Below are 461,373 nucleotides of genomic sequence, written 5' to 3'. Positions count from 1 at the left end.
GTCGGCGGCGCGGGCCGCCTCGACGGCCTCGGCGATCAGTTCGTCGGGGTCACGGCGCGGACCGAGGTGGACGAAGGAGAACATGACGGCCGGCAGCGGGGCCGCGAACTCCTTGTCGAGGGTGTGGAGCAGGGACACCTCGACGGTCTCGCCGGCGGTGAGCGCGACCTTGGCGCGCTCGACCGGGGAGCCGAAGAAGGCCTCGAAGGGGTCGGTCTCGGGGCCCATGGCCTGCACGCCCTCGTAGACGGTCTCGCCGCCGATGGTGAGGGTGTGGGCGCCGAGGCCGCGGGTGCCGAAGGAGTGCTCGCCGGACTCGCGCGGGGTGAAGGTGCCGACGACCTCGATGGAGGCGAGGGCCTCGTGGGTGACTCCGGCCGGGAGGTCGTCGCCGATCCACTGGACCTGGCCGTTGGGCAGGGAGCCCTCGCCGAGCACGGTGCCGGAGGCGTCGCGGCAGCGGGCGCGGAGGGTGAACCCCTGATCGGCGGGGGCGAGTTCGTCGCTGGGGTCGGCGCCGATCACGTACGACAGGGTTCCCTCGGGCAGGGCGGCGGTGAGGCCGTCGAGCGGGGAGACGACGTGCTCGGGGAAGACCTGGGCGGAACCGCCGCCGAGGACGCGGGCGTCGCGGGCGGCGGCGCCGGAGAGGGCGACGGTCGCCCCGGCCGCGAGGGGCAGCGCGCCGTTCTCGTTGCGGACGAGGACGAAGCCGCGGCGGGCGATCTCGCGGGCGAGCGCGTCGCCGTCGATCGCGGCCGGGGGCTCGGTGACGACCGACGGGGCGCCTTCGAGGGCACCGACGCGGGCGGCGAGCCGCAGGACGTTGCGTACGGCCGCGTCGACCGTGGACTCCTCGACCTCGCCGGCGCGGACGGCGGCGGCGAGCGCCTCGCCGTAGACGGTCTGCGGGCCGGGCATGGCGACGTCCATGCCGCCCTCGATGTCGCCGGTGGTGGAGCGGGCGGCCATCCAGTCGGAGACGTTGAAGCCGTCGAAGCCCCACTCGCCGCGCAGGACCTCGTTCACGAGGTGCCGGTGCTCGGTCATGGTCACGCCGTTGACCCGGTTGTAGGCGGTCATGATGCCCCAGGGGTGGGCGTTCTCGACGATGGCCTCGAAAGGGGCGAGGTAGAGCTCGCGGAGGGGGCGGGGGGCGAGCCTGTTGTCGACGGTGAAGCGGTCGGTCTCGGCGTCGTTGGCGACGAAGTGCTTGACGGTGGTGCCGACGCCGCCGTCCTGCACGCCCTGGACGTAGCCGGTGCCGACGGCGCCGGTGAGGAAGGGGTCCTCGCTGTAGGCCTCGAAGTGGCGGCCGCCGAGCGGGGTGCGGTGCAGGTTGACCGTGGGTGCGAGCAGGACGTGGACGCCCTTGCGGCGGGCCTCCTGGGCGAGGAGCCGGCCGGCGCGGCGGGCGAGGGCCGGGTCCCAGGCGGCGGCGAGCGCGGTCGGGGACGGCAGGGCGACGGACGGGTCGTCGGCGGTCCAGCGGACGCCACGGACCCCGATGGGGCCGTCGGACATGACCAGGGACTTCAGGCCGATCTCCGGCAGGGCGGTCAGGGACCACATGTCCTGGCCGCCGAGCAGCCGGGCCTTGGTGTCCAGGTCGAGCTCGGCGAGCGCCGCCTCGACGGCCTCTTCGCGAGCGGCGTCCGCCGCTGCCCGTGCCGTGTCGGCGCTGGTCTCCGTCATGGCCGTACCTCCTCGTTGACGTACCGATGACCCCGATGGCGCCATCGTGCACCCAGTTACCTGTAGATCGGTAGGTGATGTTATCTTTTCGTTATTCTATGAACGAGGTACGGTCCTGTCGGAAGCGACGATCCGAGAGGGGCCACGACGATGGTGCGGGCCAGGAGCGAGGAGCGGCGGGCGGACATCCTGCGCGCGGCCCTCGAAGTGATCGCCGAGCGCGGCTACCGGGGCGCGACCCTCGGCTCCGTCGCCGAGCGCGTCGGCCTCACCCAGCAGGGGCTCCTGCACTACTTCCCGACGAAGGAGGCGCTGCTCGTCGCCGTCCTGGAGGAGCGGGACCGCTGGGACACGAGCGGCGGCCGGGACCGTGAGGGCTGGCGGCTCGACCTCCTCGAATCGCTCGTCGAGTACAACGCGATGCGGCCGGGCATCGTGCAGACCTTCTCCGCGCTGCTCGGCGAGAGCGTGACGGACGGGCACCCGGCACGGGAGTTCTTCACCGAGCGGTACGCGCAGGTGCGGGCGAACATGGCGCAGGTGCTGCGCCTGGAGTTCGGCGACCGGCTGCCGAGCGGGCTGAGCCCGGAGCGCGCGGCGCCGCTCCTGACGGCCGTGATGGACGGCCTCCAGTACCAGTGGCTCCTGGACCCGGCGGCGGTGGACATGCCGGCCGCCTTCCGCGACTTCCTGCACCTTCTCCATGGAACGGAACATCGATCGTGATCGTCGCAGCCACCCAGTTCGCCCCGGTCGCCGGGGACATCGCCGCCAATGTGCGGACCGTCGCCGGGCTGATCCGGGCCGCTGGAGCCGAGGGCGCCCGGGTGGTCGTCTTCGCCGAGCTCTGCCTCAGCGGGTACGAGCCGACTCTGATCCGGGACTCCCCCGACCTGGTGCTCACCGAGCACGACCCCCGGCTCGAACCCGTACGGGAGGCCTGCCGCGCGGTGTCGGCGGCGGCCGTCGTCAACGGGCCGGTGCGGACGGCGGACGGCCGGCCCGGGGTCACGACGCTGGTCATCGGCCCGGAGGGCGAACTCCTCGCCCGCTACGACAAGCAGCACCTGTACGGGATCGAGCGGGAGGTCTTCGCCGCGGGGACCAGCGACGGGCGGTTCGCCCTCGACGGGGTCCGGTTCGCCCTGGCCACCTGCTACGACAACCGCTTCCCGGAACTGGCCGAGCGGGCCGCCGCCGACACGTGCGCGGTGTATCTGGCGAGTTCGGTGCTCTCCGCCGACAACGACTCGTTCGAGAAGGTGTATCCGGTACGGGCCCGGGACTTCGGCCTGTACGTGGTGCTCGGCAATGTCCTCGGGGCCAACGAGGACGGCGTGGGCGTCGGCCGGGCCGGGGCCTGGGGCCCGGACGGGGAGCGGCTCGCGGACGCGGGCGGGACGGAACCGGGGTTCGTGCTCGCCGAGGTCGGCTGACCGCTCGGTGGTGTCGCGGACGGACGGCGGGCCGAGTGCCGCCGGCCGTCCGCGACTACCGCTAGTCGTAGGAGAGGTCTCCGGCGGAGTAGCGGCAGGTGGTGCCGTCCGGGCCGGTGCCGATCTCCTTGGGCTCCTTGCCGGTGTTGTTGCCCGTGAAGCGGGTGCACGGCTTGATCTTCTTCTTGGTGTCGCCGTGGATCCGGACGTTCCGCAGGGTCGCGGTGTCGCCGTAGTTGGCGTTGACGCCGACGATCGACTTGCCGGGGGTGGTGATGTCGACGTCGTTGACCAGGATCGTGCGCGGGTACTGCTTCTTGCAGTTGCCGCAGGAGCGGACGAGCTTGCCGAAGTCGGAGACCTGGAACTTGGTCACGACCAGCTTGCCCGCGCCGTTGAACTGGAAGACCTTGTCGGACGCGCTCTTCGCGCCGCCGCCGTAGACCGCGTACACCGAGGACGCCGAGGTGCCCTTGAAGGTGGCGGCGTCCTCGCCGACGTTCTCCCACCAGACGTTCTGCAGGGTGCAGCTGCCGAGGCAGTGGACCCCGTCGGCGGCCGGGGAGCCGATGATCACGTTCTTGAGGACCGCGCCGTCCTCGAGGACGAAGACCGGCTGCTGGCTCTCGTCCTGGCCGTCCGAGCCGAGCTCACCGGTGCCGTAGTGGCGCTTGAGCTTGCCGTCGTAGGTGCCGGAGACCTCGATGGAGGCGGGGACGGGCTTGTCGCCCTTGGCCTGGGGCCAGGCGGGCAGGGCGCTCGCGGCGCCCGCCGGGGCGAGCAGGGTCGTGGTGACGATCGCCGCACCGGTGACACCGAGGGCGCTCAGGCCGCCGATGATCGCGCGCCGGCGGCCGGTCTTCCGCTTGTGTGACGCTGACGTCATGTTGCTTCTTCCTTCAGTGGGGGAGGTGGTGCACCCCCTGGTCGCCACCGGAGGAAGGAAGGTTGCCGCCCGAGTGATCGTTTTCTCGGGAGTCCTCGTCCCGGTCGTCGCCACCGGTCTCGCCGCCCAGCTCGCGGGCCATCAGGGTGGCCCCGGCGACCGCTCCCGGCATCAGGAAGACGGCGACGAAGGGCACGAGGAAGGCGAGGGTCAGCGGGACGCCGAAGCCGAGGACGGCCAGCCGGCGGGCGCGGAGCAGTCCCAGCCGCTCCTTCAGCTCGACGCCCCGGCGCTGGAACGCGACGGACGTCAGTTCCTCGGCGAGGAAGAAGCCGGAGACGCAGAAGCCGATGACGGGGACGACGGTCTGGCCGATCACCGGGATGAAGCCGCAGGCGAAGAGCAGGATGCCGTAGAACACGACCCGCAGCAGGACCCGCAGGCTGTCACGGGCCGAGATCCACAGCTCGCGCCAGAGCGGCAGCCCGGACTCGGGCACCTCGCCGCCCTCGCTGCGGTCGACCTCCTCGGAGAGCGACTCGTAGAAGGGCTGGCCGACGAGCAGGGTCACGGCGGTGAAGGTGATGACCGCGAGGAAGAGGCCGAAGGCGACGACCAGGGCGGTCAGGGTGCCGCGGAAGATGCCGAGCCAGGGGGAGGACCAGTCGTCGGCGAAGGGGGTCACCCAGGCGGCCAGGTCGTCGGCGCCATAGCCGAGACCGACGAGCGCGCCCGCGTAGAGCACCAGGGTCACCAGTCCGGGCAGCAGCCCGAAACCGAACCACCGTCCGTGCCGGCCCACCCACTTCTGGCCCTTTACCAGGTAACCGAAACCCACCCCGAGATCGCGCATGAGGATCACCTTATCGGGGCCCTCCCGGCGGGCCCGCACCTCCCGGCGGCCCGCACACGGCAAGGACCGCACACGGCGAGGACCGCACCCCGATGGCGGTCGGGATGCGGTCCTCGGGTCGGTGGCCGCTCAGCGGCCGTGCGGTCGGCTCAGACCGCGAGCTCGACCGAGATGTTGCCGCGGGTCGCCTTGGAGTACGGGCAGACCTGGTGCGCCTTCTCGATCAGGCTCTTCGCGGTCTCGGCGTCCACGTTCGGGATGGTCGCCGAGATCTTGACGATGAGGCCGAAGCCGTCGTCGTTCTTGCCGATGCCGACCTGCGCGGTGACCGTCGAGCCGGAGATGTCGGCGTTCTCGTTACGGGCGACGACGCCGAGCGCGCCCTGGAAGCAGGCGCTGTAGCCCGCCGCGAAGAGCTGCTCGGGGTTGGTGCCCGCGCCGGAGCCGCCCATGGCCTTCGGCGGGTTGACGACGACGTCGAGCTGGCCGTCGTCGGTGGCGACACGGCCGTCACGCCCGTTCTCGGCGGTGGCGACGGCGGTGTAGAGAACGTCGGAGTGCTGGATCGACATGCGAGGTACTTCCTTCATGGGTTCGCCGCGACTCGCGCCCACGATCGCGACGGCTGAGGGAAGACTAACGGGTCACCGAGACGATCATCTTTCCGGTGTTGTCGCCGCGGAGCAGTCCGAGGAAGGCGTCCACACCGTTCTCGATGCCCTCGGCGAAGGTCTCGCGGTGCTTGAGCTCGCCGGCGGCGAGCCAGCCGCCGACCTCCTGGACGAACTGCTGCTGGAGGCCGTAGTGGTCGCCGACGAGGACGCCCTGGAGCCGGAGCCGCTTGCCGATGATCATCGCCATGTTGCGCGGTCCCGCGACCGGCTCGGTGTCGTTGTACTGGGCGATCATGCCGCAGATGGTGGCGCGGCCGTGCACGTTGAGCGAGGAGATCGCGGCTTCGAGGTGGTCACCGCCGACGTTGTCGAAGTAGACGTCGATGCCGTCCGGGGCGGCCTCGCGGAGCTGGTCCTTGACCGGGCCGTTCTTGTAGTTGAAGGCCGCGTCGAAGCCGAGCTCCTCGACGAGGAACTTCACCTTCTCGTCGGAGCCGGCGGAGCCGATGACCCGGGAGGCGCCCTTGAGGCGCGCCATCTGGCCGACCTGGCTGCCGACGGCGCCGGCCGCGCCGGAGACGAAGACCGCGTCGCCCTCCTTGAAGGAGGCGACGTCGAAGAGGCCGGCGTAGGCGGTGAGGCCGGTCATGCCGAGGACGCCGAGGTAGGCGGAGAGCGGGGCGAGCTCCGGGTCGACCTTGGTGGCGTGCTGGGCCGGGACGTCGGCGTACTCGCGCCAGCCGAGGCCGTGCAGGACGTGGTCGCCGACGGCGAAGCCCTCGGCGTTCGAGGCGATGACCTCGCCGACCGCGCCGCCGTCCATGGGGTGGTCCAGCTTGAACGGCGGAATGTACGACTTCACGTCGTTCATGCGGCCGCGCATGTACGGGTCGACGGAGAAGTGCAGGTTCCTGACCAGGATCCGGCCCTCGGCGGGCTCGGTGACGGGGGTCTCACGGAGCGCGAAGTCCGCGGGGGTCGGCCAGCCGTGCGGACGGGCGACGAGGTGCCACTCACGGCTGGACGCGGGAAGAACGGACATGAGCACGGCCTCCAGAGAACGTACGAAAAGCTTCAGATCACAAAAGATTCACTACCTGAAACAACCATGCACCTAGATATTTTATGTTGTCAAGTATCTGGGTAGGATGGAGGGCATGGCCACCCCACGCACGGACCCCCTGACCCTCGAAGTCGTCGAGCTGATCGGCACGGTCGTCGCGCGCTACTACGAGGAGTACGAGCAGGCCGCCGCGCAGCACGCGCTGACCGGCGCGCAGGCGCGTGTCCTCGGCCTGCTCTCGCTGGATCCGCTGCCGATGCGCCGCATCGCCCAGAAGCTGAAGTGCGAGCCGTCCAACGTCACCGGGATCGTGGACCGCCTGGAGGCCCGGGGCCTGGTGGAGCGCCGCCCCGACCCGGCCGACCGCCGCGTCAAACTGGCCGTCCCCACGGAGGAGGGCAGCGCGACGGCGCACCGGCTGCGCGAGTCCCTGGACTTCGCGCGCGAGCCGCTCGGCGAGCTGACCGAGGCCGAGCGGACACTGCTGCGGGACCTGCTGAAGCGGATGCTGGGCGTCCAGCCGGACGTCTAGAGGTCTGGAGCTTCGCGGGAAGCCCCGGCGCTCAGGCGGGGACGGGCTCCCGGTCGGATCCGTCGAAGGGCGGGTACGCCTCCGCGCCCGTGCGCTCGGCCGCGTCGATGTAGACGGTGAGCGCGTCGCGGGACCGGGCGAGCCGCTCCATCTGGTCGTCGATCCGCCCCAGCCGCGACCGCATCGCGGCCAGCAGCTCGGGGCAGCCGAGCAGCTCCGGGACCTCGCCCTGCGCGCAGGGCAGCAGGTACGCGATGTCCTCGGAGGACAGCCCGGCGCCGAGCAGGTGCCGGATCTGCTTCACCCGCAGCACGGCGCTCTCGTCGTACACGCGGTACCCGTTGGTGCCGCGCTCCGCCTCGAGGAGGCCCTGGGCCTCGTAGTAGCGCAACTGATGGGTGTGGACACCCGTCCGGCGGCTCAACTCCCCGATCCGCATCGCGACCCCCGCTCGCTTGACCTTCACACCGGTATCAACGTTCACGATGCTGCCATGACCGACAGAACTGCCGCACCCGTGACCGTCATTGGACTCGGCCTGATGGGACAGGCCCTCGCCGGCGCCTTCCTCCGCGCCGGACACCCGACCACCGTCTGGAACCGTACGCACGCCAAGGCCGCCGCGCTGGTGGCCGAGGGCGCACATCTGGCGCCGAGCGTCGGCGCCGCGCTCCACGCGAGCCCCCTGACCCTCGTCTGCCTCACCGACTACCGGGCCGTGCGCGAACTGCTCGACACGGACGAGGTGAACGGCGGGAAGCTCGACGGCACCACCCTGCTCAACCTGACCTCCGGCGACTCGGCCCAGGCCCGCGACACCGCCCGCTGGGCCGAGCGGCGCGGCGCCCGCTACCTGGACGGCGCGATCATGGCCGTTCCGCCGGTGATCGGCACCGCCGAGGCGGTCATCCTGCACAGCGGCCCGAAGGCGGACTTCGAGGCCCACCGCCCCACCCTCGAAGCGCTCGGCACCGTCACCCACCTCGGCGAGGACCACGGGCTCGCGGCCCTGTACGACGTGGCCGGCCTGGCCATGATGTGGAGCGTCCTGAACGCCTGGCTCCAGGGCACGGCCATGCTCAGGACGGCCGGCGTCGACGCGGCGACGTACGCGCCGTTCGCCCGGCAGATCGCCGCCGGGGTCGCCGACTGGCTCCCGGGCTACGCCGAGCAGATCGACGCCGGTTCCTTCCCGGCCGAGGTGTCGGCCCTGGAGACCGACGCGCGGGCGATGGAGCACCTGATCGAGGAGAGCGAGGCGCTGGGCGTCAACGCCGAACTCCCCAAGCTGTTCAAGGCGATGGCCGACCGCGCGATCGCCGCCGGTCACGGCGGCGAGCAGTACCCGGTCCTGATCGAGGAGTTCGGCAGGCCCGCGGCCGGCTGACGCCGCCGGCGCCGCTCAGACGCACCACCAGAGGAAGGGGGTGCACGTCTCGGTCGGGGTCGGGGTCGGGGTCGGCGTGGGGGTGGGAGTGGGGGTCGTGGCCGTGGTCGACGGGGTCGGGCCGGTGGCGGTCGGCGTGCTGGACGGAGGCGTGTGGGCCTTCGTGGCCGACGGGTTCGCGGTGGGGGTCGCGGGCCGGGTCGCCGGGTCGGCGGGCGTCGACGGGTGCGGCGGGGCGCCCCCGCTCCCGCTCCCCGTACCGGAGCCCGTCCCCGTACCGGAGCCCGTACCTGATCCCGTACCCGTACCGGAGCCGGTACCCGATCCCGTGTCCGTGCCCGAGCCCGACCCTGAGCCCGTGCCCTCGCTCGTGTCCGCGCTCACCTGACGGGGGCGGGTCGGCGCGGACGTGACCGGTGACGGGTTGCCGCCGTCCGGGGCCGCGGTGGTCTCGACGGGCTCCGGGGCGAGCGGGGACTCGGTGACCTCCAGTTCCTCCACCGCCGTGGCGGCGCCCGCCTGCTCCGGTTCCTCCATGGCGAGCCGGGCCAGGCTCAGCGAACCGGCCGCGAGCACCAGGCCGAGGGTGCCCACCAGGACCGTACGGCCCCGACGGCTCCGCGCGCGGCGGCCCTTGCGCGCGGCCCCGCGGCCGCGTTCGGCGGACCGGCCCTGCGCGGCGCCGCGGGCGGCACGGCGACCGCCGGGGGCCGGGCGGGGCGGTTCGAGGACATCGAGTTCGTAGACGTGCTCGGGCGCCGACGCGTACTCGGGAGCCGGCGCCTGCTCGGGCTCCGACGCGTGTTCGGGCGCCGAGGCGTAGCCGGCGCTGCCGTCGGGCGCCGGGGTGTGCTCGGGACCCGGCGCGTACTCGGGCCCAGGTCCGTACCCGTACCCGTACCCGTACCCGGGCCCGGCGGGCTCCACCGGCCGGGCCGACGGGAACGCCTGGACGGGCTCGGCCGGCCGGCCGGACATGTGGGGGGTCTCGTACCGCAGTTCCTCGACGGGAGTCCCGCACCCGGCACAGGCGAGGGCCCCGTTGAGATGCCGCCGGCACGCGTGGCAGTAGTCCATGGGGCCCGCAGGCTATGCGGCCGGGTACGGCCACAGGTAGGCGCGGAAGTGAGGATTCTGTGAGGAAACCGCAGGTCGTCGGCGGTGCGTCGTGATTCTCCCGCTTCGGTACGTCCTGCCGGGCGCATCGGAGCGGGGCCCCGGGCGGCGCAGCCCAGCGCGCGCCGCGCCCCGGACGGCCGGACGATGCGAACAGGACCGCGAAACGCGAACCCCCCTCGCCCGTGCCAGCACCGCACTCCGGAGGATCCGCCGTGACCGTCAGCCTTGAGCAGCTGCGTCGTTGCCATGTCGCCGTCGACCTGGGTGCCGCCCGCACCCGGGTCTTCGTCAAGGGCGCCGGACTCGTCGTCGACGAGCCGAGCGTCGCCGCCGTCAACACCCGTACCGGAGCGCTGATCGCCGTCGGCGCGCTGGCCGAGAAGATGACCGGCCGCACCCCCGACTACATCCGGGTCGTCCGCCCCGTCTCGGGCGGCACGGTCGTCGACATCGAGATGGCGCAGCGCATGCTCCGCCACCTCCTCGGCGAGAAGCTGCGTCGGCAGCTCCGCCGCAAGCCCCGGCTGCGCGCCGCCGCCTGCACCCCGCACGACAGCGACCCGCTCGCCCAGCGCGCCGCCGTGGAGACCCTCGTCGGTCTCGGGGCCCGCCGCGTCGAGCTGGTCGACACGCTGATCGCGGCGGCCGTCGGCTGCGGGCTGCCGGTCGAGCAGCCGACCGCGACCATGATCCTGGTGTGCGGCGCCGCGACCACGCAGGTCGCGGTGCTCTCGCTCGGCTCGATCGTCACGGCGGAGCGGATGCCCGTCGGCGGCGACGCCATCGACCACGCCGTCATCCAGCACCTGCGCCACCACCACGAGCTGATGCTGCCGAGCCAGTCGGTGCGCCCCCTCCAACTGGCCCTCAGCGGAAACGGCCTGACGCCCCACGGCCCGGCCTGGACCGAGATCCACGGCCGTGACGTCGCCACCGGCCTGGCCCGCTCGGTGACCGTCGACACCGCCGCCGTGCGGGAGGCGATCCACACCCCGCTGACGGCGGTCCTCGACGGCATCGGGAAGGTGCTGCGGGACTGCCCGCCCGATCTGGTGGCCGACCTCGCGGACCGCGGGATCATGATGGTCGGCGGCAGCGCCCTGCTGCCGGGGCTCGACCAGATGCTGCGCGCGGCGACCGGCATGCCGGTCCACATCGCCGAACGTCCCGACGTGTGCGCGGTGCTGGGCCTCGGCGCGATGCTGGAGGGCAAGGTCCAGCCGATGGTCCTCGACCCGCTGTCGGAGCGGAACCCGGTGCCGGACGAGGACTGATCTCCGATCGGACACAATCCCGCGAAAGCGAACGATTCGTACGACAATGAGACCATGACGATCATGGACGAGGACACGGACGGGGACACCGACGAGGACGCGCCCCGTCTGCCGATGCTGCTCGAAGCCGTCCTCAGCGTCGGCACGGACCTCGAACTCCGCTCCACCCTCCAGCACATCGTGGACTCCGCGACCGAGCTCATCGGGGCCCGCTACGGCGCGCTCGGGGTCGTCGACCCCGAGCGCCGCCGCATCACCGAGCTCTTCACCTCCGGGATGACGGACGAGGAGCGGCAGCGCATCGGCCGCCTTCCCGACGGCCACGCCGGGTTGCTCGGCGCTCTCGTCCAGGACCAGCGGCCGCTGCGGATCGACGACCTGACGGCCGACCCGCGCTCCTCGGGCGTACCCGCCGGGCACCCGGAGATGCACACCTTCCTCGGCGTCCCCATCCGGGTCCACACCGAGGTCTTCGGCAATCTGTACCTCACAGAGAAGCGCGGCGGCGGCTTCACCGAGGAGGACCTCTCCCTGCTCCGGGTCCTCGCCTCGCAGGCCGGCATCGCCATCGGCAACGCCCGGCTGTACGAGACCGCCCGGCAGCGGGAGCGCTGGATCGAGGGCGCGGCCGCCGTGACCACGGCCCTGCTGACCGGCGCGTCAGCCGAGAACGCGCTGATGACCGTCGCCGAGCGGGCCCGTATCCTCGCCGGCGCCTCGGCCGGGGTCGTCCTCCAGCCCACCACCGAGGGCGGGATGGAGATCGTCGCCGCCTCGACGACGGACGACCCGGGCGATCTGGTCGGCACGGCGATCGCGCCCGGCTCCCCCGTGCTCGTCCAGCTCCTCGGCGGGGAGCCCGTGTTCATCGAGGACTCGGCGACCGATCCACGGATGACCACCCATGTCCGCTCCCGCTTCGGCCCGTCGATGATGCTGCCCCTGCAGAGCGGCGGAAAGCTCATCGGCACGCTCGCTCTCCCCCGGCGGCGCGGCGACCGGCCGTACACGGCGGTCGACCGGCTCCTCGCCTCGCAGTTCGCCTCGCAGGCCGCGCTCGCGCTGGTCCTCGCCGACGCACGGCACGACAGGGAACGGCTCGCGGTGTACGAGGACCGGGACCGGATCGCCCGCGATCTGCACGACCTGGTCGTCCAGCGCCTGTTCGCCACGGAGATGATGCTGGAGTCCACCCGGCGGCGGTCGGTCGACTCCTCCGAGGACAGCGCGCTCCTCGGGCGGGCGGTGGACGAGCTGGACTCCACGATCCAGGAGGTCCGCACGACGATCTTCGCCCTCCAGCAGCCGCCGGCGGACGCCCCGACGTCCTTCCGGGGAAAGGTGCTGCGGGAGACCGGCGGGGCGGCGGTCCTGCTCGGCTTCCAACCGTCCGTGCACTTCGCCGGAGCGGTGGACACCCTCATCGACGAGGAGTCGGCGACCGCTCTCCTCGCCGCGCTGCGCGGGGCACTGGCGGCGGCGCACCGGCGCTCGGGGATCGGCGCGATCACGGTGGACGTGTCGGTGGGCGGGGCGGGCGGGGACGAGGGGGCCCGGCTCCGGGTCACGGACGACGGCAGCCCGCCGACGACGGTGACCTGGCCGTAGTCACCCGTACCGGACACTCGTACGGAGCACTCCCGCGCGCCGCCCGCCCCTCCCCGATCTTGACTGGAGGCGTGGACACCGAGACCAAGCCCCCGACAACGGCGGCCTACCGCAACCTGGTGGCGGCCACCATCGGCTTCACGCTCACCTTCTGGGCGTGGGACCTGATCGCCCCCCTCGCCAGCTGGTACGGCGACCGGCTCGAACTCAGCTCCTTCGAGCAGTCGCTGCTCGTCGCGGTCCCCGTCCTGGTCGGCTCGCTCGGCCGCATCCCGGCCGGCGCGCTGACCGACCGGTACGGCGCGAAGCTGATGTTCCCGCTGGTCTCGGCGCTGACGATCATCCCCGTCCTGCTGCTCATCGTGGTCAAGGACAGCTACGGCCTGATGCTGATCGTCGCCTTCCTCCTCGGCCTCGGCGGCACGACGTTCGCGATCGGCATCCCGCTGGTCAACTCCTGGTTCCCGCCCGAGAAGCGCGGTCTGGCGCTCGGTGTGTTCGGCATGGGCATGGGCGGTGTGGCGCTCTCCGGCTACTTCACGCCGCGCATCGCGAAGCACGGCGAGAACCTGCCGTTCATCGTGGTGGCGGTCGCGCTCGCGGCGTACGCGGTGCTCGCCATGTTCTTCATCACCGACCGGCCCGACCGGCCCGTGCCCACCGCCTCCCTGGCGACCCGGCTCGGCTCGGCGGGGCGGCTGCGGGTGACGTGGGAGCTGTCGGCGCTGTACGCGATCGGCTTCGGCGGCATCGTGGCGTTCGGCGTCTACCTGCCCACGTATCTGAAGACCTGGTACGAGCTCGACCCGACGGACGCGGGCACGAAGGCGGCCGGATTCGCCCTGGTGACCGTCATCTTCCGGCCGATCGGCGGCTGGCTCTCGGACCGGATCCACCCGGCGCTCGTCACGGCCGTCGCGCTCGGCGTGGTCGCGCTCCTCGCGATCGTCCAGGCCTTCGACCCGCCGCTGAATCCGGGCGGCACGACCGCGCTGCTCATCATGGCGGCCGGTCTCGGCACGGCCAGCGGTTCCGTCTTCGCCCTGGTCTCGCAGGTCACCCCGCAGGCCAAGGTCGGCAGTGTGACCGGCATCGTCGGCGCGATGGGCGGGCTCGGCGGATTCCTCCCGCCGCTGGTGATGGGCGCGATCTACAGCGCCAAGGACTCGTACTCGATCGGCTTCATGCTGCTCTCGGACCTGGCGCTGGCGGGCTGTGTGTACGCGTGGGGCCGGATGCGGGGCATCCGGCCGGAGGGCGAGGACCCGGCGCCGGAGGCGACGAAGGTCACGGCGGGCCGTCCCTGACGGACGGCAGAATGCCTCCCGGAACCCTCGATCTCGACCTCGACCCGAGGAGTACGACCGGTGAGTGCGCTCTTCCCGGCCCTTGCGGCCCCTTCCGACCGGCCCGCGCTGCGCTGCGGCCCGGACGCCCTGACGTACGAGGAACTGGCGCGCGCCGCCCGGGCCCTGGCCGCGCGCCTCGGGGGCGCGGGGCGGGTCGCCGTCTGGGCCACGCCGACCGCGCACACGGCGGTCGCGGTCGTCGGCGCCCTGCTCGCGGGCGTGCCCGCCGTACCGCTCAACCCGCGGACCGGTGAGCGCGAGCTGGCGCACATCCTGGACGACAGCAAGCCGACGGCCGTGCTCACGGGCGTGGGCGACGTACTGCCGGCCGGGCTCGCCGGACTCCCCCGGATCGTCGTGGACCTCGGGGCGAGCGGTCCGCCCGTCGGGGAGCCCGCCGACGCCGAGTCCACCGCCCTCGTCGTCTACACCTCGGGCACCACCGGACCGCCCAAGGGCGTCCTGCTGTCCCGGCGGGCCGTCGCCGCCTCGCTCGACGCGCTCGCCGACGCCTGGTCGTGGACGGCGGACGACGTCCTCGTGCACGCGCTGCCGCTGTTCCACGTCCACGGGCTGATACTCGGCGTCCTGGGGCCGCTGCGCCGGGGCGGCGAGGTCCGGCACCTGGGCGCGTTCTCGGTGGTGGGAGTGGCGCGGGAGCTGGGCGAGGGCGGCACCATGCTGTTCGGCGTACCGACCATGTACCACCGCCTCGCGGACGCGCTCGCCGGGGACGACGCCCTGGCCGCCGCCCTGGCGGGTGCGCGGATCCTCGTCTCCGGCTCCGCGGCGCTCCCCGTCCACGACCACGAGCGGATCACGGCGGCGACGGGCCGCACGGTCGTCGAGCGGTACGGGATGACCGAGACGCTCATGAACACCAGCGTGCTGCCGGGCGGCGCGCCCCGGCCGGGGACCGTCGGACACCCGCTCGCGGGCGTGGACCTGCGGCTCGTCGACGAGGACGGCTCCGTCGTCGAGGAGCTCGACGGGGAGACCGTCGGCGAGGTGCAGGTACGCGGCCCGAACCTGTTCTCCGGGTACCTCAACCGGCCCGACGCGACGGCCGCGGCCTTCGACGGCGACTGGTTCCGCACCGGCGACATGGCGGTCCGGGAGGCGGACGGCGCGGTGCGGCTCGTGGGCCGCAGGGCGACCGACCTGATCAAGAGCGGCGGCTACAAGATCGGGGCGGGCGAGATAGAGAACGCGCTCCTCGACCACCCCGGCGTCCGGGAGGCGGCCGTCACCGGCGAGCCCGACCCGGACCTGGGCGAGCGGATCGTGGCCTGGGTGGTGCCCGAGGACCCCGAGAAGCCTCCGACGGACGCGGAGCTCGCCGACCATGTGGCGCGCCTCCTCGCCCCGCACAAGCGGCCCCGCGTGGTGCGCCGTCTCGACGCCCTCCCCCGCAACGACATGGGCAAGATCCTCAAGAAGGCGTTGACCGAGGGCGGTTGAGACGGAACGGCCGGGCCCCCCTCCCGCAGCGGCGGGAGGGGGGCCCGGCTTCGTTCACGTGACGGTGGCTACTTCACGCCCACCGCGCGGATCAGTTCCTGCGTGACCGAGCCGCCCCGGTCGTCGCTCGCCCCGGCCCGCAGCGAGACGGAGCCCGCGCCGGACGGGACGCGCAGCTCGCCGTCCCAGGCGGCGCCGTGCCGCGACTTCTTGAGGGCGACCTTGGTCCAGGTCCTGCCCTCGTCGTAGGAGACCTCCAGGGTGCCGCCGGTGATGCTGCCGGTACCGGTCGCGCCCTCCACGTACTCGGCGAAGATCCCGACGGGCAGCCTGCTTCCGGCGCGGACGTCACCGTTGATGTCGGTGTCCACGTCGAAGCCGAGGTTGAGCATCGGCAGGTAGGTGATCCGGTCGCTCGGCGTCTCGGCGGAGCGGAAGGTCCACTCGCTGTGGCCCTTGCCGGCGAGCCGCCAGCGCGCCGGGTCGAGCGCGGTGTCGGTGACGACCTTGTAGGTAGCCTCCTCCGCGGGGGCGTCCCAGGCGTAGGCGCCGGAGCTCATCTTGCGGTCGACGCGGGTGCCGTTGACGTACACCTCGGTGTACTGGGTCATCGAGTCGTCGTTCCACACGTTGCCGAAGCCGGTGTGGTCGGTGCCGGAGTCGCCCCAGCCGGGGGTGTTGAAGTTCAGGTTGTTGCCGGTGCGCTGCTGGCCCCAGCCGAGGCCGGTGCCGAGCCACGGGTGCCAGACGGGGCCGAACCAGTCGAGGTTCACCCGGCTGCCGCCCCGGTAGGACGGGGTGCCGCCGCGCTCCTCCAGGGAGTCCCCGAGGTCGACGGACTCGTGCCAGCGCTGGCCGGTGCCGGTGGAGACGTACTCGGTGCGCTGGGTCGGGAAGGAGATCCACTCCTTGAAGCCGAAGCCGATCGGGAAGGTGTCGGTGATCGAGTAGCGGAACTCGCCGCCCAGTTCCGTGCGCTTGGTGGGCGCGTAGAAGGTGGAGCGGATGGTGGCGAGTTCGTCCTCGTCGGGCCGGAAGACCAGGTCCTTGCCGATGGCGCCGGGGTGGCCCTCGGAGAGGTCGTAGGTGAACGGGGTGAAGCGGGTGCCGGTCAGGTCGACGCGCTGGCCTCGGGCGGCGGCGGCCGCGAGGCGCTGGGCGTCGGCGGTGTTGACGGTGGCGACGGCGAGCGGCCGGTCCTCGTAGTCGGCGGTGCCGAAGAACTTCATCAGCCGGCCGGGCTGGTCGTCGGTGACGAACAGGGCCTTGGCGCCCGCGTCCTGGGCGTTCTGGGCGAGCTGCGTCGGGTCGGCGCCCTCGGTCAGGCGGACGAGGACGGCCTTGCCGGTGGCGTTCCTGCCGGTGTACTCGGCGGGGGTTCCGGTGCCCGCGTCGACGAGGCCGAGTCGGTGGCTGCCCTCCAGGAGGGTGGCGCCGGCCTGCGGGGTGGCGTCGGAGAGGCGGGAGCCGTCGACGCTCGCCTCCAGCATCGGCTTGCCGAGGCGCCAGACCGTCCGGTACTCGAAGGTGCCGGTGGCGGGCTTCGCGGTGGGCGCCGCGAAGATCGAGTCGTACGTCGGCGGGACCTGGACGGCTCCGCCGTAGGAGGCGCCGTTGGCGTCCCGGTCGAACTCCATCAGGAGCTGCCGGGTCTCGGTGCGCTTCTCGACCTCGGCGCGGATCTCGCGGAGCTGCCGCCCGTCGAGGGTGATCTCGCGGTCGCGGTCGAGGGTGATCTCCGGCGCGGTGAGGAAGCCGAGGCCGAGGGAGTCCTTGCCGTGGGAGCCGCGGACGTCGAGGAAGGTGTCGACGGTGTACGTGCCGGGCTTCAGGCGGAGTTCGAGGGTGCCGGACTCGCCGACGGTGGCCGGGAAGGGGTCCGTGCCCTGGGCGAGCTGCTTGACGCCCAGGAAGGCGGGGGTCGGGGCGCCGTCGCGGTCCTTGACGTGGACGGTGAGGGTGTAGCGCTCCTCCTCCTTCACCAGGCCGAGCGCGGTGTGCGCGACGACGGTTCCGGCGGCGCTGGCGGTGACCCGGCCGGAGGACTGGCCGACGGGGGCCTTGGTGCCGTCGCCGGTGACGGTGGTGCTCGCGGTGCCGTGGGCGGGCACGGTGAGGGTGGTGTCGGCGAGGGCGGCGACACCGGCCGGCATGCCTTCGACGGCGAGGTTCAGCTCGACCGCGGTGTCCGAGGAGTTGGTGTAGGTGATGGCCTTGGTGACCGGCTCGTTCGTCTCGTAGGGCCAGGCGGTGTAGCCGAGGTCGGCGGAGCCGGTCGCGGTGACGTTCGCGGCGATCGCGGCGGCCACGTCGACCCGGCCGGAGCCGAGCGCGTACGAGGAGGCGTCGAGCGTCTTCGACGAGGACATCAGCGCGTTCTTGAGCTGGGCGCCGGTCCAGTCGGGGTGTTGCTCGGCGAGCAGGGCGGCGACGCCGGCGACGTGCGGGGTCGCCATCGACGTACCGCTCATGGAGGTGTAGAGGCCGCTGCCGGTGGCGAGCTGGGAGCGGGCGGCGAGGATGTTCACGCCGGGCGCCGACAGGTCGGGCTTGAGGGCCTGGTCGCCGTGGCGGGGGCCCTGGCTGGTGAAGTAGGCGGCTTCGTCGGCCGAGTCGACGGCGCCGATGGTGAGCGCGGAGTCGGCGGCGCCGGGCGAGCCGATGGAGCCGGGGTAGCCGGAGTTCCCGGCGGCGATGACGAAGAGGGCGCCGGTCTCGGCGCTGAGGGTGTTGACGGCCTGGGCCATCGGGTCGGTGCCGTCGCTGGGTTCGCGGGAGCCGAGGCTCATCGAGACGATCTTCGCGTCGATGTCCTTGGCGGCCCACTCCATGCCGGCGATGATCTGCGACTCGGTGCCGCTGCCCTCGTCGCTGAGGACCTTGCCGACGGCGAGGGTGGCGCCGGGGGCGACGCCCTTCTCCTTGCCGTCCGAAGCGGCGCCGCTGCCGCCGACGGTGGAGGTGACGTGGGTGCCGTGGCCGTCGCGGTCGGCGACCTCCTGGCCCTCGATGAACGACCTGGTCTCGCTGACCCGGCCGGCGAGGTCGGGGTGGCCGACGTCGACGCCGGTGTCGAGGACGGCGACCTTCACGCCCTTGCCGGTGAGCCCGGCCTCCCAGGCCTTCGGGGTGCCGATCTGGGCGTTGGACTCGGCCATGGCGGCCTCGACGCGGCCGTCGAGCCAGACCTTGGCGGGGGCGGCGGCGCGGGCGTTCGGGGTCTTCCCGGTGAAGCCGCGCCAGAAGGCGGCGGCGTCGGTGGCGGTGACGGCGGCGCCGCCGATGCTGGGCAGCGGGCGGACGGTCTCGGCACCGCGCGGGGTCGGCGCGGCGGTACGGGCGCCCTTGCCACCGTACGTGACGATCAGCGGGAGTTCGCCGGTGATGCCCTGCTCGACGAGGCCGGTGACATCGAAAAGGCGCGGGTCGAGCGCGCCGGAGGCCAGGTAGGGGCGGGCCTCGTCGGGAACGACCATGACCCGGCCGTCGGCGATCTGGCTGCGTATCGCACCGGTGGCGCCCTTGGCCCGGTCGACGGTGACGGTCTGCCGGCCGCCGCCGAGGTCCGTGAGGGTGACGCGGTCGCCGGTGACGAGGGTGACGGTGCTGCTCGCCGTCGCCCCCTTGAAGGTGTCCGGTACGGCGGCGGCGGTGGTGGTCCCGGCGGCGGCGGTCTGCCCGGCCGAGAGCATCACGAGGGAGACGCCCGCGGCGATCAGCGCGGCTCTTCCTCTGTCGAAGGGTGTGGTCCTCGACGTCATCGTTCGAACTCCTCGCGGACCCGGGGTCGGGGGTGTTTCCGGGTGCCGCGAGGAGTCTTGGCCAGGTGGACGGGAGTTGACTCCGCTCGGTCCTGGCGGTTATGTGCCGTGGCGGCCAACCGCCAGAACAGGACGGTCCGTTCGTGGAGAATTGGTCACGGAGTCGGGTCGAGGGCGTCGTACCGGCGGAAACCGCGCCCGTACAGGGCGAGGGCGCCGACCGCGACGACACAGGCGATCCCGCCGCCGGTGACGGCGACCGCGGGCGAGGTCAGATCGGCCACGGAGCCCGCGAGGAAGTCCCCGAGCCGGGGTCCGCCGGCGACCACCACGATGAACACGCCCTGGAGCCGGCCGCGCATCTCGTCCGGCGCCGCGACCTGCATCATCGTGTTGCGGAAGATCATCGAGACGGTGTCGGAGCAGCCGGCGAGGGCGAGCAGGAGCAGCCCCAGCCAGAGGTTCCGGGTGAGCCCGAAGACGGCGATGGCGGTCCCCCAGCAGGCGACGGCGATCAGGATCGCCTGCCCGTGATGCCGGATGCGCCCCTGCCAGCCGGAGAGCACCCCGCCGAGCAGCGCCCCGAACGCGGGCGCGGCGACGAGGAGTCCGGCGGTCTTCGCGTCGCCGCCGAACCAGAGCACGGCGATGGCGGGGAACAGGGCGCGGGGGTGGGCCAGGATCATCGCGCAGAAGTCCGAGAAGAACGTCATACGGAGGTTGGGCCGGGTCGCGAGGAACCGCAGCCCGTCGAGTACGGAGGCCCTCTTGCCGCCCTTCCGTTCGGGGAGGATCGACGGCAGCCGCCACATCGCGTACAGGCTCGCGGCGAAGGCGAGGGCGTCGACGAGGTACGCGGTCTGGTACCCGGCGAATCCGACGATCAGCCCGCCGAGGCTCGGCCCGACGAGCATGCCGAAGGTCGTGACCATCGAGTTCAGGGCGTTGGCGGCGCGCAGTTGCTCGGGCGGCAGGAGGCGGGGGATCATCGAGGACCGGGCGGGCGCGTTGAGGGCGGCGCAGACGGCCTGGAGGGCGACGATCCCGTACAGGAACCAGACGCGGTGGAATTCGCCGAACGCGGCGGTGGCGAGCGCGACCGAGAGGACGGCGGAGCCGCAGGCGCTGTAGAGCCCGAGCTTGCGGCGGTCGACGGTGTCGGCGATGGCACCGCCGTACAGCCCGAAGACGACGAGCGGCACGAGGGAGAACAGCCCGACGAGCCCGACGGAGAAGGGCGAGCGGGTGATGTCGTACACCTGGAGGGAGACGGCGAGCGACGTCATCCCCTGCCCGACCCAGGAGACGGCGCTGCCGAACCAGAGGCGCCGGTAGTGGGCGGAGGTCCGCAGCGGAGTGAGATCGGCGAAGAGCCGACGGCGCTCGGGGGCCGGGGAGTCGTTGGCGGACTGCGGCTCGGTGGCGGGGGAGTCGTTGGCGGACTGCGGCTCGGTGGCGGGGGAGTCGTTGGCGGACTGCGGCTCGGGGACGGGGGAGTCGTTGGCGGACTGCGGCTCGGTGGCGGTCACGCGATGTCGTACCGGAGCTCGGGCCGATCCCAGTGGATGTGACCGGTGGGCGGGACGGTTCCGGTCCGGACGGCGCCGGTGCGCAGGTAGAACTCCTCGGCGGGCGGATGCGCGACGACCCGCACGGCCGTGAGCCCGGCGGCCCTGGCCTGGCCGGTCATGTGCTCCATGAGCAGCCGCCCGATGCCGAGCCCCTGGGCGCTGTCGGCGACGAAGGCGAGGTCGAGCTCGGCGTCGTCGACGAGCAGCGCGTAGAAGCCGAGCACGCGGTCGCTCGCGTCGACGGCGACGAAGACGGAATGGTGCTCGATGTACGCGCCACCGACCTGGTACCCCTCGACCATGCGGGCGTAGTCCCCCCGATAGGCCCGGGAGGTCCGGACCAGCCGGGTGAGCCGCTTGGAATCCTCGGCGACGGCACGCCGGACGGTGAACTCGGACATGGGGTGAGTATAGGGGCGGGAGGGGCAGGTGATCCTTACGTTTTGGTCAAGGGTGCAAGCGTCGGGCCCGGGGCCTCGGCAGGCAGCCCCGCCTCTGCCACCGCCTGTTCGTGGGGCAGGGTCGTGCCGTGGGTGAAGGCGCTCGTGTAGGCCTCGGGGCTCAGGGTCGTGCGGGCCCTCGCCTCTGTGGCGTCGACGTCCGCGCGTTCCGCCGGGGGCAGTGGTGCGCCCGTCGAGGCGCGGAGGGCCGACGCCGTACCCAGGAGGAGGGCGGCGCCCTCCGCCCGGCCCGCGCCCGCGTGGGCCGAGGCCAGACCCTCCAGGGCGAGCGCGACCGCACGGGGGTCGCCGGAGGCCAGGGCCGTGCCGTAGCCCTCCTCCTGGAGTTCCAGCGCGCCCGCCGCGTCGCCGCGGGCCAGCGCCGAGAAGCCCAGCTCGGCCAGGATCAGCGCGTTGGCCGAGTCGAGGCCGACCGCCCGGTGCCAGTCCAGGACCTCCCGCATGTGCCCCTCGGCCTCGTCGACCAGGCCCTCGCGCCGGGCGCCCAGGCCGAGGCCGAGGACCGCGTTGATCTCGCCCGCCCTGAACCCGACCTCCACCGCCCGCTCCCGCGCCGCCGTGTGGAACGCCCGCGCCTCGGCCAGCTCGCCCCTCAGCAGGGCCGTACGTCCGATCCCGGCCAGCAGGTCCGGCACCTCGGTCGTCAGGCCGAGGCCCTCCGCCGCCGCCAGGCCCGCCCGCTTGAGCCGGTCGGCCCGCTCGTACTCCCCGTGGATCTCGGCGACCGTCGCCAGCGGGTAGACCGACCACAGCCGGCAGCACGCGTCGCCGACCTGCTCGAACAGCGCGTCCGACCGGGCCGCGTCCTCCTCCGCGCCCGTCACGTCGCCGCCGAGCAACCGCTGCACCGAGCGGTCCGCGAGCGCCGCCGCCTCGACCCAGCGGTCCCCGTGGGCCCGGGCGCCGTCGAGCGCCTCCCCCGTCAGCCGGCCGCCCTCGCTCTGGCTGCCGGTCCCGCAGAGCGCGTGCGCGAGGAACCAGCGCGCCCACGCGCGGTCCGAGGGGCGGGGCGGCTCGGCCTCGTCGTAGGCCGTGAGGGCGTCCGCGATCCGCCGTCGCCGGTCCGTACCGTCGCCGCCCATGACCACCAGGCCCGTACGCCAGACCTCCACGCGGGCGCGGAGCGCGGCCGGTTCGGGCCGCGGCGGGTCCTCCACGGTCTCCAGGCCCTCCGGGGTCTCCACGGTCTCCAATCCCTCCGGGGTCTCCACGGTCTCCGGGGGCTCCGGGACGGCCGTCCGCAGCGCCGCCGTCGCCGAGCGGAGCGCCTCGCCCAGGCGGCCCCGCATGACCCAGTACCAGGCGAGCGCGTCGACGAGCCGGAGTGCCGCCCCGGCGTTCCGTCCGGCGCCGGGCGCGGTCAGCGCCCGGTCCAGGGCGGCCCTCAGGTTCGACGTCTCGGCGTCGAGCTGGGCGAGCCGACGCCGCTGCTCGGGGCCGCGCAGCGCGGCCCCGGCGTCCTCGGCGAGCCGCAGGTAGTGGGCCAGGTGCCGTTCCCGTACGGCCTCCGTCTCGCCCGCGTCCTCCAGACGTTCGAGGCAGTACGCGGCGACGGACTCCAGGAGCCGGTAGCGCGGCCCGTCCGGACCGTCGACAGCCACGACGAGCGAGCGGTCGACGAGGCGGGCGAGCAGCCCGAGGACATCGCCTAGGGCGACGGAGTCGGCGGAGCCGCCGGTGACCGGCCCGCCCGCGCACACCTCCTCCGCCGCCGCCAGCGTGCAGCCCTCCGCGTGGACGGCCAGCCGCCGCAGCACCGTTCGCTCCTGCTCGCCCAGCAGCTCCCAGCTCCAGTCGATGACCGCCCGCAGGGTCTGCTGCCGGGCCGGCGCGCCGCGCAGCCCCGCGTCGAGCAGGCGGAAACGGTCGTCGAGCCGCGCCAGGAGCCCGTGCACACCGAGTGCGCGGACGCGGGTCGCGGCCAGTTCCAGGGCGAGCGGGATGCCGTCGAGGCGGCGGCAGATGGCCCGTACCGCCTCCTGGGCGGCGGGATCGAGCGCCGCCCAGGACCCGAAACCGGGGGCCGAGGCCGCCGCCCGCGCCGTGAAGAGTTCCACCGCACCGTCCCCGTCGAGCGGCTCCACCGCCCACAGCGTCTCGCCCGCGAGGGCGAGCGGCTCCTGGCTGGTCGTCAGGACGACGAGGCCGGGCGCGGTGCGCAGCAGCAGCTCGGCGAGCGAGGCCGCCTCGTCGACGACGTGTTCGCAGTTGTCGAGGACGAGGAGCGTACGTCTGCCGCGCAGGACCTCGGCGAGCCGCTCGGCCGTGGTGAGCGCCCTCTCCCCCTCGGGCCGCAGCCCCCACACCCCGTCGTCGCGGAGTTCGAGCGCGGCGGCGACGACCTCGGCGAGTTCGCCGCGCGCGCCGGCGAACTCGACGAGCCACACCCCGTCCGCGAACTCCTCGCGCAGCTGCCCGGCCGCCTCCACGGCGAGCCGGGTCTTCCCGACTCCGCCCGGCCCGGTGAGCGTGACGAGCCGCCGCTCGGTGAGCAGCCCCCGCACCTCGGCGACGGCCGCGTCCCGCCCGACGATCCCGGCGAGCGGCGTGAGCAGATTGCCCCGTACGGGGACCCCGTTCGCGGTCGGCCGGGGTGTCGCCCGGATCTCGGCGGGAGGAGCGGCCGCCGGCGCGGAGAGCGAGGCGTCCTGCCTCAGCATCGCCGCGTGGAGCGCGGCCAGTTCGGGGCTCGGGTCGAGGCCCAGCTCGTCGGCGAGGAGGGTGCGCAGCTCCTCGTACCCGGCGAGCGCCTCGCTCTGCCGCCCCGCCCGGTAGAGGGCCCGCAGCTGCACCGCCCGTAGCCGCTCGCGCAGCGGATGCAGTGCTACGAGCTCCGCCAACTCCCCTGCCAGTACGTTCTGTTCGCCCGCCTCCAGGCGCGCCTCGGCCAGCGCCTCCCGGACGACGAGCCGCTCCTCCTCCAGCCGGTCCGCCGCCGCGCGCGCGAACGGCTCCTCCGCGAACCCGGCGAACGCCGGGCCGCGCCACAGGTCGAGCGCCTCGCCGAGCAGTTCCGCCCTGGCGCGTGGGTCCGCCGTCTCCCGCGCCCGCGCCGCGATCCGCGCGAACTCATGGGCGTCCAGGGCCCCTTCGGGTACGGCGAGGAGATAGCCGGGCGCCTGCGTGACGACGAGGTCGCGCCCGCCGGGCTCGGCCTCCTCCAGGGCGCGGCGCAGCTGGGAGACCTTGGCCTGGAGGGCCCGCAGCGGGTTGCCGGGCGGCTCGCCGCCCCAGAGGTCGTCGACGAGCCGGAACGCGCCGACCGGCCGGCCCGGGTCGACGAGGAGCGCGGCGAGCAGGGTCCGCACCTTGAGCTCCGGGACCCGGACGGATGCGCCGTCCTCGGTCCGTACGGCCGTCTCCCCCAGCACCGCGAATCGCATACGGCCACCGTAACCCGGCTTCGATCACCCGCCCGAGCCGATCCGAGTCGATCCGCGAGCGGCCCGATCAGGCCCCGCCCGAACAGGCCCGCCCCGCACCCGAACCCGGTCCGAACAGAACCCGAGCCGTTCCCGAACAGCCGCCCGCCAGAGTCATCCCTGTCAGCAGGAAGCGACACACCGAACCACCAGGGAGCAGGACATGAGCAGCAACAAGCCCCTCGCCGGCAAGACCGCCCTCGTCACCGGCGGCAGCCGCGGCATCGGCCGGGCGATCGCCCTCCGCCTCGGCGCGGACGGCGCCCGGGTCGGCGTCCACTACGCCGGCAACGAGACGGCCGCGAAGGAGACGGTCGCCGCGATCGAGGCGGCCGGCGGCTCCGCCTTCGCCGTCCGTACCGAACTGGGCGTCCCCGGCGACGCCGACGCCCTCTGGGCGGCCTTCGACGCGGAGACCGAGGGCGACCCCGGTCTCGACATCCTGGTCAACAACGCCGGGATCGCCGGCCCCGGTCTGATCCACGAGGTCGAGGAGGCCGACTACGACCGGGTGTTCGCGGTCAACGCCAAGGCGCCGTTCTTCATCATCCAGAAGGGCCTCGACCGGCTCCGCGACGGCGGCAGGATCATCAACATCTCCTCCGGAGTCACCAAGGTCGCCTTCCCGGGCATGACCTCGTACGCCGCCTCCAAGGGCGCCGTCGAGGTGCTGACCCTGACCCTCGCCCAGACCCTCGGCTCCCGGGACATCACGGTCAACGCGGTCTCGCCGGGCACGATCGAGACCGACATCCACCCGTGGATGGCCGACCCGGCCGCCAAGGCGCACGCCGCCGGGTTCTCGGTCTTCAACCGGGTGGGACAGCCGGGTGACGTGGCCGATGTCGTCGGTTTCCTCGCCTCCGACGACGCCCGCTGGGTCACCGGTCAGAACATCGACGCGAGCGGCGGCTCCGGCCTCGGCCTCTGACAGCCCCGGTGCCGGCCCCCCATGGGCGGGCCCGCGACCACCCCGGACCCGCCCCGCCCCGCCCCCCGGACCCGCCCCGCCCCTCGAACGCGCCCACGCCCCTCCCCCACCCACGCGAAGGAACCCCCGGTCATGGCAGCTCACACCCTCCTCGTCCTCGCCCACCCCCGTACCGACTCCCTCACCGCCCAGGTCGCCGCCCGGCTGCACGCCCGCCTCAAGGACGAGGGCGGCACCGTCGACGTGCTCGACCTGTACGCCGAGGGGTTCGACCCGGCGCTCCGCCCGGAGGACGAGCCGGACTGGGAGAACCGCGAGAAGGTCTACTCCCCCGAGGTCCACGCCCACATGGACCGCATCCTGGCCGCCGACGACATCGTGGTCGTCTTCCCGGTGTGGTGGTTCACCCCGCCGGCCATCCTCAAGGGCTGGATCGACCGGGTCTGGAACTACGGCTTCGCGTACGGCCGGAGCCGTCCCCGGCTGGCGGGGAAGCGGCTGCTCTGGCTGGCCCTGATGGGCGGTACGTCCGAGGAGATCGAGCAGCTCGGCATGACCGACGCGCTCGGCCTGATGCTGGTGACCGGCATCGCGAAGTACTGCGGGCTCCCCGACGCGTCCCTCCGCGTCCTGCACGGCACCGAACTCTCCGGCATGCCGGTGGAGTTGCGCGCCGGGCGGGTCGCCGAACTGCTCGACGAGGCCGAGCGGACCCTGGCGGAGGAACTTCTCGGCGCGACCACCAGGACGACCACCGGGACGACCACCGCGACGAGCACCGGGCCGACCGCCACCGAGAGCACCGTGAACGAGGAGCCGGCCCTGTGACCACGACCCTCGCGGAGAGCACCGCGACACCGCCCCGGGCCGGGGCCCGCCAGTGGCTCGGACTCGCCGTCCTCCTCCTCCCCGTCACCCTGATGACCGCCGACCTCGGCGTGCTGTGGCTCGCCACCCCGTATCTGTCGGCCGATCTCCGGCCCAGCGGCGCCCAGCTGCTCTGGATCACCGACATCTACGGCTTCCTCACCGCCGCCACCCTCGTGATCATGGGTACGCTCGGCGACCGGCTCGGCCGCCGCAGGCTCCTCATGGCCGGTTCGGCCGGCTTCCTGCTCGCCTCCGTCCTCGCCGCGTACGCCCCGAACGCCGGGACGCTGATCGCGGCCCGCGCCCTCCTCGGCATCGCCGGGGCGGCGGTCCTGCCCTCCACGCTCGCCCTGATCAGCCACATGTTCACGGACGCCCGGCAGCGGGCCACGGCCATCGCGATGTGGGTGACCGCCCTCTCGGTCGGGCTCGCGATCGGGCCGGTCGTCGGCGGCGTGCTGCTGGCCTCCTGGTGGTGGGGCTCGGTCTTCCTGATGGGCCTGCCGGTCATGCTGATCGCCCTGGTCACGGCGCCGCTGCTGCTGCCCGAGTACCGCGACCCGAACCCGGGGCGTCTCGACCCGGCGAGCGTGCTGCTCTTCCTCCTCGCGGTCCTGCCGCTGGTGTACGGCGTCAAGTCCCTCGCCGCGCACGGCCCGACGGCCGAGGCGGGGATCGCGTTCGCCCTGGGGCTCACGTTCACGGCCCTCTTCGTCAGGCGCCAGAACCGTCTGGAGTCCCCCCTGCTCGACCTGCGGCTCTTCAGGAACCGGGCCTTCACCGGCGCGCTGCTCACCCTGCTCCTGGGCATGACCGCGCTCAACGGTGTCGAGTACCTGGTCCCGCAGTACCTCCAGGCGGTCGCCGGACTGCCGCCGCTCGAAGCCGGGCTGTGGCTGCTGCCGGGAGCGGCGGGTCTGATCGCCGGTTCGCAGCTGACCCCCTTCGTGGCGCGGAGGATCCGCCCGGCGTACGTGCTGGCCGGCGGGCTCCTGATCTCGCTGGCCGGGTACGCGGTGATCGCCCTGGCCGAAGGGGTGACCGTGGCCGCCCTCGGCCTCGCGGTCATCATGTTCGGCGCGGCCCCGATCAGCGTCCTGGGGACGGCCCTCGCGGTCGGCTCCGCCCCGGCCGAGAAGGCGGGCGCGGCGGCCGCGACCGGCCAGACCGCCTACGATCTGGGGCTCGCCCTGGGCATCGCGGTCACCGGCAGTGTGGCGGTCGCCGTCTACCGGGGCGGCATCCCCGCGGACGCCCCGGCGGCGGCCCACGAGAGTGTCGGCGCGGCGCTGGCCCTGCCGGACGAGGGGCTGCGGGAGCAGGCCCGGGAGGCGTTCACGACGGCCCTCCACTCGGCCTCGGCCCTGAGCGCGGTCTTCGCCCTGGTGACGGCGGCGGTGGTCCTGACCCTGCTCCGCAAGGTCCCCCGCTCCTGACCGCCGGAACCAGCAGCCGCCGCCGCGCGCACCGCGCGGCGGCGGCTAGCGGCAGATGTTCAGGTCGTCCGGGTCGACGCTGTCGAGCCGGGCGGCCAGCGCGTCCAGGCGTTCCCGCAGGTCGCGGATGTCGGCGAGGTCGAGGCCCGTCGCGGCGGCGATCCGGCGCGGCACGTCGCGGGCCTTCTCCTTCAGCGCGGTCCCCTCCGGGGTGGGGCGCACGGTGACGGACCGCTCGTCCTCGGGGCTGCGCCGCCGCTCGACGTATCCGGCCGTCTCCAGGCGCTTGAGCAGCGGGGACAGGGTTCCGGAGTCGAGCCGGAGGCGCTCGCCGATCCCCTTCACGGGCAGCTCGCCGTGCTCCCAGAGCACCAGCATCGCGAGGTACTGGGGGTAGGTGAGCCCGAGCTCCCTGAGCGCCTCGCGGTAGACGCCGTTGAACGCGCGGGTCGCCGCGTGCAGCGAGAAGCAGATCTGGTGGTCGAGCCGGAGGAAGTCCTCTTCCGGGACGGTGTCGAGCGTCTCCATGGCTCCAGGATACGCGAGGACAGCTCACACGCGATTGAGTTGTGCACAACTGAATAGTGCGCTACTAATAGGGGGCCACCGCAGCACCCGGCACACCGCCCCCGAGGACAGGAACGGAAAACCATGGACGCGATCTACACCGCTGTCGCCACCGCCAACGGCCGTGAGGGCCGCGCCGTCAGCTCCGACGGCCACATAGACCTCCCCCTCGCCCACCCCCAGGCCCTCGGCGGCAACGGTCAGGGCACCAACCCCGAGCAGCTCTTCGCCGCCGGGTACGCGGCCTGCTTCGCCAGCGCGATGAACCTGGTCGCCCGCCAGGAGAAGATCGACATCTCCGACGCCTCGATCACCGCCGAGGTCTCCATCGGCAAGGACGCCGCGGACGGCGGCTTCGGCCTCGCGGTCGTGATGCGCGCCGAGTTCCCGGACCACCTCCAGGGCGAGGCGGGCCGGTCCCTCCTGGAGAAGACCCACGCGTTCTGCCCGTACTCCAAGGCGACCCGCGGCAACATCAAGGTCGACCTCGTCGTCGAGTAGTTCTCTGTCGGTTCGTGTACGCCCCCGGTGGTCATCGACCACCGGGGGCGTTCGCTTGTGAGCTCTTCCGTTCGGGCACGGGGGATTCGTCTGCCGTACGACGGGCAGTCATGGAACGGCCCCCGGCCGGTGGTTCACGGGCGCTCTCCTTGGGGCGCCCTCGGCCGGTCCAGCCGGCCACCGCACGCGCACCCCCACCCGCACCCGTCCCGACCCGGAGGAGTACTCCCCCATGGCCGACCTCGACCGTCGCCGGTTCCTTCAACTCGCGGGCGGCACCGCCGCGCTGACCATGCTCTCGGAGAGCATCGCGCGCGCCGCCGCCATCCCGGCGCAAGGCTCCACCGGCACGATCCAGGACATCGAGCACATTGTCGTCCTGATGCAGGAGAATCGTTCCTTCGATCACTACTTCGGGGCGATGAAGGGCGTACGGGGCTTCGGCGACCCCCGCCCGGTGACCCTGCCCAGCGGGAAGTCGGTCTGGAACCAGTCGGACGGCAGGAAGGTCACGCTGCCCTTCCGCCCGGAGAGCGCGAAGCTCGGCATGGAGTTCCTCCAGGGCCTCAACCACGACTGGGCGGGCGGCCAGAGCGCCTTCAACAAGGGCAAGTACGACAACTGGATCCCGGCCAAGACCCCGGCGACGATGGCGTACCTCACCCGCGAGGACATCCCGTTCCACTACGCGCTCGCCGACGCGTTCACGATCTGCGACGCGTACCACTGCTCGTTCATCGGCTCGACCGACCCGAACCGCTACTACATGTGGACCGGCCACACCGGCAACGACGGCACCGGCGGCGGCCCGGTCCTCAACAACGCCGAGGCGGGCTACGGCTGGAAGACCTACCCGGAGCGCCTTGAGGCGGCCGGGGTGTCCTGGAAGGTCTACCAGGACATCGGCGACGGGCTGAACGCGGCCGGTTCCTGGGGCTGGATCAACGACGCCTACCGCGGCAACTACGGCGACAACTCGCTCCTGTACTTCAACACGTACCGCAACGCCCAGCCCGGCAACCCGCTGTTCGACAAGGCCCGCACGGGCACGAACGCCAAGGCCGGCGAGGGCTTCTTCGACCAGCTCCGCGCCGACGTGCAGGGCGGCCGGCTGCCCAAGATCTCCTGGATAGCCGCCCCGGAGGCCTTCTCCGAGCACTCCAACTGGCCGGCGAACTACGGCGCCTGGTACATCTCGCAGGTCCTCGACGCGCTGACCTCGAACCCGGACGTGTGGGCCCGCACCGCCCTGTTCATCACGTACGACGAGAACGACGGCTTCTTCGACCACGTCGTCCCGCCGTACGCCCCCGGCTCCGCCGCGCAGGGCCTCTCCACCGCCCCGACCGCCCTCGACTACTTCGGCGGCAAGACCGGGTACGTCGCCGGCCCCTACGGTCTCGGCCCCCGCGTCCCGATGCTCGTCGTCTCGCCCTGGTCCAAGGGCGGGTACACCTGCTCCGAGACCTTCGACCACACCTCGGTCATCCGCTTCATGGAGCAGCGCTTCGGCGTCCAGGAACCCCAGATCTCGCCCTGGCGCCGGGCCGTCTGCGGCGACCTGACCTCCGCCTTCGACTTCTCGCGGACGGACACCCAGGCCGCCCCGCTGCCGCCGACCGCCGGCTACTTCCCGCCGGACAAGAACCGCCACCCCGACTTCCTCGCCACCGCCCCGGCCGTCGGGACGATGCCCCGCCAGGAGCCCGGCGGCAAGCGCACCCGCCCGCTGAAGTACGCACCCTCCGTGGACGGCGCCGCGGACACGACCGCCGGCACCTACCGCCTCACCTTCAGCGGCGGCGCCTCGGCGGGCGCCCAGTTCTACGTGACCTCGGCGAACCGCACCGACGCCCCCTGGACGTACACGGCCGAGGCCGGGAAGTCGATCGCCGACACCTGGAACACCAAGTACTCCAAGGGCGTCACCGACCTCACGGTCCACGGCCCCAACGGCTTCCTGCGGCGCTTCCGCTCCCCCGGCAAGACCGTCGTCCCCGAGGTCAAGGCGCGCCACAACGCCACCACCGGCAACCTGGACCTCACCTTCACCAACGGCACGTCGGCGGCCGTCACCCTGACGGTCACCCAGGCGTACGGCGGCACTCCGCAGTCGGTCTCCGTCCCGACGGGTGCGACGGTGACCCACACCGTCGGTCTGACGGCCTCGGCGCACTGGTACGACGTGACGGTCACCTCGGCGTCCGTCGCCGACTACGTCCGCCGGTTCGCCGGCCATGTGGAGACGGGCGCGGCGGGCGTGACGGACCCGGCCATCCTGACCTACTGAGCAGCGGCGAGGGCCGGTGCGCGTCCCCCGACGCGTACCGGCCCTCGTCCGTTCCCGTTCCCGTTCCCGTTCCCGTTCCCGTTCCCGTTCCCGTTCACCGAAGGGCAGGACGACGGCGCCGATGACACCCCACTGGCCGGCGCCGAGCGTGAAGGCGCCCTCGCGTTCGCCGGGCGGGGCCTGCGCGAACGCCTCGCGAAGTGGCGAGGGCCCGGCCGAGCGGTGTGGCAAGGGAGGCGGTCAGCGTGCCGACGGCGAGAAGGATGGAGCGTCTGCGCGCACGGTGGTTCCTCTTCGGTGGGGGGCGGCGGGTTCGGAGCCTGCCGCCGGAGGCTGTCCGGCGGCAGGCGTCTCCAGGGGTGCTCAGTTCGCCCGGTGGACGGTGATCCGTTCGATGCGGCCGTTGTAGAGCCACTGGGGGCCGCCGTTGTCGACGTTGCGCCCCGCCCACAGACCGTTCAGGCCGGGGGTCTGTCCGAAGAGTGACGGGGTCGTGGTCGAGGCGATGCGCACGCCGTCCGCGTAGAGCGTGGTGCCGGAGTCGGTGACGGCGACCGCGAGGGTGTGGTCGAGGCCGTCGGCCAGCGACCGTGTGCCGTCGAGCCGCGCGCTGTAGACGCCGCCGACGCGGGCCTCGAAGTGCGGCACACCGCTGTTGAGCGAAAGCGTCACGTTGGTCGAGGCCGCGGTGGTGTCGGAGGCGGACAGCAGGGTCCCCGCGACCGGCGCCCTCGTGGTGCGGAACCGTACGGTGAGCACGCCGCGGGTCAGCGGAGCGACGTCCGGCAGCGACGCGGTCAGATCGGTGTACGAGGTCGTGCCGTCGAAGTCCTTCGCGAGTGCCCTGTCGAGGGCCATGCTTCCGCCGACGACGAGCAGCCTCGTGGTCGTGGAGGTCGTGGCCGCGCCGGACTGGAGGGCGACCGTGAAGTCCTGCTCGCCGGTGGCCGTACCCGTCGGGGGTGTCACCGGGAAGCGGACCGCCGCGGTGGCGCCGGGCGCGATCGCCGGGATCTGCTGCGCCGCCGCTCCGGGCCAGCCGGCGGGCACGCCGAGCGTCGCCGTGCCGGGGAGGCTGGCGAGGTGCCCGTGGTTGGTGACGCGTACCTCCACCGTGTTCGGCGAGCCGGCCGTGAGCAGCCCGTCGAGGACGGCGGTCTGTGCGGCGAGCTTCGGGTACCCCTGGTCGATCGGGCAGTCCACGCCCAGCCAGGACGCGTTGAACCGCGCGAAGGTGATGCGCTGGTACGGCCCGGATTCGTACAGCAGGCCGAAGGTGCCGTCCGCGAGCCGGGTGAGGGTCGAGTACGCCGATCCGCCCGCCTCGACGACCTTGGACGTGGGCCAGGTCAGACCGTCGTTGCAGGACAGCTTGACGGTCAGGCGGTGACGGGTGGTGGTGCTCGCGGTGTTGCTGAACAGCAGCCAGTGGGATTCCGGTCGCTCGGCGCCGGCGGTGGCGTCGTAGCGCAGGATCGCGGCGTTGTTGGTCGGGTCGATCAGCTCGTCGTCCGGGACGGGAGCGGAGTAGGTGATCCCGCCGTCGGTCGAGTACGCGACGAGCCGGGTCCTGGCGCTGGACGTACGGCTGTTGAGCATGACCCGGCCGTCCGCCAGTTCGACGGTCTTGTTCTCGTCCATGAGCGGGCCGACGGGGGTGCCCATCTTCCAGGTGGTGCCGTGGTCGTCGCTGTACGCGCTCGCCGCCCAGATGCTGCTGTCGGCTTTCCGGAAGGCGTACTGCTGCACCAGGCGTCCGGTCGACAGCTGGATGCCGGTGCCGGAGGAGGCGAACATGCCCTTCCAGGCGGGGTCCTTGATGTCGTGGGTGATCCGGCGGGTCCGCCAGGTGACGCCGCCGTCGTCCGAGTAGGCGTAGTCGGCGTGCAGGGAGTCGGTGGCGTCGTTGGCGTTGCCGGTGCCGGAGTTGAAGAAGCCGATGCCCTGGGGGCCGTACGCGTAGAAGACGAAGACCCGGCCGGTGACCCGGTCGACGACGACGCTGGGGTCTCCCGCGCCGATGCCGTCGTCGTAGTCGGCGATCGCCTGGGGGGCGGTCCAGGTGCGGCCGTTGTCGGTGCTGCGGCGGACCATCACGTCGAGGTTGCCGGGCAGGTCGGCCGAGCTGTCGTTGCGCCGGTCGTAGGCGGCGACGAGCGTGCCGTCGGGCAAGGTGTCCAGGGCGGGGATGCGGTAGGTGTGCGCGCCCTGGCCGGAGGTGGCGAGGACGGTGCTCTCGAAGAGCGGTTCGTCGGCGGTCAGCCGGCGCTCGCGTGCGGCGGCGGCCCCTGCGGTGGACGAGGACTCGGCGGCCGGGACCGGTGGCGCGGCGAGGAGGCCGGCGCCCAGGGCCAGAAGAAGGACAAGAGGAGCAGAACGGGCGGTTTTCACCGACACCTCCACAACGGATGACAGGGAGGCATCGGACATCAGACGTTGGGGTGAACCTAGATCGCCGCCCATGGGTCGTCAACCCCTGTGCGCGACAGAGGAATCCGCTCCTCGCCCCCTTGCCCGGGAGGTGGTGCGGCTTCTAGAGTCACCGAGGCATCGGACATCAGACGTCACATGCCTTATGTGTCCATCGGACGCCCTTCAGCCGGCCAGGTGATCGACGGCCCCTGGATCGATCCGCCTGTGCAACCGCCTCGGCACGTCGAAGCCCACCAGCACGACCACCACCAGACTCAGCCCGGACGTCAGGACCGCCAGCGCCGTCCCCAGCGCCATGTCCTCGGCCAGCCGCGCCCCGAGGACCGGCGCCACCGCACCGCCCAGCGCACCCACGTTGTACGTGAACCCCAGCCCGGCGGCCCGCCGCTCCGTCGGGAAGTGCCCGCCGATGTAGCGCGGCAGCAGTCCCGAGATGCCGAAGCTCAGGGCCTGGAGCACGAACAGCAGCACCCCGAGCAACCGCAGGTCGTCGCCTGCCGCGAAGACCGGGAAGACGAAGGCGAGCGAGATGAGCAGCGTCCACGCGTATGCCCGTGAGGGCCCGAACCGGTCTCCGGTGAACCCGGACAGCCAGCAGCCCGCCATCGTGCCGAAACCGGCGTAGTAGAGGACTTGAGCCACCTGTTCCGGCGTGTAGCCGAGTTCGGTCTTCAGGTAGGTGGGCAGCAGTGCCTGGATCGGCCAGCTGTAGAGGAACGCGGCGAACACCGTGCCGATCAGGGCCAGATGGAGGACCCACCCCCGTCGGCCGCCGAGCTGGACCGCGAAGGCCACCATGACCGCGCCCGCCAGGACCGACAGAGCCGCCGTCGCGCCGCCCGCCAGTCCGGCGAACACCGCGAACAGCGCCCCCAGGGCCACCGCCGCGAGGAATGCGTTGACCACCGCCCGCCGCCGGTCCGCGAGCAAGGGCCGGAAGGGGCTCGGCCGGGTCGCCGTCTCCGCGACGGCCTCTTCCCAGTGCTCCGCCTCCGGCAGCGCGCGCCGCACCCACAGCGCCACGACGACCGGCAGGACGCCGAGGTAGAACATCCAGCGCCAGCCGTGCTCGGGCACGACCACGCTGTAGGCCTCGGCGGCCAGCACCGTGCCCATCGAGTAGCCCGAGATCAGGAAGCCGCTGGCCCGGCCGCGCAGCCGGGCCGGCCAGCTCTCCATGACGTAGGTCGCGCTCGCGCTGTACTCGCCCGCCATGCCGAGCCCGATCACCAGCCGCGCCGCGAACAGGCTCTCGTAGTTCCACGCGAAGCCGCACGCCAGGGTGCCCAGGGAGAACAGCCAGATGCTGATCACCATGGCCGTCCTGCGGCCGTACCGGTCACCGACCATGCCCAGGACGGCACCCCCGAGCCACCTGGTGATGAACGCCGCCGAGACCAGGCTCGCCGCCGCCACGGGTTCGAGACCGAACTCCTCGCTCACCTCGGTGAGCACCAGGGTGATCAGGACGAAGTCGAAACCGTCCAGGAGATAGCCGATCCACGCGCCTCCGAAAGCCTTCCAGCGGGCACGTCCGATCTGCCGGTACCAGGGGCGCGGGTCTCGTGTGGCGCGGTTCACGGTGGACAGCATGAGGGGCGTGGCCCTCTCCGCCCGGGAGGGCCACGCCCCATGACGTCGCCGACGGAACCAGACCGTGGCGTCGGCGACGGGATCAGACCCGGCCCTCCGCCACGGCGGCCGCGAACCACCCGGTCAGGGTGGTGGGGTGGGTGATCGCCGTGCCGACGACCACCGCGTACGCCCCGCGTTCCAGGGCGCGGGCCGCCTGCGCCGGGCTGTGGATCCGGCCCTCGGCGACGACCGGCACGTCCAGCGCACCCGCGAGTCGCTCCACCAGCTCCAGATCCGGGCCCGAGGCCTTGCGGTCGTACGTGGCCGGGGTGTACCCGGACAGCGTGGTGCCCACGAGGTCGGCGCCGAGTTCGGCGGCCCGTACCCCTTCCTCGTACGTGGACACGTCGGCCATCACGAGGCCGCCGGCCGCTCGCACCGCGTCGATGGACGCGGCCACCGTCCGGCCGTCCGGCCGGGGCCGGTCGGTGGCGTCCAGGGCGACGATGTCCGCTCCGGCCTCCAGGACACCGAGGGCGTGACGGGCCGTCGGGGTGATGTACACGCCCTCCGTCCCGTCCTTCCACAGGCCGATCAGCGGCAGGTCGAGCGCGCCGTGGATCGCCCGGATGTCGTCGAGTCCCTGGGCGCGGATGCCGTCGGCACCACCGTCGCGTGCGGCCATGGCCACCCGGCGCATGGTGTCCGGGTCACGCATCGGCTCGCCCGGATAGGCCTGGCAGGACACGATCAGGGCGCCCCGCAGCCGGGAGAGCACCGCCGCCTTTTCCGTACGGTCGCTCATCGCACGGCCTCCCAGGCGAGGCGGGCCGCGCCGAGGACCGCCGCGTCGCCGCCGAGCGAACCCGGCCGCAGCTCCACGTCCTTGAGCGGCGGCAGGAGCTCGGCCGCGAAGGCGTCCCGGAGCGGCTCCCACCATTCCGGGCCGCAGTTGCCGACCCCGCCGCCGACGAGGACCAGCTCGGGGTCGGTCATGTTGACGATCCCGCCGAGCGCCTCGCCCAATGCCTTGGCCCCGGTCCGCAGCACGTGCCGGGCCGCGGGGTCGCCCGCCCCGGCCCTGGCCGACACCTCGGCCAGGGATGAGGCAGGGGCCACGCCGCGGCGCGCGTACGCGGCAAGGAGCGCGGGGCCGCTCGCCACCGCCTCCGCGTGACCGGACGCGCCACAGGTGCAGGGCACCCCGACGGCCGACGGCACGGGGACGTGACCGGCGTGACCGGCCACTGACCGCGCGCCGTGGTGCACCCGGCCGTCGATCAGCTGCGAGCCCCCGATTCCCGTACCGACCGCGACGAGCAGCACGTGACGGCGGCCGGCGGCGGCACCGAGCCACGCCTCGCCCAGGGCGTGGGCGTGGACGTCGTTGTCGACGGAGACGGGGACGCCGAGTGCCTGTTCCAGGTCCCGGCGCAGTTCGGTCCCGGCCCAGCCGGGCAGGGCGTCGGTGGCGGAGACGATCCGGCCGGTCGCCGGGTCGACGACGCCGGCGCTGCCGACGCCGACCGCCGCGACCGGCTCCCCCAGCTCCCGCACGGCCCGTACGGCGGCGGCGACCACGGCCCTCGGGCCGTCCGCGGCCGGGGTCGGCAGCGTGTGGCGCCGGAGCAGGGTGCCGTTCGCGTCGACGAGACCGGCGGCGGTCTTCGTGCCTCCGATGTCGATTCCGGCGACCGGGCTCATCGCAGCCCCGCCCGCTCCAGGATCTCCGCGATCCGCGCGGTCTCGGCCGCGTCGAGCGGGCGCATCGGCGGGCTGACGACGTTGGTGTCGATGATCCCGCGGACCTTCAGCGCGGTCTTGAACGCGCCGAGGCCGCCCGCCGTGGCCGAGGCTGTGCCCGGTGCGGCGACCGTGACGATCTCGAAGAGCCGGGCGATGCGGTCCTGTTCGGCTTTCGCCGCCGTCCAGTCGCCGGCGGCGGCGAGGCGGTCCAGGCGGGCGTAGCCGTGCGGGTCGACGTTGCCGAGGCCGGGCACGGCGCCGTCGGCGCCGCCGAGGAGCATGGCGTCGACGACGACCTCGTGGCCGGTGAGGACGGAGAAGTCCGGCAGTTCCCGGGCGCCGAGGCAGAGGTAGCGCAGGCCGACGTCGTCGCCGCTGGAGTCCTTGATGCCGGCGATGACGCCGTCGGCGGCGAGCCGCAGCACCAGGTCGGTCGACAGCTTGCTGTGGACGCAGACCGGTACGTCGTAGGCGAGCAGCGGCAGGTCCACGGCGTCGGCGAGGAGCCGGAAGTGCCGGTCGATCTCGGTCTCGTGGGTGCGGGTGTAGAAGGGGGCGGTGGCGACGACGGCGTCCGCCCCGCTCTTGAGTGCGGCCTTGGCCCGCTCGATGGCGCGGTTGGTGGTCTGCTCGATCGTGCCGACGACGACGGGGACCTGACCGGCGGTGGCGCCGACGATCGTGTCGACGACGACGTCCTTCTGGGTGTCGGTGAGGTACGCGGTCTCGCCGGAGCTGCCGAGGGCGAAGAGGCCGGTCACCCCTCCTTCGACGAGGAAGCCGACGAGCCGCTCCAGGGAGGCGGTGTCGATCTCGCCGTCGGCGGTCAGGGGGGTGACCACGGGCGGGATGACTCCGGTGAAGCGGGGGGTACGGGCGTTCACGACGTGCTCCTGGCGATGTGTGCGGGGGATGTGGAACGGGGGAGGGAAGAAGAGGGGGCGCCGCCCGTCAAGGGGTGGACGCAGTGCCAGCTGTGGCCGTCCGCCGTGCTTCCCGCGGCCGGGAAGCCGGTCGCGCAGTCGTCGTCCGCCTTCCAGCAACGGGTACGGAACGGGCAGCCGCTGGGCGGGTTGACCGCCGAGGGCACCGGGCCGGTCAGGATGATCCGCTCGGTGTGCTCCAGCAGGCTCGGTGTCGCGGAGAACAGGGCCTCGGTGTACGGGTGAGCGGGGGCGGCCGACACCGCGCGGGCCGGGCCCTCCTCGACGATGCGCCCCAGGTACAGGACGGCGAGGCGGTCGGAGAGGTGGCGCACGGTCTGGATGTCGTGCGAGATGAACACCATGCCGAGGCCGAGCCGGGCGCGCAGGTCGACGAGCAGGTTGAGGACCTGGGCGCGGACGGAGACGTCGAGGGCGGAGGTCGGCTCGTCGGCCACGATGACGTCGGGCTCCAGGGCGAGCGCCCGCGCGATCGCGACGCGCTGGCGTTGACCGCCGGACAGCTGCCCGGGGAGGGCGCGCAGGGTGTGTCCGGGGAGGCCGACGAGGTCGAGGAGTTCCTCGACGCGCTCCTCGCGCTGCTGCTCGGTGCCGCGCTTGTGGACGTCGAGCGGGTCGCGGAGGATGCGGCCCACGGACATGCGGGGGTTGAGCGCGGTCGAGGCATCCTGGAAGACCACGCCGACCGAGGAACCGAACTCCTTGCGACGGCGGGCGGCGGGCATCCGCCACAGGTCCTCGCCACGGAAGTGCACCGTGCCTTCGGTGGGCTTCTGGAGGCCGGTGAGCACGCGCGCGAGGGTCGACTTGCCGCAGCCGGACTCGCCGACCAGGCCGACGATCTCGCCCTGGGCGACCTCCAATGAGGCATCGGTCAGGGCGTGGACCGAGTCGTGGCGGAACAGTCCGCCGCCGCGGGCCTTGTGCCGGACGTGGATGTTCTCCAGGCGGATCATCGGACCGCCTCCTTCTGAAGGTCGGCGATCGCCGCCGGGTGATGGCAGGCGTACTCGTGGGTCCGGCCGGCGGACGCGGTCGGTTCCGGCGGCGTCGTACGGCACAGCTCCGTGACCGCGTCACAGCGCGAGGCGAACCGGCAGCCGGCGCCGAACCGCTTCGGGGCGGGGACCACGCCGTGGATCTGGTGGAGCCGGTCCGCGCCCCCCTCCAGGGAGACGACCGAGCCGAGCAGACCTCGGCTGTAGTGGTGCGAGGGAGCCTGGAGGACCGACCGGGTGTCGCCCACCTCGGCGAGCTGACCGGCGTACATGACCGCGACCCGGTGGGAGAGGTCACCGACGAGCGCGAGGTCGTGGGAGACCAGGACCATGGCGAAGCCGAGTTCGTCGCGGAGCCGGACGAGGAGTTCCACCACCTGCGCCTGGACGGTGACGTCCAGGGCCGTGGTCGGCTCGTCGGCGATGAGCAGCCGGGGGCTGCGGGAGAGCGCCATGGCGATGAGGACGCGCTGGCGCTGGCCGCCGGACAGTTCGTGCGGGTAGCTGCGGAGCGTGCGCTTCGGGTCGAGGCCGACGAGCTCCAGGAGCTCGGCCGGGGTGCGGGTGCCGCCGCGCGAGGTGAGCTGGCTCAGCTGCTTGCCCACGAGGATCGACGGGTTGAGGGACGACATGGCGTCCTGGTAGACCATCGCGATCTCGGGCCCGGCGAGCGCCTGCCGCTCCTTGCGGTCCATGGTGAGCAGGTTCCGGCCGCGGTACTCGATGCTGCCGGAGACCTCGGCGTTGCGGGCCAGCAGACCCATGACGGCGAGGCTGGAGATGGACTTGCCGCAGCCGGACTCGCCGACGAGACCGAGGGTCTCGCCCTCGCGGACGGTGAAGGAGATGCCGTCGACGACCTTCACGTCGCCGTACCGGTCCGGGAAGCGGATGGCGAGGTCCTTGACGACGAGCAGCTCGTCGGCGTCGCCGGCCACGGGCCGGGCGGTCGGCGGAGTGGTGCGGACGACCTCGGCGAGCCGGGCGAGCGCGGCGTCGATCTCCTCGCGCGCCCCGGGCTCCGCCGCCGGGCGGCCGGCCTCTCGCTTGGTGTTCCCGTCCTCCGTGCGGGCCGTCTTCGGGGCGGCGGAGGCGTCGGTGAGTCCCTCGGAGAGGATGTTCAGCGCGAGGACGGTGATCAGCAGGACCACGCCGGGGAAGAAGGTGGCCCACCAGCCGCCGGAGAGCAGGATCTGGCGTCCGTACGCCAGGACGTTGCCCCAGCTGGGGTCGGGGTCCTGCACGCCGGCGCCGATGAAGGACAGGCTCGCCTCGAAGGTGATCGCCTCGGCGACCAGGACGGTGGCGAAGACCATCACGGGTGCGGCGCAGTTGACGGCGACGTGCCTCAGCACGATGTGGCCGCGGCGGGCACCGATGACCTGCTCTGCGGCCACGTAGTCCTCGCCGTACTGGGAGAGGACGTTGGCGCGGACGACCCGGGCCAGGGACGGCACGTAGACGAAGGCGATGGTGCCGATGATGACGGGGACGCTGGGACCGAAGACGGCCACGAGGACGGCGGCCAGCGCGATCGGGGGGAAGGACATGACGACGTCGAGGGTGCGCATCACGGACTCGTCGCCGAGCTTGCGGGAGGTGGCGGCCAGTGCGCCGAGGAGCGCTCCGCCGACGACCGCGAGGGCGGTGGCGCCGAGGCCGATGAGGAGCGAGTAGCGGGCGCCGTACACGACCCGGGAGAAGACGTCGCGCCCGACGCGGTCGGTGCCGAACCAGTGCTCCGCGCCGGGCCCCTGGACCGGCGCGCCGGTGGCCAGCGGGTCGGCGGCGAACAGCGGCGCGAGGACGGCGGCCGCGAGGACGAGCAGCAGGATGCCGACGGCGATGCGGGAGGTGACCGGCAGTGCTCGGAAGCGGATGCCGGGACGGGAGAGCCTCTGGGCGAGGCGACCGGTGAACATGCGTCACACCGTCCTGATACGGGGGTTGACCAGCAGGTACAGGAGGTCGACGATGACGTTGACGACCAGGAACGCGAGGGCGATGGTGAGCACGGTGCCCTGGACGAGGGCCGTGTCGCCTCCGGTGACTCCTTCGAGGATGAGCTTGCCCATACCGGGCAGGTCGAAGATCGTCTCGATGACGACGGCGCCGCTGAGCAGGTAGCCGACCTTGATGCCGAGCACCGTCAGCGGGGTGACCAGGGCGTTGCGCAGGACCCCGCGGATCACCAGGGCCCGGGGAAGGCCGTTGCCGGTCGCGGTGCGGACGTAGTCGCGGTCGAGCTCGGCGACCATCGAGGTCCGGATGAGTCGGGCGAGCGACGCGGCGACGGGGATGGCCAGGGAGATCGCGGGCAGGGCCATGGCCTGCAGCCATCCGGAGAAGGATTCGGCCGGATTGACGTAGCCGCCCGTCGGGAAGACGGGGGTGTTCAGGGCGAACTGCTGGATGAGGACGACCCCGAGCCAGAACGAGGGGATCGCGATACCGGCCATCGACAGCACCCGGGTGACCTGGTCGGGCCAGCGGTCGCGCTGCACGGCGCCGGTGACGCCCATGGCGACGGCGAGGACGATCGCGAGGACGAGGCCGAGGGCGGTGAGCTGCATGGTGACGGGCAGCGCGATCGCGATCCGGTCGGCGACCGGCTGACTCGGCGGCATGGTGACACCGAGGTCGCCCTGCAGCAGCTGTCCGAGGAAGTCCATGTATCGCAGGGGCAGTGGGTCGTTGAGCCCGTGCTCCTCGGCGAACGCGGCGCGGGCCTCGGGGGTGGCGCCGTCGCCGAGCGCGTTGAACGCGGGGTCGGCGGGGGAGAACTGCAGCACCACGAAGACCAGCAGGGTGATGCCGAGGATCATCACCGGCATGATCGCGATGCGGCGCAATGCGAGCCGGAGGAAGACAACCATCGTTCGGTTCCTAGCGGTTGGAGGGGAACCCGGGCCGGCCCCGGGACACGGGGCGGGCCGGCCCGGGCCCGGTCAGGAACGGCCGACGTTCAGGAACGACATGCCGGTGGTGGGCAGCGCGCTGAACCCGGGCAGCGCCTTGTCGTTCCAGGCGGTGGGCAGCTTGCGGTGCAGGATCGGGTAGATCGGGGCCTCGTCGGCGATGATGTCGGTGACCTGTCCCCACAGCCGCTTGCGTTCGGCTTCGTCGGAGCTGCGGGCGGCCTGGTCGAGGAGCCCGCGGACCTGCTTGTCCGGGGCGCTGCCGTCCCAGCGGAACCGCTTGGTCGGCCAGGTGCCGTCGTAGAACCAGCGCATCAGCAGGTCGGGGTCGTTGCCGAAGACCGAGGGGTCACCCGGCGCGACGAGGACCTGGAACTGCCCCTCGTCGACCTTCGCGTACTGGGCGGATGCCTGGCCGATGTCGAGCGTCGTCTTCACACCGACCGCGTCGAGGCTCTCCTTGATCAGCGGGGCGATGTCCTTGACCCAGCCGGTGTCGGTGGTGAGCAGTTCGATCGAGAGGTTGTTCACGCCGGCCTCGGCGAGGAGCTTCTTCGCCTTGACCGGGTCGTAGGTGTAGACCGTGGAGGCCTTGTGGAAGTCGGGGTGGGTCGTCTGGAGGTAGCCCTGCGCGGCGGTGCCGTTGCCCATCATCGCGGTGTTGATGATCTTGTCGACGTCGAGCGCGTAGTGCAGGGCCTGGCGGACGCGCTTGTCGTCGAAGGGCTTCTGCCGGGTGTTGAACATCATGAAGAGCTGGCCGAAGGACTGCACCGAGTCGACGGTGACCTTCTCGGACAGGCGCTTGGCATCGATGTAGGGCACGTCCTCGATGGCCTGGACGCGGCCGGACTCCAGGGCGCTCACCCGGGCGGCAGGGTCCGACATGAGCCGCCAGGTCATGGTCTTGGCCTTGGCCTTGTTGCGGCCGTTGTACTTGTCGTACGCCTCGAAGACGATCTTGTCTTCCTTGGTGGCGGAGACCAGGCGGTACGGACCGGAGCCGACCGGCTTGGCGTCGAAGCCCTTGGGGTCGGCCAGCACCAGCTTCTTCGGGACGATCTTGGCGACGGTGACCCGGGAGGGGAACAGGTCGAAGGCGTACTTGAGCTTGAACTCGACCGTCTTGGCGTCGACCGCCTTCACCTTGTCGAGGAACGGCAGGAACTGCGCCATGAGTGAGGCGTTCTTCGGGTCGAGGATGCGCTCGAAGCTGAAGACCACGTCCTCGGCGGTCACCGGGGAGCCGTCGTGGAAGGTGGCGCCGGCGCGCAGGGTCGCCCGGTAGGTGGTCGCGTCGACCTGCGTCGGCAGGGCGGTGGCCAGCGCGGGGCGCGCGACCAGGGTGGCCGGGTCGAGGTCGGCGAGGCCTTCGAAGACATGCGTGTTCGCGGCGACGGGGGTGGCACCGGACGCCGTCATCGGGTCGAATCCCGTGGACAGCGCGTACGAGATGCCGGCCTCGATCGTGCTGCTGTTGCCGCCCGATCCGGTCGCGGAACCCGTGGAGGCGGGACCGCCGCACGCGGCGAGGGTGCCGGTCAGAACGGCCGCCGTGCCGATGGCGCCGGCGTAGCGCAGGAAACTGCGGCGAGGGAATCTTGCGGGCGTCCGCTGCGACACGGGGTCCTCCTAGGACGACGTTCACTCGGAAGAAGCAAAGTCGGACGTCTGATGTCCGACTCCTTGATAGCGTGTGAACGTAGCTGGACGAGGGAGAGGGGTCAATAGGTGGCCAGTCCTGAGATTTCGGAAGTGCGTCAGGGGCGCACGACGCTCCGCAAAGAGGTCACGGAGGAAATCAAGCGCTACATCCTCGAGAAGCGCATGCGCCCGGGGGATCCTCTGCCCACCGAGGCGGAGCTGTGCATCGCGCTGGGCGCGAGCCGTTCCAGCGTCCGTGAGGCAGTGAAGACCCTGGCCGCCCTGGACATCGTCGAGGTGCGTCACGGCCACGGCACGTATGTGGGCCGACTGAGCCTTTCGGCGCTCGTCGAATCCATGACCTTCCGCGGCATGCTGAGCCCGGACGACGACTTCCAGGTGTACGCCGACCTCGTCGACGTCAGAGAGCTCTTCGAGCGGGGCAACGCCGAGCGGATCGTCCGCGCGCTGAGCCCGCGGCACCTCGACACGCTCGACGGCCTGGTCGCCGAGATGGACCGGCAGGGAGCGGGCGGCGGCGACGGCTTCGTGGCCTCGGACCGCGCCTTCCACGCGCTGCTGGTCGAGCCCCTCGGCAACGAGCTGATCAGCCAACTGACGCTCGCGTTCTGGGACGTCTACTCGATCGTCTCGCCGCACCTCAACCTCATGACCATCGAGGACGAGAAGGTGACGGTGGACGTGCACCGCCGGATCGTCGAGGCGGCACGGGCCGGCGACCCGGCCGCGTTCGTCGCCGCCGTCGCCGACCACTACGCGCCGGTGCGGCGGCGGCTCGCCGAGGCCCGAAGCAAGGCGCCCGACGCCGGGTCCTGACCCCCCACCCCACGTCCCCACACCGACGCGACTGCGCCCGCCCGGGCCGAACCGGGCGGGCGCAGTCGCGTAGGCCCCTCCTTGACCGGTCGGCCGGGGGATCCTTACAGTCCCGGGACATAAGACATCAGACCTCTTGTTCTCCCTGCCATCCGGAGGCGTTTCGTGCCGCTCACCGACCTGTCCCTGGACGACTGCCTGACGTACCGGCCCGACCTACCCGCCCCGGCGGACTTCGACGACTTCTGGACCCGTACGCTCGCCGCGCCCGCGACCGTGGCTCCGGACCTTCGCCGGGTCGACAACGGCCTGACGCTGATCGACACGTACGACGTGACGATCGCCGGTTTCGACGGCCAGCAGGTGCGCGGCTGGCTGCGCGTTCCGACCGGCGCGACCGGGCCGCTGGGGTGCGTCGTCGAGTTCCTCGGATACGGACGCGGTCGCGGCCTGCCCCACGAGAACCTGCTGTACCCGGCGGCCGGATACGCCCACTTCCTCATGGACACCCGGGGCCAGGGCTGGTCCGCGGCCCCCGGAGACACCGCCGACCCCGCCGCCGGCCCCGGCGGCACCGTCCCCGGCTTCCTCACCCGCGGCCTCCACGCCCCCGAAGCGCACTACTACCGGCGGCTGTTCACCGACGCCGTGCGTTGGACCGAGGCGGCTCGCGCACTGCCGATGGTCGCCCCGGAGCGGATCGTCGTCACCGGATTCAGCCAGGGCGGCGGCATCGCGCTCGCCGTCGCCGGGCTCGTCCCCGGCCTGGCCGGAGTGATGCCGGACGTGCCGTTCCTCTGCCACATCCGGCGCGGCGCCGAGATCGCCCCGGAGCCGCCGTACACGGAGATCGCCCAGTACCTCGCCCTCCACCGCGACCGGGTCGAGCAGACCTTCACCACCCTGTCGTACTTCGACGCCGTGCACTTCGCGGCCCGCGCGGACGCGCCCGCGCTCTTCTCGATCGCCCTGATGGACCCGATCTGCCCGCCCTCCACCTCCTTCACGGCCTACCACCGGTACGCCGCGGACAAGGCGGTCGAGGTGTACCCCTTCAACGGCCACGAGGGCGGCGGCCGGGTGCACGAACGGACCCAGCTCGCCTTCGTGCGCGACCGCATCGGTGGGCTTGCCTGACGGCGGAAGGGTCGTTGGTCGTCCGTCGCAGCCCGTCCACCACGCGGTCCACGATGTGAAGACTGGTCACCGAGTAGTCCAGCGGCAAGCGCGCCCGGGGGCGAAGGTTGATGGGAGTACGTCAATCTCGATGCGCAGGTCGGCGACCGGCGCCGGAGGACGTCACGTTCAGGAATACGCGATCTTCACCACGACGTCGCCGTTCGACGCGGCTACCGCGTAGAAAGACGCGACGTCACGGAGGACTGTCGCGAGATAGCGCGCGAACTTCTCCCCGATCTCGTCTCCGAACGCGGACTCCATCGCGTCGAGACTGTCGTTCACCCGGCGCTCCGGATCGACAGTGGCGAGGTGGTCCGACACCCTGCGTACGTCGTCGGGCCGCAGAACGACCAGGACCTCTGTCTCGGTACGCCCCAGGAACGCGCCTCCGAGGACGGGCTGGTATCCGGCCGCATGGGTGTCCGGCGACCCTCCCGTGAATGCCGCATGCACCACTTCCCACTCTTGGGAGAGGTCGAGGAGAACCCCGGCGTCCTGCGCTGCGGCGAACCGCTCCTCGTCTGACTTCAGGGGTACGTCTGCCAGAACCCTCTCGGTGCCGGCGGCCTCCATTTCCCTGGGATGGATTCGGAAAAGCCTCAGGACAACGCTCATGGAATTCTCGTTCTCGGCCCTCTGCGGCACGTGAGGGCTTTCGCCGGCAACCCGGCTGCCGGCTCTCCCGCCGCCTTCACGAAGTCCGCGTACCGCTCGCGCGTCCGGACCATTCCGATGAAGGAGGTGAGGAAGACCACGCCGATGAACACCTGGCAACCGACGACTATGGCGGACACCGTCATCGAGGTACCTCCCTGTGCGCGAGGAACAGCCCCACCAGAGGGACGGGCAGCACGGCCAGCCAGACCTGATGCACCTCGTCCCACCGAGGGCTGCCGGGATACGGCCAGACCGCTTCGAACCAAGGCAGCGTGATGACGGCGAGGCCCAGGAGCACCGCTGCCCCGATCACCGCGGCGAGCCGCTCGGGCCTCTGCCGCACGACGAACGCGGTGCAGGCGAGTCCTGTCAGCAGACAGACTGTCGCCTCCGTCGCCAGCCCGGGGGCTGCCAGCTCCGCGCCTTCGGCGAGCCGGACCGACAGGATGAGGAACGTGCCCGCCCAGACGGCGGCGATGGGGGCGGCCACGAGCAACAGCCGGAGCCACTGCCGCAGCCAGCGCGGTACCGGAACCACCATCGTCGTGGCGGAGGCGGTGTCCACCAGCGCGAAGCCGGCGGCAGCGCCAAGGAGCACCCCGGCCATCCTCAGCGTGATCGCTGCGTTGTCAGGCTCCACCGGGGAGCCCGGGGTCGTGGCCAGCGCGAGGCCGACCGAGACCGTGGCCACCGCTGCCACGGGAGTCCAGTCGACCGCCCGGATCAGCGGTCCGAGCAGCTGGCCGGAGGTACGGATCACTCGCATGGCGATCCCTTCGGCGTCTCGGCGGCGGCCCGGTCCAGATCCAGCAATGGCAGCGCCTGATCGACGGTTGTGGTGGGAGCAGTCAGTACGGTCCAGTTCGCCCAGATTCGTTCGCGGGCCCCGGACTGCTCCAACAGCTGCTTCGCATAGGCAAGTTCGGAGGGGCCGAAGTCCACGGATCCGAGGTCGGAGCGCGGCACCTCCATCGCCTTCTGCTTGCCGTCGCCCGTACGAATGGATGTACGCGTGGTCGTGGCAGCGACCGGCCGCTCCACCTGGCCGATCAGCCACAGGGCCACGACGGTGCGCGCCTGCCCTCGGGCGTCGCAGCCCTGTGGGCCCCCGCCGCGCCGGCTTCCCCATGGGAAGCCGCTGGCGGCTGCGGCCATCTGCGCGGCCAGCGCCCGCCGGGAATCGCGTTCCGCTCCGTTGCGCCCCCAGGACGTCGTCGTCAGGATGTTCTTGTCGGCGACCGCAGGATCGAGGACCCCGGTGGGGGCGCGCTGGACGATGCCGGGCAGCTGCTCGCGCGCGCCTTCCGGGACCGCCGCCACCACAGGTTCGACCGCGTCCTGCCACAGGGGAATCCACTCGGCGTACCCGGGGAACGCGCAGTACGTGGTATCGGCCGGCTTACGGCAGTCGTCGGCGCCAGTAGTGACGGATTCGGTGGACTGGCGGAGGTCACCGACGCGCGCGGCAGCTTCCGCCGCCGGGGAGTTGAGGGTCAGCGCACCAGCCGCGAGCACGACCGCCATGCCGCCCGCGGTCACGACGACGGAGGCAGGACGCCGACCGTGCCGGAGCAGGGCGACGGACCCGGCGAGCAGAACCAGCCCGACGACGTAGACCAGGTGCCAGGCAGGCGGGCGGACAGGATCGACAGCCAGCTTGAGGTCGGGGACCTGGGGCAGGAGCCAGATCCGGGGGAACTGCATCAGCGTCCAGAAGAACAGCAGGATCCCGATCGGAGCCGCGATCAGGCTCGGGACCCACCGGCCGGCGGCGATTCCCAGAGTCGTCATCAGGGCGACCAGGAGCACTCCGGCGGCCAGCTCCCCGGCGTCGAAGTGCCCGGCGGGGCGGCTGCTCACCAGCAGGCTGCCGAGCTGGATGCCCATGGCCAGCGCGGCCACGAACCCACCGGCGAGGGGGTAGGCGATGAGGACCGCCAGGGTGCGGGTCCGTGGCCGTACGGGCAGCGGCTCCATCAGCTCTACGGCCTCGGCGCGTGCATCGCGCAGGATCGCCAGGTTGGCCGCCAGCATCCCGCCGGCGCCGACCACGACCGCGGAGGTGGCGGTGTCCACGGTCTGGACCGACCAGTTGGGCATGGTCTGCCAGGTGGTGATGATGCGTCCGATGACGGTGACCAGCGCGAGCGCCCACAGCAGAGGACTGCGCAGTGCGAGCACGAATTCGGTCGTGATCAGCGCGGCGAGTGGCTTCTTCATGACCCGACCCTCGCGGCCGTGCCCAGGAGCTGGAGGTATCCGTCCTCCACGGTCGGTTCCACCGCGGAGCCGTCCGACGGCCGTTCACCGACCACGCGGTAGCTGCCGTCAGCAGTTCGCCAGTAGATTTGCGCCTTGGTCGGCCGGGTGTCGGAGGACCAGACGCGGCCTTTCGCCCCGGCAGCGAGTTCCCTCGGGGCCCCGTCGAACTTCACCGAGCCGCCGCTGAACACGATGACGCGATCGCACAGCGCGGCAATGTCTTCGGTCTGATGCGTGGAAAGCAGCACCGTCCGGTTCTCGCCCAGTCGCGAGGTGAGGGTGCGGAACCGCATCCGCTGCTCGGGGTCGAGTCCGACCGTCGGCTCGTCCATGATGAGGAAGCGCGGATCGCCGATCAGAGCCTGGGCAATGCCGAGCCGCTGACGCATGCCGCCGGAGAGCTTGCGAACCTTTGTGCCGGCGGAGTCGGCCAGGTCCACCTCCGCGAGGACACGCCGGACCTCGTCCTTGCGGGCAGCTCGGTCGGTGATCTCTTTGAGGATCGCGATGTAGTCGACCATGGAAGCCGCGGTGAAGTGCGGATAGAGCCCGGGGTTCTGCGGCAGATAGCCGATGAGCCTGCGCAGTTCCGTGCGCTGGGCGGCAGACGACGGATCCAGTCCGAGGATGTCGATCCGTCCGGTGTCCGGGGTCAGGGCGGTGGCGAGGCAGCGCATCAGGGTGGTCTTCCCCGCGCCGTTGGGTCCCAGGAGGCCCGTGACGCCCGGACCGAGTTCCAGATCCAGATCGTCGAACACCTCCTTGGCACCGTACCGTTTGCGTAAACCCCGCACCGTGATCGTGGCTTCCATGCTCAACATTTCGGTAGGTTCTCATGGAGAGAATGGTCTGAAGGGGTGTCGTGCCCTCTTCGTCAAGGCACGACACCCCCGCACCCGTACCTATCCGGCCAGTGCGGTCATTGAGCGTGTGTCAGCAGCCGCAGCCGCAGCACTCGAACTCGGTCCAGCTGTCCCCGTTGGTGCAGTTGATGTAGTGCGCACGGCGCCAGAACCAGAACGGGCAGGGCCGTCACAGTAGTTCCGGGCCTCACTGCAGGTCACGGCCGCCGCCTGGACCTCGGGAACCACCAGTCCAACCAGCTTGTCGCTCAGCTTGGCAAACGTTCTTACCTCCTGCAGATTTGTCGCTTCGAATGTCGAAACGTTTCGACCGCGTGGAGATTACTTGCCAATTGCATGTCTTTTGCAGGTATGGCAGCACGGCCCTCGTCAGCGGTGGAACGAGGTGGAGGGCGCGCACGCCGGGTGGCTGATGCACGACCGGCCCAGCCCCAACCGGTTCTGTCTGACGGCCACCGCCACAGGTGAAACCGCGTGGTTGGACAACCCTGGTCAGCCCACGTCTCCAGGATCACAGCCGACCTACGAGACGCCCCGCCTGTGCACTGTCCCTGTGGCGCATGGTCAGGATCCTCGGCCGGGCCTCACGCCGCCTCCTGGCCGCCAACTCACCAGGAGATCGACGGCTCCGGCGGCGCGGTGTCTCCCGCGCTGGGTGATCTTGTACAGCGCGGTGTCGACCCAGCGCCACGCGTTCTTGGGGGTCGGTGAGAACCGGCAGAAAGCATCCAGATCTTCGGCCGCCCATCGCGCACGAGACCCTGTCCGACGAGCGGGCGGGCGCACAGCGCGAGCCACAAACCTCGCAGCGGCCCCTGCCCGGCAGCACCCTCCCGCTCGGATGCCGAAAGACCCGGGCCAGTGTCGTCACCAGCCAGACGAGAGTCTGGGCGGCGCGCCGCCGCTCCAGTGCGGTCTGGGCGCTGGGGCGGGCTCCAAGGAGAGAGGCGAGCTCGTTCAGCAGAAGGTTCTCAGTGTCCTGGTGACGGAGGACGCTGTGGCCGGTGAGGGCTTCGACGCGGCGGAGGTCGGAGCCGATCGAGGATTCGGACCACAGCCAGGGGGCGCTGACCTGGGATCGCCGACCTATCCGCTGGCCTCGGCGCGGAACGGCGAGCCGTCCAGCACGAGCTAGACCTTGCTCCCCCTCGCCGGCGGAGGTGACGACCGTGCCGCCGGAGAGGAGGCCCACGATGGCGGCCTCAGTGTTCAAGTGCTCGCACCCGAGGACCTATGCACGTAGCAGGCACCCGGTGCCCCGCGACCGGTATCCGCTCTTCCCGAATTCGGTCGTCACCGAGTCGCCCCTGAACCGGCTGATCTGCACCAGCCACCAGGAGCGGCCTCAGCCACTGACCGGACAAGCACCCCCGGAGCCCTACCGACAAGCGTCCGACCACCTGACCGAAAAGGCGTCGGCAAGGGCATAGAAATTCGACTCGGTGTGCGGCGTGTCACACCCAGGGGGCGTGGGATCTCCATGGGACCATCGTCATGGCCTCGCACGCATATGTCACCGAAAGCCCCAGGCCAAGACGGTCCGGCCCCGGGGAGTCAGACCAAGGACGCCCGTTTCGCCACACCAATGCGAGGCGATCGCCACACGCGGAAACACCCCTCCAGGGGCGTTTCCGCAGGTCAGAACGTTTTTCTATGGTGGGGCGGGTGGGACTCGAACCCACGGCCGACGGATTATGAGTCCGCTGCTCTAACCGGCTGAGCTACCGCCCCGATCGGTGAGGCGCGTACATGTGTGCGCGCCGTCTGCCGCAGCATAGCCGCTCATACGATCTCCTGCTCCGGAAGATCGGCTCTGCTCGACCATGAAGACCGCACCGCGCCCCGCATGGTTCCCCGAGACGCGAAAAAGGACCCCGAAGGGTCCTTTTCCGTTCCGCTCCCCCGACTGGACTCGAACCAGTAACCCTCCGGTTAACAGCCGAATGCTCTGCCAATTGAGCTACAGGGGATCGCGCTCCCCCGACTGGACTCGAACCAGTAACCTGCCGGTTAACAGCCGGCTGCTCTGCCAATTGAGCTACAGGGGATTGCTGCGTTGCACCGAACGGGCCCGGTCCGGTGGTCCGGGAGGGCGCTCGCTCGCTGCGAGACATACATTAGCGCAAGCAGGGGGGTGCTCCGCCAATCGGTATCGCCGTGGGCACCACCTGGGCACCAGCGATGCGTCAGGGATGCATCAGGGAAGCTCTCCAGGGAAGGTGGTGGCCATGCGATACAAGCTGACGTTCGTCGTAGGACTCGCCCTCGGTTTCGTGGTCGGCACGCGGGCCGGACGCGAGCGCTACGAGCAGATGAAGAAGTCCGCGCAGGCGTTCGCGCAGAACCCCGCCGTGCGCAACGCCGCCGAGTCCGCCGCCCAGACCGGGCGGCAGGTCGCGGGCAAGGCCGCGCACGTCGTGGGCGACAAGGTGGGCGACCGGCTGCCGTCCTCGGTGACCGACCGGTTCCACGCGCTCTCCGGGCGCGGGGCCAACGGGAAGGTCGAGGACGACGACTGGGGCACCAGCAACACCTGAATCGCCCCGCGTGCGGCAGAATCAAGTGTCATGGGGATAGTCGCCGGACTCGACAGCTCAGCGGAGTTCACACGCATCGTCGTCTGTGACACGGACACGGGTGCCGTACTGCGGCAGGGATACGCCCCTCACCCGGGCGAACCCAAGGCCGTCGACGTCGACCCGCAGACCTGGCTGCTCTCGCTCGGGGAGGCCGCCACCGGCGGTCTCCTCGAGGGCGTGCAGGCCATCGGCGTGTCCGCGCAGCAGCACGGACTCGTACCGCTCGACGCGCAGGGCGGCCTGGTGCGGCCCGCGCTCGTCCGCAACGACAAGCGGGCCCAGATCGCCGCCGCCGACCTCGTCGAGTCGCTCGGCGGCCGTCAGGCCTGGGCCGAGGCCGTCGGCTCCGTGCCCGGGGCCGGGCAGCCGGTGGCCAAGCTGCGCTGGCTGGCCCGGACCGAGCCCGAGCACGCCCGGCGGGTCGCGATGGTCCTCCAGCCGCACGACTGGCTGGTCTGGCAGCTCCTCGGCCGGCCCGCCCGGCGCACCACCGACCGCGGCGCCGCCTCCGGCACCGGCTACTGGTCGGCCCGCACCGGCACGTACCGCCCCGACCTCGTCGAGCTGGCCCTCGGCCACCAGGCCGTGCTGCCCGAGGTCCTCGGGCCGGCCGACGCGGCCGGCACCACACCCGAGGGGCTCCTCATCTCCGCCGGTACGGGCGAGACGATGGCCGCCGCGCTGGGCCTGGGGCTCGGTCCCGGGGACGCGGTGGTCTCGCTCGGCGCCTCCGGCTCCGTGATGGCCGTCCACCACGAGGCCCTCGCCGACCCCAGCGGCATGATCACCTCCTTCGCCGACGCCACCGGCATGCACCTGCCCGTCGTCCACACCTCCAACGCGGTGCGGGCGCTGCGCGGCACCGCCGAGATGCTGGGCGTGGAATCGCTGGACGAGCTGTCCGCGCTGGCCCTGAAGTCGACGCCGGGCGCCTCCGGGCTCGTCCTGCTGCCCTACCTGGAGGGCGAGCGGACCCCGAACCTGCCGCACACCGCGGGCACGCTCAGCGGGCTGCGGCGCGAGTCGATGAAGCCGGAGCACCTGGCGCGGGCGGCGTTCGAGGGCATGCTCTGTGCGCTCACCGACGCCATGGACGTGCTGCGCGGGCGCGGTGTCGAGGTGCGCCGGGTGTTCCTGCTCGGCGCCGCGGCCGCCCTTCCGGCGGTGCAGGCGCTCGCGCCCGCGCTGTTCGGCGCGCAGGTCGTCGTCCCCCAGCCGGCCGATTACGCGGCGCTCGGTGCGGCCCGGCAGGCCGCCTGGGCCCTCGGGGTGGCGCGGGGCACGCTGTCGCCGTCCACTCCCCCGGCCTGGCAGGGCGCGGCCGCGCAGATCCTGGAGCCGGGCGAGGACCTGCCCGCGGGCCGGGCGGTGCGGCAGCAGTACGTGGCGACGCGGGACCAGCTCCACCCGGGCGCGTTCGGTGCGTGACGTCACCCGGGTCACCCGGGGGCCCGAACCCCGTTCGTAAAGTCTTCTCCAGGGCTCGCCCCGCACGCCGAAACCGAGTCGTAACGTCCCGGGCGTGCGGGCGATAGTGGAGCCGTGCTCATAAGACTTCTCCGAACCCACCTCGGGCCCTATCGAAAAGCAATCGCACTGCTCGTGCTGCTGCAGTTCCTGCAGACCAGCGCGAGCCTCTACCTGCCGACCCTGAACGCGGACATCATCGACAACGGTGTCGTCGCCGGGGACACCGGATACATCCTGCGCTTCGGCGCCCTGATGGTCGGCGTCTCCGTCGTCCAGGCCGTCTGCAACATCGGGGCCGTGTTCTACGGCGCCCGCACCGCCTCGGCCCTGGGCCGGGACGTGCGTGCCGCGGTCTTCGACCGGGTGCAGTCGTTCTCCGCGCGGGAGCTGGGGCACTTCGGCGCGCCCTCGCTGATCACCCGTACGACCAATGACGTGCAGCAGATCCAGATGCTGGTCCTGATGGCCTTCACCCTGATGGTCTCCGCGCCCATCATGTGTGTCGGCGGCATCGTGATGGCCCTCGGCCAGGACGTGGCGCTCTCGGGTGTGCTGCTCGCCGTGGTGCCGGTCCTCGCGATCTCGGTCTCCCTGATCGTCCGGAGGATGCGGCCGCTCTTCCGGACGATGCAGGAGCGGCTCGACACGGTGAACCGGGTGCTGCGCGAGCAGATCACCGGCAACCGGGTGATCCGGGCGTTCGTGAAGGACGACTACGAGGAGGAGAGGTTCCGCGGCGCCAACGCGGAGCTGACCGATGTGTCGATGGCGACCGGCCGACTGATGGCGCTGATGTTCCCGGTGGTCATGACCGTCGTGAACATCTCCAGCGTGGCGGTCGTCTGGTTCGGCGCGCACCGCATCGACAGCGGCGGGATGCAGATCGGCGCGCTGACCGCGTTCCTCGCCTATCTGATGCAGATCGTGATGGCGGTCATGATGGCCACCTTCATGTTCATGATGGTGCCGCGGGCCGAGGTCTGTGCCGAGCGCATCGAGGAGGTCCTCGCGACCGAGTCCAGCGTGGTGCCGCCGGTGAAGCCGGTCACCGCGCTCGACCGGCGGGGGTATCTGGAGGTCAGGAGCGCGGACTTCCGGTATCCGGGTGCGGAGGAGTCCGTCCTCAAGGACGTCGGTCTGGTGGCCCGGCCCGGTGAGACGACCGCGGTCATCGGCTCCACGGGAAGCGGCAAGTCGACCCTGCTCGGGCTCGTGCCCCGGCTCTTCGACGCCACCGGCGGCGAGGTCCTCGTCGACGGCGTCGACGTCCGCGAGCTCGACCCCGCGCTGATGGCGAGGACGGTGGGACTCGTCCCGCAGAAGCCGTACCTCTTCTCCGGAACCGTCGCGACCAACCTCCGGTACGGGAAGCCCGACGCGACCGACGAAGAGCTCTGGCACGCCCTGGAGGTCGCCCAGGCCGCCGACTTCGTACGGAACCTCGATGCCGGCCTGGACGCGCCCATCGCGCAGGGCGGCACCAACGTCTCCGGCGGGCAGCGGCAGCGGCTCGCCATCGCGCGGACGCTGGTGCAGCGGCCGGAGATCTACCTGTTCGACGACTCGTTCTCCGCGCTCGACTACGAGACGGACGCCCTGCTGCGGGCCGCGCTCGCGCGGGAGACGGCCGACTCGACCGTCGTGATCGTCGCCCAGCGGGTCTCCACCATCCGGGACGCCGACCGGATCGTCGTCCTCGACGAGGGCCGGGTCGTGGGCACCGGACGGCACCAGGAGCTGATGGCGGACAACGAGACGTACCGGGAGATCGTGCTCTCCCAGCTCACCGAGGCGGAGGCAGCCTGATGGCCGGTCCTGGCGGACGCATGATGGCCGGTGGTGGCCCCGACCAGCGGTCGATGGACTTCAAGGGCTCGGGCAAGCGGCTGCTCAAGCAGCTGGCGCCGGAGCGCGGCGCGCTCTGGGTGATGCTGATCGCCGGTGTGCTGTCGGTGGCGGCCTCCGTGGTCGGCCCGAAGATCCTCGGCAAGGCGACCGACCTCGTCTTCGCGGGTGTCATCGGGCGGCAGATCGAGGGCGGCACGAAGGCGGAGGCCATCGAGAGGCTGCGCGCCTCGGGCGACTCCGGCATGGCGGACATGCTGACCGGGGTCGACTTCACGCCGGGGCAGGGGATCGACTTCTCCGCCGTCGGCGAGGTGCTCCTCGTGGTCCTCGGCATCTACGTGGCGGCGGGCCTGCTGATGCTGGTCTCCACCCGGATGTCGATCAAGGTGATCAACCGGACGGTCTACCGGATGCGGGAGGACGTCCAGACGAAGCTGGCGCGGCTTCCGCTGTCGTACTTCGACAAGGCCAAGCGCGGCGAGGTGCTGTCGCGGGCGACCAACGACATCGACAACATCTCGCAGACCCTCCAGCAGTCGATGGGCCAGCTGATCAACTCGCTGCTCACGATCGTCGGCGTGCTCGCGATGATGTTCTGGATCTCGCCGCTGCTCGCGCTCGTGGCGCTGGTGACGGTGCCGGTCTCGGTCTTCGTCGCGGCGAGGATCGGCAAGCGCTCGCAGCCGCACTTCGTGCAGCAGTGGAAGTCCACGGGCGCGCTCAACGCGCACGTGGAGGAGATGTACAGCGGGCACACGCTGGTGAAGGTCTTCGGGCGGCAGGAGGAGTCCGCGAGGGACTTCCGCGAGCAGAACGAGGCGCTGTACGAGGCCGGGTTCAAGGCGCAGTTCAACAGCGGTGTGATGCAGCCGGTGATGTTCTTCATCTCGAACATCAACTACGTGCTCGTGGCCGTGGTCGGCGGTCTGCGGGTGGCGAGCGGCACGCTCTCCATCGGTGACGTGCAGGCCTTCATCCAGTACTCGCGCCAGTTCTCGATGCCGCTGACGCAGGTCGCGTCGATGGCGAACCTGGTGCAGTCGGGCGTGGCCTCGGCCGAGCGGATCTTCGAGCTGCTCGACGCGGAGGAGCAGGAGCCGGACGCGCCGACGAGCGAGGAGTTGACCGACCGCGTGGGCCGGGTCTCCCTGGAGGGCGTCTCCTTCCGTTACGAGGCCGACAAGCCGCTCATCGAGGACCTGTCGCTCACGGTCGAGCCGGGCCAGACGGTCGCGATCGTCGGCCCGACGGGCGCGGGCAAGACGACGCTGGTGAACCTGCTCATGCGGTTCTACGAGGTCACGGGCGGCCGGATCGCCCTCGACGGGGTGGACATCGCGAAGATGTCCCGGGAGGAGCTGCGGGCCGGGATCGGCATGGTCCTCCAGGACACCTGGCTGTTCGGCGGCACGATCGCGGACAACATCGCGTACGGCGCCACGCGCGCGGTGACGCGGGCGGAGATCGAGGAGGCGGCGCGGGCCGCGCACGCCGACCGCTTCGTCCGCACCCTGCCCGAGGGGTACGACACGGTCATCGACGACGACGGGGCGGGGGTCAGCGCGGGCGAGAAGCAGCTGATCACCATCGCGCGGGCGTTCCTGTCCGACCCGGTGATCCTCGTCCTCGACGAGGCCACCAGCTCGGTCGACACCCGGACCGAGGTCCTGATCCAGAAGGCGATGGCCCGACTGGCCCACGGGCGGACGTCGTTCGTGATCGCGCACCGGCTCTCCACGATCCGGGACGCGGACGTGATCCTGGTGATGGAGAACGGCTCGATCGTCGAACAGGGCACGCACGAGGAGCTGTTGTCGTGCGGCGGGGCGTACGCCCGGTTGTACGCAGCGCAGTTCGCGCAGGCGGTCGCCGAGGTCGACTGACCCGCACCGATCCACACCGATCCGAAGTGATCGACTCGCCGATGACCCGTGCCGCATGATGTGCGGCATGGGTCAATCGGTGAAGAACAAGGGTTACTGGGTGCCCTCGGTCGCCCTCCGGGTACGCATACCGGGGGCGGAGACGGCCGCCCTGCTCCTCGACGGGTCCGGACGGGTCCGCGGCGACGCGGATCTGGTCTTCGAGGGGCAGCCCTCGCACCCGTCGGGGGCCGTACGGCTCGGCCCGTCGGGGCTCGAACTCGATCTGAACGGCGTCGAGTCCGAGGTCGAGCGGATCGTGGTCGCCGGGTGGAGCCGGCACGGCGGCTTCGGGGAACCCCCGTCGCTCGACGCGGTCGCCCCGGACGGTTCGGCCGTCCTCTCGTACGTGCCGGCGGACGCGGCGGACCTGCCCGCCCTCGCCCTCGGTGTCTTCTACCGGGAGGCGGGCGGCTGGAAGTTCGACGGGCTCGGGGAGGGGTACGGCGCCGGGCTCGCGGGACTCGTCACGGCGTACGGGGTCGAGGTCACCGAGGACGAGCGGGTGCCGGTCCTCGGGCCGGTTCGGCTGACCGGCGTGGTGAAGATGCGGGGACAGGCACCGACCCCCGGCGGGTACGTGCCGGGGCTCTTCCCGCCACTTGAGCGGCCCTACCACCTGGTCGAGGGCTGGGAGTTCGGCGAGGTCTTCGAGCCCTTCACCGCCGAGGGGCACGGCCACCAGGTGATCACCGCCGACCCCTCGCACCCGGGTCCCGTCCTCGTCGAGCTGGCGCACGAGGGAGAGGGGTACGTCTCCCTCCATCCGCTCGACGCGAAGAACAAGGACGAGGACTTCGTCTTCGCCTCCGGGCTGCCCGACTTCCGGGGCAGCAAGATCGTGGAGGCCCCGAGAGGCCGTCCGCTGCGCTTCCGGCTCACCGCCACGGGCCGGTGGGTGCTGCGGGTGAAGCCCGTGGCGGCGGCCCGCCGCATCGAGGACGTCCTGCACGGTTACGGTCCCGAGGCGCTCCTGCACACCGGCGGGAACGCCGACCTGCGGATCGACTTCTTCGGCACGACCGAGATCGAGGGCGGCTACGCCAGCCTCTACACGTACGAGGTGAAGGGCCTCACGAGCTTGCCGAGCGACAACCGGCTGTTGTTCACCAGCAACGGCAGGATGCGGCGGTCGGTTCCGCTCTCGGCGGGCCCGCTGGTGCTGCGCTACTTCGCGGCGGGCCCGTGGACGCTCAAGGTCGGGGAGATCGACTAGCCAGACCCTAGTCCAGGTAGCCCCGCAGCTGGTCCGCATACGCGTGGTCCCGCAGTCTGGTGAGGGTCTTGGACTCGATCTGGCGGATGCGTTCGCGCGTCACGCCGAATATGCGGCCGATCTCCTCCAGGGTGCGGGGCCTGCCGTCGTCGAGGCCGTAGCGGAGCTGGACGACCTTGCGTTCGCGCTCGCCGAGGGTGGACAGGACGTCCTCCAGGTGGCGGCGGAGGAGGAGGAAGGCCGCGGACTCGACGGGTGAGGCGGCGTCGCCGTCCTCGATGAGGTCGCCGAGGGCGACGTCGTCCTCCTCGCCGACGGGGGCGTGCAGGGAGACGGGTTCCTGGGCGAGGCGGAGCACCTCGCCGACCCGCTCGGGGGCCACGTCCAGTTGGGCGGCGACCTCCTCGGCGGTGGGTTCGTAGCCGCGTTCCTGGAGCATGCGGCGCTGGACGCGGATGACGCGGTTGATGAGTTCGACGACGTGCACGGGGACGCGGATGGTCCGGGCCTGGTCGGCGAGGGCCCGGGACATCGCCTGGCGGATCCACCAGGTGGCGTACGTGGAGAACTTGTAGCCGCGCGCGTAGTCGAACTTCTCGACGGCCCTGATGAGGCCGAGGTTGCCCTCCTGGACGAGGTCCAGCATGGTCAGGCCGCGGCCCACGTACCGTTTGGCGACGGAGACGACGAGGCGGAGGTTGGCCTCGATGAGCTTGCGTTTGGCGATCCTGCCGAGGACGACGAGCCGGTCCAGGTCGTTCGCCAACCGGGAGTCCAGGTCGGGGGTGTTGGCGAGTTTCTCCTCCGCGAACAGACCCGCCTCGACGCGGCGTGCGAGGTCGACCTCCTCCTCGGCGGTGAGCAGCGGGATGCGGCCGATCTCGCGGAGGTACTGGCGGAAGAGGTCGGAGGAGGGCCCGTTGCCGCCGGGGTCGGCGCGGCGGCGTTGGGGGGGTATCTCCGGCGGCTCGTCCGGAGCGGTGGGGGACGGCTCCTGCGACACGGTCCGGGTCTCGGTCTGCACGGCGGGCGACCTCCAGGGGGGTGATCGCTGCCGGTCCGGGGGCGTAGGGCAGCGGGACGACACCGCTCCCCAGTGTGGGGTACGACACAGTGAGCCCACGAGGGGCGTGCGGTGACTTTTTGAGACCGGGGCGTGACTGACCGTGCGTCAGAGGGCGGCGGCGCCGTTGTTCCGCAGGGACTGGCCGTACTGGGTGAGGACCCAGAGTTCGTTCTGGACGGCGGCGAGCCGCTCGGGGTCGCCCTGGGGGCCGAGGCGGGCCAGGGTGCCCTGGACCTCGCGGATGCGGCGGTCGACGGCGCGGAGCCGGACGGTGACGAGCTGGTCGCCGGCGTAGGCCTCGTCGACGGTCTTGGCGAAGATCGTCTCGACGGCGAGTTCGGTGACGAGGGCGCGGACGGTGTCGTTGGGCGCGGCCTCGCGGACGGTGTCGAGGTAGTCGGAGGGGGCTCCGGTGGCGCCGCCGGCGTCCTGGACGCACTGGCGGACGGAGGCGTAGGGCGGGGCGGTGAACTCGTCGACCCCGTAGGCGTCGAAGGCCGGGGAGACGAGCTCGGGGCGCTGGAGGGCGAGCTTGAGGAGTTCGCGCTCGGTGCGGTGGGCGGGGCTGCGCAGGTTGAGCGCGGGGCCGGAGGAGGAGGAGGAGGAGGCCGCCGTGGCCGGGGCGGCGGTGTCGTAGCCGCGCTGCGGGGTCTGCTGCCGCTCGGGGCCCTTGCCGCCGCGGTCGCGGGCCCAGCGGGCGAGCTGGGCGACCCGCTTGACGACGAACTGGGTGTCGAGGATGCCGAGCATCCCGGCGAGCTGGACGGCGACCTCGTGCTGGGCGCCGATGTTCTTGATCCGGGCGACGACGGGCGCGGCCTCGTCGAGGGCGGCGGCGCGGCCGGCCGGGGTCTCCAGGTCGTACCGCTTCACGATCTGGCGGAGCGCGAACTCGAAGAGCGGGGTGCGGGGCTGGACGAGGTCGGCGACGGCCTCGTCGCCCTTGGCGAGCCGCAGGTCGCAGGGGTCCATGCCGTCGGGGGCGATGGCGATGTACGTCTCGGCGGCGAACTTCTGGTCGTCCTCGAAGGCGCGCAGGGCTGCCTTCTGGCCGGCGGCGTCGCCGTCGAAGGTGAAGATGACGCGGGCCGAGCCGTTGTCCATGAGGAGCCGGCGGAGGATCTTGATGTGGTCGCCGCCGAAGGCGGTGCCGCAGGTGGCGATGGCGGTGGTGACCCCGGCGAGGTGGCAGGCCATGACGTCGGTGTAGCCCTCGACGACGACGGCACGGCTGACCTTGGCGATGTCCTTCTTGGCCAGGTCGATGCCGTAGAGCACCTGGGACTTCTTGTAGATCGGGGTCTCGGGCGTGTTGAGGTACTTGGGCCCGTTGTCGTCGTCGCGGAGCTTGCGCGCGCCGAAGCCGACGATCTCTCCGCCGACGTCCTTGATCGGCCACATGAGGCGGCCGCGGAAGCGGTCGATGGGGCCGCGGCGGCCGTCCTGGGAGAGCCCGGAGAGGATCAGCTCCTTGTCGGAGAAGCCCTTGCCGCGCAGGAAGCGGGTGAGGTGGTCCCAGCCGGCCGGGGAGTAGCCGACGCCGAAGTGGGCGGCGGCGGCCTGGTCGAAGCCGCGCTCGGCGAGGAACTTCCGGCCGATCTCGGCCTCGGGCGAGTCGAGTTGGTCGACGTAGAACTGGGCGGCGACCTTGTGGGCCTCGACCAGGCGGATGCGCTCGCCGCGCTGGTGGCCGGGGTTGTAGCCGCCCTCCTCGTACCGCAGGGTGATGCCCGCCTTGGCGGCGAGGCGCTCGACCGTCTCCGAGAAGGAGAGGTGGTCGATCTTCATCACGAAGGCGATGGTGTCGCCGCCCTCCTGGCAGCCGAAGCAGTGGAAGAGTCCCTTGCTGGGGCTGACCTGGAAGGAGGGCGACTTCTCGTCGTGGAAGGGGCAGAGACCCTTGAGGTTTCCGCCGCCCGCGTTGCGGAGCTGGAGGTACTCGGACACGACGGCGTCGATCGGGACCGCGTCCCGGACCGCCTTCACGTCGTCATCGTTGATCCTGCCTGCCACGCATGAAGTGTACGGGGGTCCGGGGGTCGCCCCCCGGGGATGTGGCGGTCAGGTGACTCGCACCGATCAGATCAGGCTCTCCAGGGGCACGGAGGCGTCGGCGAGGGCCTCCGGGTCCACGGCCGTACGGGAGCGGATGAGCTTCTGGATGGGGTCTGTGACGTCCCACACATTCACGTTCATCCCGGCGAGGACCCGGCCCTCCTTGAGCCAGAAGGCGATGAACTCGCGCTTTCCGGTGTCGCCGCGGACCACGACCTGGTCGTACGTGCCGGGGGGTGCCCAGCCGGAGTACTCCATGCCCAGGTCGTACTGGTCGGAGAAGAAGTAGGGGACGCGGTCGTAGGAGACGTGCTGTCCGAGCATGGCGCGGGCGGCGGCGGGGCCGCCGTTGAGGGCGTTGGCCCAGTGCTCGACGCGGAGCCGGGTGTGGAGCAGCGGGTGGTGGGCGGCGGCCACGTCGCCGGCGGCGTAGACGTCGGGGTCGGAGGTGCGCAGGGACTCGTCGACGGCGATGCCGCCGCCGTCGGCCCGGTCGACGAGGGCGAGCCCGGAGTTCTCGGCGAGGGCGGTGCGGGGGGCGGCGCCGATGGCGGCGAGCACGGCGTGTGCCGGGTGCTCCTCGCCGTCGTCGGTGCGGACGGCGAGGACCATTCCGTCCTGGCCGACGATCTCGGTGAGCCGGGCGCCGAAGTGGAAGCGGACGCCGTGGTCGGTGTGCAGGTCGGCGAAGAGCTGGCCGAGCTCGGGGCCGAGGACGCGGTGGAGCGGTGTGGGGTCGGACTCGACGACGGTGACCTCGGCGCCGTAGCCGCGGGCGGCGGCGGCGACCTCCAGGCCGATCCAGCCGGCGCCGGCGATCACCAGGTGGCCGTTGTCGCGGCCGAGGGAGGCGAGGACCTGGCGGAGCCGGTCGGCGTGGGCGAGCCGGCGCAGATGGTGGACGCCGGCGAGCTCGGTGCCGGGGACGTCGAGGCGGCGGGGCTCGGCGCCGGTGGCGAGGAGCAGCTTGTCGTAGCGGATGACGGTGCCGTCGCCGAGGCGCACGGTGCGGGCCTCGCGGTCGACGGCGGTGACGGACTGCCCGAGGTGCAGTTCGATGTCGTGGCCCGCGTACCAGGCGGCCTCGTGGACGAAGGCGCTGTCACGTTCCTTCGCGCCGGTCAGGTACCCCTTGGAGAGGGGTGGGCGCTCGTAGGGGTGGTCGCGTTCGTCGCCGATGAGGATCACCCGGCCGTTGAACCCCTCGGCGCGCAGGGTCTCCGCCGCTTTGGCCCCTGCCAGGCCCCCGCCGACGATGACAAAGGTCTGATCTGCGTCGACCACGTCGTTTCCTCCTCTTTGCGACCGCTTCCAACCTACGCCCCCGGGCGTTCGTCGGGCCGTACCGCCCGGGCCGTGCATGCGAGCGTCCCGCACGGACGCCGGGGGCGGAAGAGGGTGTCAGGAGTGGTGCGGCCGGAGGCGGGCGTGGAGGGCGCGGGCGGAGGCGTCGGTGAGGGAGGCGATCTGGTCGACGATGACGCGCTTGCGGGCCCGGTCGTCGCGCGCCTGGTCGAACAGGGACCGGAACTGGGGTTCGAGTCCGTCGGGGGCGCGGGCGACGAGGGCCTCGGCGAGTTCGGCGACGACGATGCGCTGGTCGGCGCGGAGCGCCTCCTGTTCGGCGCGCTGCATCACGTACCGGTCGGCGACGGCCTTGAGGACGGCGCACTCGTTACGGGTCTCCCGGGGGACGACCAGTTCGGCGCCGTAGCGGGTGAGCCGGCCCGAGCCGTACGCGCTCCGGGTGGCGCCCTCGGCGGCGAGGGCGAACCGGCCGATGAGCTGGCTGGTGGCGTCCTTGAGGCGGGCCTGGGCGACGGCCGAGCCGTCGTAGCCGTGCGGCCACCACTCCTGGTCGACGAGCCGGTCGAGGGCCTCGGCGAGCTCCTGCGGGTCGGTGTCCTCGGGGACGTAGCGGCCGATGGCGACGGCGGCGATGTCGGCGCGCTCGGGCTCGGCGAGCAGGAGGTTGGGGTCGATGTGCCCGGCGTGCAGGCCGTCCTCGAAGTCGTGGACCGAGTAGGCCACGTCGTCGGACCAGTCCATGACCTGGGCCTCGAAGCACTTGCGGTGGCCGGGGGCGCCCTGCCGGATCCAGGCGAAGACCGGCAGGTCGTCCTCGTAGACGCCGAACTTGGACGAGCCGGGGTCGTCGGGGTGGCCGCCGCGCGGCCACGGGTACTTGGTGGCGGCGTCGAGGGCGGCGCGGGTGAGGTTGAGCCCGACGCTGACGAGCTCCCCTTCGGCGTCCTTCACGAAGCGCTTGGGCTCGATCCGGGTGAGGAGGCGGAGCGACTGGGCGTTCCCCTCGAAGCCGCCGCAGTCCTTGGCGACGTCGTTGAGCGCCTGCTCGCCGTTGTGCCCGAAGGGCGGGTGGCCCATGTCGTGGGAGAGGCAGGCGGCCTCGACGAGGTCGGGGTCGCAGCCGAGGGCGGCGCCGAGCTCCCGGCCGACCTGGGCGCACTCCAGGGAGTGGGTGAGCCGGGTGCGGGGGCTGGCGTCCCAGGCGTGGCCCCGGGTGCCGGGAGTGACGACCTGGGTCTTGCCGGCGAGCCTGCGGAGCGCGGCGGAGTGCAGCACGCGGGCGCGGTCGCGCTGGAAGGCGGTGCGCCCGGGGCGTTTGTCGGGCTCGGCGGCCCAGCGGTCGGTCGCGTCGGCGTCGTAGCCGGGGGTGCCGGTGGCGTCGGCGGTGTCGGTGAGGTCCGGGCTGCCCTTGGGGTCTGCGCTGTCTGCGATGCCTTCCATGCACCGAAGGTAACCGGAGGGACCGACAGAAGCGCTCAGACGGTGGCGAGTTCCCGCTCCCGGGTGGTGGCGCGGAGAGCCCGGTCGTAGCGGTGCAGGACCAGACGGGCGAGGGCCGGGTGGGCGCCGAGGGGCGCGGAGGCGATCCAGGGGGCGTCGGCGGCGGCGCGGGTGGCGAAGAGGCCGGGGGCGGTGAAGCAGGAGGCCACGGCGATCCGGTGGCGGCCCCGGGCGGCGAGGGCGCGGACGGCTTCGGCCACGGTGGGCGCGGCGGCGGAGGCGTAGGCGGGGACGACGGGGACGCCGCCGAGCCGCTCGCCGAGCCGGGCGGCGATCCGGCGGAGCTCGGCGCCGGAGCGGGGGTCGCGGGATCCGGCGGAGGCGAGGACGACCGCGGCGGCCTGTGAGATGCCGTCCTCGGGGGCCCAGCCGGCGTGCGCGAGCCGGTCGGCGAGGGCCTCGACGAGCAGCGGGTGCGCGCCGAGCGGCTCGGCCACGCGGGCGCGGAGTCCGGGCACGGCGGCGAGGGCGGCGGGCAGGTCGTGGGTGACGTGGTGGCCGGGGGCGAAGAGCAGGGGGACGAGGACGGCGTCCCGGCCTTCGGCGGCGAGCTCGGCGAGGGTGACGTCGAGGAGCGGGGTGTTCAGCTCGATGTGCGCGAGCCGTACGTCGAGGCCGGGGCGGAGTTCCCTGACCCGTTCGAGGAGTCGGGCGAGGGTGGCGCGGGCGCGGGGGTCCCGGCTGCCGTGGCCGACGGCGACGAGGGTGGGCGCGGGCGGGGCCGCGGGCGGGGTCAGGTGCGGTCTCGGGGGGAGGTGGCCGAGCTGCTCGCCGAGCTGCTCGGTGATCCTGCCGAGCAGCCCGGCGGCGGTGGCGTACGTGCTGTCCGGCTCCGTCATGCACCGATCCTGCGGGGCGCAGGTTGCCTGCCCGTTGCACGGGGGTCACGACTGTTTTCCATGCCCTCACGCGCGTGTTTCGGTGCCCTCACGCGCGTGCCCCGGCGAATGTCAGGGCGGTGCCAGGCGGTGTCGGTCGGTGTCAGGGCGGTGCCAGGCGGTGTCAGGTCGGTGCCAGGTGGCGTCAGGCGGCGTCAGGCGGCGTCAGGGCGGTCGGCGTCACCCACTCCACATACCTCCCCTGCCCCCTTTCCCGATTCCGAATCACGGAATATCTTTTCCACTATGAGAATGTCCCCGCCCGCTCTCCCCCGGCGCGTCGCCGCCGAGTTCATCGGAACCGGCGCGCTCGTCGCCGTCATCGTCGGCTCCGGAATCCGCGCCGACACCCTGAGCCAGGACATCGGCGTCCGGCTGCTCGCCAACGCCGCCGCCTCCGCCATCGGTCTCGGGCTGCTCATCGCGCTCATCGGGCCGCTCTCCGGCGCCCACTTCAACCCCGTCGTCACCCTCTCCGAGTGGTGGTCCCGGCGCCGTGCCGGGACGGGCCGCGAGGTCCTCGCCTACATCGGCGCCCAGCTCGCCGGGGCCGTGGCGGGCGCGCTGCTCGCCGAGGCGATGTTCGGGCGGGCACCCGGCGCCTGGGCCACCGAGTCGCGCTCGGCCCTTCATCTGCTGCTCGGCGAGGCCGTCGCCACCGCCGGGCTCGTCCTCGTCGTCCGGGGCCTGCGCCACATCGGCCGCCCCGGCCTCGCCCCGGTCGCGGTCGCGGGCTACATCGGCGCGGCCATCTGGTTCACCTCCTCCGGGTCCTTCGCCAACCCGGCCGCCACCGTCGGCCGCGCGTTCTCCGACTCCTTCACCGGGATCGCGCCCGGCTCGGTCCCCGCCTTCGCCGCCGCCCAACTGCTCGGCATGCTGCTCGGGATGGTCCTGGCCGGTGTGTTGTACGGAACACATGGGGCCGCCGCCGAACCGAATCCCGCCGCCGCGCGTCGGACGGGGTGACAGAGCGACACCGATTCCACCCGCCCCGGAGGTTCCCGCATGCCGGCACGGCTCCACCGGTTGATCCCGCGCACCACCCGGGCCCGCCGCCGCACCGTGCAGGCCGTGATGCTGGGCGCCGTCCTCGCGCTCACCCCCGTCACCTGGATGCACACCACCGCCGCCGGGAAGCTCCGTACCACCGCCGACGTGCCCGCCCGGGACGTCGCCGTCGTCTTCGGCGCCGGGCTGTGGAAGGGGCGCCCCACCCCGTACCTCGCGCACCGGCTCGACACGGCCGCCGAGCTGTACCGGACGGGGAAGGTCAAGGTCCTGCTCGTCACCGGTGACAACAGCAGGACCGCGTACGACGAGCCCAGCGCCATGCGCGCGTACCTGACCGAGCGCGGGGTGCCGGGCGACCGGATCGTCAGCGACTACGCGGGCTTCGACACCTGGGACTCCTGCGTCCGGGCCCGGAAGGTCTTCGGCGTCGACCGGGCCGTGCTCGTCACCCAGGACTTCCACATCAAGCGGGCCGTCGCACTGTGCGGGCGGGCGGGCGTCGACGCGTACGGCGTCGGGGTCCCCGAACCTCACGACCGCACCTGGTACTACGGCACCACCCGGGAGCTCTTCGCCGCCGGCAAGGCCTCCCTCGACGCCGTGCTCCGGCCCGACCCGCGGTTCCTCGGGCCCCGGGAGAAGGGCGTCACCGAGGCGCTGGCCTCACCCCGGGAGCGGCAGAAAGCGGAGAGCATGGCACCGCGCCCGTAATCAGCGGTGCCGCCCCGCGTAACACGCCTGACCCACGCTGGCCGCATGTCCGAGGTCACCGCCGTACCCACCCACTGCCCCTACTGCGCCCTGCAGTGCGGCATGTCGCTCCGCCCCACCGGCGCCCCGGAGCTGCCCGCCGAGGTGGTCGAGCGGACCGACTTCCCCGTCAACCGGGGCGCGCTGTGCGGCAAGGGCCGCACCGCCCCCGCCGTGCTCTCCTCTCGGGTCCGGCTCACCGAGCCCCTGGTCCGATGCCCTGACACGGGGGCCCTGGTGCCCGCGTCCTGGGAGGAGGCCCTCGCCGCCGTCGCCGACGGGCTGCGCCGGACCCGCGCCGACCACGGTCCCGATGCCGTGGGGGTCTTCGGCGGCGGCGGTCTCACCAACGAGAAGGCGTACACGCTGGGGAAGTTCGCCCGGCTGGTGCTCGGCACCTCGCAGATCGACTACAACGGGCGCTTCTGCATGTCGTCGGCCGCCGCCGCGCACGGCAGGGCGTTCGGCCTCGACCGGGGCCTCCCCTTCCCCCTGGAGGACATCCCGAAGACCGGCTGCGTGATCCTCGTCGGCTCCAACCTGGCCGAGACCATGCCGCCCGCCCTCCGGTACCTCACCGAGCTGAAGGAGAACGGCGGAAAGCTGATCGTCATCGATCCGCGCCGCACCCGCACCGCCGAGCAGGCCGACCTCCACCTCGCGCCGCGCCCCGGCACCGACCTCGCGCTCGCCCTCGGCATGCTTCACCTCGTCGTCGCCGAGGGGCGCGTCGACGAGGAGTTCGTCGCGACGCGCACCACCGGCTGGGAGGCCGCGCGGGCCGGGGCCATGTCCCACTGGCCCGAGCAGGTCGAGCGCATCACGGGCGTGCCGGTGCCCCGGCTCCGGGAGGCCGTCGCGATGTTCGGCGACGCCGCCACCGGCATGGTCCTGACGGCGCGCGGCCCCGAGCAGCAGTCCAAGGGCACCGACACCGTCGGCGCCTGGATCAACCTCTGCCTGGCCACCGGGAAGGCCGGCCGGCCGCTCAGCGGCTACGGCTGCCTCACCGGCCAGGGCAACGGCCAGGGCGGCCGCGAGCACGGCCAGAAGGCCGACCAGCTCCCCGGCTACCGCAAGCTCGACGACCCGGCCGCACGCGCGCACGTGGCCGGGGTCTGGGGTGTGCCCCCCGAGTCGCTGCCGGGGCCGGGGCGGAGCGCGTACGAGCTCCTCGACGCGCTCGGCGGTGACGTGAAGGCGCTGCTCCTCATGGGCTCCAACCCGGTCGTCTCCGCGCCCCGCGCCGCGCACATCGAGGGGCGGCTGCGCTCGCTCGACTTCCTCGCCGTCGCCGACGTGGTGCTCTCCGAGACCGCCGCGCTCGCCGACGTCGTCCTGCCCGTCACCCAGTGGGCGGAGGAGACCGGCACCATGACCAACCTGGAGGGCCGTGTGCTGCTCCGCCGGCGCGCCCTCACCCCGCCCGCGGGGGTACGGAGCGACCTGGAGGTGCTGCACGCGCTCGCCGGGCTCCTCGGCTGGGAGAAGGGTTTCCCCGCCGAGCCGGAGGAGGTCTTCGACGAGCTGCGCCGGGCCTCCGGCGGCGGTCCGGCCGACTACTCGGGCATCAGCTACCGCCGTATCGAGGAGGAGCAGGGCGTGTTCTGGCCCTGCCCGGAGACCGGCACGGGAGAGACCGCCCACGCGGGCACCCCGCGGCTCTTCCTCGACCGGTTCGCGACGCCCGACGGCCGGGCCCGGTTCGTGCCGGTGGTGCACCGGGCGGCGGCCGAGGAGACGGACGCCGAGTACCCCGTCGTCCTCACCACCGGCCGGGTCGTGTCCCAGTACCAGTCGGGCGCGCAGACCCGGCGGGTCGACGAGCTGAACGCGGCGGCGCCCGGCCCCTTCGTGGAGCTCCATCCCCGGGTCGCCGAGCGGCTCGGGGTGGCCGAGGGCGAGCGGATCGCGGTGGTCTCGCGGCGCGGCCGGGCCGTCGCACCGGCCCGGATCACCACGGCCATCCGGCCGGACACCGTCTTCATGCCGTTCCACTGGGCGGGCGAGGGCCGGGCCAACACCCTGGTGAACCCGGCGCTCGACCCGGTCTCCCGGATGCCCGAGTTCAAGGTGTGCGCGGTACGCCTGGAGCCGCTCTCCCCCGGGGACGCTACGGCCGGCTGAACCAGTCGCCGCTCTCGATGACCGCGCCGAGGGGCGCGTCCGGCGCCGCCAGGAACACCCACGCGGACACCCGCGCGCCGTCCCGTACCCGTACGACGTCCATCGCCACCCGCTCGTACCCGACGGGCAGCTCAAGACGGTCGAGCAGGCCGAACAGCTCGCCGTAGGCGCCGGGCGCGGGCGTGAGCAGGGTGCCCACCACCCGGCCCCCGTCCGCCGGGACGACGTACGGATAGCCGGGTCCGTCGTGCAGGACCGCCCCGTGCAGCACGGCGTCCGCCTCGGTGCCGATCCGGCCGGAGAGGAACCGGTCGTGGTTGTACGCGCCCGGGCGCAGCGTCCCGTAGACGAAGAACGGCCGCTCGTCGGGCTCCGGGGTCTCGATCTCCTCGACGGCCGCCGTCTCCCGCTCGACCCAGCCGGCGTACGCCTCACCGGCTCGGGTCACCCGGGTGGCGAGGATCTCCGGCGTCTCGTAGTCGTGGGTGGCGAGGAGGTGCGCCTCCAGGGCCGGGTAGCGGGCCTCGGTGGTCTTGAACACCACCTCCCACTCCTCGGTGGTCTCGATCGCGCCCTGCCAGTGGTACACGGAGGTGACGGGCCCGGAGATCTGCGCGCAGGCGGCCAGCCGGGCCTCGACGGCGCCGCGCGCCAGGGCGTCGGCCTTGGCGCGGGCGTCGGTGGTGGTGCGGACGGTGACGATCACGCCTCCACGGTACGGGCGAACTGGGCCGCGTGCAGCCGGGCGTACGCGCCCCCGGCGGCGAGCAGTTCCTCGTGGCTGCCCTGCTCGGCGATCGAGCCGCCGTCCATCACCAGGATGGTGTCCGCGTCCCGGATCGTGGAGAGCCGGTGGGCGACGACGAAGCTGGTGCGGCCGGCCCGGAGCGAGGCCATCGCCTCCTGGACGAGGAGTTCGGTACGGGTGTCGACGGAGCTGGTGGCCTCGTCGAGGACGAGGATCACCGGGTCCGAGAGGAAGGCGCGGGCGAGGGTGACCAGCTGCTTCTCGCCGGCGCTGAGACCGCCGCCGTCCTCGTCGAGGACGGTGTCGTACCCGGCGGGCAGGGTGCGGACGAACCGGTCGGCGTGCGCGGCCCTGGCCGCCTCGACGATCCGCTCGCGCGAGACCTCGCCGGGCACCCCGTACGCGATGTTGTCGGCGATGGTGCCGCCGAAGAGCCAGGTGTCCTGGAGGACCATGCCGATGCCGGAGCGCAGCTCCTCCCGGGTCATCGCCGCCGTGTCGACGCCGTCCACGGTGATCCGGCCGCCGGTCACCTCGTGGAACCGGAGGAGCAGGTTGACCAGGGTCGTCTTGCCCGCGCCGGTGGGGCCGACGATGGCGACGGTCCGGCCGGGCTCCACGGTGAGGGAGAGGTCCTCGATCAGCGGCTTGCCCGGCTCGTAGCGGAAGGCGACCTTCTCGAAGGAGACCCTGCCCCGGAGCTCGGCGGGCTTCCGCGGCTCGGCCGGGTCCGGGTCCTCCTCCTCTGCGTCGAGGAGGTCGAAGACCCGTTCGGCGGAGGCCACTCCGGACTGGAGGAGGTTGGCCATGGCGGCGACCTGGGTGATCGGACCGTTGAAGTCGTACGAGTACTGGATGAAGGCCTGGACGTCGCCGACGGACAGCGTGCCGCTCGCCACCCGCAGTCCGCCGACCACGGCGATGACGACGTAGTTCAGATTGCCGACGAAGGTCAGCGCGGGCTGGATGAACCCGGACACGAACTGGGCGCGGAAGCTCGCCCGGTACAGCTCCTCGCCCAGCTCGTCGAAGCGGCGCACGGCCTCCTCGCGGCGGCCGAAGACGACGACCTCGGTGTGCCCGGTGATCATCTCCTCGACGTGGCTGCCGAGCCGGCCGGTGACCGCCCACTGCTTCACGAACTGCGGCTGGGCGCGGCGGCCGACGAAGCCGGCGACGGCGATCGAGACGGGCACGGTGGCGAGGGCGACGAGGGCCAGCACCGGGGAGACCCAGAACATCATCGCGAGGACGCCGACCAGGGTCAGCAGCGCGCGGACCATCTGGCTGAAGGCCTGCTGGAGGGTCTGGGTGATGTTGTCGATGTCGTTGGTGGTGCGGGAGAGGACCTCGCCGCGCGGCTGCCGGTCGAAGTAGCCGAGGGGCAGCTTCGCCAGCTTGTGCTGGGCCTCCTCGCGGAGCCGGTGGCCGGCCCGCTGGACGATGGTGGTGGCGGTCCGTAACTGGACCCAGGTGAAGAAGGAGGACCCGGCGACGACCAGGACGGAGAGGGCGAGGAGCCTGCCGACGGCCGGGAAGTCGACCCTGCCGGGGCCGGTCGCGCCGGTGATGACGAGGTCGGTGGCGCGGCCGAGGAGGAGGGGGTTGAGGACGGTGAGGGCGACGCCGGCGGCACCGGCGGCGAGGACGCCGAAGAGGCGGGCCCGGTCGGGCGCGAGGGTGCGGAGGAGGCGGAGGCCGGAGGAGCGGAAGGAGAGGGAGCGTTCGAGGCCGGGCGCGGCGGGGAGGCCGGGGCCGCGCTGCGGGGAGGGGGGACCGGTGCGGGCGGGGGCGGTCGCGACGGGTGTCTCCTTCGGGGTGCGGCTCTCCGTGGCCGTACTCATGCCGCTTCCTCCTCGGTGAGCTGGGAGAGGACGATCTCCCGGTAGGTGGGGTTGTCCCGCATCAGGGACGTGTGGGTGCCGGTGCCGACGTTCCGGCCCCGGTCGAGGACGACGATCCGGTCGGCCTGCCGGATGGTGGAGACCCGCTGGGCGACGATGACGACGGTGGCGTCGGCCGTCTCCTCGCGGAGGGCGGCGCGGAGCCGGGCGTCGGTCCGGGGGTCGAGGGCGGAGAAGGAGTCGTCGAAGAGGTAGAGGCGGGGGCGGGCGACGAGGACCCGGGCGATCGCGAGGCGCTGCCGCTGGCCGCCGGAGAAGTTGGTGCCGCCCTGGGAGACGGGCGCGTCGAGCCCCTCGTCGAGCCCGCGGACGAAGTCGGCGGCCTGGGCGACCTCCAGGGCGTGCCAGAGCTCTTCGTCGGTCGCGTCGGGCTTCCCGTACCGGAGGTTGGTGGCGACGGTCCCGGAGAAGAGGTACGGCTTCTGCGGGACGAGTCCCACCGTCCTCGCCATCAGCGCGGGGTCGAGCTCGCGGACGTCGACACCGTCGACGAGGACCTCGCCGCCGGTGGCGTCGAAGAGCCGGGGCACGAGCCCGAGCAGGGTCGACTTGCCGCTTCCCGTGGACCCGATGACCGCGGTCGTCTCACCGGGCCGGGCCTCGACGGCGACGCCCCTGAGGACCGGCTCCTCCGCACCCGGGTACCGGAAGTCGGCGCTCCGGACCTCCAGATGGCCCCGGCCGTCCGAGGTCCTGACCGGACGGACCGGCGGGACGACGGACGAGTGGGTGTCGAGGACCTCGCGGACGCGCTCGGCGCCCGCCTCGGCCCGGGGCATGTGCATGAGGAGGAAGAGGACCATCATCACGGACATCGAGATCTGGAGCAGATAGCCGAGGAAGGCCACGAGCCCGCCCGGCTGGAGGGCGCCGGACTCGATGCGATGGGCTCCGACGTAGACGAGGACGACGGTCGTCAGCTCCCAGACGATGAGCACCGTCGGGAACATCAGGGCCTGGAGCCGGCCGGCCCGGAGGCCGACGGACCGGAGTTCGTCGTTGGCGGCGGCGAACCGTTCCCGCTCGTGCCGGTCGCGGACGAAGGCGCGGACCACCCGGACGCCGGTGATCTGCTCGCGCAGCACCCGGTTGGCGCGGTCGACGCGTTCCTGCATGCCCTTGAAGAGCGGCCGCAGCCGCAGGACGACGGCACCGACGGCACCGGTCATCACCGGCACGAAGAGAAGCAGCACCAGGGCGAGCGGCACGTCCTGCCGCAGGGCCATGGCGATGCCGCCGAAGCAGAGGAGCGGCGCGGCGACCAGCATGGTCAGGACGAGGACGGTGAACGTCTGGACCTGCTGGATGTCGTTGGTCGTACGGGTGATGAGGGAGGCGGCGCCGAAGCGGCCCCGCTCCTGTGCCGAGAACTCCTGGACGCGGCGGAAGACTTCGGAGCGGAGGTCGCGGGCGACGCCCATGGCGACCCGGGCGCCGGTGTAGGTGGCGGCGGCCGCGGCCGCCGCCTGGACGAGGGTGACGGCGACCATCGCGGCGCCGCCGCTGAGGACGCGGTCGGTGTCGCCGCGCAGGACGCCCTGGTCGATGACGCCGGCGTTCAGGGCGGGCAGGGCGAGCGAGGCGAGGGCCTGGACGAGCTGGAGGACGACGAGGAGGACGAGGAGCGGCCGGTACGGCCTGAGGCGGGGCAGGAGGAGTCGCAGCAGCATGGCGGCTTCCCCTCACGCGCCGTACGGGCGGACGGACTTGGCGTCCTTGAGGGCGCGTCCCCACCAGCCGAGCTGGTCGAGGAGCGCCTTGGCCGCGCCCTCGGCGGCGGCGGGGTCCTTGTGCCGTCCGTCCTCGTCGAACAGCCCGTGAGCGTTGTGGAAGGAGACGGTGTCACGGACGGTGACCGCGTGCATCTCGGCGTACACCTGCCGGAGCTGCTCGACGGCCCGCAGGCCGCCGGAGATCCCGCCGTAGGAGACGAAGCCGACGGGCTTGGCCTGCCATTCGGTGTAGTGCCGGTCGATCAGGTTCTTGAGGGCGGCGGGGAAGGAGTGGTTGTACTCGGGGGTGATGACGACGTACGCGTCGGCGGCCTCCAACACCGGGGTGACCTTGGCGAGTTCAGCGCGGACGGCGGGGGACGGGTCGTACGAGAGAGAGGTGGGGAGATCGATCTCGGCGAGGTCGACGACGGTGACGGTGAAGTCCTCGCGCTCGGCGAGGCGGGAGCGGAACCAGTCGGTGACGACGGGGGCGAAGCGGCCTTCGCGGTCGCTGGCGACGACGAGGGCAAGGGTGAGGGGGGCGGCGGTCGCGTCCTCCGGGGCGGCGGGAGCCGCGGAGGAGGCGAGGGAATCGGTGGCCGTGGTGGCGTTCGTGAGGTCCATGTCGATGATCGTGGTACCTCAAGTTTGGTTGAGGTCAAGCGCCGATCCGAAGCTCTTCCCCAAGGCCGTTTCCCCGGACGTACGGTGAGGGCATGACGACTCCGACCCCGCACATCGAGATCGACGGCACCCCCGCGACCGACCCCGGGCTGCTCGCCGCCCTCATGACCGGCTTCGGTCACTTCACGGCGATGCAGGTGCGGGACGGGCGCGTGAAGGGCCTCGACCTGCACCTCGACCGGCTCGACCGCGCGAACCGCGAGCTCTTCGGCAGGGGACTGGACGGCAAGCACGTCCGCGCCCTGATCACCGGCGCCCTGGAGACCTCCGGGCAGCGGAACGCCTCGGTGCGGGTGTACGCGTACCCGGACGTCCGGATCGCGGTGACCGTCGCCGCCCCCGCCCCGGACGGGCCCGGCGCCCCGCAGCGCCTGACGACCGTCGAGTACTGGCGGCCCGCACCGCAGATCAAGCACCTGGGCGGCTTCGGGCAGAGCTACCACCGCGAGGCGGCCCGGCGCTCCGGCTACGACGAGGCCGTGCTGACCTCCCCGTACGGCGAGATCGCCGAGGGCGCGGTCACCAACATCGCCTTCTGGGACGGCACTTCGGTGGTCTGGCCGTCGGCACCCTGCCTCCACGGCATCACCATGGCCCTCCTGGAGCCGCGCCTGGAGTCGGCCCGGCGCCCGGTCACGCTGGCCGATCTCTCCGGCTACCGGGCCGCTTTCGTCACCAACTCCCGTTCCATCGCGCCCGTGACGGCGATCGACGAGGTGACGTTCGCGGTGGACGAGGAGCTCATGGAGCGGGTGTACTCGACCTACGACTCGGTGGAGTGGGACGAGTTGTAGAGCGACACGGGATCGACGCAGGGGGAGACATCGGCATGGTCGCGAGATACGTCGTCTCGCCGCGCGGCGGCCGCCGCGCCCACCCCGACATCACGTCGGCGCTCCGGGCGGCGGGCGCGCGCGGCCGGCCGGCCCTGATCGAGATCGCGCCCGGCCGGTACGAGGAGGCCCTCGTCGTCCGGGGTGACGTACAGCTGGTGGCGGCCGAGGGGCCCGGTTCCGTCGTGGTCGGCCTGCCCCGGGGCACCGTCCTGGACGCCTCCGGAGCGGTCCGGGTGCACGGCCTCACGCTGGTCGGCCGCGAGGCGGACGTCGTCGCCTGCCACGCGGGCACGCTCACCCTCGACCACACCGAGGTCTGGGCACACAACGGCGTCGCCGTGCACGCCCGGCCGCACTCGACGGTCACCCTGCGGGACGGTCTGATCGCCCACGGCCGGGCGCTCTTCGCCGGGGGTGCGGGGCTGGTCGAGCGGTGCCGGTTCACCGACGCCGCCGACAACGCGATCGCCGTCATCGAAGGGGCCCGGGTCTCCGTCCGGGGCAGCCGGATCGAGGGGAGCAGGATCCACGGGCTCCGGGTCAGCGACGCGCACGCCGAGCTCGTCGGCTGCGAGCTGACCGGCACCGGGCAGGCGGCCCTCTGGGCGGACGCCCGTGCGCGGCTCGTCGTGACGGACTGCGTGATCACCGCCGTGCACGCCGAGGGGATCATGTTCACCGAGCAGTCCCGGGGCTCCGTCGACACCACCCGGGTCACCGGCGCGCGGCACGGCATCGGCGCGTCGAGCGGCGCCGACCCGGTGGTACGCGGCTGTGTCCTCGCCGACTGCCGCGACACCGGCATCAACGTGCAGACGGCCGCCCGGGGCCGGTTCGAGGACTGCCAGGTGCTCGGCTCCGGCAATATCGCCGTGTTCGCGACCAAGGGCGGCGCGCCGGAGGTGCACGGGGGCCGCATCGCCGGGGGCAACGTCGGGATCGCGGTCACCGAGAGCTCCCGGGGCCGCTTCACCGGCATCGCGGTCGAGGACCTGACGAACGCCGCGCTGCGGGTCTTCGACGACTCCGGGGCCACCTTCGAGCAGGTACGCGTGGACCGCTGCCAGTCCGGCCTGGAGGCCCGGGGCGACGGCGGCACCACGGCCGAGGTCACCGACACGGTGTTCCGCGACTGCGAGATGGCCGCCGTGGCCATCGGCGGCCAGTCCCGCGTCACGCTCAGGAACGTGACGGCGGAGCACGGCATGCTGGGTTTCGGCGTCTCCGACGAGGCCCAACTGCGCGTCACCGACAGCGTCGTCACGGCGGTGAGCAGCGCCGGGGCCGGGGCCCTCGGCAGCGGTCGGCTCATCGCACGGAACCTGACCGTGAACGGCTCGGGGGCGTTCGGCGTCTACGGGACGGGCTCCGCGTACCTGAACGTCACCCGGAGCGAGTTCACCGACTGCGCGACCGCAGGCGCGAGTTTCGACGAGGAGGCGGGCGGGCAACTGCTGGACTGCACGGTGAACGGCACCCGCGGGGCGGCCGTCGTCGGCAACGGCCGGGTCGAGACGACCGGGCTGCGCACCTCGCTCAAGGTCCTCCGGCACGCGGAGAAGCCCGCCGGGCCGCCCCAGCAGGTCATCAACATCTTCAACGGACCGGTCTTCAACGGACCGACCCGGGACATCCAGGTGGCCTGGGGCAACGAGAACGTCATCCAGAACCGGCAGAGGACAGAAGGCGACGATTCCCGATCATGAACCGACCGGACGAGAACGACGCACCGCAGGTGAACCACTACAACGGACCGGTGTTCCACGGCGCCGTCTCGCAGGGCCAGTTCGCCTGGGACAACGAGACCGCCACCCAGAACCAGCAGAACAACGGCCCGGCCGGCCCGGTCGCACCGGGGTACGAGGTGCTCGCCGAGCGGGTGAACGAACTCCTCCGGCAGCTCCCGGGGGCCGGGCTCGCCGAGCAGGACCGGCAGGACACCCAGGAGGCGGCCGAGGAGGTCCTGGCGGTGATCAGCCAGGAGGAGCCGGTCGAGGAGGGCAGGGTGCGCCGGGCGCTCACCCTGCTCCGGGGCGCGCTCGCCCCGGTGGCCACCGGCGTCGCGGCCGGCGCGACGGTGGGGGCCCAGGAGTGGGCGCTGGCGGCGATCGGCGGCCTGGCGGGCGTCTGATCACCCGTTCGGCACGGGGCATCAGCTGACACAACGTAACCCGCTCTGACCTGCGTAAACACAGAAAATCCAGGCGACACACCGTATCGGACGGCCCAATCCTGATGCCTCATCAGGAGGCGCGGCGCGCGTGGCGGCTCTTATCTCGGTCACAGAAGGTCGTTCCGGGAAGTCCCTCCCGGAAGGACCGCCCCGCTCGACCGCTCGCGCGCCCCGGAGGCCCCCCATGCGCACCACTGTCCGCCTGTTCACCGGTACCGCGCTGACGGTCGCCGCGATCGGAGCCCTCGCCGTCCCCTCGGCGTTCGCCGGCGACTCCGAGTGGCTCGAACTCTTCCCCTCCGAAGCCAACCCCGGCACCACCGTCACCGTGAACACGCTCGCCTGCGGCAAGCACGGTCGCGGCGTCGGGGACGCGAACTCGCTCGGCGCGGGCGAGTTCCAGCTGAGCCCGAGCACGCACAAGGAGGTCGTGGTCGGCCAGTTCCACGTACCGGAGCACGCCAAGGCCGGTACGTACGGCATCAGCGTGGCCTGCGACAACGGCAAGACGGCCCGGGGCGACCTGACCGTCAAGCACCGGCGTCCCAGCGGCCACGTCCAGACCGGTGTCGGGGGCAGCGTCGGCCCCGACACCGCCCAGGTCACGGCGGGCGCGGCGGTGCTGGCCGCGGCTGCCGTGGGCGGGGTCTGGCTCCTGCGCCGCCGGGCGAGCGGCGCGCAGGGCCACTGAGACCATCCGCCTGTCCTGCCCCCGCCGGAGCGCCCGAACACGGCCCGGCGGGGGCAGGGCCACACCCTAGGGAACCCAGGTGAGCAACAGGAGCAAGGGCTGGGGCATAGCCGTGGCCGCCTGCGTCGGGCTCTGGCTCGTCCAGAACGGCTCTGAGCAGGTCACCCCGCCCGTACCGTCGGCCGCCCAGGCCTTCGCCGCCGGGCCGAGCGTGCACACCGACGCCGCCGCCGACCCGCTGCCGCCCTCGGCGCCGGTGCGGCTGCGCATCCCCGAGACCGACGTGGACACCCCGATGATGCGGCTCGGCCTTGCCTCGGACGGTTCGCTCGACGTACCGCCGGCCGGGAACCGGAACATGGCCGGCTGGTACGAGGACGGCACCCCGCCGGGCGCCAAGGGCACGGCGATCGTCGCGGGACATGTCGACAACGCCGACGGCCCCGCCGTCTTCTACACGCTCGGCGCCCTGAAGAAAGGCCACCGGATCGAGGTGGACCGGCAGGACGGGCGGACCGCGGTGTTCACGGTCGACGCGGTCGAGGTCTACGAGAACAAGGACTTCCCGGACCGGAAGGTGTACGACGAGGCGGACCGCGCGGAGATCCGGGTGATCACCTGCGGCGGCGGCTTCTCGAAGAAGAACGGCTACCAGGGGAATGTGGTGGCTTTCGGCCACCTCATCGGGGTGCGGTAGCCAGTCCGTGCGGTAGCCGGTCCGGTGGGGGTCAGGCCCACTGGTCGAAGGCGAGCTTCGCGACCAGCGAGAGCACCACGAAGAGCAGCACCCCGCGGACGAACTCGGCACCCTTGCTCAGCGCCATGCGCGCCCCGACCGTCCCGCCGAGCAGGTTGAAGACCGCCATGACCGCGGCGAGCTGCCAGTACACGCTGCCCTGGTACGCGAACATCGCGAGCGCGCCCGCGTTGGTGCAGACGTTGACGATCTTCGCGGTCGCGGAGGCGGTCACCAGGTCGAGGTGGAGGACGGCGGTCAGCGCGAGGACCAGGAAGGTGCCGGTGCCGGGCCCGAACAGCCCGTCGTAGAGGCCCATCCCGCCGCCGACCACGACGATCGCGGTGACGATCCGGGCCCGGGTCAGCGGCGCCCGGTCCTCCCCCTCGGCCTTCGCGCCGAAGGAGGGCCGCAGCATGACGAAGGCCGCCACGGCGAGCAGCACCACCATGATGACCGGGCGCAGGACGTCGCTGCTGATCCCGGCCGCGAAGAACGCGCCGCCCATGGATCCCGCGAGGGCGGCGAGCCCGATGCGTACCGCCGTCCAGACGTGCACGGGCGCCTTGCGGACGTAGGTGATCGCGGCCCCGGTGGTGCCCACGATCGCCACGGCCTTGTTGGTGCCGAGGATGTGCGCGGCCTGGACGTTCGGCAGCCCGAGCAGCAGGGCGGGGATCAGGAGCAGCCCGCCGCCGCCGACCACGGCGTCGATCCAGCCCGCCACGAGCGCGGCGAGGCACAGCAGGACAAGGGTGGTCAGCGAGATCTCGGGCATGCCCGTGAGCCTAGGGAGACGATCGTTGCCCCGTCCATCAATCGCCTGATCGTTGAGCTACGTCTGAGGTTGCGGCGCCCGGTTCCCGGTCGGGGGCCGGTGGCGCGGCCGGGGAGACGGAGGCCGTGAGGAGGGTCGCGGCGAGCGCGCCGGCACCGAGGAGGGCGGCGGCGAGCCGGCGCCGGGCCTGCTCGACGGACGGGACGCGCGGGACGCGGGGAGCACCGTGTCTAGGCATGGTCGAAGTCCTCGCTGTGGATACGGGAGGCCGGCACCCCGGCCCTGATCAGATGGGCGGTGGCGGCGCGGGCCATGGCGGGCGGCCCGCAGAGGTAGACGTCGTGGGCGGCGAGGTCCGGCACCAAGTGGCGCAGGGCGCGCGGCGCGAGGGGGTCGAAGGAGTCGTCGGATCGGCCGAGGAGGAAGTGGAGCGCGGCCTGCCGTTCGCGGGCGATGGACTCCAGCTCCTCGCGCAGGACGAGCCCGGCGGCGTCCGAGGCCCGGTAGAGGAGGGTCACGTCCCCGGGCCCGCCGGGCAGCGTCTCGAACAGGGCGCGCAGCGGGGTGATACCGACGCCTCCCGCGAGCAGCAGCACCTTGCGGCGGGTGCGGCGGTGGGCGGTGAGCGCGCCGAAGGGACCGGAGGCGAGGACCCGGACGCCGGGGCGGAGGCGACGGATACGGCGGGTGTGGTCGCCGAGCGCCTTGACGGTGATGCGCAGGGTGTCGTCGCGGACGGGCGCGGAGAGGGAGAAGGGCAGGGCGGTCGACCAGAGTCCGCGCCGCAGGAAGCGCCAGCGGAAGAACTGGCCGGGTTCGGCGCGGAGCCGGGCCACTCCCCTGCCCCGGACGAGCACCGAGACGACGCCGGGGCCCTCGTCGCGGACCTCGACGACCCGCAGCTCGTGGCGGAGGGCGGCGCGGACGGGGACGACGAGCCGGTACCAGAGGAGGAGGACGGCGACGGTGCCGTGGGCCATCGCCCAGAGCCAGCGGACGAGGAGGCTGTCGGCGATGTCGGGTCCGGCGAGCTGGTGGACGAAGCCGAGGGCGGCGGCGAGCAGCCCGCCGAGGTGGACGGCCCGCCAGGTCTCGTGCCGGACCCGGCGCCGTACGGCGCGGGCGGAGGTGACGCCGACGGCGACGAGGAGGGCGGTGCCGGCGGTGGCGGCGGCGATCGCCCCGTACGCCAGGAGGTCCCCGGTGGCGGTCACGAGGTCGGTACGGGTGTGCACGGCGTGACCGAGGAGCGCGAGGAGCGCGTGCGCGCCGATCAGGCCGAGGACGTACCGGCCGCCGAGGGCGTGCCAGCGGGCCAGCCGGTCGGCGCCGACGCCGTGCTCGACGGCCGGGACGCGGGCCATGAGCAGCAGCAGGACGAGGACGCCGTACCCGGCGAGCAGGCCGGTGAGGTGCGCGCCCGACGCGAAGAAGGCATCGAGGCGGGCGGAGGGCCGGGCCTGGACACCCCACAGGAGGGCGACGGCCCCGGCCCCGCCGAGGATCGCTGTCCGCAGCCGCTCGGGGGCGAGCCGCAGGAGCGGTACGGAGAGAGGGTGGTGGCTGGCCTCGGTGGTCACATCCGGCACCCTAGGTCTGCCCGTATACGGGAATCCGCGGCTCGGGCCCGTCGCCGGGATCCTTAAGGCGGGCTTGAGCCGAGCCTCACCGAGGATTAACCTCGCACGTCGGTGGCGGTCCGTCAGGATGGTTGGCCGGCGGGCCGGGGGGCCGAAATCCTTTCGCTGGTGGCCGCCGGGCGGTGCGTCCACCCGCTGGGCGTGCTCGCCGCCCGCTACAACAGCCACCCCGGCATCGTCTTCGTACCCATCCACGACGCCCTCGACCTGCCCCCTCACTCTCTGACCGCACCATCGGTTGCCGCCGCCGGGGCCTCACAGCGCTCGGGACCGCGGACGGAGATCAGCGTTCCGTACGGGAAACAGTCGGGATGCCGTCGGGTAACACCGGCCGCGCACGCTTCCCGGTATGAGTACACGGATCGTGGTGGTCGGGGGCGGAACGGCGGGCGCCCGGCTCGCCCAGCGCCTGCCCGTCACCCTCCTCGGCGAGGAGCCGCACGCCCCGTACAACAGGGTGCTGCTCGCCGACGTCCTCGCCGGGCGGTACGCCCCCGAGGTGATCGCCCTGCCCGGGACCCGCGAGCCGGTACGGCTCGGGGTGCGGGCGGTGCGGATCGACCGGGCGGCGCGGACGGTGGAGTGCGCGGACGGTTCGCTCGTCGGCTACGACCGCCTGGTCCTGGCCACGGGCTCCAACCCGGTGCTCCCTCCGCTGCGCGGACTGCGCGGCCGGGGCGGGGCGGAGCTGCCGGAGGGCGTCCACGCCTTCCGTACGCTCGACGACTGTCTGGCGCTGCGCGACCGGGTACGGCCCGGGACGCGGGCGGTGGTCATCGGCGGCGGACTCCTCGGAGTCTCGGCGGCTCGGGCGCTGGCGGCGCTGGGCGCGGAGGTGATGCTCACCCAGCAGGGCGAGCGCCTGATGGAACGCCAACTGGACGCGTCGGCCTCGGACCTGCTGCGCGAGCACGTCGAGTCCCTCGGGGTCGAGGTGCACACCGAGTGCCGGGTGAGCGGCCTGCGGCAGCGGGACGGCGAGGTCACGGCGGTCGAACTGGCCGACGGCTTCGTCCTCGACGCACAGGTCGTGGTCCTGGCGTGCGGGGTCCGCCCGAGGGTGGCCCTGGCGAGGGAGGCGGGGCTCGCGGTGGCGACGGGCATCGTGGTCGACGACGCGCTGCGCACGTCGGACCCGTACATCCACGCGATCGGCGACTGCGCGGAACACGGGGGCAGGGTCTACGGCCTGGCGGGCCCGGCCCTGGAACAGGCGGACGCCCTGACGGAGGTCCTGCTTTCCGAGACGTCCACGACTCCGTGTGGGCAATCGTCCCTCAGGGCGGGACGTATGCCCACAACGGGGGTGGACGCCGCCCCCGCGGAGCACACGGCCACAACGGGGGTGGGCACCGCCCCCGCGGAACACGCGCCCACAACCGGGTACACGGGGACCCGCGCCCTCACCCGCCTCACACTCGGCGGCGCCACCCCCCTCGACCTCGCCGCCTTCGGCGAAACCACCGCTCGACCCGGCGACGACGTCGTCCAGCTCACCGACGCCACCCGCCGCGCCTACCGCAAGGTCGTCGTCCGCGGTGACCGCCTCGTCGGCGGCGTCCTCCTCGGCGACCTGGCCGCCGTCGGCACGCTCGCCCGGGCCTGGGAGGGCGACGAAGCCCTCCCCGACGAGGCCCCCCTGCTCCACCTGCTCACCCACGACGGAGGCTCCTCATGACCACCCCCACCATCGTCCTGGTCGGCCACGGAATGGTCGGCCAGCGGTTCCTGGAGTCGCTCGCCGACCGCGGTGTCACCGAGCGGGCCAGGATCGTCGTCCTCTGCGAGGAGCCGCGCCCCGCCTACGACCGCGTACAGCTGACCTCGTACTTCTCCGGCAAGACCCCGGACGACCTGTCGATGGTCGAGGCGGGCTTCATGGAGAAGCACGGCATCGAGCTGTACGTGGGCGACGCGGCGGAGTCGGTGGACCGGGAGGCCCGTACGGTCACCGCCCGCTCCGGGCAGGTCTTCACGTACGACGCGCTCGTCCTCGCCACCGGCTCGTACCCCTTCGTGCCCCCGGTCCCCGGCAAGGACGCCCGCGGGTGTTTCGTCTACCGGACGATCGAGGACCTCCTCGCCATCGAGGAGTACGCGAAGACGGCGACGACCGGCGCGGTCGTCGGCGGCGGTCTGCTCGGCCTGGAGGCGGCCGGCGCGCTGAAGGGACTCGGACTCGACACCCACGTCGTGGAGTTCGCGCCGCGGCTGATGCCGGTGCAGGTCGACGAGGGCGGCGGCGCCGCCCTGCTGCGCACGATCGAGCGGATGGGTCTGACCGTCCACACGGGGACGGGCACGCAGGAGGTCGTGACGACGGACGGCTCGGTGACGGGCATGAAGCTGTCGGACGGCTCCGAACTGGCCACGGACATGGTGGTGTTCTCGGCCGGTGTACGGCCCCGGGACCAGCTGGCCCGCGACTGCGGCCTGACCGTCGGGGAGCGCGGCGGCATCGCGGTCGACGAACAGTGCCGCACCTCCGACCCTGCGGTCTTCGCGATCGGCGAGTGCGCGCTCGCCTCGGACGGGCGGGTGTACGGACTGGTGGCGCCGGGCTACGAGATGGCGCAGACGGTGGCCGCGACCCTGGCGGAGGAGGCGGGCGAGGGCGACGGCTTCACCGGCGCCGACATGTCGACGAAGCTGAAGCTGCTCGGTGTGGACGTCGCGTCCTTCGGTGACGCGCACGGCACGGCCGAGGGCTGCCTCGACGTCGTGTACTCCGACTCCCGCTCGGGCGTCTACAAGAAGCTGGTGATCTCCGGTGACGGGGTGCTGCTCGGCGGCGTCCTGGTCGGCGACGCCGAGCAGTACGGCCTGCTCCGCCCGCTCACCGGCACCGTACCGCCGGTCTCCCCCGAGCAGCTGGTCCTCCCGGCGGGCGCGGGCGCTCCGGTGGCGCTGGGGCCCTCTGCGCTGCCGGACGACGCGGTGATCTGCTCCTGCCACAACGTGACGAAGCACGCGATCGGCCAGTGCGAGTCGCTCGCCGAGGTGAAGAAGTGCACCAAGGCCGGTACCGGCTGCGGCAGTTGCGTGAAGGTGATCGAGAAGCTGCTGCCGGCGCCCAAGGACAAGGGGCTCTGCGGCTGCTTCTCGTACACCCGGAGCGAGCTGTACGAGATCGCCCGCACCCTGCGGGTGACCTCCTTCGCCGCGCTGCTCGACTCGCACGGCCGGGACGGGGCGAAGGGCGGCGAGGGCTGCGAGGTCTGCAAGCCGACCGTCGGCTCGATCCTGGCCAGCCTGGCCCCGACGATCGGCTTGGACGGCTACATCCTGGACGGCGAGCAGGCCTCCCTCCAGGACACCAACGACCACTTCCTCGCCAACATGCAGCGCAACGGCTCGTATTCGGTCGTGCCGCGCATCCCCGGCGGTGAGATCACCCCGGACAAGCTGATCGTGATCGGCGAGGTGGCCCGCGACTTCGGCCTCTACACGAAGATCACCGGCGGCCAGCGGATCGACCTGTTCGGCGCCCGGGTGGACCAGCTCCCGGCGATCTGGACCCGCCTGGTCGACGCGGGCTTCGAGTCGGGGCACGCGTACGGCAAGTCGCTGCGCACGGTGAAGTCCTGTGTCGGACAGACCTGGTGCCGCTACGGCGTGCAGGACTCGGTGAAGATGGCGATCCAGCTGGAGCTGCGCTACCGGGGCCTGCGCGCCCCGCACAAGCTCAAGTCGGCGGTCTCCGGCTGCGCCCGGGAGTGCGCCGAGGCGCAGTCGAAGGACTTCGGGATCATCGCGACGGCCAACGGCTGGAACCTGTACGTCGGCGGCAACGGCGGCGCGACCCCGCGCCACGCGGACCTGCTCGCCCAGGACCTCTCGGACGCCGAACTGATCCGCCTGATCGACCGGTTCCTGATGTTCTACATCCGGACGGCGGACCGCCTGGAGCGGACCTCGACCTGGCTGGAGCGCCTGGAGGGCGGGCTCGACCACCTCAAGGACGTGGTGGTGCACGACTCGCTCGGGCTCTGCGACGAGCTGGAGGCGCTGATGACGGCGCACGTCGCCGGCTACCAGGACGAGTGGGCCCAGACCCTGGACGACCCGGAGCGGCTGCGGCGCTTCGTCTCCTTCGTGAACGCGCCGGAGGCACCGGACCCGTCGGTCCGGTTCATGCCGGAGCGCGACCAGATCAAGCCGGATCTCACGATCCTGACGCTCGGCCCGACGAACAGCACCCTGGAAGGGGCTTCCCGATGACGACGCTCGAACTCTCCCCCTCCCCCGACTCCTGGATGACGGTCTGCGAGGAGTCCCGGCTGACCCCGGGCCGGGGCGTGGCGGCGCTGCTGCCGGACGGCCGGCAGGCGGCGGTCTTCCGGGACCGGTCGGGCCGGACGTACGCGATCGACAACCGCGACCCGTTCACGGGGGCGCAGGTGCTCTCCCGGGGGCTCGTCGGCTCGGCGGACGGACGGCCGTTCGTGGCCTCGCCGCTCCTGAAGCAGCGCTTCGACCTGGAGACGGGCCGATGCCTGGACGACGACGAGGTCACGGTGACGGTGTTCCCGGTACGCGTGAACTAGCTTGACCGATCGTTCCAGATAGTCGTACGGTCTTCTCGTGGCCAGGACCAAGGAATTCGATCCCGACGCCGCGCTCCAGGCAGCCCTTGAGCTGTTCTGGGCGCGCGGCTACGAGGCGACGACGATGTCGGACCTCGTGGCGCACCTCGGTGTCGGCCGGGCCAGCATCTACGCGACCTTCGGGAACAAGCACGAGCTGTACCTGAAGGCGATGGACCGCTACCTGGAGACCCGGGACCCGCGGCTCGTCGAGGAACTGTCCGCACCGGGACCGGCCCTGCCGGCCGTCCGCACCCTCGTCCGCCGCTTCGCCGCCGAGGCGTCGGCCGACGGCGAGCGGCTGAACGGCTGCTTCGTCACCAACTCGGCGGCGGAACTGGGGCCGCACGACACGGCGGTGGCCCGCCGGGTCGAGCTCAGCTGGGAGCAGGTCGAGACGCTCCTGTACGCGGCGCTCACCCGGGCCCGCGCCGGGGGCGAACTCCCGGACGACCGGGACCCTCGCGCCCTGGCGCGGATGCTTCTGGTGCTGCTCCAGGGGATCCGGGTGGTCGGCAAGGCGTCGAGCGACCCGGCCAGGGTGCGGGACGCGGCGGAACAGGCACTGAATCTGCTGGACTGAGCCTGCGAGACAGTGGAAAGGGCGCCCACGGGGCGCCCTTTCTTCGGGGCTCATTTTGGAACGTACGATCAAGTATGGGGGGGCGGGAATGTCATCGACGAAGGTGCGGGTGCGGGAACCCGAGGGGGTCACGGGCGACGGGAGCCGTATACGCGGAGGCTTCGCCCTCCTCGCAGCCGTGCAGATGACCCTCATCTTCACGCTCGCCTCCCTCGCCGTACCCCTCCCCCGCATCGGCGACGAATTCCGGCTCGACCGCGCCCAGTTGATCCTGCTGAGCGCCGCGTACGGCCTGACCTTCGCCGGACTGCTGCTCTTCGGCGGACGGCTCGCCGACCGCTTCGGCGGGCGCCGGACGCTGACCGCCGGGCTGCTGGTCTTCGGCACCGCCTCCGCCCTCGCGCCGCTCGCCCCCGGGTACGAGGCGCTGCTCGCCGCCCGGTTCGGGCAGGGTGTGGGCGCGGCGCTCGTCGCCCCGGCGGCGATGGCGGTGCTCCGGTCCCTGTTCCCCGGACCGGCCGCGTACGGCAGGGCGATGGCCACCTGGGGCGGCCTCTCCGTGCTGGGCGCGACGGCGGGGAACCTGCTCTCGGGGGTGATCGCGGGGGCCACGTCCTGGCGCGGCACGTTCGCGGTCCCGGTCGCGGTGACGCTGACGGCCCTGCTCCTCGCTCCGCGCCTCCTGCCCGGGACGCCACCAGGACGGAACGCACCAGGACAGAACCGTTCCCTCGACCTCCCCGGCGCGCTGCTCGCCACCGCCGGGATGACGCTCGCCAGCTTCGGGCTCGTCCTCACCGACGCCCACGCGTGGGGCTCCGCCCCGGTCCTCGCCCCTCTCTTGGCCGGGCTCGTCCTGCTGGCCGCCTTCGGGGCCGTCGAGCGACGCACCGCCGACCCTCTGCTGCCCCCGGACTTCCTGCGCGACGGCCGCCGGGTCCTGGGCCTGGCCGCGATCGGCCTCACGGCGGCCGGCACGGCCACCGTCTTCATCCTGCTCTCCCTCTCCTTCCAGCAGCAGCGCGGCTGGGACGAACTGCGGACCTCCGCCGCCTTCGTGCCCTTCGCGGTCGCCCTGCTGGGCTCGGGGCGGCTGGCGGGCCCGCTGATCGGGCGGTACGGCCCCGGGCGGGTGACCGCGGCAGGGCTCGGGACGGCCGCGGCGGGGCTCGGACTGCTCGCCGCGACCGGTTCCGACATCTCGGTGCCGTACGCGTACGGGCTGCTCCCCGGCCTGCTCCTGCTGCCGGCCGGCGGCGCCCTGTCCTTCGCGGCCGCCGCCGTCCTGGCCACCGAGGGCGTCCCGGCGCACCGGGCGGGCCTCGCGGGCGGCGTCCTGAACACGGCGATGGAGCTCGGCCCGACCGTGGTCTTCGCCGCCCTGCTCACCCTCGGCGGGGACGCGGTGTCCCTGGCGGCGGCGGCCGCCCTGTTCGCGGCACTCGCGGTCCTCACGATCCGCACCAAGTAGCACGCACAGCCCTCCGTCACACCCCTCCGTCACACCCCTCCGTCACACCCATCAGTCACACCCACACAGGAGTCGACTCACATGAACGCCGCACGCTTCACCGACCGCGTCGTCCTCGTCACCGGAGCCGGTTCCGGTCTCGGCCGCGCCATCGCGCTCGCCTTCGCCGCCGAGGGCGCGAAGGTCGTCGTCGCCGGCCGTACCGCCGAGCCCCTGGAGGGGACGGTCGGTCTGATCGAGGCGGCCGGGGGCGCCGGCACGGCCGTCACGGCCGATGTGGCCGACGCCGGGTCCGTACGGGAGCTGGTCCGGCGTACGGTCGAGATCTACGGCGGTCTCGACGTGGCCGTGAACAACGCGGGGGTCTTCCGGGGCGGCCACAGCGCCGCCGACTTCCCCCTGGACGACTGGCAAACGCTGCTCGACATCAACGTCACCGGGGTGCTGCACGCCCTCCAGGCCGAGGTGGCGCACATGCGGGCGCACGGGGGCGGGGCGATCGTGAACATCGCGTCGAACCTGGGCCCGCACGTCCGGATCCCCGGAGTCTTCGGCTACCAGGTCTCGAAGGCGGCCGTGTCGGCGCTGACCAGGGCCGCGGCCCTGGACCACATCGCCGACGGGGTCCGGATCAACGCGGTCAGCCCCGGCGCCTCGGAGTCCGCGATGTCGCTGCGGCCCGGCGAGACGGAGGCCGAGCGGGAGGTCCGGATGAAGCAGGAGTCCCCGCTGGGCCGGATCTCCTCCGCCACGGAGGTCGCGGCGGCCGTGCTGTACCTCGCGTCGGACGCGGCCGGCTCCGCCGTCGGCACGGACCTGGTGATCGACGGCGGCGTCTCCGCCTGACCGCGGGGCTCGGCATCTCCACCTGACGCGCGGGGCTCAGCCCTGGGCGGCCGCCGGGTCCATCCAGAAGACCTCCCAGTGGTGGCCGTCCAGGTCCGTGAAGGAGCGGCCGTACATGAAGTCCATGTCCATCGCCTCCTTCGCGGGGGTACCGCCGGCGGCGAGGGCGGCGTCGGCGAGCTCGTCGCACTTCTCCCGGCTCTCGGCGCTCAGGGTGACCAGGACCTCGGTGGCCTTGGTGGCGTCGGAGATCTCCTTGCCGGGGGCCATGAAGGACTTGAACTTGTCCTCTTCGAGGAGCATCGCGAAGATCGTGTCGCTGAAGACCACACAGGCGGTGGTCTCGTCGCTGAACTGCGGGTTGTGGGAGAAGCCGAGCTTCTCGAAGAAGGCCTTGCTGGCGTCGACACTCTTGACGGGCAGGTTCACGAAGATCATCTGCGGGGCCATGATGCGCTCTCTCTTCCCTTGCGGTCGCTCCGGTCGCTCCAGTCGCTCCGGCGCTTTCAAGAGGTAGGACGGGCGTCCCGCCCGTAACTCATCGTTCTCCCGAAGATTTTTTGCGCTCAGGCGGCGGAGCGCAGCTCAAGGGCCGCCAACGGTACGAATCCACCGCCCGTGCCCGTGCCCTCCGCACCGGCTCCGTTCTCCGTACCGGCCCCGTTCTCCGTACCGGCCCCGGGCTCGGCGAGCCGTCGCAGCATCGCGAGGGCGATCCGCTCGCCCTGCACCTTGGCCCGCTCGGCCAGCGGCCCGGTGTGGAGGCCGTCGACGGCGGCGCGCCAGAGCTGCACCCAGCGCCCGAAGTGGGCGGCGGTGAGGGGCCGGGCGGAGTGGAGCGCGGCGTGCGGGGCGAAGGCGTCGCGCCCGTAGTCGGCGGTACGGAAGAGGGCGCGCTCCCAGAAGTCGGTGATGCGCGGCAGGTGGACCTCCAGATCGGTCCCGGCGACCTCGGTGAAGAACGGGCCGATGAGCGGATCGGCGAAGGCTGCGGCGTAGAACCGCCGCAGCAGCACGTCGAGGTCGTCTCGGCCGCTGATGTCCCGGGTGGCGCACATACCCCCAGTGTGCCCGCCGCCACGAGGCCCTCGTAGTGCCGAAAGACCTGCCTCGACGAGCCCCCGGCCGGCCCCCGCACTCCCGACAGGGCCCCGCCTCTTCCTCTTCATCGCTTGTTGATGCACAGTCAATTCCGTACTCCTAGTTTCCGGAAGCGCGCGACCCCGTCGCCGACCGGGCTGACGGGGCGGTTCACCACCCTTCTCAGGAGTGAGACGTGGAGCGACGCAGTTTTCTGCGCGGAGCGGTCATCGGTACGTCGGCGGCGGCCTTCGGCGGCACCCTGATGCACGGCGCCGCCTACGCGGCCCCCGCGCAGCCCGGCGCCGGCCCCTACGGCGCCCTCGGCGCGGCGGACGCGAACGGCATCCTGCTGCCCGCCGGTTTCACCAGCCGGGTCATCGCCCGGTCGGGCCAGACCGTGCCCGGCACCTCGTACACCTGGCACAGCGCCCCCGACGGCGGCGCCTGCTTCGCCGACGGCACCGGCTGGATCTACGTGTCCAACTCGGAGATCAACCCGAGCGGCGGCGCGAGCGCGGTGCGGTTCAGCTCGACCGGCGCCGTCACCGGCGCGTACCGCATCCTGTCCGGCACCCGCCAGAACTGTGCCGGCGGCAAGACCCCGTGGAACACCTGGCTCTCCTGCGAGGAGGTCAGCCTCGGGTACGTCTACGAGACCGACCCGTACGGCGTGAACGCCGCCGTCCGCCGCGCCGCCATGGGCCGGTTCAAGCACGAGGCCGCCGCGGCCGACCCGGTCCGCAAGGTCGTCTACCTGACCGAGGACGAGACGAGCGGCTGCTTCTACCGCTTCGTCCCCACCACCTGGGGCGACCTCTCCGCCGGCACCCTCCAGGTGATGGTCGCGGGCACCGCCACCTCCGGCTCCTTCACCTGGCAGAACGTGCCGGACCCGGACGGCTCCCCGACCGTGACCCGCAGCCAGGTCTCGGGGTCGAAGAAGTTCAACGGCGGCGAGGGCTGCCACTACGCCAACGACACCGTCTGGTTCACCACCAAGGGCGACAACCGCCTCTGGCAGCTCAACCTCACCACCAACACCTACGAGCTGGCCTACGACGACTCGCTCGTGCCGAGCGGCGCCGCCCCGCTCACCGGTGTCGACAACGTCACGGGCTCCTCCTCCGGCGACCTGTTCATCGCCGAGGACGGCGGCAACATGGAGATCTGCGTCATCACCCCGGACGACGTCGTCGCCCCCTTCCTGCGGATCAGCGGCCAGTCCTCCTCGGAGATCTGCGGCCCGGCCTTCTCCCCCGACGGCAAGCGCCTCTACTTCTCCAGCCAGCGCGGCACGAGCGGCAGCTCCTCCGCCGGCATCACGTACGAGGTGACGGGCCCGTTCCGCGCCTGACGGGCCCCCTGCCGCCCCGTGATCCCTACGAGGTGACCGACCCGTTCCGCGCGTAGCACCGCAGATCCACCGTCCGTTGGGCGCCGCCGAGCAGGGCGGCGCCCAACGGCGTCAGTGTGTGCAGGACCGCGTTCCCGTGCCGCAGGGTCGCGATGAGCCCCGCCTCGCGCAGCACGCCCGCGTGCTGGCTCGCCGAGGCCAGCGACACCCCGGCCCGGCGGGCGAGTTCGCTCGTCGTGCCGCCGTCGCCGATGGCGTGCAGCACCGTCGAACGGGTCTGGCCGACCAGCTTGGCGAGCGAGGAGCCGCCCGGCGCGCGTACGGTCGGCGCCTCCCCGTGGGTGACGGGGTAGACGAGGACCGGCGGCAGCGCGGGGTCGCGCAGCACCACGGGGGTCCCCCGGCAGAAGTACGAGGGCTGGAGCAGCAGCCCCCGCCCGTCGAGGTGGACGTCCCGGTCGACCGGGTAGTCGGCCTCCAGGACGGGCGCGCGCCAGCGCAGCATCGGCGGCAGCGAGGCGAGGAGTTCGTCGGCGCCGCCGTCCAGGAGCGCGCGGCCGCGCCGGGCCCGGTCGGCCTCGACGCGGGCCCTGATGTGCGGCCAGTACGGCTCCACGGCCGCCCGGTGGTAGCTCCGCAGCGCCCCCACGAGCCGGTCGAAGGGCTCCGCGCCGCCGTCGGCGAGGGCGCGCAGCGAATGGGGTACGGTCCGTCCGCCGGAGCGGTCCGCGGTGAGCAGCGAGAGTTCGCCGCGGAGCCGGCCGGAGTCGGTCGCGCGGATCGCCTCAAGGCCCTCGTCGAGCCCGTGGACGCCCTCGGCGGGCGTCAGGAAGTCGGGGAAATAGCCGCGGCTGGGGACGAGCGCCGCGAGGAGCCGGGTCTCACCACCGAGCCGCATCCGGGTTTCGGAGCGCCATTCTCCGAAGACGACGGGGCCGCGCCGGTCCCTTAAACGGTGAAAGCTGAGAATCGTTTCCCACAGAACATCGGGCCGGGCGGCGGTCCGCACCCCCGCCAGGTCGTTTCCGGTGAAATGAATCCGCAGCATGAAGTCCCCACCTGTGCACTCGCAACCACCCCCGACGACGAGTATGCACAGCATCACTGCACGTTACCAGGGTGTTTCAGCCACAGTTGAAAAGCATCGCGGCAATGGGGGCGGAACCGAAAAGCTGTACGGGCCGGGCAGGAAACCTTCAGGACCGAGGGACGTGGTGAAGACCGTGGGGGGCTTTGCCCGTCCGGCGGCGGTCGGCGAGGTTGCGGCTCACCTGCCCGGCATCGGTAAAGGGCGCGGCCTCCGGGTGGGGATCCGGGGGTCGCGCCCGCCCCATTCTTTGCGGTGGGTCCTTTGCGGAGGAACGAGGAAGTTCAATGGCCAATAATTCAATCAGGCGCAATTGAACAACTACTCACATCCGCTCAACAAACAAACGACGGGACGGACACCTCCGCACAAAGGTGTCCGTCCCGTCGCTGTGATTCCGGAGCCGCCGGCGGCCGGTGAGGGTGATGAGGTGACCGACGGCGACCCCGGTCGTACCGGAGTGGTTCGGGGATTCCCGCTGCTGAACGGGGGTTCAGGAGGGCCCGACCGCCGCTCCTGACCCCCCGTTCAGCAGGACTCAGCGGCTGTCGCTGCCCTTCGACTCGGCCGCCGCGCGGCCGGCCTCCAGACGCGCCACCGGGATCCGGAAGGGCGAGCAGGACACGTAGTCCAGACCGACCTCGTGGAAGAAGTGCACCGACTCCGGGTCGCCGCCGTGCTCGCCGCAGACACCGAGCTTGATGTCGGGGCGGGTGGCGCGGCCGGCCTGGACGGCGCTGCGCACGAGCGCGCCGACACCGTCCTTGTCGATGGTCTCGAAGGGGCTGACGCCGAAGATGCCCTTCTCCAGGTACGCGGTGAAGAACGAGGCCTCCACGTCGTCGCGGGAGAAGCCCCAGACCGTCTGCGTCAGGTCGTTGGTGCCGAAGGAGAAGAACTCCGCGGCCTCGGCGATCTGACCGGCGGTCACGGCGGCGCGCGGCAGCTCGATCATCGTGCCGAGCGCGAGCTTGAGCTCGACGCCGGTGCGGGCCTGGACCTCGGCGATGACCTGCTCGGCCTCCTCGCGGACGATCTCCAGCTCCTGGACGGTGCCGACGAGCGGGATCATGATCTCGACGCGCGGGTCGCCCTTGGCGTCGATGCGCTGGGCCGCGGCCTCGGCGATCGCCCGGACCTGCATGGTGAACAGGCCGGGGATGACCAGGCCGAGGCGGACACCGCGCAGACCCAGCATCGGGTTCTGCTCGTGCAGCCGGTGCACGGCCTGGAGCAGGCGCAGGTCGTTCTCGTGCGGCTCCTTGCGGGACTCGGCGAGGGCGACGCGCACCGACAGCTCGGTGATGTCGGGCAGGAACTCGTGCAGCGGCGGGTCGAGCAGCCGGACCGTGACGGGCAGCCCGTCCATGGCCTCGAAGAGCTCGACGAAGTCGGTCTTCTGCAGCGGCAGGAGGGCTTCCAGGGCGTCGTCGCGCTCGGTGTCCGTGTCGGCCAGGATCAGCCGCTCGACGAACTGGCGGCGCTCGCCGAGGAACATGTGCTCGGTGCGGCAGAGGCCGATGCCCTGGGCGCCGAAGCGGCGGGCGCGGTTGGCGTCCTCGGCGTTGTCGGCGTTGGCGCGGACGCGCAGCCGGCGGACGCGGTCGGCGTAGGCCATGATCCGGTGCACGGCGGCGACGAGCTCGTCGGCGTCGTCGGCGCCGGCGTGCATGCGGCCCTCGAAGTACTCGACGACCGGGGACGGTACGACGGGTACCTCACCGAGGTAGACCTTGCCGGTGGAGCCGTCGATGGAGACGACGTCGCCCTCCTCGACGACCTGGCCGTCGGCCGTGGTCATCCGGCGGCGCTTGGTGTCGACCTCCAGCTCCTCGGCGCCGCAGACACAGGTCTTGCCCATGCCGCGGGCGACGACGGCGGCGTGCGAGGTCTTGCCGCCGCGGGAGGTGAGGATGCCCTCGGCGGCGATCATGCCGTCCAGGTCGTCCGGGTTGGTCTCGCGGCGGATCAGGATGACCTTCTCGCCCGAGCGGGACCACTTGACGGCGGTGTACGAGTCGAAGACGGCCTTGCCGACGGCCGCGCCCGGGGAGGCGGCGATGCCGCGCCCGATCTGCTCGACCTTCGCGTCCTCGTCGAACTTGGGGAACATCAGCTGGGCGAGCTGGGCGCCGGTGACGCGCTGGAGCGCCTCGGCCTCGTCGATCAGGCCCTGGTCCACGAGCTGCGTGGCGATGCGGAAGGCGGCACCGGCGGTGCGCTTGCCGACCCGGGTCTGGAGCATCCAGAGCTGGCCGCGCTCGATGGTGAACTCGATGTCGCAGAGATCCTTGTAGTGGGTCTCCAGCGTGTTCATGATCTCCATGAGCTGGTCGTACGACGTCTTGTCGATCGACTCGAGGTCGGCCAGCGGCACGGTGTTGCGGATACCGGCGACGACGTCCTCGCCCTGCGCGTTCTGCAGGTAGTCGCCGTAGACGCCGGCGTGGCCGGAGGCGGGGTCGCGGGTGAAGGCGACGCCGGTGCCGGAGTCCGGGCCGAGGTTGCCGAAGACCATCGAGCAGACGTTGACGGCGGTGCCGAGGTCGCCCGGAATGCGCTCCTGGCGGCGGTACAGCTTCGCGCGGTCGGTGTTCCAGGAGTTGAAGACGGCCTCGATGGCGAGGTCCATCTGCTCACGCGGGTCCTGGGGGAAGTCGCGGCCGGTCTCGGCCTTCACGATCTTCTTGAAGTGCTCGACGACCTTCTTCAGGTCGGCGGCGTCGAGGTCGGTGTCGCTGGCGACCTTCTTCGCGGCCTTCGCCTCGTCCAGCGCGTCCTCGAAGAGCTCGCCCTCGACGCCGAGGACGGTCTTGCCGAACATCTGGATGAGCCGGCGGTACGAGTCCCACGCGAAGCGCTCGTTGTCGGCCTGGGCGGCGAGACCGACGACGGACGCGTCGGAGAGGCCGATGTTGAGGACGGTGTCCATCATGCCCGGCATGGAGAACTTCGCCCCGGAGCGCACGGAGACGAGCAGCGGGTCGTCGGCCTGGCCGAGCTTCTTGCCCATCTGCTGCTCAAGGGCGTCGAGGTGGGCACTCACCTCGTCGCGGAGCTCGACCGGCTCCGAGCCACTCTCGAGGTAGACCTTGCACGCCTCGGTGGTGATCGTGAAGCCGGGGGGAACCGGCAGGCCGAGGTTGGTCATCTCGGCGAGGTTCGCGCCCTTGCCACCGAGCAGGTCCTTCAGGTCCCTGTTGCCCTCGGTGAAGTCGTAGACGAACTTCTGATCATTAATTTCCGACACGGGTCCCGACTCCTCGATGACTCGGTTGGCTGCCCTGACGGCGAGGAACATACCCAGATCGAAGGCTTCTGGGGAGGTACGCCTAGCGGTCACGTGGCCTTAACCACCCGTCCGCCAGCACTTCGAAAGTAACCGAGAAGTAGCTTCCGTTTTCAGACCCCGAAGACGTCATGGCCCAAACCAGAGAGAACACGCTCACATGAGCGCGCATCCGAGCACTTGTGTTCAAGTCTTGAACGCAAAAAGGGTGGCACCCCGTGCCACCCTTCAGGCGATGCAGCCGTTTGTAACCTGCTCATCTGAGCACCACCCCCCTCAAGGGTGGCGAGGATCACTCCCCCGGAAAGGCCGAATCGGGGCCGAATCTCAACCGCCGGACGTGTCCAGCTCGGCATCCTCGCTCACACCGGAGCAGTCGTACGGGTCCTTCAACCAGCCGTCCGGCAGGACAACCCGGTTGTTTCCGGACGTACGACCCCGAGGGCCTTCCGCGCCCACCGGCCACGACTGATCAAGGTCCAGCTCGCTCAACTGAGCGCTCAGTTCGTCGAGGGACGAGGTGATCGCCAGCTTCTTGCGCATCTCGGAGCCCACCGAGAAGCCCTTCAGGTACCAAGCCACGTGCTTGCGGAAGTCGATGACACCGCGTGCCTCGTCGCCGATCCACTCCCCGAGCAGCCGCGCGTGCCGCACCATCGCGTCCGCGACCACCCGCAGCCCCGGCGCCGCGCTGTGCCCCTCAGCGGCTCCGCCGTCGGCCGCCTTGCCCTCGAAGGCGGCCACCAGGTCCGCGAAGAGCCACGGCCGTCCCAGGCAGCCGCGGCCGACGACCACACCGTCGCAGCCTGTCTCCCGCATCATCCGCAGGGCGTCGTCGGCGGACCAGATGTCGCCGTTGCCGAGGACCGGGATCTCCGGCACGTGCTCCTTGAGGCGCGCGATCGCGTCCCAGTCAGCCGTACCGCCGTAGTGCTGCGCCGCCGTCCGCCCGTGCAGGGCGATCGCCGTGACACCCTCCTCGACCGCGATCCGGCCCGCGTCCAGGTAGGTGATGTGGTCGTCGTCGATGCCCTTGCGCATCTTCATCGTGACCGGCAGGTCGCCCGCGTTGGTCACGGCCTCGTGGAGGATCGCGCGCAGCAGCGGCCGCTTGTAGGGCAGGGCCGAGCCGCCGCCCTTCCGCGTCACCTTGGGGACCGGGCAGCCGAAGTTCAGGTCGATGTGGTCGGCGAGGTCCTCGTCGACGATCATCCGCACGGCCTTGCCGACCGTCACCGGGTCCACCCCGTACAGCTGGATCGAGCGCGGCTGCTCGGTCGCGTCGAAGCGGATGAGCTGCATCGTCTTCTCGTTGCGCTCGACCAGGGCGCGCGTCGTGATCATCTCGCTCACGAACAGCCCCTTGCCGCCGCTGAACTCGCGGCAGAGGGTACGGAAGGGGGCGTTGGTGATGCCGGCCATGGGGGCGAGCACCACCGGCGGCTGCACGATGTGCGGCCCGATTGCAAGGGGGGAGAACGCGGTCATTGGCCCATTGTCGCGCACTGCGCCGGTCATTAGTTAGCCGTACTATCCGAACATGCCGGAGCTCACACGCGCGCAGCTCCCCCGTCGTCGGCAGCTCGTCGTCCTGGCGATCTGCTGCATGAGTCTGCTGATCGTCAGCCTGGACAACACCGCGCTCAACGTCGCCCTGCCCTCCCTGCGGCACGACCTCGACGCCTCCGTCTCCGGCCTGCAGTGGGTCATCGACGCGTACACCCTGGTCCTGGCCTCGCTGCTCATGCCGGCCGGCTCCACCGCCGACCGCATCGGCCGCCGCAAGGTCTTCGTGACCGGCCTCGTCGTCTTCGCGCTCGGCTCGCTGCTCTGCTCCCTCGCCCCGAACCTGGAGGCGCTGATCGCCTTCCGGGCGGTGCAGGCGGTGGGCGGCTCGATGCTCAACCCCGTCGCCATGTCGATCATCACCAACACCTTCACCGAACCCGCCGCACGCGCGCGTGCCATCGGTGTCTGGGGCGCGGTCGTCGGCATCTCCCTGGCCCTGGGGCCGCTGGTGGGCGGTGTGCTCGTCGAGTCGGTCGGCTGGCGGGCGATCTTCTGGGTCAACCTGCCGGTCGCCCTCGTCGCCCTGCTCCTCACCCTGCGGTACGTCCCCGAGTCCCGCGCGCCCCGGCCCCGGCGCCCCGACCCGGTCGGACAGCTCCTGGTGGCGACGCTCCTGGGCTCCCTCACGTACGCGATCATCGAGACCGACCCGCTCTTCGCCGGCCTCGCGGTCGCGGCGCTCGCCGGGGTCCTCGTGTACGAGCCGAGGCGCCATGAACCCCTGATCGACCTGCGGTTCTTCCGCAGCGCGCCGTTCAGCGGGGCCACCGTCGTCGCGATCAGCGCCTTCTCGGGCTTCGCCGGCTTCCTGTTCCTGAACACCCTGTACCTCCAGGAGGTGCGCGGCCTCTCCCCCCTGGACGCGGGCCTGTACGTGCTGCCGATGGCGGGCATGACCTTCGTCTTCGCCCCGCTGTCGGGGCGGCTCACGGGCGCGCGTGGACCCCGTCTCCCGCTGCTGCTCGCGGGCACGGCGATGGCGACGGGGGCGCTGCTCTTCGCGGCCTTCGAGGCGGAGACCCACGATCCGCTGCTCTTCACCGGATACGTGCTCTTCGGTATCGGCTTCGGTCTCGTGAACGCCCCGATCACCAACACGGCGGTCTCGGGGATGCCCCGGGCGCAGGCCGGGGTGGCGGCGGCGGTGGCCTCGACGAGCCGCCAGGTCGGGCAGACGCTCGGGGTGGCGGTGGTCGGCACGGTGCTCGCGACGGGGGTGGGCGCCGGGATGTCCCCGGACGACTTCGTGACGGCGGCGAGGCCGGGCTACTGGGTCGTGACGGCCTGCGGCCTCGCCGTCCTCGCGGTCGGCGCGCTGACCAGCGGGAAGTGGGCCCGCCGCACGGCGGAGCGGACGGCGCGGTGCCTGGAGACGGACGACGAACCGCAGGCGGCGGACGAGGCGGACCTGCCGCTCAGGCGGCCGTGAGGGCCTGGGCCTTTCGGTCCGGCCGTACGCCACCGGCGGCCTCGGCCGCCCTGGCCGTCTGGGGCTCCCTTGACCTCCGGGCCTCTCGGGCCGCCTCGGTGTCCTCTCGTACGGCGAGCTCCAGGAGCTGTTCGAGCCGCGCCCGGGACTCCTCGTCGAGGGGTACGTACGTGCCGAGGCGCGGTCCGGCGGCCGGCCCGAGCCAGAGGTTGGTGTGTTCCAGGTGCAGCACGCCCACCTGGGCGTTTCGGATGACCTTGGCGCGGCCGGCGAGATCGGCGACATCGCGCCGGGCCCAGAGCTCGCGGAACTCCGGGGAGGCGTCCTGGAGCCGCCGGACCAGCGCCTTCCAGGCGGGTTCGGCCAGGTGCTCGGCCATGGAGGCACGGAGCTTGCCGACCATCGCGCGCAGGACCTCCGGGAGGTCGCCGAAGGCGGCGCGGAAGTCCTCGTTGGTGAAGGCGAGCCAGAGGGTGTTGCGGTCCTCGCGGGGCAGCGCGTCCAGGTCGCAGTAGAGCCGCCCGAAGGTGCGGTTGTAGGCGAGGAAGTCGTACCGGCTGTTCTGCACGCAGGCGGGCACGGGCTCCAGCTGGTGGAGCAGTGCGCGCAGCGCGGGGGTGACGGCCGGGCAGGCCGTCTCGGGGTGGGGGTCGCTCTGGGCTGCGAGGGCGAAGAGGTGGCTGCGTTCGGTCGGGTCGAGCAGCAGGGCTCCGGCGAGGGCGTCCAGGACCTGCGGGGAGACCTGGATGTCGCGGGCCTGTTCCAGCCAGGTGTACCAGGTGACGCCGACGGCGGAGAGGTGGGCGACCTCCTCGCGGCGCAGGCCGGGGGTGCGGCGGCGGCGCCCCCGGGGCAGGCCGACCTGCTCGGGGGTGATGCGCTCGCGTCGGCTGCGCAGGAAGGCGGCGAGCTCGTGTCGCCGCGTACCGGGTTCGGCCGTCGTCATGGTCGTCACGCTCCCAGGGTGCCGGGCCGGTCAGCCCCGTGCCAGGTACTGCTTCTACCAGGATAAAGACACTCTGGTACCAGGCTGAGGGGCGGCGGATCGTCGGTGGCGTGACTACGACCTCCGCTTTTCCCCGTTCTCCGGCCTCTCCCCCGGCCTCTCCCCCGGGCTCTTCCCCGGGCGGCACCCCGCCCGGTTCCGCGCCCGTCGCCCACGACCGGCCGGCGCTGGGTTCGCTCGGCCTGTTCACCGTCCTGCTCGGCGCGGCCCTGCCCCTGATCGACTTCTTCATCGTCAACGTCGCCCTTCCGTCGATCGACCACGACCTGGCGGCCGGCCCGGCGCTCCTGGAACTCGTCGTCGCCGGGTACGGACTGTCGTACGCCGTCCTGCTGGTCCTCGGCGGGCGGCTCGGCGACCTCTTCGGGCGTCGGCGGCTCTTCCTCGCGGGCATGGCGGCCTTCGGTCTGACCTCGCTCGCCTGCGGTCTCGCCCCGGACGCCTGGACGCTGGTCGGGGCGCGGGTGGCGCAGGGAGCGGCGGCGGCGCTGATGCTGCCGCAGGTCCTCGCGACCATCCACTCGTCGACGGAGGGCGCCCGGCGGGCCAAGGCGCTGAGCCTGTACGGGGCGACCGCGGGGCTGTCCATGGTCGCCGGACAGATCCTGGGCGGGGTCCTGGTGGCCGCCGACCTCGCGGGCTCGGGCTGGCGCGCGGTGTTCCTGGTGAACGTGCCGGTGGCGGTGGCCGGCCTGGTCCTGGCCGTCCGCACGGTCCCGGAGACCCGCTCGGACCGCCCGGCGCCGGTGGACGTGGCGGGGACGCTGCTGCTCGCGGTCTCGCTGCTCACCCTGCTCGCCCCGCTGACGGAGGGCAGGGCGGCGGGCTGGCCGCTGTGGACGTGGCTCGCGCTGGCGGCGTTCCCGTTCGCGGCGGGGGCGTTCTGGTGGGTGGAGCGGCGGGCGGACCGGCGGGGCCGCACCCCGCTGGTGCCCCCGAGCCTGCTCGACCTGGTGTCGCTGCGGCGCGGACTGATCCTCGTGCTGCCGCTGTCGGCCGGCTTCGGCGGCTTCATGTTCGTGATCGCGGTGGCGCTCCAGCAGGGCCTCGGTCTGGGCGCGGTCGCCTCGGGCCTGGCGCTCGTCCCGATGGCGGTGGCCTTCTTCGGGGCGTCGCTGGCGGGCCCGCGGCTCGTACGGCGCTGGGGCACGCGCGTGGTGCCGGTGGGCGCCCTGCTCCAGGCCCTGGGCCTCGGGCTCATCGCCCTGACGGCCTGGCGTTCCTGGCCGGACCTGTCGGTGCCGAGCCTGCTGCCCGGCATGGCGATCGCGGGCGTCGGGCAGGGCCTCCAGCTCCCGGTGCTCTTCCGCGTGGTGCTGTCCGAGGTGCCGGCGGAGCGGGCGGGTGTGGGCAGCGGGGTGATGGTCACGACCCAGCAGACGGCCCTGACCCTGGGCGTCGCCACGCTGGGCACGCTCTATCTGAGCCTCACCGCCTCGGCACCCGTGGACTCGGGCGTGCCCCTGACGGTGACGGTGCTGATCCAGATGGCGATGGCGCTGCTGACGGCGGTGCTGGCACTGCGCCTGCCGAGGACGGTGCGCTAGCGGGCGGGGATCGAGAGCGGAAAGGGCCCGGGGGTGGCGAACACCCCCGGGCCCTTCGTCATGCGAGGGCGCCGACTACTCCTGGCCGGCGGCACCGGTGACGTCGGCGTTGTCGGCCGCCGTCTCGGCGTTGTCGGCGCTGTCGGCCGTCGTCTCGGCTCCCTGGGTGCGCTCGCGCATCTTCTTCAGGAGGTCCTGCTTGCGGTCGTCGGCGGAGCGCTGGGCCGCCGTGCGGCTCTGGCCGTTGCCGTGCTGGTCGGCTCGGGACAGCTTCTTGCGCTGTCCTCCGACGCCGAGGAGGTTGTTGCGGCTCTTCGCCACGGTGTTCTCCCGTCAGTGAGGTGGTCGGTGGTCTGACTCGGGCTGCCGGAGACGGCGCTCACTCGTAGATCTGGAAGAACGAAGACATGCCGAGGACGCTACCCCGGCCCCTGGGCGCGGGCACCCGGTTTTCCCCGCACCACTAGAAGGAATGACAGATATTGAAATCTGTCATCGGTCATGTCATGGTTGTCGTGTCGCACCGATCCATCGCTTCCCGAATCCGAGGAGACAGCCATGACCACCACCAGCCGTCCCGTCCCCACCCGCCGACTCGGCACCACCGGGCCCGAGGTCTCGGCTCTCGGCCTCGGCTGCATGGGCATGTCCGCGCTGTACGGCGAGAGCGACCGCGCCGAGTCGATCGCGACGATCCACGCCGCCCTGGACGCGGGGGTGACCCTGCTCGACACGGGCGACTTCTACGGGATGGGGCACAACGAGCTGCTGATCAACGAGGCGCTGCGCACAGCCCCCGCGGCCGCCCGCGAGCAGGCGCTGACCAGCGTGAAGTTCGGCGCCCTGCGCACGGTCGAGGGCGGCTTCACCGGGTACGACGGGCGGCCGGCCGCGGTGAAGAACTTCGCGGCGTACTCGCTCCAGCGCCTCGGCACCGACCACATCGACATCTACCGGATCGCCCGCGTCGACCCGGACGTGCCGATCGAGGAGACCGTCGGCGCCATCGCCGAGCTGGTCGAGGCGGGGCACGTCCGGCACATCGGGCTCTCCGAGGTCGGCGCGGACACCCTGCGCCGGGCGGCGGCCGTGGCCCCGATCGCGGACCTCCAGATCGAGTACTCCCTGATCTCGCGGTCGATCGAGGAGAAGATCCTACCGACCGCCCGGGAGCTGGGCATAGGCATCACGGCGTACGGGGTGCTGTCGCGCGGTCTGATCAGCGGCCACTTCACCGCCGACCGGGAACTGGCGGCGAACGACTTCCGGGGCATGAGCCCGCGCTTCCAGGGCGACAACCTCCGGCGGAACCTGGACCTCGTGGACCGGCTGCGGGCGCTCGCCGAGGCCAAGGGCGTGAGCGTCGCGCAGACCGCGATCGCCTGGGTCCTCGCGCAGGCCGAGCGACAGGGCGCGGACATCGTCCCGCTGGTCGGCGCCCGGCGCCGGGACCGGCTCGCGGAGGCGCTCGGCGCCCTGGACGTCACGCTCGACGCCGCGGACCTGGCCGCGATCGAGGAGGCCGTCCCGGCGGGCTCGGCGGCCGGCGAGCGGTACCCGGCGGCGCAGATGGCGCACCTGGACAGCGAGCACTGACAACAACTCGTGAGCACAAGCCTCGTCATTCCCCCAGCCGGAGGAGGTGTCCTCATGCTGTCTGGTCGTAGGTATCTACTTGAGCTGACGGCCGAACAGGCCGCGCAATGCGAGGAGTTCGCGAACGTATGTCGGGCGGTGTGGAACACCGGCCGGGAGCAGCGCCGTGAGTACCGACGTCGCGGCGGGTGGTTGAACTATGCCCCGCAGTGCAAGGAGCTGGCCGAGGCCAAGTGCGAGCATCCGTGGCTCAAGGCCGCGCCGTCGCACATCCTGCAGCAGACGCTCAAGGACCTGGACAGGGCATGCCGGGAGCACGGCACGTTCCGGGTGCGGTGGCGGTCGCAGACCCGGTGGTCTCCGTCGTTCCGGTTCCCCGACGCCAAACAGATCCAGGGCGGGCGGCTGGGCAGTAAGTGGGGGCGAGCGAAACTTCCGAAACTGGGGTGGGTCCGGTTCCGCTGGTCTCGTCCCCTCGGCGGCGAGATCCGCTCTGCGACTGTGTCCCGCAAGGCCGGACGCTGGTTCGTGTCGTTCCTTGTCGACGACCAGGCCACCACCCCGGAACGACACGCCATGCCGGGCACCGCCGTGGGGATCGACCGTGGCGTGAAGTTCGCGGCCGTCACCAGCGACGGAGACTTCCACGATCGCGCATTCATCCGGCCCGGCGAGGCCGCACGGTACCGGCGCCTGCAACAGCAGCTCTCCCGCACCCACAAAGGAAGCGCCAACCAGGCCAAGACCCGCGCTCGCATGAACAAGATCATGGGCCGGGTCACCGACCGGCGCGCGGACTTCTGCGGGCAGACCGCCGGTCGTATCGTGCGGACGTACGCGCTGGTCGCCCTGGAAGACCTGCGAATCAAGAACATGTCCGCATCCGCATCCGGCACCCTCGCCAAGCCGGGCCGCCAGGTCCGACAGAAAGCCGGGCTGAACCGGGCCATCCTCGACAAGGGATGGCACCGCCTCGAACTTGCCCTCACCAGCGCCGCCCGGTACACCGGTACGTCGGTGGTGAAGGTAAATCCCGCATACACGTCACAGCGGTGCTCCGCCTGTGGCTTCGTCACCGAAGGCAACCGTGAGAGCCAAGCGGTCTTCGTGTGCAAAGCCCCTGACTGCGGCCACCGCGAGCACGCCGACGTGAACGCGGGGAAGAACATCAAGGCCGCAGGACTTGCGGTCTCAGCCTGTGGAGACCTCGGCACTGGCCGGTCCGTGAAGCAGGAACCCGTAGGCCGGGCGACCGGCCGAACCCCTCACAGGGGAATCCCCGCCCGTCAGGGCGGGGAGGACGTCAAAGGTACTGTCATTCCATGGCCGCCACCGAGACCCTGACCGCAGAGCGCATCCTCGAAGCAACCGAGGAGGTGCTGCGGCGCTACGGCCCGGCGAAGGCGACCGTCGTGGACGTGGCCCGGGTCCTCGGCGTCAGCCACGGCAGCGTCTACCGCCACTTCCGCACGAAGGCGGCCCTGCGCGAGGCCGTGACCCAGCGGTGGCTCTCGCGCACCGAGACCGCCCTCGCCGAGCTGACGGCCGCCCCGGACCTGGCGGCGCCGGCCAAGCTCCACGACTGGTTCGCCCGCCTCTTCGAGGCCAAGCGGCACAAGGCGGGTGACGACCCCGAGCTGTTCGCCACATACAGCGTGCTGATCGACGAGAACAGCGGGGTGGTCGACCAGCACATCGACGTCCTGATCGACCAGGTCCGGTCGATCGTCGAAGAGGGGGCCAGGGACGCGGAGTTCACGGCCCCCGACCCTGACGCGACCGCCCGCGCCCTCTTCTACGCGACCGCGCGCTTCCACGACCCGGGCTACGCGCCGGAGTGGCAGCGCCCCACGATCGAGACCGAGTTCGAGTCCGTGGTGAGTCTGCTGCTCCGCGGCCTCCGCGCCGCTTGAGGCCCGCGCCCCACACCCCCACACCCCCGCCGTCCCGCCGCCCCCGCGCAACGGGAAAGCCCCCGGTTCCGAGTCGGAACCGGGGGCTTCGCCGTACGCGATCAGCGATCAGCGATCAGCAGCCGAGCAGGCGGCTGCCCAGGTAGCTCTGGATCTGGTCGAGGGAGACGCGCTCCTGCTTCATGGTGTCGCGCTCGCGCACGGTCACCGCGTTGTCCTCGAGGGTGTCGAAGTCGACGGTCACGCAGAACGGGGTGCCGATCTCGTCCTGGCGACGGTAGCGGCGGCCGATGGCGCCGGCGTCGTCGAACTCGATGTTCCAGTTCTGGCGCAGGTCCGCCGCCAGGCCCTTGGCCTTCGGGGAGAGCTGCGGGTTGCGGGACAGCGGCAGGACGGCGACCTTGACCGGCGCGAGGCGCGGGTCGAGGCGCATGACGACGCGCTTCTCCATGACGCCCTTGGCGTTGGGGGCCTCGTCCTCGTTGTACGCGTCGAGGAGGAAGGCCAGCATCGCGCGGCCGACACCGGCGGCGGGCTCGATGACGTACGGCGTGTAACGCTCGCCGGACTCCTGGTCCAGGAAGGTGAGGTTGGCGCCGGAGGCCTTGGAGTGCGCGTTCAGGTCGTAGTCGGTGCGGTTGGCGACACCCTCCAGCTCGCCCCACTCGCTGCCGCCGAACTGGAAGCGGTACTCGATGTCGGCGGTGCGCTTCGAGTAGTGGGAGAGCTTCTCCTTGGGGTGCTCGAACCAGCGCATGTTCTCCTCACGGAGACCCAGACCCGTGTACCAGTTCCAGCGCTGCTCCATCCAGTACTCCTGCCACTGCTCGTCCTCGCCCGGCTTGACGAAGAACTCCATCTCCATCTGCTCGAACTCGCGCGTGCGGAAGATGAAGTTGCCCGGAGTGATCTCGTTCCGGAAGGACTTGCCCATCTGGCCGATGCCGAACGGCGGCTTCTTCCGCGAGGTCTGCAGCACCTGGCCGAAGTTGGTGAAGATGCCCTGCGCGGTCTCGGGACGCAGGTACGCGACGGAGCCGGTGTCCTGGGTCGGGCCGAGGTGCGTGGAGAGCAGGCCGGAGAACTGCTTGGGCTCGGTGAAGGTGCCCTTGTTGCCGCAGTTCGGGCAGTTGAGGTCGGCGAAGCCGTTCTCGGGGAGGCGGCCGTGCTTCTCCTCGTACGCCTCCTCCAGGTGGTCCGCGCGGAAGCGCTTGTGGCAGGAGGTGCACTCGGTCAGCGGGTCCGTGAAGGTGGCGACGTGGCCGGAGGCCTCCCAGACCTCGGTGGCCAGGATGACCGACGAGTCGATGCCGACGACGTCCTCGCGCGCGGTGACCATGTAACGCCACCACTGACGCTTCAGGTTCTCCTTGAGTTCGACGCCCAGCGGTCCGTAATCCCAGGCGGCACGCTGGCCGCCGTAGATCTCACTGCACGGGTAGACGAAGCCACGGCGCTTGCTCAGGCTGACGATGGTGTCGATCTTGTCGGCGGCCACGGTGCTCTCTTCATTACGACGACGAAGTGCGAATGCCTCAGGTTACCGGCGCGCACGCCCCCCGTATCAAATCGGTTCGGCGAGAGGACCGTGCGAGGTCCCGCGTGGGCGGGACCACACGTACGACAATTGACAATCGTTTCCAGTTTTGTTGAAAATGAGTGTCATGAACGTACGTCGCCGCCTCATATCCACCACCGCCATCGCCGCAGCCGCCACGCTCGGCATCGTCACCCTCTCCGCCTGCGGCGGGACCTCCGACGCGGCAGCCAAGAGCAGCGACGGCAAGCTGGACGTGGTGGCGTCGTTCTACCCCATGCAGTTCCTGGCCGAGCAGATAGGCGGCGGCCACGTGGCCGTCAACACGCTCACCAAGCCCGGCGTCGAACCCCACGACCTGGAGCTCAAGCCGAAGCAGATCGGCGAGCTCGGCGAGGCCGACGTCGTCCTCTACCTCAAGGGCATCCAGCCCGCCGTCGACGACGCGATCGCCCAGGCCGGCGTCAAGAACACCGTCGACGCCGCCACCCTCACGAAGCTCGAAGCCCACGGCACCGGGGTCGGCCACGAAGGCCACGCCCACGCCGAAGGAGAGCACGCCGAAGGGGAGCACACCGAGGGCGAGCACGCCGAAGAGGAAGCCGGTCACGACCACGGCTCCGAAGCCGGCGCCGATCCGCACATCTGGCTCGACCCCGTGAAGTACGCCGAGGTCGCCAAGGGTGTCGGGACCGCCCTGGAGAAGGCCGACCCGGCGCACGCCGCCGACTACAAGAAGAACACCGACGCGCTCGTCAAGAAGCTCGGCGACCTGAACACCGACTTCGCGAACGGTCTGAAGAACACCACGACGAAGACCTTCATCACCACCCACTCCGCCTTCGGCTACCTCGCCGAGCGCTACGGCCTGGACCAGGAGGGCATCTCCGGCATCGACCCCGAGTCCGAGCCGAGCCCCGCCCGGATCAAGGAACTCCAGGACGTCGCGAAGCAGGACAAGGTCACCACCGTCTTCTTCGAGACCCTCGCGAGCGACAAGACCGCCAAGACCCTCGCGAGCGACACCGGTCTGAAGACCGACGTGCTCGACCCGCTGGAGGGAATCACGGACACGTCCAAGGGCGATGACTACATCGAGGTCATGCGCTCCAACCTCGCCGCGCTGCAGAAGGCCCTCGGCGCGAAGTGATCACCGCACAGCAGGAGGTACGAGCCATGGCAGCCCCGACACCGGAACGGGAAGCCGTCATCTCCGTCCGCGGAGCCACCGCCGCCCTCGGCGCCCGGCCCGTCCTCCGCGGCGTCGACCTCACCGTCCACCGCGGTGAGGTCGTCGCCCTGCTCGGCGCCAACGGCTCCGGCAAGTCCACCGCGGTCCGCTCCGTCATCGGCCAGGTGCCGCTGACCGGCGGCTCGATCGAGCTGTTCGGCACGGAGCGGAAGCGTTTCCGCGACTGGGCCCGGGTCGGCTACGTACCGCAGCGCACCACCGCCGCGAGCGGCGTCCCCGCCACCATCCGCGAGGTCGTCTCCTCCGGCCGGCTCGCCCGTCGCAGGTTCGGCTGGCTGACCAGGGCCGACAAGGCCGCCGTCGAGCGGGCCATCGACCTCGTCGGCCTCGCCGACCGCGCCAAGGACTCCGTCTCCGCGCTCTCCGGCGGCCAGCACCAGCGGGTCCTGATCGCCCGCGCGCTCGCCTCCGAACCCGAGCTCCTGATCATGGACGAGCCGATGGCGGGCGTGGACCTCGCGAGCCAGGAGATCCTCGCCTCGACCCTGCGCGAGCAGGTCGCCGACGGCACCTCGGTCCTCCTCGTCCTGCACGAGCTGGGCCCCCTGGAGCCGCTGATCGACCGCGCGGTCGTGCTCCGCGACGGCTGTGTCGTCCACGACGGCCCGCCGCCGGAGGCCCTCGGCCAGCACGCGCTGCCGGGCCACGACCACGTCCATCCGCACGCGGCCGGGGAGCCGCTCCGTACGGGTCTGCTGACCTGAGGAAGCTGACCTGATCATGGAAATGCTCGATCTCGCCTTCATGCAGCGCGCGCTCCTCGCGGCCGTGCTCGTCGGCATCACCGCGCCCGCCGTGGGCATCTACCTGGTCCAGCGCCGTCAGGCGCTGATGGGCGACGGCATCGGCCATGTCGCCATGACCGGCGTCGGCCTCGGCTTCCTCCTGAACTCCAGCCCGGTCTGGATGGCGACCCTGGTCGCCGTCGTCGGCTCGGTCGGCATGGAGCTGATCCGGGCGTACGGCAAGACCCGCGGCGACCTCGCGCTCGCGCTGCTCTTCTACGGCGGCATGGCCGGCGGCGTCCTGCTGATCAACCTCTCGCCGACCGGCTCCAACGCCAACCTCAGCTCCTACCTCTTCGGCTCGCTGTCCACGGTCTCCGAGGAGGACATCACCGCGATCGGCATCCTGGCCGCCTTCGTCGTCCTCGTCACGGTCGGTCTGCGCCGGCAGCTCTTCGCGGTCAGCCAGGACGAGGAGTTCGCCCGGGTCACCGGCCTCCCGGTGCGCGCCCTGAACCTGCTGATCGCCGTCACGGCCGCGGTGACCGTCACGGTCGCCATGCGGGTCGTCGGCCTGCTGCTGGTCAGCGCGCTCATGGTGGTGCCGGTCGCGGCGGCCCAGCAGCTGTCGAAGTCCTTCCGCGCGACCTTCGTCCTCGCGGTGGTGACGGGCATCACGGTCACCCTGGCGGGCACCGTCACCTCGTACTACCAGGACGTGCCGCCCGGCGCGACGATCGTCCTGTACGCGATCGGCGTCTTCGTCCTGCTCACCCTGCTCGCCACGCCGCTCGCCAAACGGCGGGCGCGGGCGGCCGAGGCGGGCGCGGAGAAGTGTGACGCACCGGTTCCGGCGACCCGGCGTCCCACGGACGACGTGAAGGTCTGATCCGGCCCGGACTCAGCGCCGTGGGGGACTGGCAGAATGGCGGGGGCAGACAAGGATCCAAGGAGGCCCCCGTGGTGACGGCAGGACCCCCCGTACGAGGCCGCTCGACCAAGCAGCGTGCCGCCGTCTCCGCGGCGCTGAACGAGGTGGACGAGTTCCGCAGCGCCCAGGAGCTGCACGACATGCTCAAGCACCGCGGCGACTCGGTCGGTCTCACCACCGTCTACCGCACGCTCCAGTCCCTCGCGGACGCGGGCGAGGTCGACGCGCTGCGCACGAGCGAGGGCGAGACGGTGTACCGCCGCTGTTCGACCGGCGACCACCACCACCATCTGGTGTGCCGTGTCTGCGGCAAGGCCGTGGAGGTGGAGGGCCCGATGGTGGAGCAGTGGGCCGAGGCGATCGCCTCGGAGCACGGCTTCGTGAACGTGGCGCACACGGTGGAGATCTTCGGCACCTGCGCGGACTGCGCCGGGAAGTGACCTCCACGCGGTGACCTGACATACGAGAAGGCCCGTACCGAGAGGTACGGGCCTTCTCGCGTACGGCCTTCTCGCGGACGGCCTTCTCGCGTACGGGCCCTTCGCGTACGGGCCTTCTCGCGTGCGGGTCACCCCCGGGAGGAGTTCCGGTCCAGGATCTCCCGCAGCCGGTCGAGGTCCGCCGGGCCGGCGAGCCCGCTCTTGGGAAGGTACGCGAAACCGGTTCCGGTCCTCCGGGCGGTGAGCAGGACGAAGAGCCGCGGCGTCTCCACGTACTGGGGAAGCATGGCCCAGCGGACGACGACGTCGGTGTCCCGGGTGATCCACCGCCCGCCGTCCTCGTCGACGACGGCCCGCGCCTCGCCCTGGGACCGGGCCATCAGGAAGACACTGCGGGCGGTCGCCCACGGCGCCAGCTCCGCGGCGGCCAGAGCCACGAGGCCGAGCAGGATCATCTCGACGGCCTTCCCCGGTTCGGGCTCCCGCGGGAGGAACAGCGCGAGGGCCGCGACTCCGAAGGCCAGCGCGCAGGCGCCGCGGGCCGCCCACCGCAGCACCCGCCACCAGCGGGTGGCCCGCAGCCGGACCCGTACGGCCTCGCTCACGTCCGCGAACACGGGCGGGTAGACGAGTTCGAGCCCGTCCTGGGTGGTGTGCTCCGTCGCTTCGTTCACGGCGGCGATCGTAGCGGTACGAACGACCGGGGACCGTACCGGTTTTCGATCTTCCCGCTTACCCTGGCCCCCGTCGTCGGCCGCCGGAGGGGGAAGCACATGGAGAGCACGCCGAGGGACCTGCCTCCGGCCCCCGACTCCTCGCTGTTGTCGCTCCTCGGTCTCGACGCCGATCAGGACGCCGTCTACCGGCTGCTCGTCGACCGGCCCGCCAGCACCCCGGCGTCGGTCACGGAGCCGGGCGCGGACCCCGGGGTCGTCGTCCGCGCGCTGCAGGGCCTGGTCGACCGGGGGCTCGCGAGTGCCGAGCGGGACGGGGACGGCGTACGGTACCGGGCCGCTTCGCCCGTCCTCGCGCTCGGCCCGCTCCTGGAGTCGCGCCGGTCGGCGCTGCACCGGGTCGAGCACTTCGTCTCGGAGCTGGCCGAGCGGCACCGGGCGGCGCAGTCCCGGACGGGCGGGGCGCCGGTGGAGGTGCTGACGGGGGCGGCGGCGATCCGGCGGCGGCTGGTGGAGATGCAGCGGAAGGCGCGGCACGAGGTGCGGTCGCTGGTGCCGGCGATGGGCCGGCCGGTCGCGATCACCTTCGAGGACAACGTCGACGAGGTCGAACGCGAGACGATGCGCCGGGGTGTGGTCGTGCGGTCGGTGGTGGCGCGGGCGTGGCTGGAGGAACCGAGGGCGGCCCGGTGGCTCACCACCCTGGCGTCGGAGGGTCAGCGGATCGCGGTGACGGAGTCGCTTCCGATCAAGCTGGTGATGGTCGACGACGACGCGGCGCTGCTGCCGCTGGATCCGGAGCGGGACGAGACGGTCGAGGAGCCGGTGGCCCTGGTGGTGCACCGCAGCGGTCTGCTCACGGCCCTGATCTCGCTGTTCGAGCAGTACTTCGCGCTCGGCCGGGAGTTGAACCCGGCCGTCCTGGGGTCGGAGTCCGACGGGCCGGGCCCGCTCGATCCGGTGGACCGGCAGATCGTGGCGCTGCTGCACGTGGGACTCACGGACGCGGCGATCGCCCGCCAGTTGGGGATCGGGCACCGGACGGTGCAGCGGCGCCTGCACGAGCTCATGGAGTCGGTGGGGGCGGCGACCCGCTTCCAACTCGGCTGGCACGCCGCGGAGTCGGGCTGGTTGCCCACGCCTTAGGCGCGGCACGAGGCGGCTTTACGCCTGGGCGGTTTTGCGCCGCGCCTCACCCCTTGTAAGCGGAAGCTCCTCTACCGAACCATCGACCCCATCAGTCGCGAGGGTCCTTCAGACCCTCGCGAACGTGCGTCATGGGGAGGGCTTCGTGAGGACTCAGAGAATCCGACGGACAGGCCGGATACGCCGGATGCTCGCGACCGGTGTGGTCATGGCGGCGACCGGTTCGGTCCTGCTGACCGCACCGGCGCGGGCCGAGGAGGTGAACGAGCCCACCCCGGCCGCCACGAGGGACGCGACGGTCGCGCCCCGCATGACCCAGGGCCTCGACGGCGCCGCCGCCCGCCCGGGCACCCCGGCGGAGGCGGCCCGCGCACATCTGAAGGCACACCAGGACACGTACCGCGTGCCGGTGGCCGATCTCGCCACGGTCGGGACGAGCGCCTCCGACGGCCAGTCCTCCGTCCGTTTCCAGCAGAAGCGGAACGGCGTGCCCGTCTTCGGCGCCGTGTACGCGGTGCAGACGGAGGCGGCCGACAGCGGTCAGCACGTGACCTCCGCGACGGGCACGCTCTATCCGGAGCTGACCGTCTCCACCACCCCGAAGGTCACCGAGGCCACCGCCGAGCGGCGGATGTTCGTCCTGGACCCGCGTCTCGCCGCCGCCGAGGGCACGGCGACCGAGGGCCACGGTCTGACGGTCCTGCCGGGTGCGGACGGCGGCCGGCTTGCCTGGCACTTCACGGTGACGGGTGCGACGGCGGCCGGCGAGCCGCTGCGCCAGGAGGTCTTCGTCGACGCCCACGTCGGCGGCATCGCCCTCTCGTACAACAACCTCGACGCCGCGACGGCCGCCTCCCCCGAGAAGGGCACGGGCGTCCGCGTCGACGGCACGGAGACCCCGCTCGACGTCAACAGGGAGACGGAGGGCTCGTACACGCTGGTCGACTCGGCGCGGGCGATGTTCCCGGTGACCGGCGGCCAGGTCATCACGTACGACGCGAACCGGCAGAGCTATCTGGACGTCGCCAACGGCCCGGTGAAGGACGGCACCACGATCGTCTCCTCCCCGACGAACCGTTTCGCCGGTACGGCGACCAGCTCGGGCGCGGTCGACGCCCATGTCAACGCGAGCAAGGTCTACGAGTACCTCAAGGACCGGCTCGGCCGTGACGGCGTCGACGGCAAGGGCGGCACGATCCACTCCGTCGTGAACGTCGCCGCCAACGGCAAGGACTACGCCAACGCCTTCTGGGACGGCACCAAGATGGTCTACGGCCACATGGGCGGCGTCCCGCTCTCCGTCGGCCTCGACGTCGTCGGTCACGAGATGACCCACGGCGTCACCGAGCACAGCGCGGGACTCGTCTACCTCAACCAGTCCGGCGCCCTCAACGAGGCGATCTCCGACTACTTCGGCAACGCGATGGAGACCGCCGACAAGGGCGTCGCCATGACCGACCCGACCTCGGGCCTGATCGGTGAGTACCTCTGCAACGGCACCAAGCCGCTCGACGAGTGCGCCCTGCGCGACATGAACGACGGCCGGGTCGCGGGCGAGGACTACCTCCCGGTCTCGCTCGACATCGACAACGGCGGGGTGCACCTCAACTCGACCGTCGTGTCCGGTGCGATGTGGGACATGCGCAAGGCCCTCGACCCGGCGCTCGCCGACAGGATCGTCTACCGGGCGGCACAGAACTACCTGACCCCGCTCTCCGGCTTCTCGGACATGCGGAACGCGGTCACCCTCGCCGCGAAGTCGCTCAAGGCCTCCCCCGCCGACCGCGAGGCGATCGCCAGGGCCTTCGACGAGCACGGCATCGTGGAGGGCTGGGAACGCGCGTCCGGCACCCATGACGGGACCACGCTCGCCGGCGACGTCCTGCCCGCGTACGAGGTGTACGCCGGCGCGATCGACGAGCAGGCCGCGCAGATCAACGGCGACGTGTACGCGATCAGCCACGGCGACGCCGTCGCGTGGAACGCGGGCGGAGCGGGCTTCGGCATCACGGTCGGCCGCTTCGGCAAGCACCCGCAGCGCGAGCTGGCCCAGGAGGACGCCCATCTCCTCGACCCGTCCCTCGACGACGACCGCATCGTCTTCACCCGTATCACCGCCGACTCCATCGGCGTGTACTCCACGCAGGAGCAGGGCCAGGGCCCGATCCGCGAGCTGGTGGACGGCCCGGGCGACGAGCTTCAGCCCGTGACCGAGGACGGCCGGCTCGTCTACATCGACAAGCGGGACGGCGAGTCCGACGTCATGCTCCTGGACCGGGACGGCACCACGGTCAATCTGACCCCGGCCGCGGGCACCAACGCCGACCGCCTGACCATGAAGCACGGCAAGGTGGCCTGGCGGGACAACGACGGCGATCACATCAACGTGTACGACCTCGCCGCCGGCACCGCGCAGCGCGTGCGGATCCAGTCCTACGTCTTCGGCGAGATCACGGACATCCAGCTCACCAGGGACCGGGTCTTCTGGCGCGAGACGACGTCGTTCCTCTTCAGCAGCGACGCGTTCTGGTCGGCGCCGCTGGCCGATCTCACCCAGAAGAAGAAGATCGGCAAGCCGTCCTCGGCGTACTCCGGCCAGTTCTCCGTCAGCGACGAGTACTTCGCCTACTCGACGTACGACGCCCTGAGCGCCCTCGGCGGCTGGAGCGGCACGATCGGCAAGGTGTACACGGCCCCGGTCGCCGACGTGCTGGGCGGTACTCCGGTGTACAGCAGGGTCTCCTGCTCCTCCGGCTTCCAGCTGGCCCCGTCGCTCGGCGACGGGCAGCGGACAGCCTGGCTGGACACGTCGGCCGCCTCGACTGACGTGGTGACCCGGACGAACTTCGCCGGCACCTGCTGATCCCGGACACACGAGAGGCGCCCGCCACCCCGGGAAGGGGACGGCGGGCGCCTTCCGTACGGCTGGGTTCAGCCCTTGTCGAGGACGGCCATGTCGGCCGGGTCGACGCCGCCGAAGCGCCGGTCGCGCTGGGCGTACTCGACACAGGCCCGCCACAGGTCGCGGCGGTCGAAGTCCGGCCACAGCACGTCCTGGAAGACCATCTCGGCGTACGCGCTCTGCCAGATCAGGTAGTTGGAGGTGCGCTGCTCGCCGCTGGGCCGCAGGAAGAGGTCCACGTCCGGCATGTCCGGGTAGTAGAGGTACTTCTGGATGGTCTTCTCGGTGATCTTCGCCGGGTCGAGCCGACCGGCCTTCACGTCCTCGGCGAGCGCCTGCGCCGCGTCCGTGAGCTCCGCGCGGCCGCCGTAGTTCATGCAGAAGTACAGCGTGAGCTTGGTGTTGTCCTTGGTCTGCTCCTGCGCGACCTGGAGTTCCTTGGCGACCGACTTCCACAGCTTGGGCATCCGGCCGACCCAGCGCACCCGCACGCCGAGGGAGTCGAGCTGGTCGCGGGACTTGCGGATGAAGTCGCGGTTGAAGTTCATCAGGAAGCGCACCTCCTCGGGGGAGCGCTTCCAGTTCTCGGTGGAGAAGGCGTAGAGCGAGATCGCGCCCACACCCATCTCGATCGCGCCCTGGAGCACGTCGAGCACCTGCTCGGCGCCGACCTTGTGGCCCTCGGTGCGGGGCAGGCCGCGCTCCTTGGCCCAGCGGCCGTTGCCGTCCATGACGATCGCGACGTGCTCCGGGATCAGCTCGGACTGGAGCTTCGGCGGGCGGGCGCCGGAGGGGTGCGGCTCGGGGGTGCTGTACTCCCGGCGCTGGCGACCGAGCAGTCGTGCGATGGCCATGACGTGGTCTCTCCTACCTAGCTTTTCTCTACGTACCGCAGCGAGCGCAGGCCGCGCTCCAGGTGCCAGTGCAGATAGGCGGACACGAGTCCGCTGCCCTCCCTGACGTGACGCGGCTCGCACGCGTCCGCCGTCGCCCAGTCGCCGGTGAGCAGCGCGCTGAGCAGGCCGATGGCCTCCGGAGAGGGTACGACGCTTCCGGGCACCCGGCAGTCGCCGCATATGACACCGCCCGCCGCGACCGAAAAGAACCGGTTGGGTCCGTGGATGCCGCATTTGGCACAGTCCTCGAAGCTCGGGGCGTAGCCGTTCACGGCGAGCGAGCGGAGGAGGAAGGCGTCGAGGATGAGATGGGGGGCGTGCTCGCCCCGGGACAGGGTCCGTAGTCCGCCCACGAGCAGCAGGTACTGCTGCACGGCGGGCTCGCCCTCGTGGTCGGTGAACCGTTCCGCCGTCTCCAGCATGGCGGTGCCGGCGGTGTAGCGGGCGTAGTCGGTGACGATGCCGCCGCCGTACGGGGCGATGGTCTCGCTCTGGGTGCAGAGCGGCAGGCCACGCCCGACCAGCTCACTCCCCCGGGCGAAGAACTGCACGTCCACGTGCGAGAACGGTTCGAGCCGCGCGCCGAACTTCGACTTCGTCCGACGCACCCCGCGCGCGACGGCGCGTACGCGCCCGTGACCGCGCGTGAGGATCGTGATGATGCGGTCCGCTTCACCCAGCTTCTGGGTGCGCAGCACGATGCCGTCGTCGCGGAACAGACTCATGGGCCCATTCTCGCGCACGCCGACGGAGCCCCGGGCCGGTACCCGGGGCTCCGTCGTGGGCTGGGCTGGTTCAGTAGCCGCCGGTGTGGACGAGGTGTCCGTAGAAGCGACCGGTGACGGGCGCGTTCGGGTCGCCGGCGAAGCCGTACGAGGCGGGCTGGGCGGCGGCGTCGGCGCGGAGCTTGTCGGCCACCTGGGCCGGGGTCATGCCCGCGCAGGGCCCGGTGAGGCAGAGGGCGGCCGCGCCTGCCACGTGCGGCGAGGCCATCGAGGTGCCGGAGAAGACCGTGGTGCGGCCCCGGTTGCGGGTGGACTCGATGCACACGCCGGGACCGGCGATGGTGTGGGCGGCGTCCGCGGCGCTGACGGCGAAGCTGGAGAAGTTCGCCGCGGTGTCGTCCTCGTCGGTCCGGCAGGTCGAAGCGGCGCCGCCGCCGGGCAGGCCGTTGAAGTCGGCCATGGCGGTCACGGTGAGGACCTCGTCATAGGCGGCGGGGCGGTGGGCGGCCAGGTCGTCGGCGCTGTTGCCGGCCGAGGCCACCACCAGAACGCCCCTGTCGTCGACCACGCGGCAGATCGCCTGGTGGTACGGGTCCTCGTTGGTGAACCCGCAGTTCCCGTCGTCGCTGCCGTCGCCGCCGAGGCTCATGTTCGCGACCTTGATGCCGAGTGTGGCGGCGTTGTTCGCCACCCAGTCGAGCCCGCAGATGATGTTGGAGGCGGAGCCGCGGCCGTTGGCGCCGAGCACCTTCACCGCGTACAGCCGGGCGCCGGGCGCGACCCCGACCACGTCGTCGCCGTTGTCCCGGGCGGCGACGGTGCCGGCCACGTGGGTGCCGTGGCCGTTGTTGTCCCTCCAGGCCCCGGGCCGCGCGGGATTCATGCAGTTCACCCCGCCGGCCACGTCGAGATCACGGTGGTCGTCGTCGATCCCGGTGTCGAGGATCGCGACCGCAGTGTCGACGGCACCGGTCCCGTCCCCGGCGGCCGTACTGCTCAGGTCGCCCTCGATCCGGTCCACCCCTGTCGGCAGCACCTGCTGGGTGGCGAACACCGGCGTGTCGGGAGCCACCGCCTTCACGTCCCGCTCCGCCCGCAGCGCGGCCACCCGGGACTCCGGCACCACCGCCGAGTACCCGACCAGCGCGTGCCGGTACCGGAAGCCCGGCCGCACCCCGTGGTTCCGGCCGTGCTCCCGCACGATCGCGTCGAGCCGGTCACGGGCCGAGTCCTCCAGGACGATGACGTACCGTCCCTCCGGCTGGGCGGCCCGCCCTTCCGTCGCCCCTGCCCCCGTGAGTCCCCCCGCCAGCAACGCCACCGCCGCCGCGGACACCGCGGCCAGCCGGTACGCCGGTCTCGCGACCCGGCCTTGTCCTGCCATCCCGAACACCTGGTTTCCTTTCGTGGTCAACGAACGCGAACTGGTTCGCGACGACCACGTAACCGGGGCTGCGGGGTGCGTGCAGCGCAAGCACGGCGGATGGACCAACCGACCGCCGGGGGGACTTCACCCGAGCGGGCTCAAGGCACTTCGCCCCGGCTCCGGGCGTTGACGTGCGCCGTGGCGGCGCTCAGGCGCTCGGAGGAAGTGGCCTCCCGGACCTCCTCGGGCTCCACGTCCCACTCCCGCCCGCCACCGAGCGGGCGGATCTGGACGTACGGCCCCTCGTACCCCATCACTCTCCCGACCCGCCCGGTGCGGATCTCCACGACGTACGACCCGATGGGCAGTGCGGTCATGACCGGCTCTCCTCCCCCGGCAGTAGGGCGGCGGCGAGGAGCCGTGCCGTTTCCACCGTGCAGCATCCCAATTCGACGAGCGGCCTCGGAGGATCGGCGGCGAGGGTGACGACGTCGAGCCCGAGCGAGGGAAGCCGGATTCCGGCCCTCGCGAGCGCCTCGCGCAATTCCGTCACTGCCTCTTGTGCGGCTTCGATGGCCCCCGTGGTCGTCTTCATGATGTCTTCCTTCACCAACGTATGCCTTTCTGAATCCATTTCCTGCTTCGCCTCACCAGGGTGGGGCGGGATCCGTAGAATCGGCAGATGCGCAGGTCGCACAACTGGGGCGTGGCCTTGGGGAGTTAGTCCATGGCCAAAGGCAAGCAGCAGGACGCGTGGGTGTTCTTCGGGGAGGCACTCGAGGAGCGCAGGAAGGCTGCGGGGCTTACGCAGGAGGAACTGGGCGGACGGGTGTTCGTCTCGGGGGCGCACATCGGCCTGTTCGAGCAGGGAATTCGAAAGCCGCAGTTGGATGTGGCGCAGAGAATCGACGGGGTCCTACAAACCGGCGGTATTTTCGAACGCACGGTTCGCAAGCTCACCGACAATACAGGGCCCGGGTATTGGGCCATCCTGCACGAGAACGGGGTGCTCACCCCCGTGGGCGGCCCGGCCGTGACGGCCGCGGCACCGGACCACATCGCCACGCCGGCCCGAGAGCGGCGAGCACTGGTGACCGTCCCGCCTCGCTCAGTCGGCGCACACGCGTACATGACCGGCACGCTCACGCTCATGGAGTTCGAGGACCAGCCACCAACGGCCTTTACGGAGACCGCGTTCACGGGGTCGCTCCTTGACGGTCCGGCGGTGGTGAAGCAGGCACAGCGCGCCTACGATCTCGTCCGGTCCGGCGTCGAGCAGCTGCGCACCGACGCGGCCGTCTACCGCGTCGACGGCTGGTCGCTCGTCGCGAGCCTGAAGGGCTGGTAGGGCGTCGGCCCTGCCTCTACGATCGCGCCCATGTCGATCAACCCCTCCATACCCGTCGTGCAGGGCAGCAAGAAGACCTCCCTCGAGTTCGAGGGCGACGCGCTGTACCTCCGCACCGCCCGCGAGGAGATGCGGATCCCGCTGGCCGCGATCGGGCAGGTGCGCGCCGAGGGGCGGGCGGTCGCCGTCGAGCTGACGGCCGCGGCCGGGGCCGTACCGGTGGAGCACCGGATCGAGGGGGCGAGCGAGGCGGGGGCGACGATGTTCGCGGCGAACGTGAACGCCGCCCTGGACGGGACTCCGGGCCGGGACACGGCGGCCGACGGTTCCGCGCTCGTCGAGGCGCAGACCCTGCCCCTCGACCGGCGGGAACGGAGGATGCGGCTCGTCAAGCGGTGGTCGCTCGGCACCACCGCCCTGGTCGCGCTCCTGTGCGTGCTCATCGCCGTCGCCGGAGAGGCCCTCGGGGTCGCGCTCTTCCTCCCCATGGGCTTCGCCGCGGCGGGGTCCACCGTCATCAGCGTCGTCGCGCTGACGAGCTGGTACCGCGAGTGGCGCCTGATGCGGCACGGCATCACGACCTTCGCCGCGGAGGTGCCGGACAGGCCGGGAATGTACCTGTACACGGACCCGGCGGGCCTGATCCGTCAGGTGACCACCTGGGCGGGCGGCATGGCCGTCAAGGTCTGCTACGACCCGCACGAGCCGGGGAACGTGATCCTGCCGAGGGCGGCGCTCCTGCGGCGCGGGGAGCTCGCCCTCGGATTGTTCTGCGCCTTCGGCGGGCTCGTTTCCTACGGCGGCATGATCGCGATGACCGTCTCGGCCTTCGCGGGCACCCTCAACCTCTCCGAGCCCGCCTAGCCTCACTTATGGAACTCATAAGTCCGGCTTATGAGTCCATAGACCGGGGGCGGGTACCGCTCCGCGACGTGCATTATTTAGGGTGACCTAAGTGTCGGCGGCTTCGCCGCCACGTCGCTTGCGAAGGGAACCCAGTCATGCCCCGCCCCCTCCGGGTCGCGATCGTCGGCGCCGGCCCCGCCGGAATCTACGCCGCCGATGCGCTGCTGAAGTCCGAGGCCGCCGCCGAGCCGGGTGTGTCCATCGACCTCTTCGAGCGGATGCCCGCCCCCTTCGGCCTCATCCGTTACGGCGTCGCCCCCGACCACCCGCGCATCAAGGGCATCGTCAACGCCCTCCACCAGGTGCTCGACAAGCCGCAGGTCCGCCTCTTCGGCAACATCGACTACGGCACCGACGTCCACCTCGACGACCTGCGTGCCTTCTACGACGCCGTGATCTTCTCGACCGGCGCCATGGCCGACCGCCCGCTGAGCATCCCGGGCGTCGAGCTGGACGGCTCGTACGGCGCCGCCGACTTCGCCTCCTGGTACGACGGCCACCCGGACGTCCCGCGCACCTGGCCGCTCGAAGCGGAGAAGGTCGCCGTCCTCGGCGTCGGCAACGTGGCCCTCGACATCGCCCGCATCCTCGCCAAGACCGGCGACGAGCTGCTGCCGACGGAGATCCCGGCCAACGTCTACGACGGTCTCAAGGCCAACAAGGCCGTCGAGATCCACGTCTTCGGACGCCGCGGCCCGGCCCAGGCCAAGTTCAGCCCCATGGAGCTGCGCGAGCTGGACCACTCCCCCACCATCGAGGTCATCGTCAACCCCGAGGACATCGACTACGACGACGGCTCGATCGCCGAGCGGCGCAAGAACAAGCAGACCGACATGGTCGCCAAGACCCTGGAGAACTGGGCGATCCGCGACGTCGGCGACCGCCCGCACAAGCTCTTCCTGCACTTCTTCGAGTCGCCCGTCGAGATCCTCGGCGAGGACGGCCGGGTCGTCGGCCTGCGCACCGAGCGCACCGAGCTGGACGGCACGGGCAACGTGAAGGGCACCGGCACGACGACGGACTGGGACGTCCAGGCCGTCTACCGCGCCGTCGGCTACCTCTCCGACGAGCTGCCCAAGCTCCCCTGGGACGCCGTCAGCGGCACCGTCCCGGACGAGGGCGGCCGGGTCGTCGAGGAGACCGGCGAGCACATGGCGTCCACGTACTGCACCGGCTGGATCCGCCGCGGCCCCGTCGGCCTCATCGGCCACACCAAGGGCGACGCCAACGAGACCGTGGCGAACCTCCTGGACGACTTCGCCAACGGCCGCCTGCTCACCCCCGACAGCCCGGAGACGGACGCCGTCGTGTCCTTCCTGGAGGGCAAGGGCCTCACGTACACCACGTGGGAGGGCTGGTACGCCCTGGACGCCGCCGAGAAGGCACTCGGCGAGCCGCAGGGCCGCGAGCGCGTGAAGATCGTCGAGCGCGAGGACATGCTGCGCGCGAGCGGCGCGATCAAGTAGCACCGCGCAGGCTCTCGCCCCTTCCCGGTCCTACCCTGAAAGGACCGGGAAGGGGCGAGAGCCATGTCCGTACCCACCACGATCGACGCGGTCGAACGCGCCAGGGACGCCGCCGGGCGTGAGTCCTGGGCGGAGGCGTACGAGCTGCTTCACGCCCACGACCGGCACCCCTCGCGCGGCTTGACCGCCGACGACCTCTCCGTGCTCGCCGACGCCGCCTGGTGGTCCGGGCACGTCGACGAGTCCGTGACCGCCCGGCTCCGGGCGCACGCCGCCTATCTCGCGGCCGACGACCACCGGGGCGCCGGGCTCGCCTCCTGGTGGCTGTACTACGAGTACGCCGGTCTCGGGCGCCCCGCCGCTGCCGCCGGCTGGCTCCACCGGGCCCGGCACCACCTGGAGGACCTGCCCGACTGCCCCGAGCAGTGCTTCCTGGCGATGACGGAGGCCGAGGAGGCCTCGGCGCACGGCGACCACGCGTCCGCCCTCGCCGCGACCCGCCGCATGACCGCCCTGGCCCTCGCCTGCGGCAGCCCCGACCTGCTCGCCCTCAGCCGCCGCACCGAGTCCCACGTGCTCCTCGCGGCAGGCCGCAGGACCGAGGGGCTCGCCCTCCTCGACGACGCCATGTGCGCGGTGTCGGCGGGCGAACTGAGCGGCATGGTCACGGGCTGGCTGTACTGCCTCGCCTTGACCGAGTGCATGGAGGCCGCCGACTTCGCGCGGGCGGTGGAGTGGACGAACGCGGCGATGGAGTGGTGCGCCCCGCCGTGGACGGGCCGCCCGCCGGACACGGACGTGGCGGCGAAGGACGCCGCCACGGAGACGGCCCCGGCCCCCATGACCGTCCCCTCCGGCGAGAACCCCTTCCGGGGCGTCTGCCGGGCCCACCGGGTCGAGGTCCTCGACCTCCTCGGGGCCTGGGCGCTCGCCGAGGCCGAGGCCCGGCAGGCCTGCCGCGAGGTGCCCGTGGACTGCCTGGAGTCGGCCGCCGCCGCGTACTACGCCGCCGGCGACGTCCAGCGGCGCCAGGGCCGCCTCGAAGCGGCCGCCGTCTCGTACGGGCACGCCCACGAGCTGGGCCGCATCCCGCAGCCGGGCCTCGCGCTGCTTCGCCTCGCGCAGGGCCGGGCCGCCGCGGCCGTGGCGGGCGTCGAGCTGGCCCTGGCCTGCCGGAACGACCCCGACCACGACGTCCTGGGCCGGGCCCGCCTCCTTGCCGCCCGTACGGAGGTGGCGCTCGCCGTCCGTGACGTCGCCGGGGCGGCGGAGGCGGCGGCGGACCTCGACGCCCTCGCGGGAGACGCCGACGGAGACGTACCCCTGCTGCGTGCCCTGGCCGACACGGCCCTCGGCTCGGTGGCCCTCGCCGAGAAGCGCCCCGAAGCGCTGCTCCCGCTGCGGCGGGCGCTCGCCGGATGGCTGGAGCTGCGGGTGCCGTACGAGGCCGCGCAGGTACGGATGCTGCTGGCGGCCGCCTGCCGGGCCGCGGGCGACGAGGAGGCGGCCCGCCTGGAGCTCGGCACCGCGCGGGCGGCCTTCGAACGGCTCGGGGCCGTACCGGACGCCCGGGTCGCGGCGGCGCTGCTGACCGGCGGGTCGCGGCGGCGGCTCCCGGGCGGGCTCACCGCGCGGGAGGCGGAGGTGCTTCGGCTGGTCGCCTCGGGCGGCACGAACAAGGACATCGCCCGTGAGCTGGTGATCAGCGAGCACACCGTCGCCCGGCACCTGAACAACATCTTCGCCAAGCTGGGCGTCGGCTCCCGCGCCTCCGCCACGGCCTACGCGTACGCGCACGACCTGGTCTGAACGGCCCATACGGACCGGTTGCCGGAGCATGGGTGATTCGGGCGATGCGCGCCGGAAGCCCACCGGGCTACACCGGAGTCATGACCACCACGACCAACCCCCTGACCAATCCCGACACGCTTCGCGGTGCCGTGCGCGGCACCGTCGTGACCCGCGGCGACCCCTCGTACGACGAGGCCCGCCGGGTCTACAACGCCCTGCACGACCGCCGCCCGGCCGTCGTCGTCCACGCCGTGGACGCCGGCGACGTGATGGCGGCGGTGTTGTACGCCCGGGAGCACGAGCTCCCCCTGGCGGTGCGCGGCGGCTCCCACTCGGTCGCCGGCTTCGGCACCGTGGACGACGGGCTCGTCGTCGACCTGTCCCGGATGCGCGGGGTGCGGGTCGACCCGGAGGCCCGTACGGCACGGGCCGAGGGCGGCGCCACCTGGGGCGACTTCAACCACGCCACCCATGCCTTCGGGCTCGCCACCACCGGCGGGGTGATCTCCACGACCGGCATCGGCGGCCTCACGCTCGGCGGCGGCATGGGCCACCTGGCCCGCCGGTGCGGTCTGAGCTGCGACAACCTGATCGCCGCGGACGTGGTGACCGCCGAGGGCACCCTCGTGACCTGCGACGCCGAGCGGAACCCGGACCTGTTCTGGGCGCTGCGGGGCGGCGGCGGAAACTTCGGCGTCGCCGTCTCCCTCGCGTACCGGCTGCACCCGGTCGCGGACGTCTTCGGCGGTCTGAGCTGCTACCCGCTCGACGGGGACGTCGCGCGCGGCTGGCGCGAGCTGATCGCGGACTCCCCCGTGGAGCTGAACCCGATCCTCGTCCTCGCGCTGGGCCCGGAGGAACCGTTCCTCCCCGAGCGCTGGCACGGTCGCCCGATCTGCGCCGTCTTCACCTGCTTCAGCGGCCCTGAGGCGGAGGACGAGAAGGTCCTCGCCCGCCTGGACGGACTCGGTCCTGTCATCGGCCGGTTCATGGAGCGGATGCCGTACCCGGTGGTCAACACCCTCTTCGACGAGCAGCTGCCGGCCGGGCTCTACCACTACTGGAAGGGCAACTTCAGCCGCGGACTCTCCGACGGAGCCATCGCGGCCCACATGGAGTACGGCGCGACGATGCCGTCCCTCGAATCGGACACGGCGATCTTCCCGATCGACGGCGCCTGCCACCGGGTGGGCCCGGAGGAGACCGCGTTCGCGTACCGGGACGCCGTCTTCTCGCACTCCTTCGGCGGCACCTGGACCGACCTGGCGGACTCGGACCACAACATCGCCTGGACCCGCGCCTACGACACGGCCCTGCGCCCGCACACCCAGGAGGGCGGCTACGTCAACTTCATGGACACCGACGACCAGGACCGCGTACGGGTCAACTACCGCCAGAACTACGACCGGCTGAGGACGGTCAAGCGCCGGTACGACCCCGACAACGTGTTCCGGCTGAACCAGAACATCACGCCCTGAGCGGGCCGTCCCCACGACACCGTCCGGTCCGTCCCTACGAAACCGTCCGGGCCGAGGCGAGCAGTCGTACGACGTCTTCCGGGGCGAGCGCGAGCGCGTTGCCGACCGTCCCCAGGACCTCCCGCTCGGCGGGGCTGTAGGCGCCGTCGGCGAGGGCGATCCGGGCGGCTTGGAGCAGGATCGACTCCCGCCCGGAGGGCGCCAGGTGCGGGGTGAGGGGCTCCAGGGCCTCGTGCAGCTCGATCGCGAGGAGCGTGCCCTCGGGGTTCACCTCGGGCATGAAGCGCCCGGTGTCGGCCTCCAGGGCCTCGACGAGGTCGACGAGCTGGACGGCGGTGCACTCGGCGAACCCGGCGGACCTGACGGCGCTCACGGCCCGGTCGAGGACCGCGCGCGAGTCGGTGCCGCCGGCCGCGAGCACGGCGAGGGCGACGGTGTGCACGGCGTCCCGCAGCATCGCGGAGAAGCGGCTGGTCGTGGGGTGGTCGAGCACCTCCGTACCGAAGTGCGTGTGACAGGCCGCGCATTCGACGACGGGTCCCGTACAGCCCCGGGGCAGGACCGGGACCCCCAGGACGGCGAACCTGCGGCGGCCGGTGCGGCGCCGGTAGTTGCGGTCGCCGCCGCACTCCTCGCAGAAGAACTCGCCGTCTCCGACCGTGTTCCAGGAGGTGCGGATTCCGCAGACGCCCACTTTCCCACCACGTGAATTCCGGGCAGACCGCACACGCACCTCCTCAACGGCCCGGCTGCACTGCCGGCGTTGGCGTGATGTTAGCCACATCCTTGATGTGGCGTCAGCACCCCGTCAGGACTTCACCGTGGAGATGGCCGAGACACGTCACCGTCCGCACGGCGCGGCGGCGGCGCTTTGTGAAGGCCAGAAAGCTTTCGCCGGCCCCGCCGCCCGCCTCCACCGGGCCGATCGCACCGGACTCGATGGCCGAAGCGGTCGCCGCGAGATCACCCTCCGGGGTGGCGCCGAGCCCGGAAACATGACCCGGGCAGGAAACGGGACGGCCCCCGCCCCTCGGAAGGGTGCGGGGGCCGTCCGTCGGGGACCGGGTCAGCGGGCGGAGCGGTTGACCGCCGAGATGACCGCCTTCAGGGAGGCGCGGGTCGTGTTCGCGTCGATGCCGATGCCCCACAGGACCTGGCCGTCGATGGCGCACTCGATGTACGAGGCGGCCTGCGCGGAGGCGCCCTCGCTCATCGTGTGCTCCTGGTAGTCCAGCAGGCGGGCGTCCACGCCGATCGCCTGCAGGGCGGCGAAGAAGGCGGAGATCGGGCCGTTGCCGGAGCCGGTCAGGACGGTCTCGGCGCCGTCGACGACCGCCTCGACGGTCAGCGTGTCCGTGCCGTCCGTGTCGGAGGTGGTCTGGCCGGAGCGCAGCTGGATGCGGCCCCAGCGAGCACCGGCGTTGTCCGGGTTGGGCAGGTACTCGTCCTGGAAGACGGACCAGATCGCGGCGGGGGTGACCTCGCCGCCCTCGCTGTCGGTCTTCTGCTGGATGATCTTCGAGAACTCGATCTGCATCCGGCGGGGCAGGTCCAGCTTGTGGTCGTTCTTCAGGACGTACGCGATGCCGCCCTTGCCGGACTGCGAGTTGACCCGGATGACGGCCTCGTAGGAACGGCCGACGTCCTTCGGGTCGATCGGCAGGTACGGCACGGCCCACTCGATGTCGTCGACGGTGACGCCCTTGGCGGCCGCGTCGGCCTCCATGGCGTCGAAGCCCTTCTTGATGGCGTCCTGGTGGGAGCCGGAGAAGGCGGTGTAGACCAGGTCGCCCGCGTAGGGGTGGCGCGGGTGGACCTCCATCTGGTTGCAGTACTCGGAGGTGCGGCGGATCTCGTCGATCTGCGAGAAGTCGATCTGCGGGTCGACGCCCTGGCTGAACAGGTTCATGCCCAGGGTCACCAGGTCGACGTTGCCGGTGCGCTCGCCCTGCCCGAACAGGCAGCCCTCGATGCGGTCGGCGCCGGCCATGATCGCCAGCTCGGCCGCCGCCACGGCCGTACCGCGGTCGTTGTGCGGGTGGACCGATACGCAGATGTGCTCGCGGCGGGTCAGGTTCCGGGACATCCACTCGAAGCGGTCCGCGTGCGTGGACGGTGTCGAACGCTCCACGGTGGCGGGCAGGTTCAGGATGATCTCGCGGCCCGGGCCCGGCTGCCAGACGTCACAGACCGCCTCGCAGACCTCCAGGGCGAAGTCCAGCTCGGTGTCGGTGAAGATCTCGGGGCTGTACTGGTAGCCGAAGATCGTGCGCTCGTCGAGCAGCTTCTCCGCGTACTCCATGACCAGCCGGGTGCCGTCCACGGCGATCTGCTTGATCTGCTCCTTCGAGCCGCGGAAGACGACCCGGCGGAAGGTGGGCGCGGTGGCGTTGTACAGGTGGACGGTGGCGCGCTTCGCGCCGACCAGGGACTCCACGGTCCGCTCGATCAGGTCCTCGCGGGCCTGGGTCAGGACGGAGATGGTGACGTCGTCCGGGATCGCGCCCTCTTCGATGATGGAGCGCACGAACGCGAAGTCGGTCTCGCCGGAGGACGGGAAGCCGACCTCGATCTCCTTGTAGCCCATGCGCACCAGCAGGTCGAACATCTCGCGCTTGCGGGCCGGGGACATCGGGTCGATCAGGGCCTGGTTGCCGTCGCGCAGGTCGGTGGACAGCCAGCGCGGGGCCTTGGTGATCCGCTGCTCGGGCCAGGTGCGGTCGGGGATCCGTACCTGCTCGTACTGGCCGTACTTGTGGATCGGCATCCCGGACGGCTTCTGCAGCTGCGTCGCGTTGGTGATCGGCGTGGGGCGGCTGACGAACGGGGACTGGGTCATTGCGTTGGGCTCCTCGGGTCCAGCAAGAAGGACGGCCGACTGTCGAACGCAACACCAGGTCCCGCGGGGAGGGGGTCGGCCTACGACTACAGGCCCTCGCCGCGGCAGCTAAGGAGAAGCAGCCCGAAACGCATGATGTGCCGCAGCCTAGCCCAGGGACGTCGGAGACGGACGTCCCGTATCAGTATGCGGGACGGCGCCCGCGTCAAGGGCGAACAGTGACGCATCACTCCATTTCGCCAATCCTCGTCTCACCCCGTGACAGTGGACTCACTCAGTGCCACATTGCGAGCATGACTCCCCAGACGCCTGTCTTCTGCTCGATCGTCCCCCCGCACCTCCTGGAGCACCTGGCGCACTCCTCGAACCCGGCCGTCGCCGCGGCCGCGCGCCGCACGCTCATCGCGGACGCCTCGGCCCGTACGTTCCGGATCCTGCCGCTGCCCGGCACCGAGCCCACGCTCGCCCCCGCCGAGGCCGGCAAGCCGCACCGCACGATCTACGACTGCGAGCGCGGCACCGAGCTGCCCGGCGCGAAGGTCCGCGGCGAGGGCGACGCCGCGACCGGGGACGCCACCGTCAACCGGGCGTACGCCGGCCTGGGCGCCACCTTCGACCTCTTCCTCCACGCCTTCGGGCACGACTCGATCGACGGCTCCGGGCTGCCGCTGCTCGCCTCCGTCCACTACGACGAGAAGTACGGCAACGCCTTCTGGAACGGCGAGCAGATGGTGTTCGGCGACGGCGACGACGAGATCTTCCTCGACTTCACCCTCCCCGTGGACGTCATCGGCCACGAGCTGGCCCACGGCTTCACCCAGTACTCGGCGAACCTGGAGTACTTCAGCCAGTCCGGCGCCCTCAACGAGTCCGTCTCCGACGTCTTCGGCTCCCTCGTGAAGCAGTACGCGCTCGGCCAGTCCGCCGACCAGGCCGACTGGCTCATCGGCGAGGGCCTCTTCCACGCGAACGTGGAGGGGACGGCGCTGCGCTCCATGAAGGCCCCGGGCACCGCGTACGACGACGACGTCCTCGGCAAGGACCCGCAGCCCGGCCACATGGACGACTACGTCCGCACCGGCCGCGACAACGGCGGCGTCCACATCAACTCCGGCATTCCCAACCACGCCTTCTACCTGGCGGCGACCGAGCTGGGCGGGAACGCCTGGGAGCGGGCCGGGCAGATCTGGTACGACGTGATGACCGGCGGGACGCTCACCCCCGAGGCCCGATTCTCCGAGTTCGCGGCGGCCACGGTGGCGGCGGCGCGGGCGCGGTACGGCGACGGGGAGGAGATCCAGGCCGTCCTGAAGGCCTGGTCGGCGGTGGGCGTACCGACCGACTGATCGGGCTGGTACACAGGTCCCATGCGGATTCGAGTGCGGCGCACGGGCGGTTTCGCGGGCATCGAGCGGTCGGCGGAGGTGGAGGCGACGGGCCCCGAGTGGGAGTCGCTGGCCACCGCCGTCCTCGCCGAGGACGCCCAGGCCGCCCGGGGCGTCCCGGACGGCTTCTCGTACGAGATCACCATCGACGGCCGGACAGTGCACTGCGCCGATCCGCGTCTGACAGACGCGCAGAGGACCCTCGTGTCGAGGGTCCTCAAGGAAGGCGCCTAGGCGCTCACCGGCGACGCCGGTGGAGGGGCGCGGTCAGAAGCCCAGCTTCCGCAGCTGCTTCGGGACCCCTCCCTCGACGCCGCCCTCGCACCGTGCGGCCCCGGGGGCCGCACGGGCTTCGGACGGCTGCGCCGTCCTCCGGCCGGACGGTGGAGGCGCGCGGTCAGAAGCCCAGCTTCCGCAGCTGCTTCGGGTCGCGCTGCCAGTCCTTCGCGACCTTGACGTGGAGGTCCAGGAAGACCGGGGTGCCGAGGAGGGCCTCGATGTGCTTGCGGGACTTCATGCCGACCTCCTTGAGGCGGCTGCCTTTCGGGCCGATGATGATGCCCTTCTGGCTGGGGCGCTCGATGTACACGTTGGCGTGGATGTCGAGCAGCGGCCGGTCCGCCGGGCGGTTCTCGCGCGGGATCATCTCCTCGACGACCACCGCGATCGAGTGCGGCAGCTCGTCCCGTACGCCTTCGAGCGCGGCCTCGCGGATCAGCTCCGCGACCATGACCTGCTCCGGCTCGTCCGTGAGGTCGCCCTCCGGGTAGAGCGGCGGGGACTCCGGGAGCAGCGGGATCAGCAGGTCGGCGACGAGCTGGACCTGCTTGTTGCCGACGGCCGAGACCGGCACGATCTGCGCCCACTCGAAGCCCAGCTCCTTGCCCAGCTGGTCGACGGCGATCAGCTGCTCGGCGAGCGTCTTGGAGTCGACCAGGTCGGTCTTGGTGATGATCGCGACCTTGGGGGTCTTCTTGATCCCGGCGAGTTCCTTGGCGATGAACTTGTCGCCGGGGCCGAGCTTCTGGTCGGCGGGCAGGCAGAAGCCGATGACGTCGACCTCGGCCCAGGTGGTGCGCACGACGTCGTTGAGCCGCTCGCCGAGGAGGGTGCGCGGCTTGTGGAGGCCGGGGGTGTCCACAAGGATCAGCTGCGCCTCCGGGCGGTGCACGATGCCCCGGACGGTGTGCCGGGTGGTCTGCGGCCGGTTCGAGGTGATGGCCACCTTCTGACCGACCAGAGCGTTCGTGAGAGTGGACTTGCCCGCGTTGGGGCGGCCGACGAAGCAGGCGAAGCCGGCCCGGTGGACGGCTTCGGTTTCTTGGTTGCGAGCGCTCATGGGGGCCATTGTCCCCGATGAGCGCCCACCTCACGTACTCACGTGCGCCCCCGGCTCCGCGCGGGCCGCCCGGTGCCGCCGGATCCGCAGGCCGAAGAGGCCCGCGGCGCCCCCGACGAGCAGGGTCGCGGCGGCGAGCCAGGGCAGGGCGAGGAAGGAGACCGTGCCCGTCTCCCGGACGTCCTTCGCGGTGGCGGTGAGGGTGATGTCACCCCAGTCGAGCTGCGGGGATCCGGTCCACCGCTCGGTGAGCCGGATCTTCTGCCGGGGCAGCAGCTCGGACGGCACCTTGGCGAGGTCGCGGTCGAGGAGGGTGCGTCCGAAGAGGCCCTCCGCCTTGAGGGCGACCTTGGGGTTGAGGGTGACGTTGCCCCGGTTGTGCAGCGTGTACGAGACGACCGCGCTGCTCGTACCGGCGCCGGGGACCAGCGGCCGGTCCTGGTCGACGGTGACGTCCTCGACGCCGAGGGCGGGCACGGTCGGCCCGTTGACCCGCAGGTAGAGGCGGGCGGCGACGGCGCGCTGGACGCCGACGGCGACGGCGCCCTTCCCGCCGGGGCTGATCCGCTCGTCGAGGGCGACGAGCGCCCCGGGGTGGTCGCCGGGGTCCGCGTCGGCGGGGACGGTCAGCGTGTACCGGACGGTGACGGCGGAGCCGGGCGGGACGGTGATCCGGGTCCGCTCCGGCGTGATCCAGGCACCGGCGCCGGTCTGCTTCTCCCGCTGGGTGCGGACGGCGAAGCCGCCGTCCCGGTCGGTGTTGTAGGCGTCGGCGCCGTAGAGCCGGAAGGTCAGCGGGGCGGCCGTCTTGTTGGCGACGGTGACCCGGTCGGTGAGCGTGGAGCCCGGATCGGCGGTGAGGAAGAAGTAGGGGCGGCTGCCCAGCTGGGCGGCGGCCGGATAGACGGCCCACTCGCCGTTCTCGGCGGCCCGCGCGTGCGGGGCGGGGCCCAGGAGCAGCAGCAGGACGCTCAGGAGGAGGACGTACAGCGTGCGCACGAGTCGGCACCCCCGGGGTGCGGAGCGGGCCGGCCGGGTGCGCGCCCGGCCCGCACGGTGGTCAGGACAGGGTGAGCGTCAGCACGCCCGCGTACGAGCCCGGCGCCGTGAAGGCCGGGACGTCGAGGGAGAGCCCCGCGTCGATCGTGAACTCGCCGCCCGTGAGGGCGCCGTTCGGTGTGGAGGCGAGGGTCGCGCCGCCGCTGCCGACCGGACCGGACGAGCCGGCCGCGCAGGTGCTGGGGCTGCCGGCCTTGGCGGTGCAGGCCGGGGTCCAGCTGAGGTTCCCTGCGCCGATGGAGCCGCCGGTGCCGGTGAAGTCGGTGACCTTGCCGGTGAGGGACCAGCCCGCGGGGCCGCCGCGGAAGTCCTTGACCGTCACCGTCTTGAGGTCGCCGGTGGCCGCGCCGCCCTGACCGAAGTCGACGGACGACAGCTGGACGGCGTCCCCGGCCTGGGTCATGGACAGCTCGCCCGCGGTGACGGCCGCCGTGATCGTCTGGCTGTTCGGCGGCGCCGGTACGACGACCTTGTACGCGGCGGGGCCGGCGCCCTTGTCCGGGTCCCAGGCCCCGCCCTCGTACGCCACGATGCCGGTGGTCGCCACGTCGTTGACCTTCAGACGCGCGGCGAAGGAGCCCTCGCTGTCGGTCGTGACGGTCATCCTGTCCGCGGTCTCCGCCGCTCCGGCGCGGCCGACGACGGTGACGTCGGTGAGCGGGGTGAACTTGGAACCGTTGACGGTCACCCGGACGCCCGGGTCGCCGGACGCGGTGTCGAGCGCCAGCGCACGGGTGTTGGGGCTGGTCACGGGGCTCGCCGTGACCGTCTCGGAGACCGGGGCGGGCGGGTCGAGGACCGTACAGGGGGTGTCCAGCTCCATGAGGTAGCTGGTGTGGATGTTGTAGTCGCCGGGCGAGAGGGTGATCGACCCGGCCTGGGTGACCGTGAAGGTGCCGGTCATCGAGAAGGCGGGGAAGGAGCCCTTGCCGGGGACCGGCGGGTTCTTCTTGGGGCCGTTGACGGTGACCGCGCCGGTCTGGGCGCCGCCGAGGACGACCTTGCCGCTGGGCGTCATGATGTCGGCCGGGAGCGCGAGGTCGACCGGGTTGGACGCGGCGGGCTTGGTGATCGTGTACGTCACCGTGACCGTGTCGCCGACCTTGGGGCTGCTCTTGTCGACGGTGATCTCGGCGGTGGTCGTGCCCGTGATGGGCGGGATGCCGGCGATCGGCGGCGGGACGCAGCGGGTCTGGAATTCCACCGGCTGGGAGGTGGTGGTCGCGCCGGCCGGGGCCGCGAGCGCGCCTCCTGCGACCGCGAGGGCGGTGGCGCCGAGGACGGCGGTCCAGCGCCGTCTTCGGGCCGCCGCCCGGGATCGGGTGAGTGCCATGGGTGTGCCCCCTCCTGAGGGATGAGTGGGCGCCATTGACGGCTGCGGGCGGAGAGAAGTCAATGCAAGCGAAAGACATCGACTGATGACCCATCAGATACTGTCAAGATCCTCGGGCCGGGAGACGTTTCCCCAGGTCAGCCGCCTCTTCCAGGGTGCCGGAACACGACGGAGACCGGTGCCGCCCAGGGCGACACCGGTCCGGTCGGTACGGGCTCAGCTGAAGACGAACGGGCCCGGCGACTGGGAGGTCACCGCGTCACAGTTCACCGTGATCCCGAAGATCACCATCTTCAGGGCGACACCCGCGAAGTACGAGTTGAGGCTGTCACCGGAGGCGACGGTCCCGCTCAGCGGGCCGATGACCACCGACCCCCCGCCGGCGAGCGGCGGGTTCTTCTTGCCGGTGAAGACCCTCGTACCGCCGCCGGCCTTGGCCATCGTCAGCGTGGCGTTGATCTGGTCGGCGCCGACCGCGATCGGCGTCGTGACGGCCGAGGTGACGGTGATGGTGGCGGCCGTTCCGTTCTGCGTCGCGACGAGGGTGGCGCCGCCGCCGCCCCACGTACCGCAGTCGTACGTCGCCGTGGCCGAGCCCGGCGAGACGGCGGCGGCCGTCGGCGCGAAGGCGAGCGAGGCGGCGGCGAGTCCTCCGGCGAGGACCGCGACGGTCCCTAAGGTGCTTCTGCTTCTCATGGCGAGTTCGAACCCCTTCCGATGGCGAACGCAGGGGTGCGGACACTGCGTGGATGGTGGAGATCTGACGGTCCGTCGGGCGAACCGGTGTTCATTGAGACGCAGACCGCATGGGAAGGCAAGAGAAGATGCGGTGATCCTTCACAAAGACACAAAGGCAGGAGGACCCGGCGCGAACGCCGGGTCCTCCTGTCCTGTTCTCGTCGCTCGCCCGTGGGGCGGCCGAGTCGCTCAGCCCGCCGTGACCGCCACGCGCAGCTGTCCGTCCGGACCCGCCAGCAGGACCGGGGTCTCCGGCCCGCCGAGGTCCCGTACCGCCGCGCGGTCCTCGTCCGAGGCGGACTCCGCGCTCGACACGACGGCCGCCGCCTCCAGGGACTGGGCGCCGCTGGCCACGGCCATCGCGACCGCGGTCCGCAGCGCGCTCAGCTTGAGCGACTCCAGCTCCACGGTCCCCGCCACGTACGTACGACCGGTCTCGTCCCGTACGGCGGCCCCCTCGGGCACACCGTTACGGGCGCGGGCGCTGCGCGCCAGCGTGATGATCTTGAGGTCCTCGGCGCCGAGGTCGCCGTGCTCGCTGCTGAGTGTCATGCCCTGAGCATAGGTGCGCCCCGGAACTCAGCCCGCGACGACCCCGAGGCTCGGTTCCCGCGACGACCCCGAAGCTCGGCCCCGCGACGACCACGAAGCTCAGCCCGCGACCGGGTACATCGCCCCGCGGCGCCCCTCCGGCGACACCAGCCACTCCAGCTTCTCCGCCGTACCGGCCTCCGGCAGCGGGGTGTGGAGCACGATCACCAGGTCGGGGCGGGCCGGGACCCTGAGCTGGGTCGCCTCGACGTACAGCGTGCCGACCAGCGGATGCTCCAGCTCCTTGCGGTTCTGGCCGCCGGGCAGGATGTCCCGCCGCTCCCACAGCTCCGCGAACTCCGGGCTCAGCTCCTTGACCTCCTCGACGACCTGCCGGAAGCCCTCGTCGTCGGGGCTCTCCGAGCACGCCGAACGGAACTGGGCGACGACCCGGGGGGCGATCTCCTCCCAGTGGCCCAGGCGGGTGCGGTACAGCGGGTCGGTGAAGAAGGCGACCAGGCAGTTCTGCACGGTGTCGGGGCTCATCCCGAGCACGATCGCCGCCGCGTCGTTGTACAGGACGGTGTTCCAGTACGCGTCCATGATGTGCGCGGGGAACGGCATCCACGCGTCGATGAGCCGCCGCAGCCCGTCACACATGTCCCGGTCCTCCGGAGCCGTCTCCGGCGCCGGCGGGTTCAGCGCCGCCAGGACGTACAGATGACGCCGCTCCGCCGGGCTCAGCCGCAGCACCCGCGCCACCGAGTCGAGCACCTGCGGCGAGACCGTGATGTCCCGGCCCTGCTCCAGCCACTGGTACCAGGAGACCCCGACGCCCGCGAGGACCGCGACCTCCTCCCGGCGCAGGCCCGGCGTCCGGCGGCGCGGACCGCCGTCCGGGAGCCCCGCCTCGGCCGGACTGACCCGGGCCCGACGGCTCATCAGGAACTCGCGCAGTTCGCCCAGTCGGTGCTGCTTCATCGTGGTGCTCTCGAGAGCGGTGGCCACGTGTGCTTCCTCCCCCTGGATGCCTGGTGGTACGACCAACAGGATAAGTACCCGCTCCCCACCCTTGTTCCCGGCCGCCGAGGGTGGGGGCATGGCAACCCTGACCTCTCCCCCGTCGGACACCGGAACCGAGGCCGCCTCTCAGGCCTCTCCCCCGGCCCTCACCGGCCGCACCCGGCTCATCCTCTTCGTGCTGTGCGCCGCCCAGTTCATGGTCGCGCTCGACTTCTCCGTGCTGAACGTGGCGCTGCCCGTCCTCGGCGCCGACCTCGGCCTCGGCCAGTCCGCCCTCCAATGGGCGGTCACCGCCTTCGCGCTGCCCTCCGGCGGCTTCCTGCTGCTCTTCGGCCGCGTCGGCGACCTCTACGGACGCAAGAAGCTGTTCCTCGCCGGACTCGCCCTCTTCGGTCTCGCCTCGCTGCTCGCCACCTTCGCCTGGAACCCGGCCTCCTTCCTCACCGGACGCGCCCTCCAGGGCATCGGCGCCGCCGCGATCGTGCCCACCGGCATGTCCCTGCTGACCACGACCTTCCCCGAGGGCCCGCTGCGCGACAAGGCGCTCGGCATCTCCGGCACCCTGCTCTCGCTCGGCTTCACCGTCGGCATGGTCCTCGGCGGCGTCATGACGGACACCCTCGGCTGGCGCTCCACCATGGGCCTGCTCGCCCTCTTCGCCGTGATCGTGCTGCCGCTGGCCCCCGGCCTGCTCCCCGAGTCCCGCACCCCGGAGCGGCCCCGGCTGGACGTGCCCGGCGCGGTGACCGTCACCGGTGGTCTGCTCGCCCTGATCTACGCCCTGTCGACGGCGGCCGAGCGCGGCTTCGGCGGCACGGACGTGCTGGTCGGTCTGGTGGTGGGGATCGTGCTGCTGGCGGTCTTCGTGCGGGTCGAGTCCCGGCACGCGGCCCCACTGGTGTCGCTGCCGATGCTGCGGCGCGGCACGGTCGCCTTCGGCAACCTGGGCGGTCTGATCACCTTCTCGATGATGTCGACCGTCGTCTTCGTCCTCACCCTCTACCTGCAGGAGACGCTGGACCTGTCGGCCTTCGCGACCGGACTGGTCTTCGGCGTGCAGGGCGTGATGTCGGTCGTGGCCGGCATGCTCGCGCCGAAGGTGATCGGCCGGATCGGCGCCCGCGCCACCCTCGTCGGCTCGCTGGCCGGTCAGGGCGTGCTGACGGCCGCGCTGCTCGGTCTGGGCGAGGAGTCGGGCGTGGTCCTGGCGACCGTCGCCGTCTCGCTGGCCTCGATGTGCCACCTCGGCGCGATCATCTCGTACGGACTGACCGTCACCTCGGGCGTCCCGGACGAGGAGCAGGGCCTGGCGACGGGCCTGGTCACGACCACCCAGCAGGTCGGCCTCACGATCGGCATCCCGCTGCTCGGCGTGCTCGCCACCACGGGCGGTGACCTGTACGGGGGCGTCCGCACGGTCCTCGTCCTGGACGCGGCGATCGTCCTCGGCACGGCGGTCCTGGTCGGCCTCGGCCTGCGGCGCCGGTCCTGAACCAGACCGGGGGGGGGAGAGAGCCGCGGCCCGTCGCGGACTACGGCCTGTCGAGGCGGAGCCGTACGGCCTTCGGCAGACCCGCGACCACCAGGTCGTACGAGTCCTCGACGAGCTCCCGGACCATGCGGTCCGGGAGCTCTCCGACGGTCACCGTGTTCCAGTGCCGCTTGTTCATGTGATAGCCCGGGGCGATCGCCGGATGCTCCTCACGGAGCCGTACGGCGTCGTCCGGATCGCACTTGAGGTTGACCCGCAGCGGCTCGGATTCGAGCCACGAGAGCGCGAACAGCTTCCCGGCGACCTTGAAGACGGAGACGTCGGGTCCGAACGGGAACTCCTCCGTCGCGTCGTTGAAGTCCAGGCAGAAGGCGCGCAGCTCGTCGGGGGTCATGCCTGCTTCTCCTCCGGTTCCAGGGGTTCCACGAGAACGGTGACGATCTTGTTCCGGCGGCCGGCCGGGGACTCGGCCGTCAGCCGCAGCGAACGCCCGTCCGGCAGCTCCACGACCGCCTTGGCGCCCGCGATCGGAACCCGGCCGAGCGCCTTCGCGAGCAGTCCGCCGACGGTCTCCACGTCCTCGTCGTCGTACTCGTCGGGCCCCAGGCCGTACAGCTCGCCGAGGTCGCCGATGTCGAGGCGCGCGGTGACCCGGTGGCTGCCCCCGCCGAGGTCCTGGACCGGCGGCAGCTCCCGGTCGTACTCGTCGGTGATCTCACCGACGATCTCCTCCAGGATGTCCTCGATCGTGACGATCCCGGCCGTGCCGCCGTACTCGTCGATGACGACGGCGACGTGATTGCGCTCCTGCTGCATCTCGCGCAGCAGGTCACCGGCGTTCTTGGTGTCGGGCACGAAGGCGGCGGGCCGCATCGCCGTCGACACCAGGTCCGCCTCGGAGTCCCGGTTGATGTGCGTCCTGCGGACCAGGTCCTTCAGATACACGATGCCGACGATGTCGTCCTCGTTCTCCCCGGTGACGGGGATACGGGAGAAGCCGGAGCGCAGCGCGAGGGTGAGGGCCTGACGGATCGTCTTGTACCGCTCGATGCAGACGAGGTCGGTACGGGGCACCATCACCTCCCGTACGAGCGTGTCCCCCAGCTCGAAGACGGAGTGCACCATGCGGCGCTCCTCGTCCTCGATCAGCGACTCCTGCTCGGCGAGGTCCACCATGGCCCGCAGCTCGGCCTCGGAGGCGAAGGGGCCCTTGCGGAAGCCCTTGCCCGGGGTCAGCGCGTTGCCGATGAGGATCAGCAGCTGCGGGATCGGCCCCATGATCCGGGCCAGCGGCAGCAGGACGTACGCGGCGGCCGTCGCCGTGTTCAGCGGGTGCTGGCGGCCGATGGTGCGCGGCGAGACGCCCACGGCCACGTACGACACGAGGACCATCACGGCGATGGCGACGAGCAGCGCCTCCCAGGTCTCCGGGAAGGCTTCGAGGCAGGCGTACGTGACGAGGACGCCGGCCGCCATCTCGCAGGCGACGCGGACGAGCAGCGCCACGTTGAGATAGCGGGTGGGGTCGGAGGCGATCTGGGCGAGCTTCTCGGCCCCGCGCCGCCCGGACCGTACGGCCTCGGCGGCGCGGAAGCTGGAGACGCGCGCGAGACCGGCCTCGGCGCAGGCGGCGAGCCAGGCCACGACGACCAGGGCCACCGCGCCGAGGATCAGCGAAACGTCCATCGGGGTCAGGAGACGGTCGGCGCCGGGGACGGGCCGGTCAGGCCCTTCTCCTCGCGCCAGCCGTCGACGATCGCCGCCTGGAGGCCGAACATCTCGGCCTTCTCGTCGGGCTCCTCGTGGTCGTACCCGAGGAGGTGGAGCACGCCGTGGACGGTGAGCAGCTGGAGCTCCTCGTCCATGGAGTGCTCCGTCGGCGCGTCCTTGCCCTGCTGGGTGGCGACCTCGGGGCAGAGCACGATGTCACCGAGGAGCCCCTGCGGGGGCTCCGCGTCGTCCTTCACCGGCGGGCGCAGCTCGTCCATCGGGAAGGACATGACGTCCGTCGGACCCGGCAGGTCCATCCACTGGATGTGGAGCTGCTCCATCGCCTCCGCGTCCACGACGATCACCGAGAGCTCGGAGAGCGGGTGGATGCGCATCCGCGCGAGCGCGTAGCGGGCGATGTCGAGGATCGCCCGCTCGTCGACCTCGGTACCGGACTCGTTGTTGACGTCGATCGACATGTGTTCTGCGTTCTACTTCCCGTTACGGCCGCGCCGATGCTCGCCGCGGCTGTCGTCGCGGCTCTCGTTGCGGATGTCGTACTGCTCGTACGCGTCGACGATACGGCCGACGAGCTTGTGCCGGACGACATCCTGCGACGTGAGCGTCGAGAAGTGGACGTCCTGGACGCCTTCCAGGATGTCGCGCACCTGCCGCAGACCGCTCTTCGTCCCGTTCGGCAGGTCGACCTGGGTGACGTCACCGGTGATGACGATCTTCGAGTCGAAGCCGAGGCGGGTGAGGAACATCTTCATCTGCTCGGGGTTCGTGTTCTGCGCCTCGTCCAGAATGATGAACGCGTCGTTCAGGGTGCGCCCCCGCATGTACGCCAGCGGCGCGACCTCGATCGTCCCGCTCGCCATGAGCTTGGGGATGGAGTCGGGGTCGAGCATGTCGTGCAGCGCGTCGTAGAGCGGGCGCAGGTAGGGGTCGATCTTCTCGTAGAGCGTGCCGGGCAGGAAGCCGAGGCGCTCGCCGGCCTCGACGGCCGGGCGGGTCAGGATGATCCGGGTGACCTGCTTGGACTGCAGGGCCTGGACCGCCTTGGCCATGGCGAGGTAGGTCTTTCCCGTACCGGCGGGGCCGATGCCGAAGACGATCGTGTGCTTGTCGATCGCGTCGACGTACCGCTTCTGGTTGAGGGTCTTGGGACGGATGGTGCGACCGCGGTTGGAGAGAATGTTCTGCGTGAGCACCTCGGCGGGGGTCTCCTCGCCGCCCTCCGAGCCGTTCTCGCTCGCCCTGAGCATGGCGATCGAGCGTTCCACTGCGTCCTCCGTCATCGGCTGACCGGTGCGGAGCACCAGCATCATCTCGTCGAACAGGCGCTGGATCAGCGCGACTTCCGCGGCGTCGCCGACCGCGCTGACCTGGTTGCCCCGGACATGGATGTCGGTCCGGGGGAAGGACCGCTCGATCACGCGGAGCAGCGAGTCACCTGAACCGAGGATGGTCACCATCGGGTGCTTGGCGGGGACGGTGAAGTGGGCGCGGGCTTCGCCGGGCGCGCCGTTGTGGGATGTGGGCGTCTGAGTCATGGGCCGGCACTGTGGCCTGCACACACCTCCCGATGCAGGGCTGTCGCCGCTCGACCGCCTCTGGGTTACCAAGCCTACGACTCGGGTCCGACAAGGCTGTAGCGGATTACGAGTGGGCCGCTCTGAACCCGATCGTCGGCACGGCCCTGCGCAGCGGCCACGCGCGCGCGGGGGCGGGGAGGAGCCGCTCCAGGAAGGCGTAGCGGTCGCGCAGGGCCTCGGGGTCCTGGCTCTCGTGGCCCTGGACGTGCTGCCACCAGGCGGCGATCTCGCCCCAGGTGGGGGCGGACAGGGAGCCGCCGAACTCCTGGACGGAGAGGGCGGCGGTGAGCCCGGCGAAGGCGAGGCGGTCGGCGAGCGGCCAGTCGGCGAGGGTGCCGGTGACGAATCCGGCGACGAAGACGTCCCCGGCGCCGGTCGGGTCGAGGGCGGAGACCTGGATGGCGGGGACCTCGGCGGTCTCGCCGGTGGCGCCGTCGACGGCGTAGGCGCCTTCGGAACCGAGGGTGACGACGGCGTAGCGGACCTTGTCGGCGAGGGCGCGGGCGGCGGCCCGGGGGCAGTCGGTGCGGGTGTAGCGCATCGCCTCGGTGGCGTTGGGCAGGAAGGCCTCGCAGTGCGCGAGGTCGGTGAGGCCGGCCAGGTCCCAGCGGCCGGTGTCGTCCCAGCCGACGTCGGCGAAGACCTTGGCGCCGCCGCGGGCGGCCTGGGCGACCCAGTCCTCGTCGCGGCCGGGGACGAGGGAGGCGACGGCCGCGCGCGCGTGCGGCGGGTAGGCGGGCAGGGCGCCGTCGAGCGGCGGGGCCTCGTGGCCGTGGGAGACCATCGTGCGCTCGCCCTCGTAGGCCATGGAGACCGTGACCGGGGAGTGCCAGCCGGGGACGGTGCGGGAGAGCGACAGATCGATCCCCTCGCCCTGTTCGAGCGCGTCCCAGCAGTACTCGCCGTAGTGGTCGTCGCCGAAGGCGGCGGCGAGGGAGGTGCGGAGCCCCAGCCGGGCGAGGGCGGTGGCCATGTTGGCGACGCCGCCGGGGCTGGAGCCCATGCCGCGGGCCCAGGACTCGGTGCCGCGGACGGGGGCGGAGTCGAGGCCGGTGAAGATGATGTCGAGGAAGACCGTGCCGGTCAGGAAGACGTCACAGGCGGGGTCGGTGGGCTCGCGCAGGCAGACCAACGGGTCGACCCCGGCGTCCTGTTGCGGTTGGTCTCCCCTTGCTGTGCTCACGGCGGAACTCCCCGGTCGTGGTGCGTGGATCGGCACCGCGGTGCCGATCTGGACAGTGTGCCCGATGGGGCTCGAGAGGCGGGGCGACGCAACGCGACGCTCGCGCGATACCCATCCCACTCGAACCCAAACCCATTGTGACCCGTATCACGGACCGAATCGGGGGAATCCACCTTCTCCGCCCAGTCGGATGCTTGATACACATGGTGCCGCGACCCCGTGGCTCACCGGGCGCCGTCTCACTTCTCCGTTCAGTTCCTGGAACGCCCATGTCGTCGCGCCCGCGCGTCCCGGGGGCCCTCGTCGCCCTCGTCTCCCTCTTCACCGCCGGCTACCTCGCCCCGTACCTGCTGCCGACCGTCGTCGGCCGGCTCTCCGCCGGGCTCGGCCTCACTCCGGCACAGGCGGGCCTCGTGGGGTCCGTCCTGCTCCTCGGCTCCTCCACCGCGGGCTTCACGCTCGCCGCGCGCGGCGACCGCATCGGACCGCGCCGGGCGGCCCGTGCGGGCCTGCTCGCGATGGCGGTGGGATACGGCTCCGCCGCCGCGACCGGCCTCGTGCCCCTGGTGGTCGCGGGCGCGGTCCTCGGCGGCCTCGGTTCGGGTACGGCGACGGCGGTGGCGGCGGCCGGGATCTCCGGACAGCGGGACCCGCACCGGGCCTCGACGCTCGGCCTGCTCTCGGTCTCGGCCACGGCGGGCGCGCTCTACCTCACCCTCCCGCACCTGGCGGGAGGCCACGCGCCGCCGCTGCTCGCGATCGCCTGCGCGGCGGCCCTGGTGTGGCCGCTGACGGGCAGGCTGCCGGGCGCGACCCGGGAGCCCCGCGAGACCGCCCCGACCGGCCCGCTCCCCCACCGCACGGCGGGCGCGGTCCTGGCGGGCGGCATCCTGCTCTGGTCCCTCTCCCAGAACGCGCTGTGGGGCGTGAGCGGCCGCATCGGCCTGACGCAGGCCGGCCTCTCCGAGGTCACCGTCGGCGCGGTCTTCGCGGCGGCGCTCGGCGCGGGGCTCCTGGGGGTCACGGCGGCCGGTGCGCTGGGCTCCCGCCTGGGCCGGGCGGTACCGATCGGCGTGGGCACGGTCCTCATCGCGGCCTGCGTCCTGCTCAGCTCGGCGGCGGAGGACCTCACCTCCTTCGCGACGGGCGAGATCCTGTGGAACGCCTGCTACCCGGTGGTCCTGTCCTACCTCCTGGGCCTGGCCGCCTCCCTCGACCCCCGGGGCCGCTGGGCGGTCCTGGTCGGCGCGGCGTCCTCCCTGGGCGTGGCGTGCGGCCCCCTGGCGGGCAGCCTCCTGTCGGAGGGCGCCGGGTACCCGGGCATGGGCGTGGTCCTGTGCGCCCTGCTGCTGCTCGTCGCGATCCCGATGACGGCGGTGGCCCGCCACGTCTCGGGCCGCCCACTGGTCCCGGGCTCGGTACGGCGCAGGGGCGGCGCGGCGGGCGCGGTCCTGGCGGGCACGGCGGCGGCGACACCGCCGACGGTCCCGCAGATGGGCGCGCCGGAGCAGGAGGTCGCACCGATCCGGGTCCCGGCGGGTCGTCGCCGCCTCGTGAAGTCGACCTACAGGCTGGCGAGGCCGAGCGACCGGGGGTGAAACCTCAGCCCTGTCGGCGTTTGAGGCGCGGGGGTCCGGGGCGGAGCCCCCGGTTACGGGAAGGGGCGGGGTGGGGGAACGCCCGCCGCAGGCGCCCCCACCCGCAGGCGCTCCCACCCGCCGCCCGCCTACTCCCCGCCGAACCCGTACGCCTCGACCTCCGCCAGATACCGCGCCCGACGCGCCTCGTCATCCTCCAGGAACGACGCCTCGAAGGAGTTCCGCGCCAGTTCGCGCAGCTGCTCCGACGTCAGCCCCAACGCGTCCCGCACCCCGTCGAAGTTGTCGCCGACGTAGCCGCCGAAGTACGCCGGGTCGTCGGAGTTCACGGTCACCACCAGCCCCGCCGCCATCATCGCCCGCAGCGGGTGGTCGGCCAGCACGTCGATCGCCCGCAGCCGCACGTTCGACAGCGGGCAGAGCGTGAGCGGCACCCGCTCCCGTACGAGCCGGTCGACGAGCTCCGGGTCCTCCATGCAGCGCAGCCCGTGGTCGATCCGCTCCACGCCGAGGACGTCGAGCGCCTCGCGGATGTACGCCGCCGGGCCCTCCTCGCCCGCGTGGGCGACGCGGCGCAGGCCGAGCGCCGCGGCGGCCTCGTACACCTCGCGGAACTTGGCCGGCGGGTGGCCGACCTCCGCGGAGTCGAGCCCGACCCCGGTGATCCGGTCCAGGTAGGGCTTCGCGGCGTCCAGGGTCGCGAGCGCCGACTCCGCCGACTCGTCGCGCAGGAAGCACATGATGAGCCGGGTGGAGATCCCGTACCGCTCCTCGGAGCGGTCGAGGGAGGCGCCGATGCCCTCGATCACGGTGCCGATGGGGACGCCGCGGGCGGTGTGCGCCTGCGGGTCGAAGAAGATCTCGGCGTGCCGGACGCCCTGGGCGGCGGCCCGCTCCAGATAGGCGTCGGTGAGCTCGGTGAAGTCCTCGGCGGTGCGCAGGACCGCCATCAGGCCGTAGTAGAGGTCCAGGAAGGACTGGAGGTCGCTGAAACGGTACGCCTCGCGCAGGGCGGCGGTGTCCGCGTACGGCAGGGTGACGCCGTTGCGTGCGGCGAGCGCGAAGGCCAGCTCGGGTTCGAGGGTGCCTTCGATGTGGAGGTGCAGTTCGGCCTTGGGTACGGGCATGTTCACGTTCGTTTCGGTACGGGGACCCTCATGAGGTCCTGGGCAATGCTCAGTTCGCCCTCGAACCCGGCAGCCCTCGCCTGCCGCTCGAACTCGGCCGGTTCGGAGTAGCGCTGCGAGAAGTGGGTGAGGACGAGATGCCGGACGCCCGCGTCCCGGGCGACCGCGGCGGCCTGTCCGGCCGTCAGATGGCCGTGGTCGGTGGCGAGGCGGACGTCCTCGTCGAGGAAGGTCGACTCGATGACGAGCATGTCGGCGCCGTCGGCGAGCGCGTGCACGCCGTCGCAGAGCCGGGTGTCCATGACGAAGGCGAACCGCTGCCCGCGCCGGACCTCGCTGACGTCGTCGAGGGTCACGCCGTTCAGGACGCCCTCGCGCTGAAGCCGGCCGACGTCGGGACCCTTGATGCCGTGCGCGGCGAGCCGTTCGGGCAGGATGCGGCGCCCGTCGGGCTCGGTGAGCCGGTAGCCGTACGACTCGACGGGGTGCGAGAGCCTGCGCGCGTCGAGGGTGTACGCGTCGGTGACGGCGAGCGGCCCGTCCGCGGCCACCGGCCCCTCGGCCAGTTCCACCGTCTCGCGGTAGGCCGTCGCGTACCGCAGCCGCTCGAAGAAGTGCTGCCCGCTCGCCGGGTAGTGCGCGGTGACCGGGTGCGGGACCTGGTCGAGGTTGATCCGCTGGATCACCCCGGCGAGGCCGAGCGAGTGGTCGCCGTGGAAGTGCGTCACGCACATCCGGTGGATGTCGTGCGCGGCGACCCCGGCGCGCAGCATCTGGCGCTGGGTGCCCTCACCGGGGTCGAAGAGGATGCCCTCTCCGTCCCAGCGCAGCAGATAGCCGTTGTGGTTGCGGTGCCGGGTCGGGACCTGACTGGCGGTCCCGAGCACGACGAGTTCCCGTACGGACATGGTGGCTGCCGGCCTAGCCGGGGGGCCAGTTGAGGCCGCGGCCTCCGAGCACGTGCGCGTGGGCGTGGAAAACGGTCTGGCCCGCGCCGGCGCCGGTGTTGAAGACGATCCTGAAGCCGCTGCCGTCGACCTTCTCCTGGGCGGCGATCTCTCCGGCCTCGCGCAGTATGTCGGCGGCGACGGTCGGCGCGGCGGCGGCCAGGGAGGCGGCGTCCGGGTAGTGGAGCCGCGGGATCACCAGGACGTGGCTGGGCGCCTGCGGGTTGATGTCGCGGAACGCGAGCGTCGTCTCCGTCTCGCGCACGATCGTCGCGGGCACCTCCCCCGCCACGATCTTGCAGAACAGGCAGTCGCTCTGCGGCTCTCCGGCCATGGCCCGGGCCTCCTCGCCTCGTCGGTCGCTACACGCGCATGCTATCCGCCGCCGCGGGCGCCGCCGTGTCCCAGGTCAGTCCTTGGGCGCGCGCCGGTTGAGGGCCGAGCGGCTCACCCAGTACGTGATGATCACGGCCCAGAACAGCGGCGTCCCGAGTCCGCCGACCACTCCGGCGTCGAAGGACCAGAGGGCCATCGACACCACCGAGTAGAGCCCGAGCAGCCCCACGGCGGTGGCCATCGCGATCACCGGTCGGCAGGAGCGGGCCACCAGGAGCATCGGGCGGCGCAGCCGGGGCGGCACCCGGCGGCTCATCCACAGCACCCAGCCGCCCCAGGCGCCGACGATCACGGCCACGCCGATCACGAACGGCACGATCGCGTCCGCGCCGGTGTCGCCGCTCCGGGCCGGAGCGGCGCCGAACGTCGAGGCGATGAAACCGAGCAGGGCCACCCAGCGCGCCCCGGCGACGGTGTTCCAGGCCATGGCCTCCAGGTTGTAGCGGGCCTTGCGGTCCTGGAGGTCGAGCGCGGCGGAGGCGACGAAGCCCTCGGCGGCCTGGGTCCAGGCCCCGCGCCGGAACCAGCGCCGCCGCAGCCGCAGCAGGGACAGGTTGTTGTGGGCCTCGCTGCTCTGCGGGTTGAGCCGCAGGGCGGCCTCGTACGCCCGCTGCGCGGTGGCGTGGTCGCCCCGGCGCTGGGCGGTGAGCCCCACCAGGAAGTGGGCGGCGTCCTCCTCGGGGGCGAGGCTGACGGCGGCTCGCGCCGCCTCGTACGCCTCGACGGTACGCGCGGGCGTACGCGCGTGCTCCGCGAACTGCGCGAGGGCGGTGCCGAGGGCGTAGTGGGTGCCCCAGTACTGCGGGGCGAGCCGCACGGAGTACCGGGCGGCGGTCTCGGCCTCCTGGAACCGCCGCAGTTCGAGGAGGATCTGGACGCGCATCAGCCAGGCCATGAGCAGCTCGGGTTCGGCGCGCAGCGCGGCGTCCACGGCTTCCAGGGCGGCCTGGTGGTCCTCGGCGCGGTGGTGGCAGCGGGCGAGCAGGACGAGCGCCTCGGCGTCCTCCGGTTCGCTCGCCAGGTGCTGGGCCACGAGCTCCCCGGCCTGCGCGAACCGCCCTGTGTCGTACAGGGCCTCGGCGCGCAGGAGCGCGGTCGGCGCGGTCACAGCTTGCGCTTCCGCTTGAGGTGGGCGAGGAGATCGTCGTACAGGCCGCCCTCGTTGGCGAACATGGCGACGTTCCGGGCGGCCGCGAACCACGGCTCGGTGGACGGCTTGATCTGCTTGGCCGCGCCCAGCAGGTCCTTGGTGGTGATCAGCCGTACGGAGCCGCTGCGCGCGGAGTCGAGGAGCGCGGCCTCGGCGGCCGTCTCGCAGACATGGGCGAGGTCGGCGCCGGAGAAGTCCTCGGTGGCCTTGACGAGCTTGCCGAGGTCGACGGCCTCGATGGGCCGCTCCCGCAGGTGGTAGCGGAGGATCGCCTCCCGGGCGGTGGCGTCCGGCGGCAGCACGAGCAGGGTGCGGTCGAGGCGGCCGGGGCGGCGCAGGGCGATGTCCACGTCCCAGGGCACGTTGGTGGCGGCGAGCACGAAGACGCCCTCGTTGCCGGCGCCGCTCGCGATGCCGTCGAGCTCGGTGAGGAGCTGGTTGACGACATTGCGAAGGCCGCTGTGGTGGGTGCGGGAGCGCTTGGCGCCGAGGGCGTCGAGTTCGTCGAGGAAGACGACGCAGGGGGCCTGGCGGCGGGCGGTCTCGAAGATGTCGTGGATGTTCTTCTCGGAGGCCCCGATCCACATGTCGAGGACGTCGGAGAGCGAGACGGTGAGGAAGTTCGCGCCCAGCTCGCCGGCGACGGCCCGCGCGATGAAGGTCTTGCCGCAGCCGGGAGGCCCGTAGAGGAGCAGGCCGCCGCGCAGCGACTTGCCGTACAGCCTGCGCAGTTCGGGGTTGCGCATGGGGGCGAGGAAGGCGGCCTCCAGCCGCTCCTTGACCTCGTCCATGCCGCCGACGTCCGCGAGGCGTACGGCGCCGGGCGCGTCGACGTCCCAGGCGTCGGCGTCCCCGGCGGCACCCTCGCCCTGGGCGGCCTGCGGGTCCTCCAGGAAACGGGGCCCGACGACGTCCTGCACCTGCTGCTCGGCGGCGTCCCAGTCGAAGGCGGGGGCCTGGCCCACGGGCGGCTCGGTGGCGCTCTCCGTGGGGGCCGAGGGCGCGGCCGGGCCGGGTGCGCGCTCCGTGGGAGCGGTGGCCGGGGCCGGCGGCATCCCCATGGCCCGCACCATCAGCGCACGCGCGTCCGCGTCCCCCGGCGCGTGCTGGAGCGCGACGGCCGCCTCCGCGACGGCCTCGTCGTTCCGCCCCTCGGCGAGGAGGAGTTCGGCGAAGTGAAGACGCAGGGGTACGTCGCCGGGGGCGGCGGCCACGGCGGCGCGCAGACTGCGGATCAGGGGGGACTCGTCGGCCATGCGGCCAGCCTAAGGAGCGTGCGGGGGCCGCTGTCCACCGGGTCGGTCCGGTGCTCGCTCCGTACACTTCGCCGGATGAGACGGGACCGCGTACCGCGCAGGCTGACGGTGGACGCCACGGTGTGGCTGTGGACGGTCGGACACCACCACGACCCGGACTGCCTGACGTTCCTCACCCTGCGCCGCGCGGAGAACCGCCACGTCCAGCTCCGGCTGGTCTTCCGGGACGGGCCGGGCCGCATCGTGTCCGGCTACCCGTTCGGCGCCGGCGACATCGCCTCGACCGGCGACGGCGCCATCCTCAACCTGAACGAGCCGGGCGTCGTACGCCGCTTCCTGGACGAGGCCGCGGCCCGCGGCCTGCTCCCGACCGCCCACGGCATCCACGACGAGGACGGCTGGCCCCTCTACGACACCCTGACGACAGGGGACGGGCAGGGAAAGGCCTGACTCCGGCGCCCGTGACGCCCGTACGGCCCGGGGAACGCCTGACTCCAGCACCCGTGACGCCCCACGGCCCCGGCAGCGCGCCTAACTCCAGCGGCCGGTGCGCCCCAGGACGAGCGCCGTCGCCGCCGTGCCCGCCGTCGACGTCCGCAGCACGCTCCGGCCGAGCCGGTACGGCTTCGCCCCGGCCGCCTCGAACGCGGCGAGCTCTTCCGGGGACACCCCTCCCTCGGGGCCGACGACCAGCACGATCGAGCCCTTCTCCGGGAGTTCGGCGGTGGCGAGCGCGCCGCTCGGGTGGTCGCGGTCCTCGTGCAGCACGGCCGCGAAGTCGGCGCCGGCGAGCAGCGCGGCGACCTGCTTGGTCGTCATCAGGTCAGCGACCTCGGGGAACCGGGAGCGGCGCGACTGCTTCCCGGCCTCGCGCGCGGTGGACCGCCACTTGGCGAGCGCCTTGAGGCCCCGGTCCCCCTTCCACTGCGTGATGCAGCGGGAGGCGGCCCACGGCACGATCGCGTCCACCCCGGTCTCCGTCATGGTCTCGACGGCGAGTTCGCCCCGGTCGCCCTTGGGCAGCGCCTGGACGACGGTGATACGGGGCTCCTCCTCGGCGTCCTCGTGGACCTCGTCGACCCGCACGGTGAGCTGGTCCTTGCCCTCGGCGGCCAGCACCACGCAGGCGGCCCAGCGGCCCCGGCCGTCGGCGAGGACGAGCTCCTCGCCCTCCCGCAGCCGCTTCACGGAGACGGCGTGCCGGCCCTCGGGGCCGTCAAGGAGGAAGCTCCCGGGGCCGGGAACGGCGTCGACGACGAAGACGGGTGCGGTCATGAGGCGCTCCTGTGGGGCAGCTCGGAGAGAGCGGTGTCGAGTTCGGCGGCCAGCACCTCGACCAGTTGCCCGGCGGGGAGTTCGCGCGCGAGACGGTGGCCCTGACCGGCCCACAGGGACATGCCCTGGGCGTCGCCCGCGGTGGCGGCGGCCTTGCGGATCGGGGCGGTGAGGTGGTGGATCTCGGGGTAGGCGGCGGGGGCGTACGGCCCGTGCTCGCGCACGAAACGGTTGACGAGGCCGCGTGCCGGGCGCCCGGTGAAGGCCCGGGTGAGGGCGGTCCGGGTGTACAGCGGATCGGTCAGGGCCCGCTTGTGCAGCGGGTGGGCGCCCGACTCGGGGCAGCAGAGGAAAGCCGTGCCGAGCTGGGCGGCATCCGCCCCGGCGGCCAGGACGGCGGCGATCTGCGCGCCGCGCATGATGCCGCCGGCGGCGACGATCGGCAGGGCGACGCTCTCGCGGACGAGCATGAGCAGGGCGAGCAGTCCGGTGCCCGGCGCGTCGTCGGCGGGGTCGTCGCGGAACGTGCCCTGGTGTCCACCCGCCTCGGCTCCCTGCACACAGACGGCGTTCGCCCCGGCCTGCTGGGCGGCGAGGGCCTCCTCGGCGGAGGTGACGGTCACGATCGTGAACGTTCCCACGCGCGCGAAGGAGGCGAGGACCTCGGGAGCGGGGCAGCCGAAGGTGAAGGAGACGACCCGGACCGGGTCCTCCAGGAGGATCGCCAGCTTGGCGTCGTACGCGTCGTCACGGCAGTCGTCGGTCTCACCGAGCGGGGTCTCGTACCAGGTGGCCTCGCCCGCGAGCTGATGCCGGTAGACCTCGACGGAGGCGGGGTCGGCGGGCCGCCCGGACTCCGGCAGGAAGAGGTTGACACCGAAGGGGCGTGCGGTGAGCCCGCGCACCTGCTTGATCTCCTGGTAGAGGCCTCCGGCCGTCTTGTACCCGCCGGCCAGGAAGCCGAGCGCCCCGGCCGCGCACACGGCTCCGACCAGCTCGGGGGAGGAGGCGCCACCCGCCATGGGGGCCTGCACGATCGGAAACCGAGAGAGATCGTTCAGTGCGGTGGTGGACATATGGGCATCGTGTCATGCCCCTGCTTCCGGGCCGAATCCGTACGTCATGTCACGGAAGGGGCGGGCCCGCGTCACCGCGATCCCGCCCCTCCCGCACCGACTTCCGGACCCCGGTCAGGTCCGCCCGTTGAACGCGTCCTTCAACCGCGAGAACAGCCCCTGCTGCCCCGGCTGGAACTGCCCCGTGGGCCGCTCCTCGCCGCGCAGCTTGGCCAGTTCACGCAGGAGTCGCTCCTGCTCGGCGTCGAGCTTGCCGGGGGTCTGCACCTCGACGTGCACGATCAGGTCGCCCCGGCCGTTGCCGCGCAGGTGCGTGACGCCGCGGCCGTGCAGCGGGATCGACTGGCCGGACTGCGTGCCCGGACGGACGTCGATCTCCTCAAGGCCGTCGAGGGTCTGCAGCTGCACCTTGGTGCCGAGCGCGGCCGCCGTCATCGGGAGGGTGACCGTGCAGTGCAGGTCGTCCCCACGCCGCTGGAAGGTCTCGTGCGGGGTCTCGTGGATCTCGACGTACAGGTCGCCGGCGGGGCCGCCGCCGGGGCCGACCTCGCCCTCGCCCGCGAGCTGGATCCGGGTGCCGTTGTCGACACCGGCCGGGATCTTGACCGTGAGGGTGCGGCGGGAGCGGACCCGGCCGTCGCCCGCGCACTCGGGGCACGGGGTCGGGACGACGGTTCCGAAGCCCTGGCACTGCGGGCAGGGCCGGGAGGTCATGACCTGGCCCAGGAAGGACCGGGTGACCTGCGAGACCTCGCCGCGGCCGCGGCACATGTCACAGGTCTGCGCGGAGGTGCCGGGCGCGGCACCCTCGCCCGAGCAGGTCGTACAGACGACCGCCGTGTCGACCTGGATGTCCTTGGTGGTGCCGAAGGCCGCCTCGTTGAGGTCGATCTCCAGACGGATCATGGCGTCCTGGCCACGGCGGGTCCGCGAGCGCGGGCCGCGCTGCGAGGCCGTGCCGAAGAAGGCGTCCATGATGTCGGAGAAGTTGCCGAAGCCACCGGCCCCGAAGCCGCCCGCGCCGCCTCCGCCGGAGGCCGACAGCGGGTCGCCACCCAGGTCGTAGACCTGCTTCTTCTGCGGGTCCGAGAGGACCTCGTAGGCGGCGTTGATCTCCTTGAAGCGTTCCTGCGTCTTCGGATCGGGATTCACATCCGGGTGCAGCTCGCGCGCGAGCCTCCGGAAGGCCTTCTTGATCTCGTCCTGGGACGCGTCGCGGCGCACGCCGAGTACGGCGTAGTAGTCCGTGGCCACTTACGACTCCGCCAGGATCTGTCCGACGTAACGTGCCACTGCGCGTACCGCTCCCATCGTTCCGGGGTAGTCCATGCGGGTCGGTCCGACCACGCCGAGTTTGGCGACTGCCTCGCCGCCCGAACCGTAGCCGACCGAGACGACGGACGTGGAGCTCAGCCCCTCGTGGGCGTTCTCGTGCCCGATGCGTACGGTCATGCCCGATTCCTTGGCCTCGCCGAGGAGCTTGAGGAGCACGACCTGCTCCTCAAGAGCCTCGAGCACGGGCCTGATCATCAGGGGAAAGTCGGGTCCGAAGCGGGTGAGATTGGCGGTTCCGCCGATCATCAGTCGCTCCTCGTGCTCCTCGACGAGGGTTTCGAGGAGGGTCGCGAGCACGGTCGAGACCGTGGCGCGGTCCTCGAGTTCCTCGAAGGACTCGGGGAGGTCCTGCACCAGCTGCGGCACGTCGGCGAACCGGCGGCCGACGACCCGGCTGTTGAGCCGGGCCCGCAGATCGGCGAGAGAGGTCTCGCCGAAGGGCGCGGGGCAGTCGATGACCCGCTGCTCGACGCGGCCGGTGTCCGTGATGAGCACCAGCATCAGGCGCGCGGGAGCCAGCGCGAGCAGCTCCACGTGCCGGACGGTCGAGCGGGTCAGCGAGGGGTACTGGACGACGGCGACCTGACGGGTCAGCTGGGCGAGCAGCCGGACCGTACGGCCGACGACGTCGTCCAGGTCGACCGCGCCGTCGAGGAAGTTGTGGATGGCCCGGCGCTCGGGCGTCGACAGCGGCTTGACGCCGGCGAGCCGGTCGACGAAGAGGCGGTAGCCCTTGTCGGTCGGGATGCGGCCGGCGCTGGTGTGAGGCTGGGCGATGAAGCCCTCCTCTTCCAGGACGGCCATGTCGTTGCGCACGGTGGCGGGCGAGACGCCGAGCTTGTGGCGCTCGGTGAGCGCCTTGGAGCCGACGGGCTCCTCCGTCCCGACGTAGTCCTGGACGATGGCGCGCAGGACCTCGAGCCTGCGTTCGCTGAGCATCGTGCGCACCTCCAGCTGTCGTCGTCGTTCCGGTTGCTCCGCTTTTGGCACTCGCCCTGTCCGAGTGCCAGCGATCCCCCGGCCAGTGTACGGCGGCGGGCGTCGCTCCTGGCAAGGTGGCGGCGCCTCCACCGGTTAGCGTCGCCGCATGGACGTGGATTGGGAAGCGTACGGATGGGAGCGGCTCGCCGACGGCGTGGGCCGCCGGCGGCTGCCCGGCTGGGACGCCACAGTGGGACTGGTACGGGGTGAACGGGGGCTGCTGCTGTACGACACGGGCTCCTCGCTCGCGGAGGGCGCCGAGCTGCGGACGCAGATCTCGGGGCTGACGGGCGGCCGGAGAGTGACACACATCGCACTCAGCCACCCCCACTTCGACCATGTCTTCGGCACGGCGGCGTTCGCGGGCGCCGAGGTCTTCGGGGCGGTGGGCGTGGACGAGCTGCTCGGCCGGGAGCGGGACCGGGAGGAGCTGCGCGGGGACGGGGTGCGGCACGGCCTGGACGCGCGGGCGGCGGCCGAGGCGGCGGACGTCCTGGTGGCCCCCCGGCACGTGGTCTCCGGCGAGTGGACGCTCGACCTGGGCGGCCGGCAGGTCCTCCTGGCGAACGTCGGCCCCGGCCACACGGGCCATGACCTGGCGCTTCTGGTGCCGGGCGAGCGTGAGGTGGTCTTCTGCGGCGATCTGGTCGAGGAGTCGGGCGAACCGCAGGCGGGCCCGGACGCGATCCCCTCCCGCTGGCCGGACGCGCTCGACCGGCTGCTGCGGCTGGGCGGCGAGGACGCGGTGTACGTGCCGGGGCACGGGGCGGTGGTGGACGCCACGTTCGTACGACTCCAGCGGGAGGAACTGGCACGCCGCTTCCAGGTGGCCTAACGTCACCGAAATGCGCAGCTACAACCCGGATCTGACACCCCCTTGGAAGAAGTCGGCACCCGTTCCCGAGGTCCCGGCCGACCGTGATCTGGTCGTCGAGGAGGTCACGACGGGCTTCTGCGGGGCGGTGATCCGCTGCGAGGCGGGCACGGTGACCCTGGAGGACCGCTTCGGCAAGCACCGGGTGTTCCCGATGGATCCGCGCGGCTTCCTCCTGGAGGGCCGGGTGGTGACCCTTGTCCGCCCCGTCGCGGCCCCCGCCCGCCCCACCCGTACGGCCTCGGGCTCGGTCGCGGTGCCGGGCGCACGCGCGCGCGTGGCGCGGGCCGGCCGGATCTACGTCGAGGGCCGCCACGACGCCGAGCTGGTGGAACGGGTCTGGGGCGACGACCTCCGCATCGAGGGCGTGGTCGTGGAGTACCTGGAGGGGGTCGACGACCTCCCGTCGATCGTCGCGGAGTTCGCCCCGGCTCCGGACGCCCGACTGGGCGTCCTGGTGGACCATCTGGTCCCGGGTTCGAAGGAGTCGAGGATCGCCGCCCAGGTGACCTCGGCGGACGTGCTGGTCGTCGGCCACCCGTACATCGACGTCTGGGAGGCGGTGAAACCGGCGTCGGTGGGCATCCGGGCCTGGCCCCGGGTCCCCAGGGGGCAGGACTGGAAGACGGGCGTGTGCGAGGCCCTGGGCTGGCCGCCGAACACGGGCGCGGCCTGGCAGCACATCCTGTCGAGGGTCACGTCGTACAAGGACCTGGAACCGGAACTCCTTGGCCGCGTGGAGGAGCTGATCGACTTCGTGACGGCGCCGTAGGGGCCTTCCCGCCCCCGTGCGAATGGGGGTGCCTCGCCGGGGCCCGGTCGGGTAGCGTGCGCGGCATGTCGAGCCCCGAGTCGGACACGTCGGGGGCTTTCGGTCACGCCGTCAGCCCCTGAACCCCTGAGTTCTCACGGGCCCTTGCGTCCGTACGGCCCCTGAGGCCGCACGAACCACCGGGCCCTCCGAACCACCGGGTCCCTACGGACCGCTGGGTTCGCAGTTCTGCCACCTTGTCGTCCCGCCGCCCTCCGCGGCCGGACGCGTGTGCCCGTGGGTGCTGACCGCGGTGACGAGATGCCTCTGCCGTCATTCTCCTCACCCCGGAGCCACTCGATGCCCCTCCCGCTCTTTCTGCTCGCCCTGGCGGTCTTCGCCATGGGCACCTCGGAATTCATGCTCGCCGGCCTCGTGCCGGACATCGCCTCCGACCTCGGTGTCACGGTCGGCAGCGCGGGCCTGCTCACCTCGGCCTTCGCCGTCGGAATGATCGTCGGTGCCCCGCTCCTGGCCGCTCTCGCCCGCACCTGGCCGGTGCGGGCCAGCCTGCTCGGGTTCGTCCTCGTGTTCTCGGCGGCGCACGTCCTGGGCGCCGTCACCACCAGCTTCGCCGTCCTGTTCGCCACCAGGGTCGTCGCGGCCCTCGCGAACGCCGGGTTCCTGGCCCTGGCCCTGACGACCGCCACCCGGCTCGTGCCGCCGGACCGGAAGGGGCGCGCGCTGGCCGTGCTGCTGTCGGGGACGACGGTGGCCACGATCGCCGGGGTCCCCGCGGGATCGCTGCTCGGCACGCTGCTCGACTGGCGGGCCACGTTCTGGGCCGTCGCCGCGCTCTGCCTGCCCGCGGCCCTCGGCGTCCTCCGGGGATTCCCGGCGCGGCCCGCTCAGGAGGGCACGGCCGAGGTGCCGGACCTGCGCGCGGAGCTGGCGCGGCTCAGGCGGCCGCGGCTGCTCCTGGTGATGCTGCTCGGCGCCCTGGTGAACGCGGCGACCTTCGCCGGCTTCACGTTCCTGGCGCCCGTCGTGACCGGTTCCGCCGGGCTCGGCGACCTGTGGGTCCCGGTCGCCCTTGTCCTCTTCGGGGTCGGCTCCTTCGCCGGGATCACCCTCGCGGGACGGTGGTCCGACCGGTACCCGGGCCAGGTCGTCGCGGTCGGCGGTCCGCTGCTGCTCGTCGGCTGGCCCGCCCTGGCCGTGCTGGCCGACAAGCCGGTAGCGCTGCTCACCCTCGTGTTCGTGCAGGGCATGGCGTCGTTCGCACTGGGCGGCACCCTGATCGCGCGGGTCCTCCACGAGGCCGCGGGTGCCCCCACCATGGCCGGCTCCTACGCGACCGCGGCACTCAACGTGGGGGCGGCCGCCGGACCGCTCGTCGCCGCCGTCGCCCTCAGGACCGGGGCGGGGACGCTCGGACCGCTGTGGGCGAGCGGCCTCCTCGTCCTGGGCGCACTGCTCATCGCCCTGCCGTCACGCGGGGTGCTCTCGCCACAGGGGGCCGGCCCGGCCCGATCGGCAAGACCCCTGGTCCACGAGGTCCCGCACGACCGCTAGTCCACGAGGTCCCGCACGACCGCGTCGGCGAGCAGCCGCCCCCGCAAGGTCAGTACCGCCCGCCCGGCGGCGTACGGCCCGTCGTCGAGCAGGCCGTCGGCGAGGGCCTTGCGGGACGCCGCGAGGCCCGCCGGCTTGAGGAGGGACAGTTCGACGCCCTCCTTGAGCCGCAGTTCGAGGAGCACGCGCTCGACTCTCCGGTCCTCGTCGGAGAGCAGCTCCCGTCCGGCCCCCGGCGACTTCCCTGCGGCCAGCGCGGCGGCGTACGCACCGGGATGCTTCACGTTCCACCAGCGGACGCCGCCGACGTGGCTGTGGGCGCCGGGGCCGGCGCCCCACCAGTCGGCCCCACGCCAGTACAGCTCGTTGTGGAGGCAGCGCCCGGCCTCGGACGTGGCCCAGTTGGAGACCTCGTACCACTCGAAGCCGGCGCCGGAGAGGACGTCCTCGGCGATCAGGTACCGGTCGGCGTGGACGTCGTCGTCGGTCATGGGGACCTCGCCGCGCCGGATGCGCCGCGCGAGCTGCGTCCCCTCCTCGACGATCAGCGCGTAGGCGCTGATGTGGTCGGGCCCGGCGCCGATGGCGGCGTCGAGCGAGGCCCGCCAGTCGTCGTCGGTCTCGCCGGGGGTGCCGTAGATCAGGTCGAGGTTGACGTGCTCGAACCCGGCGGCCCGCGCTTCCCCGACGCACGCCTCGGGGCGGCCCGGGGTGTGCGTCCGGTCGAGGATCTTCAGGACGTGCTGCTTGGCGCTCTGCATGCCGAAGGAGATCCGGTTGAAGCCACCGGCCCGCAGCTCCGCCAGATAGTCCGGGTTCACGGAGTCGGGGTTGGCCTCGGTCGTCACCTCGGCGTCGTCGGCGAGCCCGAACTCCTCGCGGACGGCCCCCAGCATGCGTACGAGATCGCCGGCGGCGAGCAGCGTGGGCGTACCGCCACCCACGAAGACGGTCCGCACCGGCCGCGGGTCGTCGCCGAGCACCTTCCGGGCGAGCCGGATCTCCTCGACGACCTGCTCCGCGTAGTTGTCCCGGGAGGCGAGCACGCCCCCGGTCCCCCGCAGCTCACTGGCCGTGTAGGTGTTGAAGTCGCAGTAACCGCAGCGCGTCGCGCAGTACGGCACGTGCAGGTAGAACCCGAGCGGCCGCTCCCCCGCCCCTTCCAGGGCGTGCGGGGGCAGCGCCCCGTCGTCGGGAACGGACTCACCATCGGGCAGTACGGAAGGCATGAGCCCCATTGTCCCGTACTGCCCGAGGTGAATGCCCGGTCCGATGCCGGCCTGTGGACAAACTCTCCACAGGGGGGAAGGTCAGGACTCCCGCGACCCCGCGTACATCTCCTCGATGAGCGCCTTGTACTCGCGCTCCACCACCGGCCGCTTCAGCTTCAGGGACGGGGTCAGCTCACCGTGCTCGATGTCGAGGTCGCGCGGCAGCAGGCGGAACTTCTTGATCGTCTGCCAGCGCTGGAGGCCCTCGTTGAGGCGGTCGACGTAGCCCTGGACCATCGCGACGGTCTTCGGGTCGGCGACGACCTCGGCGTACGGCCTGCCCGCGAGGTCGTGCTCGGCGGCCCAGCCGAGGAGGGTGGGCTCGTCGAGCGCGATCAGCGCGGTGCAGAAGTTCCGGTCGGCGCCGTGGACGAGGATGTTCGAGACGAACGGGCAGACGGCCTTGAACTGGCCCTCGACCTCGGCCGGCGCGATGTACTTGCCGCCGGACGTCTTGATCAGGTCCTTCTTGCGGTCGGTGATCCGCAGGTAGCCGTCGGCGGACAGCTCGCCGATGTCTCCGGTGTGGAACCAGCCGTCGGACTCCAGGACCTCGGCCGTCTTCTCGGGCAGGCCGTGGTAGCCCTCCATGATGCCGGGGCCGCGCAGCAGGATCTCGCCGTCGTCGGCGATCCGGACCTCGGTGCCGGGGAGCGGCTTGCCGACGGTGCCGGTGCGGTAGGCCTCGCCCGGGTTGACGAAGGAGGCGGCGGAGGACTCGGTGAGTCCGTACCCCTCCAGGATGTGGATGCCCGCGCCGGCGAAGAAGTAGCCGATCTCGGGGGCGAGCGCGGCGGATCCGGAGATGCACGCGCGCAGGTTGCCGCCGAAGGCGTCACGGATCTTGGCGTAGACGAGGGCGTCGGCGACCTTGTGCTTGGCCGTGAGGCCGAAGGGCGCAGAGGCGGTGCCGGTGCGGCGGAAGTTGTCCTGGGTGGCCTTGGCGTAGTCGCGGGAGACTCCGGCCGCCCACTGGAAGATCTTGTACTTGGCTCCGCCGGCCGCGCGGGCCTTGGCGGCGACGCCGTTGTAGACCTTCTCGAAGATGCGGGGGACGGCGGCCATGTAGGTCGGCTGGACCACCGGCAGGTTCTCGATGATCTTGTCGACCCGGCCGTCCACGGCGGTGACGTGCCCGACCTCGATCTGTCCCGAGGTGAGGACCTTGCCGAAGACGTGCGCGAGCGGCAGCCACAGGTACTGGACGTCGTCCTGGGTGACGAGACCGGTGGCGGCGATGGCCTTCGCCATGTACGACCAGTTGTCGTGCGGGAGGCGGACGCCCTTGGGGCGGCCCGTGGTGCCCGAGGTGTAGATGAGGGTGGCGAGCTGCGTGGGGGTGATCGCCGCGACCCGCTCCTTGACGGCTTCGGGGTGCTTCTCCAGGTACGCCTTGCCGCGCGCCTCCAGCTCGGCGAGGGAGAGGACGAACTCGCCGTCGCTCTCGACTCCGGTGGCGTCGATGACGACCACGTGGTGGAGGTTCGGCAGGTCGGCGCGGCGCTCCACGGCCTTGGCGAGCTGCGTCGCGTCCTCGGCGATGAGGACCTTCGACTCGGAGTCGGAGAGGATGAACGCCGACTCCTCGGCGTTGGTCTGCGGGTAGACCGTGGTGGTCGCGGCGCCGGCGCACATCACGCCGAGGTCGGCGAGGATCCACTCGACGCGGGTGGCGGAGGCGAGGGCGACGCGCTCCTCGGACTGCACGCCGAGGTCGACGAGGCCGGCGGCGATCGCGTAGACCCGTTCGGCGGCCTGCCCCCAGCTGAGCGACTTCCAGTCGTCCGGGCCGGCACCGGAGGCGGCGGGCACCGGGTAGCGGTAGGCCTCCGCATCCGGAGTCCGCTCGACGCGCTCAAGGAAGAGGGTCGCCACGGAGGGCGGCCGGTTCTCGATCTGGGTCTGTGTGTCGCTCACGACGTCCTCCGGGCGGCGGCGGTGCCTTCTGGTGGTTCGTAACTAACTGGCGAGTAACCTTCGAGCCGGGATCAGAGTAAAGGCCCGAGGTCCGGCGCGTAAGGGCCTACAGGGCGCCGCTTCATAACGAACGGGCCCACGCGCACCTGGCGCGTGGACCCGTTGTCTGCACAGGACAGCTCCCTGGGGCGCCCTGATCTACTTCTTCTTGCCGGAGGACTCGTCGCTCGACAGAACGGCGATGAAGGCCTCCTGCGGCACCTCCACCGAGCCGACCATCTTCATGCGCTTCTTGCCTTCCTTCTGCTTCTCGAGCAGCTTCCGCTTACGGGAGATGTCACCGCCGTAGCACTTGGCGAGGACGTCCTTGCGGATGGCGCGAATGGTCTCGCGGGCGATGACCCGGGAGCCGATCGCGGCCTGGATCGGCACCTCGAAGGCCTGCCGCGGGATGAGCTCGCGCAGCTTGGCGACGAGCCGCACACCGTAGGCGTAGGCGGCGTCCTTGTGGGTGACGGCGGAGAAGGCGTCGACCTTGTCGCCGTGCAGCAGGATGTCGACCTTGACCAGGCTGGAGGCCTGCTCACCGGTGGGCTCGTAGTCGAGGGAGGCGTAACCGCGCGTCTTGGACTTCAGCTGGTCGAAGAAGTCGAAGACGATCTCGGCGAGGGGCAGGGTGTAGCGGATCTCGACCCGGTCCTCGGAGAGGTAGTCCATGCCGATCAGCGTGCCGCGACGGGTCTGGCACAGCTCCATGATCGCGCCGATGAACTCGCTGGGGGCGAGGATCGTGGCGCGTACGACGGGCTCGTACACGTCGTCGATCTTGCCCTCGGGGAACTCGCTCGGGTTGGTGACGGTGTGCTCGCTGCCGTCCTCCATGACCACGCGGTAGACCACGTTGGGCGCGGTGGCGATGAGATCGAGCCCGAACTCCCGCTCCAGCCGCTCGCGAATGACGTCGAGGTGCAGGAGCCCGAGGAAGCCGACGCGGAAGCCGAAGCCCAGGGCGGCGGAGGTCTCCGGCTCGTAGACCAGCGCGGCGTCGTTGAGCTGGAGCTTGTCGAGGGCCTCGCGGAGGTCCGGGTACTCCGAGCCGTCCAGCGGGTAGAGGCCCGAGAAGACCATCGGCTTCGGGTCCTTGTAACCGCCGAGGGCCTCGGTGGCGCCCTTGTTCAGGGAGGTGATCGTGTCACCGACCTTGGACTGACGGACGTCCTTAACGCCGGTGATGAGGTAGCCCACCTCGCCGACGCCGAGACCGTCGGACGGCGTCATCTCCGGAGACGACACACCGATCTCGAGCAGCTCATGGGTGGCGCCGGTCGACATCATCTTGATGCGCTCGCGCTTGTTGAGCTGGCCGTCGACCACTCGCACATAGGTCACGACACCCCGGTACGAGTCGTACACGGAGTCGAAGATCATCGCGCGGGCGGGCGCGTCGGCGACACCGACCGGGGCGGGAACGTCCCGGACGACCCGGTTGAGCAGCGCGTCGACACCGACACCGGTCTTCGCGGAGACCTTGAGGACGTCCTCCGGCTGGCAGCCGATGAGGTTGGCCAGCTCCTCGGAGAACTTCTCCGGCTGGGCGGCCGGCAGGTCGATCTTGTTCAGCACGGGAACGATGGTCAGATCGTTCTCCATCGCCAGGTACAGGTTGGCGAGCGTCTGCGCCTCGATGCCCTGGGCCGCGTCGACCAGCAGGATCGTGCCCTCACAGGCGGCGAGCGACCGGGACACCTCATAGGTGAAGTCGACGTGCCCAGGGGTGTCGATCATGTTCAGGATGTGCGTGTCGCCCTGAGCCGGCCCCTCGGTCGGCGCCCACGGCAACCGGACCGCCTGGGACTTGATCGTGATGCCGCGCTCCCGCTCGATGTCCATGCGGTCGAGGTACTGGGCACGCATCTGCCGCTGGTCGACCACACCGGTCAGCTGGAGCATCCGGTCGGCGAGCGTGGACTTGCCGTGGTCGATGTGCGCGATGATGCAGAAGTTGCGGATCAGAGCCGGGTCGGTACGGCTCGGCTCGGGCACGTTGGTAGGAGTCGCGGGCACGCAGGGTCTCGTCTCGGGGCGATGTCGGATCGATACGTAGGCTCCATGGTCCCATGCCCGTCGCCCTGCGCCCGGTTTGGGCGGGCGCGAGGGTCGCTGATACTGTGGACAGCTGTGTCTCGTGTGCCCTCTCAGCCTGCGAGACGCATCCAGAAGGAACATCGAACCTGTAAAGGCTCTTTTCGTGGCGAACATCAAGTCCCAGATCAAGCGGAACAAGACGAACGAGAAGGCGCGCCTGCGCAACAAGGCCGTCAAGTCCTCGCTCAAGACCGCGATCCGCAAGGCCCGCGAGGCCGTCGCCGCGGGTGACGTCGAGAAGGCCACCGTGGCTTCCCGCGCCGCCTCCCGCGCGCTCGACAAGGCTGTCTCGAAGGGCGTCATCCACAAGAACGCCGCCGCCAACAAGAAGTCGGCGCTGGCCACCAAGGTTGCCGCTCTCCAGGGCTGAGCTCTGATGTAACCGGCCGCACGGGACCCAGCGGGCCCTCTCTCCCGCTCCCACCCGGCCACCCAGGACTCGCACGCGGACGCGTTCGCCACGCGGGTGCGAGCCCACCAGCTCAACACCGAAGGCCCCACCACCTCCTTCCCCAGGAGGTGGTGGGGCCTTTGGCGTCGCGGCGATGCGGAGACGACCCTGCCCAGGGCCGGGGGGGCACCACGCGGTGCTGCGGAGGGGGGCACGGCCCGGGCTCTGGGGCGGGGCCCAGGGACAGAGCCCAGGCGGCGTCCAGGGGCGAAACCCCAGACGGGGCCCGGGGGCCCAGCCGCACGCGGATCCGGGCACAGCCTCCGGGGCCCAGGGGCGCAGCCCCAGGCAGGATCCGGCGCACAGCCGGGGATCCGGGGCACAGCCCCGAAACGGGGCCCGGGAGCACAACCGCACGCGGATCGTGGCACAGCCTCCGGGGGTCCAGGGGCGCAGCCTCAGGCGGGATCCGGCGCACAGCCTCCGGGATCCGGGGCACAGCCCCGAAACAGCGCCCGGAAGCACAACCGCACGCGGATCCAGGCACAACCTCCGGGGCCCAGGGGCGCAGCCCCAGGCGGGATCCGGGGCACAGCCCCGAAACGGGGTCCAGCGGCGAAAACCCAGACGGGGCCCGGGGGCACAACCGCACGCGGATCCGGGCACAGCCTCCGGGGGTCCAGGGGCGGAGCCCCAGGCGGGGTCCGGGGCGGAGCCCCAGGCGGGGTCCGGGGCGCAGCCCCCGGGAACGTTCCTCTGCTCCCACCAGCCCCCGGCAGGGTTTCGGGAAGGGGCGGGGTGGGGGAATCTACCCCGGCACCAGCCACCACTCGCCCGCACAACCGCCCCCGGCCCCACCCCCCAGCACGACTCACACGGCAGGCCCGCCCCCGAACGCACAGAGGCGCACGGCCACGGCCCAGCCCAGCCCAGCCCAGCGGACCGCCCCAGCCGCCCCCTACCCGCCCCGCCCCATCCTCGCCGCCCGAGCCACCGCGACCACCGCCTTCTCCAGGGCGTACTCCGGGTCGTCCCCGCCGCCCTTCACCCCCGCGTCCGCCTCCGCGATCGCCCGCAGCGCGAGCGACACCCCGTCGGGGGTCCAGCCCCGCATCTGCTGCCGTACGCGGTCGATCTTCCACGGCGGCATACCCAGCTCCCGCGCCAGATCCGCCGGCCGCCCACCCCGCGCCGACGACAGCTTGCCGATCGCCCGTACGCCCTGCGCCAACGCGCTCGTGACGAGCACCGGCGCGACCCCGGTCGACAGCGACCACCGCAGCGCTTCGAGGGCCTCCGCCGCCCGCCCCTCCACCGCGCGGTCCGCGATGTTGAACGAGGAGGCCTCGGCGCGGCCCGTGTAGTAGCGCCCGACGACGACCTCGTCGATCGTCCCGTCCACGTCGGACGTGAGCTGCGCGACAGCGGACGCGAGCTCCCGCAGGTCGCTGCCGATGGAGTCGACGAGCGCCTGGCAGGCCTCGGGCGTGGCCGAACGCCCCAGCGCCCGGAACTCCTGCCGCACGAACGTCAGCCGTTCCGCCGGCTTCGTCGTCTTCGGGCAGGCCACCTCCCGCGCCCCCGCCTTGCGCGCGGCGTCGAGCAGCCCCTTGCCCTTGGCGCCGCCCGCGTGGAGCAGGACGAGCGAGATGTCCTCGATGGGGTCGTCGAGATACGCCTTGACGTCCTTGATCGTGTCGGCGGACAGATCGTGGGCGTTCCGCACGACCAGCACCTTGCGCTCGGCGAAGAGCGAGGGGCTGGTGAGCTCCGCCAGCGAACCGGGCTGGAGCTGGTCGGACGTGAGGTCGCGCACGTCCGTGTCGGCGTCGGCGGCACGCGCGGCCGCCACCACCGCCTGGACGACGCGGTCGAGGAGCAGGTCCTCCTGCCCCACGGCGAGCGTCACGGGGCCGAGGAGGTCGTCGGGGGAAGTCTTTCTGGTGGCCATCGCGGTCCAGCATCCCACGGACCACTGACAGGGCGGCGATGCCCGAGAATGGCGGGGTGAGTGAACGACACGTACTGGTACTCCCCGACCGCGACGCCGCCGAGGAGGTCGCCGGGGAAGTCCCCGACCGTTTCGGCGTCCCCGAGGAACCGCAGCTCGTACGGGACTCCCTGGCCGGGGAGGACGACGCCGAGGACGCCCAGTGGCTGGTGGTCGTCGAGGACCCGGACGGCCGGCTCGACCCGACGGCACTGGACTCCCTGGCGGCGGAGTACGAGGGCTGGCTGGAAGCCCCGTAGGCCCCGCTCCACCACCGGCCCGGCCTCCGGGCCGCCTCCGGGCCGACCGCAGGGTCAACGCCCGGCCGACCCCTCAGTCCCGCCCCGCGCCGCCCCGCCCCGCCCCGCCTTGGGCACGATCTGCACATCCAGATCGATGCTGATGCTCGACCCCACCGCCGCGATGCCCCGCGCGAGCAGCGTCTGCCAGGTGAGGGTGAAGTCCTCCCGGTGCAGTTCGGTGGTGGCCCGGCAGGCGCACCGGGTCTCGCCCTCCAGTCCGCTCCCGAGGCCCAGGTACTGGGTGTCGAGGGTGACCGTGCGGCTGACCCCGTGGAGGGTGAGCGCCCCGGTGACGGCCCAACGGCTGCCGCCCTTGTGTGTGAAGCGCTCGCTGAAGAACTCCAGCGTCGGGTACGCGCCGACGTCGAGGAAGTCGCCGGACCGCAGATGGTCGTCGCGCATCTGCACCCCGGTGTCGATGGAGGCCGCGTCGATGACGACGTGCATCGCGGAGTGCTCCATGCGGTCACCGATCCGAACCGCGCCGGCGAAGCTGTTGAACCGGCCGTGGATCCGCGCGAGCCCGATGTGGCGCGCGGTGAAGCCGATCTGGGAGTGCGCCGGGTCGATCTCCCAGTCGCCGGGCTCGGGGAGCTGGGGCTGCGGGGCGATCTGGAGCAGCACGTCGTCGAGGCCCGTGTGGCCGCCCTCGGTGACGACGGCCCTGCCGTGGTGCGGCGTGTATCCCTCGGCGGTGACCGCGAGCCGGTACTCGCCCGCCGGCACGGTCGCGAGCGCCGTGCCGTACGGGTCCGTCTCACCGGCGATCACCTTGCGCCCGGCGGCGTCGCTGAGGACGAACTCGGCCTGCCGGACCGGCTCGTGTACGGGGTCGAGCACCCGGCAGCTCAGCATCCCCGCCGAGGCGGGGACGGCGAGACCGGCGAGCGGGCCGCCCCGCGCGGCGCCCGCCGCACGCTTCCCGAAGAGACGATCGAACATTCTTCACGCACCCCCGTGCGACTCGTTCACCATGCAACAAAGTCGCATTCGATCACCGCCTGAGCGTTCGACGCAAACCGGTCACGAGGTGAGCAAGCGTTACCGAGGGTTCGAATCGGGAATTCCACCGCGAACGACCGGCAGCACGTCAGGCTCTCGCTCTCACCCTTGGCCCGCGTGATCGGCTCCGCGCCGACGCGCCGGTCTGCCCGCTCAAACCTTCTCGCCCCCCGACCGTCCGACCGGCTCCGACTCCTCTTTCGGAGAGGGCAGTTCCCGCATCCGCGGCAGCGGCGAGGGCAGCACCCACAGCACGGCGAAGACGGCTCCGACGGTGGCGATCCACAGCGTCGGGCGCAGTCCGATCGCGGTGCCGAGGAAACCGCCGGCGAGCGCGCCGAGCGGACGGAAGCCGTGGTTGAGCGTCCGGAAGGCGCCCATGACCCGGGCCCGCACGGCGTCGGGTATCAGCGCCATCTGGAGCGATCCCGCGGCGATGTCGACGATCATCACGCCGACGCAGGAGAGGAACTCCGCCGCGAACAGCACGAACACCACGAGCGGCAGCGGGCCGTCGGCCAGGGGTATCAGGATCAGGGGCAGGGTGAATCCGAGGAAGCCGGCGAGGAGCGAGCCCCCGATGCCGATCCGCCGGACGACCGCCCCGCTGACGACCGCCCCGAGGAGTCCGCCCACGGCTCCCGCTCCGAGGATCAGGCCGAGCAGCCCGGCACCGAGGCCGAGTTCGGTGGTCGCGTAGAGCACGAAGAGGGTGTGGAACATGTAGTTGAAGAACTGGACCGTGCCGGAGGCGGCGAACAGCGCGCGCATCGAGCGCTCCCGGACCACCCAGCGCAGCCCCTCGGTGAAGTGCCCCTTGACCACGGGGGCCGGCGGGGGCTCGACCGGCTTGATCCGGGCCAGGTACCCGGCCGACACCAGATAGGTCAGGGCGTCCGCGACCAGGGCGAAGGGGGCGGTGAGGAACTGCACGAGCAGTCCGCCGATCCCGGGCCCCGCCAGCCAGGCCGTCGAACGGCTGCCGTTCACCAGCGAGTTCGCCTGCACATAGCGCTCGGTGGGCACGAGCGCCACGAAGAGGGTGGCGTTGCAGACCTCGAAGAGCACGGTGAGCGCGCCGATCCCGAAGGCCACCACGTACAGCTGGGTGAGTGTCAGCACGTCGAGCAGATAGGCCACGGGAAGGGTCAGGACCAGCGCCGCCCGCCCGATGTCGGCCGCGATCATCGCCCGTCTCCGGCTGGCCTGCCGGTCCGCCCAGGCACCGAACGGCAGGTTGAGCAGGAGCGCGGGCAGGAGTTCGGCGGCCTTGAGCCAGCCCATCGCCGCGGCGTCGGCGCCGAGGACGAGGACGGCGGCGAGGGGGATCGCCATGAGCGATATCTGGTCCCCGGCGAGGGAGATGGTCTGCCCGGTCCAGTAGCGACGGAAGGTCCGCTCGCGCAGCAGCGCCGGTACGCGTTCGACGAGAGCCATCCCGCTCACTCCTTCTCGCTGTCGGGGACGTCCAGATCCAGGTAGGCGATCCGCAGGACACTGACGGGCCTGGCGCCCTCCGGGCGGAGGGACGCGTCGGAGGTCCGGGCCTCATAGGGCCGGAGCAGCGCGTCGATACGCGCTCCGAGGTCGGCCAGCTCCTCATGGGTGAGGTGGAGCAGCGAGTCGCCGAACTGCTCGGCCTCCTGCCACTCCCTCGGCAGCCGGTGCCGGTTCGTCATGGCCCGGGTGACCCGCTCGAAGTACTGCTCGGCGACGGCGGCGCTCAGCGCGTCGGCCGCCTGGGCGATCGAGGGGTCCTCGCTGTACTCCGGCCACTCCGTGTACTGGGCCGTGGCCCGCCAGGGCTTCTCCCGTCCCCGGCCGCCCGGCGCCTCCTCCACGAGCCCGTACTTGGCGAGTATCCGCAGGTGGTAGGAGCAGCTGGCCACGGACTCGCCAGTCAGCTCGGCGGCCCGGGTGGCGGTGAAGGGGCCGCTGCTGCGCAGCAGTCCCACCAGCGTCATCCGCAGGGGGTGGGCATAGGCCCGCAGGGCTCGCGGGTCGGTGAGTCGGATACTGCGGGGCTGTTCACCCTCGCGCTTCTGGTCGGTACTCTCCTCCGGCATGATGAAAAGGTATCTTTAGAAAGACTTCTTTACAAGCGTTTCTCTCCATCGGCGGGTCACCCTCCCCCCGGTACGGCCACGAGCCCCGGCCCCGCCCCGACGACCGCGATCGCCCCGTCCCGATCCGTCCGCAGCACCCGCGCCCCACCGGCCCGCAACGACTCCACCGTCCGGGGCGAGGGATGCCCGTACGGGTTGTCACGCCCCGACGACACCAGCGCGAGCCGCGGCCTTACGGCCCCCATCAGCCCCGGGTCCTGATGCGCCGAGCCGTGGTGCGCGACCTTGAGCACGTCCACCGGCGCGAGCCCCGGATGAGCCCGCAGCAGTCCCCGCTGGGCCGGCGGTTCAAGATCACCGAGCAACAGCAACGTCAGCCCGCCGACGGCCCGCACGTGCAGCGCGACACTGGCATCGTTCGCCCCACCGGAGCCGGCCGCCCCGCGGCCTCCCCCGGCCGCCCCGCCACCGGCCGTCGGCCAGAGCACACTCCACTCCAGCGCCCCGATCCTGCGCCGCTCCCCCGACCCCGCACGGATCAGCGGCACCCGAGCGGCCGCCGCCGTCCGCCGTACGAACGCCGCCTGGGCCGGCGGCTCCTCAAGGCCCGTCGTCTGGATCGCCCCCACCGAACGCCCCCGCAACACCCCCGGCAGCCCGGCCACATGATCCGCGTGGAAATGCGTCAGCACCAGCAACGGCACCCTGCGCACCCCCAGTTCCCGCAGACATCGGTCCACCGGTACGGGATCGGGGCCCGCGTCCACCACGACGGCCGCGTCCCCGCCCGCCGCGAGGACCGTCGCATCCCCCTGCCCCACCTGGCACATCGCGAACACCCAGCCCCGAGGCGGCCATCCGGTGGCCCACCGCGTCAGCGGCACCGGCCGCACCACCACGAGCAGCAGCAGAACGACGACGAGCCCGGCGACCGGCCCCCGGTAGGGCAGCTTGCGCGCCGCGAGCACCACCACCGCGGTCACCAGGGCGAGAGCGAGCCCGCCCCACCACCCACCGGGCCAGCTCAGCTCAGCCCCCGGCAGCGCGGCGCCCGTACGAGCCACCCGTGCGATCCACCCGGCCGGCCATCCCGCCACCCAGGCCAGCACCTCCGCGGCCGGCATCCATACCGCCGCCACGGCGAGCGTGGCGAAGCCGAACACCGTCGCGGGCGCCACCGCGAGCTCGGCGAACAGATTCGCCGGGATCGCCACCAGGCTCACCCGGGCCGCGAAGACCACCACGACAGGAGCGCACACCGCCTGCGCCGCCAGGGACGCCGCCAAGGCCTCCGCCAGACGACCGGGCACGCCACGCCGCCGCAGCGCCTCGCTCCACCGCGGGGCCACCGTCAGGAGAGCCCCGGTGGCGAGGACCGAGAGCAGGAATCCGTAACTCCGGGCGAGCCACGGGTCGTAGAGCACCAGGATCAGTACGGCGGCGGCCAGCGCCGGGATCAGCGATCTCCGCCGACCGGTGCCGACCGCGAGCAACACGACAAGTCCGCAGGCCGCGGCGCGCAGCACGCTCGGGTCGGGCCGGCAGACCACCACGAACGCGAGTGTCAACGCTCCCCCGGCCACCGCGGTCACCCGTAGCGACATCCCCAGCCGCGGCGCGAGCCCCCCGCGCTCCACCTGATGAGCCCGCCCCGGACGGCCGACCAGCAGAAGCAGGACCACCGAGAGGTTGCTGCCGGACACGGCGAGCAAATGGGTGAGATCGGTGGCCACGAAGGCGTCCCGCAGCTCGGACCCGATCCGCGAGGTGTCCCCGACGACCAGGCCGGGCAACAAGGCCCGCGCGTCCGGGTCAAGGCCTTCGGTCGCCCTCCGCAGGCCGGCGCGCAGCTCCCCCGCCGTCCGCTGTATCGCGCTCGGCGGGCCGACGATCCGAGGCGGTCCCGCACCACTGACCTTGAGCACCGCGGCGAAGGGATCGCCGGGACGCGAGGGCGGCGCGAGGCGGGCACCGACCTTCAGCCGCGTGGAGGGCAGCAGCCGCATCCACTCCGCCCGCCCCTCCCCCGGCGGCACGATCAGCAGCACCGGCGCCCTCGTCCGGTGGACCGTACCGTCCGACCGCTCGGCGCGGGTCACCTCGCCGTCCAGCACGACGGAGACCGGCACCGTCTCGCTGCCCCGCACCCGGGGCCGGGTGAGCCGGGGATCGGAGGTCACCGTCACCTCCAGCTGGGCCCGCGCGTACTCCCGCGCCAGCTCCGGTACGGGCCCGCGTCGCAGATCCGCCGCGTGCAGCCCGGCCGACGCGGCCCCGGCGGCGGCACACAGCAGCACCCCGGCGAACGCCGTCGCCCGCAACCGCCACCCGGCGGTTGCGGGCCGAGTCGGCCCGTCTGCGGCCCCGCCCCCCTCCTCATCGGGCCGGGCGGTCCCGCCGAACCAGCGAGCCGCCACAGGCGTCAGGAGGAGACCGCCCCCCAGCAGACAGACCACGACGCCCGCCACCGTCCACCACCCGGCGACCCCCACCGCGATCGCCGCCGCCACCCAGGCCGCCACCGCGAGCGGCACGAGCCGGAGATCGGCCGGCCCCTCCTCCCAGGAGGGCGCCCCGGCTCCCCGCTCATCCGCCGTCGCCTCGTCCGCCCTCACGGCCGCACCAGCCGTTCCAGCTCTGCGAACCGTCGCTCACCGATGCCGTTGACCTCCCGCAGTTCCCCGACCGACCGGAAGCCGCCGTGCTCCGCACGATGGTCGACGATGTGCCGGGCAAGCACCGGACCGACGCCCGGAAGCGTGTCGAGCTGCTCGACCGTGGCCGTGTTGAGGCTCAACGGCGCCCCCGGCCCACCCCCACCGGAGCCACCCCCGGCCCCCGATCCGCCGACGGAGCCGGAGCCGGAGCCACCGACCGGCAGCCCCGGCAGCCCCGGCAGCCCGACCAGAACCTGCTCACCGTCGAACAGCACACGGGCCCGGTTGAGTCCGGTGAGATCGGCGTCGGGCTTCGCCCCGCCTGCGGCCCGCAGAGCGTCCGCCACCCGCGAGCCGGCCGGCAGCGTCAGCACCCCGGGCCTGCGCACCTTGCCCCCGACGTCCACGATCACCCGCGCCCCACCCGCCGCACGCCCCGGCACCGCCCCCGGCCCGGCCCTCGTGGCAGGCGCCACAGGTACGGCGGGTGCGGCAGCCACCGGCGCGGCGCGAACGAGCTCCGGGGCACGCACCGGCTCGGGCCGCCCCGCCCAGAAGTAGCCGCCCGCGAGACCCGCCGCCACGACCAGGACCACGGTCAGCGCGGCCAGCGCCCTCGGTTCGAGCCCGATCCGCGTCTGTACCCATACCGGGGTCCGGTCACGCAGCACCCCCGCGAGGCGTGCCCGCGCCCCGGACGGCGAACCCCGATCGCGTACCCCCGACGGAGATTCCCGCTCCCCCGCCTCCGGATCCGCAACCGCGTCCTCCTCCGCCGCGGCCGCCTCCACCGCAGCCGCTGCCGGGAACAGCTCATCCCCTCGCCGCCGTACGACAGCCTCGGGAACCGTCCCGACCCTCCTCACCCGGGTCCGCCTCCTGGCCCGCCCTGGAGCCGCGCCACGCGCTCCGGGGCGGCTCCTCCCGTCGGAGCCCGGCGCCCTGCCGGGACCGCTGGTCGGAGCACCCGTCGTGCCGAGAACGCCGGAGGTCGTCGATGCGATGCGTGTACGAAGAGTCATGCATGTGACGGTAGGAATCCCCGGCGGGCTGTGCGGAGCTCAGCCACGTTCCGTGGACAGGGGCCGCGCTGTGGACAACTCCGTCACTCTCCCGAGGGATGGACCGCGTACGGATCAGCGCGGCGAGACGACGACCGCGAGCAGTCCTGGTCCCGTGTGAGCGCCGATGACCGCTCCCACCTCGCTGACGTGCAGCTCCGCCAAGCCCGGCACCCGTTTCCCGAGCCGGTCGGCGAGCGCGGCTGCCCGCTCGGGCGCGGAGAGATGGTGGACGGCGATGTCGACGGCGCCGGAACCGGCCCGCTCCACGGCGATCTCCTCGAGCCGGGCGATGGCCTTCGAGGCCGTCCGCACCTTCTCCCGCAGCTCGATCCGTCCGCCGTCGAGTTCGAGGAGCGGCTTCACCGCGAGCGCGGAGCCGAGCAGCGCCTGGGCCGCCCCGATGCGCCCGCCGCGGCGCAGATAGTCCAGGGTGTCGACGTAGAAAAAGGCGGAGGTGCCCGCGGCGCGCTTCTCGGCTGCCGCGACGGCCTCGTCGAGCGATCCGCCGGCCTCGGCGACCTGGGCCGCCGCGAGGGCGCAGAAACCCAGGGCCATGCCCATCATGCGGGTGTCCACGACCCGCACGGGCACGGGAGCGTCCTTCGCGGCGAGCACGGCCGCGTCGTAGGTCCCGGAGACCTCGGCGGACAGATGAAGGGAGACGACGCCCTTCGCCCCGGCCTCCGCGGCCTCGCGGTAGGCCTCGGCGAAGATCTCGGGGCTGGGCCGCGAGGTGGTGACGGCCCGCTTCTTCTGCAGGGCCTCGGCGAGCGCCTTGGCCGAGATCTCGGTGCCCTCCTCGAGGGCGCGGTCGCCGATGACGACGGTCAGCGGGACCGTGGTGATGGCGTGCCGCTCCCTGGTCTGGCGTGGCAGGTAGGCCGTGGAATCGGTGACGATCGCGACATGCCGGGACATGAGCGGGAGGTTACCCGCCGAGACCGGCGCACGGCAGCCCGGCCCCCGTCGTGAACGCCGGGACGGCACCGAGTGCCCGTCCCTGCGGCGTCCCGCCCGTCGTCCCGCCGGGCTTCCGCGTCCGCGGTTCCGTCAGGTGGTGGTCTCCGGGCGGGCCGACTTCTCCCAGGGGTAGGAGGTCAGTCGGGGGTCGGGCGCCGTGATCGCGGAAGGCTCACCGCCGGCTCCCGGCACCGAACTTCCGGAAGCGGCACCCTGGCCACCCGGCACCGAACTCCCGGAAGCCGTCCCCGACGTCCCAGCCGTCCCGGACGTGGTCTCCGGACCCGCCGTCGTCCAGTGCCGCAGCGCACCCGCCTCGACGTCGATCTGGGCGCTGAGCGACGACAGGTCGTCCTCGGCGAACCTGAGGGCCCGCTCCCGGGCGGCGCGGCGCAGTGCGTCGGCCGAGCTGGTGATTCGCTCGGTCCGCGCGGTGAGTTCGGGAAGCTGCCCCGCCACCCAGGCCCGGTCGGGCTCCCGCTCGATCCGCTTGAGGTCCTCGTCCAGTTCGAGCCCGTGCGCGCTGAGCCGGTGGAACAGCTCCAGCGACTCCTTCAGCGAGGCGTCCTCGCCGACCCCGGCCTGCAGCGCCTCCTGGGTCGCCCGCATCGAGGTGCGCAGCGAGAGCCGCAGTCGGGCCAGCTCACCCGCCGTACCTGCCTGGCCGAAGCTCTTGGCCCGCAGCGTGGTGTCCTCGACGGTGCGCCGGGCCTGGTCGATCGTGCGGTCCACGCCGCGCTTGGTGGCCTTGACCGCCTTCACCGTGACGTAGACCCCCAGCGCCACGAAGGACAAGAAGAGCAGCGCCATGATCGTGATAATCGCGGCTTCCATAGGTGCCCCTCCGGCGTCCGTCACGTCCCCACGGATGTGGTTCCTCCACGGTAAACGGAACGGGCAGGCCAGGGGTTCCATCGGAACCCCCAACCTGCCCGTAGGGGAAATCCCTATGTGGGTCAGCCGGCGACGATGTTGACCAGCTTCGGCGCCCGCACGATCACCTTGCGGATCTCGGCGTCACCCAGCGCAGCGACCACCTGCGGGTCGGCCAGCGCCAGGGTCTCGAGCTCCGCGTCGGTGATCGACGGGGAGACCTCCAGGCGGGCCTTGACCTTGCCCTTGATCTGCACGACGCAGGTCACGGTCTCGTCGACGACGTACGCCGGGTCGGCGACCGGGAAGCCCTGGTGGACCACCGAGTCGCTGTGGCCCAGCCTGCGCCACAGCTCCTCCGCGATGTGCGGGGCCAGCGGAGCGACCAGCAGGACCAGCTGCTCGGCGACCGACCGGGAGAGCGCGCCACCGGACTTCGTCAGGTGGTTGTTCAGCTCGGTGATCTTCGCGATGGCGGTGTTGAAGCGCATCGCGACCATGTCCTGCGCGACGCCGTCGATCGCCTTGTGCAGGGCGCGCAGCGTGTCCTCGTCGGCCGCGGTGTCGACGACGGTGACCTCACCGGTCGACTCGTCGACGATGTTGCGCCACAGCCGCTGCAGCAGCCGGTACTGGCCGATCACCGCGCGCGTGTCCCAGGGGCGCGACACGTCCAGCGGACCCATCGCCATCTCGTACAGGCGCAGGGTGTCGGCGCCGTACTCGGAGCAGATCTCGTCGGGCGTCACGGCGTTCTTCAGGGACTTGCCCATCTTGCCCAGGACACGGCTGACCTTCTCGCCCTGGTACCAGAAGCCGCCGTCGCGCTCCTCCACCTCGGCCGCCGGCACGGCGATGCCGCGCGCGTCCCGGTAGACGAAGGCCTGGATCATGCCCTGGTTGTAGAGCTTGTGGAACGGCTCGGCCGAGGAGATGTGGCCCAGGTCGAACAGCATCTTGGACCAGAAGCGCGCGTACAGCAGGTGCAGCACGGCGTGCTCGGCGCCGCCGACGTACAGGTCGACGCCACCGGTGGGCATGCCTTCGCGCGGGCCCATCCAGTACTGCTCGACGGCGGGGTCGACCAGCTGCTCGGAGTTGTGCGGGTCCAGGTAGCGCAGCTCGTACCAGCAGGAACCGGCCCAGTTGGGCATGGTGTTGGTCTCGCGGCGGTAGCGGCGCGGACCGGCGCCGTCACCGAGGTCCAGGGTCACGTTGACCCAGTCCTCGTTGCGGGACAGCGGGGTCTCCGGCTGGGTGTCCGCGTCGTTCGGGTCGAAGGTGCGCGGCGAGTAGTCCTCGACCTCCGGCAGCTCCAGCGGCAGCATCGACTCGGGCAGCGAGTGGGCGACGCCGTCCTCGTCGTAGACGATCGGGAAGGGCTCGCCCCAGTACCGCTGGCGGCTGAACAGCCAGTCGCGCAGCCGGAAGTTGACGGTGCCCTCGCCGATGCCGCGGTCGGCCAGCCAGGCGGTGATCTTCGCCTTGGCCTCGACGACACCCAGGCCGTCGAGCGCGATGTCCTCGTTCGAGGAGTTGACCAGCGCGGCCTCGTACGAGGAGAAGGCCTCGTCCCAGGTCGACGGGTCGGTGCCGCGGTCGTCGCTGGGCTCGACCACGCAGCGCATCGGCAGCTCGAAGGCGCGCGCGAACGCGAAGTCGCGGCTGTCGTGCGCGGGGACGGCCATGATCGCGCCGGTGCCGTAGCCCATCAGGACGTAGTCGGCGATGAAGACCGGGACCCGCTCGCCGCTGACCGGGTTGGTCGCGTACGCGCCGGTGAAGACGCCGGTCTTCTCCTTGGCGTCGGCCTGCCGCTCGACGTCGGACTTGGACGCGGCCTGCTTGCGGTAGGCGTCGACGGCCTCGGACGGGGTGGCGTGTCCGCCGGTCCACACGTCGTGGGTGCCCTCGGGCCAGACGGCCGGGACGATCTTCTCGACCAGATCGTGCTCGGGCGCCAGGACCATGTAGGTGGCGCCGAACAGGGTGTCCTGGCGGGTGGTGAAGACGGTGATCGCACCGGTGTCGCCGACCTGGAAGTCGACGCGGGCGCCCTCGGAGCGGCCGATCCAGTTCCGCTGCTGCAGCTTGATGGCCTCGGGCCAGTCCAGCGCGTCCAGGTCGTCCAGCAGGCGGTCCGCGTAGGCGGTGATCCGCATGTTCCACTGGCGCAGCTTGGACTTGAAGACGGGGAAGTTGCCGCGCTCGGAGCGACCGTCGGCGGTGACCTCCTCGTTGGCCAGGACCGTGCCCAGGCCGGGGCACCAGTTGACGGGCGCGTCGGAGGCGTACGCCAGGCGGTACTCACCCAGGACGTCGGAGCGCTCGGCGGCGGTCAGCTCGCTCCACGCGCGCGCGGAGCCGGGGATCTCACGCGTGCCGTTCTCGAACTGCGCGATCAGCTCGGCGATCGGACGGGCCTTGCCGGCCTCGTCGTCGTACCAGGAGTTGAAGATCTGCAGGAAGATCCACTGGGTCCACTTGTAGTACTCCGGGTCGATCGTGGCGAACGACCGGCGCTTGTCGTGGCCCAGGCCCAGCCGGCGCAGCTGGACCTTCATGTTCTCCATGTTGGCCTCGGTGGACACACGCGGGTGCGTGCCCGTCTGCACGGCGTACTGCTCGGCCGGCAGGCCGAAGGCGTCGAAGCCCAGGGTGTGCAGGACGTTGTGGCCTGTCATGCGCACGTGGCGGGCGAAGACGTCCGTGGCGATGTAGCCGAGCGGGTGGCCGACGTGCAGGCCCGCACCCGAGGGGTACGGGAACATGTCCATGATGAACTTCTTGGGCCGGGCGGCGATCGTGGGGTCGCCCGCCAGGTCACCGGTGGGGTTCGGGGCCTCGTAGGTGCCCTCGGCGTCCCAGAAGTCCTGCCAGCGTGCCTCGATGTCGGCGGCCATGGCCGCCGTGTAGCGATGCGGAGCCGCCGTCTCGGCGGCCGTATTGATCTCGGTCATGGTCCTTGAAGCTCCATCGATCGTCTCTGCCCACTGCCACGGACTGCCGTGAAATGAAAAAACCCCTCGCACAGGAGGGGACGCCGCGCCGACTCCGACGGATGTCTGTCATCCGCCGGGACTGATCAGCGCGGCTCGGTAAGCAGAAGGCGTACGGCACGCATGGGGTCAGGGTACCGCAGGGCACGGCGTGCCACGTAGCGGGATACGAAGAAGCGGGCCACCCTGTCCGGGTGACCCGCTTCTTTTCTGTGGAGCTAAGGAGAATTGAACTCCTGACCTCCTGCATGCCATGCAGGCGCTCTACCAACTGAGCTATAGCCCCTTGCTTTCCGTCTCCGTTTCGGTTTCCCTCGCGGCGACAGACAGAACATTAACCGGCTTCCCGGCAGATCTCCAAATCGATTCTCGGGGCCCTCCTGACCTGCCGGGTAGGGTCGCCGACTGTGTCCGTCTCCGTGCTCTCCAAGACCCGCGCCCGGCCGTGGCCCCTGGCCACCGCCGCGGCGATCTGCCTGCTCTCGTTCGTGGCCTTCTGGGTGGCGCAACGCCTCGCCCACGTGAACATGCTCGACGTGATGGTCTACCGGGCCGAGGGCGAGACGGTCCGGGCGGGCGGCGATCTGTACGCGATGCGCGCGACCTCGGCGAACCTCGGCATGACCTATCCGCCCTTCGCGGCCCTGCTGTTCGTCCCGCTGACGCTGGTGAGCGTGCCCGTGATGCGGACGCTCGCCACCGCGGGGAACCTGCTCCTGGTGGTCGCGCTGGTGCAGCTGTCGCTCCAGCTGGTCCGCCCGTCGCTGTCCCGTACGGACCTGTGGCGCACGACACTGTGGGTCGCCGCGGTGGTGGTCTGGTGCGAGCCGGTGTGGACGACCCTGCGGTACGGCCAGATCAATCTGCTCATAGCGGTGGCGGTGCTCTGGGACCTCACCCGGCGCCGGGACAGCCGCTGGGCCGGCCTGGGCATCGGCCTGGCGACCGCGGTGAAGCTCACACCGGGGCTCTTCGTGGTCCTGCTGCTCGTCGCGGGCGTGCTGCTGTGGCGCCGGGACCGGAGCTGGAACACCTGGCTGCGCACCGCGGTGACCGCGACCGGGGTGTTCCTGGGGACGACGCTGGCCGTGGCGCTCGTCCTGCCGGCGGACTCGAAGCGCTTCTGGACGGAGACGCTGTTCGAGACGGGCCGGGTGGGCTTCGCCGAGGAGACCGCCAACCAGTCGATCCGCGGGGTCCTGGCCCGGCTGATGCACACCGACGACCCGGGCCTGTGGTGGGCGGTGACCGCGGCCGTCCTGGGCGGCCTGGCGATGGTCCTCGCGGTGCGCGCCGCGGTGCGCGGGGACAAGGCGGTGGCGGTGATCGTCTGCGCGTTCACGGCGCTGATGATCAGCCCGATCTCCTGGTCCCACCACTGGGTCTGGTGCGTGCCGCTGCTGATCCTGCTCGCGGACCGCGCCACGCGCACGTGGCCGGTGACGGGGGCGGTGGCCCTGGCCTTCGCCTCGTTCGCGCTGTGGTGGGTTCCGCACGACCCGGGCCGGCCGGAACTGGACCAGAACGCGGGTCAGATGGTGCTGTCCGCTATCTATCCGCTGACGACGACGGCGCTGCTCGTGGGATACGCGCTGACGCTGCGGCGTCAGGCCGTCGCGAAGGAGTAGAACCGCTTGAGGGTGCAGTGCTCGTCGAGGAGCCGGCCGTAGATCGGCTCCCCCTCCAGCTCGCGGTACGTCTCGATGGGGTCGCCTTTTATGATCAGCGCCCGCGCGCACTCCTCGCACCAGTACTGGAACCCCGGGTTGACGGGGTCCATGTCGCGCACGATGGGCGTGCCGCTGCCGCACCAGTCGCATTTCCGCCTGTGTGCACCCATCAGTCAGCTCCAGCTGTGGCCGCAGGCCGTGCACCCATAGGACACCCCGCCGTTGTCGCCGAGCACTTGGGCCACCCTCCCGTCCGGATCCTCGTCCCCCTCCGGCCGTCCGATTCTGCCATGGCCCCGCAAGGGGGTCAGCGTGCTCGGCGCCACGGTCCGGCCGCCGCGCCGGCGAGGGCGGCGACAGCCAGGGCGATCATGGTCGTCCACAGCGCGTCGGCGGAGTTCTGCGCTCCAGATCCATCCGCCCCGGCAAGGAAGAGCGTCCCGAACGCGGCGACCCCGATGAGCTGACCGAGCTGGGTGACGGTGGCGAGCAGCCCGCTCGCGTCGGCCGCGTCTTCCGGTCGTACGGCGGCCAGCGCGCCGGTCAGGGCGGGGCTGAAGGCCAGCGAGATCCCGGCGCCGAGCGCGGCCAGGGCCGGATAGAGCCCCCAGCCACCCGTACCGCCGTCCGCGAGCAGCCCGCCGACGCCGAGGGCTCCCGCGGCGGCGAGCAGGAATCCGCCCGGGATCAGCGCGTGGTGGAGCCGGGCCGGCCAGCGCCGCCAGGTCAGTCCGATGGTGCCGAAGACGACGGCGGCGGGACCGAAGGTGAGCCCGGCACGCAGCGCACTGTGGCCGAGTCCGCCCTGCAGATGCAGGGTGAGGGTGAACAGGAAGCCGGCGTTGACTCCCATCGACACCGCGATCCAGAGGACGGCCCGTCCCATGCCCCGGAGCCGCAGCACGCGCGGGGCGATGAGCGGGGCGCCGCCGCGCCGGGCGAGCCGCGACTCGTACACGCCGAAGAGGGCGAGGAGGACCAGGGAGCCGCCGAGCGAGAGCCAGGACCACAGCGGCCAGTCCTGTTCCTGGCCGAGGACCAGGGGGACGGTCAGCAGGGACACTGCGCCGGCGAGCAGGACGAGGCCCGGCAGATCGAGGGCACGCGCACGCGTGGGCGCGGTGCGGGCGTCACGGGGCAGGACCCGGGCGCCGAGGACGAGCAGGGCGACGCCGATGGGGACGTTGACAAGGAAGACGGGTCGCCAGCCGGTGCCGAAGAGGTCGGCGCTCACCAGGATCCCGCCGACGACCTGCCCGGCGGCGGCGCCGGTGGCCAGGACCGCGGAGTAGGCGCTGAGCGCCTTCACCCGGCGCTCGCCGGCGAACTCGCGCTGGATGAGGCTGAGGACCTGAGGGATCATCAGAGCGGCGCCCACACCCTGTGCGAGCCGGAAGGCGATCAACTGGCCGGTTCCGGCGGCGAGTCCGCAGGCGAGGGAGGCCGCGGTGAAGAGGGCGAGGCCGCCGAGGTACATCCGGCGGTGCCCGACGAGGGCGCCGAGGCGGGCCCCGGTGATCAGTATCACCGCGTAGGCGATGGTGTATCCGGCGACGACGAGCTGGAGCGCGGCTCCGGACGCGGAGAGTTCGACACGGATCGTGGGCGCGGCGACGTTGACGATGAAGACGTCGAGGAGCGCCATGAACTGGGCGGCGAGGACCACGCCGAGCAACAGTCCGGGGCGGTTGTCGGTGCCACCGTCTTTACTGAGTACGGGACGTGTTGTGGTCGAGGTCATGCGTCGAGCGTGACCTCGATCGGATACGGGTAACGAGAGCCCGCTGATGCTGGTACTGACACCACCTGGCAGCGGCGGCACGGGGACTCGACCATGGGGGTGTGACGATCGTGGCAGCAGTACCGACACAGCGGCGCCGACGGCCTGAACTGGCCGCGTTCCTGCGCAGTCGCCGGGCCAGGGTGACACCGGAGGACGTGGGGATGCCTCCGGGGCTCCGCCGCCGCACGCCGGGGCTGCGCCGTGAGGAGGTCGCCCAGCTCTCCGGCGTCGGCGTCACCTGGTACACATGGCTGGAGCAGGGGCGCCCGATCAACGCCTCGGCGCAGGTGCTCGACGCGGTGGCCAGGACGCTCCGGCTCGACCGACCCGAGCGCGAGCACCTCTACCACCTGGCCGAGGTGCCGTACGCGCCGGAGCGGTCGGGCTCGGACGTGGCGGTGGTCAGCCCGGAGATCCAGGGCATCCTCGACGCCCTGGACCCGCACCCGGCGGTGCTCTACAACGCGCGGTACGACGTGCTCGCGACCAACGCCACGTACGAGCTGCTCTTCTTCCAGGAAGACCGGGACGGCCCGGACACCGGCCCGTTCGGCATACGCAACGTGATGTGGGCGCTGTTCAGCGACACCGGGCCCACCTGCCCGGTGGTCGACCGGAAGCGGGAGCTTCCGCTGATGGTGGCCCAGCTGCGGGGCGCGTACGGCCGCCATGTCGGCGAGCCGGCCTGGGAGGAGTTCGTACGGGCGCTGGCGGAGGCCAGCCCGGAGTTCGCCCGGCTGTGGCGCAGCGGCGACGTGGTCCCGCCGGGGACGCGGGTGAAGGTCTTCCGTCACCCGCGGACCGGCGAGGTCCGCCTGACCTCGGTCTCCCTCTCGGTGAACGGGCTGCCGGAGTGCCGGATCGTGGCCTACACGCCCAACGACGAGGAGAGCCGCCACGGGCTCGCGTCCCTGCGGGAGGTGACGGAACGACGGACCCCGTAGCGCGACGGACCTGGGAACGCCCCACCCCCGGGAACGACGAATCCCGCCCCCTGCTGGGGACGGGATCCGGTGATTGTGGAGCTAAGGAGAATTGAACTCCTGACCTCCTGCATGCCATGCAGGCGCTCTACCAACTGAGCTATAGCCCCTCGTGTTCTTCGCGCTCTGCGCTGCGAACAAGAAGAACTTTAGCCTGTGACCTGCCGGAAAGTGAAATCCGGGTCCGGCAGGCCCGTCGTGGGGCTCAGTCGTCGTCGCCGAGGACCGGCTCGGGCAGCGTGCCCGCGTTGTGCTCCATCAGACGCCAGCCGCGCGCGCCCTCGCCGAGGACCGACCAGCAGCAGTTCGAGAGGCCACCCAGGCTCTCCCAGTGCTGGGACTCCAGGCCGAGGAGCCGGCCGATGGTGGTGCGGATCGTGCCGCCGTGGCTCACCACGACGAGCGTGCCGTCCTCGGGAAGCTTGTCGGCGTGCTCCAGGACCACCGGGGCGGCCCGGTCGGCCACCTCGGTCTCCAGTTCGCCGCCGCCCCGGCGCACGGGCTCGCCGCGCTTCCACGCGGCGTACTGCTCGCCGTACCGCGCCACGATCTCGTCGTGGGTCAGTCCCTGCCACTCCCCCGCGTACGTCTCGCGCAGCGCGGAGTCGTGGGCGACGGCGTGGCCGGTGAGCACGGCCAGCTCGGCGGCGGTGGCCGCCGCCCGCTTCAGGTCGGAGGCCACGATGGCGTCCGGCTTCAGCGCGGCGAGCAGCCGGGCCGCCCGGCGCGCCTGGGCGGCGCCGGCCTCCGTCAGCTCGATGTCGGTCGAGCCCTGGAAGCGGCGCTCCAGGTTCCAGGAGGTCTGGCCGTGGCGCCAGAGAACAATGCGGCGGCCAGTACCGCCCTTGGTGGTGCTCAGCTCAGCTCACCGTCCGGTCCGTCGGGCAGGCCGGCGGCGTGCTCGGAGAGGTCGACGCCGGTCAGGGCGGCGTGCTCGGCGCCCTTGCCGCGGGTCTTCGCCGCGTCCTCGGGGAGCGGGAGCTCGGGGCAGTCCTTCCACAGGCGCTCGAGCGCGTAGAAGACACGCTCCTCGCTGTGCTGGACGTGGACGACGATGTCGACGTAGTCCAGGAGGATCCAGCGCGCGTCGCGGTCGCCCTCACGGCGGACCGGCTTGGCGCCGAGGTCCTTGTTGAGGCGCTCCTCGATCTCGTCGACGATCGACTTGACCTGGCGGTCGTTGGGCGCGGAGGCGAGCAGGAAGGCGTCGGTGATCGACAGCACATCGCTGACGTCGTACGCGATGATGTCGTGCGCGAGCCGGTCGGCGGCCGCCTGAGCGGCGGCGTTGACGAGCTCGATGGAACGATCCGTGGCGGTCACAAGCAGGCTTTCGTCGGCGGTCCAGTACCCCTCCAGGGTCTCACGGACCGCCGACGGCCCCGCCAACGTTTTCCGGAGCGCCGTTGAGCGCCGTTACCGGGCCCCCGGCACCTTGTAGTCCTGGCCCAGGATCACGGTCACCGCGGCCGCTCCCGAGGGCTTGCCCTTGGTGACCGAGCCGGCCGGCAGACCCAGTGTCTTGGCCACCTCGGCCGCCGTCGCCTTCTGGAGGTCGTCACCGTAGACGACCTGCGACTTCTCCTGGGTGTCCGCCTCGCCGCCGCCCACGAAGGTGTAGCCGCCGTTGATCAGGACGATCCGGGCCGCCTCGGTCGCCTTCTTGCCGGAACCGTCCCGCAGCGAGACCCGGGGCACGTCGCCCGCCTCGGGGGCGGTGACCTTTCCGCCCAGGATGTCCTTCACCACACTGTCGCTCGCGCCCTCGGTCAGCGCGCCATCCTGCCCCACCGGGAGCAGGGCCGTCTTGTAGTCGCCGACCTTGGCGTGCTCGGCGAGCTTGGCCAGGGCGGCGCCCAGGTCCTTCTCGGAGAGCGAGGGGTCGAAGATCTGGGTGAGGCTCTCGACGGTCATCGTGGCGGACTCGGGATTGTCCGAGATCTTGCGCAGCACCGCGTACATGACCTGTCCGAAGCGCTGGAGCTGCTTGGTCTCGGCCTCGCCGGGTGCCCGGTAGGTCGCGTAGGCGACAGCGGCGCGGCCGTTCAGGGACTGCTTCTCGCCCTTCCTGACCAGCGGATCGGCGCCCTTCTTCGAGTCGGGCACTTCAGTGTCGGTGTCGGTCTCGATACCGCTGACGAGGTCCACGAGGGTGTCCAGGTACGGCGTGTCCAGGCGCCAGGTGCCGGTGATCGGGGCGCCGAGGAGGTTGCCGATCGCCTCACGGGTCCCACTGGACCCGTCGTCCTCGACCGACTTGCCGAGGGTGGTCGCGGCGCCCTCGCCGTCGGCCACGACGACGGAGTTGGGGATCAGGACCGAGGTGCCCTGGCGGGTGGTGGTGTTGTTGACGAGCAGGACGGTGGAGGTCCCGCCTCCCGTGGTGTTGTGGAGGTGGACGACGATCGTGTCGCGCTTCTGCGGACCGGTCGCGGTGTTCCCCTTCCGCTCCTCTTCGGACGCCCCGGGGAGCATGCCCGCGGACCAGAGGTAGCCGACGCCGCCCACGGCCGCGAGGACGAGCACGACGACGAGGGCGATGATCCGGTTGCGGCCCCTGCGCCTGGCCTCCTCGCGCCGCTCGGAACGGCTCTCGGTGAACTTCAGCCAGTCGATGACGTCCTCGGAGTCCTCGTCCGGCTCCTCGATGAACGAGAACTGCTCGGTGCGGTACTCCCGGTCGTCCTCGGGGGCCGGCCGGGCCGGGGCGGAGCGCTCGGAGGCGGGACGCTGACCGGGGACCCCCGCCGGGGCCGCGACGGATGCGGCCGGCGCCACGGGGGGTGCGGCCGGGGCGGCGGGCGCGGCCGGGGCGGCGGGCGCGGCGGCGGGTTCGGGCTGGGCGGCCCACTGCTGCCCCGTGTCGTAGGAGGGGTAGCTGTACCCCTGCTGCCCGTACGGGTCGTACTGCGGCCCATGGGACTGCTGGGACTGCTGAGGTTGCTGGGACTGCCCCTGGTACTGCTGGGGCTGCTCCTGGTATTGCTGCTGCTCCGGATACTGCTGCGGGGCGTACGGGTCGTATCCGTATCCCTGCTGCTGTTGCTGCTGCTGGTACACCGGCTGCCCGTACTCGTCGTAGCCGATGATCTGCGGCTGCGGATAGTACGGGTCGTACGGATGCTGCTGATCGTTCACCGGTGGCCCTCCCCGAAGCTCACTCGCCGCGGTACAACTGGCGCTTGTCGATGTAGCGCACCACGCCGTCCGGGACCAGGTACCAGACGGGATCGCCCTGCGCGACCCTCGCCCGGCAGTCGGTGGAGGAGATGGCGAGCGCGGGAACCTCGACCAGCGAGACGCCGCCCTTGGGCAGTCCGTCGTCGGTGAGGTCGTGGCCCGGCCGGGTGACGCCGATGAAGTGCGCGAGCGAGAAGAGTTCCTCGGCGTCGCGCCAGGTGAGGATCTGCGACAGCGCGTCGGCCCCGGTGATGAAGAAGAGGTCCGAGTCGCTGTTGAGGGAGCGCAGGTCCCGCAGGGTGTCGATGGTGTAGGTCGCGCCGCCGCGGTCGATGTCGATCCGGCTGACCGAGAACTGCGGGTTGGAGGCCGTGGCGATGACCGTCATCAGATAGCGGTCCTCGGCCGCCGAGACGGCCCGGTCGCTCTTCTGCCACGGCTGCCCGGTCGGTACGAACACGACCTCGTCCAGGTGGAACAGGGCGGCGACCTCGCTGGCCGCCACCAGGTGTCCGTGGTGGATCGGGTCGAAGGTTCCGCCCATCACGCCGAGTCGGCGCTTCCCGCGCCCGCCAGTAGGCATTTCCTGCTCTCCCATGCGTGCAGAGCCTACTGGCACGGCAGCGGACGCCGGATCAGGGTCGCCGGTTCAGCGGTCGCGGTTGAAGCGAGTGGTGATCCACAGCAGCAGAAGCAGCGCGCCGAAGGCGCCGAAGCCGGTGAGGTAGGGGCTGAGGCTGTCGTGGTTGCCGCCGTGCTCGGCGCCCTCGGCGAGAGAGACCAGGTTGGCGGCGGTGCTGTGGAGGCTCATCTTCGGCAGACCTATCGATCGGGGATGGGAGCGGAGACTTCGCGCACATCGTATGCGGGCGGTCCGGACGGGCTCACGCCGACTCAGGCACTCGCGTCACGGTCCGTGTTGCCGCCCGGGCCGACGTCGGTGCCGCCGACGGCGCCGTCGGCGGCACTGGCGTCACCCGTGCCGTCGGTGCGGTAGCCGCGCAGCAGGAACCAGGCGAGCAGCACGCCACCCACGATCGAGACCAGCAGCACGATACGGAGCGTGTCGCCCGGCCCCTGCTGCGCGGCGGCCGCGAGCAGGGTGGCGGCGGTGTCGACGGTGTCCGGCATGTCGGTCGTGCTCCTCGGTCGTCCTTGGTGCCCGAGTTATCCACAGGCTCCGGCACACGGTAGCGCCAGCGCCTAGGCTGGGGTTCGTCAGGGGGACGAGCACCGACTCGTACGAACAGGGGGCATCCATGACCGAGAACGACCAGGGGAACGTGCCGAGCAGGCAGCGGAAGCGGTTCCCCGGTATCTCCTCGCGGGCCTACGAGCATCCGGCCGACCGCTCGGCGCTGGTGGCGCTGCGCAAGCTCAGCGGCTTCGACACGGTCTTCAAGGCGCTCAGCGGACTGTTGCCGGAGCGCAGCCTGCGACTGCTCTTCCTCTCGGACTCCGTCCGGGTGAGCGACGCGCAGTTCAGCCATCTCAACGACATGCTGCGGGACGCCTGTTACATCCTGGACCTGGAGAAGGTCCCGCCGATGTACGTGACGCAGGACCCGAAGCCCAACGCGATGTGCATCGGCCTGGACGAGCCGATCATCGTCGTCACCACCGGCCTGGTGGAGCTCCTCGACGAGGAGGAGATGCGTGCGGTCGTCGGCCACGAGGTCGGCCACGCGCTGTCCGGGCACTCCGTCTACCGGACGGTGCTGCTCTTCCTCACGGGTCTGGCGCTCAAGGTCGCCTGGATCCCGCTGGGGAACGTCGCGATCATGGCCATCGTCACGGCGCTGCGCGAGTGGTTCCGCAAGTCGGAGCTCTCCGCCGACCGGGCCGGGCTCCTCGTCGGACAGGACGTGCAGGCGTCGATGCGCGGTCTGATGAAGATCGCCGGCGGCAACCACCTCCACGAGATGAACGTGGACGCGTTCCTCGCCCAGGCCGACGAGTACGAGAAGTCCGGGGACCTGCGGGACTCGGTCCTGAAGATCCTCAACGTGCTGCCGCGCACGCATCCCTTCACCACCGTCCGGGCGGCGGAGCTGAGGAAGTGGTCGGAGAGCCGCGACTTCCAGCGGATCATGGACGGTCACTACCCGAAGCGCTCGGAGGACAAGGACACCTCGGTCACGGACTCCTTCCGCGAGTCGGCGGGGCACTACGCCGACACCGTGCGGACCAGCAAGGATCCTCTGATGAAGCTGGTCGGCGACATAGCCGGTGGCGCCGGGGACCTGGCGGGCGACCTGGGCGGGAAGCTGCGCAACGCCTTCGGCGGCGGCCAGGGCCCGAAGAAGCCGGACGCCGCCGGGACCGACGGATCCGACGGAACCGACGGGGACGGCAAGAGCGGCCCGGACAGCGGCAACAGCGGCACCGGGGACGCTCAGTAACGAGGGCCGAGCGCGCTCGGCCCTCAGAGTGAGGGCTGGGCGGCCGGTGCCAGCGCTCCGCACAGTGAGGGGGCGGCGGGCCGGCCCGTGGCGTACGGGTCGGTGACCGGCGGTCCGCCGCCCACGTCGGAGGCCCTCGCTCCGGCCAGGAGCGGCTTCAGGGAACCGGAGGTGTCCGCGCCGCACGCCTGCGGGCCCGCCTCGACGGTGCTGGTCACCAGCTCGGCCCGGTGCATGCGCAGGTCCTCGCGGTCGAAGCGGAAGTGCACCTCACGGTGGACGGTGAAGAGCGAGGCCTGACCGACCGGTCCCGCGCCCTGGGAGGCCGGGCGGAGGGCGTAGGTGTACGTATGGTCCGCGGTGACGTCCAGGGTGTCGGGACCGGTCTCCTCGAAGCGGAGGGTGCCCTGGACACGGGCCGCGGGGTCCGCGAGGACGGCCTGGCGCGGGTCGAAGCGGACCAGCCAGGCGGCGAGGGCGTGCCGGCCGTCGTCGGCCGGTGCCTCCACGCTCCGGTCGAACTGTTCCAGCTGGTCGGGGTCGAGCAGCAGGCGCGCGGGGCGCACGGTGACCCCGGACAGGACGTCGGGCTCCAGGGACGAGGCCACCAGATAGTCCTTGGCGATGCTCAGGGCGGTGACGACCTGACTCTCGGCGAAGTGGGTGGTGCGGCCCGCGACAGGGAGGTTGATGCCGGCGGCTCCCGTGCGGTACTCGGCGACCGGGCTGTGGTCGAAGAGCCGGTCGGGCACACCGCCGACGACGGGGCCCTGCGGGGCGAGCGGGACCACGGTGGTCCGCAGTGGCTCGGCCCGCTGGTCGACGGGCGGCTGGTAGGGGTTGCGGACGCCCAGATAGATGGCCGTACCGAAGGCGAGGAGGATCAGCAGGACCAGCATGAGGGCCTGGCGGGAGCCGCTCCGGCCCTCCCAGGAGGAGGGGCGGCTGCGGACGGCCTCGGTGTGCTCGCCCATCCGCTCCCGGGCCGAGAACTCCTGGAGGTGGGCAGCACGGACGAACGCCTCGTCGAAGACGACGGACCTGTACTCGTCCTCACCACCGGGGAGACCCTCGGGTGTCCCCTCAGGCGGGTCGCCACGCCCTGCCATACCTTCAGGGTAGGTCGGCGCGGGCTTCGGTAAACGCCCAGGTACACGACAAGTTCGGAAGAATTCCGCCGTCAGGGTGGGTATGCGCCGCCAGAGAGCCGTACGGCTCGACCACTCGGGGGACGCGGGCCGGCCGAGACCCTGCCGGGGGACGTGGAGCGGTCCCACTCGGGGGACGAGGAGCGCCTGCGTCGGGGGCCGAGGAGGGCCTATTCGGGGGACGCGGAGCGGGCCGCGGGCGCGTGGGCGGCGGGCGGGGCCGGGTTCGGATTGGGCGTGTCGACACCGGTCGTGGCCGGCGGCGGGATCTGGTCCTGGCGGTTGGCGGCCGCACCCCGGTAGACGGCGCTGAACGCCAGGGCGACCATGCCGACCCCCATGACGAGGGCGAGGAGCCAGGCGACGGGCCGGTGCCAGCGGGCGCTGCCCCGGTAGGGGCGCAGAGCGCCGCCGTGGCGGCCGTAGGGGCTGGCGTCGTCGCCGACGTCGTCCGGCTCGTAGGTGAGGCCGGAGGGGTCGTGGAAGTCCTCGTAGAGGTCGTCGTCGCCCGATCCTCCGCCGGCCAGGGCGCGGGCCGACTCGGCCTCCGCGCGGGCCTGGGCGGCGGCGAGGAGCCGCTCGACAGCGGTGGGTTCGTGAACGGTCGCGGCCCGTACGAAGTCCTCGTCGAACACCACGTCGGCGTAGACCTCGTCGGCGCCTCCGCGGTCGACAGAGTCCTCAGGGTCCCCGCCGTCCTGGAACGGCGTGCCCCCCACGTCGTCCGGCACGGATTCAGAGTAGACCCGCGAGGTGGTTTTGGGCAGGGAGAGTGCGAACCCTCCCCGCCCGTACCGAAAGGAGTGATTACCGCACGTGACCGTCGCCGGTGACGATGTACTTGGTCGAGGTGAGCTCCGGAAGGCCCATGGGGCCCCGGGCGTGCAGCTTCTGGGTGGAGATGCCGATCTCCGCGCCGAAGCCGAACTGTCCGCCGTCCGTGAACCGGGTGGAGGCGTTCACGGCGACCGTGGTGGAGTCGACCAGCTGGGTGAAGCGGCGCGCCGCGGCCTGCGAGGTGGTGACGATGGCCTCGGTGTGACCGGAGGACCAGGTCCGGATGTGCTCGACGGCCTTGTCGAGGGAGTCGACGACGGCGGCGGCGATGTCGTACGAGAGGTACTCGGTCTCCCAGTCCTCCGGCGTGGCCGGTACGACGGTGGCCTTGGAGCCCTCGGCGAGGGCGATGACCCGCTCGTCGGCGTGGACGGTGACGCCGGCCTCGGCGAGCGCGTCGAGGGCCCTGGGCAGGAAGGCCGCGGCGACGTCCTGGTGGACGAGGAGGGTCTCGGCGGCGTTGCAGACGCTGACCCGGTGGGCCTTGGAGTTGATCAGGATGTCGACGGCCATGTCGAGGTCGGTCTGGGCGTCGACGTAGACGTGGCAGTTGCCGGTGCCGGTCTCGATGACCGGGACGGAGGACTCCTCGACGACCGTCTTGATCAGGGAGGCTCCGCCGCGCGGGATGAGGACGTCGACGAGGCCGCGGGCGCGCATCAGCTCACGGACCGATTCGCGGGACTCGCCGGGGACGAGCTGGATGGCGTCCGCGGGCAGCCCGGCGCCGCCGATGGCGTCGCGCAGGACCTTCACCAGGGCGCTGTTGGAGGCGTAGGCGGAGGACGAGCCGCGGAGCAGGACGGCGTTGCCTGACTTGAGGCAGAGGGCGGCGGCGTCGACGGTGACGTTGGGCCGGGCCTCGTAGATGATGCCGACGACGCCGAGCGGGACGCGGACCTGGCGCAGGTCGATGCCGTTGGGCAGGGTCTGGCCCCGGACGACCTCGCCGACGGGGTCGGGCAGCGCGGCCACGTGGCGGACATCGGCGGCGATGGCCCGGACGCGCTCGGGGGTGAGGGTGAGTCGGTCGATGATCGCCTCGCTGGTCCCGGCTTCGCGGGCCTTGGCGATGTCCTCGGCGTTGGCCTCGACGATCTCGGCGGTGCGCACTTCGAGGGCGTCCGCGATCGCCAGCAGGGCGTCGTCCTTGGCCGCGCGCGGGAGTGGCGCGATTTCGGCGGCGGCGCCACGGGCCCGGTAGGCGGCCCGGGTGACCGGGGACAGGTTGTCGAGGGGCGTGAGCGAGGTCATGCCCGCAGGGTACTGGCACCCCTGCGGACATCCCTCACGTATCCCGCACTGCGAGACGTACAGGCGCTGCGGCGAGACGCACGGCCCCGGCCACGGCCCTGTACGGCGAGACGCGCGGCCCTCAGTAGGGGTGGACGCCGACCGGGGCCGCGGGCGGTGGGCCGTAGCCCTCCGCGATCCGCTGGTGGTAGGTCTCGCGGTCGATGACCTCGAGGCCGACGATCTCCCACGGCGGCAGCTTGGCGGTCTGCCGGTGCTCGCCCCACAGGCGCAGGGCGACGGCCGCGGCGTCGTGCAGGTCGCGGGCCTCCTCCCAGTACCGGATCTCGGCGTGATCGTTGGCGTACCGGCTGGTCAGCAGGAAGGGGTGGTCGTGGGCCAGCTGTTCGAGCCCTCGTCGCACCTCCTTCAGCGGTGACTCCACACCCGACACGCTGAGCGTGATGTGCCAGAGTTTGGACACGGGCTGTTCCTTGGCGCGTGCCTCACGTGCCTCGCGAACCTCGCGTGTCTCGGTGGTGGTCTCGGTCTTGGTGTCCGTGGACCTGTCCCGTGCCTCGTCGAAGTCGGCTCCGGCCTCGACACTGGTCAGGGCGCGTTCGGCAGTCCCTCGGGGCGGTGCCCCTGGGCGCGCTCGTCTCACCGGCGGCCTCCTGTGTGATGCGTGTGGTGCTGTACCCCGCCCTGCTCTCTTACCCCCGAGACAAAGTTGACCAGCCCGAGGCGGCACGTGGGGCGGTTTTGGTAAACGTCCCTTCCGGATGGCCGCACTTTCAGCCGTTTCGGGAGGGTCGCGAGGGTCAGCGGATGACGACCAGGTCGTCGCGGTGGACGACCTCGCGCTCGTACTCGGGTCCGAGCTCCTTGGTGAGCTCGGGGGTGGAGCGCCCGAGCATCCGGGGCATCTCCTTGGCGTCGAAGTTGACGAGTCCGCGGGCGACGGCCCGGCCGGCGGTGTCGCGCAGTTCGACCGGGTCGCCCGCCACGAAGTCGCCCTCGATGCCCGCGACACCAGCCGCGAGCAGGGACTTCTTTCCTTCGACGACGGCTCGTACGGCTCCGTCGTCGAGGGTGAGAGAGCCCTGCGGGGTGGAGGCGTGGGCCAGCCACAGGAGCCGGTCCGCGGAGCGGCGGCCGGTGCGGTGGAAGTACGTACCGGTGTCGCGCCCGGCGAGGGCGTCGGCGGCGCGGCTCGCGGAGGTGAGGACCACGGGGATGCCGGCGGCGGCGGCGATCCGGGCGGCCTCGACCTTGGTGACCATGCCACCGGTGCCGACGCCCGCCTTTCCGGCGGAGCCGATCTCCACATGGGCGATGTCGTCGGGGCCGGTGACCTGGGCGATCCTCGACGTGCCGGGCTTGGAGGGGTCCCCGTCGTAGAGGCCGTCGACGTCGGAGAGCAGGACGAGCAGGTCGGCGCGGACGAGATGGGCGACGAGGGCGGCGAGCCGGTCGTTGTCGCCGAAGCGGATCTCGTCGGTGGCGACGGTGTCGTTCTCGTTGACGACCGGCAGCGCGCCCATCGCGAGGAGCTGGTCGAGGGTCCGGTAGGCGTTGCGGTAGTGGGCGCGCCTGCTGGTGTCGTCGGTGGTGAGGAGGACCTGGCCGACGCGGACGCCGTAGCGGGCGAAGGAGGCGGTGTACCGGGCGACGAGGAGGCCCTGGCCGACGCTGGCGGCGGCCTGCTGCCGGGCGAGGTCCTTGGGACGGCGGGTGAGGCCGAGCGGTGCGAGTCCTGCGGCGATGGCGCCGGAGGAGACGAGGACGATCTCCTTCTCGCCGCCGCTGCGGACCTTGGCGAGCACGTCGACGAGGGCGTCGACGCGGTCGGCGTCGAGGCCTCCGGAGGCGGTGGTGAGGGAGGAGGAGCCGACCTTGATGACGATCCTGCGGGCCTCCGTCACATATCGCCTCGCGTCGTCCGTCTCTCCGGTCATCTGCGTCGTCACCTGTGCCGCCACCTGCGTCGTCCTCACTCAGCTGTCCCACGCGCCGCGTGTTCCCGCCGCGACTGCCAGGCAATCTACGCGAGCCGGGAGGGCTGCCGCTCGTCCGTTTCGCTCCCTGGACCGGAGTCGTCGGTGTCCTGCCCGTTGTTCCGGGGGACGAGGATCCGCTGGGAGATGAGGTAGGTGAAGGGGATGGCGACGACGGCCGCGACGAGTGGCGCGATTCTGTCGTCCATCCCGGCCCAGGTGACGAGCGCGTACAGACCGACGCTCTGCACCAGGTAGTTGGTGACGTTGGTGAGCGGGAAGAGGGCGAACTTCTTCCAGGTCGGCCGGGTGCGGTAGGTGAAGTACGTGTTGAGGAAGAAGGAGCCGATCATGCTGAGGACGAAGGCGAGGGAGTACGCGGCGAAGTACGGCATCCACGGGTGGAGCAGCAGGTAACAGCCGAAGAAGGTACCGGTGTTGACGCCGCCGACGAGGGCGAAGCGGAAGATCTCGGCGAGCCGTCCGCGCCGCGCGGTGGGAGTCCCGTCTCCCATCAGTGCTCTCCGTCGGTGGCCACGACGCGGATCCGTTCGGCGGCGGCGCGCTCGGACGCCCCGCGGCCGAAGGAGCGGTGGGTCTCCTTGACGAGGAAGTGCGGCCGGCGCTTCGTCTCGTAGTAGATGCGGCCGATGTACTCGCCGATCAGCCCCAGCATCACCATCTGTACTCCCCCGAGTCCCGCGATGATCGCGACCAGGGTGACGTATCCGGGGGCGGTGACGCCCTGGGTGAGGGCGGCGACGACGACCCAGGCCGCGTAGAGGGCGGCGAGGCCGGTGAGTGTCATGCCGAGCCAGAGGGCGATGCGCAGCGGACGGTTGTTGAAGGAGATCAGCCCGTCCATGCCGTAGTTGATCAGGGAGCTGAACTTCCACTTCGTCTCACCGCCTTCGCGTGCGGCGTTCTGATAGTCGAAGGTGACGGTGTCGAAGCCGATCCAGGAGAAGAGGCCCTTGGAGAAGCGGTTGTACTCGGGCAGCGAGAGCAGCGCGTCGACGGCGGGGCGGGACAGGAGGCGGAAGTCGCCGACGCCGTCGGTGAGTTCCACGTCGACCCAGCGGTTGACCGCCCGGTAGTACATCCGGCTGAGCGCGGAGCGGAGCTTCTTGTCGCCTTCGCGGGTCCGGCGCGCGATGACCTGGTCGTGGCCCTGGTGGTGCAGGTCCAGCATGCGCGCGAGGAGCTCGGGCGGGTGCTGGAGGTCGGCGTCCATGATGACCACGGCGTCACCGGTGGACTTGCGCAGGCCGGCGAGCATGGCGGCCTCCTTGCCGAAGTTGCGGCTGAAGGAGGCGTACTGGGTGCGGTGCGGGTGCCGGGCGGCGATCTCGCGCAGCTTGTCCAGCGTTCCGTCGGAGCTGCCGTCGTCGACGTAGCAGATCTCGTAACCGACGGGGAGGGTGTCGAGCACCTGGCGCATCCGCGCGTCGAAGCGTTCGACGACGTCCTCCTCGTTGAAGCAGGGGACGACGACGGAAAGCCTGGTCATGAACGGTCACTCCAGAGGGATGGGCAAGAGTACGTCCTGAGGGACCGCCACCGAACTCGCCTTCGAGCAGCGCGGCCACGGTACGAAGGGGCGGTGACCGTCCGGCGTCGCCCGGGTGGCCGCGCCCGGTCGGCATGTCGTCCATGCGGCAAAGCATGTGAGCAAGATATTGGTATACACGGCATTTTTTGTCTTTTGTCACCCGTAGAGCCGTTGTGCCGATACCTTGGCGACGCCACGGAGGCGGCGCCCTCGTGCCACGGAACTCGGCCCCCTGGAGCAATGCCCCGTGAGTAGAACGACCCTGTCGGACCTCGGTGACGCACGGATGTCGGACGAAGAAGAACAGAACAGCGACGCGGCGCGCGGCCTCCGGCAGGCACTCCCCTGGATCGCGCTGGTCATCGCCACCGGAGCGGGTGCGCTGCTCTCGGTCGGCGCCTTCCTGGGTCTGTACGTACGGCCCACGTCGGACGACTGGTGCGCCCTGTGGAAGACCCGGGACATGGGGGTCCTCGGCATCACGTCGGACTTCTACCTCACCCAGAACGGACGCGTCACCAACGCCCTCCTGACCGGGCTGCTCTACTCCGACGACATGCGGGGGCCGAAACTGCTGCCGGCCTTCCTCGTGGTCGCGCTCGGCTCGGGACTGTTCCTCCTCGCCCGCGCCACCCTGCGGGCGCTCCGGCTGCCGTTCCCGGCGGCGGCGGCCGCGGCGGCGGTCCTGGTGCTCGAAGCGCTGCTGTTCTTCGCGGGGACCCGCGCGTACCAGGTGCTGCTCTGGGCTCCGGCCACCATCTCCCACACCCTCCCGAGCGTCCTCGGCGTCTGGGCGGTGCTCATGGCCGTGGGGGCCGCCCGCAGCCGCCGGCGCTGGGCGCGGGGCACCGCCGTCGGCGCCGCGGCGGTGCTCGGCACCGCGGCCGGCATGCTCAGCGAGCCCTTCGTCGCGATGTCCGGGCTGATCGCCGCCGCGGCGGGCGTGCTCTGCCTGCCCCGGTTCGGCCGGACGCGCGACCGGTTCGCGTCGACCTGGTGCGCGGCCTGGTGCCTGGGCCTCCTGATCGGCCTGGTGCTGCTCACCACCTCCCCCGGCGCCCGCTGGCGGCGCGCCCAGCAGCCGAAGGAGCCGCTGACCCTGGCCGGGGCCGGGGAGACGGTCCGCGACTGGTACCGGATCTGGGAGACGATCGGCGGGCAGTGGGCATACGTCGGCGCTCTCGCGGCCGGGGTGCTCCTCGGCCTCGCGGTGGCCCTCTCGGCGCGCCGCCCGCACGGCGGGGACACGGGGGCCGACGGCGAGGAGGCCGGGACCGGCCGGACCTCGGGCGGAACGTTTCGCGTCGCCGTCCTGGTGCTGCCCCTGCCGCTGATCGCGCTCGGGAGCCTGGTGGCCGCGTACGGACTGCGCAGCGGCTACGGGGTGGGCGGCTGGACGTACGCGCGCACGTGGACCAGTTTCGTGGTGCCGTTCCTGCTGGCGCTCTGCGGCTACGGGGCGTGGCTGGGGTACCGCCTGGGGCGCGGGCTCGTCGCGTCGCCGGCACCGGCACCGGGGGACGGGCGCGGGCTCGTCTCGCCGCCTGCGCCGGCCGCCGGGGACGGGCCCGAGCGCGGGGCGGCGCCGTCACCCCCCGGTGTCCGCGCCGCCCGGCTCGCGGCCCTGGTCGTCACCGGCGCCGTGGCCGTGGCGAGCACGGCGGCCCTGGTGCCCGCGGTGCGGACGCTGACCACGCACACGGTGGCGCGCAGCCTGGCATGGGACCGGCAGGACGCCCGGATCCGGGCGGAGGTGGCGGCCGGCCGCAGCGAGGTCACGTACCGCCCGCTGTACATCGGCGGGCTCGCCGAGCCCTTTTTCACGAAGGTGTACGAGAAGGACTGGGCCGCCCGGTGTACGGCCGGGTACTACGGCGTGGACCGGATCAACCGGCCCTGACCGAACACCCCTGCGAGGGGTGACATTGCGTAACGGATAGTGAACACCAGGTAGTTTGAGGGGGAGTGGACGAACGACAAGTGAATCGAGGTGCACGTGCCTGACGTCTCCGTGATCGTCATCGCCTACAACGACGCAGAGCGTCTGCCGGCGGCCGTCCGGTCGGTGCTGGAGCAGACCCTGCACGGCGTCGAGGTCGTCATCGTCGACGACTGCAGCAAGGACGACACCTTCACGGTCGCCCAGGCTCTCGCCGCCGAGAACCCGGACCGGGTCCGGGCGTTCCAGCTGCCGGAGAACAGCGGCGGCTGCGGTGCCCCCCGCAACCACGGCATCCAGCGCGCCACCGGTACGTACGTCATGTTCCTCGACAGCGACGACGTGCTGGAGCGCAACGCCTGCCGCAACATGCTCGACGCCGCCGAGAGCACCGGCTCCGACCTGGTCTCCGGCCTCTGCGTCCGTGTCCACCTCGACAGCCGCCGCAAGAAGACCACCGAGTGGTATCCCTGGCTCTACGCGCAGACCCGGACGATCGAGTCGATCACCGAGCTGTCCGACCTGCTGGTGTTCGACACCCTGTCGACGAACAAGTGCTACCGGCGCGCGTTCCTCCTCGAACAGGGTCTGGAGTTCCCGGTCGGCATCCACTACGAGGACCTGCTCTTCTCCGCCCAGGCCTACGTCGCCGCGCGCCGGATCACGCTCATCCCGAACCACGTCTACTACTGGAACGTGCAGGAGAACGCCGCCGCCAAGTCGATCAGCAACCGGCGCCACGAGATCGCCAACTTCGTGCACCGCATGGAGATCCACCGCCGGGTGGACGCCCTCCTGGAGAGCAAGGGCTACGACGAGCTCAAGTACCGCAAGGACATCAAGTTCCTCAAGCACGACCTCGTCCTCCACCTGCGCGACCTGCCGCTGCTCGGCGACGACTACCGGCGCGAGTTCGCCCGGCTGGCCAACGGCTACCTCGCCGAGATCGACCCCCGGGCGTACGAGGAGGTGCAGCGCATGCACGCCATCTGCGCCTACCTGCTGAGCAAGGAGGACTGGCCCAACCTCCTCCCGGCCACCGACGCGCTCACCAACCCCGGCCGGCTCACCACCCCGCTCGCCGAGCGGGACGGGCAGGTCTACTGGTGCGCCGAGCACCTGGACACCGAGCAGGGCCGCCAGATCCTGGACGTCACCTCCTCCCACTACGACTCGAAACCGCTGACCTCGCTCGCCCTCGGCAACCGGCTGACCTCGTACTCCAGCAGGGCCGGGGTCGTCAGCCTCGCAGGGCGCGTGGTCAACCCGCTGGGCCGGATCCGCCCGGACGCGGAGCTCGGCGCCGTCCTGGAGTTCTCGGCCCGCCGCAGCGTCGGCGGCCGGACCGCCCGCATCCCGGTCACCACGCTCCGGCACGCCGGTGCCTGGATCGAGTGGGAGGGCGAGGCGGACGTCGCCCGCGCGGTCCGTCCGCTCGGCGTCATCGACGCGGTCTGGGACGTCCGGCTGATCCTCACGGTCGACGGGCAGGACCTGCGGACCCGGGTGTCCGTCGGCGGCGCCCCCGTCGACGAGGCCGACAGCCTGCGGATCCGCCCCCGGCTGACCAGGCTGGTGTCCGACCGCTTCGTGCCCCAGGTCACCCGGAAGGGCAATCTGTCCTACGTCCTCACCGCCGAGGGCAGGGCCGCCGTGCACACCACGGCGATGATCGAGGGCGCCATGCGCGGGCGCACCGCCCGGCTGGCGAAGACCGGCCTGCGCCGCCTGCTCAGGGCGAGGAAGGACCTGAACTCGGGCGAGACCAAGCTGCGCGTCTACCACGAGGTCTACAGCCGACTGCCGATCCGCAAGGGCCTGGTGGTCTTCGAGAGCCACCTCGGCAAGCAGTACAGCGACAGCCCCCGGGCCATCTACGAGGAGATGCGCCGCCAGGGCGTCGCCTTCGGGGCCGTCTGGTCGTACGCGGGTGCCAGACCGACCGGCTTCCCCGAGGACGCCACCCTGGTGAAGCGCTGGAGCTGGCCGTATCTGCGGGCGCTGGCGCAGGCCGAGTTCTGGATCGACAACCAGGGCTTCCCGCTGCGGCTCACCAAGCGCGCGGGGACCACGTACATCCAGACCTGGCACGGCACGGCGCTCAAGCGGATGGGCTTCGACGAGCCCCACACCAAGTCGCGCGGCCTCGCCGCCCAGGCCTCCTTCCAGCAGGCCCTGGACCGCTTCGACCACTTCCTGATCCGAGGCGAGCACGACCGGCGCACCCTCGCGCGGGCCTTCCGGCTCCGCGACGAGGTGCTGCTGCCCGTCGGCTACCCGCGCAATGACAGCCTCGTCGAGGCGCGCCGCGCGGAGACGAGGACGGGCCGCCGGGAGCGCGGACCGCTCGCGGCCGAGCTGGGCATCGACCCGGACAAGAAGATCCTGCTGTACGCGCCGACGTTCCGCGCGGCGCCCGGCGGCAAGGTCCGCGCCTTCGAGGCCCCCTTCGACATCGAGGAGTTCGCCGACCGCTTCGGCGACACGTACACACTGCTGATCAGGACGCACTACCTGAACAGCGTGTCGCTGCCGCCGTCGGTCCGGGGCCGGGTCGTCGACGTGTCCCGGCTCCACGACGTCACCCCGCTGCTCGCCCTCGCGGACGGGCTGATCACCGACTACTCGTCCGTGATGTTCGACTACGGGCTGCTCGACCGCCCGATGATCTTCTTCGCGTACGACTACGACGAGTACGCCCAGGAGAACCGCGGCACCTACTTCGACCTGAAGGAACACGCCCCCGGTCCCGTCGTGGCCACGGAGGACGCGCTCTTCGGAGTGATCGCCAACCTGCAGGACGAGGCCGACACCAAGTACGCGGCGGCCCGGCAGCGGTTCAACGCGGACTTCAGCGAGTACGACCGGGGCGACGCGGCCCGCCGGATCGTCACCACGTTCTTCACCGGGAGCGGGAAGTGACCAACGAGACCCATGGGGCGCCCGCGTCCCCCGCGGACGGCGGCCGTGACATCTTCATCGTCGCCAACAGCGTGGACGAGATGGGCGGGGTGACGACCTGGACGCACCAGATGGCCCGGACGTTCACCGACCGGGGCCACCGGGTGCACGTCATCGGGATCCGGCCGGCCCCCGAGGGACGCGGGCACGACTTCCCCGAGCCCTTGCCGTACCCCACCACCACGCTGTACGACGCGCACCCGCCGCAGGTCCGCTCGCTGCGCGGCCTCAGGGGCAGGCTCAACGCCGCCGAACGCCGTCGGCACGCGGTCCGCGCCGCCGGGATGCGGGAGCGGGCCGAGCGGATGACGGCCCTGTTCGCCGCCGCCCGGCCCGGGGCCGTGGTGATCGTGGCCCAGGTGTGGGCGATGGAATGGGTGTCCCTCGCCGACACCAAGGGCCTCGTCGTCATCGGCATGAGCCACGAGTCGTACGCCGCGAGCGCGGCCGCCTCCCGGCTCGCCCGGGTGAAGCGCTACTACCGGGACGTCGACCGGCTGCTCGTCCTCACCCCCGGCGACGCGGACCGCTGGATCCGGGCCGGCATGGACAACGTCGGCCACATGCCCAACGCCCTGCCCTTCATGCCCGCGGCCCCGGTGCCGCGCACCGAGAAGGCCGTCGTCTCCGTCGGCCGCCTCTCGCACGAGAAGGGCGTGGACATACTGCTCGACAGCTGGGCCGAGATCGCGCACCGCCACCCCGACTGGACGCTGCGGATCTACGGCGCCGGGGACGAGGAGGAGTCGCTGCGGCAGCGCACGACCGCCCTCGGTCTCGACGGCTCCGTCGCATGGATGGGGCGTACCAACGACGTCCTCGGGGCGCTCTCCCGGGCCTCGGTCTTCGCCCAGGCCTCGCGCGCCGAGGGCTTTCCGATCACCCTCCTGGAGGCGATGGCGGCCGGGGTGCCCTGCGCCGCGTTCGACTGCGCGCCGGGTGTCCGCGAGATCATCCGGGACGGCGAGGACGGTCTGCTGGCCCGGCTCGGCAACACCGTGGAACTCGGCGGCCGCATCAGCACGCTGATCACCGACAAGGAACTGCGGGACCGCATGGGCGACGCGGCCTTCGAGAACGTCAAGCGGTACTCCGCCGACCGGATCACCGATCGCTGGGAGGCGCTGTTCGCCTTCCTGGAACGCTGAGCGGTACGGGAGAGCGGCGGGTACGGGGAAGGGCCGGGGAGTGGAGACTCCCCGGCCCTTCACACTGCGGTCCCCCGGGCGGTCAGACCGACGCGCCGCGGCGCGCGACCCAGCCGGCCCAGGCCGAGGTGATCATGTCGCGCACGTCGTGACGGGCCTTCCAGCCCAGCTCCGACTCGATGCGGTCGGCGGCGGCGACGACCCGGGCGGGGTCGCCGGGGCGGCGCGGGGTGACGAGCGGCTCGGTGGTGTGACCGGTGATCTCGTTGATCAGCTCGACCATCTCGGTGACGGAGACGCCCTCGCCACGGCCGATGTTGACCGTCAGGTCGCGCGGCTCGCCCGCCTCGGCCCACTCCGCGAGCTTGCGCGCGGCGACGAGGTGCGCGTCGGCCAGGTCCTCGACGTGGATGTAGTCACGGATGCAGGTGCCGTCGGGCGTCGCGTAGTCGTCGCCGAAGATCCGCGGGGCCTCGCCCGCGTCCAGGCGCTCGAAGACCATCGGGACCAGGTTGAAGACGCCGGTGTCGGCCAGCTCGGGGGCCGCCGCGCCGGCCACGTTGAAGTAGCGCAGGCAGGCCGTGGAGATGCCGTGCGCCGCACCCGCGGCGCGCACCAGCCACTCGCCGGCCAGCTTGGTCTCGCCGTACGGGCTCAGCGGCAGGCAGGGGGTCTCCTCGGTGACGAGGTCGACGTCCGGCATGCCGTAGACGGCGGCGGAGGAGGAGAAGAGGAAGTTCCGCACGCCGGCGGCGGCGACGGCCTCCAGGAGGACCGTGAGGCCGATGATGTTCTCGCGGTAGTAGTGCAGCGGCAGCTCGACCGACTCGCCGACCTGCTTCTTCGCGGCGAGGTGGACGACGCCGGTCACGCCGTGCTCGGCGATCGTGCGGTCCAGCACCTCGCGGTCGAGCGTGGAGCCGACCACCAGGGGGACGCCTTCCGGCACCCGCTCCTCGTATCCCGTGGACAGGTCGTCGAGGACGACGACCCGCTCGCCGGCCTGCGTCATGGCACGGACGACATGGGAGCCGATGTAGCCGGCGCCACCGGTGATCAGATAAGTCATTGCCCCAAACCCCTTTCAATGAGAGCTACGGGAGATCCTGCGGAGTTTTGCCCCGATCGCCCGGAGCCCGTCACGGACACCCGGTGCGAGCCGTACCGCCAGCGATCCGTTCGCCGTCGTGTACTGCCGCACCAGCAGTACACCGTACCGGCTGCTCGGCACGAGCGACCGACGCTGCCGTTCCGCCGGCAGTCGGAGCGCCGTCGTGAAGACCGCGCCGTCCGCACAGGTCACCGTGGCCCGGACGTCCCAGAGCTGGACGCCCCGGTTCCCCCCGCGGCGGCCCTCGCGGGCCAGGCCGGTGAGTCCGGCGGGGACACGGCCGGACCAGCCGCCGGCTCCCTCGGTCAGCTCGGTACGGGCGGTACGGGCGGGGGTGTCGGCGCCCCGGGGCAGGAAGTCGACCCGCGCGGTACGGGGAACGGCGGCGCTCAGCCGTCCGTACAGGTCGCGGACGGTGAACCGCAGTTCGCCGCCCACACCCGCGCCCGCGCCGCCCGTCGCTCCGGCGCGCAGGTCACCGTCGACGAGCAGCGGGAGGCCGTCGAGCGGCAGCGCGTCCAGGCCGTCCAGCTCCACGGGGAGGTCCTCGGACCAGACGGCGACGCCCCCGCCGCTCAGGGCGTGGGGCGGCAGCAGCCGGGCGGGGTCGGCGGTGAGCCGGGAGAGCCGCTCCAGGTCCCGCGGCTCCTCGGCGGCCAGGACGAACCGGGCGGCCCAGCGGGCGGGCGCGGCCGCGGCGGCGATCTCGCCCTCCCCGAAGGTCCCGAGGTACGCGCGGGTGAGCTCCCACCACGCGGTGCGGTACGCGACGTCGTGCGACCTCAGGTCACGGGCGTACAGGCGCAGGTCGTGTTCGAGGAACTTGGTGCGGCAGGCGGAGGCGAGTTCCTTGCGGCCGGCCGCCTCGAAGGTCTCCACGGCGGTGCGGTGGGCTCCGATCCGGGCCTGCCAGTTGGCGATGCCGTCCCGGTCGAGGGAGATGGACAGCCGGGCGGTGGCGCGGCGCACATGCCAGATGTAGACGGTGTCGGGGACGACCGCGACGCGCGGGGCGGCGGCCAGGACGCGGGCGGTGAAGAGGAAGTCCTCGTAGACGCAGCGGCCGTCGGGGAAGCGGATGCCGTGCTCGGCGAGGAACGCGCGGTCGTAGACCTTGTTGACGCAGAGCGTGTCGTGCACGAGTGGCAGGAGGTCGTCCGCGGTCTCGAGGACGGCGGGCTCGCGGTAGAGCGCGGGCTGCCAGCGCACATCGCGGCCCTCGGGCAGCTCGCGCCGCACGCAGGCGCCGACCGCGACGGGGGCGCCATGGCGCTCGGCCGCCGCCACCAACGTCTCGGCCGCGCCCTCGGGCAGGACGTCGTCGCTGTCGAGGAATATCACGACGGGCGCGGTGACGGCCCGGAAGCCGTCGTTGCGGGGGGTGCCGCAGCCGCCGCTGTTGACCGTGCGGTGGACGACACGCAGCCGGGGGTGCAGCGCTGCCAGTTCGTCGAGGACCCGGGCCGTACCGTCGCTCGATCCGTCGTCGACGGCGACGACCTCGGCGACGACGGGTCCCTGGTCGAGCACGGACCGGATCGCGTCACCCACCAGCGCCTCGTCGTTGTGCGCGATGACGACGACGCCGAGCTTTCCTGCCACCTCAGTGGACGTGATGCTGCTCACATCGAGGATGCTACGGGCGCCCGAACGCCCGAATGGCCTCTGCCCGACCCGTCCAACAGGACGGGTGAGAGAGGCCATTCGGTTGACGAACCAGAGGGGCAGCGCGAAGCCGTCCCGCTAGAACGGGTCGAACTCGTCGAACGCGCGCTGCGCGTCGTCCCGCTCCGCCTCGCGGTCGCGGCGGCGCTGGGCCGCAGGACGCGGGGCTTCCAGGCGGTGGTCCTCGCCTCGGCGGCCGAGCATTTCGGCGCCGGCCATCATCGTGGGCTCCCAGTCGAAGACGACCGCGTTCTCCAGGGAGCCGATCGCGACGCCGTCGCCCGCGCGGGCGCCCGCCTTCATCAGCTGGTCCTCGACGCCGAGGCGGTTGAGGCGGTCGGCCAGGTAGCCCACGGCCTCGTCGTTGTTGAAGTCGGTCTGGCGGACCCAGCGCTCCGGCTTCTCGCCGCGCACCCGGTACACGTCCTCGGCCTCGTCGTACGTGACCGTGAAGCCCGCGTCGTCGACGGCCTTCGGGCGGATGACGATACGGGTCGCCTCCTCCTGCGGCTTCGACGCGCGCGCCTCGGCGACGATGCCGGCGAGGGCGAAGGAGAGCTCCTTGAGGCCGAGCCGGGCCACGGCGGAGGCCTCGAAGACCTGGTAGCCGCGGGCCTCCAGGTCCGGTCGGATCATGTCCGCGAGGTCCTGGCCGTCGGGGATGTCGACCTTGTTGAGGACGACGATGCGGGGCCGGTCCTCAAGGCCGCCGTACTGCCGCAGCTCCTCCTCGATGATGTCGAGGTCGGTGACGGGGTCACGGTCCGATTCGAGGGTCGCGGTGTCCAGTACGTGCACCAGGACCGAGCAGCGCTCGACGTGGCGCAGGAACTCCAGGCCCAGGCCACGGCCCTGGCTGGCGCCCGGGATCAGACCCGGCACGTCGGCGATCGTGTAGACGGTCGAGCCGGCCGTGACGACGCCCAGGTTCGGGACGAGCGTGGTGAAGGGGTAGTCCGCGATCTTCGGCTTGGCGGCCGACAGGACCGAGATCAGCGAGGACTTGCCGGCGCTCGGGTAGCCGACGAGCGCCACGTCGGCGACGGTCTTCAGCTCCAGGACGATGTCCCGGGCCTCGCCGGGCTCGCCCAGGAGCGCGAAGCCGGGGGCCTTGCGGCGCGCGGAGGACAGCGCCGCGTTGCCGAGGCCGCCGCGGCCGCCCTGGCCCGCGACGAAGGTGGTGCCCTGGCCGACGAGGTCGGCGAGCACGTTGCCCTCCTTGTCGAGGACGACGGTGCCGTCGGGCACGTTCAGGACGAGGTCCTGGCCGTCCTTGCCGGAGCGGTTGTCGCCGGCGCCGGGCTGGCCGTTCGTCGCCTTGCGGTGCGGCGAGTGGTGGTAGTCGAGCAGCGTGGTGATCGCCTGGTCGACGACCAGGATCACATCGCCGCCACGGCCGCCGTTGCCGCCGTCGGGTCCGCCGAGCGGCTTGAACTTCTCCCGGTGAACGGAGGCGCAGCCGTGGCCTCCGTTACCCGCGGCGACATGCAGCTCGACGCGGTCCACGAAGGTGGTCATGGGTGTGCCTCCATCAATTACGTGCGGAATGTCTATCTAGTAACACGCGAAAGGCGGACCCGCTTCCCGAACGGGAAGTGAGGTCCGCCTCCGCAAATGAACCGATCAGGCGACCGGAACGATGTTCACGACCTTGCGGCCACGGTGGGTGCCGAACTGCACCGAACCGGCCTGCAGGGCGAACAGCGTGTCGTCGCCGCCACGGCCGACGCCGGAGCCCGGGTGGAAGTGGGTGCCACGCTGGCGGATCAGGATCTCACCCGCGTTGACGACCTGACCGCCGAAGCGCTTCACGCCGAGCCGCTGGGCATTGGAGTCGCGCCCGTTCCGGGTGGACGATGCGCCCTTCTTGTGTGCCATGTCTCAGTCCCTCTTACTTCGCAGCCGCGGGGATACCGGTGACCTTGATCGCCGTGTACTGCTGACGGTGACCCTGGCGACGGCGGTAGCCGGTCTTGTTCTTGTAGCGCAGGATGTCGATCTTGGCGCCCTTGTGGTGGTCCACGACCTCGGCCGTGACCTTGATACCGGCCAGGACCCACGGGTCGCTGGTCACGGCGTCGCCGTCGACAACGAGCAGGGTCGAGAGCTCGACCGTGTCGCCAACCTTGGCAGTGGAAATCTTGTCAACCTCAACGATGTCGCCGACAGCAACCTTGTGCTGGCGACCACCGCTGCGCACGATGGCGTACACGCGGATCTCTCTCTCACTCGGGATCGAAACCTCTGAAGCCAGCCGCTCACACGGACCCGAGGGCCCGCGGCGTTCCGGAATCGGACGAGCGGCCTCTCCCGACGGGCGGGAGGGAGGTGCTCAGAGGCGCGACGCGTCGATAGACACGCCGACGGTCTAGGTTACGGGCGGCTGCCTCGGAGGGTCAAATTCGCCCGTTCGGTACGGGCCGCCCCGGTGAGGGGGCGGCCCGTACCCACCGGTCAGTCCTGGGCCGGGGCGGCGGTCTTCTCCGCTGCCTTCTTGGCCGGGGCCTTCTTGGTGGTGGTCTTCTTCGCCGCGGTCTTCTTGGTCGCCGCCGTCTTCTTGGTGGCGGCCTTCTTGGCCGTGGTCTTCTTCGCCGCGGTCTTGCGCGCCGCCGTCTTCTTGACGGGGGCGGGCTCGGCCTCGGCCTCGGCGGCCTGCGGAGCCGTCTCGGTGGCCTCGGCCGGGGCCGTGGTCACCACGACGACGGCCGCCTCCTCGGCGCCCGAGGGCGAACCGGCGGGAGCGGTGGCCTTACGGACCACCCGGCGGCGGGCCCGCGGCGGGGCGGCCACGGGGGCCTCCTCGACGACGGGCTCGGCGACCGGCGCCACGGCTTCGGCGGCCGGCGCCACGACGGGCTCCGGCTCCGGGGCGGTCTCGACGACCGGCTCGACGACGGTCGGCGCGGCGGCCGGCTCCGTGGTCGAGACGACCGGGGAGGTCACCCTGCGGGTGGCACGGCGACGGCCGCGCGGGGCCGGGGCGGCGGTCTCCTCGACCACCGGCTCGGCGACCGGCTCGACGACGGCCTCGGCGACCGGGGCCACGACGGGCTCCGGCTCGACGACCGGCTCCGGCGCCGCGACGGGCTTCGGCTTCGGCTCGGCCTTCGGCTTCGACTCGTACTCGACGGCCTCGGTCTCCACGACCTGCCGCGCGGCGGCCGGCGCCGACACCCGGCGGGTCGCCCGGCGACGGCCACGACCGCGCGTGGCGGCGGCCTCCGCCTCGGCGATGGAGCCGTACAGCTCCTCGTCCGCGGCGATCGGCTCGGGCAGGGCCACCGGGGTGGCCAGCTCGGCGGCGACCTCGGCCTCGGTCTCGGTCTCGGCCTCGGCGGTCTCGGCCCCGGTCTCCGTGGCCTCGGCGTGCTCGTGCTCGTGGACGTGCTCGGCGCCGCCGCGGCCGCGCTTCTTCGAGCGCTTGCCGCCGCCCCCGCCACCGGCGGTGGTCGGCTGCTCCATGTGCACGATGACACCGCGGCCGTTGCAGTGGACGCAGGTCTCGGAGAAGGACTCCAGGAGGCCCTGGCCGACCCGCTTGCGGGTCATCTGCACCAGGCCGAGCGAGGTGACCTCGGCCACCTGGTGCTTGGTCCGGTCCCGGCCCAGGCACTCCAGGAGGCGGCGCAGCACCAGGTCGCGGTTGGACTCCAGGACCATGTCGATGAAGTCGATGACGACGATGCCGCCGAGGTCGCGCAGGCGGAGCTGGCGCACGATCTCCTCGGCCGCTTCGAGGTTGTTCCTCGTCACGGTCTCTTCGAGGTTGCCGCCCTGGCCGGTGAACTTGCCGGTGTTGACGTCGACGACGATCATCGCCTCGGTCTTGTCGATCACCAGCGAGCCGCCGCTCGGCAGCCAGACCTTGCGGTCGAGCGCCTTCATGAGCTGCTCGTCGATCCGGTACGTCGCGAAGACGTCGACCTCGCTCGTCCACTTGGACAGACGGTCGGTCAGGTCCGGGGCGACGTGGTGGACGTACCCGTGGATGGTCTCCCATGCGTCGTCACCGCTGACGATGACCTTGGAGAAGTCCTCGTTGAAGATGTCGCGGACGACGCGGACGGTCATGTCCGGCTCGCCGTAGAGCAGCGTCGGCGCGTTGCCGCTCTTCGCCTTCTTCTGGATGTCCTCCCACTGCGCCTGCAGTCGCTCGACGTCGCGGCGCAGCTCGTCCTCGCTCGCGCCCTCGGCGGCGGTGCGCACGATGACGCCCGCGTCCTCGGGGACGATCTTCTTGAGGATGGTCTTGAGGCGGGCGCGCTCGGTGTCCGGGAGCTTGCGGCTGATGCCGGTCATCGAGCCCTCGGGGACGTACACGAGGTAGCGGCCGGGCAGCGAGACCTGGCTGGTCAGACGGGCACCCTTGTGGCCGATCGGGTCCTTCGTCACCTGGACGAGGACCGACTGGCCGGACTTGAGGGCGGTCTCGATGCGGCGCGGGCCGTTGCCCATGCCGAGCGCCTCGAAGTTGACCTCACCGGCGTACAGGACGGCGTTGCGGCCCTTGCCGATGTCGACGAAGGCGGCCTCCATGGACGGCAGGACGTTCTGGACCTTGCCCAGGTAGACGTTGCCGACGTACGAGGTGGCCTGCTCCTTGTTGACGTAGTGCTCGACGAGCACGTTGTCTTCCAGGACGCCGATCTGGGTGCGCTCGCCGCTCTGGCGGACGACCATGACGCGCTCGACGGCCTCGCGGCGGGCCAGGAACTCGGCCTCGGTGATGATCGGGACGCGGCGGCGGCCCTGCTCGCGGCCCTCGCGGCGGCGCTGCTTCTTGGCCTCCAGGCGGGTCGAGCCCTTGATGGACTGGACCTCGTCGGCACCGGTGCCGGGCTCGGCCTTCTCACGGGCCGGGCGGGGCTCGCGGACCTTGACGACCGTACGGACGCCTTCCTCGTCGGTGCCCTCGACGTCGGCGGCGGCGTCCCCGCTGCGACGGCGGCGGCGACGACGGCGACGGGAGCTGCTGGAGCCGCCGGCGAAGGCCTCGGCCTCGTCGTGCTCCTCCTCGCCGTCCTCGGACTCGTCGGTCTCGTCCTCCGCGTGCGGGCCCTCGCCCTCCTCGGCCTCCTCGACCTCGGTGAGCTCACCGCGACGACGGCGACGGCCGCCGCGGCGGCGGCGACGGGACGGGCGGTCCTCGTACTCGTCCGTCTCCTCGGCCTCCTCGGCCTCTTCGACCTCGTCGGCGACGGCCTCGACCTCGGGCTCGTCGGCGACGGTGGCCGGGACGGGCTCGACGGCGACCGGCTCGCCACGGCGGCGACGGCGGCGGCGGGAGCCCTCGGGGCGCTCGACGGGCTCGGGGGTCTCCTCGGCCTCGACCTCGGCCTCGGCCTCGACGAGCTCGATCTCCTCGACCGTCTCCTCGTCCTCCGGCTCCACCGGGACGGCGGCCGCGGCCGCGGCGGCCGTCTCCGGGGTCTGGAACATGGGCTCGGTGAAGACCGGCGCCTGGAAGACGGCGACGGACGGGCGCGCGGCACGGCGCGACTCGCGGGCCGGGGCGGGCTCGGATGTGAACTGCGGGGAGGCCGCGCGGCGGCGGCCGCGGCCACGGGTGGCGGCGGTCTCGGCGGCGGTGACCTCGGCCTCTTCGGCGGCGATCTGCGCGACGGCGGCGGTCGGCAGCGACTCGCCGGTGGCGGCGGCCTCGGTGGTCACCTCGGGCGAGGTGGCCTTACGGGTGGCACGACGGCGGGTACGCGGGGCGGGCGCGGCGGCCTCCTCCGCGACCTCGGCGGCCGGGGCGACCTCGGCGGCCGGAGCGGTCTCGACGACCACGGTCTCCTCGGCGGCGGCGGGCGCGCCGGCCGGGGCGGTGGCCTTACGGGTGGCACGGCGGCGGGTGCGGGCCGGGGCGGCCTCGGGGGCCTCCTCCACGGCGGGCTCGGCCTGCGTGACCGCGGCGGGCTCTTCGGGGGCCTCGGCGGCGACCGAGGAGGTCACCGGCGAAGTGGCCTTACGGGTGGCGCGGCGGCGCGTGCGGGCCGGGGCGGCCTCGGGGGCCTCCTCGACGGCCTCCGTGGCGACGGCCTCGGCGGCGGGGGTCTCCACGACCGGCTCCGGGGTCTCCGCGGCGGGTGCCGTGGTCTCGGCGGCCGGTGCGGTGGCCTTGCGGGTGGCGCGGCGGCGGGCACGCGGCGCGGGTGCGGCCTCGGTCTCGGTCTCGGCCGGGGCGGCCTCCACGGCCGCGGTCTCGGTGCCGTCCGTGGCCGCCGTGGTCTCTGCGGTCTCGGCGTTCGCACCCGTCACCGGCGGACCGGCGGGGCGGGAAGCGGCGCGGCGCCTGCGGCGCGGCGGCAGCTTGTCACCGGGGGCGTTGGTGTCTTCGTTGGACTCGAGCATGCGGGGTTCTCCCGTCACGCTCCCGGGCGCCGCGTCTTGGTCCGGTCCGGCGGCACGGTCGCGCCTGGGGCGCGGTGCCGCCGTCCGGGGCGCGGGCGCCGCACGGGAGCTCTATGTCTGGCTCGCCGGTTCCGTCCGCACTGTGCGGACGGCCTGGCGAAAGTCTCCTGGTCAGTGCGCTGCCCGACCCAGGTGGCTCCCGAGTACCAGGGCGGCGCTACGACGACCGCTCCCTACGCGATGCCTGTACCCGGCGCCGTCGCAGAGGCGGTCGCGGCGGCCGTGGTAGATGCGGCCGTCACTGCCTCGCGGTCGGGCGCGAGCGGGTCGGTCACCGTGCCGGACTCCTCGTCGAAGAGCCCCTGCGCCAGCCTGGTCACCGCAGCGGGGACCGGCGGCGCCAGGTCGGCCACAGCTCGGAGACCGGACAGGACGTCGTCGGGTCGTACGGCAGGTGTCACGTGCCGAACAACCAGCCGCAGTATCGCACAGGCGCTGTCCAGCGGCCTATCACCCTGGGGATCGCCCTGGGGAGCGGCTGCCGTCAGCTCGGTGACCGCGGAGCGTGCGTCGAAGGTGCGGACGCCGTTCTTGGTCTTGCGCTGTACTTCCACGGTCTCGGCCGCGAGAAACGCCTCGGTGGCCTTCTCCACGTCCTCGACGGTGACGCCTTCGAGGCGCAGCTCCCAGATGGAGGCGGTGAGCCGGTCGGCGAGGCCGGAGGTCCGGGCCTCGACGGCGTCGGTGATGTCGAGGCCGGCCGGGAGGGACTCGTCGAGCAGGACCCGCAGGGTCTCCGGGTCGCGCGCCTCGGTGAGGGCGATCTCCAGGTATTCGGCCTCGGAGCCCGTGCCCGTGGGGGCGGCGTTGGCGTACGACACCTTGGGGTGCGGGGTGAAGCCGGCCGAGTACGCCATGGGCACCTCGGCACGGCGCAGCGCACGCTCGAAGGCGCGCTGGAAGTCACGGTGGCTGGTGAACCGGAGGCGGCCGCGCTTGGTGTAGCGCAGTCGGATGCGCTGCACCGCCGGTGCGGGCGGCGGGCCTTCGGGCTGTCGCTTGCCCAGTGGTTCTTCTCCTCGGTGCGGGGCGGGCGCGGGGGGCGCGCCGCCCTCGAATGTACGGGGGGCTCTCTCGGGGGCAGCCGGCTCATCCCCCCTTGTGCAGGGAGATCTCGGACTCGGCCGCCGCGCCGGGAACGGTCTGTCGTGATGCAGCACCTCCCAGGTTACGCGCCCGACCGGGGATGCCGGGCACGGGCTCGGGCTCCCGGGGCCCTCCGAAGAGGGCGCGCCACGCGTCGCGGCGGGCGGCGGCCACGGTCGCGCGGGCCGAGGCGAGGGCGGCGGACACCGCCCGGCCGGTCTCGACGGCGGCCTTCCTGGCCGGGCGCCACACGGCGTCGCGGACGAGGTGCCCGACGGGGGTGCAGACGTTGCGGTAGAACCAGGTCACGGGTCGGCCGATCAGGTTCCGTGCGAGCCATTTCAGGGCGCGGCCGACCGCCCGTGAGATGTACCCGGCGACGCGCCAGGCGACCGCGAGGGCGTCGGCGAGCTCGCGGCCGATCACCGCGAGGACCCGTCCGACGGGGGTGAGGACCCATCGGTACAGGAACACGACAGGGACGACGAAGAGGACCCGCAGCAGCCACCCGAGGCCCCGTCCCACCTGCACGAGACCCCGGCCGAGCAGGGCGAATCCCTTGCCGATCAGGGCGAGACCCTGTCCCGCGCCCCTGGCGAGCCAGGAGAGGGCATGGCCCAGCGGGGTGAGGATCCAGCGGTACGTCCAGGTCGCGACGGGCACGGTCACGTACCGCCACAGGGCTGTCCACGGCCATACGAGCACGGCCCACAGCACCCGTCCGGTGCCGCGTCCGAGCGGGGCGAGCAGGCGGACGTACACCCACGCCGTGCCGCGTGCGAGGCCGCGGCCGAGTGGTGCGAGGACGGTCCGGTACAGCCAGGCCGCCGGGGCCGCGATCCCGTGGACGGCGACCGGCACGAGCACGTACCGCCAGAGGCCGAGCCAGGGCCAGTAGAAGACGGTCTTGAACAGCGTGGTGAACAGCCACCAGGACGCGGTGGCGACAGCCTCGGCCACTCGGGCGACGGCGCGGCCCACCGGGGCGAGCACCTGGTCGCGGAACCAGCCGAGCGCCCGGCCCAGCGGGCGGAGCATCCTGCCCAGGAACGCGCCGCACAGGACGAGTGCGTCCCACCCGAGGCGCAGAGGTACGACGAGGACCAGCACCACGATCCGTACGGGAATCCTGATGGCCGCCGTCAGACAGCCCTCGGGCTCCGGTGGGCGGGCGGTTTTCTCCTGGTGCATGTGCCTGGAGACGCGCAACGTCCACCTGCGGTTTCGTCCGGGGCCATTCGGGGTTGGCCCGTCGTGGCGTTACGGTGGGCGCCGCTGTAACCGGACTGACGGACACCGCCTGTGGGGGTGGCCCCGTAGCCTGAGTCTGTACGTCCGTTCCGCCTACCCCCGACACGCTGAGGCTTGGTATGAAAATATCCTTTCTTCTGGTCGATCGCTGCCACATCGGAGGCGTGGTCAGCGCGATCCACAACCTGGCCAAGGCGCTCGCGGACCACCACGAGGTAGAGCTGGTCTCCCTCCGCCGCAACCGCGACCAGGCGTTCTTCCCCCTCGACCCCCGGGTGAAGACCCTCGCGCTCAGCGACATGCGGAAGCACTCCCACACGTACGACGGCGACGACCCGATGATCGAGGCGTTCCCGCACATCTACCCGAACGAGCCCACGGACAAGAAGCCGTGGATCAGCCGCCTGGCCGAGCGACGGCTGATGGAGTACCTGGCCACGACCGACGCCGACGTGGTGGTCAGCAACAACCCCAAGATCACCATCATGCTGGCCTACGCGGACCGCGACTTCCTCAAGGTCGCCATGGAGCACTCGCGGCCCGCGCAGTACGGCCCGCACATCCGGGACGCGCTCTTCAAGGACGCGTACCCGAAGATGGACGCGATCACCGCGCCGACGCCGGACGAGTGCCGGACCATCGCCGGGGTCGTCCCCGGCGTGAGCCACCTGCTCTCCCCCATGCCCAACTGCATCCCGGCCCACGAGGGCCAGATGTCCACCGGCGACAACAAGATCGTCGTCACCGCCGGCCTGCTGAAGCCGCACAAGGGCTTCGACGACCTCATCGAGGCCTTCTCCTCCGTGGCGCCGCGTCACCCGGACTGGAGCCTGCGGATCTACGGCTCCGGCCCCGAGCACGGCAAGCTGCGCAAGAAGATCAACGATTCGGGCAGCAACAACCAGGTCTTCCTGATGGGCCCGGCCACCCCCGTCACCCCGGAGTTCGCCAAGGCGTCCGTCTTCGTCCTCCCCTCCCGCCTGGAGGCCTTCGGCAACGTCACCGTCGAGGCGATGGCGGCCGGCCTGCCGGTGGTCGCGTACGACGCGCCGCACGGCCCGCGCAACATCATCAGGCAGGGCGAGGACGGCTACGTCGTGCCGCTCGGCGACAAGAAGGCGCTCGCCGAGCACATCGAGAAGCTGATCGCCGACGAGGACCTGCGCCGGAAGATGGCGGCCGCCGCCGTCGCCAACGTGGTCCGCTTCCACGAGGCCGAGACCGTCACCCGCTTCGAGCAGCTCGTGGAGACCATGCGGGCCCGCCGGGCCATCCCCCGCACGGCCGCCGCCGTGGTCACCCCGCAGGGCGACGTCCGGGTGAAGGTCGAGGGGCTGCCCGCCGGCAGCGACGCCCAGCTGGTGTGCAAGGACATCCGCAAGAAGGCCGACGAGGTCGTCCTCCCCTTCATCGGCGGCGAGGCGCTGGTGCCCGCCCTCGGCACGCTCGTCGAGGGCGACTGGGAGCTGACGATCCGCGCCGCCGGCTTCGACATGCCGCTGCGGTCGACCGGCTGCGACACCCTCCAGATCCTGTCGCTGAAGCTGCCCCGCGCCGAGGGCCCCGCCCTGTCCCTGCTGCTGCCGCACGACCACACGGACGGCACCCTGCGGGTGCAGAGCCGGGTGCGCGCCCAGCACGTCGAGGTCGCGGCGGTGCACGCCGGCGCCACCTCGATCGTCATCGACGCCGCGGCCTGGGGCGTCGAGCCCGGCAAGGGCAGCGTGATCGAGGCCGTCCACCGCAAGGAGGCCGACAAGAACTTCACCGTCCCGGTGAAGGCCGGCGCCGACGGACGCTTCACGGCCTCCCTGGACAACGCCGCCGCGGCCCGCCTCCACCAGCCCGGCACCGAGGACATCTGGGACCTCTGGCTGCTGCCGGACCGCGACTCCGCCCGGATCCGCGTCTGCAAGCTGGCCACCGACGTGCTCACCCCGATGAGCGTCTTCACCTACCCGTACCCGGTGGTGAACGGTTCCGGCGCCCCGGTCGCGGCCGTCGCCGACACCAAGGCGAAGAGCGGCTGGCGCAACCGGCTGTCCTCGACCGTCCCCGCCGCCGTCACCGGCGGCGTCAAGCACGAGCTGCGCCCCTACTTCGCCAGCAACGGCCAGCTCTCGCTGAAGATCATCGACAAGAAGTGACGGGCGACCGGTAGACGGACCCCCGGCCCCGCGGGGAAACCCGCGGGAAGCCCGGCCCGCACGACGGAGCCGCCCGCACGACGGAGCCCCGGCCCGCAGGGAGACCTGCGGACCGGGGCTCTTCCGTACGCCCGGGGGGCGCCTACAGCGGCGCGCCGTCCTCGGCGATCTTGAACATCAGGTCGGCGAGACGGGCGGCCGCGTGGCCGTCGTCCAGGTCGCAGAACTGATGGTGGAACTCGTCGTACTTCTCCCGGTACTCGGCCTCGACCTCGTCGATCTCCCGGATGGCCTGGAGCAGGTCGTTCGAGTTGTCGACCAGCGGACCCGGGGCGTCGTTCTCGAAGTCGAAGTAGAACCCGCGCAGCTTGTCCCGGTAGTGCTCCAGGTCGTACGTGAAGAACAGCATCGGGCGACGCAGGTGCGCGTAGTCGAACATGACCGAGGAGTAGTCCGTGATCATGATGTCGGCGGCCACGTAGAGGTCCGCGATGTCGGGGTACTCGGAGACGTCGTAGACGAAGCCGTTCCCGGCACCGGGGATGCTGTCCACGATGTTGGAGTGGCGCCGGATGAGGAAGACGTGGTCGTCCCCGAGCCGGCGGCGGGCGTCCTCCAGGTCGACCCGGAGGTCGAACTTGAACTGACCGCGGCTGTGCGAGAGGTCGTCGCGCCAGGTCGGCGCGTACAGCACGACCTTCTTGCCCTCGGGCAGCCCCAGCTTCTCCCGCACCTCACGGGCCCGCTCGTCGCGGTCCTCGGCGTAGAGGTAGTCGTTGCGCGGGTAACCCGTCTCGGCGATCAGGCCGTTGTAACCCATGGCGCGCTTCAGGATGGGGGTGCTGAAACGGTTCGACGAGACGAGGATGTTCCAGTTCGCCGCCTCCTGGACCAGCCGCTCGTGGTAGTTCGGGTCGAACTTCGGAGCGTCGATGTCCAGGCCGATCTTCTTCAGCATCGTGCCGTGCCAGGCCTGCACGATCACCTGGCCCTCGCGCCGCTTGATCCAGTGCGGCAGGTGGGCGTTGGTGACGATGTAGCGCGAGCGCGCCAGCGCCTCGTACCAGTCCTTGCCCTGGAACTTGACGGCCTTGACCGTGTCGGGGAGCTCGACCTGGCCGTCCCGTACCAGCCACAGGTGCTCGACGTCCGCACCGCGGCGCAGCAGCTCCTCGTGGACGGCGCGCGGGCTGTCCGAGTACTGCTTGCCGTTGTAGCTGATGTACAGCACCGAGTCGCGCAGCGGCAGCTCACGACCGGCCTCGTAGACCTCCTGGCGCAGCTGGTACTGACGGTTCGCGCCCTTCTCCATGGCCGTGAGGTCGGTCATGCAGTTGAGCTGCGGGTGGTCCTGCCAGTGGACCTCGAGCTGGTACTCGCGGCCGTTGTGCGTGCCCTCCAGCGGGAACTGGGTCGCGGCGAGGCGGTCCACGACGAGCGGGATCGACGGCTCGTCCTCCGCACCGTCCAGACGGAACACCCAGCGGCCGGCCTTCAGCGGCAGCCTGCCGTCGGCACCCGACATCGTGGAGGGACGGAACGTCGCCTCGAAGCCGCCGTCCGGGAGGACCGTCAGCGGAACCGTCTTCTCGTCGAAGCGGTTCTTGGCGCTGACGACCAGGTGGTGGCCCGACAGCTCGACGGGGGCCGTGCCGCGGATCGTGAACGCGCCGTCGGCCTCGGAGATGCCGGTGATCGTGGCGCGCAGCGGGCGGCCGGAGAACTTCAGGTAGCCGTTGGCACCGGAGAGGACGGCCACCTCGTTCAGCGAGGCCTCCTCGCCGAACGCCTCGGACAGCCGGATCTGGAGGTCGGCGAGACCGTCCCGGACGACGACCCGGACCTTCCGCGGGTTCTTCTCCGGCTCCTCGATCTGGATCTGCGTGCTCCAGTTGCGGCGCATCAGCTTCGCCGGGTCGGCGCCGCCCGCGGCGCGGGCCGCGGCGGTGTCCAGGTGCTCCGGCAGCAGGGCGATGTCGCGCAGCGGAACGCGGACCCGCAGCGGCGTACGGCCGCCGACGGCCGGGAGGACCTCCGCCGGGTAGAGGAGCACCTCACCGCTGTTCTGGTTGGCGACCCGCAGGGATATCTCGGTCCCCGGGGCGACGGCCTCGCGGAGGTCGCCCTCGACGAGGATGTCGTCGCCGGACTGCTCGAAGCCGGTGATCAGGACCGGGACCTTCTCGATGCGCAGCTTGAGGGCCGCGCGCCGCATCTCCGGGACCATCCGGTAGTCGTCGTCGAGCCACTGGTAGGGCGGGTACGTCAGGCGGTCGGAGCCGTACGAGTGCACGGAGCGGGAGCGCACGAGACCGCCGGACAGCACGCGCATGCCGACGTGCCAGAGGCCTTCCTGCCACTGGTCGCCCTTGCGGAACCGGGCCGGGTCGATGACCGTCTCCCAGCCGGCCCAGTCGAAGCTGTGACCGCGCCCCTTGTGGCCGGAGCCGGTGGTGGCCTCGGGATTGAAGATGTTGGCCAGCGGCAGCAGCATGCGGCGCTGGGTGCCGTCCTTCTTCAGCTGCAGCAGCTTGACGACGCTGCGCTTGCCCGTCTGGTCGACGCGGTCGATCCAGGCGTGACCGGCCAGTCGCAGCTTGCCGTTCTCCCAGGACAGCTCCTTCAGCGGGGAGCGCAGCTGGAGGTCCTTGTCGACCCGGAGGAACTTCTTGGGCAGCAGGTTCGCGTGGGATTCGAGCGAGGGGTACTTGGCGTACTTGCGGATGACACCGCCGAGCTCGACGGGCTCGCCCAGCCGCTCCGCCTCGATGAACTCGAGGATCTCGGTCATGGCGTGCTTGCGGACGAGCAGCCACTTGACGCGCAGCGCGGTGGGCAGCCGGTCGAGGGCCTTGATGTCGACCTGGTCGAGGTACTTGTTGGCCACGCGCAGGAACTCCGCGCGGTACTCCTCGTCGCCGTCGGGCAGCACGTTGAGGAAGATGCGCAGGTCGCCGGTGAGCACGGTGTGGTCGTACTCACGCTTCAGCGAGTCGGCGACGGGGTCCTTCTGCGCGGCGAAGAAGCGGCTCACGGACTCCACGGCGGACGCCCGGTCGCGGGCGGCCTTGGGCTCGTTGCGGCGCTGGGTGATCGAGGGGCTCGCCTCGCCCTCGCGCAGCCGCCAGTAGTACGTGGCCTGGCTGATGATGTCGACGGACTCGGCGAGGTACTGGGCCGGCACGATGACCGGGGTGTCCTCGTACAGCACACCCTCGGGGAAGCGCAGCGCGTGCTGCTCCCAGAAGTCACGCCGGAACACCTTGTTGCAGGCGATCCGGTCCGTGAGGAGCTGACGCTTCCTGCTGACGTGCGTGCGCTTGACCGCGCCCCGGGAAAGGAACCGGTGCATCGGGGACTGCCACACCTTGGTCGAGTTGATGTGCTCGACGTTGCCCGTGGCGAAGGAGGAGCCGGTCTCGTCCAGGCTGCTGATCATCATCCGGTACGCGTCCGGCGGGATCATGTCGTCGCTGTCGACGAACGCCAGGAACTCGCTCTCCGGGGCCAGGCTGTCGAGACCCGTGTTACGGGCGGCACCCAGGCCGGCGTTCTCCTTGCGTATCAGCCGGAAACGGGCGTCCTTGGCCGCGAACTCCGCCGCTATCGCGTTGGACTCGTCGGTGGAGCCGTCGTCGATCATGAGCACTTCCAGGTCCTGGAAGGTCTGCACGGCCAACGAGTTGAGGCAGGCGGGCAGGTACTGCGCCACGTTGTAGATCGGGACGATGACGCTGAGCCGGGGTGCCATGTAGTTCTGCGTTCCTTTCCGTTTCAGACCCGCTCGACAAGCTCGAGCGCCTGAGGGGTGACGGGGCGTGCTCTTCGGTTTTCCTGCGGACCGACGAGGACGTCTCCGTCCTCCGGGAAAAACCCGCCCAGCCCTCGGCAAGACCTGGTTCCGCTCGGCCTATACGACTCTGCGGCGACCCCCCGGCCGCCGCAGCGCTCCAGAATAGACGATCCGTACCACAGGCGTTTTCCTGCCGTTGTGTCCGGGATCACCCTCCGGTCGCCATATCACCGATCGGACAGAGGGCCCCGCAGGGGGTGAAAACGGCGGTGACGTGGGCGGGAGCGCCGCCGCGGCGGCCGCCCGCGGCCTCGGGGGCGCGGAAGCGCTCCTGTCATACTTCATCTGAGCGGTTCGACTGAGGAGACATCAAGGCATGCCGGCTGCAGCTACCCCCAGATTCAGCGTGATCATCCCTGTCTACGGGGTCGAGGGCTACATCCGTGAGTGCCTCGAGTCGGTGACGTCGCAGGGGTACGAGAACTTCGAGGTCATCGCGGTCGACGACTGCTCCCTGGACAGCAGCGGCGCCATCATCGACGAGTTCGCCGCCCGCGACCCGCGGGTCCGCGCCGTCCACCGCGCGGAGAACGGCGGCATCGGCGCCGCCCGCAACACCGGCGTCGAGCACGCCCGCGGCGACTACCTGCTCTTCATCGACGGCGACGACTCGATCCGCCCCGGCTCCCTGCAGGCCATGGCCGACCGTCTCGACGCGGCGCAGGACCCCGAGATCCTGCTGTTCGACCACGTCCGCACCCATGTGGACGGCAGCGTCGAGGCCAGCAAGACCGGCCCGTACCTGGCCGCCATCCGCGACCGGGTGGTCCGCCCGGTCGACGAGCTCGAACTGCTGCGGATCTTCGCCGTGGTGTGGAACCGCGTCTACCGCCGGGACTTCTTCACCGGCGAGGGCTACACGTTCACCGACGGCCTGTACGAGGACGCGCTCATGGTCTACACGACCATGGCCGCCGCCCAGCGCGTCGCGGGCCTGGAGTACGTGGTCGTCGAGTACCGCCAGCGCCGCCAGGGCAGCTCGATGCGCAGCAGCTCCCCGCGCAAGCACTTCGTGATCTTCGAGCAGTACCAGCGGGTCTTCGACTACCTCGAAGGCCGTCCCGGCCTCGACGCGTACCGCAGGCTCGTCTTCGAGCGGATGGTCGCCCACTTCCTCTTCACCTTCGCCCGCGGCTTCCGAATACCCCGCAGCCACCGGCGCGCCTATCTGAAGCAGGCCGGCAAGACCTACCGCCGGAACGAGCCCACGGGCTTCACCCCGCCGCCCGGCATGCTCGGCCTGAAGTTCAAGGTGATGCGGACCGGCTCGTACGCCGCCTTCGAGGCCCTCAAGACGGTCAACGGCACCCGCGAGACGGCCTTCGGCGCCCTCGGCCGGACCAAGCGCTGGGGCGGCCGCAAGGCCCTGCGCGCCTACTACGGCGTGCAGCGCCGCCTCCCCCTCGACGAGAACCTCGCCGTCTACTCGGCGTACTGGGGCCGCACCCCCGGCTGCAACCCGCTCGCGGTGCACGAGGCCGCCAAGAAGCTCGCGCCCGGGATGCGTGGCGTGTGGGTCGTGAACCAGGCGTACGCGGGCAGCGTGCCGGCCGGTCTGACCCGGATCGCCCCGGCGACCTTCGGCTACTGGAAGGCGCTCGCCCGGGCCAAGTACCTGGTCAACAACGTGAACTTCCCGGACTCCGTGGTCAAGCGCCCCGGCCAGGTGCACCTGCAGACCCACCACGGCACCCCGCTCAAGCGGATGGGCCTCGACCAGCAGCAGTACCCGGCCGTCGCCCGCAGCATGGACTTCGACAAGCTCCTGGAGCGCGTGGACCGCTGGGACTGGAGCGTCTCGTCGAACCTGCACTCCACCGAGCACTGGGAGCGGGTCTACCCGGCCGCCTTCCAGACCCTGAACACCGGCTACCCCCGCAACGACGTCTACTACCGCGCCACCGCCGCGGACGTCCGCCGGATCCGCGGCGAACTCGGCATCGGGCACGGCAAGAAGGCGATCCTGTACGCCCCCACCGTGCGCGACCACCAGAAGGACGCCTTCGTCCCGCGCCTCGACTTCGCCCGCTTCGCCCGCGAACTCGGCCCGGACTTCGTCCTGCTGGTCCGTGCCCACTACTTCTACGGCGGCGACCCGGAGCTGAACGCGCTCGCCGAGCGGGGCGCGCTGATCGACGTCTCGCGGCATCCGTCGGTGGAGGAGCTCTGCCTGGCGTCGGACGCCCTGATCACCGACTACTCGTCGATCATGTTCGACTACGCCAACCTCGACCGGCCGATCGTGACGTACGCGGACGACTGGGAGATGTACCGGACCTGCCGCGGTGTGACCTTCGACCTGCTCTCCGGCGAGCCCGGTGACACCCCCGGTGTGATCACCACCACCGAGGACGAACTGATCGAGGCCTTCCGCGGCGGCGCGTGGGACGCCGCGCCGGCCGCCGCCCTGCGGCAGGCCTTCCGGGAGCGCTTCTGCTCCTGGGACGACGGCTTCGCCGCCGAGCGGGTCGTCCGCCGGGTCTTCCTCGGCGAGGAGCGCCCGCGGCCGGCCGTGGTACCGGTGTCCGAGCGCACCCCGGCCCCGTCGCCGCGCGTGGCCGAGGCCACCGCATCGGTCCCGCCGCGCCGGACGGACGAGGACAAGCTCACCGGGGCCCACGCCGACCACTAGTCCGGCGGCCCCACACACGAAGAGGCGCCCGGAGCGAACCCGCTCCGGGCGCCTCTTCGTGTGGCGGCGGACTACTTCACGACCGTCAGCGGCAGCAGCTTCTTGCCGGTGGGGCCGATCTGGATGTGGGTGTCCATCTGCGGGCAGACGCCGCAGTCGAAGCACGGGGTCCAGCGGCAGTCCTCGACCTCGGTCTCGTCGAGCGAGTCCTGCCAGTCCTCCCAGAGCCAGTCCTTGTCGAGACCGGAGTCCAGGTGGTCCCAGGGCAGGACCTCCTCGTAGGTGCGCTCGCGGGTCGTGTACCAGGCGACGTCGACGCCCATCTCCGGCAGCGTCTTCTCGGCGCAGGCCATCCAGCGGTCGTACGAGAAGTGCTCGCGCCAGCCGTCGAAGCGGCCGCCGTCCTCGTACACCGCGCGGATGACGGCGCCGATGCGGCGGTCGCCGCGGGAGAGGAGGCCCTCGACGATGCCGGGCTTGCCGTCGTGGTAGCGGAAGCCGATGGAGCGGCCGTACTTCTTGTCGCCGCGGATCTTGTCGCGGAGCTTGCGCAGCCGCTCGTCCGTCTCCTCGGCCGACAGCTGCGGGGCCCACTGGAAGGGGGTGTGCGGCTTGGGGACGAAACCGCCGATGGAGACGGTGCAGCGGATGTCGTTCTGGCCGGAGACCTTGCGGCCCTCGGCGATCACGTTCATCGCCATGTCGGCGATCTGGAGGACGTCCTCGTCGGTCTCCGTCGGCAGGCCGCACATGAAGTACAGCTTCACCTGGCGCCAGCCGTTGCCGTACGCGGTGGAGACGGTCCGGATGAGGTCCTCCTCCGAGACCATCTTGTTGATGACCTTGCGCATGCGCTCGGAGCCGCCCTCGGGGGCGAAGGTGAGGCCGGAGCGGCGGCCGTTCCTGGTCAGCTCGTTCGCCAGGTCGACGTTGAAGGCGTCGACACGGGTGGACGGGAGGGACAGGCCGACCTTGTCCTCCGTGTAGCGGTCCGCCAGGCCCTTGGCGATCTCACCGATCTCGGAGTGGTCCGCCGAGGAGAGGGAGAGCAGGCCGACCTCCTCGAAGCCCGTCGCCTTGAGGCCCTTCTCGACCATCTCGCCGATGCCGGTGATGCTTCGCTCCCGCACGGGGCGCGTGATCATGCCGGCCTGGCAGAAACGGCAGCCGCGGGTGCAGCCGCGGAAGATCTCGACGGACATGCGCTCGTGGACGGTCTCCGCGAGCGGCACGAGGGGCTGCTTGGGGTACGGCCACTCGTCGAGGTCCATGACGGTGTGCTTGGACACGCGCCAGGGAACGCCCGACTTGTTCGGGACGACACGGCCGATACGGCCGTCCGGGAGGTACTCCACGTCGTAGAACCGCGGGATGTACACCGAGCCGGTCTTCGCGAGGCGGAAGAGGACCTCCTCGCGGCCGCCCGGCCGGCCCTCGGCCTTCCAGGCGCGGATGATCTCGGTCATGTCGAGGACGGCCTGCTCGCCGTCGCCGATGATCGCCGCGTCGATGAAGTCCGCGATCGGCTCGGGGTTGAAGGCCGCGTGGCCGCCCGCGAGGACGATCGGGTGGTCGACGGTCCGGTCCTTCGACTCCAGCGGGATGCCGGCCAGGTCGAGGGCGGTGAGCATGTTCGTGTAGCCGAGCTCGGTGGAGAAGCTCAGGCCGAAGACGTCGAACGCGCCGACGGGGCGGTGGCTGTCGACCGTGAACTGCGGGACCTTGTGCTCCCGCATCAGCTCTTCGAGGTCCGGCCAGACGCTGTAGGTGCGCTCGGCGAGGACGCCCTCGCGCTCGTTGAGCACCTCGTACAGGATCATGACGCCCTGGTTGGGCAGACCGACCTCGTACGCGTCCGGGTACATCAGCGCCCAGCGGACATCGGCGGACTCCCACGGCTTGACCGTGGAGTTCAGCTCTCCACCGACGTACTGAATCGGCTTCTGCACGTGCGGGAGCAGAGCTTCGAGCTGCGGGAAGACAGACTCGGCAGCAGACATCTCGAACCTTCGTGAGCTGGCAGGGGGGCGACTCTCAAGCGTACCCCGGTGCTCAGTGGGTCAGGGACGCCGTGAGTTCCGGGGCCGAGGCCCTGGCCCAGACCTCGGGGAGCGCCTGCTCGGCGGCCGCCGCGGCGGCTTCCTCGCGTCCGTAGAGAAGTCCCCAGGTGAAGGCCGATTCGCCGGTCCCGTGGGCCATGATCGCGAGCTCGCGCAGGGCTCCGCGGGCGACGACGGCGTCCTGGTGTTCGCCGAGCAGGGATTGGACGCGCTTCACACGTTTCGCCAGCCGCTTGGCGGGCTTCCCGAGGGTCGGGCGGGCGGCATCGGCGGCGTACCGGGCGCGTTTGGCGGCCTTGCGGGCCTCGTGGAGGGCGAGGTCGCGTGCGTCGCCGGGTTCGAGGGCGAGGGCGTCCTCGACGCGTCCGGCGAGGCGGTCGTGGTCCTTGCGGACGGCGCGGGCGAGGACCTGCGGGGCGTCGCCCGCGGCGTCCTCGCGGAGGGGCGGGTCGGCGAGGAGCGCGTCGAGGCGGCCGAGGAGGGCGAGGTAGCGGGCGGAGTCGAGGGCGGCGAGGGCCTGGCGGCGGGCGTTCCTGCCGTGGGCGGCGTCGCGGCGGCGCAGCCGGGCCTTGACCGGGCCGAGGACCAGGGTGCGGGGCAGTTCGCCGAGGCGGGCGCGCAGCCGTTCGTCGAGGACCTCCTGGTCGCGGGCGACGCCGAGCTCTCCGGCGAGCCATTTCAGCTCCTCGCCGATCGGGTCGGTGACCTCCCGGTCGAGGACCTTCTTGTACGTCTTGAAGGCGCTGCGCAGCCGACGGCAGGCGACGCGCAGCTGGTGGACGGCGTCGGGCAGGTCGCGCCGTACGGCGGGGTCGTACGCGACGATCGCCTCGACCTGTTCCCGTACGTAGGCGAGGACGGCGGCTCCGGCGGTGCCGGGCGTCCCGGCGTCGACCGGGGGCGCCGCGGGCTCGGCGCCGGTCTCGGCCAGGGCACGCGCGAGCTTCGACGGCGCGTCCGAGGGCCGGATGCCGGCCTTCCTGAGGCGTTTCTCGACGGCGTCGAGGAGGGCGGGGTCGGTGTCGTCGGCGAGTTCGACCTCGATCTCGGTCCAGGCGGCCTCTCCCCCGCCGGTGAGGCCCTCGGCGTGGACGGTGTCCACGGAGAGCTCGGCCAGGACGGTGCCGTCGCCGTCGTGGAGGTGGCGGACGTCCCGGGAGGAGCGGAGGCGGACGACGGGGACGACCTCGCCGTCCCGGACGCGGGAGCGCAGGAGCCCCGCCAGGGACCGCGGCAGCGTGTCCGAGAGCGGGGCTCTGATCTCGTCGCGGATTCCGGCGGCGACGGGGAACTTCAGGTGCCAGCCGGCGTCCGCGCCGCCGGTGCGACGGCGCAGGGTGAGCGCGTCGGCGGCGAGCCGCAGGTCGGGGGTGTCGTAGTAGACGGCGTCGAGTTCGGTCACGCCCTCGTCGGTGACCGCGGCCACCCCGGCCGCCCGGGTCAGGTCCGGGAGGCCGGTCCGGGGAGTGGCTTCGTACTTCCGCTCGATCTCTCGCTTCGTGTCCGCCATGAATCGAATCTAGACGGGAAGTGAACGCAATGGCAGGGGGCCTCGGCGGTCACGCCGTCATCGGCCGCTGAACCCTGATCGACTGAAGGAGTCCGATCGCCACCCAGACCGCGAACATCGACGAACCGCCGTAGGAGACGAACGGCAGTGGCAGGCCGGCGACCGGCATGATGCCGAGGGTCATGCCGATGTTCTCGAAGGACTGGAAGGCGAACCAGGCGATGATCCCGGCGGCGACGACCGTGCCGTAGAGCTCGGTGGTCTCGCGGGCGATCCGGCAGGCCCGCCAGAGGACGATGCCGAGGAGGACGAGGATGAGTCCGGCGCCGACGAAGCCGAGCTCCTCCCCCGCGACGGTGAAGATGAAGTCGGTCTGCTGCTCGGGCACGAACTGGCCGCTGGTCTGGTGCCCCTTGAAGAGGCCCGCGCCGTACAGGCCGCCGGAGCCGATCGCGATGCGGGCCTGGTTGGTGTTGTAGCCGACGCCGGCCGGGTCGAGGTCGGGGTTGGCGAAGGCGGCGAAGCGGTTGATCTGGTACTCGTCGAGCATGCCGAGCGCGGTGACGAGGACCGCGCCGCCGACGCCGGCGCCGATCAGGCCGAGGACCCAGCGGTTGGACGCCCCGGAGGCGAGCAGGACGCCGAGCACGATGACGGCCATGACCATGACCGAGCCGAGGTCGGGCATCAGCATGACGATGCCCATGGGGAGCGCGGCCAGGGTGAGGGCCTTGGCGACGGTGCGGTGGTCGGGGTGGAGCTGGTCGCCGGCGTCGACCTTGGCGGCGAGCAGCATCGCCATGACCAGGATGATCGTGATCTTCACGAACTCGCTGGGCTGGAGCGAGAAGCCGCCGCCGACGACGATCCACGCGTGGGCGCCGTTGATGGTGGCGCCGAGCGGGGTGAGGACGGCGAGGATCAGCAGGATCGAGAGCGTGTAGAGGATCGGCACCGCGCCGCGCAGGGTGCGGTGGCCGAGCCAGATCGTGCCGATCATCAGGGCGACGCCGATGCCGGTGTTGAGCACGTGCCGGAAGAGGAAGTAGTACGGGTCGCCGTTGTTGAGCTCGGTGCGGCCGCGGGTGGCGGACCAGACGAGCAGGGCGCCGACGAGGGAGAGCGCGAGCGCCGAGAGCAGGATCGGCCAGTCGAGCCGGCGCAGCACCGAGTCGCGGGCGGTGAGCCGTGCCACCGGCCCGCGGTCGGGCGCGTAGCGGGATACGGAGAAGCTCGTACGGGTCGTCATCGTGTCAGTCCCTCATGTGGGGAGGCGGGCCCGCGAGCGGCGGTGTTCCGCCGCCGTTCTCGTCGGGGGCGACCAACTGCGACTTCGGGTCGTACGGCTTGATCGCGGGGGCGTCGATGGTGCCGTCGGCGTTGATCTTCGGCAGGGCCTTCTGCGGCTTCGGCAGCAGGGCGCGCTTGAGGTCCTGGTTGCCCGCGTCGTCGAGGCCGTAGAGGGCGTCGTAGATGTTGCGCACGGCGGGGCCGGAGGCGCCGGAGCCGGTGCCGCCCTGGGAGATCGTCATGACGATGGTGAAGTCGTCGGTGTAGGTCGCGAGCCACGAGGTGGTCTGCTTGCCGTAGACCTGGGCGGTGCCGGTCTTCGCCCGCATCGGGATCTTGTCCTGGGGCCAGCCGCCGAACCGCCAGGCGGCGGTGCCGCCGGGCTCGACGACGGAGCGCAGTCCCTTGTCGAGGTCGCGGATGGTCTGGGCGCCGACCGGCAGTTTGCCGTGGGCGGTGGGCTTGATCTCCCGGATCGACTTGCCGTCGGGGCTGATCACGGCCTTGCCGACGGTGGGGTTGTAGAGCGTGCCGCCGTTGGAGATGGCGGCGTAGGCGGTGGCCATCTGGATGGGGGTGACGAGGACGTCGCCCTGGCCGATGGCGAAGTTGATGCTGTCGTAGGCCTTCAGCTGGTTGCCTTCGAGGCAGTTCTCGTAGGCGATCTGCTCGACGTAGGTGCCGCCCTTCTTGCCCTGCTTGCACCAGGCGTCCTTGTTCGCCGCCCAGAAGTTCTGCTTCCACGTGCGGTCGGGGATGCGGCCGGTGACCTCGTTCGGCAGGTCGACGCCGGTCTCGGAACCGAGTCCGAAGTCACGGGCGGTCGTGTAGAACCAGTTGTGGGCGTCCTTGTTCGGCTTGATCCCGCCGTCGCGCTGCCACTCCTTGTGGCCCAGGGCGTAGAAGACGGTGTTGCAGGAGAACTTGAGGGCGTCCCCGAGAGTGATGGGGCCGTGGCCCTGGGACTCGAAGTTGGCGAAGCTGCGGCTGCCCAGGCTGTAGGAGCTGCTGCAGTTGTACTTGTCGTTGAAGTCGTAGCCGGCGCGCACGGCGGCGCTGGCCGACACCACCTTGAAGATGGAGCCCGCGGGGGCCTGGCCCTGGATGGCCCGGTTGAGCAGCGGGTAGTTGGAGCCCTTGCTGGTCATCGCGGCGTAGTCCTTGGCGGAGATGCCGCCGACCCAGGCGTTGGGGTCGTAGTCGGGCTGGGAGGCCATCGCGACGACGCGGCCGGTCTTGGTCTCCATGACGACGACGGCGCCCGAGTCGGCCTCGTACTTACGGCCGGTGATCTTGTCGGTCTCGCCCCGGACGACCTTCATCGCCGCGTTGAGCTCGTACTCGGCGACGGCCTGGACCCGGGCGTCGATGCTGGTGACGAGGGTGGAGCCGGCGACGCCGGGGTCGGACTTCGTCTGGCCCATGACGCGGCCGAGGTTGTCGACCTCGTAGCGGGTCACGCCGGCCTTGCCGCGCAGCTCCTTGTCGTACGTGCGCTCGATGCCGGAGCGGCCGACCTGGTCGGAGCGGAGGAACGGCGAGTCGGTGTCCTTGGCCTTCTCGATCTCCCCGTCGGTGACGGGCGAGAGGTAGCCGAGCACCTGCGCGGTACGGGCCTTTCCGGGCGCGGCGTAGCGGCGGACGGCGGTGGGCTCGGCGGTGATGCCGGGGAAGTCCTCGGAGCTCTCCCGGATGGTCAGCGCCTGCTGGGTGGTGGCCTCGTCCGTGACCGGGATCGGCTGGTAGGGCGAACCGTTCCAGCAGGGCTTCGGGGTCTTGGAGTCGCAGAGCCGGATCTTGTTGATGACGTCGTCGGGCTTCATCTCGAGGACGTCGGCGAGCCGGGTCAGGACCGCTTTGCCGCGGTCCTTCATCTTCATCAGCTCGGTGCGGGAGGCGGAGACCACGAGCCGGGTCTCGTTGTCGGCGAGCGGGACGCCGCGGGCGTCGAGGACGGAGCCGCGCACGGCGGGCTGCACGACCTGCTGGACGTGGTTGTTCTTCGCCTCGTCCGTGTACTCCTTGCCGTTGCGGATCTGGAGGTACCAGAGCCGGCCCCCCAGGGTCAGCAGCAGCGAGAAGACGAGGATCTGGATGACGACGAGCCGGATCTGGACCCGGGGGGTCCGCCCTGTCTCGGGGATGTTGCTCATACTGCCGGTGCCCCCTCGGTCACAGTCGCTTGACTCCCTTGATGCGTCCGGCCCGTGAGGCGCGGCTCCGGGCGGTCTTCACCCGCAGGCCGCCGCGCTGGTTCCCGATCCTCAGGCCGGTGCCGGAGGAGAGCCAGCCGGAGGCGACGTCGGTGCCGTTGCCCCCGCCGGCGTCGGCGAGCGGGTCGTTCTCCGCGCGGCGGGCCAGCGCCATGATGAGCGGCACCGTGAAGGGCGCGAGGAGCAGGTCGTAGACGGCCGCGGTGAACAGCAGGGACCCCAGGCCGACATGGCGGGCGGCGGTGTCGCCGACGAGGGCGCCCACCCCCGCGTACAGCAGGGTGGAGCCGACGGCGGCCGCGACGACGACGGCCATGGGGCCGGCCGCCGAGGTCAGCCGGCCGTTCTCCGGGCGGGCCAGGCCGACGAGGTAGCCGATGACGCAGAGCACCAGGGCGTAGCGTCCGGCGGCGTGGTCGGCGGGCGGGGCCAGGTCGGCGAGGAGGCCGGCGCTGAAGCCGATGAGCGAGCCGCTGACGGGTCCGTACACCAGGGCCAGGCCGACGACGGTGAGCAGGACCAGGTCGGGGACGGCACCGGGGAGCTGGAGCCGGGCGAGGACGGAGACCTGCACGACCAGGGCCACCACGATCAGGGTGGCGGAGAGGAGGATCCGGTTGAACTTCACGGTGTCGCGTCCCCCTGGTCCTGGCCCTGACCCTGCTGGTTCTGCCCCTGTTGGTTCTGACCCTGTTGGTTCTGCTGCTGTCCGTCGGCGGCCTGCTGTCCGTCCGGTGGCGGTGGCGTCACCGTGACCGTGACGGTCGGCGCGGGCTTGGGCTTCTGCGGCAGGACCATGTCGCGCGGGTCGGCACGGGGGGCCTGGACGACGACGCCGACGATGTCGAGCTTGCTGAAGCCGACGTACGGGCGGACGTAGATGTTGCGGGTCAGGCCGCCGCCCGCGGGGTCGATGCGGACGACCTCGCCGACCGGGACGCCGGGCACGAAGGGCCTGTCGCCGGCGGAGCCGAAGGTGACGAGCCGGTCGCCGGCCTTCACCTTGGCCTTGCCGTTGAGGAGCTGCACGAGCAGCGGCTGGTCGCCCTGGCCGGTGGCGAAGCCGAGTTCGTTCGACTTCTCCATGCGGGTGCCGACGGTGAAGTCGGGGTCGTTGGCCAGGAGGACCGTGGAGGTCGACGGACCGACGGTGGTCACGCGGCCGACGAGTCCGGCGCCGTTGAGGACGGTCATGTCCCGCTGGACGCCGTCGCGCGCGCCGATGTCGATGGTGACCGTCCAGGAGAAGCCCTGGGCCGCTCCTATGGCGATGACCTGCGCGCCCTTGATGCCGTACTGCCCGGCGCCGGCGGTCTTCAGGATGGAGTCGAGCTCCCGCAGCCGGTTGCGGTTGCGGTCGTCGCTGCCGAGCTCCGCCTTGAGCTCGGCGTTCTCCTTCTCCAGAGCGGCGATCCGGGTGTGCCGCTCGCCGGAGTCCCGGACCGCGCCTATGGCGTTGCCGATGGGATCGACGGCGGCCGCCACACCGTTCTCGACCGGCCCGAAGACCGCCGCTGCGGCCTGCCGGGCACCGTCGACGGGTGACTCCTGGCCGCCGCGGATGTCCACCGTGATCAGTGCGAACGCGATGGCGATCAGCAGCACCAGGAGCAGCCGGCTCTCTCGTGTGTCCCTCACGTGCGGCGGCCGTGCCTTTCCTCGTGGTTCGGTTGTTCGGCTGTACTACTGCGGCTTTACCACCGCGGTTCCAGCGGCAGTACCGCGGTTCTAGCGGCGCGGCTGGGCGTCCAGGACCTGCTGGAGGGCCTCGAACTCCTCCACGCACTTGCCGGAGCCGAGCGCCACCGAGTCCAGCGGGTCCTCGGCGATGTGGATCGGCATACCGGTCTCGCGGCGGAGGCGCTCGTCGAGGCCGCGCAGCAGGGCGCCGCCACCTGTGAGAACGATGCCGCGGTCCATGACGTCACCGGAGAGTTCCGGCGGGCACTTGTCGAGGGTGGTCTTCACCGCGTCGACGATGGCGTTGACCGGCTCCTCGATGGCCTTGCGGACCTCGGCGGCCGAGATGACCACGGTCTTGGGCAGACCGGAGACCAGGTCACGGCCGCGGATCTCGGTGTGCTCGTCCTTGTCGAGGTCGTACGCGGAACCGATGGTGATCTTGATCTGCTCGGCGGTGCGCTCACCGAGGAGGAGCGAGTACTCCTTCTTGATGTGCTGGATGATCGCGTTGTCCAGCTCGTCGCCGGCGACCCGGATCGACTGTGCCGTGACGATTCCGCCGAGGGAGATGACGGCGACCTCGGTGGTGCCGCCACCGATGTCCACGACCATGTTGCCGGTGGCCTCGTGGACGGGGAGGCCCGAGCCGATCGCCGCCGCCATGGGCTCCTCGATGATGTGCACCTGGCGGGCGCCGGCCTGCGTCGAGGCCTCGATGACGGCGCGGCGCTCCACTCCGGTGATGCCGGAGGGCACGCAGACGACGACCCGGGGGCGGGCCAGGTAGCGGCGCTTGTGGATCTTGAGGATGAAGTAGCGGAGCATCCGCTCGGTGATCTCGAAGTCGGCGATCACGCCGTCCTTCAGGGGCCGGACGGCGACGATGTTGCCGGGGGTCCGGCCGATCATCTTCTTCGCCTCGGCTCCCACCGCGAGGATGCCACCGGTGTTGGTGTTGATGGCGACGACGGACGGTTCGTTGAGGACGATGCCACGCCCCCTGACGTACACCAGCGTGTTGGCAGTCCCGAGGTCGATAGCCATGTCACGGCCGATGAACGACATTGAGTTCCCCTTGTTTCCCATGAGGATGCTTCAGGCCTTCCCCAGCGAGCGTTGACGGCTTCTCAGGTAGGCGAAACGGTGGCTGAAGTGGGTGGCTGAAGGTGGTGCGGCGTGGAGTTTTCCATCGTAGTGCCGCCCGCCCGGATACCGCGCGGTGGTCCACCTCTGTAAACAGGTGACGGTAGGACGCGGCGATCCGTTCCCGGGATCGGCGTTCATATGCCTGGGGGCGACCGAATTCCTTCGGTCGCCCCACAGGCTGCTGCGTTCGGCTGACGCCGAGTCAGCGATGTCCGGTCCGGTCAGACGAGGCCGGGGAAGAAGATCTTCAGCTCGCGCAGGGCCGACTCCTCCGAGTCGGAGGCGTGGATCAGGTTCTCCCGGACGATGGTGCCGAAGTCGCCGCGGATCGAACCGGGCGCGGCGGCGATCGGGTCGGTCGGACCGGCCAGCTGGCGTACGCCCTCGATGACCCGCTCGCCCTCGACGACGAGCGCGACGACGGGGCCGGAGGACATGAAGCCCATCAGCGGCTCGTAGAAGGGCTTGCCCTTGTGCTCGCCGTAGTGCTGCTCCAGGGTCTCCTGGTCCAGCTCGCGCAGCTCCAGGGCCGCCAGGGTCCAGCCGGCCTTGCGCTCGATACGGCCGATGATCTCGCCGACCAGGCCACGGCGGACGGCGTCGGGCTTGAGCAGGACGAGCGTGCGCTGGCTCACGGGGGAACTCCTTCGGAAAAGCGGTGTGCGGGACCTCCGAGGCTACAGGCCCCGCACGCCCCTCGATTACGCAGCGTCAGGCCCTGCCGAGGCCCCCGCGGCCTGGGCCTCGGCCCATCGTGCCTTGATGTCGTCGATCCGTCGCCCATAGTGAACGGAGGCCCACCACAGACCGGCGAAAACCGCCCCGAGGAAGAACATCGTCGGCACGACGAAGCCGCTGAGGATCAGGCCGATCTGCAGGGCCCAGCCGAGCTGAACGCCGCCGGGGCGGGTGACCATCCCACAGAGCAGCACCGAGATGACCATCGCGACACCGCACACCCACCAGACGGTGGACATCGCGAGACTGTCGTCCTTCATCGCGACGAGACCGGCGAAGCCGATCACGAAGAACTCGCCGATGAGCGTCGAGGAACAGAGCGTACGCATCAGGTTCAGCCCCTTCGCAGCAGCAGCCGGGCGTCGCCGACCGTGAAGATCGAACCGGTCACGAGGACACCCGCGCCGCCGTACTCGGCCTCTTCCTCCGCGAGGGTGATGGCCGCCTCCAGGGCGTCGGGCAGCCGCGGCTCCACGACGACCCGGTCCTCGCCGAAGACCTCGACCGCGAGGGCGGCGAGCTCGTCCACGTCCGTGGCGCGGGGGTTGGAGTTCGCCGTGATGACGACCTCCGCGAAGATCGGCTCGAAGGCCTCCAGGAGGCCCTTGGCGTCCTTGTCGCCGCTCGTGGAGACCACGCCGACGAGCCGGGAGAAGCCGAAGGCCTCACTGACGCCCTCCGCCGTCGCCCGCGCGCCGTGCGGGTTGTGCGCGGCGTCCAGGATCACCGTCGGGGACGAGCGGACGATCTCCAGGCGGCCGGGCGAGGCCACCTGGGCGAAGGCCTGCCGGACCGTGTCGAGGTCCAGGGTCCGCGCGTGCTCCGCGCCGATCCCGAAGAAGGCCTCGACGGCCGCCAGCGCCACCGCCGCGTTGCGCGCCTGGTAGGCGCCGTGCAGCGGCAGGAAGATGTTGTCGTACTCGCCGCCCAGACCGCGCAGGGTGAGGAGCTGGCCGCCGACCGCGACCTCGCGGGCGACGATGCCGAACTCCATGCCCTCACGGGCCACGGTGGCGTCCGCCTCGACGGCCTTCTTCAGCAGGACCTGCGCCGCGTCCACCGGCTGCTGGGCCAGGATCACGGTCGCGCCCTGCTTGATGATCCCGGACTTCTCGCCGGCGATCTCGGCGGTCGTGCCGCCGAGCCGGTCCGTGTGGTCCAGGTCGATCGGGGTGACGACGGCGACGGAGCCGTCGATGACGTTCGTCGCGTCCCAGGCGCCGCCCATGCCGACCTCGACGACGGCCACGTCGACCGGGGCGTCGGCGAAGGCCGCGTACGCCATCCCGGTGAGGACCTCGAAGAAGGAGAGCCGGTACTCCTCGCGGGCGTCGACCAGCTCCACGTACGGCTTGATGTCCTGGTACGTCTCGATGAACCGCTCGGCGGAGATCGGGGCGCCGTCCAGGCTGATGCGCTCGGTGATGGTCTGCACGTGCGGCGACGTGTACCGCCCGGTGCGCAGCTCGAAGGCGCCGAGCAGGGCCTCGATCATGCGGGCCGTCGACGTCTTGCCGTTGGTGCCGGTGATGTGGATCGAGGGGTACGCGCGCTGCGGCTCGCCCAGGACGTCCATCAGGGCCGCGATCCGGGTGACCGAGGGCTCCAGCTTGGTCTCGCCCCAGCGGGTGGACAGCTCGGTCTCGACCTCGCGCAGCGCCTTGTCGAGCTCCGGGTCCTCCGGGCGGCTCGGCACGGGGTCGCCCTGGGGCCGGCCGCCCTGGGTGCGCAGGGTGCGGCTGCCGGCCTCGATCACCGCCAGGTCGGGATCACGCGTGGTTTCGGCGTCGACGATGTCGTCGAACTGGTCACTCGGGTCGCTCGGCTCACTCACGGGGCCCAGTCTACGGAGGGGCACCGACAGGACCATGGACCCACCCCTTTCGGGACGTCCGGTCCCCCGTCCGCCGCAGCCGCCGGGCAAACTTGGCGATCATGGACATCCGGCACTTCGTCCGCAAGGCGGCATCGTGCTGACCGGCGGCGGGGCGCTGCTGGCTGCAGCGGGTGCTGGGGAAGGCGGAGACGGTGCGCTGAACGAGTCTCAGGCCGGGGTCTGGCGCGCCAGGCCCGTCGGCAGCAGCGCCGTGACCTCGTAGCCGTCGCCCTCCCGGCGCGCCTTCAGCGTGCCGCCCATGCTGGTGACCCGCTCCTCCATCGAGAAGAGCCCGGTGCCGGTGGAGACGGGCGCCGGGTCCGGCGGGCTCTTCGGCAGCGGGTTGCGGACCTCGATGCGCAGATCGGGGCCCACCACCGTGATCGCGACCGTCACGGGCAGCCCGGGGGCATGCTTCGCGGCGTTCGTCAGACACTCCCGCACGACCCGGTGGACGGCCGCCTGCCGCAGCGGCGAGAGGGCCTTCGCCTCCTCGGCGACCGTCAGCTCGACGGGGCTGCCCATCCGCTCGCTCTCCCCGGCGAGCGCGGCGAGCCCTTCGAGGCCGGGGGTGGCCGCGCCGCGGTCGGCGCGGCGGACGATCGTCTCGTTGAGCATGAGGTGGGCGCGCCGGGCGGTGTCCGCGAGCTCCTCGAAGTCCTTCTGGTGGGCCTCGCCCCTGGCCCGTACGGCGAGGACCTCGGCGCGCACCGCGAGGACGGTCAGCTCGCGGCCGACCAGGTCGTGGACGTCCCGGCCGACGGAGATCCGCTCCTCCTGGACGGCCTGCCGGGCGACGGCCTCGCGCCGCTGGACCTCCAGGGCGCGGACGAGGTCCTGCCGGTACGCGGCGATGCCGACGCCGGCCGCGAGGACCCCGATGGGGACGACGATGCTCAGGAAGTCGCTCAGGGTGTCGCCGTGCCGGGCGGGCCAGCCGGGCGTATGGAAGAGGCTGCCGGCCACGCCGACGTACAGCAGGGTGGCGACGACGGCGGCACGCCGGCCCCGGTAGCGGCCGATCGAGTACAGCGCGAACTGGATCATGGTCAGCTCGTGCAGCCAGCCCATCAGCCCGAGCGCCACCAGGTACGGCACCCAGGGCAGCCTGCGCCGGAGCACCAGGGTGGCGGCGCCGGCCGCGAGGACCAGGGTGGCGGTGACGCCGGTCAGGGAGTTGTCGGCGCGGGCGAGCCCCGGCACGTCCAGGCACATGAGGCCGAAGGCGCTGAGCGCGGCGACGACGTCGAGGGCGCGGGGCGAGACCGCCCACCGGTCCACGCAACGGCGCAGCGCGGGGACGGTGGGGAGGCGGAGCATGCCCTCCATCATCCAAGGTCTTTCGTCCCGACGACGTGGACCTGAAGTCCCGTCTGATGTGACATCGGGCACTTCGTCCGTATTCGAGTTTGGCTGACCGAGGACGCGAAAGGGGCCCGGAACCGAGCGTCGGTTCCGGGCCCCTTCCTGACGGGCTACGCCTCCGGCAGGTTCGCCAGCTGCGTCTGGATACGGGCGATGTCCTCGTCCGCCTTGGCGAGGCGGGTACGGATCTTGTCGACCACGTTGTCCGGGGCCTTGGCGAGGAAGGCCTCGTTGCCGAGCTTCCCGTTCGCCTGGGCCTTCTCCTTCTCGGCGGCCGCGAGGTCCTTCGCGAGGCGCTTGCGCTCGGCGGCCACGTCGATCGTGCCCGAGAGGTCGAGCGCGACGGTGGCACCGGCGACCGGCAGGGAGGCGGTGGCGGAGAAGCCCTCGCCCTCCGGCTGGAGGCGCAGCAGCTGACGGATGGCCGCCTCGTGCGGGGCCAGCGCGGTGCCGGTCACGTCCAGGCGGGCCGGGACCTTCTGACCGGGCTGGAGGCCCTGGTCGGAACGGAACCGGCGGACCTCGGTGACGACCTGCTGGACCAGCTCGATCTCCTTCTCCGCGGCCTCGTCGCGGAAGCCGCTGTCCTTCGGCCAGTCCGCGACGACGAGGGACTCACCGCCGGTGAGGGTGGTCCACAGGGTGTCGGTGACGAAGGGCACGATCGGGTGCAGCAGGCGCAGCGTGACGTCGAGGACCTCACCGAGGACCCGGGCCGAGACCTTGGCCTGCTCGCCGCCGTCGAAGAAGGTCGTCTTGGACAGCTCGACGTACCAGTCGAAGACCTCGTCCCACGCGAAGTGGTAGAGGGCGTCGGCGAGCTTCGCGAACTGGTAGTCGTCGTAGAAGGCGTCCGCCTCGGAGACGACCTTGTTCAGCCGCGAGAGGATCCAGCGGTCGGTCGCCGACATGTCGGCGACGTCCGGCAGCGGGCCCTCGACGGTGGCGCCGTTCATCATGGCGAAGCGGGTCGCGTTCCAGATCTTGTTGGCGAAGTTCCGGGACGCCTGGACCCAGTCCTCGCCGATCGGGACGTCGACGCCCGGGTTGGCGCCCTTGGCCAGGGTGAAGCGCAGGGCGTCGGAGCCGTACTTGTCCATCCAGTCCAGCGGGTTGACCGTGTTCCCGAACGACTTCGACATCTTCTTGCCGAACTCGTCGCGGACCATGCCGTGGAACGCGATCGTGCGGAACGGCGGCTGACCGTCCATCGCGTACAGACCGAACATCATCATCCGGGCGACCCAGAAGAACATCAGGTCGTAGCCGGTGACCAGGACGGAGTTCGGGTAGAACTTCTCCAGGTCCGGCGTCTTCTCGGGCCAGCCCATCGTCGAGAACGGCCACAGGCCGGACGAGAACCAGGTGTCGAGGACGTCGGTGTCCTGCGTCCAGCCCTCGCCCGTCGGCGGCTCCTCGTCGGGGCCGACGCAGACCAGCTCGCCGTCGGGACCGTGCCAGACCGGGATGCGGTGGCCCCACCACAGCTGGCGCGAGATGCACCAGTCGTTGAGGTTGTCGACCCAGTCGAAGTAGCGCTGCGACATGTCGGCCGGGTGGATGTTCACCTGACCGTCGCGGACCGCGTCGCCGGCGGCCTTGGCCAGCGTCTCGACCTTGACCCACCACTGCAGGGACAGACGCGGCTCCAGCGTCGTCTTGCAGCGCGAGCAGTGGCCGACGGAGTGGGAGTACGGACGCTTCTCCGCGACGATCCGGCCGTCGGCCCGCAGGGCGGCGACGATCGCGGAGCGGGCCTCGAAGCGGTCCAGGCCCTGGAAGGGGCCGTGGACGGTGATGACGCCGCGCTCGTCGAGGACCTCGATGGACTCGAGGTCGTGGCGCTGGCCGATCGCGAAGTCGTTCGGGTCGTGCGCCGGGGTCACCTTGACGGCGCCCGTGCCGAACTCCGGGTCGACGTGGGTGTCGGCGACGACCGGGATGGTCCGGTCGGTCAGCGGCAGCTTGATCTGCTTGCCGATGAGGTGGGCGTAGCGCTCGTCATCGGGGTGGACGGCGACGGCGGTGTCACCGAGCATCGTCTCGGCGCGGGTGGTGGCGACGACGATGGTGTCCTCGCCCTCCCCGTACTTCATGGAGACGAGCTCGCCGTCGTCGTCCTGGTAGTCGACCTCGATGTCGGAGATGGCCGTCAGACAGCGCGGGCACCAGTTGATGATGCGCTCGGCGCGGTAGATCAGGCCGTCGTCGAACATCTTCTTGAAGACGGTCTGGACGGCGCGGGACAGGCCCTCGTCCATGGTGAAGCGGTCACGGCTCCAGGCCAGGCCCTCGCCGAGGCGGCGCATCTGGCCGGCGATCTGACCGCCGGACTCGGCCTTCCACTCCCAGACGCGCTCGACGAAGGCCTCGCGGCCCAGGTCGTGGCGGGACTTGCCCTCCTTGGCGAGCTCGCGCTCGACGACGTTCTGGGTGGCGATGCCGGCGTGGTCCATGCCGGGCTGCCACAGCGTCTCGAAGCCCTGCATGCGCTTGCGGCGGGTGAGGGCGTCGATCAGCGTGTGCTCGAAGGCGTGGCCCAGGTGGAGCGACCCGGTGACGTTCGGCGGCGGGATGACGATCGTGTACGCGGGCTTCTCGCTCTTCGCGTCCGCCTCGAAGTAACCCCGGTCTACCCAGCGCTCGTACAGCGGCCCCTCTACCTCGGCCGGCGCGTACTGGGTCGGCAGTTCGGTGGTGGGCGCTGTCTGCTGCTGAGTGTTCTCGGTCACGGGGCCAGTTTAGGGGTGTCCCCGTGCTGTCCTGAAACGCTTTGGTTCGGTAACGGTGTGGCCCCCGCCGCACTGACGCCCCGGCGGTTCCGCCAGGATGTTCGGTAGGCATAAACATCCTGTGAGGGGAACCTGTCGATGAGCTACAACCAGCCGGGACCGTACGGTCAGCAGCCGCAGCAGCCCGGGCCCTACGGCCAGCAGCCGGGACCGTACGGGCAGCAGCCGCAGCAGCCGGGCCCGTACGGCCAGCAGCAGGCCCCGCAGCCCGGTTACGGCTACCCCCAGCAGGCCCCGCAGGGCGTCCCGCCGCAGCAGCCCCCCTACGGCTACCCGCAGCAGGGCCAGCAGCCCAACCCTTACGGCCAGCAGCCCCCGTACGGCGCCCCCCAGGGCCCCGGCGGCTACGTCCCCCACCCCCCGGCCCCGAAGAAGTCGAAGGCGGGCTGGATCATCGGCGCGGTCGCGGTGGTGGCGGCGATCGGCGTGGGCGCGTACTTCGTCTTCGGTGGCGGTGCCGGCGCTTCGGTCGCGAACGACGGCCCGCACAAGCTGATCACCCCGGAGACGGTGCTCACCGAGTACAAGAAGGACGGCAGCAACAAGTCGAGTGGCGACGACTCCCTCAAGGAGGCTTCGCAGAAGGGCGTCAAGAACGCCCAGCAGGTCCGTGCCGGCTACAAGGTGGAGGACAAGACCAACCCCCTCGGGGGCAAGTTCCTCTCCTTCAACGGTCTCTACGGCGAGATCGACGACCCGGAGCAGCTCGTCGACGACGTGTTCGCCAGCGCCAAGGCCGAGTCCGACAAGGAGGCGGGCAAGCCGGGCTCGCCGCAGCTGGAAGGCAGCCCCCAGGAGTACACACCGGCCGAGCTCGACGGCGCGGTCCTCAAGTGCCAGCAGGCCAAGGGCAAGGCGGACGCCACCACCAGCATGCCCGCCTTCACCGTGACGATGTGCGTGTGGGCCGACCACAGCACGGTGGGCTTCGTGGTCCCGACCGACGCGTCCGCGCTGGTCTCGGGCAAGGCCGGCTCCCCCGAGGACGCCGCCGCCATCACCGCCAAGCTCCGCAAGGAAGTCCGCGTCAAGCTCTGATCCGCGGCGCACACGGAGAAGGGGCGCCCCGCCGGTCGGCGGGGCGCCCCTTCCATGTCCGTACGGCTCAGGCCGACTTCTCGTGCCTGCCGTCGTTCTTCACGATGCGCGGGACCAGCGTCGGGTTGACGTTGTTGCGGACGACGTCCGCCGTGATGACCACGCGGGCCACGTCCTTGCGGGACGGGACCTCGTACATCACCGACTGGAGGACCTCCTCCATGATGGCCCGCAGGCCGCGCGCGCCGGTGCCGCGGAGGATCGCCTGGTCGGCGATGGCCTCCAGGGCCGGGCGGTCGAAGTCCAGCTCCACGCCGTCGAGTTCGAAGAGGCGCTGGTACTGCTTCACCAGCGCGTTCCGCGGCTCGACCAGGATCTGGAGGAGCGCCTCGCGGTCCAGGTTGTGGACGGAGGTGAGGACGGGGAGGCGGCCGATGAACTCGGGGATCATCCCGAACTTCACCAGGTCCTCCGGCATGACCTCCTGGAACTGGTCGCTCGCCTCGATCTCGCGCTTGGAGCGGATGGTCGCCCCGAAGCCGATGCCCTTGGCGCCCGCCCGCGACTCGATGATCTTCTCCAGGCCGGCGAAGGCGCCGCCCACGATGAAGAGCACGTTCGTCGTGTCGATCTGGATGAACTCCTGGTGCGGGTGCTTCCGGCCGCCCTGCGGCGGGACCGAGGCCGTCGTCCCTTCCAGGATCTTCAGGAGGGCCTGCTGCACGCCCTCGCCGGAGACATCGCGGGTGATCGACGGGTTTTCGCTCTTACGGGCGACCTTGTCGATCTCGTCGATGTAGATGATTCCGGTCTCGGCCTTCTTGACGTCGTAGTCGGCCGCCTGGATCAGCTTGAGCAGGATGTTCTCGACGTCCTCGCCCACATAGCCGGCCTCCGTCAGCGCCGTCGCGTCGGCGATGGCGAACGGGACGTTGAGCATCCGCGCCAGCGTCTGGGCCAGGAGCGTCTTGCCGGAGCCCGTGGGGCCCAGCAGCAGAATGTTGGACTTCGCCAGTTCGATGGCGTCGTCACGGCCCGCCCCGCCGCCGTTCTCGCCGGCCTGGACGCGCTTGTAGTGGTTGTACACCGCGACCGAGAGGGCCTTCTTCGCGGGCTCCTGCCCGACGACGTACCCCTCGAGGAACTCGTAGATCTCGCGGGGCTTGGGGAGTTCCTCCCAGCGCACCTCGCTCGTCTCCGCGAGTTCTTCCTCGATGATCTCGTTGCAGAGGTCGATGCACTCGTCGCAGATGTACACACCGGGTCCCGCGATGAGCTTCTTCACCTGCTTCTGGCTCTTTCCGCAGAACGAGCACTTGAGCAGGTCGCCGCCATCACCGATGCGTGCCACGAGGTGCTTCCCCTTCGCCTGGGAGCGCTTGGTTCAGCGACTCCTGGTGCCTCATATTCGACGGTACCTTGCCGGGCCCCTCGTTCGGGCCCCCCTTGGCACGGTTCACATGGTCGCGATTCGGCCACGCGTACCGTGCCACGGGAAGGTAGGGCGTCAGTGTGCCGCGGCGGCCGTGCTCTTACGGGTCGAGACGATCTGGTCCACCAGGCCGTACGCCAGGGCGTCCTCGGCCGTGAGGATCTTGTCACGCTCGATGTCGTCGCGGATCTTCTCGATCGGCGTCGAGGAGTGCTTGGCCAGCATCTCCTCGAGCTGGCTGCGCATGCGCAGGATCTCGCGGGCGGCGATCTCCAGGTCGGAGAGCTGCTCACGGCCGGTGCCGCCGGACGGCTGGTGGATCAGCACGCGGGCGTTCGGCAGGGCCATCCGCTTGCCGGGGGTGCCGGCGGCGAGCAGCACGGCCGCGGCGGAGGCCGCCTGGCCCATGCAGACCGTCTGGATGTCCGGCTTCACGAACTGCATCGTGTCGTAGATCGCCGTCAGCGCGGTGAAGGAGCCACCGGGGCTGTTGATGTAGATGGAAATGTCGCGGTCCGGGTCCATCGACTCCAGGCACAGCAGCTGCGCCATGACGTCGTTGGCCGAGGCGTCGTCGATCTGCACCCCGAGGAAGATCACGCGCTCCTCGAAGAGCTTGGCGTACGGGTCGTACTCGCGGATGCCCTGCGAGGTGCGCTCGACGAAGCGCGGCACGACGTAGCGGTTGTCCATCGGCGCGCCGGTGTAGAGGCCGCTCGCGGAGAGGTTGTTCTGCATCTGGGTGTTCACCGTCCTGGTGGCGTTCGGTGGGCTGGGGCTCTTGGGCGGGCGGACGGGCTCAGGCGCCCGTGCCGCCGCCGCCCGGAACACCTGCGGCGTGCGTGATGATGTCGTCGATGAGGCCGTACTCCTTGGCCTCGTCCGCGGTGAACCAGCGGTCACGGTCACCGTCGCGGATGATCGTCTCGACGGTCTGGCCGGAGTGCTGCGCGGTGATCTCGGCCATGCGCTTCTTCGTGCGCAGGAGGTACTCGGCCTGGATCTTGATGTCGGAGGCGGTGCCGCCGATGCCGGCGGAGCCCTGGTGCATCAGGATGTCGGTGTTCGGCAGCGCGAAGCGCTTGCCGGCGGCACCGGCGGTGAGCAGGAACTGGCCCATGGAGGCCGCCATGCCCATACCGATGGTGACGACGTCGTTCGGGATGAACTGCATGGTGTCGTAGACCGCCATGCCGGCCGTCACCGAGCCGCCGGGGCTGTTGATGTACAGGTAGATGTCCTTGTCCGGCTCGGCGGCCAGGAGGAGCATCTGGGCGGTGATCTTGTTGGCGATCTCGTCGTCGACCTGCTGGCCGAGGAAGATGATCCGCTCGCCGAGCAGCCGGTTGTAGACATGGTCGCCGAGGCCGCCACCGATGGACGGCTCACCCGCGGCGTAAGGCTTCAGATTCGTCACGTATCCACCTGCTCGTCTCCGACGGCCAGGGCCGTCTCAGCGTCTCGTACCGAGGGCACTGCCCTCTCTTCATGGACCCTAACGCGCAGGTAGGACAACGCCATCCCGGTTCCCGAACTGTTCGCTGGGAGCGCAAGGTAGTTGGGGGCGCGTGGCCGGGTCCTCGTACGTCCACGGGCCCGTACGCACTGGAGTGCGTACGGGCCCGTGGAACGGGGTCCGCGCGGGGCGGAGGGCCCCTTACTTGTCCTCGGAGACCTCGGCCTCGCCGGTGACGGCCTCGACGGCCTCGGCGGCGGTCTCGACCTCGTCCTCGTCGTCGGAGAGGTCGACGACCTCACCGTTGCTGTCGACGACCTTGGCGGCCTCGACGACGACCGCGAGGGCCTTGCCGCGGGCGACCTCGCCGACGAGCATCGGAACCTGGCCGCCCTCGGCCACGGCCTGGGCGAACTGGTCGGGGCTCATGCCGGAGGAGGCGGCACGGCGGAACAGGTGCTCGGTGAGCTCCTCGCGGGAGACGTCGAGCTTCTCCTTGTTGACGAGCTCATCGAGGATGAACTGCGTCTTGATGCCCTTCTCGGCCTGCTCCTTGGTCTCGGCCAGGAACTCTTCCTCGGTCTTGCCCTGGATCTCCAGGTACTTCGCGAGGTCGAGGCCCATCTGGCCGAGCTGGTGGTGCTCCAGGTTGTGCTTGCGGGTGTTGATCTCGTCCTCGAGAAGCTTCTCGGGCATCGGGACCTCGACCAGCTTGAGGAGCTCGTCGAGGACGCGCTCCTGGGCCTGGGTGGCCTGGTCGAACTGCTTCATGTTCTCGAGGCGCTTGCGGCTGTCGGCCTTGAGCTCGTCGAGGGTGTCGAACTCCGACGCCATCTGCGCGAATTCGTCGTCGAGCTCGGGGAGCTCACGGGCGGAGACGGTGGTGACCTTGACGGTGACCTCCGCGTCCTTGCCCTCGGCGGAGCCGCCCTTCAGCTGCGAGGTGAAGGTGGCCTCGCCGCCGGCCTCCAGGCCCTTGACGGCCTCGTCGATGCCGTCGAGCAGCTCGCCCGAGCCGATGGTGTACGAGACGTCGCTCGCGACACCGTCGGGCAGGACCTCGCCGTCGACCTTGGCCTCGAGGTCGATGGTGACGACGTCGCCGTCCTGGGCGGCGCGCTCGACAGCGGAGGTCGAGGCGAAGCGCTCACGGAGCTGCTCCACGGACTTCTCGATGTCCTCGTCGGTGACCTCGACCGCGTCGACGGTGACCTCGATGCCGGAGTAGTCCGGGATCTCGAGCGTCGGGCGGATGTCGACCTCGGCGGTGAAGGCCAGCAGCTCGCCGTCCTTCAGCTCGGTGATGTCGACCTCGGGCTGGCCGAGCGGGTTGACCTCGGCCTCGTTGACGGCCTCGGTGTAGAACTTCGGGAGCGCGTCGTTGACGGCCTCTTCCAGCACGGCGCCGCGGCCGAACCGCTGGTCGATCACGCGAGCCGGGATCTTGCCCTTACGGAAGCCCTTGACCGTGACCTGCTGGTTGATCTTCTTGTACGCCGCGTCGAGGCTGTCCTTGAGCTCCTCGAAGGGCACCTCGACAGTGAGCCGAACCCGGGTCGGGTTCAGGGTCTCCACGGCGCTCTTCACGGTTCGGTCTCCTTGTGGCTGATTCCTGGAATCCACCGTCGCCGCGTGTGGCGGTTCCGGTGGCTCGGCCCGGTCAGAAAGACACACGGGCACGCAGCTTGCATAGTAACCGCAAGCGGGATGACGCCCACAACGTGATCAAGAGCGCGCGGGCTGTGCGCGTGATCGTCATGGTCGGGGTGGCGGGATTTGAACCCACGGCCTTCCGCTCCCAAAGCGGACGCGCTACCAAGCTGCGCCACACCCCGTCGGTGCGACACGTAGGGTACATGGATGGGGACTGTGCGGCGCCCCCCGTTTTCCGGGTGTGCACGAAGGGCCCCCGAACCGCTACCATGCTCTTCGTGCCGCGGTCCTCGTGACCTGCGGCGCGATGCTGTGCGGGTGTAGCTCAATGGTAGAGCACTAGTCTTCCAAACTAGCTACGCGGGTTCGATTCCCGTCACCCGCTCCACGAGCTCGGGGCCGGTCCGGAGAAGTCTTCTCCGGACCGGCCCCGAGGCGTTTCCGGAGGCTCGCGAGATGCCGGGTCCGGCAGGCTCGCGCAGACTGGGCTCAGCCCCTCTCCCGCCGCACCGGAGGCCGCGATGAAGGATCTGAAGTTCGAGCGGAAGCGCTCGCTGTCCCGTCTCGAAGCTGCCGATCAGCTGACCGCGCTCGCCGACGCCCTGAGGGCCGGCGGGGAGGCGGAACTGCGTCTGGGGGACGGAACGCTCAGCCTGCGCATCCCCGACGAGCTTCGCAGCGAGGTGGAGTTGGAGGTCGGCGACGGGGAGATCGAGCTGGAGATCGAGCTGAAGTGGTCGACGGACCGCCCTCGCCGGACGGCGCCGAGCCGCGCCGTCGCGGGCAGCGACCGCGCGGCGAAGCGGTCCGCCCCGAAGCGGTCCGCCCCGAAGCCCGTCGGGTCGGCGAAGCCCGCCCCCAAGAAGAGCGCCAAGGCCGCCAGGGGCGGCTAGACGGTCAGAACTTTATGGAGGCGACCGTCTGCGTTATCGAGTCCAGGAAGCGCTGGATGTCGTCGGCCATGCCGGTGGAGGCGAGGAAGAAGCCGAAGAGGACCGCGACCACCGCCGGGCCGCCCTTGAGGTTCCCCCCGCGGATCAGCACCACCAGGATGATTGCCAACAGCAACACCACAGACAGTGAAATGGCCACAACTGATCACACCCTCGGTCGGTCCCGCCCAGCTCGCCGGGGAGCACACGTCGCACCACACGCCCCCCGCTGTCTCCATGGTGCCATCAACTCCCCTGCCCCGGCCGCCCCGTGACGAATCGTCTCAGGCGCGGCGGGAGATGAGCAGCAGGGCCCGGTCGTCGTTGACGTCCTTGGCGACGGCCTCGATCAGGTCCCAGGCGACGCCGTCGAAGCCTTCCACGACGCAGCGGTCGGCCTCGCCGGTGAGGCGGTCGATGCCCTCGGCGATGTCCCGGTCGGCGGCCTCGACCAGGCCGTCGGTGAAGAGCATGAGGACGTCGCCGGGGCGCAGGGAGCCCTTGTCCGGGTGGAACTCGGCGCCGTCGTAGACACCGAGCAGCGGCCCGTCGGCGGCCTTCTCCTCCCAGCGTCCGCTGCCCGCGTGGAGCTGGAGGGCGGGCAGGTGGCCTGCGGAGAAGAGTTCGTAGTCGCCGGACTCCAGGTCCAGGACGAGGTGGATGGAGGTGGCGAAGCCCTCGTCCCAGTTCTGGCGGAGCAGATAGCCGTTGGCCGCGGGCAGGAAGCCGTGCGGCGGGAGCGAGCCGAGGAGTCCACCGAAGGCGCCGGAGAGCAGCAGGGAGCGGGAGGCCGCGTCCATGCCCTTGCCGGAGACGTCGGTGAGGACGACCTCCAGGGTCCGGCCGCCGTGGGTGCGGGCGGCGACGACGAAGTCGCCGGAGAACGACTGGCCGCCGGCCGGTCGCAGGGCCATCTCGCGGTGCCAGCCCTGCGGGAGCCGCGGCAGGGCGCTCTGGACGCGGATGCGCTCGCGCAGGTCGAAGAGCATGGTGCCGCCGCGCCGCCAGGGCACGCCGACGCGGGCCCGGAACTGGGCGATGAGCAGTCCGAAGAGTCCGCAGGCGGCGACGACCAGGACGGTGCCGGGGGTCACGCGCGCGGGGCCCTGGGTGTACGGGCCGAGGACGATGGACTCGACGATGAGGGCGCCGGCGGCGGCCGCGTACAGACCGAGCAGGCTGGCGGGGCGCAGCAGCAGCCCGCCGGCCACGATCGGCAGCACGAGGGCGGCGGGTGCGCACCAGACCGGGTCGAGGAGCGTTCCGAGGGCGATGGCCGGAATCATCAGCAGGAGTCCGGCGAAGGCGAGCCAGTCGGAGCCGTCCCCGCGGAAGTAGTCGACACCGGATCTGCGCAGCGCGATGCGGGCCCGGCGGGCGCGTCGGCGCATCCGGACCGCGTACGTCTTCACTCCGGCGCGGTGTCCCATTGGCCTGGACCCTATCCATCCCGTCCGACATCGCGCAGGGGTACCCCTGTGACAATGTGCGCGAAATCGGGTCGCCCCGGGCGGGCGTCGCTGATATCGATGGCATATGACTACGGAACTGCGGGTTCTCGACCCGACCGAGTGGGACCGCTGGTACGGGGTGTTGGAGCTTGCGTTCGGGGGTGTGCCGGAGGAGCCGGAAGAGCGACGGCTCTGGCAGGACCTGACCGAGCACGAGCGGTTCCTCGGTGCCTGGGACGGGGACCTTCCGGTGGGCACGGCGGGGGCGTTCTCGTTCGGTCTCACCGTGCCGGGCGGGGCGTCGGTGCCGGTGGCCGGGGTGACGATGGTGGGTGTGGCGGGGACGCATCGCCGCCGCGGGATCCTGACCTCGATGATGCGGCGGCAGCTGGACGACGTACGGGCGTGGGGCGAGCCGCTGGCCGTCCTGACGGCCTCGGAGCCGGAGATCTACGGGCGGTTCGGGTACGGCGCGGCCTCGTACACGGCGCACGCGACGATCCCCACGGACCGGGTGCGGCTGATGGTCCCGGACGGCACGGAGTCGGTGAGGCTGCGGGCCGCCGACCCGGCGGAGTCCCTGGGGGCGTGCGAGGCGGTGTACGCGCGTCTCGTACCGGCCCGGCCGGGAATGCTGGTCCGGCGACCGGGGTGGGAGCGGCTGCCGCTGCTCGACCCGGCGGGGAGCCGGGAGGGCGCGTCGGCACGGCAGTGCGTGCTGGCCGAGCGGGACGGGGAGGTCGTGGGCTTCGTGCGCTACGCGGTCAAGCCGGACTGGTCGCTCGCCGGGCCCGACGGGACGGTGGTGGTGCACGAACTGATGGGGCTCGACGCGGCGGCGAACGCGGCGCTGTGGCGGTTCGTGTGCGCGGTGGACCTGACCACGAAGGTACGGATCCACAGTCGGCCCGTGGACGACGCGTGGCTGGGCCTCGTGACGGACGTACGGCGGTGCCAGCCGACGCTGAGGGAGTCGCTGTTCGTGCGGCTGGTGGAGGTCGGCGGGGCGCTGGAGGCGCGGACGTATCAGGCGCCGGTGGATGTGGTGTTCGAGGTCGAGGACGCGTTCTGTCCCTGGAACGAGGGGCGGTGGCGGTTGGTCGGGGACCAGAAGGGCGCGACGTGTGTGCGGACGTCGGATCCGGCGGATCTGGCGCTGTCCGTACGGGAGTTGGGATCCGCCTATCTGGGCGGGACCTCGCTGGTTTCGCTGGCCGCGGCCGGGCGCGTACGGGAGCTGCGCGAGGGCGCGCTCGTGGAGGCGTCGGTGGCGTTCGGGTCGCCCGTCGCGCCGTGGCTGCCGCACGGGTTCTAGTGGGGCGCGCCCTCTAGCGCTGCTGGCAGCCCGGGCACCAGAAGAGGTTTCGGGCTGCCAGGTCCGCGGTGCGGATCTCCGTGGTGCAGAGGTGGCACGGCATGTGGGCGCGGCGGTAGACGTAGACCTCGCCGCCGTGGTCGTCCACGCGGGGCGGGCGGCCCATCGCCTCGGGGGTGTGTTCGGGGCGGACGGTGTCGATGCGGTTCAGGCGGACGCCCTCGCGCATGAGCTCCATCAGGTCCGTCCAGATCGCGTCCCACTCCCGGCGCGTCAGGTCCCTGCCCGCGCGGTAGGGGTCGATGCCGTGCCGGAAGAGGACCTCGGCGCGGTAGACGTTGCCGACGCCGGCGATGACCTTCTGGTCCATGAGCAGCGCGGCGATCGTGGTGCGGGACGTGGAGACGCGGCGCCAGGCCCGGTCGGGGTCGTCGCCGTCGCGGAGCGGGTCAGGGCCGAGGCGGTCGTGTATCGCCCGCTTCTCGGCGTCCGTGATGAGCGCGCAGGTGGTGGGGCCGCGGAGGTCGACGTACCCCTCGGGGTTCGCGAGGCGCAGCCGGACCGTGTCGGTGGGCGGCGGGGCGGGCGCGTCCCCGAAGTTCACCTTGCCGAAGAGGCCGAGGTGGATGTGGACCCAGCCCATGCCGGCGAAGCCCAGGAAGAGGTGCTTTCCGTGGGCTTCGGTGGTGTCGAGCACGGAGCCGTCGAGCAGCGCCGCCGAGTCCGTGAACTTGCCCTGCGGGCTGGTCACCCGCACGGACCGGCCGCCGAACCGTTCCCGGTGGTCGGCGGCCAGTCGGTGGATCGTGTGCCCCTCGGGCATCAGGCGGTCGGCTCCTGCGGGTGGTGCGCCGGGATCGGGGGGAGCTCGCCGGTGTTCTCGTACGCGGTGAGCATGTCGATCCGGCGGGTGTGACGCTCGTCACCGGAGTACGGGGTGCTGAGGAAGATCTCGACGAACTTGGTCGCCTCTTCCTGGGTGTGCATCCGGCCACCGACGGAGATCACGTTGGCGTTGTTGTGCTCGCGGCCGAGGGCGGCGGTCTGCTCGCTCCAGGCGAGGGCGGCGCGCACCCCCTTCACCTTGTTCGCGGCGATCTGCTCGCCGTTGCCCGAACCGCCGATGACGACGCCCAGGCTGTCCGGGTCCGCGGCCGTCTTCTCGGCGGCACGCAGGCAGAACGGCGGGTAGTCGTCCAGGGCGTCGTAGATGTGGGGACCGCAGTCGACGGGCTCGTGGCCGTGTGCCGTGAGCCACTCGACGAGGTGGTTCTTGAGTTCGTAGCCGGCGTGATCGGAGCCGATGTAGACGCGCATGAAACCGAGTGTGGCATGTCAGGGGCCGGGCAGCAGGCAGCGGGGTCGGGACCTTCACCCGGTCTGGTACGGACCTTCGACTCTCGCGAAGTGGTCCACACAACGATCCGGAATGAGGTCTTCCGATCACACCCGTTCCCGGTGTTCAATGCTCGGGCTCGCGATCCGAGCGCCCCCCACACGCAAGGAAGCGTTCATGAACACGCAACCGACCCTGACCAAGGACGGCGAGGAGACCGGTACCCCCGGGACACCGCACTCCTCCGACGGCCTCAAGGCCGGTCTCAAGAACCGCCACCTCTCGATGATCGCCATCGGTGGCGTCATCGGTGCCGGTCTCTTCGTCGGCTCCGGCTCCGGCATCGCCGCGGCCGGCCCCGCGATCCTGCTGTCGTACTTCCTCGTCGGCACCATGGTCGTCTTCGTGATGCGGATGCTCGGCGAGATGGCCGCCGCCCGGCCGTCCTCCGGCTCCTTCTCCGCCTACGCCGACCGCGCCCTCGGCCGCTGGGCCGGCTTCAGCATCGGCTGGCTCTACTGGTTCTTCTGGGTCGTCGTGCTCGCCGTCGAGGCGACCGCGGGCGCGGTGATCCTGGAGAGCTGGGTCCCGGCAGTGCCGCAGTGGGCCTGGGCCCTCATCGTGATGGTGGTCCTCACGGTCACCAACCTCGGCTCGGTCGCCTCCTACGGCGAGTTCGAGTTCTGGTTCGCCGGCATCAAGGTCGTCGCCATCGGCGCCTTCGTCGTCATCGGCATGCTCGCCGTCTTCGGCGTGCTCCCCGGCTCGGACAACCCGGGCGCCGGATTCGCGCACCTCACCGACACCGGGGGCTTCTTCCCGATGGGCGCGGGCGCGGTCCTCACCGGTGTCCTGATGGTCGTCTTCTCCTTCATGGGCAGCGAGATCGTCACGCTGGCCGCCGGTGAGTCCGAGGACCCGCAGCGCGCGGTCACCAAGGCCACCAACAGCGTGATCTGGCGGATCGGCGTCTTCTACCTGGGCTCGATCTTCATCGTCCTGACCCTGCTGCCGTGGAACGACAAGTCGATCGTCGAGAAGGGCTCGTACGTCGCCGCCCTCGACTCCATCGGCATCGCGCACGCCGGTCAGATCATGAACGTGATCGTCCTCACGGCCGTGCTCTCCTGCCTGAACTCGGGCCTCTACACCGCTTCCCGCATGGCCTTCTCGCTCGGCCGGCGCGGCGACGCGCCCAAGGCCTTCGCCAAGGTCAACAAGCGGGGCGTGCCGGTGGCCGCGATCCTCGGCTCGGTCGTCTTCGGCTTCGTCGCGGTCTTCTTCAACTACAAGTGGCCGGACACCGTCTTCGCCTTCCTGCTGAACTCCTCCGGCGCGGTGGCGCTCTTCGTCTGGCTGGTCATCTGTGTGACCCAGCTGCGGATGCGCGGCATCATCCTGCGCGAGACGCCGGAGAAGCTCGTCGTGAAGATGTGGCTCTTCCCGTACCTGACCTGGGCGACGATCGCGATGATCGTCTTCGTCCTCGGCTACATGATCTACGACGGCGGGAGCGCCCGTGAGCAGGTCGTCCTGTCGCTGCTCGTGGCCGCGCTCGTGATCGTGATCGCGCTGGTCAAGGAGCGGTTCGCGAAGGCCTCCACGGACGCCTCGGAGCTCTCCGAGCGCGTCTAGCACCCGGGCACCCACGCGAGAGGGCCCGCCGTTCCCCGGGGAACGGCGGGCCCTCTTCGCATGCGCCCTCGTGGGGGCGGACAAGGGCTCAGCCCTTGCGGTCGAGCAGCTTCCACGCGGTCGGCAGGACGCCCATCGCGAGGGCCGCCTTGAGGGCGTCGCCGATCAGGAACGGGGTGAGGCCGGCCGCGACGGCCTGGCCGAGGGTCATGCCGGTGGCGAGCGCCAGGTACGGCACGCCGACCGCGTAGATGATCGCGGAGCCCAGGACCATCGCGCCGGCCGTGCGGAGCACCGAGCGGTCCGCGCCGCGGCGGGCGAGGGCGCCGACGACGGTCGAGGCGAGCAGCATGCCGAGGACGTAGCCGAAGGACGGCATGGCGTAGCCCGAGGAGGCCTGCGCGAACCACGGCACGCCCGCCATGCCGGCCACCGCGTACAGGGCCAGGGCGAGGAAGCCGCGGCGGGCGCCGAGCGCCGTGCCGACGAGGAGGGCGGCGAAGGTCTGGCCGGAGACCGGGACCGGCGAGCCGGGGACCGGGACGGAGAGCTGCGCGGCGAGGCCGGTGAGGGCGGCGCCGCCGACGACGAGCGCGATGTCGCGGGCGCGGCTCGCGCTCACGCTCCCGCTCGTGGGCAGCAGGTCGGCGAGGACGGTGCCCGCACGGAGGGAACGGACGGGGGCGGCGGCGGTGCTCATCGGTACTCCGCGGGGGTGAGGGTGGGTGGGACGCCTTGACGGTATGCCAGGAGTGAACGCTCGATCACCGTCAGCCGCCGACAAAGCGACGGTCGCGTGCTTCGTGGAGATCGAACAAACCCCGCCGATCCCACATCTCGCCACGTGACGCTTGTCACTGGGAACTCGTGCGCGGAGGTCCCTTTTGCGCCAGGGGTCGTTCACTGGAGAGACTGTGGGGTCTCCATAAACCGTCAGAGAGCACGAGCCCCCACATGCACGACTCCCTCGCCTCCGAACCGGAGCCCCTCTCCCACGGTCTGAAGCAGCGTCATCTGACGATGCTGGGGCTCGGCGGCGTGATCGGCGCCGGGCTCTTCGTCGGCTCCGGCGCGGGCATCGCCGTCGCCGGGCCCGGCATCGTGGTCTCGTATCTGATCGCCGGTGCGCTCGCGATGCTGGTCATGCGGATGCTGGGCGAGATGTCGGCGGCGATGCCCGCCTCGGGGGCCTTCTCGGTGCACGCCGAGCGCGCGCTCGGGCGCTGGGCCGGTTTCTCGGTGGGCTGGCTGTACTGGTTCCTGCTCGTCGTCGTCCTCGCCGTGGAGGCGACGGGCGCGGCGCGGATCGCGCACGGCTGGGTGCCGGACGTCCCGCAGTGGGGCTGGGTGCTGATCTTCATGATCGTGTTCACCCTGGCCAACCTCGCCGCGGTGAAGAACTTCGGCGAGTTCGAGTTCTGGTTCGCGGCGCTGAAGGTCGGCGCGATCGTGCTCTTCCTGGTGCTCGGCACGCTGGCGATCGTCGGCTGGCTGCCGGACACCGATCCGGTGGGGATGGCGAATCTGACCGGGCAGGGCGGTTTCCTGCCCAACGGCTGGTCCGGGGTGATCTCCGGCGTCCTCGCGGTCGTCTTCGCCTTCGGTGGTCTGGAGGTCGTCACGATCGCGGCGGCCGAGTCCGACGACCCGGCGCGGAACGTGGCGCGGGCGGTGCGCAGCGCGGTCTGGCGGATCCTCCTCTTCTACGTGGGCTCGATGCTGGTCATCGTGACGCTGCTGCCCTGGACCTCGATGAAGCCGGGCGAGTCGCCGTACGTCGCCGTCCTGGACTCCATCGGGGTGCCGGGCGCGGGCCAGATCATGAACGTGGTGGTGTTCGTGGCGCTGCTCTCGGCGCTCAACGCGAACCTGTACGGCTCCTCCCGGATGGTGTTCTCGCTCGCGGAGCGCGGGGAGGCACCGAAGGGGCTGCTCCGGATCTCCCGCGGAGGGGTGCCGCGCCGGGCGGTGCTCGCCTCGGTGGCCTTCGGCTTCGTCTCCGTACTCCTCAATCTGAAGTGGCCGGATTCAGTCTTCCTCTACATGCTCAACGCCGTCGGCGCGGTGCTGCTCTTCGTCTGGGCGCTGATCGCGGTCTCGCAGCTGCGGCTGCGGCGCCGGATCGAGCGGGAGGCCCCGGAGACGCTGACGCTGAGGATGTGGGGCTTCCCGTGGCTGACCTGGGTGGCGCTGGCCGCGATGGGCGCGGTCCTGGTCCTGATGCTGTACGACGACGCGGCCCGGCCGCAGGTGCTGTGGTCGGGCGCGGCGACCGGGGCGGTGCTCCTGGTGGCCTGGGCGCGGGAGCTGCGTACGAAGCGAGGTTAGATCTTCACCTTGTGTGAAGGTCGTGCCCGTATAGCGGACATCCGTTCCCTGTGAGCGGTGGTGCCCCACAGACTGTGGGCTCCCTCCCCGTCTCAGCTAGTGAACAGGGCTCGCCCATGTCTCGGACCACCGCGCCCGCGCCGGCCGACCGCAAGGACGGCGCGACCGCAACCGCCGAAGGCCTCACCCACGGCCTCAAGCAGCGCCATCTCTCGATGATCGCCCTCGGCGGCGTCATCGGCGCCGGGCTCTTCGTCGGCTCCGGCGCCGGTATCGCCGCCGCCGGGCCCTCGATCGTGATCGCCTATGCGATCTCCGGCATCCTCGTGATGCTGGTGATGCGCATGCTCGGCGAGATGTCCGCGGCGAACCCGGCCTCCGGCTCGTTCTCCGTCCACGCCGAGCGGGCCCTCGGCCCCTGGGCTGGCTTCACCGCCGGCTGGGCCTTCTGGTTCCTGCTCTGCGTCGCCGTCGGCCTGGAGGGCATCGGCGCCGCGAAGATCATGACCGGCTGGTTCCCGGACAGCCCCGAGTGGGCCTGGGTCGCGCTGTTCATGCTGGTCTTCTGCCTCACCAACCTCGCGGCCGTGAAGAACTTCGGCGAGTTCGAGTTCTGGTTCGCCGCGCTCAAGGTCGGCGCGATCGTCCTCTTCCTCGGCATCGGCGTCCTCGCGATCGTCGGCGTCCTGCCCGGCACGGACGCCCCCGGCACCACGAACCTCACCGGCGACGGCGGCTTCTTCCCGCACGGCTCCGAGGGCCTGATCGTGGGTCTGCTCGCCTCCGTCTTCGCGTACGGCGGTCTGGAGACGGTCACCATCGCGGCGGCCGAGTCGGAGCACCCGGTGCAGGGCGTCGCCAAGGCCGTGCGGACGGCGATGTGGCGGATCGCGCTCTTCTACATCGGCTCGATGGCGGTCATCGTCACCCTCGTCCCGTGGGACGACACGGCGGTCGTCGAGAAGGGCCCGTACGTCGCGACCCTCGACCACCTGGGCATCCCGGCGGCCGGCCAGATCATGAACGTCGTCGTGCTCGTCGCCCTGCTGTCGGCGATGAACGCCAACATCTACGGCGCCTCCCGGATGGCCGGTTCGCTCGTCTCGCGCGGCCAGGGCCCGAAGGCGCTCGGCCGCACCTTCGGCGGGGTCCCCCGCCCGGCGGTGCTCGTCTCCTCCGTCTTCGGCTTCGCCTGTGTGCTGCTCAGCTACTGGCGTCCGGACGACATCTTCGTCTGGCTGCTCAACACGATCGGCGCGATCATCCTGGTCGTCTGGTTCTTCATCGCCGCCTCCCAGCTGGTGCTGCGCCGCCGCACCGAGCGCGAGGCGCCCGAGAAGCTGGTCGTGCGGATGTGGGCCTTCCCGGTGCTGACCTGGGTGGCGCTGGCTGGCATGGCGGCGATCTTCGTCCTGATGGCCCGCGAGGAGGGCACCAGGGTGCAGCTGTACTGGACGGGCGGCCTGACGCTGCTGCTCGCCGTCGTCGGCTTCGTGCGGCAGAAGCAGCGGGGGCCGGTGGCCGAGGAGGCCTGAGCCTTCCCCCGCATACGAAACCGCTGCGTACGAAACCGCGCCCCGTCGAGCTCATGCTCGGCGGGGCGCGGTGCTGTGTCCGGGTGGCGGTCGGACTCCGCAGCGGTGGTGGTCAGGCGCCGCAGTACGGGGCCGTCCGTACGAACCCGCCGGTGTTCTCGTCGTCCGTGCCGAGCAGGGCGTCGCCCGTGCCGGGCAGGCACTCCACGGCCTCGATCTTGTAGCCGGGGAAGGTGCCGAGGACCTTCGGTGCCGCGTCGAGCGAGATGCGTACCCGGCCGGCCGCCGAGAGCGTCACCCGGCCCGCGTCGCTCACGGCCGAGTCGAACGGGCCGTCGTCACCGGCGTCCGAGGCCGAACCGACGAGGATCCGGCCGGAGTCGGTCACCGTGATGTCGGAGATGTGGCGCGTCCCGGCGTCGGTCGGGTACGTCGACCGGTGGATCCGCTGGCTGACGGCTCCGAACAGCACCTGCCCCCAGGACGCGAAGGAGAGCGGCGCCGCGTACAGGGTGGCGGGCCGGTCCGTACCGGCGCCGCGGTCCGCCCACAGCGCGGCGAGCTTCCCGTCCCGGGAGACGAGGGCGAAGCTCTCGAAGTCGTCGCCCTCGCCGATCGCCGGGAGCGGGGTGTAGTCGAGGACGGTGGCGGTGGTGCCGTCGACCTCGATGCGGTACACGATGCCGCGGGCCGCGAGGGCCAGGTACTCGCCCGGTGCGCCGGGGACTGCCTCGATCGCCTCCAGGTCGGAGGGCTCCGCCCCGGCCCAGGAGAGCGGGGCGAGGGTGGCGGGGCCTTCCGCGTACGTGAGGCGGGACAGGCGCTGCTGGCCGGTGCGCTTGTTGTCGTGGACGACCAGGGCGCCGGCGCCCTCGTGGGCGATGCCGCTGATGCCGCCGCGGGCGTCGGTGCCCACGCGCCGCCAGTCCTCGGGGGCGGCGACGGCGGGGGTGGTGCCGAGGAGCGCGAGGAGCGTGGGCGCCACGAGAAGTCTCAGGGGGAGTCTCATGCCCGCACGTTATGGATCTTGGTGGCTCCGTTCCCAGCGCCTGATCGCCCGTTCGGCGGAGCGCGCGGAAGCAGTGCGAAGCAACCAGAGGCCTAGGACCGACTTAGGACCAAGGACTGATCACCTATCAAGTGCACCTGCTGTTAGCCTGCACTTGCATATAGGTTGCAATAAGAGGTCAGGCGAAGGGCTCGGCAATGGCGATCTACACACTTCCGGAGCTGCCGTACGACTACGCGGCGCTGGAGCCGGTGATCAATCCGCAGATCATCGAGCTGCACCACGACAAGCACCACGCCGCGTACGTCAAGGGAGCGAACGACACCCTGGAGCAGCTGGAGGAGGCGCGCGACAAGGACCAGTGGGGCGCGATCAACGGCCTGGAGAAGAACCTGGCCTTCCACCTCTCCGGCCACATCCTCCACTCCATCTACTGGAACAACATGGACAGCCCGAAGGACGGGGGCGGCGGCGAGCCGCTGGCCGCCGACGGCGTCGGTGACCTCGCGGACGCGATCACCGAATCCTTCGGCTCCTTCGCCAAGTTCAAGGCCCAGCTGACCAAGGCCTCCGCGACCACCCAGGGCTCCGGCTGGGGTGTCCTCGCGTACGAGCCGATCAGCGGCCGGCTCATCGTCGAGCAGGTCTACGACCACCAGGGCAACGTCGGTCAGGGCTCGGTCCCGGTCCTGGTCTTCGATGCCTGGGAGCACGCCTTCTACCTGCAGTACAAGAACCAGAAGGTGGACTTCATCGAGGCCATGTGGCAGGTCGTCAACTGGCAGGACGTGAGCAAGCGCTACCACGCCGCCAAGGCCTCCGTACCGCTGATCTCCTTCTGACCGGAGCCTCTGATCGGAGCCTGAGAAGGCTTCCCCGTCGTCCTGCTCGTGATCGTCTTCTCAACCTTCACCTGCGGGCGGATGAAAGAAGAACCCCCGTGATTCGGGGCACCCCCAAAGGCAGCTTCGGGGGTGTGAGTCACGGGGGTTCTTCCATGCCTGCGCACACCGGTCACGTGAAGCTGGGCTCCGAGGTCCGCGTGCGCTTGATCTCGTAGAAGCCCGGCGTCGACGCCACGAGCAGGGTGCCGTCCCACAGCCGGGCCGCCGCCTCGCCGCGCGGGGTCGGGGTGACGACGGGGCCGAAGAAGGCGACCTCGTCGCCGTCCGCGCCCGGTACCGCGATGACCGGGGTGCCGACGTCCTGGCCGACCTTCGCTATGCCCTCCGTGTGGGAGGCGCGCAGCTCGGCGTCGTAGGTGTCCTTGTCGGCGTACTCGACCAGGTCCTCGGGCAGGCCTACATCCGTCAGGGCGCCGACGATCGCCTCGCGGGTCGGGCCCTCGCCGTTGTTGTGGAAGCGGGTGCCGAGCGCGGTGTAGAGCTTGCCGACGACCTCGTCGCCGTGCAGCTGCTTGGCGGCGATGACGACCCGGACAGGGCCCCAGGCCTGGGTCTCCAGCATCTCCCGGTACTCGGCGGGGACCTCGTCGAGGCGGTTCTCGTTGAGCACGGCCAGGCTCATGACCTTCCACCGCACGTCGACCGGGCGGACCTGCTCCACCTCCAGCATCCAGCGGGAGGTCATCCAGGCCCAGGGGCACAGCGGGTCGAAGTAGAAGTCGGCGGTGGTCCTGCTCTCGGACATGTCACTCCTCGGTACGGCCGTGGCGAAAAGAAAGGCGGAAAGACGACGGTGGCGCGCCGAAAGAAGGGAACCCCCAAACGCATGACGGCATTCCCGTGTCCTGGGTGACAGCTGCACATGGGAGGATCGGTGCTGTTTCGAACGTGCCACGAAGGAGTGACCGTGCCCGGTGAGAATCTGTCCCGCGACGAGGCCCACGAGCGGGCGGCGCTGCTGTCCGTCGACGGGTACGAGGTCGTCCTCGACCTGCGCTCGGCGGTCGGCGACTCGGCCGAGACCGCACGTACCTTCCGCTCGGAGACGACGATCCGTTTCCGTCGTACCGGCGAGGGCACGAGCACGTTCGTGGACCTGATCGCCCCGTCGGTGACCTCGGTCACCCTCAATGGGCGCTCCCTCGACCCGGCGGTCGTCTTCGACGGCTCCCGGATCGCGCTCGACGGGCTCGCCGACGAGAACACCCTCGTGGTGGACGCGCAGTGCGCCTACAGCCGGACCGGCGAGGGCATGCACCGCTTCGTCGACCCGGAGGACGGCGAGGTCTACCTCTACACGCAGTACGAGCCCGCCGACGCCCGCCGGGTGTACGCCAACTTCGAGCAGCCCGACCTCAAGGCCCCGTACCGCTTCGCGGTGACCGCGCCCGAGGGCTGGACCGTCTGGTCGAACGGCGCGGGCGAGCAGGACGCGGAGGGCGTGTGGCGGTTCGCCGAGACGGCGCCGATCTCCACGTACATCACCTGTGTCGTGGCGGGGCCGTACCACTACGTCACGGACACCTACACGCGGACGCTGGCCGACGGGACCGAGCTCGAGATCCCCCTCGGCGCGATGTGCCGCAAGGGGCTCGCCAAGCACTTCGACGCGGACGACGTCTTCCTGATCACCAAGCAGGGCTTCGACTTCTTCCACGACAACTTCGACTACCCGTACCCCTTCGGGAAGTACGACCAGGCCTTCGTCCCCGAGTACAACCTCGGCGCGATGGAGAACCCGGGCATGGTGACCTTCCGCGAGGAGTACATCTACCGGGGCAAGGTGACGCAGGCGGCGTACGAGCGCCGGGCGAACGTCATCCTGCACGAGATGGCGCACATGTGGTTCGGCGACCTCGTCACCATGGTGTGGTGGGACGACCTGTGGCTGAAGGAGTCCTTCGCGGACTTCATGGGCTCCTTCTCGCTCGCCGAGGCGACCCGCTTCACCAACAGCTGGGTGACCTTCGCCAACAACCGCAAGGCCTGGGCGTACCGCGCCGACCAGCTGCCGTCCACGCACCCGATCACGGCCGACATCCGTGACCTGGAGGACGCCAAGCTCAACTTCGACGGCATCACGTACGCCAAGGGCGCGTCGGTGCTCAAGCAGCTCGTCGCGTACGCCGGCCGGGACGCGTTCCTGGAGGGCTCGCGCCGCTACTTCAAGCGCCACGCGTACGGGAACACGCGGCTCGCCGACCTCCTCACGATCCTGGAGGAGACCTCGGGCCGCGACATGAAGGCCTGGGCGAAGTCCTGGCTCCAGACCTCCGGCGTGAACACCCTGGCGCCGGCCGTCACCTACGACGCCGAGGGCCGGATCACCGAGCTCGCGGTCCTCCAGGAGGGTGCCGAGCTGCGTCCCCACCGCGCCGCCGTCGGCCTCTACCGGCTCTCCGGCGGTGAGCTCGTCCGGTACGCGCGCGCCGAGGCCGACATCACCGGCCCCCGGACCGTCGTCGCCGACCTGGCGGGCGGGGAGAAGCCCGACCTGGTCCTCGTCAACGACGACGACCTCACCTACTGCAAGATCCGCTTCGACGAGGGCTCGCTCGCCACCCTGCGCGCCCACCTCGGTGACATCACCGACCCCCTGGCCCGCGCCCTGTGCTGGTCGGCGCTGTGGAACCTGACCCGCGACGCCCTGATGCCCGCCCGGGACTTCGTCTCCGTCGTCCTCGCCTTCGCGGGCCGCGAGACCGACATCGGCGTCCTCCAGATGGTGCACGCCTGGGCCAAGTCGGCGGTCACCCACTACGCGGCTCCCGCGTGGCGCGAGGAGGGCGGGCGGCTGCTCGCCGAGGGCGCCCTGCGCGAGTTGCGGTTGGCCGAGCCGGGCAGCGAGCACCAGCTGACCTGGGCGCGGTTCTTCGCCGCGACGGCCTCGTCCGACGCCGACTTCCAGCTCCTCGAAGGGCTGCTCGACGGTACGGCGAAGATCGACGAACTCGACGTCGACCAGGAGCTGCGCTGGTCGCTGCTCTCGCCGCTCGCCGTGCACGGCCGCGCGGACGAGACCCGGATCGGCGAGGAGCTGAGCCGGGACGACACGGCGACGGGCAAGCGCCACCAGGTCCGCCTGCTGGCCTCGCGGCCCTCGGCGGCCGTCAAGGCGCAGGCCTGGGCGCAGGTCGTCGAGTCGGACACCCTGTCGAACGCGCTCGTCGAGGCGACGATCGCGGGCTTCGTCCAGCCCTCGCAGCGCGCGCTGATCGCCCCCTACGCGGAGAAGTACTTCGCGGCGATCGAGCGGCTGTGGGCCGAGCGGTCGATCCAGATCGGGATGGACGTCGTCAAGGGCCTGTTCCCGGGGCTCCAGGACGACGAGGCGACGGCGGCCGCGACGGACGCCTGGCTGTCGGCGCACGAGTCGGCCGCTCCGGCCCTTCGCCGGCTGGTCCTTGAAGCGAGGGACGACCTGGCGCGGGCGCTGCGGGCGCAGGACTGCGACGGACGCCCGGCGGCGGTCTAGCCGGTCGGTCCCGGGGAGCGGCGTCCTGGAGAGGGCGCCGCTCCTTGGTGCGTCGGGCTCGCGGAAGATACGGAAGGTACGCCCCCGACGCGTCGGGCTCGCGGAAAGTACGCCCCCCCGACGCGGCATCTCTCATCGGCACTCGAACGCGCGTACTTTAGGACGGGGTTGTCCCTGATTGTCGACGAGCGTGTAACAGGGGTTAGGGCGGCCTTCGGGAGCGGAAGACCCCCGGCATGAACCACAACACCCCCATCACCCCCCGCCCCCTCCCCCTCTCCCCCCAGACCGGCCGACCACAACGCCTGGCGTCCGCCGACCAGTTGAGGGCCCAGGGCATTCCCGCCGGCGAGGTCGCCGCGCGCTGCCGGCCGGGTGCCTGGCAGCAGCTCCTGCCCGGCGTCTTCCTGCTCCAGCCGGGGCCGCCCACCAGCGAGGACCGGCTCCACGCGGCACTCCTCTACGCCCGCAGGACCGGCGCCGTACCTCCGCAGGGCCCCGACGCGATGATCACCGGACTCGCCGCGCTGGCCCTGCACCGCTTCTCCTCCGCTCCCCCGCTCACCGCCCTGGACCGGATCGACATCCTGGTCCCCCGCACCCGGCGGCTGCGTTCCACCGGCTGGGTGCGGGTGGTGCGCGCCCCCGAGTCCCCGGAGCCGGTGGAGCTGACGGGCCTGCCCGTCGCCCCGGTCGCCCGCGCCGTCGCCGACGCGGTGTCCGAACTCGGCGACGCGGAGACCGTACGCAGGCTGCTCACCGAGGCGGTGCGCGGCGGACACTGCGAACCGGGTGCGGTGGTACGCGAGTTGAACCGCGCCCGGCTCCTCACCCGGCCGCATGTGGTGGACGCGGTGGACGCGCTGCTCGCCGAAGGACGCTCGCTCTCGGAGGAGCGGCTGTACGAGATGGTGCGGGAGTTCGCCCTGCCGGACCCGCTGTGGAACGTGGACCTGCGGCTGCCGGGCGGCCCGCACCTGGGCGGGGTGGACGCCTACTGGCCCGACCAGGCGGTCGCCGTCGAGCTGGACACCCGGGCGCCACGGCAGGACGAGGACGCGCTCTGGTCCGAGTACACCCGCAAGCGGGAGCATCTGGAGCGGCTCGGCATCACGGTCGTCCACCTCACCCCGCGCAAGCTGCGCGAGGCGATGGACCAGCAGGCCACCGTGGTGCGTACGGCCCTGATGGCCGCGCCCGACCGGCAGCCCGCCGCGTATGTCGTCGTCCTGCCGCGGTGAGGCCTGCCGCGGTGAGGAGTCAGCCCTTCGGGGTGACTCCGCAGAACTCGGCCTCCAGGACGGTGGTGCTGTCGCCCGTCCAGTCGGCGTTGAAGTTCATGGCGAGGGTGTGCGCACCGTCGCGGGTGGCGTGGGCCTCGGAGGAGGAACCGTGGATGCCGCCACCGTGACCCCAGATCTCCTTGCCGCAGCTCAGCTTCTGCTGCATGAGCCCGAGTCCGTATCCCAGCCCGGGGAGTTCGGGCGACATCCGGACGGTGGCGGTCATCTCCTTCATCTCGGCCTTCGGGAGCAGCCGGCCCTTGAGCAGGGCGCGGTAGAAGGTCCCCAGGTCGTTGGAGTCGGAGATCATCTCGCCGGCCGCGTAGGCGATGGTGGGGCTCAGCTCGCTGACGTCGTGGACCGGCGCGTCCGGGTCGGCGGAGAGCGTGGACCAGGCGGGGGAGCTCGGCTTCGGCATCGTCACGTCGGTGCCGGGGACGCTCGTGGCGCGGAGCTTGAGCGGCTTGATGATGCGGTTCTCGACCGCCTTGCCGTACGGGCGGCCCGTGACCTTCTCGATCACCATGCCGGCCAGGACGTAGTTGGTGTTGGAGTAGTTCCAGCCGGTGCCGGGGGCGAAGTCCGGCGCGTGGGTCATGGCGATGTCGACGAGCTGCTTCGGGGTCCAGCGGTCGTAGCGGTGTTCGAGGAAGGCGGGGCCGAAGACCTTCTCCTGGAAGCCGGGGTCGGAGGTGACGCTGTAGATGCCGCTGGTGTGGTTGAGCAGCTGACGCACGGTGATCTTGCGGCCGTCGTGGCCGTTGCCCCGGACGACGCCGGGCAGCCACTTCTCGACCGGGTCGTCGAGGTCGAGCCGGCCCTCCGCCTGGAGCTGGAGGAGGACGGTGGCGACGAAGGTCTTGGTGATGGAGCCGACCCGGTAGCGGTCGTTCCCCCGGCGCTCGCCGGCGGTGCCGGTCCAGCCGGCCCGACCGTCGCGGGCCTGGGCGACGACACCGGGCACGCCGGCGTCGACGGCCGCCTGGAGCGCCTGCTGGGTGACCGTGTGGTCCCGCTTCACCGGCGCGGCGGCGAGGGCGGGGGTGGCGAGTGCCGTGGCGGCGAGCCCCGCGACCAGGGCGGCGGCGAGGACGGTGCGGGTCGTGCGTACGGCTGACATGCGGGCTCCCCTGTGATGGTGCTGTGCGTGTACTGCGGTCGGCGGGGAGGACCGCGGGGCCTGCGGGACGGTTGAGCGGGGTGGGGCCAGTTGAGCGGTTTCCGGCCGATCCTCAGCCGTACGGTCGATCCTCAGGTGTTCGACGGATCGGCGAGCCGGGAGCGGCCGACGGCGGGCCGTTCGCGCCACAGGTCGAGGCCGATGTCGACGAGTTCGACGCGGGGCAGGCCGGGGACGGTGTCGAGGGGGTGCCAAGCGGCGAGATCCGTGGAACCGCCGGTCTCGTTGCGCAGCGCACCCCCGGTGACCTGCGCCTCGTAGATGATCCGCAGGCCCTGGAAGTCGCCGGGGCCCGCGAGGCGGCGCAGCCATCCGCGGCGGATGGAGTCGATGCCGAGGAGGGCGGTGGGCTCGGTGAGATAGCCGGTCTCCTCCTCCACCTCCCGGACGACGGTCTGTACGGGTTCCTCGCCGTGGTCCATGCCGCCGCCGGGCAGCGTCCACCGTTTGGTGCCGTCGCTCGCCACCCAGCGGGCCAGGAGCATCTGCCCGTCCCGTACGCACACGGCGTAGGCCGCCACCCTCAACTCCTTCTTCATGGACCGAGGTTAGAACCAGTACAGGGGGTACGTCCGGCCGCCGACTCGGGCGGTTCCGAAACCGACGGCGACGAGGAGGAGGCAGGCGAGGGCGAGAAGGCCGAGAAACGACCAGAGGGGAGGCGAGGTGAGAGCGACGATCACGGCGGTGGCGGCGGCGGGCGAGTGCGGGGTACGTGCCTGCGCCATCACGCCGAGGGCGAGGCCGCCCGCGACGGCGGCGGCCCACGGGCCGGGACCCGCCACGGCGAGCACGGCGAAGCCGGTGAGGGCGGAGAGCAGCTGGCCGCCGACGACCGAGCGCGGCTGGGCCAGCGGCAGATCGGGGGCGCCGGCGACGAGCGCCATGCTGGCGGCGAGCGGCGGGATGAGCAGGGGCTGATCGAGCACGGTCCCGAGGGCGACCAGGAGGAGCAGCGCGGCGACACTTCCGGCGGTGGAGACGAGGAGGACCCGGGGGCGGGGCCGCGGGGGCGGTCCGGGGCGGGATGTTCGGGCGGCGGGGGTCGGGGTCGGGGCGGCGGGGGCTGCCGGGGCGGGGGCCGGGGTGGTGGTCACGGAGCGGTCCTCGGGGTGTCGGCGGGCGGGCGCGGGGGGTCGGCGGGCGGGCGCGGGGTGTCGGCGGACAGGCTCGGGGTGTCGGCGGACGGGCGCTGGGTGGACCTTCGTCAGGCCTCTCAGGCCTCTCAGGCCTCGGTCGGGTTGGCCGGGGAGTACTCCGGGGGCGACCAGCGCAGGGGGCTGCCGGCCGGGGTCTCGGCCGTGCGCTCCACGCGGAAGCGGGTGACGCGTCCCTCGGGGCCGTACTCGGTGTGGGCGAGGCCGCTGAGCTGGAGGGTCGTCCCGGTCTCCCAGTCGAGGAAGAGCAGGCCCGCGCGGCCGTCCTCCTCCAGATTCCCCAGGGTCAGGAACATCGCGTTGCCCGGGTAGTCGCGCCAGCTGAGCTCCCCGGGCGCGTCGACCCGGACGAACCCGGGGTTGCCCCCGCGATGACTGGTGTCGACTCCGTCGGGGGCGACGGTGGCCACGAAGAAGGTGTCCGCTGCCCGGACGTGGCGTACCTGGGCGGGGGTGAGCGTCTCGCCGCGCTGGACGGTGCCGGTTCCGGGGCCGCCGGGATCGGAGCCGTACCACTCCCTCTTCTGCAGGTATTTCGGGCAGTTGGAGAAGACCTGCTCGGCCTCGATCGTGAAGCCACGGGCGCTGGGGCGGGCGGTGCCGTTGAGGCGCATACGGCGGCGGGTGCGGGGGTCGAGGGCGAGGGTGCCGACGGGTGTGCCGTCGGGCGTGATCGCGTCGGCGAGCGGGTCGTACGCGGGGATGCCGCCGGCGACCGAGACGGTGTGCGGGCCGGTGGCGCGGGTGAAGCCGGGCGCGCCGGTGAGGAGGCTGCCCCAGACGCGTCCCTCCTGGTCCGCCGCGCCGATCATCAGCATGGGCTGGGCTTCGAGGAAGGCGGCGGCGACGGGGCGGATGCCGGGGGTGATGGAGCGGGCCACGTGCTCGGCGAGGTCTTGCACGCCGACTCGGGCCTGGACGGCCCTTGAGCCCTGGTGGTAGGCGCCGTCCATGGGGTCTCTCCTTGGAGTGCGGGTGGGTTGGGGTGCGGGCGCCGTTCTAGAAGAAGCCGCAGGTCGGGGCCGTTTCGCTCGGGGCCTCTACTGCCTCCGCGCCCTTGGGGATGGAGATTTCCAGGCGGGTGCCGTCCGGGTCGTGGAAGAAGATGCCGCCCGAGGCGGCGCCCTCGCGGTGGGCCACGACCCCCTCGTACGCGAAGGTCGTGCCGCGCGCGATCAGCGCCGCCTCGGCGGCGCGGACGTGGTCGAGGGACTCCGCCTCGAAGGCGAGGTGGTGGAGGCCCGCGCGGCCCGGCGCGTACGTCTCGTCGGCCTGCTGCCAGAGGGTGAGGATCAGGCGGCCGTCCCGGCCGAGGAAGGCGAAGCGGCTGTCCCCCTCCTTGCCCTCGCCGAGCGTCTCGAAGCCGAGGACCTCTCCGTAGAAGGTGAGCGAGCGGTCCAGGTCGGTGACGTTGAGGCCGACGTGGTGGGTGGTGAGCGTGCCGATCGCGGTCATGACGATTCCCTGTCTCTCCATGGCGTGGCCGGCCCTCCCGGGCTAACCTCTTAATTCGACTTTAGAGGTTAGAAGCGAAGTGCGTCAACCGCTCACGTACTCTTGAGGGGTTAGTTCACCGAGGAGGGCTCCCCACATGACCGCCACCGCCAGCGATCCACGGCCGCTCACCGGCGAGCCCGTCTCCCTCGACCTGCTCAACACCCGCTGGAACGAGGAGGGCGTCCGCCAGGACCTGCTCGGCGGGGTCGAGGGGCTCGCCGTCTGGCTCGCCGCGAACGGGCTCGACGAGCGGTTCACCGCCGACGCCACCACCCTGCGCCACACCCTCACCGCCCGGGACGCCCTCGCCGCGCTCGTCGACCACCCCGGCGACCCGGCCGCCACCGCCCGCGTCGACGCCGTCCTCGGCCACGGCCGCATCCGGGCCACCCTCACCACCGAGGGCCCCGGCGAGCGGCCCGAGTTCGCGGACCCCGCCTGGGGCCCCGGCTGGACCGCCGCCCGCGACTACCTCGACCTGCTGCGCAGCGCCCCCGACCGGATCCGGGCCTGCGCCCACGAGGCGTGCATCCTGCACTTCTTCGACACCTCGCGGAACGGCACCCGCCGCTGGTGCTCGATGGCGATCTGCGGCAACCGCGCCAAGGCCTCCCGGCACTACGCCCGCACGAAGGACGCCTGACCCTCGTTCGTCCCGTCCCTTGGACAATGGATTGGACAAGTCGACCCGGGACATACGCATCATGGACCGGCAGCAACCTGCACATACGTACGGAGGAGTCCCCGTGAAGGTCGGAATCGTCGGAGCCACCGGTCAGGTCGGCACAGTCATGCGCAGCATCCTGGCCGAGCGGAGCTTCCCCCTCGACGAGCTGCGGCTCTTCGCCTCCGCCCGCTCCGCCGGCACCGTCGTCGACGGCGTCACGGTCGAGGACGCCTCCACCGCCGACTACACCGGCCTGGACATCGTCCTGTTCTCGGCCGGCGGCGCCACCTCCCGCGCCCTCGCCGAGAAGGTCGCCTCCCAGGGCGCCGTCGTGATCGACAACTCCTCCGCGTGGCGCGGCGACCCCGAGGTCCCGCTGGTGGTCTCCGAGGTCAACGCGCACGCGATCAAGGACCGCCCCAAGGGCATCATCGCCAACCCGAACTGCACCACGATGGCCGCGATGCCGGTCCTCAAGCCGCTCCACCAGGAGGCCGGCCTCACCGCGCTGATCGCCACCACCTACCAGGCCGTCTCCGGCTCGGGCGTGGCCGGTGTCGCCGAGCTGCGCACCCAGGCGTGTGCCGTGGCCGAGACCGCCGACCAGCTGGCGTTCGACGGCGAGGCCGTCGAGTTCCCCGAGCCCGCCGTCTACAAGCGCCCGATCGCCTTCAACGTGGTCCCGCTGGCCGGTTCGATCGTCGACGACGGCTCCTTCGAGACCGACGAGGAGCAGAAGCTCCGCAACGAGTCCCGCAAGATCCTGGAGATCCCCGGCCTCAAGGTCTCCGGCACCTGCGTGCGCGTCCCGGTCTTCTCCGGCCACTCCCTCCAGGTGAACGTCCGCTTCGACCGCCCGATCAGCGTCGAGCGCGCCTACGAGCTGCTCAAGGACGCCGAGGGCGTCGAGCTCTCCGAGATCCCGACCCCGCTCCAGGCGGCCGGCAAGGACGCCTCGTACGTGGGCCGCATCCGCGTGGACGAGACCGTGGAGAACGGTCTCGCGCTCTTCCTCTCCAACGACAACCTGCGCAAGGGCGCGGCGCTGAACGCCGTGCAGATCGCGGAGCTGGTCGCGGCCGAGCTCAAGGGCGCCTGACGCCCGGAACGGTACGAGGGCGGCCATCCGGACACGGGTGGCCGCCCTCTCGCGTTCGCCCCGCGCAGCCGCTGTGTTCGCCCTGGGAAATGTCTCGTGCGCTGCCGACACACCCCGTGGAAGGATGGGCCAAACATCACAAAACCGAGGAGTTGACCGGGTGCCTGGCACAAACCTGACCCGTGAAGAGGCTCAGCAGCGGGCAGCGCTGCTCACCGTGGACGCGTACGAGGTCGAACTCGACCTCTCCGGTGCGCAGGAGGGCGGCACCTACCGGTCCGTCACCACCGTCCGCTTCGATTCCGCAGAGGCCGGTGCCTCGACGTTCATCGACCTCGTCGCGCCCGCCGTCCACGAGGTCGTGCTGAACGGCCGTTCGCTCGACGTCGCCGCCGTCTTCCGCGACTCGCGGATCGCCCTCGCCCATCTCGTCGCGGGCCGCAACGAGCTGAAGGTCGTCGCCGACTGCGCGTACACCAACACCGGTGAGGGTCTGCACCGCTTCGTCGACCCGGTCGACGACCAGGCCTATCTGTACACGCAGTTCGAGGTGCCGGACGCGCGCCGGCTCTTCGCCTCGTTCGAGCAGCCGGATCTCAAGGCGACCTTCCAGTTCACCGTGAAGGCGCCGACGGGCTGGAAGGTCATCTCCAACTCTCCGACCCCGGAGCCCAAGGACGACATCTGGGTCTTCGAGCCGACGCCGCGGATCTCCACGTACATCACCGCGCTGATCGTCGGCCCGTACCACTCGGTGCACTCCTCGTACGAGAAGGACGGGCAGAGCGTCCCGCTCGGCATCTACTGCCGTCCGTCGCTCGCCGAGTTCCTCGACGCGGACCACATCTTCGACGTCACGCGGCAGGGCTTCGACTGGTTCCAGGAGAAGTTCGCGTACGACTACCCGTTCGCGAAGTACGACCAGCTCTTCGTGCCGGAGTTCAACGCGGGCGCGATGGAGAACGCGGGCGCGGTCACCATCCGCGACCAGTACGTCTTCCGCTCGAAGGTGACGGACGCGGCGTACGAGCGGCGTGCCGAGACGATCCTGCACGAGCTCGCCCATATGTGGTTCGGCGACCTCGTCACCATGGAGTGGTGGAACGACCTCTGGCTGAACGAGTCGTTCGCCACCTACACCTCCGTCGCCTGCCAGGCCTCGGTGGCGGGCACCCGCTGGCCCAACGCCTGGACGACCTTCGCCAACGCGGAGAAGACCTGGGCCTACCGCCAGGACCAGCTGCCGTCCACGCACCCGATCATGGCCGAGATCAACGACCTGGAGGACGTGCTCGTCAACTTCGACGGGATCACGTACGCCAAGGGCGCCTCGGTCCTGAAGCAGCTCGTCGCCTACGTCGGCCAGGACGAGTTCTTCAAGGGCGTCCAGGCCTACTTCCAGGCCCACGCCTTCGGCAACACCCGCCTCTCCGACCTCCTCGGCGCCCTGGAGGAGACCTCCGGCCGTGACCTGAAGACCTGGTCGAAGGCGTGGCTGGAGACGGCCGGCATCAACATCCTCCGCCCGGAGATCGAGACCGACGAGAACGGCTCGATCACCTCCTTCGCCGTCAAGCAGGAGGCCCCGGCGCTGCCCGCCGGTGCCAAGGGCGAGGCCGTGCTGCGCCCGCACCGGATCGCGATCGGCTTCTACGAGCTGAACGAGACCGGCAAGCTGGTCCGCACCGAGCGCCTCGAACTCGACATCGAGGCCGCCGAGCTGACCGCCGTACCGCAGCTCGTGGGCAAGGCCCGCCCGGCGGTCGTCCTCCTCAACGACGACGACCTGTCGTACGCCAAGGTCCGCCTCGACGAGGTGTCCCTGAAGAACGTCACCGCGCACCTCGGCGACTTCGCCGAGTCGCTGCCGCGCGCCCTGTGCTGGGCCTCGGCCTGGGACATGACCCGCGACGGCGAGCTGGCCACCCGCGACTACCTGGAGCTCGTGCTCTCCGGTGTCGCCAAGGAGTCCGACATCGGCGTGGTCCAGTCGCTCCAGGGCCAGGTCAAGGCCGCCCTGGAGATGTACGCGGCGCCGGAGTGGCGGGCCACGGGCCTGGCCCGCTGGGGCGCCTTCGCCCAGGAGCAGCTGCGTGCCGCCGCGGGTGGCAGCGACCACCAGCTGGCGTGGGCGCGGGCCTTCGCGGCGACCGCCCGTACGGACGCGGAGCTCGACCTGCTCGCCGGGCTGCTCGACGGCTCCCAGGTGATCGACGGCCTGGCCGTCGACACCGAGCTGCGCTGGGCGTTCGTCCAGCGGCTCGCGGCCACCGGCCGCTTCGACGAGGCGGAGATCGCCGCCGAGCTGGAGCGGGACCGCACGGCGGCGGGCGAGCGCCACGCCGCCACCGCGCGCGCGGCCCGTCCGACGGAGGCGGCGAAGGCGGAGGCCTGGACCTCGGTCGTCGAGGACGACAAGCTGGCGAACGCCGTGCAGGAGGCCGTCATCGGCGGCTTCGTCCAGGCCGACCAGCGCGAGCTGCTCGCCCCGTACACGGCGAAGTACTTCGCGTCGATCAAGGGCATCTCGGAGACCCGCAGCCACGAGATCGTCCAGCAGATCGTGGTCGGCCTCTACCCGAGCCTCCAGGTCTCGCAGGAGACCCTGGACGCGACGGACGCCTGGATCGCCGAGCACAACCCGGCCCCGGCGCTGCGACGCCTGGTGACGGAGAGCCGCGCGGGCGTCGAGCGTGCGCTCCGGGCGCGGGCGGCGGACGCGGCCGCGGCGAAGTAGTGCATTAGTACGGAGGAAGGGGCGCCCCCACGAGGGAGGGCGCCCCTTCTTCTGTGTCCCGGGTGCTTGAGGTTCTTCTGTGTCCGTGGTGCTTGAGGTCCGCCCGGCGGGCGGGCGTCGGTGCGCTGCCGCGCCGCCGGGCGGAAGTGGGTGGCTCGCGGCGGTGCTCAGCCGCCGAGCGCCGTGAACCGGGCGCGCAGACCGGCCGCGCCCTGCTCCGTGAGCGCGCCGTGCAGGCGCATCCGGGCGACGCCGCCGTCGGGGAAGGCGTCGAGGCGGACATGGGTGACGACGGCCTGGGCCGGGAGCTTGAAGCGGTGCAGGGTGTCGGGCTGGAGCTTGGTGCGGGGGATGATCTCGAACCACTCCCCCGTGTCGCCGTTGCGTCCCTGGAGGGCGATCCAGCCGGCCGAGTTGCCCTTGAGGTAGGCGGTGTCGATCTCGACGGCGCGGACGGCGCCCTGTGCGGCGAGCCGGAAGCGCACCCAGTCGTTGGTGCCGCGTACCCGGCGGCGCCGGTTCTCCCAGCCGTCGTCCATCTTGCGGGAGGTGCCGGGCAGGATGATCTGGGTCGGCGACGAGTAGAACTTGTCCGAGGCGTCCTCGTAGGAACCGCCGTTGAGTACGGAGATCAGGTCGAGGGTGCCGAGCAGTTCCAGCCACTCGGGGTCGGGCACGACCTCGCCGTGGACACGGAGGCGGGCGATGCCGCCGTCGGGGTGCTGGCAGACCCGGAGGTGGGTCCAGCGGCGCTCGGCGGTGACGGTGAAGCCGTTGGCGGCGTGGCCCCGGACGGGGGTCGGCGGGACGAGCTCCTCCCACTTGGCGTCGAGCAGCTCCTCGGGGCTGGGCGAGCCCTCCACCGAGGTGGCCTGGATGCTCACGCGCTGCGGGTAGTTGCCGCGGAAGTGGGCGGTGTCGACGATGATCCCGCGGATCACGCCGGGGGCGCCGAGCCGGACGATCGCCCAGTCGTGGTCCTCGGGGGCGGGAAAGACGTTCTCGGCGTCGGCGCCACGGCGGCGGCGGGTCTCCCAGCCGTCCATGATCTTGCCCTTGTGCCCGAAGTGCTCCGGGTCGAAGACGGCCCGCTCGCGGACGAGGAGGTTCTCCCGCTCGGCGAAGAACTCGTCGTTCGCGGCGACGACCCCGGCGCCGAGACGGCGGTCGGCGAGGTCGACCAGCTCGGTGAAGGGGAAGTCACCGGTCCGGTAGTCGGCGTACGGGTCGCCACCGGAGTACGGGGCGGCGTCGTTGGCGTGCGGGTCCTGGTCCTGGCTCGTCTCGAAGGTCATGCGTCGACTGTGCGCCTCGGGGACCTGGTGGGTCCATCGAATGTTTTCGACGGATATCTTCAGCTCTTCTGAATGGTGCCGGGCTCAGCTCTGTCGAACGATGCCGCCGTCAGTTCTGCTGAACGGTTTCCCTCTGGGTCGCCGCCTGCCGGAGCGCGGCGAGCACCCGTGCCACCGCCGGGCCCTCCTCCGCCCCACGGCGCACCGCCGCGACGACATGGCGGCGCGGCTGGTCGGCGGCGAGGACGCGCATCACGATCCCGGAGCCGCCCCGGCGTTCCGCGGAGGCCATCCGGGGCACCAGGGCGACGCCCATCCCGGCCTCGACCATGGCGAGGATCGCGGTCCAGCCGGAGGCGCTGTGGGCCTGCTCGGGCACGAACCCGGCGGCCTCGCAGGCGGCGGTGGTGATCTCCGACCAGGGGCCCGAGCCGCCGAAGATCCAGGGCTCGGCGGCGAGGTCGGCGAGCCGCAGGCCGGGCGCGTCGGCGTGCGGGTGCCCGGCCGGCAGGGCCACGTCGAGGGGGTCGGCGAGCAGCGGGACCCGGCTGAACTTGGGGTCGCGCGCGGAGGGCGCGTGCGCGGCGAGCGAGAGCGCCAGATCGACCTCGCCGGCCGAGAGCAGCTCGTACGCCTCCGCCGCCTCGGCCTCCCGGATCCGGACGTCGAGCCCGGGGTGCGCGCTCCGCAACTGGCGTACCGCGGGCACGACGAGGGCGGGCACGGCCGTCGAGAAGGCCGCCACCCGCACTTCTCCGGCCTCGCCCCGCAGATAGCCGTCGAGTTCGGCGTCGGCGCGCTCCAGCTGGGCGAAGACCACCTCCGCGTGCCGCAGCACGAGGTGGGCGGCGTCGGTGAGCCTGACCCGGCGGCCCTGGGCCTCGAGGACGGGTACGCCGAGCTGTTTGGCGAGGTTGGTGAGCTGCTGCGACACGGCCGAGGGGGTCATGAGCAGCGCCTCCGCGGTCGCGGTGACGGTGCCGCGATCACGGAGGGTGCGGAGGATCTGGAGCTTCTTGATGTCCCACTCGGTCATGGGGCGCAACCTATCCGGACCTATCCGGCCCTGCGCGCACCCGTGGCCGAGCTCAGGGCCACTCCGCCGAGGATGAGCACCATGCAGGCCACGCCGAGGGCGCCGAGCCGCTCGCCGAGCAGCGCGTACGACAGGAGGGCGACGCAGACGGGCTGGAGGTAATAGACGACGCCCGCGCGGGCCGCGCCGATGAGGGAGATGGCCTTGTTCCAGGCGAAGAAGGCGACGGCGGAGGATGCGACGCCCACATAGAGCAGGGGGCCGACGGTGGCGACGCCGACGGTGAATCCGCCCTGGACGGCGAGGGACACGGCGTACAGGGGGGCGAGCATCAGCGCACCGAGCAGGAAGGTGACGAAGAGGAAGGCGAGTCCGCCGATCTCCGCGGGCTTGCGCTTGAGAAGGGCGCTGTACGAGGCGAAGGACAGGGCCGCGGCGAACATCCACAGGTCGCCCGCCGTGAAGTCGACGGCGAGGGAGCCCTTTCCGACGAGCAGCAGGACGCCGATGCCGGCGGCCAGCATGCCGAGGACGCGGCGGGCGCCGAGGCGTTCGCCGCCGAGCCGGGACCACACCGCCATGATCACCGGGGAGGCGGCCATGATCATGCCCATGTTGGTGGCGGAGGTGGTCAGTCCGGCCTGGTGCACCAGGGTGTTGTAGAGCGCGACGCCGAAGAGCGAGGCGAGCGCGACGAATCCGAGGTGCCGCCGGATCGCCTTCCGCTGCTGCCAGAACGGGCGGGCGGCGAAGGGGGCGACGGCGACCAGGGCGATGACCCAGCGCCAGAAGACGGCCTGGACGGGTGGGACCGAGTCGGCCATGTCGCGGGTGGCGACGAAGCTGCCGGACCAGACGACGGTGGCGAGCAGGGCGAGGAGCACACCGAAGCCGGCGCCTCGGGCGGGCGCCGGCTTCCGGGTGACGACGGGGGTCGGGTGGCGTGCGGTGATCAGGCTCATGGGGCCTACCGTCGCACTCCCGAACCTTCCAGGTCCATCGAAACTTCCTGACCATTTCCTTCAGCAGAGCTGAACGGTTCGACCTCTGCCTCGGCGGCCGGTCCGGCCTCCTTGGGCGTACGGGGGCCCAGCTGGCCCGCCAGGGTCGCACCGAAGGCGATCGCCATGCCGAGCAGCTGCACCGCACCGAGGGCCTGACCGAGCGCAGCCCAGCCGATGATCGCGGCGGTGATGGGCGAGAGCGGTCCGAGGAGGGTGGCGGAGGAGGCGCTGAGGCGCTCGATGCCGCGGAACCAGAGGAAGTACGAGATCGCGGTGTTGCCGAAGGCGAGGTAGGCGTACCCGGCCAGGTTGGTGCCGGTCAGGGCCGGCGGGGCGCCCTCGATCAGAAAGGCGATCGGCAGGATGATCAGGCCGCCCGCGGTGAGCTGCCAGCCGGTGAGCGCGAGGGCGCCGACGCCCTCGGGGCGGCCCCAGCGCTTGGTGAAGACGACGCCCGCGGACATCGAGAGCGAGGAGAGCAGTCCCGCGAGCACGCCGACGGTGTCGAACGCCGCACCGGCCTTGAGGACCACCAGGCTGACGCCGAGGGCGGCGGCGATCGCGGTGAGCAGGGTCCTCACCGTGGGCTTCTCGCCGAGGAAGAGGGCGGCGAGCCCGACGACGAAGAGCGGGCCGACCGAGCCGACGACGGCGGCGACGCCGCCGGGGAGCCGGTAGGCGGCGAGGAAGAGCAGCGGGAAGAACGCGCCGATGTTGAGGGCTCCGAGGACCGCGGACTTCCACCACCAGGCGCCCTGCGGGAGCTTGCGGGTGAGCGCCAGGAGCAGGAGTCCGGCGGGCAGGGCGCGCATCAGGCCGGTGAAGAGCGGCCGGTCGGGCGGCAGGAACTCCGTGGTGACGAAGTAGGTGGAGCCCCAGGAGATCGGGGCCAGGGCGGTCAGTGCGACGACGGCTGCCTTGCGGGACATGACGGTCTCCCCCTTGCTGCGGATGCCGGTCCGGGTGGGCCGGGGCGGCCGTGCCGGTCCGGGTGGGCCGGACTGGCTTGGCGGTAATTAACTTACCACTAAGCTACTTACTTGCAAGTGGCTTTCTTGCCATCGAGTCAGGCGGAAGAGGAGACTGCTCGCATGGACACGAAGACCCCCGGCACCGCCCTCGGCCCCGGCCCCGGCCCCGCCCACGACGCCGTCGACGCCATCACCGATCAGTGGGCGGTGGTCCGCCCCGACCTGGACACCGTGCCGATGGCCGTCTTCGGGCGGATCTACCGGCTCGCGAACGCGATGCGCGGCCGGGTGGACAAGGCGTACGCGCCCTACGGCCTGACGCTCGGGGAGTTCGACGTCCTCGCGACCCTGCGCCGCTCAGGGGAGCCGTACACGCTCTCGCCGCGCGAGCTGACGGCGACGCTGATGATCACCACCGGTGGGATGACCGGCCGGCTGGACAAGCTGGAGAAGGCGGGGCTCGTCACCCGCAGCCCCGACCCGCACGACCGGCGCGGGCTGCGGGTCACGCTCACCGAGCACGGCCGGGAGCTGGTGGACCAGTCCGTCGCTGCCGGTCTGGCGCAGCAGCGGGCGGCCCTGGAGGGCGCACTCAGCGAGGAGGAGGCGGCGCAGCTGGCCGGGCTGCTGCGGAAGCTGCTCGCGACCACCGCGTGAGGCCGACACCGGGCCGCTGAAAGGGGCTGGACGCACGCGAGGGCGCCGCACGGTACGTCGTACCGTGCGGCGCCCTCGGCGGAGCGGAAGAGGAGGCGGTCAGGCCTTCTTGGACTTGTCGAGCAACATCACCAGACCGGCGATCACCAGGAACAGCACCAGCGGTGCGGCCACGAACAGGCCGAGGGTCTCGATGACCTCCAGCTTGGGGGCCGGGTCGTCGCCGTCGTCGCGGGTGAGCGCGAGCGCGGGGGACGACATGAGCAGCATCATCAGCGTCGTGCCGGCCGCGAGCGAGCCGGCGCGCAGTGCGTTCTTCTTGTCCACGGTGCAAACGTAGCGAACAGCTAATCGGACCGCGCGCCCGGGGGTGCCGTACGGGCGTCGGAGGGTGCCGTACGGGCGTCGGAAGGGGTCGCGCGGGCTTCGGAGAGGGGCGTACCTGTCTCCGGGACCGCCGTACGCGCGTGGAGTTCGCGCAGCAGGGCGTGTGCCCGCGGCGAGGCGGCGAGGCGCTCCAGGGTCATCGGCTGCCCGTCCGCGTCCGCGAGCGGCAGCCGCCAGTTGGGGTACTCGTCCCAGGTGCCCGGCAGGTTCTGCGGTCTGCGGTCCCCCACCGCGTCCGGCAGCCAGACCCCGACCATCCGGGCCGGGGTGTCGAGCAGGAACCGGTGGACGGCCCTGATCTCGGCCTCTTCGCCCCCCGCGCCCTCCGGGAGCAGCCCGAGCCGCTGGAACAGGCCCAGCCACTCGGCGGTCTCGGCCGCGTCCGAGGCCCGCTCGCGCGCCAGGTCTCCGGAGAGCAGACCGAGGCGGTGCCGCAGGGTGACGTGGTCGCCGGAGAGCCGGGCGGCGGTCGGAGGCAGGTCATGGGTGGTGGCGGTGGCCACGCACGCGGCACGCCACTCGGCCGGGGCCAGCGGGCGACCGGAGTGCGCCCAGTCCCGCTCGAACCAGAGCACGGAGGTGCCGAACACCCCGCGGGCGGCCAGCTCCTCCCGTACACCGGACTCGACCGTGCCGAGGTCCTCGCCGATGACGAGGGCCCCGGCGCGGTGGGCCTCCAGGACCAGGACGGCGAGCATCGCCTCGGCGTCGTACCGGACGTAGGTGCCCTCGGTGGGCTCGCGGCCCTCCGGCACCCACCAGAGGCGGAACAGGCCCATCACATGGTCGATGCGCAGCGCGCCCGCGTGGCGCAGGAGTTCGCGCAGGAGCCCGCGGTACGGGGCGTAGCCGGCGGCGGCCAGGGCGTCGGGCCGCCAGGGCGGCAGGCCCCAGTCCTGGCCGCGGGAGTTGAAGGCGTCGGGCGGGGCGCCGACCGACATGCCGGCCGCGAAGGCGTCCTGCTGGGCCCAGGCGTCGGAGCCCTCCGGGTGGACGCCGACCGCCAGGTCGTGGACGATCCCGACCTCCATCCCTGCCTCGCGGGCGGCAGCGGCGGCGTCGGCGAGCTGCCGGTCCGTCAGCCAGGCGAGCCGGCAGTGGAAGTCGACGCGGGCGGCGAGGGCGGGGTCGTCGCGGACGACGGCCTCCGCCGTGCGCGGGGCGCGCAGCTCCTCGGGCCAGGTCCGCCAGCGGTGGCCGTGCCGCTCGGCGAGGGCCTGGTAGGTGGCGTGGTCCTCCAGGGCACGGCCGCGCGCGGCGAGGAAGTCATGGAAGTCGGCGCGTCTCCCGGGGCCGAGTTCCACACCGCCGACGACGAGTTCGAGGGCGCGCCGCTTGATCTCCCACACGGCGTCCCGGTCGATCACCGCGCCCTTGCCGAGGACCCGTTCCCGCAGGTCGGCGGCGTCGGCGAGGATCAGGTCGAGCTCCTCGCGGCGCTCGGGGCCGATCAGGGCGTACTCGGGGATCTCCTCGATCCGCAGATGGACCGGGTCGGGGAAGCGGCGTGAGGACGGGCGGTACGGGGAGGGGTCGCTCGGGGCCCCGGGCACGCCCGCGTGGAGCGGGTTGACCTGGACGAAGCCGGCGCCGTGCGTGCGACCGGCCCAGGTGGCGAGTTCCCGCAGGTCGCCGAGGTCGCCCATGCCCCAGGAGCGGGTGGAGAGCAGCGAGTAGAGCTGGACGAGCAGCCCGTACGCGCGCCGCTCGGGGGCGGGCACGCGCGCGGGGGCGACGATCAGGGTGGCGGTGGCGCCGCGCCCGTCGGGGGCCTGCGCCTCGACCGTGTGGACGCCGAGGGGAAGGTGCTCCCAGTCCTGGCCGGTGACGACGGCGCCGTCCTCGGTGGTGACCCGGAGCCGGGTGCCGGGCGCCAGGTCCGCCGGCGGGCGGGCGGGCTCCGCGCCGCGCCACTGGACCAGGGTCGGGGGCAACAGACGCTCCCCGTCGGCCCGTTCGGCCGCGTCGAGGGCCGCGGCGACCGCTTCCGGTGTCGCCGCGTCCACACCGAGGGCGCCGAGGACGGTCACCACGGTGGCGTCCGGCACGGGCACGGTGACGCCCGCGGAGGGGCTGTAGGCGGTGGCGACGCCGTGACGGGCGGCGAGACGGGCCAGGGTCACTTCACACTCCGGGGGACTCCGTGCCCGCACTTCCTGGGGCGGTGGGTTCGCTGGTGAGGGGGGCCGCGACGGTCAGCGGCGGTTCGCTGGTGAGGGGCGCGGCGTCGGGGAGCGGCGGTTCGCTGGTCAGCGGCTCGTCGGCGCGGGCCGGCTGCTGCGGAATCCGTATCCGTCCGAGGTGCGGGGCGGTCGTGGTCACGGGGGTCTCCCGATTCGTCTCGACTGGTGGGACTTGGGTAACGACTGAGCCCTACCCACCGCACCTCGTTTTACCGGCGGAATGTGGCGGAGTGACGTCACCTCGCCGACGGCTCGCCGGGCAAAGCCGACACATCGGCCACGCGCATTGACACCTCCGTGCGACGGGTGGTGGGCTCGTGACCCACTCGTGACCAAACCGGCGAGCGGCCGGCGGCCCCGGCCGAAGGGAGATCCCCGTGCACCTCGGGCACCTCGGGCACAGCAGGCGCACCGCGACGGCGGTCGCCGCCGCCGTCATCGGCGGCCTCCTCGGCGGCGCGGTGCCGGGCTCGGCGCAGGCGGTCCCGGGGACGGCCCCGAACGAACGCCCGAAGGCCGCGCCGTTCACCCCGACAGCGCCGTTCACCCCGACAGCGCCGAGGGTTCCGACGGCGCCGAGCGCCCCGGCCGACCCGGTCGCCCCTACGGCTTCCTCCACCACGGCCCCCTCCGCGGGCTCCGCCGCCTCCGCCGACGCCGGCTCCGCGCGCGTGCCCGCCGTCTGGCCGCGTCCGCAGTCGCTGACCGCCGCCGGATCCGCCGTACCCCTCGGGGACGAGGTGACCCTGCTCGCGGACGCCGACGCCGATCCGTACGCCCTCGCCGCCCTGCGCGAGCTGCTGCGGGCCGCCGGGGTGCGGACCGTCCACACCGGGCTCCCGGGCCGGGGACCGCTCTTCCGGGCCGCGGGCCCCTCGGGCGAGGCCGCCGAGGACGCGCTGAGCGCCCTGCGCGTGCCCGACCGGCTCGATCTGCCGCGTGGCGGCTACCGGCTCGCCACGGGCCGCCTCGGGGGCCGGGACACGGTCGTCCTGGACGGGGTGGGCGACGACGGACTGTTCCACGCCGTGCAGACGCTGCGTCAGCTCCTCGGCAGTGGCCGGGAGCTACCGGGGGTCGTCGTGCGCGACTGGCCGGGCACGGCCGAGCGCGGGATCACCGAGGGCTTCTACGGGACCCCCTGGACGGCCGCACAGCGGCTCGCGCAGATCGACTTCCTGGGCCGGACCAAGCAGAACCGCTATCTGTACGCGCCCGGCGACGACCCGTACCGGGGCGTGCAGTGGCGCGAGCCCTACCCGGCGGCGCAGCAGGCCGAGTTCCGCGCGCTCGCCGAGCGGGCCCGCGCCAACCACGTGACGCTCGGCTGGGCCGTGGCGCCCGCCCAGTCCATGTGCCTGTCCTCGCCCGGTGACATGGCGGCGCTGACGCGGAAGATCGACGCGATGTGGGCGCTCGGGGTGCGTTCCTTCCAGCTCCAGTTCCAGGACGCCTCGTACGACGAGTGGCACTGCGACCGCGACGCCGACACCTTCGGGCGGGGCCCCGAGGCCGCGGCCGCCGCCCACGCGCGCGTGGCGAACGCCGTCGCCCGCCACCTCGCCGAACGGCACCCGGACTCCGAGCCGCTGACGGTGATGCCGACGGAGTACTACCAGGACGGCCCGACCGCGTACCGCGGCAAGCTCGCCGAGGCGCTCGCGTCGGATGTGCGGGTGGCGTGGACGGGCGTCGGTGTCGTGCCGCGCTCGATCACCGGCGGCGAACTGGCGCGGACGCGGGGCGCCCTGGGCCATCCGCTGGTCACCATGGACAACTACCCGGTCAACGACTACGCCCAGGACCGGCTCTTCCTCGGCCCCGCCAAGGGCCGGGAGCCGGCCGTGGCCGCCGGTTCCGCGGCCTTCCTCGCGCTCGCGATGGAGCAGCCCGCGGCCTCCCGCGTCCCGCTCTTCACGACCGCCGACTACGCCTGGAACCCGCGCGGCTACCGGCCGGAGGAGTCCTGGCGGGCGGCCGTCGACGACCTCGCGGGCCCGGAACCGGACGCCCGCGAGGCGCTGCGGGCGCTCGCGGGGAACGGCGCCTCTTCGGTGCTCGACCCGGCGGCCGAGTCGGCGTACCTGAAGCCGCTCCTGGCGGCCTTCTGGGCCTCCCGTACGAGCGCGGGCACCGACGCGGACCCCGGGAGGGCGAAGGCGACGCGGGAGGAGGCGACGCGAGAGCTGCGGGCCGCGTTCACCGTGATGCGCGAGGCCCCCGGGCGGCTCTCGGGCGCCGCCGGCGGCACCCTCGACGACGAGACCGGCCCCTGGCTGGAGCAGCTGTCCCGGTACGGTCTGGCGGGCGAGACGGCGGTCGACATGCTGGTCGCCCAGGAGTCCGGTGACGGGGCGGCGGCCTGGCGGGCCCAGTTGAGCCTGGAGTCGCTGCGGAAGGATGTCGCGGCCGGCCGGGTGTCGGTCGGCGCGGGGGTGCTCGACCCGTTCCTCACGCGCGCGGTGGACCGGGCGAAGGCCTGGACCGGCGCCGACCGGACACCGAAGGCCCGTACCGAGCGCGCCACCGACTCGTACACCGTGCGCCTCGACCGGGCTCGGCCCGTGGAGGCCCTGACGGTGATGGCGGAGCCGGGCGCCGAAAACGCGGGCGACGCGCGCGTGGAGGCGTACGTCGAGGGCGAGGGCTGGCGGGCGCTCGGCCCGCTGTCGGCGTCCGGCTGGACGCAGGCCGAGCTCAAGGGGCTGCGGGCGGAGGCACTGCGGGTCGTGTGGAGCGGCGAGGGGCCGGCGCCCGCGGTGCGCTCGCTGGTGCCGTGGTTCGCGGACGGGCCGCGCGCGGCGCTCGGCCTGGCCCGGACGGAGACGGACGCGGAGATCGGCGGCCCGGCCCAACGGGTGGACATCGAGCTGTCGGGCCTGCGGGCGGGCGAGGTGCGGGGGCCGCTGACGGCGAAGGCCCCGAAGGGGATCACGGTCACGCTGCCGGAGCAGGCGGTGGTCGAGCGAGGCGCCCGGTCGACCGTGCCCCTCGCGGTGTCGGTGGCGCCGGACGCGCACGCGGGCACGTACCGGGTGCCGGTGTCGTTCGCGGGCGAGGAGCGGGTGCTGACGGTACGGGCCTTCCCCCGTACGGCCGGCCCGGACCTGGCGCGGACGGCGAGGGCCTCCTCCTCGGGCGACGAGACGCCGGACTTCCCGGCCGCCCTGGCGGTGGACGGCGATCCGGCCACCCGCTGGTCCTCGCCGGCGGAGGACGGGGCCTGGTGGCAGCTGGAGCTGCCGGAGCCGGCCCGGATAGGGCAGGTGGTGCTGCACTGGCAGGACGCCTACGCCTCCCGCTACCGGGTGCAGGTCTCGGCCGACGGGCGCGTCTGGCGTACGGCGGCGACGGTCGCGGAGGGCCGGGGCGGCCGGGAGTCGGTCCGGATGGACGCGGCGGACACCCGCTTCCTGCGGGTGCAGGGCGACACGCGGGCGACGCGGTACGGGTACTCGCTCTGGTCGGTGGAGACCTACGCGGTGGCCGGGCAGAAGCAGCCGGATGGGACCGGTCAGCCCGCCCGGAAGCCGACGGAACCGCCGACGGGGGCCGCGGGCACGCCGCCGGACGACGCGCCGGAGGGTACGCGGGCAGACACGCCGGAGGGCACGCCGGAGGAGCGGCCCGCCCCCTGAGGGGCGCACCGCTCCCGTGCCGTACCCGCCCCCGCGTACGTACCCGCGTGGTTCCGCGTACGTACGCGAAAGGCCCGGCTCAACCCGTCGTCAGCGCCCTCACGGGGGCGTCGGCGACGGAGTCGATCCGGGCCATCACATCCTCGGCGCCGTACGGCTGGAGGTACGGCAGCCAGCGGGGGTCCCGGTGTCCGGTCCCGATGATCCGCCAGGCCAGGCCGGTCGGCGGGGCCGGTTGGTGGCGCAGCCGCCAGCCGATCTCGCGCAGGTGCCGGTCGGCCTTGACGTGGTTGCAGCGGCGGCAGGCCGCCACCACGTTCTCCCAGGCGTGCGTGCCCCCGCGGCTGCGGGGGATGACGTGGTCGACGCTGGTCGCGACGCCCCCGCAGTACATGCAGCGCCCGCCGTCACGGGCGAAGAGGGCTCTGCGGGTCAAGGGAACGGGCCCCCGGTAGGGGACCCGCACGAAGCGTTTCAGTCGCACCACGCTGGGCGCGGGGACGACTTGGGTCTCGCTGTGCAGGAAGGCGCCGGATTCCTCGAGGCAGAGAGCCTTGTTCTCCAGGACGAGGACGAGTGCGCGGCGGAGCGGTACGACGCCGAGCGGCTCGTACGACGCGTTGAGGACCAGGACATGCGGCACGGATGCCTCCTATGACGCCGGCGGCGCGTGGCTCGCGCCGGGACGAACTGCTCTCAGTCTCTCCTCATGCCTGGTCGGAACGCCACCACGTACCGGGATCGGGGTGACGCGCCCGGCGTGTTCTCGACCACATCGGCATGTCTCCTTCTCTTTGCCCGGGTGAGGTCCGTCTCTCCCTCGAACAGGGCTACGGGACCATGTCCGAGGCCCCGTTACTGTGGATGCTTGCGTACGCGATGCCTGGAGGTCCCCCCGTGTTTTGGTCCGCCCTTGCGGCTGCCACCGAACCCGAACCCATGCCGGTGACCCTCGACGAGGCGGCGGAGAAGGCCACGAACGCGGCGAGCTGGGTGGAGGAGAACTGGTCCACCTGGCTGAACACGGGCCTGCGCATCCTGCTGATCCTGGTCGTCGCGCTGCTCCTGCGGATGGCCGTCCGACGGGCCCTGACGAAGCTGATCGAGCGGATGAACCGTTCGGCGCAGGCAGTGGAGGGGACGGCCCTCGGCGGGCTCCTCGTCAACACCGAGCGCCGGCGGCAGCGCTCGGAGGCGATCGGCTCGGTCCTGCGTTCGGTGGCGTCGTTCCTGATCCTGGGCACGGCCGGGCTGATGATCCTGGGCGCCTTCAAGATCGACCTGGCGCCGCTGCTCGCCTCGGCCGGTGTGGCCGGTGTGGCGATCGGTTTCGGCGCGCGGAACCTGGTGACGGACTTCCTGTCGGGTGTCTTCATGATCCTGGAGGACCAGTACGGCGTGGGTGACTCGGTCGACGCGGGCGTGGCCTCCGGCGAGGTCGTGGAGGTCGGCCTGCGGGTGACCAAGCTGCGCGGCGTGGACGGCGAGATCTGGTACGTGCGCAACGGCGAGATCAAGCGGATAGGGAACCTCAGCCAGGGCTGGGCGACGGCGGGCGTGGACGTGACCGTCCGGCCGACGGAGGACCTGGAACAGGTGAGGTCCGTGATCGTCGAGGCGGCGGAGTCCATGGCCAAGGAGGAGCCGTGGAACGAGCGCCTCTGGGGTCCGGTGGAGGTGCTCGGTCTGAGCGAGGTGCTGCTCGACTCGATGACCGTCCGGGTCTCGGCGAAGACGATGCCGGGCAAGGCGCTGGGCGTGGAGCGCGAGCTGCGCTGGCGGATCAAGCAGGGCCTGGACCGGGCCGGCATCCGGATCGTGGGCGGGCTTCCGGCGCAGGCCGAGGAGTCGGCCGCCGATCCGACCGCGGGCATGGCGGCCCCGTCGGCCTTCGCCTCGGCGACCTCGCCGCAGTCGGCGGCGGCGACCCCGCTGCCCAAGACGGACCTCAACAAGTAGGGACGCTCTCGACACGGAGGAACACGGCAGAACGCGCGCGTGGACGACGCCCCCGCAGGTAACGCTTTGGTTGCCTTCGGGGGCGTCTCGCGTGCCCGGGTATTGACGGCCCCGTGACGGCCGCCTTATTTTCCTCCCACCGAATAGGAAACTTTCCTAACAGTGAAGTGGGAGAGACGGGCCGCCGTGAGGCAGCAGAATGGCCCGACCAGTAGCCGAAGGGCAGGTGCGACCTCATGGCCGGTACGACCCCGGGAACCCCCGGTACGCCGCGCGTGCTGCGCGCCATGAACGACCGCGCCGCCCTGGACCTGCTCCTGGAGCACGGCCCCCTCTCGCGGACCCGGATCGGCAAGCTCACCGGCCTGTCCAAGCCGACCGCCTCCCAGCTGCTGGCCCGCCTCGAAGCGGCCGGGCTCGTCGTCGCCACCGGCACCACCGCGGGCCGGCCCGGACCGAACGCCCAGCTCTACGCGGTGAACGCGCGGGCCGCGTACGCCGCCGGACTCGACGTCAACCCGTTCCGCATCCACGCCGCCGTCGCCGACATCACGGGCGAGATCGTCGGCGAGTACGAGCTCCGCACCCCCGGCCGCGGCGCCTCCGGCGTCGTCCGCCAGGTCACCGACGCCCTCGACGGGGCCGTCAAGGCGGCCGGGATCACCCGGGAGGACGTCCGGCGTCTGGTCATCGGCACCCCCGGCGCCTTCGACCCGGCCACCGGACGCCTGCGCTACGCCTCCCACCTGCCCGGCTGGCACTCCCCCACCCTTCTGGAGGAGCTGGCCGCCGTCCTGCCGATGCCGTTCGAGTACGAGAACGACGTCAACCTCGTCGCCGTCGCCGAGCAGCGCGTCGGCGCGGCCCGCGGTCACACGGACTTCGCCCTGCTGTGGAACGAGGAGGGCCTCGGCGCCGCCCTCGTCCTCGGCGGGCGGCTGCACCGCGGCTTCACCGGTGGCGCGGGTGAGGTCGGCTTCCTGCCCGTGCCCGGCACCCCGCTCGTACGGCAGGTCACCAAGGCCAACTCCGGCGGCTTCCAGGAGCTCGCGGGCGTCCAGTCCGTGCCCCGGATCGCCCGCGCCCTCGGGATCGACACCCCCGAGCAGCCGTACGTCGCGGTCGCGAGCGGGCTGCTCGCCCACGCCGTCGAGGCGTGCGGCGAGGACCCCCGGTACGCGGAGCTGCTCGACCGGTACGCCGAGCGCGTCGCCATCGGACTCGCCTCGCTCGTCGCCCTCCTCGACCCCGAACTCATCGTGCTGTCCGGTGACGTCCTCGTCGCCGGCGGCGAACCCCTCCGCGCGCGCGTGCAGTCCGAACTCGCCGACCTCGCCGCCTCCCGGCCACGGCTCGTCCTCGCCGCCGTACCCCGGCGCCCCGTCCTGCGCGGCGCCCTCGAAAGCGCCCTCGCCACCACGCGCGACGAGGTCTTCGACACCTCGCGCTGACCCATCGACCGTCTCACCGCCCCACGCGTTCCCCTTCCTCCGTAAGCCCTCCGCCACAGGGAGACACCGTCATGCCCGTACGTCCGCGCAGAGCAGCCGCAGCGCTCGCCGCCACCGCCTCCATCGCCCTCTTCGCCTCGGCCTGTACGGGCTCCGCGAACAACGCGGCCTCCGACGACCCCAAGGCCGAGACCACCATCACCTTCTGGCACGGCTGGTCGGCGCCCGCCGAGGTCAAGGCGATCCAGAGCAACATCGACCGCTTCATGAAGGCCCACCCGAACATCAAGGTGAAGCTCGTCGGCGACATCAACGACGCCAAGCTCGGCCAGGCCCTGCGCGCGGGCGGTTCCAACGGGCCGGACGTGGCCGCCTCCTTCACCACGTCCAACGTCGGCAAGTTCTGCCACACCGGCGCCCTCGCGGACCTGAAGCCCTTCCTGGACAAGGACAAGGTCGACCTCGACAAGACCTTCTCGAAGGTCCTCCAGGAGTACACCCAGTTCGAGGGCAAGCGCTGCTCCCTGCCGCTGCTCTCCGACGCCTACGGCCTCTACTACAACAAGGACGCCTTCCGGAAGGCCGGTCTCGACCCGGAGGCCCCGCCGAAGACCTGGTCCCAGTTCGCCGAGGTCGCCAAGAAGCTCACCAAGGCCAAGGGCGACAGCTACGAGCAGCTCGGCTTCATGCCGAACTACCTCGGCTACGAGACCGTCCCGAGCCACTACATGTCGCAGTGGGACCACAGGTACTTCGACGAGAGCGGCAAGTCGCTCCTCGGCAGGGACCCCGGCTTCGCCGAGATGCTGACCTACCAGAAGTCGCTGGTCGACGGCCTGGGCGGGTTCGCGAAGCTGGACAAGTACCGCACCACCTTCGGTGACGAGTGGGGCGCCAAGCACCCCTTCCACACCGGCCAGGTCGCCATGCAGCTGGACGGCGAGTGGCGGCTCAACTTCATCAAGGACGCCGGCGTGAAGCTCGACGTCGGTGTCGCGCCGCTGCCCGTCGCCGACGACGAGGTCGCCGAGTACGGCAAGGGCTACCTCTCCGGCACGATCATCGGCATCGCGCCGCAGAGCAAGAAGCAGAACGCGGCCTGGGAACTCGTCAAGTACATGACGATGAACACCGAGGCCGTGGTGAACTTCGCCAACGACATCGGCAACGTCCCCTCCACCCTGGAGGCGCTGAAGTCGCCGAACCTGAAGTTCGACGCGCGCTTCAAGACCTTCCTGGACATCGCCCAGCACCCGCAGTCCACCACCTCCGACGGCGCGGTGAACGGCTCCACGTACCAGGACACCTTCCAGGACTTCGCCCAGAAGTACGAGAAGGGCCAGGTCCCGGACCTGAAGAAGGGTCTCGCGGACACGGCCGCCCAGATCGACCGCGACATCGCGCAGGCGAAGTAGAGCCCGGGACCGGTATCTCATGTCCACCGACTCCCTCGCGGGGCGTCAGGCGGCGCTGCGGTCGAAGCGCGTGCGCAACGCGCTTCGCACCGCGGCGTTCATGTCGCCCTGGCTGATCGGCTTCAGCGTCTTCTTCGCGTACCCGCTCGTCTCGACCGTCTACTTCTCCTTCATGAAGTACGACGGGCTCAACCCGCCGACCTGGCGGGGCCTGGAGAACTGGGACTACGTCTTCTCCGACCTGCCGAAGTTCTGGCCGGCGATGCAGAACACCCTCTGGCTCGCGGTCGTCATGGTCGCCTGCCGGGTCGCGTTCGGCCTCGGCATCGGCCTGCTCATCACCAGGATCAAGACCGGCGCCGGAATCTTCCGCACCCTCTTCTACCTGCCCTACCTGGCCCCTCCGGTGGCCGCGACGCTGGCCTTCGTCTTCCTGCTCAACCCGGGCACGGGGCCGGTCAACTCGTTCCTGGAGGCCGTCGGGATCCCCGCGCCCTCCTGGTTCAACGACACCGCCTGGGCCAAGCCGGCCCTGACCGTCCTCGCCGTGTGGGGCGTCGGGGACCTCATGGTCATCTTCATGGCCGCGCTGCTCGACGTACCGAAGGAGCAGTACGAGGCGGCGGAGCTGGACGGGGCCTCGGCCTGGCAGCGCTTCCGCTACGTCACCCTGCCGAACATCTCGCCGATCATCCTCTTCGCGGTGGTCACCGGGATCATCGGCGCGATGCAGTACTACACCCAGCCGATCGTGGCGGCGAAGGTCGCCTCGGGCGTGATGGGCGGCTCCGGCCAGACCTTCGAACCGGGCTACCCCGACGACTCGACGCTCACGCTGCCGCAGCTGGTCTACGACCTCGGCTTCGGCCGCTTCGACTACGGCGCGGCCAGCGTCGTGGCCCTCGTCCTGTTCGCCCTCTCCATGGCCTTCACGGCGCTGCTCATGCGCCGGCAGGGCGGCCTGATCGGCTCGGGTGACTGATCCATGACCTCCACATCCACCCTCGACCGGCCCGTCCGCGCGAACGCCCCGAGCGCCGCCGAACGGACCGCCCGCCGCAAGACGCTCCTGCACTGGATCGCCGTGCACTCCCTCGGGATAGCCGCGGCCCTGTTCTTCGTACTGCCGTTCGCCTTCGTCTTCCTGACGTCCCTGATGAGCGACCAGCAGGCACTCACCCGCGACCTCACGCCGAACACCTGGCACTGGGACAACTACGTCCGGGTCTTCGAGACCCCGGGCTTCCTGGACTGGTGGAAGAACTCCCTGCTGTACGCCGGACTCGGCACCGCGCTCGTGGTGGTGTCCTCGGTCCCGGTGGCGTACGCGCTCGCCAAGTTCCGCTTCCGCGGCCGGCATCTGTCGCTGCTGCTCGTCATCTCGATGATGATGCTGCCGCCGCAGGTGATCATCATCCCGATGTACCTGTTCTGGGCCAAGCAGCTGGACCTGTCCGGCACGCTCTGGCCGCTGATCATCCCGATGGCCTTCGGTGACGCCTTCGCGATCTTCCTGCTCCGCCAGTTCCTGCTGACGATCCCGAACGAGTACATCGAGGCCGCCAGGATCGACGGCTGCGGCGAACTGCGCACCCTGCTCAAGGTCGTGCTCCCGATGGCGAAGCCCGGCATCGCCGCCGTGGCCCTGTTCCAGTTCTTCTACTGCTGGAACGACTACTTCGGACCCCAGATCTACACCTCCGAGAACCCGGCGGCGCACACGCTGAGTTACGGCCTGGAGTCCTTCAAGGGCGCGCACCACACCGACTGGAATCTGACCATGGCCGCGACCGTCCTGGTCATGGCCCCTGTGATCCTCGTCTTCTTCTTCGCCCAGAAGGCGTTCGTCGAGGGAGTCACACTGACCGGAGTGAAGGGCTGACTCACACATGAAGCTCACTGTCGTGGGGGGCGGGTCCACCTACACCCCCGAACTGATCGACGGATTCGCGCGGCTGCGCGACACCCTGCCCATCACCGAACTCGTCCTCGTCGACCCGGCTGCCGAGCGGCTCGAACTGGTCGGCGGTCTCGCCCGGCGGATCTTCGCCAAGCAGGACCACGACGGGAAGGTCACCACCACCTCCGATATCGACGCCGGGGTCGAGGGCGCCGACGCCGTCCTGCTCCAGCTGCGGGTCGGCGGGCAGGCCGCCCGGCAGCAGGACGAGACCTGGCCGCTGGAGTGCGGTTGCGTCGGCCAGGAGACCACCGGCGCCGGCGGTCTCGCCAAGGCGCTGCGCACGGTCCCGGTCGTCCTGGACATCGCCGAGCGGGTCCGGCGCGCCAACCCGGACGCCTGGATCATCGACTTCACCAACCCGGTCGGCATCGTCACGCGCGCACTGCTCCAGGCCGGCCACAAGGCCGTCGGCCTGTGCAACGTGGCCATCGGCTTCCAGCGGAAGTTCGCCGGGCTCCTCGGCGTCGCCCCGTCCGAGGTCCACCTGGACCACGTCGGGCTCAACCACCTGACCTGGGAGCGTGCCGTACGCGTCGGGGGCCCCGAGGGCGAGGACGTGCTGCCGCGGCTGCTCGCCGAGCACGGTGACGCGATCGCCGACGACCTGCGGCTGCCGCGCCCGGTCCTGGACCGGCTCGGCGTCGTCCCCTCGTACTACCTGCGCTACTTCTACGCGCACGACGAGGTCGTGAAGGAGCTCGGCAGCAAGCCCTCGCGGGCCGCCGAGGTCGCCGCGATGGAGAAGGAACTCCTGGAGATGTACGGGGACCCGGCGCTCGACGAGAAGCCGGCCCTGCTCGCCAAGCGCGGCGGCGCCTTCTACTCGGAGGCGGCCGTGGACCTGGCGGCCTCCCTCCTCGGCGGCGGAGGTTCGCCGTACCAGGTGGTCAACACGTACAACAACGGCACGCTGCCGTTCCTGCCGGACGACGCCGTCATCGAGACGCAGGCCGCGGTCGGCGCCCACGGTGCCGCGCCGCTGCCGGTCGCGACGGTGGACCCGCTGTACGCCGGTCTGATCGCGAACATCACGGCCTACGAGGACCTGGCGCTCGAAGCGGCGCTGCGCGGCGGCCGGGACCGGGTGTTCAAGGCGCTGCTCGCGCACCCGCTGGTGGGTCAGTACGCGTACGCCGACGGGCTCACCGACCGGCTGATCGCGCACAACCGGGAGCACCTCGCGTGGGCGTGAACCTGAACGGCGTGAACCCGCACGGCGTGAACCTTAACGGCGTGCTCCTCGCGGTCGACGCGGGGAACAGCAAGACCGACGTCGCGGTCCTCGCCCCGGACGGCACCGTCCTCGGCGCGGCGCGCGGCGGCGGGTTCCAGCCGCCGGTGGTGGGGGTGGAGACGGCCGTCGACGCCCTGGCGGAGATCGTCGGGCGGGCCTGGGCGGAGGCCGGCGGGACCGGGCTCTCCCCGGCGTTCGCCCATGTCGCGGCCTGTCTCGCCAACGCCGACCTGCCCGTGGAGGAGACCGCCCTCCAGGCCGAACTCCTCCGCAGAGGCTGGAGCCGGTCGGTGCGCGTGCACAACGACACCTTCGCCATCCTGCGGGCCGGGCTCGACGAGCCGCGCGGTGTCGCGGTGGTGTGCGGGGCGGGGATCAACTGTGTCGGGATGACCCCGGACGGGCGGACCGCGCGCTTCCCCGCGATCGGGAAGATCTCCGGGGACTGGGGCGGCGGCAGCGGCATGGCCGAGGAGGCGCTCTGGTTCGCGGCGCGCGCCGAGGACGGGCGCGGCGAGCCGTCGGAGCTGGCCCGCGCGCTGCCGGCGCACTTCGGTCTGGAGACGATGTACGCGCTGATCGAGGCGCTGCACCTGGGACTTGTGCCCTTCGAGCGGCGGCACGAGCTGACGCCGGTCCTGTTCCGGGTGAGCGCGGACGGCGACCCGGTCGCGCTGTCGCTGGTGCACCGGCTCGCCGAGGAGGTCGTCGCGCTGTCGGCGGTCGCGCTCGGGCGGCTCGGCCTCCTGGAGGAGGCGGCGCCGGTGATGCTGGGCGGCAGCGTGCTCGCCGCGCGGCATCCGCAGCTGGAGGAGCGGATCCGTGAACTCCTCGCCGAGCGGGCGCCGAAGGCCGTCGTCGGCTTCGTGACGGCGCCGCCGGTCCTCGGGGCGGGCCTGCTCGCCCTGGACGAGGTGGCGGCGGCCCCGGAGGCGGCGGCCCGGCTGCGGGAGCACTACGGGGCCTGAGCGGCCTGCGGGGGAGGTGTGGTCGCGGGGCGTTTCCTCTGCCTGAGGAGACGCCCCGCAGGCATGTTCACCTGTTCGAGCGATGTCCGATACGGAACCGATCACGGCCGCGTGACGTATTCACTGTGAGGGGATTCGCCCCTCGAAGTGAGGGGGTTCGCCCGCGGATGTACCGGGGGTATGCGGCACGATAGGAACAAGATCCAGTCAATCCCGGTGTGCGGACGGCCCCCTGCGGCCATACTGCAGGCCGGACCGGCCGACGTCGGCGACCCAGGGGGAGGTCACGTGACACACCCGCCGAACGCACCCGCCGCCCCGGCGGCGCGGAGCACGGCGCAGGCGCCCGCGCGCCCGGCCGGCGTGCCCGCGCAGCCGTCGCCCGCGCCGGGCGCCGCCCCGCCCGCGGGGCAGAGCGCCTGGGCCGTGGGGCGGGAGCGGCTGCGGGTCGCCACGACGACCGAGCCCGGCCGGCTCCAGATCCTGGGGGCCGTCCTCGCGCTGCTCGTCGTCGCGTTCGGGGCCGTCACCGCCTTCCAGGTCGACGACCGGACGACCGCCGCCGACGACGTCGTCAGCCGCAGCCAGCCGCTGTCCGCCGACGCCGCCGCGATCTACCGCTCCCTCGCCGACGCGGACACCACCGCCGCCAGCGGCTTCCTCGCGGGCACCCTGGAGCCCGCCGAGTCCCGCGCGCGGTACGACCGGGACATCGCGACCGCCGCCCGGCTGCTCGTCAAGGCCGCAGCGAGCACCGACGGTTCGGACGGATCGGCCCGCGAGATCGCCACCCTCAACGAACAGCTCCCGCGCTACACGGGCCTGATCGAGCGCGCCCGCGCCGCCAACCGGCAGGGCCTCCCACTGGGCGGGGCCTATCTGCGGTACGCCAGCCAGCAGATGACGACCACCCTGCTGCCCGCCGCCGAGCGGCTGTACGAGGCCGAGACGGTACGGCTCCAGGAGGACGACGAGTCGGCCCGCACCTGGCCGTTCCTCGCCCTGGGCCTCGGACTGCTCACCCTCGCCGTCCTGGTCTGGGCCCAGCGCCGCACCTACGCGCGGACGAACCGGGTCTTCAACCACGGGCTGCTGGCCGCCACCGCCGCCACGGTGGTCGTGCTGCTCTGGCTGCTCGCCGCCCACACCGTCGCCCGCACCGGCCTCGACACCGCGCGGACACAGGCGCAGGAGTCGCTCCAGGCGCTCAACACGGCCCGGATCGGCTCGCTCACGGCCCGCGCCAACGAGAACCTGACCCTGGTCGCCCGGGGCGCCGTCCTCACCGAGGACGGCAAGAACGACAAGTACGAGGCGGCGTACACGTCGAGCATGGACACCCTGACGGACGCGCTCGCCACGGCACGGGAGCGGGCCGACGACGACGCGGGCCGCACCCCCGTCGACGAGGCCGCCTCCCGTACGGCCGAGTGGAAGCAGCGTCACAAGGCCGCCCGCGCCAAGGACGAGGCGGGCGACTTCGAGGGCGCCCTCGCCGGGATCGTCGGCTCCAAGGACTCGGGGCAGTCGACGGGGCAGTCCTTCGACCAGGTCGACGCGGCCCTGGACCGCGCCCTCGCGCACGAGCAGGCCGAGTTCACCCGCTCCGCCGGGGACGCCAGGGACGCGCTGACGGCGCTTCCGCTCGGCGCCGCGGCCCTCGGGATACTGGGCGCGGCGGGCGCCGTGCTCGGCATCAACCGCAGACTGTCGGAGTACCGGTGAGAGGGGGCGGGATGCCGAACGGCACGTACCCGCGGGTGCGGCGGACGGCGCAGCGCTTCCGTGGCTGGGGCGGGGTGGCCGCGATGGCCGTGGCCTGCGGGCTCACCGCCTCGCTCACCCTGCTCCCGCTGGCCCACGACGGCGGCGACGCTTCGGCCGCGCCCGGCATCGCCGGTCCGGGACCCGGCGTCGGCACCGGGGTCCAGATCAAGGCCGACACCTGCGACAAGCCCTGGGCCTCCCTCACCCCCTCGACGGCGGACGGCCCGTCGATCGAGGCGATCAAGAAGCGCGGGAAGCTCGTCGTCGGCGTCGACCAGTCCAGCTACCGCTGGGGCTACCGCAACCCGGAGACACGCGCGCTCGAAGGCTTCGACATCGATCTGGCGCGGGCCATCGCCAAGGACATCCTGGGCAGTTCGGACGCGGTCATCTTCCGGGCGATCCCCACGAACCAGCGGATCGCCGCCCTCGACAGCGGCAAGGTCGACCTCGTCGTGCGCACCATGACGATCAACTGCAAGCGGATCCAGCAGGTCGCCTTCTCCACCGCCTACTTCCAGGCCGGGCAGCAGGTGCTCGCGCCGAAGCTCGCCACGGACATCACCGGCTACGACACCTCGCTGAAGGGCAAGCGGGTCTGCACCGCCGAGGGCTCCACGGCCTACGAGGCCCTGGAGGAGAAGTCCTTCGGCGCGCTCTTCAAGGACGAGGGCGACGGCACCAAGGACGACAAGGACCTGCTGACCGTCCCCAACCAGCTGGACTGCCTGGCCAGGCTCCAGATGGGCGAGGTCGACGCCGTCGTCACCGACAACGCCCTGGCGGCCGGCCAGGCCGCCCAGGACCCGGCGGTCGAGCTCAAGGGCACCCCGTTCACCACCGAGTTCTACGGCGTGGCCGCCAAGCTCGGCAACGACGACCTGGTCCGCCGGGTCAACCAGGTGCTCGTGGGGTACCGCCAGGGCCCCTGGCAGCAGGCGTACAAGGACTGGCTGGAGAAGGACCTGCCCGGGATAACCGGGCCGCCCGCTCCCCTGTACAAGTAGCGCCGGACACCCCGTACGAAAGCAGCCCGTACAAGCAGCCCTGTACACGGAGAGGAAGAGGTGATCGATGGGCGTCACGGGACCCCCTGGGCCGGTGATGGACCGGGACGAGGTGGACCGTGCGCTGGCGCGCCTCGCAGCCGAGCACAAGGCGGTCGAGGACTCGCTCCTCGCGCTCCAGGACCACGCGGGCCGCAGGCTGCTCGAAGGGGCGGAACTGACCGGCACGACCCGGGACCGCTGGGCGGCGACCGAGCGGACCATCACCCTGCTCTGGACCTGCTTCGACGTGTACACCGGCGCCCTGCGGGACGCCCGCGAGGTGCGCGCGCGGCGCCGCTGGCCCGGCCGTGAGGAGCTCGCGGAGCTGACCGACCGGCTGCGCGGCGAGAGCGTCCATGTGGCGGGCGGGGCGGGTGAACAGGGGCTGCTCGCCGAGCGGTTCACCCTGGAGGGCCTCGTCCGGCGGATGAACGAGCTGTACGCGTCGTCGCTGGACGTGGTGGTGACCGCCGACGCGGTCTGGTCGGCGCTGCCCGCCCGGATAGACCTCCTCGCCGCCGAGCTGGGCCGGACGCGCTCGCTCGCGCACTCGGTCGGCGTACGCCCCGGGGAGCACCCGGCCGGCGACGAGCTGGAGGACATCACCGCCGAGCTGACCGCGCTGCGTTCGCAGGTCGTCACCGATCCGCTGGCCTTCTGGCGCCCGGCGGCGGGGAGTTCGGCGCCCGGCGGGGGCCGTCCCGACACCGAGCGGTACGACCGGGCGGCCCTGGCCCTGGAGGACATCCGGCGGGAGATCGAGGCGGTGCTCGCGGTCCGGCAGGACTCCGAGGACCGGCTGCTCCGGCTGCGGGACGTGCTGTCGCGGGCGGACCGTACGCTCTCCGAGGCGCGGGCCGCGCGCGGCGAGGTCCTCGCGAAGATCGCCGCCTCCGAGGTGCCGGCCGTCAGCGGGCCGCCGATCGTGCTCCAGGAGCGGCTCGTGGCAGCCGCCGAGTACCGCAGGCACGCCCAGTGGCACCGGCTCTCCCCGCTCCTGGAGTCCCTGGAGCGGGAGGCGGAGGACGAGCTGCTGCGGGCCCGGGAGTCGCTGACCGCGGTCACGGCCCCGCTCGCGGTCCGGGCCGAGCTGCGCGGCAGGCTCGACGCGTACAAGGCGAAGGTGGCGCGGCTCGGCGCGGCTGAGGACCCGCTGCTCGTGGAGCGGTACGACGCGGCCCGCCGGATGCTGTGGAGCGCGCCCTGCGATCTGCGGGTCGCGGAACAGGCCGTGCTGCGCTACCAGCAGGCGGCGGCGGACGTACTGTCCGGCCCGAGAGACGCGGGAGGACGACAGTGGTGAGCGGGGACCAGTGGTGAGCGGCGGGGAGACGGGCGTGGGGAGCTGTCAGCGTCCTTCGTGCGAGGGTTCGTACGAGGACATGGGAGGCGGCGAGCTGTACTGCGACACCTGCGGCCTCGCCCCGGTGGTCGCGGCCGGAGGGCTCATCGGCTCGACGCCCACGGGGGTGGCCGTGCCGGGCAGGAGCACGGGCACGGGCAGCGGCGTCGGGTCCGGCATCGGGTCCGCCGTCGGGGGGCCGGACTCCAGCTCCTCGCGGAGCAGTTCGCGGGCGTCCTCGCGGGCCTCGTCGCGCTCGTCGACCTCCCGCCGTTCGGTCTCCGGGCGGCTCTCGCGCTCGCTCACCGGGGCCTCCACGTCCCGCTCGGTGTCGGTGCGCAGCTCCGGTACCTCGACCGGTCAGTCCGCCCGCAACCGGCTGGGCGCCGGCCTGGTCACGATCCCCGAGGTGCCGCGTCCGGACCCGCGGGCGGCGGTCATGGAGAACCCCGAGGTTCCCGAGCGGAAGCGTTTCTGCTCCCGCTCCGACTGCGGCGCGCCCGTGGGCCGTTCGCGGGGAGAGCGGCCGGGCCGTACGGAGGGCTTCTGCACCAAGTGCGGGCACCCGTACTCCTTCGTGCCGAAGCTGCGCGGCGGAGACATCGTCCACGGCCAGTACGAGGTCGCGGGCTGTCTCGCGCACGGCGGCCTCGGCTGGATCTACCTCGCCGTCGACCGGGCCGTCTCCGACCGGTGGGTCGTCCTCAAGGGCCTCCTCGACACCGGCGACCAGGACGCCATGGCCGCCGCGATCTCCGAGCGCCGCTTCCTCGCCGAGATCGAGCACTCCAACATCGTCCGCATCTACAACTTCGTCGAGCACCTCGACCAGCGCACCGGCTCCATGGACGGCTACATCGTCATGGAGTACGTCGGCGGCAAGTCCCTCAAGGAGATCGCCAACGACCGGCGCACCCCGGACGGCCGCCGCGATCCGCTGCCGGTCGAGCAGGCCTGCGCGTACGGGATCGAGGCCCTGGAGGCGCTCGGCCACCTGCACAGCCGCAACCTGCTGTACTGCGACTTCAAGGTGGACAACGCCATCCAGTCCGAGGACCAGCTGAAGCTCATCGACATGGGCGCGGTCCGGCGGATGGACGACGACGAGTCCGCGATCTACGGCACCGTCGGCTACCAGGCGCCGGAGGTGGCCGAGGTCGGGCCGTCGGTGGCGAGCGACCTGTACACGGTGGCGCGCACCCTCGCGGTGATGACCTTCGACTTCCAGGGCTACACGAACGTCTTCGTGGACTCGCTGCCCGACCCGGACAACATCGCGGTCTTCCGGACGTACGAGTCGTTCTACCGCTTCCTGGTCCGCGCCACCGACCCGGACCCGGCACGCCGGTTCGCCTCCGCGCAGGAGATGGCGGAGCAGCTGACGGGGGTGCTGCGGGAGGTCGTGGCGCTCCAGTCGGGGCGGCCGCGGCCGGCGCTTTCGACGCTGTTCGGCACGGAGGTCCGGGTCACGGACACGGCCCTGTTCGCCGAACTGACGGATGACGTCTCGCTGCTCGGGGCACGGCGGGGGCGCAAGCAGGCCGCGCTGCCGGGCGCTGGGCCCGGCGCTGCGGCGGGCACCGCGCCCGGTGCCGTGGCACCCGCGCCCGGCGGCGCGCGCCCGGTCTCGGGGGTCTGCTCGCGCCGCTCGACACGCCCGCCACCGCGCTCGCGCTGCCCGTCCCGCGCGTCGACACGGGCGACCCCAACGCCGGCTTCCTCGCCGGTCTCGCCGCCGCCGCGCCCGGGGAGCTGCTCGCCGCGCTGCAGGCCGCGCCCGCGCCCTCCGCCGAGCTGCGGCTGCGGACCCTGCGGGCCGAGCTGGAGCTGGGCGACCTGCCGTCCGCCGCCCGGACCCTGGCCGGTCTCGAGGAGCGGGACCCGGACGACTGGCGGGTCGTCTGGTACCGGGGCGTCGCCTCTCTGGTGACCGGCGACCACGAGCACGCGGCGCTCGCCTTCGACGCGGTCTACGACGCCTTCCCCGGCGAGCCCTCGCCGAAGCTGGCCCTCGGGATCTGCGCCGAGGTGCTGGGCCAGCTGGACAACGCCGCCGAGTACTACCGCCTGGTGTGGGCCACCGACCCGAGCTTCGTCAGCGCGGCCTTCGGGCTCGCCCGGGTGCGGCTCGCGGCCGGGGACCGGATCGGAGCCGTACAGACGCTGGAGTCCGTGCCGGAGTCCTCGATCCACTACACGGCGGCGCGGGTGGCGACCGTACGGGCGCGGCTGCGGCGGCGCCCGGCGTGGGAGCCGCTCGGCGCCGATCTGACGGCGGCCGCGGCGCAGGTCTCGGCGCTCCAGGGTTTCGGTCTGGACGCCGTGCGCCGGGAGCAGTTGTCGACGGAGGTCCTCGGGACCGCCCTCGACTGGGTACTCTCCGGAAGTCCCGGTGCGGAACCGGGCGGCGGCGCGCTGCTGCTCGGGAGTGAACTGGACGAACGCGGACTGCGCTTCGGCCTCGAACGCTCGTACCGGGTGCTGGCCCGGCTCGCCCAGCGGGGCGAGGAGAGGATCGAACTGGTGGAGCGGGCCAACCGCTTCCGCCCCCGGACGTGGGTGTGAGGATGTCCCAGAAGCCGAAGCCGTCGCACGGCCTCACCGTCTGCCCGGACTGCGCGGAGCCCCTGGAGTCGGGTGACCGGTTCTGCGGGGCGTGCGGTCACGACCTGACGGCCGTGCCGGTCGCCGGGGTCGAGCCGGACCGCCCGACCGTGGCCATCGGCACCCCCGTGGCCTGGCCGGACGCCCCGCCCCGGGACCCCGGTTCGCTGTCGACCGCCACCCAGCACCCGGGCGACCTCCCGGGCACCGACTCCGGCGGCCGGGACCTGCCCACGATGGCGGTCCGCACGGACGGGCCGGTGCCTCCCGGCGCCGACCCCGCCGGGCGGACCACGAGCGGCAGCGGTGACTTCGAGCTGGCCGCGCCGGACCCACGTGCGGCGGTACGGGCGGACCCGGCGGCGGCACCCGCCACGAAGCCTGCACCCGCATCGGCAACGTCACCGGCACCCGCATCGGCGGCTCACTCCCCGGCCCCGGATCCGGCCGCCGCCGCTGCTGCCGCTGCCGCCCCCGGCTCCACCCTGTGCGTGGCCTGTCGGGCCGGGCGCGTGGACACCGACGGCTACTGCGAGAACTGCGGCCACGCCCAGCCCCGCGAGCGCGACCACATGGAGCGGGAGCTCGGCAGCGTCGCCGCCGTCTCCGACCGGGGGCTGCGCCATCACCGTAACGAGGACGCGTTCGCCGTATCGGCGACCACGCTCCCCGACGGCTCCCCCGCCACCCTCGCGATCGTCTGCGACGGCGTGTCCTCGGCGACCCGGCCCGACGAGGCGTCCGCCGCCGCCGCCGAGGCGGCCGGTGCCTCGCTGCTCGCCGCGCTCCCCCGGGGAACGCACCCGCAGCAGGCGATGCACGAGGCGATCGTGGCCGCCGCCGAGGCCGTCAACTCCCTCGCGGACGAGCCGGGCCAGGACGGCGCCGAGCACGACCCGCACCGCCACCGCAACGCCCCGGCCTGCACCATCGTGGGCTCCGTCGTCGCCGACGGCCTGCTCGTCGTCGGCTGGGTCGGCGACAGCCGCGTCTACTGGGTGCCGGACGACCGGGCCACCCCGGCCGCCCGGCTCACCGAGGACGACTCGTGGGCCGCGCAGATGGTCGCGGCGGGCCTGATGAACGAGGCGGAGGCGTACGCGGACGAGCGCGCCCACGCGATCACCGGCTGGCTCGGCGCCGACGCGTACGAACTGGAGCCGCACACGGCCGCGTTCAAGCCCGACCGGTCCGGCGTGGTCGTCGTCTGCACGGACGGTCTGTGGAACTACGCGGAGGGCGCCGACGACATGGCCAGGGTCGTCCCGGCCGACGCGTCCGACCGGCCGCTGCACAGCGCCCAGGTCCTCGTCGGCCACGCCCTGGACGGCGGAGGCCACGACAACATCACGGTCGCGCTCGTGCCGTTCACCGTCGCTCCCCAAGGGGCAGGGTCCGCCTGAGCGGTCGCCGGTCCCCTGTCCCTCCCCCGATTGACCGTTGTTGCCCGAGGAGCCGTAACAAATGGCGAACTTCTCCAAGTCGACCGTGCCGCAGTTCTCGGTGGACGTCTACCAGAACGAGTTCCTGCCCGAGGGCGGCCGGGACGTCAGCGCGATCGTCACGGTCACCTCGACCGGCGGCGGCACCACCGGCCGGCAGCCGCTCGCCCCGGCGGGCGGCGGCGGGGCCGGTGTCGTGATCATGGTCGACTGCTCCGGCTCGATGGACTACCCCGCCACCAAGATGCGCGGCGCCCGTGAGGCGACCGCCGCCGCCGTCGACACCCTGCGCGACGGCACGGCCTTCGCCGTCGTCGCCGGTACGCACGTGGCGAAGGAGGTCTACCCGGGGAACGGCGGGCTCGCCGTCGCCGACGCCAGGACCCGGGCCGAGGCCAAGGAGTCGCTGCGCCGGCTCAGCGCGGGTGGCGGCACGGCCATCGGCACCTGGCTGCGGCTCGCGGACCGACTGCTCTCCACCACCGGCCTCACCATCCGGCACGGCATCCTGCTCACCGACGGCCGCAACGAGCACGAGTCGCCGGAGGAGCTGCGGGCCGCGCTCGACGCCTGCGCCGGCCGCTTCACCTGCGACGCGCGCGGGGTGGGTACCGACTGGGAGGTCAAGGAGGTCACCGGGATCGCCTCGGCGCTCCTCGGCTCCGCCGACATCGTCGCCGACCCGGCAGCCCTCGCCGCCGACTTCACGACGATGATGGAGCAGGCGATGGGCAAGGGCGTGGCGGACGTCGCGCTGCGGCTGTGGACCCCGGTCGGGGTGGAGATCGCCTATGTGAAGCAGGTGGCGCCGACGGTCGAGGACCTGACCGGGCGGCGTACGGAGGCCGGGCCGCGCGCCGGGGACTATCCGACGGGCTCCTGGGGCGACGAGTCCCGCGACTACCACGTGAGCGTGCGCGTCCCGCAGGCCGCGATCGGCCAGGAGATGCTGGCGGCCCGGGTCTCCCTGATCGCGCCGGACCCGCTGGGCGGCGACCCGAGGCCGCTGTCCCAAGGACTGGTACGGGCGGTGTGGACCGACGACCTGGCGATGTCGACGTCGATCAACCCGCAGGTCGCGCACTACACGGGCCAGGCCGAGCTCGCGGACGTCATCCAGCAGGGTTTGGATGCCCGCAAATCGGGCGATCACGACGGCGCGACGGCGAAACTGGGCCGCGCCGTGCAGCTCGCGGCGGCCTCCGGTAACGCGGATACGGCGAAACTCCTTTCGAAGGTGGTCGACGTCGTCGATGCGGCGACCGGTACTGTGCGTTTGAAGGCGAAGGTCGCGGAAGCGGACGAGATGACACTCGAGACCCGCTCCACCAAGACCGTTCGCGTCAAGAGGTAGCCCGGCCACGGGCCGGATGACGAGAGGGGGAAGCACCGACATGCCTACCTGCCCGAACGGACACCAGTCGGTCTCCGACGACTGGTGCGAGGTCTGCGGCCATCGCATGGCCGGGGCGGGTGCGCCGACGGGTGCCGTACCGCCGCCTCCCCCGCCGCCGCCCCCCGCGTACGGATATCCCGGCCCCGGTGGCCCCGGTGGTTACGACGCTCCTGGTGCGCCCGGTGGCTTCGGTCACGGTGGCGACCCGAACGCGACGGCCCAGGCCGAGCTCTGTCCGCAGTGCCGGACGCCGCGTGAGCACATGGCGCCGTTCTGCGAGGAGTGCCGCTGGAACTTCCTCACGAACACGGCGACCTCGTACACGCCGGTGGCCCCGCAGAACGTGCCGTCCGCGCAGCGCCCGGCGGGCCCGCCGCCCGGTCTGAACCTGCCGCCGGGCTTCCAGTCCACACCGCCGCCCCCGCCGGGACCGCAGCCGGGCCAGCAGCCGGGCCAGCCGGGTCCGCACGGACAGCCCGGCCCGCACGGACAGCCGGGTCCGCAGGGTCCGCACGGACAGCCGGGTCCGCCGCCGGGTCAGGACCCGTTCGGCTACCAGGGTTCGCGGCCCTCGCAGGTGAACCGCCCGGCCGAGCCGCTCGGTGGCGACCCCACGCACCACCAGGCCCCGCCGCAGCGCCCGCCGGCGCAGCAGCCGCCCGGCCCGGCCGGTCCCGTCGGTCAGGGCGACCCCTTCGGTCCGCCCGGCCACCAGCCGCCCGCGCCTCCGGCGTACCTCCAGACCCCGTCCGCTCCGCCGGCCGCACCCCCGGGCGCTCCGGCCCAGGCCCCGGCGCCGCCCGCGCCGCCGCAGCCGCGCGCGGACGACGACTGGGTGCTCTCGCCGCCTTCGCAGCACCAGGCACCGCCGCAGCCCCCGCAGCACCAGGCACCGCCGCCGCAGCAGCATCAGGCGCCCCCGCAACCTCCGCAGCACCAGGGGCCCCCGCCGCACATGGCGCCCCCGCCGCCACAGCAGCAGCAGCAGCAGCAGCAGCAGTTCCAGGCTCCCCCGCAGCAGCAGTTCCAGCCGCCGCGGCAGCCGCTGTCCTGGACCGCGGTCATCGGTCCTGACCGCGACTACTTCATGGCGATGATGCAGCGCAGCGGCCCGGAGGCCGGCGGGCTGAACCTGCCCGCGTACTCGCCGGACAAGCACCTGCCGCTCCAGGGCAACCAGATCTCCATCGGCCGCCGCCGGCACTCCACCGGCGAGGCCCCGGACATCGACCTGGCGGTGCCGCCGGAGGATCCGGGCGTCTCGCACCAGCACGCCGTGCTCGTGCAGCAGCCGGACGGTTCGTGGGCGGTGGTGGACCAGAACTCCACCAACGGCACCACGATCAACGGCGGCGAGGAGCCGATCCAGCCCTACGTCCCCGTCCAGCTCCAGGACGGCGACCGGGTGCACGTCGGCGCCTGGACGACGATCACGATCCGGGTGGGCTGAACCCCTCTCGGAGCAGCGGCCAGGCGTACGGCCCTCCGGGGTCGTCCAGCCAGGCCCACTGCCGCTCGCCGCTGACCGTCACACCGAAGCGCTCCCGTTCCGGCCGCCCCTCGCGCAGCCAGAGCGAGAGCGCTTCGTTCCTGTCCAGGGCCTGGTCGACCAGCCCCCAGAAGAAGCGGAAGCGCTCGTCCCCGGCCGGGCCGTGGCGCGGGACCCGTCCCGCGACGCCCCGCAGCGCCACGAAGTACGCCGAGGTCGGGAGGAACCGTCCCTCCGCGTGGGTGACGTCGTGCACCCGCAGCAGCAGGAGCCCGGTGGAGAGCGGGGCGAGCACCAGGGCGCCGGGCCGGCACTGGGCGAGCCAGGGGTACGGGACCGAGGGCATCGCGCAGGTCGCCACGATCCGGTCGAAGGGGGCGCGCTCGGGGCAGCCGCGGGCTCCGTCGGCGGCGACCACGGCGGGCCGGTAGCCGACGGCGGCCAGATGGGTCCGGGCGGACTCGGCGATCTCCTCGTCCAGGTCGACGGTGGTGACGTGCTCCGCGCCGAGGCGGTGGCAGAGCAGGGCGGCGTGGTAGCCGGTGCCGGCGCCGATCTCCAGGACGTCGTCCCCGTCACGGACGTCGAGGGCGTGGAGCATCAGGGCCATCAGGGAGGGCTGGCTGGCGGAGGAGACCAGCTCCCCGTCCCGTACCCGGGTGGCGATCGCGGTGTCCGCGTAGGCCCCGCTCAGCCAGCGGTCCCGTCGCTCGGGGTCGGGGTCGCCGGACCAGAGCCGCTCGTAGCCGCCGGTGCCGGGGACGTAGTAATAGGGCACGAAGACATGGCGCGGGACCTCGGCGAAGGCCTGCCGCCAGCGGGCGTCGGTCAGCACGCCCTCGGTCTCGATCTCCCGCACGAGCGCCCGTCGCGCCCGTGCGCCGGCCTCGGCGAACTCGTCCCGCAGCTCACCCATGCCTCCACTCTCCCGCCGCCCGGGGGCCCCGGCGAGCGGTCCTGGACCTCACGTCCTAGGGCGGGGCATCTGAGACGATGGAACGGTGAACGAGATTCCCGGGGAAACAGTGCAGGAGCAGACCTTCTACGAGCAGGTCGGGGGCGAGGAGACCTTCCGCCGTCTGGTCCGCCGTTTCTACGAGGGCGTCGCGGAGGACCCGCTGCTCCGCCCGATGTACCCCGAGGAGGACCTGGGCCCGGCGGAGGAGCGCCTCGCGCTCTTCCTGATGCAGTACTGGGGCGGCCCCCGCACCTACAGCGACCACCGCGGCCACCCGCGCCTGCGTATGCGCCACGCTCCGTTCACCGTGGACCAGGCGGCCCACGACGCGTGGCTCCGTCATATGCGCGCGGCCGTGGACGACCTCGCCCTGGCCCCGGAGCACGAGGCCGAACTGTGGCGCTATCTGACGTACGCGGCGGCGTCGATGGTGAACACGGCCGGCTGACGGCCCCTCACACCCCTGGCACCGCCCCCCACCCCCTGGCACCACCCCCCACACCCCCGGTACCGCCCCCCTCACGGACCCTCCACGGACGGACACATTCCGGAGTCGGAACGCCGGATAACGGTCACGATCGGGTCAAGGTCGGACCGCAAGCGGTTTCCAGCGGCACATGCACTCTGAAAGCATCCGGAAGAAGTTCCGGGAGTGTTCGACGCATGTTCGACGTACGCACCGTGATCAGGGTGGCCAGGGGGATGGGTGACGGGGTTCGTATTTCTGCGTGTCAGGGCGCACCGGCTGCTGCTCGCCGCGGCACTGCTCGCCGTGCTCCTGACGACCTCGGTGCTCGCCACCCTCACCTCGTTCTCCGGGGCGATCGGGGACGCCGCGCTCCAGGCGGGGCTGCGGGGACGATCCGCGGCCGCCGCCTCGCTGCTCGTGAGCGGGCAGGTGCCCGCCGCGAAGCGGGCGGGGGCCGAGGAGGCCGTCCAGAAGGGGATGCGGAAGACCTTCGACGGGCTGCCCGTGACCGTACGGCGGCTCGAACGCTCGGGGCCGTACGCGCTGCCCCGGAGTCTTCAGCCGCCCGCCGCCCGTAAGGGCGACCCCGATCTGACCCACTTCGCCGCGGTCGACCGCTCGCGGCTCTCCCTCGTCAAGGGCGCCTGGCCCTCGGCCGCCCGCACGGCCGGTGTCGTCGAGACGGCGCTGCCCGAGGAGGCCGCGCGACGGCTGAAGGTCGCTCCCGGTGCCGTGCTCGACCTCACCGACCGGCTCGACGACCGGAAGGTGAAGGCCCGGGTCACCGGTGTCTACCGGCCCGCCGACACCGGCGACCTGTACTGGCAGCTCGATCCGGCCGGGGGCCGCGGTGTGCGGACGGTCGCGTTCACGACGTACGGACCCCTGCTCGTCGACCCGGCCGTCATGGCCTCCGGGGCGCTGACCGCCGGCGACACGTCCTGGCTGGGCTCCGCCGACTTCACCGGCTTCACCACCGACCGCATCGACACGCTGCGCGCCACCGCGACCGAGGGCCCGAAGGCGCTGGCCGCCGACATCTCCCCCTTCGGTACGACCATCTCGGCGTCCACCGCACTCCCGACCGTCCTGGAGCAGACCCAGCGGTCCCTGCTCGTCTCCCGCTCCACGCTGCTGATCGTCGCCGTCCAGCTGGTCCTCCTCGCCGCGTACGCGCTGCTGCTCGTCGCCCGGCTGCTCAGCACCGAGCGGTCCGGGGAGACCGCGCTGCTGCGGGCCCGCGGCGGTTCGCGGCGCCGGATCGCCGGGCTCGCCGCCGCCGAGGCGCTGCTGCTCGCCCTGCCCGCCGCGCTCGCCGCCCCGCTCCTGTCCGGACCGCTGACCCGGCTCTTCGCCGAGCGGTCCGCGCTCTCCTCCCTCGGTGTACGGCTCGACACCACCCCGTCGCTCCAGGTGTGGCTGGTGGCCGCCGCCGTCGCCCTCTGCTGCGCCGCGGCCGTCGTCGCCCCCGCGCTGGCCGCCGGGGACGGCTCCGTCGTCCCGCTGCGCAAGGCCCGCTCGGCCGCGCTGCCCGGCCCCGTCCGGGCAGGCGCGGACCTCGGTCTGCTCGCCGTCGCCGGCGTCGCGTACTGGCAGTTGCAGCGGCCGGCGGCGGCAGGCGGGACCCTCGGCACGGACGAGCCCGGCGGGGGCTCCATCGACCCGGTGCTCATCGCCGCGCCCGCCCTCGCCCTGCTCGCCGGCACCGTCCTGACGCTGCGTCTGCTGCCGCCCGCCGCCCGACTGGCCGAGCGGCGCGCGGCGGGCGGGCGCGGTCTCTCCGCCGCGCTCGCCGGCTGGCAGTTCAGCCGCCGGCCGCTGCGCGGCGCGGGCCCCGTGCTGCTGCTCGTCCTCGCCGTGGCGATGGGCATGCTGGCGATCGGGCAGAGCGCCTCCTGGGAGCGTTCGCAGCGCGACCAGGCCGACTTCCGCACCGGCTCGGCCGTCCGCGTCATCAGCGCCGGACCGGGCGAGCCCACCCAGACCGAGCAGTGGGACGCCGTGCCCGGCGTCCACGCCGTCGCCCCGGTGCACCGCACCTCCCTCGACGTGGCCGGGAAGAACGCGACCGTCCTGGCCGTGGACACCCGCGGCGCCGCCGGTGCGCTGTCCCTCCGCTCCGACCTCGCCGACCTCCCCGCCCGCTCCCTCCTCGCCCCGCTCGCCCCACCCGCCGGCGAGGGCCCCGCGACCGCCGGGCTCCCGATGCCGGCCGGCAGCCGGACGCTCACGGTCGACCTGCGGCTCGCCGAACCCAAGGGCGCCGCGCAGCTCACGGCCGCCCTGGAGGACCCGAGCGGCGTCCTGTACCGGCTGCCCCTGGGCATGCTGCCCTCCGACGGCCGGACCCACCGGCTGAGCCTCGACCTCGGCGCCCTGGCCTCCGGTGGCGGCGCCGGGGCCGACCGCGGCTCCGCCGGGCTGCTCACCCTGGTCGGCCTGGAGGCCGGCAGCCAGATCGCCGGGGGCTCCCGGGGCTCCCAGACCCTCCTCGTCGAACGGTTCGGGCTCGTCGGCGCGGACGGCCGCGAGAAGGTCCACGCCCCCGGGCGGCTCCTCTCCTCCTGGAAGCACTCCGCCGAGCAGACCGACCAGGGCGAGGCCAAGGCGGGCAGGCCCGTGTCCGGCGTCCCCGGCGAACCGGGACCCGGCGGCCGACCCGCCCCGTACTCCCTGACGTTCGCCGCCGCGGGCGCGCCCCTGGACTCGCCGTGGATCATCGAGGAGTACACGGTACGGATGAACGCCCCGGCGCCCGCGGCCCCGAGGCTCCTGCCGGCCGTGGCCACCGAGACCTTCATGACGGCCACCGGCGCCGGACCCGGCGAACCCATCGAGGTCGCCATCGGCGGCCGCACGGTGAAGATCACCGTCGTCCACGTCGTCAAGGAGCTGCCGACCACCGGTCCCGGGGCCCGCGCCGCCACCGCGACCAGCCACACCGCCACCCCCGACGACGGCGGCACGGTCCTCTTCGACCTCGCCTCCGCCAACCGCTCTCTTGCCACCGGCATCCCCTCGTCCGCGCCGCCCACCGAATGGTGGCTTGCCGTGGAACGCGGCCGGGCGGCCGAGGTCGCCGCGGCCCTGCGCGCCCTCCCCCATGTGGACCCCGACCAGGTCCTCGTACGCGACGAACTCGCCGCCGAACTCCTCGGCGACCCGCTCGGCGCGGGCCCCAACGCCGCCCTGATGGCGGTCGCGGCCGCCGCCGCCGCGCTCGCCGCCGTCGGCTTCGCGGTCGGCTCGGCCGGCGCGATACGGGAACGGTCCGCCGAGTTCGGCGTCCTGCGGGCACTGGGCACACCGCGCCGCCGGCTCGCCCGGCTGATCGCCGCCGAGCAGGGGCTGCTCATCGCCATCGGCCTGCTCATCGGCATCGGACTCGGGGCCGTCCTGGCCCGGGCCGTCGTTCCGCTCGTCGTCCTGACCGGCCAGGCCGCCCCGCCCGTCCCCCCGGTCCTCGTCGAACTGCCCCTCCACCACGTGGCCGTGCTGCTCGCCGGTGTCGCCGCGCTGCCCCTGGCCCTGGTCGCCGCGATCGCCCTGCGCCGCACCGACCCGGCCGTGACACTGCGACACCAGGGGGACAACTGATGCCCGGCACCGGCGGGGAGACCCCGGACCCGCTGTCGTCGGGTGAGGCGCACGCCGCCGCCACACCGCCGCGCCGCTCGGGTGACACGCGTGACGCCGACACCCCACCGCCGTCGTCGGGTGACACGCGTGACGCCGACACCCCACCGCCGTCGTCGGGTGACACGCGTGACGCCGACACCCCCTCCGTACGCAGGAAGGCCACCGACATGCCCCGGCCGCCCCAGTCCTCGTCGGCGTCCCAGTCCTCGTCGGGCCCCGAGTCCGGCCGGTCTTCCCGGTCTTCCCGGCCCGGCCGGTCGCCCCGGGCCGCCGAGCCCGTGCGACCCGTGGCGCCCTGGGTGCGGACCCGGCTGCGGACCGCGCCCTGGGCCGCCGTCTCGCTCGCCCTCCTGGTCCTGGCCACCGCCTACCTCGCCGCCGCGCTGCCGCGCGCGGTCGACGCGTACGAGACGGAGGGGCTGCGGCACGACATCCGCACCGCCGCCCCCCGGAGCAGCGTCCTCGAACTGACCGCCTCCCCTCCCGGTCTCGATCCCGACCTGGCCGTACGCGAGGCAGCCGTGGCGCCCGCCGTGCTCCGTAAGCAGCGCGACGCGCTGCGGGCGCTGCTGCCCGAGCCGCTGCGCACCGACCCCCGGCAGACCGTCAACGGGCTCCGTACGGTCAAGCGCGTCTACGGAACCGACCCCTGGCTGCCCCGCCCCGACGGACTTCCCCCGGAGTTCCTGCTCACCTCCCCGTCCGATCTGACCGAACACGCCACCCTGCGCAAGGGCCGCCTCCCCGCTGGCACCGCCCGCGCCCCCGAAGCGGCCGTGACCCCGGCGACGGCCACGTCGCTGCGTCTGAAGCCCGGTTCCGTCGTGCACGTACCGGACCGGACCGGCGGGGGCTCGATCGCCGTCACCGTGACCGGGATCGTCGAGCCGCGCGAACCCGAGAGCGCGTACTGGGCGGTGGACACGCTCCTGCGGACCCCGGTGCTCGCGGCGACGCGAGTCGGCGCCGACGTGAAGGACTACTGGCAGGCGGGGCTGCTCCTCTCCCCCGCCTCGGCGCCCGCCATGATCTCCACCCAGGGCGAGCCGGAGGCCTTCTTCCAGTTCGTGCCCACGGCCGGCCACCTGACCGGCCGGGACGCGGACCGGCTCGCCGCCGTGCTCGACTCGGCGGCGAGCGGCCCGGATCTGGTCGGGATACGCGAGGTCGTCGGGCCCACGGGCGCGCTGACCACCGATCTCGACGTGATCGTGGACTCGTACCGCTCGATGCGGGGGGCGATCGGTCCGATCGTGGCCGTCGCCGTCCTCGGCACCGGGACCGTCGCGGCGGTCGTCCTCGCCATGACGGGCGGACTGTTCGTCGCCCGCCGGGACAGCGAACTCGCCCTGCTCCGCTCCCGTGGCGCCTCGCTCACCGGCATCGGTCTGCGGCTGCTCGGCGAGACCTCGGTGGTCGTCGTACCGGCGGCGGCACTCGCTCTGGGGCTGGCGGTGGCGACCGTACGGGGGCCGGGCGGCGGGCCCGAAGAAGCGGCGGAATCCTGGCTCGGAAGCCGGTCCGGGGGCATCCCCTTGCTCCCCTCCCTCCTCGCCGCCTCCGCCGTCGCCCTGCTCTCGATGCTCGTCCTGCCGCTGCGGGCCGTCGTCCGGCACAGGCGCCCCCGCCTGCACGGCGGTCGCGACGACCTGGCCACCGCGCGCCCCTCCCGGCGCCGTACGGTCCTCGAACTCACCCTGCTCGTCCTGGCCGTGGGCGCCGTCACCTCGCTACGGCTCCGCGGCACCGACGACGCGGGCGACCATCTGGTGAGCGCCGCCCCGGTGCTCGTCGGTCTGATCGCCGCCATGCTGCTCGTACGGCTCTACCCGCTGCCGCTGCGGTGGGCGGCCCGCCCCGCCCGCCGGCTGCGCGGGGCCGTCGGGCCGCTGGCCCTGGCCCGCGCCGGACGCTCGTCCTCGGCGGGCACCCTCCCCCTGCTCGCGCTCGTCATGGCGCTGACCACGGCGGCCTTCGGCGGTTCCGTCCTGGCCGGTATCGGCGAGGCCCGCGACCGGGCCGCGCTCCTGGCGACCGGCGCGGACGCCCGGATCGACGGCTCGGTCGAGTGGACCCCGCTGCCGGCCGGCCTCACCGAGGCCGTGCGCGGTACGGCGGGGGTGCGGGACGTGACCGCGGTACAGATGGAGTACGGGGCGAACCTGGCGTCCCCCCAGGACTCCTCCGCCCAGCCGATGAGCTCGGCGCTCGTGGGCGTCGAACCGGACTCGTACGCCCGGCTCGCGGAGCGGACCGGTTTCGGCCCGTTCCCGGCGGCGCTGCTCGCGTCGACGGGGAAGGGCGGAAAGGAGGTCGCGGCGGACCGGGAACGGGTGCTGCCCGCGATCGCCTCGCCGTCGGTCGCCGAGTGGCTCGGCGAGGGTCCGCAGGAGGTCGTGTCGGCGGCCGGGGTGTTCCGGGTGCGGATCGTCGCGGTCCGCTCGAACACCCCGGCTCTCCAAGCCGCCGACTTCCTCCTCGTCAACGCCGCCGACCTCACCCACCGGGACGCCACCGCGCTGCTCGTCACGGGGCCGGAGGACGGCGCCGCGCTGCGGGCCACGGTGAAGGCGAACTCCGACGACCTCCTGGTGACGATGCGGACCGAGGAGCGGGCCGGCTACGTGGACTCGCCGCTCCAGTCGGGCGCCGAGCGGATGTACCTGGGCGCGATCGGCGCGGGCGCCGGATTCGCCGTGGTCGCCGTGCTGCTCTCGCTGATGCAGAGCGCGCCGGAGCGGACCACGCTCCTCGCGCGTCTGCGGACGATGGGCCTGACCCGCAAGCAGGGCCGGCGGCTGCTCGGTCTGGAGGCACTGCCGCAGGCGGTCCTCGCGGCGGTCGGCGGCACGCTCGCCGGCTGGGCGACGGTGCCGCTGCTCGCGCCCGGCGTCGACCTGATCCGGCTCGCGCTGGCGACCGCACCGGGACTCGCCCCGCTGGACAGCGCGCCGCTGCGGGCCGATCCGTGGTCGCTGGTGGTGCCGGCGGTCGCGGTGGTCCTGATCACGGCGCTGGCGGCGGGCGGACAGGCCTGGTGGGCGGGGCGCAGGGGCTCGATCAAGGAACTCAGGGCAGGAGACGCACGATGACGAAGACCGACACGTCGAGCCGGGCCGGTGCGGCGGGGTCCGCCACGGACGCCACCACCCTGGAGGAGCTGGAGCGGAAGGCGACCGCGCGGCGCGATCGGCTCTCCTTCGGTCATGACGCGCTCATCGCCTGCGACCGCCTCGTCCGGATCTTCACCACGGACGGGGTGGAGGTGCAGGCCCTCCAGGGGCTCGATCTCCTCGTGAAGGAGGGTGAGTTGATGGCCCTGGTCGGCGCGTCCGGCTCCGGCAAGTCGACGCTCATGAACATCCTCGCCGGCCTGGACGTGCCGACCGCCGGCGCGGCCCGGGTCGCCGGGGCCGACCTGCTCGCGATGGACGGCAAGGCGCGGCTGCGCTACCGCCGCGAGGTCGTCGGCTTCGTCTGGCAGCAGACCGCCCGCAACCTCCTCCCCTATCTGACGGCAGCCCAGAACGTGGCGCTCCCCATGCAGTTGAAGGGCCGCTCGACGTCGAGGCAGAAGGCCGAGCGCGCCGAGGAACTCCTGGCGATGCTGGGCATCGCGGACGCCCGCGACCGGCGCCCGCACCAGCTCTCCGGCGGCCAGCAGCAGCGGGTGGCCATCGCGGTCGCCCTGGCCAACAACCCGGCCGTACTCCTCGCCGACGAGCCGACGGGCGAGCTGGACTCCGCCACCGGCGAGCAGGTGTTCGCGGCCTTCCGCCGCGCCAACGAGGAACTGGGCACGACGATCGTGATCGTCACCCACGACCAGGCGGTCGCCTCGGAGGTCCGCCGCACGGTCGCCATCCGCGACGGCCGCACCTCCTCGGAGGTCCTGCGCCGCACGGAGGTCGACGAGCAGGGCAAGGAGTCCCTGGTGGCCCGGGAGTACGCGATGCTCGACCGCGCGGGCCGGCTGCAGCTCCCGGCGGAGTACACGGAGGCGCTCGGCATGCGGCACCGGGTGGCCCTGGAGCTGGAGCAGGACCATATCGGGGTGTGGCCGGACGACGCGGAGGGCTGAGCAACCGGGGGGGCGCGTGCGGACGTCCCACCTTGCGGGGGTGATGTCCATGTCATCTAGGGGTTCTGGTCCGATGGGCGCGGGGAGTCCGGCGGGCGCGGGGAGTCCGATGGACGCGGGGAGTCCGATGGGCGTGGGGGGCTGGGTGGCCACGCTCCTGCCGGCGTTCTGCGCGGTGGCCGTCTACGCCTGGTCGGTCTGGTCCTTCGGGAGCGCCTCGGCACCCTCCACCACGGTCGCGGTATCGGTCGGCGGGGCGGCGATCCTCGTCTCGGCGGTGGCCTACTACCTGCTCGTCGACGGGGTGGCCGGCTTCTGGGGCGCGCTGGCGCTGGTCGGCGCACTGCTGCTCTCGGTGGCCACCGCCGACCAGTGGGCCTCGCGCGGGGCGGTCGCGGAGTGTGTCGTGGTGAAGGTCCACGAGGAGCAGCACGTATCGGTCGGCGAGGGCGGCGGCGAGCGGACCGTGTACCGCCACACGCTGCGCTGCCCCGGCGGCTATCCGTCGGCCCTGGCGGAGAACCGCCGGGTCGCCCCGGACGGCGGGGGGGTACGGGTCGCCTACGACCCGCGGCGACGGGTGGCACCGGCGATGGAGGGCGCGTCCCCGTCCTGGGGCCAGGCGGTCTTCGCCGTACTGCTGCTCGCGGCCGCGACGGCGGGGGCGCGGAAGTTCAGCCGCGCGGGCCGCCGGGAGCGAGAGGCCCGTTCGGATCCGTCAGGCCGGCCGCCGTCGGCCGGAAGCCGCGGCGCTCGTGGACGGTGAGCTCGTCACCGGTGAGCGCCGGGGGTGACCGTCAGCGACACGGACACCGTGCGGAGGGCGATCGAGCCGTACGGGGTGCGCAGCCGCAGCCAGGGGCCGGAGGCGAAGAGCGCGACCGGGGCCTCGGTGTCCTCAGGGGGCAGGAAGCCCAGCGACTGCGCGGCGTGCACGGCCCGCAGCGGGAGTCCGGTGGACCCGAGGGTCCGGGACCAGATCTCGCGGCCGATCCGGTCGCGCTCGGCCCTGGTGCGCCGCTCCTCGGGCAACTCCTCGTCCCGCGCACGGAATTCGGCGACGGCCGCGGCGACCGCGCCGCGCATCTCGGCTCCGCCCGGCAGCCCGGCGACCGGCTGCCAGCCGGCCCGGGGCGGGAGGACACCGGTCCACGGGGGCCCGGTGACGGTGTCCGGGACGACCGCCTTGCCCGCCGACTCCTCGATGCCTTCGAGGAGTTCACCGGCGGAGACGGTGACGTCGAGGTCGACGGCGTCGACGAGCCGGGCCGTACGGATCGCGAGCACCTCGAAGGACGGCGGCCGGCCGAAGACGGCCAGCGCCCCGCCGCCCGCCTGGAGGCGGACGGCCGCGGCCCGGTCGTAGTGGACCAGCCGGCCCAGGAAGGCGGCGAGGGCCGCCGCCTCCCGGGCGTCGGCGAAGTGCAGCGGCGCGAGCACGGTCATGCGGCGGACTTCGCCCCTCCGGACGTCATCCCGTCGTCGACGTACTCCTGGAGGAACGAACGCTCCTCGGCGGTGATCCGGCGCGGTCGCTGCGCCGCCAGGTCGAAGGGCACGACGACCGTGGCGGCCCGTACGTACGTGACGTCCGGGTCCTTGATCTCGTACGCGATCGTCAGGGACGCCGCGCCTATCTTCGTGACCCACGACTCGATGGTCACCGGCTCGTGCCGGTGGACCAGCGGCCGCACGTAGTCGATCTCGTGCCGGGCCACGACGGACCCGCCCGAGAACGAGGGGGAACCGTCCCCCGGCGCCAGCCGGAACATGAAGTCGATCCGCGCCTCTTCCAGGTACCGCAGGAAGACGACGTTGTTGACGTGCCCGAAGGCGTCCATGTCCGACCAGCGCAGGGGACAGCTGTAGATGTGCCTGGTCACTGACTCAGCCTCGGGTCAGCTTCTTGTACGTGGCACGGTGCGGACGGGCCGCGTCGGCGCCGAGACGCTCGACCTTGTTCTTCTCGTACGACTCGAAGTTGCCCTCGAACCAGTACCACTTCGACTCGCCCTCGTACGCGAGGATGTGCGTCGCCACTCGGTCCAGGAACCAGCGGTCGTGGGAGATGACCACGGCCGCGCCGGGGAACTCGAGGAGGGCGTTCTCCAGCGAGGAGAGGGTCTCGACGTCGAGGTCGTTGGTGGGCTCGTCGAGGAGCAGCAGGTTGCCGCCCTGCTTGAGGGTGAGCGCGAGGTTCAGACGGTTGCGCTCACCACCGGAGAGCACGCCGGCCGGCTTCTGCTGGTCCGGGCCCTTGAAGCCGAACGCGGAGACGTAGGCGCGGGACGGCATCTCGACGTGGCCGACGTTGATGTAGTCGAGCTCGTCGGAGACGACGGCCCACAGCGTCTTCTTGGGGTCGATGTTGGCGCGGCTCTGGTCGACGTACGAGATCTTGACGGTCTCGCCGACCTTGACGGTGCCGGAGTCCGGGGTCTCCAGACCCTGGAGCATCTTGAAGAGCGTGGTCTTGCCGGCGCCGTTCGGGCCGATGACGCCGACGATGCCGTTACGCGGCAGGGTGAAGCTCAGGTCGTCGATGAGGACCTTGTCGCCGAAGGCCTTGGAGAGGTTGCTGACCTCGACGACGATGGAGCCCAGGCGCGGGCCCGGCGGGATCTGGATCTCCTCGAAGTCCAGCTTCCGCATCTTGTCGGCCTCGGCGGCCATCTCCTCGTAGCGAGCGAGACGGGCCTTGGACTTGGCCTGACGCCCCTTGGCGTTCGAGCGCACCCACTCGAGCTCTTCCTTCAGACGCTTCGCGCGCTTGGCGTCCTTCTGGCCCTCGACCTTGAGGCGGGTCGCCTTGTTGTCGAGGTAGGTGGAGTAGTTGCCCTCGTAGGGGTGGGCGCGACCGCGGTCGAGCTCCAGGATCCACTCGGCGACGTTGTCGAGGAAGTACCGGTCGTGGGTGACGGCGACGACGGTGCCGGGGTACTTGGCGAGGTGCTGCTCCAGCCACTGGACGGACTCGGCGTCCAGGTGGTTGGTGGGCTCGTCGAGGAGGAGCAGGTCGGGCGCCTCGAGGAGCAGCTTGCAGAGCGCGACGCGGCGCTTCTCGCCACCGGAGAGGTTGGTGACGGCCCAGTCGCCGGGCGGGCAGCCCAGGGCGTCCATGGCCTGCTCGAGCTGCGCGTCGAGGTCCCAGGCGTTGGCGTGGTCCAGGTCTTCCTGGAGCTTGCCCATCTCCTCCATGAGCGCGTCCGAGTAGTCGGTCGCCATGAGCTCCGCGACCTCGTTGAAGCGGTTCAGCTTCCCCATGAGCTCGGCGGCGCCGTCCTGCACGTTCTGCAGGACGGTCTTCGACTCGTCGAGCGGCGGCTCCTGGAGGAGCATGCCGACGGTGAAGCCGGGCGACAGGAACGCGTCACCGTTGGACGGCTGCTCAAGGCCGGCCATGATCTTCAGAACGGTGGACTTACCGGCACCGTTCGGGCCGACCACACCGATCTTCGCGCCCGGCAGGAAGCTCAGCGTCACGTCATCGAGGATGACCTTGTCGCCGTGCGCCTTGCGCGCCTTGCGCATCGTGTAGATGTACTCAGCCAAGAGAAACCGTCCGGCAAAGAGTGAGTGGGCAGATACACCCATCTTGCCTGACCGGCGCCCTCGGGCGGAAACCGGTAAGGCGGGAGCCGGGGCCCGGCAGGGGGGCGCGCCGGGCGCGCGGTGGAGCCTTACCGGGCGGTAGGGGGCGGAAACGGAGCCCGGGACGTGCGACGACCCCGGACGCCGAGGCGTTCCGGGGTCGTGCGGGGATCACGAGTCCATCACGATGTGACGCAGATCACTCGGGATCGAGTGGCTTCCCGGTGCCGGCGGGCCGGCACCGGGGGCCTGGGATCAGGCGCCGGCCGTCTTCTTCTTGCGGAGGAAGAACACCGCGCCGCCGCCGATCACGACGAGCGCGGCGGCGATGCCGGCGATCATCGGGGTGGCGTTGGAGCTGCCGGTCTCGGCGAGGTCGCCGCCACCGGTGGTGGTGGAGCCGGTCGTACCGGTGGTGCCGGTGGAGCCGGTGGTGCCGCCCGTGGTGTCACCGGTCGTGGGAGCGGTGGTCGACGGGGAGGGCTCGGTCGGGGGCTCCGTGCTGGGGGTCTCGGACGGCTTCGGGCCGGGGGTGGCCGTCTTGCAGTCCAGGACGCCCTCGAAGGTCTCCTCGAAGCCGTTCGGGCCGGTGATGGTGAACTTGTACGCCTCGTCCTCGGCGAGCGGGACCGGGATGGTCTTCTTCTCACCGGCGGCGATGGTGTACGAGGTGCCCTTCAGGTCGAAGGTCCAGGGCTCGTCGCCCTCGTTGGACGCGATGACCTCGAGGCCGCCCTTGGCGCAGTCCTTGGCGACCGTGACGGCCGGGACGGCACCCTTCTTCGCCCACGTGGCCGAGGCCTGGGCGTTGACGGTCGACTCGCTGGAGCCGGCCAGGATCAGGGTCTGGGACGGGCCGTCGATGGAGACGAACGCGCGGCCCAGGGAGACCTTGGTGGTGGCCTCGGCGGTCAGACCGGCGGTGCCGTCGGCGGTGCCGGCGGGAACGTCGAAGTAGACCTGGTCGCCGTTCTTGGCCTCGGTGACGGGCTTGCCGTCCTTGTCCACGATCTTGACGCTGTCCGGGGTGCCCGGGGCGGTCGTCAGCTTGGCGATCTGGGCGTTGGTGGAGACGGTGATCGGGCCGAGACGGTCACCGGCCTTGCCCGCGACCGAGGACGGGGAGAGCGAGAGGGAGGCCTTCGGCTCCTCGAGCTTGACCGCGTCCTTCAGGAGCTGCTCGGTGAGCTTCTGGGCGTCGGGGCTCTTCGGCGTCGCCGTCACGTCGTCGGACAGGGTCCAGATGGCGGCCTGGGTGGCCGCGGCGGCCTCGTCCTTCGACAGGTCGACGTCGAGCTTCTTGCCGAGCTCCTCGGCGGAGAGCTTCGGGTAGCCGTTCTCGAGGATCCAGAGGATCTTTCCGGCGTTCTCGTTGTTGTGCAGGGAGGACTCGTCCCAGCCGACTTCCTTGTAGTCGAAGTCGTGCTTGGCCGGCGTCCGGAGGTCGATGCAGTAGGTCTGGAGGGTTCCCCCGCCCTCGACCTGCATCTTGAAGAGGCCGCCCTGGACGGGCCACTTCGAACCGTTCTTCTCGACGATCTCGACGTCGTCCCGGTCGGTCATCCCGCCGAGCTTCGCCGTCACACCTCCGGTGCCGGGGGCACCGTCGTCGGCCAGCGCCGGACCGGCGGTCGCTATCGCACCGGCCATGACGAGGCCGGACACGAGGGCGGCTGCGGCGAGGCGGGCAGCCCCTCGTCCACGAACTGAATACATTGCTTTCCCCTCCGGGCGAGTCGCTCCGCGAACTTGGTTGATTCGCGTGGGGGGAGCGCACGCCAGCAGATCACAGACCCGATGGGCTCACGTGCCACATGAGTACCCGGGAATCCTAGGGATGGGGAGCCCCCGGGTGCCCGGCCATGCGGTCAGATAACCATTCCGAATCGGAATCGTTATCACGCAGGGCGAGTTGGTCGACAAATCGCCACAACTCAAGGTCAGGGCACGGTCACCAACCGCGCCGCCGACTCAGCCGCGGCCTCCGCCGCCGCCACCGCCCACGGGTCCCGCTCCGGCGCCGCCGCCGGCTCGGGCCGTGGCTTCTGTTCCGTCCGCGCCGCCCGCCGGAAGGCCGCCGTCCCCCGGCTCAGATCGTGCCCCACGGCCAGTGCGGCCACGTCGACGAAGGTCTTGCGCTGCCCGTCCCGCTCGTCCTCACGCACCCTCAGCCGGCCGTGCACCACGAGCGGTTCCCCGACGGACACCGAGGCCGCCAGATTGGCCCCGAGGGAGCGCCAGGCCGACACCGTGTAGAAGCTGGTGGGCCCGTCGGCCCAGAGCTCCTTCTCGCGGTCCCAGCGGCGCGTCGTCACCGCGAAGCGGAACCTGGCCACCCCGCCCGTCGCCGTGTCCCGGTACTCCACCGCCGTCGCCACGTTGCCGACGAGCGTCACGGTCGTGTCGTTCATGGTCCGTTCCCCCACCCTGCGTTCACGCTGCTGTCTCTTCACCGGTCGGACACCATCGTGGGGCCGGGGAGAAGAACGTGCCGGGGGCTGTGCACAGCCATGGGCATGTGGACAACTCCCCCACCCGGGAGGGTGAACCGGCGGGGGAACCGGGCTCCTACCTCCCCCGCCCCCCCGCCCGCGTCGCACCCAGCCGTCCCGCACCGCCGCGGATCCCGCCGACGATCCGTGCCGACGGACGCGTACCGACCACCGTCGCGTACTGCTCGCGCACCTCGCGGTAGCGCATCAGTTCCGCCGCCACCGGGTCGAGCACCCGGGCCCGGCCGCAGGCCGCCGTCGCCTCGCGCAGGCGGCGTTCGGCCTCCTGCCCGTACCGCAGGGCGGGGCCCTTGACGGCGCCCTCGCAGGCCCATTCGACGAGCGGTCCGCCGATGATGCCGCCGAGCATCACGAGGACCGGCGGGAGCAGTCCGGGTTCGACGACGCCGACGATCTGCCCCACCAGCCAGAGCGCGCCGAAGATCTGCAGCAGCGTCATCACGGCCTGGGCGAGAACGGCGGCTGGCCACCAGGCGGGCCGGGGCGGCCGGGCGGCCGCGTCGCCGATGGTGACCGTGATCTCGTCCAGCGCCTCGGGCAGCCCTTCCGCCCCGCGCGCCGCCGCCTCGCGTACGGCCTGCGCCCACGGGGTCGGAAGCCCGCGGGAGGCTTCGTCGGCGACGATCCGTACCGCCTGCTCCACGCGCTGGCGTGCCGTCAGTTCGTCCTCGACCGGGCTGGCGAGGTGCGGGTCGGTGGAGCCGTGCTCGCGGATCCGCTCGTACCAGCGGTAGAGGCGCAGCCAGGGGGTGCCGCAGGCGCGGATGGCACCTCGGCGCCAGACCCGTTCGGCGGCCTCACCGGCGGCCTGGGCGCCGACGGCGACGGCGAGCCGGTCGGTGAACGCGTCGCGGGCGCGCTCGTCGAGCCCGGAGCGGCCGTCGCCGAGGTAGGCGGGGCGGAGCCGGGCCGCGGCGGCGTCGACGTCGGCGGCGAGACGGCGCTCGGGGGCGGTGCGTTCCTGGACGAATCCGGCGACCATGTCGCGCAGTTCGGGTACGCCCTCGCCGGTCAGGGCGGAGACGGCGAGGACGGTGGCGCCGGGTTCGCCGTGCTCGCCGAGCGCGACGCCGTCCTCGTCGAGGAGGCGGCGGAGGTCGTCGAGGACGAGGTCGGCGGCCTCCGTGCCGAGCCGGTCGATCTGGTTGAGGACGACGAAGGTGACCTCGGCGTGCCCGGCGAGCGGCCGGAGGTAGCGCTCGTGGAGGGCGGCGTCGGCGTACTTCTCGGGGTCGACGACCCAGATGACGGCGTCGACGAGGCCGAGGACCCGGTCGACCTGGTCGCGGTGGGCGGTGACCGCCGAGTCGTGGTCGGGGAGGTCGATGAGGACGAGTCCCTGGAGCCCGGTGTCGGCGGCGCCGCCCGCGAGGGGCCGGCGGCGCAGCCGGCTGGGGACGGCGAGCCGGTCGAGCAGCCCGGCGGCGCCCTCGGACCAGCTGAGCGCGATGGGCGCGGAGGTGGTGGGGCGGCGGAGCCCGGTCTCGGAGACGGGGACGCCGGCGAGGGCGTTGAAGAGCGTGGACTTGCCGCTGCCGGTGGCGCCGGCGATCGCGATCACGGTGTGCCGGGAGGAGAGCCGCTGCCGGGCGGCGGCTTCGTCGAGCACCCGCCCGGCCTCGGCGAGGGCCTCGCCCTCGACCCGGGTACGGGAGAGCCCGACGAGTTCGTGGAGGGCGTCGAGGCGGGTCCGGAGGGGCCCGCCGTAGCTCCCGCCGAGGGGCGGCAGGGTGTCGGGCTCCTGTGTGTCGTCCGCGCCGGGGGGTACGTCGGCGACGGCGGCGCGCTCGGCGGCACGCCGCGCGATCAGCCCGTCGTCCCAGCGGCCGGGCTGATCGCGGTCGCGGCTACGGCCACGCTCGCGGTCACCGTCTCCGCCACCTCCCCCGGCCCGGAGACCGGCGCCACTTCGGCCGCCGGCACCGCTCCCCGTGACGGACCGGGCAGTGCCACCCCTTCCCGTCTCGGCACGGGTACCGGAGCGCGACTCGTCGTCGTCCACCACGTCACTCGCGTCACTCACGTCACTTCTCCTTCTGCAGTACGGAGAGCGCGGCGATCAGCTCCGCCTGCGGCTCGGGGGTCACGTCGAGCGCTTCGAGGGGCGCGAGGCGCCGGTCGCGTTCGGCGTGCAGGACACGGTCGACGTACGAGAGGACGAGTTCGCCGCCCTTGTCGCGCAGGCGCAGGGCGGCCTGGGCGCCGAGGAGTTCGGCGAGGCGTTCGCCCGCGGGCCGGGTGCGGCGGCCGCCGAGGAGGGACGCGGCGAGGAGGGCGGCGACGGTGTCGGCCTCGGGGGCGGCGGTACGGGGGGCGGAGGGCCGCTCGACGGTGCGTACCTCGTCCTCGGCGATTTCCTCGAGGACGCGGCGCCAGCGCCGTACCTCCACGCCGATCCGCTCGGCGGTGTCGCGGTCGCCGCCGGTCGGGGCGGGGCCGAGGGCGGAGGCGGCGGGTTCGCGGCGCCAGGCGTCGCGGACGCGTTCCTCGGCGGCGGAGACGGCGCAGTGGAGGAGGGCGGCGAGGGACTCGGCGAGGGCGTCGAGGAGTTCGTCGGCGGTGCTGTCGCGGGGGTAGGCGCGCCAGCGGGTGCGGGCGTCGCCGGCGAGGACGGCGCCGCGGCCGAGCTGTTCCCGTACGCGCCTGGCCTGTTCGCCGTACGCGGACTCGACGGCGCCGCCGAGGCGGACGGCGGCGGCGTACTGCGCGGCGACCGCGCCGGCCAGCTCGGGGAGCCGGGCGTCGAGGGAGTCGATGACGCCGGTGGCGGTCCGGGAGGCGGCCTGCTGGCGGGCGGCGGGGTCCTCGGCGCGGTGGGCGAGCCAGCCGCGGAGGGCGGCGACGGCGGAGTCGGGGAGGAGGCCGCTGCCGCCGTCGGCGGACTCGGGGAGCTCGGGGATGGTGAAGCGGGGCACGTCGCCGAGACCGGCCTTGTCGAGGAGGGCCTCGTACTGGCGGGAGACCTCGCCGATGACCTGGTGGGGGACGCGGTCGAGGACGGTGACGAGGGTGGCGTCGTACTCCTTGGCGGTACGGAGGAGGTGCCAGGGCACGGCGTCGGCGTACCGCGAGGCGGTGGTGACCATCACCCAGATGTCGGCGGCGCAGATCAACTCGGCGGCGAGGAGCCGGTTCTCGACGACGAGGGAGTCGATGTCGGGCGCGTCGAGGAGGGCGAGGCCGCGGGGCATGGAGGCGGCGGTCTCGACGCGGAGCGCGTTCTCCTCGGGGGGCGGGGCGTCGTCGGCGTGGTCGTCGTCGGCCTGGGGCAGCCAGACGCGGGTGAGCTGCGGGAGGACGCGCATCCCGGCGAACCAGTGGTGGTCCTCGGGGTGGCAGACGAGCACGGGGGTGCGGGTGGTGGGGCGGAGCACACCGGACTCGCTGACGCGCCGCCCGACAAGGGAGTTGACGAGCGTGGACTTGCCGGCCCCGGTGGATCCGCCGACGACGGCGAGCAGCGGGGCGTCGGGATCTTTGAGCCGGGGCACCAGATAGTCGTCGAGTTGCGCGAGCAGCTCGGCCCGGGTCTGCCGGGCGCGTGGTGTGTCGGGGAGGGGGAGGGGAAGGCGCACGGCGGCGACACGGTCGCGCAGGGCGGAGAGTGCGTCGATCAGCTGAGGCCGTTCGTCCAAGGTCACCACATGCGAAGAATGCCCAATTTATGAGTGTTTTTGAAGCCTATTGCGGCCCTGCGCGCCGAAGAGAAGGGTGGCGACCGGTAGCTCAGGCATAACGAGTGCACAACACCCGCCCCGAGCGATGCGAAAAGCGCTGCGCGAATCGCACCTGCCTGCGATTATCGTTCCGCTTCACCGAACCTCCACATCGTGCCACGCAGGTGAAGCAACCGGGCCAAGGCGATCGGAGCCCTATCCTTGTCCCGGCAGGCCACACCCCACCCACAAGGGGCCCCTGGCCACACGATCACCACCCGGCCCCCGTAGCTCAGTGGATAGAGCAGGTGCCTTCTAAGCACTTGGCCGCAGGTTCGAGTCCTGCCGGGGGCGCAACACTGGGACCCTCCCTCGGGGAGGGTCCTTTTTGCTGGTCGGTGCCGGTCGGATCGCCCCGGCGATGCATCGCCGCAAGTGAGGACGCGGTAGATGCGCCAGGCGCAGCGCTCTTGAAAGCCGTCCCGGTGGGCCGGAGTGCGTCCGCAGCCTAGAGGAGGTTGCTCAGCACCCTCAGTAGCCGAGCAAGAGTCCCGGATCACCCGCTACGACGCACAGAAAGAGACCACCCCCGCCGCCCCGGGGTGGTCTCCTCGGCGCTCGGCGCCGCGACGCGTGAAGCGGGCGGCTCGCCAAACTGGCGAGCCTTACAAGATCGAGCTACGAGAGGGCCGCTGTCAGGTCAGGGCGGGCGGTCGCCCAGATGTTCCAGCGTGGCTACCCCTGGGCCCCTATTCGAACAGACGTATCATTTTGGCTGTGGCTGATTCCTTCCCGAATGATCCGATCGACGTCCAGATGCGTCTCCACCAGGCGCGCGCCGAGTACGCGGCGCCGTGCCGGACCCTGCCGTGGTCGGTCGAGCCAGTGGCTGGCTGGCCCGGCGAGGTGCACCCGCACACCGGTGTCGTCACGGGAGGCAGGGATGCGAGCCCGGGCTACACCCCGGAGCAGGCCGCGGAGGAGAAGCGGCTGTCGATAACCGAGCGGCTGGAGAAGCAGCGCACGGTGCTCGCCTGGCTCCAGTACCAGGTCGCCCAGACCCGTCAGACGATCCAGAGGCTCGAGGCGGAGGAGAAGGAGCAGGAACGGCGCCGGGCGGTGGCCCGCCGGGAGATGTCCTGAAAGGTGCAGCCGTCCCGGGCGGAGAAGGTCAGCCGATACTGCACCGGGGAAACTGCGGTCAGCACCAGCAACGGTTCGGATTGTTGGGCCGGGACGAGGTGATGACCGCGTTCGCCGAGTTCCTGCCGTAGGGGGGGGCAGCGGTGGCTCTACCCTCCTGGTCTAGGTCTGCGGCTACCGAGGGGGAAGAGCCCGCGAGGAGAGAGGTCCCTGTTGGCGGGTCGTAGGAGTCTCGCCCCGCCCGACTTGCATATTCACCGGGCGGGACCGCCGCCAGCATGCTCACTGGTGCCAGATGTTCCATTGGCCCGGGGGGCCGCCATGGAGCTCCGAGCTCCACGCGAATGAGTTACCAGCCCAAGAGCCGCTCGGGCCGAAGTATCCAACGTACTTCCGGTCGGCGTTCGGATCGCCTTGGGTACCCCAGTCGATCTTGAAGTCGACGTTGCCGCCGCTGACCGTGCCGGCCACCCCGAGATTGTGGATGGTCCCGAAGACCTTCAGTACTGCGGTCCCCGTGAAATTCCCGTTCCCATCCGGAGCATTCGGGATCTCCAGTTTGAAGACGTCGTACCAGGTTGTCTCGCGCATGAACCACGCGCCCGCAATGTACGGCTGTGGTGGTGGCATCAGCTTTCTCCTTCGTGTCGCAGGTGCTCTGTCCGCACCCTCTGCCACAGAGGTATTTCCAGCCAAACGGAGAAGTTCACGAGATCGCGGTGGCTACCACCTGCGTAGCCCACGCATTGCCATGGCCGGCAACGCGACCCTGGTCGGCCCGGGCATGACGTTGTGCGAGATCTGCAATCCGTGGGGGAGCCTCGGTGTCGAGAAGCCGCCGCTGGCGCGGAAGCTGCCCGGCGGCGGGACGGCGTAGTGGGTGGAGCCCGCCCCGGTCTCGGGGCGGGCTTGCTGTGATCAGCGGCCGGGGCGGCGCACGCACTTCGTCGCGAGGTCGATGACGGTGTTCACTGCGATGGCCACCGCGGCCATCTGGATCATGGGCCCCTCGGGCAGGTATCCGCCGAGCATCGCGGCGACGGGGAGCGTACTGGCCGCGCCTGTCACTTCCAGCGCCCGAGGCCGGCGCCACTCCCAGCCGACTTCCCGCCAGGACGGCTCGCTCTTAGCCGTGATCTTCGCCTTGACGCCCCCATGAAGGCCTCCCGTTGTGTCGTACTCCGCCGGTCGTTCCGGTAGGACCACGATGGGGGCTGGACGGGGGCTAGAAATCCGCGTCTTCGCAGGTCAAGGCCATGATCGACTAAACGGCCTCAGAATGGATGGCGAGGGCGAAACGCCCTTCCTCGCCATTGCCATCCATTCTGGGGCTGTCTAGTCGAGCGCCCGCATGATCCCGTTTTCGACAGAATATTGATCAAGAAAGGTCCGGGAATCGCCGTAGCTGCTGCTGGACGGCAAGCGCAGAGCGCCAACTGCTACGCGGTCTTCCGGCGGCGCGATGGGGTGGCCTTCTTCGCCGCGGTCTTCTTGGCGGCCGTCTTCTTCGCCGGGCCCTTCTTGGCCGCGGCCTTCTTCTTCGGCGCGGGCATCTCGTGGACGGTGGCGGGTTCGCCGGTCTCGCCGCGGGCTTGTGATAGCCCACGACCCGGTCCTGGTGAGCAAGCAGATCCTCAAGACGCTGCCATGACTTCTGGCTGGCCGCTGCGAGTGACGGAAGAGGCCACTCCCGCGCCGGGCTGTTCACTTCGGCGTTCTCCGTCCGAGTCACGAGCTGAGACGCGACGAGTCACGAGGCCCACCTCACAGCCACCACCTCTGAACTGCACTGAGACGCTTTGAGTAGCTTGAGTCGCGATAAATCAGAAACTAGGTGGAACATGCTCAGACGACTACCGGAATGACACCCTCCGATGAATACGCGAGAAGGGTTCAGCGGCGGCGCTCCGAAGGATGACGAAGCTCCAGGTCAGCGGCTTGAGGCAGCCGGTACGGCCAAGTCCCTTCCAAGCACTTGGCCGCAGGTTCGAGTCCTGCCAGGGGCGCTCCGCGTAAGACCCTCCTTCGGGAGGGTCTTTTTGCTGGTCAGGGCCATTTCCAGTACACGGCGCGGAGCCGTAGCCGAGGTTTCCGGCGCGGAGGAGGAAGGACAGGACGAGCCCGGACAGGGCGACGAGCGAGACCGTGGTGGCCATGCCGAAACTCCCTTGATCACGAGGTGGGGTGGCTGGGTAGGGTGCGGGTACCTCGGGTGCTGACAAGCTCGGGGACATGGCCGACGGCGCGTCCGCCTAGCTCCTGCAAAGAGCGGGGTACGTCTCATGACGGGCGCCGTCGGCCGCTCCATGCCCAGGGCCGACGGGAGGAGGATGCAGCTGTGCGTTACCCCAACGAAGATCCTGAGCTGCTCGCTCTTGTGCACCGCTACGCCGCACCTGACCGGCGCTATCTCAAACTCGGTGGCCACATCCGGCGCATGAGTGATCCTGAACGCGCCGAGTTCGTACGGGCACTCGGCGAAGACGCCGGGGCTATCACTCCAGGTGAGCTGGCCATCCTGCTCGAAGGTGGCTGGCGCGAGCGCAGGACCGCTGCCTGGCTCATCGCCGTGGCCCGCAGAACTGAATTCCGCGAAAGCCTCGGCGAACTGCTGCTTGCCAGCGAGGTCGGCTTCGCGGGCTCGGCCTACTGCGTGACCCTGGCCGGCTTCGGCACTCCTGCCGACGCGGACCTCTTGGCCGCCTACCTCGACCGCTACCTGCGGCGCCCCGACCTCTACTACGACCAGCCGGCCGCCATGGGCGCGCTCCTCCACCTCGATGCCAAGCTCCGTGCCGATCAAGCGGCCCGGTTCCTGGCCCCGGACGGCCTTTGGCATCAGTGGATCGACGGGCCACCCCGCAAGGAGCACCACGGCACACCAGACAGCTATCGCGAGAGCATCAGCTGGGCCTGCGCCTTCGCCGATGAGAGCGCCGAGCATCTCCCGGCAACGAACCGCTGACGCGGTGGCCTCCCGCCTGGCGTGGGCGGCGGCGGTGCGGACGAGGGACGGTCCAGGACCTCACCGGCACGTGGGTCCGTGAGGTCCAGGGCGCCGCGTCCGCCTGACGCGCGGCCGACCGCCGGGGGCCCGCCGCGTCCGCCTGACGCTTCAGATGCCCTGCCAGGTGGGCTTGTTCGCGTAGGTGTGGCGGAAGTAGTCCGCGAGCTTCAGCTTGGAGGCGGCGGCCTCGTCCACCACGACCGTGGCGTGCGGGTGCAGCTGGAGCGCGGAGGCCGGTACGAGCGCCGCCACGGGGCCTTCGACGGTCTGGGCCACGGCCTCGGCCTTGCCCTCGCCGGTGGCGAGCAGGACCAGGTGGCGGGCTTCCAGGATGGTGCCGATGCCCTGGGTGATGACGTGGTGCGGGACCTGCTCGATGTCGTTGTCGAAGAAGCGGGCGTTGTCCACGCGGGTCTGCTCGGTGAGCGTCTTGATCCGGGTGCGGGAGGCGAGCGAGGAGCACGGCTCGTTGAAGCCGATGTGTCCGTCGGTGCCGATGCCGAGGATCTGCAGGTCCACCCCGCCGGCGTCGACCAGCGCCTTGTCGTACGCCTCGCAGGCCGCCAGGACGTCCTCGGCCGAGCCGTCCGGGCCCATGAAGTGGTCCTCGGAGAGCCCTAGCGGCTCCACGACCTGGCGCAGGACGGTGGAGCGGTACGACTCCGGGTGCCCGGCGGGCAGTCCCACGTACTCGTCCAGCTGGGCGATCCGGGCCCGCGAGGCGTCCACGGAGCCGGCCTTGACCTGGGCGGTCAGGGCCTCGTAGACGGGCAGCGGAGTCGAGCCGGTGGCCACGCCGAGCAGCGCGTCGGGCTTGCGGCGCAGGAGGCCGGCGATGCCGTCCGCGATGAGCTCGCCGCCCGCCCTGGCGTCCTTGACGATGACAACTTCCACGCTGTGCCTGCCGTTCTCGTGAGGTGCCGCCGGAGGACCGGACGGTCTTCCGGCGGCGGGTGTTCGTGCTGGTCCTCATGGCGTGACGGGGATGTTGGTCAGCCCCGTCGTGGCGCCGGTGACGGTGTTGGAGGAGTGGACGACGTTCGGGTTGCCGGAGCAGGCCGAGGTCGAGGTGATCTTGATGGCGTAGGCGCCGACGCCCCCGAGGTGCGAGGTGTTTCCGCGCCAGACGTTGCCGCAGCCGTTCTGGAAGGACGGTGAGGTCGACGGGTTGTGGGTCTCGTAGCCGTTGGCGAACGTGCCGGGCGAGGTGAACGTCCCGGTGTTGTGCTCGATCAGGTAGCCGATGCCCTTCACGTCGACCCAGGAGTCGGCGGAGTTCTGGCCGCTGAGTCCGGTCCCGTCGAAGGTGTTGCCCCGGACGACACCGTTCGCGGTGCCCTCCTTGATGTCGATGTGCTCGGCGGCGACGTTCGGCCCGAGCTTGTTGTCGAGCACCTGGACGCGGTCCGACCGGTCCACACCGCCGCTGTTGCCGTGACAGCCCCAGTTGGAGCCTGCCGAGCCGATGTAGACGGCCTCGCCGTAGCCGGGCTGGACGAGCCCGGTGTGGGTGAGCGTCGAGTTCCGGATCACCCCGTCGGCCGAGGACCGGCGGAAGTGGACCGCCTCCTCGTCGACGTGGTGGACGTACAGGCCGTCGATGGTCACGTGGTGCGCGTTGTCCAGGACGACGCCCTTCTTCGACTCCTTGACGGTGAAGCCGGAGAGCTTCCAGTACGGGGCGCCGTACAGCCACAGCCCGTAGCCGGAGTCCCAGCCGCCGCCCGGCGCCGGGCAGGACGGGGCCGTACCCGACGGGCCGTCGTTGACGAGGACGGCGTTCGCGGGGCCCGTGAGGGTGATCGGGGCGGAAGCCGTCCCGGCCTTCTGGGTCACGAAGGAACCCCGGTACTCGCCCGCCGCGAGCCGGATCGTCTGCCCGGGCAGGGCCTGGGCGAGGGCGTTCTGGAGCTGGGCGGCGGTGGAGACGTCCACGATCTGCCCGCCCGAGCCGGCCTGGGTGGTCACGCTCAGCGCGGTGCTCGCCCCCGAGACGTTCCCGGCGGCGTCGCGGGCCTTCACCGTGTAGCTGTACGAGGTCGAGGCCGCGAGCCCGGAGTCGGTGTACGAGGCCGAGGTCGCCGTACCGACGAGAGCGCCGTTCCGGTAGACGTCGTACCCCGTCACGCCCACGTTGTCCGTGGACGCGTTCCAGGCCAGCGACACCGTGCTCGCGCTGGTCCCGGTCGAGCGCAGCCCGCCCGGCACGCTCGGTGCCGTGGTGTCCCCGCCGGAGGACGGCGCGCCGTAGACCTCGAACTCCCAGAGCGAGTAGCCGTACGTGGTGCCGCGCGCGGTCCCGTACATCCGGACGTACCGACCGGTGCCGGAGACGGTGAGATCGTCGATGGCGCCGTCGCCCGTGCTGGTGGAGTGGACATCGGTCCACGTCGTGCCGTCATGGGAGGTCTGGATCTTGTACGTCCTGGCGTACGCGGCCTCCCAGTTCAGCTTCACCCTCGACACCGTGTGGCTGGAGCCGAGGTCGATCCGCATCCACTGCGGGTCGACGCCCTCGGCACTCGCCCACCGGGTGCCGGTGTTCGCGTCGACACCGCGAGCGGGCTCGAAGCCGCTCGCCTCGATCGACGAGGCCGTCGCGGGTCTGCCCACCGACACCAGCGTGTCGGCGGCGGTCGCCTGCTGCGGCAGGAGGGTCAGAGGAACGGACAGACACCCGGCCAGGACGAGCAGGCCCACTTTCCTTCTTCGCATCTCGACTCCTTCTCGGTACCGAACGGGAAGGGCCCTGCCTCCCCGGCCGGGGAGCGCGGAGAGACAGGGCCCGTTCAGGAGCTGGTCACGGGACCCAGTGGTTGCCGGTGGCCGTGATCATGACCTGGAGCTGGATGCTCGCGGCGAAGTAGCTGTCGGTCTGGATCGGGGTGGCCAGCATCTTGTTCCACAGGGCGTCGAGCCAGGCCTGGCTGCCCGAGTCGGTCATCGCCGCCAGCGCGAAGGGGGCGAAGAACGCCGGGTCGCTGCCGGCGGACAGCTGGCTGCCGTCGAGCCCGTAACCGATGGCGATCTTGTTCGGGTCGCCGCCGGTCTTGGCCTTGATCCAGCTGTTCATCTTCCGCGCCGCCGCGAGGGACTTCGCGTCGCCGCTGGTGACGGCGTCGTCCGCGATGCGCCACGGGGTGCGGCAGGCGTTCCACCAGTACTTGCCGTCGCTCGGGTCCTCAAGGACCTGACCGGGGGCGGGCTTCGGCGTGCTGTTGGTGTCGACGACGAAGTCGGGCAGGAGGCCCGTGTTCGGCGCGTACGTGTTCTGGAGGTTCGTGATCTGGTTCTGGTGCGCGGTGCGGATGGTGTCCCAGGCCGCGTCACCCGTGGCCTTGCGGAAGGCCCGGAAGTGGTCGACCATCCAGTCCGACGTGCGGGTGATGTAGTAGTACTGGTCGCCCGCGCTGGACCAGTCGCCGAGCTTCAGCAGGTTCGTGGACGGGTTGAGCTCGTCCTTCTTGATGGCGGCGATGTGCTTCAGCGCCAGCGCCTTGTAGTTGTAGGTGCCCGAGCTGCCCCACTGCCTGTCGGCGAGGAGCAGCCCGTAGGCCACGTCCATGTCGCCGTCGGTGGCGCCGTCGCCGCCGTTCACGCTGCGACAGTTGACGTCCTGCTCGGCGGCGAGCAGGTCGGGGTTGATCGCGGACGGGTGGTCGATCTTCCACTTCACCAGTCCGTCGAAGATCTTCTTGGCGTCCGGGTCGGCGCCGGCCATGGTCGCGGCGATGACCATCCCGTACCCCTGCGCCTCGGCGACGTAGGGGTGGTCGGCGTCCGGCGAGATGACCTGGTACCAGCCGTTGCCGCAGTTCTGGCGGACGAAGGCCGACTTCCAGTTGTTGTAGTAGTCGATGACCTTCTGGTCGAGCGTCGCCTGGCTGCCGGAGGGCTTCAGCATCCCGGAGGCGTACGGGATGGAGTGGCTGCCGAACGGCACGGCCGGGCCGCTTCCGGCGCCCGGGGTGGTGACGGACAGGGTGTTGCTCGCGGCCGAGAGGTTCCCGGCGGCGTCGCGCGCCTTCACCGTGTAGCTGTACGAGGTCGAGGCGGTGAGTCCGGTGTCGGTGTACGACAGGCCGGTGGAGGTGCCGACGAGCGTGCCGCCGCGGTAGACGTTGTAGCCGGTGACGCCGACGTTGTCGGTGGCGGCGTTCCAGGCGAGCGAGGCGCTCGTCGCGTTCGAACCGGTCGAGCGCAGGCTCGCCGGTGCGGTGGGCGCGGTGGTGTCCCCGCCGGAGGCAGGCGAGCCGTAGACCTCGAACTCCCAGAGCGAGTAGCCGTACGTGGTGCCGCGCGCGGTCCCGTGCATCCGGACGTACCGACCGGTGCCGGAGACGGTGAGATCGTCGATCGCGCCGTCGCCCGTGCTGGTGGAGTAGACATCGGTCCAGTTCGTACCGTCCATCGACGTCTGGATCTTGTACGTCCTGGCGTACGCCGCCTCCCAGTTGAGCTTCACACGGGAGACCGTGTGGCTGGAGCCGAGATCGATCCGCATCCACTGCGGGTCGATGCCCTCGGCACTCGCCCACCGGGTGCCGGTGTTCGCGTCGACACCCCGAGCGGGCTCGAAGCCGCTCGCCTCGATCGACGACGCCGCGGCCGGCTTGCCCACCGACACCAGCGTGTCGGCGGCGGCGGCCTGGTGCGGGAGCAACGTCAGCGGGGCGGACAGCAACCCCGACAGCACGAGCAGGCTCATGCCTCTTCGTCGCATCAGAACTCTCCTTCATCCATGACTAGGGGGAGGGGACAGAGCAGTGCGGGTGACGAACGGTCAGGCCCCGGCGGGAGTGCCGTAGACCTCGAACTCCCAGAGGGAGTAGCCATAGGGGGTGCCGCGGGCGGTCCCGTGCATCCGGACGTAGCGGCCGGTGCCGGAGACGGGGAGGTCGTCGACCGCGCCGTCGCCCGTGCTGGTGGAGTAGACGTCGGTCCAGTTCGTGCCGTCCGCCGACGTCTGAATCTTGTACGCCTTCCCGTACGCGGCCTCCCAGTTGAGCTTCATCCTCGACACCGTGTGGCTGGATCCGAGGTCGATCCGCATCCACTGCGGGTCGATGCCCTCGGCACTCGCCCACCGGGTGCCGGTGTTCGCGTCGACCGCGAGGGACGGCTCGAAGCCGCTCGCCTCGACGGAGGACGCCGTGGCGGGCTTGCCGACCGACACCAGGGTGGGTGTGCCGCCCGAACCGGGGGCGGTCGTCACGTTGAGGGCGGGGCTCGGGGCGGAGACGTTGCCGGCCGCGTCGCGGGCCCTGACCGTGTAGCTGTAGGAGGTGGACGGGGTCAGGCCGCTGTCCGTGTACGAGGTGCCGTTCAGCGTGGCGACCGGGCTGCCGCCGCGAAGGACCTCGTAGCCGGTCACCCCCACGTCGTCCGTGGCCGCGTTCCAGGCCAGCGAGACGGAGTTCGCGGTCGTGCCCGTCGTACGGAGCGAGCCGGGGACCGTCGGAGGGGTCGTGTCGCCGCCCGGACCGGTGGGCTTGAGGAAGAGGGAGCCGGACGGGTCGGTCGTCCCGGCGTGCACGCCGGCGTTCGGCGCCGCGCTGTAGTCCAGGGTCTCCTTGCCCGCCCAGTCCGGAATGGTCGAGCCACCGGCCGCGAGGTGCCGGAAGGCCGCCGGGTCGGCGGCGGCGCTGCCGAACTGGTAGAGCCGTTGCTTGTCCGGGTAGTAGCTGGTGTACGGACCGCCGGCGGTGGTCTGCTTGCTCATGGTGTTGCGGTAGAAGACGTTCTGCGGGCCGCTGGAACCGGACCACTTGGCCGCCTTGGGGCCTGCCGCCCACCAGATCGGCCACCAGGTCGAGTCGTCGGGCCCGCCGCCTCCCTCGTCGCCGCAGTTGGACCGGCAGCTCTTCGACGAGTTCTCGTACGCCACCGCGACCTTGTTGTTCTCGAAGAGGTTGCGGCGCTCCCAACCGCCGTGCAGGTTCAGGTCGCTGTCGAAGTCGTTGCCGAGGGCGACGTTGCCGGAGGCGGACCACTGGAAGGTGAAGTGGCGAAGGTTCCGGCTGGTGTTGTACGCGTACAGCGAGTCCCAGACGCGGGAGCCGCGGAAGTAGCCGTTGCCGCCCTTGCCCTTGTTCCACGAGCCGTCGAAGACCGACTCCTGCACCTGGACGTTCTTGGAGTTCTCGGTCACGACCGCGTGGGAGCCGGTCATGTACGTGCCGACCCGCCGGATCCACACGTCGGCCGCCCACTTGAGCACGATGCCGTGCTGCGCGTACTCGGGCGCCATGTTCCCGAAGTTGTGCCGCGCGTCGGCCGCGCTCAGGTTGTAGGTGGAGCCGTCGAGGGCCGGCATCCCCGTCATCTCCTGCGTGAGGCTCAGGTCCTCGATGCCCACGCCCTGGACGACCTTCAGCGGCGTGACACGGCTCGGATAGACCGTGCCTCCGATCGCCGCCGACCCGTCGGAGGTCGAGTTGAGCGGCAGCTCGTACTCCAGCGGCTTGTCGAGCGTGAGGTTCCTCCCGGTGGCGTCCACGGAGGCGATACGGAAGATCTGCTGGCGCATGTGCAGGTTGATGTACTTGGTGGTGTCCGTGACGGTCTGCTGCTGGTAGAACTTCACGCTGTTCGCGGCACCGACCCACAGATGGGCCCCTGCCTTGAAGCGGGACATGTCCGCGCTCGTCGCGAGCTTGACCACGGTGGCCCCGGCGGGTGAGCTCTCGCGCAGCGGCACCCCGGAGGCCCAGTGCTGGTTGACGCTGCCCTCGAAGATGTCCTTGCGGTTGGCCGGGGCGGAGGCGTGGTCGGCGGCGTACTTCGACGACACCTCCCGGGTCTGTACGCGGAGCAGGCCGCGGCCCGGCCACGTCCAGCCGCCCTTGCCCGAGGCGCCGTGGGTCATGCCGTCCTCGTCCCAGTCACTGCCGTCGGGCGTGAGGGTGTCGTACCGCGTGTTGACGTCCGGGCGGAAGGCGAGCGTGGTCTGCCCCATTCCCGCGCCGCGCAGGATCATGTAGTCGGCGTCGAGCGCGAGTTGGCGGGTGACCAGGATCCGTCCGGCGGGCAGCGTGATCGACGACAGTCGGGTGTGGCTCGCGGTGGGGCTGCAGCCCGACCGGAGGGCGTCGACGGCGGCCTGGATGCCGCTGGTCGCGTCCGCGCCGTCCGCCCGTACGCCGTACCGGCTCGCCAACTCCTGGGCAGTGACATGACAAGCAGGGTCGGGACTCTCCTGCGCCGCGCCGGGCAGCGGGACGGCGCCGGAGCGGTACCCGGCCTTGCTCCAGTCGGGCAGCCCGGCGATCGGGGCCCGCCGGTTCGCGGCGGTCAGATCGGGAAGGGCGGCGCCGGCGCCGAAGGAGGCGGTCGCCGTGACGGCGGTCGCCGTGGCGGCGGAGGGCGAGGCGGGTGCCGCGCCCGCGCTGCCCGTCAGGGTCCCCGCGACGGCGAGACCGGTCGCGGCGGCGACTCCGACGGCGACGGCACGCCGTCGTCGGCGGCGGCGGCCGGGGGTTCTCCTGGGCGGTTCGAGTCCTCGTGACATGTGCGGTCCTCAGTGATCGCCGGGCGAACGGAAGGGAAGGGACGCGCTTTGGTTAGGAAAACTTCCTAACCAATGACGGGGAGAGTAGGGATGAGCCCCAGGGACGCGCAAGTCCCCACGGCGAAAGTCGAGTTGCGGGGAGATCACGGACAACCCACCCCCGTACGTGAGAATGGCGCGATGACGAGCTACGGCGAGGGGTCTGACCAGCCCTGGAACCCGCGACGCGGGCGCAGCGGCAACGAGCGGCTGCTGCTCGACCGTCTGCGTACCGACGGCCCCGCCTCGCGGGCCCAACTGGCGCGGGACACGGGCCTGTCCAAGCCGACCGTCTCCAGCGCCCTGGCCTCCCTCGAACTGGCCGGCCTCGCCCGGCAGGCCGGCACGCACAGTCCGGAACGCGGGCGTTCCGCCGTTCTCTACGCTCCCGACCCGACCGCCGGCTACGCGCTGGGCATCGACATCGGCCGCTCCTGGCTGCGTGTCGCCCTGGCCGACCTCGACGGCACGATCGTGGCGGGCTCCGAGGCCCACAACAGCGCGCGCAGTTCTGGGGCCCTGGTGGAGCTGGTGGTGGGCACCGCACGTCACCTGGTGGACACCTCGGGCATCGAACCGCACAAGCTCGCCCACGCGGTGGTCGGGACGCCCGGCGTCTACGACAGCGTGAGCCGACGCGTGCGCTTCGCCCAGAAGCTGCCCGGATGGGACCGGGCCGGACTGTTCGACGACATCCGTGCGGGCCTCGGCATCCCGCTGGAGATCCACAACGACGCCAACCTCGCCGCGCTCGGCGAGTACACCCACGGCGTCGGAGCGGGCAGCAGGCTCTTCGTCTACGTGATGGTCGGCACCGGCCTCGGGATGGGCGTGGTCAGCGAAGGGCGCCTCTTCACGGGCGCGCATGGCGGCGCCGGGGAGATCGGCTTCCTGCCCTGGCCCCACGCCTCTCCCGCCGGGTCTCCCGCCCCGCCGTCCGCGCCGGACATCGCCGCGGCCCCCGGGCAGATGGAGGCCATGGTCTCCGGCCACGCTGTCGTCACGACCGCCCGCTCACTCGGCATGAACCATCCGGCCGACGCCAAGGAGGTCTTCGACGCGGCGCGGGAAGGCGATGCGGCCGCGGCCCGCGCCGTCGAGGAGGAAGCGCGGCGGCTCGCCTACACCGTCGCGGTGGTGGCCTCCGTGCTCGACCCCGACCTCCTGGTGCTCGGCGGCGGCATAGGCCACAGCGCCGACCTCCTGCTCGCCCCCGTGCACGAGCACCTGCGCGCGCTCACCCCCCTCCGCGTCCGCCTGGCGGCCGGGGCACTCGGCGACGGGGCGGTCCTCCACGGAGCCGTCGCCACGGCCCTCGAAGCCGCGCGGGACCTGACCTTCGACCGGAAGAGACCGGGCGGGTAGACAGGGCGGGTGGAGCGGGCGGGTGGACCGGGCGGGTGGACCGGGCACAGCGGGGCGAGGTGTCGGTGGCCTGGCGGGGGCGCTCGGCTCGGAGCGGGAGCGGAGAGGGAGCGGGAGCGGGAGAGGGAGAGGGAGAGGGAGCGTATGTGGGACGCCGTGGCGGACAGTGCGATGAATGCGATGGACCGGATCGAGGGGTACCGGCGGGAGCTGACCGGCTACTGCTACCGGATGCTGGGGTCGTACGCCGAGGCCGAGGACGCCGTGCAGGAGACGCTGATCCAGGCGTGGCGGAACATCGACCGGTTCGAGGGGCGTTCGTCGCTGCGGTCCTGGGTGTACCGCATCGCCACGAACGTCTGTCTGGACGCCCTCGCCTCCGGCAAGCGGCGAGCACTACCCATGGACTTGTCCGGGCCCAGCGACGGCAGCACCCCGCCGGCGGCCGCGGAGGACTCCGCCCTGTGGGTGGAACCCTGCCCGAGTGGGGATCCGGAGTCGTCCGCGACGACGGGCGAGTCGGTACGGCTCGCGTTCGTCGCCGCGCTCCAGCACCTGCCGCCCAAACAGCGGGCCGTCCTGATCCTGCGGGACGTCCTGGGGTTCTCCGCCCGCGAGGTCGCCGACCTGCACGGTTCCACCGTCGCCTCGGCCAACAGCGCCCTGCAGCGCGCCCGTACGACGCTGGCCGGCCACCACCGCGGAACGGACGGGGCCCTCTCACGGCCGTCCGACAGCGTGCACCGCGTGCTGGTCGAGCGGTACGCCTCGGCGTTCTCCCGTCACGACATGGAGGAGCTGAGCATGCTGCTCCACGTCGACGCCACCCTGTGTCTGCCCCCGTACGCGAAGTGGATGCGCGGGGTCCCCGACATCGAGGCGTGGCTGACGGGCCCCGCCGTCGGCTGCCGCGGCTCGCGCCTGATCCCGACCACGGCGAACGGCACCCCCGCCTTCGGCCAGTACCGGCCCCGCGCGGACGGAGCCGGCTATACGCCCTGGGCCCTGCAGGTGATCGACTTCTCCGGCGACCGGATCACCGGCATCACCGCCTTCCGTGACACGGACCGTCTCTTTCCGCTCTTCGGCCTGCCGGACCATCTGAGCGAGGACGCCGGGCGCGGGCGCGACGAGGCCGATCGAGTGACCGTGCCCCGGCCCGCGCCCTAGCGGCCCGCCGGGGCGGTGGCCAGGCGGGCCGCCACCGCGGCCAGCCACACCAGGCCGAGGCCCGCCCCGGCGGTGAACGCGAGGACGGAGGCGGCCGAGGCCATGAATCCGGCGAGGACGGCCACGGGCACGAGGCGGGAGGCGACGGCCCAGCCGCGATGGCCCCGAGCGGCGAGCGGTCGGGCCAGAACGACGAACGCGCCGCACAGGGCGAGGTGGCCGACCATCCCCGCCAGCATGTGCACGGACCCGTGCCCGCTCATCGCGGTCGCGTCAGGGGCGCCGACGGGGAAGCCCGCGCCCGCGTCCGCCGGGAAGGCCGCGGCGGCCCAGAACGACGCGCCGAAGACCGCGGTCAGGGCCGGACCCCAGACACCACCCACACCGCCGGCGCCCAGCACGCGGCGCAGCCCGGCCGCGCCCGCGATCAACAGGGCGCCCGCGATCAGGAAGTTCACGGTCTGGATCCAGCCCGTCTCACCGAGGGCGAGCTGACTGATCGCGTGACGGCCGAAGTCGAAGCCGTCACGGGTCAGCCCCTGCACGATGCCCACCCCGAGGAACAGCGGTCCCGCGACGACCGCACCGGCCGTCAAGCCACGAGCCGCCGACCACGAACTGCGCGAGGCGGGCGAGGCGGGCGAGGTACGGGCGGTGCGGGAACGGGCGCTGAGCGTCTGGGTCATGTCGGGCCTTCCTCGGTCGGTTCCTGTCGCACGTATGACAGGGGGCGAGCGACGAAGTGATCGACGCGGGGAGGGTGACCCGCGTCACGCCTCCTCGTTGCGCATCCCGGACGTCATGGAGCGCCAGGGCCAGAAGCCGTTCTACTTCACCGATCCCCACGGCTACGTCATCGCCGTCACCCAGAAGCAGACCTGGTGACCACGAAGGTGGCCGGCCTGCCCGCCGCCACCCGTGAACGGCCGCGCGCCCTCCACCACGACCAGCGCCGTCCCTGAGGCCGCAGACGCTCTCTTCCCGCTGGAGCACGCGTCACTCGGCGAGCAGGTCCATCTGGTACTCGTGCGTGCTGCGGTGGAAGCGGAAGCCCAGTCGGCGGTTCACGGCGATCATGTGGGTGTTGTCCTGTGCGTTGTCCGTCTCGATCTCCTCGATTCCGGGGTGCTCGGCCCGGAGCCTGCGCACCATCTCGGCCTTGACCCACAGCCCGAGCCCGTGGCCCCGGTGGGCGGGCACCACGACGGTGTCGTACTGCAGGGCGCGGTGGGTCTCCCCGGACCGGATGACGATCTCGGTGTATCCGGCCATCTCCCCCTTGCCGAGTGCGGCGGTCGTCAGCAGCAGGTCACCGCGGTCGGCCAGGACTTCCGCCATGGCGCGGACCCGGTCGGCGGTCCAGGTCTGGCTGCCGTAGTCCATGTCGCCGGTCGGCATGTCGTTCATCGCGTTCTTGGCCGAGGCGAACGCCTCGGCCAGCTCGTCGGGAACCGTGCCGGTCCAGCTGACCAGTTCGTAGCCGGGGTGTTCGGCCGCCGCCTCGGCGGCGTCGGCCTGCGCGACGTCGAGCAGCAGGTGGTCGAGTGCCAGTACGCGCCGGAAGCCGCGCGCGGCGCAGAACGCGCCCGTCGGTCCCTCACCGGGCGCGGCGGCCACCAGGCTGCGACGTTCCTCTTCCCGGGCTGCCCGCACGACTGTGGCCAGCAGGTGCGAGCCCACGCCCGAGCGCCGCCGGTCCGGGGTGACGTGCAGTTCCAGCTCCGCCAGGTGCTGCTGGCCCGGCGAGGTGAACAGCCGCAGCCCGGCCACACCGACCACGGCGCCGTCGGCCTCGGTGGCCAGCCACAGCAGTCGGCGGTTCTCCCGGCCGGTGACCGTGAGTTGGGCGTGGATCTGCTCGAAGGTGGGGCGGGGTTCCTCGGGCAGGTCGGCGGCGAGCGAGGCCGCCACGACCGCGTGCCAGGCGGTGGCGTCTTCGGTCGAGACCTGAGTGAGCGGGACGGCGTCGATCATGGGGAACTCCTCGGTGGGGATGGTTCGATTTCCTGCGCGCGTGTGCCGGACAAGGGCGACTCTGTCACCGCTCGCGCCTTCGGCCCCTCGCGATGCTTCAGTCCGTGTGGCGCACGAGCGGCCAGTCGATGTCGATACGCGACGCCGTGGCCAGGTAGTTGGCGAACACTCCGAGCGCCACATGGGCGACGACCTCGACGACCTGTCCGTCGGAGAGGCCGGCCCGTCGGGCCGCGTCCAGTCGTTCGTCGGAGACGACGCCCCGGTCCCGGACCACCGCGGCGGCCAGGTCCAGGACCGCGGCCGCCCAGGGGTCCTCGGCCTCGCCCCGCCGTGCGCGGGTGGCCTCGGCCGCGGTCAGCCCGGCCGTCCTGGTCCCGCGGAACGCGTGCACGGACAGGCAGTAGTCGGAGCGGTTCTCCTGCGCCACCAGCAGCCCGATGCGCTCGCGCACGTCCGCCGCCAGGGTCCCCTTCGTACTCAGGGCGGTGACGGCGTCCACGTATCCCTTCAGTACGGTCGGGTTGTTGGCCATCACCCTGGCCAGTCGGGGGACGACCCCCAGGGCCCGGTGCGTGGCGGTGAACAGGGTCTCGGTCTCGCCGGTCGCCCTCTCCGGGTCGACGATGTGGAGTGCTGGCATGCCGGTAACCCTGCCGGTGGATCTTGATACATTCCCGATGCTTCTTCGATGCACGTGCTGGTGACCCCCGGAGCGACGCCATGCGGTTCACGATCCTCGGCCCGGTGGAGGCGCGGGCTCCCGGTCCCGGGTCACCCGGGCTCGCACCCCGCCATCGTGCCGTACTCGCCTATCTGCTGCTCCATTCCGGGGTCGCGATCAGTGCGGACCGCCTGGTCGACGCGATGTGGGGGCCGCTGCCGCCGGACTCCGCCCGCGCGCAGATCCAGACCACGATCGCCGCGATCCGGCGGATGCTGCGCGCTTCCGGGGCCGACCACATGCTGGCCACCCGGCCGGCCGGGTACGTGATCGATCCCGAGCCGGGACAACTCGACCTGCACGAGTTCACCGACCTGATCGCCGGGGCACCGGCCGGCTCCGACGACGCGCGGGGCGCCGTGGAGCGGATACGTACCGCGTTGGCGCTGTGGCGGGGAGAGCCGCTGGCCGACGTCACCGGCCACTACGTCCCGGGCGCCAGAACACGCCTGAACGGGCAGCGACTGACCGCCGTCGAGCGCCTGGCCGAGCTGGAACTGTCCCTGGGCCGTCACGACGACCTCATCGACGAACTGACCGCCCACGTGGCGGCCAACCCCGTGCGGGAGCGGCTGTGCTGCCGGCTGATGCTCGCCCTGCACCGCGCGGGGCGCCAGCCCGACGCCCTGCGGGTGGCCAGGGACTTCCGGACGGCCCTGGCCGAGGAGCAGGGGCTCGACCCCGGCCACGCGTTCAGCAAGCTCGAACAGGACATCCTGCGGGACGCACCCGATCTCCGGGCGCCGGCCGCCACGCCCGCGCCCGCGAGGCCGCAGGGGATCAACTTCCTGCCGTACGACGTCCCGGACTTCACCGGACGCGACGGCGAGCTCGACGGGCTGACGCGCCAGTGGGCGGGCAACAGCGGCGGAGTCGTGACGATTTCGGCGATCGACGGGATGGCGGGGGTCGGCAAGACGACACTCGCGGTCCACGCGGGGCACCGCCTCGCGGACCGGTTCCCCGACGGGCAGCTCTTCGTGGACCTGCGGGCCCACACGGCCGGCCAGGCACCGCTCGACTCCGGTGCGGCGCTCGGCGTCCTTCTGGGTCAACTCGGCGTGCCCGCACAGCACATCCCGGAGTCGGTCGCCGAGCGCGCCGCGCTGTGGCGGTCCGAGCTCGCCGGCCGCCGGGTGCTGGCGGTGCTGGACAACGCCCTCGGCACCGACCAGATACGCCCCCTGCTGCCCGGCTCCTCCTCCCCCGCCCTCATCCTGATCACGAGCCGCCGGCGGCTGACCGACCTGGACGGGGCACACGCCCTGTCCATGGACGTGCTGCCCGCCGCGGACGCCGTGGAGCTGTTCACGGCGATCGTGGGCGAACGGGCGGTCGCCGAACCCCTGGCCGTCCTCGACGTCCTGCAGTTGTGCGGGTTCCTGCCGCTGGCCGTCCGCATCGCCGCCGCCCGCCTGCACCATCGCCGCAGCTGGACCGTCGCCTACCTGGCCGACCGGCTCCGCGACCAGCGCCGCCGACTGGCCGAGCTCGCCACCTCGGAGCGGGGGGTGGCGGCGGCGTTCACGCTGTCCTACCAGCAGCTGACACCCGATCAGCAGCGCATGTTCCGGCTGCTTGGGCTGCAGCCGGGCCGTGACATCGGTCCGGACGCGGCCGCTGCACTGGCCGGCCTTCCGCCCGAGCAGGCGGAGACGCTCCTGGAGGACCTCCTGGACGCCCATGTCCTGATCCAACTCCAGCCCGGCCGCTACACCTTCCACGACCTGCTGCGCGAACACGCCCTGGCCACCGCGGCCGCCGAGGAACCTCCCCACGCCCAGCACGAGGCCGTCGGCCGGCTCCTCCACCACTACCTCCACACCGCGAGCACGGCCGTCGACCACCTCTACCCCGAGGGCAGGAACCGCCGACCGCGCATCCCCGCCCCGGACACCCCGACCCCGGCCCCGACCCCGCGGGACGGGGCCGAGGCCATCGCCTGGCTGGACGGCGAACGCGCGAACCTCATGGCGGCCGGCCAGTACGCCACCGAGCACGACCGCCGCCCGCACACCAGCCGACTGGCCGCCACGCTGCATCGCTACCTGCTGGGCCACGCCCACCAGGCCGACGCGCTGACCCTGCACGGTCTGGCGCTCCGGGACAGCCGCCGCAGCGGCGACACGACCGCCGAGGCACGCACCCTCATCGATGTCGGCGAGGTCCTCTTCTGGTGGCACGGCGCGTACGAGCGGGCGGCCGAGCACTACCGGGAGGCCCTGGGCCTCGCGCGGGAGAGCGGCGATCAGGTCGCCGCGGCCCGCGCGCTGCAGAACCTCGGCGACGTCTCCAGGCGGCTGCGGGACTACGACCGGGCCCACGACCACTGTGTGGAGTCCCTGGCGCTCTTCCGCGACATCGGCGACCTCGCCGGCGAGGCCCGGTGCCTGACCGGCCTCGGCACCGACCACGAGCGTCAAGGTCGCCACGAGGAGGCCCACGACCACCACCGCCAGGCCCTGCGCGCGTACCGCGAGGCCGGATCCCGCATCGGCGAGACGATCGTCCTGAACAACATCGGACTGCTGTGCCAACGGCAGGGCCGTTACGACGAGGCCCGGCGCCATCATCACGACGCCCTGGAGCTGAGCCGCCGGTTCGACTTCCCCGGTGACGAGGCCGAGTCCCTCAACGCCCTTGCGGAGGCCGCCCGTTCCATGGGCGACCTCGACCGGGCCGCGGTCGAGCACGACTCCGCGCTGGCCCTCGCCCACGAATTCGGTTACCGCCCCGAACAGGCCCGCGCCCACCGGGGCCTGGCGCACGTCCACCGCGACCTGGGCCGCATCGACCTCGCCCACGACCACGCGCGTCAGGCCCTCGATCTGTACACCGCCCTCGCCGTCCCCGAGGCCGAGGAGATCCGCGCCTTTCTCACCGAGCCGGCGACGGTGACGGTGACGGTGACGGAGGACAGCCCATGAACGGCCCGTCCCTCGACGGTACGGGTGAGGCGCGGGGGCTTCCCGACTGGCGGGTGTTCGTCGTCGGGGGCGCGTCGGGCACGGGGAAGACCGGTGTCGGGCGGGCCCTGGCGCGGCGGTACGACGTCCCCGTCGTGGAGGTCGACGACATCGTGGAGGCCCTCCTCGCGGTGACGCGGCCCGAGCACCTGCCGGAGGTGCACTTCTGGCGCACGCACCCGGAGGCCGCCCATCGGGCGCCCGAGTCGGTGGTCGAGCGGCAGATCGCGATCGCCGAGGCGCTGGCGCCGGCGATCGAGGCGGTGGTGGCCAACCACGTGGGCACCGACACCCCGGTGATCCTGGAGGGGGACTACCTCCTGCCCCGGGCGGTGACGCCGGGGGGCCCGGTCCGTGGCGTCTTCCTCCATGAGGACGACGAGGCGCGGGTGACGGCCAACTACCTGCGCCGGGAGCCGGATGCCGGGCCGCAGCGCCATCGCGCCCGCGTCAGCGTGCTGTACGGCCGGTGGCTCGCCGCGCGGGCACGGGAGGCCGGCGTACCGGTCGTCGCTCCGCGTCCGTGGGAGGACCTGGCCGACCGTGTCGCGGACTCCGGACACGGTCGGCCCAGGGACGGAGGGCCGGACAGCGGTCCTGACAGCGGCCCGGACGACGCTCCGGACGGCGGCGGTCCGGACGCCCGGGGCGGTCTCCGGGGCCGCTGCTAGCCTGCTGGCCATGATCAAGGGCAGCCCGACCGGACGAATAGCCCGCATGGCCCGCGTGGCGGGAGACAGCAGGCCGGAGCGCGTGCTGATCGCCGCCAGTTTCGTCAACCGGGTCGGGAACGGTCTTTTCAACGCGGCCTCGGCGCTCTACTTCACGTTGATCGTGGGCCTGCCCGCGGTGCAGGTCGGGGCCGCGCTCACCATCGCCGGACTGATCGGCCTGTTCGCGGGCATACCCGGGGGCCATCTCGCCGACCGGCGCGGCGCCCGCACGATCATGATGCTGGCCCTCGCGGTCCAGGCGGTGTCGATGGCGGCTCTCGTCCTCGTCGAGAGCTGGACCGCGCTCACGGTCCTCGCCACGGTCGACCAGATCGCGGCGGCGGCCGGCGGGGCGGCCTGGGGCGCTCTGGTGGCCCGGGTCGGGACCGAGCGTCCGGCCCTGTTCCGGGCGAGGTTGCGCACCTTCGTCAATCTGGGCGTCATCTTCGGAACGGTGGGTTCCGGGTTGGCGGTGGCGGCGGACACCCGCGGCGCCTATCTCGTACTGATCCTCGGCAACGCGGCGAGCTTCGCCCTGTGCGCGCTGCTCCTGTTCCTGCTGCCCCACTACCCGGCGCTGCCGGCACCGCCGCGAGAGCGTCGCCGGCTCGCCTTCACGGACCGCCCGTACCTGACGTTCACCGCGCTGTACGGGGCCATGGGGCTCCAGTACCCGGTGGTGTCCCTGCTCCTGCCGATCTGGATCTCCCAGCACACCGAGGCGCCGCGCTGGACGGTGGCGGCGGTGTTCGCCGTCAACGCCGCCTTCTGCGTCCTCCTGCAGACCAGGATCGGCTCCCGTATCGAAACCCCGCACGACGGGGGCAGGGCGTTCCGCAACGCGGGGCTGCTCTTCCTCGTCAGCTGCCCCATGATGGCGCTGGCGGCGCACACCCCGGTCTGGGCGGCGGCGGGACTGCTCGTCGCGGCGATCTTCGTCCACAGCCTCGGGGAGATCTGGGAGTCCTCGGCCGGTTTCGCCCTGGGCTTCGGCCTCGCCCCCGACCACGCCCAGGGCCAGTACCAAGGCCTCCTCGGGCTCGGCTTCACCGCGGGCCAGGCCCTCGCCCCCGCGATCCTCACCACGGTGGTACTCGGCCTCGGCACGGCGGGCTGGCTGGTCCTCGCGGTGTTCTTCGCGGCCCTGGGCGCGGCCGGCCCCGCTCTCGCCCGCTGGGGCGTACGGACCCGGCCGCAGCCGGCCGTCGCCGAGGAGGCGGGGGCGGAGGCGACGGGGTGACGATGCCCGGGCGTCTCGCCGTGGGTGCCCGGACGGGGAACGTGGGTCATTCTTGGGGTATGGGTGCCGTGCGTGGTGGGTCCCCGGGGAAGCGGCGGAGTCGCGGCCGAGGGCCGCGCTCGGCTCTGGTCGGCGTGGTCGCCGCCCTCGTCGTGGGCGTCACCGCCTCGGCCGGTTGCGCGGGCGGTGGCGAGGGCGATCGTGGTGCCCCCACGTCCACCGGAGCGCACGGGTCGGTATCGGTCGTACCCCCGGTCGCCGCCCCTCCCCCGACCCCCTCCCCCGCTCCCTCCACGTCCTCGGCTCCCTCTCCCCGCGAGCCCGTCGCCGCCGAGATCTCCATACCCTCGATCGGTGTCGAGGACCTGGACGTCCTGCCGTACGAGGGGACGACCGACGATCGCGCGGGCACCCGTATCCAGGACCGTGGCGTGGCGGCGAGTCCCCACGGCGCGCGCGGTGGTGTGGGGCCCGGCGAGGTCGGCAACTACCTGGTGACCGCCCACCGGCTCTCCGCCGGCGGGCCCCTGCGTGAGCTGCCCTCGGTCGAGGTGGGGGATCTGGTGCTCGTCACCGCTGCCGGCTCCGTCCACACCTACGAGATCGTCGAGACCCGGACCACGTCCTTCCGCTCGGCCCGCTCGCTCGCCGAGCAGCGGGCCGCCGTGCCGGGCGAGCCGGGCGAGAAGCCCACCCGGGCCATGATCACGCTGTCCACCTGCGCGACGCCCGAGGACAACGCGGCGGGCAACTTCTGGCGGGACGCCCAGAACAACCCCGAGCATCGCATCGACAAGATCGGCGTCCTGACGTCCACGCGTCCCGCCTAGCCTCCCAGCACGCCAGCACAGGCGGTGCGTCAGCGCAGGCGGTGTGTCAGCGCAGGCCGTACGTCAGCGCAGGCGGTGCGGCAGACGGACGCGGACCAGGGTGGTGTCCACGTCGCTGTCGACCAGGCGGCCGTTCGCGTCGAAGGCCTCCGGGCCGTCCGTCATGCCGAAGTCGTTGTCGTTGAGGAGGACCAGGGTCGAGGAGCCCTCCACGGCGATGCCCTCGATCTTGCCGGGGACGCCCTCGACCGTGTTCAGGTCGACCACCAGGCGCTTCGCCAGGACCGGGGCGTCGACGGCCGCCTCGTCGTCGAGCTCCTCCAGGGTCGGGTTCGCCGTCGTGTCCCACGGCGAGCCGAGGATGTCGGAGCCGCGCCGGAGCCGTACCTCGTAGACACGGGAGGACTTGTCCGTACGCTCCTGGACGAGCAGGCGGTCGCCGCCCAGCGCCACGATCGAGGAGATCTTCAGTTCCGAGGTCTTCGTCTGGCCGGGCTCCACGACGCCCACCGGGTCGAAGCGGTACGCGTACTCCGCCGTGACACGGCTCTCACGGGTCGAGAAGCGCAGCAGCCGGGTGGTGCGGGAGTCCTCGCCGGCGGACTTGTCGGGGTTGAGCAGCGGGCTCTGCAGCGCCATCACCAGGTCGCCGTCGGGGAGCAGCGCCAGGCCCTCGAAGCCGCGGTTGACCTTGCGCTTGAGGAAGATCGACGGGAGCGACTCGACGACCGGGTAGTCGGCGCCGGTCAGGCCGAGGCCCTCGGGCACGTGGCGGGCGAGGACCCGGCCCTTGGCGGAGACGTGCACCAGCGAGGGGCCGTACTCGTCCACGAGCCAGAAGCTGCCGTCCCGGTCCCGTACGAGACCCTCGGTGTCGAGGCCGTTCGCGTTGTACGCGAGCGGGGTCGTGGCGTTGTAGTCGTACGGGGTCTCGTCGCGGCCCGGCTGGTTGGGCAGGCCCGTGACGGGCGCGCCGGAGGCCGTGGTGAGCGGGATGGACTTCAGCACCTGGATCCGGTCGCCGACGGCGCGGACCTTCACGATCGCCGGGTCGAAGCCGGGCACCGGGAACGTGCGCCGCTTGTCCTTGCCGACCGCTATCTGGCCGTTGGGGCCCCGGTCGGTGACGGTCCAGTACTCGCCGCGCCGCTCGGCCGGGTACAGGTCGCTGCCGATGCCGCCCAGGTCGACGTCCCGGTCGTCGTCGACGCTGCCGGGCAGCAGGCCGTTGCTGAAGGCGGCCAGCGGGATGTCGGGCAGGGTCGAGGTGGAGACGACCCGGGCGTGGGAGCCGTGCCGCGCGGGCTCCGCCTCGGCCGTACCCATGACCACCGTCAGCGCGAGGGCGGTGGACAGCGGCAGAACCACGACGGCGGGTCGGCGCAGGAGGCGCGGATTCATCTGAACTCCCTTTGACACATGGAATGTCGCCCATGGAGGCGGCCTCATGGTCCAGTTCCGGCCACAACGGTGGGCGTCGAGGACGCGACCTCGGAGCGAGTCCTGGGTGAACGCGCGACTCCGGCCCGCGGTCGACAGGAGCAGGGAGGAGAATCGCGCCATGGTGATCACCGCGCGCGCCCTCAACCGCTCCACTCTCGCCCGGCAACTGCTGCTCCACCGGGTGCCGATCGGCGTCGGGGACGCCGTACGGCAGGTGGTGGCGCTGCAGGCGCAGCAACCGGGCTCGCCCTACGTGGCGTTGTGGAACCGCGTCGCCGGCTTCGATCCCGCGCTGCTCGACAAGGCCGTGGAGGGTTACGAGTTGGTCAGGTCGACCCTGATGCGGCTCACGCTGCACTTGGTGCACGCCGAGGACTACCGGGCCTTCCGGGAGGGCATGGAGCCGACGCTGCGCGGCTCGCGGCTCCACGACCCGCGGTTCAAGGCGGCGGGGTTCACGGCCGACGACGCCGACGCGCTGCTGCCCGCTCTCCTCGCATACGCCGGTGAGGCACGGTCCGGGGCCCAGATGCGGGAGCGTCTCGAAGCGGCGCGGGGCGGGCCGGTGGAGGCCGTGGTGTGGCGGATGATGCGGCAGTACGCGCCGCTGTGGCACGCGCCGACGGGGCCGCCGTGGTCGTTCGGGGCGGCGCAGTCGTTCGTGACGGCGAGCGCGCCGCTGCCGGTGCTCGGCGATCCGGAGGCGGCGACGGCGGGGCTGGCCGTCCTGATCCGGCGCTATCTGGAGGGCTTCGGGCCCGCGTCCGTACCCGACATGGCGCAGTTCACGCTGGCGCCGCGGGGGAAGGTGCGCGAGGCGGTACGGCTGCTCGAAGGCGAGCTCGAGGAGCTGGCGGGGCCGGGCGGCACGGTGCTGTACGACGTGCCCGGGGCGGTGCTGCCCGACGAGGACGTCCCCGCGCCTCCCCGGCTGATGGCGATGTGGGACAGCGTCCTGCTGGCCTACGCGGACCGTGGCCGCGTCATCCCGGCCGAGTACCGCAAGCACGTGATCCGGGTGAACGGCGACACCCTGCCGACGCTGCTCGTCGACGGGTACGTGGCCGGGGTGTGGCGCCCCGTCGAGGGAGGCATCGAGGCCTCGGCCTTCCACCCGCTGCCCGCCCGGGTCTGGGACGGACTCGCGGAGGAGGCCGAGGCGCTCGACGGCTTCCTCGCCGCCCGGGACCGCCGCGTCTACGGCCGCTACGACCACTGGTGGGTCAAGGGACTTCCCGCGGTCGAGACCCGGCTGCTCCCGGGGGCCTGACAGGCGCGGCTCAACCCTTCGCAGCCACCAGCTCCTTCAGCGCGATGTTGAGCTGGAGGACGTTGACACGGGGCTCGCCGATGAAGCCGAGGATGCGGCCGTCGGTGTGGTCGGCGACCAGCCTGTCGACCGCTGCGACGTCCAGCTTGTTCACCTCCGCGACCCGGTGGACCTGGAGCTTCGCGTACTCCGGGGAGATGTGCGGGTCCAGGCCGGAGCCGGAGGAGGTGACCGCGTCGGCGGGCACGTCCGAGGGCTTCACGGCGTGGCCGTGCACCGAGTTGTCCTTGACGACGGCGGCCTTGGCCTCGGTGACCCACGTGACGAGGTCCGCATTGTCGCCGGAGCGGTTGGTGGCGCCGGAGAGGATCAGCTTGTACTGGGTGTTGACGCTGTTGGAGCCCAGGCCGTTGGAGGGACGGGGCTGGAACCAGCGCAGGTCCGGGGCGTCACCGTCGAGATACGTCTGGCCGATCAGTTCCGAGCCGACGACCCTGCCGCTCGCGTCGGTGACCTCGGAGCCGTTCGCCCGGCCGGGGAAGGCCACTTGGGCGATCCCGGTGACGGCCAGCGGGTAGAGGACACCGCACACGACGGTGAGGACGAGGAGGGCACGCAGGCCCGCCCACAGCACACGGCCGGTGTTCGCTGCTGAGTTGTTCATGACGACGATCAACCGATTCCGGGGATGAGGGTGAGGAGCAGGTCGATGAGCTTGATGCCGACGAACGGGGCGATCAGGCCGCCCAGGCCGTAGATCCCCAGGTTCCGCCGGAGCATCGAGTCCGCGCTGGACGGCCGGTAGCGGACGCCCTTGAGGGCGAGCGGGACCAGCGCGATGATGATCAGCGCGTTGAAGATGACCGCGGAGAGGATCGCGGACTCGGGCGAGGCCAGGCCCATGATGTTGAGCTCGTCCAGCGACGGGTAGGCGACGGCGAACATCGCGGGGATGATCGCGAAGTACTTCGCCACGTCGTTGGCGATCGAGAAGGTCGTCAACGCGCCACGGGTGATGAGGAGTTGCTTGCCGATCTCGACGATCTCGATGAGCTTGGTCGGGTTGGAGTCGAGGTCGACCATGTTGCCGGCCTCCTTCGCGGCCGACGTGCCCGTGTTCATCGCGACACCGACGTCGGCCTGGGCGAGCGCGGGGGCGTCGTTCGTGCCGTCCCCGGTCATCGCGACCAGCTTTCCGCCCGCCTGCTCCCGCTTGATGAGGGCCATCTTGTCCTCGGGGGTGGCCTCGGCGAGGAAGTCGTCGACGCCCGCCTCCTCGGCGATCGCCTTCGCGGTCAGCGGGTTGTCGCCCGTGATCATGACCGTACGGATGCCCATGCGGCGCAGTTCGTCGAACCGCTCCCGCATGCCCTCCTTCACGACGTCCTTCAGGTGGATGACGCCGAGAACGCGCGCGCCCTCGTCGTCCTCCAGAGCCACAAGCAGCGGCGTGCCACCAGCCTGGGAAATCCGGTCCGTGAGCGCCTGCGCGTCCTCGGAGACACTGCCGCCCCGCTCCTTCACCCATGCCACGACCGAACCGGTCGCGCCCTTGCGCACCTTCCTGCCGTCCACGTCCACACCCGACATGCGGGTCTGGGCGGTGAACTCGATCCACTCGGCGCCGGCCAGTTCGCCCTGGTGGCGCTCGCGCAGCCGGTACCTCTCCTTCGCCAGGACCACGATCGAGCGGCCCTCGGGCGTCTCGTCGGCGAGCGAGGACAGCTGGGCGGCGTCGGCCAGTTCGGCCTCCGTCGTCCCGGTCACGGGGGCGAACTCCGAGGCCTGCCGGTTGCCGAGGGTGATCGTGCCCGTCTTGTCGAGCAGCAGCGTCGACACGTCACCGGCGGCCTCCACCGCACGGCCCGACATGGCGAGGACGTTGCGCTGCACGAGCCGGTCCATGCCCGCGATGCCGATCGCGGAGAGCAGCGCGCCGATCGTCGTCGGGATCAGACACACGAGCAGCGCGGTCAGGACGATCATCGAGGTCTGCTTGTCGGCGCCCGCGTAGATCGCGAACGGCTTCAGCGTCACGACCGCGAGCAGGAAGACGATCGTCAGCGAGGCGAGCAGGATGTTGAGCGCGATCTCGTTCGGCGTCTTCTGCCGTGCCGCGCCCTCGACCAGGTTGATCATGCGGTCGATGAAGGTCTCGCCGGGCTTCGTCGTGATCTTCACGACGATCCGGTCGGACAGCACCTTCGTGCCGCCCGTGACGGCACACCGGTCGCCGCCGGATTCGCGGATGACCGGGGCCGACTCGCCCGTGATCGCCGACTCGTCGACGCTCGCGACGCCCTCGACGACGTCACCGTCGCCGGGGATGACGTCGCCGGCCTCGCAGACCACCAGGTCGCCGACGCGCAGCTCCGTGCCGGGCACCTGCTCCTCGCCCGTCTTCGTCAGACGGCGGGCGACCGTGTCGGTCTTGGCCTTGCGCAGGGTGTCCGCCTGCGCCTTGCCGCGGCCCTCGGCGACCGCTTCGGCCAGGTTGGCGAAGAGGGTGGTCAGCCAGAGCCAGGCGGTGATCGCCCAGCCGAACCGGTCCGACGGGTTCTTGACCGCCAGGACGGTGGTGACGACCGAGCCGATCAGCACCACGAACATGACGGGCGACTTGATCATCACGCGCGGGTCGAGCTTCCTGATCGCGTCGGGGAAGGACGTGATCAGCTGCTTGGGGTCGAAGAGACCGCCGCCGACCCGCCCGCCCTCGGGCTTGTGCCCCGTGGGTACCTCCGGGTGCGGTGCCCGGGGAGGAGTGATGGTGCTCATGCTGCGAGCCCTTCGGCGAGCGGTCCCAGCGCGAGCGCCGGGAAGTAGGTGAGACCGGTGATGATGAGGATCGTGCCGACCAGCAGGCCGGTGAACAGCGGCTTCTCGGTCCGCAGGGTGCCCGCCGTCTCCGGCACGGGCGTCTGCTCGGCCAGCGAACCGGCCAGCGCGAGGACGAACACCATGGGCAGGAAGCGGCCGAGCAGCATCGCGATGCCGATCGTCGAGTTGAACCACTGGGTGTCCGCGTTCAGACCCGCGAAGGCCGAACCGTTGTTGTTCGCGCCCGAGGTGTAGGCGTAGAGGATCTCGGAGAACCCGTGCGCGCCGGAGTTCGTCATCGAGTGCGACGGTGTGTCCAGGGCCATGGCGACCGCCGTGAAGCCGAGGACGAGCGCGGGGGTGATCAGGATGTAGCAGGCCGCGAACGTGATCTCGCGGGTGCCGATCTTCCTGCCCAGGTACTCCGGGGTCCGGCCGACCATCAGGCCGGCGATGAACACCGCGATGATCGCCATGATCAGCATGCCGTAGAGGCCGGAGCCGACACCGCCGGGCGCGATCTCACCCAGCTGCATGCCCAGCATCGTGATCCCGCCGCCGAACCCCGTGTACGAGGAGTGGAAGGAGTTCACCGCTCCCGTCGAGGTCAGCGTGGTGGCGACCGCGAAGATCGACGAACCGCCGATGCCGAACCGGGTCTCCTTGCCCTCCATCGCACCACCGGCGATGTCGAAGGCGGGACCGTGGTGGGCGAACTCGGTCCACATCATCAGCGCCGTGAAGCCGAGCCAGATCGCGGCCATCGTGCCGAGGATCGCGTACCCCTGCCGGAGCGAGCCGACCATGCGGCCGAAGGTCCGCGTCAGCGCGAAGGGGATGACCAGGATCAGGTAGATCTCGAAGAGGTTGGAAAGACCGTTGGGGTTCTCGAAGGGGTGGGCGGAGTTGGCGTTGAAGTAACCGCCGCCGTTCGTGCCCAGCTCCTTGATGACCTCCTGCGAGGCCACGGCCCCGCCGTTCCACTGCTGCGTGCCGCCCATGAACTGACCGACCTCGTGGATGCCCGAGAAGTTCTGGATCGCGCCACAGGCGACGAGGACGAGTGCGCCCACGACGGAGATCGGCAGCAGGATCCGTACGACACCCCGGACCAGGTCGGCCCAGAAGTTGCCCAGCTCACCGGTACGGATGGGGGTCCCCCCTGCTCGAGCGGAGCCGAGAGCTCGGGGGAGGGCGAAGCCGCGCACCAGCGCGACCGCGACCGCGATGCCCACCGCCGCCGACACGAAGTTCTGCACCGCGAGGCCGCCGGTCTGCACAACGTGGCCCATGGCCTGCTCGCCGTAGTACGACTGCCAGTTGGTGTTCGCGACGAAGGAGGCGGCCGTGTTGAACGCCTGGTCCGGGTCGATCGACACGAAGCCGAGCGAGCCGGGCAGCGAGCCCTGCACCCGCTGGAGCAGATAGAGGAACAGGACGCTCACCGCGGAGAAGGCGAGGACACCGCGCAGGTACGCGGGCCAGCGCATCTCGACCGTCGGATTCGCACCGATCGCCTTGTAGATCCACTTCTCGGGCTTGAGGTGCTTCTCCGAGGAGTAGACGCGCGCCATGTAGTCGCCCAACGGCCTGTACGACAGACCCAGTGCGACGATCAACGCCAGAAGCTGGAGGACCCCAGCAAGAACGGGACTCATGGTCGTACTCAGAACCTCTCGGGCTTGACGAGGGCGAGGACGAGGTAGCCCAGGAGAGCGGCGGCCACCAGCAGACCGACGATGTTCTCGGCACTCACAGCTTGGCCACCCCCTTGGCGATGAAGGCCACCAGCGCGAAGACCGCGATCGTGGTGACGACGAAGGCCACGTCGGCCATCGTGAGCTCCCGGATGCAGGAAGAAGGAAGAACGGATTCTCGGACGAGATGAGGAAACCTCTCCTCAGGCCGTCGACCGCCTGCGTTGACGTGCCCCTAACGCCGCGAATGCCCGTCTTGACGCTTCCTCTACGCGCAGCCCACCGCGACCGGCGAGGGGATCACCGCCCGCGCCCGAGCCTCCCCGGGCCGACCGGGGTCACAGCAGCCCGGCCGTCCGGACTCCCAGCCATACGGCTCCGAGTCCGGCGGCCAGGCTCGCGGCGACGTTGAGCACCGCGTACCCCTTCGCCCCGTCCTCGTACAGCTTCAGCGTCTCGTACGAGAAGGTCGAGTACGTCGTGAGCGCCCCGCACAGGCCCGTGGCGAGCAGCAGCTGGACCTGGGCCGATGTCACCCCGGTGAGCAGCCCGAGAACGAACGAGCCGACGACGTTCACCGCGAAGGTGCCCCAGGGGAAGCCGGGTCCGAGACGGGCGCGCGCAGCGCGGTCGGTGAGGTAGCGCAGGGGCGCGCCGACGGCGGCTCCGGCGACGACGAGCAGCCAGTTCACGCCCGCGCCACCCTCATGCGTACGGCGGCCCTGGTGACGGTGACCCCGGCCCACACGGCGGCGAGCGCGGTGACCACGGTCCCGCCCAGGTAGAGGAGGCCGCGTGTCGGGTCGCCCGCGCTCAGCAGCCGCTCCGTCTGGAGGCTGTACGTGGAGAAGGTGGTGAACCCGCCGCAGAACCCGGTGCCGAGGAAGGGGCGGAGGAGCGGGTGCGGCACGGCCGTCGACCACTCGGTCGACCGCTCCATGAGCAGGACCATCAGTACGCCGAGCAGCGCGCACCCGGCCACGTTCACCGTGAACGTCGTCCACGGGAAGGCGCCTGCCGGGGTCGGCCAGAGCAGCTCCGCGCCGTAGCGGGCGGTCGCGCCGAGGGCGCCGCCGGCGGCCACGGCCCCGACGACCGGCAGTTCGACGCGCGATCGCATCCCCACAGACTACGAGAACGCGAATCAAGGCGAGGCGCACAGGCACGGCCCCCGGCCTGGGGCATTAACCGGGGTCCGGCCCGTGCAGCCTCGCTCTGCGATGGTCCGGCCACGCCGTGCGACGGGTCAAAGCCGGGTCGGCGAGTCTGTCAGATCCCCCTCGGGGTGTGGCCGTGGGTCGTATCGCGGGCCCCGGGAGGGCGGGTGAAGGCGCCTCCGACCTGCGACGACACGTCGGGGGGTGGTCCGGCCACCATCAGGCGGCCGATTCGGGTGCCGGGTACACCTCGTCCCCAGGGGCGGTGACGGGCGACGGTGGTGGGGCAGCGGGAGGGAGCTGCGCAACCTTCGGGCAGGAGTGTCGTGAGTACATCCGTCGCAACCAAGCGCAGGGCCGTCACCGGGGCTGTTCCCCCGGCCGTTCCCCTGGACGTCGTCAGGTCCGTCGGCACGGCCGGCTCGCGCGAGGACGTCTACGCCGAGCTGTGTGCCGCGCTGTTCTCCGGGTTCCCGCGCCGGGACCAGCGCCTGAAGGCCGAGCAGTATCTGCACGGCCTGCTCACCGCGCAGGGCCGCAAGTCCATACGTAACATCGCCGCGCAGATAGGCGGTCCCGCCGCCGAGCAGAGCCTGCACCACTTCGTGTCCAGCTCCACCTGGGACTGGCAGCCGATGCGGGCGGCGCTCGCCCGGTACCTGGAGCGGAACAGCTGCCCGCAGGCCTGGGTGGTGCGGCCGATGCCGATACCGAAGGCCGGGGAGCACTCGGTGGGCGTGGACCGGCGCTTCGACCCGGAGCGCGGGCAGGTCTTCCACGGCCAGCAGGCGTTCGGGGTGTGGTTCGCGAGCGACGAGCTGAGCGTGCCCGTCAACTGGCGTCTGTTCCTGCCGGACCCGTGGGTGAACGACCGTACGCGGCGCGACCGCGCGGAGGTTCCCCAGGAGGCCGGCGAGGAGACCCTGGAGGAGTGCGCGGTCGCGGCGGCGCTCGACACGGCCCGCTGGCCGGACGTGACCCGCAAGCCGGTGCTCCTCGACATCAGGGGCGGCGCGGGGCGGGCGGCCCTCACCCGGCTCGCCGGGGCCGGGGTGCCGGTGGTGGCGCGGATCGGTCCGGGCTCCCGGCTGGCGATCGCCGACCGCTCGCTGCCCGGTTTCGGGGCCGGTCCGCTGTCGGCGCTTCAGATCCTGGAGTCGCTCAAGGGGCTGCGCAGGCCGGTGAGCTGGGTGGACACGGTGGCCGGCGCGCGGACCTCGCGCACCTCGCTGGCCACGGCGGTCCGGGTGGCGCTGCCCACCCCGGGCGGTGAGCGGATGCGTCCGCTGGTGCTGCTCGGCGAGTGGGACGACCCGCGGCGGCCTCCGGCCCGCGTGTGGATCAGCGATCTGACCGGTTCGCCGGTCGGCTCCCTGCTGCGGCTGACGAAGCTGGCCCGCCGGGTGGAGCGGGACTTCGTGGAGGTCGGCGAGGGGGCGGGGCTGCGCGACTTCGTGGGCCGCTCGTTCCGCGGCTGGCACCGGCACATCACGCTGGCCTCGGCGGCCCACGCCGCGACGGTCATGGCCGCCACCGACTGGGAGGCGTCCTACGGCTCCGGCTACGGATCAGGGCGTACGGCGCGGACGGCGAGCTGAGCCGCGCGGGCACCGAGTCGACCGCGCGGCCCGCGAGCTGAGCCGCGCGGGCGGCCACGCGGTCGCGCGTACCGGGATCAGGTGCTCCGCTCCGGCGGGCCCGGCGGCTGTCGGGTCGGGTCCGCCGTGGCGCGGCCCCTGGCCAGGACCTCCCGGGTGCGCTGGAGGCGCAGCGCCAGCTGGACCTCAAGGACCTGGCCGGGTTTCTGCCATTCGGGGCCGAGGAGTTCACCGATCCGTTCCAGGCGGCGCGAGACCGTGTTGGGGTGGACGTGAAGTGCCTCGGCCGCGTTGGTCGGGCTGCCGCCGGAGGCGAAGTACGCCTCCAGGGTGTGGGTGAGGTCGGTGAACCGCTCGGCGTCGTAGTCGAGTACGGGGCCGATCGCGGCCTCGACGAAACCGTTGACGTCGTTGTCGTCGGAGAGCAGCAGCCCGAGGAAGCCCAGGTCCTGCACGGACGCCGCCGATCCGGTGCCGCCGAGGGCGCTCATCGCGTCCAGGCAGCGCCCGGCTTCCTGGTGCATCCGGGCGACGCCGTCGGGGCTCTGGCCGGGTCCGGCGGCGGCGACGGAGACGGGGTGGCCGAGCAGCGGGGACAGTTCGTCGGCGACGGCCCTGGCGGCGGCCGAGGCGTCGATGCCCGGGAGCAGCAGCACGATGCAGCCGCCCTGCACGGTCTTCAGACCACTGAGGCGGTACGTGTACGAGGACGCCCACACCACGGCCCTGCCCTGTTCGCCGCCCTCCGGCCGGGCGAGCACGAGGACATGCGGTTTACGCAGGTCGACGCCGAGGCGGCGGGCGCGCTGGGCGATCTGCTGGGGGGCGTGCGGCGGGTCGGCGATGAGGTCGTCGAGGAGTTCGTCGCGGACGGGTCCCTCGGCGACGGCGGTGGAGCGGCGCATGAGGAGGAGGAAGGCGACGGACTGGGCGGCGAGTTCGAGGAGCCGCTCGTCCTCGCCGGTGAGGCCGCCGGCGGCACGGATGACGAGGCCGCCGAGGTCTTCGGAGCCGGCGATGACGGGGGCGACCCAGGTGTCGTCGTCGGCGAGGACGGGCCGGCGGCGGGCGTGCGCGTCGAGCGAGGCCTTGGCGACGGCCTCCTCGACGAGGCCGGGGATGTCGCCGGCGGTGGCGAGACAGCGGCCGCCCTGGTCGCGGATCATCACGGTCGCGTCGAGGGCGTCGGCGGCGGCCTTGGCCACGCTGCCCAGGTCGCCACCGGCGAGGACGAGGTTCATGATCCGGCCGTGGGCCTCGCTGACGTGCCGCATCCGGGTGAGGCTGGTGCGGACCCGGGAGCTGTCCCGTTCGAGTTCGGAGACCTCCGCCCGCGTCCGGTCGAGGAGTCCGGCCTTCTCCACGGCGAGCGCGGCGAGGTCGGCGAGCGCGGTGAGCAGCCCGATCTCCTCGCCGGTGTGGTGGCGGACCCGCCGGTCGGCACCGTGCAGGACGCCGATGACGGTGTCGCCGCTGCGCAGCGGCGCGGCCATGATCGCGTGCAGGTCCTCGGCGCGCAGGGCCGCTTCGGCGGCCTCGTCGAAGGCGGGTGCGTGGACGCCGGCGTCGAGGGAGCCGGAGGGGGCGAAGCGTTCGTCGGCGAGGTAGTCGGCGGTCCAGACGGCCTCGCCGTGCGACTGGACGGCGCCGCCGAGCCCGTACCCCTCGGCGATCCTCAGCCCGGGGGCGATCCTCGGCCCGCCGGCCCGTCCGGTGCGGGAGCCCTCGGTGGTGTGGACGTAGCAGGCTCCGTACGGGCCGCGCAGGGTCACGTACGCCAGGTCGAGGCCGAGGAGCCGGCGGGCGCGGCGGGTGATCACGCGCAGCAGGCTGTCGAGGTCGTACGAGAGGGTGAGGTCGCGGGCGGTGTCGGTGAGCGTGGCGAGTCCGGCTTCACGGCGGGCGTCCTGCTCGCGTCCGGCGTTCACCTCACCGGCGAGTGCCACGGCCCGTTCGAGGCGGTCGAGTTCCGCTCCGGCGAGTCCGGTGAGCCGGGCCTCGTCGAGGAGGGTGTCGAAGCGGGCGGGCGGGGCCTGCCCGGCCAGGAGTTCGAGGACCGTGAGCAGCGCGTCGGCACCACCGGCTCCGTCCGCGCCGTGCATGGTCATGGCCCCGTCCCCCGTAGTCGAGCGAAATCGGGCACCTGGGAGGAAACCCGTACTGCTCGCCGAAACTAATTGTGCTCCGGAAGTCGGTCAACGGTGAGTTCCCGCAGTTCGTTCCCGGTGAAGGCTCCTGGGAGGCGTCCGGCTGGTCGGACCGGTCGTCTTCCGGGAGCTGTCGTGTCGATCGGGCGGCCGCGCCCGGACGGTCAGCCCACGGATCCCGCCGGTACGAGCCGGGCCCGCGCGGGGCTGAACTGGGCGGGGATGCGGGGCGCGTACAGCGGGCGGACCTCGGTGTTCCGCAGGGCGAGGACCGAGCGCTGGAGGCGGCGCAGCCGCGCCGAGGGCTCCATGCCGCTCTCCCCCTTGAGGGCCACGCGCAGCCGCTCGTACACGGTGAGGGCCTCGTCGTGCTGGCCGCAGCGCAGCAGCGCCACCATGTAGTGGGCGTGCAGGGGCTCGTTGGTGCGGTAGCGGGCGACGAGCCCGGAGAGTTCGGAGACGAGTTCGGCGTGCCGGCCGAGGCCCAGCTGGGCTTCCACCCACTGGTCGAGGACGCTCAGCCGGGACGTTTCGAGGCGCTCGACCTCTCTGCGGAGGCGGGGGCCGGCGGCGACGCCCGCGTAGGGTTCGCCGCGCCACAGGGCGAGTGCCTCGCCGAGGCGGAGCGCGGCGCGGGCGAGGTCACCGGCCTCCATGGCGCGGTATCCGGCGCCGGCCGCGCGCTCGAACTGCCGGACGTCGTTGGTGCCGCCACCGGTGTCGAGCCGGTAGCCGCCGGGCTGGGAGACGAGGATCGCGTCGGCGGTGCGCCGGTCGGACCAGCCGGGTCCGGGCTCCGCCGGAGCGGCGCCGCGCAGCGCTCCCGCGATGAGGGTGCGCAACTCGGCTATGTGCGCCTGGAGTTCGGTACGGGCGCCGCGGGGCGCGCCGGACGGCCACAGCTCCTCGGTGAGCACCGTCACGGGAACGACCTGGTCGGCGCTGGCCGTGAGCAGGGCGAGGAGCTGCCGGGGCGCGGCGGCTGTCGGAGTGATCGACACCCCGTGCTCACGTACCGACAGTCCCCCCAGAATCCGGACGTCCACCTTGCCCCCTCCATGCCTGTGCGGTGTCAGCGCGCGGGATGACTCTCGATGATTAGAAAAGACCCCCGTAGGCATGTCAATAAGAAACCGGAGGGTATGGAAACCCAACCCGGGATATCGGGGTGATTCACCCCCTTTGGGGGGGTATAAGGGCGTAGGATTTTCGTCACTGGCGCAGACCAGCACATGCCGGAAGACTGTTTCCGGACTCATAGGTACGCTTTCGCGGGTCTCTCACGGACGCGGAAGAGGCCGACACGCACGAGATCACGCCAGAAACCGTCCACCGGGTACGGTTCCGCGGACGGCCCGCTCCGGGGCGGATGACCGAGCGGCCGTCAGGGCCGTCCCGGGCCGCGGGGCGGCGCCGGGGCGGGACGGGGCGCGGGACGGGACGCGGGACAGGGCGCGCTCTAGACGACGGCGGCGGCGGTCAGCAGGCCGAAGGCGACGACGATCAGGGGCGTACGGACACGGTGGAAACCGTTCCAGCGCCGCTCGAAGACGGCCCGGACGGCCGACGGTTCGTCACCCGTGGCCTCCGACGCGGCCAGCGCGTTGTTGAGCGGGATGTTGCCGCCCACGGTGACCGCGTGATTGAGGGCCGCGCACACCAGCCCCGCGAGCACCAGCCACTTCTGGGTGTCCGTCCGCCCGTCGACCGGGACGAAGAACGCGGCGGCGGGGAAGGCGACCACCCCGAGGAAGACGATCAGGAACACGCCCCTCGGGACGGCTTCGTTGATCCGGCGCATCGCGGTGACGAACTCGGCGTCCGTCAGACGGGCGAGCGCGGGCATGATCCCGGTCTGGAAGATCAGCATGAAACCGGCGTACAGGCCGGTGCATCCGATGGCGAGGGCGAGCAGCAGGGAGGCCATGGCGGCCATTCTGTCCCGCTGCCCGCCCCACGCGTCAGCTGTACGGGTCCCCCGATTTCAACTCGCCCTCATCAGCGGCCCCGTCGGTCGGCCCGCGAAGCCCGTCGGCCTGCCGTACGGCCTCGGCCAGCTCCCGCACCACCGCCGAACCCGACCGGCCGGCGATCGACTCGGCGCGCTCCGCGAGCGCCGGAAGCCCCGGGGCACCCGGCAGGTCGCCGCCGCGCAGCGCGTCCGCGAAGTAGGCGGTGATCGCCGTCAGCTGCAGACTGTCGTGGCCGCCGCCCCAGATGTCGCCGGCGAGGGCGGCCGTGCCGACCGAGCCCGAACGCTCGTGGGGCGCGCGCGTGGCCGGGTCGAGCCAGCGGACGGTGGCGGTGGCGACCGGACCGGTCGCCCCGGCCCTGGTCCTGACCGCGTACAGCGCGGTGACGGTGTGACCCGCGCCGACCTCGCCGCCGTCGACCCGGTCGTTCCGGAAGTCCTCGTCGGCGACCTCCCGGTTCTCGTAGCCGATCAGCCGGAACTTCTCGACGGTCCGCCGGTCGAAGGAGACCTGCGCCTTGGCGTCCCGCGCGCGCAGTTCGACATGGGCGGGCAGCTGCTCGACGAAGACCTTGCGGGCCTGCGCCGAGTTGGAGACGTACGTGGTCTGGCCGTCGCCCCGGTCGGCGAGCTGCTCCATGAACGCGTCGCCGTAGTCGCTGCCCACACCGACGCCGAACAGGGTGATCCCGTACTCCTTCCGCTCCTCCTCGATGCGTTCGAGGATCGACCCCGCGTCGGTGGAGCCGGTGTTGGCGAGCGCGTCGGAGAGCAGCACGACACGGTTGGTGGCACCCTCGCGGTGGCCGTCGACGGCCACGTCGTAGCCGGTGCGGACGCCCGCCTCGACGTTGGTGGAGGAGCTCGTCACGAGGGAGTCCACCACCTCGCGGATCCGGCCGCGGGCCTCGCCCACCCGGGTCAGCGGCAGCCGGGTCTCGGCCTCGCTGCTGAACGTGACGAGGCCCATCGAGTCGTCGTCGCGGAGCTGGTCGGCGAGCAGTCCGAGCGACTCCTTGACCAGGTCGAGCCGTCCCGGCTCGGCCATCGAGCCGGAGACGTCGACGACGAAGGTGAGGGCGGCGGGCGGGCGTTCGCCGCGCCGGTCCGCCGCGCGCGTGGCCAGGCCGACCCGGACCAGGGACCAGCCGTCCTGCCCGGCGCGGGCCCCGTCGAGGGTCACGCTGAAGCCGTTGTCCTCCGGACGCGGGTAGTCGGGGCGGAAGCTGTTGACGAACTCCTCGGGGCGCACGGTCGCCGGCTCGGGCAGCCTCCCCTCGGCGAGGGTGCGTCGGGCGTAGCCGTACGAGGCGGTGTCCACGTCCAGGGCGAACGTGGAGAGGTAGTCGGGGGCGGGTGCGGACGGAGGCCGCCGGTCGTCCCCGGCCCCCTCCGCTCCCTCGGGGTTCACGGTGCCCGCTCCCCCGTCGGGGGCCGCCGGTGCGGTCCGGCCGTTCTCCCCCTTCGCTCGGTCGGCACTGGCGCTCTCGCCGCCGGCGCCGCAGCCTCCCACGGCCAGTCCGGCCGCGAGCAGAGCCGCGACGGTGGCCGAGAACCGGGCCCGGCGGCGTCCGGCTACCTTCTTGTCCTGTCGTCCCATGTCATCTCCCCCTCTTGGTGAGGCACTTGTGAATGTGACGGACGAGAGGCCCGCCTGGAGCCGTCGAACGAGTTGCGGATGGATCTCGATGCGGCAACGGCGAACGGGGGGACAACCGGTGGCATGGATTCGCCATCCTTTTCAACAGGGCTTGTCACCGTGTGCAGTCGCATGCGTACATGGAGTGGACATCGATCGGGCGGGGGTGGTCAGCGGTGGCAGAGAGCGCGGGCTCCGTGATGCTCGCCCGTTCGGCGATGAACCGGGCCGCGACCGAGGGACAGCGGCCCGCGGGGCGCCCGGTCCGGGGTGCGCGGCGCATCAGCGCGGCGCTCGCCGGGCTGGCCGCTTCCACCCGGTACGAGTTGCTGACCTTCGACGACCCGGTCGCGTCGGCGGGCTGCGCGATCCCCGAGCCATTCCTGGAGCTGGCGGAGGCGTGCATGCGGGCGGCGGCGGAGCGGGCCGGAGAGGTCCGGCGGATCGTGCCGCGGCACGCGCTGCCGCGGCTCGGGGGCGGGTTCCGGATTCCCGGCCGGGCCCGGCTCGCGGAGGCCATCCCGTTCAAGATGATCGTGGTCGACCGGACGGTGGCCGCGGTCCCGCTCGACCTGGAGCTGCTCTACAACGGGCTGTTGCTGATCCGCGACCCGGTGGTGGTGCAGGCCCTGGCCCGGGCTCATCACGCCTGCTGGGCGACGGCCGAGGAGCTCACGTACGCGCCGCCGCCCCCGCGGCCACCGTGCGATCTGGCACCTCAGCTGCGTCCGGTGCTCGACGCCCTCCTGTCGGGGGTCACGGACGAGACGGCGGCGGCCCGGCTCGGCATGTCCGCGCGGACGTACAGCCGGCGGGTGGGGGAACTGATGGCCGCCCTCGGCACGACGAGCCGCTTCCGCGCGGGCGCGGAAGCGGCTCGAAGGGGGTGGCTGTGAGCAGAAGACCCTAGGGCCCCGTTCGGGACTGCCGGTCGGGACTGCCGGTCGGGAGTCGCCGGTCGGGGCCTACGACACGATGTCCTTACGGGCGAAGCCGCGGAAGGCGAGTGCGAAGAGGACGACGGCGTACGTCAGGGAGATCGCCGTGCCCTTCACCATGCCGCCCCACTCCAGCTGCGGCTGGAGCGCGTCGATCCAGGCGTACTGCCAGTGCGTCGGCAGGTACTCGCGCCAGTCGCCGAGCGCCGTGACGGCGTCCAGGACGTTGCCGACGATGGTCAGGCCGACGGCTCCGCCGACCGCGCCGAGCGGGGCGTCGGTGCGGGTGGACAGCCAGAAGGCGAGGCCCGCGGTGACCAGGAGCGAGGCGAAGATGTAGGCGGCGGCGATGCCGATACGGAACAGCGCGTCCCAGGCGGGCACCGAGCCGCCGGTGGGCAGTTGGAGCGGCCCCCAGCCGTAGGCGACCGTGCCCACGGCCAGGGCGACCAGCGGGAGCAGGACCATCGCGGCCGCGCTGTAGCCGAGGGCGACCGCCAGCTTGGAGGCGAGGAGCCGGGACCGGGGCACGGGCGCGGCGAGCAGGTAGCGCAGCGAGGACCAGCTCGCCTCGGAGGCGATGGTGTCCCCGCAGAACAGTGCGACCGGGACGACGAGGAGGAACCCGGCCGAGGCGAAGAGGCTGGTCGCCGCGAAGTTGGCGGCCGAGGCGGTCGCCGTGTCCATCAGGGTGACACGGCCTGCGGCGGCCCCGTCCGGTCCCCCGCCGATCGCGAAGGCGATCAGCAGGACGAACGGCAGGGCGACCAGGATGCCTCCCATGATCATGGTGCGGCGGCGCTTCCACTGGCGCAGGGCCTCGACGCGCAGCGGCAGGGTGCGTCCGGCGCGGTAGCCGGGGGCGGACTCCACGGGCGCCGCGGCGGCGGTGGGAGCCGTGGGGGTGTCGAGCAGCGGGCTCATGCGGCTCCTCCTCCGATCAGGGTCAGGAACGCGTCTTCGAGGCGCCGGTGCGGTCCGACGCCGGTCAGCGGCACGTCCAGGCCGACGAGTTCGCCGATGAGGGCGGTCGGGTCGAGGGTGTCGAGGCGGACGAGGATCCCGCCGTCGGCGCGGGTCGCCGTGGCGACGCCCGGGAGGGCGTCGACCTTCTCGACGAGGGCGTCGGGGACGGGTGCCCCGAGGGTCACGAGCAGGGTGTCACCGGAGCCGGTGATCTCGGCGACCGGTCCGGCCTGCACGAGCTGTCCCCGGTCCATGACGACGAGGTGGGTGCAGGACTGCTCGACCTCGGCGAGGAGGTGGCTGGAGACGATGACGGTACGGCCGCCTGCCGCGTACCGGATCATCACCTCGCGCATCTCGCGGATCTGCGGCGGGTCGAGTCCGTTGGTGGGCTCGTCCAGGATCAGCAGGTCCGGCAGGCCGAGCATGGCCTGGGCGAGGGCGAGGCGCTGCCGCATGCCCTGCGAGTAGGTGCGGACGGCGCGGTCGAGGGCGTTGCCCAGGTTGGCGATGCGCAGGGCCTCGTCGACATGGGCGTCCGCGGCGGGACGGCCGGTGGCCTTCCAGTACAGGTCCAGGTTCTCCCGGCCGTTGAGGTGCGGCAGGAAGCCGGCGCCCTCGACGAACGAGCCGACGCGGGAGAGGACCGGGGCGCCGGGCCGGATGGCCTGGCCGAAGACCCTGATCTCGCCCTCGTCGGGGGTGATCAGGCCCATCAGCATGCGCAGGGTGGTGGTCTTTCCGGCGCCGTTCGGCCCGAGGAGGCCGAGGACCTGGCCCTGCTCGACGCGGAAGGAGAGGTCCTTGACGCTGTACCTGTCACCGCCCTTGTACTTCTTGGACAGTCCGGTGATCTGGAGCGGTACGGCGGCCAGTTCGGGGTCGGGCGCGGGGGCGGCGACGCGGCGGCGGGCGGTGAGCAGCAGCGCGGCGGCGACGGCGAGGCCGATCAGCGGCAGGCCCCAGACCCACCAGGGCAGGGCGGCGGCCTGGGTGTCGAGGCCGGGCGCGGTGGGGACGGTGAGCGGGCTCTCGACGGCGACGGTGTAGCCGGCGGGGACGGCCGGGGAGGCGTAGCCGAGGTCGGTGGCGGCGACGACGAGCCGGAGCCGGTGTCCGGCCTCCACCTCGTGGTCGATCGCGGGCAGGGTGAGCGTGACGCTCTTCCCGGCCTCGGCGCCGTCGACGCGGACGGGGGCGACGAGCTGGGCGGGCAGCACCTGCTGCCGGCCGTCGGGCCCGACGTCGTACACCTTGGCGAAGAGGACGGCGGAACCGTCGGTGGCGGTGGAGGTGACCTTGACGCGGACGGTGGGGGTGCCGGTGATCCGGAGCGGCTCGGCCTGCGGCTTCGCGTCGAACCGGGCGTACTGGCCGGGGAAGTCGAGGGAGAGGCCGACGCCGAGGGAGGAGAGTCCCGCGACCGAGCCGCCGAGGCCGGGGATGGCCGAGACGGCGGGCGGCGCGGCGCCGGCCGGGTTCGCGAAGGTCTGCGCGGGCCCGGTGAGCGGGACGCTCGCGGTGCCGGCGGAGAGTCCCGGGTAGCGGTCGGCGGTCGCGGCGCGCAGGGTGGCCCGGCCGTCGGTGGAGTCGACGCCGCCGGTACGGCTGACGCGGAAGGCGGGGCCGGTGTCGGCGGAGGTGTCCTTCTTCAGCCAGCGGTCGAACCAGGTGCCGATCCGCCGCTCGACGCGCTCGGTCTCGCGGTCGCCGCCGTCGTGGCCGCCGGAGATCCAGTCGACGGCGACGGGGGCGCCGTTGGCGGCGAGGGTACGGGCCATGGCGTCGGACTGGGCCAGGGTGAAGAGCGAGTCGGACTGGCCCTGGACGAGGAGGGCGGGCACCTTGATCCTGGAGCCGACGGCGGAGGGGCTGCGGGCTTCGAGGAGCGTGCGGGCGGCGGCGTCGGGCTTCCCGGAGACGGCGACGCGCTCGTAGAGGGAGCAGAGCTCGGGGGTGAACCGGCCACAGGCGGCGGCCTGCGCGGTAGGTGCCTTCCCCGTGGGTGCCTGCGCCGTGGGTGCCTGCCCCTTGGATTCCTGCCCGGTGGGGGCCTGCCCTGTCGGTGCCTGCTCCTGGGGTGCCTGCCCCGGTGCGGCCGCGGAAGCGGCTCCCGGCTGGTTCCCCGCGGAGAAGAAGATCCCGGCCCAGAGCTTCTTGAAGACACCCTCCGGGAAGAGGGCGTCGGCGAGGTTCCAGTAGGTGATCTGCGGGGCGATGGCGTCGACGCGTCCGTCGTACCCGGCGGCGAGCAGGGAGATCGCGCCGCCATAGGAGGCGCCGGTGACACCGACGCGCGGGTCGCCCGGCTTGTCGAGGAGGACCTCGGGCCGGGCGGCGAGCCAGTCGATCAGCTTCCGGGCGTCCTTGACCTCGTGGTCGGGGTCGTTGAGCCCGATCTCGCCGGTGGAGGCGCCGAAGCCGCGCGCGGACCAGGTGAGCACGGCGTAGCCGTCCCGGGCGAGCTGCTCGGCCTGGGCGCGGACGTCGTCCTTGGAGCCGCCGAAGCCGTGGCCGAGGAGAACGGCCGGCCGGCGTCCGTCGGCGTCGCCGGTGAAGTACGAGGTGTCGATTCGGGCGCCGTCGAGGTCGAGCATCCGGTCCGCCCGGTGCACGGGCGGCGGATCGTCCGAGGCGACGGCGGTCCAGGTGCCGGCACCCGCGAGAACGGCGAGGACGGCGGTGACCGCGGCCCACCGGGGAAGTCGGAGTCGCATGGTGTCGAGCCTAAGCGGGCCCGCGGTGAGCCACGGCTGCCGGAAGACGGAACTGCCGCACCTCCTGGAGTCGTACGGCACGGGACCGGCGTACCACGGACGCGGTATCCCCCGCCCATGGCGACGGCCCCCGGGGTGTGCTGTCAGCACCCCGGGGGCCGACGGCGTGAACCGCCCGCGTCAGTGGTTGCGCGGGAAGCCCAGGTCCACGCCCGCCGGGGCGTCGGACGGGTCCGGCCAGCGGGTGGTGACGACCTTGCCGCGGGTGTAGAAGTGCACGCCGTCGTTGCCGTAGATGTGGTGGTCGCCGAAGAGCGAGTCCTTCCAGCCACCGAAGGAGTGGTAGCCGACCGGCACCGGGATCGGCACGTTCACGCCGACCATGCCGGCCTCGACCTCCAGCTGGAAGCGGCGGGCGGCGCCGCCGTCGCGGGTGAAGATCGCGGTGCCGTTGCCGAACGGCGAGGCGTTGATGAGGGCGAGGCCCTCCTCGTACGTCTCGGTGCGCAGCACGCAGAGCACCGGGCCGAAGATCTCGTCCTGGTAGGCCTTGGCCGTGGTCGGCACGTGGTCCAGGAGGGAGAGGCCGATCCAGTGGCCGTCCTCGTGGCCGTCGACCGTGTAGCCGGTGCCGTCGAGGACGACCTCGCAGCCCTCGTCCGCCGCGCCGTGGACGTACGAGGCGACCTTGTCGCGGTGGACGGCCGTGATGAGCGGGCCCATCTCGGAGGTCGGGTCGGTGCCGGGGCCGATCTTGATCTTCTCGGCGCGCTCGCGGATCTTCTGGACCAGCTCGTCGCCGATGGACCCGACGGCCACGACGGCCGAGATGGCCATGCAGCGCTCGCCGGCGGAGCCGTACGCCGCCGAGACGGCCGCGTCGGCCGCCGCGTCGAGGTCGGCGTCCGGGAGGACCAGCATGTGGTTCTTCGCGCCGCCGAGCGCCTGGACGCGCTTGCCGTTGGCGGAGGCGGTGGTGTGGATGTACCGGGCGATCGGGGTCGAGCCGACGAAGGAGACCGCGGAGACGTCCGGGTGCTCGAGGAGCCGGTCGACGGCCACCTTGTCGCCGTGGAGGACGTTGAAGACACCGTCCGGAAGGCCCGCCTCGGCGAGCAGCTCGGCGATCTTGAGGGACGGCGACGGGTCCTTCTCGCTCGGCTTGAGGATGAAGGTGTTGCCGGTCGCGATGGCGATCGGGAACATCCACATCGGCACCATGGCCGGGAAGTTGAAGGGCGTGATGCCGGCGACGACGCCGACGGGCTGGCGGATCGACGCCACGTCGACCCGGTTGGACACCTGGGTGGAGAGCTCGCCCTTGAGCTGGGTGGTGATGCCGCAGGCCAGGTCGACGATCTCCAGGCCGCGGGCGACCTCGCCGAGCGCGTCGGAGTGGACCTTGCCGTGCTCGGCGACGATCAGTTCGGCGATGGCGTCGCGGTTGGCGTCGAGGAGCGCGCGGAACTTGAAGAGGATGGTGGTGCGCTGGGCGAGCGAGGAGGTGCCCCAGGTCGCCCAGGCGTCCTTGGCGGCGGCGACGGCGGCGTCGACCTCCTCGACGGAGGCGAGCGCGACCTTCGTGGTCACGGCGCCGGTGGCCGGGTCGGTGACCGGGCCCCAGTTGCCCGACGTGCCCTCGACGGTCTTGCCACCGATCCAGTGGTTGACGGTCTTGACGGTGTTCGTCATGACGAAATGCTCCTTCAGAGATGGCGGCGTCGGGCGGTGACGTGCCGGTCGTACTCCTCCCGGGCCTTGACCGCCGACGGGCGGGTCGAGGTCTCGGCCACGGGCACATCCCACCATGCCTGGGCCGGGGGCGGGCCCGACACAGTGTCTGCCGTTTCGGTCTCGACGTAGACACATGTGGGAACCGTCGCGGTCCGCGCGTCCGCGAGGGCTTCCCGCAGGTCACGCACGGTGCGGGGGCGCAGCACCCGCATGCCGAGGGAGGCGGCGTTGGCGCCGAGGTCGACGGGGAGCGGCGGGCCGGTGAAGCCGCCGAAGGCGTCCCGGTGGCGGTAGTCGGTGCCGAACCGCTCGGCGCCGACCGCCTCCGAGAGGCCGCCGATGGAGGCGTAGCCGTGGTTCTGGAGGATGACCACCTTGATGGGCAGCCGCTCCTGGACGGCGGTGACGATCTCGGTGGGATTCATCAGGTACGTACCGTCGCCGACGAGGGCCCAGACCGGCCGGCCGGGGGCGGCGAGGGCGACGCCGAGGGCGGCGGGGATCTCGTAGCCCATGCACGAGTAGCCGTATTCGACGTGGTACTGGTCGGGCGAGCGGGTGCGCCACAGCTTGTGGAGGTCGCCGGGGAGCGATCCGGCGGCGTTGATCAGGATGTCGCTGCCGTCGACCAGAGTGTCGAGTACGCCGAGGACCTGGGCCTGGGTGGGGCGGGCGTCCTCGTCGGCGACGGCGTAGGCGGCGTCGACCTGCTCCTGCCAGTCCCGCTTCGAGAAGATCCACTGAACCATCTCCTGGCGGTGGCCGCCGAGCGCCTCGGTGAGTGCGGTGAGGCCCTCGCGGGCGTCGGCGACGAGCGGGAGCGCGCCGAGCTTGTGGGCGTCGAAGCCCGCGATGTTGAGGTTGACGAAGCGGACGCCCCGGGGGAAGAGGGTGCCGGAGGCGGTGGTGAAGTCGGTGTAGCGGGTGCCGACGCCGAGGATCAGATCGCTGGTCCCGGCCAGGGCGTTCGCGGTGGCGCTGCCGGTGTGGCCGATGCCGCCGGTCTCGCCGGGGTGGTCGTACGGCAGGACGCCCTTGCCGGCCTGGGTGGTGGCGACGGGGATGCCGGTCCGCTCGGCGAAGGTCCGCAGGGCGTCCTCGGCGCGGCTGTGCCGGACGCCGCCGCCCGCGACGATCAGCGGGCGCTTGGCCGCCCTGATCGCCCGTACGGCGTCGTCGAGTTCGGCCGTGTCGGGGCGGGGGCGGCGGACCCGCCAGATCCGGTCGGCGAGGAACTCCTCCGGCCAGTCGTACGCCTCCGCCTGCACGTCCTGGGGCAGCGCCAGGGTCACCGCGCCGGTCTCCACGGGGTCGGTGAGGACCCGCATCGCGGCGAGCGCGGCCGGGATCAGGGCCTCGGGGCGCCCGACGCGGTCGAAGTACTTCGAGACCGGGCGCAGGCAGTCGTTGACCGACACATCGCCCGCGTACGGGACTTCGAGCTGCTGGAGTACGGGGTCGGCGGGGCGGCCCGCGAAGGTGTCGCCGGGGAGGAGCAGGACCGGCAGGTGGTTGACGGTGGCGAGGGCGGCGCCGGTGACGAGGTTGGTGGCGCCGGGGCCGATGGAGGTGGTGACGGCGTGGGCGCGCAGCCGGTTGGACTGGCGGGCGTAGCCGACGGCCGCGTGCACCATGGCCTGTTCGTTGCGGCCCTGGTGGAAGGGCATCAGGGCGGGGTCCTCGACGAGGGCCTGGCCGATCCCGGCGACGTTGCCGTGGCCGAAGATGCCCCAGGTCGCCGTGATCAGCCGCTGCCGTACGCCGTCGCGTTCGGTGTGCTGCGCGGCGAGGAAACGCACCAGGGCCTGGGCGACGGTGAGCCGGACGCTCATGCGTATCCCTCCGTGTGGTCGGGGTGGAAGCAGATCCGCCACTCCCGTTCGGGGCCGGGGCCGGCCATGACGTTCAGGTAGTACAGCGGGTGTCCGGGCTGGGCGATCGACGGGCCGTGCCAGCCGTCGGGTACGAGGACGGCGTCACCGTCCCGTACCTCGGCGAGGAGCTCGGCGCCGCCGGGCCGGGAGGGGGAGATCCGCTGGTAGGCGAGGGCTCCCGGGCCCTCGATCTCGTAGTAGTAGATCTCTTCGAGGACGGACTCGGCGCCGGGGCGGTGCTCGTCGTGCTTGTGCGGCGGGTACGAGGACCAGTTGCCGCCGGGTGTGACGACCTCGACGGCGATGAGCCGGTCGCAGGGGAAGGCGTCCGCCGAGGCGAAGTTCCGTACCTGGCGGGCGCGGTTCCCGCTGCCCCGGGTCTCGACGGGAACCTCCGGCGCGGGGCCGTAGCGGGCGGGGAGTCGTCGCTCGCACTTCGCTCCTGCCAAAGCGAAGCGGCCTCCCGCGCCGGAGGCGATCTGGGCGTGGGTGTCGCGCGGTACGTAGGCGAAGTCGGTCACTCCGTCGAACACGCTCGCGCGGCCCAGGAGTTCGAGGATCTCGCCGTCGACGCGCACGCTACAGGCACCGGAGAGGGGAAGCACGATCCATTCGGAATCCCCGCTGTCGAAGGAGTGGATCCCGCCCGGTCCGAGGGTGAGGACCCGGAGGGCGGAGTAGGTCCAGCCGGCCCGCTCGGGGTCGATGTCGAGCCCGTACGGGCCGCGTGCGGCGGTTCCGGCGGGGAGGTGGAGGGACGGGGGATGGTGGGACGGGGGGTGGTGGGACGGGGGGTCGACGGACGCGGGGTGGTGGGTGCTCATGCCTGACCCGTGGGTGCTCATGCCTGACCCCTACCCCTTTTCCGCCAGGGTTCCGGAGCCGGTCGCGAGGGCCTCGGCGATCTCGGCGGCGTACGGCATGGCGGACGAGCAGGCGAGGCGGCCCGCGACGATCGCGCCGGCGGCGTTGGCGTGGCGGAGGGTGGTCTCCAGGTCCCGGCCGGCGAGCAGTCCGTGGACGAGCGCCCCGCCGAACGCGTCGCCCGCTCCGAGGCCGTTGACCACCTCCACCGGCAGTGGCGGCACCTCGGCGCTCGTCCCGTCGGCGGCGAGCGCGAGGACACCCTCGGGGCCCTTCTTGACGACGGCGAGCCGGAGCCCGGTGTCGCCTCCGGCGGCGAGCAGCGCGCGGGCAGCCGCGTACGGCTCGCGCTCCCCCGTCGCCACCTCGCACTCGTCGAGGTTGCCGACGGCGACGGTCGCGTGCCGCAGCGCCTCGGCGTAGTACGGGCGGGCGGCCGCCGGGTCCGTCCAGAACATCGGCCGCCAGTCCAGGTCGAGGACCGTCACCTCGCGCCCGGACCTGGCCCGGAGCGCCTCCAGGGTCGCGGTGCGGCTCGGCTCGGCGCAGAGGCCGGTGCCGGTCGCCCAGAGGACCCGGGCGGCGCGGATCGCGTCGAGGTCCAGCTCGTGCGGGTGGATCTCCAGGTCGGGGGCCTTGGGGCGGCGGTAGAAGGTGAGCGGGAAGTCGTCGGGCGGGAAGAGGGCGCAGAAGGTGACGGGGGTGGGGTACGCGTCGACCTCGGTCACCCAGCGCTCGTCCACGCCGAAGCCCTTCAGCTCGCGGCGCAGATAGGTCCCGAAGGGGTCGGCGCCGGTGCGGGAGACGAGTGCGGTGCGCAGGCCGAGCCGGGCGGCGGCGACGGCGACGTTCGCCGGGGAGCCGCCGAGGAATTTGGCGAAGGTGTCGACCCGGTCGAGCCCGACGCCGGTCTGGAGCGGGTACAGGTCCACGCCGAGGCGCCCCATGGTGATCAGGTCGTACGGCTCCGACTCCACCCGCGCCACCTCTCGCGTCCGGCTTCCGGCCCAGGTCCCTCGCGCTCGGATCCCTCCGCACCCAGGTCTAGCCGTCCGCCCTGAGGCGTGTCAACGATATGTCCGGACATTCGGACGACCAGGCCGTCGGCGAGGAGCAGCCCGTGCGGGCCGGAGCGGCCTCCTTGACGCTGCTCGCGGGCCCCGGTCAAGGTGGCAGGCATGACGACGCCGTCACCGCAGCCGCCCTCGCCGTCCTCCCCCTCCGCCTCGCCGTCCCGGATCCGGATCGGTTCCGCCCCGGACTCCTGGGGGGTGTGGTTCCCCGACGATCCCCGGCAGGTGCCGTGGCAGCGCTTCCTGGACGAGGTGTCCGGCGCGGGCTACGGGTGGATCGAGCTCGGCCCGTACGGCTATCTGCCCACCGATCCGGCCGTCCTGACGGAGGAGACCGCGCGGCGCGGCCTGCGGGTCTCGGCAGGAACGGTCTTCACCGGCCTCCACCACGGCGAGGACGTCTGGGACCGGACCTGGGCGCACGTCGCCGAGAACGCGGCCCTGGCGCAGGCGGTGGGCGCGGGCCATCTGGTCGTCATCCCGTCGTTCTGGCGGGACGACCGGACGGGCGAGGTCCTGGAGGACCGGACGCTCACCGCCGCGCAGTGGCGGGACCTGACGGGGCTCACCGAGCGGCTCGGCCGGGAGGTGCGCGAGCGGTACGGGCTGCGGATCGTCGTCCATCCGCACGCCGACACCCATCTGGACGACGAGGAGAGCGTGACGCGGTTCCTGGACGCGACCGATCCGGAGGCGGTCTCGCTCTGTCTGGACACCGGGCACTACGCGTACGCCGGCGGGGACAGCGTCAAGCTGATCGAGACGTACGGTGAGCGGATCGGCTATCTGCATCTCAAGCAGGTCGACCCGGAGATCCTGGCGGGGGTGGTGGCCGAGGGGGTGCCGTTCGGTCCGGCGGTGGCGCGCGGGGTGATGTGCGAGCCGCCGTCCGGGGTGCCCGCCCTGGAACCGGTGCTCGCGGCCGCCACGGCCCTGGACGTGGATCTGTTCGCGATCGTCGAGCAGGACATGTACCCGTGCGAGCCGGATGTTCCGTACCCGATCGCGCTCCGTACCCGGCGCTTTCTCCGCTCCTGCGGGGTGTGACCGGCGCGCGACCGGCGCATACCTTCCTGACCAGGGGTGACGCACGCGGACACACCGATGTTCCGATGCTTCTCTTTCGTCACGCACGTCGCTTCCGCGTCACACATATCTCCGTTACGCGGGTTTTCCGTCACAGGCGCTCGACAGGCGTTCCCCTCCGGTCTGGAGGGGTCGTTGCAGGGGGCAATGGCTCAGTGATCGCCATCGCATGCCCGCAGCGCCCCCGAACGGCACCCCCGCCGCCGCTGCGTGGCGCGCAGGGAGGTACCAGGCATGACGGACAGAAGGCTCTGGTCGTACAAGGACATCGCCGCACACATCCGGGTGCAGCCCGACACGGTCCGCTCCTACCGGAAGCACGGACTGCTGCCGGCCCCCGACCAGGTGGAGTCGGGCAAGCCCTACTGGTACGCGGACACGATCCGCGCCTGGGTCGCCAGCCGCCCGGGCAACCGGGGCCGCCGCGACTGACCTGACGTACCGCCCGCCCGCGGGGGCCGGACCCGGTGATCCCGGGCCCGGCCCCCGCTGCGTACGGGCGGCGGCTGTCACGGGCGGAGAGAGGTCATCTCCCGGCGGTCCCCGGGCACCTCGGGCGCCTGCGGCCCGCCTGCCGCTGCTCCGGCCTGCGGCTCCGTCGACGGGGTCGGGGCCGGGGTCGGGGCCGGCGCGTCCGACTCGCTGATGCCGAAGCGGTCGTGGAAGCGCCGCAGCGGCCCGGGGGCCCACCAGGTGAGGCGGCCGGTCAGCTTCATCACGGAGGGGACGAGGAGGCTGCGGACCACCGTGGCGTCCATGAGGACGGCGAGGGCGACGCCGAGGCCGAGCATCTTGGTGTTGGTGACGCGGGAGGTGCCGATGGCGACCATGACGACGGCGAGGATCACGGCTGCCGCGGTGATGAGGCCGCCGGTGTGGCGCAGACCGAAGCGGACGGAGTGCTCGTGGTCGCCGGTGGCGTCGTACTCCTCCTTGATGCGGGAGAGCAGGAAGACGCCGTAGTCCATGGAGAGTCCGAAGGCCACGCAGAACATCAGCACGGGCAGGGTGGTCTCTATGTCCCCGGTGGGGGTGAAGCCGAGGAGTCCCGCGAGGTGCCCGTCCTGGAAGACCCAGACGACCGCGCCGAACATCGCCGTGAGGCTGAGGGCGTTGAGGACGACGGCCTGGACGGGGATGAGGACGCTGCCGGTGAGCAGGAAGACCAGGAGCAGCGTGACGAGCACGATGATCGCCGCCGCCCAGGGCAGCCGCTCGGCGAGGGCGTCCTTGGAGTCGACGAGGACGGCGGCCTGTCCGGTGACGGAGGTCTCGAACGGGGCGGGGGCGGCGCGCAGTTCGGCCACGGCCCGCTGGGCCCGGTCGCCGACGGTCTCGCCCTCGGGGACGACGGTGAAGTAGGCGTGGCCGCCGGCGGCGGTCACCGGCCCGTCGGCCCGGACCACACCGTCGAGCGCGCCGATCCGCTCGCGGAAGGCCGCGTACTGCGCGGGGGTGGCCTCGCCTTCGGCGAGGACGGTGAGGGTGCCGCCGGGGTCGCCGGGGAAGCCGTGCCGCAGCTCGTCCTGGACGACCCGGGAGGAGGCGGTGACGGGCAGCTGACGGTCGTCGGCGGTGCCGAACTTCACGCCGAGGAAGGGCAGTCCGAGGAGGACGAGTCCGGCGGTGGTGAGGACGGCGAAGACCGGCGCCCTGCGCATCACGAGCGCGGCGGCCCGCGCCCAGCCCGCGCCCTCGCCGTCGGGGGCGTTCGCGCGGGGCGCCTTGCCGCGCCGGAGGAGGCGCCGCAGGTCGAGTGCGTTGACCCGGTCGCCGAGCAGCACGAGGGCCGCCGGGAGCAGGGTGAGGGCGGCGGTCGCGGCGAGCAGGACCACGGCGATCCCGGCGTACGCGAAGGAGCGCAGGAAGTACTGCGGGAAGACCAGCATCGCGGCGAGCGAGACGGCGACGGTCAGGGCGGAGAAGAGCACGGTCCGCCCGGCGGTGCGCAGGGTGGTGCGGACGGCGGTGTACGTGTCGGCCCCGGCGGCGAGTTCCTCGCGGTAGCGGCGGACGACGAACAGGGCGTAGTCGATGGCGAGTCCGAGGCCGAGGGCCGTCGTCAGGTTCTGCGCGAAGACGGAGACGTCGGTGAACTCGGTGAGGCCGCGCAGCACGGCGTTGGTACCGAGGATGGCGACGATGCCGACGCCGAGCGGCAGCAGGGCGGCGACGGCGCTGCCGAAGACCATGACGAGCAGGACGAGGGTGAGGGGCAGGGCGATGAGCTCGGCCCGCAGCAGGTCCTCCTGGATGACCGTCTGCATCTCGTGGCGCACGGCGAGTCCGCCGCCGAGGGAGACCTCGACGGGGCCGTGGGTGCCGCGGTACTCGGGGGCGATCCGGTCGAGGACGGCGGCCGCGTCCTTCTCCTCGCCCGCGATGCGGGCGGCGATCACGGCCTTGCGGCCGTCCTCGGAGCGGAGGGCGGGCGAGCCGGTGGACCAGTAGGATCCGACGCCGTCGACGCCCGGCTCGGCGTCGAGCCGCTCGGCGAGCCGACGCGCCTCGGCGGCGACCGCGGGTGCGTCGGCGCCGGCCGCTCCGGCGTCGACGAGCAGGAGCAGATTGGGCTGGGAGCCGGGGAACCGGCGCCCGAGGGCCTCGGTCGCGTACGTGGACTCGGCGGCCGGGTCCTCCCAGCCGCCACTGCCCATCCGGTCGGCCACCCCGCCGCCGGCCAGGACGGCGAGGGCGGTCAGGACGAGGGCGACGAGCAGGGTGAGACGGGGGCGCGCGGTCACGAACCGCGTCCAGCCGCCCGACTCTTCCCGCTTCGGGGATCCGCCGGCTTCCGATGCCGGAGATCCGCTGGATCCGCCCCCGCCGGGTGCTGATTTCTTGACTTCGGCCATGACGAGGTGTCCCCTTCACCTGACCCTGTGCTCGCTTCCCGGCAGGTCACATGGGTCGCCCGTTGCCATAGACTGGCAAACACGAGTGATCACTCGCGTTTCTCAAGAATGCGAGCGACCTCTCGTGTTTGTCAAACGTGTTGAGGAGATCTGGGGACAGCCATGTCCGAAGAAACCAAGCCGCGCCGCCGTCAGGCGCGGGGCGAGCGCCGTATTGCGCAGCTGCTCCAGGCCGCCGCCGACGTCTTCTGCGCGAACGGCTACACGGCGTCCAGCACCAACGCGATCGCCCGCGAGGCCCACGTCTCGCCCGGCACGCTCTACCAGTACTTCCCCAACAAGGAAGCCATCGCGATCGAGCTGGGCGGACGGCTGCTGCACCAGATGCGGGAGGCCCACGGCCAGGCGTTCACCCCGGAGAACCTCGCCCTGCCGCTCCCCGAGCTGCTGGACGCGGTCGTCGACCCGCTGATCGAGTTCAACTGCGCCAACCCGGCCTTCCTCGCCCTGATGCACGGCTCCGAGGTTCCCGGCCGGATCGCGGAGGAGCACGACGAGCTGCACGCCACCCTGCTCACCCGCGTGGAGGAGGTCATCGCCCACTACGCGCCCGCGCTGCCCGCCGCGGACCGGCTCCGGACCGCGGGAATGACCTTCGCCGCGTTCAAGGGGGGCCTGGACCTCGTCCTCGCCGCACCCGAGGGGCCCGAGCGGGACGCCACGGTCGCGGAGCTGAAGACACTCCTCCTGCGCTACCTCTCCCCCTTGGTCGAGGGGCGGGTCACCACGACTCCGAGCCGCTGATCCGCTCGGACGGGAGGCCCTTCGCCCCCGACCGCGACTTCAGCGCGACCAGCGGGAAGACGAGCACGGAGAGCATGCCGGCCCCCACCAGCGCCGCCGCCTCCCCCGCCGTCATCACCTTGTCGTCCACACCGATGGCCGTGATGGCGACGACGAGCGGCAGCGCGGTGGAGCCGTACAGCACGAGTCCGCCCCGGTCCTTGCGGTCGAGGTCGCGCGGGGCGAGGAACCAGATCGGTCCGCCGCGCACCGCCAGGAAGAGCAGCAGGAAGACCGGCAGCAGGAGCAGGGTGCGGCCGCCGTCGAGGAGCGAGGCCAGGTCGAGCTCGATCCCGGTGACGACGAAGAAGACGGGCACGAGAAAGCCGAAGCCGACGCCCTCGATCTTCTCCAGGATCCGCGGCCCCGACTCGGGCGCGGCCCCGGTCAGGACGAGCCGGGTGATGAGTCCGGCCGCGAAGGCGCCGAGCAGGATGTCGAGCCCGAGGGCCTGCGAGGCTCCCAGCATCAGGGCGAGCAGCAGGAGGACGAACCGGACCGCGAACTGACCGCTGGTGTGCAGGGTCTTGGCGATGATCCGGGAGAACCAGGGCGGACGCGGCCGCAGCGCCCAGAACACCGCCCCTGCGGTGAGCGCCGCGAAGATCGCGAGCAGCGCGGTCGACTCGCCCGCGCCGCGCCCGCTGAGCAGCAGGGCCATCGCGATGATCGGGCCGAACTCGCCGACCGCGCCGAAGGCCATGACGACCGTGCCGAACCGCCCCTGGAGGTCGCCCGAGTCCCGGAGCACCGGGAGGACGGTGCCGAGCGCGGTGCTGGTGAGCGCGACGCCGATGAAGACGCCCTTGGTGTATCCGCCGCCGAGGAGGACCCCGGTGGCGAGTCCGAGCCCGAGGGCGATCAGCCAGGCCCGGACGGAGCGCCGGAGGGTGTCGCCGCGGACCTTGCCGAACTCGATCTCGTACCCCGCGAGGAAGATCAGCATCGTGAGGCCGAGCTCCGAGAGTCCGTCGATCAGCGCGTCGGGCCGGGCCCAGTCGAGGACGTCGGGGCCGATGAGGATGCCGAGCAGGATCTCGAAGATGACGAGGGGGACGGGAAGCCTGCGCCCGACTCCGTAGGCGAGCAGCGGCGCCAGGACGGCGATCGCCATGATCAGGATGAGCGTGGTCCCCGAATGCGACATATCGGGTGTTTACCATAGCCTCTATGGCTCGCCCCGACTGGATTTATACCCCCTAGGGGTATAGTCTGATGGTGTACGGCCCTGAACCCACGAGGAGAACGTCATGACCGCAGAGACGAAGACCGACCTCACCACCGTCTACCAGGTCAAGGGCATGACCTGCGGCCACTGCGAGGGCGCGGTGTCGAGCGAGATCTCCGAGCTTCCCGGCGTCTCGTCGGTGACGGCCGTCGCCTCCACCGGCCAGGTGACCGTCGTCTCCGCCGCCCCGCTCGACGAGGAGGCCGTCCGCGCCGCCGTCGACGAGGCCGGCTACGAGCTGGTCTGACCGCTCCCCCGTCGACACCCCGCAGGGCCGTACCGTTATCGGGTACGGCCCTGCTCCCCTTTTGGAACCGCACATGACCTCCAGCACCACCGCTCCCCCCGTCGATGCCGCGGTCACCGAACTGACGATCGGCGGGATGACCTGCGCCTCCTGCGCGGCCCGCGTCGAGAAGAAGCTCAACCGCATGGACGGGGTGACCGCGACCGTCAACTACGCCACCGAGAAGGCGCGGATCGAGCACCCGCCGGAGGTCGGGGTCGACGCGCTGATCGCCACCGTCGTCAAGACCGGCTACACGGCGGAGGAACCCCCGCCGCCGGAGCCGGAGCCGGCCATCACACCGGAGGAACGGGAGCCCGCGCGGGACCCCGAGCTCGCCTCCCTCCGGCAGCGGCTCCTCGTCTCCGCGCTGCTCTCCGCGCCCGTCGTGCTGCTCGCCATGGTCCCGAGCCTCCAGTTCGACAACTGGCAGTGGCTCTCGCTCACCCTCGCCGCCCCCGTCGTCGTCTGGGGCGGGCTGCCCTTCCACCGGGCCGCCTGGACCAACCTCCGGCACGGCGCCGCCACCATGGACACCCTCGTCTCGGTCGGCACCCTCGCCGCCTTCGGCTGGTCGCTCTGGGCCCTCTTCCTCGGCGACGCGGGCATGACCGGCATGCGGCACGGCTTCGACCTGACCGTGGACCGCTCCGAGGCCTCCTCCGCGATCTACCTCGAAGTCGCCGCCGGAGTCGTCACCTTCATCCTGCTCGGCCGCTATCTGGAGGCCCGCGCCAAGCGGAAGGCGGGCGCGGCGCTCCGGGCCCTGATGGAACTCGGCGCCAAGGACGTGGCCGTCCTGCGATTCGAAGGGGGCGAGCGCGAAGCGCTCTCGGCCAAGGGTGGCGGCGGGCGACGGGCGGGCGCGGAGGTGCGCGTGCCGGTCGCCGCGCTGCGGACCGGCGACCTCTTCGTCGTACGGCCCGGGGAGAAGATCGCCACCGACGGCATCGTCACCGAGGGCGCGTCGGCCGTCGACGCCGCCCTGCTCACCGGCGAGTCGCTGCCGCTGGACGTCACCGCGGGCAGCGACGTCACCGGCGGCTGCGTCAACGTCTCGGGCCGGCTCGTCGTCCGGGCCACCCGCGTCGGCGCCGACACCCAGCTCGCCCGGATGGCGAAGCTCGTCGAGGACGCCCAGAACGGCAAGGCCGAGGTCCAGCGGCTCGCCGACCGGATCTCCGCCGTCTTCGTGCCGGTCGTGCTGCTCATCGCACTCGGCACCCTCGTCACCTGGCTGCTGCTGACCGACGACCCGACGGCCTCCTTCACGGCCTCCGTCGCCGTCCTGATCATCGCCTGCCCCTGCGCCCTGGGCCTCGCGACCCCGACCGCGCTCATGGTCGGCACCGGCCGCGGCGCGCAGCTCGGCATCCTGATCAAGGGCCCCGAGGTCCTGGAGTCCACCCGCCGCGTCGACACGATCGTCCTCGACAAGACCGGCACGGTCACCACGGGCCGCATGCGGCTGGCCGGTGTGCGTGTGTACGGCGGGAAATACGGCACCGACGCCACCGACGAGACCGAGCTGCTCCGGCTGGCCGGGGCCCTGGAGCACTCCTCCGAGCACCCGGTGGCCCGCGCGGTCGCGGCCGGCGCCGTCGAGCGCTGCGGCGAGCTCCCCGTACCGAAGACCTTCGAGAACGTCCCCGGGCTCGGCGTACGCGGCTCGGTCGACGGACACCTGGTCCTCGTCGGCCGCCCCGCGCTGCTGACGGCGGAGGGCGTCGACGTACCGGCGGGTGCGGAGCCCGGCGCCGTCCACGTCGCCTGGGACGGGGTCGCCCGGGGCACCCTCACCGTCGCGGACACCGTCAAGGACACCAGCGCGGAGGCCGTCGCCCGGCTGCGCGGCCTCGGGCTGCGGCCGGTTCTCCTCACCGGGGACCACCGGGCGGTGGCGGAGGCCGTCGCGGCGGAGGTCGGCATCGACGAGGTGATCGCCGAGGTGCTGCCGGAGGAGAAGGCCGAGGTGGTCCGGCGGCTCCAGGCGGAGGGCCGGACGGTCGCGATGGTCGGCGACGGGGTGAACGACGCGGCGGCCCTCGCCACGGCGGATCTGGGCCTGGCGATGGGGACCGGCACGGACGCGGCGATCGAGGCGAGCGATCTGACCCTGGTCCGGGGGGACCTGCGGGTCGCGGCGGACGCGATCCGGCTCGCCCGCCGCACCCTGGTGACGATCAAGGGCAACCTGGGCTGGGCCTTCGGCTACAACGTGGCCGCGCTGCCGCTCGCCGCGGCCGGCCTTCTGAACCCGATGATCGCGGGACTGGCGATGGCCTTTTCGTCCGTCTTCGTCGTATCCAACAGCCTTCGTCTGCGCCGCTTCGCGTGAATTCACCCACGCGTGACGCACAGGACCTTCACAAAGAGACCTAGATCACAGATATTGGGGGGTAACCATCTGGGCTGTTCGCGAGTCTAAGTGGGCGATGCCGAGAACGTCTTGGGGGACGTTCATGGAATGTCTTGGGGGACGTTCCAGGCAAGCGTTGGCCGGGGCACGTGCACCGGGGAGCTTTGAGCGGCCCTCCCGTACGTACCCCGGCAGACCGCGTCGCGCCGACCCGCGCAGCTTCTGCTGACACCCGCAGACGCCCGGCCCGGATCCCGTGGGGGGAATCCGCACCGGGACATGGAAGCGCCCCGCTCGTCGACCCGTGGGGGGATCGACAGAGCGGGGCGCTTCCTCTTTTTTGAGGGCTCGGTTCGCCGCCGGGGCGCTACAGCCGGTGTCGGCGCGACGATCGTGCTCGACCCTCCTTCGTCGGGCCTCCGCGCGTTCGTCACGCCGACACCGACGCGCCCCTTTGGCTCACTCGCCGCTCAGGCGCATCCACAGTCGATGTGAACCGATCAGGGACACGTCCTCAGTCATGGCGAAGGCTTCAGCGGGCCTCGACCGGGACGAAGTCGCGGAGGATCTCGCCGGTGTAGATCTGGCGCGGGCGGCCGATGCGGGAGCCGGGCTCCTTGATCATCTCGTGCCACTGGGCGATCCAGCCGGGCAGGCGGCCGAGCGCGAAGAGCACGGTGAACATCTCGGTCGGGAAGCCCATCGCGCGGTAGATGAGGCCCGTGTAGAAGTCCACGTTGGGGTAGAGGTTGCGCGAGACGAAGTACTCGTCGGAGAGCGCGTGCTCCTCCAGCTTGAGCGCGATGTCCAGCAGCTCGTCGGACTTGCCGAGGGCCGAGAGGACATCGTGCGCCGCCGCCTTGATGATCTTGGCGCGCGGGTCGAAGGACTTGTACACCCGGTGGCCGAAGCCCATCAGGCGGACGCCGTCCTCCTTGTTCTTCACCTTGCGGATGAAGGAGTCGACATCGCCGCCGTTGGCCTTGATGCCTTCCAGCATCTCCAGGACCGACTGGTTGGCGCCACCGTGCAGGGGGCCCCACAGGGCCGAGATGCCGGCGGAGATCGAGGCGAACATGTTCGCCTGCGAGGAGCCGACCAGACGCACGGTGGAGGTCGAGCAGTTCTGCTCGTGGTCCGCGTGCAGGATCAGCAGCTTGTCGAGCGCGTTGACGACGACCGGGTCCAGGTCGTACTCCTGCGCCGGGACCGAGAAGGTCATCCGCAGGAAGTTCTCGACGTACCCGAGGTCGTTGCGCGGGTAGACGAAGGGGTGACCGATCGACTTCTTGTACGCGTACGCCGCGATCGTCGGCAGCTTCGCGAGCAGCCGGATCGTGGAGAGGTGACGCTGCTCCTCGTCGAACGGGTTGTGGCTGTCCTGGTAGAAGGTGGACAGCGCGGAGACCACCGACGACAGCATCGCCATCGGGTGGGCGTCCCGCGGGAAACCGCGGAAGAAGTTCTTGACGTCCTCGTGGACGAGCGTGTGCTGCGTGATCTCGTTCTTGAAGGTCGCCAGCTCGTCGACCTTGGGCAGCTCACCGTTGATCAGCAGGTACGCCACCTCAAGGAAGGTGGAGCGCTCGGCCAGCTGCTCGATGGGGTAGCCGCGGTACCGCAGAATCCCCTGCTCACCGTCGAGGTAGGTGATCGCGGATTTATAGGCGGCGGTGTTGCCGTATCCGCTGTCCAGGGTGACCAGACCGGTCTGGGCTCGGAGTTTCCCGATGTCGAAGCCCTTGTCGCCGACGGTGCTCTCGACCACCGGGTAGGTGTATTCACCGTCCGCGTACCGCAGTACTACAGAGTTGTCGCTCACGTCATCCCTCACCGACGTAGTGCCTCTTCTTCGAGGTGCCCTGACTGTCTCTACCATCCCCCATTTGGCTCAGGAGAGTGCACTCGGGGTCGACCATTGGGCCAATCGGCGGCACTCAGTGCCGCCAACCTTCATATCCTGCCCCCTTCGCCCCGGTTCCGGTAGTCCTCCGTGATCTTTCACACGGGAGCGCCGCCTGTGAGCCGAAACGCGAGTGCGGTAAAGCGTCTGCCCGCGGAGACCGTGCGGACCGCCTGGGCGATCGCCCGCCGGGAGCCGACGAGGACCACGAGCTTCTTCGCCCGGGTCACGGCCGTGTAGAGCAGGTTCCGCTGAAGCATCATCCAGGCGCTCATGGTGACCGGGATCACCACGGCCGGATACTCACTGCCCTGCGAACGGTGGATGGTGACCGCGTACGCGTGGGCGAGCTCGTCCAGCTCGTCGAAGTCGTACGGCACCTCCTCGTCCTCGTCCGTCCGTACGGTCAGCTTCTGCTCGACGGGGTCCAGCTGCGTCACGACGCCGACCGTGCCGTTGAAGACCCCGTTGGCCCCCTTGTCGTAGTTGTTCCTGATCTGGGTGACCTTGTCGCCGACGCGGAAGACCCGGCCGCCGAACCGCTTCTCCGGCAGATCGGGGCGGGCCGGAGTGATGACCTGCTGGAGCAGTCCGTTGAGCGAGCCCGCGCCGGCCGGGCCCCGGTGCATCGGTGCGAGGACCTGGACGTCACGGCGGGGGTCGAGGCCGAACTTGGCCGGAATCCGCCGGGCCGCGACGTCCACGGCTACCCGGGCGGCGTCCTCGGTCTCCTCCTCGACGAAGAGGAAGAAGTCCGGCAGGCCCTCGGTCTTCGGCGGGGTGCCGGCGTTGATCCGGTGCGCGTTGGTGACGACGCCGGACTCCTGCGCCTGCCGGAAGATCCGGGTCAGCCGGACCGCCGGTACGGGGCTTCCCGGGGCGAGCAGATCGCCGAGGACCTCGCCCGCGCCGACCGACGGGAGCTGGTCCACATCGCCCACGAGGAGCAGATGGGCGCCGGGGGCGACCGCCTTGACCAGCTTGTTCGCCAGGAGCAGGTCGAGCATGGAGGCCTCGTCGACCACGACGAGGTCGGCGTCGAGCGGCCGGTCCCGGTCGTAGGCCGCGTCGCCGCCGGGCTTGAGTTCGAGGAGCCGGTGGACCGTGGAGGCCTCGGCGCCGGTCAGCTCGGCGAGCCGCTTGGCCGCCCGGCCGGTGGGCGCGGCGAGGACGACCTTGGCCTTCTTGGCACGGGCCAGCTCCACGATGGAGCGGACCGTGAACGACTTGCCGCAGCCGGGGCCGCCGGTGAGCACGGCGACCTTCCGGGTGAGCGCGAGCCGGACGGCCTCCTCCTGCTCGGGCGCGAGCGAGGCCCCCGTCCGGTCGGCGAGCCAGGCGAGGGCCTTGTCCCAGGCCACGTCCCGGAAGCCCGGCATCCGGTCCTCCTCGGCCCGCAGCAGCCGCCGGAGCTGCCCCGCGAGCGACAGCTCGGCCCGGTGGAAGGGGATCAGGTACACGGCGGTGACGGGCGTCCCCTCGGGGCCGGGCACGGTTTCCCGTACGACCCCCTCGGGGTCCTCGGCCAGCTCGGCGAGGCACTCGATGACGAGTCCGGTGTCGACCTGGAGGAGCTTCACCGCGTCCGCGATCAGCCGCTCCTCGGGGAGGAAACAGTGCCCCTGGTCGCTGGACTGCGAGAGGGCGTACTGCAGGCCTGCCTTCACCCGGTCGGGGCTGTCGTGGGGTATGCCCACAGCCTGGGCGATCTTGTCGGCGGTGAGGAAGCCGATGCCCCAGACGTCGGCGGCGAGCCGGTAGGGCTGGTTCCGCACGACCGAGATCGAGGCGTCCCCGTACTTCTTGTAGATCCGGACCGCGATCGAGGTGGAGACACCGACGCCCTGGAGGAAGACCATCACCTCCTTGATCGCCTTCTGCTCCTCCCAGGCCGCGCTGATCTTCTTCGTGCGCTTCGGACCGAGGCCCGGGACCTCGATCAGCCGGGCCGGGGCCTCCTCCAGGATCTGGAGGGTGTCCAGGCCGAAGTGCTGGGTGATGCGATCGGCGAAGACGGGGCCGATGCCCTTGACCAGACCCGAGCCGAGATAGCGGCGGATGCCCTGGATCGTGGCGGGCAGCAGGGTCGTGTAGTTCTCGACGGTGAACTGCTTGCCGTACTGCGGATGCGAACCCCAACGGCCCTCCATCCGCAGCGACTCCCCCGGCTGCGCCCCGAGCAGCGCCCCGACCACGGTGAGCAGGTCCCCGGCCCCCCGCCCGGTGTCGACGCGCGCGACCGTGTACCCGCTCTCCTCGTTCGCGTAGGTGATCCGCTCAAGGACCCCTTCGAGCACGGCCGAACCCGGCCCACGACCTTCGTTGGACATGCCCCGAAGGTAGCGAACCGCTCGGACAGCGCGCGCGGCCCTGTGGACAACTTCCCTACCGGGGCGCGGGGCTCAGTGACCCGGGCCCCGCTTCCCGGGGCCTGTCACCCGAGCTCAGCCGCCCGGATCCCAGGACGCCGGGGGCGGGCGGGAGGGTTCCTCCGGGACTACCATGTATGAGAGGTGGGCATTCGTCCCACATGGGGCACATGGAGGGTGATCATGGGTGTGACCAACGTGGACGTGGACGACGTCGTACTCGCCGAGGCCGCGAAACTGCTCGGGACCACCACGAAGAAGGACACGATCAACACGGCGCTCGAAGAGGTCATAAGGCGCCATCGCCGCAGGGCCGCGTACCAGCGGCTCGCGGAGCGGGGCGCACGAGGTGAACTGGAGTCCACCCGCCGGGCGTGGGAAGCCCGCAAGGCCGCCCAGCACGGCGAGGGCGCGGAGTGATCTCGTACCTCATCGACACCAGCGCGTACGTCCACCTCGGCACCGATCCCTCCGCACAGCGGCGCTGGGACGCCGAGATCGAGACCGGTGCCATCGGCATGTGCGAGGCCACCCGGACGGAGATCCTCTTCAGCTCCGTCAGCGCGGACGACCGCGATGAGATCGGAGAAGGCCTCACCGCGATGTTCGCGCCGGTGCGCGTCCCCAAGGACGCATGGCGATGGGTGGAGACCGCCCAGTACAAGCTGACGCAGAAGGGACAGCACCGTGCGGCGGGCGTCGTCGATCTCCTGATCTGCGCCACGGCGGTCCATCACGGGTTGACCATCCTGCACGGGGACAACGACTTCGCCACGGTCGCCCGTGTCCTCAAGGACGTCGAGCAACAGGACGTGCGGCGCCTGGGCGGGTGACCGTCCACCCGCCGCGCCTCCTCAGACCTCCAGGAACCTTTCCAGGGTCTCCTCCAGAACCTCCGCGCCGTCCCTGGACCATAGGGCGTCGTTGAAGATCTCCACCTCCACCGGGCCCGTCCAGCCCGCCTTCTCCGTCAGGTCCGCCCAGGCCCGGAGGTCGATCGTGCCGTCGCCCAGTTGGCCTCGGCCCGTGAGGACGCCCGCCGGGAGCGGGGTGGTCCAGTCGGCCAGTTGGAAGGAGTGGATGCGGCCTCCCGCGCCCGCGCGTTCCACCGCCGCCGGGGCGCGGTCGTCCCACCAGAGGTGGTACGTGTCGACCACCACGCCCACCTGCTCGGGCGGGAACTGCTCGGCGATGGCCAGCGCCTGGTCCAGGGTGGAGACGGCGCAGCGGTCGGCGGCGTACATCGGGTGGAGGGGCTCGATCGCGAGGCGGATGCCGCGTTCGGCCGCGTAGGGGGCCAGCGTGCCGATCGCCTCGGTGATGCGGGCGCGGGCCGAGGGCAGGTCGGGGAAGGCGGGGGTGAGGCCGCCGGAGACCAGGACGACGGTGTCCGTGCCGAGGGTCGCCGCCTCGTCGATCGCCGCCCGGTTCTCCGTCTCCCAGCCGTCCGTGGTGAAGAAGCCGCCCCGGCAGAGGGTCGTGACGGTCAGGCCCGCGTCCCGGACGAGGGCCGCCGCGGCCTCGACGCCGTACTCCTGGACCGGCTCGCGCCACAGGCCCACGCCCGGGACGCCGAGCCGGACGCAGTGGGTGACCAGGTCCGGGAGGGACAGCTGCTTGACCGTCATCTGGTTGATGCTGAAGCGGTCGAGGTTCATCGCAGGCCTCCCTGGACCGTCAGGAGGGAGCGCATGCGGTCCTCCGCCAGGGCCGGATCGGGGAACAGGCCCAGTCCGTCAGCCAGTTCGTACGCCTTTGCCAAGTGCGGCAGCGAGCGGGCGGAGTGCAGGCCGCCGACCATCGTGAAGTGGTCCTGGTGGCCGGCCAGCCAGGCCAGCAGGACGACGCCCGTCTTGTAGAAGCGGGTCGGAGCCTGGAACAGGTGGCGGGAGAGGGCGACCGTCGGGTCCAGGGTGGCACGGAAGGCGTGGACATCACCCGTGTCCAGAGCCCGTACCGCCTCCGCCGCGAGCGGTGCCAGCGGGTCGAAGATGCCCAGCAGGGCGTGGCTGAAGCCCTGTTCGTCGCCCGCGATGAGCTCCGGGTAGTGGAAGTCGTCGCCCGTGTAGCAGCGCACGCCCTCCGGGAGGCGGCGGCGCAGTTCGACCTCGCGCCGGGCGTCCAGGAGGGAGACCTTGATGCCGTCGACCTTGTCCGGGTGTGCGGCGATGACCTCCAGGAATGTGTCCGTCGCCGCGTCCAGGTCCGTCGTGCCCCAGTACCCGTCGAGCGCCGGGTCGAACATCGGGCCGAGCCAGTGCAGGATCACCGGCTCGCTCGACTGGCGGAGGAGATGGCCGTACAGGTCCAGGTAGTCCTCAGGCCCCGACGCCGCCGCCGCGAGGGCGCGGGAGGCCATCAGGATGGCCTGGGAGCCGGTCTCCTCGACGAGCGCGAGCTGCTCCTCGTACGCCTTGCGGACCTCCACCAGGCCCGCCGGACCCGTGAGTTGGTCCGTGCCGACGCCGCAGGCGATCCGGCCGCCGACCGCCTTCGCCTCCGCCGCGCTGCGGCGGATCAGCTCGGCCGCCCCGGCCCAGTCCAGGCCCATCCCGCGCTGCGCGGTGTCCATGGCCTCGGCGACCCCGAGTCCGTGGGACCAGAGGTGACGGCGGAAGGCCAGGGTGGCGTCCCAGTCGACGGCGGCGGGCGAGTCGGGGGTCGTGTCGGCGTACGGGTCGGCGACCACGTGCGCGGCGGAGAAGACCGTACGGGAGGTCAGCGGGCCGCCGGACGAGACCGCGAGCGGTTCGGCTCGGGGCACGTACTCCCGTACGCCGCCGCCGAGTTCGGGAAGGCGGATCACAGGCTGACCTCCGGCACGTCGAGACGACGGCCCTCGGCGGCGGACTTCAGGCCGAGTTCGGCGAGCTGGACGCCGCGGGCGCCGGCGAGGAGGTCCCAGTGGTACGGCTCGTCGAGGGCGACGTGCCGCAGGAACAGCTCCCACTGGGCCTTGAAGCCGTTGTCGAACTCGGCGTTGTCGGGGACCTCCTGCCACTGCTCGCGGAAGGGCTCGGTCGCCGGGATGTCGGGGTTCCAGACGGGCTTGGGGGTGGCCGAGCGGTGCTGGACGCGGCAGTTGCGCAGGCCGGCGACGGCGGAGCCGTGGGTGCCGTCGACCTGGAACTCGACGAGTTCGTCGCGGTTGACCCGGACCGTCCAGGAGGAGTTGATCTGGGCGATCGCGCCGCCCTCCAGCTGGAAGATGCCGTACGCGGCGTCGTCGGCGGTGGCCTCGTACGGCTTGCCCTGCTCGTCCCAGCGGCGCGGGACGTGGGTGGCGACCTGGGCGGTGACGGAGGTGACACGGCCGAACAGCTCGTGGAGCACGTACTCCCAGTGCGGGAACATGTCGACGACGATGCCGCCGCCGTCCTGCGCGCGGTAGTTCCAGCTGGGGCGCTGGGCGTCCTGCCAGTCGCCCTCGAAGACCCAGTAGCCGAACTCGCCCCGTACGGACAGGATCTCGCCGAAGAAGCCGCCGTCGATGAGGCGCTTGAGCTTGAGAAGGCCCGGCAGGAACAGCTTGTCCTGGACGACGCCGTGCTTGACGCCCTTCTCGGTGGCGAGCCGGGCGAGCTCCAGGGCGCCGGCGAGGTCGGCGGCCGTGGGCTTCTCGGTGTAGATGTGCTTGCCGGCGTGGACGGCCTTGGTGATCGCCTCGGCGCGGGCGGAGGTGACCTGGGCGTCGAAGTAGATGTCGACGGTGTCGTCGGCGAGGACGGCGTCGAGGTCGGTGGACCACTCGGTGAGTCCGTGGCGCTCGGCGAGTGCGCGCAGGGCGGGCTCGCGGCGGCCGACGAGGACCGGCTCGGGCCAGAGGGTCTCGCCGTTGCCGAGGTCGAGGCCGCCCTGTTCGCGCAGGGCGAGGATCGAGCGGACGAGGTGCTGGCGGTGTCCCATGCGCCCGGTGACGCCGTTCATGGCGATGCGGACTGTCCTGCGTGTCACGAAAGGTTCCTCTCCCCGGCGTTCAGCGCTCTCGATCCCGTGGATAGAAAGCGCTTTCCATCGGCGATGACGCTAGCCTGCCGACATCGCCGTCGACAAGGCCCTGGAGGTACGCACACGATGACCGTCACCCTGGCGGACGTGGCCGCTCGCGCACGGGTCTCGCCCGCCACCGTCTCCCGCGTCCTCAACGGCAACTACCCGGTCGCCGAGTCGACCCGCGAGCGGGTCCTGCGGGCCGTGGACGAGCTGGACTACGTGCTCAACGGGCCCGCCAGCTCCCTCGCCGCCGCGACCTCCGACCTCGTCGGCGTCCTCGTCAACGACATCGCCGACCCCTTCTTCGGGATCATGGCGAGCGCGGCGCAGAGCGCCATCGGGGAGGGCGGATCGGGGCGCGGCGGCGGCGAGAAACTCGCCGTCGTCTGCAACACCGGCGGCTCCCCCGAGCGCGAACTGACCTACCTCACCCTGCTCCAGCGACAGCGGGCAGCGGCCGTGATCCTCATGGGCGGCTCCCTGGAGGACCCCGAGCACCTCGCGGCGACGACCGGCAAGCTGGCCAAGCTGGCGGAGGCGGGGACCCGGGTCGTGCTGTGCGGGCGGCCGCCGGTCACCGGCGACGCGAACGCTGCCGCGCTGGTCTTCGACAACCGGGGCGGCGCGCGCCGCCTCACCGAGCACCTGCTCGGACTCGGCCACCGGCGCATCGGTTACGCGGCCGGCCCGGCCGACCGGACGACGACCCGGCACCGCCTGGAGGGCCACCGGGCGGCGCTCACGGCGGCGGGGGTCGCGGAGGGGCCGACCGTCCACGGCGCGTACGACCGACGGGCCGGCTACGAGGCCACGGCCGAACTCCTCGCCCGCGACCCGGACCTCACGGCGGTCGTCGCCGCCAACGACACGGTCGCTCTCGGCGTCTGCGCGGCCCTGCGGGAGCGCGGCCTGTCGATCCCGGGCGACGTGTCCGTGGCGGGCTTCGACGACCTCCCGTTCTCGGTGGACGCGGTCCCGTCCCTGACGACGGTCCACCTGCCGCTGCACGAGGCGGGGGCCCGAGCGGGCCGCCTGGCGATGGGCACGGAGGACCCCCCGGCGGGCGGCCTGGCCCGCGTCCCGGCGGAGCTGGTGGTACGGGGGTCCACGGGGCGGCCTCGGGGGTAGACGGGCCGGCCCGCCCGCCGGGCGGCGGCGAGGGCCGGGGGCGGCGGGGGCCGAGCGCCCCGGCCTTCGGCCTTCGGCCATCGACCCTCACCCTCGGCCCTCGGCATCGGCGATCGGCGATCGGCCATCGGCCATCGGCCATCGGCCATCGGCAAGAGGATCATCAGGCCCACCGGACATCGGTGAGGGCCCCTCCGGCGCGCGCGGCGACCGGCCACCCCGGCACCCCGACGCCCCGACGGACGGCGCCGTCGGGGCGAGGGCTGGGGCGCCGGGGCGCCGGCGATGGCCGGGGCGCCCGGCCATCGCCCCTCGACCCTCGGACCTCGGCGGCGCCCCGGCGCCCCGACGGACGCCGCCGCCCCCACCCGCGCCCCCACCCCCACCCGCACCCGCACCGGCACCGGCACCGGCACCGGCACCGGCGGGCGGATGCCCGGCGCACGCCCCGCAGTGCATTCACCTCCACTCCATTGCAACACGCGGCACCCCGAGCGTTGCGTTACCCCCGAAACCGTTGCAACGAAATCCCTCAATCCACCTGCGGCTATGCCTATTTCACGCAACGAGAGCGTTGCCAACATCTTGAACGCAACGTAGCTTTTCCTTCATCGGAAACAGCGGGCCGACAAGACGGCCCGCCGGATGAAGGAGCAGAACCATGCAGAAGTTCGCCACCTCCGCCGCCATCACCACCGTCCTCGACATCCCCGCCGGCCGCATCCAGCTCGTCGCCTCCGACCGCGCCGACGCCACCGTCGAGGTCCGCCCCGCGAACGCCGCCAAGGGCAACGACGTGAAGGCCGCCGAGGAGATGACCGTCGAGTTCACCGACGGCGTCCTGCGGATCGCCGCCGCCCCCGCGAAGAACCGGATCCTCGGCGACTCCGGGTCCGTCGAGGTCACCGTCCAGCTCCCGGCCGGCTCCCGCGTCGAGGCCAAGACCGCAGCCGCCGACCTCCGCGGCGTCGGACAGCTCGGCGACGTCGTCTTCGAGGGCGCCCAGGGCACCGTCGAGCTCGACGGGGCCGCGAGCGCCCGACTGGCCCTCCAGGCCGGCGACATCACCGTCGGCCGCCTCGGCGGCCCCGCCGAGATCACCACCCAGCAGGGCGACCTCCGCGTCACCGAAGCCACCCGGGGCACCGTCGTCCTGCGCACCGAGTCCGGCGCCATCGCCGTCGGCGCCGCCCGCGGCGTCTCCGCCACCCTCAACGCCGGAACCGCCTACGGCCGCGTCCACAACGCCCTCGCCAACACCGAAGGCGCCGGCGCCGCACTCACCATCCACGCCACCACCTCCTACGGCGACATCACCGCCACCAGCCTCTGAACCACTACAGCGGCGTAGCTCCGACCAAGATCTACATCGACCGACAACGGGGACGGACAACAAGAATGAGCACCACTCAGAACTACCAGGCCGCCGAACAGCTGCTCCGCCGTCCCGCCCGCCCCGGCGAGCTCGTCGTCGGTGACAAGGTCAGGCCGCAGTGGATCGACGGGGGCGCCCGGTTCTGGTACGCCGTGAGCAACGGGGTCGGCAAGCGGTTCACGCTGGTCGACCCGGCGGCCGGCACCCGCGAGCCGCTCTTCGACCACCCGCGGCTCGCCGCCGCCCTCGCCGCCGCCTCCGAGCAGCCGGTCGACGCCGAGGCCCTGCCCTTCATAGGGATCGAACTCGCCGAGAACGCCGTGAAGTTCGTCGCCTTCGGCGCGTACTGGAGCTGCCGCCTGGACGACTACGCCTGCGAGCGGGCCGAGTTCACCCCGCCGGGCAACCCGCTGGACGTGACGTCGCCCGACGGAAAGCTCGCGGTGTCCCAGCGCGGGCACGACCTGTGGGCGTGCTCGCTGTCCGACGGCCGCGAGTGGCCGCTGACCACCGACGGCGCGCCCGACCACGCCTACGGTCCGGGCCCGGCCGCCACGGGCAACCCCACCCTGCTCCGCAAGCTCGGCGTGCCCTACCTGCCCCCGGCCGTGGCCTGGTCGCCGGACTCGACGAAGGTCCTCGCCCACCGGACCGACGAGCGCGAGGTCCGCAGGACCCACCTCGTGGAGGCGAGGCCCGCCGACGGCGGCGCGCCCCGCCTGCACACCCAGCCGTTCGCGTACGCCGGGGACGAGCACCTGCCGCTGGCCGAGCTGGTCGTCCTCGACGTCGCCGAGGGCACGGTGGTCCGCGCCCAGACCGAGCCGCTGATCATGACCCACGTGTCGCCGATCACCGTCAAGTGGGCGTGGTGGGCGGCGGACGGCTCCGCCGTCCACTTCCTCGCCCGGCCCCGGGACCAGCACTCCCTCACCCTGCACCGCCTCGACCCGGTCACCGGCGACGTCACCACCGTGATCAGCGAGTCCGGGGAGACCCGGGTGGAGCCCAACCAGTGGATGACCGAGGCGCCCCTCGTGCGCGTGCTCGCCGACGAGGTGCTGTGGTTCTCGCAGCGCGACGGCTGGGGCCACCTCTACCGCTACGACCTGCACACCGGTGAGCTGCTCGGCCAGGTCACCTCCGGGCCGTGGCTGGTCCGGCAGATCCTGCGCGTCGACGAGGCCGAGCGGGTCGTGTACTTCACCGCCTCCGGGCTCGTCGACGAGGACCCGTACCGGCGCTCGGTGTGCCGGGTCGGCCTGGACGGCTCCAGTTTCGCCAGGCTCACCGACGACACGCTCGACCACCTCACCACCCAGCCGGAAAGCCCGTACGACCAGGCGTACTTCATCGACTCCGCGTCCACCGTCGACACCGCCCCCGTGATCACGGTCCGCGACTGGACCGGCCGGGTCCTGGTGGAGCTGGAGCGCGCCGACATCACCAAGCTCGCCGCCACCGGCTGGACCGCGCCGGAGCGCTTCCGCGTCAAGGCGGCCGACGGCGAGACCGACATCTACGGGGTGCTGTACCGGCCGCGGGACTTCGACCCCGCCCAGTGCTACCCGGTGGTGGACACCCTCTACCCCGGCCCGCAGGTCAACCGGGTCGCCCCGTGCTTCGACCCCGGCGGCATGGGCATGGACGCCGAACCCCTCGCGGCGCTCGGCTTCGTGGTGATCGCGCTCGACGGCCGGGGCACCCCGGGACGGAGCAAGGCCTTCCATGACGCGTCCTTCGGGAACCTGGCCGACGCCGGCTCCCTGGCCGACCATGTCGCGGCCCTGAGGCAGCTGGCCGAGACCCGGCCGTGGATGGACCTGGACCGGGCCGGCGTCTTCGGCCACTCGGGAGGCGGGTTCGCCGCGGCACGCGCCATGCTGGACTTCCCCGAGGTGTACAAGGCCGGGGCCGCCCTCTCCGGCTCGCACGACGCCCCCACCTTCAACGCCGGCTTCGTCGAGTCCTACGACGGCGCCGACGCCCCCGAGGCCTGGGCCCGGACCTCCAACCTGGACCTCGCCGACCGGCTGACCGGCAAGCTGCTGCTCGTCCACGGCGACATGGACGACCAGGTCCACCCGCACCAGACCCTGCGGCTCGCCGACCGGCTCCTCGCCGCCGGCAAGGACTTCGAACTGCACATCGTGCCCGGCGCCGAGCACACCTTCATCGACTGCCTGGCCCATGTCCGCACCCGCTGCTGGGACTTCCTGGTCCGCGAGCTGATGGGCACGCTGCCGCCCGCCTACCGCCCGGCGCCCATCGTGATCGGCCCCGAGCTGCTCGCCGACCTGTTCGCCTGACCCTGACGTCGCGGACCGGAGAGCGAGCCCGTCGGACCCCCGCCTCGGCTGGGGTCCGGCGGGCTACTTCTCCGGCGGGCTACTTCTCCGGGGCAGGGCCCATCGCCTTCTCCGGGGTCAGGCCCGTCGCCGCGAGGACCGCGTCCACCGTCTCCGCCACCGTCAGGTCCGCGTTGTCGATCCAGACGCCCTCGCCCGACAGCTCCGCGCGCATCGCCTCGTCCAGGAAGGCCCAGTTCGTCGTGAGGCGCTTGTCGCGGGCGTTGTTGCGTTCCCAGGCCTTGTCGGGGCCGGGGGCCAGGAACACCACCTGGAGCGGGGCCTCCTTCGTACGGGCGCGGTAGTGGTCCAGGTGGGAGCGGCGTACCACCACGTCGTCGAGGACCGGGAGGAAGCCGGCCGTGACGAAGCTGTCGGCGAGCAGGCAGGCGTTGCGGGCGCGCAGCAGGATCTGGCGGTCCGCCTCCGGGTCGCCGTCGGGGCTCGGCCAGTGGCCGCCGCTCACGATGAGGGACTGGAGCCCGTCGACCTCGATGTGCGCCGCCCGGGCGAAGCGGGCCGCGAGGGCGGCCGCGACGGTGGACTTTCCGCTGCCGGGGATGCCGGCGAGCAGCACGGCCCCGGGGGCGGGTTCGGGGGCGTCGACGGTGATGTGTTCGAAGGTCATGCGGGCCTTTCGTCGCTGGTCGTCCGCCGCTCCGCGCCGAGGGGACGGCCGGTCGACGATACGGCCACGGGGTGCGCGGTCGCCACGGAGTTCCGCGCGGTCCGCCGGCCCGGCGCGAACGAGGTCAGTGCCACTCCCCCGACGAGCAGCGCCGCCGCGCACCAGCGGGCCGGGCTCACCCCCTCGCCCAGGACGAGCGCCGCCGAGGACATCCCGAAGACGGGGACGAGGAGGGAGAAGGGCGCGACGGAGGAGGCCGGGTAGCGGCGGAGCAGCCAGCCCCAGGCGCCGAAGCCGAAGACGGTCGTGATCCAGGCGACGTACACGATGACGCCGGCGCCGGTCCAGTCGAGGCCGCGCAGGGCCGCGAGGTCGCGTTCCGGGCCCTCCAGGAGGAGGGAGAGGCCGAGCAGCGGCAGGACGGGCACGGTGCTGACCCAGACCATGAAGTTGAGCGCGTCGGGCGGGGAGGCCTTGCGGGTCAGGACGTTGGAGACGCCCCAGCAGGCCGCCGCGGCGATCACCAGGGCGAAGCCGGCCAGGGACCCCGCGCCGCCCTCGTCCGCCGCCGCCACGCCGATGCCCACCAGGGCGACCCCCATGCCCGCCACCTTGAGGCGGCCGGGCCGTTCTCCGAGGGCGGCGAAGGCGAAGAGGGCGGTGAAGACGGCCTGGACCTGGAGGACGAGGGAGGAGAGTCCGGCGGGGGCGCCGAGGTCCATGCCGGTGAAGAGCAGCCCGAACTTGGCGACGCCGAGGACGAGGCCGACCGCCAGGATCCACTTCCAGGCCACCGTGGGGCGGCCCACCAGGAACACGGCGGGCAGGGCGGCGGCGAGGAAGCGGAGGGCGGAGAAGAGCAGCGGCGGGAAGTGGTCGAGGCCGATCTCGATGACGACGAAGTTGACTCCCCAGACGGCGGCGACCAGGGCGGCGAGGGCGAGGTGGGCGGGGCGCATGCGGTCGAGCATGGCCGCCGTCGACCATGTAGCACCAGCACGGGTTCCTTCATGATGGGATGTAGCAACGCTTCATCCATGTCACCCCCCACCCCTCCGGAGGACGCACCGTGCTGGATCTCGGCCGACTGCGCGCCCTGCACGCCGTCGCCGTCCACGGCAGTGTCGGCGCCGCCGCCACCGCCCTCGGCTACACGCCGTCCGCGGTCTCCCAGCAGATCGCGAAGCTGGAGCGGGAGACCCGTACGACCCTGCTGGAACGCAGTGGCCGCGGCATCCGCCTCACCGACGACGCCCACCATCTCGCCGCCACGGCCCGGCAGTTGCTGGCCCTGGTGGAGGAGGCGGAGGTGCGTCTGGAGGAGCGGCGCGTCCGGCCCGCCGGGCGGCTCGCCATCGGCTGTTTCGCGAGCGCGGCGCGCGGTCTGATGCCCCGGGTGCTCGCGGAGCTGGGCCGGGTCCATCCCGATGTCGACGCCCGGCTCTCGGAGGTGGACCCGCACGTCTCGATCGACCTGGTGGCGCGCGGGGTCATCGATCTGGCGGTGGCGCACGACTGGGACATCGCCCCGCTTCCCGTACCGCCGGGGGTCGAGCAGGCGGTGATCGGCGACGACCTGTGCGACATCCTCGTCCACCGGGACCATCCGCTCGCCGCGCGGAAGTCGGTGCGCCGGGAGGAGCTGGCGGCGGAGCGGTGGATCTCGCAGCCGCCGGGGACGGTCTGCCACGACTGGCTGACGCGGACGCTTCGGGAGACGGGTTTCGAGCCGCTGATCGTCCATCAGGCGGAGGAGAACCACACGCAGGTCGCCCTGGTCGAGGCCGGTCTGGGCATCGCGCTGGTGCCGCGCCTCGGGCGCGGGACGCTGCCGCCGGAGGTGGCGCCGGTGCGTCTTGACCCGATGCCGACGCGTCGCCTGCACGCCATGTGGCGGACCGGGGCGGCGCGGCGCCCGGCGATCCGGGAGACGGTCCGTACGCTCCAGGGACTCTGGCCCGGGATCGCCGCCGTGGGTGATTCGTGCGCGGGTCCTTGACCTGGCAGTTACTTTCGGGCTATCCGTGACTCCTTGGAAGTTTCCTTCAGAGGCGGCTTCCGAGGTTTCCCGACACGGATTCCCTCGACCTCGCACGGCCGGAAGGAGCATCAGTGCACCACCGCGCCCCCGCCCCCTCCCGACGCACCCTCCTCACGGTGACCGCCGCCGCGGCAGCGGCCGCCGTCACCGGAGTGAGCACCCCCGCCCACGCCGAGCAGGACCGGCACGACGACCGGAAGCTCCGGCGGATCATCGACCGCATGTCCCTGGAGGAGAAGGTCGGTCAGCTCTTCGTGATGCGGGTGTACGGCCACTCCGCCACCGCACCCGACCAGGCCGACATCGACGCCAACCTCACGGAGATCGGCGTCCGGACGGCCGCCGAGCTGGTCGAGCGCTACCACGTGGGTGGCGTCATCTACTTCTCCTGGGCCCACAACACCCGTGACCCGCAGCAGATCGCCGCCCTCTCCAACGGCATCCAGCAGGCCGCGCTCGCGCAGCCCACGCCGGTCCCCGCGCTCATCTCCACCGACCAGGAGCACGGCATCGTCTGCCGGGTGGGCGAACCCGCCACCCTGGTGCCCGGGGCGATGGCCCTCGGCGCCGGCGGCTCGCACGCGGACGCCCGTAGGGCAGCGCAGATCGCCGGCGCGGAGCTGGCGGCCGTCGGCATCCGGCAGAACTACGCCCCGGTCGCGGACGTCAACGTCAACCCGGCCAACCCGGTCATCGGTGTCCGTTCCTTCGGCTCCGACCCGGCGGCGGTCGCCGGTCTGGTCGCCGCGCAGGTCAAGGGCTACCAGCGGGCCGGGGTCGCGGCCACCTCCAAGCACTTCCCGGGGCACGGCGACACCGCCGTCGACAGCCACTACGGCCTGCCGACGATCAGCCACACGCGGGCGCAGTGGAACGCGCTCGACGCCCCGCCGTTCCGGTCCGCGATCGCCGCCGGGATCGACTCGATCATGACCGCGCACATCGTGGTCCCGGCGCTCGACCCCAGCGAGGATCCGGCGACGCTGTCCCGGCCGATCCTCACCGGCATCCTCCGCGAGGAGCTCGGCTACGACGGCGTGGTGGTCACCGACTCGCTCGGCATGGAGGGGGTGCGCACCAAGTACGGCGACGAGCGCGTCCCGGTCCTCGCCCTGAAGGCCGGTGTGGACCAGCTGCTGAACCCGCCGAAGCTGGACGTGGCCTGGAACGCGGTCCTGAAGGCCGTCAAGGACGGCGAGCTGACGGAGGCCCGGCTCGACGAATCGATCCTGCGGATTCTGCGGCTCAAGTCGAAGCTCGGCCTGTTCCGCAACGCGTACGTCTCCCGGGCCGGCGTCGAGCGGGTGGTCGGCACCGCCGCCCACCTCGCCCAGGCCGACCGGATCGCCGAGGCCACCACGACCCTGCTGCTCAACGAGGGCGGCTTCCTGCCGCTGAGCCCGGCCCGGCACCGCTCCGTCCTCGTCGTCGGCGCCGACCCGGCCTCCCCGTCCGGTACGACGGGTCCGCCCACCACCACGCTCGCGACCGCCCTGACGGAGCTGGGGTTCACCGCGACCGCGCTCTCCACCGGGATCACCCCGACGGCCACGAGGATCGAGGAGGCGGTGGCGGCTGCCGCGGGCAAGGACGTCGTCGTGGTGGGCACGTACAACGTCACCGCGGCCAGTCCGCAGCGCACGCTCGTGGCGCGGCTCGTCGCGACCGGGGTGCCCGTCGTGACGATCGCGATCCGCAATCCGTACGACATCGCCCGGATCGGCGGCCAGCGGGCGACGCTCGCCGCCTACTCCTGGACCGACGTCGAACTCCGGGCCGCCGTACGGGTCCTGGCGGGCCGGGCCCGGCCCAGGGGCCGGCTGCCGGTTCCGGTGCAGAGCGCCGAGGACCCGGCGAAGGTGCTCTACCCGGTGGGACACGGCCTGTCGTACCGCTGACACGGAAGTGGGGTGCGTCCCGCCGGACGCATCCCACCCCCCATGCGATGAGCCGTTACGGCCGCAGGCCGTGCTCCTTCGTCGCGTCCTCGTCGACCGGCTTGTCGAGGCGCGCGTCGAAGCGGGCCAGCGGCTGCGCCGCCTGGACGGCCGGGGCGGGGACGCCGGCCCAGTCGAGGATGCGGGCGGTGGCGTTGTTCCGCTCGGCCTCGACGAGCCCGGCGACGTTCGCACCGTGGTTGGCGCCCGGCGCCACGTACACGTAGCTGTCGCGCGCGCTCTTGCCCAGGTGGAACTTCTCGGAGCCCCACGGGTCGTTGCCGCCGTACACGAACAGCATCTTGTTCGCGTTCTTGCGGACCCAGTTGTCGACGTCACGCATGGCGTGCGGCTTGAACTTCATCGGGATCTCGCGCGGCACGAAGTTGCGCGCGGGCTGGTAGCCGTAGCGGCTGAGCCCGTCCAGGTGCGGCTGCTCGATGGTGGGCGCGCCGAGCTCGGTCGCCGCCTGGTAGTAGTACGGCGTGTACGGCTCCAGGCCCTGGTCGGTGTAGGCGGCCCAGCCGGAGTAGGCGTCGATCGTCTCGTAGACGGTGTCGTCGCTCGCGGTCTTCGCGTCCGGGATCTGGTCGCAGACGTCCTCGCCGTAGTACTGCCAGAAGCCCCACACGAAGTCGAGGACGACGGCCTCGAAGGCCTTGTCGAGCGTGCCGACCGTGTTGAAGGTGGCGCCCTCCGACTCGGCCCACGCCTTGTACTTGGCCTCAAGCGGGGCGCGGCGGACGAGGGCCTCGCGCTGCATGGAGTTCAGGCGGTCGCGGCACTCCTTGGTGCCGACGGTCGCGAAGAACCGGTCGTAGGCCGAGTCCTCGTTGTTGACCACGTCGTTCGGGGCGACGTAGGCGACGACACCGTCCATGTCACGCGGGTAGAAGCGCTCGAAGTAGGTGGCGGTCATGCCGCCCTTGGAGGCGCCCGTGGAGAGCCACTTCTGGCCGTAGATCTTCTTCAGCGCGGTGAAGATCCGGTGCTGGTCGCTGGCCGCCTGCCAGATGTCGAGCTTCGACCAGTCGGCGGGCTGCGGACGGGACGGCGTGAAGAATCGGTACTCCATGGAGACCTGGTTGCCGTCGACGATCCGCGTCGGCTCGGCGCGGCTCGGGGTGGTGCTCAGCGAGTAGCCGCTGGTGCGGAAGACGGTCGGGCGGCTCGTGTCCTTGTGGAGGACGGAGATCCGCTGGTCGAACGTGCCGGCCCACGGGCGCCGGTGGTCGATCGGCTGCTTGTAGTTCAGGACGAAGAAGCGGTAGCCCGCGTACGGCTTCTCCTCGATCAGGCTCATCCCGGGGATCGCCAGGATGCGGTCCTTGATGTCCGTGCTCTGCGAGTCGACGACGGCCGTGCTGCCCGTGTCCGTGTCCGCGGCGGTAGCCACGCCGGTCGGTGCCACGGTGCCTATGAGCACCGAAAGCGACAGCGCCCATCTCAGCGACTTGCGCATTCACCCTCCCCTTGGTTCACAACGGTGTCGCGAACCTAGCGGGGGCAACGTGTGGACCGCCAGCCCCAGTTGATCCTTACCCTTGGACTTATCCGCACATCAGCACAGGATCCAGCCGACGGACGTGCCCTGTCCGGCCACCGAACCGCTCGCCCGGACGCAGCGGTTGAGGGCGTGGACGGTGACGGGCCCGGCCTGCCGGTCGAACCGTCCGGCCCGGACGGCGGGCCGGCCGCCGCGCGGCTGAAGGGAGACCGCCATCGGGCGGCGGGCGCCGGGGCGCTTGGCGACGGTGACGGCGCAGGCGTAGTGGCGGGTCCGGTAGAGGCGGAGCTCGCCGGTGGCGAAGGTGATGGTCCTGGCGGGGCGGCCCTGGCAGACGGACGCGGCCTCGGCGGTGCCCGCCCCGGCGCCGGGGACGAGGGTGTCCGGGGTCAGGACGAGCGCGAGGGCGGCGAGGAGCGGCGCGAGGACGCGGGCGAGCAGCCGTGGGCCACGTCGTGCGTGCTGCGTGTCCGTGGGCATGCGTTCCCCTCCCGAATGGATCGGCGTACAGGCGTACGACGCACCCCGCCCCGGAATGGTTGCCTCCGCTTGGGCGCCCCCTACGCGAACGCGGTGAGGAGGAAGAGAAGGAAGACGCCCTGGGCGCCGAGCTGGGTCCGGAACGCCGCCCGGCGGACGTCGGGCCGGGCGGTGCTCTGCGCGGTCACCAGGGCCACGACGAAGATCACCAGGGCCGCGACGAACAGGGAGCCGGGGGCGCTGTTGCAGGCATCCCCGTAGGCGAGGCAGCGGGCGGTGTTCTCGCGGGTGAGCACGAGGAGGCCGGCGAGCAGGCTCGCCGGCACGAACATCCCCGCCCAGACCATGGACCGCTTCCGCAGCCGGACGCCCTCGACGTCCGGCGGGGTGATGGGGACGGGCGAGGCGGCGCGGGGGCGGGGGGCGTTGCTCATGCCCCGATTCCATCCCGCCCGCGCGTGGCCCCGCTATCCGACCGGATACTCACCTGCCGGACGGGCGGGTACTCACACCCGCTCCGGCTCCTCCTCGTCCACGGTCTCGCCGATGAACGTCCGCCACAGCGCCGCGTACCTGCCGTCCCGCGCGAGGAGCTCCTCGTGGGTGCCGTCCTCCGCCACCCGGCCGTGGTCCATGACGACCACCCGGTCGGCGCGGGCTGCGGTGGTCAGCCGGTGGGCGACGACCAGCGTCGTACGGCGTCCGGCGAGGCGGTCGGTGGCCTGGTTGACCTGGGCCTCGGTGGCCAGGTCGAGGGCGGCCGTGGCCTCGTCGAGGAGCAGGATGTCCGGATCGACGAGTTCGGCGCGGGCGAGCGCGATGAGCTGGCGCTGACCGGCCGAGAGGTTACGGCCCCGCTCGGCGACCTCGTGGAGGTAGCCGCCGTCGAGGGTCGCGATCATCTCGTGGGCGCCGACCGCGCGGGCCGCGGCCTCCACCTCGGCGTCGGTCGCCTCGGGACGGCCGTACGCGATGGCGTCGCGGATCGTCCCGGCGAAGAGGTACGCCTCCTGCGGGACGACGCCGAGCCGGTGCCGGTACGCGGTGAGGTCGAGGTCGCGCAGGTCGGTGCCGTCGGCGGTGACCCGGCCGCCCGTCGGGTCGTAGAACCGGGCGACCAGCTTGACCAGGGTGGACTTGCCCGCGCCGGTCTCGCCGACGAACGCGACGGTCTGACCGGCCGGGATGCGCAGGTCGATGCCGGTGAGCGCGGTCTCGTCCTTCGGGGCGCCGTCCTCTCCCCCGTACGCGAAGGAGACGTCCTCGAAGGCGATCTCGCCGCGCAGTGACAGCACGTCCAGGGGCGCGGGGGCGGCGGCCGTCGAGGTCGGCTCCTGGAGGAGTTCCTGCATCCGCTTCAGCGAGACGGCGGCCTGCTGGTAGCCGTCGAAGACCTGCGAGAGCTGCTGCACGGGGGCGAAGAACAGGTCGATGTAGAGGAGGTAGGCGACGAGCGCGCCGGTGGTGAGCGTGCCGCCCTCGATGCGGTTCGCGCCGACGATCATGACGGCCGCCGCGGCCACCGAGGACAGCAGGGTGACGAACGGGAAGTAGATGGATATCAGCCACTGGCCGCGGACGCGGGCCTCACGGTAGTGGTCGCTGCGCTCGGCGAACCGGGCCGCGCCGGACTGCTCGCGGCGGAAGGCCTGCACGATCCGGAGGCCGGAGACGGACTCCTGGAGGTCGGCGTTGACGACGCTGATCCGCTCGCGCGCCAACTCGTACGCCTTCACGCTGGCGCGGCGGAAGAAGTACGTGGCGACGGCGAGGACCGGCAGGGTCGCGAAGACCACCAGGGCGAGCTGGAGGTCGAGGACGAGCAGCGCGACCATGATCCCGAAGAAGGTCACGACGGAGACGAAGGCGGTGACCAGGCCCGTCTGCAGGAACGTCGACAGGGCGTCCACGTCCGTGGTCATCCGGGTCATGATCCGGCCGGTGAGCTCGCGCTCGTAGTAGTCGAGACCGAGCCGCTGGAGCTGGGCGAAGATCTTCAGACGGAGCGCGTAGAGGACCCGCTCACCGGTGCGGCCGGTCATCTTGATCTCGGCGGTCTGGGCGACCCACTGCACGAGCACGGTGACCAGGGCGAGCGCGGAGGCCGCCCAGACGGCGCCGATCGCGAGCCGGTTCACACCGTCGTCGATGCCGTGCCGGATCAGGACCGGGAGCAGCAGGCCGGCGCCGGCGTCGAGGGCGACCAGGCCGAGGCTGATGAGCAGCGGGACGCCGAAGCCGCGGAGCAGCCGGCGCAGGCCGTAGCTGTCCTCGGGCGAGACGGCGCGGGCCTCGTCGATGCCGGGGGTGTCGGTGGCGGGGGGCAGGGCCTCGACGGCGGCGAGCAGCTCGGGGGTGGCTCCCCCGTAGCCTTCGGCACGGGCGGTGCCCCCAGGCGGGTCGCTCTCGCGGTCGGTGGTCTCGTCCCGTACCCACAGGGTGGGGGTGATGCCGCGCTCGGCGTCGAACTCGGCGTCCAGTTCGGCCCGCAGGGTGCGGTCCTCGGGGAGCTCGGCGGGGGTGATGTGACCGGGCGAGACGGCGCCCAGCTCGTCGGGGTCGGTGAGCAGGCGGCGGAAGAGGGGGGAGCGCTCCTCCAGCTCGGCGTGGGTGCCGATGTCGGCGAGCCGGCCGTCCTCCAGGACGGCGATGCGGTCGGCGAGGCCGAGGGTGGAGCGGCGGTGCGCGATGAGCAGGGTCGTACGGCCCGCCATCACCGACTTCAGGGCCTCGTGGATCTCGTGCTCGACCTTGGCGTCGACGGCGGAGGTGGCGTCGTCGAGGAGGAGCAGCCGGGGGTCGGTGAGGATCGCGCGGGCGAGCGCGACGCGCTGGCGCTGGCCGCCGGAGAGGGTGAGGCCGTGCTCGCCGACCTTGGTGTCGTACCCCTCGGGCAGCTCGGCGATGAACCGGTCGGCCTGGGCGGCGCGGGCGGCGGTCTCGATCTGCTCCTGGGTGGCCTCCGGGAGGCCGTACGCGATGTTGGCGCGGACGGTGTCGGAGAAGAGGAACGAATCCTCCGGTACGAGGCCGATCGCGGCGCGCAGCGAGTCGAGGGTGAGTTCGCGGACGTCGTGGCCGCCGACGAGGACGGCGCCGTGGGTGACGTCGTAGAAGCGCGGGAGGAGGAGGGAGACGGTGGACTTTCCGGAGCCGGAGGAGCCGACGACGGCGACGGTCTCGCCGGCGCGGATCTCCAGCGAGAAGCCGTCGAGGACCGGCCGCCCCTCGTCGTACGCGAAGGACACGTCGTCGAACTCGACGGTGGCGGGGGCGTCGGCGGGCAGCTCCTTGGTCCCGTCCTTGATGACCGGCTCGGTGTCGACGAGGTCGAGGACCCGCTCGACGCCGGCGCGGGCCTGCTGGCCGACGGTGAGGACCATGGCGAGCATGCGGACCGGGCCGACGAGGGAGGCCAGGTAGGCGGAGAAGGCGACGAAGGTGCCGAGGGTGATCTGGCCGCGGTAGGCGAGCCAGCCGCCCAGGGCGAGGACGGCGACCTGGCCGAGGGCGGGGACGGCCTGGAGGGCCGGAGTGTACCGCGAGTTCAGCCGGATCGTCCGCAGCCGGCCGGAGAACAGCTTCCGCCCGGCCTCGCGGATCTTGCCGGTCTCCTGGTCCTCCTGGCCGAAGCCCTTGACGACCCGGACGCCGGTCACGGCCCCGTCGACGACCCCGGCGACGGCGGCGGCCTGCTGCTGCGCGTGCCAGGTGGCGGGGTGGAGGCGGGTACGACTGCGCTTGGCGATGAACCAGAGGGCGGGGGCGACGGCGAGGGCGACGAGGGTGAGCGGAAGGGACAGCCAGGCCATGACGCCCAGCGAGATCAGGAAGAGGAGGACGTTTCCGATCGTCATCGGAAGCATGAACAGCAGACCCTGGATCAGCTGGAGGTCGCTGGTGGCCCGCCCGATGACCTGCCCGGTGGACAGCTCGTCCTGCCGGCGCCCGTCGAGCCGCGTGATGGTGGCGTACATGTCGGTACGCAGATCGTGCTGGACGTCGAGGGCGAGCCGGCCGCCGTAGTAGCGGCGGACGTAGGTGAGGGCGTAGACGACGACGGCGGCGGCTATGAGGAGGCCGGTCCAGACGGCGAGGTCCCGGGTCTTCGTCCCGATGACGTCGTCGATGATCACCTTGGTGACCAGCGGCACGAGCGCGAGCACGGCCATACCGGCCAGCGAGGACCCGAGCGCGAGCAGCGTGTTCGCCTTGTACCGCCACGCGTACCCGGCAAGCCTGCGCGCCCAGCCCTGTTGTGGTTCCGCCGTCTGTTTCTGCCCCACCGCCGCCACGAGTGGCCTCCCGTCCGTCCTGCTCTACCGGAAGCCCCAACACGGCCGACGTGCGATTTCATCCCGCCGCAACAAATAAGGGGCAAGGTCCGGTCCCAGGTCCTAGGACCTCGCGGACGGGCTCAGCCGGTGCCGTAGAGCAGGAGGAACACGGCCGTCACGGCGGTGACGGTGAAGAAGGCGCTCGTCACGGCGGCCAGCCGCCGCCCGCGCCCGGCCCGCGCGCGGTCACGCACGTCCATGGCCCCCGCCCCTCCCTCACCACACCACCCACGGGGTCCGCAAGGACCTCAGGTCTGCGGAGGAAGACCCGCGCGGGGCGGGAAGGGTTGCGGCGGTGGGTAAGGAACCCTGGGGCCGGCGTCGGGCGGGCCCGGGGATGGTGGGGAAAGGGGTCGCACGTGGCGCGGATCGAGGACGGCATGCCGTACGCGTGGGGGCAGCTGTACGCGGCGCTGCTCACGGTCAAGGGGCCGGCGGAGGCCGGGCGGGTCGAGCCGGTGTCGGGCCGGCAGCTGGAGGGGACGGCGGGAAATCCCCGCAACATCTGCTGGCGCCTCCTGCGCCAGACCGGGCAGCAGGCGTTCCTCGCCCGGGAGCGGGGCGGGACCGTCGCCGAGGCGGCCCTGGTGGTCATGACCGACGCCGTCGGGCTGCTGCCCCCACGGCGGGTGTCCCGGGACGGGCTGGACAAGGACGAGGCGCAGGAGTTCCGGCAGGGGTACGAGGCGCGGCTCGCCGAGTACCGGAAGGCCTGGGAGGACCTCGTCGGGTGAGCGGCCCGGCGGCCCGGCCCCTTGGGGTACGGGCCACCGGCTCGGCACCGTCAGAGGTGCGTCGGCTCGAACATGCGGAGGAGGGCCGGGAGGACGACCACCGACGGGCCCGGGGTGGTGAGGGCCTTCGCCAGGTCCGTCGTCAGGTTCTCCGGGGTCGTCAGGGTCGCCGGGACGCCGAAGGACTCCGACAGCGCCACGAAGTCCGGGCGGGACAGCTCCGTGCCCGTGGCCTCGCCGAACGCGCCCGTCATGTACTCCCGCAGGATCCCGTAGCCGCCGTCGTCCACGATCAGCCACGTCACGTCCAGGCCGTACTGCTTCGCCGTCGCCAGCTCCGCGATCGAGTACATCGCGCCGCCGTCGCCGGACACCGCCAGCACCGGCCGGCTCGGGTCCGCCGCCGCCGCGCCGAGCGCCGCCGGGAAGCCGTAGCCGAGGCCGCCCGCGCCCTGCGCGGAGTGCATCGTGTTCGGGTGCTTCGCGTCGAAGGCCGACCACGCCCAGTACGCGAGGATCGTCATGTCCCAGAAGCTCGGGGACCGGTCCGGGAGCGCCTCCCGTACCGCCGCGACGATCCGCTGCTCCAGGCCCAGGTCCTGCGCCGCGATCCGGTCCCGGACCTTCGTCAGGACGGCCGCGACCCGCTCGGGGGCGGTGGCGTCCCGGCGCTCCGGCACCGTCTCCAGGAGCGCCTGGAGCGCGAGACGGGCGTCCGCGTGGATGCCGAGCGCCGGGTGGTTGGACTCCAGCTTCCCGGCGTCCGCCTCGATCTGGATCACCCGGCCGCGCGGCGCGAACGTGTGGTAGTTCGAGGACAGCTCCCCGAGCCCCGAGCCGACGACGAGCAGGACGTCCGCGTCCTCCAGGAAGTCGGTGGTGTGCCGGTCCTCCAGCCAGGACTGGAGCGACAGCGGGTGCTCCCAGGGGAACGCCCCCTTGCCGCCGAAGGTCGTCACCACGGGGATGTCGAGCCGCTCCGCGAGCGCGAGCAGCTTGCCCGAGGCGTCGGAGCGTACGACTCCGCCGCCCGCGATGATCGCCGGGCGCTCGGCGTTCGCGAGGAGGTGGGCGGCGACCGCCGTCAGCTCGGGGCGCGGGGCGATGTCCTCGGGCGTCGCGTCCATCGCGGTCACCACGGGCAGGGTGGTCTCCGCGAGGAGCACGTCCTGCGGGATCTCCACCCAGACCGGCCCGTGCGGGGCGGTGAGCGCCGACTCCCAGGCCGCGGCGATGGCCGACGGGATCTGGGACTGCGTACGGACGGTGTGCACCGACTTCACGACGTCCCGGAAGGACGCCTGCTGGTCGCGCAGCTCGTGGAGGTAGCCGTGCCGGCCGCCGCCGAGGCCGGCCACCGGGATCTGGCTGCCGATCGCGAGGACGGGCGCGGAGGCGGCGGCCGCCTCCTGGAGCGCGGCGAGCGACATGAGCGCGCCGGGGCCGGTGGAGAGCAGCAGCGGGGCCGCCTCGCCGGTGATCCGGCCGTACGCGTCGGCGGCGAAGCCCGCGTTGTTCTCGACGCGGAGGCCGACGTACCGGAGGTCGGAGCGGCGCAGGGCGTCGAACATGCCCAGGGCGTGCTGGCCGGGGAGGCCGAAGACGGTGGTGGCGCCGAGGCCGGTGAGGGTCTCTACGACGAGGTCGCCACCGTTGCGCCCGGCGGGCGGGTTCAGGGCGGCCTCCGTCTGGGCGGCGGTCGGGCGCAGGACCAGGTCGTGGTCGTGGGTCATCGGTCGTCCCTTGGCATGGTCGGTCGGGTGCGGGCCGGTGGTCGGGTTGTGCCCACCCGTTCCGCCCTGGGGGTACCCCCTGGACGAAGTCCTTGGGGAGGAACGCATGCCCACAACCCACCGGGATCAGTTTGCCGTGCGGCTCTCCGCGATCTGGCGGGACATGATCGTCGTCAGCTCGTACGCGGTGTGCGAGGCGGCGACCGCCGTGATCTCGGCGTGGTCGTACGCCGGGGCGACCTCGACGACGTCCGCCGACACCAGGTTGCAGGAGGAGAGGCCGCGGAGGATCTCCAGGAGCTCGCGGGAGGTCATGCCGCCCGCCTCCGGGGTGCCGGTGCCGGGCGCGTGGGCCGGGTCGAGGCAGTCGATGTCGATGGAGATGTACAGCGGGCGGTCGCCGATGCGCTGGCGGAGCTGGTCGGCGACCTCGTCGGCGCCGCGACGGTAGATGTCCGCCGAGGTGACGATGCCGAAGCCCATCTTCTCGTCGTCGGTGAGGTCCTGCTTGCCGTACAGCGGGCCGCGCGTGCCGACGTGGGAGAGCGCCTCGGTGTCGAGGATGCCCTCCTCGACGGCGCGGCGGAACGGGGTGCCGTGGGTGTACTCGGCGCCGAAGTACGTGTCCCAGGTGTCGAGGTGCGCGTCGAAGTGGAGCAGGGCGACGGGGCCGTGCTTCTTGGCGACGGAGCGGAGCAGCGGCAGCGCGATGGTGTGGTCGCCGCCGAGGGTCATCATGCGGGCGCCGGAGTTCAGCAGGTCGTCCGCCGCGGCCTCGATCGTCTCGACGGCCTCGTTGATGTTGAACGGGTTGGCGGCGATGTCACCGGCGTCCGCGACCTGGGCGAGGGCGAACGGGGAGGCGTCCTGCGCCGGGTTGTACGGGCGGAGCAGGCGGGACGCCTCGCGGATGGCGTTGCCGCCGAAGCGGGCGCCGGGGCGGTACGAGACGCCGCTGTCGAAGGGGACGCCGACCACGGCGATGTCGGCGGTGCCGACCTCGTCGAGTCGCGGCAGCCGGGCGAACGTCGCGGGACCGGCGTACCGCGGGATGCGGGACGAGTCGATCGGGCCGCGCGGGGTGTTCTGGTCGCTGCTGCTCATGGTCGGGTCCTCCTGGGGTGTGTCGGTGAGGTCCGGTCGGGGCCCGAGGATCTTCTCGGACCCCGGCCGGGAGTCTGGTGGCGTCAGCCGGTCGCCGTCGCCGCCGGTACGGTCTCCGGCGCCGTCGGGTCGGCTTCGGGGGTGTCCTGGCCGGCCAGCCGGGCGCGCCAGTGCGCGAGCACGGCGGCGTCCGTCGGGCGGGTCGCCAGGGAAACGATCACATATGCGGCGAGCGAAGCCAACAAACCATAGTAAACGGGCTCATTTGCGAGGATTCCGTAAGTCCACATCAGGCCAATGACGGCCAGGCCGCCGACGGTGACCGCGGCGAGCGCGCCCTGGACGGTGCCGCGGCGCCAGAGCAGTCCGCCGAGGATCGGCACGAGGAGCCCGCCGACCAGCAGGTTGTAGGCGACGGTGAGGGCCTGGACGACGTCGTTGAGGGCGATGGCGATGAGGATGACGGCGATGCCCATGATGAGGATGAAGGCACGGTTGCCCTTCACCTCGTCGTGGTCGTCCTTGTCCACCGACACGGTTCCCCGCAGCCGCGACCAGATGTCGTTGTTGGCGACGGTGGCGCAGGCGATCAGCGCGCCCGAGGAGGTCGACATGACGGCGGCGAGGGCGGCGGCGAGGACGAGACCCCGGACACCCATCGGCAGCTCGTCCTTGACGATGGTGGCGAAGGCGTCGTCGGCGCTGGGCAGGTTCGGGTAGAGCACCTTCGCCGCGGTGCCGATGACGGCTCCGGCGAGGGCGTACGCGAGACAGTAGGTGCCGGCGACGGTGCCGCCCCACTTGGCGACCTTGTCGGTGCGGGCGGTGAAGACCCGCTGCCAGATGTCCTGGCCGATGAGCATGCCGAAGGTGTAGATCAGCACGTACGTGAAGATCGTCTCGCCGCCGATGCCGAGGGGCTCGAAGTACGAGGTGGGCAGCGCGGCCTTCATCTCGGCGAAGCCGCCCGCCTTGACGACGGCGATCGGCAGCAGCAGGAGCAGCACGCCGACGGTCTTCACCACGAACTGCACCATGTCGGTGATGGTGATGGACCACATGCCGCCGAGCGTCGAGTAGGCGACGACGATGGTGCCGCCGAGGACGATCGCGAGGGTCCGGGGCAGGTCGAAGAGGACGTCGAAGATCGTGGCGTACGCGATCGTCGAGGTGACCGCGAGCATCAGCGTGTACGCCCACATGACGACGCCCGAGATGACGCCGGCCCGGCCGCCGTAGCGCAGGTCGAGCATCTCGGAGACGGTGTAGACCTTCAGCCGGGCGATCCGGGCGGAGAAGAAGACGGAGAGGGCGAGCAGGCCGAGGCCGATGGCGAAGACCATCCAGGCACCCGAGAGGCCGTACTTGTAGCCGAGGCCGACGCCACCGATGGTGGAGGCACCGCCGAGGACGATGGCGGCCATCGTGCCGGAGTACATCCAGGGCCCGAGGCGACGACCGGCGACCAGGAACTCGCTCTTGGACTTGGCGCGGCGCATGCCCCACCAGCCCATCGCGAGCATGCCGGCCAGGTACAGGGCGATCACTGTGTAGTCGACGGCCATGGGGCCTCCTTCGTTCACCTCGGTGGCGTGTCGTGCAGGGGAGTGACCGGAAGCTGATCGCGGGGACATCCGCCCGTACCCGCGGCCTCCGGATGCCATGACAGTAGGTGGCCGGAAAGCGACGATGAAGTGTACGTTTCCTCCACTGACCGGTCGGGGGGATGTACGAAGGGTCCATGACCATGACCTCCGCCGAGCCCACCTCCACCCCTCCCGCGCCACCGGTCTCGCTGGCCGCACTGCTGGCCCGCCGGGACCTCGGGCTGCGGCTGCTCGCCGGCCCCGAGGACGTCTCGATCCACTGGGTGCACACCTCGGAGATGGCCGACCCGTACCCGTACCTCCTCGGCGGCGAGCTGCTCATGACGGCCGGCGTGCAGCTCACCGATCCGGCGCACTACGTGGAGCGGGTGGTGGAGGCGGGGGCGGCGGCGCTCGCCTTCGGTGTGACGCCGGTGTACGACACGGTCCCGGCCGAGCTCGTCGAGGCCTGCGCCCGGCACGGTCTGCCGCTGGTCGAGGTGCCGCCGAAGACCCCGTTCACGGCGGTGGCGCGGGCACTGTGGCGGCTGATGGCGGAGGCCCGGCTGTACGAGCTCCGCCGGGTGACGGAGGCGCAGCAGTCCCTGGCGGCGGCCGCGGCCCGGCCGGCCCCGGTCCCGGCGGTGCTCGGCGCGCTCGCCTCACGGCTCGGGGGGCGGGCGGTGCTCTTCGGGGCGGACGGCACGGAGTCGGTGGCGGCCGGCCGGGAGGTGCCGGCGGAGGCGGCGCGGGCGCTGCGGGACCTCGCGGGCGTCCTCGGCCCGCGCCCCGGGCGGGGCCTCGCCGATCCGGCCGGCGAGGCCCCGCCCAAGGGCCCGGCCTCGGCGAGCGGGGACGGCGGCGGGCTCCGGCTCGCCGCGTACGCGCTCGGCGGCGGGGACGGGGACGGGCTGACGCTCGGGGTGGCGACGGAGCGGCGCGGTCCGGGGGACCACACGATCGCGGGAGTCGCGGTCGTCCTGCTGTCCCTGCTGACGGCCCCGCACCGGGGCGCGGACGCGGCCGTACGGGACGGGGCCCTGGTCCGGCTCCTGCTCGGCGCGGCCCCGGCGGAGATCGCGGACACGCTGGGCCCGGGCCCGTGGACGGTGGTCCACGCCTCGGGCGGCGACGGCACCCCCTTCGCGGCGGCCTCGTTGGCCGCTGCGCTGGGGACACCACTCGTGGACGCGGGCGGCGGGAGCGGTCCGCGCGACGGCACCCCCGTGGCCGTCCGCCTGCTGCTGCCCGCCGCCACGCCCGTCACCGAGCAGCCCGGCTGGACCCTGGGGGTCGGCGCGCCCGCGCCGGCGGCGGAACTCGCCGCCGCCGACGCGCAGGCCGCCCGCGCCCTGCGCCGGGCGGAGGCCACCCGCACGCCCCTGGTCCGGCACCGCCCGGGAGGCGTCGCCGCCCTGGTGGACCCGGACGAGGCGGCCGCCCACGCCCGTGCCGTGCTCGCCCCCCTGACGGAACCCCTCGGGGAGACCCTGCGGACCTGGCTGTCCCTGCACGGCAGCTGGGACCGGACGGCGGTCGCCATGGACATCCACCGCAACACCGTCCGGCAGCGGATCGCCCGATGCGGGGTGCTCCTGGACCGGGACCTGGACGACCCGGACGTACGGATGGAGCTGTGGTTCGCGCTCAAGTCTCGCTGAGAAGCTCACGCCCCGCCGGGCAACTCACGTCCCGCGGAAGCAACTCACCTCCCTCTCGGCCTCGGTCGGCTGCCGCTCGGCCCGGGTCACCGGACGCGCGCGGCCTGGGCGGCGGCCAGCTCCTCGACCCGGCTGCGGTACGCCTCGGCCAGGTCGCCGCCGTTCGCACCGGGGACCCCCTCGGGACCGGCCCCGAGCGACTCCAGGACCGCGTCGGCACGGTCCTGGAGCTCCGCCAACGCGCCCATGGTGTGCGGGTACAGCAGGTTGAGTCCGCGCTTGTCGCCGTCCGACAGGTTCTGCCCGTTACCGGCCGGCGCGCAGCTGCTGGGGTTCGACTTGTAGAAGAACGCCGGGAACCGGTACAGCATCACGGACTTGGTGTCGAAGGGCCCGGCGACGACATCCGGGGCGTCGACGGTGCGCAGGTTGAAGTCCACCTTCGCGCGCGGCCACTTGTTCGGCTCACCCGCGAGGAACGTGTAGATGCCGGGGAGCCGGCCCTGGGAGTCCGGCACGAAGGAGCCGTCCGGGGCCAGCGTGGGGACGTACCCGACCTCGTCCTCCCAGCGGAACTCGCCCTCGCAGGTGCCGCGCATGTTCTGGTGGGAGTGGTGGAAGCCCAGCGCGTGCAGGAACTCGTGCCGCACGGTGCCCTCCCACTGGGCGGGCCTGTTCGTGGTGAACCGGCCGAGGTTCAGGCTGCGCTGGCCGGGGTTGCCTCCGACCGGACCGCCTCCCGCACCGATGGCACTGTCCGTGCTGTCGGTGCCCACGAGGGAGAAGAAGCCCTGCATGTCGAAGCTGACCCGGATCTCGGCGGCCAGGACGGTGTCGGACGTGGTCCATCGCCGGAACGTTCCGGCGCCGTCGTCCCGGCCGAAGTCGAGCGTCAGGTTGCAGGCGTCGGTGATCTGCTTCGTCGCTCCCGCGATGTCCGCGTGCAGCTGGTCGCTCCCGTCGAGGAACGCGACCCGCACCGTCTTGCCCAGCGGCCACCTCCCGATGTCGGTGACGAGGAACTCCAGGCCACCGGCGGCCGTTGCGCGCCTCCAGCGGTCCCGCACCTCGATCTGGGCGACGACCTCGTCAGGGAGGGATTCGAGGGGGACGGATTCCAAGGGGAAGTCTTCGAGTTCCATGACGCGTCCTTTCGCATCACATTCGAAACGGTCCCCCCGACCGGTACCGGTCTGATGACAGTTGGGCTGCTCGGCTCCACGCGCGAGCGTGCCGACGTCGGAAACCCATGTCCCAGTATCCCCCGAATGGCGGTACTCTGCGACCCTACCGTCACTCCGAGTAGTCAAGGACGCGTCGGGGTGACACCGTGTCAGGGCCAGAGCTTGTTCACGGCCGTACGGGTCGTCGCCTTGAAGGCCGTCAGCGGAGCGTCCTTGAAGTCGCCCATCTGACCCCAGCGGACGAGGGTGACGGTGCGGCCGTCGCGGCCGACGGAGAAGAGGTGGATGTCGGTGTTGCCGACCTCCGGGTCGGCGGTGTCCAGGCTGTAGACCCAGGCGCCCTCCTCGACGGCGAGCTTGCCGTGGGCGGCGCTGACGGCGTGCAGGCCCGGGTTCTGCCGCTCCAGCAGAGGGCCGCAGCCGGCGAGGGCCTTGCGGAGGGTGTCGACCAGCTTCACGGCGTCGGCCTCGGTGCGGGCGACGGTGGCGACCTGGACGCCGTTGGTGTCGAGCTCGGTGCTGAACTCGCGGTAACGGGTGTTCTGCGCCGGGATCTTGTACGGGGCGCAGAGGACGCCGCCGTTCTCCGGGACGCCGGTGAAGACCTGGGTGGCGGTCCACGGCGTCGACGACGGCGGCATCTGGGAGGCGGCGAGGAAGGCGGGCTGGGCGGCGGCCTGCGCCGGGGCCGTGGCGAGGGCCGCGAGGCCCAGGGCGGCAGCGGCGGCGGTGGCGAGTGCGGTACGGAGCTTGTTCATGGTGGTGGATCCCCCGTCGGGTCGTTCGGTCAGTGCTCAACCAGCGTCGGGCCGGCGCCCGCCGCCCTGCAACGGTGACGCGCCCACCATCCGTCCCGGAACCATTCCACCCCCGCTGACGTGCAAGGACGTAAGGGGTGGGACGCAGGGTCGAGGGGGATGGAATGCCGAAGGACGCCGCCGTCGAGGAGTTCGCGCGGCTCGTGCGCGCACTGAAGGCGCGGGACGGGCGCAGTTACGAGGCGCTGGGCCGGCGCCTGAGCGTCAGCGCGTCCACCCTCCACCGCTACTGCTCGGGCGCGACCGTCCCGGAGGAGTTCGCCGTGGTCGACCGCCTCGCCCTGCTGTGCGGGGCGGACGAGGAGGAGCGGCGCGCCCTGGAGGTGGCCTGGGGCCGCGCGGACCGCACCCGTCGCCCTCCGGTGCCGGAGCCCGACACGGAGCCCGGACCCGGCCCGGAACCGAGGCCGGCACCGGAGCCCGCGCCCGCGTCCGCGCCCGCCCCGGAGTCTGCGTCCGAGCCCGAGCCTGTGTCCGAGACCGGACCCGAACCTGAGCCCGCGCCCGCGTCCGAGACCGGGCCCGAACTGGAACCCGTGCACGCGCGCGTGCCGGGCCTCCCGTCCGAGCGACGGAGGCGCCGGTGGGGATGGGTGGGCTTGGTCGGCGGGACGCTGGCGGTCGTGGGGACGATGACGCTCGGAGCCGTACTCCTGCCCGGGAAGACCCGGGAGCGGGCCGCCGAACCACCGGCGCCACTGACGTGGACGGTCGACTCGCACATCTGGAAGAACGGGTGCGGCCACACCTACCTCGTGGAGCGGACGCCCCCTCCCCCGCCGGAGGTGGCCGACGCGCGGAGCTGGGCGACGGCACAGGGGGCCGTGGACGGCGGGGAGACTCTGGTGCGGGTGTCCGTGCAGGGGAAGGGCGCGGCGGCGGTGGTGCTCCAGGCGCTGCACGTGCGGGTGGTGGAGCGGGGCGCGCCGCTGCCGTGGGCGGCGTACCGGATGGACGACGGGTGCGGTGGGGCGGTGACGCCGCGCCGTTTCGAGGTGGACCTCGACCGGCCGCGGCCGGTGGCGCGGTCGCTGGACGGCTACGACGCCTCCGGCGCCGAGGGCCGGACGATCCCCGCCGTCTCCTTCCCCTACGCGGTCACCGCGACGGACCCCGAGGAACTGCTCGTCATCGCCGGTGCCGCACGCTGCGACTGCCGCTGGTACCTGGAGCTGGTGTGGAGCGCCGGGGGCCGCACGGGCACGGTCCGGATCGCGGACCGCGACGGGGAGCCGTTCCGTACCAGCGGGGCCGGAGGGCGGCCGGTCCACGCGTACGACTCCGACGGTAGGCGCTGGATCACAGGCGAGAGCTCTGGACAGAGCGGGTGACCGCTGGGTAACTTCGAGGGACGAGGCTGAGCAAGCGCTTAGACAGGGCGCGGGCCGGACCAGGACAGGACCCGAAGGAGGACGGCTCGTGCGCCGTACCGTATTCAACGAGGACCACGAGGCGTTCCGGGAGACCATCCGCGCCTTCATCGAGGCCGAGGTCGTCCCGGTCTACGACGAGTGGTTCGCGGCCGGCCAGGCGCCGCGCGAGTTCTACGACAAGCTCGGCGAGCTGGGCGTCTTCGGCATCAACGTGCCCGAGGAGTTCGGCGGCGCGGGCCTGGACACCCACAAGTTCGAGGCCGTCCTCTACGAGGAGACCTCGCGCGCGGGTGTGCAGTTCGGCGGCTCCGGTGTCCACGTGCTGCTCGCCCTGCCGTACATCAAGATGCTCGCCACCGGCGACCAGAAGAAGCGCTACCTGCCGAAGTTCGTCACCGGCGAGGAGATGTGGGCCCTCGCGATGACCGAGCCGGGCACCGGCTCCGACGTCGCGGGCATGAAGACCACCGCCAAGCTCTCCGAGGACGGCACGCACTACGTCCTCAACGGCTCCAAGACCTTCATCACCGGTGGCGTCCACGCCGACCGCGTGATCGTCTGCGCCCGTACGTCCGCCCCGACGGCCGAGGACCGCCGCTTCGGCATCTCCCTCTTCGCCGTGGACACCAAGTCCGAGGGCTACTCCATCGGCCGCAAGCTGGACAAGCTGGGCCTGCGCACCTCCGACACCGCCGAGCTCGCGTTCGTCGACGTCAAGGTCCCGGTCGAGGACCTGATGGGCGAGGAGGGCAAGGGCTTCTACTACCTCGGCCACAACCTCGCCTCCGAGCGCTGGGGCATCGCCTTCGGCGCGTACGCGCAGGCCAAGGCCGCCGTCCGGTTCGCCAAGGAGTACGTGCAGGACCGCACCGTCTTCGGCAAGCCGGTCGCACACTTCCAGAACACCAAGTTCGAGCTGGCCGCCTGCCAGGCCGAGGTCGACGCCGCCGAGGCCGTCGCCGACCGCGCCCTGGAGGCCCTGGACGCGGGCGAGCTGTCCCCGGCCGAGGCCGCGAGCGCCAAGCTCTTCTGCACCGAGGTCGCGCACCGCGTCATCGACCGCTGCCTCCAGCTGCACGGCGGCTACGGCTACATGAACGAGTACCCGATCGCGCGCCTGTACGCCGACAACCGCGTCAACCGCATCTACGGCGGCACCAGCGAGATCATGAAGTCGATCATCGCCAAGTCGATGGGCCTGTAGGTCCAGGTGCCCGACGCGCACAGCGCCCTGGATGGCCTGCTCGATCTGCTCGACCTGGAGCGGATCGAGCGGGACATCTTCCGGGGCGAGTCCCGCTCCGCGCTCGTCCCCCGTGTCTTCGGCGGCCAGGTGGCCGCCCAGGCCCTGGTGGCGGCGGGGCGGACGGTCCCGGAAGACCGCCTGGCGCACTCGCTCCACGCGTACTTCCTGCGTCCCGGGGACCCGGGCGCGCCGATCGTCTACACGGTCGACCGCATCCGCGACGGACGCTCCTTCGCCACCCGCCGGGTCGTCGCCGTCCAGCACGGGCAGCCGATCTTCCATCTGTCCGCCTCCTTCCAGACGTACGAGGAAGGGCTGGACCACCAGGCGGACATGCCGGCCGCGCCGGACCCGGAGTCGCTCCCCACACCGGCCGAGATGCTGCCCCGGCACCTCCCCCGCGAGGTCGCGGACCGGCTGATCGAGGCCAGGGCCGCCGTCGACCTCCGCTACGCCGAGGTCCCGCCGTGGGGCTCGGTCGGGGAGCCGCGCGAGCCGCGCTCCCAGGTCTGGTTCCGCACCAACGGCAAGCTGGCCGACGATCCTCTCCTCCACGTCGTCCTCGCCACGTACGTCTCCGACATGACGCTGCTCGACTCCGTCCTGCTCGCGCACGGGCGGGGCGGCTGGGCCGTCGGGGACGTCGTCGGGGCGTCCCTGGACCACGCGATGTGGTTCCACCGCCCCTTCAGGGCCGACGAATGGCTCCTGTACGACCAGGAGTCGCCGACCGCGTCCGGCGGACGCGGCCTGGGCCAGGCCCGGATCTACACACAGGACGGCAGGCTCGCCATCTCGGTCATCCAGGAGGGTGTCGTTCGCGTGCCGCGCTGATGATCGGACATAACGTCCGATGTCATGGCAGAGCAGTCGGAGAACGGTGAGAGCACGTTCACGGTGATCGTGGCGGCGGTGGCGAATCTGGGGATCGCCGCCGCCAAGGCCGTCGCCGGTGTCGTCAGCGGGTCCAGCGCGATGCTGTCGGAGGCCGCCCACTCGGTCGCCGACACCGTCACCGAGGTCATGCTGCTCACCGCGCTGAAGCGGAGCGACAGACCGGCCGACGAGGACCACCCGGTGGGCTACGCGGGCGAACGCTACGTCTGGGCGCTGCTCGCGGCCGTGGCCACCTTCGTCGGCGGCGCGGTCTTCTCCGTCTACGACGGCATCCACACCCTCACCCACGGCGAGGAGTTGGGCGACCCGCTGGTCTCGTACATCGTGCTCGGCGTCGCCTTCGTCCTGGAGGGCTACTCCCTCCGGACCGGCGTCAGGCAGATGCGGGCCGAGGCGGAACGGGCCCGCACCCCCTTCGCCCGCTATCTCCGCCTCACCCCCGACACCACCGTGAAAGCGGTGGTGATGGAGGACTCCGCCGCCCTGGCCGGCCTGATGCTGGCGGCGGGCGGCCTGCTCGGCGGCCAGATCACCGGCTCCGGCGTCTGGGACGGCGTCGCGTCGATCCTCATCGGCGTGCTGCTCGTGTACGTGGCGTGGGTCCTCGGCCGCTCCAACGCCGAACTCCTCATCGGCCGCCCGCTCCCCAAGCACATCCGGACGGAGATCCGCGAGGAACTCCTCTCCGTCCCGCACGTGGTGGACGTCCTGGACCTGACGACCCTGATCCAGGGGCCGGGCGAGGCCCTGATCGCGGCGAAGGTCGACTTCAGGGACGTGGCGTCGGCGGAGCAGGTGGAGTGGGCGTGCGAGGACGCGGAGTCCCAACTCCGCGAACGCTTCCCCCAGATCCGCCGCGTCTACCTGGACCCGACGCCGGGTGTGGAGCAGCGCCGGGACCGGCGGCCCTCCGGTCCGGGCCCGATCTGACGGATTCGATCTTCTTTCCGGACGTCGGATGCCGGATGTCGTACAACCTTGCACGGCTGTCGCGGGTCCTGTGGTTGTGGCGTAGGGACGCCACAACCACAGCCCGGAGGAAGCCCCTTGAAGCACCTCAGCCCGGCCGGCCGGAACCTCGCCGTCGCCGTCACCGTCACCCTCGCCGTGACAGCCGGGACGGCCCTGGCCGCCACCCCCGCCCTCGCCGCCCCACGAGCGGTCACCGCCGCATCGGCGGAGCAGCAGGCGGGCCCCTTCGCCCTCGGCTTCAACGAGCAGCTGCACGGCGGCGGCTCCACCGGGTTCCTGACCTGGGCCGGTTCCAGCGACGGCCTGACCACCAGCTGGCAGTGGCGCCGGGCCGCGGACGGGGCCGTGACCACCCTGCCCAAGGGCGCCCCCGACCACGTCAACCCCACGGCAGCGACGGACAGCGACCTCGTCGCGGTGCAGACAGGGGGAAGCAGCTACCGGCTCCTGGACATGGCGGGCGGCGAGCCCGTCGACATCGACACCAGCTCCGTGGGCGAGGGGGCGGAACTCCGGCAGGTCGCGCGTGACACCCTCGTCATGGTCCGCGCCGGCAACAGCCTCCACCTCGTCTCCAAGCCCGGGGACGCGGTCGTGCACCGCCAGGTGCAGGGCCTGCCCGCCGACGCGCACATCCGGGACCTCACGTACTCCCCCTCCGGTGTCCTCGTCGTCCGGTACGTCTCGGACGTGGAGCACCTCGCCGTCGTCGACCTCGCCGGGGCGAAGGTCGTCGAGGACCGGCCCGTACCCCGCCTCTACCACGCGTCCGAGGTCGCTGTCTCGGCCACCCACCTGGCCTGGTCCGAGAGCGACCCCGACGGCTCCGTGACCCTGGTGACGGCCCTCCGGGGTGCGGCGGGCACGACGCGGCACACCACCTTCGAGACCCACGGCGGCTTCCACGTTCCGGTCAACCTGCTCGGGGACTGGGTCGTGTACGGCGTGTCCGACAAGGAGCTCTCGGCCGTCTCCCTCAAGGACGGCACGACCGCCGGCCTCCTCGGCGACGTGGGGGGCGTGTCGGGGTCCGGCGACGACCTGCTGGCGCAGGGCAGCACTGCGGAGCACGGCGACGGCCTGTACCGGATCGCTCTCGCCCCGGAGGGCCGGCCCTCCGTCACCCAGGTGGCGACCAACGGCGCGAGGACTCCGGTCTCGGTCGTGGACGAGCAGGTGCCCGCCACCGCCGGTTTCGGCACGGCCGGGTCCGAGGCGGTGCTGCGGTGGAAGCTCAGCCGGGGCGACGTGAGGGTGAGCCTGCGGCTGACGCACAAGGCGACGGGGAAGACCTGGACGGCCGACAAGGGGCTTCTGGGGACGGACGCCGAGGCCGCCTTCGCGTGGGACGGGACCTTCTCGAACGGGACCGCCGCGTACAACGGCGCCTACGCGTGGCAGGTCACCGCCACCCCGCTCAACGGCGTCGGCGGGCAGGTCGAGCGGACCGGCACCCTCCAGGTCGCGAGCGGCACCGCCCCGCACGACTACTCGGACAGCGGCTCCCCCGACCTGCTCGTCCGCGACAGCTCGGGCCACCTCGCCTCGTACGACGTCCGGCAGTTCGTCGCGCAGTCGGAGAAGCCGTGGGAGCGGACCGAGCGGGGCGGCGGCTGGTTCGCGTACGACCGGCTGCTGTCCGCCGGGAACCTCGACGCGACCCCGTACGCGGACGTCGTCGCCCGCGACAAGCAGGGCGTGCTGTGGCTCTACTCGGGCACGGGCCACTCCCTTTCGCAGCGGGTCCGGATCGGCTCCGGCTGGGGCGTGTACACGACGTTCGCGGCGGGCTCCGACCTGACCGGCGACGGCCGCCCCGACCTCGTCGCCACCGACACGGGAGGCGTCCTGTGGCTGTACAAGGCCACCGGCGACGCCGCCAAGCCGTTCGCGCCGCGCGTCCGCGTCGGCGGCGGGTGGAACACGTACGACCTGCTCACCGCCCCGGGCGACATCGGCGGCGCGAAGACCGGCGACCTCCTGGCCCGCGACCGGAACGGCAACCTGTGGCTGTACCTCGGAAAGGGGGACGGCACGTTCGCGCCGCGCACCAAGGTCGGCGGCGGGTGGAGCCAGTTCCGGCACATCGTCAACATCGGCGATGTGGACCGGGACGGCCGGGCGGACCTGATCGCGGAGAGCGGATCCCCGGAGTCCTCGCTGCTCCACGTCTACAAGGGCACCGGTGACTGGAAGGCCCCGTTCGGGCGCGGAAGGTACCTCGACGTCGTCTCGCCGTACAGCTCCGCGTACGGCACCCCCGGCCCCGTCGTCTTCTGATCCCCTCACCGCAAGGGGGAGGCGCCCCAACACGGACGCCCCGCGCCGCCCCGACACGGACGCCCCGCGCCGCCTCGGCGCGGGGCGTTCCCGTCTTCCGGTCCCGTGACCCGGTCCCGTGACCCGGTCCGGGGCGCTCGGGCCGTCAGAGCAGGCCGGCCGCGTTCAGGGTGTACGTCGTCATCGGCTCGTAGAAGCGCGGGTCCAGGACATGGTCGTCCAGCGGAATCGTGACCTGCATCGTCCCCTCCGCCTCACCGAGGAAGAGCGCGGGGTCGTTGCAGTCCGCGTACCCCACGGAGTCGATCCCCCACTGCCCCGCCCGCCCGGCCCAGCCGTGGTCCGCGATCACCAGGTCCGGGCGCCCGTCCTCGCCGAGCGCGTCCAGGATCGCGTTCATCGGCTCCGGGGAGTGGGTGTGCCAGAGGCTCGCCCCGCGCTCGAAGACGGCGACGTCGGCGAACTGCACGACGTACCCCTCGTCGGCGATGAGCCCCCCGGGGATGCGGACGATGTCACAGCCCTGCGCGCGCAGCGCCGCCGCGACCCGGCTGTGCACGTCGATCAGCGAGCCGGGGTGGCCGGTCGCGAAGAGGACCCGCTCCTTGCCGGCGGCTGCCTTGCGCAGCCGGGCGGCCATCCGCTCCAGGCCGTCCACGGTGAGCTCGGGGTCGATGGTGTCCTGCCCGGCCCGGTGCGCCGGGTCGTCGATGACACCGCAGCGCTCGGCCATCACGGCGAGCACGTCCTGCTCGTCGGTCCAGCGGTCACCGAGCTCCAGGCCGAGCCAGTAGTGCCGGTCGCCGTTGGCGAGCTTGCGGTAGTGGGAGAGGTTGTTGTCGCGCGGGGTGGCGACGTCTCCCGCGATCCGGGTACGGACGAGGTGCTCGACAAGGGCGGCGCGGCTGAGTATCGGCATGGGGCTCATTCTGGAGGACGCCGACCTGTTGTGGGCAATCGTTCCGTCCCGTGGACCCGCCGGGGACTGGCCGGGCACGAGCCGGTGACTAGCCGGCCAGCGCCCCGAACGCCCCATGGGCGAGGCGGCGCAGCAGGGATTCCATCGGGCCGCGACCGAGGGCCGCGAGGTGGGGGGTCGAGTTGAGGAGGCCGAAGACGGCGTGGACGGCCGTCCGCGCCTCCGATTCCCCCGCGTCCGGGTACAGCTCCCGCACCACCGCCACCCACAGTTCCACGTACTGCCGCTGGAGCTGCCGTACGCGCTTGCGGTCCTCGTCCTTCAGGCGGTCGAGCTCGCGGTCGTGGAGGGTGATCAGCGGGCGGTCGTCGAGGGCGAAGTCGATGTGCCCGTCGATGAGGGCGCCGAGCAGGGCCTCGGGGTCGCCGGTCGTCTCGCCGGCCCGGAGCAGACCGCCGTCGAGGAGGCGCTCGCTGATGCCGACGAGGAGCTCGGCGAGCATCGCGTCCTTGCCGGGGAAGTGACGGTAGAGACCGGGGCCGCTGATGCCGACCGCGGCCCCTATCTCGTCCACGCCCACGCCGTGGAAGCCACGCTCGGCGAAGAGGCGGGCGGCCTCTTTGAGGATCTGCTCGCGCCGCGTCGGGGCATCGGTCCTGCCGGTGGCGGTCCTGGTCGTGGTCGGGGTGGTGGCCATGGAGGCAATTCTAGACAACGCCGTTAGCGGTCGTTAACCTGAACGACATACGTTAACGCTCATTAACCGAGCAAGGGAGCTCGAGGGATGCAGCAGGCACCTGTGCTGACGAGTGCGGCGGACCCCGCCTCGCCGGCCTGGCAGGCGAACGAGGCGGCGCACCATGAGCTGGCGGCGACCCTGCGTGCCAAGCTCGCGGCGGCGGCGCTGGGTGGTGGTGAGAGGTCCCGGGCGCGGCATACCGCGCGGGGGAAGCTGCTGCCGAGGGACCGGGTGGACACTCTGCTCGACGCGGGCTCGCCGTTCCTGGAGCTGGCGCCGCTGGCGGCGAACGGGATGTACGGGGATGCTGCCCCGGCGGCGGGTGTGATCGCGGGCATCGGTCGGGTGTCGGGCCGTGAGTGTGTGATCGTCGCGAACGATGCGACGGTCAAGGGCGGTACGTACTACCCGATGACGGTGAAGAAGCACCTCCGCGCCCAGGAGGTGGCGCTGGAGAATCGTCTCCCCTGCCTGTACCTGGTGGATTCGGGTGGTGCGTTCCTGCCGATGCAGGACGAGGTCTTCCCGGACCGCGAGCACTTCGGGCGGATCTTCTACAACCAGGCGCGGATGTCGGGGGCGGGCATCCCGCAGATCGCGGCGGTCCTGGGCTCGTGCACGGCCGGTGGCGCGTATGTGCCGGCGATGAGCGACGAGGCGGTGATCGTACGGAATCAGGGCACGATCTTCCTGGGTGGTCCGCCGCTGGTGAAGGCGGCGACCGGTGAGGTCGTGACGGCGGAGGAGCTGGGCGGTGGTGAGGTCCACTCGCGGATCTCCGGTGTCACCGACCACCTTGCCGAGGACGACGCCCACGCGCTGCGGATCGTCCGCAACATCGTGGCGACGCTTCCGGAGCGTGGGGCGCTGCCGTGGTCGGTGGAGCCGGTGGAGGAGCCGAAGGTCGATCCGTACGGGCTGTACGGGGCGGTGCCGGTGGATTCCCGTACTCCGTACGACGTGCGCGAGGTGATCGCGCGGGTCGTGGACGGATCGCGTTTCCAGGAGTTCAAGTCGGAGTACGGGCAGACGCTGGTCACGGGCTTCGCCCGGATCCACGGGCATCCGGTGGGGATCGTCGCCAACAACGGCATCCTGTTCGCCGAGTCCGCGCAGAAGGGCGCGCATTTCATCGAGTTGTGCGACCAGCGTGGGATTCCGCTGGTGTTCCTGCAGAACATCACCGGTTTCATGGTCGGCAAGGCGTATGAGCACGGTGGTATCGCCAAGCACGGCGCGAAGATGGTGACGGCGGTGGCCACCACCCGGGTGCCGAAGCTGACGGTCGTGGTCGGTGGTTCGTACGGTGCGGGCAACTACTCGATGTGCGGGCGGGCGTACTCGCCGCGCTTCCTGTGGATGTGGCCGAACGCGAAGATCTCGGTGATGGGCGGGGAGCAGGCCGCCTCGGTCCTGGCGACCGTCAAGCGCGACCAGCTCGGCGACGACTGGAGCGCGCAGGACGAGGAGGCGTTCAAGGCTCCGATCCGTGAGCAGTACGAGACCCAGGGCAGCGCTTACTACGCGACCGCGCGGCTGTGGGACGACGGGGTCATCGACCCGCTGGAGACCCGGCAGGTCCTCGGACTCGCGCTGACCGCCTGTGCCAACGCGCCGCTGGGAGACCCCCAGTTCGGCGTCTTCCGGATGTGAGGGGACCGCAGAAGATGTTCGACACAGTCCTTGTGGCCAACCGGGGCGAGATCGCGGTCCGTGTCATCCGCACGCTGCGGGCCCTGGGTGTACGTTCGGTGGCGGTGTACAGCGACGCGGACGCCGACGCCCGGCACGTACGGGAGGCGGACACGGCGGTACGCATCGGTCCGCCGCCGGCCTCGGAGTCGTACCTGTCGGTGGAGGCACTGCTCGACGCGGCCGCCCGGACGGGCGCGCAGGCCGTCCACCCCGGCTACGGCTTCCTGGCCGAGAACGCCGGGTTCGCGCAGGCCTGCGCGGACGCGGGCCTGGTCTTCATCGGCCCCCCGGCCTCCGCGATCTCGCTGATGGGCGACAAGATCCGGGCGAAGGAAACGGTGAAGACGGCGGGCGTCCCCGTCGTGCCCGGCGCGGCCGACCCCGAACTGGTCGAGGCGGCCCGGAAGTTGGGGGCGCCCGTTCTGCTCAAGCCGTCCGCCGGCGGTGGCGGCAAGGGGATGCGGCTCGTCCGGGACCTCGCAGTCCTGGACGAGGAGATCGCGTCCGCGCGCCGTGAGGCCCGCGCGTCGTTCGGCGACGACACGCTGCTGGTGGAGCGGTGGATCGACCGCCCCCGGCACATCGAGATCCAGGTCCTGGCGGACGCCCACGGCAACGTGATCCACCTCGGCGAGCGCGAGTGCTCGCTCCAGCGCCGCCACCAGAAGATCATCGAAGAGGCACCCAGCGTCCTGCTGACTCCGGAGCTCCGGGCGTCGATGGGCGCGGCGGCGGTCGAGGCGGCCCGGTCCTGCGGCTATGTGGGCGCGGGCACGGTCGAGTTCATCGTCCCGGGCGGCGACCCCTCCTCGTACTACTTCATGGAGATGAACACCCGCCTCCAGGTCGAACACCCGGTCACGGAGCTGATCACGGGTATCGACCTGGTGGAGTGGCAGCTGAGGGTGGCGGCGGGCGAGCGGCTCCCCTTCACGCAGGACGAGATCCGGCTGGACGGCTGGGCGATCGAGGCCCGCATCTGCGCCGAGGACCCCTCCCGCGGCTTCCTCCCGTCGGGCGGTACGGTCCTGGCGCTGAACGAGCCGCAGGGCAACGGCGTCCGCACCGACTCCGGCCTCTCGCAGGGCACGGAGGTCTCCTCCCTCTACGACCCGATGCTCTCGAAGGTCATCGTCCACGCCGAGGACCGCCCCACGGCCCTCCGTAAACTCCGCGCGGCCCTCGCCGACCTGACGACCCTGGGCGTCCCCACGAACGCAGGCTTCCTCCGAAGGCTCCTCGCCCACGAGGCCGTGGTGGCGGGCGACCTGGACACGGGTCTGGTGGAACGGGAGGCGGAGAACCTGATCGACGCCGGGGTCCCGCAGGAGGTGTACGCGGCGGCTGCCGCCGTACGCCTCGCGGAGCTGGCCCCGGCGCCCCGGGACGGCTGGACCGACCCGTTCTCGGTGCCGAGCGGCTTCCGGCTGGGCGGCACCCCGATGGTCCCGGCCTTCTCGCTGCGCGTACCGGGCCTCGAACCCGTCACTCGCCGGGCCGCCGACGACGCCCGGGTCACCGACACCACCGTGCACGTGACCGTCGACGGTGTCACCCACACCTTCCACCGCGCAGGCGACTGGCTCGGCCGTGAAGGCGACTCCTGGCACGTCATGGACCACGACCCCGTCGAGGCCGCGCTCTCCGGCGCCCGGCACGGCGGCGCCGACACGCTCGCCGCGCCCATGCCCGGCACGGTCACCGTCGTGAAGGTGGCCGTCGGGGACGAGGTCGAGGCCGGGCAGAGCCTGCTCGTCGTCGAGGCGATGAAGATGGAGCACGTCATCTCCGCCCCGCACGCCGGCACCGTCACCGAGCTGGACGTCACACCCGGCACCACCGTCGCCATGGACCAGATCCTGGCCGTGGTGAAGCCCCGCGACGAGGAGGACGCATGACCGCCGCCGGACTGCCCATGGTGGTGCCCGATCCCGCCCTGCCGGCCCGGGTACGGATCCACGAGGTCGGCGCGCGCGACGGCCTGCAGAACGAGAAGGGCGCCGTCCCGACCGGCGTGAAGGCGGAGTTCATCCGGCGGCTGGCCGCCGCCGGGCTCTCCACCGTCGAGGCGACCAGCTTCGTGCACCCCAAGTGGGTGCCCCAGCTGGCCGACGCGGAGGAGCTGTTCCCGCTGGTCCGCGACCTCCCCGTCCGTCTCCCCGTCCTCGTGCCGAACGAGCGCGGTCTCGACCGCGCCCTCGCCCTCGGCGTCCGTGAGATCGCCGTCTTCGCCTCCGCCACGGAGTCCTTCGCGAAGGCCAACCTCAACCGGACCGTGGACGAGGCCCTCGCCCTCTTCGCCCCGACGGTCACCCGTGCCATAGAGGCGGGGCTCAAGGTCCGCGGCTATCTGTCGATGTGCTTCGGCGACCCCTGGGAGGGCGCCGTCCCCGTCGAGCAGGTCGTCCGCGTCACCAAGGCCCTGGCCGAGATGGGCTGCGACGAGCTGAGCCTCGGCGACACCATCGGGGTCGCCACCCCCGGGCATGTCGAAGCCCTGCTGACCGCGCTCGACGAGGCCGGCGTGCCCACCTCCCGTATCGCCGTGCACTTCCACGACACCTACGGCCAGGCCCTCTCCAACACCCTCGCCGCCCTGCGCCACGGGGTGACGACGGTCGACGCCTCCGCCGGCGGCCTCGGCGGCTGCCCGTACGCGAAGAGCGCGACCGGCAATCTCGCCACCGAGGATCTCGTGTGGATGCTCGACGGTCTCGGCATCGAGACCGGGGTCGATCTGGCCGCCCTCACCGCCACAAGCGTGTGGATGGCCGACCAGCTGGGCCGCCCCAGCCCTTCCCGTACCGTCCGCGCCCTCTCCCACAAGGAGTGACGTCCCCCATGTCTCTCGACCACCGGCTCACCGCAGAGCACGAGGAACTCCGCCGTACCGTCGAGGCGTTCGCGCACGACGTCGTGGCGCCGAAGATCGGCGACTACTACGAGCGGCACGAGTTCCCGTACGAGATCGTCCGCGAGATGGGCCGCATGGGCCTGTTCGGGCTGCCGTTCCCCGAGGAGTACGGCGGCATGGGCGGCGACTACCTGGCGCTCGGCATCGCCCTGGAGGAGCTGGCCCGGGTCGACTCCTCCGTCGCGATCACCCTGGAGGCGGGCGTCTCGCTCGGCGCGATGCCCGTGTACCTCTTCGGTACGGACGAGCAGAAGCGCGAGTGGCTGCCGAGGCTCTGCGCGGGCGAGCTGCTCGGCGCCTTCGGTCTCACCGAGCCCGGCGCGGGCAGTGACGCGGGCGGCACCCGCACCACCGCCGTGCGCGACGGCGACGAGTGGGTCATCAACGGTTCGAAGTGCTTCATCACCAACTCCGGTACGGACATCACGGGTCTGGTGACGGTCACGGCGGTCACCGGCCGCAAGCCCGACGGCCGACCGCTGATCTCCTCGATCATCGTCCCCTCCGGCACCCCCGGCTTCACCGTCGCCGCCCCGTACTCGAAGGTCGGCTGGAACGCCTCGGACACCCGTGAGCTGTCCTTCGACGACGTCCGGGTCCCGGTGGGGAACCTGCTCGGCGAGGAGGGCCGCGGGTACGCGCAGTTCCTGCGGATCCTGGACGAGGGCCGGGTCGCGATCGCCGCCCTTGCGACGGGTCTGGCGCAGGGCTGTGTCGACGAGTCGGTGAAGTACGCGAAGGAACGTCACGCCTTCGGCCGGCCGATCGGCGACAACCAGGCCATCCAGTTCAAGATCGCCGACATGGAGATGCGGGCGCACATGGCCCGGATCGGCTGGCGGGACGCGGCCTCGCGGCTGGTCCTCGGCGAGCCGTTCAAGAAGGAGGCGGCGATCGCGAAGCTGTACTCCTCGACGGTGGCCGTGGACAACGCCCGTGAGGCGACCCAGATCCACGGCGGCTACGGCTTCATGAACGAGTACCCGGTGGCCCGGATGTGGCGCGACTCGAAGATCCTGGAGATCGGCGAGGGCACGAGCGAGGTCCAGCGGATGCTGATCGCCCGGGAGTTGGGCCTCCAGGCCTGACCCGGCCGACCCGGCCCGTTCGGCAGGGAGGGCCCGTCATCCCGAGGGGGTGGCGGGCCCTCCCCCCGTACCAGGATTTATGAGGTTAGGCTAACCTATGTTTTCATGACGAACCCCGAGACCGCCCCCTTCCAGTTCTTCCGCCTCCAGGTGGACCGGACCCGGCGGCTCGGCCCGTCCCTGGTCCGCGTCACCTTCACCGGCGACGAGCTGAAGAACTTCGCCGCCGGCGGCCGCGACCAGTCACTCTCCCTCTTCCTGCCGCACCCCGGCCAGGACGCGCCGGTCCTGCCGCCGCTCGACAACCCGGACATGTACGCGATCCTCGGCGCCTGGCGCGCGATGCCCGACGACGAGCGGGCCGTGATGCGTTCGTACACCGTCCGCGAGCAGCGCACCGAGCCGGAGCACGGCGAGAACGCCGTCGACATCGACTTCGCGATCCACGAGGACGGCGGCCCCGCCTGCCGTTGGGCCTCGCGCGCCACCCCGGGTGACCGCGTGGTCGTCCTCGGCCCGGCGGTCGCCGAGAACACCGGCGTCCGCTTCCAGCTGCCCGAGGACGCCGACTCGGTCCTGATCTGGGCGGACGAGACGGCCCTGCCGGCCGCCTCGGCGATCCTGGAGTGGCTGCCGGCCGAGACCCGCGCCCAGGTGTTCCTGGAGGTGCCGTACTCCGGCGACCGTACGGAGCTCGCGACGCGGGCGGACGCGACCGTCACCTGGCTCGTACGCGAAGAGGGGGCGCCGTCCGCCGTGGAGGCGGTGCGCGGCGTCGAGCTGCCCGGGGAGGCCCCGTACGTCTGGATCGCGGGCGAGTCGGGCGCGGTGAAGGCGCTGCGTCGGCACTTCGTCCGGGACCGTGAAATCGACCGGCGCCGGGTGACGTTCGTCGGCTACTGGCGCAAGGGTCTGTCCGAGGACGCGCTGCGCGAGGTCCCGGACGAGACGCAGGAAGACGCGTAGGCGTTCGCGCCTCAACTCCCGTCCCCCGAGTGTGACCTGAGAGGGGCGAGGGGACGTTGCGATGCTTCGTTAGGTTAGGCTAACCTAACGAAGCGTCGCCGCCCCCTCACCCCTCTCTGCTGTCCGGAGGCCCCCCACATGCGCTCGCACCTGCTCAATGACGCCACGGCGGAGAGCTACCGCCGCTCCGTCACCGAAGGAGTCGAGCGGGTGGCGGACAAACTCGCCGCGACGCGACGTCCGTTCACCGGAGTGACCCCCGCCGAGCTCGCCCCCGTCATCGACGCCGTCGACCTCGACCGGCCGCTCGGCGACTCCTCCGCCGCGCTCGACGAGCTGGAGAGCGTCTACCTCCGCGACGCCGTCTACTTCCACCACCCCCGCTACCTGGGCCACCTCAACTGCCCGGTGGTCATCCCCGCCGTCCTCGGCGAGGCCGTCCTCTCGGCGGTCAACTCCTCGCTGGACACCTGGGACCAGAGCGCCGGCGGCACCCTGATCGAGCGCAAGATCGTCGACTGGACCTGCGGCCGCATCGGCCTCGGCCCGGCCGCCGACGGCGTGTTCACCAGCGGCGGTACGCAGTCCAACCTCCAGGCGCTGCTCCTCGCCCGCGAGGAGGCGAAGACCACCGACCTGTCGAGGCTCCGGATCTTCTCCTCCGAGTGCAGCCACTTCAGCGTCCAGAAGTCGGCCACCCTCCTCGGCCTCGGCCAGGACGCCGTCGTCTCCATACCGGTCGACCGGAACAAGCGGATGCAGTCCGTCGTCCTCGCCGCCGAGCTGGCGGCCTGCCGCGCCGAGGGCCTCGTCCCGATGGCGATCGTCGCCACCGCCGGCACCACCGACTTCGGCTCCATCGACCCGCTGCCCGAGATCGCCGCCCTGGCCGACGAGTACGGCGCCTGGATGCACGTGGACGCCGCCTACGGCTGCGGACTGCTCGCCTCCCCCACCCGCCGCCACCTCCTGGACGGCATCGAGCGGGCCGACTCGGTCACCGTCGACTTCCACAAGTCCTTCTTCCAGCCGGTGAGTTCCTCCGCCATCCTGGTCCGCGACGGCGGGACCCTGCGCCACGCGACGTACCACGCGGATTACCTGAACCCGGCTCGCACGGTCGCCGAGCGCATCCCCAACCAGGTCGACAAGTCCCTCCAGACCACCCGCCGCTTCGACGCGCTCAAGCTGTGGATGACGCTGCGCGTGATGGGCGCCGACGGGGTCGGGCAGCTCTTCGACGAGGTCTGCGACCTGGCCGCCGAGGGCTTCGCGCTGCTCGCCGCCGACCCGCGCTACGACGTCGTGGTCGAGCCGCAGATCTCCACCCTCGTCTACCGCTACATCCCGGAGAACGTCACGTCCCCCGAGGACATCGACCGGGCCAACCTGCACGCCCGCAAGGCCCTGTTCGCCTCCGGCGAGGCCGTCGTCGCCGGCACCAAGGTCGACGGCCGCCAGTACCTCAAGTTCACCCTGCTCAACCCCGAGACCACCGCGGCCGACATCGCCGCCGTCCTCGATCTGATCGCCGGCTACGCCGAGCAGTACCTGGGAGAGACCCTTGTCCACGCCTGAGACGACCGAGATCCACGACTTCATCGGCATCGGACTCGGTCCGTTCAACCTCGGACTCGCCTGCCTGACCGAGCCGATCCAGGAGCTGAACGGCCTCTTCCTGGAGTCGAAGCCCGACTTCGAATGGCACTCGGGGATGTTCCTCGAAGGCGCCCACCTCCAGACCCCGTTCATGTCGGACCTGGTCACGATGGCCGACCCGACCTCGCGGTACTCCTTCCTGAACTACCTGAAGGACAAGGGCCGGCTGTACTCGTTCTACATCCGCGAGAACTTCTACCCGCTGCGGACCGAGTACAACGACTACTGCCGCTGGGCCGCCGGGCGCCTCTCCTCCGTCCGCTTCTCGACGACCGTCGCGACCGTGACGTTCGACGAGACCGCCGAGGTGTACGTGGTGACCACCGAGGCCGGAGAAACGTTCCGCTCGCGTCGTCTGGTCCTCGGCACCGGCACCCCGGCGTACGTCCCCGAGACCTGCCAGGGCCTCGGCGGCGACCTCATCCACAACTCGCGCTACCTCCCGAACAAGGAGGAGCTCCAGAAGAAGAAGTCGATCACCCTGGTCGGCAGCGGCCAGAGCGCCGCCGAGATCTACTACGACCTCCTCAGCGAGATCGACGTCCACGGCTACCAGCTGAACTGGGTGACCCGCTCCCCCCGCTTCTTCCCCCTCGAATACACCAAGCTCACCCTGGAGATGACCTCCCCGGAGTACGTGGACTACTTCCATGCCCTCCCCGAGCAGACCCGCTACCGCCTGGAGACCCAGCAGAAGGGCCTCTTCAAGGGCATCGACGGCGAGCTGATCGACGCCATCTTCGACCTGCTCTACCGGAAGAACCTGAACGGCCCCGTGCCCACCCGGCTCCTCACCAACTCCGCGCTGCACGCCGCCGCGTACGACGACACCAGCGGCACGTACACCCTCGGCTTCCGCCAGGAGGAGCAGGAGAAGGACTTCACCCTGGACACCGAGGGCCTGATCCTCGCCACCGGGTACAAGTACGCCGTCCCCGCCTTCCTGGAGCCGGTCCGCGACCGCCTCAACTGGGACGGCCAGGGCCGCTTCGACGTGGCCCGCAACTACGCGATCGACACGACGGGCCGCGGGGTGTTCCTGCAGAACGCCTCCGTGCACACCCACTCGATCACCTCGCCCGACCTCGGCATGGGGGCGTACCGCAACGCGTACATCATCGGGGCGATGCTGGGCTACGAGTACTACCCCGTCGAGAAGACCATCGCTTTCCAGGAGTTCGCCGCATGACCGTCCGCTTCCGCCCGCTCGATCCCCTCAAGGACGCGGAGCTGCTCCACGCCTGGGTCACCCACCCCAAGGCCGCCTTCTGGATGATGCAGGACGCGACCCTGGAGGACGTCGTGCGCGAGTACACGGCGTTCGCCGCGCACCCGCACCACGAGGCGTTCATCGGCCTGGTCGACGGAACGCCCGCGATCCTCATGGAGCGCTACGACCCCGCCCACCTGGAACTGGTCGGGCTCTACGAGCCGCAGCCGGGTGACGTCGGCATGCACTTCCTCGTCGCGCCCACCGACACCCCCGTGCACGGCTTCACCCGCAAGGTGATCACCGCCGTGATGACGGAGCTGTTCGCCGACCCGGCGACCGCGCGCGTGGTCGTCGAGCCGGACGTGTCCAACAAGGCCGTCCACGCGCTCAACGAGGCCGTCGGCTTCGTGCCGGAGCGGGAGATCCAGAAGCCGGAGAAGAAGGCGCTCCTTAGCTTCTGCACCCGGGAGCAGTTCGAGGCCGCCGTGGGAGCCGCCGTATGAGCACCGTCGTCCGGGGCGCCGAGTCCGTCGCGCACCTCACCCCCGAGCTGTGGGCCGACGCCAACCGCGCCCTGATCCGCAAGGGTCTCGCCGAGTTCGCCCACGAGCGTCTCCTCGACCCGCGCGAGCTGGGCGAGAGCCGCTACGCGGTCCTGTCGGACGACGGCGCCACCGAGTACCGCTTCACCGCGGACCGGTACGCCCTCGACCACTGGCAGGTCTACGCCGAGTCGATCAGCCGCCACCGCGGCGACGAGCAGCTCCCGCTGGACGCGCTCCAGTTCATCACCGAGCTGCGCGGCTCCCTCGGCCTGAGCGACGAGGTCCTGCCGGTCTACCTGGAGGAGATCTCCTCCACGCTCGCGGGCACGGCGTACAAGGCGACGAAGGAGCCGATCAGCTCCTCCGAACTCACCCACGCGGGCTTCCAGGCGATCGAGACGGGGATGACCGAGGGTCACCCCTGCTTCGTCGCCAACAACGGCCGGCTCGGCTTCGGTGTCGACGAGTTCCGCGCGTACGCCCCCGAGGCGGCGAGCGAGATCCACCTGATCTGGCTGGCGGCGCGGCGCGACCGCACCACGTTCACGGCCGGCGCGGGCATCGACTACGAGACCTTCGTCCGCGCGGAGCTGGGCGACGCGGCGGTGGACGGCTTCGCGACGACCCTGGCGGCCCGCGGCCTCGACCTGGCCGACTACCTCCTCATGCCGGTCCACCCCTGGCAGTGGTGGAACAAGCTGTCCGTCACCTTCGCGGCCGAGGTCGCGCAGCAGCGCCTGGTGTACCTGGGCGAGGGCGACGACGCGTATCTGGCGCAGCAGTCGATCCGTACGTTCTTCAACACCTCGGATCCGGCGAAGCACTACGTCAAGACGGCGATCTCGGTCCTCAACATGGGCTTCATGCGGGGCCTTTCGGCCGCGTACATGGAGGCGACTCCGGCGATCAACGACTGGCTGCACGGCCTGATCGCCTCGGACGAGGTCTTCACGGACGCCGGCTTCTCGATCATCCGGGAGCGCGCGGCGATCGGCTACCGGCACCTGGAGTACGAGGCCGCGACCGACCGCTACTCGCCGTACCGCAAGATGCTGGCGGCGCTCTGGCGCGAGTCGCCGGTCCCGGCCCTCGCCGAGGGCGAGCGCCTGGCGACGATGGCGTCCCTCGTCCACGTGGACCACGCGGGCGCGTCCTTCGCGGGCGCGCTGATCAAGGAGTCGGGCCTGGAGCCGACGGCGTGGCTCCGCCGGTACCTGGACGCGTACCTCCTCCCGGTGCTGCACAGCTTCTACGCGTACGACCTGGCGTTCATGCCGCACGGCGAGAACGTGATCCTGGTCCTGGACGAGCGCGGCGCGGTCGCGCGGGCGATCTTCAAGGACATCGCCGAGGAGATCGTCGTCATGGACCCGACGGCGGTCCTGCCGCCGGCGGTGGAGCGGGTCCGCGCCGAGATCCCGGAGGACATGAAGCTCCTCTCGGTCTTCACGGACGTCTTCGACTGCTTCTTCCGCTTCCTGTCGGCGACGCTGGCGACGGAGGGAGTCCTCACGGAGGACGACTTCTGGCGGACGGTGGCGGAGTGCGTGCGCGGCTACGAGCAGTCGAAGCCGGAACTGGCGGACCGGTTCGCCCAGTACGACATGTTCGCGGAGACCTTCGCCCTGTCGGCCCTGAACCGCCTCCAGCTCCGCAACAACAAGCAGATGGTCGACCTCGCGGACCCGTCGGCGGCCCTCCAGCTGGTCGGCGACCTGGTGAACCCGATCGCGCGGTTCGCCTGACCTTCCCCAGAGACCGATGCGAGCCCCGCCGGAGTACGGTCCTCCGCCGGGGCTCGCATCTCTTCCTCAGGGGCCCTACCATGCGCGGACTGTGCGGGTACGGGGCCGCGGGTTCCAAGTCCGGCTCCTGGCCGCGGAGTCCATGCCCCGGCCGCTCCGGTCTACTCGGGGCAGCCGCTCGCGTTGTGGCGGCACAGGGAGCCGATGTTGTACGTGCCGGCGAGGTTGCCCTGGCCTCCCGAGAGCGTGCTGCCGATGCGGTCCTTGTAGTCGAAGGCCTTGTAGTAGTGGTAGCGGTAACTCGTGCGGTTGTAGACGGACTTGGCGGGCGAGCCGTTGTTCATCCACGAGCACTGCTCGCGCGCCCGCGGGACGAGGGACGAGCTCCACTGGCACTTCGAGCCCGAGCCGCTCGTGCCGGAGAAGAAGCAGATGTAGCCGCTCGTGCAGTCGGAGTACGCCTGGGTGCCGACCTCGCCGGGCGGCACGCTGAAGCCGATGGCCTCACCCGCGCCCAGGGACACCGCGACGGCCTGCGCCGGCGCGGGGGCCGCGGGCGCTTCCTGAGCCGCCTGCGCGGTCGGGGTGACCGCGAGGGCGGCGCCCAGGAGGGCTGTTGTCGCGAAGGCTGTGATGACGGACCGTAGAGCCACGGTGGTTCCCTTCGTGGGAGTGCACGGACAGGCACGTCGGCGCTCCTCGCGCCGCGTTGAACCCGAGGGTCCCTGACGCGAGCATGGTGAACCAGAGCTTGTGACTCTGCCTGAAAAGCCCAGGCCATAAGGGGGAACTGAATGCTCCGCATCCACTTCACCGACGCCGACCTGACGCGCACACGGATGGGCACCGCGCCCGATCCGTTGTGGGAGATCTGCATGAGCCTGCACCGCTTCCAGACCAGGCAGGGGCGCTGGGCCCACGCCGACTGGTTCCGCACCACCCGTACCCGGCTGCACGCCAAGGGGTTCGGTCGCACCTTGAGCACGTTCCTCTTACCCCTGGTCCCGCGTGCCGCCTACTTCCCCGACTTCCTCACTCCTGTCGAAGCCGCCGAGGGACTCGAATCGGGACTCGAAGCCGTCCTGAGCACCCCCACGCGCCGGGTGCTGCACGAGGTGAGCCTCCTCGACCGGACCAGTGGCGCTCCCGACTGGGCTCCCCGTCTCGCCGAGCCGGACTTCCGCGAAGAGCTGGTCCGGGCCCTGCGCACCTACCACGACATCGCCATCGCTCCCTACGACGACCGCATGCAGGCGCGCCTCGACGCCGAACGCGCCACACAGGCCCGCGCCGTCCTCAGCAGCGGAGCCGAAGGCATCCTGCAGAGCCTGGGGCCGGCACTGCGATGGCGCCGGCCGGTCCTGTCGGCGAACTATCCCAAGGAGCGTGACCTGCACCTCGGCGGCCGGGGGCTCCTCCTGATCCCGTCCTACTTCTGCTGGGGAACCCCGGTGACCTTCCACAGCACGACACTCGATCCCGTGCTGCTCTACCCGCTCAGCCAGGAGCCCCGCCCCTCCGCGCTTCCGGAGGGCCTCGGCTCCGGAGCGCCCCTGGCCGCTCTGCTCGGCCGCACCCGGGCCTGTGTCCTACGTGCCGTCACGTCGGGCGCCACCACGGGCGAACTCGCCCGTGCGGCAGGGGTCTCCGCGTCGTCCGCGAGCCAGCACGCCGCCGCCCTGCGCCGCACCGGCCTCCTCACCACCCACCGCAACGCCACATCGGTGCTGCACACGCTCACACCACTCGGAGCCGCCCTTCTGCGCGCCAACACCCCGACGACCTGATCCCGCTCCGGAGCAGCTGATTCCTCCTTGGCGGCCTGGGCTTTTCAGGCACGGATGAACACCCTGGCCGGCTCTGCCCGCGCCGAGGGATGCTCAGGCCGCCTGGTGACTGCGAGGGTCTCCAGAAAAGAACCGGAAGGCAATCACATGCGAGTTGCACGGATGGCCGCAGGATCGATAGCCATCATCACCGCTGCTCTCGGGCTGAGTCTGTCGACCGCCGGCCCCGCCGCGGCCGCCGACAGCGGCAGCTGGCGCGCCTACGGCAACACGAACCCGATCACCTCCAGCTCCAGTACGTGGCACTGCGCCGGCACCAAGACGATCGCCACCAACGTGGGCGCGCAGGTCTGCGCGATCAGGTCGCAGGGAGGGGGCTCCGTACAGGCGGCGGTGATCGTCCGCAACAACCGGTCCAGCCTCTACTCCGTCCAGGCGGCGATGGACCTGTACAGCTCGTCCGGCAAGCTGGGCGCCTGGCTGTGTTCGTCCTCCGGGGTCGGGGCGAACTCGTGGTCGGTGTGCTTCGGGAAAACTCTCTCCCAGAGCGGCGCGGTGGACTCGGTAGGGAACGCCAACGGTGTGAACCTCGGCATCTCACCGAAGGTCTGAGCCCGGACCCGTCGAAGCGGCACGAATCCTGATATCGGCGTGAGCCCCGGCGGAGTACGGTCCTCCGCCGGGGCTCGCGTCACGTCGCCGTCGGGCGCCTCGGCGGTTGAGGACCTGCTTGACCTCGTCCGTCACGTGCGCGGCCTGGAGGTCACGGCCCCGCTCGTCGGGGTGGGCGTACCAGGGGAGTCCGGTCCCACCATGGGGCTTGACCTGGGAGCCCTCCAGCAGGCCGCCGATGCCCCGGTCGGCGCCGTCGCACGCGGTGTTGCTCGCGGCCGGTTCGTCCCCGTCCGTGACTCCAAGCGCCCCGCCGGCCCCGTCCTCGACCTCCCCGCCACCGCCTTCACCACCTTCGTGGCCGGCGTCAAGGACGGCCGACCCGGCGCCGTCTGAACAGCCGAGGCCGGGCTACGGCTCGGTCCCGCGCGCCACGGCCTCCCGCGAGGGCATGCGGTACTGCCCGGCGCCCAACGAGCCGCCGCTCGAAACGCAGACGCCGTGCATCTCGCAGGATCCCGCCCAGAAGTACGCGGAGAACCACGGCTACCGGCGCCAGATGGCGATCACCGAGGAGCAGCGTGCCGGGGCGCAGGGCGAGGCGGAGGCCCTCGCCCGGGCCCTGCGGGGTCTCGCGGGCACGTCGGCCGGTGAGGCGGAGGTCCGGGCGGCGGCCGCCGCCCTCGGCCTGGAGGCGCACAGGATCGAGTACCGGGAACGCGGCCCCTACATCGAGCTCGGCGGCGGCGAGGGCAAGGTCTGCGTCAACGCCCTGATCGACGAGCAGAACCGGACCACCGCCGAGGTCGCCGGCCGCACGATGGACGGCACGTGCCTCCCCGGCCTCGGAGGCCACTGGCCCCGCCCGTACAACCATTCGCCCGCCAGTGAGTCTCACCCGGCGAAAGGGGATCACATTGCTCTGGTTCTACCCCGGCACCACCTCCGGTGGCGTCGGCGCCCGCAAGCTGATCGGCTCCGGCGGCTGGAACGCGATGGACACCTTCCTCGCGGTCGGTGACACCACCGGCGACGGCCGCCCCGATCTCTCGACCGTCACCAACGGCGATTACGTCATCGACGGCTTCCGGGGACACCCGGGATGGCTGGTCGGCTACCGCGGCCTCGGCACCGGCGGCTTCGCGGCCGGCGACCGGACCGACGGCGAGTGGTGGGGCCTCAACGGCGCCTTCTGACCCACCGGCGGAACACCGAACGGGCTGTGCGGACGCGCGCCCGTGTGGTGGGAGGCGGGCATGGAGGCCGTGCTGGCCAGTCTGGTCGCCGTCGCGGGAACCCTGGCGGGTTCCGTCATGACCTTCGCCGTGCAACGCCGTACGAGCGCGCGGGCGGAGGCCTTCAGCCGTTCCCAGCAGCTGCGCCAGGAGCGGCTGGTGACGTACGCCGCCTACGCCGGAGCCGTCACGGCGCTCAAGCAGGCCACCGTCGCCCTCTGGTTCCGGCTGCGGGAGGCTCCCGACGGGCCCGAGGCGCGGCAGGCTTTCGCCGAGTGCGACCGGCTGGGCGCCGCGGCGGAGGACGCACAGTTCCGAGTCCGGCTCCTCGCCGAGGACGCCACGCTCGTGGCGCTCGCCGTCTCGGCCTTCGACGCCGTCGCTCCCCTGCGCACGGCGTCCGACGGAGCCGAACTGGCCGACCGTGAGCAGGACCTGCAGCGCGCCCTCAACGCCTTCGTCGTCGCGGCCGCGCCCCAGGTCCATTGATCCGCTACTCCGCGGGCCAGGGCACCTCCGGCGAGCGGTAGTAGCCGATGCCCAGGGCGTCGAAGCGCGGGGCCTGTTCCGCGAGGCGGACCTTGTACGTGTCCCAGTCGTGGGTCGCCGCCGGTGACCAGCCCAGTTCCGCCAGGCCCGGCAGGCGCGGGAAGGCCATGACGTCCAGGTCGTCCGTGGTGGCCAGGGTCTCCGTCCACAGCGGGGCCTCGATGCCCCGGACGGTGTCCTCCGGGGCGCCGGCGAGGTAGGTGGCCGGGTTCCAGTCGTAGGACTTGCGGACCTCCACGTAGCCCGCCCAGGCGAGGCCGAGCTTGGTGTCCTTCGTGTACTTCATGTCGAGGTACGTGCGGTCGGCCGGGGAGAGGATCAGACCGGTGCCCTTCCGTGCGGCGGCCGCGACCCGTTCCTTCTCCTCCGTGGGGGTGCGGTCGAGGCCCCAGTACTGGACGAGGGCGCCGTCCGCCGGGGTCGTACCGGTCAGCTGGTGCCAGCCGACGACCTTCTTGCCGTACTTCGCGACGACCGGCTGCACCTTGTCCATGAAGGTCACGTAGTCCGCGTGGCTGGTCGAGTGCGCCTCGTCACCGCCGATGTGGATGTACCGGCCGGGGGTGAGCGCGGCGATCTCGCGGATCACGTCGTCGACGAAGTCGTACGTGACGGGCTTCGGCACGCACAGGGAGCTGAAGCCGACCTTGACGCCGGTGTAGAGCTCGGGGGCGACGCCGTCGCAGTTGAGCTCGGCGTAGGAGGCGAGGGCGGCGTTGGTGTGGCCGGGGAGGTCGATCTCGGGGATCACCTCCTGGTAGCGGGAGGCGGCGTACCGGACGATCTCCTGGTACTGCGCCTTGGTGTAGAAGCCGCCGGGGCCGCCGCCGACCTCGGTGGAGCCGCCGTGGGTGGTGAGCCGGGGCCAGGAGTCGACGGCGATGCGCCAGCCCTGGTCGTCGGAGAGGTGCAGATGGAGGGTGTTGACCTTGTAGAGCGCGAGCTGGTCGATGTACCGCTTCACCTCGGCGACGGTGAAGAAGTGCCGGGATACGTCGAGCATGGCGCCCCGGTAGGCGTACCGGGGGGTGTCGGTGATGGTGCCGCCGGCGATCTTCCAGGGCCCGTTCTGGACGCTCTTGCGCTCGACGGCGGAGGGCAGCTGCTGGCGCAGGGTCTGGACGCCCCGGAAGAGCCCGGCGGGTTCACGGGCGGTGAGGGTGACGCCGTCGGGTGCCGAGCGGAGCCGGTAGCCCTCGGCGCCGAGGGCGGTGTCGCCGGGGCTGAGGCGGAGCCGGATGCCGCCGCGGGCGGCGTGCTCGTCGACGACGGGCAGCGGGAAACCGGTGGCGGGGCGGAGCAGTCCGGCGAGGTAGCGGCCGAGCTCCCGGGTCTCGCGGTTCGCGCCGTCCACGCCGATGCGGGTGGTCCGGGTGAGGGCGTAGGGCTCGCCCTCGGGGGTGACGGAGGCGGGTACGGGCACGATGCGGCCGAGCGGGCGGACCTCCGGCTCGACGGCGGAACCGCCGCTCTTGCCGTCCGTCCCGCCGTCGGCGGTGGCTTCGCCGCAGCCGACACCGGCGGCGGCGACCAGGAGCAGGGATCCGATCAGGCGCGGAATGCTTCGGCGCGGTGTCACAGGCTGGTCCCCTTCGGGCGTTGGACACGTCTGTCGAGTTTTATATCCGAACCGTCCCCATGCGTACCGCCGGGACTCCCATCGGGCAAGGTCTGGACCAATCTCCCCGAAACGAGGGGGGATCATGGACCACCTGCCCGATATCGGGCAGGATTCTTGCGAAAGCCGATGGGTACCCCTCAGTATTCACGGGTGCTCGAACGCCGCCCGTCGCACGACGACCTCATCGACCATCTGGTCCGCAGCACCGCGCTCCAGCGCGGTGAGGCCGCCCGGGTGGTACTCGATGTGCTGGCGTACTTCGACGAGACGACCGAGGAGTTCGTCCGCCGCCGCCACCGCGAACTGCAGTCCGGCGGGGCGGTGAACACCGAGATCTTCGAACGGATCTCGGCGGAACTGCCACACCGGGCCGTGGCGCCACCGGAGCTCTCGCTCCGGCAGCTGCGCCGCATCGTCTACGGCTGACACGGCCGGCACGACCGGATCGCGAACGAGCACGGCGAGCACGCTCACCAACCTGGAGGGGTTTCACCTTTATGTGCGGAATTGTCGGTTACATCGGAAAGCGCGACGTCGCCCCGCTGCTCCTTGAGGGCCTGGCGCGTCTGGAGTACCGGGGATACGACTCGGCCGGCATGGTCGTCACCAGCCCGAAGGCCTCCGGCCTCAAGATGGTGAAGGCCAAGGGTCGCGTCCGTGACCTGGAGGCCCGTGTCCCCAAGCGCTTCACCGGTACCACCGGCATCGCCCACACCCGCTGGGCCACCCACGGCGCGCCGAGCGACATCAACTCGCACCCGCACCTGGACCCCGAGAACAAGGTCGCGGTCGTCCACAACGGCATCGTCGACAACGCCCAGGAGCTCCGCGCCAAGCTGGAGGCCGACGGCGTCGTCTTCGCCTCCGAGACGGACACCGAGGTCATCACCCACCTCATCGCCCGCTCCCAGGCCACCACCCTCGAGGAGAAGGTCCGCGAGGCGCTCAAGGTCATCGAGGGCACCTACGGCATCGCCGTGATGCACGCCGACTTCAACGACCGCATCGTCGTGGCCCGCAACGGCTCCCCGGTCATCCTCGGCATCGGCGAGAAGGAGATGCTCGTCGCCTCCGACGTCGCCGCCCTGATCGCCCACACCCGCCAGGTCGTCACCCTCGACGACGGCGAGATGGCCACCCTCAAGGCCGACGACTTCCGCACGTACACGACCTCGGGCGCGTCCACCACCGCCACCCCGGAGACCGTGGAGTGGGAGGCCGCCTCGTACGACATGGGCGGTCACGACACGTTCATGCACAAGGAGATCTCCGAGCAGCCCGACGCGGTCGACCGCGTGCTGCGCGGCCGGATCGACGACCGCTTCTCCACCGTGCACCTCGGCGGCCTGAACCTGGACCCGCGCGAGGCCCGCACCATCCGCCGGATCAAGATCCTCGGCTGCGGCACCTCGTACCACGCCGGCCTCATCGGCGCCGGGCTCATCGAGTCCATGGCCCGCATCCCCGCCGACGCCGAGCCGGCCTCGGAGTTCCGCTACCGCAACCCGGTCGTGGACCCCGACACCCTCTACATCGCCGTCTCCCAGTCCGGTGAGACCTACGACGTGCTCGCCGCCGTCCAGGAGCTGAAGCGCAAGGGCGCCCGCGTCCTCGGCGTGGTCAACGTGGTCGGCTCCGCCATCGCCCGCGAGGCCGACGGCGGCGTGTACGTGCACGCCGGCCCCGAGGTCTGCGTCGTCTCCACCAAGTGCTTCACCAACACGGTCACCGCCTTCGCGCTGCTCGCCCTGCACCTGGGCCGCATCCGCGACCTGTCCGTCACCGACGGCAAGCGGATCATCGAGGGCCTGCGCAAGCTGCCCGCGCAGATCCAGGAGATCCTGGAGACCGAGGACGAGATCAAGAAGATCGCCGCGGAGTACGCCGGCGCCCAGTCGATGATGTTCATCGGCCGCGTCCGTGGCTACCCCGTCGCCCTGGAGGCCTCCCTCAAGCTGAAGGAGATCTCCTACATCCACGCCGAGGCGTACCCGGCCTCCGAGCTGAAGCACGGCCCGCTCGCCCTCATCGAGCCCGCCCTGCCGACGGTCGCGATCGTCCCCGACGACGACCTGCTCGAGAAGAACCGCGCCGCCCTGGAGGAGATCAAGGCCCGCAGCGGCCGCATCCTCGCGGTCGCTCACCAGGAGCAGGCGAAGGCCGACCACACCATCGTCGTGCCGAAGAACGAGGACGAGCTGGACCCGATCCTGATGGGCATCCCGCTCCAGCTCCTCGCCTACCACACGGCGCTCGCCATGGGCCGCGACATCGACAAGCCGCGCAACCTGGCCAAGTCCGTCACGGTCGAGTAGCAGCGACCTCGGGGCCTGTCCCCCCGAGCCGCGCCGCCGGGCCTGTCCCCCGGAGGTTCGACCGGACACGAAGCGGTCCCCCGTGCATCCCAGGTGCACGGGGGACCGCTTTCCTTTTCCGCTCGTACGGTCAGCTCGTACGGTCGGCCCGCACGGTCAGCCCGTACGGTCGGCGCCCGCGCTCAGCTCGCCGCCGCCGCGCTGCGGTTCGCCCTGCCGAGCGCGGTCGGCCAGCCGGCCACCGCCGCCGTGGCGCCGTACCAGGCGACCAGACCGGCGACGGCCGCCACCCAGCCGCCCGCCTTCGCGAGCCCGCCGTTGTCGGCGAGCGCCCCGATGCCGAGCAGCAGGAGCGCGACGAACAACAGCCCGTACACGCCCTGTCCGAACAGTCCGCTGCCCGAGGCGGCCAGCGTCAGCGTGAGCGCGAGCAGCGCCCACAGGAGCAGGAAGACGCCCACGGCGTCGGCGGACGCCCCGCCGCCGGCCGCGGTGCCCCAGGTGAACCAGAAGGCGCCGAGCGCCGCGAACGCCGTGCCCTCACCCTTGTCGCCCGCGCGCAGGGCGAGCAGACCGACGAGGAAGAGCGTCACCCCGCCGACCCAGGTGGCGAGGCCCGCGGCATCCGCTGCCGCGACGTTGTCGATGACACCGGTGCCGCCCAGGCCGAAGGCCAGCAGGGTCAGTCCGAGTGCGAGGTGGCCGAGAGTGGAAGTGGTGTTTCCCGCGGCGACTTCGTTGTTCACGGCGGGCTCCCTTCAAGTGCGCAGATGTACTGCGTGAGCTGCTGTGTTCCGGTGACCCTTATGTACCCTTCACAAGCGCACAATTCACCTGGGGAAGGCCGAAATTATGGCGGGATGACGCCAGTTGAGGAAGTGACCTGACGGGTCGTACGGGACGTGCGGGACGGAAGGGGTCGCCGTGGGGAGTCTCGTACGGTTACGGGATGACGATCACGGGCCGCTGCGCGCGGCGCGCGAGGCGGCCGGCCACCGAGCCGAAGATCCGGCCGACGATGCCGTGCGTGGAACCGACCACGATCGCGTCGGCCGAGTACTCCCGGCCGACCTCCTCCAGCTCGTGGCAGATGTCGCCGCCGCGCTCGACGAGGATCCAGGGCACCTCGGAGAGGTGCTCGGCGCAGGCCAGTTCCAGGCCGAGGACCTCGGTGCGGTGGTCGGGCACGTCGACGAAGACGGGGGGCTCGCAGCCCGCCCACACCGTGGTGGGCAGCCTGTTGGCCACGTGCACGATGATCAGGCCCGAGCCGGAACGCCTGGCCATGCCGATGGCGTACGCGAGGGCGCGCTCACTGGACGTGGAGCCGTCGAAGCCGACGACGACCCCATGCCGGAAGGCCGGGTCGCAGGCGTGACGTGGCTGTTCTACCGCGAGGGGGTCGACCGTGGAATCGGCGACGCGCTTGCGGTCCGCGGGTTCGGGGAATTCGTGACCGGCCATCGGTGTCTCGGCGAAGAGGGTCCTCGTGGGAAGGGGCGGGAAACGGCGGGGACGGAACAACGGGTGGCGGCGGAGCTGTGTCCGGGAATCATCTTCCCAAGCCCATACCCCCAAGGGTACGGCGACACTCCTCTCCTGCCCAGAGCCCGCCGTGCCACTCCCCGGCGTGCGCCCCGCTCGCGCGCGGCGTTCCAGGGAGCATGCACGAGCGGCTCGGGATCTGGCAATGCCGGTTGTGCCCTACAGGTGTCCGTACGGGGGCCAAACGGACGTCGCCGAGAGTGACCGGAACGTTCCGTTTCTCGTTGCCACAGGTCCAGCCCACCGTCGCAGGGAGACCGCCCGTGCCCGCACCATCGACCGCCGCCGGCCAGACCTCCACCGCCCCCGCCGCCGCCCGCGCCACCGCGCTCGGAGGGCCCCGCGGCCGCCGCCGGGCCCCCGTCCTCGGCCCAGCCGCCCCCGCGGACCCGGATCCGGGCAACGGGCCGGGGACGGGTACGGGAACGGGGACAGGGACAGGCGCGGGGGCAGGGGCATGGGCGGCGGCGGCCGGCGGGGCCGGGGCGGACCAGGCCGGTGACGTCGTCCGCTGGGCGGTCTTCTGCTGCGTGCTGGTCCCGGTGGTCCTGCTCGTCTACGGCAGCTCCCTCGGCGGCGCCACCGGGACCGCACTCGGCCTCGTCTCGGTGACGGCGGCCTGCCGGGTGCTGCTGCGCCGCTCGGAGCGGGGCAGGCGGAGCGAGGGCGTCCGCGGCAGGCGGCGCGGCCGGGACAGGCTCTAGATCTCCGGGGGTATAAATCGCCGCGAAACGGGGCACTCGCCGGGCCCGCCCCTCGTGGAGTTGACAGGTTCGTACACGCGAACCCATATGTTTTCAGCCAACTTCCATCCGTCGGCGAGTCCTTGGCGGAACGGTTGCCCAACCCCGGCGCCGACACCCGAAAATGCCCCGCCCCAAGGGCTCGCACCCGCCGCGTACGGGGACGTTCGCCGCCCCGCCCCTTCCCCTGGGGGCCTCCTGACGGAAGACTTCGCGATCGATCGCTTCACGCCAAGTGGCCTTGTCGACAATCCACCGGATGGAGAACTTGTCACGCCGGCGGCACGGGACGCAGTAGATTCGATCATGGGTACCGAAGACTGGGGTCTCGTGCAAAACCGAGGGGAAACGTGCAGGAGCGACACGACCAGGGAGACGCGAACACCGAGGGGGGCTTAGCGTCATGAGCCAGGACTCCACCGCGCCGGAGGCCGCACGGAAGCTGACCGGGCGCCGCCGTCGCGAAGTCGTCGCGGTGCTGCTGTTCAGCGGCGGCCCCATCTTCGAGAGTTCCATCCCGCTCTCCGTGTTCGGCATCGACCGGCAGGACGCCGGAGTGCCCCGTTACCGACTGCTCGTCTGTGCGGGCGAGGACGGACCACTGCGGACCACCGGTGGACTCGAACTGACCGCGCCGTACGGCCTGGAGGCCATCAGCCGGGCGGGCACCGTCGTCGTCCCGGCCTGGCGGTCGATCACCTCGCCGCCGCCGCCGGAGGCGCTCGAAGCGCTGCGCCGCGCCCACGAGGAGGGCGCGCGGATCGTCGGTCTGTGCACCGGGGCGTTCGTCCTCGCCGCGGCCGGCCTGCTCGACGGCCGCCCGGCGACGACGCACTGGATGTACGCGCCGACACTCGCCAAGCGCTACCCGTCGGTCCATGTGGACCCCCGGGAGCTCTTCGTCGACGACGGGGACGTGCTGACCTCCGCGGGCACGGCGGCCGGAATCGATCTGTGTCTGCACATCGTGCGGACCGACCACGGCACGGAGGCCGCGGGCGCCCTGGCGCGCCGGCTGGTCGTCCCGCCGCGGCGCAGCGGCGGTCAGGAGCGCTACCTCGACAGGTCTTTACCTGAGGAGATCGGCGCCGACCCGCTGGCCGAGGTCGTCGCCTGGGCGCTGGAGCACCTCCACGAGCAGTTCGACGTGGAGACCCTGGCTGCCCGCGCGTACATGTCACGGCGGACCTTCGACCGCCGGTTCCGCTCGCTGACCGGTTCGGCCCCCCTCCAGTGGCTGATCACCCAGCGGGTGCTCCAGGCGCAGCGGCTGCTCGAAACCTCCGACTACTCGGTCGACGAGGTCGCGGGCAGGTGCGGCTTCCGCTCGCCGGTGGCGCTGCGCGGTCACTTCCGGCGGCAGCTCGGCTCCTCGCCGGCCGCCTACCGGGCGGCGTACCGTGCGCGGCGGCCGCAGGGCGAGACCGCCACGGCGGTGCTCGACCCGATCGTGCCCGCCCAGGTCGGGGCCGGAATCCGGCGCCCGGCGTCCCCGCTGGACCAGGGGAAGCCGCAGTCCGACGCCTACGCTCCGGGGCGCGCCTCGCTCCCGGGTCAGCGCAGCGCGCCGTAAGGAGAAGACCGCCGCCGCCACAAGCGGCGCGACGCAGGAACGACGGGCCCTCGGGGACATCTCCCCCGGGGGCCCGTCGGCGTCACGTCCCCCGGGGCGGCCGGTTCGCCGGGTTCTGCCCGGCGCGGCGGGGCCCGGGGGCGGCTCGGCCCGCTCCGACACGGGAAAGAGCCCCTAAGGTGGACGCATGAACGATCGCATGGTGTGGATCGACTGCGAGATGACCGGGCTCTCGCTGACGGACGACGCACTCATCGAGGTGGCCGCACTGGTCACCGACTCGGAACTGAACGTGCTCGGCGACGGGGTGGACATCGTGATCCGCCCGCCGGACGCGGCCCTGGAGACCATGCCCGAGATCGTGCGCCAGATGCACACGGCCTCGGGGCTGCTCGACGCGCTCGCCGACGGCACCACGCTCGCCGACGCGGAGGCCCAGGTCCTCGCGTACATCCGCGAGCACGTCAAGGAACCCGGCAAGGCGCCTCTGTGCGGGAACTCGGTCTCCACGGACCGCGGCTTCCTCGCCCGGGACATGCCCGCCCTGGAGGCCCATCTGCACTACCGGATCGTCGATGTCTCCTCGGTCAAGGAGCTGGCCCGCCGCTGGTACCCGAGGGCGTACTTCAACAGTCCGGAGAAGAACGGCAACCACCGGGCGCTCGCCGACATCCGCGAGTCCATCGCGGAGCTGCGCTACTACCGCGAGGCGGTCTTCGTCCCGCAGCCCGGCCCCGACTCGGAGACCGCGAAGCAGATCGCGGCCCGTCACGTCGTCCGGGGCGAATAATCCCCTCCGCGCAGGGCCGCTCGTGCCCGCACATCAATGCGGGCGCGAGCACCCTCCAGGACCCTGTAGACTTCTTCTCGGCCGGTCGGGGAAACCTTCGGGAAACCGCCGGTCATGGTGGGTATAGCTCAGATGGTAGAGCACCTGGTTGTGGTCCAGGATGTCGCGGGTTCGAGTCCCGTTACTCACCCTGAAGGCCGAGGCCCCGGTTCGAGAGAACCGGGGCCTCGGTCGTTTTTCGCGTACGTCACACACAGCTGAAGGCCCCCGGGGGCGGGTTGCTGCCCGTCCAGGAGCCGTTGAAGCCGAAGGCGGTGGAGCCGCCCGGCGCGACCGTCGCGTTGTACGGGAGGTTCGCCGCCGCCACCTCCGCCCCGGTCTGCGTCACCGCCGCGTTCCAGGCCTGGGTGACCCGCTGGCCGGCCGGCTGGGTCCAGCGGACGGTCCAGCCGTTCAGCGGGGCCGTACCCGTGTTGCGGACGGTGACCTGGGCCGTGAAACCGCCCGTCCACTGGCTCGTGACCGTGTACGTGACGGAGCACACACCCGGGGCGGGCGGGGTGACGGGGGCGAGCGCCTCGGCGATCCCGGCGCGGGCCGGCTTCGGGGCGAGGTTCTCGTCGTACGGAGTGGCCGCGCCCTGGCCCGGGAAGAAGTCCGGGATCCAGGAGTCGGAGTCGGTGAAGCCCCAGACGGTGACACCGGCGCAGCGGGTGACGGCGAGGCAGGCGCGCAGGACGGAGGCGTAGTCGGCCTTCTGCTGGGCGAGCTGCGCCGCCGTGGCCGGCAGGGTCATCCTGATGTCGAGTTCGGTGATGGCCACGTCCACGCCGAGTTCGGCGAAGCGGCGCAGGTTGGCCTCCAGGGAGGCGGGGACCTGGCCGAGGACGAGATGGGCCTGGAAGCCGACGCCGTCGACGGGGACGCCCTGGGCGAGGAGCCGCTTCACCAGGGCGTACATGCCGTCGCTCTTCGCGCCGAGCGCGTCGGTGGAGTAGTCGTTGACGTACAGCTTCGCGGCCGGGTCGGCGGTCCGGGCGGCGCGGAAGGCGTCGGCGATGTACGACTCGCCGAGCGTCGCCCCGAAGACGGACTGCCGGAGGGTGCCGTCCTCGTCGAGGGGTTCGTTGACGACGTCCCAGTGGTCGATGCGGCCCTTGTAGCGGCCTGCCTGGGTGGCGATGTGGTCGGTCATCAGGGTGCGCAGTCGGTCGGCGGTCCAGCTGCCGCCGGTCACCCAGGAGGGCAGCTGGCTGTGCCAGACGAGGGTGTGGCCGCGGACCTTCTGTCCGTGGGACTCGGCGAAGGCGACGACCCGGTCGGCGCCGGTCCAGTCGTACGTACCCCTGACGGCTTCGACGGAGCCCCATTTCATCTCGTTGCCGGGGGTGAGGGAGCCGAACTGGGCGCCGGCGAGGTCCGCGTATCCGCCGGTGAGCTTCCCTGCGGTGACGGCGGTGCCGAGGTAGACGCCGCGGGCCTCGGCAAGGTCCCGCAGCGGGGTGTCGGCGGCGGAGGCGGGACCGGCGGTGGTGAGGACGGCGGCGAGCAGGGCCGCGCCGGCGATCAGGCGACGGAGCATGTCGTACCTCCGAGGCTGAAGGCGGTCGGTACGGGGTTGGTGCCGGTCCAGGTGCCGGTGAAGCCGAAGGAGGCGGAGGCTCCGGCGGCGACGGTGCCGTTCCAGCCGACGTTCTGGGCGGTGACGGCGGTACCGGTCTGCGTCGGGGTCGCGTTCCACATCTGGCCCACCCGCTGCCCCGCCGGGTACTCCCAGCCGAGCTTCCAGCCGGTCCGGGCGGTGGCGGAGGTGTTGGTCAGGGTGACGTCGGCCTGGAAGCCGCCCTGCCACTGGTTGGTGACCTTGTAGGTGACCTTGCAGGCGCCGGTGGGGGCGGGCGGGTCGACGGGGCCGGTCTCGGTCGTGTCGCCGTAGATGATGCCGCGGCCGTTGGTGGAGACGTACACCCGGCCGTAGACGCGGGGGTCGCCGGTGATCGCGCCGCCGGTCCAGCCCCACTGGTGGGCGTCGTCGTTGATCCGCGCCCAGCTCGCGCCCGCGTCGGTGGAGCGGAAGATGCCGCGCACGCCGCCGATCTTGGCGCTGGTGTAGAGCGTGGGGTACGTGGCTCCCGGGGCGGCCTTGCCGAAGCCGATGGTGTCGGCCTGCTCGACGCCTCCGAGCCGGGTGAAGGTGGCGCCGCCGTCGGTGGAGTGCCAGAGGCCGTACGTGGAGTCGGGGGCGCCACCGGCGAACCAGATGTCGCCCTTCGCGCCGGGGAGGGCCTTGAAGCGGGCGTTGCCCTTGGCGGGGAGTCCGGTGGCGCGGGCGGTGAAGGTCGCGCCGCCGTCCGTGCTGGCGTAGAAGGTGCCGTCCTTGAAGCCGTAGAAGGTCTTCGGGTCGACGCGGTCGGACTCGACGGTCGCGCCGGCGGGGATGCCGGTGGAGGCGGTCCAGGCGCCGCCGGTGCCGGTGTGGACGCCGGTGCCCTCCGGGCTCCAGACGTAGCGGCCGCCGTCCGCCGACACGGCGACCGTGCCGCCGCCGGTGACGCCCGAAGGCTCCTGTCCGGCACGCCAGTTGGCGCCGTTGTCGGTGGAGAAGGCGACGCGCGGGCCGCCGTCGAGGTGCCCGGCGCGGACGACGGTGTCGGGCTTGGTCTCGGCGAAGTCGACGCTGGTGGTGGAGGTGAAGTTGGGGCCGGTGAACATCATCGACGGGACGGCGGTGAGGTCCGTGTGCCGGAAGCCGCCGATGTCGCCGAGCGCGCTGATCAGCGGCGCGCCGGAGGGCGGCGATGCCAGGTCGAGGACGGCGGTCTCCTCGAGGCCCTTCACCATGGGCCTGATGGTGAAGTTCGTCCCCGCGTCCCACCGGGTGAGCTCCTGGGTGCCGTAGATCGTGGCGCCCGTGCCGTACATCATGCGGTTCGAGTCGAAGGGGTCGATCTCCAGGGCCTCGGTCATCCAGCCGAGCTTCGGGGTCTGCTCGGGCGGTGCCGGGTTGCCGCCCCAGGTCAGCCAGGGCACGGAGGAGACGTCCATCGTGTAGCGGTTGGCGCGGGTCGGGTACGAGGTGTAGTCCCAGGCCCTGGTCCAGCTGCCGCCGGAGTCGGTGGAGCGGAAGATCTGGGTGTCGGGGTACCAGGAGCTGTAGCCGGAGACCATGACGGTGCCGGGGTTCTGCCGGTCGACGGTGAGGCCGCTGAAGCCGTAGTGGGTGTCGGCCTCGGCGACGGGGCTGATGTTCGTCCAGGTGCCGGTGGCGGTGGCGTACCGCCAGACCTGGCCCTTGCCGCCGTCGTACGGGCCGGCGGTGTCGCTGTACGCGAGGTAGAGGTAGCCGTTCTCGGCGTCGAGGACGCCCTTGTGGGCGAGGTAGCCGGTGGGCTGGCCGGGGAGCCGGGTCCAGGTGGCGCCCGCGTCGGTGGAGCGGTAGACGGCGTTGCCCTTGTCGCCGACGCCGGCGTAGATCGTGCGGGTCGCGCTGCCCGCCGTACCGGTGGACTCGTCGAAGGTGACCCAGACGATGCCCTGCTCGTCGGAGTTGTAGCCGCTGGTGTCGGTCGGGTCCTGCTGGTGATCGCCGGGGTTGGTGAAGGAGGTGACCTTCGACCAGGTGACGCCGGAGTCGGTGGAGCGCCAGAGGCCGTTGCCGCTGGGGGTGCCGAGGTAGAGGACGCCGTTCCTGTTCGGGTCGACGGCGAGGCGCTCGCCCATGCCGCGGCCGGGCATGTTGCCGCCGAGCTTGAAGGGGAGGTCGGTGCGCTGCCAGGTGGCGCCGCGGTCGGCGGAGCGGAGGACGGCGCCGTTGCCGGGGTCCCAGTCGTTCGTGTACGTGCCGACGGCGGCGTAGACCTTGTCGGGGTCGACGCTGTCGGAGGCGAGGCCGACGACGCCGGTGTGACCCCAGTGGTCCCAGTCGACGGAGTCGAGGAGCGGGGTCCAGGAGGCCGTGGTCTGGTTCCAGCGGTAGGCGCCGCCGATGTCCGTGCGGGCGTAGACGAGGTTCTTCTCGGTCCGGTTGAAGACGATGCCGGGGACGAAGCCGCCGCCGTCGACGCGGACGTTCTTCCAGGTGTAGGAGGAGGCGGCGGTGGTTTCCGTGGGGGTGGCCTCGGTGGCTTCCGTGGAGGCGGCCGTGGCCGGTGCCGCTCCGGTGAGGGGGCTCGCCAGGAGACCGGCGGCGAGGGCGAGCCCCGCGAGCAGATGGCGTGTACTGCGCATGGATATCCCGTCGAAGATGGAGTGGGAGCGCTCCCACTATTGAGGTGGTGTCAGAACACGGTCAAGGTCCGGGCATCGTCGAAGACGTTCGACGGGGGCGGGACGGCGCGGGGCGGGACGGCCCACGGGGCGGCTCGCGGGGCGGCTCGCGGGTACGGCTCACGGGTACGGCTCACGGGGCCGGGCGGGTGGCGCGCCTGGGTGAGTTCCGCGGCGCGCGGCGAGGTCGCCCGGGTCGGGCGGAGGGAGCCGCACTACGGTCGGGGCCCATGTGGAGCGGGCGGCGGAGCAGAGGGGCGTACGGGATCGCCCTCGCGCTCCTCCTGGGCGCGGTGCTCTCGGCGGGCTGCGCGACCGACCCCGCCGAACCGTCCCCCGCCGCCGCCCGGCAGCGGTCCGTGGACGAGGACGGGCGGCGGATCACCCTCACCGTCGGGGTCTTCGGCACCTTCGGCATGGAGGAGGCCGGGCTCTACGACGCCTACATGCGGCTCCACCCGGACATCGCCGTCCGGCAGACCTCCCTCACCCGCAACGACGTCTACTACCCGCAGTTGCTCACCCACCTCACCGCCGGCTCCGGCCTCGCCGACGTCCAGGCCGTCGAGGTCGGCAACATCGCGGAGGTGCTCGCCACACAGGCCGACCGGCTCGTGGAGCTCGGTACCGTCCCCGGGGTCGACCGGAGGGCCTTCCTGCCGTGGAAGTGGGCGCAGGGCACCGGCCGCGACGGGCGCACGCGCGCGCTCGGTACGGACATCGGGCCGCAGGCGGTCTGCTACCGCAAGGACCTGTTCGCGCGGGCCGGGCTGCCCACCGAGCGGGGCGCGGTCGGGCGGCTGTGGGCCGGGGACTGGCGCGGGTACCTGGCGGCGGGGCTCCGGTACCGCGAACGGGCGCCGGAGGGCACGGCGTTCACGGACTCGGCGTCGGGGGTGATGGCGGCGGTCACCGCGAGCGCGCGCGTCCGCTTCTACGACGCGCGCGGCAGGCTCGTGGTCGCGGAGAACCCCGCCGTGCGGGAGGCCTGGGACCTCGCGGCCGCGTTCGCCCGGCGGGGGCTGACGGCCAGGCTCCAGCAGTTCACGCCCGGCTGGGACCAGGCGTTCGCCAACGGCCGCTTCGCCACGGTGGCCTGCCCGGCGTGGATGCTCGGCTACATCCAGGACAAGGCGGGCCCGGCGGGGCGGGGCCGCTGGGACGTGGCGGCGGCGCCCCGGCCGGGCAGTTGGGGCGGTTCCTTCCTGGTCGTCCCGGCGGCCGGACGGCACCGTGAGGAGGCGGCCCGTCTGGCGGCCTGGCTGACGGCTCCGGCGCAGCAGGCCCGGCTGTTCGCCCGGCGGGGCAGCTTCCCGAGCGCCTCGGCGGCGTACGCGCTCCCGTCGGTCGCGGGGGCCCGCCATCCGTACTTCGGCGACGCCCCGGTGGGCGCCCTCTTCGCCACGGCGGCCAGGGGTGTCCCGCAGGCCCCGGTGGGCCCCAAGGACGCCCTGGTGGCCCAGACCCTGGCCGACGTGGGCATGCTCCAGATCGACCAGACGGGCCGCGATCCGGACGAGGCCTGGCGGGCGACCATGAAGGCCCTCGACAACGCGCTGGACCGGTGACCGGGTGACGGAGACCAGGGCCGCCACCGAAGCCCCGGCGCCGGCGAATCCGGTGCGGCCGGCCGGGCCCCTCCCCCCGGCCCGGGCCACGCGCGCGCGTACCCGCTTCTCCCCCGCCCCGTACCTCCTCCTCGCCCCCTTCCTGCTGCTGTTCGCCGCCTTCGGGCTCTTCCCCCTCCTCGCCACCGCCTGGGCCTCGCTCCACCGGGTCGAGTTGACCGCGCCCGGACAGGCCGAGTGGGTCGGCCTGCGGAACTACTCCCGGCTCCTCGACGACGCCTTCTTCTGGAACGCGCTCCTCAACACCGTCACCATCGGCGTCCTCGCCACCGTCCCCCAACTGCTGCTCGCCCTCGGTGTGGCCCAGCTGCTCGACGTGCGGCTGCGCGCCCGCGGGGTCTTCCGGGTCGTCGCGCTCGCCCCGTACGCCACCTCCGTCGCCGCCGCCACCCTTGTCTTCGCGCTGTTCTTCGGGCGGGACCACGGGATGGCCAACTGGCTGCTCGGGACCGTCGGGTTCGGGCCCGTCGACTGGCAGAACGGGCCCTGGGCCTCGCGTCTCGCCGTCGCCTCGATCGTCGTCTGGCGCTGGACCGGCTACAACGCGCTCATCTACCTCGCCGCCATGCAGACCGTCCCGCGCGAGCTGTACGAGGCCGCCGCGCTCGACGGGGCCTCCCGGTGGCGCCAGTTCCTCCACGTGACGCTGCCGGGGCTGCGGCCCGCGCTCGCGTTCACCGGGCTCGTGTCGACGATCGGCGCGGTCCAGCTCTTCGGCGAGCCCCTGCTGTACGGGAGCGGCGCCGGCGCCTCGGGGGGCGCCGACCACCAGTTCCAGACCCTCGGGCTCTATCTGTACGAGCAGGGCTGGGTGAATCTGCATCTCGGGCGGGCCGCCGCCATCGCCTGGGCCATGCTCCTGATCCTGGTCGTGGCCTTCGCCCTCGTACGGCTGCTCCGGCTGCTCCTGCTGCCCCGGCCGAAGCGGTCCGGGAGGGCGGCCTGATGCGGGTCCGGGGAGGTCGTCCGATGCGGACACCGACCAGGGCGGCCGGGACAAGCACCCGGCGGGCCGGCTGGGGCACGTACACCCTGCTCGCGCTCTTCAGCCTCGTCTCCCTCTTCCCGCTCCTCTGGACCGCGGTCGCCGCCTCCCGGACCAGTACCCGGCTCGCGGCCACCCCGCCGCCGTTCCGCCTCGGCCGGAACCTGCCCCGGAACCTCACGATCGCCTGGACCGACGCCCGGCTCGGCGAGGCCCTGGCGAACACCGCCCTGGTCGCCGGGGCCGTCGCCGCCGGCACCGTGGCCTTCTCCACGCTCGCCGGCTTCGCCTTCGCCAAGCTGCGGTTCCGCTTCAAGAGCGCCCTGCTCCTCCTGGTGGCCGGCACGATGCTGATCCCGCCCCAGCTGGGAGTCGTCCCGCTCTATCTGCTGATCGCGCGGCTGCGCTGGACGGACGAGCTCCAGGCGGTGGTCCTGCCCTCGCTCGTCTCGGCGTTCGGGGTCTTCTTCATGCGCCAGCACCTCCAGCGGGCGCTGCCGTCGGAGCTGCTCGAAGCGGCGCGGGTGGACGGGGCGGGGACGGTGCGGACGCTGTGGCACGTGGTGCTTCCGGCGGCGCGTCCGGCGATGGCGGTGCTCGCGATGCTGTCGTTCGTGGCGGCGTGGAACGACTTCTTCTGGCCGGTGCTCGCCCTGACACAGACCGGGAACCCGACGGTGCAGGTGGCGCTCACGGGACTCGGTCGGGGGTACGTGCCCGACCAGTCGGTGGTGATGGCGGGCGCGCTGCTCGGGACGCTGCCGCTGCTCGTCGTGCTCGCGGTGTTCGGCCGGCACATCGTGGGCGGGGTCATGCGCGGCGCGGTGAAGGGGTGGGTGAAGGGGTGAAGCGGTGGGTGACGGGGTGTACGACACCTTCGTCGAGGGCTTCCGCTCCATCGCCGCCGACCTGCCCCGCAACACGCTCCTCGTGTACTCGTTCGACCTGCTCGCCGGGGCCGAGCGGGTCCACGGGAAGGACTTCGCGGACTTCCTGGAGAAGAGCTACGAGCCGGTCGACCGGGAACAGGGGTGCGCGCCCCGGCCGGGAGGTGGGGTGGACCCGGCCGGGGCGCGCGGTGTGGGGGGACTCGGGGGTCCGGGGCCTACTTCCTACTTGTAGGCGGCGAAGGCCTTCGTGAAGGCCAGCGGCTGCTGGAGGATCGAGGAGCAGGTGGCGTCGGCGCGGTTCACGGCACCGTCCGGGCACTGCTTGTCGCGGGTCGAGGACCACATCGAGAGCCAGCCGATGCCCTTCGACTTCGCGAAGTCGACGAGTTGGGTGGCGTCGTCGACCTTGAAGATCTCGGACAGGACGTCGTTGACGCCGATCATCGGGGTGACGGCGACGGCCTTCCAGGCGGCCGCGTCGGAGAGCCCGAGGACGCCCTTGATCTGCGCCTGGGTCGCGGTCGCGGCCTGGATGGCGTACGTGCCCATGTCGGCGCTGTAGGCCGGGCCGTAGTCCATCGCCATGATGTTGACAGCGTCGACGCGGACCCCGTTGCGCTTGGCGTCGGCGAGCAGGTCGACGCCCGGCTGGGTCAGCCCCTCGGGCATGACCGGCAGGGTGAAGGAGACGTTCAGGCCGGGGTGGGACTTCTGCAGCTGGGCGATCGCCTGCGAGCGGCGGGTGTTGGCGGCGGTGTCCGGCAGGGCCGCGCCCTCGACGTCGAAGTCGACCTTGGTCAGCTTGTACTGGTCGATGACCTTGCCGTACGCGGCGGCCAGCGCCGAGGACGAGGAACAGTTCAGGGCCAGCTCGTGCCCCGCGGCGCCGCCGAAGGAGACCCGGACGTCGCCACCCTTGGCGCGCAGGGCGCCGATCTGGGCGGCGACCTTGTCGTTCGCCAGGTCGGTGACCCCGCCCCACAGCGGGGCGCAGGAGCCGCCGGAGGTGATGAAGGCGAGGTTGAACTCCTTCACGCCGGTGGCGTCGGCGGTCGCGAGGAGGTCGTAGGCCGGGTAGAGCGAGGTGTCGACGTAGGGGGCGTACTTGGCGGCGGTGACGGGGGAGCCGGTCGCGGTCGCGGTGGGGGTGGGCGTCGGGGGCGCGGTGGTCGCGGTGGCGGTCGGCTTCGGGCTCGCGGTCGCCGTGGCGGTGGGCTTCGGGGTCGCGGTGGGCGAGGGAGCGGTCGTGGTGGGGCGGCCGCTGGGAGTGGGGGCGGTGCCGCCGGCGGAGCAGGTCGCCTTGTTGATCAGGCAGTTGGCGGGGTCGCCGGCCTGTCCGGCGGCGGAGGTGACGAAGCCGACGGTGACGGACCCGCCGGGCGCGAGCTGCTTGTTCCAGCTCGCGGGTTTCACGGTGACGTGGCTGCCGGAGACGGTGTGCTCGCCGTTCCAGAGGGAGCCGATGGTCGTCCCGGCCGGGAGGTCGAACTCCAGGGTCCAGTCGGACTGGGCGGCGGAGGTCTCGTTGGTGACGACGTACTGGCCGGTGTAGCCACCGGTCCAGGAGCTGGTCCTGGTGTACGCGGCGCCGACCGCGGCGGCCTGGGCCGTACCGGTGAGCGCGAACGCGGCGCCGCCGACGACAGCGGCGGCGACGACCGCTCCGACGGCCTTGGTCCTGGTGCTCGCCCTGCGCCGGTGCGAACTGGTACCCATCGCGTGCCTGCCTCTGTGTGCTGGGGGGTGGGGAGGGGGTGCGGCAGCACGCTAGCGAGCGGAAAACGGACAAACCGGCGTCCGGGGACGCGGGCGGGGATCCTTAGGCTCCGCTTAAGGCAGGCATCGGAACCACGAAAGGTTGGGGCGCGGCCGACGCGGGTCCGGGGTGTGCGACGGACGCCAGGCCGGGTGTGCGGCCCACGCCGCGCCGGGGGTGCGGCCCACGCCGCGCCGGGGGTGCGGCCCACGCCGCGCCGGGGGTGCGGCCCACGCCGCGCCGGGCGTACCGCCCCGCCAGGCCGGGGATGCAGCCGACGCCAGGCCGGGCGTGCCGCCCGCACCTGGCCGGGACGCGGCCGCCGCTGCGCCGGGGATGCGGCCGCCGCGCCGGGGCTCCCGCCTGGCCGGGGTGCGGCCCGCGTCGGGCACCGGTGCCGCCCGCGCTGGGACGGCGTAACGCCCCCGCCAGGCCGGGGGCGCGACCCCCGCCGCGGCGGGCGTACCGACCCGGGCCGTCAGTCCTCGGTGGCCCGGCGGGTGCCGTTGCCGCCGCGTCTGCGGCGGGCCGGGCGGTGGCCGCGGCGGGCGGTCGTGCCTCCCGTGCGGCGGCCGTCGAGCCCGATCCAGATCCGGACCTCCGTGCCGCCGAGCACCGAGTGCCCGATGCGGACGTCGCCGCCCGTGGTCTCCGCCATCCGCCGCACGATGTCCAGGCCGAGGCCCGTGGAGCCGTCCCGGGCGCCGCTGTTGCCCCGGGCGAGCGCGGCGGCCGGGTCCGCGATGCCGGGGCCCGCGTCGGAGACGAGGACGATGACGGCGTCCTCGCCGTTGTGGACGTCGATCGAGAAGGCCGTGCCCTCGGGGGTGTGCCGGAAGACGTTGCCGAGCAACGCGTCGAGCGCGGCGACGAGTTCGGGGCGGGCGACCGGGATGCGGACCGGACGCTCGACGCCCGCGACGCGGACCCTGCGGTCCTCGTCCTCGGCGAGCGCCGACCAGAACTCCATGCGCTCGCGCACCACTTCGGCGGCGTCACAGCCCGCGCCGGGCCCGGTCGCCTGGGTCTGCGGCTTCGCGTCCCGGGCCGTCCGGATGATGGTGTCGACCTCGCGCTCCAGCTGCTCGACGGCCGCACGGGTCTGCTCGGCGGCCGGACCGGAGCCCAGCGAGGCCGCGTTGAGCCGGAGCACGGTGAGCGGGGTGCGCAGCCGGTGGGAGAGGTCGGCGGCCAGTTCCCGTTCGTTGGCGAGGAGTTGGACGACCTGGTCGGCCATCGAGTTGAACGCGACGGCGGCCGACTTGAGTTCGGGCGGCCCCTCCTCGGGGACGCGCGCGCCGAGCCTGCCCTCGCCGAGGTCGTGGGCGGCGCCCGCGAGCCGCTGCGCGGGCCGGACCATCCGGACGCCGAGCCGGTCGGCGACGGCGACGGAGCCGACGATCAGGGCGATGCCGACCCCGGCGAGGACCAGCCAGGCGGTGGCGACCCCGTTGGACACCTCGCCCTCGGGGACGAAGAGTTCGACGACGGCGACCTTGCCGCTGCTGAGCGCGGTGGGCTGGAGCAGCGCGAAGCCGCCCGGCACCTCGGCGATGGACGCGCGGCCGAGCCGGCGGGTGGCGGACAGCTCCTCCTCGCCGGCCCGCCGGGTGCCGATCTCCAGGCCCGGGGCGCCGGGTTCGGCGGCCGGCACATGGACGGCGAGCCGTCCGGCGGCCCCGTCCTCGGTGGTGGCGACGGCCTTGTCGAGCTCCTCGCGGTCGGTGGTGATGGCCAGCACGGGGGCGAGGCCGGCGGCCCGGCGTTCGGCGTTGGAGAACGCCCGGTCACGGGCCATCTCCTTGACGACGAGCCCGAGGGGTACGGCGAAGGCGAGGACGACCATGGCGGTGACGGCGAGCGACACCTTGACGAGCGCCCATCTCACGGCTGGGGCTCCCGGGGCGGCTCCAGCTTCACGCCGACCCCGCGCAGGGTGTGCAGATAGCGGGGCCGGGCGGCTGTTTCGCCCAGTTTCCGCCGCAGCCACGACAGATGTACGTCGATGGTCTGGTCGTCCCCGTACGACTGCTGCCACACCTCGGCGAGCAGTTCCTTGCGCGGGACGACGACACCGGGCCGCCCGGCGAGGAAGGCGAGGAGGTCGAACTCGCGCCGGGTCAGGTCCAGGGGCGCCCCGTCGAGCTCGGCCTGACGGCGCAGCGGGTCGACGGTGAGCCCGCCGACCTGGATCACCCGCGGCGGCGGGGCCTCGCCCGCGCCGGACCTCGCCCGGCGCAGAACGGCGGCCATCCGGGCCGAGAGGTGGTCGACCGAGAACGGCTTCACGAGGTAGTCGTCGGCGCCCGCGTGGAGGAGCCGTACGATCTCCGCCTCGTCGTCCCGGGCGGTCGCGATGATCACCGGTACGTCGGTGATCCCGCGCAGCATCTTGAGCGCCTCCGACCCGTCCAGATCGGGCAGTCCGAGGTCCAGGACGACCACGTCGAACCGGAAATGGGCGACCTCGCGCAACGCCTCCAGGGCCGTACCGACGCTCCGTACCGTGTGGGAGGCCTCGGAGAGCCGGCGGATGAGGGCGGAGCGCACGAACTGGTCGTCCTCGACCACGAGCACACTTGCCATGGGCCGCACCGTACGCCATTCGGGGGAACCTGAGGCAAGGAGCACCCTGCGGTGAGGACGTGGACGGTGTGGTGCAGGATGACCCGGATGCGAAGAGGACTCGTTCACGCCCTGGCCTGGTCGCTCGCCACCGGTGCGGCGGTCACGCTCTCCTGGTGGGGAGTGCACACGGTCATGTCCGGCACGGTGTACGACCCCCCGCGCGCGCTCCCCCTCCCGGCGGGCAGCGCCGGCGAGCCGGACGCGGCCGGCGGCGATCCGCAGTCCTCCTCGACCCGGCGGCCCGAGATCGCCGAACCCACCGCGGCCGTCACGAGGAAGCCGACCCCGAGCAGTGAGAGTTCGGCCCCGGCCACGCCCCCTTCACGGACGGCGCGGCCGACGACGCAGGCGCCTCCCGCCACCACGCCCCCCGCCGACTCGAACGTGAAGACCTACACGGTGGACGGCGGCCGGGTCACCTTCGACCTGGGCGAGGACTCGGCCGAGCTGGTCTCGGCGATCCCCGCCTCCGGCTGGCAGATGCAGGTGTGGAAGCAGCCGAGCTGGATCCGGGTGACGTTCACGGGGGACGGCCGCGAGCTGTCCGTCTTCTGCGTCTGGCACGACACCGCGCCCCGTGTGGAGATCGACGACCGCGCGGTCTGAGCGGACGCCCGGAGCGATCGGCCGGTCAGCGGAAGACGGACGCGGGCGGTACGGGTGAGGGCTTGGCGCTCGCGTCGGTGACCGGCGCCGCTCCCCCGGCGAAGTCGGCGAGGGCCCGCCCGTGTTCGACCCGGCCCGGGTGCGGGTCGGTGGCGACCCGGCGGGTCAGCTCCGCCACCGGCAGCTCCCGGTCGGAGGCGAGCAGCACCGCGTTGCCGAAGCGGCGGCCGCGCAGCACCGTCGGGTCGGCGGCGAGCGCCAGTTCGGGGAAGACGGCGGCGGCGGTGGCGATCTGGCCGCGCAGATGCGTCAGCGGCGGGCCGTCGGCCAGGTTCGCGGCGTACCAGCCGTCGGGCCGCAGCACCCGCCGTACCTCGCCGAGGAATTCGACGCTGGTGAGGTGCGCCGGGGTGCGGGCTCCGCTGAACACATCGGCGATGACGAGGTCGGCCCAGCCGTCCTGGACCTTGGCGAGCCCGGCGCGGGCGTCGGTGGAGCGGACCCGGATCCGGGCCCCGGCGTCGAGCGGCAGCTCGCGGCGGACGAGCTGCACGAGGAGCCCGTCGAGTTCCACGATCTGCTGTGTGGAGCGGGGCCGGGTCGCGGCGACGTACCGGGCGAGGGTGAAGGCGCCGCCGCCGAGGTGGACGACCTGGAGCGGCCGGTTCGGCGGGGCGACGAGGTCGGCGATGTGGCCGAGGCGCCGCTGGTACTCGAAGGTGAGGTGGGCCGGGTCGTCGAGGTCCACGTGGGACTGCGGGGCGCCGTCGATGAGCAGCGTCCAGGCGCGGGGGCGCTCCCGGTCGGGTATGAGTTCGGCGAGCCCGCCGTCGACGGTCTCGACGACGGAGGCGGCGGACGCCGCCCGGTCGCGCTGTTTGTTCCTGGCCACGGGCCCATTATCGGGTCATTCGCCCCGGCCCCGCCCGACGGCCCCGGGACCGCGGCGGCGGCACCCGTGCGGCCGCCGTCAGTGGCCGCCGCCTGTGGCCGCCGTCAGTGGCAGCCGTCCGCCGCCTCGATGAGCCGGGCCGCCTCGCCGAGCGCCTCGCGCAGGACGGCGGGGTCGGTGACGCGGTCGGTGTCGCCCGGGGGCAGCAGCCAGCCGGCGGGGCGGGGCGCGTCCCCGGCCGGTTCGGGCAGTTCCGGCAGCTCGGGGAGGCGCAGGCCGCGGCCGGAGGTCCGGGTGCACGCGCTGCCGGGCATGTCCCAGGCGGCGGCCGTGCCGGGCGGGACGAGGAAGCCGAGGGTGTCGCAGGTGCCGTCGTGGACGACGGGGCCGACGGCGGGGACGGCGCCGCGCCGCAGGATGTCGACGGCCTCGAGGCCCTGCCGGACGGGCACGGTCACCAGGTCCCAGGGTTCGGCGGGCTGCTGGCCCGCGGCCGGAACCGGATTCCGGTCCTGGGGGGTGGGCTGGGACGTGCGGGCGTCCGGGGCGGGCGCGTGCCGCGTGGCCGACTGGGAACCGATCTCCGTCATGGGACCCCTCCTCGCTCCTGAGGAGACACGTTCCGTCTCTCCCTTTACGGTTCAACGCCCGTGCGCGTCAACGGCTACGGCGCCATGCCGCCGCAATGGATGGCAGTTCATGGCAGATCGCAGGCGAGATATCCGATTTGTAGCCAAACCCTGCGTACGCATCCGGTCACAGCAGGTACGTTCCTGTGCTGCCGGACCACCCGGCAGCACAGGAGAGGGCTCGGCCATGGCGATGTCACGGGCAGTTCCCAATCTCGCCTTCCGCCGGCTCCGCGGACAGCATTCGCCGGCGGAGTTCGCCGCGGCGGTCCGCCGGGCGGCGCGGGAGATCGGCGAACAGGTCGCGTGCGACGCCCGCTACATCGGGCGCGTGGAAGCGGGCGAGATCCGTTGCCCCAACTACGCGTACGAACGGGTCTTCCTGCACATGTTCCCCGGTCTGGGTCTCTCCGACCTGGGCTTCTCCGCGCGGGAGACGGTGCGCGGCCGGCGGCAGCCGGTCGCGGCCGGGGCTCCGGCTCCCGCGGCACTCCCGACCCGGAACGATGAGGAGAGCGACGTGCTGCGTCGCGCATTCATGACGAGCGGCTCCGCCACCCTGGCGGCCGCCTCGCTGGGACTCGGCGGCCCCGCCGTCGCGATCCCCGCCCCCCGCGGCACCCACCGGATCGGCGACGCCGAGGTGCGGGCCGTCGAGGACGCCGTACGGCAGATCCGTCTGCTCGACGACCGGCACGGCGCCGACGGGCTCTACAAGGTCGCCGCCCACCCGCTCCGGGCCGCGTACGCGCTGCTCGACACGGGCACCATGACCCGCCGCTCCACCGAGGACCGGCTGCACGCGGGCGCGGGGGAGCTCTCCCTCTCGGTGGGCTGGCTGGCCCACGACTCGGGCCGGCACGACGACGCCCGCTCGCACTACGCCGAGGCCCTCGCCACCGCGCGCGTGTCGGGGAACGCCGCCCTGGAGGCGCACGCCTTCTGCAACACGTCCTTCCTCGCCCGGGACACCGGCCGGTTCCGCGAGGCGGTGCGGGCGGCGCAGGCCGGGCTGCGGGCCGCGCAGCCGCTGGACTCGGCCCGGCTGCTCTCGCTGCTCTCGCTGCGGGAGGCGGCCGCGTGGGCCGGGCTCGGCGACCGGTCGGCCTGTGAGCAGGCCCTCGGCCGCGCCCACGGCTTCTTCGACCGGGGCGCGGCGGACGACGACCCCGAGTGGATGTCGTTCTTCGGGGAGCCGGAGCGGGAGGCCCTGGAGGCCCAGTGCTGGTCGGCCCTGGGCGACTGGGGCCGGGCGGCCCGGCACTCCCACCGGGCCACGGTCCTGCAGAACCCGCACTTCGCGCGGAACCTGGCGCTCTACCGCGCCCATCTCGCCAAGAACCTGGCGCACGCGGGCCGCCCGGACGAGGCCGAGGCCGAGGCGAAGCGGGTGGTGGACTCCCTGGAGGGCATCGCCTCGGCCCGGATCCGCGGGATGCTCATCGACACCCGCCAGGCCCTCGCCGCGTACTGATCGCGCGGAGTCCGCCCGGAAGCGGGGCCCGCCCGGAAAGGGAGCGCCCGGAGAGGGAGCGCCCGGATAAGGAGCGCCGTCGGCTACTCCAGGTGCCCGGTGTCGTTCCAGCGCTCGACCGCCGGGGCGCCGTACGCCCAGCCCAGGACGGACAGGCTCGTCGGGTCGAGGCGGATGCGGGCGGCGAAGGAGACGTCCTCGCCGAGCCAGCGGGCGCCGATCGACCGCAGGATGTGGCCGTGGGCGAAGACCAGGACGTCACGGTCGGCCGAACGGGCCCAGTTCACGATCTCGTCGGCGCGGTCCGACAGCTGCGCCAGGGTCTCCCCGTCCGGCACTCCGTCGCGCCAGATGAACCAGCCCGGCTGGATCTCCTGGATCTGCGGCGGGGTCAGCCCCTCGTACGCCCCGTAGTCCCACTCCATCAGCGCGTCCCAGGGCTCGGCCCGCTCGCCGAAGCCCGCGAGCTCGCAGGTCTCGCTCGCGCGGACCAGGGGGCTGGTGCGCACCTCCACCCCGGGCAGCCCCTGCCAGGGGCCGCGGTGGAGACGCTCACCGAGGAGCTTCGCGCCGCGCCGCCCCTCGTCGAGCAGCGGGATGTCGGTCCTGCCGGTGTGCCGGCCGAGCAGTGACCACTCGGTCTGGCCGTGCCGGGCGAGCAGGATGCGCGGTGCCATGGGAAGGATCTCCAGGGGTTCACGGTGCGGACGTGCTTCACGGAGCGAAGGGCTTCACGGAGCGGGCTTCACGGAGCGGAAGGGCTCTCTCCCATCATCGCCCACGTGGATTCGGGGTGACGTCCGGGCAACCCCCGGGCGGCTTCCGGCGTCCACTCCCCCGGGGCGATCACCGGTTGGGGGGACCTTTCGTATGCGCACGCCACGCTGGTGGGCCGAGTTGTCGCTGATCGCGGTCGTGTACGCGGCCTACTCGGGCGGGCGGCTGCTCGTGCGGGGCGACGAGGCCTCGGCCGTCGAGCACGGCCTCGCGATCCTGCGCCTGGAGCGGCTGCTCGGCATCGACGCCGAGGATCCCCTGAACCGGTTGTTCACGGACGTGCCCGCCCTCGGGATCCCGGCGGACTTCGCGTACGCCTCGCTGCACTATCTCGTCACCCCGGCGATCCTGGTCTGGCTCTTCCGCCGCCGCCCCGCCCACTACCGGGCCGCCCGGACCTGGCTGATGCTCTCCACGCTGCTCGGCCTGGTCGGCTTCACCCTGCTGCCCACCTGCCCGCCCCGGCTGCTCGACCCGGTGTACGGCTTCACCGACACGATGGCGCACTTCAGCGCGTACGGCTGGTGGGGCGGCGAGGCCAGCGCGCCGCGCGGGCTCGGGGGTCTCACGAACCAGTACGCGGCCATGCCCAGCCTGCACGTCGGCTGGGCGCTGTGGTGCGGGGTGATGCTGTGGCGGTACGGGCGGACACCGGTCGCGAAGGCGCTCGGAGTCGCGTATCCGCTGGTCACGACGCTGGTCGTGATGGGGACCGCCAACCACTATCTGCTGGACGCGGTCGCCGGGGCCGCCGTGATGGGCGCCGGTCTGCTCCTCACCCCGTACGTCCTGCGGCTGGCCCGGCGACTGCGCGGGACGGCGGAAGCGCCCCCGGTTGTCAGTGGTGGATGCGAGACTTCCACGGGTGAGCGCATCCCCGGACAGCGGTCTGTCCCGATCTCCGCAGACGACACGTCGGCACCTGCTCGCTGAGCTGCGCGGACCGGCCACTCCGCCGCGTCCGCTGGACGCGCGGGCCCTCGCGGCACTGGCCGCCAACCCCGGCTGCCGCCGCCGGGCCCTGCTCGACGGCGCGGGGGTCGACAAGTCCGCGCTGGCCGCGAAGCTCGGCTCGCCGGCCCCCTTCGGGCAGTCCCAGTTCGCGATCGTGCGGGGCAACTCCTTCGAGGCGAAGGTCAAGGCGGACGGCGGCCGCGAGCTGCTGCGCCTGATCGGCGTCGAGGAGCCCGGGACGGTGTCCGTGCCCGAGCTGGCGGCGGCCGGGCCCGAGGGGCGGGTGGCGCGCACGGCCCTCGCCCTGCGGGAGGCGACCGCGGCCGGCGGGTGGACGCTGCTCGACCACCCGCTGCTCGCCCTGGAGGTGGCGGGCTCGCCGGTGTATCTGGAGCCGGACGCGGTGGTGGTCCGTCCCGACGGCGGGTGGACGGTCGTGGAGATCAAGTCCTTCCCGATGGTCGACGGCGCGGCGGACGCGTCGAAGGTGGGCGCGGCGGCCCGGCAGGCCGCCGTGTACGTGCTCGCGCTCGAACGGGTGGCGGCGGTGACCGAGGGCGCCCGGGTCGCGCAGTCGGTGCTGCTCGTCTGCCCGAAGGACTTCTCCAACATTCCGACGGCCTCGGTCGTCGACGTGCGCAAGCAGCGGTCGGTCACCCGCCGCCAGCTCGACCGGCTGACCCGGATCGACGAGATCGCGGCGGCCCTGCCGGAGGGCGTCAGCTTCGATGTGGCGGAGCGCTCGGCCGAGGAGCTGACGGCGGCCGTGGAATGCGTGCCCCATCAGTACGCGCCGGAGTGCCTGGCCGCCTGCGAGCTGGCCTTCCACTGCCGGTCGCGGGCCCGGGAGGCGGACGCGGTGGAGACCCTCGGCCGTTCGGTACGGGGTGAGCTGGGCGGCCTGACCACGGTCGGCGCGGTCCTCGCGGCGGCGCGCGGCGAGGAGGGCGACCCGGAGGACCCGGCGGTGGCGGCACTGCGCAGGGCGCGGGCGCTGCGCGAGGAAGCACTGTCGGGAACGGGGGCGCGGGTATGTCGCTGATCTCCACCCTCGCCCGGATGGAAGCCGTCGAGTCCGGCCGGGCGCAGCCCCTCGCGACCGTCCGGCACCGGCGGGTCTCCGAGCGGCCGCTCGTCCTCGTGCCGCTGACCACGGCCGGTGAGGCGGGCGCCCCGCTGGGCGCGCTCGTCGGCACCGACCCCGAGGAGCCGCGGCTCCTGGTGGTGGCCCAGCCCCGGGACCGGGACCTGCGGTTCGCGTTCCTCGCCGATCTGGCCGAGGAGGTCCTGCCGTACATCGACTCCTTCACTGAGGACGTCGAGGCGGCGGAGAAGAGCGAGGTCGACCCGGAGACCGGCAAGAAGGTGAAGGTCGAGGTCGAGCTGTGCGCGGACGCGCCGCAGTTGATCGTGCCGAGCCGGGCGGGCATCGAGTACGTACGGCTGCTCGGGCGGTCGACGCGGTTCCGGCGGACGGCCGAGCAGGACCCGGAGACGCCGTTCCCGGCGCCGCCGCGCGTCCCGCTCCTCGGGCGCTGGCTGACGCACTTCGGCGACCGGGCCCGGGTGCCGGGCTCCTCGCTGCTGCTGTCGGCGACCGATCTCCTCAACCGGCACTGGGCGACCGGCCAGTCCTCCCTGGAGGACCAGCACCTGGGCGCGCTGCTCGCGTGGATCGACCCGTACGACAGTGAGCCGGGCGCCGAGGCGGCGCTGCGGGCCGAGGTCGGGCGGGACTCCGAGGGGCAGTTGCTGTGCCCGCCCGCCGGTCCCGCCACCGATCCCGCCTTCGACAACCGGCTCCTCGCGCCCGCGATCGAGCGGTACGACCGGGCCCGGCAGGCCGTCGGCGGCGCCGAGGACGGCGAGGCGGCCGAGCGCGGTCTCGGCGAACTGCACCGGGCCGAGCGGGAGCTGCGCCGGCTGGTCGTCTCTCAGATGAAGCCGACCTGGGACGCGGTCTGGCGGGCGATCGGCCTGCTGCGGGAGCTGCCGGAGGGCGCCAGGGTCGAGGACCGCTGGACCCGCGACCGCTGGTCCTTCACCGCCCACCGGGACCGGGTCACCGCGGGTGAGCCGCCGCAGCCGCGCCGGGACGACGCCGTGACGGCGGCCCGGAAGCTCGCCGCGCGCGAGCAGGCGCAGGGCCAGCTGGAGGCGCAGGAGGCCCTCGACGATCCGCTGGTGCTCGCCGGACGGCGGCTCGCGGGCGAGGCGTTCACGGCGGAGGTGGTCGAGGTGACGATGGCGTGGACGGAGTCCAAGCGGCCCGCGCCGCGCCCGCTGCTCACGGTCCGCACGGAGGACCGGCCGCACCTGGGCGAGAAGGTGAAGGTGTACCGCTCGCTCGACGGGAAGCCGCAGTCGGCGGAGTTCGTGCGGTACGAGGAGGACGGGGCGCTGCTGCTGCGGCTCCTCGACAAGATGGGCCGTTCGAAGGAGCCCGCGGAGGGTTCGGTGCCGGAGAAGGGCGAGCGGATCGCCTGGACGCTGTTCGAGCACGACCAGCGGGTCGGGCCGCAGCTGCCGGAGGCGGAGGAGACGCCCTGGACGCACGGCGGTCCGCCCCGGACCGACGTGGTGGAACTGCCCGACGCCGTGACCGCGGAGGACGTGCTGTGACCGTGTTCGACCTGTCGTCGGAGGCCACCGGGACCTTCGATCCTTCGGCGGCGGCCGGGAAGGCGACGGCCGGCATCCTGGCCGACACCCTGCACGGCACCGCGCGCGGTGTCGTGGTGGACTCCCCGCCCGGCGCCGGGAAGTCGACGCTCGTGGTGCGGGCGGCGCTCGAACTGGCCGCGGCCGGACGCCCCCTGATGGTGGTGGCCCAGACGAACGCGCAGGTGGACGATCTGGTCCTGCGACTGGCCGAGAAGGAGCCGGACCTGGAGGTCGGCCGGCTGCACTCGAACGACAGCGACCCGTACGACAAGGCGCTCGACGACCTGGAGAACGTACGGAAGTCGGCGAAGGCCGGTGAGTTGACCGGGCTGCCGGTGGTCCTCTCGACGGCGGCCAAGTGGGCGCACGTGAAGAACGTCGAGCCGTGGGCGCACGCGATCGTCGACGAGGCGTACCAGATGCGCTCGGACGCGCTGCTCGCCGTGGCGGGGCTCTTCGAGCGGGCGCTGTTCGTGGGCGACCCCGGGCAGTTGGACCCGTTCTCGGTGGTGGGCGCCGAGCAGTGGGCGGGGCTCTCGTACGACCCGTCGGCGAGCGCGGTCTCCACCCTGCTCGCGCACAATCCCGAACTGCCGCAGCACCGGCTGCCGGTGTCCTGGCGGCTGCCCGCCTCGGCGGCGCCGCTGGTCTCGGACGCGTTCTACCCGTTCACGCCGTTCCGCAGCGGCACCGGGCACGGTGACCGGAAGCTCTCCTTCGCGGTCGCGTCGGACGGTTCGGGTCCCGACCGGGTGCTCGACGAGGCGGCGGAGTCGGGCTGGGGCCTGCTCGAACTGCCCGCCCGGCACACCCCCCGCACCGATCCGGAGGCGGTCGGCGCGGTCGCCGTCGTGGTCCGCCGGCTCCTCGACCGGGGCGGGGCGGCGGTCTCGGAGCGCTCGGAGACCCCCGTACCGCTGACGCCCGACCGGGTCGCGGTCGGCACCGCCCACCGCGACCAGGCGGCGGCGATCCGGGCGGCCCTCGCCGACCTGGGTGTCACCGGCGTGACGGTGGACACCGCGAACCGGCTCCAGGGGCGTGAGTACGACGTGACCGTCGTCCTCCATCCGCTGTCCGGGCGCCCCGACGCGACCGCCTTCCACCTGGAGACGGGCCGGCTGTGCGTCCTGGCCTCCCGGCACCGGCACGCGTGCGTCGTGGTCTGCCGGGCGGGCGTCACTGACCTGCTCGACGCCCACCCGTCGACCGATCCGGTCCAGCTGGGCGTCGCCGTGTCGTTCCCGGACGGCTGGGAGGCGAACCACGCGGTCCTCTCCCACCTGGAGGAACACCGGGTCGCCTGGACACCCTGAGTTCTCCCGGATGCCCTGAGCTCCCAGGATGCCCTGAGCTCCCCGGGTGCCCCGAGTTATCCCGGGCGCTCTGAGTTCTCCCGGGCGCCCTGAGCTCTACGGGGCCGGTTGCGCCGCCAGGGTGAGGAGTTCGTCGACCGACCACTGGTCGTAGACGTGCTCGCCGTACTTCGCGGCGGTGATACGGCCGTCCGGTGCGATCAGGAAGTCGGCGGGGAGGCCGAGGCGGCCGGCCGGCTGCGAGGTGGCCGGCAGCCGGCCCCTGCCCCGGAGCAGGTCCGCGGCGTCGCGGAGGACGCCCCCGACGATCGCGGGCCAGCCGCGCGGGTCGAGCAGGGCCCGGCGGTGGGACTCCACGCCGAACTCGGCGTACAGCACCTTGTCGGGGTCCGCGACGACGGCGAACGGCAGGTGGGCGACGTGCTCGCGGAGTTCCTCGGCGGGCGAGTGGAAGAACACGAACTCCCGGATACCGGCCCGCTCGATCTCGTCGTGGCGCTGGGCCACCGAGCGCAGGTGGAGGTTGCAGACGGGGCAGCCCGCGAAGCGACGGAACTGCACGTGGGTGGTCCGTCCGGGATCGGGGAGGGTCAGCGCGGGGCCGGTCACCGGGGTGAGGGTGCGGCTCGGCACGAGGTCGCCGGGGGCCGGCCGGGTGCGGGGCGGGATCGCGGAGGACATCGCGGAGGACGTCGCGGGCGAGGTCGCTGAAGAGGCTGTCTGGGGCATGCGCATGGGACACCATCCTCGTAGGCGTACGGCGTACTCCTAACAGCGTAGGCGTAGGGCGTACGCTGTCAACCGTCATGCCACGACCCCGCTCCCTCACCCCCGACCGGCTGGCCGCCGCCGCCCTCGCCGTCATCGACCGCGACGGACTCGCCGCCCTCTCGATGCGCACCGTCGCCAGGGAACTCGGCATGAGCCCCATGGGGCTCTACCGCTACGTCGCCGACCGCGAGGAGCTGGAAGGGCTCGTGGTCGACCGCGTCCTGGGCGACCTCGACACCTCCGCGCCCGCCGCGGACGCGCCCTGGCGGGACCGGATCGAGACCATGGTCGGGCGGCTGCGCGACGCGGTCGTCCGCCACCCGGAGGCCGTCCAGCTGACCCTCACCCACCGGCACCGCGCACCCGGCGGCCTGCTCTGGTCGGAGACCGTGCTCGGCATCCTGACCGAGGCCGGCATCGACGGCGCACGACGGGTCGTCGCCCTGCGCGCGCTCCACGGGTACGTCACCGGGGCCATCCAGCTCGAACACCTCGGCCCGCTGGCCGGAACCGGCACCTCGGCCATCGCCGCGCTGCCCGAGGACCGGTTCCCGTATCTGACGCAGACCGCGCGGACGGCCGGCGAGGTCGGCCCGGACCAGGAGTTCTTCGGCGGCCTTCGACTGCTGCTGCGCGGCCTCGACGGCTGACCACGCCCCGGCCCCCGACGCCCTCTTGCGGGGCGCGGGACAATGGAAGACGGCCCGGGGTTCCGGGCCGCCCGTGTGCGAAGAGCCCGTGTGGGAAGAGCCGGTGCGCGATGCGCCGGTGCGTACGGCGTGAACGTGAGCGTGAAGAGGAGAGCGACGATGGCGGAACCCGCGGAGCGAAGTGGACAGCGGCGGCTCAGGCCGGCACCGCTGGTCTTCGAGCCTGCCGAGGCGACCGCCGACCCGGAGCACTTCTTCGACCTGGAGTCGATAGAAGATCCGCGGGAGCTGCTGTCCCGCGCGACGGAGCTGACGCTGGCGTTCCGCGCGGCGACGGACCGGGCGACCGAGTTCCAGGCGATCGCGGCGGCGCAGCTGGCGGATCCGCGCCGGTTCGACCGTCTGACGCCGGCGGACGTCGCCGAGCGGGCGCAGTGGACCGAGGACTACGCCCGGAAGATGATCGAGTTCGGTCGCGAT

General features: G+C 72.0%; 376 protein-coding genes, 10 tRNA genes and 3 pseudogenes (2 of these 389 cut by a window edge). 169 read left to right on the top strand and 220 right to left on the bottom strand.

The features are described from left to right. Positions 1 to 1,695 carry the 5' portion of a glycoside hydrolase family 3 C-terminal domain-containing protein gene (locus tag N5875_RS26680; RefSeq protein WP_338496596.1) on the bottom strand. Its footprint begins 765 nt before the window's first position, so only the first 1,695 of its 2,460 coding nucleotides appear in the window; it begins with the start codon at positions 1,693 to 1,695; its stop codon lies beyond the left edge, outside the window. Positions 1,696 to 1,845: 150 nt separating this feature from the next. Here N5875_RS26680 and N5875_RS26675 point away from each other — a divergent pair, with 150 nt between their 5' ends. Then, a complete protein-coding gene (locus tag N5875_RS26675) occupies positions 1,846 to 2,421 on the top strand; it encodes a TetR/AcrR family transcriptional regulator (protein ID WP_318211029.1) in 576 nt (191 codons plus the stop codon). Next, a complete protein-coding gene (locus tag N5875_RS26670) occupies positions 2,418 to 3,131 on the top strand; it encodes a carbon-nitrogen hydrolase family protein (RefSeq protein WP_318211030.1) in 714 nt (237 codons plus the stop codon). Before N5875_RS26675 ends, N5875_RS26670 begins: the two co-directional genes overlap by 4 nt. 61 nt (positions 3,132 to 3,192) lie before the next feature. On the opposite strand, the gene N5875_RS26665 is transcribed toward N5875_RS26670, so the two are convergent. The 4 genes from N5875_RS26665 to N5875_RS26650 form a co-directional block, all read right to left on the bottom strand. Further along, positions 3,193 to 4,017 carry a pectate lyase gene (locus N5875_RS26665; RefSeq protein ID WP_318211031.1) on the bottom strand — a complete coding sequence of 275 codons (825 nt, stop codon included), beginning with the start codon at positions 4,015 to 4,017 and terminating at the stop codon, positions 3,193 to 3,195. A gap of 13 nt (positions 4,018 to 4,030) precedes the next feature. After that, entirely contained in the window at positions 4,031 to 4,870 is an 840-nt protein-coding gene (locus N5875_RS26660) for an EI24 domain-containing protein (RefSeq protein ID WP_318211032.1), read from the bottom strand. 149 nt (positions 4,871 to 5,019) lie between these two features. Continuing rightward, positions 5,020 to 5,442 (bottom strand): organic hydroperoxide resistance protein, encoded by a 423-nt coding sequence (locus tag N5875_RS26655; protein WP_338496595.1) that lies wholly within the window; start codon positions 5,440 to 5,442, stop codon positions 5,020 to 5,022. 64 nt (positions 5,443 to 5,506) lie between these two features. After that, positions 5,507 to 6,526, bottom strand: coding sequence for an NADP-dependent oxidoreductase (locus tag N5875_RS26650; protein WP_318211034.1), 1,020 nt, complete (start codon positions 6,524 to 6,526; stop codon positions 5,507 to 5,509). 115 nt (positions 6,527 to 6,641) lie between these two features. On the opposite strand from N5875_RS26650, the gene N5875_RS26645 reads away from it, so the two are divergent. Beyond that, complete coding sequence (locus N5875_RS26645; protein ID WP_318211035.1) at positions 6,642 to 7,079, top strand: MarR family transcriptional regulator; 438 nt, start codon at positions 6,642 to 6,644, stop codon at positions 7,077 to 7,079. 31 nt (positions 7,080 to 7,110) lie between these two features. Here the strand turns inward: N5875_RS26645 and N5875_RS26640 are convergent, their stop codons facing one another. Beyond that, positions 7,111 to 7,518, bottom strand: a complete 408-nt coding sequence (locus tag N5875_RS26640) for a MerR family transcriptional regulator (RefSeq protein WP_318211218.1) — start codon at positions 7,516 to 7,518, stop codon at positions 7,111 to 7,113. Between the two features lie 54 nt (positions 7,519 to 7,572). Here N5875_RS26640 and N5875_RS26635 point away from each other — a divergent pair, with 54 nt between their 5' ends. Continuing rightward, on the top strand, positions 7,573 to 8,466 hold the full coding sequence (locus N5875_RS26635; RefSeq protein ID WP_338496593.1) for an NAD(P)-binding domain-containing protein: 894 nt from the start codon (positions 7,573 to 7,575) through the stop codon (positions 8,464 to 8,466). A 15-nt stretch (positions 8,467 to 8,481) separates the two neighbouring features. Here the strand turns inward: N5875_RS26635 and N5875_RS26630 are convergent, their stop codons facing one another. Next, complete coding sequence (locus N5875_RS26630) at positions 8,482 to 9,543, bottom strand: hypothetical protein (protein WP_338496592.1); 1,062 nt, start codon at positions 9,541 to 9,543, stop codon at positions 8,482 to 8,484. 254 nt (positions 9,544 to 9,797) lie between these two features. Here N5875_RS26630 and N5875_RS26625 point away from each other — a divergent pair, with 254 nt between their 5' ends. The 4 genes from N5875_RS26625 (at position 9,798) to N5875_RS26610 (ending at position 15,277) form a co-directional block, all read left to right on the top strand. Continuing rightward, positions 9,798 to 10,859 (top strand): rod shape-determining protein, encoded by a 1,062-nt coding sequence (locus N5875_RS26625; protein WP_318211038.1) that lies wholly within the window; start codon positions 9,798 to 9,800, stop codon positions 10,857 to 10,859. 54 nt (positions 10,860 to 10,913) lie between these two features. Beyond that, positions 10,914 to 12,467: a GAF domain-containing protein gene (locus N5875_RS26620; protein ID WP_318211039.1), complete on the top strand. Its 1,554-nt coding sequence runs from the start codon at positions 10,914 to 10,916 to the stop codon at positions 12,465 to 12,467. Between the two features lie 71 nt (positions 12,468 to 12,538). Next, positions 12,539 to 13,774: an MFS transporter gene (locus N5875_RS26615; protein ID WP_318211040.1), complete on the top strand. Its 1,236-nt coding sequence runs from the start codon at positions 12,539 to 12,541 to the stop codon at positions 13,772 to 13,774. Between the two features lie 60 nt (positions 13,775 to 13,834). Further along, entirely contained in the window at positions 13,835 to 15,277 is a 1,443-nt protein-coding gene (locus N5875_RS26610; protein WP_338496591.1) for an acyl-CoA synthetase, read from the top strand. Positions 15,278 to 15,345: 68 nt separating this feature from the next. Here the strand turns inward: N5875_RS26610 and N5875_RS26605 are convergent, their stop codons facing one another. The 4 genes from N5875_RS26605 to N5875_RS26590 all read right to left on the bottom strand — a co-directional run bounded on the left by N5875_RS26605 (position 15,346) and on the right by N5875_RS26590 (position 24,453). Then, on the bottom strand, positions 15,346 to 19,038 hold the full coding sequence (locus N5875_RS26605) for a S8 family serine peptidase (protein WP_338496589.1): 3,693 nt from the start codon (positions 19,036 to 19,038) through the stop codon (positions 15,346 to 15,348). A gap of 155 nt (positions 19,039 to 19,193) precedes the next feature. Beyond that, complete coding sequence (locus tag N5875_RS26600) at positions 19,194 to 20,390, bottom strand: MFS transporter (RefSeq protein WP_338499265.1); 1,197 nt, start codon at positions 20,388 to 20,390, stop codon at positions 19,194 to 19,196. Positions 20,391 to 20,563: 173 nt separating this feature from the next. Beyond that, complete coding sequence (locus N5875_RS26595) at positions 20,564 to 21,010, bottom strand: GNAT family N-acetyltransferase (protein ID WP_318211043.1); 447 nt, start codon at positions 21,008 to 21,010, stop codon at positions 20,564 to 20,566. A gap of 35 nt (positions 21,011 to 21,045) precedes the next feature. After that, complete coding sequence (locus tag N5875_RS26590) at positions 21,046 to 24,453, bottom strand: BTAD domain-containing putative transcriptional regulator (protein ID WP_338496588.1); 3,408 nt, start codon at positions 24,451 to 24,453, stop codon at positions 21,046 to 21,048. Between the two features lie 202 nt (positions 24,454 to 24,655). Between N5875_RS26590 and N5875_RS26585 the strand changes: the two genes are divergently transcribed. The 3 genes from N5875_RS26585 to N5875_RS26575 all read left to right on the top strand — a co-directional run bounded on the left by N5875_RS26585 (position 24,656) and on the right by N5875_RS26575 (position 27,729). Further along, on the top strand, positions 24,656 to 25,423 hold the full coding sequence (locus N5875_RS26585; protein WP_338496586.1) for an SDR family oxidoreductase: 768 nt from the start codon (positions 24,656 to 24,658) through the stop codon (positions 25,421 to 25,423). Positions 25,424 to 25,555: 132 nt separating this feature from the next. Then, positions 25,556 to 26,251, top strand: coding sequence for an NAD(P)H oxidoreductase (locus N5875_RS26580; RefSeq protein WP_338496585.1), 696 nt, complete (start codon positions 25,556 to 25,558; stop codon positions 26,249 to 26,251). Then, on the top strand, positions 26,248 to 27,729 hold the full coding sequence (locus tag N5875_RS26575) for an MFS transporter (RefSeq protein WP_318211047.1): 1,482 nt from the start codon (positions 26,248 to 26,250) through the stop codon (positions 27,727 to 27,729). The genes N5875_RS26580 and N5875_RS26575 overlap by 4 nt, the downstream gene beginning before the upstream one ends. Before the next feature lie 45 nt (positions 27,730 to 27,774). On the opposite strand, the gene N5875_RS26570 is transcribed toward N5875_RS26575, so the two are convergent. Beyond that, positions 27,775 to 28,257, bottom strand: a complete 483-nt coding sequence (locus N5875_RS26570) for a MarR family transcriptional regulator (protein ID WP_318211048.1) — start codon at positions 28,255 to 28,257, stop codon at positions 27,775 to 27,777. A 123-nt stretch (positions 28,258 to 28,380) separates the two neighbouring features. Here N5875_RS26570 and N5875_RS26565 point away from each other — a divergent pair, with 123 nt between their 5' ends. After that, complete coding sequence (locus N5875_RS26565; RefSeq protein ID WP_318211049.1) at positions 28,381 to 28,797, top strand: organic hydroperoxide resistance protein; 417 nt, start codon at positions 28,381 to 28,383, stop codon at positions 28,795 to 28,797. A gap of 232 nt (positions 28,798 to 29,029) precedes the next feature. Then, on the top strand, positions 29,030 to 31,087 hold the full coding sequence (locus N5875_RS26560) for a phospholipase C, phosphocholine-specific (protein WP_338496582.1): 2,058 nt from the start codon (positions 29,030 to 29,032) through the stop codon (positions 31,085 to 31,087). A gap of 363 nt (positions 31,088 to 31,450) precedes the next feature. Here N5875_RS26560 and N5875_RS26555 read toward each other — a convergent pair whose 3' ends face one another. The 9 genes from N5875_RS26555 to N5875_RS26515 all read right to left on the bottom strand — a co-directional run bounded on the left by N5875_RS26555 (position 31,451) and on the right by N5875_RS26515 (position 43,324). Then, on the bottom strand, positions 31,451 to 33,478 hold the full coding sequence (locus N5875_RS26555; protein WP_318211051.1) for an exo-alpha-sialidase: 2,028 nt from the start codon (positions 33,476 to 33,478) through the stop codon (positions 31,451 to 31,453). A 204-nt stretch (positions 33,479 to 33,682) separates the two neighbouring features. Then, complete coding sequence (locus N5875_RS26550; RefSeq protein WP_338496580.1) at positions 33,683 to 35,101, bottom strand: sialate:H+ symport family MFS transporter; 1,419 nt, start codon at positions 35,099 to 35,101, stop codon at positions 33,683 to 33,685. Between the two features lie 94 nt (positions 35,102 to 35,195). Continuing rightward, a complete protein-coding gene (locus tag N5875_RS26545; RefSeq protein WP_318211053.1) occupies positions 35,196 to 35,900 on the bottom strand; it encodes an N-acetylmannosamine-6-phosphate 2-epimerase in 705 nt (234 codons plus the stop codon). Beyond that, entirely contained in the window at positions 35,897 to 36,799 is a 903-nt protein-coding gene (locus N5875_RS26540; RefSeq protein WP_338496578.1) for an ROK family protein, read from the bottom strand. The genes N5875_RS26545 and N5875_RS26540 overlap by 4 nt, the downstream gene beginning before the upstream one ends. Continuing rightward, positions 36,796 to 37,725: a dihydrodipicolinate synthase family protein gene (locus tag N5875_RS26535; protein WP_318211055.1), complete on the bottom strand. Its 930-nt coding sequence runs from the start codon at positions 37,723 to 37,725 to the stop codon at positions 36,796 to 36,798. Before N5875_RS26535 ends, N5875_RS26540 begins: the two co-directional genes overlap by 4 nt. Continuing rightward, positions 37,722 to 38,741, bottom strand: coding sequence for an ABC transporter ATP-binding protein (locus tag N5875_RS26530; RefSeq protein ID WP_338496575.1), 1,020 nt, complete (start codon positions 38,739 to 38,741; stop codon positions 37,722 to 37,724). The genes N5875_RS26535 and N5875_RS26530 overlap by 4 nt, the downstream gene beginning before the upstream one ends. Beyond that, a complete protein-coding gene (locus tag N5875_RS26525) occupies positions 38,738 to 40,705 on the bottom strand; it encodes a dipeptide/oligopeptide/nickel ABC transporter permease/ATP-binding protein (RefSeq protein ID WP_338496573.1) in 1,968 nt (655 codons plus the stop codon). The genes N5875_RS26530 and N5875_RS26525 overlap by 4 nt, the downstream gene beginning before the upstream one ends. 3 nt (positions 40,706 to 40,708) lie before the next feature. Continuing rightward, positions 40,709 to 41,659 (bottom strand): ABC transporter permease, encoded by a 951-nt coding sequence (locus N5875_RS26520; RefSeq protein ID WP_318211058.1) that lies wholly within the window; start codon positions 41,657 to 41,659, stop codon positions 40,709 to 40,711. A 72-nt stretch (positions 41,660 to 41,731) separates the two neighbouring features. Further along, complete coding sequence (locus N5875_RS26515; RefSeq protein WP_338496570.1) at positions 41,732 to 43,324, bottom strand: ABC transporter substrate-binding protein; 1,593 nt, start codon at positions 43,322 to 43,324, stop codon at positions 41,732 to 41,734. A 123-nt stretch (positions 43,325 to 43,447) separates the two neighbouring features. Between N5875_RS26515 and N5875_RS26510 the strand changes: the two genes are divergently transcribed. Both N5875_RS26510 and N5875_RS26505 read left to right on the top strand, forming a co-directional pair. Next, complete coding sequence (locus N5875_RS26510; RefSeq protein WP_338499263.1) at positions 43,448 to 44,182, top strand: FadR/GntR family transcriptional regulator; 735 nt, start codon at positions 43,448 to 43,450, stop codon at positions 44,180 to 44,182. A 165-nt stretch (positions 44,183 to 44,347) separates the two neighbouring features. Then, on the top strand, positions 44,348 to 45,319 hold the full coding sequence (locus tag N5875_RS26505; RefSeq protein ID WP_338496568.1) for an acetylxylan esterase: 972 nt from the start codon (positions 44,348 to 44,350) through the stop codon (positions 45,317 to 45,319). Between the two features lie 168 nt (positions 45,320 to 45,487). Here the strand turns inward: N5875_RS26505 and N5875_RS26500 are convergent, their stop codons facing one another. The 9 genes and pseudogenes from N5875_RS26500 to N5875_RS26460 form a co-directional block, all read right to left on the bottom strand. Then, positions 45,488 to 45,976 carry a DUF1877 family protein gene (locus N5875_RS26500; protein WP_338496567.1) on the bottom strand — a complete coding sequence of 163 codons (489 nt, stop codon included), beginning with the start codon at positions 45,974 to 45,976 and terminating at the stop codon, positions 45,488 to 45,490. Further along, positions 45,973 to 46,161, bottom strand: coding sequence for a hypothetical protein (locus N5875_RS26495; RefSeq protein WP_338496564.1), 189 nt, complete (start codon positions 46,159 to 46,161; stop codon positions 45,973 to 45,975). The genes N5875_RS26500 and N5875_RS26495 overlap by 4 nt, the downstream gene beginning before the upstream one ends. After that, complete coding sequence (locus tag N5875_RS26490; RefSeq protein WP_338496562.1) at positions 46,158 to 46,784, bottom strand: hypothetical protein; 627 nt, start codon at positions 46,782 to 46,784, stop codon at positions 46,158 to 46,160. Before N5875_RS26490 ends, N5875_RS26495 begins: the two co-directional genes overlap by 4 nt. Then, on the bottom strand, positions 46,775 to 48,238 hold the full coding sequence (locus N5875_RS26485; protein WP_338496560.1) for a hypothetical protein: 1,464 nt from the start codon (positions 48,236 to 48,238) through the stop codon (positions 46,775 to 46,777). The genes N5875_RS26490 and N5875_RS26485 overlap by 10 nt, the downstream gene beginning before the upstream one ends. After that, positions 48,235 to 49,092: an ABC transporter ATP-binding protein gene (locus N5875_RS26480; RefSeq protein ID WP_338496558.1), complete on the bottom strand. Its 858-nt coding sequence runs from the start codon at positions 49,090 to 49,092 to the stop codon at positions 48,235 to 48,237. Before N5875_RS26480 ends, N5875_RS26485 begins: the two co-directional genes overlap by 4 nt. 660 nt (positions 49,093 to 49,752) lie before the next feature. Continuing rightward, positions 49,753 to 49,884 (bottom strand): annotated as a pseudogene (locus tag N5875_RS26475) (VapC toxin family PIN domain ribonuclease); the annotation flags it as partial. Between the two features lie 913 nt (positions 49,885 to 50,797). Next, positions 50,798 to 50,874 (bottom strand) — tRNA-Ile (locus N5875_RS26470). Positions 50,875 to 51,040: 166 nt separating this feature from the next. Further along, positions 51,041 to 51,113: transfer RNA gene (locus N5875_RS26465), tRNA-Asn, on the bottom strand. A gap of 5 nt (positions 51,114 to 51,118) precedes the next feature. Then, positions 51,119 to 51,191, bottom strand: a tRNA-Asn gene (locus N5875_RS26460). A gap of 180 nt (positions 51,192 to 51,371) precedes the next feature. Here N5875_RS26460 and N5875_RS26455 point away from each other — a divergent pair. The 5 genes from N5875_RS26455 to N5875_RS26435 all read left to right on the top strand — a co-directional run bounded on the left by N5875_RS26455 (position 51,372) and on the right by N5875_RS26435 (position 58,178). Continuing rightward, entirely contained in the window at positions 51,372 to 51,680 is a 309-nt protein-coding gene (locus N5875_RS26455; RefSeq protein WP_338496556.1) for a YtxH domain-containing protein, read from the top strand. A 30-nt stretch (positions 51,681 to 51,710) separates the two neighbouring features. Further along, positions 51,711 to 53,150, top strand: a complete 1,440-nt coding sequence (locus N5875_RS26450; protein ID WP_318211070.1) for an FGGY family carbohydrate kinase — start codon at positions 51,711 to 51,713, stop codon at positions 53,148 to 53,150. Between the two features lie 114 nt (positions 53,151 to 53,264). Beyond that, entirely contained in the window at positions 53,265 to 54,998 is a 1,734-nt protein-coding gene (locus N5875_RS26445; protein ID WP_338496553.1) for an ABC transporter ATP-binding protein, read from the top strand. Then, entirely contained in the window at positions 54,998 to 56,923 is a 1,926-nt protein-coding gene (locus N5875_RS26440) for an ABC transporter ATP-binding protein (RefSeq protein ID WP_338496551.1), read from the top strand. The genes N5875_RS26445 and N5875_RS26440 overlap by 1 nt, the downstream gene beginning before the upstream one ends. Before the next feature lie 67 nt (positions 56,924 to 56,990). Beyond that, the gene (locus N5875_RS26435; RefSeq protein WP_338496548.1) at positions 56,991 to 58,178 is read left to right on the top strand and encodes a TerD family protein; all 1,188 of its coding nucleotides are present in this window, start codon (positions 56,991 to 56,993) and stop codon (positions 58,176 to 58,178) included. A gap of 7 nt (positions 58,179 to 58,185) precedes the next feature. Here the strand turns inward: N5875_RS26435 and N5875_RS26430 are convergent, their stop codons facing one another. The 5 genes from N5875_RS26430 to N5875_RS26410 all read right to left on the bottom strand — a co-directional run bounded on the left by N5875_RS26430 (position 58,186) and on the right by N5875_RS26410 (position 64,946). Continuing rightward, positions 58,186 to 59,265, bottom strand: coding sequence for a sigma-70 family RNA polymerase sigma factor (locus N5875_RS26430; protein WP_338496546.1), 1,080 nt, complete (start codon positions 59,263 to 59,265; stop codon positions 58,186 to 58,188). Positions 59,266 to 59,349: 84 nt separating this feature from the next. Further along, positions 59,350 to 61,257, bottom strand: coding sequence for a DNA primase (gene dnaG / locus N5875_RS26425; RefSeq protein ID WP_338496544.1), 1,908 nt, complete (start codon positions 61,255 to 61,257; stop codon positions 59,350 to 59,352). A gap of 66 nt (positions 61,258 to 61,323) precedes the next feature. Next, positions 61,324 to 62,583 carry an FAD-dependent oxidoreductase gene (locus tag N5875_RS26420; protein WP_318211076.1) on the bottom strand — a complete coding sequence of 420 codons (1,260 nt, stop codon included), beginning with the start codon at positions 62,581 to 62,583 and terminating at the stop codon, positions 61,324 to 61,326. Positions 62,584 to 62,700: 117 nt separating this feature from the next. Beyond that, on the bottom strand, positions 62,701 to 64,047 hold the full coding sequence (locus tag N5875_RS26415) for a deoxyguanosinetriphosphate triphosphohydrolase (protein ID WP_338496543.1): 1,347 nt from the start codon (positions 64,045 to 64,047) through the stop codon (positions 62,701 to 62,703). Positions 64,048 to 64,082: 35 nt separating this feature from the next. Beyond that, positions 64,083 to 64,946 (bottom strand): sirohydrochlorin chelatase, encoded by an 864-nt coding sequence (locus N5875_RS26410; protein WP_338496540.1) that lies wholly within the window; start codon positions 64,944 to 64,946, stop codon positions 64,083 to 64,085. Positions 64,947 to 65,231: 285 nt separating this feature from the next. Here N5875_RS26410 and N5875_RS26405 point away from each other — a divergent pair, with 285 nt between their 5' ends. From N5875_RS26405 to N5875_RS26395, 3 genes are read left to right on the top strand one after another with little or no spacing between them, the layout of a single operon-like run. Beyond that, positions 65,232 to 65,954: an aquaporin gene (locus N5875_RS26405; protein ID WP_338496537.1), complete on the top strand. Its 723-nt coding sequence runs from the start codon at positions 65,232 to 65,234 to the stop codon at positions 65,952 to 65,954. A 39-nt stretch (positions 65,955 to 65,993) separates the two neighbouring features. After that, on the top strand, positions 65,994 to 66,710 hold the full coding sequence (locus tag N5875_RS26400; protein WP_318211080.1) for an ElyC/SanA/YdcF family protein: 717 nt from the start codon (positions 65,994 to 65,996) through the stop codon (positions 66,708 to 66,710). A 45-nt stretch (positions 66,711 to 66,755) separates the two neighbouring features. After that, positions 66,756 to 68,876 carry a molybdopterin oxidoreductase family protein gene (locus tag N5875_RS26395; protein WP_338496535.1) on the top strand — a complete coding sequence of 707 codons (2,121 nt, stop codon included), beginning with the start codon at positions 66,756 to 66,758 and terminating at the stop codon, positions 68,874 to 68,876. Here N5875_RS26395 and cutA read toward each other — a convergent pair. From cutA to N5875_RS26375, 4 genes are read right to left on the bottom strand one after another with little or no spacing between them, the layout of a single operon-like run. Next, positions 68,863 to 69,582 (bottom strand): divalent cation tolerance protein CutA, encoded by a 720-nt coding sequence (cutA, locus tag N5875_RS26390; protein ID WP_318211082.1) that lies wholly within the window; start codon positions 69,580 to 69,582, stop codon positions 68,863 to 68,865. The genes N5875_RS26395 and cutA overlap by 14 nt on opposite strands. Continuing rightward, a complete protein-coding gene (locus N5875_RS26385; protein WP_338496532.1) occupies positions 69,579 to 71,468 on the bottom strand; it encodes an ABC transporter ATP-binding protein in 1,890 nt (629 codons plus the stop codon). Before N5875_RS26385 ends, cutA begins: the two co-directional genes overlap by 4 nt. Beyond that, complete coding sequence (locus N5875_RS26380; protein ID WP_318211084.1) at positions 71,465 to 73,198, bottom strand: ABC transporter ATP-binding protein; 1,734 nt, start codon at positions 73,196 to 73,198, stop codon at positions 71,465 to 71,467. Before N5875_RS26380 ends, N5875_RS26385 begins: the two co-directional genes overlap by 4 nt. A 12-nt stretch (positions 73,199 to 73,210) precedes the next feature. Next, positions 73,211 to 73,867: an NAD(P)H-dependent oxidoreductase gene (locus N5875_RS26375; protein WP_318211085.1), complete on the bottom strand. Its 657-nt coding sequence runs from the start codon at positions 73,865 to 73,867 to the stop codon at positions 73,211 to 73,213. A 92-nt stretch (positions 73,868 to 73,959) separates the two neighbouring features. Between N5875_RS26375 and N5875_RS26370 the strand changes: the two genes are divergently transcribed. From N5875_RS26370 to N5875_RS26350, 5 genes are all read left to right on the top strand, one after another. Then, positions 73,960 to 74,721: an aminotransferase class IV gene (locus tag N5875_RS26370; protein WP_338496529.1), complete on the top strand. Its 762-nt coding sequence runs from the start codon at positions 73,960 to 73,962 to the stop codon at positions 74,719 to 74,721. A 35-nt stretch (positions 74,722 to 74,756) separates the two neighbouring features. Then, positions 74,757 to 76,469, top strand: coding sequence for a right-handed parallel beta-helix repeat-containing protein (locus N5875_RS26365; protein WP_338496527.1), 1,713 nt, complete (start codon positions 74,757 to 74,759; stop codon positions 76,467 to 76,469). Further along, positions 76,466 to 76,894 carry a hypothetical protein gene (locus N5875_RS26360; RefSeq protein WP_318211088.1) on the top strand — a complete coding sequence of 143 codons (429 nt, stop codon included), beginning with the start codon at positions 76,466 to 76,468 and terminating at the stop codon, positions 76,892 to 76,894. Before N5875_RS26365 ends, N5875_RS26360 begins: the two co-directional genes overlap by 4 nt. Positions 76,895 to 77,120: 226 nt before the next feature. Next, complete coding sequence (locus N5875_RS26355) at positions 77,121 to 77,627, top strand: hypothetical protein (RefSeq protein WP_318211089.1); 507 nt, start codon at positions 77,121 to 77,123, stop codon at positions 77,625 to 77,627. Between the two features lie 79 nt (positions 77,628 to 77,706). After that, positions 77,707 to 78,324, top strand: a complete 618-nt coding sequence (locus N5875_RS26350) for a class F sortase (RefSeq protein ID WP_318211090.1) — start codon at positions 77,707 to 77,709, stop codon at positions 78,322 to 78,324. A gap of 31 nt (positions 78,325 to 78,355) precedes the next feature. Here N5875_RS26350 and N5875_RS26345 read toward each other — a convergent pair whose 3' ends face one another. From N5875_RS26345 to N5875_RS26335, 3 genes are read right to left on the bottom strand one after another with little or no spacing between them, the layout of a single operon-like run. Next, on the bottom strand, positions 78,356 to 79,141 hold the full coding sequence (locus tag N5875_RS26345) for a TSUP family transporter (protein ID WP_318211091.1): 786 nt from the start codon (positions 79,139 to 79,141) through the stop codon (positions 78,356 to 78,358). A 37-nt stretch (positions 79,142 to 79,178) separates the two neighbouring features. Further along, a complete protein-coding gene (locus N5875_RS26340) occupies positions 79,179 to 79,379 on the bottom strand; it encodes a hypothetical protein (protein ID WP_338496522.1) in 201 nt (66 codons plus the stop codon). Then, entirely contained in the window at positions 79,372 to 80,721 is a 1,350-nt protein-coding gene (locus N5875_RS26335; protein ID WP_338496519.1) for a ferric reductase-like transmembrane domain-containing protein, read from the bottom strand. The genes N5875_RS26340 and N5875_RS26335 overlap by 8 nt, the downstream gene beginning before the upstream one ends. A gap of 409 nt (positions 80,722 to 81,130) precedes the next feature. Between N5875_RS26335 and N5875_RS26330 the strand changes: the two genes are divergently transcribed. The 6 genes from N5875_RS26330 (at position 81,131) to N5875_RS26305 (ending at position 88,267) form a co-directional block, all read left to right on the top strand. Next, complete coding sequence (locus N5875_RS26330; protein WP_338496517.1) at positions 81,131 to 82,459, top strand: FAD-dependent oxidoreductase; 1,329 nt, start codon at positions 81,131 to 81,133, stop codon at positions 82,457 to 82,459. Beyond that, a complete protein-coding gene (gene nirB, locus N5875_RS26325; protein ID WP_318211095.1) occupies positions 82,456 to 85,002 on the top strand; it encodes a nitrite reductase large subunit NirB in 2,547 nt (848 codons plus the stop codon). The genes N5875_RS26330 and nirB overlap by 4 nt, the downstream gene beginning before the upstream one ends. Then, positions 84,999 to 85,328 (top strand): nitrite reductase small subunit NirD, encoded by a 330-nt coding sequence (gene nirD, locus N5875_RS26320; RefSeq protein ID WP_318211096.1) that lies wholly within the window; start codon positions 84,999 to 85,001, stop codon positions 85,326 to 85,328. Before nirB ends, nirD begins: the two co-directional genes overlap by 4 nt. 37 nt (positions 85,329 to 85,365) lie before the next feature. Next, entirely contained in the window at positions 85,366 to 85,950 is a 585-nt protein-coding gene (locus N5875_RS26315; RefSeq protein WP_318211097.1) for a TetR family transcriptional regulator, read from the top strand. 88 nt (positions 85,951 to 86,038) lie between these two features. Continuing rightward, entirely contained in the window at positions 86,039 to 87,421 is a 1,383-nt protein-coding gene (locus N5875_RS26310; protein ID WP_338496513.1) for an MFS transporter, read from the top strand. A gap of 81 nt (positions 87,422 to 87,502) precedes the next feature. Then, positions 87,503 to 88,267: an SDR family oxidoreductase gene (locus N5875_RS26305; protein ID WP_338496511.1), complete on the top strand. Its 765-nt coding sequence runs from the start codon at positions 87,503 to 87,505 to the stop codon at positions 88,265 to 88,267. A 36-nt stretch (positions 88,268 to 88,303) separates the two neighbouring features. Here N5875_RS26305 and N5875_RS26300 read toward each other — a convergent pair whose 3' ends face one another. Then, positions 88,304 to 88,717 (bottom strand): VOC family protein, encoded by a 414-nt coding sequence (locus N5875_RS26300; protein ID WP_318211100.1) that lies wholly within the window; start codon positions 88,715 to 88,717, stop codon positions 88,304 to 88,306. A gap of 116 nt (positions 88,718 to 88,833) precedes the next feature. Further along, positions 88,834 to 89,325, bottom strand: a complete 492-nt coding sequence (locus N5875_RS26295) for a group III truncated hemoglobin (RefSeq protein ID WP_318211101.1) — start codon at positions 89,323 to 89,325, stop codon at positions 88,834 to 88,836. A 218-nt stretch (positions 89,326 to 89,543) separates the two neighbouring features. Here N5875_RS26295 and N5875_RS26290 point away from each other — a divergent pair, with 218 nt between their 5' ends. Beyond that, on the top strand, positions 89,544 to 90,704 hold the full coding sequence (locus N5875_RS26290; protein ID WP_338496507.1) for an alkaline phosphatase PhoX: 1,161 nt from the start codon (positions 89,544 to 89,546) through the stop codon (positions 90,702 to 90,704). Between the two features lie 25 nt (positions 90,705 to 90,729). Here N5875_RS26290 and N5875_RS26285 read toward each other — a convergent pair whose 3' ends face one another. From N5875_RS26285 to dusB, 3 genes are all read right to left on the bottom strand, one after another. Then, positions 90,730 to 91,752: a helix-turn-helix domain-containing protein gene (locus N5875_RS26285; RefSeq protein ID WP_318211103.1), complete on the bottom strand. Its 1,023-nt coding sequence runs from the start codon at positions 91,750 to 91,752 to the stop codon at positions 90,730 to 90,732. Positions 91,753 to 92,329: 577 nt separating this feature from the next. Beyond that, entirely contained in the window at positions 92,330 to 95,041 is a 2,712-nt protein-coding gene (gene ppdK, locus N5875_RS26280; protein ID WP_318211104.1) for a pyruvate, phosphate dikinase, read from the bottom strand. Positions 95,042 to 95,407: 366 nt separating this feature from the next. Then, positions 95,408 to 96,568, bottom strand: a complete 1,161-nt coding sequence (gene dusB, locus N5875_RS26275; RefSeq protein ID WP_318211105.1) for a tRNA dihydrouridine synthase DusB — start codon at positions 96,566 to 96,568, stop codon at positions 95,408 to 95,410. Positions 96,569 to 96,620: 52 nt separating this feature from the next. On the opposite strand from dusB, the gene N5875_RS26270 reads away from it, so the two are divergent. Next, positions 96,621 to 98,078: an MFS transporter gene (locus N5875_RS26270; RefSeq protein WP_338496505.1), complete on the top strand. Its 1,458-nt coding sequence runs from the start codon at positions 96,621 to 96,623 to the stop codon at positions 98,076 to 98,078. Here N5875_RS26270 and N5875_RS26265 read toward each other — a convergent pair. After that, the gene (locus tag N5875_RS26265) at positions 98,065 to 99,024 is read right to left on the bottom strand and encodes a helix-turn-helix domain-containing protein (RefSeq protein ID WP_338499261.1); all 960 of its coding nucleotides are present in this window, start codon (positions 99,022 to 99,024) and stop codon (positions 98,065 to 98,067) included. The genes N5875_RS26270 and N5875_RS26265 overlap by 14 nt on opposite strands. A gap of 227 nt (positions 99,025 to 99,251) precedes the next feature. On the opposite strand from N5875_RS26265, the gene N5875_RS26260 reads away from it, so the two are divergent. After that, positions 99,252 to 100,631: an MFS transporter gene (locus N5875_RS26260; RefSeq protein WP_338499259.1), complete on the top strand. Its 1,380-nt coding sequence runs from the start codon at positions 99,252 to 99,254 to the stop codon at positions 100,629 to 100,631. 75 nt (positions 100,632 to 100,706) lie between these two features. Here N5875_RS26260 and N5875_RS26255 read toward each other — a convergent pair whose 3' ends face one another. Continuing rightward, the gene (locus N5875_RS26255) at positions 100,707 to 100,952 is read right to left on the bottom strand and encodes a DUF6243 family protein (RefSeq protein ID WP_338496502.1); all 246 of its coding nucleotides are present in this window, start codon (positions 100,950 to 100,952) and stop codon (positions 100,707 to 100,709) included. 237 nt (positions 100,953 to 101,189) lie between these two features. On the opposite strand from N5875_RS26255, the gene N5875_RS26250 reads away from it, so the two are divergent. Genes N5875_RS26250 through N5875_RS26240 form a run of 3 tightly spaced genes read left to right on the top strand, consistent with a single transcriptional unit; the run spans position 101,190 to position 104,140 of the window. After that, the gene (locus tag N5875_RS26250) at positions 101,190 to 102,227 is read left to right on the top strand and encodes an aldo/keto reductase (protein ID WP_318211108.1); all 1,038 of its coding nucleotides are present in this window, start codon (positions 101,190 to 101,192) and stop codon (positions 102,225 to 102,227) included. A gap of 54 nt (positions 102,228 to 102,281) precedes the next feature. After that, entirely contained in the window at positions 102,282 to 103,571 is a 1,290-nt protein-coding gene (locus N5875_RS26245) for a transposase (RefSeq protein ID WP_338496500.1), read from the top strand. Continuing rightward, entirely contained in the window at positions 103,550 to 104,140 is a 591-nt protein-coding gene (locus N5875_RS26240; protein WP_318211110.1) for a TetR family transcriptional regulator, read from the top strand. Before N5875_RS26245 ends, N5875_RS26240 begins: the two co-directional genes overlap by 22 nt. A 115-nt stretch (positions 104,141 to 104,255) precedes the next feature. On the opposite strand, the gene N5875_RS26235 is transcribed toward N5875_RS26240, so the two are convergent. After that, positions 104,256 to 105,638: a glycine--tRNA ligase gene (locus tag N5875_RS26235; protein WP_318211111.1), complete on the bottom strand. Its 1,383-nt coding sequence runs from the start codon at positions 105,636 to 105,638 to the stop codon at positions 104,256 to 104,258. A gap of 166 nt (positions 105,639 to 105,804) precedes the next feature. On the opposite strand from N5875_RS26235, the gene N5875_RS26230 reads away from it, so the two are divergent. The 4 genes from N5875_RS26230 (at position 105,805) to N5875_RS26215 (ending at position 109,025) form a co-directional block, all read left to right on the top strand. Then, positions 105,805 to 106,827, top strand: coding sequence for a zinc ABC transporter substrate-binding protein (locus tag N5875_RS26230; protein ID WP_318211112.1), 1,023 nt, complete (start codon positions 105,805 to 105,807; stop codon positions 106,825 to 106,827). Between the two features lie 26 nt (positions 106,828 to 106,853). Further along, entirely contained in the window at positions 106,854 to 107,633 is a 780-nt protein-coding gene (locus N5875_RS26225; protein ID WP_318211113.1) for a metal ABC transporter ATP-binding protein, read from the top strand. A 16-nt stretch (positions 107,634 to 107,649) separates the two neighbouring features. Continuing rightward, a complete protein-coding gene (locus N5875_RS26220) occupies positions 107,650 to 108,543 on the top strand; it encodes a metal ABC transporter permease (protein ID WP_318211114.1) in 894 nt (297 codons plus the stop codon). Positions 108,544 to 108,614: 71 nt separating this feature from the next. Next, positions 108,615 to 109,025, top strand: coding sequence for a transcriptional repressor (locus N5875_RS26215; protein ID WP_148004192.1), 411 nt, complete (start codon positions 108,615 to 108,617; stop codon positions 109,023 to 109,025). 128 nt (positions 109,026 to 109,153) lie between these two features. Here the strand turns inward: N5875_RS26215 and N5875_RS26210 are convergent, their stop codons facing one another. After that, positions 109,154 to 109,699 (bottom strand): YcxB family protein, encoded by a 546-nt coding sequence (locus tag N5875_RS26210; protein ID WP_338496494.1) that lies wholly within the window; start codon positions 109,697 to 109,699, stop codon positions 109,154 to 109,156. Between the two features lie 99 nt (positions 109,700 to 109,798). Between N5875_RS26210 and N5875_RS26205 the strand changes: the two genes are divergently transcribed. After that, positions 109,799 to 110,845 carry a helix-turn-helix transcriptional regulator gene (locus tag N5875_RS26205; protein WP_318211116.1) on the top strand — a complete coding sequence of 349 codons (1,047 nt, stop codon included), beginning with the start codon at positions 109,799 to 109,801 and terminating at the stop codon, positions 110,843 to 110,845. Between the two features lie 145 nt (positions 110,846 to 110,990). Next, positions 110,991 to 113,708 carry a M4 family metallopeptidase gene (locus N5875_RS26200; RefSeq protein WP_338496492.1) on the top strand — a complete coding sequence of 906 codons (2,718 nt, stop codon included), beginning with the start codon at positions 110,991 to 110,993 and terminating at the stop codon, positions 113,706 to 113,708. A gap of 68 nt (positions 113,709 to 113,776) precedes the next feature. Here the strand turns inward: N5875_RS26200 and N5875_RS26195 are convergent, their stop codons facing one another. The 5 genes from N5875_RS26195 to N5875_RS26175 form a co-directional block, all read right to left on the bottom strand. After that, positions 113,777 to 114,601 (bottom strand): isoprenyl transferase, encoded by an 825-nt coding sequence (locus N5875_RS26195; protein ID WP_318211118.1) that lies wholly within the window; start codon positions 114,599 to 114,601, stop codon positions 113,777 to 113,779. A gap of 17 nt (positions 114,602 to 114,618) precedes the next feature. Then, positions 114,619 to 115,368 (bottom strand): DNA repair protein RecO, encoded by a 750-nt coding sequence (gene recO, locus N5875_RS26190; RefSeq protein WP_318211119.1) that lies wholly within the window; start codon positions 115,366 to 115,368, stop codon positions 114,619 to 114,621. Between the two features lie 70 nt (positions 115,369 to 115,438). After that, positions 115,439 to 116,752 carry a S8 family serine peptidase gene (locus N5875_RS26185; protein ID WP_338496489.1) on the bottom strand — a complete coding sequence of 438 codons (1,314 nt, stop codon included), beginning with the start codon at positions 116,750 to 116,752 and terminating at the stop codon, positions 115,439 to 115,441. 140 nt (positions 116,753 to 116,892) lie between these two features. Then, entirely contained in the window at positions 116,893 to 117,111 is a 219-nt protein-coding gene (locus N5875_RS26180) for a hypothetical protein (RefSeq protein ID WP_318211121.1), read from the bottom strand. Next, on the bottom strand, positions 117,108 to 117,329 hold the full coding sequence (locus N5875_RS26175; RefSeq protein WP_318211122.1) for a hypothetical protein: 222 nt from the start codon (positions 117,327 to 117,329) through the stop codon (positions 117,108 to 117,110). The genes N5875_RS26180 and N5875_RS26175 overlap by 4 nt, the downstream gene beginning before the upstream one ends. Before the next feature lie 132 nt (positions 117,330 to 117,461). Between N5875_RS26175 and N5875_RS26170 the strand changes: the two genes are divergently transcribed. From N5875_RS26170 to N5875_RS26150, 5 genes are all read left to right on the top strand, one after another. Next, positions 117,462 to 118,082 carry a Scr1 family TA system antitoxin-like transcriptional regulator gene (locus N5875_RS26170; protein WP_338496487.1) on the top strand — a complete coding sequence of 207 codons (621 nt, stop codon included), beginning with the start codon at positions 117,462 to 117,464 and terminating at the stop codon, positions 118,080 to 118,082. Positions 118,083 to 118,112: 30 nt separating this feature from the next. Beyond that, positions 118,113 to 118,946, top strand: coding sequence for a hypothetical protein (locus N5875_RS26165; RefSeq protein ID WP_338496485.1), 834 nt, complete (start codon positions 118,113 to 118,115; stop codon positions 118,944 to 118,946). Between the two features lie 137 nt (positions 118,947 to 119,083). After that, a complete protein-coding gene (locus N5875_RS26160) occupies positions 119,084 to 120,454 on the top strand; it encodes an FAD-dependent oxidoreductase (RefSeq protein WP_318211123.1) in 1,371 nt (456 codons plus the stop codon). A gap of 63 nt (positions 120,455 to 120,517) precedes the next feature. Then, on the top strand, positions 120,518 to 122,263 hold the full coding sequence (locus tag N5875_RS26155; protein WP_338496483.1) for a helix-turn-helix transcriptional regulator: 1,746 nt from the start codon (positions 120,518 to 120,520) through the stop codon (positions 122,261 to 122,263). An 80-nt stretch (positions 122,264 to 122,343) separates the two neighbouring features. After that, positions 122,344 to 123,723 (top strand): FAD-binding oxidoreductase, encoded by a 1,380-nt coding sequence (locus N5875_RS26150; protein ID WP_338496480.1) that lies wholly within the window; start codon positions 122,344 to 122,346, stop codon positions 123,721 to 123,723. A 34-nt stretch (positions 123,724 to 123,757) separates the two neighbouring features. Here N5875_RS26150 and N5875_RS26145 read toward each other — a convergent pair whose 3' ends face one another. Beyond that, positions 123,758 to 124,450 (bottom strand): TerB family tellurite resistance protein, encoded by a 693-nt coding sequence (locus N5875_RS26145; protein WP_338496478.1) that lies wholly within the window; start codon positions 124,448 to 124,450, stop codon positions 123,758 to 123,760. A gap of 339 nt (positions 124,451 to 124,789) precedes the next feature. Further along, complete coding sequence (gene leuA, locus N5875_RS26140) at positions 124,790 to 126,562, bottom strand: 2-isopropylmalate synthase (protein ID WP_318211127.1); 1,773 nt, start codon at positions 126,560 to 126,562, stop codon at positions 124,790 to 124,792. A 293-nt stretch (positions 126,563 to 126,855) separates the two neighbouring features. Between leuA and N5875_RS26135 the strand changes: the two genes are divergently transcribed. Both N5875_RS26135 and N5875_RS26130 read left to right on the top strand, forming a co-directional pair. Next, a complete protein-coding gene (locus N5875_RS26135) occupies positions 126,856 to 127,908 on the top strand; it encodes a M4 family metallopeptidase (protein ID WP_338496475.1) in 1,053 nt (350 codons plus the stop codon). 21 nt (positions 127,909 to 127,929) lie between these two features. Then, a complete protein-coding gene (locus N5875_RS26130; RefSeq protein WP_318211129.1) occupies positions 127,930 to 128,181 on the top strand; it encodes a protealysin inhibitor emfourin in 252 nt (83 codons plus the stop codon). Positions 128,182 to 128,344: 163 nt separating this feature from the next. Here the strand turns inward: N5875_RS26130 and era are convergent, their stop codons facing one another. From era to N5875_RS26100, 6 genes are all read right to left on the bottom strand, one after another. Next, positions 128,345 to 129,286: a GTPase Era gene (gene era / locus N5875_RS26125; protein ID WP_030317458.1), complete on the bottom strand. Its 942-nt coding sequence runs from the start codon at positions 129,284 to 129,286 to the stop codon at positions 128,345 to 128,347. A gap of 30 nt (positions 129,287 to 129,316) precedes the next feature. After that, complete coding sequence (locus N5875_RS26120; protein WP_338496473.1) at positions 129,317 to 130,285, bottom strand: DUF916 domain-containing protein; 969 nt, start codon at positions 130,283 to 130,285, stop codon at positions 129,317 to 129,319. A 61-nt stretch (positions 130,286 to 130,346) separates the two neighbouring features. Then, positions 130,347 to 131,678, bottom strand: coding sequence for a beta-xylosidase (locus tag N5875_RS26115; RefSeq protein ID WP_338496472.1), 1,332 nt, complete (start codon positions 131,676 to 131,678; stop codon positions 130,347 to 130,349). Between the two features lie 216 nt (positions 131,679 to 131,894). Next, positions 131,895 to 132,374: a hypothetical protein gene (locus N5875_RS26110; protein WP_318211132.1), complete on the bottom strand. Its 480-nt coding sequence runs from the start codon at positions 132,372 to 132,374 to the stop codon at positions 131,895 to 131,897. A gap of 231 nt (positions 132,375 to 132,605) precedes the next feature. Further along, a complete protein-coding gene (locus N5875_RS26105; protein ID WP_030317464.1) occupies positions 132,606 to 132,968 on the bottom strand; it encodes a cytidine deaminase in 363 nt (120 codons plus the stop codon). A gap of 99 nt (positions 132,969 to 133,067) precedes the next feature. Continuing rightward, positions 133,068 to 133,928: a helix-turn-helix transcriptional regulator gene (locus N5875_RS26100; protein WP_318211224.1), complete on the bottom strand. Its 861-nt coding sequence runs from the start codon at positions 133,926 to 133,928 to the stop codon at positions 133,068 to 133,070. A 118-nt stretch (positions 133,929 to 134,046) separates the two neighbouring features. On the opposite strand from N5875_RS26100, the gene N5875_RS26095 reads away from it, so the two are divergent. Continuing rightward, positions 134,047 to 135,462 carry an MFS transporter gene (locus N5875_RS26095; protein WP_318211133.1) on the top strand — a complete coding sequence of 472 codons (1,416 nt, stop codon included), beginning with the start codon at positions 134,047 to 134,049 and terminating at the stop codon, positions 135,460 to 135,462. 40 nt (positions 135,463 to 135,502) lie between these two features. On the opposite strand, the gene N5875_RS26090 is transcribed toward N5875_RS26095, so the two are convergent. The 5 genes from N5875_RS26090 to N5875_RS26070 all read right to left on the bottom strand — a co-directional run bounded on the left by N5875_RS26090 (position 135,503) and on the right by N5875_RS26070 (position 139,953). Beyond that, positions 135,503 to 135,856 carry an MmcQ/YjbR family DNA-binding protein gene (locus N5875_RS26090; protein ID WP_318211134.1) on the bottom strand — a complete coding sequence of 118 codons (354 nt, stop codon included), beginning with the start codon at positions 135,854 to 135,856 and terminating at the stop codon, positions 135,503 to 135,505. Beyond that, on the bottom strand, positions 135,853 to 137,148 hold the full coding sequence (locus tag N5875_RS26085) for a hemolysin family protein (protein ID WP_318211135.1): 1,296 nt from the start codon (positions 137,146 to 137,148) through the stop codon (positions 135,853 to 135,855). Before N5875_RS26085 ends, N5875_RS26090 begins: the two co-directional genes overlap by 4 nt. A 5-nt stretch (positions 137,149 to 137,153) precedes the next feature. Beyond that, positions 137,154 to 137,651, bottom strand: coding sequence for an rRNA maturation RNase YbeY (ybeY, locus tag N5875_RS26080; RefSeq protein WP_338496469.1), 498 nt, complete (start codon positions 137,649 to 137,651; stop codon positions 137,154 to 137,156). Between the two features lie 12 nt (positions 137,652 to 137,663). Next, positions 137,664 to 138,728 carry a PhoH family protein gene (locus N5875_RS26075; RefSeq protein ID WP_318211137.1) on the bottom strand — a complete coding sequence of 355 codons (1,065 nt, stop codon included), beginning with the start codon at positions 138,726 to 138,728 and terminating at the stop codon, positions 137,664 to 137,666. A gap of 106 nt (positions 138,729 to 138,834) precedes the next feature. Next, the gene (locus N5875_RS26070) at positions 138,835 to 139,953 is read right to left on the bottom strand and encodes a PfkB family carbohydrate kinase (protein WP_338496467.1); all 1,119 of its coding nucleotides are present in this window, start codon (positions 139,951 to 139,953) and stop codon (positions 138,835 to 138,837) included. 269 nt (positions 139,954 to 140,222) lie between these two features. Here N5875_RS26070 and N5875_RS26065 point away from each other — a divergent pair, with 269 nt between their 5' ends. Then, complete coding sequence (locus N5875_RS26065; protein WP_338496466.1) at positions 140,223 to 141,551, top strand: MFS transporter; 1,329 nt, start codon at positions 140,223 to 140,225, stop codon at positions 141,549 to 141,551. Between the two features lie 128 nt (positions 141,552 to 141,679). On the opposite strand, the gene N5875_RS26060 is transcribed toward N5875_RS26065, so the two are convergent. The 5 genes from N5875_RS26060 to N5875_RS26040 form a co-directional block, all read right to left on the bottom strand. Continuing rightward, on the bottom strand, positions 141,680 to 142,678 hold the full coding sequence (locus tag N5875_RS26060; protein ID WP_318211140.1) for an adenosine deaminase: 999 nt from the start codon (positions 142,676 to 142,678) through the stop codon (positions 141,680 to 141,682). A gap of 2 nt (positions 142,679 to 142,680) precedes the next feature. Then, positions 142,681 to 143,586, bottom strand: coding sequence for a ribonuclease Z (locus N5875_RS26055; RefSeq protein ID WP_318211141.1), 906 nt, complete (start codon positions 143,584 to 143,586; stop codon positions 142,681 to 142,683). Positions 143,587 to 143,599: 13 nt separating this feature from the next. Further along, a complete protein-coding gene (locus N5875_RS26050; protein ID WP_318211142.1) occupies positions 143,600 to 143,959 on the bottom strand; it encodes a histidine triad nucleotide-binding protein in 360 nt (119 codons plus the stop codon). 75 nt (positions 143,960 to 144,034) lie between these two features. Beyond that, a complete protein-coding gene (locus tag N5875_RS26045; RefSeq protein ID WP_338496462.1) occupies positions 144,035 to 145,129 on the bottom strand; it encodes a tetratricopeptide repeat protein in 1,095 nt (364 codons plus the stop codon). Beyond that, positions 145,126 to 146,427 (bottom strand): ATP-binding protein, encoded by a 1,302-nt coding sequence (locus N5875_RS26040; protein ID WP_318211144.1) that lies wholly within the window; start codon positions 146,425 to 146,427, stop codon positions 145,126 to 145,128. Before N5875_RS26040 ends, N5875_RS26045 begins: the two co-directional genes overlap by 4 nt. Before the next feature lie 75 nt (positions 146,428 to 146,502). On the opposite strand from N5875_RS26040, the gene N5875_RS26035 reads away from it, so the two are divergent. After that, positions 146,503 to 146,877, top strand: coding sequence for a hypothetical protein (locus N5875_RS26035; protein WP_338496459.1), 375 nt, complete (start codon positions 146,503 to 146,505; stop codon positions 146,875 to 146,877). 81 nt (positions 146,878 to 146,958) lie between these two features. Here N5875_RS26035 and N5875_RS26030 read toward each other — a convergent pair whose 3' ends face one another. The 4 genes from N5875_RS26030 to hrcA all read right to left on the bottom strand — a co-directional run bounded on the left by N5875_RS26030 (position 146,959) and on the right by hrcA (position 151,052). Beyond that, a complete protein-coding gene (locus tag N5875_RS26030; protein ID WP_318211146.1) occupies positions 146,959 to 147,702 on the bottom strand; it encodes a 16S rRNA (uracil(1498)-N(3))-methyltransferase in 744 nt (247 codons plus the stop codon). Next, a complete protein-coding gene (locus N5875_RS26025; protein ID WP_338496456.1) occupies positions 147,699 to 148,778 on the bottom strand; it encodes a nitronate monooxygenase in 1,080 nt (359 codons plus the stop codon). The genes N5875_RS26030 and N5875_RS26025 overlap by 4 nt, the downstream gene beginning before the upstream one ends. Before the next feature lie 114 nt (positions 148,779 to 148,892). Next, positions 148,893 to 150,032, bottom strand: coding sequence for a molecular chaperone DnaJ (gene dnaJ / locus N5875_RS26020; RefSeq protein ID WP_250760886.1), 1,140 nt, complete (start codon positions 150,030 to 150,032; stop codon positions 148,893 to 148,895). Then, positions 150,033 to 151,052 carry a heat-inducible transcriptional repressor HrcA gene (gene hrcA / locus N5875_RS26015; protein WP_125748544.1) on the bottom strand — a complete coding sequence of 340 codons (1,020 nt, stop codon included), beginning with the start codon at positions 151,050 to 151,052 and terminating at the stop codon, positions 150,033 to 150,035. A gap of 148 nt (positions 151,053 to 151,200) precedes the next feature. Here hrcA and N5875_RS26010 point away from each other — a divergent pair, with 148 nt between their 5' ends. The 3 genes from N5875_RS26010 to N5875_RS26000 all read left to right on the top strand — a co-directional run bounded on the left by N5875_RS26010 (position 151,201) and on the right by N5875_RS26000 (position 154,294). After that, complete coding sequence (locus tag N5875_RS26010) at positions 151,201 to 151,929, top strand: MBL fold metallo-hydrolase (RefSeq protein ID WP_318211148.1); 729 nt, start codon at positions 151,201 to 151,203, stop codon at positions 151,927 to 151,929. Positions 151,930 to 151,939: 10 nt separating this feature from the next. Further along, on the top strand, positions 151,940 to 152,740 hold the full coding sequence (locus N5875_RS26005; RefSeq protein ID WP_318211149.1) for a DUF3097 domain-containing protein: 801 nt from the start codon (positions 151,940 to 151,942) through the stop codon (positions 152,738 to 152,740). Between the two features lie 339 nt (positions 152,741 to 153,079). After that, positions 153,080 to 154,294, top strand: coding sequence for a Cmx/CmrA family chloramphenicol efflux MFS transporter (locus tag N5875_RS26000; RefSeq protein ID WP_338496450.1), 1,215 nt, complete (start codon positions 153,080 to 153,082; stop codon positions 154,292 to 154,294). Here the strand turns inward: N5875_RS26000 and hemW are convergent. The 3 genes from hemW to lepA form a co-directional block, all read right to left on the bottom strand. Beyond that, complete coding sequence (hemW, locus tag N5875_RS25995; RefSeq protein WP_338496448.1) at positions 154,291 to 155,532, bottom strand: radical SAM family heme chaperone HemW; 1,242 nt, start codon at positions 155,530 to 155,532, stop codon at positions 154,291 to 154,293. The two genes, N5875_RS26000 and hemW, sit on opposite strands and share 4 nt — an antisense overlap. A 72-nt stretch (positions 155,533 to 155,604) precedes the next feature. Continuing rightward, positions 155,605 to 157,482, bottom strand: a complete 1,878-nt coding sequence (locus N5875_RS25990) for a long-chain fatty acid--CoA ligase (protein ID WP_338496445.1) — start codon at positions 157,480 to 157,482, stop codon at positions 155,605 to 155,607. A 198-nt stretch (positions 157,483 to 157,680) separates the two neighbouring features. Next, complete coding sequence (lepA, locus tag N5875_RS25985) at positions 157,681 to 159,546, bottom strand: translation elongation factor 4 (protein WP_318211153.1); 1,866 nt, start codon at positions 159,544 to 159,546, stop codon at positions 157,681 to 157,683. A gap of 184 nt (positions 159,547 to 159,730) precedes the next feature. Here lepA and rpsT point away from each other — a divergent pair, with 184 nt between their 5' ends. Then, the gene (rpsT, locus tag N5875_RS25980; protein ID WP_030317512.1) at positions 159,731 to 159,997 is read left to right on the top strand and encodes a 30S ribosomal protein S20; all 267 of its coding nucleotides are present in this window, start codon (positions 159,731 to 159,733) and stop codon (positions 159,995 to 159,997) included. 979 nt (positions 159,998 to 160,976) lie between these two features. Here rpsT and holA read toward each other — a convergent pair. Then, positions 160,977 to 161,969: a DNA polymerase III subunit delta gene (holA, locus tag N5875_RS25975; protein ID WP_338496441.1), complete on the bottom strand. Its 993-nt coding sequence runs from the start codon at positions 161,967 to 161,969 to the stop codon at positions 160,977 to 160,979. A 56-nt stretch (positions 161,970 to 162,025) separates the two neighbouring features. On the opposite strand from holA, the gene N5875_RS25970 reads away from it, so the two are divergent. After that, positions 162,026 to 162,268, top strand: coding sequence for a hypothetical protein (locus N5875_RS25970; RefSeq protein WP_338496439.1), 243 nt, complete (start codon positions 162,026 to 162,028; stop codon positions 162,266 to 162,268). Positions 162,269 to 162,322: 54 nt separating this feature from the next. On the opposite strand, the gene N5875_RS25965 is transcribed toward N5875_RS25970, so the two are convergent. From N5875_RS25965 to N5875_RS25925, 9 genes are all read right to left on the bottom strand, one after another. Beyond that, the gene (locus tag N5875_RS25965; RefSeq protein ID WP_318211156.1) at positions 162,323 to 163,252 is read right to left on the bottom strand and encodes a YceI family protein; all 930 of its coding nucleotides are present in this window, start codon (positions 163,250 to 163,252) and stop codon (positions 162,323 to 162,325) included. A gap of 213 nt (positions 163,253 to 163,465) precedes the next feature. Beyond that, complete coding sequence (locus N5875_RS25960) at positions 163,466 to 164,758, bottom strand: MFS transporter (protein WP_318211157.1); 1,293 nt, start codon at positions 164,756 to 164,758, stop codon at positions 163,466 to 163,468. Then, complete coding sequence (locus N5875_RS25955; protein ID WP_318211158.1) at positions 164,755 to 165,378, bottom strand: helix-turn-helix domain-containing protein; 624 nt, start codon at positions 165,376 to 165,378, stop codon at positions 164,755 to 164,757. The genes N5875_RS25960 and N5875_RS25955 overlap by 4 nt, the downstream gene beginning before the upstream one ends. A gap of 56 nt (positions 165,379 to 165,434) precedes the next feature. Next, entirely contained in the window at positions 165,435 to 167,993 is a 2,559-nt protein-coding gene (locus tag N5875_RS25950) for a ComEC/Rec2 family competence protein (protein WP_338496436.1), read from the bottom strand. Then, positions 167,990 to 168,706: a ComEA family DNA-binding protein gene (locus N5875_RS25945; protein ID WP_338496434.1), complete on the bottom strand. Its 717-nt coding sequence runs from the start codon at positions 168,704 to 168,706 to the stop codon at positions 167,990 to 167,992. Before N5875_RS25945 ends, N5875_RS25950 begins: the two co-directional genes overlap by 4 nt. A gap of 465 nt (positions 168,707 to 169,171) precedes the next feature. Further along, positions 169,172 to 170,017, bottom strand: a complete 846-nt coding sequence (locus N5875_RS25940) for a DegV family protein (protein WP_318211161.1) — start codon at positions 170,015 to 170,017, stop codon at positions 169,172 to 169,174. Between the two features lie 132 nt (positions 170,018 to 170,149). Next, on the bottom strand, positions 170,150 to 170,893 hold the full coding sequence (locus N5875_RS25935; RefSeq protein ID WP_338496431.1) for a hypothetical protein: 744 nt from the start codon (positions 170,891 to 170,893) through the stop codon (positions 170,150 to 170,152). Positions 170,894 to 171,015: 122 nt separating this feature from the next. Further along, on the bottom strand, positions 171,016 to 173,892 hold the full coding sequence (gene leuS / locus N5875_RS25930) for a leucine--tRNA ligase (protein WP_338496430.1): 2,877 nt from the start codon (positions 173,890 to 173,892) through the stop codon (positions 171,016 to 171,018). Positions 173,893 to 174,144: 252 nt separating this feature from the next. Beyond that, positions 174,145 to 174,217: transfer RNA gene (locus tag N5875_RS25925), tRNA-Ala, on the bottom strand. Positions 174,218 to 174,338: 121 nt separating this feature from the next. Between N5875_RS25925 and N5875_RS25920 the strand changes: the two genes are divergently transcribed. Then, positions 174,339 to 175,559, top strand: a complete 1,221-nt coding sequence (locus N5875_RS25920) for a glycosyltransferase 87 family protein (protein ID WP_338496427.1) — start codon at positions 174,339 to 174,341, stop codon at positions 175,557 to 175,559. Here the strand turns inward: N5875_RS25920 and N5875_RS25915 are convergent. Continuing rightward, positions 175,538 to 175,771 (bottom strand): hypothetical protein, encoded by a 234-nt coding sequence (locus N5875_RS25915; protein WP_015033559.1) that lies wholly within the window; start codon positions 175,769 to 175,771, stop codon positions 175,538 to 175,540. The two genes, N5875_RS25920 and N5875_RS25915, sit on opposite strands and share 22 nt — an antisense overlap. Positions 175,772 to 175,908: 137 nt before the next feature. After that, the gene (locus N5875_RS25910; protein WP_338496419.1) at positions 175,909 to 177,342 is read right to left on the bottom strand and encodes an MFS transporter; all 1,434 of its coding nucleotides are present in this window, start codon (positions 177,340 to 177,342) and stop codon (positions 175,909 to 175,911) included. Positions 177,343 to 177,443: 101 nt separating this feature from the next. On the opposite strand from N5875_RS25910, the gene N5875_RS25905 reads away from it, so the two are divergent. Further along, positions 177,444 to 178,328 (top strand): helix-turn-helix transcriptional regulator, encoded by an 885-nt coding sequence (locus N5875_RS25905; RefSeq protein WP_318211166.1) that lies wholly within the window; start codon positions 177,444 to 177,446, stop codon positions 178,326 to 178,328. A gap of 76 nt (positions 178,329 to 178,404) precedes the next feature. Here N5875_RS25905 and N5875_RS25900 read toward each other — a convergent pair. The 7 genes from N5875_RS25900 to N5875_RS25870 form a co-directional block, all read right to left on the bottom strand. Continuing rightward, positions 178,405 to 178,477 (bottom strand) — tRNA-Ala (locus N5875_RS25900). Between the two features lie 95 nt (positions 178,478 to 178,572). Continuing rightward, positions 178,573 to 179,226: a histidine phosphatase family protein gene (locus tag N5875_RS25895; protein ID WP_318211225.1), complete on the bottom strand. Its 654-nt coding sequence runs from the start codon at positions 179,224 to 179,226 to the stop codon at positions 178,573 to 178,575. Beyond that, positions 179,223 to 179,690 carry a ribosome silencing factor gene (rsfS, locus tag N5875_RS25890; protein ID WP_318211167.1) on the bottom strand — a complete coding sequence of 156 codons (468 nt, stop codon included), beginning with the start codon at positions 179,688 to 179,690 and terminating at the stop codon, positions 179,223 to 179,225. The genes N5875_RS25895 and rsfS overlap by 4 nt, the downstream gene beginning before the upstream one ends. Positions 179,691 to 179,783: 93 nt before the next feature. After that, the gene (locus tag N5875_RS25885; protein WP_338496418.1) at positions 179,784 to 181,505 is read right to left on the bottom strand and encodes an LCP family protein; all 1,722 of its coding nucleotides are present in this window, start codon (positions 181,503 to 181,505) and stop codon (positions 179,784 to 179,786) included. A gap of 19 nt (positions 181,506 to 181,524) precedes the next feature. Beyond that, on the bottom strand, positions 181,525 to 182,145 hold the full coding sequence (gene nadD / locus N5875_RS25880) for a nicotinate-nucleotide adenylyltransferase (protein WP_079042300.1): 621 nt from the start codon (positions 182,143 to 182,145) through the stop codon (positions 181,525 to 181,527). Positions 182,146 to 182,196: 51 nt separating this feature from the next. After that, positions 182,197 to 182,358 carry a hypothetical protein gene (locus N5875_RS25875; RefSeq protein WP_017239290.1) on the bottom strand — a complete coding sequence of 54 codons (162 nt, stop codon included), beginning with the start codon at positions 182,356 to 182,358 and terminating at the stop codon, positions 182,197 to 182,199. Positions 182,359 to 182,441: 83 nt separating this feature from the next. Beyond that, a complete protein-coding gene (locus tag N5875_RS25870) occupies positions 182,442 to 182,678 on the bottom strand; it encodes a hypothetical protein (RefSeq protein WP_318211226.1) in 237 nt (78 codons plus the stop codon). 128 nt (positions 182,679 to 182,806) lie between these two features. On the opposite strand from N5875_RS25870, the gene N5875_RS25865 reads away from it, so the two are divergent. Further along, positions 182,807 to 183,949, top strand: coding sequence for a M48 family metallopeptidase (locus N5875_RS25865; protein ID WP_338496411.1), 1,143 nt, complete (start codon positions 182,807 to 182,809; stop codon positions 183,947 to 183,949). Positions 183,950 to 183,972: 23 nt separating this feature from the next. Here the strand turns inward: N5875_RS25865 and N5875_RS25860 are convergent, their stop codons facing one another. The 7 genes from N5875_RS25860 to N5875_RS25830 form a co-directional block, all read right to left on the bottom strand. Beyond that, positions 183,973 to 185,058: a hypothetical protein gene (locus N5875_RS25860; RefSeq protein WP_338496410.1), complete on the bottom strand. Its 1,086-nt coding sequence runs from the start codon at positions 185,056 to 185,058 to the stop codon at positions 183,973 to 183,975. A gap of 209 nt (positions 185,059 to 185,267) precedes the next feature. Beyond that, positions 185,268 to 185,828, bottom strand: coding sequence for a hypothetical protein (locus N5875_RS25855; RefSeq protein ID WP_318211171.1), 561 nt, complete (start codon positions 185,826 to 185,828; stop codon positions 185,268 to 185,270). Positions 185,829 to 185,904: 76 nt separating this feature from the next. Beyond that, on the bottom strand, positions 185,905 to 187,188 hold the full coding sequence (locus N5875_RS25850) for a glutamate-5-semialdehyde dehydrogenase (RefSeq protein ID WP_338496408.1): 1,284 nt from the start codon (positions 187,186 to 187,188) through the stop codon (positions 185,905 to 185,907). 121 nt (positions 187,189 to 187,309) lie between these two features. After that, the gene (locus N5875_RS25845) at positions 187,310 to 187,831 is read right to left on the bottom strand and encodes a hypothetical protein (protein ID WP_187624528.1); all 522 of its coding nucleotides are present in this window, start codon (positions 187,829 to 187,831) and stop codon (positions 187,310 to 187,312) included. Between the two features lie 157 nt (positions 187,832 to 187,988). After that, a complete protein-coding gene (gene proB / locus N5875_RS25840) occupies positions 187,989 to 189,125 on the bottom strand; it encodes a glutamate 5-kinase (RefSeq protein WP_338496405.1) in 1,137 nt (378 codons plus the stop codon). Between the two features lie 86 nt (positions 189,126 to 189,211). After that, the gene (locus N5875_RS25835; protein WP_338496403.1) at positions 189,212 to 189,679 is read right to left on the bottom strand and encodes a GtrA family protein; all 468 of its coding nucleotides are present in this window, start codon (positions 189,677 to 189,679) and stop codon (positions 189,212 to 189,214) included. Then, a complete protein-coding gene (locus N5875_RS25830; protein ID WP_318211175.1) occupies positions 189,679 to 190,674 on the bottom strand; it encodes a glycosyltransferase family 2 protein in 996 nt (331 codons plus the stop codon). The genes N5875_RS25835 and N5875_RS25830 overlap by 1 nt, the downstream gene beginning before the upstream one ends. 289 nt (positions 190,675 to 190,963) lie before the next feature. Between N5875_RS25830 and N5875_RS25825 the strand changes: the two genes are divergently transcribed. The 3 genes from N5875_RS25825 (at position 190,964) to N5875_RS25815 (ending at position 196,764) form a co-directional block, all read left to right on the top strand. Beyond that, a complete protein-coding gene (locus tag N5875_RS25825; protein ID WP_338496402.1) occupies positions 190,964 to 192,616 on the top strand; it encodes a hypothetical protein in 1,653 nt (550 codons plus the stop codon). A 90-nt stretch (positions 192,617 to 192,706) separates the two neighbouring features. Further along, positions 192,707 to 195,577 (top strand): CDP-glycerol glycerophosphotransferase family protein, encoded by a 2,871-nt coding sequence (locus tag N5875_RS25820; protein ID WP_318211177.1) that lies wholly within the window; start codon positions 192,707 to 192,709, stop codon positions 195,575 to 195,577. Further along, complete coding sequence (locus N5875_RS25815; protein ID WP_318211178.1) at positions 195,574 to 196,764, top strand: glycosyltransferase; 1,191 nt, start codon at positions 195,574 to 195,576, stop codon at positions 196,762 to 196,764. Before N5875_RS25820 ends, N5875_RS25815 begins: the two co-directional genes overlap by 4 nt. An 82-nt stretch (positions 196,765 to 196,846) precedes the next feature. Here N5875_RS25815 and galE read toward each other — a convergent pair whose 3' ends face one another. The 8 genes from galE to N5875_RS25775 form a co-directional block, all read right to left on the bottom strand. After that, complete coding sequence (gene galE / locus N5875_RS25810; protein ID WP_318211179.1) at positions 196,847 to 197,833, bottom strand: UDP-glucose 4-epimerase GalE; 987 nt, start codon at positions 197,831 to 197,833, stop codon at positions 196,847 to 196,849. A gap of 15 nt (positions 197,834 to 197,848) precedes the next feature. Next, positions 197,849 to 199,501, bottom strand: coding sequence for a glycosyltransferase family 2 protein (locus tag N5875_RS25805; protein WP_338496398.1), 1,653 nt, complete (start codon positions 199,499 to 199,501; stop codon positions 197,849 to 197,851). Between the two features lie 117 nt (positions 199,502 to 199,618). Then, a complete protein-coding gene (obgE, locus tag N5875_RS25800) occupies positions 199,619 to 201,058 on the bottom strand; it encodes a GTPase ObgE (protein ID WP_318211181.1) in 1,440 nt (479 codons plus the stop codon). Between the two features lie 105 nt (positions 201,059 to 201,163). Further along, positions 201,164 to 201,418, bottom strand: coding sequence for a 50S ribosomal protein L27 (gene rpmA, locus N5875_RS25795; protein WP_030317577.1), 255 nt, complete (start codon positions 201,416 to 201,418; stop codon positions 201,164 to 201,166). Positions 201,419 to 201,431: 13 nt separating this feature from the next. Beyond that, a complete protein-coding gene (gene rplU, locus N5875_RS25790; RefSeq protein WP_015033583.1) occupies positions 201,432 to 201,752 on the bottom strand; it encodes a 50S ribosomal protein L21 in 321 nt (106 codons plus the stop codon). A 242-nt stretch (positions 201,753 to 201,994) separates the two neighbouring features. Next, positions 201,995 to 205,894, bottom strand: coding sequence for an Rne/Rng family ribonuclease (locus N5875_RS25785; protein ID WP_338496380.1), 3,900 nt, complete (start codon positions 205,892 to 205,894; stop codon positions 201,995 to 201,997). Between the two features lie 233 nt (positions 205,895 to 206,127). After that, positions 206,128 to 206,919, bottom strand: coding sequence for a TIGR03936 family radical SAM-associated protein (locus tag N5875_RS25780; RefSeq protein WP_318211183.1), 792 nt, complete (start codon positions 206,917 to 206,919; stop codon positions 206,128 to 206,130). Positions 206,920 to 207,043: 124 nt separating this feature from the next. After that, on the bottom strand, positions 207,044 to 208,231 hold the full coding sequence (locus tag N5875_RS25775) for a hypothetical protein (protein ID WP_338496376.1): 1,188 nt from the start codon (positions 208,229 to 208,231) through the stop codon (positions 207,044 to 207,046). A 224-nt stretch (positions 208,232 to 208,455) separates the two neighbouring features. On the opposite strand from N5875_RS25775, the gene N5875_RS25770 reads away from it, so the two are divergent. After that, the gene (locus N5875_RS25770) at positions 208,456 to 210,438 is read left to right on the top strand and encodes a glycosyltransferase (RefSeq protein WP_338496373.1); all 1,983 of its coding nucleotides are present in this window, start codon (positions 208,456 to 208,458) and stop codon (positions 210,436 to 210,438) included. A gap of 142 nt (positions 210,439 to 210,580) precedes the next feature. Here N5875_RS25770 and N5875_RS25765 read toward each other — a convergent pair whose 3' ends face one another. Then, positions 210,581 to 214,189: a CDP-glycerol glycerophosphotransferase family protein gene (locus N5875_RS25765; protein WP_318211186.1), complete on the bottom strand. Its 3,609-nt coding sequence runs from the start codon at positions 214,187 to 214,189 to the stop codon at positions 210,581 to 210,583. A 418-nt stretch (positions 214,190 to 214,607) separates the two neighbouring features. Here N5875_RS25765 and N5875_RS25760 point away from each other — a divergent pair, with 418 nt between their 5' ends. Next, on the top strand, positions 214,608 to 216,923 hold the full coding sequence (locus N5875_RS25760) for a bifunctional glycosyltransferase family 2 protein/CDP-glycerol:glycerophosphate glycerophosphotransferase (protein ID WP_338496370.1): 2,316 nt from the start codon (positions 214,608 to 214,610) through the stop codon (positions 216,921 to 216,923). Positions 216,924 to 216,994: 71 nt separating this feature from the next. On the opposite strand, the gene N5875_RS25755 is transcribed toward N5875_RS25760, so the two are convergent. The 12 genes from N5875_RS25755 to N5875_RS25700 form a co-directional block, all read right to left on the bottom strand. Further along, positions 216,995 to 218,923 (bottom strand): TIGR03960 family B12-binding radical SAM protein, encoded by a 1,929-nt coding sequence (locus N5875_RS25755; RefSeq protein WP_318211188.1) that lies wholly within the window; start codon positions 218,921 to 218,923, stop codon positions 216,995 to 216,997. A 52-nt stretch (positions 218,924 to 218,975) separates the two neighbouring features. Continuing rightward, positions 218,976 to 220,493 carry a CYTH and CHAD domain-containing protein gene (locus N5875_RS25750; protein ID WP_338496367.1) on the bottom strand — a complete coding sequence of 506 codons (1,518 nt, stop codon included), beginning with the start codon at positions 220,491 to 220,493 and terminating at the stop codon, positions 218,976 to 218,978. Between the two features lie 49 nt (positions 220,494 to 220,542). Then, positions 220,543 to 221,742, bottom strand: a complete 1,200-nt coding sequence (gene rodA, locus N5875_RS25745; protein ID WP_338496365.1) for a rod shape-determining protein RodA — start codon at positions 221,740 to 221,742, stop codon at positions 220,543 to 220,545. 4 nt (positions 221,743 to 221,746) lie between these two features. Continuing rightward, on the bottom strand, positions 221,747 to 223,936 hold the full coding sequence (mrdA, locus tag N5875_RS25740) for a penicillin-binding protein 2 (RefSeq protein WP_318211191.1): 2,190 nt from the start codon (positions 223,934 to 223,936) through the stop codon (positions 221,747 to 221,749). 19 nt (positions 223,937 to 223,955) lie between these two features. Then, positions 223,956 to 224,624, bottom strand: a complete 669-nt coding sequence (gene mreD, locus N5875_RS25735) for a rod shape-determining protein MreD (protein ID WP_318211192.1) — start codon at positions 224,622 to 224,624, stop codon at positions 223,956 to 223,958. Continuing rightward, positions 224,621 to 225,634: a rod shape-determining protein MreC gene (gene mreC, locus N5875_RS25730; RefSeq protein ID WP_318211193.1), complete on the bottom strand. Its 1,014-nt coding sequence runs from the start codon at positions 225,632 to 225,634 to the stop codon at positions 224,621 to 224,623. Before mreC ends, mreD begins: the two co-directional genes overlap by 4 nt. A 90-nt stretch (positions 225,635 to 225,724) precedes the next feature. After that, a complete protein-coding gene (locus N5875_RS25725) occupies positions 225,725 to 226,744 on the bottom strand; it encodes a rod shape-determining protein (RefSeq protein ID WP_030317599.1) in 1,020 nt (339 codons plus the stop codon). A 302-nt stretch (positions 226,745 to 227,046) separates the two neighbouring features. Next, positions 227,047 to 227,460: a nucleoside-diphosphate kinase gene (ndk, locus tag N5875_RS25720; RefSeq protein WP_121830245.1), complete on the bottom strand. Its 414-nt coding sequence runs from the start codon at positions 227,458 to 227,460 to the stop codon at positions 227,047 to 227,049. A 66-nt stretch (positions 227,461 to 227,526) separates the two neighbouring features. Further along, positions 227,527 to 227,892: a DUF4233 domain-containing protein gene (locus N5875_RS25715; protein ID WP_030317602.1), complete on the bottom strand. Its 366-nt coding sequence runs from the start codon at positions 227,890 to 227,892 to the stop codon at positions 227,527 to 227,529. A gap of 5 nt (positions 227,893 to 227,897) precedes the next feature. After that, positions 227,898 to 229,433 carry a folylpolyglutamate synthase/dihydrofolate synthase family protein gene (locus N5875_RS25710; protein ID WP_318211194.1) on the bottom strand — a complete coding sequence of 512 codons (1,536 nt, stop codon included), beginning with the start codon at positions 229,431 to 229,433 and terminating at the stop codon, positions 227,898 to 227,900. A gap of 174 nt (positions 229,434 to 229,607) precedes the next feature. Next, on the bottom strand, positions 229,608 to 230,759 hold the full coding sequence (locus tag N5875_RS25705) for an ATP-binding protein (RefSeq protein WP_318211195.1): 1,152 nt from the start codon (positions 230,757 to 230,759) through the stop codon (positions 229,608 to 229,610). Positions 230,760 to 230,914: 155 nt separating this feature from the next. Beyond that, on the bottom strand, positions 230,915 to 233,536 hold the full coding sequence (locus N5875_RS25700) for a valine--tRNA ligase (protein WP_318211196.1): 2,622 nt from the start codon (positions 233,534 to 233,536) through the stop codon (positions 230,915 to 230,917). Positions 233,537 to 233,674: 138 nt separating this feature from the next. On the opposite strand from N5875_RS25700, the gene N5875_RS25695 reads away from it, so the two are divergent. After that, positions 233,675 to 234,634, top strand: a complete 960-nt coding sequence (locus N5875_RS25695; protein ID WP_338496355.1) for a hypothetical protein — start codon at positions 233,675 to 233,677, stop codon at positions 234,632 to 234,634. A 67-nt stretch (positions 234,635 to 234,701) separates the two neighbouring features. Here N5875_RS25695 and clpX read toward each other — a convergent pair whose 3' ends face one another. From clpX to N5875_RS25670, 5 genes are all read right to left on the bottom strand, one after another. Then, positions 234,702 to 235,985 (bottom strand): ATP-dependent Clp protease ATP-binding subunit ClpX, encoded by a 1,284-nt coding sequence (gene clpX / locus N5875_RS25690; RefSeq protein ID WP_024755522.1) that lies wholly within the window; start codon positions 235,983 to 235,985, stop codon positions 234,702 to 234,704. A 156-nt stretch (positions 235,986 to 236,141) separates the two neighbouring features. After that, a complete protein-coding gene (locus N5875_RS25685) occupies positions 236,142 to 236,804 on the bottom strand; it encodes an ATP-dependent Clp protease proteolytic subunit (protein WP_318211198.1) in 663 nt (220 codons plus the stop codon). 61 nt (positions 236,805 to 236,865) lie between these two features. Beyond that, on the bottom strand, positions 236,866 to 237,483 hold the full coding sequence (locus N5875_RS25680; protein ID WP_318211199.1) for an ATP-dependent Clp protease proteolytic subunit: 618 nt from the start codon (positions 237,481 to 237,483) through the stop codon (positions 236,866 to 236,868). A 240-nt stretch (positions 237,484 to 237,723) separates the two neighbouring features. Continuing rightward, positions 237,724 to 239,109 (bottom strand): trigger factor, encoded by a 1,386-nt coding sequence (gene tig / locus N5875_RS25675; protein ID WP_318211200.1) that lies wholly within the window; start codon positions 239,107 to 239,109, stop codon positions 237,724 to 237,726. 171 nt (positions 239,110 to 239,280) lie between these two features. Next, positions 239,281 to 239,357 (bottom strand) — tRNA-Pro (locus N5875_RS25670). Positions 239,358 to 239,489: 132 nt separating this feature from the next. On the opposite strand from N5875_RS25670, the gene N5875_RS25665 reads away from it, so the two are divergent. Together N5875_RS25665 and N5875_RS25660 are read left to right on the top strand one after the other, a co-directional pair. Next, positions 239,490 to 239,563, top strand: a tRNA-Gly gene (locus tag N5875_RS25665). A 133-nt stretch (positions 239,564 to 239,696) separates the two neighbouring features. Further along, positions 239,697 to 240,068, top strand: a complete 372-nt coding sequence (locus tag N5875_RS25660) for an amphi-Trp domain-containing protein (protein WP_318211201.1) — start codon at positions 239,697 to 239,699, stop codon at positions 240,066 to 240,068. Positions 240,069 to 240,072: 4 nt separating this feature from the next. On the opposite strand, the gene N5875_RS25655 is transcribed toward N5875_RS25660, so the two are convergent. Together N5875_RS25655 and N5875_RS25650 are read right to left on the bottom strand one after the other, a co-directional pair. After that, positions 240,073 to 240,267, bottom strand: coding sequence for a hypothetical protein (locus N5875_RS25655; RefSeq protein ID WP_015033610.1), 195 nt, complete (start codon positions 240,265 to 240,267; stop codon positions 240,073 to 240,075). A gap of 124 nt (positions 240,268 to 240,391) precedes the next feature. Then, positions 240,392 to 241,537, bottom strand: a complete 1,146-nt coding sequence (locus N5875_RS25650; protein WP_318211202.1) for a PP2C family protein-serine/threonine phosphatase — start codon at positions 241,535 to 241,537, stop codon at positions 240,392 to 240,394. 106 nt (positions 241,538 to 241,643) lie between these two features. On the opposite strand from N5875_RS25650, the gene N5875_RS25645 reads away from it, so the two are divergent. Next, positions 241,644 to 242,873 carry a GNAT family N-acetyltransferase gene (locus N5875_RS25645; protein WP_338496339.1) on the top strand — a complete coding sequence of 410 codons (1,230 nt, stop codon included), beginning with the start codon at positions 241,644 to 241,646 and terminating at the stop codon, positions 242,871 to 242,873. A 13-nt stretch (positions 242,874 to 242,886) separates the two neighbouring features. On the opposite strand, the gene N5875_RS25640 is transcribed toward N5875_RS25645, so the two are convergent. Together N5875_RS25640 and N5875_RS25635 are read right to left on the bottom strand one after the other, a co-directional pair. Further along, positions 242,887 to 243,696, bottom strand: a complete 810-nt coding sequence (locus N5875_RS25640; protein WP_338496336.1) for a DNA-formamidopyrimidine glycosylase family protein — start codon at positions 243,694 to 243,696, stop codon at positions 242,887 to 242,889. Continuing rightward, positions 243,696 to 244,190: a ribose-5-phosphate isomerase gene (locus N5875_RS25635; RefSeq protein ID WP_318211205.1), complete on the bottom strand. Its 495-nt coding sequence runs from the start codon at positions 244,188 to 244,190 to the stop codon at positions 243,696 to 243,698. Before N5875_RS25635 ends, N5875_RS25640 begins: the two co-directional genes overlap by 1 nt. Before the next feature lie 196 nt (positions 244,191 to 244,386). Here N5875_RS25635 and N5875_RS25630 point away from each other — a divergent pair, with 196 nt between their 5' ends. Further along, complete coding sequence (locus N5875_RS25630; protein ID WP_338496334.1) at positions 244,387 to 245,844, top strand: amino acid permease; 1,458 nt, start codon at positions 244,387 to 244,389, stop codon at positions 245,842 to 245,844. Positions 245,845 to 245,932: 88 nt separating this feature from the next. On the opposite strand, the gene N5875_RS25625 is transcribed toward N5875_RS25630, so the two are convergent. Further along, entirely contained in the window at positions 245,933 to 246,544 is a 612-nt protein-coding gene (locus tag N5875_RS25625) for a biotin transporter BioY (protein WP_318211207.1), read from the bottom strand. 254 nt (positions 246,545 to 246,798) lie between these two features. Here N5875_RS25625 and N5875_RS25620 point away from each other — a divergent pair, with 254 nt between their 5' ends. Both N5875_RS25620 and N5875_RS25615 read left to right on the top strand, forming a co-directional pair. Then, entirely contained in the window at positions 246,799 to 248,172 is a 1,374-nt protein-coding gene (locus N5875_RS25620) for an amino acid permease (RefSeq protein ID WP_338496332.1), read from the top strand. A gap of 116 nt (positions 248,173 to 248,288) precedes the next feature. After that, positions 248,289 to 249,707, top strand: coding sequence for an amino acid permease (locus tag N5875_RS25615; protein ID WP_318211209.1), 1,419 nt, complete (start codon positions 248,289 to 248,291; stop codon positions 249,705 to 249,707). A 112-nt stretch (positions 249,708 to 249,819) separates the two neighbouring features. Here the strand turns inward: N5875_RS25615 and N5875_RS25610 are convergent, their stop codons facing one another. Next, positions 249,820 to 250,716: a hypothetical protein gene (locus N5875_RS25610; protein WP_338496327.1), complete on the bottom strand. Its 897-nt coding sequence runs from the start codon at positions 250,714 to 250,716 to the stop codon at positions 249,820 to 249,822. 197 nt (positions 250,717 to 250,913) lie between these two features. On the opposite strand from N5875_RS25610, the gene N5875_RS25605 reads away from it, so the two are divergent. Beyond that, positions 250,914 to 251,558, top strand: a complete 645-nt coding sequence (locus tag N5875_RS25605; protein WP_318209803.1) for a superoxide dismutase — start codon at positions 250,914 to 250,916, stop codon at positions 251,556 to 251,558. A 172-nt stretch (positions 251,559 to 251,730) separates the two neighbouring features. Here N5875_RS25605 and N5875_RS25600 read toward each other — a convergent pair whose 3' ends face one another. Beyond that, positions 251,731 to 252,366 (bottom strand): DsbA family protein, encoded by a 636-nt coding sequence (locus N5875_RS25600; RefSeq protein WP_318209804.1) that lies wholly within the window; start codon positions 252,364 to 252,366, stop codon positions 251,731 to 251,733. A 162-nt stretch (positions 252,367 to 252,528) separates the two neighbouring features. Here N5875_RS25600 and pepN (N5875_RS25595) point away from each other — a divergent pair, with 162 nt between their 5' ends. Together pepN (N5875_RS25595) and N5875_RS25590 are read left to right on the top strand one after the other, a co-directional pair. Next, the gene (gene pepN, locus N5875_RS25595) at positions 252,529 to 255,096 is read left to right on the top strand and encodes an aminopeptidase N (RefSeq protein ID WP_338496323.1); all 2,568 of its coding nucleotides are present in this window, start codon (positions 252,529 to 252,531) and stop codon (positions 255,094 to 255,096) included. 236 nt (positions 255,097 to 255,332) lie between these two features. Further along, positions 255,333 to 256,337 carry a hypothetical protein gene (locus N5875_RS25590; RefSeq protein ID WP_338496321.1) on the top strand — a complete coding sequence of 335 codons (1,005 nt, stop codon included), beginning with the start codon at positions 255,333 to 255,335 and terminating at the stop codon, positions 256,335 to 256,337. A 19-nt stretch (positions 256,338 to 256,356) separates the two neighbouring features. Here the strand turns inward: N5875_RS25590 and N5875_RS25585 are convergent, their stop codons facing one another. The 5 genes from N5875_RS25585 to N5875_RS25565 form a co-directional block, all read right to left on the bottom strand. Next, positions 256,357 to 257,499, bottom strand: coding sequence for a serine hydrolase domain-containing protein (locus N5875_RS25585; protein ID WP_338496319.1), 1,143 nt, complete (start codon positions 257,497 to 257,499; stop codon positions 256,357 to 256,359). A 131-nt stretch (positions 257,500 to 257,630) separates the two neighbouring features. Further along, on the bottom strand, positions 257,631 to 258,098 hold the full coding sequence (locus tag N5875_RS25580; RefSeq protein WP_318209808.1) for an NUDIX hydrolase: 468 nt from the start codon (positions 258,096 to 258,098) through the stop codon (positions 257,631 to 257,633). 9 nt (positions 258,099 to 258,107) lie between these two features. After that, positions 258,108 to 258,656: an HPP family protein gene (locus N5875_RS25575; RefSeq protein ID WP_318209809.1), complete on the bottom strand. Its 549-nt coding sequence runs from the start codon at positions 258,654 to 258,656 to the stop codon at positions 258,108 to 258,110. 128 nt (positions 258,657 to 258,784) lie between these two features. After that, a complete protein-coding gene (locus N5875_RS25570) occupies positions 258,785 to 259,669 on the bottom strand; it encodes a pyridoxamine 5'-phosphate oxidase family protein (RefSeq protein ID WP_318209810.1) in 885 nt (294 codons plus the stop codon). A gap of 46 nt (positions 259,670 to 259,715) precedes the next feature. Continuing rightward, entirely contained in the window at positions 259,716 to 260,171 is a 456-nt protein-coding gene (locus N5875_RS25565; protein WP_338496316.1) for a VOC family protein, read from the bottom strand. Between the two features lie 136 nt (positions 260,172 to 260,307). On the opposite strand from N5875_RS25565, the gene N5875_RS25560 reads away from it, so the two are divergent. The 3 genes from N5875_RS25560 to pepN (N5875_RS25550) all read left to right on the top strand — a co-directional run bounded on the left by N5875_RS25560 (position 260,308) and on the right by pepN (N5875_RS25550) (position 264,716). Beyond that, complete coding sequence (locus tag N5875_RS25560) at positions 260,308 to 260,856, top strand: CGNR zinc finger domain-containing protein (protein WP_318209812.1); 549 nt, start codon at positions 260,308 to 260,310, stop codon at positions 260,854 to 260,856. 103 nt (positions 260,857 to 260,959) lie between these two features. Beyond that, on the top strand, positions 260,960 to 261,979 hold the full coding sequence (locus N5875_RS25555; RefSeq protein ID WP_187624483.1) for an aspartate-semialdehyde dehydrogenase: 1,020 nt from the start codon (positions 260,960 to 260,962) through the stop codon (positions 261,977 to 261,979). A 160-nt stretch (positions 261,980 to 262,139) separates the two neighbouring features. Further along, entirely contained in the window at positions 262,140 to 264,716 is a 2,577-nt protein-coding gene (gene pepN / locus N5875_RS25550; RefSeq protein ID WP_338496308.1) for an aminopeptidase N, read from the top strand. A gap of 167 nt (positions 264,717 to 264,883) precedes the next feature. Here pepN (N5875_RS25550) and alc read toward each other — a convergent pair whose 3' ends face one another. The 4 genes from alc to N5875_RS25530 form a co-directional block, all read right to left on the bottom strand. Then, complete coding sequence (alc, locus tag N5875_RS25545) at positions 264,884 to 266,011, bottom strand: allantoicase (RefSeq protein WP_318209814.1); 1,128 nt, start codon at positions 266,009 to 266,011, stop codon at positions 264,884 to 264,886. A gap of 109 nt (positions 266,012 to 266,120) precedes the next feature. Beyond that, positions 266,121 to 267,047, bottom strand: coding sequence for a LysR family transcriptional regulator (locus N5875_RS25540; protein WP_338496304.1), 927 nt, complete (start codon positions 267,045 to 267,047; stop codon positions 266,121 to 266,123). Between the two features lie 20 nt (positions 267,048 to 267,067). Continuing rightward, positions 267,068 to 268,009: a DMT family transporter gene (locus N5875_RS25535; protein ID WP_338496301.1), complete on the bottom strand. Its 942-nt coding sequence runs from the start codon at positions 268,007 to 268,009 to the stop codon at positions 267,068 to 267,070. A gap of 5 nt (positions 268,010 to 268,014) precedes the next feature. After that, on the bottom strand, positions 268,015 to 268,980 hold the full coding sequence (locus N5875_RS25530) for an EamA family transporter (protein WP_338496298.1): 966 nt from the start codon (positions 268,978 to 268,980) through the stop codon (positions 268,015 to 268,017). Between the two features lie 162 nt (positions 268,981 to 269,142). Between N5875_RS25530 and N5875_RS25525 the strand changes: the two genes are divergently transcribed. Continuing rightward, positions 269,143 to 269,679 carry a MarR family transcriptional regulator gene (locus tag N5875_RS25525; RefSeq protein WP_338496295.1) on the top strand — a complete coding sequence of 179 codons (537 nt, stop codon included), beginning with the start codon at positions 269,143 to 269,145 and terminating at the stop codon, positions 269,677 to 269,679. Positions 269,680 to 269,778: 99 nt separating this feature from the next. On the opposite strand, the gene N5875_RS25520 is transcribed toward N5875_RS25525, so the two are convergent. From N5875_RS25520 to N5875_RS25510, 3 genes are read right to left on the bottom strand one after another with little or no spacing between them, the layout of a single operon-like run. Beyond that, a complete protein-coding gene (locus tag N5875_RS25520; protein ID WP_015033639.1) occupies positions 269,779 to 270,006 on the bottom strand; it encodes a hypothetical protein in 228 nt (75 codons plus the stop codon). 20 nt (positions 270,007 to 270,026) lie between these two features. Then, entirely contained in the window at positions 270,027 to 272,189 is a 2,163-nt protein-coding gene (gene malQ / locus N5875_RS25515; protein WP_318209819.1) for a 4-alpha-glucanotransferase, read from the bottom strand. A 1-nt stretch (position 272,190) separates the two neighbouring features. Then, complete coding sequence (locus N5875_RS25510; RefSeq protein WP_266974076.1) at positions 272,191 to 272,388, bottom strand: hypothetical protein; 198 nt, start codon at positions 272,386 to 272,388, stop codon at positions 272,191 to 272,193. A gap of 238 nt (positions 272,389 to 272,626) precedes the next feature. On the opposite strand from N5875_RS25510, the gene N5875_RS25505 reads away from it, so the two are divergent. Beyond that, a complete protein-coding gene (locus N5875_RS25505; RefSeq protein ID WP_338496287.1) occupies positions 272,627 to 275,887 on the top strand; it encodes a beta-N-acetylglucosaminidase domain-containing protein in 3,261 nt (1,086 codons plus the stop codon). Between the two features lie 79 nt (positions 275,888 to 275,966). Here the strand turns inward: N5875_RS25505 and N5875_RS25500 are convergent, their stop codons facing one another. Further along, positions 275,967 to 276,530: an HNH endonuclease gene (locus N5875_RS25500; protein WP_030325842.1), complete on the bottom strand. Its 564-nt coding sequence runs from the start codon at positions 276,528 to 276,530 to the stop codon at positions 275,967 to 275,969. Positions 276,531 to 276,826: 296 nt separating this feature from the next. On the opposite strand from N5875_RS25500, the gene N5875_RS25495 reads away from it, so the two are divergent. From N5875_RS25495 to N5875_RS25430, 14 genes and pseudogenes are all read left to right on the top strand, one after another. Continuing rightward, the gene (locus N5875_RS25495; RefSeq protein WP_318209821.1) at positions 276,827 to 277,846 is read left to right on the top strand and encodes a mechanosensitive ion channel family protein; all 1,020 of its coding nucleotides are present in this window, start codon (positions 276,827 to 276,829) and stop codon (positions 277,844 to 277,846) included. Between the two features lie 236 nt (positions 277,847 to 278,082). After that, a complete protein-coding gene (locus N5875_RS25490; protein WP_318209822.1) occupies positions 278,083 to 279,297 on the top strand; it encodes an ROK family transcriptional regulator in 1,215 nt (404 codons plus the stop codon). A gap of 71 nt (positions 279,298 to 279,368) precedes the next feature. Next, entirely contained in the window at positions 279,369 to 280,712 is a 1,344-nt protein-coding gene (locus N5875_RS25485; RefSeq protein WP_318209823.1) for an ABC transporter substrate-binding protein, read from the top strand. Positions 280,713 to 280,731: 19 nt separating this feature from the next. Continuing rightward, the gene (locus N5875_RS25480; protein ID WP_338496281.1) at positions 280,732 to 281,694 is read left to right on the top strand and encodes a sugar ABC transporter permease; all 963 of its coding nucleotides are present in this window, start codon (positions 280,732 to 280,734) and stop codon (positions 281,692 to 281,694) included. A gap of 3 nt (positions 281,695 to 281,697) precedes the next feature. Next, entirely contained in the window at positions 281,698 to 282,594 is an 897-nt protein-coding gene (locus N5875_RS25475) for a carbohydrate ABC transporter permease (protein WP_338496278.1), read from the top strand. 7 nt (positions 282,595 to 282,601) lie between these two features. Beyond that, positions 282,602 to 283,867, top strand: coding sequence for a 6-phospho-beta-glucosidase (locus N5875_RS25470; protein WP_318209826.1), 1,266 nt, complete (start codon positions 282,602 to 282,604; stop codon positions 283,865 to 283,867). 26 nt (positions 283,868 to 283,893) lie between these two features. Beyond that, positions 283,894 to 284,877, top strand: a complete 984-nt coding sequence (locus N5875_RS25465) for a BadF/BadG/BcrA/BcrD ATPase family protein (protein WP_338499257.1) — start codon at positions 283,894 to 283,896, stop codon at positions 284,875 to 284,877. A 288-nt stretch (positions 284,878 to 285,165) separates the two neighbouring features. Then, positions 285,166 to 286,602 (top strand): hypothetical protein, encoded by a 1,437-nt coding sequence (locus N5875_RS25460; RefSeq protein WP_318209827.1) that lies wholly within the window; start codon positions 285,166 to 285,168, stop codon positions 286,600 to 286,602. An 11-nt stretch (positions 286,603 to 286,613) separates the two neighbouring features. Further along, positions 286,614 to 287,651 carry a glutamate ABC transporter substrate-binding protein gene (locus tag N5875_RS25455; RefSeq protein ID WP_318209828.1) on the top strand — a complete coding sequence of 346 codons (1,038 nt, stop codon included), beginning with the start codon at positions 286,614 to 286,616 and terminating at the stop codon, positions 287,649 to 287,651. Between the two features lie 67 nt (positions 287,652 to 287,718). Beyond that, positions 287,719 to 288,996, top strand: a complete 1,278-nt coding sequence (locus N5875_RS25450; protein ID WP_338496273.1) for a hypothetical protein — start codon at positions 287,719 to 287,721, stop codon at positions 288,994 to 288,996. 79 nt (positions 288,997 to 289,075) lie between these two features. Continuing rightward, positions 289,076 to 291,600 (top strand): annotated as a pseudogene (locus tag N5875_RS25445) (tetratricopeptide repeat protein). A gap of 2 nt (positions 291,601 to 291,602) precedes the next feature. Next, positions 291,603 to 293,042, top strand: coding sequence for a PP2C family serine/threonine-protein phosphatase (locus N5875_RS25440; protein ID WP_338496271.1), 1,440 nt, complete (start codon positions 291,603 to 291,605; stop codon positions 293,040 to 293,042). 61 nt (positions 293,043 to 293,103) lie between these two features. Next, positions 293,104 to 294,435, top strand: coding sequence for a VWA domain-containing protein (locus N5875_RS25435; protein WP_338496268.1), 1,332 nt, complete (start codon positions 293,104 to 293,106; stop codon positions 294,433 to 294,435). Positions 294,436 to 294,475: 40 nt separating this feature from the next. Then, entirely contained in the window at positions 294,476 to 295,927 is a 1,452-nt protein-coding gene (locus N5875_RS25430) for an FHA domain-containing protein (RefSeq protein ID WP_338496266.1), read from the top strand. Here N5875_RS25430 and N5875_RS25425 read toward each other — a convergent pair. Continuing rightward, positions 295,908 to 296,882, bottom strand: coding sequence for a methyltransferase domain-containing protein (locus N5875_RS25425; RefSeq protein WP_318209833.1), 975 nt, complete (start codon positions 296,880 to 296,882; stop codon positions 295,908 to 295,910). The two genes, N5875_RS25430 and N5875_RS25425, sit on opposite strands and share 20 nt — an antisense overlap. 85 nt (positions 296,883 to 296,967) lie before the next feature. Here N5875_RS25425 and N5875_RS25420 point away from each other — a divergent pair, with 85 nt between their 5' ends. The 5 genes from N5875_RS25420 (at position 296,968) to N5875_RS25400 (ending at position 305,879) form a co-directional block, all read left to right on the top strand. Beyond that, complete coding sequence (locus N5875_RS25420; protein WP_318209834.1) at positions 296,968 to 297,372, top strand: globin; 405 nt, start codon at positions 296,968 to 296,970, stop codon at positions 297,370 to 297,372. A 258-nt stretch (positions 297,373 to 297,630) separates the two neighbouring features. Next, the gene (locus tag N5875_RS25415; protein ID WP_338496262.1) at positions 297,631 to 300,990 is read left to right on the top strand and encodes an FtsX-like permease family protein; all 3,360 of its coding nucleotides are present in this window, start codon (positions 297,631 to 297,633) and stop codon (positions 300,988 to 300,990) included. Beyond that, positions 300,990 to 304,124: an FtsX-like permease family protein gene (locus N5875_RS25410; RefSeq protein WP_338496259.1), complete on the top strand. Its 3,135-nt coding sequence runs from the start codon at positions 300,990 to 300,992 to the stop codon at positions 304,122 to 304,124. The genes N5875_RS25415 and N5875_RS25410 overlap by 1 nt, the downstream gene beginning before the upstream one ends. After that, entirely contained in the window at positions 304,121 to 305,113 is a 993-nt protein-coding gene (locus tag N5875_RS25405; RefSeq protein WP_338496256.1) for an ABC transporter ATP-binding protein, read from the top strand. The genes N5875_RS25410 and N5875_RS25405 overlap by 4 nt, the downstream gene beginning before the upstream one ends. A gap of 145 nt (positions 305,114 to 305,258) precedes the next feature. Continuing rightward, positions 305,259 to 305,879 carry a hypothetical protein gene (locus N5875_RS25400; protein WP_338496253.1) on the top strand — a complete coding sequence of 207 codons (621 nt, stop codon included), beginning with the start codon at positions 305,259 to 305,261 and terminating at the stop codon, positions 305,877 to 305,879. A 5-nt stretch (positions 305,880 to 305,884) separates the two neighbouring features. Here the strand turns inward: N5875_RS25400 and N5875_RS25395 are convergent, their stop codons facing one another. The 7 genes from N5875_RS25395 to N5875_RS25365 form a co-directional block, all read right to left on the bottom strand. After that, positions 305,885 to 306,559, bottom strand: coding sequence for a hypothetical protein (locus N5875_RS25395; RefSeq protein ID WP_338496251.1), 675 nt, complete (start codon positions 306,557 to 306,559; stop codon positions 305,885 to 305,887). Continuing rightward, positions 306,556 to 306,996 (bottom strand): thioesterase family protein, encoded by a 441-nt coding sequence (locus N5875_RS25390; RefSeq protein ID WP_318209840.1) that lies wholly within the window; start codon positions 306,994 to 306,996, stop codon positions 306,556 to 306,558. The genes N5875_RS25395 and N5875_RS25390 overlap by 4 nt, the downstream gene beginning before the upstream one ends. A gap of 4 nt (positions 306,997 to 307,000) precedes the next feature. Then, the gene (gene ettA, locus N5875_RS25385; protein ID WP_318209841.1) at positions 307,001 to 308,665 is read right to left on the bottom strand and encodes an energy-dependent translational throttle protein EttA; all 1,665 of its coding nucleotides are present in this window, start codon (positions 308,663 to 308,665) and stop codon (positions 307,001 to 307,003) included. Positions 308,666 to 308,959: 294 nt separating this feature from the next. After that, positions 308,960 to 310,420: an LAETG motif-containing sortase-dependent surface protein gene (locus tag N5875_RS25380; protein WP_338496249.1), complete on the bottom strand. Its 1,461-nt coding sequence runs from the start codon at positions 310,418 to 310,420 to the stop codon at positions 308,960 to 308,962. Between the two features lie 224 nt (positions 310,421 to 310,644). After that, complete coding sequence (locus tag N5875_RS25375) at positions 310,645 to 311,115, bottom strand: single-stranded DNA-binding protein (protein WP_338496248.1); 471 nt, start codon at positions 311,113 to 311,115, stop codon at positions 310,645 to 310,647. Positions 311,116 to 311,272: 157 nt separating this feature from the next. Beyond that, on the bottom strand, positions 311,273 to 313,027 hold the full coding sequence (locus N5875_RS25370; protein ID WP_318210186.1) for a GTPase: 1,755 nt from the start codon (positions 313,025 to 313,027) through the stop codon (positions 311,273 to 311,275). A gap of 214 nt (positions 313,028 to 313,241) precedes the next feature. Then, the gene (locus N5875_RS25365; RefSeq protein ID WP_318209844.1) at positions 313,242 to 314,852 is read right to left on the bottom strand and encodes a dynamin family protein; all 1,611 of its coding nucleotides are present in this window, start codon (positions 314,850 to 314,852) and stop codon (positions 313,242 to 313,244) included. A gap of 302 nt (positions 314,853 to 315,154) precedes the next feature. On the opposite strand from N5875_RS25365, the gene N5875_RS25360 reads away from it, so the two are divergent. After that, positions 315,155 to 315,227: transfer RNA gene (locus N5875_RS25360), tRNA-Arg, on the top strand. 423 nt (positions 315,228 to 315,650) lie between these two features. Continuing rightward, a complete protein-coding gene (locus N5875_RS25355) occupies positions 315,651 to 316,016 on the top strand; it encodes a hypothetical protein (protein WP_338496243.1) in 366 nt (121 codons plus the stop codon). Between the two features lie 282 nt (positions 316,017 to 316,298). On the opposite strand, the gene N5875_RS25350 is transcribed toward N5875_RS25355, so the two are convergent. Next, positions 316,299 to 316,646 carry a hypothetical protein gene (locus N5875_RS25350; RefSeq protein ID WP_318209863.1) on the bottom strand — a complete coding sequence of 116 codons (348 nt, stop codon included), beginning with the start codon at positions 316,644 to 316,646 and terminating at the stop codon, positions 316,299 to 316,301. A gap of 121 nt (positions 316,647 to 316,767) precedes the next feature. On the opposite strand from N5875_RS25350, the gene N5875_RS25345 reads away from it, so the two are divergent. After that, positions 316,768 to 316,893, top strand: coding sequence for a hypothetical protein (locus tag N5875_RS25345; RefSeq protein ID WP_338496241.1), 126 nt, complete (start codon positions 316,768 to 316,770; stop codon positions 316,891 to 316,893). A 41-nt stretch (positions 316,894 to 316,934) separates the two neighbouring features. On the opposite strand, the gene N5875_RS25340 is transcribed toward N5875_RS25345, so the two are convergent. Then, positions 316,935 to 317,084 carry a hypothetical protein gene (locus N5875_RS25340; RefSeq protein WP_338496240.1) on the bottom strand — a complete coding sequence of 50 codons (150 nt, stop codon included), beginning with the start codon at positions 317,082 to 317,084 and terminating at the stop codon, positions 316,935 to 316,937. Positions 317,085 to 317,957: 873 nt separating this feature from the next. Here N5875_RS25340 and N5875_RS25335 point away from each other — a divergent pair. Beyond that, positions 317,958 to 318,019: transfer RNA gene (locus tag N5875_RS25335), tRNA-Gly, on the top strand. A gap of 335 nt (positions 318,020 to 318,354) precedes the next feature. Beyond that, positions 318,355 to 318,981 carry a DUF6000 family protein gene (locus N5875_RS25330; protein WP_338496237.1) on the top strand — a complete coding sequence of 209 codons (627 nt, stop codon included), beginning with the start codon at positions 318,355 to 318,357 and terminating at the stop codon, positions 318,979 to 318,981. Between the two features lie 150 nt (positions 318,982 to 319,131). Here the strand turns inward: N5875_RS25330 and nagB are convergent, their stop codons facing one another. From nagB to N5875_RS25310, 4 genes are all read right to left on the bottom strand, one after another. Next, the gene (nagB, locus tag N5875_RS25325) at positions 319,132 to 319,917 is read right to left on the bottom strand and encodes a glucosamine-6-phosphate deaminase (protein WP_338496235.1); all 786 of its coding nucleotides are present in this window, start codon (positions 319,915 to 319,917) and stop codon (positions 319,132 to 319,134) included. 75 nt (positions 319,918 to 319,992) lie between these two features. Further along, the gene (locus N5875_RS25320) at positions 319,993 to 321,738 is read right to left on the bottom strand and encodes a discoidin domain-containing protein (protein WP_338496232.1); all 1,746 of its coding nucleotides are present in this window, start codon (positions 321,736 to 321,738) and stop codon (positions 319,993 to 319,995) included. Between the two features lie 85 nt (positions 321,739 to 321,823). Next, positions 321,824 to 323,746, bottom strand: a complete 1,923-nt coding sequence (locus tag N5875_RS25315) for a glycosyl hydrolase family 8 (protein ID WP_338496229.1) — start codon at positions 323,744 to 323,746, stop codon at positions 321,824 to 321,826. A 60-nt stretch (positions 323,747 to 323,806) separates the two neighbouring features. Then, positions 323,807 to 326,533, bottom strand: coding sequence for a discoidin domain-containing protein (locus N5875_RS25310; protein ID WP_338496226.1), 2,727 nt, complete (start codon positions 326,531 to 326,533; stop codon positions 323,807 to 323,809). A gap of 180 nt (positions 326,534 to 326,713) precedes the next feature. On the opposite strand from N5875_RS25310, the gene N5875_RS25305 reads away from it, so the two are divergent. Further along, complete coding sequence (locus tag N5875_RS25305) at positions 326,714 to 327,937, top strand: ROK family transcriptional regulator (protein WP_338496224.1); 1,224 nt, start codon at positions 326,714 to 326,716, stop codon at positions 327,935 to 327,937. Positions 327,938 to 328,081: 144 nt separating this feature from the next. After that, positions 328,082 to 329,107, top strand: a complete 1,026-nt coding sequence (locus N5875_RS25300) for a sigma-70 family RNA polymerase sigma factor (RefSeq protein WP_338496222.1) — start codon at positions 328,082 to 328,084, stop codon at positions 329,105 to 329,107. Here the strand turns inward: N5875_RS25300 and N5875_RS25295 are convergent. From N5875_RS25295 to N5875_RS25285, 3 genes are all read right to left on the bottom strand, one after another. After that, positions 329,104 to 329,793: a DUF998 domain-containing protein gene (locus N5875_RS25295; RefSeq protein ID WP_338496220.1), complete on the bottom strand. Its 690-nt coding sequence runs from the start codon at positions 329,791 to 329,793 to the stop codon at positions 329,104 to 329,106. The two genes, N5875_RS25300 and N5875_RS25295, sit on opposite strands and share 4 nt — an antisense overlap. 310 nt (positions 329,794 to 330,103) lie before the next feature. Then, the gene (locus N5875_RS25290) at positions 330,104 to 331,081 is read right to left on the bottom strand and encodes a GNAT family N-acetyltransferase (protein ID WP_338496218.1); all 978 of its coding nucleotides are present in this window, start codon (positions 331,079 to 331,081) and stop codon (positions 330,104 to 330,106) included. Between the two features lie 97 nt (positions 331,082 to 331,178). After that, positions 331,179 to 331,724 (bottom strand): carboxymuconolactone decarboxylase family protein, encoded by a 546-nt coding sequence (locus N5875_RS25285; protein WP_338496215.1) that lies wholly within the window; start codon positions 331,722 to 331,724, stop codon positions 331,179 to 331,181. A gap of 80 nt (positions 331,725 to 331,804) precedes the next feature. Between N5875_RS25285 and N5875_RS25280 the strand changes: the two genes are divergently transcribed. The 4 genes from N5875_RS25280 to N5875_RS25265 are packed head-to-tail and all read left to right on the top strand — an operon-like array spanning position 331,805 to position 337,554. After that, on the top strand, positions 331,805 to 334,732 hold the full coding sequence (locus tag N5875_RS25280) for a BTAD domain-containing putative transcriptional regulator (protein ID WP_338496213.1): 2,928 nt from the start codon (positions 331,805 to 331,807) through the stop codon (positions 334,730 to 334,732). Continuing rightward, on the top strand, positions 334,729 to 335,442 hold the full coding sequence (locus tag N5875_RS25275; RefSeq protein WP_318209877.1) for a hypothetical protein: 714 nt from the start codon (positions 334,729 to 334,731) through the stop codon (positions 335,440 to 335,442). Before N5875_RS25280 ends, N5875_RS25275 begins: the two co-directional genes overlap by 4 nt. 10 nt (positions 335,443 to 335,452) lie before the next feature. Beyond that, complete coding sequence (locus N5875_RS25270) at positions 335,453 to 336,724, top strand: MFS transporter (protein WP_338496210.1); 1,272 nt, start codon at positions 335,453 to 335,455, stop codon at positions 336,722 to 336,724. A gap of 59 nt (positions 336,725 to 336,783) precedes the next feature. Further along, a complete protein-coding gene (locus N5875_RS25265; protein WP_338496208.1) occupies positions 336,784 to 337,554 on the top strand; it encodes a class E sortase in 771 nt (256 codons plus the stop codon). Between the two features lie 63 nt (positions 337,555 to 337,617). Here N5875_RS25265 and N5875_RS25260 read toward each other — a convergent pair whose 3' ends face one another. Continuing rightward, positions 337,618 to 338,955: an esterase-like activity of phytase family protein gene (locus tag N5875_RS25260; protein ID WP_338496206.1), complete on the bottom strand. Its 1,338-nt coding sequence runs from the start codon at positions 338,953 to 338,955 to the stop codon at positions 337,618 to 337,620. A gap of 160 nt (positions 338,956 to 339,115) precedes the next feature. Between N5875_RS25260 and N5875_RS25255 the strand changes: the two genes are divergently transcribed. Then, the gene (locus N5875_RS25255) at positions 339,116 to 340,267 is read left to right on the top strand and encodes a winged helix DNA-binding domain-containing protein (protein ID WP_338496204.1); all 1,152 of its coding nucleotides are present in this window, start codon (positions 339,116 to 339,118) and stop codon (positions 340,265 to 340,267) included. Between the two features lie 10 nt (positions 340,268 to 340,277). On the opposite strand, the gene N5875_RS25250 is transcribed toward N5875_RS25255, so the two are convergent. The 6 genes from N5875_RS25250 to N5875_RS25225 all read right to left on the bottom strand — a co-directional run bounded on the left by N5875_RS25250 (position 340,278) and on the right by N5875_RS25225 (position 345,904). Beyond that, positions 340,278 to 340,931: a potassium-transporting ATPase subunit C gene (locus tag N5875_RS25250; protein WP_338496202.1), complete on the bottom strand. Its 654-nt coding sequence runs from the start codon at positions 340,929 to 340,931 to the stop codon at positions 340,278 to 340,280. Positions 340,932 to 340,939: 8 nt separating this feature from the next. Further along, on the bottom strand, positions 340,940 to 343,045 hold the full coding sequence (kdpB, locus tag N5875_RS25245; RefSeq protein WP_338496200.1) for a potassium-transporting ATPase subunit KdpB: 2,106 nt from the start codon (positions 343,043 to 343,045) through the stop codon (positions 340,940 to 340,942). Next, positions 343,042 to 344,745 (bottom strand): potassium-transporting ATPase subunit KdpA, encoded by a 1,704-nt coding sequence (gene kdpA / locus N5875_RS25240; RefSeq protein WP_338496197.1) that lies wholly within the window; start codon positions 344,743 to 344,745, stop codon positions 343,042 to 343,044. Before kdpA ends, kdpB begins: the two co-directional genes overlap by 4 nt. Positions 344,746 to 344,753: 8 nt before the next feature. Next, positions 344,754 to 344,843, bottom strand: coding sequence for a K(+)-transporting ATPase subunit F (gene kdpF / locus N5875_RS25235; protein ID WP_033204243.1), 90 nt, complete (start codon positions 344,841 to 344,843; stop codon positions 344,754 to 344,756). A gap of 279 nt (positions 344,844 to 345,122) precedes the next feature. After that, complete coding sequence (gene crcB, locus N5875_RS25230) at positions 345,123 to 345,476, bottom strand: fluoride efflux transporter CrcB (RefSeq protein ID WP_338496184.1); 354 nt, start codon at positions 345,474 to 345,476, stop codon at positions 345,123 to 345,125. Continuing rightward, on the bottom strand, positions 345,473 to 345,904 hold the full coding sequence (locus tag N5875_RS25225) for a CrcB family protein (RefSeq protein ID WP_338496182.1): 432 nt from the start codon (positions 345,902 to 345,904) through the stop codon (positions 345,473 to 345,475). Before N5875_RS25225 ends, crcB begins: the two co-directional genes overlap by 4 nt. Positions 345,905 to 346,267: 363 nt before the next feature. Here N5875_RS25225 and N5875_RS25220 point away from each other — a divergent pair, with 363 nt between their 5' ends. After that, positions 346,268 to 347,539 carry a transposase gene (locus N5875_RS25220; RefSeq protein WP_338496180.1) on the top strand — a complete coding sequence of 424 codons (1,272 nt, stop codon included), beginning with the start codon at positions 346,268 to 346,270 and terminating at the stop codon, positions 347,537 to 347,539. A gap of 77 nt (positions 347,540 to 347,616) precedes the next feature. Here N5875_RS25220 and N5875_RS25215 read toward each other — a convergent pair whose 3' ends face one another. From N5875_RS25215 to N5875_RS25200, 4 genes are all read right to left on the bottom strand, one after another. Further along, complete coding sequence (locus N5875_RS25215; RefSeq protein WP_338496177.1) at positions 347,617 to 349,647, bottom strand: helix-turn-helix domain-containing protein; 2,031 nt, start codon at positions 349,645 to 349,647, stop codon at positions 347,617 to 347,619. 203 nt (positions 349,648 to 349,850) lie between these two features. Next, positions 349,851 to 350,732: an AfsR/SARP family transcriptional regulator gene (locus tag N5875_RS25210; protein WP_338496175.1), complete on the bottom strand. Its 882-nt coding sequence runs from the start codon at positions 350,730 to 350,732 to the stop codon at positions 349,851 to 349,853. A 413-nt stretch (positions 350,733 to 351,145) separates the two neighbouring features. Next, positions 351,146 to 351,613: an anthrone oxygenase family protein gene (locus N5875_RS25205; protein WP_318209890.1), complete on the bottom strand. Its 468-nt coding sequence runs from the start codon at positions 351,611 to 351,613 to the stop codon at positions 351,146 to 351,148. 34 nt (positions 351,614 to 351,647) lie between these two features. Further along, a complete protein-coding gene (locus N5875_RS25200) occupies positions 351,648 to 353,258 on the bottom strand; it encodes a von Willebrand factor type A domain-containing protein (protein ID WP_338496173.1) in 1,611 nt (536 codons plus the stop codon). A gap of 215 nt (positions 353,259 to 353,473) precedes the next feature. Between N5875_RS25200 and N5875_RS25195 the strand changes: the two genes are divergently transcribed. Continuing rightward, positions 353,474 to 354,193, top strand: coding sequence for a DNA-binding response regulator (locus N5875_RS25195; protein WP_318209892.1), 720 nt, complete (start codon positions 353,474 to 353,476; stop codon positions 354,191 to 354,193). A 69-nt stretch (positions 354,194 to 354,262) separates the two neighbouring features. Here N5875_RS25195 and N5875_RS25190 read toward each other — a convergent pair whose 3' ends face one another. The 6 genes from N5875_RS25190 to iolC all read right to left on the bottom strand — a co-directional run bounded on the left by N5875_RS25190 (position 354,263) and on the right by iolC (position 363,337). Beyond that, a complete protein-coding gene (locus tag N5875_RS25190) occupies positions 354,263 to 355,159 on the bottom strand; it encodes an ABC transporter permease (RefSeq protein ID WP_338496171.1) in 897 nt (298 codons plus the stop codon). Beyond that, positions 355,156 to 357,918 (bottom strand): CocE/NonD family hydrolase, encoded by a 2,763-nt coding sequence (locus tag N5875_RS25185; protein ID WP_338496169.1) that lies wholly within the window; start codon positions 357,916 to 357,918, stop codon positions 355,156 to 355,158. The genes N5875_RS25190 and N5875_RS25185 overlap by 4 nt, the downstream gene beginning before the upstream one ends. 180 nt (positions 357,919 to 358,098) lie before the next feature. Beyond that, on the bottom strand, positions 358,099 to 359,610 hold the full coding sequence (mmsA, locus tag N5875_RS25180) for a CoA-acylating methylmalonate-semialdehyde dehydrogenase (RefSeq protein ID WP_338496166.1): 1,512 nt from the start codon (positions 359,608 to 359,610) through the stop codon (positions 358,099 to 358,101). A 14-nt stretch (positions 359,611 to 359,624) separates the two neighbouring features. Continuing rightward, entirely contained in the window at positions 359,625 to 361,484 is a 1,860-nt protein-coding gene (gene iolD, locus N5875_RS25175) for a 3D-(3,5/4)-trihydroxycyclohexane-1,2-dione acylhydrolase (decyclizing) (protein ID WP_338496164.1), read from the bottom strand. Further along, positions 361,481 to 362,350 carry a 5-deoxy-glucuronate isomerase gene (gene iolB, locus N5875_RS25170; protein ID WP_338496162.1) on the bottom strand — a complete coding sequence of 290 codons (870 nt, stop codon included), beginning with the start codon at positions 362,348 to 362,350 and terminating at the stop codon, positions 361,481 to 361,483. The genes iolD and iolB overlap by 4 nt, the downstream gene beginning before the upstream one ends. Before the next feature lie 30 nt (positions 362,351 to 362,380). Then, positions 362,381 to 363,337: a 5-dehydro-2-deoxygluconokinase gene (gene iolC / locus N5875_RS25165; protein WP_318210188.1), complete on the bottom strand. Its 957-nt coding sequence runs from the start codon at positions 363,335 to 363,337 to the stop codon at positions 362,381 to 362,383. A 231-nt stretch (positions 363,338 to 363,568) separates the two neighbouring features. Between iolC and N5875_RS25160 the strand changes: the two genes are divergently transcribed. Together N5875_RS25160 and N5875_RS25155 are read left to right on the top strand one after the other, a co-directional pair. Then, the gene (locus tag N5875_RS25160) at positions 363,569 to 364,510 is read left to right on the top strand and encodes a sugar phosphate isomerase/epimerase (RefSeq protein WP_318209898.1); all 942 of its coding nucleotides are present in this window, start codon (positions 363,569 to 363,571) and stop codon (positions 364,508 to 364,510) included. Between the two features lie 273 nt (positions 364,511 to 364,783). Beyond that, the gene (locus N5875_RS25155; RefSeq protein ID WP_318209899.1) at positions 364,784 to 364,981 is read left to right on the top strand and encodes a MarR family transcriptional regulator; all 198 of its coding nucleotides are present in this window, start codon (positions 364,784 to 364,786) and stop codon (positions 364,979 to 364,981) included. A gap of 77 nt (positions 364,982 to 365,058) precedes the next feature. Here the strand turns inward: N5875_RS25155 and N5875_RS25150 are convergent, their stop codons facing one another. Next, entirely contained in the window at positions 365,059 to 367,404 is a 2,346-nt protein-coding gene (locus N5875_RS25150) for an MMPL family transporter (RefSeq protein ID WP_338496160.1), read from the bottom strand. A 162-nt stretch (positions 367,405 to 367,566) separates the two neighbouring features. On the opposite strand from N5875_RS25150, the gene N5875_RS25145 reads away from it, so the two are divergent. Beyond that, the gene (locus tag N5875_RS25145) at positions 367,567 to 368,208 is read left to right on the top strand and encodes a TetR/AcrR family transcriptional regulator (protein ID WP_318209901.1); all 642 of its coding nucleotides are present in this window, start codon (positions 367,567 to 367,569) and stop codon (positions 368,206 to 368,208) included. Here the strand turns inward: N5875_RS25145 and N5875_RS25140 are convergent. Continuing rightward, positions 368,186 to 369,394, bottom strand: a complete 1,209-nt coding sequence (locus N5875_RS25140; protein ID WP_338496157.1) for a cation:proton antiporter — start codon at positions 369,392 to 369,394, stop codon at positions 368,186 to 368,188. The two genes, N5875_RS25145 and N5875_RS25140, sit on opposite strands and share 23 nt — an antisense overlap. A 103-nt stretch (positions 369,395 to 369,497) precedes the next feature. On the opposite strand from N5875_RS25140, the gene N5875_RS25135 reads away from it, so the two are divergent. Next, a complete protein-coding gene (locus N5875_RS25135) occupies positions 369,498 to 369,722 on the top strand; it encodes a cation transporter (protein ID WP_030325038.1) in 225 nt (74 codons plus the stop codon). Between the two features lie 73 nt (positions 369,723 to 369,795). Then, on the top strand, positions 369,796 to 372,099 hold the full coding sequence (locus N5875_RS25130) for a heavy metal translocating P-type ATPase (protein ID WP_338496154.1): 2,304 nt from the start codon (positions 369,796 to 369,798) through the stop codon (positions 372,097 to 372,099). 553 nt (positions 372,100 to 372,652) lie between these two features. Here N5875_RS25130 and N5875_RS25125 read toward each other — a convergent pair. Next, positions 372,653 to 373,942 carry a citrate synthase gene (locus tag N5875_RS25125; RefSeq protein ID WP_187624422.1) on the bottom strand — a complete coding sequence of 430 codons (1,290 nt, stop codon included), beginning with the start codon at positions 373,940 to 373,942 and terminating at the stop codon, positions 372,653 to 372,655. A gap of 179 nt (positions 373,943 to 374,121) precedes the next feature. Further along, on the bottom strand, positions 374,122 to 376,353 hold the full coding sequence (locus N5875_RS25120; protein ID WP_318209904.1) for an ATP-dependent RecD-like DNA helicase: 2,232 nt from the start codon (positions 376,351 to 376,353) through the stop codon (positions 374,122 to 374,124). A gap of 222 nt (positions 376,354 to 376,575) precedes the next feature. On the opposite strand from N5875_RS25120, the gene N5875_RS25115 reads away from it, so the two are divergent. After that, positions 376,576 to 376,812 (top strand): type II toxin-antitoxin system VapB family antitoxin, encoded by a 237-nt coding sequence (locus N5875_RS25115; protein ID WP_318209905.1) that lies wholly within the window; start codon positions 376,576 to 376,578, stop codon positions 376,810 to 376,812. Beyond that, on the top strand, positions 376,809 to 377,225 hold the full coding sequence (locus N5875_RS25110; protein ID WP_318209906.1) for a PIN domain nuclease: 417 nt from the start codon (positions 376,809 to 376,811) through the stop codon (positions 377,223 to 377,225). The genes N5875_RS25115 and N5875_RS25110 overlap by 4 nt, the downstream gene beginning before the upstream one ends. A 21-nt stretch (positions 377,226 to 377,246) precedes the next feature. On the opposite strand, the gene N5875_RS25105 is transcribed toward N5875_RS25110, so the two are convergent. From N5875_RS25105 to N5875_RS25095, 3 genes are read right to left on the bottom strand one after another with little or no spacing between them, the layout of a single operon-like run. Beyond that, positions 377,247 to 378,050, bottom strand: coding sequence for a sugar phosphate isomerase/epimerase family protein (locus N5875_RS25105; RefSeq protein WP_318209907.1), 804 nt, complete (start codon positions 378,048 to 378,050; stop codon positions 377,247 to 377,249). Beyond that, a complete protein-coding gene (locus tag N5875_RS25100; RefSeq protein ID WP_338496148.1) occupies positions 378,047 to 379,198 on the bottom strand; it encodes a dihydrodipicolinate synthase family protein in 1,152 nt (383 codons plus the stop codon). Before N5875_RS25100 ends, N5875_RS25105 begins: the two co-directional genes overlap by 4 nt. Then, entirely contained in the window at positions 379,195 to 380,346 is a 1,152-nt protein-coding gene (locus N5875_RS25095) for a Gfo/Idh/MocA family oxidoreductase (RefSeq protein ID WP_318209909.1), read from the bottom strand. Before N5875_RS25095 ends, N5875_RS25100 begins: the two co-directional genes overlap by 4 nt. Positions 380,347 to 380,466: 120 nt before the next feature. Here N5875_RS25095 and N5875_RS25090 point away from each other — a divergent pair, with 120 nt between their 5' ends. The 3 genes from N5875_RS25090 (at position 380,467) to N5875_RS25080 (ending at position 385,197) form a co-directional block, all read left to right on the top strand. Beyond that, positions 380,467 to 381,513 (top strand): LacI family DNA-binding transcriptional regulator, encoded by a 1,047-nt coding sequence (locus N5875_RS25090; protein WP_318209910.1) that lies wholly within the window; start codon positions 380,467 to 380,469, stop codon positions 381,511 to 381,513. A gap of 661 nt (positions 381,514 to 382,174) precedes the next feature. Then, the gene (locus tag N5875_RS25085) at positions 382,175 to 382,846 is read left to right on the top strand and encodes a DUF4097 family beta strand repeat-containing protein (protein ID WP_318209911.1); all 672 of its coding nucleotides are present in this window, start codon (positions 382,175 to 382,177) and stop codon (positions 382,844 to 382,846) included. A gap of 65 nt (positions 382,847 to 382,911) precedes the next feature. After that, positions 382,912 to 385,197, top strand: coding sequence for a DPP IV N-terminal domain-containing protein (locus N5875_RS25080; RefSeq protein ID WP_338496144.1), 2,286 nt, complete (start codon positions 382,912 to 382,914; stop codon positions 385,195 to 385,197). A gap of 79 nt (positions 385,198 to 385,276) precedes the next feature. Here N5875_RS25080 and N5875_RS25075 read toward each other — a convergent pair whose 3' ends face one another. Then, complete coding sequence (locus tag N5875_RS25075; RefSeq protein ID WP_338496141.1) at positions 385,277 to 385,864, bottom strand: AAA family ATPase; 588 nt, start codon at positions 385,862 to 385,864, stop codon at positions 385,277 to 385,279. Further along, positions 385,861 to 386,823: an EamA family transporter gene (locus N5875_RS25070; RefSeq protein WP_338496139.1), complete on the bottom strand. Its 963-nt coding sequence runs from the start codon at positions 386,821 to 386,823 to the stop codon at positions 385,861 to 385,863. Before N5875_RS25070 ends, N5875_RS25075 begins: the two co-directional genes overlap by 4 nt. Positions 386,824 to 386,933: 110 nt before the next feature. Here N5875_RS25070 and N5875_RS25065 point away from each other — a divergent pair, with 110 nt between their 5' ends. Together N5875_RS25065 and N5875_RS25060 are read left to right on the top strand one after the other, a co-directional pair. Continuing rightward, positions 386,934 to 387,863, top strand: coding sequence for a LysR family transcriptional regulator (locus N5875_RS25065; protein ID WP_338496138.1), 930 nt, complete (start codon positions 386,934 to 386,936; stop codon positions 387,861 to 387,863). A gap of 113 nt (positions 387,864 to 387,976) precedes the next feature. Then, complete coding sequence (locus N5875_RS25060) at positions 387,977 to 389,803, top strand: glycoside hydrolase family 3 protein (RefSeq protein WP_338496136.1); 1,827 nt, start codon at positions 387,977 to 387,979, stop codon at positions 389,801 to 389,803. Positions 389,804 to 389,858: 55 nt separating this feature from the next. Here the strand turns inward: N5875_RS25060 and N5875_RS25055 are convergent, their stop codons facing one another. The 4 genes from N5875_RS25055 to N5875_RS25040 form a co-directional block, all read right to left on the bottom strand. Further along, positions 389,859 to 391,304 (bottom strand): aminopeptidase, encoded by a 1,446-nt coding sequence (locus N5875_RS25055; RefSeq protein WP_338496134.1) that lies wholly within the window; start codon positions 391,302 to 391,304, stop codon positions 389,859 to 389,861. A gap of 99 nt (positions 391,305 to 391,403) precedes the next feature. Beyond that, positions 391,404 to 391,829, bottom strand: coding sequence for a hypothetical protein (locus tag N5875_RS25050; RefSeq protein WP_338496131.1), 426 nt, complete (start codon positions 391,827 to 391,829; stop codon positions 391,404 to 391,406). An 80-nt stretch (positions 391,830 to 391,909) separates the two neighbouring features. After that, entirely contained in the window at positions 391,910 to 392,263 is a 354-nt protein-coding gene (locus tag N5875_RS25045; protein WP_318209919.1) for a hypothetical protein, read from the bottom strand. Positions 392,264 to 392,335: 72 nt separating this feature from the next. Beyond that, positions 392,336 to 396,124 carry an ABC transporter ATP-binding protein gene (locus N5875_RS25040; RefSeq protein ID WP_318209920.1) on the bottom strand — a complete coding sequence of 1,263 codons (3,789 nt, stop codon included), beginning with the start codon at positions 396,122 to 396,124 and terminating at the stop codon, positions 392,336 to 392,338. A gap of 401 nt (positions 396,125 to 396,525) precedes the next feature. Here N5875_RS25040 and N5875_RS25035 point away from each other — a divergent pair, with 401 nt between their 5' ends. After that, positions 396,526 to 396,900 (top strand): hypothetical protein, encoded by a 375-nt coding sequence (locus N5875_RS25035; RefSeq protein WP_318209922.1) that lies wholly within the window; start codon positions 396,526 to 396,528, stop codon positions 396,898 to 396,900. A gap of 50 nt (positions 396,901 to 396,950) precedes the next feature. Here the strand turns inward: N5875_RS25035 and N5875_RS25030 are convergent, their stop codons facing one another. The 3 genes from N5875_RS25030 to N5875_RS25020 form a co-directional block, all read right to left on the bottom strand. After that, on the bottom strand, positions 396,951 to 398,633 hold the full coding sequence (locus N5875_RS25030) for a thiamine pyrophosphate-binding protein (protein WP_318209923.1): 1,683 nt from the start codon (positions 398,631 to 398,633) through the stop codon (positions 396,951 to 396,953). A gap of 126 nt (positions 398,634 to 398,759) precedes the next feature. Further along, positions 398,760 to 399,737 (bottom strand): agmatinase, encoded by a 978-nt coding sequence (gene speB, locus N5875_RS25025; protein WP_318209924.1) that lies wholly within the window; start codon positions 399,735 to 399,737, stop codon positions 398,760 to 398,762. A gap of 83 nt (positions 399,738 to 399,820) precedes the next feature. Beyond that, positions 399,821 to 401,302, bottom strand: coding sequence for a sodium:solute symporter (locus N5875_RS25020; protein WP_338496126.1), 1,482 nt, complete (start codon positions 401,300 to 401,302; stop codon positions 399,821 to 399,823). A gap of 161 nt (positions 401,303 to 401,463) precedes the next feature. Here N5875_RS25020 and N5875_RS25015 point away from each other — a divergent pair, with 161 nt between their 5' ends. Continuing rightward, on the top strand, positions 401,464 to 402,984 hold the full coding sequence (locus N5875_RS25015) for a PucR family transcriptional regulator (protein ID WP_338496123.1): 1,521 nt from the start codon (positions 401,464 to 401,466) through the stop codon (positions 402,982 to 402,984). An 86-nt stretch (positions 402,985 to 403,070) separates the two neighbouring features. Here the strand turns inward: N5875_RS25015 and N5875_RS25010 are convergent, their stop codons facing one another. After that, a complete protein-coding gene (locus tag N5875_RS25010; RefSeq protein ID WP_318212937.1) occupies positions 403,071 to 404,126 on the bottom strand; it encodes a hypothetical protein in 1,056 nt (351 codons plus the stop codon). A gap of 191 nt (positions 404,127 to 404,317) precedes the next feature. Further along, positions 404,318 to 404,926 carry a hypothetical protein gene (locus N5875_RS25005; RefSeq protein WP_338496119.1) on the bottom strand — a complete coding sequence of 203 codons (609 nt, stop codon included), beginning with the start codon at positions 404,924 to 404,926 and terminating at the stop codon, positions 404,318 to 404,320. Positions 404,927 to 405,090: 164 nt separating this feature from the next. Here N5875_RS25005 and N5875_RS25000 point away from each other — a divergent pair, with 164 nt between their 5' ends. From N5875_RS25000 to N5875_RS24980, 5 genes are all read left to right on the top strand, one after another. Next, positions 405,091 to 406,317 (top strand): helix-turn-helix transcriptional regulator, encoded by a 1,227-nt coding sequence (locus tag N5875_RS25000; protein ID WP_338496117.1) that lies wholly within the window; start codon positions 405,091 to 405,093, stop codon positions 406,315 to 406,317. 88 nt (positions 406,318 to 406,405) lie between these two features. Beyond that, on the top strand, positions 406,406 to 407,563 hold the full coding sequence (locus tag N5875_RS24995) for an acyl-CoA dehydrogenase family protein (RefSeq protein ID WP_266892111.1): 1,158 nt from the start codon (positions 406,406 to 406,408) through the stop codon (positions 407,561 to 407,563). 6 nt (positions 407,564 to 407,569) lie between these two features. Further along, entirely contained in the window at positions 407,570 to 408,439 is an 870-nt protein-coding gene (tesB, locus tag N5875_RS24990; protein ID WP_318212934.1) for an acyl-CoA thioesterase II, read from the top strand. Between the two features lie 24 nt (positions 408,440 to 408,463). After that, positions 408,464 to 409,432: a cation diffusion facilitator family transporter gene (locus N5875_RS24985; protein ID WP_318212933.1), complete on the top strand. Its 969-nt coding sequence runs from the start codon at positions 408,464 to 408,466 to the stop codon at positions 409,430 to 409,432. Between the two features lie 117 nt (positions 409,433 to 409,549). Beyond that, positions 409,550 to 411,754 (top strand): VCBS repeat-containing protein, encoded by a 2,205-nt coding sequence (locus N5875_RS24980; RefSeq protein WP_318212932.1) that lies wholly within the window; start codon positions 409,550 to 409,552, stop codon positions 411,752 to 411,754. 145 nt (positions 411,755 to 411,899) lie between these two features. Here N5875_RS24980 and N5875_RS24975 read toward each other — a convergent pair whose 3' ends face one another. Together N5875_RS24975 and N5875_RS24970 are read right to left on the bottom strand one after the other, a co-directional pair. Then, on the bottom strand, positions 411,900 to 412,673 hold the full coding sequence (locus tag N5875_RS24975; protein WP_318212931.1) for a phosphatase: 774 nt from the start codon (positions 412,671 to 412,673) through the stop codon (positions 411,900 to 411,902). 88 nt (positions 412,674 to 412,761) lie between these two features. Next, positions 412,762 to 413,370 carry a TetR/AcrR family transcriptional regulator gene (locus N5875_RS24970; protein WP_338496110.1) on the bottom strand — a complete coding sequence of 203 codons (609 nt, stop codon included), beginning with the start codon at positions 413,368 to 413,370 and terminating at the stop codon, positions 412,762 to 412,764. Between the two features lie 87 nt (positions 413,371 to 413,457). Here N5875_RS24970 and N5875_RS24965 point away from each other — a divergent pair, with 87 nt between their 5' ends. From N5875_RS24965 to N5875_RS24925, 9 genes are all read left to right on the top strand, one after another. Beyond that, entirely contained in the window at positions 413,458 to 415,065 is a 1,608-nt protein-coding gene (locus N5875_RS24965; RefSeq protein WP_338496108.1) for a carboxyl transferase domain-containing protein, read from the top strand. Between the two features lie 14 nt (positions 415,066 to 415,079). Continuing rightward, positions 415,080 to 417,005 (top strand): acetyl/propionyl/methylcrotonyl-CoA carboxylase subunit alpha, encoded by a 1,926-nt coding sequence (locus N5875_RS24960; RefSeq protein WP_338496106.1) that lies wholly within the window; start codon positions 415,080 to 415,082, stop codon positions 417,003 to 417,005. Continuing rightward, positions 417,002 to 417,940 carry a hydroxymethylglutaryl-CoA lyase gene (locus tag N5875_RS24955; protein WP_318212963.1) on the top strand — a complete coding sequence of 313 codons (939 nt, stop codon included), beginning with the start codon at positions 417,002 to 417,004 and terminating at the stop codon, positions 417,938 to 417,940. Before N5875_RS24960 ends, N5875_RS24955 begins: the two co-directional genes overlap by 4 nt. Before the next feature lie 8 nt (positions 417,941 to 417,948). Further along, the gene (locus N5875_RS24950) at positions 417,949 to 419,109 is read left to right on the top strand and encodes an acyl-CoA dehydrogenase family protein (protein ID WP_338496104.1); all 1,161 of its coding nucleotides are present in this window, start codon (positions 417,949 to 417,951) and stop codon (positions 419,107 to 419,109) included. A gap of 105 nt (positions 419,110 to 419,214) precedes the next feature. Further along, positions 419,215 to 420,075, top strand: a complete 861-nt coding sequence (locus N5875_RS24945; protein WP_338496101.1) for a siderophore-interacting protein — start codon at positions 419,215 to 419,217, stop codon at positions 420,073 to 420,075. A gap of 138 nt (positions 420,076 to 420,213) precedes the next feature. Beyond that, on the top strand, positions 420,214 to 421,653 hold the full coding sequence (locus N5875_RS24940; RefSeq protein WP_338496098.1) for an aspartate aminotransferase family protein: 1,440 nt from the start codon (positions 420,214 to 420,216) through the stop codon (positions 421,651 to 421,653). Further along, a complete protein-coding gene (locus N5875_RS24935; RefSeq protein WP_338496095.1) occupies positions 421,640 to 422,923 on the top strand; it encodes a lysine N(6)-hydroxylase/L-ornithine N(5)-oxygenase family protein in 1,284 nt (427 codons plus the stop codon). Before N5875_RS24940 ends, N5875_RS24935 begins: the two co-directional genes overlap by 14 nt. Beyond that, a complete protein-coding gene (locus N5875_RS24930) occupies positions 422,920 to 423,450 on the top strand; it encodes a GNAT family N-acetyltransferase (RefSeq protein ID WP_318209934.1) in 531 nt (176 codons plus the stop codon). The genes N5875_RS24935 and N5875_RS24930 overlap by 4 nt, the downstream gene beginning before the upstream one ends. Further along, entirely contained in the window at positions 423,447 to 425,237 is a 1,791-nt protein-coding gene (locus N5875_RS24925) for an IucA/IucC family siderophore biosynthesis protein (RefSeq protein WP_338496093.1), read from the top strand. The genes N5875_RS24930 and N5875_RS24925 overlap by 4 nt, the downstream gene beginning before the upstream one ends. A 161-nt stretch (positions 425,238 to 425,398) precedes the next feature. On the opposite strand, the gene N5875_RS24920 is transcribed toward N5875_RS24925, so the two are convergent. After that, on the bottom strand, positions 425,399 to 425,890 hold the full coding sequence (locus tag N5875_RS24920; RefSeq protein WP_318209936.1) for a peptidase inhibitor family I36 protein: 492 nt from the start codon (positions 425,888 to 425,890) through the stop codon (positions 425,399 to 425,401). A 141-nt stretch (positions 425,891 to 426,031) separates the two neighbouring features. Between N5875_RS24920 and N5875_RS24915 the strand changes: the two genes are divergently transcribed. The 6 genes from N5875_RS24915 (at position 426,032) to N5875_RS24890 (ending at position 429,360) form a co-directional block, all read left to right on the top strand. Continuing rightward, positions 426,032 to 427,024 (top strand): ArsR family transcriptional regulator, encoded by a 993-nt coding sequence (locus N5875_RS24915; protein ID WP_338496091.1) that lies wholly within the window; start codon positions 426,032 to 426,034, stop codon positions 427,022 to 427,024. A gap of 147 nt (positions 427,025 to 427,171) precedes the next feature. Beyond that, positions 427,172 to 427,636 (top strand): hypothetical protein, encoded by a 465-nt coding sequence (locus N5875_RS24910; protein ID WP_338496089.1) that lies wholly within the window; start codon positions 427,172 to 427,174, stop codon positions 427,634 to 427,636. Positions 427,637 to 427,837: 201 nt separating this feature from the next. Continuing rightward, positions 427,838 to 428,032 carry a DUF397 domain-containing protein gene (locus N5875_RS24905; protein WP_338496087.1) on the top strand — a complete coding sequence of 65 codons (195 nt, stop codon included), beginning with the start codon at positions 427,838 to 427,840 and terminating at the stop codon, positions 428,030 to 428,032. Between the two features lie 55 nt (positions 428,033 to 428,087). Continuing rightward, positions 428,088 to 428,657 (top strand): hypothetical protein, encoded by a 570-nt coding sequence (locus N5875_RS24900; protein ID WP_338496085.1) that lies wholly within the window; start codon positions 428,088 to 428,090, stop codon positions 428,655 to 428,657. Continuing rightward, complete coding sequence (locus N5875_RS24895; RefSeq protein WP_338496082.1) at positions 428,632 to 428,832, top strand: hypothetical protein; 201 nt, start codon at positions 428,632 to 428,634, stop codon at positions 428,830 to 428,832. The genes N5875_RS24900 and N5875_RS24895 overlap by 26 nt, the downstream gene beginning before the upstream one ends. Positions 428,833 to 428,892: 60 nt before the next feature. Continuing rightward, entirely contained in the window at positions 428,893 to 429,360 is a 468-nt protein-coding gene (locus tag N5875_RS24890) for a hypothetical protein (protein WP_338496080.1), read from the top strand. A 4-nt stretch (positions 429,361 to 429,364) separates the two neighbouring features. Here the strand turns inward: N5875_RS24890 and N5875_RS24885 are convergent, their stop codons facing one another. Next, positions 429,365 to 430,999, bottom strand: coding sequence for a beta-N-acetylhexosaminidase (locus tag N5875_RS24885; protein ID WP_338496078.1), 1,635 nt, complete (start codon positions 430,997 to 430,999; stop codon positions 429,365 to 429,367). Between the two features lie 192 nt (positions 431,000 to 431,191). On the opposite strand from N5875_RS24885, the gene N5875_RS24880 reads away from it, so the two are divergent. Both N5875_RS24880 and glmS read left to right on the top strand, forming a co-directional pair. Beyond that, entirely contained in the window at positions 431,192 to 431,467 is a 276-nt protein-coding gene (locus N5875_RS24880; protein WP_318209943.1) for a hypothetical protein, read from the top strand. 71 nt (positions 431,468 to 431,538) lie between these two features. Continuing rightward, complete coding sequence (glmS, locus tag N5875_RS24875) at positions 431,539 to 433,356, top strand: glutamine--fructose-6-phosphate transaminase (isomerizing) (protein WP_318209944.1); 1,818 nt, start codon at positions 431,539 to 431,541, stop codon at positions 433,354 to 433,356. Positions 433,357 to 433,538: 182 nt separating this feature from the next. Here glmS and N5875_RS24870 read toward each other — a convergent pair whose 3' ends face one another. Next, positions 433,539 to 434,102, bottom strand: coding sequence for a GPR1/FUN34/YaaH family transporter (locus N5875_RS24870; RefSeq protein WP_030324766.1), 564 nt, complete (start codon positions 434,100 to 434,102; stop codon positions 433,539 to 433,541). 196 nt (positions 434,103 to 434,298) lie between these two features. Then, positions 434,299 to 434,820, bottom strand: coding sequence for a universal stress protein (locus N5875_RS24865; RefSeq protein ID WP_015033782.1), 522 nt, complete (start codon positions 434,818 to 434,820; stop codon positions 434,299 to 434,301). A gap of 581 nt (positions 434,821 to 435,401) precedes the next feature. Here N5875_RS24865 and N5875_RS24860 point away from each other — a divergent pair. The 4 genes and pseudogenes from N5875_RS24860 to N5875_RS24845 form a co-directional block, all read left to right on the top strand. Beyond that, positions 435,402 to 435,605 (top strand): annotated as a pseudogene (locus N5875_RS24860) (hypothetical protein); the annotation flags it as partial. Positions 435,606 to 436,047: 442 nt separating this feature from the next. Continuing rightward, positions 436,048 to 437,217 carry a helix-turn-helix domain-containing protein gene (locus N5875_RS24855; RefSeq protein ID WP_318209945.1) on the top strand — a complete coding sequence of 390 codons (1,170 nt, stop codon included), beginning with the start codon at positions 436,048 to 436,050 and terminating at the stop codon, positions 437,215 to 437,217. 187 nt (positions 437,218 to 437,404) lie between these two features. After that, positions 437,405 to 438,007 carry an oligoribonuclease gene (gene orn / locus N5875_RS24850; protein ID WP_318209946.1) on the top strand — a complete coding sequence of 201 codons (603 nt, stop codon included), beginning with the start codon at positions 437,405 to 437,407 and terminating at the stop codon, positions 438,005 to 438,007. A gap of 117 nt (positions 438,008 to 438,124) precedes the next feature. Next, positions 438,125 to 438,197: transfer RNA gene (locus N5875_RS24845), tRNA-His, on the top strand. Between the two features lie 57 nt (positions 438,198 to 438,254). Here N5875_RS24845 and N5875_RS24840 read toward each other — a convergent pair. Together N5875_RS24840 and N5875_RS24835 are read right to left on the bottom strand one after the other, a co-directional pair. After that, positions 438,255 to 439,589: an endo-1,4-beta-xylanase gene (locus N5875_RS24840; protein ID WP_338496070.1), complete on the bottom strand. Its 1,335-nt coding sequence runs from the start codon at positions 439,587 to 439,589 to the stop codon at positions 438,255 to 438,257. Beyond that, positions 439,574 to 442,234, bottom strand: coding sequence for a cellulose binding domain-containing protein (locus tag N5875_RS24835; RefSeq protein WP_338496068.1), 2,661 nt, complete (start codon positions 442,232 to 442,234; stop codon positions 439,574 to 439,576). The genes N5875_RS24840 and N5875_RS24835 overlap by 16 nt, the downstream gene beginning before the upstream one ends. Before the next feature lie 269 nt (positions 442,235 to 442,503). On the opposite strand from N5875_RS24835, the gene N5875_RS24830 reads away from it, so the two are divergent. The 4 genes from N5875_RS24830 to N5875_RS24815 are packed head-to-tail and all read left to right on the top strand — an operon-like array spanning position 442,504 to position 446,008. Next, positions 442,504 to 443,841 carry an extracellular solute-binding protein gene (locus N5875_RS24830; RefSeq protein WP_338496066.1) on the top strand — a complete coding sequence of 446 codons (1,338 nt, stop codon included), beginning with the start codon at positions 442,504 to 442,506 and terminating at the stop codon, positions 443,839 to 443,841. 4 nt (positions 443,842 to 443,845) lie between these two features. Then, a complete protein-coding gene (locus tag N5875_RS24825; RefSeq protein ID WP_338496064.1) occupies positions 443,846 to 444,847 on the top strand; it encodes a sugar ABC transporter permease in 1,002 nt (333 codons plus the stop codon). Positions 444,848 to 444,870: 23 nt separating this feature from the next. Then, a complete protein-coding gene (locus N5875_RS24820; protein WP_338496061.1) occupies positions 444,871 to 445,734 on the top strand; it encodes a carbohydrate ABC transporter permease in 864 nt (287 codons plus the stop codon). 4 nt (positions 445,735 to 445,738) lie between these two features. Continuing rightward, a complete protein-coding gene (locus tag N5875_RS24815; RefSeq protein ID WP_318210214.1) occupies positions 445,739 to 446,008 on the top strand; it encodes a hypothetical protein in 270 nt (89 codons plus the stop codon). Here N5875_RS24815 and N5875_RS24810 read toward each other — a convergent pair. The 3 genes from N5875_RS24810 to N5875_RS24800 all read right to left on the bottom strand — a co-directional run bounded on the left by N5875_RS24810 (position 445,999) and on the right by N5875_RS24800 (position 450,118). Then, on the bottom strand, positions 445,999 to 447,492 hold the full coding sequence (locus N5875_RS24810; protein ID WP_338496058.1) for a cellulose binding domain-containing protein: 1,494 nt from the start codon (positions 447,490 to 447,492) through the stop codon (positions 445,999 to 446,001). The two genes, N5875_RS24815 and N5875_RS24810, sit on opposite strands and share 10 nt — an antisense overlap. Before the next feature lie 518 nt (positions 447,493 to 448,010). Further along, a complete protein-coding gene (locus N5875_RS24805; RefSeq protein WP_338496057.1) occupies positions 448,011 to 449,420 on the bottom strand; it encodes a HAMP domain-containing sensor histidine kinase in 1,410 nt (469 codons plus the stop codon). Further along, positions 449,417 to 450,118, bottom strand: a complete 702-nt coding sequence (locus tag N5875_RS24800) for a response regulator transcription factor (protein WP_318209954.1) — start codon at positions 450,116 to 450,118, stop codon at positions 449,417 to 449,419. Before N5875_RS24800 ends, N5875_RS24805 begins: the two co-directional genes overlap by 4 nt. 78 nt (positions 450,119 to 450,196) lie before the next feature. On the opposite strand from N5875_RS24800, the gene N5875_RS24795 reads away from it, so the two are divergent. After that, positions 450,197 to 450,766, top strand: a complete 570-nt coding sequence (locus N5875_RS24795) for a hypothetical protein (protein ID WP_338496056.1) — start codon at positions 450,197 to 450,199, stop codon at positions 450,764 to 450,766. A 25-nt stretch (positions 450,767 to 450,791) separates the two neighbouring features. Here N5875_RS24795 and N5875_RS24790 read toward each other — a convergent pair whose 3' ends face one another. Both N5875_RS24790 and N5875_RS24785 read right to left on the bottom strand, forming a co-directional pair. Beyond that, on the bottom strand, positions 450,792 to 451,658 hold the full coding sequence (locus tag N5875_RS24790; protein WP_318209956.1) for a fused MFS/spermidine synthase: 867 nt from the start codon (positions 451,656 to 451,658) through the stop codon (positions 450,792 to 450,794). Positions 451,659 to 451,762: 104 nt separating this feature from the next. After that, entirely contained in the window at positions 451,763 to 452,248 is a 486-nt protein-coding gene (locus tag N5875_RS24785; RefSeq protein ID WP_318209957.1) for a hypothetical protein, read from the bottom strand. A 226-nt stretch (positions 452,249 to 452,474) separates the two neighbouring features. Here N5875_RS24785 and N5875_RS24780 point away from each other — a divergent pair, with 226 nt between their 5' ends. Continuing rightward, entirely contained in the window at positions 452,475 to 453,761 is a 1,287-nt protein-coding gene (locus tag N5875_RS24780) for a tetratricopeptide repeat protein (protein WP_318209958.1), read from the top strand. An 83-nt stretch (positions 453,762 to 453,844) separates the two neighbouring features. Here N5875_RS24780 and N5875_RS24775 read toward each other — a convergent pair whose 3' ends face one another. Next, on the bottom strand, positions 453,845 to 454,438 hold the full coding sequence (locus N5875_RS24775) for a histidine phosphatase family protein (RefSeq protein WP_318209959.1): 594 nt from the start codon (positions 454,436 to 454,438) through the stop codon (positions 453,845 to 453,847). A 193-nt stretch (positions 454,439 to 454,631) separates the two neighbouring features. On the opposite strand from N5875_RS24775, the gene N5875_RS24770 reads away from it, so the two are divergent. Genes N5875_RS24770 through N5875_RS24755 form a run of 4 tightly spaced genes read left to right on the top strand, consistent with a single transcriptional unit; the run spans position 454,632 to position 459,472 of the window. After that, positions 454,632 to 455,471, top strand: coding sequence for a phosphatase PAP2 family protein (locus N5875_RS24770; protein WP_318209960.1), 840 nt, complete (start codon positions 454,632 to 454,634; stop codon positions 455,469 to 455,471). After that, positions 455,404 to 456,534: a hypothetical protein gene (locus N5875_RS24765; RefSeq protein ID WP_338496054.1), complete on the top strand. Its 1,131-nt coding sequence runs from the start codon at positions 455,404 to 455,406 to the stop codon at positions 456,532 to 456,534. Before N5875_RS24770 ends, N5875_RS24765 begins: the two co-directional genes overlap by 68 nt. Next, on the top strand, positions 456,525 to 458,114 hold the full coding sequence (locus N5875_RS24760; protein WP_318209962.1) for a hypothetical protein: 1,590 nt from the start codon (positions 456,525 to 456,527) through the stop codon (positions 458,112 to 458,114). The genes N5875_RS24765 and N5875_RS24760 overlap by 10 nt, the downstream gene beginning before the upstream one ends. A 2-nt stretch (positions 458,115 to 458,116) precedes the next feature. Further along, positions 458,117 to 459,472, top strand: coding sequence for an AAA domain-containing protein (locus tag N5875_RS24755; RefSeq protein ID WP_318210192.1), 1,356 nt, complete (start codon positions 458,117 to 458,119; stop codon positions 459,470 to 459,472). A 96-nt stretch (positions 459,473 to 459,568) separates the two neighbouring features. Here N5875_RS24755 and N5875_RS24750 read toward each other — a convergent pair whose 3' ends face one another. Further along, entirely contained in the window at positions 459,569 to 460,207 is a 639-nt protein-coding gene (locus N5875_RS24750) for a peroxiredoxin-like family protein (RefSeq protein ID WP_338496052.1), read from the bottom strand. Between the two features lie 71 nt (positions 460,208 to 460,278). On the opposite strand from N5875_RS24750, the gene N5875_RS24745 reads away from it, so the two are divergent. Both N5875_RS24745 and N5875_RS24740 read left to right on the top strand, forming a co-directional pair. After that, positions 460,279 to 460,893 carry a TetR/AcrR family transcriptional regulator gene (locus N5875_RS24745; protein WP_338496049.1) on the top strand — a complete coding sequence of 205 codons (615 nt, stop codon included), beginning with the start codon at positions 460,279 to 460,281 and terminating at the stop codon, positions 460,891 to 460,893. 159 nt (positions 460,894 to 461,052) lie between these two features. Then, positions 461,053 to 461,373, top strand: partial view of a hypothetical protein gene (locus tag N5875_RS24740; protein ID WP_030324811.1) — the 5' portion only. Its footprint extends 36 nt past the window's final position; the window shows 321 of its 357 coding nt (coding positions 1-321); the start codon lies at positions 461,053 to 461,055; the stop codon falls past the right edge of the window.

The sequence above is a fragment of the Streptomyces sp. SJL17-4 genome, assembly GCF_036826855.1.
In the GTDB taxonomy this organism is placed as follows: Bacteria; Actinomycetota; Actinomycetes; order Streptomycetales; family Streptomycetaceae; genus Streptomyces.
Note: the sequence above shows the minus strand (reverse complement) of the source record. Positions and strands in the feature narration are given on the sequence as shown.

Bases quoted from the DNA above. Each gene is read 5' to 3' on its own strand.
- N5875_RS25345 (WP_338496241.1), top strand. From the start codon at position 316,768: ATGGCCGGCAACGCGACCCTGGTCGGCCCGGGCATGACGTTGTGCGAG.
- N5875_RS25140 (WP_338496157.1), bottom strand. From the start codon at position 369,394: ATGTCGCATTCGGGGACCACGCTCATCCTGATCATGGCGATCGCCGTC.
- era (WP_030317458.1), bottom strand. From the start codon at position 129,286: ATGAGCGCTCGCAACCAAGAAACCGAAGCCGTCCACCGGGCCGGCTTC.
- N5875_RS26115 (WP_338496472.1), bottom strand. From the start codon at position 131,678: ATGGCACTCACCCGATCCCGGGCGGCGGCCCGAAGACGGCGCTGGACC.
- N5875_RS26155 (WP_338496483.1), top strand. From the start codon at position 120,518: ATGTCCGTACCCACCACGATCGACGCGGTCGAACGCGCCAGGGACGCC.
- N5875_RS25050 (WP_338496131.1), bottom strand. From the start codon at position 391,829: ATGCCCACGGACACGCAGCACGCACGACGTGGCCCACGGCTGCTCGCC.
- N5875_RS24900 (WP_338496085.1), top strand. From the start codon at position 428,088: ATGCGGTACTGCCCGGCGCCCAACGAGCCGCCGCTCGAAACGCAGACG.
- N5875_RS25080 (WP_338496144.1), top strand. From the start codon at position 382,912: ATGAGCACCACTCAGAACTACCAGGCCGCCGAACAGCTGCTCCGCCGT.
- N5875_RS26365 (WP_338496527.1), top strand. From the start codon at position 74,757: ATGGTCGCGAGATACGTCGTCTCGCCGCGCGGCGGCCGCCGCGCCCAC.
- N5875_RS26310 (WP_338496513.1), top strand. From the start codon at position 86,039: ATGTCATCGACGAAGGTGCGGGTGCGGGAACCCGAGGGGGTCACGGGC.
- N5875_RS25120 (WP_318209904.1), bottom strand. From the start codon at position 376,353: ATGTCCAACGAAGGTCGTGGGCCGGGTTCGGCCGTGCTCGAAGGGGTC.
- N5875_RS25150 (WP_338496160.1), bottom strand. From the start codon at position 367,404: ATGGCCGAAGTCAAGAAATCAGCACCCGGCGGGGGCGGATCCAGCGGA.
- N5875_RS26340 (WP_338496522.1), bottom strand. From the start codon at position 79,379: ATGCCTAGACACGGTGCTCCCCGCGTCCCGCGCGTCCCGTCCGTCGAG.
- N5875_RS25045 (WP_318209919.1), bottom strand. From the start codon at position 392,263: ATGAGCAACGCCCCCCGCCCCCGCGCCGCCTCGCCCGTCCCCATCACC.
- N5875_RS25605 (WP_318209803.1), top strand. From the start codon at position 250,914: ATGGCGATCTACACACTTCCGGAGCTGCCGTACGACTACGCGGCGCTG.
- N5875_RS24855 (WP_318209945.1), top strand. From the start codon at position 436,048: ATGAGCCAGGACTCCACCGCGCCGGAGGCCGCACGGAAGCTGACCGGG.
- N5875_RS25625 (WP_318211207.1), bottom strand. From the start codon at position 246,544: ATGAGCACCGCCGCCGCCCCCGTCCGTTCCCTCCGTGCGGGCACCGTC.
- N5875_RS24780 (WP_318209958.1), top strand. From the start codon at position 452,475: ATGGCGATGTCACGGGCAGTTCCCAATCTCGCCTTCCGCCGGCTCCGC.
- N5875_RS25640 (WP_338496336.1), bottom strand. From the start codon at position 243,696: ATGCCCGAGGGGCACACGATCCACCGACTGGCCGCCGACCACCGGGAA.
- N5875_RS26285 (WP_318211103.1), bottom strand. From the start codon at position 91,752: ATGCTGCGGATTCATTTCACCGGAAACGACCTGGCGGGGGTGCGGACC.
- N5875_RS25450 (WP_338496273.1), top strand. From the start codon at position 287,719: ATGGGCGTCACGGGACCCCCTGGGCCGGTGATGGACCGGGACGAGGTG.
- N5875_RS25875 (WP_017239290.1), bottom strand. From the start codon at position 182,358: ATGAGCCTCCACAGCACCGCCGCCAACCTGGTCTCTCTCGCCGAGGGC.
- nirD (WP_318211096.1), top strand. From the start codon at position 84,999: ATGACGACGCTCGAACTCTCCCCCTCCCCCGACTCCTGGATGACGGTC.
- N5875_RS24835 (WP_338496068.1), bottom strand. From the start codon at position 442,234: ATGCGCAGTACACGCCATCTGCTCGCGGGGCTCGCCCTCGCCGCCGGT.
- N5875_RS26560 (WP_338496582.1), top strand. From the start codon at position 29,030: ATGGCCGACCTCGACCGTCGCCGGTTCCTTCAACTCGCGGGCGGCACC.
- N5875_RS25560 (WP_318209812.1), top strand. From the start codon at position 260,308: ATGACCGCCACCGCCAGCGATCCACGGCCGCTCACCGGCGAGCCCGTC.
- N5875_RS24775 (WP_318209959.1), bottom strand. From the start codon at position 454,438: ATGGCACCGCGCATCCTGCTCGCCCGGCACGGCCAGACCGAGTGGTCA.
- N5875_RS25285 (WP_338496215.1), bottom strand. From the start codon at position 331,724: ATGCCAGCACTCCACATCGTCGACCCGGAGAGGGCGACCGGCGAGACC.
- N5875_RS25725 (WP_030317599.1), bottom strand. From the start codon at position 226,744: ATGTCGTTCATCGGCCGTGACATGGCTATCGACCTCGGGACTGCCAAC.
- N5875_RS25015 (WP_338496123.1), top strand. From the start codon at position 401,464: ATGTACGAAGGGTCCATGACCATGACCTCCGCCGAGCCCACCTCCACC.
- N5875_RS26095 (WP_318211133.1), top strand. From the start codon at position 134,047: ATGGCAACCCTGACCTCTCCCCCGTCGGACACCGGAACCGAGGCCGCC.
- N5875_RS26480 (WP_338496558.1), bottom strand. From the start codon at position 49,092: ATGGAAGCCACGATCACGGTGCGGGGTTTACGCAAACGGTACGGTGCC.
- N5875_RS25785 (WP_338496380.1), bottom strand. From the start codon at position 205,894: ATGCTCGAGTCCAACGAAGACACCAACGCCCCCGGTGACAAGCTGCCG.
- N5875_RS26540 (WP_338496578.1), bottom strand. From the start codon at position 36,799: ATGAGCCCGGTCGCCGGAATCGACATCGGAGGCACGAAGACCGCCGCC.
- N5875_RS26055 (WP_318211141.1), bottom strand. From the start codon at position 143,586: ATGTCCGTACGGGAACTCGTCGTGCTCGGGACCGCCAGTCAGGTCCCG.
- N5875_RS25775 (WP_338496376.1), bottom strand. From the start codon at position 208,231: ATGCACCAGGAGAAAACCGCCCGCCCACCGGAGCCCGAGGGCTGTCTG.
- N5875_RS26400 (WP_318211080.1), top strand. From the start codon at position 65,994: ATGCCGGCACGGCTCCACCGGTTGATCCCGCGCACCACCCGGGCCCGC.
- N5875_RS25540 (WP_338496304.1), bottom strand. From the start codon at position 267,047: ATGACCGAGTGGGACATCAAGAAGCTCCAGATCCTCCGCACCCTCCGT.
- N5875_RS25300 (WP_338496222.1), top strand. From the start codon at position 328,082: ATGTGGGACGCCGTGGCGGACAGTGCGATGAATGCGATGGACCGGATC.
- N5875_RS25830 (WP_318211175.1), bottom strand. From the start codon at position 190,674: ATGACCAGGCTTTCCGTCGTCGTCCCCTGCTTCAACGAGGAGGACGTC.
- N5875_RS26570 (WP_318211048.1), bottom strand. From the start codon at position 28,257: ATGGAGACGCTCGACACCGTCCCGGAAGAGGACTTCCTCCGGCTCGAC.
- N5875_RS26065 (WP_338496466.1), top strand. From the start codon at position 140,223: ATGTCGTCGCGCCCGCGCGTCCCGGGGGCCCTCGTCGCCCTCGTCTCC.
- N5875_RS24785 (WP_318209957.1), bottom strand. From the start codon at position 452,248: ATGACGGAGATCGGTTCCCAGTCGGCCACGCGGCACGCGCCCGCCCCG.
- N5875_RS25630 (WP_338496334.1), top strand. From the start codon at position 244,387: ATGAACACGCAACCGACCCTGACCAAGGACGGCGAGGAGACCGGTACC.
- N5875_RS25075 (WP_338496141.1), bottom strand. From the start codon at position 385,864: ATGACCTTCGAACACATCACCGTCGACGCCCCCGAACCCGCCCCCGGG.
- N5875_RS26245 (WP_338496500.1), top strand. From the start codon at position 102,282: ATGCTGTCTGGTCGTAGGTATCTACTTGAGCTGACGGCCGAACAGGCC.
- N5875_RS25115 (WP_318209905.1), top strand. From the start codon at position 376,576: ATGGGTGTGACCAACGTGGACGTGGACGACGTCGTACTCGCCGAGGCC.
- N5875_RS26110 (WP_318211132.1), bottom strand. From the start codon at position 132,374: ATGAGAAGCAGAAGCACCTTAGGGACCGTCGCGGTCCTCGCCGGAGGA.
- N5875_RS26185 (WP_338496489.1), bottom strand. From the start codon at position 116,752: ATGGCAGGACAAGGCCGGGTCGCGAGACCGGCGTACCGGCTGGCCGCG.
- dusB (WP_318211105.1), bottom strand. From the start codon at position 96,568: ATGACCGCGTTCTCCCCCCTTGCAATCGGGCCGCACATCGTGCAGCCG.
- N5875_RS25475 (WP_338496278.1), top strand. From the start codon at position 281,698: ATGACCTCCACATCCACCCTCGACCGGCCCGTCCGCGCGAACGCCCCG.
- N5875_RS25610 (WP_338496327.1), bottom strand. From the start codon at position 250,716: ATGAGACTCCCCCTGAGACTTCTCGTGGCGCCCACGCTCCTCGCGCTC.
- N5875_RS25200 (WP_338496173.1), bottom strand. From the start codon at position 353,258: ATGGGACGACAGGACAAGAAGGTAGCCGGACGCCGCCGGGCCCGGTTC.
- N5875_RS25755 (WP_318211188.1), bottom strand. From the start codon at position 218,923: ATGTCTGCTGCCGAGTCTGTCTTCCCGCAGCTCGAAGCTCTGCTCCCG.
- proB (WP_338496405.1), bottom strand. From the start codon at position 189,125: ATGACCGGAGAGACGGACGACGCGAGGCGATATGTGACGGAGGCCCGC.
- N5875_RS24820 (WP_338496061.1), top strand. From the start codon at position 444,871: ATGCGGACACCGACCAGGGCGGCCGGGACAAGCACCCGGCGGGCCGGC.
- N5875_RS26640 (WP_318211218.1), bottom strand. From the start codon at position 7,518: ATGCGGATCGGGGAGTTGAGCCGCCGGACGGGTGTCCACACCCATCAG.
- N5875_RS26130 (WP_318211129.1), top strand. From the start codon at position 127,930: ATGCGGATTCGAGTGCGGCGCACGGGCGGTTTCGCGGGCATCGAGCGG.
- N5875_RS26330 (WP_338496517.1), top strand. From the start codon at position 81,131: ATGAGTACACGGATCGTGGTGGTCGGGGGCGGAACGGCGGGCGCCCGG.
- iolD (WP_338496164.1), bottom strand. From the start codon at position 361,484: ATGAGCGTCCGGCTCACCGTCGCCCAGGCCCTGGTGCGTTTCCTCGCC.
- iolC (WP_318210188.1), bottom strand. From the start codon at position 363,337: ATGGGGCGCCTCGGCGTGGACCTGTACCCGCTCCAGACCGGCGTCGGG.
- N5875_RS26000 (WP_338496450.1), top strand. From the start codon at position 153,080: ATGCCCCTCCCGCTCTTTCTGCTCGCCCTGGCGGTCTTCGCCATGGGC.
- N5875_RS24800 (WP_318209954.1), bottom strand. From the start codon at position 450,118: ATGGCAAGTGTGCTCGTGGTCGAGGACGACCAGTTCGTGCGCTCCGCC.
- N5875_RS26265 (WP_338499261.1), bottom strand. From the start codon at position 99,024: ATGACGACGGCCGAACCCGGTACGCGGCGACACGAGCTCGCCGCCTTC.
- N5875_RS26660 (WP_318211032.1), bottom strand. From the start codon at position 4,870: ATGCGCGATCTCGGGGTGGGTTTCGGTTACCTGGTAAAGGGCCAGAAG.
- N5875_RS24955 (WP_318212963.1), top strand. From the start codon at position 417,002: ATGACCGCCGCCGGACTGCCCATGGTGGTGCCCGATCCCGCCCTGCCG.
- N5875_RS25425 (WP_318209833.1), bottom strand. From the start codon at position 296,882: ATGGGTGAGCTGCGGGACGAGTTCGCCGAGGCCGGCGCACGGGCGCGA.
- N5875_RS26565 (WP_318211049.1), top strand. From the start codon at position 28,381: ATGGACGCGATCTACACCGCTGTCGCCACCGCCAACGGCCGTGAGGGC.
- speB (WP_318209924.1), bottom strand. From the start codon at position 399,737: ATGAGCAGCAGCGACCAGAACACCCCGCGCGGCCCGATCGACTCGTCC.
- N5875_RS26530 (WP_338496575.1), bottom strand. From the start codon at position 38,741: ATGATCCGCCTGGAGAACATCCACGTCCGGCACAAGGCCCGCGGCGGC.
- N5875_RS25480 (WP_338496281.1), top strand. From the start codon at position 280,732: ATGTCCACCGACTCCCTCGCGGGGCGTCAGGCGGCGCTGCGGTCGAAG.
- N5875_RS26675 (WP_318211029.1), top strand. From the start codon at position 1,846: ATGGTGCGGGCCAGGAGCGAGGAGCGGCGGGCGGACATCCTGCGCGCG.
- N5875_RS26170 (WP_338496487.1), top strand. From the start codon at position 117,462: ATGGCCAAAGGCAAGCAGCAGGACGCGTGGGTGTTCTTCGGGGAGGCA.
- N5875_RS26220 (WP_318211114.1), top strand. From the start codon at position 107,650: ATGGAAATGCTCGATCTCGCCTTCATGCAGCGCGCGCTCCTCGCGGCC.
- N5875_RS25305 (WP_338496224.1), top strand. From the start codon at position 326,714: ATGACGAGCTACGGCGAGGGGTCTGACCAGCCCTGGAACCCGCGACGC.
- N5875_RS25055 (WP_338496134.1), bottom strand. From the start codon at position 391,304: ATGCGCAAGTCGCTGAGATGGGCGCTGTCGCTTTCGGTGCTCATAGGC.
- glmS (WP_318209944.1), top strand. From the start codon at position 431,539: ATGTGCGGAATTGTCGGTTACATCGGAAAGCGCGACGTCGCCCCGCTG.
- N5875_RS26035 (WP_338496459.1), top strand. From the start codon at position 146,503: ATGAGACGGGACCGCGTACCGCGCAGGCTGACGGTGGACGCCACGGTG.
- N5875_RS25535 (WP_338496301.1), bottom strand. From the start codon at position 268,009: ATGAGCCTGATCACCGCACGCCACCCGACCCCCGTCGTCACCCGGAAG.
- N5875_RS24960 (WP_338496106.1), top strand. From the start codon at position 415,080: ATGTTCGACACAGTCCTTGTGGCCAACCGGGGCGAGATCGCGGTCCGT.
- N5875_RS25135 (WP_030325038.1), top strand. From the start codon at position 369,498: ATGACCGCAGAGACGAAGACCGACCTCACCACCGTCTACCAGGTCAAG.
- N5875_RS24890 (WP_338496080.1), top strand. From the start codon at position 428,893: ATGGAGGCCGTGCTGGCCAGTCTGGTCGCCGTCGCGGGAACCCTGGCG.
- N5875_RS25525 (WP_338496295.1), top strand. From the start codon at position 269,143: ATGGACACGAAGACCCCCGGCACCGCCCTCGGCCCCGGCCCCGGCCCC.
- N5875_RS25350 (WP_318209863.1), bottom strand. From the start codon at position 316,646: ATGCCACCACCACAGCCGTACATTGCGGGCGCGTGGTTCATGCGCGAG.
- N5875_RS24910 (WP_338496089.1), top strand. From the start codon at position 427,172: ATGCGAGTTGCACGGATGGCCGCAGGATCGATAGCCATCATCACCGCT.
- N5875_RS26010 (WP_318211148.1), top strand. From the start codon at position 151,201: ATGGACGTGGATTGGGAAGCGTACGGATGGGAGCGGCTCGCCGACGGC.
- N5875_RS25190 (WP_338496171.1), bottom strand. From the start codon at position 355,159: ATGAGCCCGCTGCTCGACACCCCCACGGCTCCCACCGCCGCCGCGGCG.
- N5875_RS26635 (WP_338496593.1), top strand. From the start codon at position 7,573: ATGACCGACAGAACTGCCGCACCCGTGACCGTCATTGGACTCGGCCTG.
- N5875_RS26520 (WP_318211058.1), bottom strand. From the start codon at position 41,659: ATGGTTGTCTTCCTCCGGCTCGCATTGCGCCGCATCGCGATCATGCCG.
- N5875_RS26450 (WP_318211070.1), top strand. From the start codon at position 51,711: ATGGGGATAGTCGCCGGACTCGACAGCTCAGCGGAGTTCACACGCATC.
- N5875_RS24745 (WP_338496049.1), top strand. From the start codon at position 460,279: ATGCCACGACCCCGCTCCCTCACCCCCGACCGGCTGGCCGCCGCCGCC.
- N5875_RS25940 (WP_318211161.1), bottom strand. From the start codon at position 170,017: ATGTCCCGGCATGTCGCGATCGTCACCGATTCCACGGCCTACCTGCCA.
- N5875_RS25435 (WP_338496268.1), top strand. From the start codon at position 293,104: ATGGCGAACTTCTCCAAGTCGACCGTGCCGCAGTTCTCGGTGGACGTC.
- N5875_RS25395 (WP_338496251.1), bottom strand. From the start codon at position 306,559: ATGACCGTGCTCGCGCCGCTGCACTTCGCCGACGCCCGGGAGGCGGCG.
- N5875_RS25000 (WP_338496117.1), top strand. From the start codon at position 405,091: ATGCCGAAGGACGCCGCCGTCGAGGAGTTCGCGCGGCTCGTGCGCGCA.
- N5875_RS25320 (WP_338496232.1), bottom strand. From the start codon at position 321,738: ATGCGAAGAAGGAAAGTGGGCCTGCTCGTCCTGGCCGGGTGTCTGTCC.
- iolB (WP_338496162.1), bottom strand. From the start codon at position 362,350: ATGAGCACCCACCACCCCGCGTCCGTCGACCCCCCGTCCCACCACCCC.
- N5875_RS26620 (WP_318211039.1), top strand. From the start codon at position 10,914: ATGACGATCATGGACGAGGACACGGACGGGGACACCGACGAGGACGCG.
- N5875_RS25865 (WP_338496411.1), top strand. From the start codon at position 182,807: ATGACCGAGAACGACCAGGGGAACGTGCCGAGCAGGCAGCGGAAGCGG.
- N5875_RS25205 (WP_318209890.1), bottom strand. From the start codon at position 351,613: ATGGCCTCCCTGCTGCTCGCCCTCGCCATCGGATGCACCGGCCTGTAC.
- N5875_RS26005 (WP_318211149.1), top strand. From the start codon at position 151,940: ATGCGCAGCTACAACCCGGATCTGACACCCCCTTGGAAGAAGTCGGCA.
- N5875_RS26270 (WP_338496505.1), top strand. From the start codon at position 96,621: ATGCCGGAGCTCACACGCGCGCAGCTCCCCCGTCGTCGGCAGCTCGTC.
- N5875_RS25090 (WP_318209910.1), top strand. From the start codon at position 380,467: ATGACCGTCACCCTGGCGGACGTGGCCGCTCGCGCACGGGTCTCGCCC.
- N5875_RS24945 (WP_338496101.1), top strand. From the start codon at position 419,215: ATGACGAACCCCGAGACCGCCCCCTTCCAGTTCTTCCGCCTCCAGGTG.
- N5875_RS25255 (WP_338496204.1), top strand. From the start codon at position 339,116: ATGGTGATCACCGCGCGCGCCCTCAACCGCTCCACTCTCGCCCGGCAA.
- N5875_RS26410 (WP_338496540.1), bottom strand. From the start codon at position 64,946: ATGACGGAGCCGGACAGCACGTACGCCACCGCCGCCGGGCTGCTCGGC.
- N5875_RS26025 (WP_338496456.1), bottom strand. From the start codon at position 148,778: ATGTCCACCACCGCACTGAACGATCTCTCTCGGTTTCCGATCGTGCAG.
- N5875_RS25870 (WP_318211226.1), bottom strand. From the start codon at position 182,678: ATGCCGGACACCGTCGACACCGCCGCCACCCTGCTCGCGGCCGCCGCG.
- N5875_RS25495 (WP_318209821.1), top strand. From the start codon at position 276,827: ATGCCGGTGACCCTCGACGAGGCGGCGGAGAAGGCCACGAACGCGGCG.
- N5875_RS25590 (WP_338496321.1), top strand. From the start codon at position 255,333: ATGAACCACAACACCCCCATCACCCCCCGCCCCCTCCCCCTCTCCCCC.
- N5875_RS25760 (WP_338496370.1), top strand. From the start codon at position 214,608: ATGCCGGCTGCAGCTACCCCCAGATTCAGCGTGATCATCCCTGTCTAC.
- N5875_RS26060 (WP_318211140.1), bottom strand. From the start codon at position 142,678: ATGCCCGTACCCAAGGCCGAACTGCACCTCCACATCGAAGGCACCCTC.
- N5875_RS25490 (WP_318209822.1), top strand. From the start codon at position 278,083: ATGGCCGGTACGACCCCGGGAACCCCCGGTACGCCGCGCGTGCTGCGC.
- N5875_RS24810 (WP_338496058.1), bottom strand. From the start codon at position 447,492: ATGGGTACCAGTTCGCACCGGCGCAGGGCGAGCACCAGGACCAAGGCC.
- N5875_RS25155 (WP_318209899.1), top strand. From the start codon at position 364,784: ATGACGGACAGAAGGCTCTGGTCGTACAAGGACATCGCCGCACACATC.
- N5875_RS24895 (WP_338496082.1), top strand. From the start codon at position 428,632: ATGGACACCTTCCTCGCGGTCGGTGACACCACCGGCGACGGCCGCCCC.
- N5875_RS26585 (WP_338496586.1), top strand. From the start codon at position 24,656: ATGAGCAGCAACAAGCCCCTCGCCGGCAAGACCGCCCTCGTCACCGGC.
- N5875_RS25375 (WP_338496248.1), bottom strand. From the start codon at position 311,115: ATGAACGACACGACCGTGACGCTCGTCGGCAACGTGGCGACGGCGGTG.
- N5875_RS26030 (WP_318211146.1), bottom strand. From the start codon at position 147,702: ATGACCGCACCCGTCTTCGTCGTCGACGCCGTTCCCGGCCCCGGGAGC.
- N5875_RS26605 (WP_338496589.1), bottom strand. From the start codon at position 19,038: ATGACGTCGAGGACCACACCCTTCGACAGAGGAAGAGCCGCGCTGATC.
- N5875_RS25570 (WP_318209810.1), bottom strand. From the start codon at position 259,669: ATGGACGGCGCCTACCACCAGGGCTCAAGGGCCGTCCAGGCCCGAGTC.
- N5875_RS26175 (WP_318211122.1), bottom strand. From the start codon at position 117,329: ATGAAGACGACCACGGGGGCCATCGAAGCCGCACAAGAGGCAGTGACG.
- N5875_RS26160 (WP_318211123.1), top strand. From the start codon at position 119,084: ATGCCCCGCCCCCTCCGGGTCGCGATCGTCGGCGCCGGCCCCGCCGGA.
- N5875_RS24840 (WP_338496070.1), bottom strand. From the start codon at position 439,589: ATGCTCCGTCGCCTGATCGCCGGCGCGGCCCTGCTCGCCGCCGTCCTC.
- N5875_RS25455 (WP_318209828.1), top strand. From the start codon at position 286,614: ATGCCGAACGGCACGTACCCGCGGGTGCGGCGGACGGCGCAGCGCTTC.
- leuS (WP_338496430.1), bottom strand. From the start codon at position 173,892: ATGACCGAGATCAATACGGCCGCCGAGACGGCGGCTCCGCATCGCTAC.
- N5875_RS25585 (WP_338496319.1), bottom strand. From the start codon at position 257,499: ATGTCAGCCGTACGCACGACCCGCACCGTCCTCGCCGCCGCCCTGGTC.
- N5875_RS25430 (WP_338496266.1), top strand. From the start codon at position 294,476: ATGCCTACCTGCCCGAACGGACACCAGTCGGTCTCCGACGACTGGTGC.
- N5875_RS26370 (WP_338496529.1), top strand. From the start codon at position 73,960: ATGACGACTCCGACCCCGCACATCGAGATCGACGGCACCCCCGCGACC.
- N5875_RS26230 (WP_318211112.1), top strand. From the start codon at position 105,805: ATGAACGTACGTCGCCGCCTCATATCCACCACCGCCATCGCCGCAGCC.
- N5875_RS26165 (WP_338496485.1), top strand. From the start codon at position 118,113: ATGTCGATCAACCCCTCCATACCCGTCGTGCAGGGCAGCAAGAAGACC.
- N5875_RS25380 (WP_338496249.1), bottom strand. From the start codon at position 310,420: ATGTATTCAGTTCGTGGACGAGGGGCTGCCCGCCTCGCCGCAGCCGCC.
- N5875_RS26655 (WP_338496595.1), bottom strand. From the start codon at position 5,442: ATGTCGATCCAGCACTCCGACGTTCTCTACACCGCCGTCGCCACCGCC.
- N5875_RS26440 (WP_338496551.1), top strand. From the start codon at position 54,998: ATGGCCGGTCCTGGCGGACGCATGATGGCCGGTGGTGGCCCCGACCAG.
- N5875_RS25860 (WP_338496410.1), bottom strand. From the start codon at position 185,058: ATGGCAGGGCGTGGCGACCCGCCTGAGGGGACACCCGAGGGTCTCCCC.
- N5875_RS26500 (WP_338496567.1), bottom strand. From the start codon at position 45,976: ATGAGCGTTGTCCTGAGGCTTTTCCGAATCCATCCCAGGGAAATGGAG.
- N5875_RS25935 (WP_338496431.1), bottom strand. From the start codon at position 170,893: ATGGAAGCCGCGATTATCACGATCATGGCGCTGCTCTTCTTGTCCTTC.
- N5875_RS26525 (WP_338496573.1), bottom strand. From the start codon at position 40,705: ATGTTCACCGGTCGCCTCGCCCAGAGGCTCTCCCGTCCCGGCATCCGC.
- N5875_RS26105 (WP_030317464.1), bottom strand. From the start codon at position 132,968: ATGACACTCAGCAGCGAGCACGGCGACCTCGGCGCCGAGGACCTCAAG.
- N5875_RS25915 (WP_015033559.1), bottom strand. From the start codon at position 175,771: ATGGGTGCACACAGGCGGAAATGCGACTGGTGCGGCAGCGGCACGCCC.
- N5875_RS26455 (WP_338496556.1), top strand. From the start codon at position 51,372: ATGCGATACAAGCTGACGTTCGTCGTAGGACTCGCCCTCGGTTTCGTG.
- N5875_RS26590 (WP_338496588.1), bottom strand. From the start codon at position 24,453: ATGCGATTCGCGGTGCTGGGGGAGACGGCCGTACGGACCGAGGACGGC.
- N5875_RS24940 (WP_338496098.1), top strand. From the start codon at position 420,214: ATGCGCTCGCACCTGCTCAATGACGCCACGGCGGAGAGCTACCGCCGC.
- N5875_RS24975 (WP_318212931.1), bottom strand. From the start codon at position 412,673: ATGCCGATACTCAGCCGCGCCGCCCTTGTCGAGCACCTCGTCCGTACC.
- N5875_RS26595 (WP_318211043.1), bottom strand. From the start codon at position 21,010: ATGTCCGAGTTCACCGTCCGGCGTGCCGTCGCCGAGGATTCCAAGCGG.
- N5875_RS25290 (WP_338496218.1), bottom strand. From the start codon at position 331,081: ATGATCGACGCCGTCCCGCTCACTCAGGTCTCGACCGAAGACGCCACC.
- rodA (WP_338496365.1), bottom strand. From the start codon at position 221,742: ATGACGACCCGTACGAGCTTCTCCGTATCCCGCTACGCGCCCGACCGC.
- N5875_RS25965 (WP_318211156.1), bottom strand. From the start codon at position 163,252: ATGTTCGATCGTCTCTTCGGGAAGCGTGCGGCGGGCGCCGCGCGGGGC.
- N5875_RS26405 (WP_338496537.1), top strand. From the start codon at position 65,232: ATGAGAATGTCCCCGCCCGCTCTCCCCCGGCGCGTCGCCGCCGAGTTC.
- hrcA (WP_125748544.1), bottom strand. From the start codon at position 151,052: ATGCTCAGCGAACGCAGGCTCGAGGTCCTGCGCGCCATCGTCCAGGAC.
- N5875_RS25470 (WP_318209826.1), top strand. From the start codon at position 282,602: ATGAAGCTCACTGTCGTGGGGGGCGGGTCCACCTACACCCCCGAACTG.
- N5875_RS25705 (WP_318211195.1), bottom strand. From the start codon at position 230,759: ATGCTCCGCCTCCCCACCGTCCCCGCGCTGCGCCGTTGCGTGGACCGG.
- N5875_RS25615 (WP_318211209.1), top strand. From the start codon at position 248,289: ATGTCTCGGACCACCGCGCCCGCGCCGGCCGACCGCAAGGACGGCGCG.
- N5875_RS25410 (WP_338496259.1), top strand. From the start codon at position 300,990: ATGCCCGGCACCGGCGGGGAGACCCCGGACCCGCTGTCGTCGGGTGAG.
- N5875_RS24770 (WP_318209960.1), top strand. From the start codon at position 454,632: ATGCGCACGCCACGCTGGTGGGCCGAGTTGTCGCTGATCGCGGTCGTG.
- N5875_RS26395 (WP_338496535.1), top strand. From the start codon at position 66,756: ATGTCCGAGGTCACCGCCGTACCCACCCACTGCCCCTACTGCGCCCTG.
- N5875_RS26240 (WP_318211110.1), top strand. From the start codon at position 103,550: ATGGCCGCCACCGAGACCCTGACCGCAGAGCGCATCCTCGAAGCAACC.
- N5875_RS25280 (WP_338496213.1), top strand. From the start codon at position 331,805: ATGCGGTTCACGATCCTCGGCCCGGTGGAGGCGCGGGCTCCCGGTCCC.
- N5875_RS26180 (WP_318211121.1), bottom strand. From the start codon at position 117,111: ATGACCGCACTGCCCATCGGGTCGTACGTCGTGGAGATCCGCACCGGG.
- N5875_RS25185 (WP_338496169.1), bottom strand. From the start codon at position 357,918: ATGCGACTCCGACTTCCCCGGTGGGCCGCGGTCACCGCCGTCCTCGCC.
- N5875_RS24915 (WP_338496091.1), top strand. From the start codon at position 426,032: ATGCTCCGCATCCACTTCACCGACGCCGACCTGACGCGCACACGGATG.
- N5875_RS25710 (WP_318211194.1), bottom strand. From the start codon at position 229,433: ATGGTCCTGTCGGTGCCCCTCCGTAGACTGGGCCCCGTGAGTGAGCCG.
- alc (WP_318209814.1), bottom strand. From the start codon at position 266,011: ATGACCTTCGAGACGAGCCAGGACCAGGACCCGCACGCCAACGACGCC.
- N5875_RS25955 (WP_318211158.1), bottom strand. From the start codon at position 165,378: ATGCCGGAGGAGAGTACCGACCAGAAGCGCGAGGGTGAACAGCCCCGC.
- N5875_RS25130 (WP_338496154.1), top strand. From the start codon at position 369,796: ATGACCTCCAGCACCACCGCTCCCCCCGTCGATGCCGCGGTCACCGAA.
- N5875_RS25145 (WP_318209901.1), top strand. From the start codon at position 367,567: ATGTCCGAAGAAACCAAGCCGCGCCGCCGTCAGGCGCGGGGCGAGCGC.
- N5875_RS25620 (WP_338496332.1), top strand. From the start codon at position 246,799: ATGCACGACTCCCTCGCCTCCGAACCGGAGCCCCTCTCCCACGGTCTG.
- leuA (WP_318211127.1), bottom strand. From the start codon at position 126,562: ATGACCCAGTCCCCGTTCGTCAGCCGCCCCACGCCGATCACCAACGCG.
- N5875_RS25685 (WP_318211198.1), bottom strand. From the start codon at position 236,804: ATGCAGAACAACCTCTCCGCGAGCGGCCTCTACACCGGCGCGCCGATG.
- N5875_RS25260 (WP_338496206.1), bottom strand. From the start codon at position 338,955: ATGAATCCGCGCCTCCTGCGCCGACCCGCCGTCGTGGTTCTGCCGCTG.
- N5875_RS26375 (WP_318211085.1), bottom strand. From the start codon at position 73,867: ATGGACCTCACGAACGCCACCACGGCCACCGATTCCCTCGCCTCCTCC.
- N5875_RS26305 (WP_338496511.1), top strand. From the start codon at position 87,503: ATGAACGCCGCACGCTTCACCGACCGCGTCGTCCTCGTCACCGGAGCC.
- N5875_RS26225 (WP_318211113.1), top strand. From the start codon at position 106,854: ATGGCAGCCCCGACACCGGAACGGGAAGCCGTCATCTCCGTCCGCGGA.
- N5875_RS26050 (WP_318211142.1), bottom strand. From the start codon at position 143,959: ATGGCCGGAGAGCCGCAGAGCGACTGCCTGTTCTGCAAGATCGTGGCG.
- N5875_RS24760 (WP_318209962.1), top strand. From the start codon at position 456,525: ATGTCGCTGATCTCCACCCTCGCCCGGATGGAAGCCGTCGAGTCCGGC.
- N5875_RS26075 (WP_318211137.1), bottom strand. From the start codon at position 138,728: ATGACTCAGACGCCCACATCCCACAACGGCGCGCCCGGCGAAGCCCGC.
- N5875_RS25085 (WP_318209911.1), top strand. From the start codon at position 382,175: ATGCAGAAGTTCGCCACCTCCGCCGCCATCACCACCGTCCTCGACATC.
- ybeY (WP_338496469.1), bottom strand. From the start codon at position 137,651: ATGTCGATCGACGTCAACAACGAGTCCGGTACCGAGGTCGACGAGCGG.
- N5875_RS26650 (WP_318211034.1), bottom strand. From the start codon at position 6,526: ATGTCCGTTCTTCCCGCGTCCAGCCGTGAGTGGCACCTCGTCGCCCGT.
- orn (WP_318209946.1), top strand. From the start codon at position 437,405: ATGAACGATCGCATGGTGTGGATCGACTGCGAGATGACCGGGCTCTCG.
- N5875_RS26090 (WP_318211134.1), bottom strand. From the start codon at position 135,856: ATGACCCCCGACGAGCTGCGCGCCTTCTGCCTGGACTTCAACGACGCG.
- N5875_RS25225 (WP_338496182.1), bottom strand. From the start codon at position 345,904: ATGCGATCGCGCGTCGAACTGCCGGTCGTCGGGGCCGTGGCCGCCGGC.
- N5875_RS25600 (WP_318209804.1), bottom strand. From the start codon at position 252,366: ATGTCCGAGAGCAGGACCACCGCCGACTTCTACTTCGACCCGCTGTGC.
- N5875_RS24970 (WP_338496110.1), bottom strand. From the start codon at position 413,370: ATGGCCACCACCCCGACCACGACCAGGACCGCCACCGGCAGGACCGAT.
- N5875_RS25910 (WP_338496419.1), bottom strand. From the start codon at position 177,342: ATGACCTCGACCACAACACGTCCCGTACTCAGTAAAGACGGTGGCACC.
- N5875_RS26100 (WP_318211224.1), bottom strand. From the start codon at position 133,928: ATGAAGCAGCACCGACTGGGCGAACTGCGCGAGTTCCTGATGAGCCGT.
- obgE (WP_318211181.1), bottom strand. From the start codon at position 201,058: ATGACCACCTTCGTGGACCGCGTCGAGCTGCATGTCGCCGCGGGTAAC.
- N5875_RS26195 (WP_318211118.1), bottom strand. From the start codon at position 114,601: ATGGCCATCGCACGACTGCTCGGTCGCCAGCGCCGGGAGTACAGCACC.
- N5875_RS25635 (WP_318211205.1), bottom strand. From the start codon at position 244,190: ATGCGCGTCTACATCGGCTCCGATCACGCCGGCTACGAACTCAAGAAC.
- mmsA (WP_338496166.1), bottom strand. From the start codon at position 359,610: ATGACGAACACCGTCAAGACCGTCAACCACTGGATCGGTGGCAAGACC.
- N5875_RS26490 (WP_338496562.1), bottom strand. From the start codon at position 46,784: ATGCGAGTGATCCGTACCTCCGGCCAGCTGCTCGGACCGCTGATCCGG.
- N5875_RS26645 (WP_318211035.1), top strand. From the start codon at position 6,642: ATGGCCACCCCACGCACGGACCCCCTGACCCTCGAAGTCGTCGAGCTG.
- N5875_RS24985 (WP_318212933.1), top strand. From the start codon at position 408,464: ATGGCAGAGCAGTCGGAGAACGGTGAGAGCACGTTCACGGTGATCGTG.
- N5875_RS26040 (WP_318211144.1), bottom strand. From the start codon at position 146,427: ATGGCCGACGAGTCCCCCCTGATCCGCAGTCTGCGCGCCGCCGTGGCC.
- N5875_RS25695 (WP_338496355.1), top strand. From the start codon at position 233,675: ATGAGCTACAACCAGCCGGGACCGTACGGTCAGCAGCCGCAGCAGCCC.
- N5875_RS25265 (WP_338496208.1), top strand. From the start codon at position 336,784: ATGGGTGCCGTGCGTGGTGGGTCCCCGGGGAAGCGGCGGAGTCGCGGC.
- N5875_RS25310 (WP_338496226.1), bottom strand. From the start codon at position 326,533: ATGTCACGAGGACTCGAACCGCCCAGGAGAACCCCCGGCCGCCGCCGC.
- N5875_RS26300 (WP_318211100.1), bottom strand. From the start codon at position 88,717: ATGGCCCCGCAGATGATCTTCGTGAACCTGCCCGTCAAGAGTGTCGAC.
- N5875_RS26345 (WP_318211091.1), bottom strand. From the start codon at position 79,141: ATGCCCGAGATCTCGCTGACCACCCTTGTCCTGCTGTGCCTCGCCGCG.
- N5875_RS26665 (WP_318211031.1), bottom strand. From the start codon at position 4,017: ATGACGTCAGCGTCACACAAGCGGAAGACCGGCCGCCGGCGCGCGATC.
- N5875_RS25485 (WP_318209823.1), top strand. From the start codon at position 279,369: ATGCCCGTACGTCCGCGCAGAGCAGCCGCAGCGCTCGCCGCCACCGCC.
- N5875_RS26250 (WP_318211108.1), top strand. From the start codon at position 101,190: ATGACCACCACCAGCCGTCCCGTCCCCACCCGCCGACTCGGCACCACC.
- N5875_RS25105 (WP_318209907.1), bottom strand. From the start codon at position 378,050: ATGAACCTCGACCGCTTCAGCATCAACCAGATGACGGTCAAGCAGCTG.
- galE (WP_318211179.1), bottom strand. From the start codon at position 197,833: ATGACTTATCTGATCACCGGTGGCGCCGGCTACATCGGCTCCCATGTC.
- N5875_RS26380 (WP_318211084.1), bottom strand. From the start codon at position 73,198: ATGCTGCTGCGACTCCTCCTGCCCCGCCTCAGGCCGTACCGGCCGCTC.
- N5875_RS26295 (WP_318211101.1), bottom strand. From the start codon at position 89,325: ATGTGCGCCACCCGGGACATCAGCGGCCGAGACGACCTCGACGTGCTG.
- N5875_RS26085 (WP_318211135.1), bottom strand. From the start codon at position 137,148: ATGGACGTTTCGCTGATCCTCGGCGCGGTGGCCCTGGTCGTCGTGGCC.
- N5875_RS25580 (WP_318209808.1), bottom strand. From the start codon at position 258,098: ATGAAGAAGGAGTTGAGGGTGGCGGCCTACGCCGTGTGCGTACGGGAC.
- holA (WP_338496441.1), bottom strand. From the start codon at position 161,969: ATGGCCACCAGAAAGACTTCCCCCGACGACCTCCTCGGCCCCGTGACG.
- N5875_RS26485 (WP_338496560.1), bottom strand. From the start codon at position 48,238: ATGAAGAAGCCACTCGCCGCGCTGATCACGACCGAATTCGTGCTCGCA.
- N5875_RS24905 (WP_338496087.1), top strand. From the start codon at position 427,838: ATGGGGCTTGACCTGGGAGCCCTCCAGCAGGCCGCCGATGCCCCGGTC.
- N5875_RS25160 (WP_318209898.1), top strand. From the start codon at position 363,569: ATGACGACGCCGTCACCGCAGCCGCCCTCGCCGTCCTCCCCCTCCGCC.
- N5875_RS24750 (WP_338496052.1), bottom strand. From the start codon at position 460,207: ATGCGCATGCCCCAGACAGCCTCTTCAGCGACCTCGCCCGCGACGTCC.
- N5875_RS25215 (WP_338496177.1), bottom strand. From the start codon at position 349,647: ATGACCATGCACGGCGCGGACGGAGCCGGTGGTGCCGACGCGCTGCTC.
- mrdA (WP_318211191.1), bottom strand. From the start codon at position 223,936: ATGAGCAACATCCCCGAGACAGGGCGGACCCCCCGGGTCCAGATCCGG.
- N5875_RS25650 (WP_318211202.1), bottom strand. From the start codon at position 241,537: ATGGGACACCGCGCCGGAGTGAAGACGTACGCGGTCCGGATGCGCCGA.
- nadD (WP_079042300.1), bottom strand. From the start codon at position 182,145: ATGGGAGAGCAGGAAATGCCTACTGGCGGGCGCGGGAAGCGCCGACTC.
- N5875_RS25715 (WP_030317602.1), bottom strand. From the start codon at position 227,892: ATGCGTACGCTCTGTTCCTCGACGCTCATCGGCGAGTTCTTCGTGATC.
- N5875_RS25030 (WP_318209923.1), bottom strand. From the start codon at position 398,633: ATGACCCACGACCACGACCTGGTCCTGCGCCCGACCGCCGCCCAGACG.
- N5875_RS25645 (WP_338496339.1), top strand. From the start codon at position 241,644: ATGACTACGGAACTGCGGGTTCTCGACCCGACCGAGTGGGACCGCTGG.
- N5875_RS24930 (WP_318209934.1), top strand. From the start codon at position 422,920: ATGACCGTCCGCTTCCGCCCGCTCGATCCCCTCAAGGACGCGGAGCTG.
- N5875_RS25270 (WP_338496210.1), top strand. From the start codon at position 335,453: ATGATCAAGGGCAGCCCGACCGGACGAATAGCCCGCATGGCCCGCGTG.
- N5875_RS26135 (WP_338496475.1), top strand. From the start codon at position 126,856: ATGACTCCCCAGACGCCTGTCTTCTGCTCGATCGTCCCCCCGCACCTC.
- N5875_RS26545 (WP_318211053.1), bottom strand. From the start codon at position 35,900: ATGAGCGACCGTACGGAAAAGGCGGCGGTGCTCTCCCGGCTGCGGGGC.
- nirB (WP_318211095.1), top strand. From the start codon at position 82,456: ATGACCACCCCCACCATCGTCCTGGTCGGCCACGGAATGGTCGGCCAG.
- N5875_RS25850 (WP_338496408.1), bottom strand. From the start codon at position 187,188: ATGACCTCGCTCACGCCCCTCGACAACCTGTCCCCGGTCACCCGGGCC.
- kdpB (WP_338496200.1), bottom strand. From the start codon at position 343,045: ATGAGCACCATCACTCCTCCCCGGGCACCGCACCCGGAGGTACCCACG.
- kdpA (WP_338496197.1), bottom strand. From the start codon at position 344,745: ATGAGTCCCGTTCTTGCTGGGGTCCTCCAGCTTCTGGCGTTGATCGTC.
- N5875_RS24830 (WP_338496066.1), top strand. From the start codon at position 442,504: ATGTGGAGCGGGCGGCGGAGCAGAGGGGCGTACGGGATCGCCCTCGCG.
- N5875_RS26495 (WP_338496564.1), bottom strand. From the start codon at position 46,161: ATGACGGTGTCCGCCATAGTCGTCGGTTGCCAGGTGTTCATCGGCGTG.
- N5875_RS25440 (WP_338496271.1), top strand. From the start codon at position 291,603: ATGTCCCAGAAGCCGAAGCCGTCGCACGGCCTCACCGTCTGCCCGGAC.
- N5875_RS25660 (WP_318211201.1), top strand. From the start codon at position 239,697: ATGAAGGATCTGAAGTTCGAGCGGAAGCGCTCGCTGTCCCGTCTCGAA.
- N5875_RS26435 (WP_338496548.1), top strand. From the start codon at position 56,991: ATGGGTCAATCGGTGAAGAACAAGGGTTACTGGGTGCCCTCGGTCGCC.
- N5875_RS24965 (WP_338496108.1), top strand. From the start codon at position 413,458: ATGCAGCAGGCACCTGTGCTGACGAGTGCGGCGGACCCCGCCTCGCCG.
- N5875_RS25295 (WP_338496220.1), bottom strand. From the start codon at position 329,793: ATGACCCAGACGCTCAGCGCCCGTTCCCGCACCGCCCGTACCTCGCCC.
- recO (WP_318211119.1), bottom strand. From the start codon at position 115,368: ATGAGTCTGTTCCGCGACGACGGCATCGTGCTGCGCACCCAGAAGCTG.
- N5875_RS25765 (WP_318211186.1), bottom strand. From the start codon at position 214,189: ATGGCACCCCGGCTCAGCGTCATCGTCCCGATCTACAACGTGGCGCAG.
- N5875_RS26360 (WP_318211088.1), top strand. From the start codon at position 76,466: ATGAACCGACCGGACGAGAACGACGCACCGCAGGTGAACCACTACAAC.
- N5875_RS25530 (WP_338496298.1), bottom strand. From the start codon at position 268,980: ATGTCCCGCAAGGCAGCCGTCGTCGCACTGACCGCCCTGGCCCCGATC.
- N5875_RS24925 (WP_338496093.1), top strand. From the start codon at position 423,447: ATGAGCACCGTCGTCCGGGGCGCCGAGTCCGTCGCGCACCTCACCCCC.
- N5875_RS25020 (WP_338496126.1), bottom strand. From the start codon at position 401,302: ATGGCCGTCGACTACACAGTGATCGCCCTGTACCTGGCCGGCATGCTC.
- N5875_RS26580 (WP_338496585.1), top strand. From the start codon at position 25,556: ATGGCAGCTCACACCCTCCTCGTCCTCGCCCACCCCCGTACCGACTCC.
- N5875_RS25835 (WP_338496403.1), bottom strand. From the start codon at position 189,679: ATGGGAGACGGGACTCCCACCGCGCGGCGCGGACGGCTCGCCGAGATC.
- N5875_RS26205 (WP_318211116.1), top strand. From the start codon at position 109,799: ATGGAGAGCACGCCGAGGGACCTGCCTCCGGCCCCCGACTCCTCGCTG.
- N5875_RS25750 (WP_338496367.1), bottom strand. From the start codon at position 220,493: ATGGCGGACACGAAGCGAGAGATCGAGCGGAAGTACGAAGCCACTCCC.
- N5875_RS25275 (WP_318209877.1), top strand. From the start codon at position 334,729: ATGAACGGCCCGTCCCTCGACGGTACGGGTGAGGCGCGGGGGCTTCCC.
- N5875_RS26630 (WP_338496592.1), bottom strand. From the start codon at position 9,543: ATGGACTACTGCCACGCGTGCCGGCGGCATCTCAACGGGGCCCTCGCC.
- N5875_RS24795 (WP_338496056.1), top strand. From the start codon at position 450,197: ATGACCCGGATGCGAAGAGGACTCGTTCACGCCCTGGCCTGGTCGCTC.
- N5875_RS24865 (WP_015033782.1), bottom strand. From the start codon at position 434,820: ATGGCCGGTCACGAATTCCCCGAACCCGCGGACCGCAAGCGCGTCGCC.
- N5875_RS26150 (WP_338496480.1), top strand. From the start codon at position 122,344: ATGACCACCACGACCAACCCCCTGACCAATCCCGACACGCTTCGCGGT.
- N5875_RS25010 (WP_318212937.1), bottom strand. From the start codon at position 404,126: ATGGAACTCGAAGACTTCCCCTTGGAATCCGTCCCCCTCGAATCCCTC.
- N5875_RS26415 (WP_338496543.1), bottom strand. From the start codon at position 64,047: ATGGAAGGCATCGCAGACAGCGCAGACCCCAAGGGCAGCCCGGACCTC.
- N5875_RS24950 (WP_338496104.1), top strand. From the start codon at position 417,949: ATGTCTCTCGACCACCGGCTCACCGCAGAGCACGAGGAACTCCGCCGT.
- N5875_RS25405 (WP_338496256.1), top strand. From the start codon at position 304,121: ATGACGAAGACCGACACGTCGAGCCGGGCCGGTGCGGCGGGGTCCGCC.
- N5875_RS25565 (WP_338496316.1), bottom strand. From the start codon at position 260,171: ATGACCGCGATCGGCACGCTCACCACCCACCACGTCGGCCTCAACGTC.
- N5875_RS25070 (WP_338496139.1), bottom strand. From the start codon at position 386,823: ATGCGCCCCGCCCACCTCGCCCTCGCCGCCCTGGTCGCCGCCGTCTGG.
- N5875_RS25250 (WP_338496202.1), bottom strand. From the start codon at position 340,931: ATGAACAACTCAGCAGCGAACACCGGCCGTGTGCTGTGGGCGGGCCTG.
- N5875_RS26385 (WP_338496532.1), bottom strand. From the start codon at position 71,468: ATGAGTACGGCCACGGAGAGCCGCACCCCGAAGGAGACACCCGTCGCG.
- rpmA (WP_030317577.1), bottom strand. From the start codon at position 201,418: ATGGCACACAAGAAGGGCGCATCGTCCACCCGGAACGGGCGCGACTCC.
- hemW (WP_338496448.1), bottom strand. From the start codon at position 155,532: ATGGGGCTCATGCCTTCCGTACTGCCCGATGGTGAGTCCGTTCCCGAC.
- N5875_RS25005 (WP_338496119.1), bottom strand. From the start codon at position 404,926: ATGAACAAGCTCCGTACCGCACTCGCCACCGCCGCCGCTGCCGCCCTG.
- N5875_RS26355 (WP_318211089.1), top strand. From the start codon at position 77,121: ATGCGCACCACTGTCCGCCTGTTCACCGGTACCGCGCTGACGGTCGCC.
- N5875_RS25315 (WP_338496229.1), bottom strand. From the start codon at position 323,746: ATGCGACGAAGAGGCATGAGCCTGCTCGTGCTGTCGGGGTTGCTGTCC.